Origin of the sequence: Bosea sp. BIWAKO-01 (assembly GCF_001748145.1) — a bacterium.
In the GTDB taxonomy this organism is placed as follows: domain Bacteria; phylum Pseudomonadota; class Alphaproteobacteria; order Rhizobiales; family Beijerinckiaceae; genus Allobosea.
The window spans coordinates 3,904,560-4,352,765 of sequence record NZ_BCQA01000001.1 but is presented as its reverse complement, the minus strand read 5'-3'; the positions used below and the strand labels follow the sequence as shown (position 1 = coordinate 4,352,765).

General features: G+C 63.7%; 442 protein-coding genes, 7 tRNA genes, 1 other RNA gene and 8 pseudogenes (2 of these 458 running past the window's edge). 192 read left to right on the top strand and 266 right to left on the bottom strand.

All coding sequences use genetic code 11. From position 1 onward, the window contains the following. Window positions 1–254, bottom strand: partial view of a metal-sensing transcriptional repressor gene (locus BIWAKO_RS20390; protein ID WP_069882653.1) — the 5' portion only. 13 nt of this gene lie to the left of the window's left edge; the window shows 254 of its 267 coding nt (coding positions 1–254); the start codon lies at window positions 252–254; its stop codon lies beyond the left edge, outside the window. Window positions 255–466: 212 nt separating this feature from the next. On the opposite strand from BIWAKO_RS20390, the gene BIWAKO_RS20385 reads away from it, so the two are divergent. Both BIWAKO_RS20385 and BIWAKO_RS20380 read left to right on the top strand, forming a co-directional pair. Further along, on the top strand, window positions 467–1,639 hold the full coding sequence (locus BIWAKO_RS20385; RefSeq protein ID WP_069882652.1) for an isovaleryl-CoA dehydrogenase: 1,173 nt from the start codon (window positions 467–469) through the stop codon (window positions 1,637–1,639). Window positions 1,640–1,643: 4 nt separating this feature from the next. Beyond that, window positions 1,644–2,162 (top strand): gamma-glutamylcyclotransferase family protein, encoded by a 519-nt coding sequence (locus BIWAKO_RS20380; RefSeq protein WP_069880194.1) that lies wholly within the window; start codon window positions 1,644–1,646, stop codon window positions 2,160–2,162. Between the two features lie 109 nt (window positions 2,163–2,271). On the opposite strand, the gene BIWAKO_RS20375 is transcribed toward BIWAKO_RS20380, so the two are convergent. From BIWAKO_RS20375 to BIWAKO_RS20370, 3 genes are all read right to left on the bottom strand, one after another. Beyond that, complete coding sequence (locus tag BIWAKO_RS20375) at window positions 2,272–4,068, bottom strand: ABC transporter ATP-binding protein (RefSeq protein WP_069880193.1); 1,797 nt, start codon at window positions 4,066–4,068, stop codon at window positions 2,272–2,274. A 552-nt stretch (window positions 4,069–4,620) separates the two neighbouring features. After that, window positions 4,621–4,794, bottom strand: a complete 174-nt coding sequence (locus tag BIWAKO_RS36040) for a hypothetical protein (RefSeq protein WP_176733365.1) — start codon at window positions 4,792–4,794, stop codon at window positions 4,621–4,623. Between the two features lie 9 nt (window positions 4,795–4,803). Further along, a complete protein-coding gene (locus BIWAKO_RS20370) occupies window positions 4,804–5,226 on the bottom strand; it encodes a rhodanese-like domain-containing protein (protein WP_069880192.1) in 423 nt (140 codons plus the stop codon). Between the two features lie 110 nt (window positions 5,227–5,336). Here BIWAKO_RS20370 and BIWAKO_RS20365 point away from each other — a divergent pair, with 110 nt between their 5' ends. From BIWAKO_RS20365 to BIWAKO_RS20355, 3 genes are all read left to right on the top strand, one after another. Continuing rightward, a complete protein-coding gene (locus tag BIWAKO_RS20365) occupies window positions 5,337–6,026 on the top strand; it encodes a DUF599 domain-containing protein (protein ID WP_069880191.1) in 690 nt (229 codons plus the stop codon). Window positions 6,027–6,126: 100 nt separating this feature from the next. Beyond that, window positions 6,127–6,825 carry an alpha/beta hydrolase gene (locus BIWAKO_RS20360; RefSeq protein WP_069880190.1) on the top strand — a complete coding sequence of 233 codons (699 nt, stop codon included), beginning with the start codon at window positions 6,127–6,129 and terminating at the stop codon, window positions 6,823–6,825. A gap of 127 nt (window positions 6,826–6,952) precedes the next feature. Next, window positions 6,953–7,219, top strand: a complete 267-nt coding sequence (locus BIWAKO_RS20355; protein WP_069880189.1) for a DUF3253 domain-containing protein — start codon at window positions 6,953–6,955, stop codon at window positions 7,217–7,219. A gap of 17 nt (window positions 7,220–7,236) precedes the next feature. Here BIWAKO_RS20355 and BIWAKO_RS20350 read toward each other — a convergent pair whose 3' ends face one another. The 9 genes from BIWAKO_RS20350 to crcB all read right to left on the bottom strand — a co-directional run bounded on the left by BIWAKO_RS20350 (window position 7,237) and on the right by crcB (window position 15,448). Beyond that, window positions 7,237–8,025 (bottom strand): YdcF family protein, encoded by a 789-nt coding sequence (locus BIWAKO_RS20350; protein ID WP_069880188.1) that lies wholly within the window; start codon window positions 8,023–8,025, stop codon window positions 7,237–7,239. Between the two features lie 171 nt (window positions 8,026–8,196). Continuing rightward, window positions 8,197–8,742: a lysozyme inhibitor LprI family protein gene (locus BIWAKO_RS20345; RefSeq protein ID WP_069880187.1), complete on the bottom strand. Its 546-nt coding sequence runs from the start codon at window positions 8,740–8,742 to the stop codon at window positions 8,197–8,199. A 36-nt stretch (window positions 8,743–8,778) separates the two neighbouring features. Further along, window positions 8,779–9,399, bottom strand: coding sequence for a glutathione S-transferase family protein (locus BIWAKO_RS20340; protein ID WP_069880186.1), 621 nt, complete (start codon window positions 9,397–9,399; stop codon window positions 8,779–8,781). 96 nt (window positions 9,400–9,495) lie between these two features. After that, on the bottom strand, window positions 9,496–11,496 hold the full coding sequence (locus tag BIWAKO_RS20335; protein ID WP_069880185.1) for an acetyl-CoA carboxylase biotin carboxylase subunit: 2,001 nt from the start codon (window positions 11,494–11,496) through the stop codon (window positions 9,496–9,498). A gap of 120 nt (window positions 11,497–11,616) precedes the next feature. Then, window positions 11,617–12,054 (bottom strand): hypothetical protein, encoded by a 438-nt coding sequence (locus tag BIWAKO_RS20330; protein ID WP_069880184.1) that lies wholly within the window; start codon window positions 12,052–12,054, stop codon window positions 11,617–11,619. A 426-nt stretch (window positions 12,055–12,480) separates the two neighbouring features. Further along, window positions 12,481–13,161: an HAD-IA family hydrolase gene (locus tag BIWAKO_RS20325; RefSeq protein WP_069880183.1), complete on the bottom strand. Its 681-nt coding sequence runs from the start codon at window positions 13,159–13,161 to the stop codon at window positions 12,481–12,483. A 55-nt stretch (window positions 13,162–13,216) separates the two neighbouring features. Beyond that, window positions 13,217–13,708, bottom strand: a complete 492-nt coding sequence (locus tag BIWAKO_RS20320; protein ID WP_069880182.1) for a hypothetical protein — start codon at window positions 13,706–13,708, stop codon at window positions 13,217–13,219. A gap of 91 nt (window positions 13,709–13,799) precedes the next feature. After that, window positions 13,800–15,068: an RluA family pseudouridine synthase gene (locus BIWAKO_RS20315; protein WP_069880181.1), complete on the bottom strand. Its 1,269-nt coding sequence runs from the start codon at window positions 15,066–15,068 to the stop codon at window positions 13,800–13,802. Beyond that, window positions 15,065–15,448, bottom strand: coding sequence for a fluoride efflux transporter CrcB (crcB, locus tag BIWAKO_RS20310; protein WP_069880180.1), 384 nt, complete (start codon window positions 15,446–15,448; stop codon window positions 15,065–15,067). The genes BIWAKO_RS20315 and crcB overlap by 4 nt, the downstream gene beginning before the upstream one ends. Before the next feature lie 160 nt (window positions 15,449–15,608). Between crcB and BIWAKO_RS20305 the strand changes: the two genes are divergently transcribed. Then, complete coding sequence (locus BIWAKO_RS20305) at window positions 15,609–16,925, top strand: hypothetical protein (protein WP_069880179.1); 1,317 nt, start codon at window positions 15,609–15,611, stop codon at window positions 16,923–16,925. A gap of 105 nt (window positions 16,926–17,030) precedes the next feature. On the opposite strand, the gene BIWAKO_RS20300 is transcribed toward BIWAKO_RS20305, so the two are convergent. Together BIWAKO_RS20300 and BIWAKO_RS20295 are read right to left on the bottom strand one after the other, a co-directional pair. Further along, the gene (locus BIWAKO_RS20300; RefSeq protein ID WP_069880178.1) at window positions 17,031–18,338 is read right to left on the bottom strand and encodes a replication-associated recombination protein A; all 1,308 of its coding nucleotides are present in this window, start codon (window positions 18,336–18,338) and stop codon (window positions 17,031–17,033) included. Then, window positions 18,335–19,768 carry a DegQ family serine endoprotease gene (locus BIWAKO_RS20295; protein WP_371332015.1) on the bottom strand — a complete coding sequence of 478 codons (1,434 nt, stop codon included), beginning with the start codon at window positions 19,766–19,768 and terminating at the stop codon, window positions 18,335–18,337. The genes BIWAKO_RS20300 and BIWAKO_RS20295 overlap by 4 nt, the downstream gene beginning before the upstream one ends. 156 nt (window positions 19,769–19,924) lie before the next feature. On the opposite strand from BIWAKO_RS20295, the gene BIWAKO_RS36035 reads away from it, so the two are divergent. After that, the gene (locus tag BIWAKO_RS36035; protein WP_074471587.1) at window positions 19,925–20,344 is read left to right on the top strand and encodes a BLUF domain-containing protein; all 420 of its coding nucleotides are present in this window, start codon (window positions 19,925–19,927) and stop codon (window positions 20,342–20,344) included. A 24-nt stretch (window positions 20,345–20,368) separates the two neighbouring features. Here BIWAKO_RS36035 and BIWAKO_RS20285 read toward each other — a convergent pair whose 3' ends face one another. The 54 genes and pseudogenes from BIWAKO_RS20285 to BIWAKO_RS37370 form a co-directional block, all read right to left on the bottom strand. Then, the gene (locus BIWAKO_RS20285) at window positions 20,369–21,340 is read right to left on the bottom strand and encodes a tripartite tricarboxylate transporter substrate-binding protein (protein WP_069882650.1); all 972 of its coding nucleotides are present in this window, start codon (window positions 21,338–21,340) and stop codon (window positions 20,369–20,371) included. 314 nt (window positions 21,341–21,654) lie between these two features. Then, a complete protein-coding gene (gene rplQ / locus BIWAKO_RS20280) occupies window positions 21,655–22,071 on the bottom strand; it encodes a 50S ribosomal protein L17 (RefSeq protein WP_069880176.1) in 417 nt (138 codons plus the stop codon). Between the two features lie 112 nt (window positions 22,072–22,183). Then, window positions 22,184–23,200, bottom strand: coding sequence for a DNA-directed RNA polymerase subunit alpha (locus tag BIWAKO_RS20275; protein WP_043237077.1), 1,017 nt, complete (start codon window positions 23,198–23,200; stop codon window positions 22,184–22,186). A gap of 90 nt (window positions 23,201–23,290) precedes the next feature. Next, window positions 23,291–23,680: a 30S ribosomal protein S11 gene (gene rpsK, locus BIWAKO_RS20270; RefSeq protein ID WP_043237079.1), complete on the bottom strand. Its 390-nt coding sequence runs from the start codon at window positions 23,678–23,680 to the stop codon at window positions 23,291–23,293. Window positions 23,681–23,799: 119 nt separating this feature from the next. Then, window positions 23,800–24,168: a 30S ribosomal protein S13 gene (gene rpsM / locus BIWAKO_RS20265; protein ID WP_043237082.1), complete on the bottom strand. Its 369-nt coding sequence runs from the start codon at window positions 24,166–24,168 to the stop codon at window positions 23,800–23,802. A 242-nt stretch (window positions 24,169–24,410) separates the two neighbouring features. Continuing rightward, window positions 24,411–24,650: a hypothetical protein gene (locus BIWAKO_RS20260; protein WP_069880175.1), complete on the bottom strand. Its 240-nt coding sequence runs from the start codon at window positions 24,648–24,650 to the stop codon at window positions 24,411–24,413. Between the two features lie 2 nt (window positions 24,651–24,652). Continuing rightward, a complete protein-coding gene (locus BIWAKO_RS20255) occupies window positions 24,653–25,234 on the bottom strand; it encodes an adenylate kinase (RefSeq protein ID WP_069880174.1) in 582 nt (193 codons plus the stop codon). Beyond that, window positions 25,234–26,571: a preprotein translocase subunit SecY gene (gene secY, locus BIWAKO_RS20250; RefSeq protein ID WP_069880173.1), complete on the bottom strand. Its 1,338-nt coding sequence runs from the start codon at window positions 26,569–26,571 to the stop codon at window positions 25,234–25,236. Before secY ends, BIWAKO_RS20255 begins: the two co-directional genes overlap by 1 nt. A gap of 98 nt (window positions 26,572–26,669) precedes the next feature. After that, window positions 26,670–27,149: a 50S ribosomal protein L15 gene (gene rplO, locus BIWAKO_RS20245; protein ID WP_069880172.1), complete on the bottom strand. Its 480-nt coding sequence runs from the start codon at window positions 27,147–27,149 to the stop codon at window positions 26,670–26,672. Window positions 27,150–27,162: 13 nt separating this feature from the next. Further along, a complete protein-coding gene (gene rpmD, locus BIWAKO_RS20240) occupies window positions 27,163–27,357 on the bottom strand; it encodes a 50S ribosomal protein L30 (protein ID WP_069882649.1) in 195 nt (64 codons plus the stop codon). A gap of 10 nt (window positions 27,358–27,367) precedes the next feature. Continuing rightward, the gene (rpsE, locus tag BIWAKO_RS20235; protein WP_043237088.1) at window positions 27,368–27,931 is read right to left on the bottom strand and encodes a 30S ribosomal protein S5; all 564 of its coding nucleotides are present in this window, start codon (window positions 27,929–27,931) and stop codon (window positions 27,368–27,370) included. Between the two features lie 68 nt (window positions 27,932–27,999). After that, window positions 28,000–28,362, bottom strand: coding sequence for a 50S ribosomal protein L18 (gene rplR, locus BIWAKO_RS20230; RefSeq protein WP_069880171.1), 363 nt, complete (start codon window positions 28,360–28,362; stop codon window positions 28,000–28,002). Between the two features lie 11 nt (window positions 28,363–28,373). Further along, window positions 28,374–28,907: a 50S ribosomal protein L6 gene (gene rplF, locus BIWAKO_RS20225; protein ID WP_069880170.1), complete on the bottom strand. Its 534-nt coding sequence runs from the start codon at window positions 28,905–28,907 to the stop codon at window positions 28,374–28,376. Between the two features lie 30 nt (window positions 28,908–28,937). Then, a complete protein-coding gene (gene rpsH / locus BIWAKO_RS20220; protein WP_043237093.1) occupies window positions 28,938–29,336 on the bottom strand; it encodes a 30S ribosomal protein S8 in 399 nt (132 codons plus the stop codon). A 12-nt stretch (window positions 29,337–29,348) separates the two neighbouring features. After that, window positions 29,349–29,654: a 30S ribosomal protein S14 gene (rpsN, locus tag BIWAKO_RS20215; RefSeq protein WP_043237095.1), complete on the bottom strand. Its 306-nt coding sequence runs from the start codon at window positions 29,652–29,654 to the stop codon at window positions 29,349–29,351. A 36-nt stretch (window positions 29,655–29,690) separates the two neighbouring features. Next, the gene (rplE, locus tag BIWAKO_RS20210; RefSeq protein WP_069880169.1) at window positions 29,691–30,257 is read right to left on the bottom strand and encodes a 50S ribosomal protein L5; all 567 of its coding nucleotides are present in this window, start codon (window positions 30,255–30,257) and stop codon (window positions 29,691–29,693) included. Next, window positions 30,250–30,567 (bottom strand): 50S ribosomal protein L24, encoded by a 318-nt coding sequence (rplX, locus tag BIWAKO_RS20205; protein WP_043237098.1) that lies wholly within the window; start codon window positions 30,565–30,567, stop codon window positions 30,250–30,252. Before rplX ends, rplE begins: the two co-directional genes overlap by 8 nt. After that, entirely contained in the window at window positions 30,567–30,935 is a 369-nt protein-coding gene (gene rplN, locus BIWAKO_RS20200; RefSeq protein WP_043237099.1) for a 50S ribosomal protein L14, read from the bottom strand. Before rplN ends, rplX begins: the two co-directional genes overlap by 1 nt. A gap of 109 nt (window positions 30,936–31,044) precedes the next feature. Further along, window positions 31,045–31,287, bottom strand: coding sequence for a 30S ribosomal protein S17 (gene rpsQ, locus BIWAKO_RS20195; RefSeq protein WP_043237101.1), 243 nt, complete (start codon window positions 31,285–31,287; stop codon window positions 31,045–31,047). 11 nt (window positions 31,288–31,298) lie between these two features. Beyond that, a complete protein-coding gene (rpmC, locus tag BIWAKO_RS20190; protein ID WP_043237102.1) occupies window positions 31,299–31,511 on the bottom strand; it encodes a 50S ribosomal protein L29 in 213 nt (70 codons plus the stop codon). A 10-nt stretch (window positions 31,512–31,521) separates the two neighbouring features. Then, the gene (gene rplP, locus BIWAKO_RS20185; RefSeq protein ID WP_043237103.1) at window positions 31,522–31,935 is read right to left on the bottom strand and encodes a 50S ribosomal protein L16; all 414 of its coding nucleotides are present in this window, start codon (window positions 31,933–31,935) and stop codon (window positions 31,522–31,524) included. 18 nt (window positions 31,936–31,953) lie between these two features. Further along, window positions 31,954–32,664, bottom strand: a complete 711-nt coding sequence (rpsC, locus tag BIWAKO_RS20180; protein WP_069880168.1) for a 30S ribosomal protein S3 — start codon at window positions 32,662–32,664, stop codon at window positions 31,954–31,956. A gap of 10 nt (window positions 32,665–32,674) precedes the next feature. Further along, window positions 32,675–33,058 carry a 50S ribosomal protein L22 gene (rplV, locus tag BIWAKO_RS20175; RefSeq protein ID WP_069880167.1) on the bottom strand — a complete coding sequence of 128 codons (384 nt, stop codon included), beginning with the start codon at window positions 33,056–33,058 and terminating at the stop codon, window positions 32,675–32,677. Between the two features lie 3 nt (window positions 33,059–33,061). After that, window positions 33,062–33,340, bottom strand: coding sequence for a 30S ribosomal protein S19 (gene rpsS, locus BIWAKO_RS20170; RefSeq protein ID WP_043237107.1), 279 nt, complete (start codon window positions 33,338–33,340; stop codon window positions 33,062–33,064). Window positions 33,341–33,348: 8 nt separating this feature from the next. Continuing rightward, a complete protein-coding gene (gene rplB / locus BIWAKO_RS20165) occupies window positions 33,349–34,191 on the bottom strand; it encodes a 50S ribosomal protein L2 (protein WP_069880166.1) in 843 nt (280 codons plus the stop codon). 15 nt (window positions 34,192–34,206) lie between these two features. Continuing rightward, window positions 34,207–34,518, bottom strand: a complete 312-nt coding sequence (locus BIWAKO_RS20160) for a 50S ribosomal protein L23 (protein ID WP_043237110.1) — start codon at window positions 34,516–34,518, stop codon at window positions 34,207–34,209. Then, on the bottom strand, window positions 34,515–35,135 hold the full coding sequence (rplD, locus tag BIWAKO_RS20155; RefSeq protein WP_069880165.1) for a 50S ribosomal protein L4: 621 nt from the start codon (window positions 35,133–35,135) through the stop codon (window positions 34,515–34,517). The genes BIWAKO_RS20160 and rplD overlap by 4 nt, the downstream gene beginning before the upstream one ends. Further along, window positions 35,135–35,860, bottom strand: a complete 726-nt coding sequence (gene rplC, locus BIWAKO_RS20150; protein WP_069880164.1) for a 50S ribosomal protein L3 — start codon at window positions 35,858–35,860, stop codon at window positions 35,135–35,137. Before rplC ends, rplD begins: the two co-directional genes overlap by 1 nt. Before the next feature lie 67 nt (window positions 35,861–35,927). Continuing rightward, complete coding sequence (gene rpsJ / locus BIWAKO_RS20145) at window positions 35,928–36,236, bottom strand: 30S ribosomal protein S10 (RefSeq protein WP_043237115.1); 309 nt, start codon at window positions 36,234–36,236, stop codon at window positions 35,928–35,930. A 69-nt stretch (window positions 36,237–36,305) separates the two neighbouring features. Next, entirely contained in the window at window positions 36,306–37,496 is a 1,191-nt protein-coding gene (gene tuf, locus BIWAKO_RS20140) for an elongation factor Tu (protein ID WP_069880163.1), read from the bottom strand. 47 nt (window positions 37,497–37,543) lie between these two features. After that, a complete protein-coding gene (gene fusA / locus BIWAKO_RS20135) occupies window positions 37,544–39,619 on the bottom strand; it encodes an elongation factor G (protein WP_069880162.1) in 2,076 nt (691 codons plus the stop codon). Between the two features lie 33 nt (window positions 39,620–39,652). After that, window positions 39,653–40,123 carry a 30S ribosomal protein S7 gene (gene rpsG / locus BIWAKO_RS20130; protein WP_043237120.1) on the bottom strand — a complete coding sequence of 157 codons (471 nt, stop codon included), beginning with the start codon at window positions 40,121–40,123 and terminating at the stop codon, window positions 39,653–39,655. A 72-nt stretch (window positions 40,124–40,195) separates the two neighbouring features. Continuing rightward, on the bottom strand, window positions 40,196–40,567 hold the full coding sequence (gene rpsL, locus BIWAKO_RS20125) for a 30S ribosomal protein S12 (protein ID WP_038358286.1): 372 nt from the start codon (window positions 40,565–40,567) through the stop codon (window positions 40,196–40,198). Between the two features lie 564 nt (window positions 40,568–41,131). Further along, complete coding sequence (locus BIWAKO_RS20120; RefSeq protein WP_069880161.1) at window positions 41,132–42,262, bottom strand: helix-turn-helix transcriptional regulator; 1,131 nt, start codon at window positions 42,260–42,262, stop codon at window positions 41,132–41,134. Window positions 42,263–42,422: 160 nt separating this feature from the next. Further along, on the bottom strand, window positions 42,423–46,604 hold the full coding sequence (gene rpoC / locus BIWAKO_RS20115; RefSeq protein WP_069880160.1) for a DNA-directed RNA polymerase subunit beta': 4,182 nt from the start codon (window positions 46,602–46,604) through the stop codon (window positions 42,423–42,425). 126 nt (window positions 46,605–46,730) lie between these two features. After that, window positions 46,731–50,852 carry a DNA-directed RNA polymerase subunit beta gene (gene rpoB, locus BIWAKO_RS20110; RefSeq protein ID WP_069880159.1) on the bottom strand — a complete coding sequence of 1,374 codons (4,122 nt, stop codon included), beginning with the start codon at window positions 50,850–50,852 and terminating at the stop codon, window positions 46,731–46,733. Between the two features lie 274 nt (window positions 50,853–51,126). Continuing rightward, window positions 51,127–51,501 (bottom strand): 50S ribosomal protein L7/L12, encoded by a 375-nt coding sequence (gene rplL / locus BIWAKO_RS20105; RefSeq protein ID WP_069880158.1) that lies wholly within the window; start codon window positions 51,499–51,501, stop codon window positions 51,127–51,129. Between the two features lie 53 nt (window positions 51,502–51,554). Then, window positions 51,555–52,070, bottom strand: coding sequence for a 50S ribosomal protein L10 (gene rplJ / locus BIWAKO_RS20100; protein WP_043237131.1), 516 nt, complete (start codon window positions 52,068–52,070; stop codon window positions 51,555–51,557). 501 nt (window positions 52,071–52,571) lie between these two features. Next, window positions 52,572–53,270: a 50S ribosomal protein L1 gene (gene rplA / locus BIWAKO_RS20095; protein WP_043237132.1), complete on the bottom strand. Its 699-nt coding sequence runs from the start codon at window positions 53,268–53,270 to the stop codon at window positions 52,572–52,574. 13 nt (window positions 53,271–53,283) lie between these two features. Further along, a complete protein-coding gene (gene rplK / locus BIWAKO_RS20090) occupies window positions 53,284–53,715 on the bottom strand; it encodes a 50S ribosomal protein L11 (protein WP_069880157.1) in 432 nt (143 codons plus the stop codon). 155 nt (window positions 53,716–53,870) lie between these two features. After that, window positions 53,871–54,485, bottom strand: a complete 615-nt coding sequence (locus BIWAKO_RS20085) for a cytochrome b (RefSeq protein WP_084651628.1) — start codon at window positions 54,483–54,485, stop codon at window positions 53,871–53,873. Continuing rightward, the gene (locus BIWAKO_RS20080) at window positions 54,482–56,092 is read right to left on the bottom strand and encodes a methyl-accepting chemotaxis protein (RefSeq protein ID WP_069880155.1); all 1,611 of its coding nucleotides are present in this window, start codon (window positions 56,090–56,092) and stop codon (window positions 54,482–54,484) included. Before BIWAKO_RS20080 ends, BIWAKO_RS20085 begins: the two co-directional genes overlap by 4 nt. Before the next feature lie 108 nt (window positions 56,093–56,200). Beyond that, on the bottom strand, window positions 56,201–56,734 hold the full coding sequence (gene nusG, locus BIWAKO_RS20075) for a transcription termination/antitermination protein NusG (RefSeq protein ID WP_043237137.1): 534 nt from the start codon (window positions 56,732–56,734) through the stop codon (window positions 56,201–56,203). A gap of 15 nt (window positions 56,735–56,749) precedes the next feature. After that, window positions 56,750–56,944: a preprotein translocase subunit SecE gene (gene secE / locus BIWAKO_RS20070; protein ID WP_043237138.1), complete on the bottom strand. Its 195-nt coding sequence runs from the start codon at window positions 56,942–56,944 to the stop codon at window positions 56,750–56,752. 351 nt (window positions 56,945–57,295) lie between these two features. Then, window positions 57,296–57,631: pseudogene (locus BIWAKO_RS37380) on the bottom strand (class I SAM-dependent methyltransferase); the annotation flags it as partial. A gap of 24 nt (window positions 57,632–57,655) precedes the next feature. Further along, window positions 57,656–57,832 (bottom strand): methyltransferase domain-containing protein, encoded by a 177-nt coding sequence (locus BIWAKO_RS37375; protein ID WP_371332010.1) that lies wholly within the window; start codon window positions 57,830–57,832, stop codon window positions 57,656–57,658. A 19-nt stretch (window positions 57,833–57,851) separates the two neighbouring features. Continuing rightward, a tRNA-Trp gene (locus BIWAKO_RS20060) sits at window positions 57,852–57,927 on the bottom strand. A 133-nt stretch (window positions 57,928–58,060) separates the two neighbouring features. After that, window positions 58,061–59,251: an elongation factor Tu gene (gene tuf / locus BIWAKO_RS20055; RefSeq protein ID WP_043237140.1), complete on the bottom strand. Its 1,191-nt coding sequence runs from the start codon at window positions 59,249–59,251 to the stop codon at window positions 58,061–58,063. Between the two features lie 290 nt (window positions 59,252–59,541). Continuing rightward, window positions 59,542–60,228 (bottom strand): hypothetical protein, encoded by a 687-nt coding sequence (locus tag BIWAKO_RS20050; RefSeq protein WP_069880154.1) that lies wholly within the window; start codon window positions 60,226–60,228, stop codon window positions 59,542–59,544. Between the two features lie 130 nt (window positions 60,229–60,358). Further along, entirely contained in the window at window positions 60,359–61,651 is a 1,293-nt protein-coding gene (gene pncB / locus BIWAKO_RS20045; RefSeq protein ID WP_069880153.1) for a nicotinate phosphoribosyltransferase, read from the bottom strand. A gap of 732 nt (window positions 61,652–62,383) precedes the next feature. Further along, window positions 62,384–63,979 (bottom strand): HlyD family type I secretion periplasmic adaptor subunit, encoded by a 1,596-nt coding sequence (locus tag BIWAKO_RS20040; RefSeq protein WP_244523495.1) that lies wholly within the window; start codon window positions 63,977–63,979, stop codon window positions 62,384–62,386. Beyond that, the gene (locus BIWAKO_RS20035; RefSeq protein WP_069880152.1) at window positions 63,976–65,688 is read right to left on the bottom strand and encodes a type I secretion system permease/ATPase; all 1,713 of its coding nucleotides are present in this window, start codon (window positions 65,686–65,688) and stop codon (window positions 63,976–63,978) included. The genes BIWAKO_RS20040 and BIWAKO_RS20035 overlap by 4 nt, the downstream gene beginning before the upstream one ends. A 544-nt stretch (window positions 65,689–66,232) precedes the next feature. Continuing rightward, the gene (locus BIWAKO_RS20030; RefSeq protein WP_141740167.1) at window positions 66,233–67,504 is read right to left on the bottom strand and encodes a hypothetical protein; all 1,272 of its coding nucleotides are present in this window, start codon (window positions 67,502–67,504) and stop codon (window positions 66,233–66,235) included. A 413-nt stretch (window positions 67,505–67,917) separates the two neighbouring features. After that, window positions 67,918–68,217: pseudogene (locus BIWAKO_RS37370) on the bottom strand (DDE-type integrase/transposase/recombinase); the annotation flags it as partial. Window positions 68,218–69,340: 1,123 nt separating this feature from the next. Between BIWAKO_RS37370 and BIWAKO_RS20015 the strand changes: the two are divergent. Genes BIWAKO_RS20015 through BIWAKO_RS20000 form a run of 4 tightly spaced genes read left to right on the top strand, consistent with a single transcriptional unit; the run spans window position 69,341 to window position 74,976 of the window. Continuing rightward, window positions 69,341–70,600 (top strand): tyrosine-type recombinase/integrase, encoded by a 1,260-nt coding sequence (locus tag BIWAKO_RS20015; protein WP_069880148.1) that lies wholly within the window; start codon window positions 69,341–69,343, stop codon window positions 70,598–70,600. Further along, on the top strand, window positions 70,597–72,513 hold the full coding sequence (locus BIWAKO_RS20010) for a hypothetical protein (protein WP_141740166.1): 1,917 nt from the start codon (window positions 70,597–70,599) through the stop codon (window positions 72,511–72,513). Before BIWAKO_RS20015 ends, BIWAKO_RS20010 begins: the two co-directional genes overlap by 4 nt. Beyond that, window positions 72,510–74,492 carry a site-specific integrase gene (locus BIWAKO_RS20005; protein WP_141740165.1) on the top strand — a complete coding sequence of 661 codons (1,983 nt, stop codon included), beginning with the start codon at window positions 72,510–72,512 and terminating at the stop codon, window positions 74,490–74,492. The genes BIWAKO_RS20010 and BIWAKO_RS20005 overlap by 4 nt, the downstream gene beginning before the upstream one ends. Continuing rightward, on the top strand, window positions 74,485–74,976 hold the full coding sequence (locus BIWAKO_RS20000; protein WP_069880145.1) for a hypothetical protein: 492 nt from the start codon (window positions 74,485–74,487) through the stop codon (window positions 74,974–74,976). Before BIWAKO_RS20005 ends, BIWAKO_RS20000 begins: the two co-directional genes overlap by 8 nt. A gap of 176 nt (window positions 74,977–75,152) precedes the next feature. Here BIWAKO_RS20000 and BIWAKO_RS19995 read toward each other — a convergent pair whose 3' ends face one another. From BIWAKO_RS19995 to BIWAKO_RS19960, 7 genes are all read right to left on the bottom strand, one after another. After that, complete coding sequence (locus BIWAKO_RS19995; protein ID WP_069880144.1) at window positions 75,153–78,425, bottom strand: error-prone DNA polymerase; 3,273 nt, start codon at window positions 78,423–78,425, stop codon at window positions 75,153–75,155. Beyond that, window positions 78,422–79,945, bottom strand: a complete 1,524-nt coding sequence (locus BIWAKO_RS19990; RefSeq protein WP_069880143.1) for a DUF6504 family protein — start codon at window positions 79,943–79,945, stop codon at window positions 78,422–78,424. The genes BIWAKO_RS19995 and BIWAKO_RS19990 overlap by 4 nt, the downstream gene beginning before the upstream one ends. After that, window positions 79,860–80,615, bottom strand: coding sequence for an ImuA family protein (locus BIWAKO_RS19985; RefSeq protein ID WP_465247428.1), 756 nt, complete (start codon window positions 80,613–80,615; stop codon window positions 79,860–79,862). The genes BIWAKO_RS19990 and BIWAKO_RS19985 overlap by 86 nt, the downstream gene beginning before the upstream one ends. Before the next feature lie 359 nt (window positions 80,616–80,974). Beyond that, a complete protein-coding gene (locus tag BIWAKO_RS19980; protein WP_176733364.1) occupies window positions 80,975–81,757 on the bottom strand; it encodes an extensin-like domain-containing protein in 783 nt (260 codons plus the stop codon). A 4-nt stretch (window positions 81,758–81,761) separates the two neighbouring features. Next, the gene (locus tag BIWAKO_RS19975; protein WP_069880140.1) at window positions 81,762–82,742 is read right to left on the bottom strand and encodes a L,D-transpeptidase family protein; all 981 of its coding nucleotides are present in this window, start codon (window positions 82,740–82,742) and stop codon (window positions 81,762–81,764) included. 160 nt (window positions 82,743–82,902) lie between these two features. Continuing rightward, window positions 82,903–83,109, bottom strand: coding sequence for a CsbD family protein (locus BIWAKO_RS19970; RefSeq protein ID WP_069880139.1), 207 nt, complete (start codon window positions 83,107–83,109; stop codon window positions 82,903–82,905). Window positions 83,110–83,831: 722 nt separating this feature from the next. Then, a complete protein-coding gene (locus tag BIWAKO_RS19960) occupies window positions 83,832–85,355 on the bottom strand; it encodes a PAS domain S-box protein (RefSeq protein ID WP_074471586.1) in 1,524 nt (507 codons plus the stop codon). A gap of 587 nt (window positions 85,356–85,942) precedes the next feature. Between BIWAKO_RS19960 and BIWAKO_RS19955 the strand changes: the two genes are divergently transcribed. From BIWAKO_RS19955 to BIWAKO_RS19945, 3 genes are all read left to right on the top strand, one after another. After that, the gene (locus BIWAKO_RS19955) at window positions 85,943–86,308 is read left to right on the top strand and encodes a hypothetical protein (protein WP_069880137.1); all 366 of its coding nucleotides are present in this window, start codon (window positions 85,943–85,945) and stop codon (window positions 86,306–86,308) included. Window positions 86,309–86,924: 616 nt separating this feature from the next. Next, complete coding sequence (locus BIWAKO_RS19950; RefSeq protein ID WP_069882646.1) at window positions 86,925–88,538, top strand: SUMF1/EgtB/PvdO family nonheme iron enzyme; 1,614 nt, start codon at window positions 86,925–86,927, stop codon at window positions 88,536–88,538. A gap of 12 nt (window positions 88,539–88,550) precedes the next feature. After that, window positions 88,551–89,060: a DUF4399 domain-containing protein gene (locus BIWAKO_RS19945; protein WP_084651621.1), complete on the top strand. Its 510-nt coding sequence runs from the start codon at window positions 88,551–88,553 to the stop codon at window positions 89,058–89,060. Window positions 89,061–89,486: 426 nt separating this feature from the next. On the opposite strand, the gene BIWAKO_RS19940 is transcribed toward BIWAKO_RS19945, so the two are convergent. Then, entirely contained in the window at window positions 89,487–90,683 is a 1,197-nt protein-coding gene (locus BIWAKO_RS19940) for an MBL fold metallo-hydrolase (RefSeq protein ID WP_084651619.1), read from the bottom strand. Window positions 90,684–91,357: 674 nt separating this feature from the next. Here BIWAKO_RS19940 and BIWAKO_RS34370 point away from each other — a divergent pair. Further along, entirely contained in the window at window positions 91,358–91,660 is a 303-nt protein-coding gene (locus tag BIWAKO_RS34370) for a DNA-3-methyladenine glycosylase (RefSeq protein WP_074471585.1), read from the top strand. A 426-nt stretch (window positions 91,661–92,086) separates the two neighbouring features. Here the strand turns inward: BIWAKO_RS34370 and BIWAKO_RS19935 are convergent, their stop codons facing one another. The 5 genes from BIWAKO_RS19935 to BIWAKO_RS19915 all read right to left on the bottom strand — a co-directional run bounded on the left by BIWAKO_RS19935 (window position 92,087) and on the right by BIWAKO_RS19915 (window position 97,286). Beyond that, on the bottom strand, window positions 92,087–93,040 hold the full coding sequence (locus tag BIWAKO_RS19935) for a DUF72 domain-containing protein (RefSeq protein WP_244523494.1): 954 nt from the start codon (window positions 93,038–93,040) through the stop codon (window positions 92,087–92,089). A 52-nt stretch (window positions 93,041–93,092) separates the two neighbouring features. Beyond that, window positions 93,093–93,554 (bottom strand): hypothetical protein, encoded by a 462-nt coding sequence (locus tag BIWAKO_RS19930; protein WP_371332009.1) that lies wholly within the window; start codon window positions 93,552–93,554, stop codon window positions 93,093–93,095. 389 nt (window positions 93,555–93,943) lie between these two features. Then, window positions 93,944–95,062 carry an extracellular catalytic domain type 1 short-chain-length polyhydroxyalkanoate depolymerase gene (locus tag BIWAKO_RS19925; protein ID WP_069880132.1) on the bottom strand — a complete coding sequence of 373 codons (1,119 nt, stop codon included), beginning with the start codon at window positions 95,060–95,062 and terminating at the stop codon, window positions 93,944–93,946. A gap of 394 nt (window positions 95,063–95,456) precedes the next feature. Further along, window positions 95,457–96,626, bottom strand: coding sequence for a zinc-dependent alcohol dehydrogenase (locus BIWAKO_RS19920; protein ID WP_069882645.1), 1,170 nt, complete (start codon window positions 96,624–96,626; stop codon window positions 95,457–95,459). Between the two features lie 264 nt (window positions 96,627–96,890). Next, window positions 96,891–97,286 (bottom strand): response regulator, encoded by a 396-nt coding sequence (locus tag BIWAKO_RS19915; RefSeq protein WP_176733363.1) that lies wholly within the window; start codon window positions 97,284–97,286, stop codon window positions 96,891–96,893. A 1,018-nt stretch (window positions 97,287–98,304) separates the two neighbouring features. Here BIWAKO_RS19915 and BIWAKO_RS19910 point away from each other — a divergent pair. The 5 genes from BIWAKO_RS19910 (at window position 98,305) to BIWAKO_RS19900 (ending at window position 101,938) form a co-directional block, all read left to right on the top strand. After that, window positions 98,305–98,814 carry a YciE/YciF ferroxidase family protein gene (locus BIWAKO_RS19910; RefSeq protein ID WP_069880130.1) on the top strand — a complete coding sequence of 170 codons (510 nt, stop codon included), beginning with the start codon at window positions 98,305–98,307 and terminating at the stop codon, window positions 98,812–98,814. A gap of 128 nt (window positions 98,815–98,942) precedes the next feature. Further along, window positions 98,943–99,299 carry a response regulator gene (locus BIWAKO_RS19905; RefSeq protein ID WP_069880129.1) on the top strand — a complete coding sequence of 119 codons (357 nt, stop codon included), beginning with the start codon at window positions 98,943–98,945 and terminating at the stop codon, window positions 99,297–99,299. A gap of 678 nt (window positions 99,300–99,977) precedes the next feature. Then, complete coding sequence (locus BIWAKO_RS36745; protein ID WP_244523493.1) at window positions 99,978–100,229, top strand: DNA ligase-like domain-containing protein; 252 nt, start codon at window positions 99,978–99,980, stop codon at window positions 100,227–100,229. Window positions 100,230–100,384: 155 nt separating this feature from the next. Beyond that, a complete protein-coding gene (locus BIWAKO_RS37365; RefSeq protein ID WP_084652297.1) occupies window positions 100,385–100,603 on the top strand; it encodes an ATP dependent DNA ligase in 219 nt (72 codons plus the stop codon). A 762-nt stretch (window positions 100,604–101,365) separates the two neighbouring features. Further along, entirely contained in the window at window positions 101,366–101,938 is a 573-nt protein-coding gene (locus tag BIWAKO_RS19900; RefSeq protein WP_084652295.1) for a PRC-barrel domain-containing protein, read from the top strand. 181 nt (window positions 101,939–102,119) lie between these two features. Here the strand turns inward: BIWAKO_RS19900 and BIWAKO_RS19895 are convergent, their stop codons facing one another. The 5 genes from BIWAKO_RS19895 to BIWAKO_RS19870 all read right to left on the bottom strand — a co-directional run bounded on the left by BIWAKO_RS19895 (window position 102,120) and on the right by BIWAKO_RS19870 (window position 105,981). After that, on the bottom strand, window positions 102,120–102,497 hold the full coding sequence (locus tag BIWAKO_RS19895) for a low affinity iron permease family protein (protein WP_069880128.1): 378 nt from the start codon (window positions 102,495–102,497) through the stop codon (window positions 102,120–102,122). Between the two features lie 8 nt (window positions 102,498–102,505). Further along, complete coding sequence (locus BIWAKO_RS19890) at window positions 102,506–102,937, bottom strand: low affinity iron permease family protein (protein ID WP_069880127.1); 432 nt, start codon at window positions 102,935–102,937, stop codon at window positions 102,506–102,508. Between the two features lie 164 nt (window positions 102,938–103,101). Next, complete coding sequence (locus BIWAKO_RS19885; protein ID WP_141740164.1) at window positions 103,102–103,980, bottom strand: hypothetical protein; 879 nt, start codon at window positions 103,978–103,980, stop codon at window positions 103,102–103,104. A 1,125-nt stretch (window positions 103,981–105,105) separates the two neighbouring features. Further along, window positions 105,106–105,648 (bottom strand): general stress protein, encoded by a 543-nt coding sequence (locus tag BIWAKO_RS19875; protein ID WP_069882643.1) that lies wholly within the window; start codon window positions 105,646–105,648, stop codon window positions 105,106–105,108. Window positions 105,649–105,684: 36 nt separating this feature from the next. Then, entirely contained in the window at window positions 105,685–105,981 is a 297-nt protein-coding gene (locus BIWAKO_RS19870; protein ID WP_069880124.1) for a PepSY domain-containing protein, read from the bottom strand. 191 nt (window positions 105,982–106,172) lie between these two features. On the opposite strand from BIWAKO_RS19870, the gene BIWAKO_RS19865 reads away from it, so the two are divergent. Next, complete coding sequence (locus tag BIWAKO_RS19865; RefSeq protein WP_069880123.1) at window positions 106,173–106,586, top strand: potassium channel family protein; 414 nt, start codon at window positions 106,173–106,175, stop codon at window positions 106,584–106,586. A 111-nt stretch (window positions 106,587–106,697) separates the two neighbouring features. On the opposite strand, the gene BIWAKO_RS19860 is transcribed toward BIWAKO_RS19865, so the two are convergent. Next, window positions 106,698–108,128, bottom strand: a complete 1,431-nt coding sequence (locus BIWAKO_RS19860; RefSeq protein ID WP_069879486.1) for an IS1182 family transposase — start codon at window positions 108,126–108,128, stop codon at window positions 106,698–106,700. 246 nt (window positions 108,129–108,374) lie between these two features. Further along, window positions 108,375–108,650 carry a DUF1214 domain-containing protein gene (locus BIWAKO_RS19855; protein ID WP_244523492.1) on the bottom strand — a complete coding sequence of 92 codons (276 nt, stop codon included), beginning with the start codon at window positions 108,648–108,650 and terminating at the stop codon, window positions 108,375–108,377. A gap of 930 nt (window positions 108,651–109,580) precedes the next feature. On the opposite strand from BIWAKO_RS19855, the gene BIWAKO_RS19845 reads away from it, so the two are divergent. Then, a complete protein-coding gene (locus BIWAKO_RS19845; protein ID WP_069882642.1) occupies window positions 109,581–109,790 on the top strand; it encodes a hypothetical protein in 210 nt (69 codons plus the stop codon). 333 nt (window positions 109,791–110,123) lie between these two features. Further along, a pseudogene (locus tag BIWAKO_RS19840) lies at window positions 110,124–111,283 on the top strand (IS30 family transposase). Between the two features lie 105 nt (window positions 111,284–111,388). On the opposite strand, the gene BIWAKO_RS19835 reads toward BIWAKO_RS19840, so the two are convergent. From BIWAKO_RS19835 to BIWAKO_RS19825, 3 genes are all read right to left on the bottom strand, one after another. Then, the gene (locus tag BIWAKO_RS19835) at window positions 111,389–111,784 is read right to left on the bottom strand and encodes a hypothetical protein (RefSeq protein ID WP_069880120.1); all 396 of its coding nucleotides are present in this window, start codon (window positions 111,782–111,784) and stop codon (window positions 111,389–111,391) included. A gap of 413 nt (window positions 111,785–112,197) precedes the next feature. Further along, on the bottom strand, window positions 112,198–114,672 hold the full coding sequence (locus BIWAKO_RS19830; protein ID WP_069880119.1) for an arylsulfatase: 2,475 nt from the start codon (window positions 114,670–114,672) through the stop codon (window positions 112,198–112,200). Between the two features lie 295 nt (window positions 114,673–114,967). Continuing rightward, window positions 114,968–115,606 carry an aspartate-alanine antiporter-like transporter gene (locus BIWAKO_RS19825; protein WP_244523661.1) on the bottom strand — a complete coding sequence of 213 codons (639 nt, stop codon included), beginning with the start codon at window positions 115,604–115,606 and terminating at the stop codon, window positions 114,968–114,970. Window positions 115,607–116,409: 803 nt separating this feature from the next. Between BIWAKO_RS19825 and BIWAKO_RS19820 the strand changes: the two genes are divergently transcribed. After that, window positions 116,410–116,742, top strand: a complete 333-nt coding sequence (locus BIWAKO_RS19820; protein WP_069880117.1) for a phospholipase D-like domain-containing protein — start codon at window positions 116,410–116,412, stop codon at window positions 116,740–116,742. A 117-nt stretch (window positions 116,743–116,859) separates the two neighbouring features. On the opposite strand, the gene BIWAKO_RS19815 is transcribed toward BIWAKO_RS19820, so the two are convergent. Next, window positions 116,860–118,269 carry a TAXI family TRAP transporter solute-binding subunit gene (locus BIWAKO_RS19815; protein ID WP_069880116.1) on the bottom strand — a complete coding sequence of 470 codons (1,410 nt, stop codon included), beginning with the start codon at window positions 118,267–118,269 and terminating at the stop codon, window positions 116,860–116,862. A 640-nt stretch (window positions 118,270–118,909) separates the two neighbouring features. On the opposite strand from BIWAKO_RS19815, the gene BIWAKO_RS19810 reads away from it, so the two are divergent. Next, window positions 118,910–120,340: an IS1182 family transposase gene (locus BIWAKO_RS19810; protein ID WP_069879486.1), complete on the top strand. Its 1,431-nt coding sequence runs from the start codon at window positions 118,910–118,912 to the stop codon at window positions 120,338–120,340. A 254-nt stretch (window positions 120,341–120,594) separates the two neighbouring features. Here the strand turns inward: BIWAKO_RS19810 and BIWAKO_RS19805 are convergent, their stop codons facing one another. Further along, a complete protein-coding gene (locus BIWAKO_RS19805) occupies window positions 120,595–120,834 on the bottom strand; it encodes a DUF2171 domain-containing protein (protein ID WP_069880115.1) in 240 nt (79 codons plus the stop codon). A gap of 315 nt (window positions 120,835–121,149) precedes the next feature. On the opposite strand from BIWAKO_RS19805, the gene BIWAKO_RS19800 reads away from it, so the two are divergent. After that, window positions 121,150–121,968: a transglutaminase-like domain-containing protein gene (locus BIWAKO_RS19800; RefSeq protein ID WP_371332008.1), complete on the top strand. Its 819-nt coding sequence runs from the start codon at window positions 121,150–121,152 to the stop codon at window positions 121,966–121,968. Between the two features lie 279 nt (window positions 121,969–122,247). On the opposite strand, the gene ligD is transcribed toward BIWAKO_RS19800, so the two are convergent. Further along, window positions 122,248–123,252: a non-homologous end-joining DNA ligase gene (gene ligD, locus BIWAKO_RS19795; RefSeq protein ID WP_244523491.1), complete on the bottom strand. Its 1,005-nt coding sequence runs from the start codon at window positions 123,250–123,252 to the stop codon at window positions 122,248–122,250. 476 nt (window positions 123,253–123,728) lie between these two features. On the opposite strand from ligD, the gene BIWAKO_RS37565 reads away from it, so the two are divergent. Beyond that, window positions 123,729–123,890 carry a DUF7696 family protein gene (locus BIWAKO_RS37565; RefSeq protein WP_465247411.1) on the top strand — a complete coding sequence of 54 codons (162 nt, stop codon included), beginning with the start codon at window positions 123,729–123,731 and terminating at the stop codon, window positions 123,888–123,890. Between the two features lie 299 nt (window positions 123,891–124,189). On the opposite strand, the gene ku (BIWAKO_RS19785) is transcribed toward BIWAKO_RS37565, so the two are convergent. Next, the gene (gene ku / locus BIWAKO_RS19785; RefSeq protein WP_069882641.1) at window positions 124,190–125,029 is read right to left on the bottom strand and encodes a non-homologous end joining protein Ku; all 840 of its coding nucleotides are present in this window, start codon (window positions 125,027–125,029) and stop codon (window positions 124,190–124,192) included. A 94-nt stretch (window positions 125,030–125,123) separates the two neighbouring features. Here ku (BIWAKO_RS19785) and ku (BIWAKO_RS36730) point away from each other — a divergent pair. Then, window positions 125,124–125,795, top strand: a pseudogene (gene ku, locus BIWAKO_RS36730) (non-homologous end joining protein Ku); the annotation flags it as partial. A 124-nt stretch (window positions 125,796–125,919) separates the two neighbouring features. Beyond that, window positions 125,920–126,162, top strand: coding sequence for a hypothetical protein (locus tag BIWAKO_RS36725; RefSeq protein WP_069880111.1), 243 nt, complete (start codon window positions 125,920–125,922; stop codon window positions 126,160–126,162). Between the two features lie 191 nt (window positions 126,163–126,353). On the opposite strand, the gene BIWAKO_RS19775 is transcribed toward BIWAKO_RS36725, so the two are convergent. Beyond that, window positions 126,354–127,376: a DNA topoisomerase IB gene (locus tag BIWAKO_RS19775; RefSeq protein ID WP_069880110.1), complete on the bottom strand. Its 1,023-nt coding sequence runs from the start codon at window positions 127,374–127,376 to the stop codon at window positions 126,354–126,356. 1,182 nt (window positions 127,377–128,558) lie between these two features. Between BIWAKO_RS19775 and BIWAKO_RS36720 the strand changes: the two are divergent. From BIWAKO_RS36720 to BIWAKO_RS35445, 3 genes and pseudogenes are all read left to right on the top strand, one after another. After that, window positions 128,559–128,633: pseudogene (locus BIWAKO_RS36720) on the top strand (hypothetical protein); the annotation flags it as partial. A gap of 21 nt (window positions 128,634–128,654) precedes the next feature. After that, window positions 128,655–128,786, top strand: coding sequence for a hypothetical protein (locus tag BIWAKO_RS37135; RefSeq protein WP_274533593.1), 132 nt, complete (start codon window positions 128,655–128,657; stop codon window positions 128,784–128,786). 210 nt (window positions 128,787–128,996) lie between these two features. Then, on the top strand, window positions 128,997–129,248 hold the full coding sequence (locus tag BIWAKO_RS35445; protein WP_141740162.1) for a hypothetical protein: 252 nt from the start codon (window positions 128,997–128,999) through the stop codon (window positions 129,246–129,248). A gap of 421 nt (window positions 129,249–129,669) precedes the next feature. Here BIWAKO_RS35445 and BIWAKO_RS19760 read toward each other — a convergent pair whose 3' ends face one another. From BIWAKO_RS19760 to BIWAKO_RS37130, 4 genes are all read right to left on the bottom strand, one after another. Then, entirely contained in the window at window positions 129,670–129,981 is a 312-nt protein-coding gene (locus BIWAKO_RS19760; RefSeq protein WP_069880107.1) for a DUF1236 domain-containing protein, read from the bottom strand. Between the two features lie 296 nt (window positions 129,982–130,277). Beyond that, entirely contained in the window at window positions 130,278–130,655 is a 378-nt protein-coding gene (locus BIWAKO_RS19755; protein WP_069882640.1) for a hypothetical protein, read from the bottom strand. 215 nt (window positions 130,656–130,870) lie between these two features. Further along, window positions 130,871–131,143 carry a hypothetical protein gene (locus BIWAKO_RS19750; protein ID WP_176733361.1) on the bottom strand — a complete coding sequence of 91 codons (273 nt, stop codon included), beginning with the start codon at window positions 131,141–131,143 and terminating at the stop codon, window positions 130,871–130,873. Window positions 131,144–131,169: 26 nt separating this feature from the next. Continuing rightward, a complete protein-coding gene (locus tag BIWAKO_RS37130) occupies window positions 131,170–131,610 on the bottom strand; it encodes an HD domain-containing protein (RefSeq protein WP_069880105.1) in 441 nt (146 codons plus the stop codon). Between the two features lie 1,425 nt (window positions 131,611–133,035). Here BIWAKO_RS37130 and BIWAKO_RS35440 point away from each other — a divergent pair. After that, on the top strand, window positions 133,036–133,221 hold the full coding sequence (locus BIWAKO_RS35440; protein ID WP_141740161.1) for a hypothetical protein: 186 nt from the start codon (window positions 133,036–133,038) through the stop codon (window positions 133,219–133,221). Window positions 133,222–134,638: 1,417 nt separating this feature from the next. Then, window positions 134,639–135,313, top strand: a complete 675-nt coding sequence (locus BIWAKO_RS36020; RefSeq protein ID WP_176733360.1) for a hypothetical protein — start codon at window positions 134,639–134,641, stop codon at window positions 135,311–135,313. Here the strand turns inward: BIWAKO_RS36020 and BIWAKO_RS19725 are convergent. The 6 genes from BIWAKO_RS19725 to BIWAKO_RS34340 all read right to left on the bottom strand — a co-directional run bounded on the left by BIWAKO_RS19725 (window position 135,310) and on the right by BIWAKO_RS34340 (window position 138,066). Then, the gene (locus tag BIWAKO_RS19725) at window positions 135,310–135,696 is read right to left on the bottom strand and encodes a hypothetical protein (RefSeq protein ID WP_069880101.1); all 387 of its coding nucleotides are present in this window, start codon (window positions 135,694–135,696) and stop codon (window positions 135,310–135,312) included. The two genes, BIWAKO_RS36020 and BIWAKO_RS19725, sit on opposite strands and share 4 nt — an antisense overlap. Before the next feature lie 10 nt (window positions 135,697–135,706). Next, window positions 135,707–135,982: a type II toxin-antitoxin system HicB family antitoxin gene (locus BIWAKO_RS37360; RefSeq protein WP_074471582.1), complete on the bottom strand. Its 276-nt coding sequence runs from the start codon at window positions 135,980–135,982 to the stop codon at window positions 135,707–135,709. Between the two features lie 98 nt (window positions 135,983–136,080). Further along, entirely contained in the window at window positions 136,081–136,269 is a 189-nt protein-coding gene (locus BIWAKO_RS19720) for a hypothetical protein (protein WP_069880100.1), read from the bottom strand. A gap of 535 nt (window positions 136,270–136,804) precedes the next feature. Further along, window positions 136,805–136,927, bottom strand: a complete 123-nt coding sequence (locus BIWAKO_RS37125; protein WP_274533591.1) for a hypothetical protein — start codon at window positions 136,925–136,927, stop codon at window positions 136,805–136,807. Window positions 136,928–137,039: 112 nt separating this feature from the next. Further along, window positions 137,040–137,171, bottom strand: coding sequence for an ABC transporter (locus BIWAKO_RS35435; RefSeq protein WP_141740160.1), 132 nt, complete (start codon window positions 137,169–137,171; stop codon window positions 137,040–137,042). A gap of 697 nt (window positions 137,172–137,868) precedes the next feature. Then, window positions 137,869–138,066 (bottom strand): cold-shock protein, encoded by a 198-nt coding sequence (locus tag BIWAKO_RS34340; protein ID WP_074471581.1) that lies wholly within the window; start codon window positions 138,064–138,066, stop codon window positions 137,869–137,871. Window positions 138,067–138,404: 338 nt separating this feature from the next. On the opposite strand from BIWAKO_RS34340, the gene BIWAKO_RS19715 reads away from it, so the two are divergent. From BIWAKO_RS19715 to BIWAKO_RS36705, 3 genes are all read left to right on the top strand, one after another. After that, window positions 138,405–139,835, top strand: a complete 1,431-nt coding sequence (locus BIWAKO_RS19715) for an IS1182 family transposase (RefSeq protein WP_069879486.1) — start codon at window positions 138,405–138,407, stop codon at window positions 139,833–139,835. Between the two features lie 700 nt (window positions 139,836–140,535). Further along, window positions 140,536–141,504 (top strand): hypothetical protein, encoded by a 969-nt coding sequence (locus tag BIWAKO_RS36710; protein ID WP_244523490.1) that lies wholly within the window; start codon window positions 140,536–140,538, stop codon window positions 141,502–141,504. After that, window positions 141,501–141,749, top strand: a complete 249-nt coding sequence (locus BIWAKO_RS36705; protein WP_069880099.1) for a response regulator transcription factor — start codon at window positions 141,501–141,503, stop codon at window positions 141,747–141,749. Before BIWAKO_RS36710 ends, BIWAKO_RS36705 begins: the two co-directional genes overlap by 4 nt. 253 nt (window positions 141,750–142,002) lie before the next feature. On the opposite strand, the gene BIWAKO_RS19700 is transcribed toward BIWAKO_RS36705, so the two are convergent. Further along, window positions 142,003–142,506, bottom strand: a complete 504-nt coding sequence (locus BIWAKO_RS19700; RefSeq protein WP_371332007.1) for a MerR family transcriptional regulator — start codon at window positions 142,504–142,506, stop codon at window positions 142,003–142,005. Between the two features lie 141 nt (window positions 142,507–142,647). Here BIWAKO_RS19700 and BIWAKO_RS19695 point away from each other — a divergent pair, with 141 nt between their 5' ends. Beyond that, a complete protein-coding gene (locus BIWAKO_RS19695; protein ID WP_141740158.1) occupies window positions 142,648–142,911 on the top strand; it encodes a hypothetical protein in 264 nt (87 codons plus the stop codon). 13 nt (window positions 142,912–142,924) lie between these two features. Here the strand turns inward: BIWAKO_RS19695 and BIWAKO_RS35425 are convergent, their stop codons facing one another. Further along, the gene (locus tag BIWAKO_RS35425) at window positions 142,925–143,083 is read right to left on the bottom strand and encodes a MerR family DNA-binding transcriptional regulator (protein WP_244523659.1); all 159 of its coding nucleotides are present in this window, start codon (window positions 143,081–143,083) and stop codon (window positions 142,925–142,927) included. A 501-nt stretch (window positions 143,084–143,584) separates the two neighbouring features. On the opposite strand from BIWAKO_RS35425, the gene BIWAKO_RS36700 reads away from it, so the two are divergent. Both BIWAKO_RS36700 and BIWAKO_RS19685 read left to right on the top strand, forming a co-directional pair. After that, window positions 143,585–143,845 carry a GDCCVxC domain-containing (seleno)protein gene (locus BIWAKO_RS36700; RefSeq protein WP_074471680.1) on the top strand — a complete coding sequence of 87 codons (261 nt, stop codon included), beginning with the start codon at window positions 143,585–143,587 and terminating at the stop codon, window positions 143,843–143,845. A gap of 131 nt (window positions 143,846–143,976) precedes the next feature. Further along, on the top strand, window positions 143,977–144,282 hold the full coding sequence (locus BIWAKO_RS19685) for a hypothetical protein (protein ID WP_069880097.1): 306 nt from the start codon (window positions 143,977–143,979) through the stop codon (window positions 144,280–144,282). A gap of 730 nt (window positions 144,283–145,012) precedes the next feature. Here the strand turns inward: BIWAKO_RS19685 and BIWAKO_RS19680 are convergent. From BIWAKO_RS19680 to BIWAKO_RS19670, 3 genes and pseudogenes are all read right to left on the bottom strand, one after another. Further along, window positions 145,013–145,270, bottom strand: coding sequence for a hypothetical protein (locus tag BIWAKO_RS19680; protein WP_141740156.1), 258 nt, complete (start codon window positions 145,268–145,270; stop codon window positions 145,013–145,015). Between the two features lie 498 nt (window positions 145,271–145,768). Then, window positions 145,769–145,876: pseudogene (locus BIWAKO_RS36695) on the bottom strand (arsenical-resistance protein); the annotation flags it as partial. A gap of 24 nt (window positions 145,877–145,900) precedes the next feature. Then, complete coding sequence (locus BIWAKO_RS19670) at window positions 145,901–146,230, bottom strand: helix-turn-helix domain-containing protein (protein WP_069880094.1); 330 nt, start codon at window positions 146,228–146,230, stop codon at window positions 145,901–145,903. A 1,073-nt stretch (window positions 146,231–147,303) separates the two neighbouring features. Here BIWAKO_RS19670 and BIWAKO_RS19660 point away from each other — a divergent pair. From BIWAKO_RS19660 to BIWAKO_RS35415, 3 genes are all read left to right on the top strand, one after another. Then, entirely contained in the window at window positions 147,304–149,256 is a 1,953-nt protein-coding gene (locus BIWAKO_RS19660; RefSeq protein WP_069880092.1) for an AAA family ATPase, read from the top strand. Window positions 149,257–149,332: 76 nt separating this feature from the next. Next, window positions 149,333–149,665 (top strand): DUF6634 family protein, encoded by a 333-nt coding sequence (locus tag BIWAKO_RS37355; RefSeq protein WP_074471579.1) that lies wholly within the window; start codon window positions 149,333–149,335, stop codon window positions 149,663–149,665. Window positions 149,666–149,667: 2 nt separating this feature from the next. Continuing rightward, window positions 149,668–150,024 carry a hypothetical protein gene (locus BIWAKO_RS35415; RefSeq protein ID WP_074471578.1) on the top strand — a complete coding sequence of 119 codons (357 nt, stop codon included), beginning with the start codon at window positions 149,668–149,670 and terminating at the stop codon, window positions 150,022–150,024. 321 nt (window positions 150,025–150,345) lie between these two features. On the opposite strand, the gene BIWAKO_RS19655 is transcribed toward BIWAKO_RS35415, so the two are convergent. From BIWAKO_RS19655 to BIWAKO_RS19645, 3 genes are all read right to left on the bottom strand, one after another. Beyond that, window positions 150,346–150,419, bottom strand: a tRNA-Gly gene (locus BIWAKO_RS19655). 189 nt (window positions 150,420–150,608) lie between these two features. After that, a tRNA-Tyr gene (locus BIWAKO_RS19650) sits at window positions 150,609–150,693 on the bottom strand. 186 nt (window positions 150,694–150,879) lie between these two features. Then, a complete protein-coding gene (locus BIWAKO_RS19645; RefSeq protein WP_069880091.1) occupies window positions 150,880–151,440 on the bottom strand; it encodes an AAA family ATPase in 561 nt (186 codons plus the stop codon). 131 nt (window positions 151,441–151,571) lie between these two features. On the opposite strand from BIWAKO_RS19645, the gene rlmB reads away from it, so the two are divergent. Continuing rightward, window positions 151,572–152,375: a 23S rRNA (guanosine(2251)-2'-O)-methyltransferase RlmB gene (gene rlmB / locus BIWAKO_RS19640; RefSeq protein WP_069880090.1), complete on the top strand. Its 804-nt coding sequence runs from the start codon at window positions 151,572–151,574 to the stop codon at window positions 152,373–152,375. A gap of 3 nt (window positions 152,376–152,378) precedes the next feature. Here the strand turns inward: rlmB and BIWAKO_RS19635 are convergent, their stop codons facing one another. Beyond that, window positions 152,379–152,864, bottom strand: a complete 486-nt coding sequence (locus BIWAKO_RS19635; protein ID WP_141740155.1) for a hypothetical protein — start codon at window positions 152,862–152,864, stop codon at window positions 152,379–152,381. A gap of 323 nt (window positions 152,865–153,187) precedes the next feature. Here BIWAKO_RS19635 and BIWAKO_RS19630 point away from each other — a divergent pair, with 323 nt between their 5' ends. The 5 genes from BIWAKO_RS19630 (at window position 153,188) to BIWAKO_RS19610 (ending at window position 157,602) form a co-directional block, all read left to right on the top strand. Continuing rightward, window positions 153,188–154,864, top strand: coding sequence for an MFS transporter (locus BIWAKO_RS19630; protein ID WP_074471577.1), 1,677 nt, complete (start codon window positions 153,188–153,190; stop codon window positions 154,862–154,864). Window positions 154,865–154,982: 118 nt separating this feature from the next. Next, window positions 154,983–155,057: transfer RNA gene (locus BIWAKO_RS19625), tRNA-Thr, on the top strand. Window positions 155,058–155,143: 86 nt separating this feature from the next. Next, complete coding sequence (locus tag BIWAKO_RS19620) at window positions 155,144–155,620, top strand: hypothetical protein (RefSeq protein WP_069880087.1); 477 nt, start codon at window positions 155,144–155,146, stop codon at window positions 155,618–155,620. A 202-nt stretch (window positions 155,621–155,822) separates the two neighbouring features. Continuing rightward, window positions 155,823–156,692, top strand: coding sequence for an MBL fold metallo-hydrolase (locus BIWAKO_RS19615; RefSeq protein WP_244523489.1), 870 nt, complete (start codon window positions 155,823–155,825; stop codon window positions 156,690–156,692). 136 nt (window positions 156,693–156,828) lie between these two features. Beyond that, on the top strand, window positions 156,829–157,602 hold the full coding sequence (locus tag BIWAKO_RS19610) for an NAD kinase (RefSeq protein ID WP_069880085.1): 774 nt from the start codon (window positions 156,829–156,831) through the stop codon (window positions 157,600–157,602). Window positions 157,603–157,620: 18 nt separating this feature from the next. Here the strand turns inward: BIWAKO_RS19610 and BIWAKO_RS19605 are convergent, their stop codons facing one another. Next, entirely contained in the window at window positions 157,621–158,835 is a 1,215-nt protein-coding gene (locus tag BIWAKO_RS19605; RefSeq protein ID WP_069880084.1) for a DUF2336 domain-containing protein, read from the bottom strand. Next, window positions 158,832–159,899: a hypothetical protein gene (locus tag BIWAKO_RS19600; RefSeq protein WP_069880083.1), complete on the bottom strand. Its 1,068-nt coding sequence runs from the start codon at window positions 159,897–159,899 to the stop codon at window positions 158,832–158,834. The genes BIWAKO_RS19605 and BIWAKO_RS19600 overlap by 4 nt, the downstream gene beginning before the upstream one ends. A gap of 137 nt (window positions 159,900–160,036) precedes the next feature. Between BIWAKO_RS19600 and BIWAKO_RS19595 the strand changes: the two genes are divergently transcribed. Both BIWAKO_RS19595 and BIWAKO_RS19590 read left to right on the top strand, forming a co-directional pair. Further along, window positions 160,037–160,534 (top strand): MaoC family dehydratase, encoded by a 498-nt coding sequence (locus tag BIWAKO_RS19595; protein ID WP_069880082.1) that lies wholly within the window; start codon window positions 160,037–160,039, stop codon window positions 160,532–160,534. Window positions 160,535–160,538: 4 nt separating this feature from the next. After that, window positions 160,539–161,417: an HpcH/HpaI aldolase/citrate lyase family protein gene (locus BIWAKO_RS19590; protein ID WP_069880081.1), complete on the top strand. Its 879-nt coding sequence runs from the start codon at window positions 160,539–160,541 to the stop codon at window positions 161,415–161,417. A 43-nt stretch (window positions 161,418–161,460) separates the two neighbouring features. Here the strand turns inward: BIWAKO_RS19590 and BIWAKO_RS19585 are convergent, their stop codons facing one another. From BIWAKO_RS19585 to BIWAKO_RS19575, 3 genes are read right to left on the bottom strand one after another with little or no spacing between them, the layout of a single operon-like run. Continuing rightward, the gene (locus BIWAKO_RS19585) at window positions 161,461–161,643 is read right to left on the bottom strand and encodes a hypothetical protein (RefSeq protein ID WP_069880080.1); all 183 of its coding nucleotides are present in this window, start codon (window positions 161,641–161,643) and stop codon (window positions 161,461–161,463) included. Window positions 161,644–161,652: 9 nt separating this feature from the next. Further along, window positions 161,653–162,258 carry a flavin reductase family protein gene (locus BIWAKO_RS19580; protein ID WP_069880079.1) on the bottom strand — a complete coding sequence of 202 codons (606 nt, stop codon included), beginning with the start codon at window positions 162,256–162,258 and terminating at the stop codon, window positions 161,653–161,655. Window positions 162,259–162,262: 4 nt separating this feature from the next. After that, window positions 162,263–162,832 (bottom strand): nitroreductase family protein, encoded by a 570-nt coding sequence (locus BIWAKO_RS19575; RefSeq protein WP_069880078.1) that lies wholly within the window; start codon window positions 162,830–162,832, stop codon window positions 162,263–162,265. A gap of 222 nt (window positions 162,833–163,054) precedes the next feature. Between BIWAKO_RS19575 and BIWAKO_RS19570 the strand changes: the two genes are divergently transcribed. Next, a complete protein-coding gene (locus BIWAKO_RS19570; protein ID WP_465247427.1) occupies window positions 163,055–163,924 on the top strand; it encodes a hypothetical protein in 870 nt (289 codons plus the stop codon). A gap of 29 nt (window positions 163,925–163,953) precedes the next feature. Here the strand turns inward: BIWAKO_RS19570 and BIWAKO_RS19565 are convergent, their stop codons facing one another. The 5 genes from BIWAKO_RS19565 to thrS form a co-directional block, all read right to left on the bottom strand. Then, window positions 163,954–164,799, bottom strand: a complete 846-nt coding sequence (locus BIWAKO_RS19565) for an SGNH/GDSL hydrolase family protein (RefSeq protein WP_465247408.1) — start codon at window positions 164,797–164,799, stop codon at window positions 163,954–163,956. Next, entirely contained in the window at window positions 164,721–165,926 is a 1,206-nt protein-coding gene (locus BIWAKO_RS19560; RefSeq protein WP_069880076.1) for an OpgC family protein, read from the bottom strand. The genes BIWAKO_RS19565 and BIWAKO_RS19560 overlap by 79 nt, the downstream gene beginning before the upstream one ends. Before the next feature lie 338 nt (window positions 165,927–166,264). Then, a complete protein-coding gene (locus BIWAKO_RS19555; RefSeq protein WP_069880075.1) occupies window positions 166,265–166,885 on the bottom strand; it encodes a GDYXXLXY domain-containing protein in 621 nt (206 codons plus the stop codon). Continuing rightward, window positions 166,885–168,171, bottom strand: coding sequence for a DUF2157 domain-containing protein (locus BIWAKO_RS19550; protein ID WP_069880074.1), 1,287 nt, complete (start codon window positions 168,169–168,171; stop codon window positions 166,885–166,887). Before BIWAKO_RS19550 ends, BIWAKO_RS19555 begins: the two co-directional genes overlap by 1 nt. Before the next feature lie 58 nt (window positions 168,172–168,229). Continuing rightward, window positions 168,230–170,230: a threonine--tRNA ligase gene (thrS, locus tag BIWAKO_RS19545; protein ID WP_069880073.1), complete on the bottom strand. Its 2,001-nt coding sequence runs from the start codon at window positions 170,228–170,230 to the stop codon at window positions 168,230–168,232. Window positions 170,231–170,472: 242 nt separating this feature from the next. Between thrS and BIWAKO_RS19540 the strand changes: the two genes are divergently transcribed. Then, complete coding sequence (locus BIWAKO_RS19540; protein WP_069880072.1) at window positions 170,473–170,703, top strand: hypothetical protein; 231 nt, start codon at window positions 170,473–170,475, stop codon at window positions 170,701–170,703. A 43-nt stretch (window positions 170,704–170,746) separates the two neighbouring features. On the opposite strand, the gene yidD is transcribed toward BIWAKO_RS19540, so the two are convergent. After that, window positions 170,747–171,079: a membrane protein insertion efficiency factor YidD gene (gene yidD, locus BIWAKO_RS19535; protein ID WP_069882635.1), complete on the bottom strand. Its 333-nt coding sequence runs from the start codon at window positions 171,077–171,079 to the stop codon at window positions 170,747–170,749. A 44-nt stretch (window positions 171,080–171,123) separates the two neighbouring features. On the opposite strand from yidD, the gene BIWAKO_RS19530 reads away from it, so the two are divergent. Next, window positions 171,124–171,873, top strand: a complete 750-nt coding sequence (locus BIWAKO_RS19530) for a phosphatase PAP2 family protein (protein ID WP_069880071.1) — start codon at window positions 171,124–171,126, stop codon at window positions 171,871–171,873. Here BIWAKO_RS19530 and BIWAKO_RS19525 read toward each other — a convergent pair. Then, on the bottom strand, window positions 171,866–172,336 hold the full coding sequence (locus tag BIWAKO_RS19525; RefSeq protein WP_069880070.1) for an iron-sulfur cluster assembly scaffold protein: 471 nt from the start codon (window positions 172,334–172,336) through the stop codon (window positions 171,866–171,868). The genes BIWAKO_RS19530 and BIWAKO_RS19525 overlap by 8 nt on opposite strands. 203 nt (window positions 172,337–172,539) lie before the next feature. Between BIWAKO_RS19525 and folE the strand changes: the two genes are divergently transcribed. The 3 genes from folE to BIWAKO_RS19510 all read left to right on the top strand — a co-directional run bounded on the left by folE (window position 172,540) and on the right by BIWAKO_RS19510 (window position 174,858). After that, entirely contained in the window at window positions 172,540–173,181 is a 642-nt protein-coding gene (folE, locus tag BIWAKO_RS19520; protein WP_069880069.1) for a GTP cyclohydrolase I FolE, read from the top strand. A 90-nt stretch (window positions 173,182–173,271) separates the two neighbouring features. Beyond that, a complete protein-coding gene (gene hisI / locus BIWAKO_RS19515) occupies window positions 173,272–173,682 on the top strand; it encodes a phosphoribosyl-AMP cyclohydrolase (protein WP_069880068.1) in 411 nt (136 codons plus the stop codon). A 141-nt stretch (window positions 173,683–173,823) separates the two neighbouring features. After that, window positions 173,824–174,858 (top strand): patatin-like phospholipase family protein, encoded by a 1,035-nt coding sequence (locus BIWAKO_RS19510; RefSeq protein ID WP_069880067.1) that lies wholly within the window; start codon window positions 173,824–173,826, stop codon window positions 174,856–174,858. A gap of 33 nt (window positions 174,859–174,891) precedes the next feature. Here BIWAKO_RS19510 and BIWAKO_RS19505 read toward each other — a convergent pair whose 3' ends face one another. Together BIWAKO_RS19505 and BIWAKO_RS19500 are read right to left on the bottom strand one after the other, a co-directional pair. Beyond that, on the bottom strand, window positions 174,892–175,323 hold the full coding sequence (locus BIWAKO_RS19505) for a CBS domain-containing protein (protein WP_069880066.1): 432 nt from the start codon (window positions 175,321–175,323) through the stop codon (window positions 174,892–174,894). A 196-nt stretch (window positions 175,324–175,519) separates the two neighbouring features. Then, window positions 175,520–176,341 (bottom strand): rhomboid family intramembrane serine protease, encoded by an 822-nt coding sequence (locus BIWAKO_RS19500; RefSeq protein WP_176733359.1) that lies wholly within the window; start codon window positions 176,339–176,341, stop codon window positions 175,520–175,522. A gap of 440 nt (window positions 176,342–176,781) precedes the next feature. On the opposite strand from BIWAKO_RS19500, the gene BIWAKO_RS19495 reads away from it, so the two are divergent. The 3 genes from BIWAKO_RS19495 to BIWAKO_RS19485 all read left to right on the top strand — a co-directional run bounded on the left by BIWAKO_RS19495 (window position 176,782) and on the right by BIWAKO_RS19485 (window position 179,146). Next, on the top strand, window positions 176,782–177,345 hold the full coding sequence (locus BIWAKO_RS19495) for a PAS domain-containing protein (protein WP_244523487.1): 564 nt from the start codon (window positions 176,782–176,784) through the stop codon (window positions 177,343–177,345). A gap of 59 nt (window positions 177,346–177,404) precedes the next feature. Beyond that, window positions 177,405–178,019, top strand: coding sequence for a PilZ domain-containing protein (locus BIWAKO_RS19490; protein WP_069880064.1), 615 nt, complete (start codon window positions 177,405–177,407; stop codon window positions 178,017–178,019). Between the two features lie 503 nt (window positions 178,020–178,522). After that, window positions 178,523–179,146 carry a transglutaminase-like cysteine peptidase gene (locus BIWAKO_RS19485; protein WP_069880063.1) on the top strand — a complete coding sequence of 208 codons (624 nt, stop codon included), beginning with the start codon at window positions 178,523–178,525 and terminating at the stop codon, window positions 179,144–179,146. Between the two features lie 228 nt (window positions 179,147–179,374). Here BIWAKO_RS19485 and BIWAKO_RS19480 read toward each other — a convergent pair whose 3' ends face one another. Continuing rightward, on the bottom strand, window positions 179,375–179,905 hold the full coding sequence (locus BIWAKO_RS19480; protein ID WP_069880062.1) for a gamma carbonic anhydrase family protein: 531 nt from the start codon (window positions 179,903–179,905) through the stop codon (window positions 179,375–179,377). Window positions 179,906–179,963: 58 nt separating this feature from the next. After that, window positions 179,964–180,293: a DUF6949 family protein gene (locus tag BIWAKO_RS19475; protein ID WP_069882633.1), complete on the bottom strand. Its 330-nt coding sequence runs from the start codon at window positions 180,291–180,293 to the stop codon at window positions 179,964–179,966. Between the two features lie 184 nt (window positions 180,294–180,477). On the opposite strand from BIWAKO_RS19475, the gene BIWAKO_RS19470 reads away from it, so the two are divergent. Beyond that, entirely contained in the window at window positions 180,478–181,191 is a 714-nt protein-coding gene (locus BIWAKO_RS19470) for a hypothetical protein (protein ID WP_069880061.1), read from the top strand. Between the two features lie 14 nt (window positions 181,192–181,205). On the opposite strand, the gene BIWAKO_RS19465 is transcribed toward BIWAKO_RS19470, so the two are convergent. Then, entirely contained in the window at window positions 181,206–181,418 is a 213-nt protein-coding gene (locus BIWAKO_RS19465) for a DUF3126 family protein (protein WP_043237178.1), read from the bottom strand. A gap of 204 nt (window positions 181,419–181,622) precedes the next feature. Between BIWAKO_RS19465 and BIWAKO_RS19460 the strand changes: the two genes are divergently transcribed. Beyond that, complete coding sequence (locus tag BIWAKO_RS19460) at window positions 181,623–182,999, top strand: serine hydrolase domain-containing protein (RefSeq protein ID WP_069882632.1); 1,377 nt, start codon at window positions 181,623–181,625, stop codon at window positions 182,997–182,999. Window positions 183,000–183,138: 139 nt separating this feature from the next. On the opposite strand, the gene BIWAKO_RS19455 is transcribed toward BIWAKO_RS19460, so the two are convergent. Then, a complete protein-coding gene (locus BIWAKO_RS19455) occupies window positions 183,139–184,461 on the bottom strand; it encodes a serine hydroxymethyltransferase (protein WP_069880060.1) in 1,323 nt (440 codons plus the stop codon). Window positions 184,462–184,588: 127 nt separating this feature from the next. Here BIWAKO_RS19455 and BIWAKO_RS19450 point away from each other — a divergent pair, with 127 nt between their 5' ends. Further along, window positions 184,589–185,491 (top strand): LysR substrate-binding domain-containing protein, encoded by a 903-nt coding sequence (locus BIWAKO_RS19450; RefSeq protein WP_069880059.1) that lies wholly within the window; start codon window positions 184,589–184,591, stop codon window positions 185,489–185,491. Here the strand turns inward: BIWAKO_RS19450 and cysE are convergent. Together cysE and BIWAKO_RS19440 are read right to left on the bottom strand one after the other, a co-directional pair. Further along, a complete protein-coding gene (gene cysE / locus BIWAKO_RS19445; RefSeq protein WP_069880058.1) occupies window positions 185,482–186,330 on the bottom strand; it encodes a serine O-acetyltransferase in 849 nt (282 codons plus the stop codon). The genes BIWAKO_RS19450 and cysE overlap by 10 nt on opposite strands. Window positions 186,331–186,514: 184 nt before the next feature. Further along, complete coding sequence (locus tag BIWAKO_RS19440; protein ID WP_069880057.1) at window positions 186,515–187,282, bottom strand: alpha/beta fold hydrolase; 768 nt, start codon at window positions 187,280–187,282, stop codon at window positions 186,515–186,517. A 95-nt stretch (window positions 187,283–187,377) separates the two neighbouring features. On the opposite strand from BIWAKO_RS19440, the gene BIWAKO_RS19435 reads away from it, so the two are divergent. The 3 genes from BIWAKO_RS19435 to BIWAKO_RS19425 all read left to right on the top strand — a co-directional run bounded on the left by BIWAKO_RS19435 (window position 187,378) and on the right by BIWAKO_RS19425 (window position 189,941). Beyond that, entirely contained in the window at window positions 187,378–188,343 is a 966-nt protein-coding gene (locus BIWAKO_RS19435; RefSeq protein WP_069882631.1) for a heparan-alpha-glucosaminide N-acetyltransferase, read from the top strand. A 73-nt stretch (window positions 188,344–188,416) separates the two neighbouring features. Then, entirely contained in the window at window positions 188,417–188,668 is a 252-nt protein-coding gene (locus BIWAKO_RS19430) for a zinc-finger domain-containing protein (protein ID WP_069880056.1), read from the top strand. Window positions 188,669–188,753: 85 nt separating this feature from the next. Beyond that, window positions 188,754–189,941: an FAD-dependent monooxygenase gene (locus BIWAKO_RS19425; RefSeq protein WP_069882630.1), complete on the top strand. Its 1,188-nt coding sequence runs from the start codon at window positions 188,754–188,756 to the stop codon at window positions 189,939–189,941. A 518-nt stretch (window positions 189,942–190,459) separates the two neighbouring features. Here the strand turns inward: BIWAKO_RS19425 and BIWAKO_RS36690 are convergent. Both BIWAKO_RS36690 and BIWAKO_RS19415 read right to left on the bottom strand, forming a co-directional pair. Continuing rightward, a pseudogene (locus BIWAKO_RS36690) lies at window positions 190,460–191,050 on the bottom strand (chromate transporter); the annotation flags it as partial. 43 nt (window positions 191,051–191,093) lie between these two features. Next, window positions 191,094–192,356, bottom strand: a complete 1,263-nt coding sequence (locus tag BIWAKO_RS19415; protein WP_074471679.1) for a hemolysin family protein — start codon at window positions 192,354–192,356, stop codon at window positions 191,094–191,096. Between the two features lie 238 nt (window positions 192,357–192,594). On the opposite strand from BIWAKO_RS19415, the gene BIWAKO_RS19410 reads away from it, so the two are divergent. Next, window positions 192,595–193,206, top strand: a complete 612-nt coding sequence (locus tag BIWAKO_RS19410) for a DUF938 domain-containing protein (protein WP_069880054.1) — start codon at window positions 192,595–192,597, stop codon at window positions 193,204–193,206. 26 nt (window positions 193,207–193,232) lie between these two features. Here the strand turns inward: BIWAKO_RS19410 and BIWAKO_RS19405 are convergent. The 5 genes from BIWAKO_RS19405 to BIWAKO_RS19380 all read right to left on the bottom strand — a co-directional run bounded on the left by BIWAKO_RS19405 (window position 193,233) and on the right by BIWAKO_RS19380 (window position 198,432). Beyond that, window positions 193,233–193,318 (bottom strand) — tRNA-Leu (locus BIWAKO_RS19405). A 43-nt stretch (window positions 193,319–193,361) separates the two neighbouring features. Continuing rightward, the gene (locus BIWAKO_RS19400) at window positions 193,362–194,018 is read right to left on the bottom strand and encodes a DUF1190 domain-containing protein (RefSeq protein ID WP_176733358.1); all 657 of its coding nucleotides are present in this window, start codon (window positions 194,016–194,018) and stop codon (window positions 193,362–193,364) included. Window positions 194,019–194,054: 36 nt separating this feature from the next. After that, on the bottom strand, window positions 194,055–195,635 hold the full coding sequence (locus BIWAKO_RS19395; RefSeq protein WP_069880052.1) for an AMP-binding protein: 1,581 nt from the start codon (window positions 195,633–195,635) through the stop codon (window positions 194,055–194,057). 277 nt (window positions 195,636–195,912) lie between these two features. Continuing rightward, on the bottom strand, window positions 195,913–196,560 hold the full coding sequence (locus BIWAKO_RS19390) for a hypothetical protein (RefSeq protein ID WP_069880051.1): 648 nt from the start codon (window positions 196,558–196,560) through the stop codon (window positions 195,913–195,915). Window positions 196,561–197,544: 984 nt separating this feature from the next. After that, window positions 197,545–198,432: a hypothetical protein gene (locus BIWAKO_RS19380; protein ID WP_069880049.1), complete on the bottom strand. Its 888-nt coding sequence runs from the start codon at window positions 198,430–198,432 to the stop codon at window positions 197,545–197,547. Between the two features lie 458 nt (window positions 198,433–198,890). On the opposite strand from BIWAKO_RS19380, the gene BIWAKO_RS19375 reads away from it, so the two are divergent. Beyond that, window positions 198,891–199,820 (top strand): DMT family transporter, encoded by a 930-nt coding sequence (locus BIWAKO_RS19375; RefSeq protein WP_176733357.1) that lies wholly within the window; start codon window positions 198,891–198,893, stop codon window positions 199,818–199,820. Window positions 199,821–199,891: 71 nt separating this feature from the next. Here BIWAKO_RS19375 and gpt read toward each other — a convergent pair whose 3' ends face one another. The 4 genes from gpt to BIWAKO_RS19355 form a co-directional block, all read right to left on the bottom strand. After that, window positions 199,892–200,401 (bottom strand): xanthine phosphoribosyltransferase, encoded by a 510-nt coding sequence (gpt, locus tag BIWAKO_RS19370; protein WP_069880047.1) that lies wholly within the window; start codon window positions 200,399–200,401, stop codon window positions 199,892–199,894. 115 nt (window positions 200,402–200,516) lie between these two features. Then, the gene (locus tag BIWAKO_RS19365; RefSeq protein ID WP_084651594.1) at window positions 200,517–200,969 is read right to left on the bottom strand and encodes a methyl-accepting chemotaxis protein; all 453 of its coding nucleotides are present in this window, start codon (window positions 200,967–200,969) and stop codon (window positions 200,517–200,519) included. A gap of 300 nt (window positions 200,970–201,269) precedes the next feature. Further along, on the bottom strand, window positions 201,270–202,028 hold the full coding sequence (locus BIWAKO_RS19360) for a competence/damage-inducible protein A (RefSeq protein ID WP_069880045.1): 759 nt from the start codon (window positions 202,026–202,028) through the stop codon (window positions 201,270–201,272). Window positions 202,029–202,248: 220 nt separating this feature from the next. Further along, window positions 202,249–203,106, bottom strand: a complete 858-nt coding sequence (locus BIWAKO_RS19355) for an FkbM family methyltransferase (protein WP_069880044.1) — start codon at window positions 203,104–203,106, stop codon at window positions 202,249–202,251. A gap of 212 nt (window positions 203,107–203,318) precedes the next feature. Between BIWAKO_RS19355 and BIWAKO_RS19350 the strand changes: the two genes are divergently transcribed. The 4 genes from BIWAKO_RS19350 to radC all read left to right on the top strand — a co-directional run bounded on the left by BIWAKO_RS19350 (window position 203,319) and on the right by radC (window position 207,017). After that, window positions 203,319–204,713 carry a selenium-binding family protein gene (locus BIWAKO_RS19350; protein WP_069880043.1) on the top strand — a complete coding sequence of 465 codons (1,395 nt, stop codon included), beginning with the start codon at window positions 203,319–203,321 and terminating at the stop codon, window positions 204,711–204,713. Window positions 204,714–204,749: 36 nt separating this feature from the next. Beyond that, window positions 204,750–205,367, top strand: coding sequence for a hypothetical protein (locus BIWAKO_RS19345; RefSeq protein ID WP_084651592.1), 618 nt, complete (start codon window positions 204,750–204,752; stop codon window positions 205,365–205,367). Between the two features lie 91 nt (window positions 205,368–205,458). Next, the gene (gene map, locus BIWAKO_RS19340) at window positions 205,459–206,283 is read left to right on the top strand and encodes a type I methionyl aminopeptidase (RefSeq protein WP_069880041.1); all 825 of its coding nucleotides are present in this window, start codon (window positions 205,459–205,461) and stop codon (window positions 206,281–206,283) included. Beyond that, a complete protein-coding gene (radC, locus tag BIWAKO_RS19335) occupies window positions 206,280–207,017 on the top strand; it encodes a RadC family protein (protein ID WP_084651590.1) in 738 nt (245 codons plus the stop codon). Before map ends, radC begins: the two co-directional genes overlap by 4 nt. A 147-nt stretch (window positions 207,018–207,164) precedes the next feature. On the opposite strand, the gene BIWAKO_RS19330 is transcribed toward radC, so the two are convergent. Beyond that, a complete protein-coding gene (locus tag BIWAKO_RS19330; RefSeq protein WP_069880040.1) occupies window positions 207,165–208,172 on the bottom strand; it encodes a saccharopine dehydrogenase in 1,008 nt (335 codons plus the stop codon). A 128-nt stretch (window positions 208,173–208,300) separates the two neighbouring features. On the opposite strand from BIWAKO_RS19330, the gene BIWAKO_RS19325 reads away from it, so the two are divergent. The 6 genes from BIWAKO_RS19325 (at window position 208,301) to BIWAKO_RS19300 (ending at window position 215,603) form a co-directional block, all read left to right on the top strand. Then, entirely contained in the window at window positions 208,301–208,900 is a 600-nt protein-coding gene (locus BIWAKO_RS19325) for a TetR/AcrR family transcriptional regulator (protein ID WP_069880039.1), read from the top strand. Window positions 208,901–209,097: 197 nt separating this feature from the next. After that, window positions 209,098–210,513 (top strand): circularly permuted type 2 ATP-grasp protein, encoded by a 1,416-nt coding sequence (locus BIWAKO_RS19320; RefSeq protein WP_069880038.1) that lies wholly within the window; start codon window positions 209,098–209,100, stop codon window positions 210,511–210,513. Between the two features lie 73 nt (window positions 210,514–210,586). Next, on the top strand, window positions 210,587–211,528 hold the full coding sequence (locus BIWAKO_RS19315; protein ID WP_069882628.1) for an alpha-E domain-containing protein: 942 nt from the start codon (window positions 210,587–210,589) through the stop codon (window positions 211,526–211,528). Window positions 211,529–211,612: 84 nt separating this feature from the next. Next, window positions 211,613–212,440, top strand: coding sequence for a transglutaminase family protein (locus tag BIWAKO_RS19310; RefSeq protein WP_069880037.1), 828 nt, complete (start codon window positions 211,613–211,615; stop codon window positions 212,438–212,440). 102 nt (window positions 212,441–212,542) lie between these two features. After that, window positions 212,543–213,292 (top strand): proteasome-type protease, encoded by a 750-nt coding sequence (locus tag BIWAKO_RS19305; RefSeq protein ID WP_069880036.1) that lies wholly within the window; start codon window positions 212,543–212,545, stop codon window positions 213,290–213,292. Between the two features lie 85 nt (window positions 213,293–213,377). Further along, window positions 213,378–215,603: a putative bifunctional diguanylate cyclase/phosphodiesterase gene (locus tag BIWAKO_RS19300; RefSeq protein WP_069880035.1), complete on the top strand. Its 2,226-nt coding sequence runs from the start codon at window positions 213,378–213,380 to the stop codon at window positions 215,601–215,603. A gap of 12 nt (window positions 215,604–215,615) precedes the next feature. On the opposite strand, the gene BIWAKO_RS19295 is transcribed toward BIWAKO_RS19300, so the two are convergent. The 13 genes from BIWAKO_RS19295 to BIWAKO_RS19235 form a co-directional block, all read right to left on the bottom strand. Continuing rightward, window positions 215,616–216,212 (bottom strand): exopolysaccharide biosynthesis protein, encoded by a 597-nt coding sequence (locus tag BIWAKO_RS19295; RefSeq protein ID WP_069880034.1) that lies wholly within the window; start codon window positions 216,210–216,212, stop codon window positions 215,616–215,618. A 77-nt stretch (window positions 216,213–216,289) separates the two neighbouring features. Then, the gene (locus tag BIWAKO_RS19290) at window positions 216,290–216,559 is read right to left on the bottom strand and encodes an usg protein (RefSeq protein WP_043237212.1); all 270 of its coding nucleotides are present in this window, start codon (window positions 216,557–216,559) and stop codon (window positions 216,290–216,292) included. A 221-nt stretch (window positions 216,560–216,780) separates the two neighbouring features. Then, a complete protein-coding gene (locus BIWAKO_RS19285) occupies window positions 216,781–218,382 on the bottom strand; it encodes an NTP transferase domain-containing protein (protein WP_069880033.1) in 1,602 nt (533 codons plus the stop codon). After that, the gene (locus tag BIWAKO_RS19280) at window positions 218,379–219,071 is read right to left on the bottom strand and encodes an XdhC family protein (protein WP_069880032.1); all 693 of its coding nucleotides are present in this window, start codon (window positions 219,069–219,071) and stop codon (window positions 218,379–218,381) included. The genes BIWAKO_RS19285 and BIWAKO_RS19280 overlap by 4 nt, the downstream gene beginning before the upstream one ends. 3 nt (window positions 219,072–219,074) lie before the next feature. Further along, on the bottom strand, window positions 219,075–219,704 hold the full coding sequence (locus BIWAKO_RS19275) for a LysE family translocator (protein ID WP_069880031.1): 630 nt from the start codon (window positions 219,702–219,704) through the stop codon (window positions 219,075–219,077). Further along, window positions 219,704–220,027 (bottom strand): XdhC family protein, encoded by a 324-nt coding sequence (locus tag BIWAKO_RS19270; protein ID WP_069880030.1) that lies wholly within the window; start codon window positions 220,025–220,027, stop codon window positions 219,704–219,706. Before BIWAKO_RS19270 ends, BIWAKO_RS19275 begins: the two co-directional genes overlap by 1 nt. 38 nt (window positions 220,028–220,065) lie before the next feature. Then, on the bottom strand, window positions 220,066–221,295 hold the full coding sequence (locus BIWAKO_RS19265; protein ID WP_244523485.1) for a vWA domain-containing protein: 1,230 nt from the start codon (window positions 221,293–221,295) through the stop codon (window positions 220,066–220,068). Window positions 221,296–221,435: 140 nt separating this feature from the next. Continuing rightward, window positions 221,436–221,810: a nuclear transport factor 2 family protein gene (locus tag BIWAKO_RS19260; RefSeq protein ID WP_069882626.1), complete on the bottom strand. Its 375-nt coding sequence runs from the start codon at window positions 221,808–221,810 to the stop codon at window positions 221,436–221,438. Between the two features lie 108 nt (window positions 221,811–221,918). Continuing rightward, the gene (locus tag BIWAKO_RS19255) at window positions 221,919–222,827 is read right to left on the bottom strand and encodes an AAA family ATPase (protein ID WP_084651588.1); all 909 of its coding nucleotides are present in this window, start codon (window positions 222,825–222,827) and stop codon (window positions 221,919–221,921) included. Between the two features lie 30 nt (window positions 222,828–222,857). Further along, window positions 222,858–223,241 (bottom strand): RidA family protein, encoded by a 384-nt coding sequence (locus tag BIWAKO_RS19250; RefSeq protein WP_069880028.1) that lies wholly within the window; start codon window positions 223,239–223,241, stop codon window positions 222,858–222,860. A 79-nt stretch (window positions 223,242–223,320) separates the two neighbouring features. Then, window positions 223,321–224,124: an FAD binding domain-containing protein gene (locus BIWAKO_RS19245; RefSeq protein WP_069880027.1), complete on the bottom strand. Its 804-nt coding sequence runs from the start codon at window positions 224,122–224,124 to the stop codon at window positions 223,321–223,323. Window positions 224,125–224,141: 17 nt separating this feature from the next. After that, a complete protein-coding gene (locus BIWAKO_RS19240; protein WP_069882625.1) occupies window positions 224,142–226,505 on the bottom strand; it encodes a xanthine dehydrogenase family protein molybdopterin-binding subunit in 2,364 nt (787 codons plus the stop codon). A gap of 85 nt (window positions 226,506–226,590) precedes the next feature. Continuing rightward, window positions 226,591–227,091 carry a (2Fe-2S)-binding protein gene (locus tag BIWAKO_RS19235; RefSeq protein ID WP_069880026.1) on the bottom strand — a complete coding sequence of 167 codons (501 nt, stop codon included), beginning with the start codon at window positions 227,089–227,091 and terminating at the stop codon, window positions 226,591–226,593. 358 nt (window positions 227,092–227,449) lie between these two features. Between BIWAKO_RS19235 and BIWAKO_RS36390 the strand changes: the two genes are divergently transcribed. Then, window positions 227,450–228,793, top strand: a complete 1,344-nt coding sequence (locus BIWAKO_RS36390) for a methyl-accepting chemotaxis protein (RefSeq protein WP_141740153.1) — start codon at window positions 227,450–227,452, stop codon at window positions 228,791–228,793. A 72-nt stretch (window positions 228,794–228,865) separates the two neighbouring features. On the opposite strand, the gene BIWAKO_RS19225 is transcribed toward BIWAKO_RS36390, so the two are convergent. Beyond that, a complete protein-coding gene (locus tag BIWAKO_RS19225; RefSeq protein WP_069880024.1) occupies window positions 228,866–229,318 on the bottom strand; it encodes an SRPBCC family protein in 453 nt (150 codons plus the stop codon). Window positions 229,319–229,484: 166 nt separating this feature from the next. Here BIWAKO_RS19225 and pcaB point away from each other — a divergent pair, with 166 nt between their 5' ends. Genes pcaB through pcaC form a run of 5 tightly spaced genes read left to right on the top strand, consistent with a single transcriptional unit; the run spans window position 229,485 to window position 233,716 of the window. After that, window positions 229,485–230,849 carry a 3-carboxy-cis,cis-muconate cycloisomerase gene (gene pcaB / locus BIWAKO_RS19220; RefSeq protein WP_069880023.1) on the top strand — a complete coding sequence of 455 codons (1,365 nt, stop codon included), beginning with the start codon at window positions 229,485–229,487 and terminating at the stop codon, window positions 230,847–230,849. Between the two features lies 1 nt (window position 230,850). Continuing rightward, a complete protein-coding gene (locus BIWAKO_RS19215; protein ID WP_084651583.1) occupies window positions 230,851–232,110 on the top strand; it encodes an aconitase X in 1,260 nt (419 codons plus the stop codon). Further along, window positions 232,101–232,511 (top strand): aconitase X swivel domain-containing protein, encoded by a 411-nt coding sequence (locus BIWAKO_RS19210; protein ID WP_069880022.1) that lies wholly within the window; start codon window positions 232,101–232,103, stop codon window positions 232,509–232,511. The genes BIWAKO_RS19215 and BIWAKO_RS19210 overlap by 10 nt, the downstream gene beginning before the upstream one ends. Before the next feature lie 19 nt (window positions 232,512–232,530). Then, entirely contained in the window at window positions 232,531–233,310 is a 780-nt protein-coding gene (pcaD, locus tag BIWAKO_RS19205) for a 3-oxoadipate enol-lactonase (protein WP_069880021.1), read from the top strand. A 10-nt stretch (window positions 233,311–233,320) separates the two neighbouring features. After that, the gene (gene pcaC / locus BIWAKO_RS19200) at window positions 233,321–233,716 is read left to right on the top strand and encodes a 4-carboxymuconolactone decarboxylase (protein ID WP_069880020.1); all 396 of its coding nucleotides are present in this window, start codon (window positions 233,321–233,323) and stop codon (window positions 233,714–233,716) included. A gap of 7 nt (window positions 233,717–233,723) precedes the next feature. Here pcaC and BIWAKO_RS19195 read toward each other — a convergent pair whose 3' ends face one another. Further along, window positions 233,724–234,242, bottom strand: coding sequence for a flavin reductase family protein (locus BIWAKO_RS19195; protein WP_069880019.1), 519 nt, complete (start codon window positions 234,240–234,242; stop codon window positions 233,724–233,726). A gap of 145 nt (window positions 234,243–234,387) precedes the next feature. Then, window positions 234,388–235,086: a GntR family transcriptional regulator gene (locus tag BIWAKO_RS19190; protein WP_176733356.1), complete on the bottom strand. Its 699-nt coding sequence runs from the start codon at window positions 235,084–235,086 to the stop codon at window positions 234,388–234,390. 501 nt (window positions 235,087–235,587) lie between these two features. Between BIWAKO_RS19190 and BIWAKO_RS19180 the strand changes: the two genes are divergently transcribed. From BIWAKO_RS19180 to BIWAKO_RS19140, 9 genes and pseudogenes are all read left to right on the top strand, one after another. After that, entirely contained in the window at window positions 235,588–235,914 is a 327-nt protein-coding gene (locus BIWAKO_RS19180; RefSeq protein WP_069880017.1) for a cupin domain-containing protein, read from the top strand. Beyond that, window positions 235,911–237,143 carry an NAD(P)/FAD-dependent oxidoreductase gene (locus BIWAKO_RS19175; protein WP_069880016.1) on the top strand — a complete coding sequence of 411 codons (1,233 nt, stop codon included), beginning with the start codon at window positions 235,911–235,913 and terminating at the stop codon, window positions 237,141–237,143. Before BIWAKO_RS19180 ends, BIWAKO_RS19175 begins: the two co-directional genes overlap by 4 nt. An 8-nt stretch (window positions 237,144–237,151) precedes the next feature. After that, a complete protein-coding gene (locus tag BIWAKO_RS19170) occupies window positions 237,152–237,736 on the top strand; it encodes an AAA family ATPase (protein ID WP_069880015.1) in 585 nt (194 codons plus the stop codon). 448 nt (window positions 237,737–238,184) lie between these two features. Beyond that, a complete protein-coding gene (locus BIWAKO_RS19165) occupies window positions 238,185–239,102 on the top strand; it encodes a branched-chain amino acid ABC transporter permease (protein WP_069880014.1) in 918 nt (305 codons plus the stop codon). 3 nt (window positions 239,103–239,105) lie between these two features. Next, the gene (gene livM / locus BIWAKO_RS19160; protein WP_069880013.1) at window positions 239,106–240,488 is read left to right on the top strand and encodes a high-affinity branched-chain amino acid ABC transporter permease LivM; all 1,383 of its coding nucleotides are present in this window, start codon (window positions 239,106–239,108) and stop codon (window positions 240,486–240,488) included. Further along, window positions 240,488–241,297, top strand: a pseudogene (locus BIWAKO_RS19155) (ABC transporter ATP-binding protein); the annotation flags it as partial. The gene livM and the pseudogene BIWAKO_RS19155, both read left to right, overlap by 1 nt. Window positions 241,298–241,323: 26 nt before the next feature. Continuing rightward, a complete protein-coding gene (locus BIWAKO_RS19150; RefSeq protein WP_069880011.1) occupies window positions 241,324–242,055 on the top strand; it encodes an ABC transporter ATP-binding protein in 732 nt (243 codons plus the stop codon). Between the two features lie 71 nt (window positions 242,056–242,126). After that, entirely contained in the window at window positions 242,127–242,480 is a 354-nt protein-coding gene (locus BIWAKO_RS19145) for a DUF6867 family protein (protein WP_069880010.1), read from the top strand. A gap of 150 nt (window positions 242,481–242,630) precedes the next feature. Further along, entirely contained in the window at window positions 242,631–243,746 is a 1,116-nt protein-coding gene (locus tag BIWAKO_RS19140) for a branched-chain amino acid ABC transporter substrate-binding protein (RefSeq protein WP_069880009.1), read from the top strand. 78 nt (window positions 243,747–243,824) lie between these two features. Here the strand turns inward: BIWAKO_RS19140 and BIWAKO_RS19135 are convergent, their stop codons facing one another. The 6 genes from BIWAKO_RS19135 to BIWAKO_RS19110 form a co-directional block, all read right to left on the bottom strand. Further along, a complete protein-coding gene (locus BIWAKO_RS19135; protein WP_069880008.1) occupies window positions 243,825–244,376 on the bottom strand; it encodes an RBBP9/YdeN family alpha/beta hydrolase in 552 nt (183 codons plus the stop codon). A gap of 5 nt (window positions 244,377–244,381) precedes the next feature. Further along, window positions 244,382–245,128 carry a metallophosphoesterase family protein gene (locus BIWAKO_RS19130; RefSeq protein ID WP_069880007.1) on the bottom strand — a complete coding sequence of 249 codons (747 nt, stop codon included), beginning with the start codon at window positions 245,126–245,128 and terminating at the stop codon, window positions 244,382–244,384. Between the two features lie 4 nt (window positions 245,129–245,132). After that, window positions 245,133–246,440 carry an adenylosuccinate lyase gene (gene purB / locus BIWAKO_RS19125; RefSeq protein WP_069882622.1) on the bottom strand — a complete coding sequence of 436 codons (1,308 nt, stop codon included), beginning with the start codon at window positions 246,438–246,440 and terminating at the stop codon, window positions 245,133–245,135. 145 nt (window positions 246,441–246,585) lie between these two features. Next, a complete protein-coding gene (gene rpe, locus BIWAKO_RS19120; protein ID WP_069880006.1) occupies window positions 246,586–247,269 on the bottom strand; it encodes a ribulose-phosphate 3-epimerase in 684 nt (227 codons plus the stop codon). 53 nt (window positions 247,270–247,322) lie between these two features. Then, the gene (locus tag BIWAKO_RS19115; RefSeq protein WP_069880005.1) at window positions 247,323–248,000 is read right to left on the bottom strand and encodes a glutathione S-transferase family protein; all 678 of its coding nucleotides are present in this window, start codon (window positions 247,998–248,000) and stop codon (window positions 247,323–247,325) included. A gap of 45 nt (window positions 248,001–248,045) precedes the next feature. After that, window positions 248,046–249,026, bottom strand: a complete 981-nt coding sequence (locus BIWAKO_RS19110) for a hypothetical protein (RefSeq protein WP_069880004.1) — start codon at window positions 249,024–249,026, stop codon at window positions 248,046–248,048. Between the two features lie 263 nt (window positions 249,027–249,289). Between BIWAKO_RS19110 and BIWAKO_RS19105 the strand changes: the two genes are divergently transcribed. The 4 genes from BIWAKO_RS19105 to BIWAKO_RS19090 all read left to right on the top strand — a co-directional run bounded on the left by BIWAKO_RS19105 (window position 249,290) and on the right by BIWAKO_RS19090 (window position 254,873). Continuing rightward, window positions 249,290–250,537 carry an NAD(P)/FAD-dependent oxidoreductase gene (locus BIWAKO_RS19105; RefSeq protein ID WP_069880003.1) on the top strand — a complete coding sequence of 416 codons (1,248 nt, stop codon included), beginning with the start codon at window positions 249,290–249,292 and terminating at the stop codon, window positions 250,535–250,537. Between the two features lie 183 nt (window positions 250,538–250,720). After that, entirely contained in the window at window positions 250,721–251,863 is a 1,143-nt protein-coding gene (locus BIWAKO_RS19100; protein ID WP_069880002.1) for a dipeptidase, read from the top strand. A 234-nt stretch (window positions 251,864–252,097) separates the two neighbouring features. Further along, complete coding sequence (locus BIWAKO_RS19095; protein ID WP_069880001.1) at window positions 252,098–253,981, top strand: methyl-accepting chemotaxis protein; 1,884 nt, start codon at window positions 252,098–252,100, stop codon at window positions 253,979–253,981. Window positions 253,982–254,063: 82 nt separating this feature from the next. Next, on the top strand, window positions 254,064–254,873 hold the full coding sequence (locus tag BIWAKO_RS19090) for an RNA methyltransferase (RefSeq protein ID WP_069880000.1): 810 nt from the start codon (window positions 254,064–254,066) through the stop codon (window positions 254,871–254,873). An 81-nt stretch (window positions 254,874–254,954) separates the two neighbouring features. Here the strand turns inward: BIWAKO_RS19090 and BIWAKO_RS19085 are convergent, their stop codons facing one another. Next, window positions 254,955–257,222 carry a TonB-dependent hemoglobin/transferrin/lactoferrin family receptor gene (locus tag BIWAKO_RS19085; RefSeq protein ID WP_069879999.1) on the bottom strand — a complete coding sequence of 756 codons (2,268 nt, stop codon included), beginning with the start codon at window positions 257,220–257,222 and terminating at the stop codon, window positions 254,955–254,957. A gap of 349 nt (window positions 257,223–257,571) precedes the next feature. On the opposite strand from BIWAKO_RS19085, the gene BIWAKO_RS19080 reads away from it, so the two are divergent. Next, window positions 257,572–258,891 carry a flavin monoamine oxidase family protein gene (locus BIWAKO_RS19080; RefSeq protein ID WP_069882621.1) on the top strand — a complete coding sequence of 440 codons (1,320 nt, stop codon included), beginning with the start codon at window positions 257,572–257,574 and terminating at the stop codon, window positions 258,889–258,891. Here the strand turns inward: BIWAKO_RS19080 and BIWAKO_RS19075 are convergent. After that, a complete protein-coding gene (locus BIWAKO_RS19075) occupies window positions 258,888–259,820 on the bottom strand; it encodes a bifunctional helix-turn-helix transcriptional regulator/GNAT family N-acetyltransferase (protein WP_069879998.1) in 933 nt (310 codons plus the stop codon). The genes BIWAKO_RS19080 and BIWAKO_RS19075 overlap by 4 nt on opposite strands. A gap of 145 nt (window positions 259,821–259,965) precedes the next feature. Here BIWAKO_RS19075 and murI point away from each other — a divergent pair, with 145 nt between their 5' ends. Next, a complete protein-coding gene (gene murI / locus BIWAKO_RS19070; protein ID WP_069879997.1) occupies window positions 259,966–260,835 on the top strand; it encodes a glutamate racemase in 870 nt (289 codons plus the stop codon). 201 nt (window positions 260,836–261,036) lie between these two features. Beyond that, a complete protein-coding gene (gene rpsD, locus BIWAKO_RS19065) occupies window positions 261,037–261,654 on the top strand; it encodes a 30S ribosomal protein S4 (protein ID WP_069879996.1) in 618 nt (205 codons plus the stop codon). A 183-nt stretch (window positions 261,655–261,837) separates the two neighbouring features. Here the strand turns inward: rpsD and BIWAKO_RS19060 are convergent, their stop codons facing one another. Then, on the bottom strand, window positions 261,838–262,737 hold the full coding sequence (locus BIWAKO_RS19060) for a heparin lyase I family protein (RefSeq protein ID WP_176733355.1): 900 nt from the start codon (window positions 262,735–262,737) through the stop codon (window positions 261,838–261,840). Window positions 262,738–262,951: 214 nt separating this feature from the next. Between BIWAKO_RS19060 and BIWAKO_RS36005 the strand changes: the two genes are divergently transcribed. Continuing rightward, entirely contained in the window at window positions 262,952–263,119 is a 168-nt protein-coding gene (locus BIWAKO_RS36005) for a hypothetical protein (RefSeq protein WP_176733354.1), read from the top strand. A 232-nt stretch (window positions 263,120–263,351) separates the two neighbouring features. Here BIWAKO_RS36005 and BIWAKO_RS19055 read toward each other — a convergent pair whose 3' ends face one another. Continuing rightward, window positions 263,352–264,011, bottom strand: coding sequence for a Spy/CpxP family protein refolding chaperone (locus BIWAKO_RS19055; RefSeq protein ID WP_069879994.1), 660 nt, complete (start codon window positions 264,009–264,011; stop codon window positions 263,352–263,354). Window positions 264,012–264,202: 191 nt separating this feature from the next. Between BIWAKO_RS19055 and BIWAKO_RS19050 the strand changes: the two genes are divergently transcribed. The 3 genes from BIWAKO_RS19050 to BIWAKO_RS19040 are packed head-to-tail and all read left to right on the top strand — an operon-like array spanning window position 264,203 to window position 265,625. Then, complete coding sequence (locus tag BIWAKO_RS19050) at window positions 264,203–265,204, top strand: P1 family peptidase (protein WP_069879993.1); 1,002 nt, start codon at window positions 264,203–264,205, stop codon at window positions 265,202–265,204. A 25-nt stretch (window positions 265,205–265,229) separates the two neighbouring features. Next, complete coding sequence (locus tag BIWAKO_RS19045; protein ID WP_069879992.1) at window positions 265,230–265,427, top strand: hypothetical protein; 198 nt, start codon at window positions 265,230–265,232, stop codon at window positions 265,425–265,427. 3 nt (window positions 265,428–265,430) lie between these two features. Beyond that, on the top strand, window positions 265,431–265,625 hold the full coding sequence (locus BIWAKO_RS19040; protein ID WP_069879991.1) for a hypothetical protein: 195 nt from the start codon (window positions 265,431–265,433) through the stop codon (window positions 265,623–265,625). 41 nt (window positions 265,626–265,666) lie between these two features. Here BIWAKO_RS19040 and BIWAKO_RS19035 read toward each other — a convergent pair whose 3' ends face one another. Together BIWAKO_RS19035 and BIWAKO_RS19030 are read right to left on the bottom strand one after the other, a co-directional pair. Then, a complete protein-coding gene (locus BIWAKO_RS19035) occupies window positions 265,667–266,170 on the bottom strand; it encodes a GNAT family N-acetyltransferase (RefSeq protein ID WP_069879990.1) in 504 nt (167 codons plus the stop codon). 58 nt (window positions 266,171–266,228) lie between these two features. After that, the gene (locus BIWAKO_RS19030; protein ID WP_069879989.1) at window positions 266,229–266,486 is read right to left on the bottom strand and encodes a YjhX family toxin; all 258 of its coding nucleotides are present in this window, start codon (window positions 266,484–266,486) and stop codon (window positions 266,229–266,231) included. 264 nt (window positions 266,487–266,750) lie between these two features. Between BIWAKO_RS19030 and BIWAKO_RS19025 the strand changes: the two genes are divergently transcribed. Further along, complete coding sequence (locus BIWAKO_RS19025; RefSeq protein ID WP_069882620.1) at window positions 266,751–267,539, top strand: ATP12 family chaperone protein; 789 nt, start codon at window positions 266,751–266,753, stop codon at window positions 267,537–267,539. A gap of 89 nt (window positions 267,540–267,628) precedes the next feature. Next, window positions 267,629–269,158 carry an acyl-CoA carboxylase subunit beta gene (locus tag BIWAKO_RS19020; RefSeq protein WP_069879988.1) on the top strand — a complete coding sequence of 510 codons (1,530 nt, stop codon included), beginning with the start codon at window positions 267,629–267,631 and terminating at the stop codon, window positions 269,156–269,158. A 9-nt stretch (window positions 269,159–269,167) separates the two neighbouring features. On the opposite strand, the gene fabF is transcribed toward BIWAKO_RS19020, so the two are convergent. The 7 genes from fabF to BIWAKO_RS18985 all read right to left on the bottom strand — a co-directional run bounded on the left by fabF (window position 269,168) and on the right by BIWAKO_RS18985 (window position 274,703). Further along, window positions 269,168–270,433, bottom strand: a complete 1,266-nt coding sequence (fabF, locus tag BIWAKO_RS19015) for a beta-ketoacyl-ACP synthase II (RefSeq protein WP_069879987.1) — start codon at window positions 270,431–270,433, stop codon at window positions 269,168–269,170. Between the two features lie 9 nt (window positions 270,434–270,442). Beyond that, a complete protein-coding gene (locus BIWAKO_RS19010; protein ID WP_069879986.1) occupies window positions 270,443–270,958 on the bottom strand; it encodes a winged helix-turn-helix transcriptional regulator in 516 nt (171 codons plus the stop codon). 81 nt (window positions 270,959–271,039) lie between these two features. Beyond that, window positions 271,040–271,681, bottom strand: a complete 642-nt coding sequence (locus BIWAKO_RS19005; protein ID WP_069879985.1) for a hypothetical protein — start codon at window positions 271,679–271,681, stop codon at window positions 271,040–271,042. Beyond that, a complete protein-coding gene (locus BIWAKO_RS19000; protein ID WP_069879984.1) occupies window positions 271,678–272,295 on the bottom strand; it encodes a hypothetical protein in 618 nt (205 codons plus the stop codon). Before BIWAKO_RS19000 ends, BIWAKO_RS19005 begins: the two co-directional genes overlap by 4 nt. Continuing rightward, window positions 272,292–273,251 carry an ABC transporter substrate-binding protein gene (locus tag BIWAKO_RS18995; protein WP_244523484.1) on the bottom strand — a complete coding sequence of 320 codons (960 nt, stop codon included), beginning with the start codon at window positions 273,249–273,251 and terminating at the stop codon, window positions 272,292–272,294. Before BIWAKO_RS18995 ends, BIWAKO_RS19000 begins: the two co-directional genes overlap by 4 nt. Beyond that, complete coding sequence (locus BIWAKO_RS18990; RefSeq protein ID WP_244523483.1) at window positions 273,248–274,000, bottom strand: ABC transporter ATP-binding protein; 753 nt, start codon at window positions 273,998–274,000, stop codon at window positions 273,248–273,250. Before BIWAKO_RS18990 ends, BIWAKO_RS18995 begins: the two co-directional genes overlap by 4 nt. After that, the gene (locus BIWAKO_RS18985) at window positions 273,993–274,703 is read right to left on the bottom strand and encodes an ABC transporter permease (protein WP_244523482.1); all 711 of its coding nucleotides are present in this window, start codon (window positions 274,701–274,703) and stop codon (window positions 273,993–273,995) included. The genes BIWAKO_RS18990 and BIWAKO_RS18985 overlap by 8 nt, the downstream gene beginning before the upstream one ends. 361 nt (window positions 274,704–275,064) lie before the next feature. Here BIWAKO_RS18985 and BIWAKO_RS18980 point away from each other — a divergent pair, with 361 nt between their 5' ends. From BIWAKO_RS18980 to dksA, 3 genes are all read left to right on the top strand, one after another. Continuing rightward, window positions 275,065–276,438: an MBOAT family O-acyltransferase gene (locus tag BIWAKO_RS18980; RefSeq protein ID WP_069879982.1), complete on the top strand. Its 1,374-nt coding sequence runs from the start codon at window positions 275,065–275,067 to the stop codon at window positions 276,436–276,438. An 85-nt stretch (window positions 276,439–276,523) separates the two neighbouring features. Beyond that, the gene (locus BIWAKO_RS18975) at window positions 276,524–277,450 is read left to right on the top strand and encodes a hypothetical protein (RefSeq protein ID WP_244523481.1); all 927 of its coding nucleotides are present in this window, start codon (window positions 276,524–276,526) and stop codon (window positions 277,448–277,450) included. A 187-nt stretch (window positions 277,451–277,637) separates the two neighbouring features. Further along, the gene (gene dksA, locus BIWAKO_RS18970) at window positions 277,638–278,060 is read left to right on the top strand and encodes an RNA polymerase-binding protein DksA (RefSeq protein ID WP_069879981.1); all 423 of its coding nucleotides are present in this window, start codon (window positions 277,638–277,640) and stop codon (window positions 278,058–278,060) included. Window positions 278,061–278,299: 239 nt separating this feature from the next. Here dksA and flgH read toward each other — a convergent pair whose 3' ends face one another. From flgH to flgF, 4 genes are read right to left on the bottom strand one after another with little or no spacing between them, the layout of a single operon-like run. Then, complete coding sequence (gene flgH / locus BIWAKO_RS18965; protein ID WP_069882616.1) at window positions 278,300–279,052, bottom strand: flagellar basal body L-ring protein FlgH; 753 nt, start codon at window positions 279,050–279,052, stop codon at window positions 278,300–278,302. A 23-nt stretch (window positions 279,053–279,075) separates the two neighbouring features. Further along, a complete protein-coding gene (gene flgA / locus BIWAKO_RS18960; protein WP_176733353.1) occupies window positions 279,076–280,125 on the bottom strand; it encodes a flagellar basal body P-ring formation chaperone FlgA in 1,050 nt (349 codons plus the stop codon). 11 nt (window positions 280,126–280,136) lie between these two features. Next, entirely contained in the window at window positions 280,137–280,928 is a 792-nt protein-coding gene (gene flgG / locus BIWAKO_RS18955; RefSeq protein ID WP_069879979.1) for a flagellar basal-body rod protein FlgG, read from the bottom strand. Window positions 280,929–280,948: 20 nt separating this feature from the next. Beyond that, the gene (gene flgF, locus BIWAKO_RS18950) at window positions 280,949–281,692 is read right to left on the bottom strand and encodes a flagellar basal-body rod protein FlgF (RefSeq protein ID WP_069879978.1); all 744 of its coding nucleotides are present in this window, start codon (window positions 281,690–281,692) and stop codon (window positions 280,949–280,951) included. A 17-nt stretch (window positions 281,693–281,709) separates the two neighbouring features. Here flgF and fliL point away from each other — a divergent pair, with 17 nt between their 5' ends. From fliL to BIWAKO_RS18925, 5 genes are all read left to right on the top strand, one after another. Next, window positions 281,710–282,492 carry a flagellar basal body-associated protein FliL gene (gene fliL, locus BIWAKO_RS18945; RefSeq protein ID WP_244523480.1) on the top strand — a complete coding sequence of 261 codons (783 nt, stop codon included), beginning with the start codon at window positions 281,710–281,712 and terminating at the stop codon, window positions 282,490–282,492. A 39-nt stretch (window positions 282,493–282,531) separates the two neighbouring features. Next, on the top strand, window positions 282,532–283,668 hold the full coding sequence (gene fliM, locus BIWAKO_RS18940; RefSeq protein ID WP_069879976.1) for a flagellar motor switch protein FliM: 1,137 nt from the start codon (window positions 282,532–282,534) through the stop codon (window positions 283,666–283,668). A 17-nt stretch (window positions 283,669–283,685) separates the two neighbouring features. Then, window positions 283,686–284,144 (top strand): DUF6468 domain-containing protein, encoded by a 459-nt coding sequence (locus BIWAKO_RS18935; protein ID WP_069879975.1) that lies wholly within the window; start codon window positions 283,686–283,688, stop codon window positions 284,142–284,144. Further along, window positions 284,141–284,974 (top strand): MotE family protein, encoded by an 834-nt coding sequence (locus BIWAKO_RS18930; protein WP_069879974.1) that lies wholly within the window; start codon window positions 284,141–284,143, stop codon window positions 284,972–284,974. The genes BIWAKO_RS18935 and BIWAKO_RS18930 overlap by 4 nt, the downstream gene beginning before the upstream one ends. A gap of 114 nt (window positions 284,975–285,088) precedes the next feature. After that, entirely contained in the window at window positions 285,089–288,520 is a 3,432-nt protein-coding gene (locus BIWAKO_RS18925; protein WP_069879973.1) for a hypothetical protein, read from the top strand. Between the two features lie 3 nt (window positions 288,521–288,523). Here the strand turns inward: BIWAKO_RS18925 and fliP are convergent, their stop codons facing one another. Both fliP and BIWAKO_RS18915 read right to left on the bottom strand, forming a co-directional pair. Next, window positions 288,524–289,225 (bottom strand): flagellar type III secretion system pore protein FliP, encoded by a 702-nt coding sequence (gene fliP / locus BIWAKO_RS18920; protein ID WP_069879972.1) that lies wholly within the window; start codon window positions 289,223–289,225, stop codon window positions 288,524–288,526. 197 nt (window positions 289,226–289,422) lie between these two features. Continuing rightward, on the bottom strand, window positions 289,423–290,754 hold the full coding sequence (locus BIWAKO_RS18915; RefSeq protein WP_176733352.1) for a flagellar biosynthetic protein FliO: 1,332 nt from the start codon (window positions 290,752–290,754) through the stop codon (window positions 289,423–289,425). 258 nt (window positions 290,755–291,012) lie between these two features. Between BIWAKO_RS18915 and flgB the strand changes: the two genes are divergently transcribed. The 11 genes from flgB (at window position 291,013) to BIWAKO_RS18860 (ending at window position 302,231) form a co-directional block, all read left to right on the top strand. Beyond that, entirely contained in the window at window positions 291,013–291,414 is a 402-nt protein-coding gene (flgB, locus tag BIWAKO_RS18910) for a flagellar basal body rod protein FlgB (RefSeq protein WP_069879970.1), read from the top strand. Window positions 291,415–291,441: 27 nt separating this feature from the next. Continuing rightward, the gene (flgC, locus tag BIWAKO_RS18905; RefSeq protein WP_043237671.1) at window positions 291,442–291,852 is read left to right on the top strand and encodes a flagellar basal body rod protein FlgC; all 411 of its coding nucleotides are present in this window, start codon (window positions 291,442–291,444) and stop codon (window positions 291,850–291,852) included. 29 nt (window positions 291,853–291,881) lie between these two features. Continuing rightward, a complete protein-coding gene (fliE, locus tag BIWAKO_RS18900) occupies window positions 291,882–292,208 on the top strand; it encodes a flagellar hook-basal body complex protein FliE (protein ID WP_069879969.1) in 327 nt (108 codons plus the stop codon). A 25-nt stretch (window positions 292,209–292,233) separates the two neighbouring features. Continuing rightward, window positions 292,234–292,500, top strand: a complete 267-nt coding sequence (gene fliQ / locus BIWAKO_RS18895; RefSeq protein WP_069879968.1) for a flagellar biosynthesis protein FliQ — start codon at window positions 292,234–292,236, stop codon at window positions 292,498–292,500. A 74-nt stretch (window positions 292,501–292,574) separates the two neighbouring features. Beyond that, window positions 292,575–293,333: a flagellar biosynthetic protein FliR gene (gene fliR, locus BIWAKO_RS18890; protein WP_069882615.1), complete on the top strand. Its 759-nt coding sequence runs from the start codon at window positions 292,575–292,577 to the stop codon at window positions 293,331–293,333. Window positions 293,334–293,342: 9 nt separating this feature from the next. Next, window positions 293,343–294,410: a flagellar biosynthesis protein FlhB gene (gene flhB / locus BIWAKO_RS18885; RefSeq protein ID WP_069879967.1), complete on the top strand. Its 1,068-nt coding sequence runs from the start codon at window positions 293,343–293,345 to the stop codon at window positions 294,408–294,410. A gap of 75 nt (window positions 294,411–294,485) precedes the next feature. Beyond that, entirely contained in the window at window positions 294,486–296,987 is a 2,502-nt protein-coding gene (cckA, locus tag BIWAKO_RS18880) for a cell cycle histidine kinase CckA (protein WP_069879966.1), read from the top strand. A 57-nt stretch (window positions 296,988–297,044) separates the two neighbouring features. Then, window positions 297,045–297,524 (top strand): hypothetical protein, encoded by a 480-nt coding sequence (locus BIWAKO_RS18875; protein WP_141740150.1) that lies wholly within the window; start codon window positions 297,045–297,047, stop codon window positions 297,522–297,524. A gap of 166 nt (window positions 297,525–297,690) precedes the next feature. After that, complete coding sequence (gene recA / locus BIWAKO_RS18870; RefSeq protein ID WP_141740149.1) at window positions 297,691–298,737, top strand: recombinase RecA; 1,047 nt, start codon at window positions 297,691–297,693, stop codon at window positions 298,735–298,737. Window positions 298,738–298,916: 179 nt separating this feature from the next. Further along, window positions 298,917–301,559, top strand: a complete 2,643-nt coding sequence (gene alaS, locus BIWAKO_RS18865) for an alanine--tRNA ligase (RefSeq protein WP_069879964.1) — start codon at window positions 298,917–298,919, stop codon at window positions 301,557–301,559. A 27-nt stretch (window positions 301,560–301,586) separates the two neighbouring features. Beyond that, complete coding sequence (locus tag BIWAKO_RS18860; protein WP_069879963.1) at window positions 301,587–302,231, top strand: hypothetical protein; 645 nt, start codon at window positions 301,587–301,589, stop codon at window positions 302,229–302,231. Window positions 302,232–302,541: 310 nt separating this feature from the next. Here the strand turns inward: BIWAKO_RS18860 and BIWAKO_RS18855 are convergent, their stop codons facing one another. Next, window positions 302,542–303,756 (bottom strand): NADP-dependent isocitrate dehydrogenase, encoded by a 1,215-nt coding sequence (locus BIWAKO_RS18855; protein ID WP_069879962.1) that lies wholly within the window; start codon window positions 303,754–303,756, stop codon window positions 302,542–302,544. Window positions 303,757–303,977: 221 nt separating this feature from the next. On the opposite strand from BIWAKO_RS18855, the gene BIWAKO_RS18850 reads away from it, so the two are divergent. From BIWAKO_RS18850 to BIWAKO_RS18835, 4 genes are all read left to right on the top strand, one after another. After that, window positions 303,978–304,820 (top strand): hypothetical protein, encoded by an 843-nt coding sequence (locus BIWAKO_RS18850; protein WP_069879961.1) that lies wholly within the window; start codon window positions 303,978–303,980, stop codon window positions 304,818–304,820. Between the two features lie 62 nt (window positions 304,821–304,882). Further along, complete coding sequence (locus BIWAKO_RS18845; protein WP_069879960.1) at window positions 304,883–305,605, top strand: SDR family NAD(P)-dependent oxidoreductase; 723 nt, start codon at window positions 304,883–304,885, stop codon at window positions 305,603–305,605. 106 nt (window positions 305,606–305,711) lie between these two features. Continuing rightward, window positions 305,712–306,257, top strand: a complete 546-nt coding sequence (locus BIWAKO_RS18840; protein WP_084651570.1) for a 2,4'-dihydroxyacetophenone dioxygenase family protein — start codon at window positions 305,712–305,714, stop codon at window positions 306,255–306,257. 123 nt (window positions 306,258–306,380) lie between these two features. Continuing rightward, entirely contained in the window at window positions 306,381–307,553 is a 1,173-nt protein-coding gene (locus BIWAKO_RS18835; protein WP_069882612.1) for an alpha/beta fold hydrolase, read from the top strand. A gap of 153 nt (window positions 307,554–307,706) precedes the next feature. Here BIWAKO_RS18835 and BIWAKO_RS18830 read toward each other — a convergent pair whose 3' ends face one another. Further along, entirely contained in the window at window positions 307,707–308,114 is a 408-nt protein-coding gene (locus BIWAKO_RS18830) for a flagellar assembly protein FliX (RefSeq protein ID WP_244523479.1), read from the bottom strand. Window positions 308,115–308,341: 227 nt separating this feature from the next. On the opposite strand from BIWAKO_RS18830, the gene BIWAKO_RS18825 reads away from it, so the two are divergent. The 8 genes from BIWAKO_RS18825 (at window position 308,342) to flaF (ending at window position 314,914) form a co-directional block, all read left to right on the top strand. Further along, window positions 308,342–309,475, top strand: a complete 1,134-nt coding sequence (locus tag BIWAKO_RS18825) for a flagellar basal body P-ring protein FlgI (protein ID WP_069879959.1) — start codon at window positions 308,342–308,344, stop codon at window positions 309,473–309,475. Then, the gene (locus BIWAKO_RS18820) at window positions 309,475–309,843 is read left to right on the top strand and encodes a rod-binding protein (RefSeq protein ID WP_069879958.1); all 369 of its coding nucleotides are present in this window, start codon (window positions 309,475–309,477) and stop codon (window positions 309,841–309,843) included. Before BIWAKO_RS18825 ends, BIWAKO_RS18820 begins: the two co-directional genes overlap by 1 nt. Beyond that, a complete protein-coding gene (locus BIWAKO_RS18815) occupies window positions 309,830–310,318 on the top strand; it encodes a hypothetical protein (RefSeq protein WP_084651568.1) in 489 nt (162 codons plus the stop codon). Before BIWAKO_RS18820 ends, BIWAKO_RS18815 begins: the two co-directional genes overlap by 14 nt. 214 nt (window positions 310,319–310,532) lie before the next feature. After that, window positions 310,533–310,994 carry a hypothetical protein gene (locus tag BIWAKO_RS18810; protein WP_069879957.1) on the top strand — a complete coding sequence of 154 codons (462 nt, stop codon included), beginning with the start codon at window positions 310,533–310,535 and terminating at the stop codon, window positions 310,992–310,994. Window positions 310,995–311,235: 241 nt separating this feature from the next. Next, the gene (locus BIWAKO_RS18805; protein ID WP_069879956.1) at window positions 311,236–312,576 is read left to right on the top strand and encodes a flagellin N-terminal helical domain-containing protein; all 1,341 of its coding nucleotides are present in this window, start codon (window positions 311,236–311,238) and stop codon (window positions 312,574–312,576) included. A gap of 206 nt (window positions 312,577–312,782) precedes the next feature. Beyond that, the gene (locus tag BIWAKO_RS18800; protein ID WP_069879955.1) at window positions 312,783–314,114 is read left to right on the top strand and encodes a flagellin N-terminal helical domain-containing protein; all 1,332 of its coding nucleotides are present in this window, start codon (window positions 312,783–312,785) and stop codon (window positions 314,112–314,114) included. 52 nt (window positions 314,115–314,166) lie between these two features. Then, window positions 314,167–314,559: a flagellar biosynthesis repressor FlbT gene (flbT, locus tag BIWAKO_RS18795; RefSeq protein ID WP_069879954.1), complete on the top strand. Its 393-nt coding sequence runs from the start codon at window positions 314,167–314,169 to the stop codon at window positions 314,557–314,559. Continuing rightward, window positions 314,543–314,914 carry a flagellar biosynthesis regulator FlaF gene (flaF, locus tag BIWAKO_RS18790; protein ID WP_069879953.1) on the top strand — a complete coding sequence of 124 codons (372 nt, stop codon included), beginning with the start codon at window positions 314,543–314,545 and terminating at the stop codon, window positions 314,912–314,914. The genes flbT and flaF overlap by 17 nt, the downstream gene beginning before the upstream one ends. Before the next feature lie 95 nt (window positions 314,915–315,009). On the opposite strand, the gene BIWAKO_RS18785 is transcribed toward flaF, so the two are convergent. The 8 genes from BIWAKO_RS18785 to BIWAKO_RS18750 all read right to left on the bottom strand — a co-directional run bounded on the left by BIWAKO_RS18785 (window position 315,010) and on the right by BIWAKO_RS18750 (window position 323,986). Then, window positions 315,010–316,527 (bottom strand): hypothetical protein, encoded by a 1,518-nt coding sequence (locus BIWAKO_RS18785; RefSeq protein WP_069879952.1) that lies wholly within the window; start codon window positions 316,525–316,527, stop codon window positions 315,010–315,012. An 11-nt stretch (window positions 316,528–316,538) separates the two neighbouring features. Continuing rightward, complete coding sequence (gene flgK / locus BIWAKO_RS18780) at window positions 316,539–318,413, bottom strand: flagellar hook-associated protein FlgK (RefSeq protein ID WP_069879951.1); 1,875 nt, start codon at window positions 318,411–318,413, stop codon at window positions 316,539–316,541. 71 nt (window positions 318,414–318,484) lie between these two features. Next, a complete protein-coding gene (locus BIWAKO_RS18775; RefSeq protein WP_069879950.1) occupies window positions 318,485–319,900 on the bottom strand; it encodes a flagellar hook protein FlgE in 1,416 nt (471 codons plus the stop codon). 200 nt (window positions 319,901–320,100) lie between these two features. Further along, a complete protein-coding gene (locus BIWAKO_RS18770) occupies window positions 320,101–321,102 on the bottom strand; it encodes a YcjF family protein (RefSeq protein ID WP_069879949.1) in 1,002 nt (333 codons plus the stop codon). Window positions 321,103–321,119: 17 nt separating this feature from the next. Further along, on the bottom strand, window positions 321,120–322,568 hold the full coding sequence (locus BIWAKO_RS18765; RefSeq protein WP_069879948.1) for a YcjX family GTP-binding protein: 1,449 nt from the start codon (window positions 322,566–322,568) through the stop codon (window positions 321,120–321,122). A gap of 25 nt (window positions 322,569–322,593) precedes the next feature. Next, window positions 322,594–323,121: a SixA phosphatase family protein gene (locus BIWAKO_RS18760; protein ID WP_069879947.1), complete on the bottom strand. Its 528-nt coding sequence runs from the start codon at window positions 323,119–323,121 to the stop codon at window positions 322,594–322,596. A 52-nt stretch (window positions 323,122–323,173) separates the two neighbouring features. Continuing rightward, on the bottom strand, window positions 323,174–323,410 hold the full coding sequence (locus BIWAKO_RS18755) for a helix-turn-helix domain-containing protein (RefSeq protein WP_069879946.1): 237 nt from the start codon (window positions 323,408–323,410) through the stop codon (window positions 323,174–323,176). 9 nt (window positions 323,411–323,419) lie between these two features. After that, window positions 323,420–323,986 carry a DUF2975 domain-containing protein gene (locus tag BIWAKO_RS18750; RefSeq protein WP_069879945.1) on the bottom strand — a complete coding sequence of 189 codons (567 nt, stop codon included), beginning with the start codon at window positions 323,984–323,986 and terminating at the stop codon, window positions 323,420–323,422. Window positions 323,987–324,077: 91 nt separating this feature from the next. Between BIWAKO_RS18750 and BIWAKO_RS18745 the strand changes: the two genes are divergently transcribed. Then, on the top strand, window positions 324,078–324,671 hold the full coding sequence (locus BIWAKO_RS18745; RefSeq protein ID WP_069879944.1) for a hypothetical protein: 594 nt from the start codon (window positions 324,078–324,080) through the stop codon (window positions 324,669–324,671). Window positions 324,672–324,683: 12 nt separating this feature from the next. On the opposite strand, the gene BIWAKO_RS18740 is transcribed toward BIWAKO_RS18745, so the two are convergent. Next, on the bottom strand, window positions 324,684–325,529 hold the full coding sequence (locus BIWAKO_RS18740; RefSeq protein WP_069879943.1) for an AAA family ATPase: 846 nt from the start codon (window positions 325,527–325,529) through the stop codon (window positions 324,684–324,686). 148 nt (window positions 325,530–325,677) lie between these two features. On the opposite strand from BIWAKO_RS18740, the gene BIWAKO_RS18735 reads away from it, so the two are divergent. Next, entirely contained in the window at window positions 325,678–327,465 is a 1,788-nt protein-coding gene (locus BIWAKO_RS18735; RefSeq protein ID WP_069879942.1) for a cation:proton antiporter domain-containing protein, read from the top strand. Here BIWAKO_RS18735 and BIWAKO_RS18730 read toward each other — a convergent pair. Together BIWAKO_RS18730 and BIWAKO_RS18725 are read right to left on the bottom strand one after the other, a co-directional pair. Beyond that, window positions 327,404–328,483 (bottom strand): glycosyltransferase family 4 protein, encoded by a 1,080-nt coding sequence (locus tag BIWAKO_RS18730; protein ID WP_069879941.1) that lies wholly within the window; start codon window positions 328,481–328,483, stop codon window positions 327,404–327,406. The two genes, BIWAKO_RS18735 and BIWAKO_RS18730, sit on opposite strands and share 62 nt — an antisense overlap. Then, a complete protein-coding gene (locus tag BIWAKO_RS18725; protein ID WP_069879940.1) occupies window positions 328,483–329,295 on the bottom strand; it encodes a UDP-2,3-diacylglucosamine diphosphatase in 813 nt (270 codons plus the stop codon). Before BIWAKO_RS18725 ends, BIWAKO_RS18730 begins: the two co-directional genes overlap by 1 nt. A 124-nt stretch (window positions 329,296–329,419) precedes the next feature. Between BIWAKO_RS18725 and BIWAKO_RS18720 the strand changes: the two genes are divergently transcribed. From BIWAKO_RS18720 to BIWAKO_RS18710, 3 genes are all read left to right on the top strand, one after another. Beyond that, on the top strand, window positions 329,420–330,199 hold the full coding sequence (locus BIWAKO_RS18720) for an SDR family oxidoreductase (protein ID WP_069879939.1): 780 nt from the start codon (window positions 329,420–329,422) through the stop codon (window positions 330,197–330,199). Window positions 330,200–330,427: 228 nt separating this feature from the next. Then, a complete protein-coding gene (locus tag BIWAKO_RS18715) occupies window positions 330,428–331,351 on the top strand; it encodes a DMT family transporter (protein ID WP_069879938.1) in 924 nt (307 codons plus the stop codon). Window positions 331,352–331,513: 162 nt separating this feature from the next. Beyond that, the gene (locus BIWAKO_RS18710; RefSeq protein ID WP_043237595.1) at window positions 331,514–332,134 is read left to right on the top strand and encodes a helix-turn-helix domain-containing protein; all 621 of its coding nucleotides are present in this window, start codon (window positions 331,514–331,516) and stop codon (window positions 332,132–332,134) included. Between the two features lie 92 nt (window positions 332,135–332,226). On the opposite strand, the gene BIWAKO_RS18705 is transcribed toward BIWAKO_RS18710, so the two are convergent. From BIWAKO_RS18705 to lysM, 9 genes are all read right to left on the bottom strand, one after another. Continuing rightward, window positions 332,227–333,156 carry a c-type cytochrome gene (locus BIWAKO_RS18705; protein ID WP_084651565.1) on the bottom strand — a complete coding sequence of 310 codons (930 nt, stop codon included), beginning with the start codon at window positions 333,154–333,156 and terminating at the stop codon, window positions 332,227–332,229. Window positions 333,157–333,305: 149 nt separating this feature from the next. Beyond that, window positions 333,306–333,740: a c-type cytochrome gene (locus BIWAKO_RS18700; protein ID WP_069879936.1), complete on the bottom strand. Its 435-nt coding sequence runs from the start codon at window positions 333,738–333,740 to the stop codon at window positions 333,306–333,308. A 282-nt stretch (window positions 333,741–334,022) separates the two neighbouring features. Beyond that, window positions 334,023–334,460, bottom strand: a complete 438-nt coding sequence (locus tag BIWAKO_RS18695) for a c-type cytochrome (protein ID WP_069879935.1) — start codon at window positions 334,458–334,460, stop codon at window positions 334,023–334,025. A gap of 131 nt (window positions 334,461–334,591) precedes the next feature. After that, complete coding sequence (locus BIWAKO_RS18690) at window positions 334,592–336,901, bottom strand: xanthine dehydrogenase family protein molybdopterin-binding subunit (protein WP_069879934.1); 2,310 nt, start codon at window positions 336,899–336,901, stop codon at window positions 334,592–334,594. 122 nt (window positions 336,902–337,023) lie between these two features. After that, a complete protein-coding gene (locus BIWAKO_RS18685) occupies window positions 337,024–337,347 on the bottom strand; it encodes a rhodanese-like domain-containing protein (protein ID WP_371332002.1) in 324 nt (107 codons plus the stop codon). A 10-nt stretch (window positions 337,348–337,357) separates the two neighbouring features. Next, window positions 337,358–338,677, bottom strand: coding sequence for a TRAP transporter large permease (locus tag BIWAKO_RS18680; RefSeq protein ID WP_074471576.1), 1,320 nt, complete (start codon window positions 338,675–338,677; stop codon window positions 337,358–337,360). Next, the gene (locus BIWAKO_RS18675; protein WP_069879933.1) at window positions 338,674–339,177 is read right to left on the bottom strand and encodes a TRAP transporter small permease; all 504 of its coding nucleotides are present in this window, start codon (window positions 339,175–339,177) and stop codon (window positions 338,674–338,676) included. Before BIWAKO_RS18675 ends, BIWAKO_RS18680 begins: the two co-directional genes overlap by 4 nt. Window positions 339,178–339,192: 15 nt before the next feature. Further along, entirely contained in the window at window positions 339,193–340,245 is a 1,053-nt protein-coding gene (locus tag BIWAKO_RS18670; protein ID WP_069879932.1) for a TRAP transporter substrate-binding protein, read from the bottom strand. A gap of 207 nt (window positions 340,246–340,452) precedes the next feature. Further along, complete coding sequence (gene lysM, locus BIWAKO_RS18665) at window positions 340,453–340,893, bottom strand: peptidoglycan-binding protein LysM (protein WP_069879931.1); 441 nt, start codon at window positions 340,891–340,893, stop codon at window positions 340,453–340,455. 195 nt (window positions 340,894–341,088) lie between these two features. On the opposite strand from lysM, the gene BIWAKO_RS18660 reads away from it, so the two are divergent. Next, entirely contained in the window at window positions 341,089–341,517 is a 429-nt protein-coding gene (locus BIWAKO_RS18660) for a GlcG/HbpS family heme-binding protein (protein WP_069879930.1), read from the top strand. A 126-nt stretch (window positions 341,518–341,643) separates the two neighbouring features. Beyond that, window positions 341,644–342,714 (top strand): NAD(P)/FAD-dependent oxidoreductase, encoded by a 1,071-nt coding sequence (locus BIWAKO_RS18655; protein ID WP_069882607.1) that lies wholly within the window; start codon window positions 341,644–341,646, stop codon window positions 342,712–342,714. 198 nt (window positions 342,715–342,912) lie between these two features. On the opposite strand, the gene BIWAKO_RS18650 is transcribed toward BIWAKO_RS18655, so the two are convergent. After that, window positions 342,913–345,369 (bottom strand): glycosyltransferase family protein, encoded by a 2,457-nt coding sequence (locus tag BIWAKO_RS18650; RefSeq protein WP_069879929.1) that lies wholly within the window; start codon window positions 345,367–345,369, stop codon window positions 342,913–342,915. A 168-nt stretch (window positions 345,370–345,537) separates the two neighbouring features. Further along, a complete protein-coding gene (locus BIWAKO_RS18645) occupies window positions 345,538–346,773 on the bottom strand; it encodes a urate hydroxylase PuuD (RefSeq protein ID WP_069879928.1) in 1,236 nt (411 codons plus the stop codon). 171 nt (window positions 346,774–346,944) lie between these two features. On the opposite strand from BIWAKO_RS18645, the gene uraH reads away from it, so the two are divergent. Next, window positions 346,945–347,301: a hydroxyisourate hydrolase gene (gene uraH, locus BIWAKO_RS18640; protein WP_069879927.1), complete on the top strand. Its 357-nt coding sequence runs from the start codon at window positions 346,945–346,947 to the stop codon at window positions 347,299–347,301. A gap of 129 nt (window positions 347,302–347,430) precedes the next feature. Then, complete coding sequence (puuE, locus tag BIWAKO_RS18635) at window positions 347,431–348,855, top strand: allantoinase PuuE (protein ID WP_069879926.1); 1,425 nt, start codon at window positions 347,431–347,433, stop codon at window positions 348,853–348,855. A gap of 5 nt (window positions 348,856–348,860) precedes the next feature. On the opposite strand, the gene BIWAKO_RS18630 is transcribed toward puuE, so the two are convergent. Next, window positions 348,861–349,622 carry an SDR family NAD(P)-dependent oxidoreductase gene (locus BIWAKO_RS18630; protein WP_069879925.1) on the bottom strand — a complete coding sequence of 254 codons (762 nt, stop codon included), beginning with the start codon at window positions 349,620–349,622 and terminating at the stop codon, window positions 348,861–348,863. A 164-nt stretch (window positions 349,623–349,786) separates the two neighbouring features. On the opposite strand from BIWAKO_RS18630, the gene BIWAKO_RS36000 reads away from it, so the two are divergent. Next, on the top strand, window positions 349,787–349,924 hold the full coding sequence (locus BIWAKO_RS36000; protein ID WP_176733351.1) for a hypothetical protein: 138 nt from the start codon (window positions 349,787–349,789) through the stop codon (window positions 349,922–349,924). Window positions 349,925–349,942: 18 nt separating this feature from the next. Here the strand turns inward: BIWAKO_RS36000 and BIWAKO_RS18625 are convergent, their stop codons facing one another. Together BIWAKO_RS18625 and BIWAKO_RS18620 are read right to left on the bottom strand one after the other, a co-directional pair. Beyond that, a complete protein-coding gene (locus tag BIWAKO_RS18625) occupies window positions 349,943–351,382 on the bottom strand; it encodes an SNF2-related protein (RefSeq protein WP_069879924.1) in 1,440 nt (479 codons plus the stop codon). Next, window positions 351,383–352,351 carry a LysR family transcriptional regulator gene (locus tag BIWAKO_RS18620; RefSeq protein ID WP_069879923.1) on the bottom strand — a complete coding sequence of 323 codons (969 nt, stop codon included), beginning with the start codon at window positions 352,349–352,351 and terminating at the stop codon, window positions 351,383–351,385. It abuts the gene before it with no gap. Window positions 352,352–352,520: 169 nt separating this feature from the next. On the opposite strand from BIWAKO_RS18620, the gene BIWAKO_RS18615 reads away from it, so the two are divergent. The 6 genes from BIWAKO_RS18615 to BIWAKO_RS18590 all read left to right on the top strand — a co-directional run bounded on the left by BIWAKO_RS18615 (window position 352,521) and on the right by BIWAKO_RS18590 (window position 359,447). Beyond that, window positions 352,521–354,050 (top strand): ABC transporter substrate-binding protein, encoded by a 1,530-nt coding sequence (locus tag BIWAKO_RS18615; RefSeq protein WP_069879922.1) that lies wholly within the window; start codon window positions 352,521–352,523, stop codon window positions 354,048–354,050. A 178-nt stretch (window positions 354,051–354,228) separates the two neighbouring features. Beyond that, window positions 354,229–355,146: an ABC transporter permease gene (locus BIWAKO_RS18610; protein WP_043237557.1), complete on the top strand. Its 918-nt coding sequence runs from the start codon at window positions 354,229–354,231 to the stop codon at window positions 355,144–355,146. Between the two features lie 2 nt (window positions 355,147–355,148). Then, on the top strand, window positions 355,149–356,045 hold the full coding sequence (locus BIWAKO_RS18605) for an ABC transporter permease (RefSeq protein WP_069879921.1): 897 nt from the start codon (window positions 355,149–355,151) through the stop codon (window positions 356,043–356,045). Further along, window positions 356,045–357,031: an ABC transporter ATP-binding protein gene (locus BIWAKO_RS18600; RefSeq protein ID WP_069879920.1), complete on the top strand. Its 987-nt coding sequence runs from the start codon at window positions 356,045–356,047 to the stop codon at window positions 357,029–357,031. Before BIWAKO_RS18605 ends, BIWAKO_RS18600 begins: the two co-directional genes overlap by 1 nt. After that, window positions 357,028–358,041: an ABC transporter ATP-binding protein gene (locus BIWAKO_RS18595; RefSeq protein ID WP_069879919.1), complete on the top strand. Its 1,014-nt coding sequence runs from the start codon at window positions 357,028–357,030 to the stop codon at window positions 358,039–358,041. The genes BIWAKO_RS18600 and BIWAKO_RS18595 overlap by 4 nt, the downstream gene beginning before the upstream one ends. Before the next feature lie 17 nt (window positions 358,042–358,058). Then, window positions 358,059–359,447, top strand: coding sequence for a M20 family metallopeptidase (locus BIWAKO_RS18590; protein ID WP_069879918.1), 1,389 nt, complete (start codon window positions 358,059–358,061; stop codon window positions 359,445–359,447). A gap of 116 nt (window positions 359,448–359,563) precedes the next feature. Here BIWAKO_RS18590 and BIWAKO_RS18585 read toward each other — a convergent pair whose 3' ends face one another. Continuing rightward, on the bottom strand, window positions 359,564–359,818 hold the full coding sequence (locus BIWAKO_RS18585; RefSeq protein WP_069879917.1) for a hypothetical protein: 255 nt from the start codon (window positions 359,816–359,818) through the stop codon (window positions 359,564–359,566). 146 nt (window positions 359,819–359,964) lie between these two features. Next, entirely contained in the window at window positions 359,965–360,477 is a 513-nt protein-coding gene (locus BIWAKO_RS18580) for an MgtC/SapB family protein (protein WP_069879916.1), read from the bottom strand. A 198-nt stretch (window positions 360,478–360,675) separates the two neighbouring features. On the opposite strand from BIWAKO_RS18580, the gene BIWAKO_RS18575 reads away from it, so the two are divergent. Both BIWAKO_RS18575 and BIWAKO_RS18570 read left to right on the top strand, forming a co-directional pair. Beyond that, a complete protein-coding gene (locus tag BIWAKO_RS18575) occupies window positions 360,676–361,353 on the top strand; it encodes an HPP family protein (RefSeq protein WP_069879915.1) in 678 nt (225 codons plus the stop codon). Between the two features lie 123 nt (window positions 361,354–361,476). After that, complete coding sequence (locus tag BIWAKO_RS18570) at window positions 361,477–362,451, top strand: 1-aminocyclopropane-1-carboxylate deaminase/D-cysteine desulfhydrase (protein WP_074471575.1); 975 nt, start codon at window positions 361,477–361,479, stop codon at window positions 362,449–362,451. A gap of 87 nt (window positions 362,452–362,538) precedes the next feature. Here the strand turns inward: BIWAKO_RS18570 and BIWAKO_RS18565 are convergent, their stop codons facing one another. Beyond that, complete coding sequence (locus BIWAKO_RS18565; RefSeq protein WP_069879914.1) at window positions 362,539–363,006, bottom strand: MarR family winged helix-turn-helix transcriptional regulator; 468 nt, start codon at window positions 363,004–363,006, stop codon at window positions 362,539–362,541. Between the two features lie 150 nt (window positions 363,007–363,156). On the opposite strand from BIWAKO_RS18565, the gene BIWAKO_RS18560 reads away from it, so the two are divergent. The 8 genes from BIWAKO_RS18560 (at window position 363,157) to BIWAKO_RS18530 (ending at window position 370,854) form a co-directional block, all read left to right on the top strand. Then, on the top strand, window positions 363,157–363,552 hold the full coding sequence (locus BIWAKO_RS18560) for an Ohr family peroxiredoxin (protein WP_069879913.1): 396 nt from the start codon (window positions 363,157–363,159) through the stop codon (window positions 363,550–363,552). Between the two features lie 166 nt (window positions 363,553–363,718). Further along, window positions 363,719–363,937 carry a hypothetical protein gene (locus BIWAKO_RS18555; protein WP_069879912.1) on the top strand — a complete coding sequence of 73 codons (219 nt, stop codon included), beginning with the start codon at window positions 363,719–363,721 and terminating at the stop codon, window positions 363,935–363,937. Window positions 363,938–364,151: 214 nt separating this feature from the next. Further along, complete coding sequence (locus tag BIWAKO_RS18550) at window positions 364,152–365,336, top strand: tyrosine-type recombinase/integrase (RefSeq protein WP_069879911.1); 1,185 nt, start codon at window positions 364,152–364,154, stop codon at window positions 365,334–365,336. Further along, window positions 365,333–365,974 (top strand): hypothetical protein, encoded by a 642-nt coding sequence (locus BIWAKO_RS18545; RefSeq protein ID WP_069879910.1) that lies wholly within the window; start codon window positions 365,333–365,335, stop codon window positions 365,972–365,974. The genes BIWAKO_RS18550 and BIWAKO_RS18545 overlap by 4 nt, the downstream gene beginning before the upstream one ends. Window positions 365,975–366,009: 35 nt before the next feature. Next, on the top strand, window positions 366,010–366,294 hold the full coding sequence (locus tag BIWAKO_RS37350) for a helix-turn-helix transcriptional regulator (protein ID WP_371332000.1): 285 nt from the start codon (window positions 366,010–366,012) through the stop codon (window positions 366,292–366,294). Window positions 366,295–366,652: 358 nt separating this feature from the next. Continuing rightward, window positions 366,653–368,323 carry a hypothetical protein gene (locus BIWAKO_RS18540; protein ID WP_069879909.1) on the top strand — a complete coding sequence of 557 codons (1,671 nt, stop codon included), beginning with the start codon at window positions 366,653–366,655 and terminating at the stop codon, window positions 368,321–368,323. Then, window positions 368,320–369,744 carry a hypothetical protein gene (locus BIWAKO_RS18535; protein WP_069879908.1) on the top strand — a complete coding sequence of 475 codons (1,425 nt, stop codon included), beginning with the start codon at window positions 368,320–368,322 and terminating at the stop codon, window positions 369,742–369,744. The genes BIWAKO_RS18540 and BIWAKO_RS18535 overlap by 4 nt, the downstream gene beginning before the upstream one ends. 684 nt (window positions 369,745–370,428) lie before the next feature. Then, window positions 370,429–370,854: a hypothetical protein gene (locus BIWAKO_RS18530; RefSeq protein ID WP_069879907.1), complete on the top strand. Its 426-nt coding sequence runs from the start codon at window positions 370,429–370,431 to the stop codon at window positions 370,852–370,854. Window positions 370,855–370,871: 17 nt separating this feature from the next. On the opposite strand, the gene BIWAKO_RS18525 is transcribed toward BIWAKO_RS18530, so the two are convergent. Next, on the bottom strand, window positions 370,872–371,531 hold the full coding sequence (locus BIWAKO_RS18525) for a hypothetical protein (protein ID WP_069879906.1): 660 nt from the start codon (window positions 371,529–371,531) through the stop codon (window positions 370,872–370,874). Between the two features lie 368 nt (window positions 371,532–371,899). Here BIWAKO_RS18525 and BIWAKO_RS18520 point away from each other — a divergent pair, with 368 nt between their 5' ends. Then, complete coding sequence (locus BIWAKO_RS18520) at window positions 371,900–372,565, top strand: recombinase family protein (protein ID WP_069879905.1); 666 nt, start codon at window positions 371,900–371,902, stop codon at window positions 372,563–372,565. A 1-nt stretch (window position 372,566) separates the two neighbouring features. Then, window positions 372,567–372,644: transfer RNA gene (locus BIWAKO_RS18515), tRNA-OTHER, on the top strand. Between the two features lie 100 nt (window positions 372,645–372,744). On the opposite strand, the gene BIWAKO_RS18510 is transcribed toward BIWAKO_RS18515, so the two are convergent. Both BIWAKO_RS18510 and BIWAKO_RS18505 read right to left on the bottom strand, forming a co-directional pair. Further along, a complete protein-coding gene (locus tag BIWAKO_RS18510) occupies window positions 372,745–373,341 on the bottom strand; it encodes a hypothetical protein (protein WP_074471675.1) in 597 nt (198 codons plus the stop codon). A 456-nt stretch (window positions 373,342–373,797) separates the two neighbouring features. Then, a complete protein-coding gene (locus BIWAKO_RS18505; protein ID WP_141740148.1) occupies window positions 373,798–374,007 on the bottom strand; it encodes a hypothetical protein in 210 nt (69 codons plus the stop codon). Between the two features lie 153 nt (window positions 374,008–374,160). Here BIWAKO_RS18505 and BIWAKO_RS37345 point away from each other — a divergent pair, with 153 nt between their 5' ends. Both BIWAKO_RS37345 and BIWAKO_RS34860 read left to right on the top strand, forming a co-directional pair. Next, the gene (locus BIWAKO_RS37345; RefSeq protein ID WP_371331999.1) at window positions 374,161–374,871 is read left to right on the top strand and encodes a very short patch repair endonuclease; all 711 of its coding nucleotides are present in this window, start codon (window positions 374,161–374,163) and stop codon (window positions 374,869–374,871) included. A 33-nt stretch (window positions 374,872–374,904) separates the two neighbouring features. Next, window positions 374,905–375,258 carry a recombinase family protein gene (locus BIWAKO_RS34860; RefSeq protein WP_084652282.1) on the top strand — a complete coding sequence of 118 codons (354 nt, stop codon included), beginning with the start codon at window positions 374,905–374,907 and terminating at the stop codon, window positions 375,256–375,258. Here BIWAKO_RS34860 and BIWAKO_RS35410 read toward each other — a convergent pair. The 3 genes from BIWAKO_RS35410 to BIWAKO_RS18480 form a co-directional block, all read right to left on the bottom strand. After that, window positions 375,255–376,409 carry a hypothetical protein gene (locus tag BIWAKO_RS35410; protein ID WP_141740147.1) on the bottom strand — a complete coding sequence of 385 codons (1,155 nt, stop codon included), beginning with the start codon at window positions 376,407–376,409 and terminating at the stop codon, window positions 375,255–375,257. The two genes, BIWAKO_RS34860 and BIWAKO_RS35410, sit on opposite strands and share 4 nt — an antisense overlap. Next, window positions 376,406–378,604 (bottom strand): DNA cytosine methyltransferase, encoded by a 2,199-nt coding sequence (locus BIWAKO_RS34295; protein WP_074471573.1) that lies wholly within the window; start codon window positions 378,602–378,604, stop codon window positions 376,406–376,408. Before BIWAKO_RS34295 ends, BIWAKO_RS35410 begins: the two co-directional genes overlap by 4 nt. Before the next feature lie 1,039 nt (window positions 378,605–379,643). Further along, window positions 379,644–382,946, bottom strand: coding sequence for a TM0106 family RecB-like putative nuclease (locus BIWAKO_RS18480; protein WP_069879898.1), 3,303 nt, complete (start codon window positions 382,944–382,946; stop codon window positions 379,644–379,646). Window positions 382,947–383,051: 105 nt separating this feature from the next. On the opposite strand from BIWAKO_RS18480, the gene BIWAKO_RS18475 reads away from it, so the two are divergent. Continuing rightward, window positions 383,052–384,035 carry a helix-turn-helix transcriptional regulator gene (locus BIWAKO_RS18475; protein ID WP_069879897.1) on the top strand — a complete coding sequence of 328 codons (984 nt, stop codon included), beginning with the start codon at window positions 383,052–383,054 and terminating at the stop codon, window positions 384,033–384,035. Window positions 384,036–384,063: 28 nt separating this feature from the next. Then, window positions 384,064–384,729, top strand: a complete 666-nt coding sequence (locus tag BIWAKO_RS18470) for a HEPN domain-containing protein (RefSeq protein WP_069879896.1) — start codon at window positions 384,064–384,066, stop codon at window positions 384,727–384,729. A gap of 513 nt (window positions 384,730–385,242) precedes the next feature. On the opposite strand, the gene BIWAKO_RS18465 is transcribed toward BIWAKO_RS18470, so the two are convergent. From BIWAKO_RS18465 to phhA, 3 genes are all read right to left on the bottom strand, one after another. Next, a tRNA-Lys gene (locus BIWAKO_RS18465) sits at window positions 385,243–385,318 on the bottom strand. Between the two features lie 143 nt (window positions 385,319–385,461). Continuing rightward, the gene (locus BIWAKO_RS18460; protein ID WP_069879895.1) at window positions 385,462–386,736 is read right to left on the bottom strand and encodes a solute carrier family 23 protein; all 1,275 of its coding nucleotides are present in this window, start codon (window positions 386,734–386,736) and stop codon (window positions 385,462–385,464) included. A 135-nt stretch (window positions 386,737–386,871) separates the two neighbouring features. After that, window positions 386,872–387,747, bottom strand: coding sequence for a phenylalanine 4-monooxygenase (gene phhA, locus BIWAKO_RS18455; protein WP_069879894.1), 876 nt, complete (start codon window positions 387,745–387,747; stop codon window positions 386,872–386,874). 121 nt (window positions 387,748–387,868) lie between these two features. On the opposite strand from phhA, the gene BIWAKO_RS18450 reads away from it, so the two are divergent. Both BIWAKO_RS18450 and BIWAKO_RS18445 read left to right on the top strand, forming a co-directional pair. Next, window positions 387,869–388,351, top strand: coding sequence for an Lrp/AsnC family transcriptional regulator (locus BIWAKO_RS18450; RefSeq protein ID WP_069879893.1), 483 nt, complete (start codon window positions 387,869–387,871; stop codon window positions 388,349–388,351). 95 nt (window positions 388,352–388,446) lie between these two features. Next, window positions 388,447–389,271 carry a class I SAM-dependent methyltransferase gene (locus tag BIWAKO_RS18445; protein ID WP_069879892.1) on the top strand — a complete coding sequence of 275 codons (825 nt, stop codon included), beginning with the start codon at window positions 388,447–388,449 and terminating at the stop codon, window positions 389,269–389,271. 106 nt (window positions 389,272–389,377) lie between these two features. Here BIWAKO_RS18445 and BIWAKO_RS18440 read toward each other — a convergent pair whose 3' ends face one another. Beyond that, the gene (locus BIWAKO_RS18440) at window positions 389,378–390,943 is read right to left on the bottom strand and encodes a 2-isopropylmalate synthase (protein WP_069879891.1); all 1,566 of its coding nucleotides are present in this window, start codon (window positions 390,941–390,943) and stop codon (window positions 389,378–389,380) included. Between the two features lie 421 nt (window positions 390,944–391,364). Between BIWAKO_RS18440 and BIWAKO_RS18435 the strand changes: the two genes are divergently transcribed. Then, window positions 391,365–392,006, top strand: coding sequence for a YoaK family protein (locus BIWAKO_RS18435; protein ID WP_069882605.1), 642 nt, complete (start codon window positions 391,365–391,367; stop codon window positions 392,004–392,006). 78 nt (window positions 392,007–392,084) lie between these two features. Then, a complete protein-coding gene (locus tag BIWAKO_RS18430) occupies window positions 392,085–392,420 on the top strand; it encodes a hypothetical protein (RefSeq protein WP_069879890.1) in 336 nt (111 codons plus the stop codon). 136 nt (window positions 392,421–392,556) lie between these two features. On the opposite strand, the gene BIWAKO_RS18425 is transcribed toward BIWAKO_RS18430, so the two are convergent. The 8 genes from BIWAKO_RS18425 to BIWAKO_RS18390 all read right to left on the bottom strand — a co-directional run bounded on the left by BIWAKO_RS18425 (window position 392,557) and on the right by BIWAKO_RS18390 (window position 401,018). Then, entirely contained in the window at window positions 392,557–394,626 is a 2,070-nt protein-coding gene (locus tag BIWAKO_RS18425; protein WP_084651556.1) for a M3 family metallopeptidase, read from the bottom strand. A gap of 30 nt (window positions 394,627–394,656) precedes the next feature. Further along, window positions 394,657–395,376, bottom strand: a complete 720-nt coding sequence (locus tag BIWAKO_RS18420; RefSeq protein WP_141740146.1) for an NUDIX hydrolase — start codon at window positions 395,374–395,376, stop codon at window positions 394,657–394,659. 13 nt (window positions 395,377–395,389) lie between these two features. Continuing rightward, on the bottom strand, window positions 395,390–396,289 hold the full coding sequence (locus tag BIWAKO_RS18415; RefSeq protein WP_069879888.1) for a PhzF family phenazine biosynthesis protein: 900 nt from the start codon (window positions 396,287–396,289) through the stop codon (window positions 395,390–395,392). Further along, entirely contained in the window at window positions 396,286–397,416 is a 1,131-nt protein-coding gene (locus BIWAKO_RS18410) for an endonuclease/exonuclease/phosphatase family protein (RefSeq protein ID WP_069879887.1), read from the bottom strand. The genes BIWAKO_RS18415 and BIWAKO_RS18410 overlap by 4 nt, the downstream gene beginning before the upstream one ends. Window positions 397,417–397,433: 17 nt before the next feature. Further along, window positions 397,434–398,282 (bottom strand): pyridoxal kinase PdxY, encoded by an 849-nt coding sequence (gene pdxY, locus BIWAKO_RS18405; RefSeq protein WP_069879886.1) that lies wholly within the window; start codon window positions 398,280–398,282, stop codon window positions 397,434–397,436. Window positions 398,283–398,383: 101 nt separating this feature from the next. Continuing rightward, window positions 398,384–398,791 carry a nuclear transport factor 2 family protein gene (locus BIWAKO_RS18400; RefSeq protein WP_069879885.1) on the bottom strand — a complete coding sequence of 136 codons (408 nt, stop codon included), beginning with the start codon at window positions 398,789–398,791 and terminating at the stop codon, window positions 398,384–398,386. A 58-nt stretch (window positions 398,792–398,849) separates the two neighbouring features. Next, the gene (locus tag BIWAKO_RS18395) at window positions 398,850–399,881 is read right to left on the bottom strand and encodes an ABC transporter substrate-binding protein (protein ID WP_069879884.1); all 1,032 of its coding nucleotides are present in this window, start codon (window positions 399,879–399,881) and stop codon (window positions 398,850–398,852) included. A 168-nt stretch (window positions 399,882–400,049) separates the two neighbouring features. After that, entirely contained in the window at window positions 400,050–401,018 is a 969-nt protein-coding gene (locus BIWAKO_RS18390) for a carbon-nitrogen hydrolase family protein (RefSeq protein WP_069879883.1), read from the bottom strand. A 93-nt stretch (window positions 401,019–401,111) separates the two neighbouring features. Here BIWAKO_RS18390 and BIWAKO_RS18385 point away from each other — a divergent pair, with 93 nt between their 5' ends. Next, a complete protein-coding gene (locus tag BIWAKO_RS18385) occupies window positions 401,112–402,029 on the top strand; it encodes a LysR family transcriptional regulator (RefSeq protein ID WP_084651552.1) in 918 nt (305 codons plus the stop codon). A 7-nt stretch (window positions 402,030–402,036) separates the two neighbouring features. Here BIWAKO_RS18385 and BIWAKO_RS18380 read toward each other — a convergent pair whose 3' ends face one another. Both BIWAKO_RS18380 and BIWAKO_RS18375 read right to left on the bottom strand, forming a co-directional pair. Next, window positions 402,037–402,828: an ABC transporter permease gene (locus BIWAKO_RS18380; RefSeq protein WP_069879881.1), complete on the bottom strand. Its 792-nt coding sequence runs from the start codon at window positions 402,826–402,828 to the stop codon at window positions 402,037–402,039. Further along, window positions 402,825–403,709, bottom strand: coding sequence for an ABC transporter ATP-binding protein (locus BIWAKO_RS18375; RefSeq protein WP_069879880.1), 885 nt, complete (start codon window positions 403,707–403,709; stop codon window positions 402,825–402,827). The genes BIWAKO_RS18380 and BIWAKO_RS18375 overlap by 4 nt, the downstream gene beginning before the upstream one ends. Before the next feature lie 198 nt (window positions 403,710–403,907). Between BIWAKO_RS18375 and BIWAKO_RS18370 the strand changes: the two genes are divergently transcribed. Next, window positions 403,908–404,432: a DedA family protein gene (locus BIWAKO_RS18370; protein WP_069879879.1), complete on the top strand. Its 525-nt coding sequence runs from the start codon at window positions 403,908–403,910 to the stop codon at window positions 404,430–404,432. 211 nt (window positions 404,433–404,643) lie between these two features. Next, window positions 404,644–405,018, top strand: a complete 375-nt coding sequence (locus BIWAKO_RS18365) for a ComEA family DNA-binding protein (RefSeq protein ID WP_069879878.1) — start codon at window positions 404,644–404,646, stop codon at window positions 405,016–405,018. A 416-nt stretch (window positions 405,019–405,434) separates the two neighbouring features. Here the strand turns inward: BIWAKO_RS18365 and ilvC are convergent, their stop codons facing one another. After that, on the bottom strand, window positions 405,435–406,454 hold the full coding sequence (gene ilvC, locus BIWAKO_RS18360; RefSeq protein WP_043237478.1) for a ketol-acid reductoisomerase: 1,020 nt from the start codon (window positions 406,452–406,454) through the stop codon (window positions 405,435–405,437). Between the two features lie 21 nt (window positions 406,455–406,475). After that, window positions 406,476–407,132: a TetR/AcrR family transcriptional regulator C-terminal domain-containing protein gene (locus tag BIWAKO_RS18355; RefSeq protein ID WP_069879877.1), complete on the bottom strand. Its 657-nt coding sequence runs from the start codon at window positions 407,130–407,132 to the stop codon at window positions 406,476–406,478. Between the two features lie 199 nt (window positions 407,133–407,331). Between BIWAKO_RS18355 and BIWAKO_RS18350 the strand changes: the two genes are divergently transcribed. Beyond that, window positions 407,332–407,877 (top strand): DUF924 family protein, encoded by a 546-nt coding sequence (locus tag BIWAKO_RS18350; RefSeq protein ID WP_069879876.1) that lies wholly within the window; start codon window positions 407,332–407,334, stop codon window positions 407,875–407,877. Between the two features lie 116 nt (window positions 407,878–407,993). On the opposite strand, the gene BIWAKO_RS18345 is transcribed toward BIWAKO_RS18350, so the two are convergent. The 5 genes from BIWAKO_RS18345 to BIWAKO_RS18325 are packed head-to-tail and all read right to left on the bottom strand — an operon-like array spanning window position 407,994 to window position 411,986. Then, on the bottom strand, window positions 407,994–408,215 hold the full coding sequence (locus BIWAKO_RS18345; RefSeq protein ID WP_069879875.1) for a hypothetical protein: 222 nt from the start codon (window positions 408,213–408,215) through the stop codon (window positions 407,994–407,996). Window positions 408,216–408,224: 9 nt separating this feature from the next. Next, entirely contained in the window at window positions 408,225–408,767 is a 543-nt protein-coding gene (ilvN, locus tag BIWAKO_RS18340; protein WP_069879874.1) for an acetolactate synthase small subunit, read from the bottom strand. Between the two features lie 34 nt (window positions 408,768–408,801). After that, window positions 408,802–409,491 carry a glutathione S-transferase family protein gene (locus tag BIWAKO_RS18335; protein WP_069879873.1) on the bottom strand — a complete coding sequence of 230 codons (690 nt, stop codon included), beginning with the start codon at window positions 409,489–409,491 and terminating at the stop codon, window positions 408,802–408,804. Further along, window positions 409,488–410,195: an aspartate/glutamate racemase family protein gene (locus BIWAKO_RS18330; protein ID WP_069879872.1), complete on the bottom strand. Its 708-nt coding sequence runs from the start codon at window positions 410,193–410,195 to the stop codon at window positions 409,488–409,490. Before BIWAKO_RS18330 ends, BIWAKO_RS18335 begins: the two co-directional genes overlap by 4 nt. A 30-nt stretch (window positions 410,196–410,225) precedes the next feature. Further along, window positions 410,226–411,986, bottom strand: coding sequence for an acetolactate synthase 3 large subunit (locus tag BIWAKO_RS18325; RefSeq protein ID WP_069879871.1), 1,761 nt, complete (start codon window positions 411,984–411,986; stop codon window positions 410,226–410,228). 317 nt (window positions 411,987–412,303) lie between these two features. On the opposite strand from BIWAKO_RS18325, the gene BIWAKO_RS18320 reads away from it, so the two are divergent. Beyond that, entirely contained in the window at window positions 412,304–413,764 is a 1,461-nt protein-coding gene (locus BIWAKO_RS18320) for a GGDEF domain-containing protein (protein WP_069879870.1), read from the top strand. Window positions 413,765–413,766: 2 nt separating this feature from the next. Here the strand turns inward: BIWAKO_RS18320 and miaA are convergent, their stop codons facing one another. Next, complete coding sequence (gene miaA, locus BIWAKO_RS18315; protein ID WP_069879869.1) at window positions 413,767–414,687, bottom strand: tRNA (adenosine(37)-N6)-dimethylallyltransferase MiaA; 921 nt, start codon at window positions 414,685–414,687, stop codon at window positions 413,767–413,769. A gap of 18 nt (window positions 414,688–414,705) precedes the next feature. Between miaA and serB the strand changes: the two genes are divergently transcribed. Further along, window positions 414,706–415,593: a phosphoserine phosphatase SerB gene (serB, locus tag BIWAKO_RS18310; protein WP_069879868.1), complete on the top strand. Its 888-nt coding sequence runs from the start codon at window positions 414,706–414,708 to the stop codon at window positions 415,591–415,593. Between the two features lie 85 nt (window positions 415,594–415,678). Here the strand turns inward: serB and BIWAKO_RS18305 are convergent, their stop codons facing one another. From BIWAKO_RS18305 to BIWAKO_RS18270, 8 genes are all read right to left on the bottom strand, one after another. Beyond that, window positions 415,679–416,014: a DHCW motif cupin fold protein gene (locus BIWAKO_RS18305; protein ID WP_465247400.1), complete on the bottom strand. Its 336-nt coding sequence runs from the start codon at window positions 416,012–416,014 to the stop codon at window positions 415,679–415,681. 153 nt (window positions 416,015–416,167) lie between these two features. Next, on the bottom strand, window positions 416,168–417,685 hold the full coding sequence (locus tag BIWAKO_RS18300) for a Do family serine endopeptidase (RefSeq protein WP_069879866.1): 1,518 nt from the start codon (window positions 417,683–417,685) through the stop codon (window positions 416,168–416,170). Between the two features lie 125 nt (window positions 417,686–417,810). Beyond that, window positions 417,811–418,002 (bottom strand): DUF2065 domain-containing protein, encoded by a 192-nt coding sequence (locus BIWAKO_RS18295; RefSeq protein WP_069879865.1) that lies wholly within the window; start codon window positions 418,000–418,002, stop codon window positions 417,811–417,813. 19 nt (window positions 418,003–418,021) lie between these two features. Continuing rightward, window positions 418,022–418,939: a protease modulator HflC gene (gene hflC / locus BIWAKO_RS18290; RefSeq protein WP_069879864.1), complete on the bottom strand. Its 918-nt coding sequence runs from the start codon at window positions 418,937–418,939 to the stop codon at window positions 418,022–418,024. Further along, on the bottom strand, window positions 418,936–420,111 hold the full coding sequence (gene hflK, locus BIWAKO_RS18285) for an FtsH protease activity modulator HflK (RefSeq protein ID WP_069879863.1): 1,176 nt from the start codon (window positions 420,109–420,111) through the stop codon (window positions 418,936–418,938). The genes hflC and hflK overlap by 4 nt, the downstream gene beginning before the upstream one ends. Window positions 420,112–420,261: 150 nt before the next feature. Beyond that, a complete protein-coding gene (locus BIWAKO_RS18280; RefSeq protein WP_069879862.1) occupies window positions 420,262–420,786 on the bottom strand; it encodes a dihydrofolate reductase in 525 nt (174 codons plus the stop codon). Then, window positions 420,783–421,265, bottom strand: coding sequence for a GNAT family N-acetyltransferase (locus BIWAKO_RS18275; protein WP_069879861.1), 483 nt, complete (start codon window positions 421,263–421,265; stop codon window positions 420,783–420,785). The genes BIWAKO_RS18280 and BIWAKO_RS18275 overlap by 4 nt, the downstream gene beginning before the upstream one ends. Window positions 421,266–421,630: 365 nt before the next feature. Next, a complete protein-coding gene (locus BIWAKO_RS18270; RefSeq protein WP_084651548.1) occupies window positions 421,631–423,082 on the bottom strand; it encodes an MFS transporter in 1,452 nt (483 codons plus the stop codon). A gap of 103 nt (window positions 423,083–423,185) precedes the next feature. Here BIWAKO_RS18270 and BIWAKO_RS18265 point away from each other — a divergent pair, with 103 nt between their 5' ends. Then, complete coding sequence (locus BIWAKO_RS18265; RefSeq protein WP_069882602.1) at window positions 423,186–423,830, top strand: TetR/AcrR family transcriptional regulator; 645 nt, start codon at window positions 423,186–423,188, stop codon at window positions 423,828–423,830. A gap of 229 nt (window positions 423,831–424,059) precedes the next feature. On the opposite strand, the gene BIWAKO_RS18260 is transcribed toward BIWAKO_RS18265, so the two are convergent. The 5 genes from BIWAKO_RS18260 to BIWAKO_RS18240 are packed head-to-tail and all read right to left on the bottom strand — an operon-like array spanning window position 424,060 to window position 429,439. Further along, window positions 424,060–425,298, bottom strand: a complete 1,239-nt coding sequence (locus BIWAKO_RS18260; protein ID WP_069879860.1) for an aminotransferase-like domain-containing protein — start codon at window positions 425,296–425,298, stop codon at window positions 424,060–424,062. Beyond that, complete coding sequence (locus BIWAKO_RS18255) at window positions 425,295–426,938, bottom strand: bifunctional 3-(3-hydroxy-phenyl)propionate/3-hydroxycinnamic acid hydroxylase (protein WP_069879859.1); 1,644 nt, start codon at window positions 426,936–426,938, stop codon at window positions 425,295–425,297. The genes BIWAKO_RS18260 and BIWAKO_RS18255 overlap by 4 nt, the downstream gene beginning before the upstream one ends. Beyond that, window positions 426,935–427,723: an IclR family transcriptional regulator gene (locus BIWAKO_RS18250; RefSeq protein WP_069879858.1), complete on the bottom strand. Its 789-nt coding sequence runs from the start codon at window positions 427,721–427,723 to the stop codon at window positions 426,935–426,937. Before BIWAKO_RS18250 ends, BIWAKO_RS18255 begins: the two co-directional genes overlap by 4 nt. Further along, on the bottom strand, window positions 427,720–428,586 hold the full coding sequence (locus BIWAKO_RS18245; protein ID WP_069879857.1) for a fumarylacetoacetate hydrolase family protein: 867 nt from the start codon (window positions 428,584–428,586) through the stop codon (window positions 427,720–427,722). Before BIWAKO_RS18245 ends, BIWAKO_RS18250 begins: the two co-directional genes overlap by 4 nt. A gap of 10 nt (window positions 428,587–428,596) precedes the next feature. Further along, window positions 428,597–429,439, bottom strand: coding sequence for a VOC family protein (locus tag BIWAKO_RS18240; RefSeq protein ID WP_069879856.1), 843 nt, complete (start codon window positions 429,437–429,439; stop codon window positions 428,597–428,599). 141 nt (window positions 429,440–429,580) lie between these two features. Between BIWAKO_RS18240 and BIWAKO_RS18235 the strand changes: the two genes are divergently transcribed. The 4 genes from BIWAKO_RS18235 to BIWAKO_RS18220 all read left to right on the top strand — a co-directional run bounded on the left by BIWAKO_RS18235 (window position 429,581) and on the right by BIWAKO_RS18220 (window position 435,258). Then, entirely contained in the window at window positions 429,581–430,474 is an 894-nt protein-coding gene (locus BIWAKO_RS18235; protein ID WP_176733349.1) for a LysR family transcriptional regulator, read from the top strand. Between the two features lie 254 nt (window positions 430,475–430,728). Continuing rightward, a complete protein-coding gene (locus tag BIWAKO_RS18230) occupies window positions 430,729–432,033 on the top strand; it encodes an MFS transporter (RefSeq protein ID WP_069879854.1) in 1,305 nt (434 codons plus the stop codon). Window positions 432,034–432,114: 81 nt separating this feature from the next. Further along, window positions 432,115–433,752, top strand: a complete 1,638-nt coding sequence (gene mdlC, locus BIWAKO_RS18225; RefSeq protein WP_069879853.1) for a benzoylformate decarboxylase — start codon at window positions 432,115–432,117, stop codon at window positions 433,750–433,752. 48 nt (window positions 433,753–433,800) lie between these two features. Continuing rightward, entirely contained in the window at window positions 433,801–435,258 is a 1,458-nt protein-coding gene (locus tag BIWAKO_RS18220; protein WP_244523478.1) for an aldehyde dehydrogenase family protein, read from the top strand. Window positions 435,259–435,555: 297 nt separating this feature from the next. Here the strand turns inward: BIWAKO_RS18220 and thyA are convergent, their stop codons facing one another. Continuing rightward, entirely contained in the window at window positions 435,556–436,455 is a 900-nt protein-coding gene (gene thyA / locus BIWAKO_RS18215; RefSeq protein WP_069882600.1) for a thymidylate synthase, read from the bottom strand. 407 nt (window positions 436,456–436,862) lie between these two features. Here thyA and BIWAKO_RS18210 point away from each other — a divergent pair, with 407 nt between their 5' ends. The 6 genes from BIWAKO_RS18210 (at window position 436,863) to BIWAKO_RS18185 (ending at window position 440,091) form a co-directional block, all read left to right on the top strand. Further along, window positions 436,863–437,168, top strand: a complete 306-nt coding sequence (locus tag BIWAKO_RS18210; protein ID WP_084651541.1) for a PepSY domain-containing protein — start codon at window positions 436,863–436,865, stop codon at window positions 437,166–437,168. A 36-nt stretch (window positions 437,169–437,204) separates the two neighbouring features. Further along, window positions 437,205–437,567: a transfer-messenger RNA gene (ssrA, locus tag BIWAKO_RS18205) on the top strand. Window positions 437,568–437,629: 62 nt separating this feature from the next. Beyond that, window positions 437,630–438,244: an SspB family protein gene (locus tag BIWAKO_RS18200; protein WP_069879851.1), complete on the top strand. Its 615-nt coding sequence runs from the start codon at window positions 437,630–437,632 to the stop codon at window positions 438,242–438,244. Between the two features lie 9 nt (window positions 438,245–438,253). After that, on the top strand, window positions 438,254–439,648 hold the full coding sequence (gene fumC / locus BIWAKO_RS18195; RefSeq protein WP_069879850.1) for a class II fumarate hydratase: 1,395 nt from the start codon (window positions 438,254–438,256) through the stop codon (window positions 439,646–439,648). Between the two features lie 15 nt (window positions 439,649–439,663). Further along, entirely contained in the window at window positions 439,664–439,870 is a 207-nt protein-coding gene (locus BIWAKO_RS18190) for a DUF4169 family protein (RefSeq protein WP_069879849.1), read from the top strand. Continuing rightward, window positions 439,867–440,091: a ribbon-helix-helix domain-containing protein gene (locus BIWAKO_RS18185; protein WP_069879848.1), complete on the top strand. Its 225-nt coding sequence runs from the start codon at window positions 439,867–439,869 to the stop codon at window positions 440,089–440,091. Before BIWAKO_RS18190 ends, BIWAKO_RS18185 begins: the two co-directional genes overlap by 4 nt. A 115-nt stretch (window positions 440,092–440,206) precedes the next feature. Here the strand turns inward: BIWAKO_RS18185 and BIWAKO_RS18180 are convergent, their stop codons facing one another. Together BIWAKO_RS18180 and BIWAKO_RS18175 are read right to left on the bottom strand one after the other, a co-directional pair. After that, window positions 440,207–443,803, bottom strand: coding sequence for an AsmA family protein (locus BIWAKO_RS18180; RefSeq protein WP_069879847.1), 3,597 nt, complete (start codon window positions 443,801–443,803; stop codon window positions 440,207–440,209). A 106-nt stretch (window positions 443,804–443,909) separates the two neighbouring features. Then, on the bottom strand, window positions 443,910–445,343 hold the full coding sequence (locus BIWAKO_RS18175; protein ID WP_069879846.1) for an FAD-binding oxidoreductase: 1,434 nt from the start codon (window positions 445,341–445,343) through the stop codon (window positions 443,910–443,912). A 246-nt stretch (window positions 445,344–445,589) separates the two neighbouring features. Between BIWAKO_RS18175 and BIWAKO_RS18170 the strand changes: the two genes are divergently transcribed. Then, on the top strand, window positions 445,590–446,150 hold the full coding sequence (locus tag BIWAKO_RS18170) for a thioesterase family protein (RefSeq protein WP_069879845.1): 561 nt from the start codon (window positions 445,590–445,592) through the stop codon (window positions 446,148–446,150). 92 nt (window positions 446,151–446,242) lie between these two features. After that, entirely contained in the window at window positions 446,243–446,524 is a 282-nt protein-coding gene (locus BIWAKO_RS18165) for a DUF427 domain-containing protein (protein ID WP_069879844.1), read from the top strand. Here BIWAKO_RS18165 and BIWAKO_RS18160 read toward each other — a convergent pair whose 3' ends face one another. The 3 genes in view from BIWAKO_RS18160 to BIWAKO_RS18150 are tightly spaced (at most 46 nt apart) and all read right to left on the bottom strand, a layout consistent with a single transcriptional unit that may run on beyond the window. Then, on the bottom strand, window positions 446,525–447,325 hold the full coding sequence (locus BIWAKO_RS18160; protein ID WP_069879843.1) for a potassium channel family protein: 801 nt from the start codon (window positions 447,323–447,325) through the stop codon (window positions 446,525–446,527). It abuts the gene before it with no gap. 46 nt (window positions 447,326–447,371) lie between these two features. Further along, complete coding sequence (locus BIWAKO_RS18155) at window positions 447,372–448,040, bottom strand: class I SAM-dependent methyltransferase (RefSeq protein ID WP_069879842.1); 669 nt, start codon at window positions 448,038–448,040, stop codon at window positions 447,372–447,374. Next, on the bottom strand, window positions 448,037–448,206 hold the 3' end of the coding sequence (locus BIWAKO_RS18150) for a BtaA family protein (RefSeq protein WP_069879841.1). 1,081 nt of this gene lie beyond the right edge of the window; 170 of the gene's 1,251 nt are visible here — the last part of the coding sequence; its start codon lies off the right edge, out of view — the gene reads right to left on this strand; it ends in the stop codon at window positions 448,037–448,039. The genes BIWAKO_RS18155 and BIWAKO_RS18150 overlap by 4 nt, the downstream gene beginning before the upstream one ends.

Below are 448,206 nucleotides of genomic sequence, written 5' to 3'. Positions count from 1 at the left end.
GTCAGCGCCTTCAGGCTCTCGATCGAGCGCCGCGTCTCGGGTGTCTGCGTGCCTGTCGTCTCGAACAGGTGATGGTCGATATGGTCGAAGATCAGCAGCATCTTGACCTTCTCCAGCGCCTTTTCGACCGCCTGGAGCTGCTGCACCACCTCCGGCACCTCGCGCCCTCCCCCGAGCATCTTCACGACGGTGTCGAGATGGCCCTGCGCCCGGCGCAGCCGTTTGACGATATCGGGATCATGTACGTGGCTCATGTTCATATCCTATCCAGGGGGATAGGATATGTAAATCGAGTGTCGACGCTCCCGCCCCTCTCCGCTGCCGGCAGCGAGCGGCATGGCAGATCACCCGCCGGTGTGGCCACGCCCATCCGGGAGATCGCGCTGGAACAGCCTGACAGGGCCGCAAAGCGCGCTATAACGCTGCAAAGCCGTGCCCCATGCGCGGCGTCTTCCGGGAGGCCACCATGCTCGCCAACGCCCCGCGCCCGTTCAATTTCGATCTCGGCGAGACCGCCGATGCGATCCGCGACACGGTCCACGCCTTCGCGCAGGAGAAGATCGCGCCGCGCGCCGAGGAGATCGACCGCTCGAACCAGTTTCCACGTGACCTCTGGCCGGAGATGGGCGCGCTCGGCCTGCATGGCATCACGGTGAAGGAAGAGGATGGCGGCGCTGGCCTCGGCTATCTCGAGCATGTCGTGGCGATCGAGGAGGTCAGTCGGGCCTCCGCCTCGGTCGGCCTGAGCTACGGTGCCCACTCTAATCTGTGCGTCAACCAGATCGCCCGCAACGGCAATGCCGCGCAGAAGGCGAAGTACCTTCCAAAGCTGATCTCGGGCGAGCATGTCGGATCGCTCGCGATGTCCGAGCCCGGCGCCGGCTCGGACGTGGTCTCGATGAAGACACGGGCCGAGAAGAAGGGCGACCGCTACGTCATCACCGGCAACAAGATGTGGATCACCAACGGCCCGATCGCCGAGACGCTGGTGGTCTACGCCAAGACCGACCCCGCCGCCGGCGCGAAGGGCATCACCGCCTTCCTGATCGAGAAGGGCATGAAGGGCTTCTCGACCGCCCAGAAGCTCGACAAGCTCGGCATGCGCGGTTCGGACACCTGCGAGCTCGTCTTCGAGGCGTGCGAGGTCCCGGAGGAAAACGTGCTCGGCCAAGTCGGGCGCGGCGTCAACGTGCTGATGTCGGGGCTCGACTATGAGCGCGTTGTGCTCTCGGCCGGGCCGCTCGGCATCATGCAGGCGGCCATGGACGTGGTCATGCCTTATATCCACGAGCGCAAGCAGTTCGGCCAGTCGATCGGCGAGTTCCAGCTCGTCCAGGGCAAGGTCGCCGACATGTATGTGATGATGAATGCCTGCAAGGCCTATGTGTATGCCGTCGCCAAGGCCTGCGACCGCGGCGAGACCACGCGAGAGGATGCCGCCGGCGCCATCCTGATCGCGGCAGAGAAGGCGACGCAGATCGCGCTCGACGCCATCCAGCTTCTGGGCGGCAACGGCTATATCAACGATTATCCGACCGGCCGCCTGCTGCGCGATGCAAAGCTCTATGAGATCGGAGCCGGCACCAGCGAGATCCGCCGCATGCTGATCGGCCGCGAGCTGTTCCAGAAGACGAAATAGGCCAATGCCCCTCTATTTCGCCTATGGTCTGAATATGGACATCGCCGGGATGGCCAAGCGCTGTCCCGGTTCGAAGCCGCTTGGTCTCGCGCGCCTGCCGCGCCATCGCTTCATCGTGACGAGCGACGGCTATGCCTCGGCTGTTCGCGACCCGCGCGAGACCGTCCATGGCGTGCTCTGGGATTGCTCGCTCGGCGACATCCGCGCACTCGACAAGTTCGAGGACATCGCCAGCGGTCTCTATGTGAAGATCAGCCAGCCGGTCATCGTCGAGGGCGGCGCCAAGCGAGCCCTGGTCTATGTCGGCCGCAGCGGCACGCTCGGAAAGCCACGCCCCGGCTATATGGAAACCGTCATCGCCAGCGCCAAACACTGGGCGTTGCCAGAGGCTTACGTTACAGGCCTGAATCGATTTCTGACCAAACCGAATCTCGACATGAAGTCGTTGAATCCAGATGTCAGCGCGGAGCTTCCGCCCGGTCCCGTCGCGGGTGTCCGGCCGCGAGCCCTGGCTCCGAAATAGGTCGCCCGGAACCTTCTCGATTTGCCCCCCGCAGGCAGGTGAGGACGCGTCATGATCGGGACAGGCCCGACCATGATACGAACAGCACGTCCCCGGGGGGGCTGGCGGCCTATGCCGCCAGACCTTTTGCCAGTTCGCTGACCTGTTTCTCGAACAGCGCGCGATAGGCGCCGTTCTCGCGGGTCAGCAGCGCCTCGTGGCTGCCTTCTTCGACGACCCTGCCGCGATCGAAGACCAGGATGCGGTCCATCGCCCGCACCGTCGAAAGCCGGTGCGCAATGACGATGGTGGTGCGCCCCTGCATCAGGCGCTCCATCGCCTCCTGGATCAGCGCCTCCGATTCCGAATCGAGGCTCGAGGTTGCCTCGTCCAGGATCAGGATCGGCGCATCGGCCAGGAAGGCGCGCGCGAGCGCAACACGCTGGCGCTCGCCACCCGAAAGCTTGACGCCGCGCTCACCGACCAGCGTCGCGTAGCCCTTGGGCAGACGCATGATGAAGTCATGCGCGTTGGCGAGCTTCGCCGCCTGGACAATCCGGGCCATCGAGGCGCCCGGCTTGGCATAGGCGATGTTCTCCGCCAGCGAGCGGTGGAACAGCACCGGCTCCTGTTGCACGATGGCGATCTGCGCCCGCAGGGAGGTCTGCGTCACATCCGCGATATCGCGTCCGTCGATGGCGATGCGCCCGCCCGAGACGTCGTAGAGCCGCTGCACCAGTTTGACGAAGGTCGTCTTGCCGGAGCCGGAGCGCCCGACCAGCCCCACCTTTTCGCCAGCCCGGATCGTCAGCGAGAAATCGCGATAGAGTGGCTCGACATGACCTCCATAATGGAAGGTCACCCGCTCGAAAGCGATCTCGCCCGCCGGCACCACCATGTCGGTGGCACCCAGGCGATCGGGCACGCCATAGGGATGGGCGTGCATGGCGACGAGTTCCTCCATGTCGTTCACCGAACGCTGGAGATTGTGCACGTGCTGGCCGACATCGCGCAGATAGCCGTGAACGACCGCGTATGAGGTCAGCACGAAGGCGACGTCACCCGGGGTGGCCTGACCGTTGGCCCAAAGCCAGATGACGAGGCCGATGACCGCGGCGCGAAGCGCCAGCAGGACGATCTGCTGGGCCGTGCCCGAGGTCGTGCCGCGCACCCAAGTCCGGCGGGTCCTGAGAGCCCATTTCGCCAGGACGCCGGCCAGGCGACCATCCTCGCGCAATTCGGCGCCATAGGCCTTGACCACCGGGTTGCAGGAGATCGCATCAGCCAATGCACCGCCGACACGCGTGTCCCAGCTATTGGCAAGCCGCGCAGCCGGCGCGACATAGCTGAGCGACAGCGCGATCGTGACACCGACATAGATCACCGAGCCGAGGAAGACGACGAGGCCCATCGCCGGCCAATGCCATGCCAAAAGTGCCGTCGTGCCCACCAGCACGACGAGCGACGGCAACAGCGCGATCAGGACCGTATCGGTCAGCAGGTCGAGGGCCCACATTCCGCGGGTGATCTTGCGCACCGTCGAACCGGCGAAATTGTTGGCGTGCCAATCGGTCGAGAAGCGTTGCAGACGTGCGAACGCCTCCTGCGCCGTCTCGCTCATGGTGCGCAACGTCATGCCGGTAATGCCGATGAAGCCGAGATGCCGGAACAGCACGCTGACCGCACCGAGTGCGAGCATCGCGCCCAGCGCCCATAGCGCCGCATCGAGTGCGCTGGCACCCTCGCCCGCCACCGCATCGACGAGGCGGCCGGCATAAAGCGGCATGAACAGGTCGGCGGCAGTCGCCGCCATCATGGCACCGGCAACGCCGAGAACCGGCCCTGGTCGGCGCGCCCAGTGCCGGAATGTGAAGCCGAGAACGGCTCGAAACGGCTCCTGCCGCCCGGTTGACGATTGAAGAGACATAGAAATCATTCGGCGCCGCGCGGGAGCCGACTCCAAATCAGGTGGAGCCGATGCGAATGCGATCGTCTCCGGATGAAACGTAGAGATGAAAAACCCTGGCTGGGGACCGCCTCAGGCGGGCCGCGGCAATGTCCGACCTAGTGGCGGGACATTCGTGGGGGAGTGGCGACGATGATCATGAATTGCATTCAGCCCTCCCCTTTCGCGTGTTGAAGCCAAGGCGGACAACATGCCGCATCGGCAGCGAACGCGCAAGCCGCTTCATTTGCAACCAGGGCATGTGTGGCCTCAGGGGCACAGGCAATCCTGGGGCAACCCGAGAAAGCGGAACGGCCGAGCCTCGCGGAAGGCGCCCGTAGCATCTTCCCGCAAGGGTATAGCTCTGGTGCTCGCCGAGACCGAGCTTCATCACCTTGCCACGTTCCGGCAAAAAATCGACCGCCTTGAGGTCGACCCAGAACGTATTCGGCGTCAGAGCCGGTTCGAAGACGCAAAGCTTGCGCTTGTGATCGATCGCCGTACGCCAGCGCGTCGAAGAAATATCCGGCTCAACTACCAGAATAAGGCAAGCAGCCTGACGGCGATCACCAGCAGGAAGGCGACAATGATCGTGCCGAGCACCTGCTGACGCTTGGCGCGATCGGGAAACTGGCGAGCCAGCAGGCGCCCAAGCGGCTTGCGGAAGATGAAACCGGCGACGAGCAGAACGATCAGGATATGGGACAAGATGCGGGCCTAGCCCTTGTCGCTGGCGTTTCGCGGCTCCGGCGCATCGAAGGGCGCACCCGCCTTCTTCCAGGCGCCGAACCCGCCCGCGATATGCGCCACCGGCTTCAGCCCCATCTCCTGCGCGGCCTGCGCAGCGAGCGCCGAACGCCAGCCGCCGGCGCAGAAGAAGACGAAGCGATTGTCCTGCTGAAACACCGGCTTGGCATAGGGACTTTCCGGATCGATCCAGAATTCGAGCATGCCGCGCGGGCAATGGAAGGCACCGGGCATGCGCCCTTCCCGCTCCAGCTCACGCGGATCGCGCAGATCGACGAAGACGACGTCGTCATTGCCGACCAGTGCATTCGCCTGCTCGACGGAGAGCGTCTCGACCTTGGCCTCGGCTTCCGCCAGCAATGCCTTGTAGCCCTTGGTGATCACTTGCGGCATTGCCGGCCTCCATCTCGTCGGCGGCACCGTGGCCGCTCGGACACATCGCGTCAATCGCGAGCTTGCAGCGCGGCCATGCCGACAGCACTCTGGCCCAAAGGAGGCGATTCATGGCCGGCTTCACGACGATCGATATGATCGCCCTCATCTTCTTCGTTGCCTCATGGCTTGGCTATGGCGTGGCCGTGGAAAAGGGCCCGCATGCGGAGCGAAGCCTGAATTCCCGGATGAATCTCCGTCGCGCCCGCTGGATTCAGGAATCGGTGCGGCGCGAAAACCGCATCATCGATACCCAGGTGATGAACGGGCTGCAGAACGGCACGGCCTTCTTCGCCTCGACCTCGCTGATCGCGATCGGCGGCTCGCTCGCCCTGCTGCAGTCCACCGACCGCGTCGTCGCGATCTTCGCCGATCTGCCCTTCACCGCGCCGACGTCTCGCGCCGCCTGGGAGATCAAGGTCATCGGGCTTGCCGTGATCTTCGCCCATGCCTTCTTCAAGTTCGCCTGGAGCTACCGGCTCTTCAACTACTGCGCGATCCTTCTCGGCGCGATCCCGCCAAGGGAACGGCTGGAAGAGCAGGAGACGAAGGAGGCCGTCCGCGAGACCATCGCGATGAACATCGCCGCCGGGCGGCATTTCAACCGCGGACAGCGCGCCTTCTTCTTTGCGCTCGCCTATCTCGGCTGGTTCATCGATCCCTGGCTGTTCCTCACCGCAACAGCCGCCGTGCTGACGGTGATGTGGCGCCGCCAGTTCGCGTCGGAATCCGCGCGAATCTTCACAAGGCCCGGTCACTGATTCGCGCTGGCCGGCCGCCACGATTGCGCTGGACACCGGCTGAATCTCCGTGAGACCGTCCGACCCGGGGGCGAGCCGATCCGCGGATCAGGAGGCCAGCATGAGCAAGCAGACAGCAATTGTCCTGGTGCATGGTTTCTGGGGCAATGCCTCACACTGGAACAGGGTGATCCTCGAACTCTCCCGCAAGGGCTACGCATCGCTCCACGCCGTCGAGATGCCGCTGACCTCGCTGGCCGATGACGCCGAGCGCACCCGCAAGATGGTGGCGCAGCAGAAGGGCCCGGTGCTGCTGGTCGGGCACTCCTACGGCGGCGCAGTGATCACGGAAGCCGGAGATCTGCCCAATGTGGTGGGGCTCGTCTATATAGCCGCCTTTGCCCCTGACGCCGGTGAGAGCCCCGGCGGAATCACTCAGGAGCCCCCCCCAGAGGCGGCGGCGAACCTCTCTCCCGACAGCGACGGCTATCTCTGGGTCCTGCCCGACAAATTCCACGAGAGCTTCTGCCCTGACCTGACGCCCGAAGAGGGGTTCGTGATGGGGGTGACGCAGAAGGCGCCGCTTGCCAGCACCTTCGGCGACACGATCACCGCTCCGGCCTGGAAGAAGAAGCCATCCTGGTACCAGATCTCTGGTGAGGACCGGATGATCGCGCCTGCGAACCAGGAGCGCATGTCGGCCCGCCTCAACGCGCGCAAGGTCATCACGCTCGCTGCCAGCCACGCTTCGCTCGCCTCCAAACCGGCCGAGGTCGCGGCCCTGATCGACGAAGCAGCGAAGGCGACCGCACCGGGCTGAGCCCCTCGTCTCCGCCCTGCCGCGACGGGCGACCGCAGCGCCACCGCATCACGCGGCAAGGCAAGGCGATCCCTCCGCCCTGGCCTCACTGCTTGACGAATCCTGCATCCCTGCCTCTCTGGGAGGTATGACCGATCACGTTGACGCCCTCGAAGCCGCCATACTCGACCTGCTCGCTGAAGCAGGACCGGGTCGTACGATCAGCGCGATGGATGCCGCGCGCCGCGTCGGCGGCGACCATCCCGATGGCTGGGGTCCGCTGATGCAGCCGATCCGGCGCATCGCCGTGCGGATGATGAAGGAAGGCCGCCTGGTCATTACCCGAAAGGGCCGCCCGGTGGATCCGGACGATTTCCGCGGCGTCTACCGCCTCTCATTGCCAAGCAGTGAATAGGCTCGGCGCTCGCAACGTCAGGGAGCGGGGAACAACGCATCCGTATAGCCGGCGGCGTAATAGGCAACGAGACCAGCCCATTCCTTGAAGGCGAGCTCTGCGATGTCGAGGCCGCGCGACGCCTCGCGGTAGGGCCGGAAGAAATCGGCCTGCTCATTGCCCGAGAGATAGTCGACCGGAAATGCCTCGACCGCGAATCCGGCCTTGCGAAAGACGCCCATCGCACGCGGCATGTGCCAGGCCGAGGTCAGGAGCAGCCAGCGCTCGCCCGGTTTCGGCATCACGAGGTCTCGGGTGAATATCGCGTTCTCGCGGGTATTGCGCGACTTGTCCTCGAGCACCACCCGCTCGGGCGGCAGGCCCAGCGCCTCGAACAGCAACCTGGCGCCATCGGCCTCCGTCCTGATCACGGGCGAGAGCAGATTGGCGCCGCCCCCGGTGAAAGCGATCTTCGCCTCCGGATGCAGCCTGGCGAGCTCGACCGCCTTGGTCATGCGGGCCGCCGCGTGGTTCAGCACGATGTCGCCGCGCGCGACGCCGATTGCACCGCCCAGCACAATGACGCCGGTAACCGGCCCCCTGACCGCGTCCTGCTGCGGAAAGCGGTTTTCCAGCGGCCGCACGATGATGCGCGGCAGCGGGCTGAAGGACAGCACCAGGATGCCGAGCATAGCCAAACCGCCGAGCCAGCGCGCCGGGCGCGCGAAGCGGGTAAAGGCCAGCAGCGCCGCCAAGGCCGCCAGCAGGATCAGCAGATTCACGGGCGAGAACAGGAACCAGATAATCTTTGACAGGAAGAAAAACATCGGCGGACTCCGGAACGCACCGGCTGTCTAAGCATCGGCTCGAAAACCGGGTTGCGGTCTTCGGGACAGCTGATGCAAACACAGAAGGCTAGATCATCGCACCGGATGCGATATCCGGTGCGATGATCTAGCCGATGAAGAGACGCCGCCGCATTAACGACGGAACAACGCTCAACGGATAATGCTGGGTGGATTGGAGGGGCGGCGCACCGGACTGCGCTGGCCGACCATTCGCTCGAGCTCGAGCGAACGGCTGGCCACCTCGCGCAACATGCAGCCCGCCTGCATCCCGGCCACGCGGGCAGACGGCTGCATGCTCCCGTAGAACGCGCATTTCTGCGCGGCATAGCCTTCCCAGGCAACCTGAAGCGCGGCGAACTGGCCGCGCGCGCCGCCGTCGGCATTGCGCATCACCGCCACGCTGGCAAAAGTCAGGCGCTCGCGCCAGACCGCCTCTTCTCGCCTCGCGCAATCGGCTTCGGCAGCGCGCCGATCGCCTGACGCCGTTCGCACGCACGTGACCGCAACCGAACCGATACAGGAACTGGCGGCAGTACCGCTCTGGCTCAGGCAGGACACCATCTGCATGCGATCGGCCGACAGCTCCGGGCTCGACCGAGCCGACTGCGCCCCAGCGCCGCCGGCAGTCATTGCCGCCAATCCGAATGCAAGCAAGCCGAATGCAAGAATTCCCAAGCGGGTCATGGTCACCATCATGTCAACCTCTGCGGGGACGGCAAGGCGGCGACACGCTCACGTGATCGGCAGGGGCAGCGCCGGCTTCGCAGCAGGCCTGGCAACCACTGTCTCGTACCAGCGCTGGACATTCGGCCGGGACGCACGCGGCACCGGCATGTTGAGCCAGCGATGCGCGCCCGGCGCGACGGAGATGTCCGCCATGCCGAAGCGCGAGCCGGCAAGGTAGTCCCGCGAAGCCAGATGCGCCTCGAGGACGTCCAGCTTCGCCTCCGTCTTGGCGATGGAGGCCTCGATGACGGCCATGTCACGCTTCTCTGCCGGCGTCCGTATCAGACCGAGGAAGGCCGGAGCCATCGCCGGCTGCAGCTCGGCAATCATCCAGTCCATCCAACGATCGGCATCGGCGCGGCGCGAGGGATCCTCCTCCCAGATCCAGCCCGCCCCGTAGCGAGCTGCGAGATAACGCACGATGCTGCTGGACTCCCAGATACAGACTTCTCCGTCCTCCAGAACGGGGATCATGCCGTTGGGGTTCTTGGCGAGATAGGCCGGCTCACGATTGCCCCCGAAGGTGCCGCCAAGATCGATCCGCTCAAAGCTCTGGCCAACCTCACCGGCCGCCCAGACGGCCTTCTGCACATTGATGGAGCTGATCCGTCCCCAGATCGTCAGCATGAAGAGCTCCCCGCCACCCTTTGGCCGGACAGACTTTCCTGCCTGACGCCACGGAAAGCAAATCGTTCTATCTGCCGGCGGTCTGCCGCCTCAAGCTCAGGCAAATTCCATGATCACGGCATCGACCGCGAGCGAATCGCCCTCCTTGGCGAGGATCTTCGCGATGGTGACGTCCTTCTCGGCACGCAGCACGTTCTCCATCTTCATCGCTTCGACCATGCAGAGCGCCTCGCCGGCCTTGACCTCCTGGCCGACCTTCACCGACACGGCCTTGACCAGCCCCGGCATCGGACAGAGCAGGAATTTTCCGGTATCGGCCGCAACCTTCTCCGGCATCAGCGCGGCAAGCTCGGCCTCGCGCGGCGTATAGACATGGGCGCTGGCATAGGCTCCGGCGTGGCCAAGCGATACGCCATTGAGGATCGCCCTCACCTGCGCCGCAATCGAGACACCATCGAGCGTGCCGCGCCAGACCGGTTCACCCGGCCGCCAGTCGGAGGCGATCGCCAATGAACGGTCGCCGAAGCTGACGAGGATCGTCTCGCCCTGCTCCGCCACGATGCCCTCGAAGCGCTCACCGCCGAGCGTCACGATGCGGGTGCGTTCGAACTCAACCTTCCGCCAACCCTCCATCTGGGCCGAGACATGTCGCTTGCGCTGGTTGAGACGGTGGTCGCAGGCGATCGCGATCGCGGCCATGCGAAGCGCGATCTCTCCCTTCGGCTGCGGCAGGGAAAAGCCTTCCGGAAACTCCTCGGCGATGAAGCCCGTCGACAAGTGTCCGGCGATCCAGCGCGGATGCTGCATCAGCGCCGAGACGAACGGGATGTTATGGCGGATGCCCTCGATGGCAAAACCGTCGAGAGCACGGGCCTGCGCCTTGATCGCCGCCTCGCGCGTCGGCGCGTGGGTCACGAGTTTTGCAATCATCGGGTCGTAATAGATCGAGATTTCGCCGCCTTCGAAGACACCGGTGTCATTGCGGACGGTCGCCTCGCCATCCGGACCTTCGGCCGGGGGGCGATAGGTCACCAGCCGGCCCGTCGATGGCAGGAAATTACGGGTCGGGTCCTCCGCATAGACGCGGGATTCGACAGCCCAGCCGTTCAGTTTGACATCGGCCTGCGTCAGCCGAAGCTTTTCGCCATAGGCGACACGGATCATTTCCTCGACGAGGTCGATGCCGGTGATCATCTCGGTGACGGGATGCTCGACCTGGAGCCGGGTGTTCATCTCGAGGAAGAAGAAGGAGCGGTCCTGCCCTGCGACGAACTCGACCGTTCCGGCCGAATCATAATTCACCGCCTTGGCGAGGGCCACCGCCTGCTCGCCCATCTTGCGCCGGGTCGCCTCGTCGAGCAGCGGCGATGGCGCCTCCTCGACAACCTTCTGGTTGCGGCGCTGGATCGAGCACTCGCGCTCGCCGAGATAGATGACGTTGCCGTGCTTGTCGCCAAGCACCTGGATCTCGATATGACGCGGGTCGACGATGAACTTCTCGATGAAGACGCGGTCGTCGCCAAATGAGGACGCCGCTTCCGATTTCGCCCGGGCAAAGCCTTCGGCGACTTCACCGGCCGAATGGGCAATGCGCATGCCCTTGCCGCCGCCGCCGGCCGAGGCCTTGATCATCACGGGATAGCCGATCTCGTCGGCGATCTTCACGGCTTCGGTGGGGTCTTCGATGACGCCGAGATGGCCGGGGACGGTCGAGACCTTGGCTGCGGCAGCCGCCTTCTTCGACTCGATCTTGTCACCCATCGCGGCAATCGCGCCGGGATTGGGGCCGATGAAGACGATACCCGCATCCTTGAGCGCCTGGGCGAAGGCCTCGCGCTCGGACAGGAAACCATAGCCGGGATGGACAGCCTCTGCCCCCGTCGCCTTGCAGGCGGCGATGATCCTGTCGATCAGCAGATAGGATTCGGCCGCGGGCGCAGCGCCGACATGCACCGCCTCATCCGCCATCTCGACATGGAGCGCGTCGCGGTCGGCATCCGAATAGACGGCAACCGTCTTGATGCCCATCCGTCGCGCGGTCTTGATGACACGGCAGGCGATCTCGCCACGGTTCGCGATCAGAATCTTCGTGAACATGGGTGGCGTCTCCCGGCTGTCTGAAAACACTGTGACAGTCGGGGTTTATTGGAGGCCGCAGCCCGCGTCCACTGATGCGAAAGTTCGGGAATGGGCGGCGGGCTGTGCGCGACCGCCTGATCAGTTCGTCCGAAGAACGCGTTCGAGGCGCTCGCCCGGCACCATGAATGTGCTCTTGCGCATGGCGAAGGCGATCAGCATCTCGTCGCAGCGGTCTGCCTCGCGCACGATCTCGAAGGCAATGCGTCGCGCCGTCTCGGTCGGGCCCTCGCCGGCAGAGAGCGTCGTCACCAGCCAATGTGCCTTCTCGCGATCGATCACGCCCGTCGGGCGGCTTTCCCAGACAGCGAAGTCGACGACCAGCGTGACCAGGTAATTCGCGAAGGAAGCGCTGGTCGCGACGACAGCTCGATCCAGCGCAATCAGAACATCGATGACATCGCGCGTCATCACGCTATCGACCAAGATTTCGCGCTGAAGCATCTTGGTGTCTTGATCGTCGATCGCGCGCTTTTCCATCACGCGATCGACGAATTCACGGAGCTCATGACCAATCATCGTTCGACTCCTGCCCAGCTTTATTTTGCGCCGGTGCGTTCCTGTTGTAGGAACACCATGACGCGGCATCCGCCAGCAGGTGGTTAACGGCCAAATCTGAACTTCTGTTCAGGTTAAACGGCCCTGATCGGACGTGGTTGCGAGGATGTTACTGAAGTGCCGCCCATGCATTGGGTAGCGGTCGAAATCCGGCACTGAATCGGTTTCCGCTCGACGGCACGCCGTCCTGCTCGCCGCGATGACGGGCCCTCCGTGCTTCTCTCCTACGGTCAGGGCGTTTCGCAGCGCAGTTTGCAGCGATTTCCGCTTCGGCCGGGGGCGAGGGTGCGAAGCGATGGCGTGGATCAGCTCTCGCGCCGATCCGTCGGCGTGAAGAGCCACAGCCCCCGATCGGAGCGGAACGTCGCAGCGCCCTCGCCGCCGCCCTCAGGTCGGCTCAGCCACCGCCAGCCCGTCAATGATGCCCGTCAACTCCGCACAATCGGTGAGGACATGGCGCGCGCCGAGCGCCTGCAGGGATGCCACGGGCTGGAAGCCCCAGGAGACGGCAACCGGCGTTACCCCGGCGGCAACCGCCATCTGGATATCGAAGGAACTGTCGCCGACCATCAGGGTGCGTTCCGGCCGCGCGCCGGTTTCCCTCATCGCCTGCAGGATCATGCCGGGATGGGGCTTGGACGGTGCATCATCGGCCGTCTGGATCGTCGCCATATGCTGACGCCAGCCATAGCGCTCGACAATGTAGTCCGCGCCCCGACGCGACTTGCCGGTCGCGATGCCGAGCACCGTATCGGTCCGCGCAACCAGCGCGTCCAGCATAGCGGCAACGCCCGGGAAGAGTGGCTCGGCGAGGCTTGGATCGGTCTCGGCCTGCCGCCGCATGGCGCCGAATACTTCTCTGTAGGTTTCTGTCAGCTGGTCGTCGGGGCGTTCCAGCCCCGCAAGCTGCATCAGCGCAATATCCAGCGTCAGCCCGACGATGCCGAGCCCCGCCTCGCGGCCTGGATAGACCAGGCCGCAGCGCTTGAAGGTCTCGACCTGGGCGCCGAGGATGATGGCGGCTGAATCGATCAGCGTGCCATCGAGATCGAATATGACGAGGTTCATGCTGGCGCTTTATCGTGGATCACGACTGCGATCCACTGCGCCCGGCGCGGCTCCGTTATGACCGGCTCTCGCGCGCGCAATCCGCGACCGCCTTGCGCAGGTCTTCGCCATCGAGCCCTTTCGCGCGGCTCTCCTTGCGACATTCGGCACGGGCCGCCAGATCTGGCCGCTTCGCCTTGAAACAGGCGGCCAGTGCTTCGCGTCGCGCCGCTCCAGTCAGGCTTCCCTGATCGGCTTCCGTCTTGCAGGAGGCACGTGCCGTCACGGCCGTGGGCTTGCCGTCGCGGGTCAGTCCATCGCGGGCATAGAGTTGGACCCCCGGAAACTTCGCCTGCATGCAATCGCGCATGGCCTGGCGCAAATCGTCGCCACTCAGCGCAATATGTTCGGCGACACAATCCTGCCGCGCCTTGGCGCGCTCGACGCGCGGCACAGGCTCATCTGCCGCCGCAGCGGCAGCAGCTTGTGGGGCGGATGGTGACTGCGCAGCGGCAGATGTGGCAAGCGAAAGGGTCAGGCCGGCAAGAACGAAGGCGAAACGCGTCATGGGAGCACCTGCGTAAGAGTGTCGAGAACAAAATTAGAACATATCCATTTTTGTTCTGCAAGCGTTCTCTTACGCTAGGTCATACCAAGACCTATTCGTCGGGCGCGTCCACGATCGGGTCATAGCGCTCGTCCTCGAAACCGAGCAGGTTCCAGGACTGGCGCATATGTGGCGGCAGCGGCGCGCTGACATCGATCGTGCCCTTGCCGCGCGGATGCGGCAGCACGATGCGGCGAGCCAGCAGATGCAGCTTGTTCTGGATGCCGCCCGGCAGCTCCCAGTTTTGAATGTTGAAGTATTTGGGATCACCGACGATCGGGTGGCCGATATGGGCGGCATGCGCGCGCAATTGATGGGTGCGGCCGGTCACAGGCTTCAGCGACAGCCAGCCGAGCTTCTGCGCCGCGGTCTCGACCACCGCGTAATAGGTCACGGCATGCATCGCACCGTCGTCGCCATGTTTGGCGACCGCCATCCGCTGATCGCCATCATAGGCTTCCTCGCGGGCGAGATAGGTCGAGATCCGGCCCTGCCGGACGCGCGGGACGCCGGCAACCAGCGCCCAGTAGACCTTGCGGGCCGAGCGCGAACGAAAGGTCTTTGCCAGCGTCGCCGCCGCAAAGCGCGATTTGGCGATGACGAGGCAGCCGGACGTATCCTTGTCGAGCCGGTGCACAAGGCGCGGCTTCTGGCCGTCCTTGCCGGTCAGTGCATCGAGCATGCCGTCGACATGGCGGGTGGTGCCGGAGCCGCCTTGCACCGCCAGGCCGGCAGGCTTGTTGAGGACCATGACATCGTCATCCTCGTAGAGGGTGATCGAGCGAAGGAACTCGACCGTGTCGGAATCGGCCCTGACCGAACGCGGACGCTCCGCCTGCTGCTCGAGCTTCAGCGGCGGAATGCGCACAGTCTGGCCGGCTTCGAGCCGGTCCTTGCTGTCGGCGCGCTTGCCATTGACGCGCAGCTCGCCCTTCCGGACGATCCGCTGGATGTGGCTGAAGGACAGTTGCGGAAAGCGTGTCTCAAGGAAGCGATCGATCCGCATCTCGTTCTCGTCTGGCGTCACGACGAGTTGCTGAACGCCGGTGGCAAGCACCTCGGCGGTCACAGCCTTGACCTCCGCCCGCGTCGGTCCGGCTGGGCGCTGCGCCCGTTGCGCTGGCGATCTGCCGATCGGTTCCCGGCGCGCGACGTCCTCGCCCTCGCCCGGCCTGGCCTGGCCCGAAGCGCGCGCCTGCCGGCCCGCGTCATGGCTTGGCCGCTTCTTCCTGGCACCGGCTGCAGGAGGCCTGCCGCCGCGACCCGTTTGCCCCTTGCCGCCGGAGCCCTTGCTGCCGGAGCCCTTGCCACCTTGCCTCATGATAGCCCCCGGACGAGTGCGAGCCCACCAACCAGCGCTGCCAGAGACAGCGCGACGGAGCCCAGAACATAAATGGTGGCGAAGCCCAGTTGGCCGCGCTCCCAGAGCAGAACGGCCTCAAGCGAGAAGGCCGAGAAAGTCGTGAATCCGCCCAGGACGCCTGTGGTCAGGAAGAGGCGCGCCTGTTGCGACCAGCCCTCGCCCGCCTTGAAAGCGAGCCAGCCGATGATCAGCCCCATGATCCCCGAACCGAGAATATTGATGGCCATTGTGCCATAGGGAAAACCCGTCCCCAGCCATTTCAGCGAGGTGTAGTTGACCCCGTGTCGCAGCGCGCCGCCGATGCCGGCGCCCAGGAAGACGAGAAACGTGGATGTCATCGTCCTGCAATAGCCAGCACATCCAACCTGTACAAACGAAATCCGGTCCCAGCATGCGACAATCACGGGAGTGCGGGCCTCTCACGGCGCAATTGACACACCCGGAGCCCGTGACGACAGATGACCACCGACACCAATGCCTTGGAGCCGCCCGCCACCCATGACCGACGTGACAGGCCGCGCCAAGGAGATGCCCTGCCTGCGTCGCATCTGGACGATCGCAGCCCGGCTCCTGCTTGGCTTGCCGGCCTTCGCAGCACTGACCGGGGAAGCAGTCGCACTCCCGCCGCCCAAGGGCCTGAAACCCGCCCGGCCCCCGAGCCTCGCACGCAGTTGCACGATCACGCCGACCGAGCTTGAGCCCCTCTTCGCCAGCACGGCCGATCCCCGGCCGCAGGAGGAGGAGGAGGATGGCAGCGAGGACGACGAGGAGGACGAGGACGACGACAGCATCCCCGGCGTGATCCTGCCCGGCTCCGCCACCTGCCTTTCGGTGTCGGGCACCGTCAGCGCCGGCCTGCAAAATGACAGTGTCCGGGCATCGCGCTCCGCTGCCTTGCCCCCGTCGAGCCTGACGTCCTTTCCGACAAGCGCGTCTCTTCGCATCGCGACATCGCATGAGCTCGCCTCTGGCCTGCGCGTCGGCAGCGCCTTCTCCTTCACCATGCAGAACCCGGTCAACGATGTCGCAGGGCTCACCCTGGACGAGGCGACAGTCCTCGTCGGGCCCTGGACCTTCGGCCTGGACACCTCGCGCTTCAGCTTCTGGACAGGCGACGAATTCGTCTTCAGCACGCGGGCGCCAAGCCGGACAGTCGGGTTATTAGCAGTCGAACTGCCGCTGACGGAAACCTGGGTGGCGACACTCGCCATGGAGGATCCGACGCTTGGCACGACCTCTTCGCTGCCAGTTGCGGCCGGGCGCGTGCCGGATGGCGTGGCACGGCTCGCCTATCAGTCAGGCGCGTGGACGTTGCATGGCGCGTTGGCGCTACGCGACATCCCCGGCAGAAACTCACGATTGGGACGCGCCGGAATTCTGGGCGCGACCTATGAGACCGAGATCCTGGGGCGTCCCGGCAGCATCACGGCCCAGATTGCAGGTGCCGTCGACGCAGCTCCCTATATCGGCTCGCAACTCGACGCGGCCATCGTTCGGACGGTGCTGCTCGGCAGCGACCCGACCCGCGGCTTCTCGACCGCCCTTGTCTTGCGTCGGGAATGGACCGACGAGATCGCGACCAATTTCTACGTCAGCCGCTACCAGCTATCGGTTCCACTGATCGACCAGGCGAAGGGCAAGATCAGCATCGACCGCGCCACCGCAAATCTGGTCTGGACACCGGTCGAGGGTCTCAAGGCCGGGGTCGAAGCGTCGGTCGCACAAGCCCGAATATCGCTGACCGGGCGGCAGGTCGCCGCGGGGCTGGCGGGGCGTCTGATCTCGACTCAGGTCTTCATAGAGCGCGCGTTCTGAAGCATCGCCCCGCAAAATGGATCGCGGTCTTCGGAAGCGCCGATGCGAACGCAGAAGGTCGGATGATCGGACCCGATACGATATCCCGTCCGATGATCTGATCTTCTACCTGCCGCGCTCGGCCCTGAGCTTTTCCCAGTATTCCAGCCGTTTCCGGATCTCGCGCTCGAAGCCGCGCTCGGGCGGATCGTAGAAGAGCTGCCGGCCGAGCGTATCGGGCCAGTAGTTCTGGCCGGAGAAGGCATCGGGGGCGTCGTGGTCATAGGCGTAGTCGGCGCCGTAGCCCTCTTCCTTCATCAGCTTCGTCGGCGCGTTCAGAATGGTCTTGGGTGGCATCAGCGAGCCGCCCTCCTTGGCCGCGCGCCGCGCCGCCTTGTAGGCGATATAGGCCGCGTTCGATTTCGGCGCGGTCGCCAGATAAATCACCGTGTTGGCGAGTGCGAGCTCGCCCTCGGGCGAGCCCAGCTGTTCATAGGTCTCGGCCGCGGCGCGGGCATGGACGAGCGCCTGCGGGTCGGCGAGCCCGATATCCTCCACCGCCATGCGCACCAGCCGCCGCGCCAGGAAACGTGGATCCTCGCCGGCATCGAGCATGCGGGCGAAGTAATAGAGAGCCGCATCCGGATCAGAGCCGCGGATCGTCTTATGCAGTGCCGAGATCAGGTTGTAGTGGCCGTCCTGCGCCTTGTCGTAGATCGGTGCGCGGCGCTGGATCACCTCGGCGAGACCGGCCTCGTCGAAGATCTCGTCCGGTTTGGCGGCGCGCCAGATTTCCTCGGCCAACGTCAGTGCCGCCCTCCCGTCGCCATCGGCAAAGCGGGCAACTGCCAGCCGCGCCTCCGGCGTCAACGGCAGTTCCTTGTTCTCGAGCACCTCGGCCCGGCCGAGCAGAAAGAGCAGCGCGCTCTCGTCGAGAGATTGGAATGTGAGCACCCGCGCCCGCGACAGAAGTGCGGCGTTGAGCGCAAAGGATGGATTCTCGGTTGTGGCACCGACCAGCGTGATCGTGCCGTCCTCCATGACTGGCAGGAACGCATCGAGCTGAGTGCGGTTGAAGCGATGGATCTCGTCGACGAAGAGTAGCGTGCCCTTGCCTCCAAGCCGTCGCCCTCGCGCAGCCTCGAACACCTTCTTGAGGTCGGCGATCCCGGAAAAGATCGCGCTGATCTGCTCGAACCCGAGATCGACCGCACCGGCGAGCAGGCGCGCGACCGTCGTCTTCCCGGTGCCCGGCGGCCCCCAGAAGATCAGGCTCCCAATCGAGCCCGAGGCCAGCAGTCGCGTGAGCGCGCCATCCGGGCCCGTCAGGTGCTCCTGCCCCGTGACCTCGGCCAGCGTCGTCGGCCGCAAACGGTCGGCAAGCGGGCGCGGCCCCGCCTTGTCGAGGCCGGAAGCGGAAAAGAGGTCGCTCACCCCGGAAAGACCGATGTCACGGTCTGTCCGGCGCGCGAGATCGTCACCTCCCAGGCGCGCTTGCGCTGGCGCAGAGCCGCCTCGACATCGCGCGAGCGCTCCATGCGCTCTCCGTTCAGGGCAAGGATGATGTCGCCCTTCTGGAAACCGACGCGAGCTGCAAGGCTCCCCTCCTCGATGGCACTGACCACGACGCCTTCGGTTCCGGCATCGATCGAAAGCTCCTCGGCGACCGCCGGCGACAGGTTGAGCACCGTCAGCCCTGAAAGCGGCGTGCGACCCGAAAGCGTCACAGATTCACGCGGCCGCGTCTCTGGCGCCGGAACGAGCTTCACCGGAACCACCAGACGCTTGCCGCCGCGCAGCACGGTCAGAGAGGTCGTACCGCCGATGGGGCGGGTCGCGAAACGATAGCCGAAGGCCTCGGGATCATCGACGGCAACCCCGTCAAGAGCAAGGATGACGTCCGACCGCTTGAGCCCGCCTTCGGCGGCAGGCCCTTTCTCGACGACGCTGGCAACGACGGAACCGGCCGGGCGGTCGAGCCCAAGCCCGTCGGCGACATCGGCGGTCAGTGCCTGCAGCCTGGCGCCGAACCACGGCCGGCGCACCGAGGCAGCGCCCGTCTTGGCGCTTTCCACGACCACGCGAACCATCGACGAGGGGATCGCAAAACCGATACCGTGACTGCCACCCGAGCGCGAGAAGATCGCGGTGTTGATGCCGATCAGCCGGCCTTCCATATCGACCAGTGCGCCGCCGGAATTACCGGGATTGATCGCCGCATCGGTCTGGATGAAGGACTGCGCATCGGCGACACCGACCTGCGTACGAGCCAGCGCCGAAACGATGCCCTGCGTCACGGTCTGCCCGACGCCGAAGGGATTGCCGATCGCCAGCACGATATCGCCGACCTGGAGCTGGTCGGAATCGGCAAGGTCGATCGCGCTCAGATCCTTGGCGCCGTTCAGCTTCAGCACGGCAAGATCGGTACGTGGATCGCGCAGGACGATCGTGGCTTCCACCTCGCGCTTGTCCGCAAAGGCGACCTTGACCTCGCTCATGCCCTCGATGACGTGGTTGTTGGTCACGACGAGCCCGCTCGCGTCGACGATCACGCCTGAGCCAAGCGATCGTTGCACGCGTTCGCGCGGGACGCCGAACCCGTCATCGCCAAAGAAGCGGCGGAAGAACGGATCGTCCATGAAAGGGTTCTGAGCCCGACGCTCGACACGGGCGCCATAGACATTCACGACCGATCCGGCCGTCTTCTGCACGATCGGCGCAAAGGAAAGCTGAACCTGCTGACGGGTTTCCGGAACCTGCCGCGCCTGCGCAAGCAATGGCAGTGGAGCAAGGCTTGCAAAGAGCATCAAGGCGGCCGGCAAGGCAGTTCTTCCGAAACGGACCGGCATGATCCCGCGCTTCATTCCTGTCTCCACGCTGAAACAAAACACCGCTGGCGGCGTTCCAAATCTTCCAATACGACCCATTCCCGGGAAATCTCTTCGCCCGCGACGCCACTGGCGCCATCCGGATCATCGAACGGGTCAGTCGAGCAAAAATCCGCGAAAGGAGCTGGTCCCTTGAGTCTGATACGTCTTGTTTATGCCAGCCGGAGTCGCCTCGTCGAGGCCAATCGCAGTGAGGAGGTTGGCAGGATGATCGCCAGCGCGCGGCGGCTGAACGTACAGAACGAGGTGACGGGATTTCTCCTGGTGACGCCCGGGGCCTTCGCGCAGGTGCTCGAAGGCGAGGCGCATAATGTCGCGGAGACATATGGCCGGATCGTGGTCGATCCGCGCCATTCCGGGATCCGCCTGCTGGCCGAAGAGCAGATTGCGGCCCGCAGCTTCCAGAACTGGTCGATGGGCCTCGCCGAACACGACGAGACCACGCACTTCATCTTCGGTCTCTACGGTGTCACGCCAGAGGCCGATCTCCAGGTCCAGCCTGCCGACGTGCTGCTGGATCTCGCTGGCGAGCTTGCCCGCCAGCGAGCATAGGGCCAGGTCTTACTGGGTCAGGCCTCACTTGTCCTGAAGCAGGATCTTGTACTTTTCAATCTCGCCCGGAACCATCGCGCCGACATGGGCAGGCGTGAGTTCGTTCTCGGATGGCAGCACAGACGAAAGCTCCTTGAATCGAGCTTGCAGATTCGGGCTCGAAAGCGCGGTCCGCAAAGCCTGATTCAGCTTGGTGACGATCGGTTCAGGCAGGCCCTTCGGGCCAAAGAGCGCATTCCAGCCCTGGGCCTCGAATGCCGGCAGCCCGGCCTCCCTGGAGGTTGGCACATCTGGAAGGCTGTCGAGTCGGCTCGGTGTCGCGACCACCAGCGCTTTGACCTTGGCTCCCTGCACCGCGCCCGAGAGCGAGGTTGCGGCATCGCAGACGCCGTCGATCTGCCCGCCCATCAAGTCGTTCAAAGCCGGCCCTGCGCCACGATAACTGACGAGCGCGACCTCCACGCCAGCCGCCTTGATGAAGTTCCGGCAGATCAGATAATTCGACGAGCCGACGCCGGCATGCCCGAGACTGACCTTACCGGGGTTCTTCTTGGCGTAGTCGACGAACTCCATCAGGTTCTTGGCCGGGAAATCGAGCTTGAGCGCAATCATCGGTGATGTCTTGGCGACGAGGCCGATCGGCGCAAAATCGGCCTGAGTGTATTTCAAATCCGGATAGATCGAGTAGGACGCGGCATTGGTGCCGCTATTGCCGATGACGATGGTATAGCCATCGGGATCGGCCTTGGCGGCGCGCGTCAGGGCCGTCGCGCCCCCCGCCCCCGCCATGTTCTCCATGACGATGCGCTGGCCGAGCACCCGCCCCATCTCGTCGCCGACGAGCCGCGCTATCACGTCGGAGGAGCCTCCGGCTGCGAATGGCACGATCATGGTGATCGGCTTGTTGGGATAGCCGTCCTGTGCCAGGGCCGGAGCCGCCAGTGCCAACATCGCCGTCAGCGCGAGCAACCGCATGGTCAGTAATCTTGAAATCATCAGTCTCTCCCTCCGGGGCCGCGTCTTGCTGGGCGGCTTTCGCGGGGAAGCTTGATCATTGCGCTTTGTGCCGAACAAGCAGCGTTTGGAGCAATAATATTCGGCATCAGTCGTCGATCCGGCGCTTTCTGACGCGAAAGACGACACCCTGACGGTCGCCGCTGAAGCCCCCTGGGCATCGGGTCCTTCCTTGGCCGTCCTGCTCCAGTCGCGCCGGCTGACCGGACGATGAACGTCATCTGCACCCCAGCGACCACGCAAAAGAAAAGGCGGCCTTGCGGCCGCCTTTCAAATCTCCGGGGAAGCAGCCTTGCTCAGGCCGCTTCGTCGTCAGCCGTGAAGACCGGGCCGGAATCCTTGCCCTTGGCATCGACATCGCGATCGACGAACTCGATCACGGCGAGCGGGGCGTTGTCGCCGAAGCGGAAGCCGGCCTTCATGATGCGCAGATAGCCGCCATTGCGCTCCTTGTAGCGCGGGCCGAGGACCGCGAAGAGCTTGCCGACGAGTGCGACATCCTTGATCTGCGCGATCGCCTGACGGCGGGCGTGCAGGTCGCCGCGCTTGGCAAGGGTCACCAGCTTCTCGACGACCGGACGCAGGTCCTTGGCCTTCGGCAGCGTGGTGGTGATCTGCTCGTGCTTGATCAGGGCCTGAGACATGTTGGCGAACATCGCCTTGCGGTGCTCAGCCGAGCGGTTGAAACGACGACCGCGGAAACCGTGACGCATTTGGCTCTCCTGTGATTACGGCCGCCGTGCCACGGTACGGCCGTTCATTATGCTCCGGCGCTCACGCACCGTGCGGGAAACAGGCGCGGAGGCAAGCTCCGCGCCGGCGGGATCAGTAATGCTCCTCGAAGCGCTTCGCCAGCTCTTCGATGTTCTCCGGCGGCCAGCCGGTAACGTCCATGCCGAGATGGAGGCCCATGGTCGCGAGCACTTCCTTGATCTCGTTCAGCGACTTGCGGCCGAAGTTCGGGGTGCGAAGCATCTCGCCTTCCGACTTCTGGATCAGGTCGCCGATATAGACGATGTTGTCGTTCTTCAGGCAGTTCGCCGAACGCACCGAAAGCTCGAGCTCGTCGACCTTCTTGAGCAGCGCCGGGTTGAAGGGCAGCTGCGGCGCGGTCGAGACGGCCTCTTCCTTGCGCGGCTCCTCGAAGGTGATGAAGACGGCAAGCTGGTCCTGCAGGATGCGGGCGGCGAGCGCCAGCGCGTCCTCTGGAGTGACCGAGCCGTTGGTCTCGATCTGCAGGGTCAGCATGTCGCGGTCGAGATTCTGGCCCTCACGGGTGTTCTCGACGCGATAGGAGACCTTCTTGACCGGCGAATAGAGGCTGTCGACCGGGATCAGGCCGATCGGTGCATCCTCGGGACGGTTCTGCTCGGACGGGACATAGCCCTTGCCGGTATTGACCGTGAACTCCATGCGGATCTCGGCACCCTCGTCCAGCGTGCAGAGCACGAGCTCGGGGTTCAGGATCGACACATCGCCAACGGTGTTGATGTCACCGGCGGTGACGGTGCCCGGGCCGGACTTGCGCAGGGTCATGCGCTTGGGGCCCTCGCCCTGCATCTTGACGGCGATCGCCTTGATGTTGAGGACGATGTCAGTGACGTCCTCGCGAACGCCGGGAATCGACGAGAACTCATGCAGCACGCCGTCGATCTGGACGGCGGTGACCGCAGCGCCCTGAAGCGAGGAGAGCAGCACGCGCCGCAGCGCGTTGCCGAGCGTCATGCCGAAGCCGCGCTCGAGCGGACGAGCAATCACGGTAGCATGGCGCTTGGGGTCGTCTCCGACCTTGATTTCGAGCTTGTTCGGCTTGGACAAATCCTGCCAGTTCTTGCTGATCACGACCGCACTCCTGGTGCTTCATCTCTCGGCGGCGACGGGCCGCCCCGTACCGGCGCTCGCCAGTGCGAGCGCCGCAATCCAATCCGGGCGTCAGACGCGACGGCGCTTGCGCGGCCGGCAGCCATTGTGCGGGATCGGCGTCACGTCGCGGATCGAGGTCACGGTGAAGCCGGCGGCCTGGAGCGCGCGCAGAGCCGACTCACGACCGGAACCCGGGCCCGTCACCTCGACTTCGAGGGTGCGCATGCCGTGCTCGGCAGCCTTGCGGGCAGCGTCCTCGGCCGCGACCTGGGCGGCATAGGGGGTCGACTTGCGCGAACCCTTGAAGCCCATGGTGCCGGCGGACGACCACGAGATCGTGTTGCCCTGGGCGTCGGTGATGGTGATCATGGTGTTGTTGAACGAGGCGTTCACATGCGCGACGCCAGAAACGATGTTCTTGCGTTCACGACGACGAACGCGCTGGGCTTCCTTGGCCATAGTCTCTTTCTTTCATCCTTCGAGCGCGCCCGTCATGCCAGGCGCTGGGGATGTCGCCTGCCCCATAAAGGGATCAGGCGACGCATAGACAGCGGGCCGGAGGACCGGCCCGCCGAAACTCACTTCTTCTTGCCGGCGATCGGCTTGGCCTTGCCCTTGCGGGTGCGCGCATTGGTATGCGTGCGCTGGCCACGGACCGGCAGCGAGCGACGATGACGCAGGCCGCGATAGCAGCCGAGATCCATCAGGCGCTTGATGTTCATCGAGACTTCGCGACGCAGATCGCCCTCGACCAGATAGTCACGATCGATCGTCTCACGGATCTGGAGCACCTCGGCGTCGGTCAGCTGGTTGACGCGACGCTCGTCGGCGATGCCGACCTTCTGGCAGATTTCCTTGGCCTTCTGAGCGCCGATGCCGTGGATATACTGCAGGCCGATGACGACGCGCTTGCCGGTCGGAATGTTAACGCCCGCGATACGAGCCATGGCCTCTTCTCCATTGTCAGCCGAGGCGCCCGATGGCTGCCCGGCAGTGAAAACCTACCCGCGTCCGGTGGAGGCCGGCCCCTGCGAGCGTTGAATCGGCTCCATGCGAGAACGCGACGTCGCCCCTTCTCACGAAGGTAACGGCATCGCCACATGCAACCGGATGAGGGTCGTTAGTCGGTCGAAGCTCTTGAGTCAACCCGCCAAACTCAAGAATCATGCCAGCTTCCTCGAAGCTGCACTTACTCGGCCAGCAGGCGGCGTTGCGGCTCGGCCCAGCTCGAGCGGACTGCGCCCTGCCCGACTGAAATCGATTGTGCAACTGCCGCAAGCGCGTCCCGGGCTTCGTCGAGCAACGCGTCATGCGCCCTCCTCGACACAGAAATCCCCGGCGCGACGAGAACCGTCTCCGCCGGGGCTGATATTGCTGAAAACAGCAAGGTCAGAAGCACGAGCCCGACACCGAACCCGTGCCCGCGCATTGCTAAGCGCCGAGTGCCCTGCAGATCGCCCCCGTCACCTCATCGATCGGCTTCATGCCGTCGATCGCGGTGAGCTGGCCACGCTTCGCATAATAGGGCGCAACCACAGCGGTATCGCGGTTATAGGCTTCAAGCCGGGTCTTGAAGACCACCGGATCGTCATCCTTGCGCACCGGCTGCCCGGCCGCCTTCGCCTCTTCGGCACGACGAATGATCCGGTCGACGAGCTTGTCCTGATCAACCGTGAGCTCAAGGACGGCGTCGAGCTTCAGCCCCTTCTGATCCAGCATGGCGTCGAGCGCCTCGGCCTGGGCCAGCGTGCGCGGAAAGCCGTCGAGGATGAAGCCCCGCTTCGCGTCAGGCTCCTCGATGCGGTCGGCAACGATCCCGATAACGATATCGTCGGAGACCAGTCCACCGGCATCCATCACCGCCTTGGCCTTGAGCCCCACCGGCGTCCCGGCCGCAACCGCGGCCCGGAGCATGTCGCCGGTCGAGAGCTGCGGAATGCCGTGCTTCTCGACGATACGGGTTGCCTGAGTACCCTTGCCCGCCCCCGGCGGCCCCAGGAAGATCAATCGCATCAGCGCCTCGCCCCTCGCAACTTCGCCTTCTTGACCAGCCCCTCATACTGGTGGGCCAGCAGATGCCCGTGAACCTGCGCCACGGTATCCATGGTTGTCGTCACCACGATGAGCAGCGAGGTGCCGCCCAGGAGGATGATCGGAATCTGGGCATACGTGATCATGAACTCGGGGATAAGGCAGACAATAGTCAGATAGCCTGCGCCGAGAACGGTGATCCGGGTCAGCACGCGGTCGATATGCTCAGCGGTGCGCTCGCCGGGGCGGATGCCCGGCATGAAGCCGCCATGCTTCTTGAGGTTGTCCGCCGTCTCGACCGGATTGAACACGATGGCGGTGTAGAAGAAGCAGAAGAAGATGATCAACGCCGCGTAGAGGATCATGAACAGCGGCCGGCCATGCGCCAGATAGGTCGCCACCGTCGACAGCATGCCGGTGCCGCCCGAGGCCTGAGAGAAGCTGGCGATCGTCGTCGGCAGCAGCAGCAGCGAGGAGGCGAAGATCGGCGGGATGACGCCCGATGTGTTGAGCTTCAGCGGCAGGAAAGAGGTCTGGCCCTCATACATGCGGTTGCCGACCTGGCGCTTGGGATAGTTGATCAGCAGGCGGCGCTGGGCGCGCTCCATAAACACGCAGAAGGCGATGACACAGATGGCCATGACCAGGATCAGCAGCAGCAGGCCGGTCGAAATCGCGCCCTGACGGCCAAGTTCGAGGGTCTGGGCGAGCTGCGACGGAAACTCGGCGATGATGCCCGAGAAGATGATCATCGAGGTGCCGTTGCCGATGCCGCGGCTGGTGATCTGTTCACCGAGCCAGAGGAGGAACATCGTACCGCCGACCAGCGTGATCGTCGTCGAGAGCAGGAAGAACGGGCCGGGCTCGAGCACGAGATTGCCAGAGCCCTGCAGGCCGACACCGATGCCGTAGGCCTGGAACACGGCCAGCACGAGCGTCAGGTAGCGGGTGTACTGGTTGAGGACCTTGCGGCCCTGCTCGCCTTCTTTCTTCAGCGCCTCGAAAGTCGGCACCACGCTCGACAGGAGCTGGATGATGATCGAGGCCGAGATATAGGGCATGATCGCGAGCGCAAAGATCGCCAGTCGCCCGACGGCACCGCCCGAAAACATGTTGAACAGCCCGAGCACGCCGGTCTGCGACTGTTTGAACAGGTCGGCAACGGCGTCGGGGTTCATGCCCGGCAGCGGGATATAGGTACCGAGCCGGTAGACGATGAGCGCCCCCAGCGTGAACCAGATCCGCTTCTTGAGCTCGTCCGCCTTCGCGAGCGCGCCGAAATTCAGGTTTGCCGCAAGCTGTTCAGCCGCCGATGCCATGCGTCCGGTCCTTGATCGGAATAAACGTCAAACAGTCGAACGGCGGCCTAGGCTTCTGGCCTGGCCGCCGTTCGCAATCGCTCATGTAAGCGTCGCTGTCACGCCTGTGAAGCAGCAGCCGCCAGGATCTTGACCGAGCCGCCAGCCTTTTCAATGGCCTCGACCGCCGACTTCGACGCGCCTGCCACTTCGAAGGCAAGCTTCGTCTTCAGCTCGCCGACGCCAAGAATCTTGACGCCGTCGGGGGCCGCCTTCGAGATCACGCCAGCCGCAACCAGCGCTTCGATGGTGACCACGCCCTTGCCGTCGAGCTTGCCGGCCTCGACCGCCTGCTGGATCCGACCGAGATTCACCTCGTTCAGTTCCTTGGCGAAGAGGTTGTGGAAGCCGCGCTTCGGCAGGCGACGATAAAGCGGCATCTGACCGCCTTCGAAGCCCTTGACCGCCACGCCGGCACGGGCCTTCTGACCCTTGACGCCGCGTCCACCAGTCTTGCCCTTGCCGGAGCCGATACCACGGCCGACACGGATGCGCGACTTGTGGGCGCCTTCGTTGTCACGAATGTCTGTGAGTTTCATCGGACAATCCCCCTCACTTCGCGTCGACGACGCGGACGAGGTGCTTGACCTTCTCGATCATGCCACGGACGGAAGCGGTGTCCTGCAGGGTCGATTGGCGGCGGATCTTGTTCAGGCCGAGACCGATCAGGGTCTGGCGCTGCGAGGCCTCACGGCGGATCGGGCTACCGATCTGCTCGACGACCACGGTCTTTTCAGCTTTTGCCATGGTGCAGCCCTCACGCTTCGGCCGCGGCGTCGGTGCCGGCATCGCGACGACGCGACTGCAGGGCCGAAACCTTCAGGCTGCGGCGCGCGGCGACGCCACGCGGGCTGTCCTCGTTCTTGAGCGCCGAGAAGGTGGCACGCACGAGGTTGTAGGGGTTCGACGAACCGAGCGACTTCGACACGACATCCTGCATGCCAACCGCCTCGAAGACGGCGCGCATCGGACCACCGGCGATGATGCCGGTACCGGCCGGAGCTGCACGCAGCACGACGCGACCGGCGCCGTGGCGGCCCTGGACGTCGTGATGGAGCGTGCGGCCTTCGCGCAGCGGAATGCGGACCAGGCCGCGCTTGGCGGCTTCAGTCGCCTTACGGATGGCTTCCGGCACTTCGCGAGCCTTGCCATGGCCGAAGCCGACGCGGCCCTTCTGGTCGCCGACGACGACGAGGGCAGCAAAGCCGAAACGACGGCCGCCCTTCACCACCTTGGCGACGCGGTTGATGTGGACCAGACGATCCACGAATTCGGAATCGCGCTCATCGCGATCCTGACGGTCACGAGGTTCTCTCGCCATGTCATCCTCTTACTTGCGCGGACGCTGCCTGATGCAGCGCCGCTCGCTCGAGCATCCCGGATGGGATGTCAGAAATTCAGCCCGCCCTCGCGAGCCGCATCGGCCAGCGCCTTGACGCGACCATGATACATGTAGGGACCGCGATCGAAGACCACGTCCTTCACGCCGGCCTTGACCGCACGCTCGGCAACCAACTTGCCGATCGTGGCCGCAGCCTCGACATTCGCACCCGACTTGATGTCGCCGCGGATGTCCTTGTCCAGGCTCGAGGCCGACGCGAGGGTGATGCCCTTCGCGTCGTCGATGACCTGGGCATAGATCTGCTTGCCGGTGCGATGCACCGACAGGCGAGCGCGGCCATTGGCGACCGCCTTGATGGCGCGACGGACACGGGCCCGGCGGCGCGCAGTAATTTCTGTCTGCTTGCTCATGGCTCGCGTCCTTACTTCTTCTTCCCTTCCTTGCGGAAGATGAATTCGCCGGCGTACTTGACGCCCTTGCCCTTGTAGGGCTCGGGACCGCGATAATCGCGGATCTCAGCGGCGGTCTGGCCGACCACCTGCTTGTCGATGCCGGTGATGACGATTTCAGTCGGCTTCGGCGTGACGATCGCGACCCCAGCCGGGATCGGATAGTCGATGTCGTGGCTGTAGCCGAGCGACAGCTTGAGCACCTTGCCGGTGACGGCGGCCTTGTAGCCGACGCCGTTGATTTCGAGCTTCTTCTCGAAGCCGTTGGTGACGCCCGTCACCAGATTGGCGACGCGAGCCCGGGACGTGCCCCAGAGCGAGCGCGCACGCTTGCTCTGCGAGCGCGGCTGAACGGCGATGGCGCCGTTCTCGAGCGCAACCGAGACATCGTCGGGCACGGAGAAGGAGAGTTCCCCCTTCGAGCCCTTGATGCTCACGAGCTGGCCGGACACGTTGGCGGTGACGCCAGCGGGAACCGGAACAGGCTTTTTACCGATACGAGACATTGGATTTCTCCTGATGAGCGGCGCAGAAGGTCAGAAGACCTTGCAGAGCACTTCGCCGCCCACGTTCTGCTCGCGGGCAAGATGATCGGGCATCACGCCCTTCGGCGTGGAGACGATGGTCACGCCGAGGCCGTCGGCCACGCGCGGCATCGTGTCCACCGAAGAGTAGACGCGGCGGCCGGGCTTCGAAACCCGAGAGATGGCGCGGATGACCGGCTGTCCCTCATGGTACTTCAGCTCGATGTCGAACTCGGTCCGGCCATTGCCGAACTCGGTCGTGGAATAGCCGCGGATGTAACCCTCGGCCTGAAGCACGTCGAGCACGCGGGCACGCAGCTTCGAGCCCGGGGTGGTCACGCGCGACTTGCGCCGCATCTGCGCATTGCGGATGCGGGTCAGCATATCGCCAAGCGGATCAATGATCGCCATGATGCGTCCTCCTCACCAGCTCGACTTGACGAGGCCGGGAACCAGCCCCTTGTTGCCGAGCTCGCGCAGAGCAACGCGCGACATCTTCAGCTTGCGATACACGGCGCGCGGACGGCCGGTCACTTCGCAGCGATTGCGCACCCGATTTGCAGCCGAGTTGCGCGGCAGTTCAGCCAGCTTGAGGCGAGCAAGGAAGCGCTCGTCCATGGACTGGCTCTCGTCATTCGCGATCGCGAGAAGACGCGCCCGCTTGCCCGCGTACTTCTTCACGAGCTGCCTGCGGTGTTCGTTCTTCTCGACGGAGCTTTTCTTAGCCATCGATCTCTCCTGGTTTCCGCGTATGAGCGGTAAGGCTCACTGCCGGAACGGGAAGTTGAAGTGCTTGAGCAGAGCGCGCGCTTCGTCGTCCGACTTCGCAGTCGTGCAGACGATCACGTCCATGCCCCAGACCTGGTCGACCTTGTCGTAGTTGATCTCAGGGAACACGATGTGCTCCTTGATGCCGAGCGCGAAGTTGCCGCGCCCGTCGAACGACTTCGGGTTGAGACCACGGAAGTCGCGCACGCGCGGCAAGGCGATGGTGACGAGCCGGTCGACGAACTCGAACATCTTGGTCTTGCGCAGCGTGACCTTACAGCCAACCGCCATGTTCTCGCGCAGCTTGAAGCCGGCGATGGCGAGGCGGGACTTGGTGATGACCGGCTTCTGGCCGGCGATCATGGCGAGGTCGCCAGCTGCACTGTCGACCTTCTTGCGGTCGGCCGTCGCTTCGCCCACGCCCATGTTGATGACGACCTTCTCGATCGTCGGGACTTCCATCACGTTCTTGTAGCCGAACTCGGCGATCATCGCCGGACGAACGACGTCCTCGTAATGCTTCTTCATGCGCGGCGTGAGAGCCGCCTGCTGATTCTCAGCCATCGATCAGATCCCCCGAACGCTTGGCGAAACGCACCTTGCGGCCGTCATCGAGCACCTTGAAACCGACGCGGGTCGGCTTGCCGTCCTTCGGATCGGCGACGGCCAGGTTCGACAGATCGATCGTGGCCTCCTTGCTGATGATGCCCCCCTCGGACTGCGCCGAGGCCTTGGTGTGCTTCTTCACGAGGTTGACACCACGCACCACGGCGCGGGCATCCTTCGGCAGCACCTGGAGCACTTCGCCGGCCTTGCCCTTGTCACGGCCGGCCAACACGACGACCTTGTCGCCCTTCTTGATCTTCGCAGCCATTACAGCACCTCTGGCGCAAGCGAGATGATCTTCATGTGGTTCTTGGCGCGAAGTTCGCGCGGAACCGGTCCGAAGATACGGGTGCCCACCGGCTCCTTCTGGTTGTTGATCAGCACGGCCGCATTGCGGTCGAACCGGATCACCGAACCATCGGCGCGCTTCACGTCCTTAGCGGTCCGAACGACGACCGCCTTCATGACGTCGCCCTTCTTCACGCGGCCGCGGGGAATGGCTTCCTTGATCGAAACGACGATAATATCACCGACACCGGCGTATTTCCGCTTCGACCCGCCGAGAACCTTGATGCACATCACACGACGGGCGCCGGAGTTATCCGCGACCTCGAGATTCGTCTGCACCTGGATCATGGCCTTGATCCTTCCAAACTGTATCAGCGCGGTTTCCGGGCACGGCGTCAGCGCCGACCCGGACTACGACTGACGGGGGTCGATCGCCCCCTGGCCTCAATAAAGTGACTTACGCCTTGGGAGCGTTGTCGAGCACAACCCAGCTTTTCAGCTTGGAAATGGGCTTGGATTCCTCAATCCAGACCGAATCCCCAACCTTGAACGTCTGCGCCTCATCGTGGGCGTGATAGTTCTTGGTCCGGCGAACAGTCTTCTTGAGGAGCGGGTGCGTATAACGCCGCTCGACCTTCACCACAACAGTTTTGTTCTGCTTGTCGCTAACGACGACGCCCTGCAGCACGCGCTTCGGCATTGTCCTACTCCTCAGGCGCTCGCCGCAACGGTCTTCGACCGCTGCAGCGTCTTGATGCGAGCGATATCCTTGCGCACCTCAGTCACCCGAGCGGTATTCTCGAGCTGGCCGGTAGCGCGTTGGAAACGCAGGTTAAACTGCTCCTTCTTCAACTTCAGGAGTTCGTCCTGGAGCTGGTCGACACTCATCACCTTGAGATCGGACAGGCGTTGCGTAGCTTTCATGTCGCCCTCCTTACTCGGCGATGCGCTGGATGAAGCGGGTCTTGATCGGCAGCTTGGCGGCGCCGAGACGAAGCGCCTCGCGCGCCGTCTCCTCTTCCACCCCGTCGATCTCGAACATGATTCGCCCAGGCTTGACCTTGGCTGCCCAGAATTCAGGCGCGCCCTTGCCCTTGCCCATGCGGACTTCGGTCGGCTTCTTCGAAACTGGCACGTCCGGGAAGATCCGGATCCAGACGCGGCCAGCACGCTTCATGGCACGAGTGATCGCGCGACGGGCAGCTTCGATCTGACGGGCCGTGACGCGCTCAGGCATCAGGGCCTTCAGGCCGAACTGGCCGAAATTGAGGTCCGTGCCGCCCTTGGCAACGCCGGAGATGCGTCCCTTGAACTGCTTGCGGAACTTGGTTCGCTTTGGTTGCAACATGGCTCTTCTCGATCAGCCTTACGCAGCCTGCTCGCGACGATCGCGACCGCCGGAGCGACCACCTTCGTCAGAGAGACGCTTGTCCTGGGCCATCGGGTCGTGTTCGAGGATCTCGCCCTTGAAGATCCAGACCTTGATGCCGCACGTGCCGTAGGTGGTGAAGGCGGTGCCGACACCGTAATCCACATCGGCGCGCAGCGTGTGCAGCGGCACGCGGCCTTCGCGGTACCATTCCAGGCGCGCGATTTCCGCGCCGCCGAGGCGGCCCGAGCAGTTGATGCGGATGCCCTCGGCGCCCAGACGCATGGCCGACTGAACGGCCCGCTTCATGGCGCGACGGAACGCGACGCGACGCTCGAGCTGCTGAGCGATGGAGTCGGCCACCAGGGTGGCGTCGATCTCGGGCTTGCGGACCTCGACGATGTTGATCGTCACATCGGCCTTGGTCAGCTTCGAGACTTCCTTGCGCAGCTTCTCGATATCGGCGCCCTTCTTGCCGATCACCACGCCCGGACGAGCCGAGTGGATGGTGACGCGGCACTTCTTGTGCGGGCGCTCGATGATGATCTTGGAGACCGCCGCCTGCTTCAGCAGCTTCATCAGCGCGGCGCGGATCTTCATGTCTTCGTGCAGCAGATGACCGTACTCACCCTTCTGCGCGAACCAGCGCGAGTCCCAGGTGCGGTTGATGCCGAGGCGAAGGCCGATCGGATTGATTTTCTGACCCATCGTTCTCTCCTCAGGCCTTGGCCGCCTGGACTTCGCGCACCACGATCGTGATGTTCGCGAAGGGTTTCATGATCCGGGCTCCACGGCCGCGGGCGCGGGCGTGGAAGCGCTTCATGACCAGGGCCTTGCCGACGAAAGCCTGCGCAACGACGAGATCGTCGACGTCGAGATCATGATTGTTCTCGGCGTTGGCGATGGCGCTCTGCAGACACTTGCGAACGTCGAGCGAGATCCGCTTACGCGAGAACTCGAGATCGGCGAGCGCGGTCGAGACCTTCTTGCCACGGATGAGCTGAGCGAGGAGGTTCAGCTTCTGCGGGCTGACGCGAAGGTTGCGGGCAACCGCAATGGCTTCGTTTTCCGGCAGCGCACGGGGGGCGGATGGCTTACCCATGGCTTACTTCCTCTTCGCCTTCTTGTCGGCAGCGTGGCCGTGGAAGGTGCGCGTCGGCGAGAACTCGCCGAACTTGTGGCCCACCATTTCCTCGGACACGTTCACCGGCACATGCTTGTGACCGTTGTAGACGCCGAACGTCAGACCGACGAACTGCGGAAGGATCGTGGAGCGGCGGCTCCAGATCTTGATCACCTCGGCCCGGCTCGCCGAACGGGCGACCTCGGCCTTTTTCAGAAGGTATCCGTCGACAAACGGACCTTTCCAAATCGAACGCGCCATGACGGACCTCAGTTCTTCTTCTTGCGGGCGTGACGGCTCGACACGATGAACGTATCGGTCCGCTTATTCGAGCGGGTCTTCTTGCCCTTGGTCGGCAGTCCCCACGGCGTGACCGGGTGACGACCGCCCGAGGTACGACCCTCACCACCACCATGCGGGTGATCGACCGGGTTCATCGAGACGCCGCGGTTATGCGGACGACGGCCGAGCCAGCGCGAGCGACCAGCCTTGCCCATGTTGGTGTTCATGTGGTCGGGGTTCGAAACCGCGCCCACCGTAGCATAGCACAGGCCGCTGATCAGGCGCTGTTCGCCCGAGTTCAGGCGGACGATGACATAGCCCTGGTCGCGACCGACGATCTGGGCGTAGTTGCCCGCAGACCGCGCCAGCGCCCCACCCTTGCCGATCTTGAGCTCGACATTGTGGACGATGGTGCCAATCGGCATCGCGCCCATCGGCGAAGCATTGCCGGGCTTGATGTCGACCTGGTCGCCGGAGATGACGCTGTCGCCAACCGCCAGGCGCTGCGGCGCCAGGATGTAGGCCTGCTCGCCATCAGCGTACTTGAGCAGCGCGATGAAGGCGGTGCGGTTCGGATCATACTCGATCCGCTCCACGGTCGCCGCCACGCCCGGCTTGCCGCGACGCTTGAAGTCGACGATCCGGTAGCTCTGCTTGTGTCCACCGCCACGGAAACGAACCGTGATGCGGCCGAGATTGTTGCGGCCACCCTTCGAGGACTTACCCTCGGTGAGAGCCTTGACCGGCTTGCCCTTGTAGAGCTCGCTGCGGTCGACGATCACGAGCTGGCGAAGGCTCGGCGTGATCGGCTTGAAACTTTTCAAAGCCATGATGACGATCCTTCCTCAGAGGCCCGTGGTCACGTCGATCGAGTGACCTTCTTCGAGGGTCACTACGGCCTTCTTGACGTCCGAACGCTGCCCGAGCCGGCCCCGGAAGACCTTGACCTTGCCTTCGGTGACGAGCGTGTTGACGCTCTTCACCTTGACATCGAACAACTTCTCGATAGCCGCCTTGATCTGCGGCTTGGTCGCGGTCTTCGCGACCTTGAAGACGACCTTGTTGTGCTCGGAGAGCATGGTCGCCTTTTCGGTGATCACCGGGCCACGAATGACATCGTAGTGGCGCGGATCCAGGTTCTTTGCAGACTGGCTCATTTGAAGCGCGCCTCCAGCGCATCGACAGCCGAGCGCGTCAGCACAAGCTTATCGCGACGCAGGATGTCGTAGACGTTGATGCCCTGAACCGGCAGGACGTCGACGTTCGGGATCGAACGCGCGGCCAGACCGAAGTTCACATCGATCTCGGCGCCGCCGATCACCAGCGCGCTGGACAGGTCCAGCTTGCCGAAGTGACCGAGCAGGACCTTGGTCTTCGGCTCGGCGAGCGTGACGTCGTCGATGATGATCAGACCGGCGTCCTTGGCCTTGGCCGAGAGCGCATGGCGCAGAGCCAGGGCACGGACCTTCTTCGGCAGGTCATGCGCATGATCACGCACGATCGGACCGAAGGCCTTGCCGCCGCCGCGGAACTGCGGAGCCGAGGCTGCACCGTGACGAGCGCCACCGGTGCCCTTCTGCTTGTAGATCTTCTTGCGGGTGCGATCGACTTCCGAACGGCCCTTGGACTTGTGGGTCCCGGCGCGACGCTTGGCGAGCTGGTAGCGCACCATGCGGGCGAGAAGATCGGCGCGCGGCTCAAGACCGAAGATCGAGTCAGAGAGCTCGACCGAGCCGGCATTGCCGCCCTCGAGAGTGGTGATATCGAGCTTCATCACGCGTTCTCCTCAACTGCTGCAGCCGCAGGAGCCTGCGTGGTTTCGCCAGCAACCTTGAACTTGCCGGGAAGCGGCGCATCCTTCGGCAGGGCGCGCTTGACGGCGTCGCGGACGTGGATCCAGCCGCCGGCAACGCCGGGAACGGCGCCCTCGACCAGGATCAGGCCGCGCTCGGCGTCCGTCTGGACGACGCGCAGGTTCTGCGTGGTCACGCGCTCGGCACCGAGATGGCCTGGCATCTTCTTGTTCTTGAAGGTCTTGCCGGGATCCTGACGACCGCCGGTCGAACCGATCGAACGATGCGAGACCGAGACGCCGTGCGTGGCCCGCAGACCGCCGAAGTTCCAGCGCTTCATACCGCCGGCAAAACCCTTACCGGTGGTGGTGCCGCTGACATCGACGAACTGGCCGACGACGAAATGATCGGCAGTCAGCTCGGCGCCGACGGGGATCAACGCATCGTTGCTGACGCGGAACTCCACGACCTGGCGCTTGGGCTCGACCTTGGCGACGGCAAAATGGCCGCGCTCAGCCTTCGAGACGTTCTTGACCTTGGCCAAGCCCGACCCGAGCTGAACGGCGACATAGCCGTTCTTCTCGATCGTGCGATGCGCGACAACCTGACAGGTGTCGAGCTTCAGCACGGTGACTGGGATGTGTTCACCGGCATCCGTGAAGATGCGGGTCATCCCGACTTTCTGTGCAATCACACCGGAACGCATCGGTGCATACCTTCTCTTGGGGTCATGTCCATCCGGGGTATCCGGAAACAGAGGACCCGACGATGGATCAGAGCTTGATTTCGACGTCGACGCCGGCGGCGAGATCGAGCTTCATGAGGGCGTCGACCGTCTGGGGGGTCGGATCGACGATGTCCAGGACCCGCTTGTGGGTCCGCATTTCGAACTGCTCGCGCGACTTCTTGTCGATGTGGGGCGAGCGGTTGACCGTGAACTTCTCGATAAGCGTCGGCAGCGGGATGGGCCCGCGAACCTGGGCGCCTGTCCGCTTCGCCGTCGACACGATCTCGCGCGTGGAGGCGTCGAGGATGCGATGGTCGAACGCCTTGAGGCGGATCCGGATGTTCTGACCGTTCATGGTCTTGTTCTCTCCGTGACGTGAAAAGGCAAAGGCCCTTGGAAGGGCCTTCGCCCTCACGAAAACGCGTTACGCGATGATGCTGGCGACGACGCCGGCGCCGACGGTCCTGCCGCCTTCGCGGATGGCGAAGCGCAGCTTCTCCTCCATCGCGATCGGCACGATCAGGTGCACTTCCATGGTGATGTTATCACCAGGCATCACCATCTCGGTGCCCTCAGGCAGGTGCACCACGCCGGTCACGTCCGTCGTGCGGAAGTAGAACTGCGGGCGGTAGTTCGTGAAGAACGGCGTGTGGCGGCCGCCCTCTTCCTTCGTCAGGATGTAGGCCTCGGCCTTGAACTTGGTGTGCGGCTTCACCGAACCCGGCTTGCACAGAATCTGGCCGCGCTCGACGTCCTCGCGCTTCGTGCCGCGCAGCAGCGCGCCGATGTTGTCGCCAGCCTGGCCCTGGTCCAGCAGCTTGCGGAACATCTCGACGCCGGTCACCGTCGTCTTCACGGTGTCCTTCAGGCCGACGATCTCGATTTCCTCGCCAACCTTGACGATGCCGCGCTCGACGCGACCGGTCACCACCGTGCCACGGCCCGAGATCGAGAACACGTCTTCGACCGGCATCAGGAACGGCAGGTCCAGCGGACGCGCCGGCTGCGGGATGTAGTCGTCGACCGTCTTCATCAGCGCCACGACCGCGTCATGACCGATCGCCTTGTCGCCATTGTCCAGCGCGACCTTGGCCGAGCCCTTGGTGATCGGGATGTCGTCGCCCGGGAAGTCGTACTTCGACAGCAGCTCGCGGATCTCCATCTCGACCAGCTCGAGCAGCTCCGCGTCGTCGACCAGGTCGACCTTGTTCATGAACACCACCAGCGCCGGAACGCCGACCTGGCGCGCCAGCAGGATGTGCTCGCGCGTCTGCGGCATCGGGCCGTCGGCAGCCGACACCACCAGGATCGCGCCGTCCATCTGCGCCGCGCCCGTGATCATGTTCTTCACGTAGTCAGCGTGGCCGGGGCAGTCGACATGCGCGTAGTGACGGTTCGCAGTCTCGTACTCGACGTGGGCCGTCGAGATCGTGATGCCGCGGGCCTTCTCTTCAGGCGCCTTGTCGATCTGGTCATACGCCGTGAACGACGCACCGCCGGACTCAGCCAGGACCTTCGTGATCGCAGCCGTCAAAGACGTCTTGCCATGGTCAACGTGACCAATCGTTCCGATATTGCAGTGCGGCTTCGTCCGCGCAAACTTCTCTTTGGCCATCGTAGCCTCCGTCAGATCTTGTTCAAATGTTCAGTCGAATGGATGGATCAGGCGTACTTGGCCTGAACCTCGGCGGCGACCGCCGAAGGAACTTGCTCGTAGTGGTCGAACTGCATCGTATAGTTGGCACGTCCCTGGCTGAACGAGCGCAGCTGGTTGACATAGCCGAACATGTTCGCCAGCGGCACCATCGCATTGACGACGACGGCGTTGCCGCGCATGTCCTGGCCCTGGATCTGACCGCGACGCGAGTTCAGATCGCCGATGACCGAACCGGTATAGTCTTCCGGCGTCACGACTTCGACCTTCATGATCGGCTCGAGCAGGACGGAGCCGCCCTTTTGCAGACCTTCGCGAAGCGCAGCCCGCGAGGCGATTTCGAAGGCCAGGGCCGACGAGTCGACCTCGTGGAAGGCGCCGTCGATCAACGTCACCTTGACGTCCACCACCGGGAAGCCGGCGAGCACGCCCGAACCGATGACCGAGTTGAGGCCCTTTTCGACGCCGGGAATGTATTCCTTCGGCACCGAGCCGCCGACGACCTTCGACTCGAACTCAAAGCCCTTGCCGGTCTCGTTCGGCTCGATGATGAGCTTGACGCGGGCGAACTGGCCCGTACCACCGGTCTGCTTCTTGTGGGTGTAGTCGATCTCGGCCTTCTTGGTCAGCGTCTCGCGATAGGCAACCTGCGGCGCGCCGATATTGGCGTCGACCTTGTAGGTGCGCTTCAGGATGTCGACCTTGATGTCGAGATGCAGCTCGCCCATGCCCTTCAGAATGGTCTGGCCGCTCTCCTGGTCGGTCGAGACGCGGAAGGACGGATCCTCGTTCGCGAGCTTCGACAGGGCCAGGCCGAGCTTCTCCTGATCGGCCTTGGACTTCGGCTCGATCGCGATCGTGATGACCGGCTCGGGGAACTCCATCCGCTCCAGGATGACCGCATGGGTCGGGTCGCACAGCGTGTCGCCGGTACGGACGTCCTTGAGGCCGGCCAGGGCGACGATGTCGCCGGCAAAAGCCTCCTTGATGTCTTCACGGTTGTTCGCGTGCATCAGCAGCATGCGACCGACACGCTCCTTCTTGTCGCGCGTCGAGTTGATCACACCGGCGCCGGTCTCGATCTTGCCCGAGTAGACACGGCAGAAGGTGATCGTGCCGACGAAGGGGTCGTCCATGATCTTGAAGGCGAGCATGGAGAAGGGATCTTCGTCGCGCGGATGACGAACGGTCTCTTCTTCGGTCTTGAAATCGATGCCCTTGATGTCGCCACGATCGACCGGCGACGGCAGGTAATCGACGACCGCGTCGAGCAGGGGCTGAACGCCCTTGTTCTTGAAGGACGAGCCGCAGAGCACGGGGTGGAAGGCGCGACGCTGCACCGCGGTGCGGACGAGCGTACGCAGCGTCTCGGCAGACGGCTCGGTGCCTTCGAGATAGGCTTCCATCGCCGCATCGTCCATCTCGACGGCGGCTTCGACCAGCTTGCCACGATACTCGGCAGCCTTGTCGGCGAGATCGGCAGGGATCTCCTTCTCTTCGAAGGAGGCGCCCAGCGCTTCGCCGTTCCAGACGATCGCCTTCATCTTCACCAGGTCGATGACACCGGCGAATTCCGCCTCCGAACCGATCGGGATCTGCAGGCAGACCGGCTTGCCGGCGACGCGGTCGATGATGTCCTGGACGCAGCGATAGAAATCGGCGCCGATCTTGTCCATCTTGTTGACGAAGACGACGCGCGGAACGTCGTACTTGTCGGCCTGGCGCCAGACGGTCTCGGTCTGGGGCTCGACGCCCTGGTTGCCGTCGAGCACGCAGACGGCACCATCGAGCACGCGCAGCGAACGCTCGACTTCAATGGTGAAGTCGACGTGGCCAGGGGTGTCGATGATGTTCAGGCGATGGTCGCGCCACAGGCAGGTCGTCGCCGCGGAGGTGATCGTGATGCCACGCTCCTGCTCCTGCGTCATCCAGTCCATGGTGGCCGCGCCATCATGGACTTCGCCGATCTTATGCGACTTGCCGGTATAGAACAGGATACGCTCGGTCGTCGTCGTCTTGCCGGCGTCGATATGCGCCATGATACCGAAGTTGCGGTACCGATCGATGGGATGGGAACGGGGCATGAGAGTGCTCTGTCTTTCGTCGGGTGCCGCGGATTACCAGCGGTAATGCGAGAAGGCGCGGTTGGCTTCCGCCATCCGGTGCGTGTCTTCTCGCTTCTTCACCGCGTTGCCGCGGTTATTCGCCGCGTCCATCAGCTCGGCCGAGAGACGCTCAACCATGGTCTTGTCGTTACGGCCGCGAGCAGCCGAGATCAGCCAGCGGATCGCCAGCGCCTGACGGCGCTCGGTGCGAACCTCGACCGGAACCTGATAGGTCGCGCCACCGACGCGACGCGAGCGAACCTCGATCGCCGGGGCGACGTTCTCGAGAGCGCTCTTGAAAACAGAGAGCGGGTCGCTCTTCGTCTTGCCTTCGATGATGTCGAAAGCGCCGTAGACGATCCGCTCAGCGGTCGACTTCTTACCTTCGTACATCACGGAGTTCATGAACTTCGTGACCACGATATCACCGAACTTCGGGTCCGGGATAACTTCGCGTTTTTCGGCGCTATGGCGGCGGGACATCGTCTAGTCTCCGGTCAAATCTCAAAAGCTGCGAACCGCCTCAGCATCAAGCCTCGGCGGTCGGGCAGAAAATCACTTAGGACGCTTGGCGCCGTACTTCGAACGGCGTTGCTTGCGGTTCTTGACACCCTGCGTATCGAGCACACCGCGCAGGATGTGGTAACGCACGCCGGGCAAGTCCTTGACGCGACCGCCGCGGATCATCACCACCGAGTGCTCCTGAAGGTTGTGACCCTCACCCGGGATGTAGCCAATGACCTCGAAGCCGTTGGTCAGACGCACCTTGGCAACCTTACGAAGCGCCGAGTTCGGCTTCTTCGGGGTGGTCGTATAGACGCGGGTGCAAACGCCGCGCTTCTGCGGGCAGGACTCAAGCGCCGGAGCGGTGTTGCGCGCCTTGACGGGCGAGCGCGGCTTGCGGATCAGCTGGCTGATTGTCGGCATTCTGGCCTCTCGCTCCACTGAGCGGTTGGAATTCTTTTCGGTCGCTCCCCGAACCGGTCAAAGCCATGACATAAACGAAGCCGCGCCGTCGGCTCCCCTCGGGGGCCTCAGGCGCGTTCGCCATGCAGAGGAACACGGAACTCGTCCGCATTCATGCGTCTTGCCATGTCGTCAATCGACGCAGGAATTTACGACGGCGTTTCGGTCGCGAAATTCGCTCGCAGCAGAGGCAAGCGACAAACGTGTCCGACAACCGTCGACAGTGGCGCGCTTATGACTCAGGTGGAGATTCGCGTCAACCCCGAATTCGCATTCGCAGCGAAAGCGTTAACCACCACCCTGCTAAGGGCCGGCTCGGCCGTCATGGCCCCCCGGAGATCGGCAGGCGGCTGAGGGTGAAGATCACCAATGCCGTCAGGGCAAGGTAGAGCGAAACGCCGCGCAACACCACGATAGCCACTCCCCTCTTCCCAGCCAATCATGCGTCGACGGGTTGCGGTCCAGGCAACTCCCATTTGGGGGCCGGTGATCTTCGGCCAGCATGATCTCATCAGCCGAACAGGGCTAACGCAGCACCAGTCTGGCCAGCAGGGCGGAGAGTTCGCTCTGGCGGGAAACGCCCACCTTGGCGAAGACGCGCTTGAGCGTGGTCCGCGCCGTCTCCTCCGAGATTCCCAGGGCTTGGGACGCGTTTCGAGGGGCAAGTCCTGCACCAACGAGCGCCGCGATCCGGGCCTCCGCCAATGTGAGACCGAACAGGTCGCGCACGAGCGCCGGATCGGCGGGCTCGCCTGGCTGCGCGCTGGTCACGACAGCAATCACACTGGTCTCTGAGAGCATGCGCTCTACGCCCGTGGCAGTGGCTGTGCAGACCGGCAGGACATGCACGGCAAGCGTCCCGTCGCGATCCAGGCCGGGGATCAGCAGCGGCCGCGGCACCGCCGTCAAGGTATCGGCACTCGCCGCGCCCGCGCGTGCGATCGCTTCGGACAAGGCCTCCTGCTGCAGGATGGAGCGCGCCGCCAGTCGCCCCTGCGAGATCAGCAGCGCATCACCGCATAACTGCTCTGCGACAGGGTTTGCGAAGATCACATGCCCGGTCGCATCGAGCAGGAATACCCCGACGCTCAGCCGCGCCAGTACGTCGGCCAGTGACTGCTGGGTCGCTTCCGCGGTGATCAGGCGGATGCCGAGCCTGAGCGCATTCTCGACATGCCGCCCCAACTGGCTGAGCGCTGCAAGCTCCTCCTCGGCGAAGGCCGGTTTGCTGTCGGCGCGCTGGACCGAGAGCGCAACGGCGACATGGGGGTCCGGCGAGATACTGACGCCTGCGAACCATTTCAGCCCCTGGCGTTTGAGGAACTGGCTGTAGAACGGCAGGGTTTCGAGTTCCTCGGACGTTGCGATGTGACGTTCGGTGATCGCATCGGTCCGGGTCAGGTATCCCCTCTCGCGCGAGCGGGCGAAGCGCACATCGTGCCGCCACCATTCGTCCCGGTCATACTCCTTCTGCCCCTCGGCGAGGCCCGGCGAGACAATGATCCCGTAGCTGCCATCGTCCCGCTGGTAGATCATCACGGCGCCGACATCGTCGAAGCAATCGGCAATGGTCTGCAGGGCGGCCGGCCAAAGCGACGGCGTGGCCGCGGCCGCATAGACCGCTTCCACCGCACTGACAAAGCGCTGACCGTCCATCGACGAACTCCCAACTGATTAACATGTTAGATCACAACCAGGCGCGGAGGCGAAGTTCTCCTTTCGTCGCTGAGGCCGCCATGAACAGGCCGGGGACCCTGCGCCAAACAAAAAGGGCCGCCCGAAGGCGGCCCTTTCGCAAGTTGTGTTCGGCAGCGCCTTACTCGGCGGCCGGAAGCACGGCCGCAGCAGCTGCAGCCTTGGCCGCCGCATCCGCCTTCTGGCCGACGATGAGATCGTCGCGGCGCAACGCCACCTGCTTGATACGGGCAACCTGGGCGCCCGTGCCAGCCGGGATGAGCGAGCCGACGATGACGTTCTCCTTGAGGCCTTCGAGGGTATCGTACTTGCCGTTGACCGCCGCCTCGGTGAGGACGCGGGTGGTCTCCTGGAACGACGCCGCCGAGATGAAGGAGCGCGTCTGCAAGCTCGCCTTGGTGATGCCGAGCAGGACCGGAACGCCGCTGGCCGGCTTCTTGCCCTCTTCGCGCATCTTGGCGTTGATCTCCTCCAGCTCGATCCGATCGATCTGGTCGCCGGTGATGATGTCGGTATCACCGGACTCGGTGATCTCGATCTTCTGCAGCATCTGCCGGACGATGACCTCGATGTGCTTGTCGTTGATGCCCACGCCCTGGAGGCGATAGACCTCCTGGATCTCGTTGACGAGATAAGCCGCGAGCTCTTCGACGCCCTTGATCGCCAGGATGTCGTGCGGTGCCGGGTTGCCGTCCAGGATGTAGTCGCCCATCTCGACGACGTCGCCGTCCTGGAGATGGATGTGCTTGCCCTTCGGGATCAGGTACTCGAGCCCGTCCGAGCCGTCATGCGGGGTCAGCGTGACCCGGCGCTTGTTCTTGTAGTCCTTGCCGAAGCCAATGACGCCGGCCTTCTCGGCAATGATCGCCGCATCCTTCGGACGACGCGCCTCGAACAGTTCCGCCACCCGCGGCAGACCGCCGGTGATGTCACGGGTCTTGGCCGAGTCGGTCGAGACACGGGCGAGCACGTCGCCTGCCTTGGTCATCTGGCCCGGCTCCATCGAGATGATGCCGTCGACGGGCAGGATGTAGCGGGCTTCGCCACCGCGGGCGAGCTTCGCAACCTTGCCGTCAGGGCCGTGCACCGTGATCGCCGGACGCAGATCCGACGTCCGGGCCGAACCACGCCAGTCGATGACGACGCGCTTGCTGATGCCGGTCGCCTCGTCCGTCGTCTCGGTGATCGACATGCCGTCCACGAGATCCTCGTAGCCGACAGAGCCGTCCACCTCGGCCAGGATCGGGCGGGAATAGGGATCCCACTCCGCCAGGCGCTGGCCGCGCTTGACCTTGTCGCCTTCGTCGACCCGCATCTTCGAGCCGAACTGGACACGGTGCACCGCGCGCTCGGCGCCGTCCGGACCAACGATCACGATGGCGATGTTGCGCGCCATGGCGATCAGGTCGCCATCCGAGTTGCGCGCCGCATTGCGGTTGCGGATCTTCACCGTGCCCTCGAAATTGGACTCGATGAACGACTGATCCGCGATCGTCGCCGCGCCGCCGATGTGGAAGGTACGCATGGTGAGCTGCGTACCCGGCTCGCCGATCGACTGCGCCGCGATGACGCCGACCGCCTCGCCCATGTTGACGGGCGTGCCACGGGCAAGATCGCGCCCGTAGCAGGTGGCGCAGACGCCGTTCTTGGTCTCGCAGGTGAGAACCGAACGGATCTTCACCTCCTGGACGCCGGCAGCGTTGATCTTCTCGATATGGCTTTCCTCGATCATCGTGCCCTTCGGCACGAGGACGTTGCCGTCGATATCGGTGACATCTTCCGCCGCGGAGCGGCCGAGGATGCGGATGCCGAGCGAAGCCACGACCTGACCGGCATCGATGATGGCGCGCATCTTGATGCCATTGTCCGAGCCGCAATCGACCTCGGAGATGATGGCATCCTGTGCCACGTCGACGAGACGGCGGGTGAGATAACCCGAGTTCGCCGTCTTGAGCGCGGTGTCGGCCAGCCCCTTACGGGCACCGTGCGTCGAGTTGAAGTACTCGAGCACGTCCAGGCCTTCCTTGAAGTTCGAGATGATCGGGCTCTCGATGATCTCGCCGGACGGCTTGGCCATCAGGCCGCGCATGGCGGCGAGCTGGCGCATCTGGGCCGGCGAACCACGGGCACCCGAGTGGCTCATCATGTAGATCGAGTTGATCGGCTTATCGCGGCCGTTCTCGTCCTTCTTAACGGTCGAGATGCGCGCCATCATCTCCTGGGCGAGCTTGTCGGAGCACTTCGCCCAGGCGTCGACGACCTTGTTGTACTTCTCGCCCTGGGTGATCAGGCCGTCCTGGTACTGCTGCTCGTAGTCCTTGGCGAGCGCACGGGTGGTGTCGACGATCTCCCACTTGTTCTCCGGCACGACCATGTCGTCCTTGCCGAAGGAGATGCCGGCCTTGAAGGCGTGCTTGAAGCCGAGGCCCATGACGCGATCGCAGAAGATCACCGATTCCTTCTGACCGCAGCCGCGATAGACGGCGTCGATCATTCCGGAGATCTCCTTCTTCGTCATCAGGCGATTGACGACGTCGAAGGTCACGGCCGGATGCTCAGGCAGTGCGGTCGAGAGGATCACGCGGCCAGGCGTGGTGTCGTAGATCTTGGTGTAGGACTTGCCGTCCTGACCGACGCCGGTCCAGCGATATTTGATCTTCGAATGCAGCGTCACGACCTTCTCGTGCAGCGCATATTCGAGTTCGCCGAAATCGCCGAAGATCTTGCCCTGGCCCGGCTCGCCATCCGAGATGATCGAGAGATAGTACAGGCCGAGCACGATATCCTGCGACGGCACGATGATCGGCTGGCCGTTCGCCGGGTGCAGGATGTTGTTGGTCGACATCATCAGCACGCGCGCTTCCAGCTGCGCCTCAAGCGACAGCGGGACGTGCACGGCCATCTGGTCGCCGTCGAAGTCAGCGTTGAACGCAGCGCAGACCAGCGGGTGAAGCTGGATCGCCTTGCCTTCGATCAGCACCGGCTCAAAGGCCTGGATGCCGAGACGGTGCAGCGTCGGAGCGCGGTTCAGCAGCACCGGATGCTCGCGGATGACCTCGTCCAGGATATCCCAGACTTCCGGCTTCTCCTTCTCGACCAGCTTCTTGGCCTGCTTGACCGTGGTCGAGTAGCCCTTCGCATCGAGACGCGCATAGATGAACGGCTTGAACAGCTCGAGCGCCATCTTCTTCGGCAGGCCGCACTGGTGCAGCTTCATCTCCGGGCCGACGACGATGACCGAACGGCCGGAATAGTCGACGCGCTTGCCCAGCAGGTTCTGCCGGAAGCGGCCCTGCTTGCCCTTCAGCATGTCGGCGAGCGACTTCAGCGGGCGCTTGTTGGCACCCGTGATGACGCGGCCGCGGCGGCCGTTGTCGAACAATGCGTCGACCGATTCCTGCAGCATCCGCTTCTCGTTGCGGATGATGATGTCGGGCGCACGCAGCTCGATCAGGCGCTTCAGGCGGTTATTGCGGTTGATGACGCGGCGATAGAGATCGTTCAGATCCGAGGTCGCGAAGCGGCCGCCATCGAGCGGCACCAGCGGACGCAGATCGGGCGGGATCACCGGAACGATGGTCATCACCATCCATTCCGGCTTGTTGCCGGATTCCTGGAACGCCTCGATGATCTTGAGGCGCTTCATCAGCTTCTTGGGCTTCAGCTCCGAGGTCGTCGTCGCGATCTCGTGCTTCAGATCCATGTTGATCTTGTCGAGATCGAGCGCGCGCAGCATCTCGCGGATGGCTTCCGCGCCGATCATCGCCGTGAAGGTGTCAGCGCCGTACTCTTCCTGGCAGCGGACATACTCCTCCTCGGACAGGAGCTGACGGTCCTTGAGGGGCGTCAGGCCCGGCTCGATGACGACATACGACTCGAAATAGAGCACCCGCTCGAGTTCCTTGAGCGGCATGTCCATCAGCAGGCCGATGCGCGACGGCAGCGACTTCAGGAACCAGATATGGGCAACCGGAGCGGCGAGCTCGATATGGCCCATGCGCTCGCGCCGGACGCGTGCGAGCGTCACTTCGACGCCGCACTTCTCGCAGATCACGCCCTTGAACTTCATGCGCTTGTACTTGCCGCACAAGCACTCGTAGTCCTTGATCGGCCCGAAGATGCGGGCGCAGAACAGGCCGTCGCGCTCGGGCTTGAAGGTACGGTAGTTGATGGTCTCGGGCTTCTTGATCTCGCCATAGGACCACGACAGGATCTTTTCCGGGCTCGCGATCGAGATCTTGATCGCGTCGAACGCCTGCTGTGTCGGCTGCTGGCCGAAAAGGTTCATGACCTCTTGCTTCATCGCCTGTCTCCTGCCGCCGGCGGGGGAGTGAACCGCCCTGCCCGGCCATCATGCGAATAAGCCGGCGGCGTGAGTGTCGCCGGCATGCTGTGTTCGTCTCGAGGCGGCCCTTTTGGGCCCGCCCCCTTATTCGGCAGCTTCGGCCGGCGGCAATTCGCCCGGCTTCTGCTTGTTGCTGATCAATTCGACATTGAGGCCGAGCGAGCGCATTTCCTTGACGAGAACGTTGAAGCTCTCGGGGATGCCCGCCTCGAAATTGTCCTCGCCGCGCACGATCGACTCGTAGACCTTTGTGCGGCCCGCCACGTCGTCCGACTTCACCGTCAGCATTTCCTGCAGGGTGTAGGCGGCGCCGTAGGCTTCGAGTGCCCAGACCTCCATTTCACCGAAGCGCTGACCGCCGAACTGCGCCTTACCACCCAGCGGCTGCTGGGTAACGAGCGAGTACGGGCCGATCGAACGCGCGTGAATCTTGTCGTCGACCAAGTGGTGCAGCTTCAGCATGTAGATGTAGCCGACCGTGACCTTGCGATCGAAGGGCTCGCCGGTCCGTCCGTCATAGAGCGTGACCTGGCCGGACTTGTTGAGCCCCGCCTGCTCGAGCAGATGCTCGATGTCCGACTCCTTGGCGCCGTTGAAGACCGGGGTCGCGATCGGAACGCCACGGCGCAGGTTCTGGCCCATCTCGACCAGCTCCGCGTCGTCCATCGACGCAACGATCTCGTTGTCGCCATACACGGCCTCGAAGCTTGCCCGCAGAGCCTTGCCGTCATGCGCCTTCTTGTAGACGTCGATGGCCTTGGCGATCTGCTTGCCGAGACCGGCAGCGGCCCAACCCAGATGGGTCTCCAGGATCTGACCGACATTCATGCGGCTCGGCACGCCGAGCGGGTTCAGCACGATGTCGGCATGGGTGCCGTCCTCGAGGAAGGGCATATCCTCGGCGGGAACGATGCGCGAGACGACGCCCTTGTTTCCGTGACGGCCGGCCATCTTGTCGCCGGGCTGGATCTTGCGCTTCACCGCGACGAAGACCTTGACCATCTTCATCACGCCCGGAGGCAGTTCGTCGCCGCGCTGCAGCTTCTCGACCTTGTCGAGGAAGCGCTGCTCGAGGCGCTTCTTCGACTCGTCGTACTGCTTCCGCATCGCCTCGATTTCGGTCATCAGGGCGTCGTCGCCGACGGCGAACAGCCACCACTGCGAACGCGGGAACTCGCTCATCCCTTCGCGGGTGATGACCGTGTCCTTCTTGAAGCCCTTCGGACCGGCAAGGCCGGTCTTGCCGGTCAGGATCTCGGCCAGACGCGCGAAGGTGTTGCGGTCCAGGATCGCCTGCTCGTCGTCGCGGTCCTTGGCAAGACGCTCGATCTCCTCGCGCTCGATCGCCTGGGCGCGCTCGTCCTTGTCGACGCCGTGGCGGTTGAACACGCGCACTTCGACGATGGTGCCCTGCACGCCCGGAGGAACACGCAGCGAGGTGTCGCGGACATCCGAAGCCTTCTCGCCGAAGATGGCGCGCAGAAGCTTCTCTTCCGGCGTCATCGGGCTTTCGCCCTTTGGCGTGATCTTGCCGACCAGGATGTCGCCCGCAGCGACTTCCGCACCGATATAGACGATACCGGCTTCGTCGAGGTTCTTCAGCGCCTCTTCCGAAACGTTCGGGATGTCGCGCGTGATTTCCTCAGGGCCCAGCTTCGTATCGCGGGCCATGACCTCGAATTCCTCGATATGGATCGAGGTGAAGATGTCTTCCGAGACGATCTTCTCCGAGAGCAGGATCGAGTCCTCGAAGTTGTAGCCGTTCCACGGCATGAACGCGACGAGCACGTTGCGGCCGAGAGCCAGTTCGCCGAGCTCCGTCGACGGGCCGTCGGCGACGATATCGCCCTTCTTGATCATGTCGCCGACGCGCACCAGCGGACGCTGCGTGATGCAGGTCGACTGGTTCGAGCGCTGGAACTTCTGCAGACGGTAGATGTCAACGCCCGGCTTGGTCGGGTCCATCTCGTCGGAGGCGCGGATAACGATACGCGTCGCGTCGACCTGGTCGACGATGCCGGCGCGGCGGGCAGCGATGGCGGCACCCGAGTCACGGGCGACGACCGCTTCCATGCCGGTGCCGACGAACGGCGCGTCGGCACGAACCAGCGGCACCGCCTGGCGCTGCATGTTCGAGCCCATCAGCGCGCGGTTGGCGTCGTCGTTCTCAAGGAACGGGATCAGCGCGGCGGCGACCGAAACGAGCTGCTTCGGCGACACGTCCATGAAGTCGACCTTGTCGACCGGCGTGACGATGACTTCACCGGCGCGGCGGCAAACGATCAGGTCGTCGGTCAGACGGCCGCTTGCATCGGTCGCGGCGTTCGCCTGGGCGACGTTGTACTTCGCCTCCTCCATCGCCGAGAGATAGATGATCTCGTCGGTGAGCTGGCCGTCGCGGATGCGGCGGTAGGGGCTCTCGATGAAGCCGTACTTGTTCACCCGCGCGAAAGTGGCGAGCGAGTTGATCAGGCCGATATTCGGACCTTCCGGCGTCTCAATCGGGCAGATGCGGCCGTAATGGGTCGGGTGCACGTCGCGCACCTCGAAGCCGGCGCGCTCGCGAGTCAGACCACCCGGGCCAAGCGCCGAAAGACGGCGCTTGTGGGTGACTTCCGACAGCGGGTTCGTCTGGTCCATGAACTGAGAGAGCTGCGACGAGCCGAAGAACTCGCGCACGGCGGCAGCCGCAGGCTTGGCGTTGATCAGGTCCTGCGGCATCACCGTGTCGATATCGACCGACGACATGCGCTCCTTGATGGCGCGCTCCATGCGTAGCAGGCCCAGGCGGTACTGGTTCTCCATGAGCTCGCCGACCGAGCGCACACGGCGGTTGCCGAGATGGTCGATGTCGTCGATCTCGCCCTTGCCGTCGCGCAGGTCGACCAGCGCCTTGACGACCGCGAAGATGTCTTCCTTGCGCAGGATGCGCACGGTGTCCTCGGCGTCGAGATCGAGACGCATGTTCATCTTCACGCGGCCGACGGCCGAGAGGTCGTAGCGCTCCGAGTCGAAGAACAGCGACTGGAACATGTTCTCGGCGGTCTCGAGCGTCGGCGGCTCGCCGGGACGCATCACGCGGTAGATGTCGAACAGCGCTTCCTCGCGGCGCGAGTTCTTGTCCACATTGAGCGTGTTGCGGATGTAGGGACCGACCGTGATGTGGTCGATGTCCAGCACCGGAATCTCGTCGAAGCCTTCATCGGTCAGGAGCTTGAGCAGCTTCTCGCTGATCTCCTCGCCCGCCTCGGCGAAGACCTCGCCGGTCGCCGGGTTGACCAGATCCTCGGCAATGTACTGGGTGTAGAGATCCTCGTCGGTGGCGCGCAGGAACTTCAGGCCCTTCTCGGCGAGCTGACGGGCGGTGCGGGCGACCAGCTTCTTGCCGGCCTCGACCACGACCTCGCCGGTGTCGGCGTCGATCATGTCGACCGTCGCCTTGAAGCCCTTCATGCGCTCGGCGTCGTAGGGAACGCGCCAGCCCTGCTTATCCTTGACGTAGGCGATGTGGTTGTAGAAGCGGCTGAGGATCTCCTCGCCGTCCATGCCGAGAGCGAACAGCAGCGACGTCACCGGGATTTTACGCTTCCGGTCGATACGCGCGTAGACGATGTCCTTGGCGTCGAACTCGATGTCCAGCCAGGAGCCGCGATAGGGGATGATGCGCGCGGCAAAGAGCAGCTTGCCCGACGAATGGGTCTTGCCCTTGTCGTGATCGAAGAACACGCCCGGCGAACGGTGCATCTGCGAGACGATGACGCGCTCGGTGCCGTTGACGATGAAGGTGCCGTTATCCGTCATGAGCGGCATGTCGCCCATGTAGACATCCTGCTCCTTGATGTCCTTGACCGACTTCGCCTGGGTGTCGGGATCGATATCGAACACGATCAGGCGCAGCGTTACCTTGAGCGGCGCCGAGAAGGTCATGCCGCGCTGGCGGCATTCGTCGACATCGTATTTCGGCGGCTCGAAGGTGTATTTCACGAATTCGAGCAGCGAAGCGCCCGCGAAATCGCCGATCGGGAACACCGACTTGAAGACGGACTGCAGGCCCTCGTCGGAGCGGCCGCCCTTGGGCTCGTCCACCATCAGGAACTGGTCGTAAGACGCCTTCTGAACCTCGATGAGGTTCGGCATCTGCGCGACTTCCTTGAGTTTTCCGAAGAACTTGCGGACGCGCCTGCGGCCCTGGAGCGAATTGACCATGTTGTTCCTCGCGATCTCTCTCGGACGGCTCACCCGGCGGCCCGCTCGCGGACCAGTCTTGGCAGCCACAGGCCGCCGGGGGAGCCGTTCGGCGCTTCGGCGCGCCGACATCAACTGAACTGGCCTTCCCGATGGGGCTCGTGCCCCGGAAAGCCTCTTGCATTCCTTGCGTCGCATTCCGCTTGCCGGAAACGACGCAACAGCCCCGGAGGCGGAAGACCGCCCCGGGACTGTCGTGTACGACTAGGGTCGGACCGGCATCAGCCGGCCCTGCTCACTTGAGCTCGACCTTGGCGCCGACGGCCTCGAGCTGCTTCTTGAGCTTCTCGGCCTCGTCCTTGGTCACGCCTTCCTTGAGCGGCTTCGGAGCGGCTTCCACCAGATCCTTGGCTTCCTTCAGACCGAGACCGGTGATGGCGCGGACTTCCTTGATCACTTCGATCTTCTTGTCGCCGGCGGCGGCGAGAACGACAGTGAACTCGGTCTGCTCTTCAACAACGGCAGCCGGAGCGCCAGCCGGTCCAGCCGCAACAGCGACGGCGGCAGCGGCGGAAACGCCCCACTTCTCTTCGAGAAGCTTGGCCAGGTCAGCGGCCTCGAGGACCGTCAGGGAGGACAGCTCGTCAACGAGCTTAGCAAGATCAGCCATGGTATGTTCCTACGATAAAGAGGTTCGAACGTTGATCAGGTTGGCAGACGGCCTCAGGCCGCATCCTTGTCGGCATATGCCTGAAACACGCGAGCGAGCTTTGCAGCAGGCGCGGTCGAGAGCTGGGCGATCTTGGTTGCCGGGGCCTGGAGAAGGCCGAGCAACTTGGCGCGCAGTTCGTCGAGCGAGGGCATCGTGGCCAGAGCCTTGACACCATCCGGGTTCAGGGAGGTCTTGCCCATCGCGCCGCCGAGGATGACAAGCTTGTCATTGTCCTTGGCGAAAGCGACGGCGACCTTCGGCGCCGCGACCGGATCGCTGGAATAAGCGATCAGGGTGGGGCCCTTCAGCAAGGGGCTGATGGACGCGACGTCGGTGCCTTCAAGAGCGATCTTGGCCAGCCGGTTCTTTGCGACCTTCACAGTGGCGCCATTGGCCTTCATCTCACGACGAAGCTTCTGGAACTGTGCCACCGTCAAACCCGCATAGTGGGCCACGACAACGACCGACGTGTTTGCGAACACGCCGTTCAGTGTCGCGACGGCATCATTCTTTGCCGCTCTTTCCACTGGGCTCTCTCCGGTAGGCGGCAAGACGAATACCTTGCCGCCAGTTGCACTTGTCGCGCAGGCTTGGCCGATTGACACCGGCCGGTCACATGCGCGACGCTCAGTGCCCTGTCCCCTTCCCCGGCATCAGCCACGGTCGGGCGAGATGGTTCGAACCGTCTCGAGGTCTCTCGACCTCGGGTAAGCTCTTGCACCGTCTATGCAGGCCTCTTGGCGAAATTATGCCCTCGGGCGAACCCGAAGCGCACCTGCAGTCTCAGACAGGACTGGGTGATTCCGGCACGAAGATCGCTCCGCGCGCCCGAAAAACCCATTCTTCGACGGTAAACCGTCGAAAAACGCGAAACGGACCTCCTCGTGCAAAGCACGCGGAAGCCCTGATCACTTATGGAAACATCGGGATGTCATAGCGACTTCCCTCGCTTCTGCCAAGTGGTGTCTTGATCCCGCGAGATCAAGACGAGCTCGCGGCCGGCGCGAAGCCGGCCGCAGGGGAGACTATCAGCCGCCCAGAACCGTGTTCGGCTCGATCTTGACGCCCGGGCCCATGGTCGAGGAGATCGCGACGCGCTGGACATACGTGCCCTTGGCGCCGGCGGGCTTCGCCTTGGCAACCGAATCCGCGAAGGCGCGGATGTTCTCTTCGAGCTTCTCAGCTGTGAACGAGACCTTGCCGACGGCGGCATGCACGATGCCGGCCTTCTCGACGCGGAACTCGACCGAGCCACCCTTGGAGGCCGCAACCGCGCTGGTCACGTCCATGGTCACCGTCCCGACCTTCGGGTTCGGCATCAGGCCGCGCGGGCCGAGCACCTTACCGAGACGGCCGACGAGCGGCATCATGTCCGGGGTCGCGATGCAGCGATCGAAATCGATCGTGCCCTTCGAGACGATGTCGACCAGTTCCTCGGCACCAACGACGTCGGCCCCGGCCTTCTTGGCCTCCTCGGCCTTGGCACCGCGAGCGAACACGGCGACGCGCAGGACGCGGCCCGAGCCGTTCGGCAGGTTGCAGACGCCACGGACCATCTGGTCAGCGTGACGCGGGTCGACACCGAGGTTCATCGCAACTTCGACGGTCTCGTCGAACTTGGCGGTCGCACGGCCCTTGATCAGGGCAACGGCTTCGGTGAGCGGGTAGAGCTTGGTGCGGTCGATGCCCTCACGGGCCTTGACGACGCGTTTTCCGACGTGTGCCATTGATCCGTTCCCCTCAGCCCACGACTTCCAGGCCCATGGACCGGGCAGAACCCCGGATCATGGCCACGGCCGATTCGACGTTATCGCAGTTCAGATCGGCCATCTTCTTCTCGGCGATCTCCTTGAGCTGCGCCGAGGTGACCTTGCCGACATTGCCGCCACGACCCGGGGTCTTCGAACCCGAGGTCAGGCCGGCCGCCTTCTTGAGGAAGTACGAAACCGGCGGCTGCTTCATCTCGAAGGTGAAGGAGCGATCCTGATACGCGGTGATGATCACCGGGATCGGCATGCCCTTTTCCATCTGCGCGGTCTTCGCATTGAAGGCCTTGCAGAATTCCATGATGTTGAGGCCGCGCTGACCCAGCGCCGGACCGATCGGCGGCGACGGATTGGCCGCGCCCGCCGGAACCTGAAGCTTCACGTAGCCCGTGATCTTCTTTGCCATGATGGCTGCTCCTGCCGTCCGAACCGGTGCCTACCGGAACGACGACGACCCCTCCCGGACAAAACGCGTCCCGGGCCGGGGTGGTTGCAGAGCGTGGTGCGGCGAGGAATTCCGGTTGGCAAACCGGCACGCCTTCCACGCATGTGAGGCGCGGCCTATGGCATATCCGGAAACGAAGGGGAAGAGCTTTCGCGCTGCGGCATCTTTGCGGTCGCCCTTGAAGGGCGCCCCGCACCCCGCTGGACATAGTCGCCGAGTGCGATGCCGATGTGCAAGACGACGAGCCCCATCAGGGCGAAGGCAAGCCAGGCATGGCCTTTGAGCAATGGCTCGGAATAGCCGGCCCCTTCCGGCCAGATCGCCGGCAGCGTCAGGCCAAAGGCGAGTTCCCGCGCACCAAAATCGGACACGCCGGCCCAGCCGAGCATCGGCACGACGATCAGCGCGGCATAGAGCACGCCGTGGACCGCCCTGTCTCCGCCCCCTTCCCGCCAGTGTCCCGTCAGGCGCGCCAGCACCCTGTAAGCCATGCGGAAGAGCACGAGCCCGAACAGCCCCGCACCGGTCGTCTTGTGCAAGGTGTACAGCGCGTCCGCCATCGGCCCATCGCCGATCTGCTTCATCAGAACACCGGAGCAGAAGAGCACGAGGACCAGCACCGCGGTCATCCAGTGCAGCAGCTTTGCCAGGAACGGGAAGCTGCGTTGCCCCGCGCGCTGTGCGGCGCCCACCACAAGACCCTCCCCAGACGGCGATATCGACATCGTCATGCGCGCATCCGTTGTGTCTCGGACATGAATCCGTCGACGGCCTGACGGAGTTCGGCAGCTTGACGACCGAGATCGGCGGATGCGTGCGTGACCGTCTCGGCGGTCCGGCGCCAATCCTCGACCATGCCAGCAACCTGTTCGACCTGATCAGCCACGAGGCGGACATCGCCGGCGGTCTTGCTCGTGCTCTCGCTGATAGAGCGCGAGCTCGCATCCTGCTTGCGCGCCAGATCGGCGATCGAATCGGCAGCGCGCTCCACCTGGTTGACGGAGGTGACCAGGGCACCGACCCGCATGGTGATGCGCTGAGCCGCGACATTGATGGAATCGAGCCCGCTCCGGACCTGATCGGTCGCTTCTGCGGAGCGGTTTGCGAGTTGCTTGACCTCGGCTGCAACCACGGCGAAGCCGCGGCCGCTCTCTCCGGCCCGGGCCGCCTCGATCGTGGCGTTGAGCGCGAGCAGGTTGGTCTGGTTCGCGACCGTACCGATGATCTTGATGATCTCCGAAATTGCCCCGACCGCCTCGCACAGCACCACCGTATCGGCCGTGGCCTCCTCGACCAGCACCTTGGCGGCGGTCGCAACCTCGGTCGTCCGCTGTGCCTCGCCAGCCGTCGTCGTCAACAGGCGTGAGATATCGATCAGTGAGCGCGAGACATCGTCGACATGGGTCGAGGCCCGCTGCGTCGAGCCGGCTGCGGCGGCCGCTCGCTCGTCCACCGAACCCGAAAAGCGTGCGAGTTCGCCCGACGCGCCCGACATGCGCGCCGCATGTTGCTCCAGCACCGTTGCAATCGAGGCGATGCGCTGCTGGAAAGCCTGCCCCTGCAATTGGAGACAGTCACGTCGCTCGACCTCGTGTGACAGCACCTCGAGGCGCTGCTTGGCCGCCTCCTGCTGGGCCTGCTCGCCGCGCAGATGGGCCAATAGCGCCCGCGCCAGCATGCCGATCTCATCGCGCCGGATCGCCAGCTTGCCGATCCAGGCCCGATCCCGTTCGACCGAGCCAAGGGCGCGCGCCATCCCGGTGATGGGCCGCACCAGCCAGCGATATTCCAGCGTGATGACGAGAACGACCAGGAACATGCCGAGCAGCGACAGCAGCAGCTTGTTCTGCCGGGCGTTGTCGACATGCAGGGCCAGCCGGCCGCTGACCTCGGTCATGCCCTCGTTCAAGGCGACGCGTAATTCGTTGCGCTTCGCGGCGAGCCGCTTCAGCGATTCGCGCGCGCCGATATGGTCCGATCCGACCTGCCCCGACAGCTCTCCGAGGAGATCGACTGCCTCCTGCGCACGCGCATGGACGGAGCCGTGAAGGCGCATGGCGATATCGGCGACGCTCCGCGCCACCACCTCGATGTCGGCCTTATCTGCGGGCGGCCCGCTATCGGACAGGAGCGAGGCGTTCAGGCGCTGATAGGCGGAATCGGCCTGGGCAAGCGCATCGCCTGCGCCCGCATAGGCTACCAGATCCCGCGAGAATTGTGTCAGGCGTATCGAGCTGACGACATCGGCGGCGGCAAGGAGAAGCGCAACAAGACCAAGCAGCGCGCCCCAGACGGCAAGACGCTGACCGACAGTTGCCTTGAAGCTCTTCGGAAACATGCAAGCCCGCGCCGGATTTTCGGCGCGGACCTTGCGTCAGCATGGCTTAAAAGTGCCTTAACCAACAAGCCGCCGCAGAAAAAATGCGGCGCTCGCGCAAAAGCGCGATCAGATCTTCTCGACCTGCCCGTACTCGAGCTCGACCGGCGTGGCCCGGCCGAAGATCGAGACCGCCACCTTGAGGCGGGCGCGTGCGTGATCGACGTCCTCGACGACACCGTTGAACGAGGCGAAGGGGCCATCGGCGACCTTGACCTGCTCGCCGACCTCGAAGACCACCGTCGGCTTCGGGCGTTCGATGCCCTCCGCGACCTGGCCCTTGATCCGCATCGCCTCATGTTCGGGGATCGGCATGGGCTTGGCCTTGTCGGCCCCGAGGAAGCCGGTGACCTTCGGCGTGTTCTTGATCAGGTGATAGACCTCGTCGGTCATCTCGCACTTCACCAGGACGTAGCCCGGGAAGAATTTGCGCTCGGCGTCCACCTTGCGGCCACGACGAACCTCGACGACCTTCTCGGTCGGGACCAGCACCTCGTCGAACTTGTCGGCGAGATTGCGCTGCGCCGCCTGATCGCGGATCGACTGCGCGACCTTGTTCTCGAAGTTGGAATAGGCGTGGACGATGTACCAGCGGGTGCTCACGTCAAAACTCTCCGCTCAGCGTGCGCCGAGGATGAAACCGAGCGACCAGCGAATGATCGTATCGGTAAAGAGGAAGAACAGGCTCGCAGCCACGACCATGGCCAAGACGAGGCCGGTGGTGATCAGGGTCTCGCGCCGCGACGGCCAGGTAACCTTCGCGGCCTCCGAGCGCACCTCCTGCAGGAACTGGAAGGGGTTGGACTTCGCCATTGAGTGGTCACCTCGGTTTCGGGCCGCGCCCGATTCGGACGTCCTGAAAGATTCGCGGCGCGGGGCTCAGGGAGCCGCGCGCCGTCATGAGGCCTCTTACAACGCTCCGGCACGTTAGCCAAGCGCTTTTGATCCGAGGCGCTCTCGTTAACCTCGGGGCGCCACGGACGTGCGGCAGGCGATCAGCAGGAAGGGCGGACGCTCGCGCTCCTTCGCCCACTCCGGATGTTCGCCAACCTGATCCGGACTGGGCCCCCATTCCTCGCGATGGGGCAGGAGGAATCCGACCCCCAGCAACAACTGGAGATCGGTTCCCATCGTTCCACGCTGCTTGAAGACGCCCTCGGCCAGTCAGTTCTTCCGGCGCGGCCCTTCATCGAGATAGGCCCCGTCCGGCCATGTCGGCAGCTCCGATGCGTCGCTCGACCAATCCTGGTGCCGGGGCGCCGTCATCATCGGGTGCTCGACGGAGCAGACCAGCATGCCAGCAGGGGCGAGTGCTGCATGGACTCGGGCGAACAAATCTTCGAGCCCCGTCAGGTAGTGGAAGGCAGGCGAGCTGTAGGCCAGGTCGAAGGCCTCCACCTCCGGGCGGTCCAGATCAGACTTGAGATAGGACACCGCCGGGTGGGGCGTCTCCGCATGAGCCCGCGCCAGCATCCGCTCGGAAAGATCGACGCCCCGGGCGCTCGCCGCGCCCTGCCCGGCTGCTCAGCGGCAGAACCAGCCAAAGCCGCAACCGAGATCGAGCAAGCGCTTGCCACGCAGTTCCGGTAGGAGGCGGTGCAGCGAATCCCACTCGGGCGCACCGTCAAGACCGTGGATCGAGCCCGGGAGCTGGCTGTAACCTTGGAAAAAAGTCTCGTCGTCGTAGATGCTCTGCGTCATCGCAGTACGATCGCGAGACTGGCAGGGGCGGCAGGGCTCGAACCTGCGACACCCGGTTTTGGAGACCGGTACTCTACCAACTGAGCTACACCCCTGTAGTCGCGCAGTGCTTTGCCCCAACCCGCCGCGCATTTCAAGTCGAAAAAGAACCGATGTCGACAAGGCTGTGAGCAAAAAGAAAGGGCGGCGTTTCCGCCGCCCTTTCCGCACGCGATGGCGCTCTGTCGATCAGGCGATGATGCTGGCGACGACGCCGGCGCCGACGGTCCTGCCGCCTTCGCGGATGGCGAAGCGCAGCTTCTCCTCCATCGCGATCGGCACGATCAGGTGCACTTCCATGGCGATGTTGTCGCCAGGCATCACCATCTCGGTGCCCTCAGGCAGGTGCACCACGCCGGTCACGTCCGTCGTGCGGAAGTAGAACTGAGGGCGGTAGTTGGTGAAGAACGGCGTATGACGGCCGCCCTCTTCCTTCGTCAGGATGTAGGCCTCGGCCTTGAACTTGGTGTGCGGCTTCACCGAACCCGGCTTGCACAGCACCTGGCCGCGCTCGACGTCCTCGCGCTTCGTGCCGCGCAGCAGCGCACCGATGTTGTCGCCAGCCTGGCCCTGGTCCAGCAGCTTGCGGAACATCTCGACGCCGGTCACCGTCGTCTTCACGGTGTCCTTCAGGCCGACGATCTCGATTTCCTCGCCAACCTTGACGATGCCGCGCTCGACGCGACCGGTCACCACCGTGCCACGGCCCGAGATCGAGAACACGTCTTCGACCGGCATCAGGAACGGCTGATCGATCGGACGCTCCGGCTGCGGGATATAGGCGTCGACCGTCTTCATCAGCTCGAGAACCGCGTCATGGCCGATCTCGGGCGAGACGTTGTCCAGCGCAGCCTTGGCCGAGCCCTTGGTGATCGGGATGTCGTCGCCCGGGAAGTCGTACTTCGACAGCAGCTCGCGGATCTCCATCTCGACCAGCTCGAGCAGCTCCGCGTCGTCGACCAGGTCGACCTTGTTCATGAACACCACCAGCGCCGGAACGCCGACCTGGCGCGCCAGCAGGATGTGCTCGCGCGTCTGCGGCATCGGGCCGTCGGCAGCCGACACCACCAGGATCGCGCCGTCCATCTGCGCCGCACCCGTGATCATGTTCTTCACGTAGTCGGCGTGGCCGGGGCAGTCGACATGCGCATAGTGACGGTTCGCAGTCTCGTACTCGACGTGGGCCGTCGAGATCGTGATGCCGCGGGCCTTCTCCTCAGGCGCCTTGTCAATCTGGTCATACGCCGTGAACGACGCGCCGCCGGTCTCAGCCAGCACCTTCGTGATCGCAGCCGTCAAAGACGTCTTGCCATGGTCAACGTGACCAATCGTTCCGATATTGCAGTGCGGCTTCGTCCGCGCAAACTTCTCTTTGGCCATGACACCTTTTCCTCGACGACGGCCATCCCCGGCCGGAAAACGGGGTCGCATTAGGGGGTTTTACGCGACGATGCAAGCCATGCGGGCGAGATGCCACCCGCCACGCATCGCCTCACCCCGACCGCATGTGTCCTGCGCCAAGGTCATGGTCACGAGACAGCCGCCGTCAATCAGCCGGCTCTGGAATCTGTTCGCGAAGAAGCTCCCCGTCCGGGGCCTTGGCGAGCAACCGCAAGCCGGCCGAGGCCGGAAGCCCTATATGCCCAGAAAGAACCACAGCCCGGCCACGGCTACTCGCGCAGGAGCCAGGCGGAAAACGACGCGGAGGCATTGTCGATCGCCTCGTACGCTGGATCACCGCGGATCTGGTCGGCGATGGCGAGCGCAGCAAACCCGATGAGGATGCCCACAGGCGTGGCAGGCACGACCGCAGTCGATGCAGCCCTGACGCCAGTCAGGTTAGGGTATTGCGTCAGCGGCCGCCCCGTCACCCCATCGAGCACGATCACGTCGGCGCTGAAATTCGCCTGCCCGCCGGGAGCTATCAGCGACCTCACCACGACCTTCAGCTTGGCCGCGTGCTTGCCCGAAGGCTGTTCGGTAAAGCGCTTTCGGAAGCTGTCGCGAGTGATCTGTGCCAGCGTGCTGTACATCTGCGTTTGAGCGGCCGCGCTCCGGCTGAGAGCCATGAATTTCTCATCCCACGCAGCCTCCTCTGGCGTCGGCCCATTACCCGCCCCGGCAGGATCACGCCCCAGGGAAACTGGACGGGTCGATGCCGGCATCTTCGTACCGGCGTAGGCCATTCCAGCCTTCGGCCAGACTATGGCAGTCTGGCCGTCCACGGGCTTTGGCGTTTCGACGATAATATCGACGATCCTGAGATCACGTATCTCCGAGAAGGTCAGTCCCCGGTCGGGCGTAACGCAGCCGGCAAGCGCCGAGCCCAGAACGACTGCAAGCAGAAATCGAATCATGGCGTCGAAATGCCCCCCGGCGCGAAATGCGACTGGCGGGCGTTAACGATCCCGAAATCATTGCGCCAGTTGAACCAAGGTATTGGGCACGCGGGAAAACCGCCCCCCGTATGTCGGCACTCGTTTCGCACTATTGCGAAGATTTGGCGTGCGCCCCGAACACCCGCCGATAGCGCCCGACTTCGCCTGGCTCGCCCGAAGCCTTGTCGGGATTGTCGGAGAGCTTCACCGCCGGTTGACCATTGACCCGCGTCACCTTGCAGACCAGCGACATCGGGTCGAGCGCGCGCGAACCGTCCGGCGAGCATCCGACGAGGTCGTTGGTGAGATCGGTGCCCCAGCCGAAGGCCATACGCACCTTTCCATCGAAATGCTGGTAGACGCGTTCGATCGCGGCGACGTCGAGCCCATCCGAGAAAACCAGCAGCTTTTCGCGCGGATCGCGCCCCTTCTCGCGCCACCAGGCGATGATCTGCTCGCCGGCGGCAATCGGCGGGGCACTATCGGGACGGAACCCTGTCCAGTCCGCAACCCAGTCGGGCGCACGCCGCAGGAAATCGGTGGATCCGAAGGCGTCGGGCAATGCGATCAGAAGATTGCCGCCATAGACCTTGCTCCATTCCTCGAGCACACGGTAGGGCGCAGCCAGCATCGCCTCGTCGCTGTCTGCCAGCGCCGCGAGCACCATCGGCAGCTCATGCGCGTTGGTGCCGATCGCCTCGAGATCATTGTCCATGGCGAGCAGCACATTCGAGGTGCCCGTGAAGCGTGCGCCGAGCCCCTCCTTCAGCGCCTCGACGCACCAGCGCTGCCAGAGATGTCCATGGCGGCGCCGCGTGCCGAAATCCGAGAGGCGCAGCTCCGGCAATTGCTGCAGACGCTCGACCTTCGCCCACATCTTCGCTTTGGCGCGCGCATAGAGCACATCGAGCGAGAAGCGCTTCTGACCAACCATCACCCGGCGCGCGCGCAACTCGTTGATGATCGCCAGCGCCGGCACCTCCCACATCGTGCTGTGCGTCCAGGGGCCGCTGAAATGCAGTTCGTACTGGCCGTCCACCCGCCTGAGCTCGTATTCCGGCAACTGGAACTCGGCGAGCCAGGCAAGGAAATCCGGCGAGAACATCTGCGTCCTGCCGTAGAAGCTGTTGCCCGCGAGCCAGATCAATTCCTTCTTGCTGAAGCGCAAACCGCGGGCATGATCGAGCTGCGCCCTGAGCTCGTTCTCATCGACAAGATCGGCAAGCCGGATATGGCGGGACCGGTTGATCAGCGAGAAGGTGACCCGCACATCCGGATGAAAGCTCCGGATCATCTGCAGCATCAGCAGCTTGTAGAAATCCGTATCGAGCAGGCTGCGAATGATCGGGTCGAGCCGCCAGCCGTGATTGTAGGTTCTCGTCGCGATATCGGTCAGGGTCATGCGGCGCGCGTGTCCGTGCGGCTGAAGGGCCGAAAACAACTAGGCGAGATCGCGAGCCTTGAACATCCACCCGAATTCGCGTCGGGGGCGAGCGGCGTGCAGGGCAAACTCCGGCCGCAGGCAAACGCTCTGCAGGCGAATGGTGATCCCGCAGAAGCCGAACGCCGCGGCCGCGCCGTCCCCGTGCTGACGCAAGTCTCGTAGAAGGCGGACCTGCTGGTGGCAGGGCAATGTGCGGCATCATGACTGAAGGGCACCACCAGACATGGCGGGCAGCCAGTCGATGAGGCAGGCTGGTCAGCGCAGGCCGGCGGGCGTCCGCCCCTCGGCCAGTTCCTAATAGTGCTTCGCGTAATAGCCCGAGGACGAATAGACCGACTGGCATTCAAGCCAGTACATGGATTGAATTGTCCGATTGACCGGAATTGCGCAGACAGGGGCAAGCTGCGCCGCTCTCTCTTGCGTCACCTGGCAGCCCGACAACACAATCCCGCCGGCGATCAGCAGGCATGCCCGTTGAACCGTTCCCATCGTCCTGGCTCCTGTTGCGAGCTATGTTCGACAGCTTCGCCGCCAACAGATCCAATTCATCCGGTTACCCGGCAGCGCGCTCTCGATAGCCATATGAGCGCGATGCTATGATCTAGCGCAAGTCCAGCCCGATCAGCGTACCCTTGCCATGCTTAAGCGCTCTTGGAAAAAGAGAAGCTTTCCGAACAATCCTGCCCCGTCTCAGCGCTCGATAAAGGCACGGTGCAACTGGTCGGAGATCGGCTTCAGCAGGTAGCTCATCATGGTGCGGCTCCCTGTCTGCATGAAGACCTCCGCCGGCATTCCCGAAACGAGCGTCGAGCCGACCAACCGGCGACGTTCGTCGCTGGGAAGGGCGACCCTCACCGTGAAGAACGACGCATTGGTCTGCTGGTCACGGCTGATGTCGGGAGAAACATAGGATACCACACCCGTGAGCTGCGGCGTCACACGTTGGTTGAAGGCGGAAAAGCGGATGAACGCTTTCTGACCCGACCGCACCTGGTCGATGTCGTTGGGCTGGAGCCGCGCCTCGACCTGCAGATCGTCGGAATCCGGCACGACTTCCATGACCGTGTCGCCAGCGCGGACGACACCGCCGATCGTGTGCGCAGCAAGCTGGTGAATGACGCCAGACGTCGGTGCACGAATATCGATCCGGTCGAGGAGGTCTCGCGCGGAAACGCCGCGCTCTACGAGCTCGGCCTCCTTGCCCCTGGCTTCGCCGAGTTCCTTCACGACATCGGTCCGAAAGTCCTGATCGATCCGGACGATCTGAAGCTGTGCCTCGCCGATCTTTGCTTTTGTCTCGGCGATGGCGGAGATCAGTTGACCCCGCTCGCCCTCGATACGCGCGGACTCTCGCTGCAGGGTCGTAAATCGCGTCAGTGGCACAAGCTTCTTGTCATACAGCGTCTTGATTCCGGAGAGTTCGCCCGCGATCAATTCCAGCTGGCTTGCCTTGGACTTGAGCTGGGCATCGAGGCCTGAAATCTCTTCGCCGAGTTGCGCGACACGGCTCTGCAGCAAGTCCTTCTGGCTTTGACGCGCATTCGCGCGAGCCTTGAACAGTGACTCTTCCGATGCCAGAAGCGCGCTGACCCCGGTCTCCGCCAAACGCGCGGCCATCTCGGGCGGAGTTTCGATCTGCGCTTGGCCGTCGCGCTCGGCCATCAGCCGTGCAATCCGAACCCGGAATTCATCAAGCTGCTTGCTCACAACCTGGAGACTCGCCCGCGCCTGGGTTGCATCCAGTTGCAGCAGCAGATCGCCAGCGTTCACCCGCATGCCATTCTGGACCGGAATCTGCGCGACAATTCCGCCGGTCGGATGCTGGATCGCCTTGACGTTCGATTGAACGACCAGATTGCCGGGAACGGAGACCGCGCCGGCCAGCGGCATCAATGCACTCCACGCACCGATCGAGACTCCGCCGGCGATCAAAACCCGAAGGCCAATCCTGAGTTCGCGGTTGAACGCGCGTTCGACCCGCGACGCCAGAGTATCATTCCGGGCATCCGCCGTGTCAGCCAGACGGTCGCGCGTGACCAGGAACGCTGCGCCAGCCGTCACCCCGGCGCGGCACCTGCCGATCAACCGGCCAATCGCCGGCCTGGCCGCAGCGTCGCTTGCCGTGGGCGGAACAGTCGATTGGGGAGTATCGTTATTCATCGGGTGCCGTTGAAATCCATTGGCCGACCCGACATCTGCCGGCGCAGGCGCCAACGTCTTCGGGTCGACAGGTGCGATGAGCGGACTCAGACGCGCGACATGCTGCGTGGGGTCACTGCGGTTCACGACGGAACGACCTCGGCAACCTGTGTCCGGCCGATTTGGTTCACGCTTGAGGCTGGCGCAGATCGGCGCGTTGCCGCGGTCTTCTCTGTGCGAGCGCGCGAAAAAATCTCGTCGCGGGGGCCGAATGCAACCGTCTTGCCCTCGTAGAGGACCATCGCCATGTCCAATTCGGAGAGCGCGCTGGGACGATGCGAGATGACGATGACAATGGATCCGTTGCGACGCAGGATCTGAATGGCGCGCGCCAATGCGCCTTCCCCCTCCGCATCGAGATTGGCATTGGGCTCATCGAGCACGACGAGGAACGGATCACCGAAGACCGCGCGCGCCAATCCGATCCTCTGGCGCTGTCCCGCCGAAAGCGACATGCCGCCTTCGCCGATTCGCGTCGAATATCCCTCCGGCAGGCGCAAGATGATCTCATGCACCCCCGCGATCTGCGCGGCCTTCAAGATGGCGTCGGACGTCGCCTGATCTTCAAATCGGCAGATGTTCTCTGCGACGGTGCCGTCGAACAGGGCCACCTCCTGCGGGAGATAGCCGACATGACGTCCCAAATCCTCGTTGCGCCACTGATCGATCGCCGCGCCGTCAAGCCGCACCGCGCCATTGCTCGCCGGCCAAATTCCCACCAGGGCCTTCGACAGCGAGGTTTTTCCCGATGCGCTCGCGCCCAGAAGCGCCAACCCCGTGCCCGCCGTGAGCGAAAATGAAATATGCGAGACGATCACGTGATCCGTGCCCGGTGCGGTGACGGCGAGGCCCTGAACCAGAAGTTCGCGGCAAGGGCGCGGCAGCACCACCGGTGGCGCCGCAGGTGCCGCGGTCACCTTGAGGATTTCGCGCAAGCGAACAATGCTCTGACGCGCGGCGACAAGTTGTTTCCAGCTGCCAAGTGCGACTTCGACGGGGGCAAGTGCCCGCCCCATCATGATCGACGAGGCAATCATGATGCCCCCCGACGCCTTGTCGGTCACGACGAGATAGGCGCCGATACCCAGCATCCCCGATTGCAGCACGTAGCGGAGAACCTTCGCAGCCGATCCAAGATTGGCATAGACGTCGCTGGCCCGGGCATTCTCGCGCAGACAGCGTTCATTGGCCTGCGACCAACGCGCCGTGAACCGGTCCAGCATTCCAAGCGCCCGGATCACTTCGGCATTTTGCCGGGTCGCATCCGCGAGGACCTGGCGCTGCGCGCTGCTGTCCATGGCGGCCCTGGCTGCGCCGCGCGATACGCGCTCGGTCAACACTGTCATCGCAATGATGGCAACGGTCCCCAGCACGGCCGTGATGCCAATCGCCGGGTGGAACAGAAACAAGGCGATGATGAAGATCGGGATCCACGGCATGTCCAGGAACGCCGTCGGCCCCATGCCCGACATGAACGCCCGGATCTGGTCCAGATCGCGGAGTGGCTGCTGCATCAATATGGGCTTCACGCCCCGCAGAGGAAGCGTAGCGAGCGCGGTGTGGATCGCTTCCTGCAGGCCGACATCGAACAGCGTTCCGATGCGGGAGAGCATGCGCGAGCGCAGCGCGTCCGCATAGCCCTGAACGAGGTAGGCCAGGAGAACCACGAGCGAAAGACCAAGCAAGGTCGCGATGTTGCGGCTCGGGATCACCCGATCATAAACCTGCAGCATGTAGAGTGAACCAGACAGCATCAGCAGGTTGATCACACCGCTGAAGACGGCGATTCCAGTCATGCGGCGCGCACTGGCCCGCAACCCAAGTGATACGGGATCATCAGATGCCGGTACCGAGCGACCGCCAGACATCGTGCCGGATCGAAATATCTCTGGTCCGTAGCTTTGAGCGAGACTCATGCCGCTTCTGCGCCTTTTCGTCCGGCCGATCCGTGTCGGCGATCACATGTGCTTGACGGGCGGTACCGCCCATTTTCCGGCAAGACTGCGCCAGTTCCCGTCGAGCCGGGTGGCGTGATTAAGCGATCACCATGAGCGAGACATAGGAGCCGGCTCGGGCAATCCAGGCAGGTCGGCTAAGGCAGGCTTCTGCCTGAACGCGGCCTGTTGGCCGCGTTCAGGGGAGACCGGGACGGACACGCCGAACCACCAGTCCTTCCAGGCGAAGGTGGCTTTGGCGGCGTTGAAAGGCGACAGGACGCTTTCGGAGTTTCGGCCGCGCTCAACGCGATCGTTCAGTCATCGCATTCCGGCCATGTCGATCGGCCGAGTCGGCTTCCAACGCCATGGATGAACCAGGAGCTGGAAGCCTGCCCGCGCGACGTCATCCCCACATGTGATGGAAATGGTGTGCCGTATCGACAATCGGCGCATGGTGCACGTCGGCCGTCGCGTGATCATGTGACGAAGTCGGGGCCGCGTCAGCGACGGTACCCCCAGGCGTCGGTTTCGGGTCAGTGGCTGCGGTCGCGGGCGCAGGGACCGCCGTCGACAGCACCTCGGCCACTGTCAGACCATCCGGGTTGAAATGGCCGCCGGTGATCGGAATGTTATTGCCGCCCACGTCTGCGGCATTGTCGTGGATGACCTCGGCAGCTGCCGTGACCAGGGCTGCGTCGCCGGTCTTGAGCCCTTTGATCATCGCATCGACTTCGGCCCCGAGCGTGCTGCTCGGTGTCAATTCATTGTCGAAGCGTGCCCCGAAGATTCCGCCCTGCACCAGATCGAACTTGGTTGCGTTCTTCTCGAAGGCTTGAAACTCGTTGATCAGGGCATTGATCGCATGCGTATCGCCCGATCCTACGAGTTGTTCTGCCCGCTGGCCCAGCGAGTTGCCCTGAGCGATGAAGTTTGCCCAGAAATTCGTTTGAGCGGCGTTGTCCTGATATCTCGGGGTTGGATTGAGGGCGTCAGGAAATTGGGAAAAGCCCGATACGCCCCCTTGGCTGGCCATACCAGCCAGATTTGCATCGCCCTGGATGATATCGATCATGTCCAGAATATTGTCGTTGCTACCCCGGCCGGCGTCCGGGTTGACGCCAGCCTGGTTGATATAGGTGAGTTCGAGCTGCGCCTGCCTCATGACGGTGTCGGCATGAATGCCGGTGAGACCCTCGAACTGCGTGGGCTGCGTGTCGATCAAATGCTTGAGGCCGCTGACGACGGCGTTCATGTCATTTGTGATGATCGCCTTGTTGTCTGAATTGACGCCGCCGAGAATGCGATTGGCCGCATCGTTGAAGATGACCCCGATCTCGGCCAGGGTGGCATGAGGCGCTGTCGCGGCAGTCACGTCGTCGGGCAGCGTCGCCGGTGCGGCGAGAAATCCGGTCGCGCCATTCTGTGTCGCCAAGGTCGAAAGCGTGTGATCGTTATTGACGATGTCGAGGATGTCGAGATGGCTTGCACGCAACGCGGTCTCGGCATTTGCGACGCTGCCGAATGATCCGCCGCCATTCACGGATGCTGTCGCTGCCGAAAGCGCGGTCGTGATGTCGGACAAGACCGTCTGGATATGCGTGAGCGTGTCCCCGGAAAACTGACCTGCCTTTATCTCGGACTGGAGACCGCTCTCCACCGCTTTGAGGTCGTCCACATATCGCACCACGCTGCCATGGCCTTGGCCGCCTTCCTCGACTGCGTTTTGCCAGAGGCCACCAACCAGCGCGCGGGTCGCGTCGTTGAGCGTGGCGCCGAGATCCGAAAACTCCGGAGCCGATGAGGTTGGGGTGTGGGGGGAGTGGCCGTCTCGGGTGGTTGGTGGGGATTGTGATCAACGTGCTGGTGATGATTGTCGTGTCGTTGATGCGGATCATGCGCAAAGCGAGTCAATGCGGTCTTCCCTCTTTCTGAGTGCCGTGAGTGATGGCCACGGGGGGAGCGTCGTGTGCCAAAACGGTACGAGGCAGCCGGAAGATTGTTTACCTTCATGGCGTCAATCGGCCGAGACCGAGGCTAATCTGCGCAGAGGCAAAGGCGATTGGTCGACGACATTGTGGCGATCCAGTTCAGATACCGGCCGATCGAGGCCCGAGCCTCGGACACGCTGGCGTAGGCGCTCAGATAGACCTCCTCATCTTTCACCGATCACCAAGGCATCAGGTTTGCCATGGCGAGCCATCGCTTCTTCGACCGTCCCGATGTAGAACGCGACGTCTATAGTGATCGACAACCGCCAGGCCAGAACCCGGCGGCTGAACCAATCGACTACAGCCGTCAGGTAGACGGAGCCGAGCGCCATGGGGATGTAGGTGATGTCCATCGCCAGCCCCGATTTGGCCGCGTGACCGGCAGCTTGCGCAGAAGCCAGTTCCGGCCCCCGCTTCGAGGTGTTCGGCCGGCGATAGGGCTCTCGATCCCCCTTGAAGGGGCTGCCGGCGCCTTCAGCTCCGAGGCGAAATCCGAGGCTGCCACAAGCTGCCCCGGCCATTGCGAGATCTGATTGCCGTGGGCGTCAAACTGCTGCGCCAGTTCCGGATGCGTCTTCTCGCCTTCCGGCGCGGCCTACGCCACCTTCGCCTTGAGAACCGATATGCGCTTCCGGCGCGTCCGACTGGTCATGGTCTTCCCTGCTCAAGGCCATCATACCGCATTCGGGCTGAGGCGAGAGTGTTGGAGCGGGTGAAGGGAATCGAACCCTCGTATTCAGCTTGGAAGGCAGTAATGCGCCCGGCACACGTTCAAGTGGCCAATTTTAGGACGCATTCGAGCAATTGAACGTTCCGACGCGCAAGTCGTTCGGTCGGTGCCCCTCTCCGACACCAGCCCCTTACGTCGGTCGGACTTACTCGGCGGCCTGTCCAGTGCTCGGCAGGCTGCCACTCGGTGTATCGTGTAGTGATGCGTCAACGCGGCCCCGGCCTCGATTCTCATCGTCCACGTTGGGTGCCATGCGCGCCGAGGATAAGGCGTCGCGGCGACTGGAAGCGCCCGATAGAACGCAGCGGATCTGGGGGGCGCATCACCGGTGCTGCTTCGCGTGCGGTGGCTGCGGCTCCCGCAACGCCACAGCCGAAAACGCGCCTCTGCTTCGCACGTCGCGGCGCCCCCCTCACGAGAAGATGTTCGCGACCACCGAGCGCGACGGGTCGGCCAAGTTCGGCCGGTCGATCACGGCGCAAGGATTCAATCCTCAAAAGATTACAATTCAAGGATTCGACGTAAAGGATTCGATAGCTCAATCCCTAATCTCACGATAACCAGTTGTGACTCCAGTTCAAGGCGAATCCTTGTCAAGGCCGAATCGTACTTCATAAAAATAATCTACGATTTATGCGCTATATACTTGACGCCGCCGCCGACATGTTTTTATCCGGTTCAGCATGTCCAGCAGCGCAAGGGAGGCTCGCGGTGGCCAGCGGAGCAACGCTTGATCAGGTGGTGAGCGTTTCAGGATGCGCGGACTTCACAGTTCGGCGCGCGGAGGCTCGGCATGGCCATGGCAGCGTCTAGGCAGGCAGTTCGCACTGTGTTCGTTGTCAGCCAAGAAGCAATCAAGGAGGGCATTCCGCCGGGGCTCGAAGGTGCGCCGTTTATTGTCAATGAGACTGGAGAGTTCGACGAGCGATTGAACGAGTATCTTTGGGCGCGCCGGAACGGCGACTGGTCGCCGGCAACCCCGGTGCCAGGAAGAGACTTAGAGGTGTACGGCCGAGAGGTCCTTCGCGCGCAGCTCAACTACCTTCGGAGCCGAGCGTATCAACTCGATGTCCTGCGCAGGTGGCTGTTGCTTGAGGGCTTGGATTATCGCGAAGTCGACCAAGCCACTCTCGAACTCTACGGCGACGATCTGGAAGCTGGCCTCACCTCTAAAAAGCAGGGCCTCCAGCCTTCCTCAGTCAACCAATACCTCCTCTCGGCCATCGACTTTCTCAATTTCGGTTCTCAGAGAGGCTGGCGTGGTCGTCTTGTCCTAGAGCGATCGAAGAAGGGCCGGCGATTCCGCCGCTCGAGAAGGTCCGGCGACAAAGGGGAACTCCTGGTTATGCGCCGGTGCAACCCGGAGCAGATCGAGGTCTGGTACGATGAGAAGGAGATCGATGCATTTTGTGGCGAATTCGAAACCGCCCCTGGAACGTTGGCTGCTCGCTTAATCCATCGAATGGGATTGCGCATCGCTGAGGTCCTAGCTCTGACCGTAAGGTCGTTTCCGTCTCTCGAAGAGTTCCACAAAGATCGAGCGCGCCGGTTCGTGACGGTCACTGGAAAATTCGGGAAGTCTCGCCCAGTGCCGATCGACGAGAGTATCGTCAGGGCGGTTGAGCGCTTCAAGGAGTTCGATCGAAAGTTCTACGAGGCGCGGCTAGCGACCCCGACCGATGCGCTTTTGATCGGCGACAGCATCGAGGGAACCGCGCCCATGCAGCCTCGGTATCTCCAGAAGCAATTTGCTCGAGCACGGCATGCTGCCGGATATTCGGCCCTGTCGCCACACGTCCTGAGACATCACTTCGCCGCGCACTTTTTGCTGAGAGAGTGGAAGCAGAAGGCGAGGATTCTCTCGATGCACCCTCATGCGTTCAACATCTCTTCAGGAGAGGCGATACTTTCAGCCGAATTGCTTCGGCTTCAAAGCGCACTCGGTCATGAGAGCATTGAGACAACGGTAAAATACCTACGTGGCGTCGCATACCTGATGGGCTCTGAGATACCTCAGCAGTACAGCGACGAACTCGACGGAGAGGCCGCGTGAACTGGATCGTTTCCGGCCGCACCTCCGATCCGGTGACTCGAAAGACGGCGAAATGGACCTTCACAATCGAACCGTTGGCGGTCGGATCGGACTTCGCCGGTAGCACCTACCGCGGTCGTCCCCAATTGGCTGCGCGCATCAAGGAGGGCTTTCAACGCAGCGTGAGGCAGACCACGCTGTTGTCCGCGATGGCCCTTCGCACTTGCTTGACGCATTTCTGGCGCTTTCTGGACGATCAAGAGCGATTGTCGGAGCTGATGCACGGCGCCAAAGCCGTAAAGATCGATGACCTCACTTGGGAGGAGCTTGAGGCGATCTGGCGGCATTTTATCAACTGGCTAAAATCTATTTCAGCTAGTGAAATGGCTCAAAGCTATAAATATAAGATAAACTGGCTAGTTCATTCCGTGTTTATTCAAGCTTTCGAGCTTGATTACGACCATGGCAACACGCGGAAAGCTGTACTTAATATATATATTTATTTCAAATACTCAGCCAGTGAGATGTATGACATTGAACATGTCGAATTTGACGATGCGAAATGGGCATTCCGACATCTCGCTCGTGCTTGGCACGGCATATTACGGCGCATTGATCGCGGAAGAGACCTGGCTTCGCGTGCGGACGAATTCGTCCCTGGAAGTAGCGGTACCTATAGGTGGAACGGCGGGTACTGGAACCACGCAAAAAACCGCCTAGCATACCTGCTCAAGGAGACGCCATTCCGATCTATTGCGCGTGATCCGGGACACCTCATGTCCCAACGCCCAGATCGTCTTCGCCACGATTTGCCGGCCGACCTAGTTTGGGAAGAAGGCTTCTATCAGAACGCGACGATTGATGCGCACGTCGCGTGCGTATTTCTTCGCGCTCCCGAAATCGCGGTTGCTCTCGCAATGGTAAGCATGAAGACCGGCCTGAATGTGGACACCATCGCGCGCATGCCTGTCGATAGATGGTTCACGCCCGACCTCTTCTCTCCGGAGAAGCGAGTGATCCTTTTCGGTCCGAAGCGGGACGGTGAGCGGATCGTCCGGGCATCGTCTTCGCGGACGAAGCACACCGATGCCTACAGAATTATCCAGCGAGTGATCGAGATACAGGCCCCGTTACGAAGCCGGATGAAAGAAGTGGCGGCACTCACCGGTGATGGGGATATGGCGCGGCGAGCGGAACTGATCTGGGTATACCCAACTCAGTTTGGCATAAGGGACATCCTTCCCGGAAAAAGCAAGGACACTATTCACGGGTGGCTTGACGCATTCTTTGACGCAATTGCGGCTAAAGAAAAAAGGCCTCCATTCCGATATAGGCTGTCAGATGGCCGTGATATTTGGGCATTGTTTGTTTATTTTCGCAGCGGATTCAACCATATTCTTACGATGCAGGCCTTGGGTCACTCGACGATTGCTTCTCTTCTTCATTATCTTGAAAAGAAATCTGTTATAATAGAAGATAAAAAGAAACAAATTGATCTACAGAACCGAATAATATTAGATCTCAAAGTAGGAAAGTTCTCTCCAGCCAGTCACAGACCTGAGAGACTGCATAAATCGACATCAGGACTGCTGTGCAGTGAGCCAACAAAACCCGACAAGGATGCCGATCCGGGCAATCCGGGTGGTCGAATCTGCTTGGCCCAACGCTGCTTCGCTTGCAGCAGGTGGTATGCGACGAAAGAAAGCTTAGTTATGTTGTCTCGAGTTATTATGGACCTGGAACGTCTACGCAGTGATATTGCTTTGTCTCTTTGGGAGACGAGCGACTATCCAGTGATGTTGGCTTTATATCTGCATATTCGCAATAAATTTCATCACTCTTTGGTAGCTAAATCAATCGAGGAGGCCCGCCATCTGCCGGTCATAGTCCAAACGGGCATGTTCGCTGGTTTCGCCCGGGAGACGCGGCAATGATCCCGCCGCCCGGCTTACTGTTATGGTGGAGCGATCTCGCAGCATCCGGTTGGCAAGGTGCAAAGCTCGAAGCCAGGACGCTCTATCCGATGCCCGGAGATGCTCGTTTCGATCAAGACGAATTGTTCGTGGATCTTCCGCTATTCCCGACGCCAGAGGGCGGCGCAATCCACGTGCGTGACGATCTGTGGGAAACCCCGATCGCGTGGCATCGTGAATATGAGACAAGGCCGACACATACTCTAAAGCATAAATTTCACATAAAAGGCGATTACAGTGAAGTCGACGTCCAAGAAATAAAAATAAACATCAAAAGATGTATGTATTTAGAGTTTTTTTCTCACGTAAAGCCGCTGTCTATATCAACTTTGAGGATAAGGAGGCAATTTTACACAAGATTAGGCCACTTCTCCCTTTCTGAAGGGAGAAAATTTTCAGAGTTGCTATATGTTGATCTTATTAGATTCATTGAAAAATTACCTAAAAACCTACGCAAGTCGGTTCCACCTGTATACAAGACACTGCGGCTCTGGAAAGCTCTTGCGCCTGAGAGCTACCGCATGTTTGAACCGCCCCCGTCTCTTCAATCCGTGGGCGTGGATGATACCGAGGGAATTGAGCAGCTTCATGATGGCCTCGACGTCTCTGCGATTCGAGATGGCAACCGAGATGCTGAAGACGACCGCAAGTGGCAGCCTTTCCCCGACAAGTTCGTTGCAGCCGCGGGAGAGTTTTGCTTGCGGGTGCTCGAAGGCGTTCGGCCGATCGTAAATAGCGTTCTTCGAGAGCTTCGCGCGCTACCAAGATCGCCAACTCCCGATGACGTCGCTGTCATCGCGAAGGCGAGGTCGTGGCCGGATGGCTTCTATGCCGGCTCATCCAAGGATCTCATCGCGCTCGCAAACCTATGCCAGACCGCGACGATCTTCATCTTGTCCCTGCTGCTCGGGCCACGCTGGGAGGAGGTAGCCGCTCTGCCGAGGCGTAAGTTCCTTGTCAGTCGTCGAACGCAAGGAAAGCTCGATAGCTTCATAAACGGAAATACATTTAAGCTCTCGAACTCATTCTCCGGCTCAAAAAGAGACTGGCCTATCAGCCCTGAATTGAGAAGAATTATTATCGGCCAACTGGCTTACATAAGAGTTTCTGAAGATCACGAATTTCGCTTTTTCTTACGCAAATGCAACACTCTATTCGATGGAGGAGAGCCGAAAAGGCAAATTGCGCAAACTCTTGTTAGATTTGCAGCTAAGAATGGGTTCTCGGACCTCCTCGACGGCACATCGTGTCACCACCACAGATTCAGAAAGACTACCGCGCGGCTAATCGTGATCGCTCTCCACGGCGGGCCCTCGATTCTGAGAAGGCTTTTCGGGCACGAGAACCTTGCGATGACGTTGCGGTACATTCTTGCAAACGACGGTATCCTCGAAGAGCTCCGCGAGCTCGCCGAGGAGGAGCAGAGACAGATCGCCATCGCTTACGTCGAAAGGGCCGAGGAATTGCGCGGGGGTGGCGCCAATCAATTTCAGGTCGCCATATCGCGACTGGCTGAAAATCTCGACGTAATTGTGCCGACAGGCAAACGCGATCAGGCCAGGCTAACGGCCGAAGACATTGTCGACCGGCTTACAAGCGGACCCGATGGCTTTGCCATCAAGCAACTCCTGCCTGGGTTGGTCGCATGCTGTAAGCCAATCGGTGAGGCTGGGGCCTGCGCGAGCGAAAACGAGCTACCAAATATCGCAAAATGCAAGCTCGACTGCGCCTGGCATCTGGAGATGCCCGAGTTCCTTGAGCAAGCACGAATCAACGTATCCGACGCGCTGTCGCACATGCGGAAGGCAGAGCCTGGAAGTTTGATCTGGAGCCATTACTCGCGGGTCGTGCGAGAGAAGCTTAATGCTTTTCCGGAACTGCTCGACGAATTCGCTGAAGATCCGATCGTTTCCGAGCTGCTGGAGGTCGCTGATGGGTAAAACGGCGGCGGACACGGACCGCGACATGCGCCGAGCGATGGCGGTTTTCAAGGCGCGGGTACTGGACGCCAAGAATTTCGATCCCGCTACGGCGACCTACCTATACGAGGGAACGATAACCGAAACTGCCATCCGGAAGATCGCTGGAGTCAAATCCAGAGGTACTTTGCGGCCGAAATACCACGAAGAACTTAGGGGCGAGCTGCGAGCTCTCGTCCGGGAACTTAAGATTCAGACAGGAAAAATCTCAGCCGAAGATTCGGTTGATGGCGACGAGGCCGCGCCTGAGAAAAAGAATGTCTCTGAAATCTCGAGATCGGAGCGCTTGGCTCAAACCATCGCTGCATTGTCGTTCAGGATAATGGTTATGGAGCGCGAGATAGCGAGCTTGAGAGCCGGAGACGGCGCCAAGACCGATAACGTGGCGCATTTGATGAGTAAGCGGCGCATGCGTGAAGGGAAGAATAATGGTCGAATCCGATAATGCACCTGAGAAAAGGGACCTCAAGGAGCCTGAGGTCGGGAAGCTTGTGAGACGACTCCGCCATGACACGCCATCCCGGACCGGCGGCTATCTGATTTCGAACCCGGACGTTTCTGCGGAGCTCCGTCGGCTCAAGGCTCAACTTGATAAGGAGAATCGTGATTACGGCGCCCCCCTCAGCGGAAGTCCCGCGTCTTCACCTTGATCGTGTCGATGTGCAGGTCCGGGATGTAGATGTCGCGGGTCCGCAGGCCCTTCGGCGGCATCCCGCGCGGGGCCGGTGTCGCCGAGCCGTGATGGAACTCGTCGCCGCGCCCATGCGGCACGGGGAAAGGCGCCTCCCGGTCGCCGACGCTGGCAAGCTCGGCAGACAGATCGGAAAGCCGCTGCGCAACGAGATGCACTACTTCGCCTTCGCGTTGTATCCGTCCACGCACGGAAATCATGCCGGCGGACAGAATGGTGCGGCGGTTCTGCTCGAAGACCTTTTGCCAGACGACGAGGTTGGCGATGCCGCTCTCATCCTCGAGGGTGATGAACATGACGCCCTTGGCGCTGCCTGGCCGCTGGCGGACAAGCACGATCCCAGCGGCCTCGAGCCAGCGGCCATCACGTGCTTCCATCGCCTCGGCGCAGGTAACGATGCGCCGCCGCCGCAGATCCCTTCGGAGGAAGGCGACCGGGTGACTGCGCAGCGACAGGCTGACATGTCGGTAGTCTTCGACCACCTCGCTGCCGGTCGTCATCTGCCGCAGGGACACAGTCGGCTCGTCCACTTCGGGGATGATCTCGGACTGCCTGGCAGAGGCTGCCGCGAAAAGCGGTAGCGGCTCATCGCGCAGCGCTTTGATCGCCCACAGCGCCTCACGACGCGCCAGACCGAAGCACGGTCGGAAGCCGTCGGCTTCGGCAATATGCGTGAGCGCAGCCACGGGAACGCCACCACGCCGCCAGAGGTCATCCACGGAAGCAAAGGGCTGATCGGCCCGAGCCGCGACGATGGCCGCCCCGTGAGCATTGGCGAGCCCTTTCACCATGCGCAAACCCAGCCGGATCGCGAAGCGGCTGTCGTCGCGGGTCGGCTCAAGCGTGCTGTCCCACCTCGAGGCGTTGGCGCAGACCGGACGAATCTCGATTCCATGCGCCTGCGCGTCACGGACGATCTGGGCGGGAGCATAGAAGCCCATGGGCTGGCTGTTGAGGAGTGCAGCGCAGAAGATGTCGGGATGCCAGCATTTGAGCCACGCTGAGGCGTAGGCAATCAGCGCGAATGAGGCTGCGTGGCTTTCCGGAAAGCCATAGCTGCCGAACCCTTCGAGCTGCTTGAAAGTCTGCTCGGCGAACTCCGGCTCGTAGCCGTTGGCGACCATGCCGGCGATCAGCTTGTCCTTGAACACGGAGACGCCGCCGGTGAACTTGAAAGTCGCCATCGACTTTCTGAGCATGTCGGCCTCACCCGGGGTGAAGCCGGCGCACTCGATCGCCACGCGCATGGCCTGTTCCTGGAACAGCGGCACGCCCAGGGTCTTGCCCAGCACCTTCTCCAGCTCCGGCTTGGGATAGTGGACTGGCTCCAGACCCTCGCGCCGGCGAAGATAGGGATGCACCATGTCGCCCTGGATCGGGCCTGGCCGGACGATCGCGACCTGGACGACGAGGTCATAAAACGTCCGGGGTTTCAGCCGCGGCAGCATCGACATCTGCGCGCGGCTCTCGATCTGAAAGGTGCCGAGCGTGTCGGCCTTCCGGATCATCGCGTAGGTGCGAGGGTCCTCGGCCGGGATCGTCGCAAGATCGAGATTGATGCCCTTGTGCTCGGACAGAAGGTTGAGCCCCTTCTTCATGCAGGTCAGCATGCCGAGCGCCAGCACGTCGACTTTCATGAACTTCAACGCATCGATATCGTCCTTGTCCCACTCGATGACCTGTCGATCGGCCATGGCGGCGGGCTCGATCGGAACGAGATCGTCGAGCCGGTCATGCGTGAGGACGAACCCTCCGGGGTGTTGGCTGAGGTGCCGGGGCGCGCCCATAAGCTGACGCGCCAGGTCGAGGGTCAGACGAAGCCGCCGATCCTTGAGGTTGAGGTTCAGCTCTTCGACATGGCGCGGCTCGACGCCTGCTTCCGACCAGGCCCAGACCTGCGAGGACAACGTGCCGATCAGGTCCTCCGGCAGGCCAAGGGCTTTTCCGACGTCCCGGAGCGCGCCCTTGGTGCGATAGCGGATAACGGTCGAGCATAGCGCAGCGTGATCGCGCCCATAGGTGTCGAAGATCCACTGCATGACGATCTCGCGCCGCTCATGCTCGAAATCGACGTCGATGTCCGGCGGCTCTCGGCGCTCCTCGGACACGAAGCGCTCGAACAGCAAATCATTGCGGCCCGGATCGATCGAGGTGATGCCGAGCACGTAGCAGACGGCCGAGTTCGCCGCCGAGCCGCGCCCCTGGCACAGAATGTCCCGCGATCGGGCGAAGCGAACGATCGAGTTCACCGTCAGGAAGTATGGGGCGTAGCCAAGCTTCTCGATTAGTCGAAGCTCGTGCTGAAGAGCTGCGGTTACGCTCTCTGGAATGCCTTCGGGGTAGCGCTCGATGGCGCCTTCCCAGGTCAGCTTGTCCAGGGTCTGTTGGGGAGTGAGCGCCGGATCGTCGCGCTCCTCGGGATATTGATAGGCCAGTTCATCGAGCGAGAAGCGGCATCGGCTGACGATCTGTAGCGTCCGCGCCAAAGCCTCGGGGTAGCGGCTGAACAGCCGATGCATCTCTTCCGGAGGCTTGATGTAGCGATCGGCATGTCGTTCGCGCCGGTCGCCCAGGGCGTCGATCGAGACGTTGTGTCGGATGCACGTCACTACGTCCTGGAGAATGCGCCGCGCGGGTTCATGGAAGAGCACGTCGTTGGTGACGACGGTCGACACGCCCATCCGGGCAGCGAGGTTCGAGAGTTCGTGAAGCCGGAGCTGGTCGTTCGGTCGTCGGCGCAACGTCAGCGCGAGATAGACGCGGTCAGCGAACGCATCGCGAAGTCGCCGAAGACGGAAGGCGCATTCCTCGTCGGCGTGATCAGGAACGAGGACAGCGATCAGACCCTCGCCATAGGCGACAAGATCGGGCCATTCGAGGTGGCACTTTGCCTTGCCACCGCGCTTCTTGCCGAGCGAGAGCAGCCGACAGAGCCGCGAGTACGCCGCCCGATCGGTGGGGTAGACGAGCACCGACGTACCATCGACCAGATCAAGCCGGCACCCCACGACGAGGCGAACCCCGGTCGTCTTTGCGGCCTCATAGGCGCGGACAATCCCCGCCAGCGAATTGCGGTCGACAATGGCGAGGGCTTCGGTGCCAGCCGCCGCAGCCTGCGCGAACAATTGCTCACATGAGGAGGCCCCGCGCAGGAAACTGAAATGCGAGGTGACCTGAAGCTCGGCGTAGCGTGGGCTGCTCATCCGAACACCCCGTGCAGAAACCAACGATGCGAGCCGGTCGCAACGTGCTCACCGTCGCCGGCGCGATAGAGCCAGTAGCGCTCACCGGCATCATCCTCGACCCGGAAATAGTCGCGAACCGCGGCCAGCTCGGCATCGCGCTTCCACCATTCGCCAAAGACTCGTTCGGGCCCGTCCGCACGCTTCACCCGTCGACGGATTCCCCGCCAGGTGAACCAAACCGGGGGCTGGTCAGGCAGCAGTGCCATGGTCTCGACCGGTTCCGGTTGCGGGAGCAGTCGGGTAGGCCGGGGCCAATGGCCTGGCCAACTTGCCCCCGTCTCGGCCGCCATGGCCGGGATGCGGCAGACGGAACGTTCAGGAACGTCGCTCGCGACCGGAGCCAGACGATAGATGGCGCGCTCCCCGACGCGGTTTATCAGGGTATCGACCAGGTCCGACACATCCGGGAGGCTTTCCTCGACAAGCGAGCTGGTGGTTTGCTTGCGTTCCAGCGGTTCGGCGATGGTCGCGGCGAGCGTCATCACCTCGATTCCGAAACCCGGCTCGATCGTATCGATCTTCTCGCAGAGGAGCCGGCTCAGTCGCTTGATGTCACGAACAGGCACCGCCAATCCGACCCGAATTGCCTGAGCGCGATTGTCGACGCGGTGGCAGATGAGGTCGAGACGACGCGCGCCGAACCCGCGCTCCTCGAGGCGTTCGCAGAGCTGCACGACGAGCTTGCCAATATAGCGCGCGATCGTCTCCGCGGCGCCGATCGGCTCGGCGAATGCCTGGCGAACCTCGATCAGGTCGGGTGGCCGAATGGCCTTGATCGGCTCGCCGAGATCGCCAAGCGCTTGGTCGATGCGGCGACCAATCTCCGGACCAAATCGCAGAGCCAGAGGCGCCCGCGGCTGCTCCAGCAGATCACCGATCCGCTCGAAGCCCAGAGTGCGGAGTCCGACGCTAACGGAGGATGGAAGCCGCAGAGCCTCCAGCGGCAACGATGCGATGACGGATGGCCCATGCCCTGGAGCAGCCCTGATCGCCGAACGTGTCCTGTAACGAGCCAACGCATGTGCGGCGCCCCACGAGTCGGCGACGGCCGCTCGCGCGGCGATCCCCGACATGGCGAGGCGGCCGATCAGCCCGTCGAGCATGGCGCTCTCGCCACCATGCAAATGGTCGGCACCTGACGAGTCGATGACGATCCCGTCCGGCGGATCGGGTGCGACGACCGGTGCGATACGCTCCAAAATCCAGACGGCCAGCCGCTCCAGCCCTTCGGAGTCGGCGGCCGGATCGGCGTCCTCGACGATCAGCCCCGGAACGAGCACCTGCGCCTTTGTCACCGGCATGCCAGAGCGGAGGCCGGAAGCTTGTGCCGCAGCATCCGCTGCCAGCACTATCCGCCTGTTTCCGTCGCGGCCTATCAGGACGAGCGGCGCCTCAGGCGGAGGCGCTGCGTCGCCCGCCTTCCGCCGCGCCCGGTCGGTGGACCAGGTCGGCAGGAAGAGCGAGACAACCCGTGTCATCGCACGCCTCCAACTCGAAATCTGCACTGTCGCCGGCGCGGGCCCGGATGAGTTCGACCAGCCAGCGAGGCCGTCCCACGCCGGGCACCGGCAGCGCTGTGGACGGCATCACCGAGACGCGCCAGCGCGTCATCGCGGCCGTTGGCTGCCCGAAATCGGCTGCCTCCGTCTGACGCCGCCAACGGCGAAGGGCGATCCCGATCGAGCCTGTCCCCTCCGCGGCCAGTTGCAGCCGACGAGAGGCGGTCATGGACAGGCGAGCGACTTCCCCGACGACGGAGCCCAGTCCTCCGTGCCGTAGCCCTTCCTCCATGCAGGAAAGCACGGTCCTGTCGTCGCAGGCTTCCACATAGATCACCCGATCGGCACCCAGTCCGGCTTGTGCGATGGAGGGCGCGAAGAGGTCCGGCCGCGTGATACACCACAGGACCCTCCCCCGGGTGCGGGCAGCAACTCCTGCGCTGAACAGCGCGGCCGCGGCACCGTCAATCGCGCCGTTGCCGCCGCCAGCCACTTCATGCAGCGCCCCGAGGGCCAGTCCGCCACCTGGGAGGCGCGAGTCCACCTCGGCGATACCGAACGGCAGCACCGATCTTGCGCGCCGGTTCGTGCCTTCGATCCTTTCGATCTGGGCGCGCAGAGACTGTATGGCGAGCTCGGGCCGCACAATTGTTGGTGTCCTCTGGAAATAGGCGGGCCGTTATGTTCCTCTTTTGTTCCTACTTCACCACTCGGGAGTCAAGATGAGGTCATCATGCGATATCCGCTTCGCGGAGTGATCAGAGTGGTCCAACCACGTCCGGATTCATGGCGACAAAGAGTTCAGCCTGACGCTGAAACAACCCCAGCCAGTGGCTCAAACGATCGAACCTGCCCCCAGGTTCCTGGAAAGTACGCGCGTCGTTCGTCCGCAATGACGTCAACACGCGTACTCTGAAGGACCTGAAGGAGGTTTCCCGCCTCTCCCTCCCGGCGTGTCGTTGAAGCCGCCTCTTGAGGAGTGGTTTGGCGGCGAGAACTGTCTGTCACTCATTCGACCGTCCACTGACAAATGCGAAACCCACGAGGGCGCTCGCGCATGTCGAGATGGAGGTGATCTTTGTGGGAGCTGTCAGCCCCCGGGCCCAGGACAGTCGTGAACCGTTGGCAGGCGCTCTTCTGGACAGCTTCACGGATCGAGCGGGACTCGGATTCGTTACCAACGAATGCCAACGCTCGGCCATCTTGCATCAACAGTCCACCCACATCGAGAGCGTTGCCGCTTGCATGCTCGCTGATGGGTGCGCCTGCATCACCATTTCGGGCCCGGCAGGCATGTCCTCCGACCCCGGCCAGTTTCGCGAGCTGGCTGTTCTCCCGTTTCATCAGCGCAGTGAGATCGTCGCGGACCCAGGCGATAACCTCCAATGCGAACGGGCACCGCACAGTGATCGCACTGTCCAGTTCGATTTTGGAACCGTCAGGGATGGTCACCCGCTGAAATGTTACCGGGTCCTCGATCGCACATTCACCGGTGCTTGTGCCACCGGCCGAGGGCAGCACAACGCCTCCGTTCTCCTCGAAGACACGGATGCAGGTCGACGGACCGCCCCCGCCCTGTCCGCTTGAACTGTCCTGAGCGGGCTCAACGTGCGGCCTCAAACCGGTCGGCCGTTTCGGAGGGAGCGGTGCGAGCACAGGGCCCGATTGCAAGAGGCCGTGCCCTTCGGTCTGACGGTCGCGTGCTAGCGCCCCGAAGCCCAGCATCGAAAGGGAAAGACTTAAGGAAAGGGCGAATCCGGCGAAACCGCGCCGGTTCTGGCGACCTGCCATAGATCTAATCCAGGAACTGCACAGGCACACCCGGGCGCACGAGGTCGCCAAGCTCCTCCGCATCCCAGTTGGTTAATCTCACGCAGCCATGCGACGTTGTTTTGCTGACCTGCGAGGGTTCTGGTGTCCCGTGAATGCCGAACGTTGGCTCAGACAGTGCAATCCAGATGGTTCCGACCGGGTTATTCGGTCCGGGCGGAAGGACGAGGGTTTCGTCATTCTTGCCCTGCTGGAAATTCTTCTCAGGGTCATAGGTGTAGTTCGGGTTCCGCGCGATGCGCGTCACCGTGTACTGGCCGGTCAGCGACGGTGTGGCCTTGCTTCCGATCGTGGCCGGGTAGCTGGCCAAGACAGTGTCGCCTTCGCCGTAAACGATGAGCATGCCCGTGCTCTTGACGGCATCTATCCGTTTGGCGCCCCCCTTCAGAACCGAGCGGCCGCCAGACAGGACGTAAATTCCGCTGCCGGTCTCCGTGAAGCCAAGTCCCGGGTTTAGCTCCATCAAGAGCTTTTCGCTCATGTGAAAGCGCTCGCCGAGCATCTCCTGCGGGCTGGTATAGGAGAGCCGCTTCATCTTGGCCTGCTTCGCATAGTCGCGGGGAATATCGTCAGCGAAGTCGTATTCTGTGTCCTTGTTGGACAACTTGTATTCCACCACGACATCCTGATCGCTACCGCCGCCGAGAGCGAGCCAAGCGACCTCGTCCAGTTCGTCGCTTTCGCCAAGATTTTCCTGGCGCCTAAATTGCCCTACGGCTTTGCGGAAGTTCTCCCCATCGACGCCATCGATCACACCTGGTGAAATGCCACGCCGGGCGAGCAGGGCTTGAGCCTTCACGATGAAGGGGTTGGGCCCATTCGCTGCCTGGTGGGTTCGCGCCGCGAATGTCGCCGTGTTGACCTGTTCGGCTGTGAGAGCCGACGCCGGAACTGCACCGAGGCCCAGGAGAACCACCAAGGTTGTCATCAAATCAACGGGTTTCATCGATCTGGGCTCCGTGAGGTCATACACCCGACCCAAGATCACCACTCATCGATGATCATGCGGGGACCTGGTATTGGGGCGAATGGGGCGCTGCGTTCCGAGAGAAACGTAGTTGGGAGCCCCGTCGGCTCAAGCCGACGGGGCGTCTTCACTGCAATGGCTACTGCCAAGTCTGACGGCCGTACCAGTTATCGACGTCCGACCGAACCTGATCCTTCGCGAGACCGTATCGCTCCTGGATTTTCCCCTCGAGCTGATCACGCTTGCCTGCGATCACATCGAGGTCATCATCAGTGAGTTTGCCCCACTGTTCTTTGACCTTGCCCTTAAGCTGCTTCCAGTTTCCTTCGACGCGATTCCAATCCATGGGACCTCTCCGTTGGCGAAAATGGGATAGCTGAGGAACGCACGAACAGCGTTTTGGTTCAGCTTCACCTCGGGCAATCTGGTCCGTCGGTGACCACTCCTTGCCGCTGCGATGGCTTCCCTGCGCGCGAAAACCGGAAAACCGCGGACCGTCCCCGCAACCTGTTCGAGCTTGGATTGTTATCGGTGGGCGACCGTTGGGGCGGAGGAGCCTTCATGGATCTCATCATCAAGCAAACGAGCTCGACACGGTGGGACCTCATCGACTTGCTCGGCCGTAACGCCGGGGATGTCGAGCTGGCCTTGTCCGGAAGCTTCCGCGTAGTCCCGTTGGGCCGAGCTCTGGGTACGATGCAACACTCTCGCCGGGGCCATATTCCTCTTTAGACGCAGCGCTCGCCGCGATCGAGATTCATACGCGAGGCGTGTGCAGACGGGAGCCAGAGGGGCGCGGGCAACAGACGCCTGTCGGCCCGGGCAATGAGGACACCTAAGGGCTTACGGCCCGGTGAGCACATAGCCGCTCCGAGAACCGCGCGGCGTCATAGGTCCAAGCGTGACGGCCCGTCGGTGAGAACGCTCGCCGCGATCATAGTCCCGTCAGCGCCGGTCTATCGCAGGCGCTCACACTGTCTATTCTGATTGCGGGCCGAGGGAAGGCCGCGTTCGCGAACAGCGGCGCTCTTTTCCGTTCCGCTGCCGGGCCTATTCAAACCATTCGCGTCAGGCTCCGAGCCTGTCGCGTTCGATGACAAGCTCAATTTCAACGCCTAACGGATTCCAGTCCCTGCTGACCCGGCCAAGCTGACTGGCCGTCGCCTTGACCAACCGGCTGCCGAAGCCTTCACTTCGTATGATCGTCGGCGGTGGCCCTCCGCGCTCACGCCAGACGAGTACGAATTCGGACGATCGATCCGAGCATGTGATCTCAACCGTGCCATCCATGGTGGAAAGACTGCCGTACTTTGCCGCGTTGGTTGCGAACTCATGGAGCAGTAGCGAGAGCGATGTAACCAGAGTTGAGGGCACCGGAGTATCGGCACCGCTAACCTCGCTGCGTGGCCGTCCACCGACCTCATACGGCGCAAGTATTGCCGCGATCAGGGCGTGCAGCGTGGTGGCTGCCGGCTCGCCACCAGCAGCCATGGCAGACATCGTAAGCGCGTGGACGCGTGACAAGGTCGCGAGTCGCTCGGATACCGTTGCGGCGAGCTCAGCCGGGCTGGAGGCCGAACGCGCGGTGAGATTGACGATACCGCTTGTGAGCGCGAAGACATTTTTGATCCGGTGGTTCATCTCGCGCAGGATCATTTGCTGCTGCTCCTGCGCGCGCTGTCGATCCGAAATGTCGCGGGCGATCTTGGATGCGCCCACGATCTCGCCCCGAGCGTCCTTAATCGGCGAGACAGTCAGCGAGATTGCGACAAGCGTTCCGTCCTTACGTCGGCGGATGGTCTCAAAATGCTCGATTCGCTCTCCAGAGCGAATGCGCGCCAGAATTTCTGGCTCCTCGTCCCGCCGGTCTTCGGGAATGAGCAGTAGCACCGACTGGCCTAGGACCTCCTCGCATCGATAGCCGAAAAGCCGCTCGGCGCCCGGATTCCAGTCGGTAATAATGCCGTCCACATCCTTGGCGATGATGGCATCTTCGGACGATTCGACGAGCGCCGTCAGCCGCCGGGCCGAGGCATCGTTGCTATGGCGTTCGATGGCAAAGCCAAGCTGGCGCGCGATCACCAGCGCGACATCGCGCTCGTGATCGGTGAAGACCCGCGGCGTGTCGTAATAGACCATGAACTTGCCGGCAAGTTTATCGGCCCCCGCGAGCGGAATGAAGGCCAGGGCGTGAATGCCTTCACCGATGATGGTCTCAATCAACTCCGGAGGATCTCCGCTTAGAGCGATGTCCGAAACGAAGATGGGGTCGGCCTCGCGGTCCTGACGCTGCCAGGGCGAGTGGCCATCGACAGCCGCGCGGTATCCATCTGAGAGTCCGCGCCAGGCGACGAAACGCATCGTTCCGCCCTCGTCGAAGCGCAGAATGGAGGCACGGGGGCTCACGAGCGCTGCGCAAATGGCGTCGAGGGCTGCCTCGTAGATGTCGACGAGCGTGCGAGCGCGAAACAAGCGATCGGTGAAGTGGAAGAGTGTGGTCTGTTCCCGAACCTGGCGCGCCAGATCGTTGGCGGCGTCCGCAGTTTTGCTACGAACCGCGACGCTGGAATGACGGTCGGCGCTTCGCACCATCGGCGGCCTCGCGGCATAGCCAGTTCAGATCATCTCACAATGAGAGGTCCCCTCTGGCGAGCTAATATTCGAACACCGAATTCGGCTGGTCTCAATGTCAATTGTTCATAGGCCGTCGCATTTTTTGACCTGAGTTCTGCGCGGCCCCTATGGTTGCGAGCGGATACTGCCGAGCGGAACCTTCGGCCGCGACGTATCGATTGAACTAGGCATGGTTTTGAAAGGCACGATGATTTCGCATTTTGTAGCGCTGGTTATCCAAAAGCGCAGCGAACTAGCGGCACCCCAGAAGATTGGGGGCCGTCGGTCAGCAGGTACCGCTACTTCTGCACCAATGACCACGTGGTTTTTCGAGCCAACGACCCGGCGCGTCATTCATATCGTTGAATGAACGGCTGATGGAGCGTACCGAGGGCAAGCAGCGGCGCTGAAAGCCCCCTTCGCCCGCGCGCAGTCCGCTGCTTGTGGTCCCGCCAGAGCACGGGTCGCGGGGAGCGGGCGACTGTCGATGCGAGGGCTAGTGCACCCATGCTTGTGGCGTACGGTGAATACTGATCTCGTGGCTGGGGGCCGTGCGAGGTAAGGCGATGAGCACCACCACTGACATGAGCGGATTTCCCGACGACGAACTGGTCTGGCACAAGTTCACCGGCCTGACCGCGGACGACATCACGATATGGACGAGCACGCGCGAGCATTGGCGCGATGCGCCATTTACGATCATGCCAATGGTCTACCCTGACGGCAGAGTGTCGCGCCAATTTGTCGGCTACGACAATATCAATCGGCGCATCCTGTTCAAAGACGCCGAAAACCTCGAGGAGGCCAGGCAGGGGGTGGCCCAGTATATTGCCAAGATGCGTGACGGCCATTCTTGGGAAGTAGACGAGGCGGTGGACTACGCAGCGCTTCGTGATCGGATGGCCAGCCGCGAGGGAAAGCCCCGGCGCTGAGAAGCGATCACTGCCAATGCCGTGTCGGCTCTGGCAGCGCGCCCGTGGTCACCAGCATCGAAACAGGCGCCCTCAGCGCATCGCCTCCCGCGGTTGAGGCAGCGGACAACAAGGGGTGACGGCCACTGCGGACTGGCCCACGAAAGTTCTGAAACGATCTTGGCCGTCAAGTCTCGCGGGTCAGCGTCGTTCCATCTTCCGTGATTTCAAAGGTGTGGTCGTCCACGAAACGCACGTCCCGCCCATCCGCCAAGCCGTATGATATGACGCCCCGCTCAGCGCCATCGCGCTTGAATAGGCGGGTTAGGAGTGGAAGCTTTCGCCTGACGATGACGATGTGCAACCGCCCTCGCCCATCTCGGCATTCTACCCGATAAAGTTCCTTCATACCGGCTCTCCGCGGGAACCTCGCACCCGACTCCTTTAACGGTCCGCAGGTCCGCTGCGTTCCGGTCGTCTTCGCGGATGATCCGGGTGAAGGTGGGGCCGAGCGTGCTCCGCTGCCGGAGCGCCAGGGCAACGCCCAGCGCTCATAGATCAGCGGAAATTTCGCGACGCTGGATGGGCTACCTGATATGGATAAGGCGGGGCTGTGGGATCCACAGTGGTGGTCGTGATGCGCGAAGAGTTTCCAGCTCATCCGCACCCTCATCGCAGGCTCGCCGCTATCCTCGCGGCGGACATCGTTGGTTACAGCCAGATGATGGGCCACGACGAGGAAGGAACGGTTCGCCGGCTGAAGCAGGTTCGCCGCGAGATCGTCGATCCCACACTTGAAGAGCACTACGGGAGGCTCATAAAGAACACAGGCGATGGCTTCCTCGCTATGTTCGACAGTCCGCTCGAAGCCGTGAGATGCGCGATTGTCATTCAGCAGTCCGTGACGGCAAGGAACACCGATGTTCCGCGTGATGAGAGGCTGCAATACCGGATAGGGGTGAACCTAGGCGACGTTATCGTTGAGCCGGACGATGTCTTTGGCGATGGCGTCAACATCGCCGCCCGCCTGGAGGCTCTAGCGACGCCCGGCGGCGTCTATATCTCAGGCGGCGTCTACGAACAGATTAAGAATAAGCTGGTCTGCGGATATCAGTCGCTTGGCGACGAGAAGCTGAAAAACATTACCGATCCTGTTCGCATCTATCGTGTGCTTGCCGATCCGGCTGCCTTCACTCGCGCGACGAAAAAAAGACGCCTATTTTTGATGCCTGCGGGGATCGCGACAGCTTTTGCGCTGGTTGCCGCGGGCCTCTACTCCGCCGGCTTCTTGCCGATCGGCGGAAAGCCAAGTCTGGTGTCGGTCGAACAGCGCCCGCAATGGGTGCCCGTCCCCCTCGTCACGGTGACAAACCAACCTGCGCGTGCCCCCCGGGCTGAGCCGCCGGCAAGCAACAATGCGGATGCGGCTAAACCTTTGGCGCCATCGGCGGATCCCATGCCTGGCGCCCCAGCTTCGGATCGCGCCCTGGCTTCAGATCCGCAGGTCGCGATTTTGACTCCGGACCTTCCTGCTGCACGAATGATTCAAAGTGCTTCCGGCTTCCGAGACTGCGAAACCTGCCCCGAGATGATCCGCATACCCGGCGGGTCTTTTCGGATGGGTAGCGACGAAGATCCCTCGGAACAACCGATCCGGACCGTGACCATTTCGCCGTTTGCAATCGGTTTGTCTCCCATCTCCGTCGCTGAGTGGAACCGATGCGCGGCGGCAAAGGGCTGCAACTTCGCGCTCGACGGAAGCGACATAGCGCCAGCGCGCAATCTGAGCTGGCTCGATGCCAAGCAGTATGTGGATTGGCTCGCGAAATTGACCGGTAAACCTTACCGTTTGCCGAGCGAAGCGGAGTGGGAAGACGCCGCCAGGGCGGGCACCTCGACCCGCTTCTGGTGGGGGCGGGAGCTCGAATCCGGCAAGGCCAATTGCAAGGACTGCGGCGGCCCTCAAGATCCGAAGGTTCCGATGCCGGTCGGCAGTTTCGCACGCAATGCATTCGGTGGTGCCGATTTCGGAGGCGGTGTCGCGCAGTGGGTTGCCGATTGCTGGCTGCCCAACTACCGGGATGCGCCGTCGGATGGCTCCCCTCGGACGGCAGAGAATTGTCGCGAGAATGTCTTGAGAGGCGGCTCCTGGCGAAGCAACGCTGCCTCGGTGAGGCCAGCGAGCCGGACCCATTACGATACGGGCGTCCGTTATCCTGCACACGGTTTCAGGATAGCTCGCTCGCTCTGACAGGAGGGTTCCATGGGCCGATCCACCAGCAGCATCTTTCTAGCCTTTGCTGTAGTGAGCCTCTTCCCGTTCGAAACCCCTGCGCAGACGGCGCCAGCCCAAACACCCTCCACCCCGCAACGCGTGCCATCTCCGGATGCGCGCCTTTACATCATCTATCCTTGGGACGGAGCGCAGATCCGGGGCGAATTCTGGGTGCGGTTCGGCCTCCGAAATATGGGCGTGACACAGGCCGGCAGCTCCGCTCCGAATGCCGGACATCATCACCTCCTGGTCGATGTCAACGATGAGATTGTTCCGGATGAGCCGCTTCCGTCAGACAACAAGCATCTGCACTTCGGTGCGGGGCAGACAGAGGCTAGGCTTGAGTTGCCGCCTGGAAAACATACCCTCCAACTGGTGCTCGGCGACCCCGACCACCGACCATTCAAACCCATGCTCACATCGAAGAAGGTGACCATAACCGTGTTGCCAGCGGCGCCGACGAAAACGTCGAAGAAGGCCAGTGGAAAAGGTGCTTAAGGTGTGAAGGCAGACGACTCCGGTGCACCCAGCCCCATCCGAGGCCCGCACTTCATTTCATGGTTCTTTCTGGTGTTGGGCGAACACAAACTCGGGCGTGGTGGAACTGTCATTGAGTCCATTCGATTTCTCTATGGCGCAACACAAGCCAACTTCTGCTGCGGGCATCCCGAGTTCCTTTGTGTGTCAGGCCCTCTCAGCGCGGAAGGGATCAGGGTGAAGGCCGAACCTGGTCAGACCGAGATCTAGTTCCGATCATCCGGAGGCGATGGTTCCGGACCTCATAATCTCTAATGGCGCCCCCAAGAGCCGCCAGTTCGAGGTCCTTCACCGGATTGGGCTTCGCATCCTCAATCTCGCCCACGCCCTGAAGAGCGCAGCGATATTCCTCATGGCAGGTGAGGCAGATTGTCGGTGCTGCGTGCCTTAAGAACGTTGGCTATCGAAGATCAACCGAGTCCCCGTATACGCCCGCACCAGCTTCATCGGAAGTTCGGCCTTAGCGAGATCGGTGAATGGTTCGCCGGTGCAGTGAAGCGGAATGACATAGGTCGGATCAATCTCTCTCAGAGCGGCAATGGTCTGACGCAGGTAGTCCGGCTGGTAGGGGGCCAGATGGAAGCCGCCGATCACCGCATGGACCTTAACGACACCGGATACCGCTTGAGCTTGCTTGATCGCATTGATCACACCGCGATGGCTGCATGAGGTGAGCACGACAAGCCCCCGCCCCTTAAGGTTGAAGGCCGTGGCAAGCTCATGACGGAACCGGTCGGGCACCTGCCCCGGCCTTCTGTCCTCCTCCGCGAGCCGCTCCGGGGAGCAGCCGAGACCATTATCCATCCCGATCTTCATGGCACTCGGGGACAGTAGCGTTTCGAAGCTGCTCTGGCTGATTTGGCCAGAAGTGAAACCATGATCTCCGACGAGCGAAGCGCCAATAGAGTCCGTCACCACGAGATCAGCCTTTTCGAGCGCCCTGCGATCGAGGACCCCGAAATCGCCCCGCGCGGGTGGACCGGTCCATTCCCGGGCACAGAAACAATCCTCGCCACCCACATAAAGCGGTAGTTTGGGTTTCAGCTTACCGCTGGTGCGCTGAAGGAAGCCCACGAGCCCGCCGAAATGGTCGTAATGACCATGGCTAAGCACCAACGCATCCAGGGCGCCCGGGTTGAGGCCGACGAGTTCGATATTGGTGTTGAGAGCTTCGGGCGTGAAACCGAAATCGATCAGAGTGTTTCGGATCTCGGAGCCACGCTGGGTCTCGACATGCATCGAAAGACCAAATTCGCTAACCAGTGTCCTGCTGGGCGGATGATTACCGATTCCCCACCCGAAATGCTGTATGTCGAGACCGTCGACCTTTCTGCTTGGGGCGACGGCGAACTGATAGCTGTCGATCAGGACGCGAACGGCAACCCGGTCCAATTCCGGGACCTCGCCCGTGAGCCTCTCGGCGCTGGCCGGTCTGGTCTCGCCCAGCAACCCGGCCAGCAATCCGGCGAAGAGGGAAGCGCCCCCGCCACAGATGAGTTCTCGTCGGTCCAAAGCCTCACAGACAAGTCGCCGTGGTTTAGCATTGCAGCGACACAAAAAAGCATTGGAGCGACCAACACGCATGGCGACCTCCTGAACCGGTTTCGACCGATGGTCATCAGAGGCGCGGGACGAAGCGAAATGCTCGCTCGTCGGGCATTGTGAGAAAGCAAGGATACACCTCCCAGCCCCACCGTCCAACCGCATCGAAGCGGCATTCGGCGCCGGCCCCACCGAACTGGCGGGACGGCGGTTCGATCATCGGAGGTGGAAATATGCCAGGACGCTAGACTAGGAGGCCTCGCACATTGCTGCCAAGCGCAGCAGCCCCGACAACTCCGTTAGGCACTCGGCAGATCTCATTTCCGACGCGCAGATGGCAGCGATCGATGATGGCGGCAGCGTGCTGGACGCGGCCGGATTCATCACGGCCCACGGACTGCAAATGCGCTCGCGCGGTCCCCGATCCCGCTAGCGACCGGCAATTTCGCATTGCGGCAAATCCTTAGTTCGTCGGTCGATTGGAACCGATTGCTCTTCGAGCCGTTGCGCATTCATCGGACGGCGAACAGGCCGCCTTCAATGCGTTCGCCGCTGGCGTCGCCCTTAAAGTAAATCCCTCATGACAGAGTACACCTCCCGCGGCGTCGCCGACGCCCCGACCGCACGTGCGTCTTCCGCAGTTTCCTGGGGCGCCGTCCTCGGGGGAGCCGTCGTCAGCTCCTCCGTCTCCTTAATGTTGCTCGCCGCCGGCCGCGATAGCCCCGGAGGTCGGCATCGATAAGATGATCATGCGGCGAGGGGCGGAGAGAAATCTCTGCTCGGGACCCGGGCGGCTCGCAAAGGCGCTTGGAATAAACGATGCGCACAACGGCCTGAGTTTGACGGAACCCCCTTTTTTCGTACGCGCGCCCAGTGAACGGCCGGCAATCGTGAGCGGCACTCGCATAGGCATTTCCAAAGCGCCCGAGCGGCCCTGGCGCTTCGGTCTGCGTGGTTCACGCTTCTGGAGCCGCCCCTTCACTCCGCAGCAGCCTGGAATCGCCGGGACAACCGACTAGCGGTGATGCCGGGACTGCCGAAAGCCCTTGGGCGGTGCAGAACTCTCGGTCAGGCGCATCCCTCGGGGGCGAGCCAACCGTATCCCTTGCAAGAGTATCGCGGCACATTTCTGCGGGCGGGAGCTCTGGAAAACCATCGGAGGTCTCGAATATTGGCGACCCATCCAACAGTGATGCCAGCAAAACCGCCGCACGGGCGCATCGGCAAAGTGAAACGCCAAGGGGCAGGCGATAACGCCCATGCGCGCGGAAGACCATTCGAATGCACATTCCGCTGCGGAGCCCCCTGTCGAGGGGCGACAGGGTTTTCTCGGCCGCCCGGTTCTTGCTGTGCTCATCGGCGGCCTTTTACTGGTTGGCCTCGCGTGGATCGTGCACTACGCGACGAGGTAACCGCTGGGAATGGTCCCGGCTTCCGGCACGGGTCTACGCATCCGGTGGTTTGCCGCCAGGGGCGGCGGCAACAGGCGGTTGATCGTGTGACAGTCGCTTTTCGAGCAAGCGTCGCATGGACAGAGCGTTCTTTGGCGCAAAACCGTCATAGTCGTTATTGAAATAGATCCAGGCTCTCCTGGCACCGCTCGCTCGGATCTTGTCGGCCCAGATTTTCAGTTCGTCGTCTGAATAATCATGCCGGTACCATCGTTTCGGACCGTGGAGCCGAAGGTAGATTTCATCGGCGGTTCGCACCAGGTCATCCGGAAGACGGGGTCCGCTGCATGAGCAGAAGATCGTGCCGCTCTCGCGAAAAGCCGAGTACACCGTTTCATTCCACCAGCTCGCGTGACGGAACTCCACCACATTGCGCCGCGCCGGATCGAGCTGGCTCAGAATCCTGTCCAGCCTCACTTTTGTGAACGTGTAGCTCGGCGGAAGCTGGAAAAGGAAGCAGCCCATTCGCTCTCCGAGAATGTCGGCTATCGCCCCGAAATCCTTTACGAGCGTCTTGGTGCGCTCAAACCTTTTGATATGAGTGATCAGCTCACATACTTTGATCGTATAGATGAAATTGCGATCGCCAGGTTGACGAAGCCAGCCTTTCACATTTGCAACGGTCGGCCACGAATAGAATGACGCGTTGATCTCGACAGTGTCGAACTGTTTCGCGTAATGTCTGAACCATTCGCCCGTTGGCATCTGCGCGGGGTAGAATTGTCCACCCCATTTCCAGTAAAACCATCCCGAGCAACCGACATAGACCGATGCCTCCAAACAGGAGGTTTTCCCGCTCTCTCCGACTGTCCCCGCCAAGCGAGCGACACGCATTTTTTCGGCGCGCCCGATGTTTTCTGTCCGCTGCTTCTCTCTGCGCAGCCGCCGCCGTTCGCGACGTTCTTCGGATCCAGGCGCTTTTGGCTTCGCAGCTTGCGTATCCATCATTGTCCTGACCGGCCGTTACGCGGTGAAGCTGGATGACCAGTTTGCGGTTCTGCTAGCGCAGCAGTCCCTCCGCCTCGAAGACATCCCAGCCGTCCAATTGCGTCCGCGGGGCGTCCTCCCGGGCATTCCTGGCGTCGCCGGCCTTGCCCTGGCTGTTGCCCGCGCGGGTCCGTGCGGCCTTCCCCGCCGCGCGCCGCCGGGTCTCGGCGAGCGCCTGCGCATCCTCCTCTCTCCAGATGGCCGGCAGGTCCCCATCAAGCACGGCCTCGATCTGCCGCGGGTCGAAGACATGGAACGTCACGGCTCTTGCGCGCCCGCGCAGCTTGACGGTGCGTGTCCCGATGCTCTTGAGGCGACCATCCTGCACCCACTTGTGACGTTCGCGGGAAGAGATCGTCAGAATATCCTCCGCCTCGCTTGGAAGAACGGGTAGCCCTGTGATCCCGGCCAGCGTTTCGGAGATGCACGCCGAGGCGGCGCTGAATACATCGGTCTCGGCCTCTGACATGCGCAAGGCAATATTCCCCGTCCCAGCCGTGATGCACGCCCTCGCCGCCCAGGGCAGCCGGGCCCGAATTTCCCGTTCGATCCCCTTCGCTCGCACCGACGACCCAAGCGTCGCGGAAGACGGGAGCGACCACTCGGCAACCAACGATGAAGAGGCGTTCACGCTCCGCCTGGACGTCATCCGACCGAACTCACATTTACGGATAGCCGGAATTTCAACCTGAACCGATCGCGTATGTTCCCCTTTCCGGATCAATGGCATGGGCACGATCGACCACAGCAGGGCCACCCGCACGCGGGAGTTGGCAAGGTTCGCTTGCGGGCGCCCGCTTGATGACCGCTGGTAGCCGAGAAGGCACCTGTAAGCTGTGAGCCTGCCCTGCCCTTCGTCCCCTGCTAGCGCATCAGGCCCGCGGCGCGCAGCGCGTCCTCGATCACCTTTCCCACCCCGGCGGCCTCGCCAGCCTGCCAGGACGGGGCCCGCGTGTTGCTGTCGAGGGGCACATTGGTGGTTGCGGTGTTGGCCGTCTCGGCCCGCTTGGGGAGCGAGACCTCGGATCCCGTCTCGGTCAACTGCCAGAACCTGGCAATGTGTCGTGTCGACGAAATCCTTGCGTCGAGCATAAATGCCCCGGGGGCTCCGATATCGTCCGCGCCACTGAGCGGCGTGCCATGTCCCATACCTGAAATACTGAACGTCTCGATCTTTGCGATGCCGGCTTTATCACGCCACAACCTCTGGACGTGCACGCCGATGGCGTTTTGCTCCGGAATCACTCTCTCCAACCCATGCAGTCCGCTCCATTGAGCGAGGATTGCGTCCATGTTGGTCTGAGCGACGGTCTGGTCAGCGCTGCCATGCCAAAGCGAGAGCGTGGGCCAAGGCCCCTGGTGGCTCGAAGCGCGACGCACCCGCGCGTCGAGCTCCTGTTCCGAGGGAAGCCCATGCCCGCGCATCCGGTCGAACGCTTCGGGGATCGATGTCGCGCATCCATAGGGAAGGCCCGCGATGATCGCCCCGCTGGCAAAAAGTTCGGGATAGGTCGCGAGCATCACCAAGGACATGGCGCCGCCCGCCGAAAGCCCGGTGATGTAGACCCGCCGCTGGTCCAGGTCGTGGACTTCGACCACCCTGCGCACCATCTGCGCGATCGAAAGTGCCTCTCCCGAGTCTCGACCGATATCGTCGGGCACAAACCAGTTGAAACAGAGGTTGGGGTTATTGGCCCGCTGCTGCTCGGGGTAGAGAAGCGCAAAGCCGTGCCGCTCTGCAAGCTGAGACCAGCCCGCACCATGGTCGTAGCCCGCTGCCGTCTGCGTACAGCCGTGAAGCACCACGACCAGCGGGGCGTGTTCCTTCAAGCCCTGGGGAATATAGCTATAGGCCCGCAGCGCCCCCGGATTGGAACCGAACCCGCCGATATCAGACAGGCGGGAAGGTTGTGCGGGACCACCAGCATAAGCTGTCCCTTGAACGGATTTCAGGCGTGCGATCGTGTCAGAGAGATTGCGCATCGCGGCTGTCCTTTGGGGTCAGGCCGAGATGGCCGACCCGAACTCAACTGCCCGGGTCGCATTATGTTGCGGCGCACAATGAAATTAGTCGATCTACGGCCCCTCCAGCCTGGGGAACGCACGCCTGGCGCCTTTCGAATAGCCTCACATCCCAATCGGATAGAGCCCCTCCTGCGACCTGCGTGCGTCGAACGTCCCTGCTGAAACGCGGTGGTTGACTTCCATCTGATCAATGGAACGGTCGCGTCGCTACTTGGCGCAAAATTCGGGCCGTCAGGTTCCCTGCCCCCGCGCCGGGGGGAAGGCACGCCACCAAAGATAGAGTAGCGAACACCCTCCGGTTCGCTGAAACAAGAAACAGCTTTGCTCTCGGATCCGAAACGAGAATTCGACACTAAGGTCGCAAGATAACCTTGATGACGCCGTCCTCCTTATCGCGGAATTTCTTGTACATCTCCGGCGCGTCCTCAAGGCTCGCGGGATGCGTGATGACGAAACTGGGGTCGATCTGACCTGCCTCGATCTTCGCGAGCAGCGGCTTCGTATAGGCCTGGACGTGGGTCTGGCCCATCTTGAAGGTAAGGCCCTTGTTCATCGCGGCGCCGATCGGAATCTTGTCGGCCATGCCGACATAGACGCCGGGGATCGAGATTGTGCCCCCCTTGCGACAGCACATGATGGCCTCACGCAGGACGTGGACACGGTCCGTGGCAAGAAAGGTCGCCGCCTTGACCTTGTCGAGGATGGCGTCCGCCGCGCCGTGGCCCGCGGCTTCGCAGCCGACGGCATCGATGCAACTGTCGGGTCCTCGGCCTTTCGTTCGCACCATCAGCTCGTCGTAGACATCTAACTTCGAGAAGTTGATGGTCTCGGCGCCGCCGGCCTCGGCCATCGCCAAGCGCTCCGAGACCTCGTCGATAGCAATCACCCGGCCCGCGCCCAGCATGAAGGCCGATCGGATCGCGAACTGGCCGACCGGCCCGCAACCCCAGATCGCAACGGTATCGCCGTCCTGAATCTGGGCGTTCTGGGCGGCCATGTACCCGGTCGGGAAGATGTCGGAGAGGAACAGGGCCTGCTCGTCCGAAACACTGTCGGGGACCTTGATCGGGCCGATATCCGCCATGGGCACGCGCAGATATTCCGCCTGGCCACCGCTATACCCTCCCAGCATATGACTGAATCCGAACAATCCTGCGGGCGATTGGCCCATCGCCTTCGCTGCCATCTTGGCATTGGGATTGGTCCGATCGCAGGCTGAGAACATGCCCTGCCGGCAGAACCAGCAGTCGCCGCAACTGATGGTGAAAGGCACGACGACGCGGTCGCCTATGTTCAGATTGCTGACTTCAGAGCCAAGCTCGATCACTTCGCCCATGTTCTCGTGGCCGAGAATGTCGCCGCTCTCCATCGTCGGCTGATAGCCGTCGAGAAGATGCAGATCCGAGCCGCAGATCGCGCAGCAAGTGATCTTGATCACCGCATCGCGGGGATGTTCGATCTTCGGATCCGGGACTGTATCGACGCGAACGTCGCCCTTGCCGTGCCAGCATAATGCGCGCATCGGTTCGCCTCCCATACGAGTGAGTTCAGGTCGGGCAACCGAATACCGACCACATGCCCCGAGAGGCCAACAGGCTCGGGAGGTAAGGGTTCCAGCAGCCACGAAGTTATTCTAGCGGCCTTTATGGAACCAGCGTTCGACTGAGCCCTGCTCAACGGGCTGCGCTTATACGCGAAGGCACCGCTACCGTTCCAACTCTACGGCGCGCCGTCGTTTGAATCTCAGGGTCTTGTGTGTCCCCACCCGGTCAGAAACCTTCAGAGTCTAAGAGACATTTTGCACCGCACTCGGCGAGGGTCCTATATCGCACCCGACGTCAATCGGGAGCATTGACTGGACAACTTCTACAATCCGGTTGGGCGGCGCGGGCTTCTCCAACCATTTTCCAGCATGGAAGACAGGATCGACCGAGGCATCGCTCGCGCTGATGCCCGTGAACACGATGAACGGGATGGCTCCGGCGACGAGCCGATGCGCGACTTCGACGCTCGAACCGTCGGACAGACCAATGTCCAGCACCACCATGTCGGGGGTGTTGGCCGTCAACCAGTCCATCGCCGTTGCATTAGTGGAGAACGTGGCCGTCACGTCGTAGCCGGCGTCTGATAGGCTGCACTCTATGTCGAGGGCAACGATTGGCTCGTCCTCGAGGACGAGCACGGACTTTTTTGATCGGTGTCGGATAAGCATCGGAAGGCTCAACCCTAATCAAAGGATGGCCGTGGCCGTTCACGGATTCCGCCGGCGCCTTCATCATCTATCGTATCAGTAGGCGTCATTCACTGTCCGGTAAAGGACGAAACGAGATTTCTAGCGTAATTAGAATGTAAATGAAATGTATTTCATGTTATTGTGATTTGTTTGATAAATAAAACTTACACCATTGTCTTTTGAACGAAGAGTTTAGATGCCTCATATCCACTGGAATATCAAAAAATAACTTCTCAGAACGTCAGAACACGAGGCCTTCGCCGGGAGCAAGGATCTACTGAAACTTGTCGAATTGCAGCGGTGATTGCCTTGTCCGAGGCAAATGAGAAGGACGACCACAGTTACTTCGTTGAGTCCGGACACGAATCCGTCATCCCGTGTCTCCGGGAGTGCTCCGCGCCGAGCTTGGACTATTCGGCAGGGAGGGAATGCCGCCTTTTGGACTGATGATTGACGCCGACGTCAACTTATTCTGAGGGGATAATGCAGGGCTCGGTGAACGGATACCGGACTAAGAGCAAGATGCTTGCGCGAATTCTGGCGGAGCGTCCGGACTTTCTCCATCTGCTCACCCTCTATGCTCACGCACGGGCCGTCCAGACAGCTTACACGGCCCTTTCAACCCGTCTATTCCGTCGAGCGCCTCGCGCGCTGGAAGCTGCTGCGCCCGGCCTCTCCTGGATATTCGACCACGGCGGCGGCTGTCTCGTAGTCTTCGTAGGAGCCGGTAATGGTACGGGTCATGTGTTTCTCCAGATGTATGGGGCCATCACGGGGAACGCCGCCCATCCCGCGACAAGCGCGATCGTAAGCAGAGTTTCAATCTCCAAGTCCTGGAGCGGTAAAGTCCGCGGATTTTGATCAACGGATAGCTGATTATTTTCCGGATTTATTCACGGACTAGCGAGGAACTCTCCGCGCCGGCGCCCGTTGAGCCATCAGCCCCTCAATGGATCGGAGATGACCCATGGCCACGACACCCAAGCCGCTCGACGAGATGTTCCACGACATGCTCAAGGACGTCTATTACGCGGAAAAGCAAATCCTGAAGACCCTGCCCAAGATGGCGAAGGCGGCGAAGTCGCCTGAACTCAAGAAGGCATTCGAGACCCACAAGGCCGAGACGGAAGGTCATGTCGAGCGCCTGGGCGACGTCTTCGAATCGATCGGCAAGGCGCCTCGGGCCAAGACCTGCGATGCCATCCTCGGCATCATCGAGGAAGGTAAGGCGGTGATGGAGGACTACGGGGATAGTCCAGCCCTGGACGCCGGCTTGATCGCATCGGCGCAGGCCGTCGAGCACTATGAGATCGCACGTTATGGGACCCTGAAGGCTTGGGCTCAGCAGCTCGGGCACAAGGAGGCGGTGAACTTGCTTGATGCGACGCTTGCCGAGGAGACCAAAACGGACAAGCTGCTGACCCAGCTTGGCGGCCCCGCCAACTCGGCCGCGGTCGCGGTCGCCAAGGCGGCCTGAGAGAGCGAGATGGCCCGCCGAGCGGCACTCGGCGGGCCATCCCGTAACGTGAGTCGAAGTGAAATTGCTGCTTTCTTTATAATTTAGTGTTTCGGACGGCGCTTGCGTCGTCCCTGTGAGTTTTGTCCATGGCTGACTTGGTTGTCCTTGTCGTCGAAGATGACGTGTTCATCAGAGTGGATGCCGCTTTGATGCTTGAGGACGCCGGCTTCGAGGCACTTGAGGCAAGTAATGCCGACGACGCTCTCAAGCTACTGGAGGCCCGGCCCGACATTCGCATCGTCTTCACCGACATCGAGATGCCGGGCTCGATGAATGGGCTAAGGCTATCCTTCGTGGTTCGGAACCGCTGGCCTCCGATTGCAATCATAATCGCGAGCGGGCGCATTCAACCCGAGCCCCACGAAATGCCCGCCGACGTAACCTTTCTACGCAAGCCATACAGCCATGCCGCCGTATTGGAGGCGATCAAGTTGGCAGCATAGGGGGTGCGCTCACCGACGTGTCACGCAGTCCGTTGATTGCTGCAAGAAATCGTTTCGCCGCGTTCGATCTCACCCGAACGGAATGCGCTCGAGGGTAACATTCTGCGGAAGCCGCACTCAGCGGCGTCAGTCATCGCCGCCGTGCGTCGCGCCACCTAGTCAGCGAGCTTCGCCGCCTTGATCCGCAGAGGCACAGTGCAGAAAGCCGGACACGCCCTCCTTGGAACCGGGGCGCTAGAAAAAGCGGTAGCGCGCCACCCGACGCGCGGAACTGAACAACTCCACCAATCGTCAGTCCATTCGTGTGATCAGTACAGCAGTGTGATCGATTTCGAATGTGCATTCGTCGACATAGGTTACGGCTGCACCCGTATCGAGCGTGTAGGAAGTGCTGCAAAGCCCGGGATAAAGGCGCCAGACTATTACGGTGTGAATGTCCCCCTCCTCGTCCTCGCATGTCACTCGGGATAATTCGGTGGGCATGGCCGCGATCGACCTCGCTCGCGCCGCCGAAAACCTACGATCCGACAGCCGGCTGGGTCTAAAGCTCGAATGATTTAGCCTCGGCAAAGAACCCATTTTAGCACCTCGATGCTGCTGCTTGGCTTGAACCCAATCAGACGCCTGCAAGTTCCTTGCCGCGGAACGATTTCAATCATCAGCGTGGTGGCGTAGCGGATGCGCGCGCGTCATCTCTTGCAATTCCCGCGAGACAGGAATTTCTCTAAACTCCTCTCATCGCAGGGGAAGTACGATGCCGTTCCCATCGATCCTTGCCACGCCCGCGACGTCAGGCGCATGACGCTGAGCGAGCGCTTCCGCCGGCTGGCCTCTGTGATCCAGGGCACCGAACCCGGAATCATGCTCAGCGAAGAGGTTGAAGCTAATGGCGATGCATTCCTCGCCTTGGCCTGCAAGATGGATCTTTAGGGCATCATTACGAAGCGCCGCGATGCACCTTACCGCTCTGGCCACGCGGGCGAATGGCTCAAGATCAAATGCGTGCAGTCCGAAACGTTCGCCATTGTGGGGTATGAACCGTCTGCCGCTGCCTTAGGTGGGATTGGGCTCCTGCTTTTGGCAGCATTGAGGGGCGATCGGCTCTCCTATGTCGGAAGTTCGGCACGGGTTTTGCGGAGCGATCAGCAAACGCGCTGCGCAAAGACCTCGATCGCCTGATAACCCATAAACCCAGCATTGCGCTAAAGCGCGCCGGTGTTCTTTGGGTTAAGCCGCAACTGGCCGCAGAAATAGAGTTTCGCGGCTGGACCACCGACCTGAAACTCCGACACCGATCCTACTAGGGCGGGCGAGAGGTGGCTGATTCGTGGAAATCTTCGAAATCGAGAACTAGATCATGGCGCGGAGTGGCAGGACCACACCCACGTTCTCTTCCCGCAACGCCGTGAACGTCGTCGGGCAATATATCGTGACGGAAATATTAAGGGCCAGTCCGCCCACGCAGATGAGTTCCACTTCTCCCGACATCCCACCTCGATCGATGCCCCTTATGTTCCCGGTGAACGATCCCTCCCAAACGCCAGCCGAGCCGGCTCGAATTGGTAGCGTCCAGGGACCGAGTAGCTATGGCGCAGCATGAGCCGGCCTCTGCCTGAGGGCATTTGCAGGATGATCCTTTTAGTGGCGGTTTCCCTCAGTGCAGCAAGTAGGCGGCTTTTTAATGATGCTCGACCGGGCGGCGGTTCGAACGACGACGACCAAGTCGAAGTGACCTGACACCAATCTCGGGATCATACCTTGATCTCCCGCCGACGTTTTGCCGTAACACGTCGCGCTCAAGTGCTCGACGTCCGCGACGTCGCCAGCCTCATCGGCGACGCGCAAACTGCGAGACGCCTGCTGAAGCCAGTGCTCCGCCTGAGTGAGAGCGCATAGATTCGGTGCGAATGGAACGTCTGGCAGCAGCTTCGTCGAGCAGGTCAACCATCGTCACCGCGCTCTTGTGGACCGGCGCTACGGCCGTGATGGGGTTCAGGCGCCACGTCTGAGAAACGATGGCGAACCCGCCCACGGGGCGTGCTATCCATCTAATAGAGGAGGCGCTCATGAGAACCTACTACTTGTTCCACGCCGTGAACTCCCCTGACCTACGCGGCTTCACAGATGAGCCTGCCGGCGCCAGTTTGCCCCCGGATCTTGCGCCGTGGAGCCTTCTTCAACAAATCGGGCCCGACGAGGAATGGACCGCCGCCATCAGCAGAGCGGTCGTGGCAGTCGGCATCATCGAGGACGGTTTTTATCTCTGGGGACCCGTCGAGCGAGCGATCGTATCCCACCCGATCATCGAAAGTGATCGCGTCGAAGGAACTGCCGTATTCGGCCGCGAGGACGTTCAGTTCGGCACCATCAAGCGGTTGTTGATTGATAAGGCAAGTGGTCGCGTACTCTACGTCGATGTGACGTTTGGAGGATTTCTCGGCATGGGCAGTCACCACATTACGATCCCATGGGAAAAGCTCGCTTACGACAAAGTGCTCGGGGGGTATCGCACTGAGCTTGCCGAGGCCCGGGTCCGAGCCGCCGCGGCCTTCTATGGGGACGAGAAAGTTTCGCCAGGTCGGAAGCGTCGGCAGGATATGAGGGACTACTGGAACGACCTTCCCAGAGGGCCACTCTGAAACGCGCTCTCGCCCCCGTCGTGACGATACGCCCCGAAGGGAGCATACCTCGCTCGTGATGGCGATCGCTTGCGCGGGAGCCGATCGCAGAACTCTTTCGGGAGACGCTGTTCTAACGACGCGAGCCGTGAGGATCAGTCGGTCCGAAACGGCCCCAAGGAAGCGCCACCCAACCCTTCGTTTAATCTTCTGATCTCTGGGAAGAAGCATTCGCCTGATATTCTCGGTGAAGCCTTTCAAGCTGTTCCTCATCGAGCTCCTCGATTTCGGCAAGCCTGTCCTTTGCGCCCTCAACTGCCTTGAGCAGTTCGTCGAGCTTGATTTGCATCGCCGTGACCGCACGATTCTGACTGGTCTGGACGATGAGGAAGGTCACGATGGTGACCGCGGTGCTCATGATAAGCTGCCAGCCCGAGGAATAATCAAAATGGGGCCCGGCCAAGCCCGCCATAATTACAGCAGCCAGGACGCCGAACAGAACTCGCGAACGACTGGTCCATCGCGCCGCAGCCTGTGATAGCTGCGTGAACCTGGACGGCCTTTCGCGAATGTATGCCATCGGGGAGCCTAGGAACTGACTTGAGGTGCAGGGGGCTTGTCCTCGCGGGCACGCTTCGCGCGACGCTCATATTCAGTGCGAAGAGCCTCAAGTTTCTCTTCGTCGAGTTCCTCGAGGTCGAGAAGCTCCTCGCGAGCCCCTTCAAGACGGATGATGAGTTCATCCAGCTTGATCTGCATGGCGCAGGTATCGCGGTTCTGGCTGTTCTGGATGATGAAGACCATCAGAAAGGTGACGATCGTCGTCGACGTGTTGATCACCAACTGCCAGGTGTCGTTGAAGCCAAACAAGGGTCCTGACAGCGCCCAGATAATGATAATCGCGATCGCGACAAAGAAGGTCTGAGGCTTCCCCGCCCACCGGGCTGTGGTCTGCGAAAGCCGAGTGAATAGCGACGCATCGCTACCGAGATCGGCCGCTGAATCCTGGTAATTTGCCATTGCACACCGTGGTGAATTTTATGGAACATTCGGACACCCGATTTGGCTCGTTGCGCCGCTGACACTGACCGGCGCAGTTGCGATAGACCGAAGTGACGTCGAACGGGCTGGACGTGGGTTTCTCCGTGCATCAGGAGGGGCCCTGCGAGCCCCTCCAATTTCCTTCATCGCCGGCCGAACAGCGATCCGAGATCCATTTCCTCGTCGCGATGCTTTCCGCCAAGTTGGGCCGCCATCCAGGCTGCCGCTGCTCCAAGCAACAGCACTGCTGCGGTCATGAATGCGGTAATTACTGCGGCCTTGCGAGCGCGCTCAGCAGCTTGCTTTGCGGTCTCCTTCGCCTGCTGAAGTTTCGCGAAGGCGTCATCGACCTTCTTTTGAGCCTCGGGTTGAGGGATGTTCATCCGGGCAGCGACGCGCGTCGCAATGTAGTCGCGGTCAGCCTGATCAAGCTTTCCTGATGTAAGGCCGGTCATGATGACCCGGGACGCCTCCTCGCGTTCACCGGCGGTTGGCGCCGTGGTGCCAGTTGACCTCATGATTGAGTCCAGGGCCGAACCCAGCGGGTCCGCCTGCTGACTGATCAGAGCGGCGGCGCCGCCAGTTGCGGCAGCCGCACCGGTCGCTGCTGTTTTGGCAGCACCGAGCAGTGACGAGCTGGCGATCATCGCCACGATCAACGCTCCGGCAGCCCAAACCACCAGGCCATGCGCACCGTCGCGGAGTTGGCGCTCATCGTCGCTGGCGTCGATCACCGGTCGACGCATACGGCCGGCGAGATAGCCACCCGCGCTACAGGCCGAAACCGTGATCCAGATGGCCCAAAGTCCGGCAGCGATGGTCAAGGCTGTCAGGCCCGAAGATCGCGCGGTGTCGGCGGATACCATGGAAAGGCCAAGGGCAGAGCCGAAAGCTGCCATGACCGTAGTGATGGCTGCGGACAGCACCGCACCCCCAAAAATGGCGCTCCATTCAAGATATGAGCCGGTGGCGCCCCGTGGGGCGGGAGAAGTGACGACGACGTTGGGTGTGCTCACGGACATGATGCCGCCCCTACCGAAGACCGAGGAATGAAAGGATGGCCAATACGACCACGATGAGGCCAACGATGTAGATGACGCCGTTCATAGGACCCTCCGGATGCACCGCCACGTGTGTGACGTCGAATGAACAGATGGCGGAGCCAAATAGTTCCAGCCGGAACCGATGGGCCGGGAACACTCCTGCTTGTCGCTGGTTCAGGCTGGACAAACAGGAGGACAGACCATGGGCCGCGGCATACTTCTTTGGATGTTGGGTATTCCCTTGCCGATCATCATCCTGCTCGCCTTCTTTCGATAGCGTGCTGGCCCGGAGTTCCCCAGCGAAGGGCTCTCTGGTGATCGGAGTTTGCCCGGAGCGGAACGGAGAGCCCCAATGACAGCAATCGACCACCGGCAACTTGTCACTATTGGGACCGAAACGACCGACGGCCGTCAGGCGTCCGTCAATGACTATACTCCTCGCGTTCGAGGGGGCTCATTCGCCTCGGTAGTGTTTGTGGTCATGGTCGCGTGGCTTATGCTCCTGGGTTACGGAGCTTTGTGGCTGTATAACTGGTTCAGCCACTGAGATGAGGCCGCCGCTTTGCCGACGTCCGAGCGCTTCATTGGGCAGCGTACGCATGGCGATGCCGGAATTGGCGACGGAGGCGGTGAGCTAACCTGCTCGCGGCGGCGGGCGGGTAACGTGGCGCCGCTATCGGTGCCCTGCATGGCGTGATCGGCACACCCGTCGGCCTGGCGACGATGGCGAACAACTGCATATTTCATCTCAAGAGCGCCCGCCGCTTCCGCGCATCCCGCAATGCAACCAAATTGATTGTCGGTAACGTCCTGCCTGTCGGAATGAGCAGTATCACCGGCGGGCGGGATCTCTTCGCGTCGAGCCGCTCGCCGCCAGGATTCCAGTCGGTACCCGGAGATCCTTCAGCGTCTTGGGAGGATTCGACGAACGGGGTCAGCCGCCGGGCCGAAGCGCTCGGCAAAGCAAGGGGCGCGAGACGATCAGTGCGACACGGCGCCGGACCACGCGCCGAATCGCCGGGAGGCCAATGCCAACCTCCCCGCGAACGCTTCGCCACGTAAGTCCGCCGGGGCGAACCCCGGCGGCCTGTTGCTCGCCTTCGATCAGATGCCGGCCTGGCCGCGCACGTACGGATCGGCCGTCTCGTCGAAGCGGGTCCAGCCTTCCCGACGGTACTGAGCGACGCGGCTCTCGCGATCGATCGGGGTCGCACCGTCCAGAATGGCCTCGACCGTGGCGGCGTACTCCTGGGCGGCTCTCACAGAGACCACGGTGCCGCCGCGACGAACCGTCTCGGCATAGTAGTGGGCCTCGTCTTCGTCGACACCGGCGCTGGTGAGTGACCCGACGAGACCACCAGCAGCCGCGCCTGCGACAGCTCCGGCCGCGGTGGACGCCAGCCAGCCAGCGGCAACGACGGGACCAATTCCCGGAATTGCCAGCAGGCCGATGCCGGCGAGAAGTCCGGCCGCTCCGCCGATGCCTGCGCCAATGCCAGCGCCCTCGGCGGCGTTGCTGTCCTTGGCGCGCTCATCGCGGCCGACGACGCTGATGTCGGTCGACGAAATGCCGGCCTGTTCGAGCTTCTCGACCGCTGCGGCAGCCTGGTCATAGGTGTCGTAGGAACGAGTGATTGTACGAGTCATGTTTGTCTCCAGAGGTGTGAGTGCGAAGGACATCGATCAGTTGCGGGTGATGTTGCCGCGGTAATCGACGGAGACGTTCACCTGAGCGCCGGCGTTCGTGGCCGTGCCCTTCCAGACACCGTTGTCGTCCTTCTTCAGGCCTGTGACGTTAGTGTAGCCATTCGCTTCGAGGCGGCTCTTAGCCTGTCCTTCCGTGAAGCTATTGGCGCCCGGCAGCGGGGCGTTCGCGTCGGCAGGCGCCGGAGCAGGTGCCGGCGAGGTCGTCGAGGTCTGGGCGATGGCGCCGAAGGAGGTCGCCGTGGCGATCAAGGAAGCGATGATCAGCGTTTTCATGGTGGTTCTCCCAAGGATGGCGGCGGTGCCGCGGTGCCCAACAAAACGGCGCCTCGAGCGTTTTGGTTCCAAGGCGGACGCTCGGCTTGGTCCGTGGGAGTGCTCGTGCTGTTAGTGTACCTGATATTCGCGATTACCTTTTATCTGTTGCAGCCTTCGGTCGTGTGATCGGCCCCGCTGGAGCGTTCTCGATGCTTCGCCAAGTTCTCGTGGGCGCTTTAGTCAGCGCGTGCAACATCGCCATCCATGCGTTTTTGATGGCGGCTGTTATGTGGGCGGCGAGAATCACCTTCGCTCATGCAACGTATCGCCACACGCTTCGGTTGATAATCGTTATGATTGCTACCGTGTCTTTCTTGATGGCGGCGCATATTGCAGAGGTTCTTGTTTGGGCATTAGCTTACGCTATTGTTGGAGCCGCGTCAGAAGGCACCGATCTGATCTATTTTTCCTTCGTAAACTATACAACGCTCGGCTACGGCGACGTGACACCGGTGGGTCGCTGGAATTTGCTGGGACCAATGACGGCAATGAATGGCGTTCTGTTGTTTGGTTGGTCAACCGCTGTAATCTTTGAGATTCTAAGACGAGCAATAAAAGCGTGAAAGGGGAGGCTGACGGCTCGCTTGAGTACGCGCGCAGTGGCCGGGTTGGGTGGAGGCCGTGTGGAAACGTCTTTCAGGGTCGTGCTCTGACGATGCGACAGGGTCTGAGGGTCAGGCTCTCATGGCCTTCATCAACGTCGCCGCGCCGAGGATGGCGATGGCCCGCTTGAGATTGTAGGCCAGCACATGGAGGCTCATCTCGGTTCCGACATTGGGGAGGTGGCGGGTCAGGAAGTGACTTCGGCCCATCCAGTCCTTGATCGTGCCGAAGACGTGCTCGACCGTGCGCCTTCGGATCCGCATGGCGTCGGGCATGCGATCGAGCCGGCGCTGCATGGCCTCGATCACCACCTCGTGCTCCCAGCGCTTGATGCGGCGCTGCTTGCCGGTGGTGCATTGGTCTTTGACCAGGCAGGCTCCGCAGCCGTCGGCCCAGTAGGTATGGAGTGTCAGATCCTTCTCGACCGATGAGAAGCGCCATGTGAGCGTCTCGCCGGCGGGACAGCGATAGGTGTCGCTCGGAGCATCGTAGGTGAAGTCCTGCTTGCCCCAGCGCCCGTCGGCTTTGGCCCCTGATGTCAGGGGCTTGGGGACGATGGCGGAGATGCCGATCTCGTCGCAGGCCAGGACCTCCTCGCCTGAGAAGTAGCCGCGATCGGCCAGCACAGTCAGCGCACCGGCTCCTGTCGCATCCTTTGCCTGACGCCCCATGCTGGCGAGCTGGCTGCGGTCGTGGCCGATGTTGGTGACCTCATGAGCCACGATCAGATGATGTTTGGCGTCGACCGCCGCCTGAACGTTGTAGCCGACGAGGCCAGTGCCCTTGCCGTTGGTGGCCATGGCGCGGGCGTCGGGATCGGTCAGCGAGACCTGACGGTCTGGCGCCACCGCGACGACGTGGTCCATCGCCTGGAGGTCACGCATCTGCTGACGCAGGCGATCAAGCCGGTCCTTGAGGCGGATGCTGCGCATCTGCGCGACGTCATCCTCCTGCCGGTCGGCCGTATCGAGCAGCGACAGATAGCGTGCGATGCTTGCCTCCACCTGCTCCATCCGGCGACGGATCGCGCCGGGCGTGAAGTTCTTGTCGCGCGTGTTGACGGCCTTGAACCGGCTGCCGTCCACGGCCACGGTGCCGCCTGCCAGAAGGCCGAGTTGGCGGCACAGCACGACGAACTGCGCGCAGGCAGCCCGGATCGCAGCCCCATTGTCACGGCGAAAGTCGGCGATGGTCTTGAAGTCGGGCGCAAGCTTGCCCGTCAGCCACATCACCTCGACGTTGCGGCCGGCCTCGCGCTCCAGCCGGCGGCTCGACTGAACCTGGTTGAGGTAGCCGTAGAGGTACAGCTTGAGAAGGGTAGCGGGGTGGTATCCAGGCCGCCCCGTCGAGGCCGGGCCGGCAAAGCCCATCGTTCCCAGATCGAGTTCGTCGATGAAGACATCCACCACCCGGACCGGATTATCTTCGCTGACGTAGTCCTCAAGACAGTCGGGCAGGAGCAGTCTCTGCAGCCGGGTCTCGCCTTCGATGTAGCGCGCCATGCAAGCCCTCGGATCGCTCCAGAAAGCCTACCAGATCAGCCCGTTTCCACACAGCCTCGGTGGTTTGCTGACGTGCCGATCCATCGGGTTAAATGTCTGCTCGTCACGCAATTGCCGACACTCGTCTACGAAAGGGGCGCCGGGTCTAGTTCGTGTCCGGCTCCTGCGTCGCCAAATGCGTCTGAAGACGCCATCAGCTCGGTGCAGCGTGAGTTGGCTCGCCCACGCGCCCGGGCTGCCGCTACTTTACGACCGCAATGACCGGTGGCTTCCATGGCCGTCGAGGATCGGCTGGTCGGGCCAGTAGGCACGTATCCAGACCGAAAAGGTGCCGTTCGGGGCCGGTAGCCAGTTGGATTCCTTGTCTTGGCCAGGTGACTTGTGACCGAGATAGATGGTCAGGCTGCCATCGGTGTTGTACTTGAGCGTCTTGTTCTTCGTGCCGAGCGCGTAGCGCTTTAGTGCGTTGGGAGCGAAGAAGTGTTCCGGGTCATACATGGTCAATGACCAGAAGCCCTTCACGGGCGGGAGTTGTCCTTTCTCGAACGTGACCGCATACGATATCTTCGCTCGGGCACAGGCAGCTCTGGACGCTGCGTGGGACGAAATCAAATCGACCATTCCCGATGCGTGTGATGAGAAGGAGCGTACCAGATTGGCCTACATCGTGGCCGCCCTGGTCGCCGTCGCCGAAGACGAGGATGACTTGAGAGTGCGGACCCTTGAACGGTTCCGACAAACCGTTGTCGTATGACGGGAGCCCGGTCTCGCTTCGGTGGGGCCGGGTTCTTCATTGATGGCCAATGGTGATGATGATCGTCGCGTTCGTGACCGTGTCGAACATGAGCTCGCTATACATCTGTATCCGACGCATCGTAGCGGTCGTACCGCTGCGATATGACACCTGCGGAGCGCAGTGACGATGATTGACCTGCTCGACGAAGCTGCTGCCAGACGCTCCATTCGCGCAGGATCAACGCGCGCTCACGCACTCCGTCAGGCGGAGTGCTGGCTGCAACAGGCGGCTCGCAGCTTGCGCGTTGCCGAGGAGGCTGGCGACGTTGAGGACGTCGAGCGTTTATCGCGTCGTGTTGCGGCAAAGCATCGACGGGAGATCGGCCGGTGATCCGCTGGTGCGGGTGTCAGTGAGGGCTTGGGCTCCTCGCCGGTCGTCGTTGTAAGATGTATTGAGTTAGGGACGATCCTTCTGATGTTTCCCTTGTTTTAAGCGCCGGGAGAGCGCCCATATGCCAAATGCAGAAAAATAAAGAATTCCTCGCCAGGTTGGATTTAATTCGGCGTGAAGTCTCTGATCTTCAAACGACCACCCTAATGTTGCTTGCGTGGCAACGACGCTTGGCGGATCGAGCCTGCCGAGATCGCTGGACGAGCGGGCCCATCAGCCATGCTCAGGGCTGAGGCAGATCAGGCGCTATCAGCATGGAGGCGACGATGAGCACCAAGCCATCAGACCCGAGAGAAGCCGCAGCGCGGGCGCTATGCCGGCGCGAGGGGCACCCGGAGAACATCACGTTCGAGGGCAAGCCGATGTGGCAGAGTTACCTCGATGTGGTCGATACGGTCCTCGAGGCGATCAAGCCCGAGCCCTTCGGGCGCCACGGCCAGGAGCCGGCGTCGTGGACGGACTATACACCGGGATAGCGCGGGTCGGATTTCTCGGGTTAGTCGCAATGCTCGGCGGTAAGGTGCTTCGGCCCTCCTGACACGGCCCGGTGGGCCGCGCAGCGGTGATCCGCGACCAGACTTGCCGATTGGGCCGCGGTTCCCTTAAAGGTCTCGCCACCCTAGGCACAACGTCGAAGCTCGCAAATACGGGTGTCTGCAAGCTCCTATGGCGTCGAGGCGAGCTGATTGGCGAGGCAGCTCCTCAACCGGGCTGCCGTAATGCGGCCATCCCCAACCGACCGCAATGGGTGGTGGGCTCAACGGGTGAACGCAACACGCTACTTTTCCTTCGGAGAGGGAGCGTGGGTGATGAAGCAGCGGCGGCGGATCTCTTATTCGGCGGCCCAGCGGGCTGAGATTTGGGATCGTTGGAAGGCCGGCGTGTCAATGAGTTCGATCGGACGGCGTTTCGATCGAGAGTCCTCGTCGGTGTTTTCGGTTCTTTCTCCGACCGGCGGCATCCGGCCTCCAGATCGGACGCGGGCTTCGCGCGCCCTCAGTCTGAGCGAGCGGGAGGAAATCTCCCGAGGGCTCAGCACCCGCTGCTCGCTGCGAGGGATCGCTCGGCTGCTGGGTCGATCGCCATCAACGATCAGCCGCGAGGTTGTGCGCAACGGCGGGCCGGAACGGTATCGCGCGACAGGCTCCGATCAGGCAGCCTGGGACCGGGCGTTACGTCCAAAACGCTGCAAGCTGGCTTGCCGACCTGACCTGGCCCGGACAGTATCCGGGAAGCTGCGGCGGAACTGGTCGCCCGAGCAGGTTGCCGGCTGGCTTAAGCGCGCTTGGCCCGGGGAGCCGCACAATCAGGTGTCGCACGAAACCATCTATCGCAGCCTGTTCATCCAGACGCGATCGTGCTGAAGAAGGAGCTTCTGGACCACCTCAGGGCTCGACGAACGATCCGGCGCTCAAGGCACGCCACCCTGAAGCGGAACGGCCTTGGTCAGATCAAGGATGCGGTCTCCATCAGCGAACGGCCCGCATCCGTCGAGGATCGCGCCGTGCCCGGCCATTGGGAAGGCGACCTGATCGGCGGGGCCCGGAACAGCTACGTCGCCACGCTGGTCGAGCGTCACTCGCGCTACGTGATGCTGGTCAAGATCGCCAACAAGGACACCGAGAGCGTCGTTTCCGCCCTGATCAAACAGTCCCGGAAACTGCCCGGCGAACTCTATCAGTCCCTGACCTGGGATCGGGGCAAGGAGCTCGCCGATCACAAGCGCTTGGCTCTCGCCTCGAACGTCGAGGTCTACTTCTGCGATCCCAGATCACCCTGGCAACGCGGCTCCAACGAAAACACCAATCGGCTGCTGCGACAGTACCTACCTCACGGGACCGACCTGTCCCTGCAAAGCCAGGCCCAGCTCAGCGCCATCGCCCGACAGCTCAACCAACGGCCAAGAAAAACCTTGCTCTATCGAACCCCAGAAGAGACGTTCGCCGAGTGTGTTGCAGCGATCAGTTGAGCCCACCGTGGAAAGCCGAAGTTGGTTTGATCGCCGAAAGCAGGCGGCTCATGTTGCCTATCGGCCGGTGCTCGGGCAGATCGTGCCACGGTGGTCCGCGCGCGGCTATCGCACGAGACTCTTGTCTTTTCTCAGCAGACTCAGGACACACCAGACGCCCATCGCAGCGTGAAAAGCGACCGCTGGCCACAGCAGCATGCCGTGCAGACCATGGCCAAAGCGGGCGAACACGAGCACGCTGGCGACTGCAATGTTATAGAACAGCATCGCAGCGACCACTCCGCGCGAGGCGCGGCTCTGTGCATCACCCCGCGCCAGCCAGCAGACGATACCAAGCGCAAGTATCGCGACGCCGCCAACGCGCACCAGGCTCACGGCGACGGGCGCGTCGAGCGCCGCCCCAAGCAATAGCCACGCCGTGACCGATGGAACGCCTAACAACGCCAGGCCTGCTCCGGCCTCGACGACTGCGGTCGCGGTTTGCAGAGTTCGCATGGTCATCTGGTGTTTCACCCGGCAGGAGGAGGTAGGCGGCGTCGCACACGCCCAGGAATTCACGTCAGCGGTTCCGGACCACGCCCTTGGCGATATAACCCATCAAGGCCAGCATCGAGCCGAGCGGATCGCCAGCGCCGATGAAGTCGCTCCCCTTGACGAATTCAGCCCGCCTTTTTCATTTCCGGAGTCTTCAGCGCCGCCAGGTTGCTTTTCCATTGGCGGTGGCAAACCACGATGACGGCGTACCGCTTGCCGGCGAGAACCGTCCGGAAAGGTCGGATTCCATTGAAGGAGCGGATAGGGATGCCTGGGGGCCGCCCCTCATCGAGCCGGATCGCTCTTTGGCCGATTTTGAAGGTTGCCGAGGGAACCCGGGTGGCACCGGAGTGATCCGGCACCACCTGAGCCAACCATTCCTAGTCTTTCGCCCGAGCGGCCGCTTCCCGCAATTTCCTCTGGTCCGCCTTGGCCAGTTGCATCGGCCCGAGATTGACGGTCAGCCTGTCGATCTTGCCGTCGAAGGCAAACGGCACCTGGTAGTCCTTGGCGTTGACCTCCGTGCGCGTATCGACGCCGATATCGAAGGTCTCGTCGGAGACCTGCAAGAATGCGATCGAGTTCGGCTGCTTCCCGGTGGCCACGACTTTGCCGTCCACCTTCAGCTCACCGCTGCCTCCCTTGGCGATGCCCGGGCCGTCATAGGTGTACTCGAATGCGATCGTGTGCTTGCCCGGGGTGAGTGCATCCGCGCCTTCCCAGCGGTACTGGGCGAGGATCAGCATGTTGTAATTGAACACCGGCTTGCCGTTGAGCAGGTAAAGGCCCCATCCACCCCAGCGCCCTCCGGTGGTGGCGAGCATTCCGTTGCCGCCGCCCTGGGGAACGTCTACCTCGGCGGTAATCTTATAGGACCGGCCAATCACGTTCGGTGAGTTGGCCATGGGGATGCCGGAATTCACACCGGTATAGGTGAACACCGTCTGGCCCGCAGTGGCGCTCGGCCGCGGCTCGACCGCTCGTGCGAAGGATCTGTTGTCCAGCGGCAGCACATTGTACTTGGCCGCCTCCTGGACGAACAGCTTCTGCATGTCCTTCAGTTTGCCCGGCATTTTTGCGGCGAGATCGTTGGCCTGAGAGTAGTCCTCCGCCAGGTTGTACAGCTCCCATTTGTAGTCTTTGATCGGCGGCAGGGGCGCGTTCAAGATCCAGGGGCCATGCGGCGGTGTCGTGTTGGCGTACCAGCCGTCATTGTAGATGCCGCGATTGGCGATCATTTCGAAATACTGGGTCTTTCGCTTCGAGGGCGCGTTCGCGTTGGCCTTGTCGAAAGTGTAGGCCATGCTCACGCCTTCGATCGGCTTTTGCTTGATCCCATTGACCGTCTGCGGCGCCTTGATGCGGGTCGCTTCCAGGATCGTCGGCACGATATCGATGATGTGGTGGAACTGGGTGCGGATGCCGCCGGGGTCGTTGATATGGCCGGGCCAGCTAATCGCCAGGCCTTGACGCGTGCCGCCGAAATGCGATGCGATCTGCTTGGTGTATTTGAATGGCGTGTCGAACGCCCATGACCACGCAACAGCCATATGCGGGTAACTGGCCGCCGACCCCCAAGTGTCGTAGAATTTCATCTGTTCGGCGATCGGGAAGTCGAGGATGCCGTTATAGGCGGTCCACTGGTTCGGCGTACCGGACAGCGTTCCCTCCGGGCTCGTGCCATTATCGCCGACGATGTAGATGATCAGCGTGTTGTCGAGCTTGCCCATGTCCTCGACCTGCTGGATCACGCGGCCGATTTCGTTGTCGGTATAGGCCGCATAGCCGGCGAAGACTTCGGCCTGACGGGCGAACAGCTTCTTCTGGTCGGGTGACAAGCTGTCCCATTTCGGCAGGCTATCGGGCCAATCCGTGAGTTTTGCATTCGCGGGGATCACGCCCAGGCGCTTCTGGTTGGCGAAGATCTGGTCGCGCATGGCATTCCAGCCCATGTCGAACTTGCCCTTGAATTTGTCGATCCACTCTTGCGTCGGGTTGTGCGGCGAGTGGGTTCCACCGGGGGCGTAGTAGATGAAGAACGGCGTGTCGTGCGCGGCAGCGTCAAGCTGCTTCAGCCGCGTGATGGCTTCATCAGCCATATCGGTAATGAGGTTGTAGCCGGGCTTGCCGACCCACGGGAAAATCTGGGTGTGATCGCGGAACAGATAGGGCGTCCATTGGTCGGTCTCGCCGCCCTGGAAGCCGTAGAAGTAATCAAACCCCATTCCTGACGGCCATTGGTCATAGGGGCCGGCAACGCTGTACTGGAAATCCGGTGTGTTGTGGTTCTTGCCGAACCATGAGGTCGGATAGCCGTTCCCCTTGAGAATGGCGCCGATGGTCGCGTTGTCCGTACCGATAATCGAGTCATAGCCGGGGAATCCGGTCGACAACTCGGTGATCACGCCGTTGCCGGTTGAATGGTGATTGCGGCCGGTGAGCAAGGCCGCGCGGGTCGGCGAGCACAAAGCGGTCGAGTTGAACTGGGTGTAGCGCAGGCCGGCCTTTGCGACGCGGTCAAGTGCCGGGGTCGGGACGACACCGCCAAAAGTCCCGCTGACGCCATAGCCCTGATCGTCGGTCATGATCAGCAGCACATTGGGCGCGCCCTTGGGCGGGGCCACACGCGGCGGCCACCAGACCTTCGATCCCTCGAGCGTTTCCTTGATCACGCCGCCGAATTTGGGGGGCGGCGCCGGGAGCTGCTTGCCATCGAGGGTGATTGTCGCGCTCGGCTGGCCAAGCGTGCCGTTGATCTGCTGGGCCTTCGCTGTCGACAAGTAACTTGAACCGATCAGGAGACTCAACGCACTGACAATTCCAGTGCCGATCCGCAAATACTGACCTGTCTTCATGTATGCCACTCCATCAGGTTATGGCCCATGACGCAGCTTGCTTTCGAACCGCAAAGCGGCCTAGATATTGGGGGTCGATCGCTCGTTGTCGCCAGTTGGCGTTTAGCAATTCAACATTTTCACGATTAAGTTGCGCAGACTACGCGCCTCCCACCAGATCACGAATAAGTGATAAAAGAGATTTACCGAGCGCCGAACGTTAGATTACGTTGGGACGATGAATTTTTATCAGTTCATTGTACGTTGATTTTCAAATCAACAATTCCGTTCAATTACGGTGGAAATAGTTATTTCATTAGCATCCGCGAAGGGGCAATCCGCTCGCGAAACATGATCGTTGCGCGATGTGGATGACAATTGCTTTGGCGCGGACGTCGAACAAGCGGGCTGCGGAGGTGATCCCCTCGGCATCGCTGCCCGGGCCGGCCTTCTCCGCGCGCTGCGCCGCGGCCTCGCGCAGATTGATGCCCATCAGCCTGGGACCGACCTTCGGCAGGAACCAGAGAAGGACCGCCGTCCCGACCAGATAGGTGACGGCGTAGGCGACGGGGATGTTGTTGATGAGCGCGGTCCGCTCCGCTTGCGGAAGATCGAGCCGCTGGATCGCTTCGCCTGCGGTTCCGATGACGGTTGACTCCGAAAACGCTCCAGCAAGAAGTCCGGCCGCCGTGCCCATGTCGAAGCTCAGCAATTTTGCGAAGCCGAGCGCCATCAGAAGGCATGTGACGCAGAGCACCACCGTCAGCGCCATTTGTGGAAGCGCGTCGCGCTTCAAGGCCTGAAAGAACTGCGGGCCGACCTTGTAGCCAGTGTTGAAGAGGAAGAGGTCGAAGAAGACCGTCTTCACCACGGCGGGCACCTTGATGTCGAGCTGACCGACCAGCACACCCGCAAGCAGGCAGCCGACGACGACGCCGAGGCTGAAGCCTCCGATTTTCGCCTTTCCAATCAGGAAGCCGAGCGCGATGTCAGGAAGATGGCGAGCTCGGGATTGTTGCGCAGGGCTTCGACGACGTAGTTCATGCTCTGTCTCGCAGCATGGAACCCGGACACTCGATCAGGTGCTGTCTGATCGAATCCCCAATGGTTGCCGAGCGGACGCAATCACCCCGCGCAGGCATTCACTCCCGCCGCTCGCGCACGTCAGGGAGCGAGATTGTAGGCGTCGAAGGCCTGGCGCGGTAGCCGGAAGGAGCTAGCGGCGAACGCCGACCCGGTTGACACCCCCGTTGCGATTTCCCGGACGTGGCGCGGTGACGGCGCCAACTCCGACTGGCCGAGCGACGAGACGAACACCGGGCCGCGCAACGCAACCGCTCGGATAACCGATATACGTGCAGTAAACGACGGCATTTGCGACTTCCGTTGTCGAGGCAAGGCCGGTGAAGCCGATTCCGGCTGTCGCCATAGCGAATACGGCAAATTTAATCTTTGTCATTTCCGGTCTCCAGGACTTTGAAGACAACATGCGCTCGTGATGATCGACTCTGCCACTACCGGGGCGGTGTGAAAATTGTACCTGAGGACATCACGAGTGCAGCACAGCCAGAAGCTCAAAGTGGGTGCACGTCTAGACATCCGCGTGGGACGGAAAGTCAAAAATCGGGCGCCGTATTTCCTTCTTCGCGCTAGGGCGCAGGCAACCGTCAAGGCGCTCCGGGTGCGCGTGCTGACCAACTCACTGGCTTCGAACGACTCAGGCTAGCCAAAGCCCGCGGGCGGCTGTTGAAGAATGGGATGGAGCTGTACGAGCTGCGCCCGGCTACCGACGCCTACCGGCCCGGGCTGGCCGCTTCGTTCCGGCCGGTCGCCTGCCGCCTTGCACACCAAGTCCATGGCCTGCAAGCCGTGTTCATCGACAGCTTCAACCTCTATCCACGCTCCGCCGTGATCAACACCGAAACCGGCCTCTATATCGAGAGTTCCGAGCTTGCGGAAAGGCTGGTGGCCTCCATGGCGACCGGGGTCGTGCCGCCAAAAGCTATCGCGTCCTTCTCGAGGCGAGTGGCGGCGGCAGCGTCTGGGAGGCGACGCGGGAGGGGCAAATCGTCACTATGCCGACGAGCCTGAGACCCGCTTCCGCCGGCGCCTCGTCGCCGACCTGTTGAAGCTCCTCCCGATCGACGCACAGCTCTAAACTCGACCACCCGGCGGCGCGGGTTAGGCCCGGATCCTGTGGGCGGGCATTCATTTCGACTGGTTGTGCTTCTGCGCCGAGACGGCCGTCAACGGATACGCAGGGGCAGCGCTCGCAGCGCCCTCTGATGCCGCATTGCTGCGCGCCGTTGCGGGTGGTCCGGCTCGCAGGGTGGCGACAGCGTCGCGAGCACTCTCATAGGCGAGTTGTAGCGGCGCAAACTCCTCGTAGCTGCACCGGCGCTGGTAGCCGAGGGTTGCCATGTCAATCGCAATGGCGCTGAGTTCCTGCGACAGCCTTGGCGCGTCGGCTGGATCGGTCGAGGCCCCGGCGCCTTCGGTGATTTCCTTCAGTCGGTACAGGATCCCTCCCACGCGATCGGGACCGCCCTTGCTGAGGAAGCCGCCGGCGGCAGCGAGCGTCGAACTGACGATCCCTCCGACCAGCACGACATTCCATATCTGTTCACTGAAGAGGGTCGCCCAGCTCGTGTCCGTATCTTCCAGATAGGCGGCGGTGCCGGGGTGAAGCGGAAAACGTGCATCCTTCTCGCTGTCCGGCGCTGTGATCAGGCTGGCCAGCGGCACCTCGCGCGCCAGTTCGCTGCGCCGTTCGAGCAGGCCGCGCGTCACCTCCAGGATCGCGTTGTTGTAGAGCCGCACGCGCATGGGGCCGGTCGAAGCGCGATTGGCGGCGAGCGCGGTTGGAACCCCAACCGTGTCGACGTCGTCATCGGGAATGGACAGGCGAGGAAAGGCGTTCTTCTCGATCGTCTCGGAACTGGCGGCCGGGGTATTCTGCTTCAGGGACTCGCCAAGCTCGATACTGAGGATGGTCGGGGGATTCTTCCGCTTGTCGCCCACCGCGGCGACCACGTCCCTGACCACCGGATCGGCCGGGACGCCGAGCACGACGACACAGTCGAGCTGTCGGCTGGCGATGAGCCCGGCGACGTCCTCGGGCTTGACGATCGTCAGGTGAACCTCGGCCGGTGTGATGCCCAGCATGTCGAGCAACCGGACGAGAGACGGCTCGTCGAGCTGCGAGCGGGCGACGAGACCGAGGCGCTTGCCCTTCACATCGGCGAGATTCTCGAGCTTTTGTCGCGCCGGTGCCGCGGCGATCACGAGATTGGTGCGCAGCATCGCGACCAATGCCGCGCTGGTCGGCAAGGGATCGTCGAGCCGCACGACGGCGAGATCAACCTCCCGTTTCTCCAGCAGCCGGCTGCTCTCGTGCATGTCGGCTGTCGCGACCAGATCCAGGCGCGCGCCGGCGCGGTTGACGTCGAGCAGGCGATTGAAGGCGATCAGCAGCTTGGCATCGATCCCGTCCTTGGGGCCCGCCGCGACGCGCAAATGCAGGGGCTGTGACCATAGGAGATAACCCACGACACCCGCGGTGAGCAGCGCGAACGCCGCTGCGGCGATCAGCAGGAGACGCGACATCGAGATGTTCATGGCACATGTCCCGAACTGCGCCTCGCTTCGAAGACGTCTGATCAGCGCCTGCCAGCCACGGTCTCGGGCTCTGGCGCTTCAGCCGCGGGCCGCCCACGAACTCGGCAAGGTCAGCTTAGCGCACTGCACGGCGACGTCACCCATGGCGTTGCCCCGTGTTCCGCTCTCGCACCAGGGCGGGCGAGTCAGGAGAGCAGCATTCAGCGCTCCTTAACTCAACCTTCCGACCACCGTCTTCAGAGGATCCCGGAGAGTCGCCGGATCGGAGTTCGCATAGCTGCTGGTGTAGAGATGCTCTCCCACAACGACATCCTCGCTCATCATATGATTGGTTCGGAAGACGATCAGTCAAAACATTACGTCGTTCAGCGGCACAATCATCTTCGCCGCAGTCTGATGAGGCGACGAGCGAGGGAAAGCGCCGCGTCCAGCTCTGCACAAAGCTCAACGTAGACACCGGGATCGAGAGCGGAACTCTGGCCAACTCACTCGTAGGGTCTGCTTCTGGGCAATGCGCCAATGGTCCGCAAATGGCGCGACCCAGCCCCTTCGGTCGGCCTGGAGGAACGTCAGCAAACCACCGAGGCTGTGTGGAAACGGGCTGATCTGGTAGGCTTTCTGGAGCGATCCGAGGGCTTGCATGGCGCGCTACATCGAAGGCGAGACCCGGCTGCAGAGACTGCTCCTGCCCGACTGTCTTGAGGACTACGTCAGCGAAGATAATCCGGTCCGGGTGGTGGATGTCTTCATCGACGAACTCGATCTGGGAACGATGGGCTTTGCCGGCCCGGCCTCGACGGGGCGGCCTGGATACCACCCCGCTACCCTTCTCAAGCTGTACCTCTACGGCTACCTCAACCAGGTTCAGTCGAGCCGCCGGCTGGAGCGCGAGGCCGGCCGCAACGTCGAGGTGATGTGGCTGACGGGCAAGCTTGCGCCCGACTTCAAGACCATCGCCGACTTTCGCCGTGACAATGGGGCTGCGATCCGGGCTGCCTGCGCGCAGTTCGTCGTGCTGTGCCGCCAACTCGGCCTTCTGGCAGGCGGCACCGTGGCCGTGGACGGCAGCCGGTTCAAGGCCGTCAACACGCGCGACAAGAACTTCACGCCCGGCGCGATCCGTCGCCGGATGGAGCAGGTGGAGGCAAGCATCGCACGCTATCTGTCGCTGCTCGATACGGCCGACCGGCAGGAGGATGACGTCGCGCAGATGCGCAGCATCCGCCTCAAGGACCGGCTTGATCGCCTGCGTCAGCAGATGCGTGACCTCCAGGCGATGGACCACGTCGTCGCGGTGGCGCCAGACCGTCAGGTCTCGCTGACCGATCCCGACGCCCGCGCCATGGCCACCAACGGCAAGGGCACTGGCCTCGTCGGCTACAACGTTCAGGCGGCGGTCGACGCCAAACATCATCTGATCGTGGCTCATGAGGTCACCAACATCGGCCACGACCGCAGCCAGCTCGCCAGCATGGGGCGTCAGGCAAAGGATGCGACAGGAGCCGGTGCGCTGACTGTGCTGGCCGATCGCGGCTACTTCTCAGGCGAGGAGGTCCTGGCCTGCGACGAGATCGGCATCTCCGCCATCGTCCCCAAGCCCCTGACATCAGGGGCCAAAGCCGACGGGCGCTGGGGCAAGCAGGACTTCACCTACGATGCTCCGAGCGACACCTATCGCTGTCCCGCCGGCGAGACGCTCACATGGCGCTTCTCATCGGTCGAGAAGGATCTGACACTCCATACCTACTGGGCCGACGGCTGCGGAGCCTGCCTGGTCAAAGACCAATGCACCACCGGCAAGCAGCGCCGCATCAAGCGCTGGGAGCACGAGGTGGTGATCGAGGCCATGCAGCGCCGGCTCGATCGCATGCCCGACGCCATGCGGATCCGAAGGCGCACGGTCGAGCACGTCTTCGGCACGATCAAGGACTGGATGGGCCGAAGTCACTTCCTGACCCGCCACCTCCCCAATGTCGGAACCGAGATGAGCCTCCATGTGCTGGCCTACAATCTCAAGCGGGCCATCGCCATCCTCGGCGCGGCGACGTTGATGAAGGCCATGAGAGCCTGACCCTCAGACCCTGTCGCATCGTCAGAGCACGACCCTGAAAGACGTTTCCACACGGCCTCCACCCGTCTGCGCCCTTCGGAACGTATGCTCGGGGGGCGAGATCCCGGCGACCTCCCCGGAGCCGGTAGGTGCCGGTAGAGGCGGGGCACGCCTCACCGAAGTTCTCGGCCGCAGCGAGGAGGCGAAAACCCTTCCGAGTCAGATTCTTACTGAGGCTTGGGTGGTCTTTGCTACCTAATGCCGCGCCGATGCATCTACTCAGCGGCCTCGGACCAGCGTTCCTTGGGTTCGGAGGCCGGCACGATGAGCTTGATCGTGTCGCCGTCGACGGCAACCACGAGCCCGATGTCCAGATAGTGATGTGCACCGCTTGATTCCGGATCATTCTTCTTCAGCTTCAATAACTGGACGCTGAGGCTGTCCACGGTGCCGACATGCCCTCCGTCGGCGCCCTCGACCGTTTGCCCCTCCTTGATCTGCTGAACGAACGTCATGGAATTGGCTCCTGCGCTGCGGTAGCAAACCCGCAACTGTAGCGTTGGGCGAAAGTTCCCTACCCACTTGGCGCCTGCAACAGCAGCGGTAGTGCGGCGTCTGGTTTAGCGACTACCAGCTCGACCTATGCCGCGACAAAGTCTCCCGCTGTCCAAGCAGGACACGGACAAGCAGGGCTCGCAGTGGGCGGCAATGTCCAAAGTCTCGCCATTCGGTCGAGGAACCTCGCGCCCGTTCTGGGGGTTCGGCTGTCGCGAGCAGCACGGACGAGGATCAGTGATATGTACATTCGGTGTGGCTATCGGATCGAAGTCGTGAGCCACATCCCGACTCCCGCAATCCTGTTGCTGGATCCCCATCCCACCCGCCATACCGACATCGTGCGGGGCCCGACCAGTACCATTCGGTCCCTATCGACGGGCAACGACGTCCCCCACGCAGCGTATGTCGACGGCTTCGGAAATCGCTGCCGTCGCCTCGTCATCCCGCCTGGCGGGGTGGCCTTCGCGAACGACATGATTGTAGTGGATTCTGGCATGGTCGATGTCGTCGACCGCGACGCTCCCGAGATCTTTCCGGGTGACCTGCCGTCCGAAGTGCTCGAATATACGCTCGCAAGCCGCTATTGTGAGGTCGATGAACTTTCGCCCATTGCCTGGCAGCTATTTGGCAATTTCGCTCCGGGCTGGAATCGCGTCCAACAAATCTGCAACTTTGTGAACGCGCAGATCCGCTTCGATTATCAACTCGCGAGGAACACCCGCACGGCGGGCCAAGCGCTGGCGGAAGGTGTGGGCGTTTGCCGCGATTTCACCCATTTGGCGGTAGCGCTGTGTCGCTGCATGAATATTCCTGCGCGCTACTGTAATGGGTACCTTGGAGACATAGGCGTCCCGAGGGACCCTGCACCGATGGACTACAATGCATGGTTCGAGGCGTATCTCGGAGGCCAATGGTTCACATTCGACGCCCGCCACAACATGCCTCGCGTCGGTCGAATCCTGGTCGCGAGGGGCCGGGATGCCGCTGACATCCCAATGATCCACACTTTTGGCCCGCACATTCTCCAGCGCTTCGAGGTCATAACGGAGGAGGTTATATGCGAGCGGATCCGCGACTCTGTCGACCGCTGATTCAATCTGGGCCGACGGAATAACATTGTGCCTGCGGATCCCTCGCCCCCCGTTTGCCTTTCGGGCACAGTGGTCGGTATTCGGTTTGCCCGACCTGAACTCCTATGGCCGTTTCGCTCGGCGCTTCATTGCGGGCCAGTTCAATGATCTATGCGGAGCATAGTGCGGAGCGACGGGCTTCGCGCGGGCAATCAGCGAAAAGCGGTTCGTCAAGGGGGCAACGGCCGGCGAGAGCGAGAGCTTCGCACTGGATGTGCTGAGGACGGCGGTCGAGGATTATCACTCGCTCTCGGACTCCGAGCGCAGCTCCAGGATTCCACTGAAATCCGCCGCGTCACGGAGGCCTTTGTATGATGGGTGCCTGAGCTTCTGATCGTTGGTCCAGCCGCGGAATTCAATCTCGGCGCCCAGTTGCGGGTTTACCCATCGCGTAGCGGCGCGCTTGATCGGCAAGACCGGCTTGGCGATCAAGAGAAGATCGAGGGCCTCCCTGAGGTCCCTCGCCGATCGCTCCGTAAATCCCGTGCCGACCCCGCCGACATATGTGAGCCCCTCACCACGCCAAGCTGCTAAGAGCAGTCGACCGATCCCGCCGAGCGCGACCGCAGACGGCTCGTATCCAATGATGAAGAACGTCTCGGACTGCACGCATTTAATCTTGAGCCATTCGCCGCCGCGGCCTGATCGATAAGGGGCGTCGCGACGCTTCGCGATGATGCCCTCCAGGCCCATCTTGCAGGCGAGCGTCAAGAACGCGTCGCCCTCCGCATTTATCTCCTCGCTCAGCATGATCCCCGGAGTGGTGGCCTGGATGACAGCCGCCAGAAGAACGCGCCGTTCAGCGAGCGAGAGGTGCCGCAGATCCTTGCCATTAAGGTAAAGGAGATCGAACGCGAACATCACAGCAAGACTGGCGTTGCGCTTGCCGCCGCGGCCACCGAGGGCGGCTTGAAGCGCGGCAAAGTCGGAGAGGCCTCGATCATCAAGCACGACCGCCTCGCCGTCTAAAATGGCGCTGTCGACCGGCAGCACCTTCGTTGCCGCAACTATCGTGGGGAAGCGGTCCGTCCAGTCGTGCCCGCCGCGAGTGATCACACGAGCTTGCCCGCCCAGCTCAATATGGACGGCCAGTCGATAACCGTCCCATTTCACTTCGAAGGCCCATTGCTCGCCCTTCGGGGGGGCTTTGACAAGCTTGGCCAGACACGGCTCGATGCGGGCGGGCATAGGTGCGTCTGTGTCGAACAACAGGGCCTGGCGCGGATCTTCTTTCCGAAAGACCACGGGTCCTTTGAGTGCATCGGATCCAGGACCAGACCGCAACAATCGACGCGCGCACACTTCACCTACTCCACCACTCGCTGAGAACGTTGCGGCGATGGGAATCGTTCCACTCAGGAACTAGTGGGTATCGGAATGGGTTGAAGTCCTGCGGGGTGTCGCGAGGTGCCAGAATGGGCTCATTGTCAAAACCACGTCACTCAAGTTGGAGGCCCACCCAATCTTCCGCTCGCAGGCCTCCACTGGCCCGGGCGAGGTCGATCGCGGTGATGCCTACCCCAATGTCGCGAATTACATGCGAGGATGATGAAGGAAACTGCCACACCGTCATTGTTTGGTGCCTTTATCCGGGCTTGAGCTGTACCTCCTACACGCTCGATACCGGAGCCCTCGTGAACTACGTTGACGAGCATACCTTCGAGATCGATCACACTGCGGTTTTGATCACCCGACTTGTTTGAGCGTTGCTGGAGAGAGCCATGTTTGGTGCGGGAGCTCGGGTGGTCTGGTCTCACTTGGCCGGCCGTCAGGTTTCATCCTACTCGGAAGAATGGCGGCATGGATGCGAGGTTGAGCACCTGCTGGCGATGCCCGCGTCGCGGCCGCGCAGAATTGCTCGATGGCATTCCCGGCGCCATTGATCGCTAAAGCCAAGGGATGAGGGGTGTTCGGGGGGAAGCCGCGGTCGCAGCGCTCAAATTAGAGATCCAACGCCTTCGGATAAAGAATGGGTAATTGCATTCACAACATGCCCAGTCGGCCCGGAAAAAATTCGCCCCTGTTTTCCCCCAAGGCCATTTGGCGGTGATGATCGCCCGATGCAGCCCCACCTATACACGAACCCCGCCGCTCACGGATGAGCGACGGGGCGCTAGGCTGTGCGAGAGCGTTCGCGGCGTCCTCACACATGCCCGTAACGGGGTTCGGCAATCTTTGTTCCTTAGCCAGCTTTCTTGGACGGCTGCGACGTCTTGGGAGAGGCAACCTGTTTCCGGTCGGCTTTTTTCACGCCGGCGCTCAACCGAAGGGCTTCCATCAGGTTGACCACGTTTGTGGCCGTCCGCGGCCTGGGGGCAGAAATCGTGCGGCCCTCAATCTTTGCCTTCACAAGCTCCGCAATGGCAGCCTCATAGCGATCGGTAAAAGCCGCCGGATCAAATTTCCCGACCTTCGTCGAAATGATGTGTCTGGCGAGTTCGAGCATTTCGCCTTTGATCTCCATCTCAGGGATCTCTTCGAATGCCCCCGCTGCTGAGCGAACCTCATAATCGAAGTTGAGAGTATGAGCGATCATGCCCGGTCCGCTGGCGCGGATCAGGACAGCTCTGTAACGGCGAAACAGGACAGCGTGAGCGAGCGCGCCGACTTCCCGCCGCTGGAGCGCATTTCGCAAGACGGAGAAGGGAGCATCGGCCCCCGGTCCTGAGGGTGCCAGGTAGTACGGTTTGTCGAAAAACAAAGGGTCGACTTCAAGGAAGGGAACGAAGGCTTGGATCGCGAGCTTCTTGTCGGATTGCGGAATGGCAGCGTCGAGCTCGTCGGGTTCGATCACAACATAATTGTCGGGCTCGATTTCGAAGCCTTTCACCTGGTCTTCTTTTTCGACTGGCTTGCCCGTGGTTGGGTCGATGAACTCGCGACGAAGACGGTTCCCGGTATCTCGATTGACCATGTTGAAAGTCGTGCGTTCCGCCGTTGAAGCGGCGGTGTACAGCGCAACGGGTACACTCAGCGCGCCGACTTGCAGCGTGCCTTTCCATTGGGCTCTTGCTGTGGCCATGGAACGCAACTCCAACGCGACGAACATGACTCAACGCAAATGGAACTGAATACGTTCCGACGGATTGAATCGAGCGTGAGTTGAGGGTTGTCACATGCCTCCAAAATTTTGGACCGGGTATCTCCGTCTCTCGCTCGTCACGTGTCCAGTGTCGCTGCAACCAGCGACGTCGGAGAGCGAAAAGGTTCGCTTTCACACTCTCAACCGAGCAACTGGCCAGAGAGTAGTCAGTCGCTACATCGATTCCGTAACGGGGAAACCCGTCAACGACGAGAAAGAAGCTAAGGGCTACGCAGTCGGGGACGAGCAGTTCATCGTCTTTGACGATGAGGAGCTGGCCTCGGTCGGGCTCGAGAGCACCAGAACGATCGACATCGACCTATTTACGGAGACTGCCTCGATTCCTTGGATCTACCTCGACAGCCCCTATTTCATGACGCCTAGCGATCCTGTCGGCGAGGAAGCCTTTGCAGTTATCCGTGAGGCAATGGCCGCGACGGACATGGTGGGAATATCCCGCGTGGTCCTCAACCGACGGGAGCGTGCGGTGATGCTCCAGCCTAGCGGAAAGGGCATCATCGCATGGACCCTCCGCTTTGGTGATGAGGTGCGGAAGCCAGGCATATATTTCGGGGATATCCGATCGCCTGAGGAGGATCCTGCGTTGGGGACGCTTGCCGATAAGCTCGTCGCTCAGAAGACTGAGCATTGGTCGGCCGACTTCATGAAAGACCCGGTTCAGGAACACCTTCAAAAACTCATCGCTTCAAAGCAGAGTCGTCCACCTCATTGCGGCCGGAGCCGGTGGCTATCTCGCTGGCCGCCTTCGTACCAAACGTATTGGTCTGCATACCGACGAGGTCGCCTTCCGCGATACGGCGCATGGCTTTATGACCTGGGCCGTCAGCGCGATCGTCAGCGTTGTGCTGATTGCCTCGGCCACCTCCGCGATCGTCGGCGGGACCGCACGCCTAGGCGCCAGCGCCGCGTCGGGGCTCGGCTCTGTCGTGTCGGGTGCCGCGAGCCAAGTGGCAGGTCGCCTCGACCTCTCAAGCCTCGACCCTTCCGCTTACGTCACCGATACCTTGTTCCGCCTGTCGCGGGCCTCTTTCGCGAGCGCATGGACCCAATAAAGGAGACGCCGTTTCAGGATCCAGGGGGCATCGGGGCCTACAGGACCTGAACACGTATACTCAACGGCCGTGCCGGGTGACGCGCGACCCTCCCCAGGGCCCTTATCAACGAGAACTCGACCGTCGCGCCTGGATCTGAAAGCGAGTCAGGCCAAAGCGGCCCCCACGGGGTCGCGAAAAAGCTGCGTAAGTCAGGCCGCAAGTAGCCCTAGTGCACGTTCGATACGCGAACAGCCTGGTCGGCCACGCGCCTTCGCATAGCTGCGCTGCAAGCGGCCGCTGGCATATGCCTCGATGACGATGGCGTGGACATAGCTTTTTCGAACCACTGCCGGAGTGTTGACCAGCCGCTCCGAGATCGTCCGCATGATGTCGGCGAGCTGGCGCTTGCGCCCAGTCTCAGTCGCCATCTCCACACCGGCCAAAAGCAATTCCGCCGCTGCCGCGTTGGCAGCGAGCATGCGCAAATCCTTGCTGCTGACCGGCACCCCGCAGGCGGCCTTGAGATAGGCGTTGATCTCGCTCGCATGGATCGCTGCGACCGAGCCATCCTCCTGGCGATATTGGAATAGTCGTTGCCCCGGAAGTGTGATGATGCGCGCCAGCGCCCGGCCAAGCGGAGCATCGTCCGTCACGCAGGCGATGTCCTTGCCGCTCTTGCCGCGGAAATGCAGTGCCACCCGTGTTCCTGCTAGCGTGACGTGTCGTTTGAGCAATGTGGAAGTACCGTGGCTGCCATTGGCCTTGGCGTAGGTCTCATTGCCGACCCGTAGATGGCAGCGATCGATGATGGCCGCAGCGCAGGCGAGTGCCTTTTCCCGCGACAGCGTGCGCGCCTTCATGTCGGTGGCGATCCGGCGGCGAAGTTTCGGCAGTGCAGAGATCACGCGGGCAAGGCGCTTCAGCTTGCGCCTCTCACGCACCTTCTCCCAGTCAGGGTGGTAACGATGCTGGACGCGGCCGGCTTCGTCACGGCCCACGGCTTGCAAATGGGCCTGGGGATCGGCAGCGATGCGAACATCCTGATAGGCCGGAGGGATAGCCAGGGCGCGGATGCGAGCTAACGTCTCCTCATCTGCAATCTTCGCGCCCTCCGGGTCCCGGTATCCAAAGGCGCGGCCATACCGCACGCGCTTGATTGTGAGCTTGTCAGAAGTAACGCGCCGTAGTCGCGTCGACGTCCGAACTACATCACCGGTTTGATTGATCGTCATGGTGCCGCTCGCGAGTTACTGCGCGGAAAATGCGCATTCGCCAGATTGGTTCCATGAGTTCGTGCTCACGAACGCCAAGGCTTCCGCAAGCACTACGGAACTCGCCTCATCGGCGAGCGTTTCGAAGATGCGAGCTATCTTCGTCCCTGGAGGAAAACATGGTTCTGAATTCCGGAAACGCGACCGGGAATATCTCCGAAGTCGCCCAAGTTGTTGGCCACCGCGTCGGCGAGATGGCTGACTCATTAGGAGCCGCAGTGAGCAGGGCGTGGGACGAAAGAATGGTGAACGTCGCCCAAGAGCAGGCCACTGATGTCCAACAGATGATAATCGAGGAGGTTTACGAGAGGCCACTTCGTGCCCTTGGTTTGCTGCCGCGATCGGCCTAATCACTGGCTTTATTGTGGCTCGCTGACGATGTTACCGTCGCGACCGAGATCACTGGTCGGTTGAAAAGGATAGCGGCTGTTTATTTGCTTTATGGGGCAGCCGGACTTTTGCTCATATTTGCGACCGGATATACTTTGGACGCCCTTCACGGTCGGCTAGCATCGAATTTTGGAGTAATCCAGGCCAGCCTAATGAAAGCCGCGCTTCTGGCTACGAGCGCCGTGGTGGCGATCAACGTACTACATCGGCGCGGCATTAGGTAGCAAAGACCACCCAAGCCTCAGTAAGAATCTGACTCGGAAGGGTTTTCGCCTCCTCGCTGAGGCCGAGAACTTCGGTGAGACGTGCCCCGCCTCTACCGGCACCTACCGGCTCTGGAGAGGTCGCCGGGATCTCGCCCCCTGAGCAGACGTTCCGAAGGTCGCAGACGGGGTCGATTTTGCCCCTTCGATCTCGGTCCGGAAGCTGACGTTCGTTCGGGAATAGTGAGTGAGCCTGCGCCGACTAAATGTCGCGCCGCCGTTAACCAACGCCGCGCATCCCGATCGACTCCGCGTTCTCGCCCTGGCATGAGCGCGGATCATGCATCGGATCATATGACAGCACTGACCTGAACCGCGACGCCTTCCCAGGGTGTCGATCGTTCCCGCTGTCTCGACCATCGCAATCCCAATACCGGATCTCCGAGCATGACCACGCCGTTCATCACCATCGGATTCAGCTTCCCTGCCTTCACCGGGGGCTGGGAAATACCGCTCTCCCTCGCCTCGAGGGGAGCGCTGAGCCAGCCGTATCCAGCGGGCATATATCGGCATCCACCACCGCTTCTCGACGCGATATCTCGACTGGTACGCTGCCGACATCGCCTGGCGCGAGGACACGAGGCGGATGAGCAATGGCGGGCTGACGCGCTCGCTGCTCGGACAGGCGCTGAGGCGACCGACGTCGCGGTACCTGTGCGGCTATTGGCAGGGCAACAAGCCGCCCGAGCTGATCTGGGATGGAAGCGCCGCAGCCTAAGCTGCGATCTCCCATAAGTGCTTTCGGCCGTCGATGGTGCCCGCTTGGCGCACGCGGCCGCGCTTGGTCAGGGCGATCAAAGTGGCGGAGACCTGTGTCAGGAAACGCGGCATACACGGATCGTCCGCGTCTGCACCGTTGCGCTCTGCGATCCGGGAGGTGCAGTCCGCGGTTGAAAGCGGGTGCTCCGCCTCGCGGAGCACCTCGAGGATGGCCTCGTTCTTGTTGATCCGTGCGAATTCGGGAGGAAGCTGTTGGGCTGCTCTCGGCCGCTGCGGCTTCGTTGCCGCTGATCCCGCGCGGTGCGTAGGTCGGATCGTAGATCGCGATCACCTGGTCGATCGCGGCGACCTGTCCATTGATTGCCTGGATCCTGGCCGTCAGTTCCTCGACCTCGCCGAGCAGCTCGGCACGCTTACGCTTCAGTTCCTCGTCGACCTTCACCTGCTCCTGCTCCGTTAATGGGAGCCAGAAGCTACCAAACTGGCCGGATCAGGTCTGGTGGTTTTTGCTACCTAATGCCGCCCCCTTGGCCCGCTGTGGGAGGATGCCGCGGTCCCCTTTTTGCGCTCCAAATGAGGTGCCCGATATTGAAGGCGAAGCGGTCAAACGCCGAGCCAGATCGGGCCAACGAATCTAAACCCAATGCGTCGTCGAGGCGTCGCTTGGCAGGCTCGGCGTTAGTGGTGGTAAACAGCGTTCTTATAGGGTTCGCGGTAGTCCTGCTAATTGTGGGAGTGTTCGCAACGGGAATGAGTTTCCTGAGGATCCGGTGATTGCTCGTGGCAACCTCTAGCGCTCCGCCGCGCCTCGCCAAGCACTCTGAGATTCCGCAAAATTTTTGAAGTGCCGCCTGCCGCGCCGCGACAGGCGGCAGGAAGGCTTATTCGATGATCTGAATGATCTTTCGCGTGCTGGGCTCGACCAGCACGGCGTGGTCATTGACCATCGTATAGCGATATTGAGTTACGCCGACATCCGCAGGGAATGCGTGCAGTTCGACTGCTGTCGGAAGAGTGGCGCCAACCGCGACAGATTCCTGCACCTTCACGGATTTGGGCTTCTCCTTCATGAAGTAGGATTTGATCTTGCCCGATTGTTCCGTCGTGATTGTCGTCGTCGTTGTCGTTTGTGCCAGGGCCGCCGCACTTACAAGGGCGGCTGCAAAGACAGTGGTCAGAATGCGGTAGGTCATGGACGTTCTCCGTGATGAGTGTCCTCCCCCGGCTGCACTCAAAACCTCATAGCTTCGAGCTTGTTCCAGAGGTTTGGCGCTCTGACGGAACAGATTTGGGGGACGCCCGGCATCCGTCTCGTGCGTGCGAGCAATGCTCTTACGACCGGCCCGCACGGTCCGGGGCCGGTCGGAGACTTTGGTTGCTGGCGACGATTGTCACATCGCCATCCCTATCGAGCCGGCAAGGTTCGGAGCCTGCCACGCGGCGGGCATGACTAGACCACCCGCTTTCCGGCGAACGCTCTGAACCGTCTTCACCAATATCCGCGGTAGTAATGTGGGGCGTAATAGCCCCGATTCCAGCCATAATAGCGGTGAGTATAATAGACTGGCCGTGCGTAGTAATAGCGCTGACGATAATAGACACGAGGGCCATAGTAGGCATAGGCGGGATAGCCATAGTATCCATAACCATAGGCGGGGTACCCGTAGCCATAGGCTGGGGCAGCGGCGGCTGAGGCAACCAAGCCTCCGAGGAGCGCCCCGCCGACAAGCCCGGCGGCCACGGCCCCGCCGTTCCACCCGTGACGATGATAGCCCCAGCCGCCCCCGCGCCAATATTGCGCGTCGGCCGTTCCGACACCGCCGAACATGAGGAAGGCGGCAGTGGCGAATGTTGCGAGCTTCCTCATGGCAACCTCCACCTCTACAGTGACGGGCCAGGATTGAGAGCATCTTGCGATCTCCTCCTGGTGCCAACTCAATAAACGTGAGATCAGCTAGAGGAGTTCCGGCGCTGCGGCACTCGCGTAAGGCCGAACCTTATGCTGCCGCTCCGCCTTTTCCGGAGTAGCCTCAAGGCTTCCGGTCACGCCCTGGCGAAGCCGACTGCTATCGTCATGGCCAGTCATTCGCTGGGCGACATCTCTCGCTGCTCATATCGGATGATGGCGGCTCGGAGCGCTTCCAGTTCGAGGGCGTCTACCGAATTGGGCTTGGCATCCTCGAGCTGGCCGATGCGCTGAAGCGCATACCGATAATCCTCATGGCAAGTGATGCAGATTGTCGGCGTTTCCGGTTTGAGTTCGGGAACCGCGGTCATCGGATTTCTCCTTCCGTGGCTGATACCGAAAAAATTTATCGCGAGGTTCGGCGTTTTCAAGGGGGAGACTTTGGCCACCGTCCGTGCCCCCCAAAGCTGATGCGTCAGAGCGGCAGCGGCGTCTCGTGGAGTGCGCGAAGGCCAGCCGCGTATTTTCGGCTCAAACGGTCGCGGTCGCCAACGTTCGCCAGCCGTGCCGCTGCCAGGTTATCGAGAAGATCGGCCTGCTTCACGAAGCGCGCCTGCGGATGGCTGGCCGCGCGGCGCACGAACGGGAGGTACTCCTCGCCATCCCTGCGGGTTAGCGCGTCGACGGCAGACACCACGGCGTCCGAGAAGCCCTCGCGCCGCAGATCGTCCAAGGTCCAGTCGGAATCCTCAACCACGTCATGGAGCGCAGCGATGATCGCATACTGCTCCTGGCCGGCCGCGAGGAACCGCGCCATGATTCGCATTGGGTGCGCGATGTAGGGCTCGCCTGCCTTATCCTTCTGGCCTTCGTGAGCCTTGGCGGCGATCTCGATCGCGCGAACAAGAGTGCTCATTCCCTCTCCCCCCGGAGCCCTGGCATCTCGATACAAGCTTCTCTCGTTTCCGCGCTGTACCCCATATGTCCGGAACGTTGGGATACCGTGTACTAAATTGGGACGTGGAGCATAGGGACGCTCGCCGATCATGGGTGGAGACAGCATGCGCGGCCCGATCAAATTTGACCACCGCGTCGTGCACGTCTGAGTTCGGACGTTGAAAGGGATGTTGCGGAACTGCGATCCGCAAAGCGCGCAGACCTGAAGGGCAGGACATGCCATTGCTTTGGCAGGATCCAGCAAACCTTTGGCGTGTTCTCGCATGCTCCATCGGGCCATGGCGACTATCCGCTTGGCGCACGCGACCGCGCTTGGTCAGGGCGATCAGTTCGGCGGACACATGCGTCAGGAAACGCCGCATGGAAGAAAGCGTGCGCGTCGGCACCTTTGCGGTGCAGTCCGCCGTTGAAAGCGGTCGCTCCGCCTCGCGGAGCACCTCGAGGATGGCTTCGTTCTTGTTGATCCGTGCGAGTTCGGGAGGGAGCCGCTGGGGTGCCTTCGTCCGCTGCGGCTTCGTTGCCGCTGGTCCCAGCGGGGCATAATCAGGATCGTAGATCGCGACCACCTGGTCGATCACCGAGATCTGCCCGTTGATCGCCTAAATCCTGGCCTTTAATTTCTCGACCTCGCCGAGCAGCTCGGCGCGCTTCCGCTTCAGTTCCTCGTCAACTCTCACCTGCTCCCGCTCCGTCAAAAGGAGCCGGAACCTACCAAACTGACCGATTCAGATCTGGTGGTTTTTGCTACCTAATGCCGCATCGGCGGCCGACATCGGCCAGCCGTGCTGAGTGCAAAAGTCGCTGTTTTGATGCCCAGTCTCGGATATCACAAGGCATGGATACCCGCTGTTAGCGGAATGATTTTCGGGGGTGCAATTACAACCCTCGGCATGCACCTCAAGTACCGAAGCCAGAGCAGTTCGCGGAGGAGTGATCGGGCCTTTATGGACGACCGTAAGAGATAGACATCAACTGTCTCTACGCGGCTAGAGCCCTTACGGCGAGGACGCCTATCTCCCGTGGCGCGTGGGCTAAATTAGCCCAATTCGCCATCGCCCCCCATCCGAGACGGGCGCCTTCCTCATCGATCGTTTGGCGCACAGCCGTAAGGGCCGCTTGCACCGCTGCGAGTTTGGCTAAGTCCGCTGGCGATGGCGCCTCCGCCACGGCCATCGCCTGCACTAATTCTATCCGCGCGTCTTCGAGTTTAGTGCGGAGCATGCGGACGGGATGCGAATTGGACATCAAATCCCTCCTGTGCCCGCCGCTCCGAAGGGGGTGGCGGGTTTTCCGTGAAGAGCCCCTCTCAAAGCGCGACACTCGCCAGATTCCGAGGAACAGTCAGCTTGCTGGGCGGTTCACCCCACAGGAAAGGGAGGTCGCCATGCGTGATGGAAGCGGAAACAAATTGTCCCCGGAAGAACAAGAGAAAGTGAAGTCGATACAAGGTGCGCCAGATAAAGACTCTTTGAACAAGGTATCGATCAATCCCGGACCCGATAAGGATACGGGGTCGGCCGACCAACCGGCCGCGAAACCCAGCGAAACTGCCATTGGCGGCGGCGAGTAGTGCAGTGCGCGTCGGCGCGCCCGATACGAGCAAGCGGCGAACGCGAGCCTCACGCCCATACTCGTAGAGCCGGCCACCTAATGGGGTTCCGGCCGATCGCAAAAATTGTTGGCACGGATGGAACTGGTTAGGGGTCGGGTCGTTTTGTCGGCGTGCTGGTATCGCCACTCTCCACGCCACGCACGGCCTGAGGCCCCGCCGAGCCTAAGGCGGGGCTTTCTCCCTTTTTGCGCGAGCGCCGCAATCCGTTCTCAGCGCCTGTTCGCGACACCGACCCGAATAATCCGCCGGGCTGAGGAACCAGTTGTTTCTCCGTGGGTTGGCTAACTGCGCGCTAACGCTGCCGCAGCGCCAGCGCGGCCTAAGCGCCCCGCCTAACTCCGCCCAGAGCGGCGGAACTGCTCTTCGCGTGGCCTTGGCGTTCAGTCCGCGGACTGGTCAGCAAGGCCCGGGGCACGCGCCAGAGGAGCTCCACTTTGATCCGATGCGCGATCTTGAGCGCTGGGTTTTGGCCATTTCGGCGCCAGCGATCCTGCGTAGCGGCGGGACTGAGAGCCCGAACTGAATCAGAGCTAGGATCACGCGCTATCGGACCGAGTGCTTGCAGGGAGCGGAAGCTCGAACAGAACTTGAGCGCCGACGTTTTTGCGGTCTCGCCTGATGCAGAGCCGTCGCTTATCGACTCATCCGACACCACGGTCCTTGAGGCCAAACCCATAAGCGCGCGTGCCGTTTCCCCCTTTTCCGAATCTTATATCGCCCTTCCCAAAAAAAATGGGGGAGACATGCGATGCGCGCGCCATGAGGCCGCGCTGATGCAGCCGCGCCAGTGCGCGCGACATCGAGGCTCGCGTGACAGCAGTCCTCGGCATCCCCAAGCGCTCGATGATCTCGCGCGGTAATGCCCAGCCGGCGAGGCTGCCCGGCTTCGCCGCCTGAGCATCCTCCAAGCACGAGGCCCAGGCACCCGGCGCGAAGAGGGTGCGCTTCGGCGCGGATTACGTCTTCACCGAGCGCGAATATTCGGTCGAGACCTTCACCAAGGCGACCGGAAGGTCTGCGCCAAGTGGGGCTTCACGATGCCTGCGATCCGCATCAGCACGATGGACACGCCATACATCGAGAACGGCTTGCATCCGGGTCGACAATGGCGGGCAGGATCTTTCGACGCTGGTCGCCGAGCCGCAGGAGCGAGCAGCGTAATCTGTTTTGCCGGGGAGTTTTGGCGTTTAGCCCCGGCAGGCCCACTCGACAGGTGGCCTCAGAGAAACAGTCGAGAGCCTGCGGCTGGGTTTCCACTCCTTACCCGCGCGGCAGGTACTTTCAGATGCTGCGAAGTGGCTTGGACCCATTTCGGCCTATCGGGAGTTACTACCATTCACCCCTCGGGGACGTGTTGTCCCCTGAAAGCAATACGATGAAACCCGTTATCCTTCTCGCCGGTCTCGCGACCGCGCTGATCACCTCGACCGCCATGGCTGCGCCGCCGCTGGTCTGCGTCGACACATGGTACTGGAACTGTGACCTCAACATCCAGCGCCTCGGCGGCAACAATCCCGGCGAACTCGGCACGGCCGCGACGCCCGGAGCTGCGGCCTCCACGTCAAGCGCCTCGACCGGCAATGCTGGCCAGATCGCGCCCGGCGTAGCCTCGGCCGCAGCGGGAGCGGGCGGAGCCGGCACCGCGACCGCGGGCGTGGCCGGAAGCACGGGAGGCGGGAATGGCACTGTGGGCGCTGGCGGTACTGGGGGCGCTGGTGCTGGCGGGGTTGGCGGCCCTGCTGGAGGACCGGCCGGGACTGGCACCGGTGACACTGGCACTGGTACTGGCGGCGCTGGCGTGGCTGGTACTGGCGGTGGTGGCGGCCCTGCTGGAGGACCGGCCGGGACTGGCACTGGTGACGCTGGCACTGGTACCGGCGGCGGCGTGGCTGGTACTGGCGTAGGCGAGCATGGCGGTGAGCATGGCCACGGCGGCAATAACGATCATGGCGGGGATGGCGACAATAACGGCCATGGCGGCAAGGGCGATGACAACGGCGGCGGCCACGGCGGCAACGACAACGGCAACGGCGGCGGCAAGGGCAGTTAAGCGAGACTGCCGGCCGGGCAACCGGCCGGCACTCTTATCCCGAAGATGAGCAGCCCGGTACCCATTTGGCGGAGATCCTCGACCTTCTCGCCAAAGACGTTTTTGTAGATATTAGGGACCCCCTGAAAGATTCGAGGAGGTAACGGTGCGCGGCGCTGACAGCGCCGAATGCTCCCGGCCTGGCTCAGGTCGCCAGCGGTTGCCTGTGCTGCCCCGGCGCGCGCCGCATCGAAGGAATGAGCCTCGCTCGACCCGGCAGCCCAGCTCAGGGCATAACCTGCCTTGAGCGGCGACGGCAAGTTTAGGGAATCGGTCTGCAACCCATTGATTTTATTGGATTTCCAGCGAGTGTGCGTAAACGTTGTTTCGCTTTGGAACAGCACCTGCCCACTCTCAAATGAGCGGCACCTCCAACAGAACAGCCCCTCGAGAGCGCGCGGCGGTAACGTCGGGATCTGCGTTCATCTCCTCTAAGGAGCGCGGCGCTGGCAACTGCTTACCGGCTGCAAGGGAGTCCGCTACCCAAGTTCGAAGGCTGGCCGAAGCCGACCGCGTACATTCGTCCATGGTGTTGCCGGCCGACGCGGCGCCTGGACAATCCGGAAACCAGCCTCCGTAAAGAGCGCCAGCTTCTTTTTCGATGACTGCGATGAAGTGGTTTGAGTTCATCCGCCTGGACCATGCCGGTTTGAGGGTTTAGCGCGATACCCGCCGCGCGGATTTCGCCGTGCTCCGGCGGGACGGCGAGCGAGCTGCCGGAACACCATTCAGCCAATCGCCTCGCGCTGTTTCAGCAGCGCGGTGAGTAGGTCCTGTTGATCGTTGATCCTGTTCGCGATGGCCTCTTCCGCGCCAGATCCAGACGTCGCGGTGGCTCGCTCCATTAGATCGGACAAATTCCTCCGGGCGATCGCAATCTGGCCCTCAAGACTGTGTTTGGAAGCGTTTTCAGGCATTGTCTTGGCCTCCTAGACAGGTGCCGTTTCAGTGACGATGCAGGCTATCCCAAGCAGCTTGGGCTCAGGAAGTTCCGTGGAGTGTGAGCGGCGCCTTGGCTTTCGTCGCAAGAGAAATTCTTAAAGCGATGGCAGCGCAGAAAAGCCCGGCGGGGACAACACTTCTCTGCTGAAGCAACCACTCCACAGAGCCCCGCGTGCGGCCAGACCGCATTGCTAATTCACTGATGAAGTCGAGCCCCTCGCAACTGGCTTGCAGTTCTCGAAAAAGAGCTACGCCTGTCGGCGGCGCTCCCGGTCCGATCGGTTTGGGGACACGTGCGAATGAGCTTGCCATGGAAGCTGCTCTGCGGGACTACGCAATGAACACTCACCAGGGGATTTGGTTCCGCACGGAACCGCCATTCAGGTCCCGCCCCGCATGATGTTTGCAGTCCGGTATCGTGCGATCCAAACGGGTGATAGACAAATCGGAACAGCGTTTCCTTGAACGGCTCGGCCGTGGCGGGGTCGTCGTCCCCCACCCCGGTTCTGGTCATTCGCCGCGACACGATCCATTCGCGCACTCCTGCGGCGGCTGCATCAGCAGTTCCTTGCCGCCCGAACCATCCAGCCAGGCCTCGAAGGAAGCAAGGTCGCCGGAGACGTCCTCGATCATCCGATCATTGCCAGTGGAACCGGCCAGAAATATCGCCACCGACCGAATTCAGCCTGCCCAAAAGAAAACGGCCGGTCGAACCGGCCGTTTTCAGTCTCAATGGCGCTAGGTGTCAGCCCTTGGTAACGATCGGCGTAGCCACAGGCGGAGGCGCCTTGCCCTTGCCCTTGCCAAAGCCATAATCAGCGCACCCACCGACGCCAACCAACGCCACAGAAACAGCCAAGACCAGCAGTTTTTTCATCGTTTAGCCCTCGTTGAGAACGCGCCCAGTATGGATGACCGTAAATCGGCGGCCAGTGCAGATGGGCAACACTGTGCGTATTTCCCTGCTTTGAATAACGTTTGGTCGGGGATCAACACATAGTCTTCCAAAGATACTGGGCGTAGAGGATCTCCGATTCATATTCGGTTTGTAGTTCCCAGATACTGAGCGGGATCAACTGGATCACTACTGGATTTATCGAACCACGAATCGCAGGGGTCCGCCGGCCCGTGACGGCGCCGATGTGAACAACGCCACCCCGGCGTAGCGAAGCCGCAGTGCCCCGCTAGTTCCCCGGCGTGCCTACATTGTTCGGGGAACTTCCGCGCACATTAACGGGGACTGGGGCGCTAGGAGCCACGGCAGTTTCATCGAACTGTTTTACCGCCAACTCCGCCAGTGCGCGCGTATGGTCCGCCGACCACAAACCCGCAACGATGTATCCGAGACGCTCCCGTTCAGCGGAAACCCTTTGGGGATCGATAGATCCCCGTGCATCGATTTTGCGCCATGCATCCTCAAACGCTGCCACGATCCCGGCAAGTTCCTCGGGCGTGGCGACAATCGATCGAAACGGCATCGCTTCCTCCCCTGCGAACCGCACAGTTCAAAAACTACTTCCATCAGTGCAAGTGCGAATACCCAGCCGCCGCCCGATCCAGCCAAGGCGTTGTTATCATACCACAAATGGGTACGCGGGAGGAAGAAGTGTGCCGTTGTAAAGGCGTTGGTCCGGAACGAGATCGTAAGCGATGCGCAATCCCGCGCGCTCCACGGCGCTGATGTGAACAAAGACATCGTGCCCGCCGTCGTCAGGCTGAATAAAACCAAATCCTTTGGTGGGGTTGAACCACTTCACAGTTCCCGTCGTCATGACTGTCCTCCGGACCCCTGAGCCCAAAAAAGGGCCCGCGGCGTCAACCCACAGCGGGCCAAGTCAGGGGTTCATGGGTCGTCTTGCGGACAAACGCGCATTGGAAAGTGCGGTGCCGCGAAAAATGGCCCGCCCCCTTTCGGAGCGGCGGGCCAGTTAATTCCGGGCGAAGGATCAGGACGCCCGGCAGTTGTTATGTTTCTGAGGCGACACTAGCCCGGACAATTGGCGAGCACGGACTGGGAATCGCATTCGCAGGCCCGATGGTCCGCTGACCACCGAGGCTGTGTGGAAACGGGCTGATCTGGTAGGCTTTCTGGAGCGATCCGAGGGCTTGCATGGCGCGCTACATCGAAGGCGAGACCCGGCTGCAGAGACTGCTCCTGCCCGACTGTCTTGAGGACTACGTCAGCGAAGATAATCCGGTCCGGGTGGTGGATGTCTTCATCGACGAACTCGATCTGGGAACGATGGGCTTTGCCGGCCCGGCCTCGACGGGGCGGCCTGGATACCACCCCGCTACCCTTCTCAAGCTGTACCTCTACGGCTACCTCAACCAGGTTCAGTCGAGCCGCCGGCTGGAGCGCGAGGCCGGCCGCAACGTCGAGGTGATGTGGCTGACGGGCAAGCTTGCGCCCGACTTCAAGACCATCGCCGACTTTCGCCGTGACAATGGGGCTGCGATCCGGGCTGCCTGCGCGCAGTTCGTCGTGCTGTGCCGCCAACTCGGCCTTCTGGCAGGCGGCACCGTGGCCGTGGACGGCAGCCGGTTCAAGGCCGTCAACACGCGCGACAAGAACTTCACGCCCGGCGCGATCCGTCGCCGGATGGAGCAGGTGGAGGCAAGCATCGCACGCTATCTGTCGCTGCTCGATACGGCCGACCGGCAGGAGGATGACGTCGCGCAGATGCGCAGCATCCGCCTCAAGGACCGGCTTGATCGCCTGCGTCAGCAGATGCGTGACCTCCAGGCGATGGACCACGTCGTCGCGGTGGCGCCAGACCGTCAGGTCTCGCTGACCGATCCCGACGCCCGCGCCATGGCCACCAACGGCAAGGGCACTGGCCTCGTCGGCTACAACGTTCAGGCGGCGGTCGACGCCAAACATCATCTGATCGTGGCTCATGAGGTCACCAACATCGGCCACGACCGCAGCCAGCTCGCCAGCATGGGGCGTCAGGCAAAGGATGCGACAGGAGCCGGTGCGCTGACTGTGCTGGCCGATCGCGGCTACTTCTCAGGCGAGGAGGTCCTGGCCTGCGACGAGATCGGCATCTCCGCCATCGTCCCCAAGCCCCTGACATCAGGGGCCAAAGCCGACGGGCGCTGGGGCAAGCAGGACTTCACCTACGATGCTCCGAGCGACACCTATCGCTGTCCCGCCGGCGAGACGCTCACATGGCGCTTCTCATCGGTCGAGAAGGATCTGACACTCCATACCTACTGGGCCGACGGCTGCGGAGCCTGCCTGGTCAAAGACCAATGCACCACCGGCAAGCAGCGCCGCATCAAGCGCTGGGAGCACGAGGTGGTGATCGAGGCCATGCAGCGCCGGCTCGATCGCATGCCCGACGCCATGCGGATCCGAAGGCGCACGGTCGAGCACGTCTTCGGCACGATCAAGGACTGGATGGGCCGAAGTCACTTCCTGACCCGCCACCTCCCCAATGTCGGAACCGAGATGAGCCTCCATGTGCTGGCCTACAATCTCAAGCGGGCCATCGCCATCCTCGGCGCGGCGACGTTGATGAAGGCCATGAGAGCCTGACCCTCAGACCCTGTCGCATCGTCAGAGCACGACCCTGAAAGACGTTTCCACACGGCCTCCACCCGTCTGCGACCTTCGGAACGTCTGCTCAGGGGCGAGATCCCGGCGACCTTCCAGGAGCCGGTGGATGCCGGGCGAGGCGGGCAAATTCTCGGCCGCGCCTAGGAGGCGGAAACCCTTCCGATTCAGGGGATGACGAGACCAGCGAGGTCAGCTCGATCGAGGTTCTCGCCCGCCAAGGTGCTATCCCCGGAAGGCATCAGAGCCACCTGATATGAGCCGACGCAATGGCAGCAAACTAAAATGGAAGATGGGGGCCACCGATTGCCTCGGCGGTCCAGTAATCGCTATTGAGCAGTCGCCCGACGAAAGGATGTTGGCTTTCCCTCAAAGGTATAAAAAGGCTGTCAGCCAAATGTCAGCTTCACCGGCGTAGGGTCCGACCGTTGTGGCATCTGGAACGCCACAACATCGTTGCAGTGGAGCGGCCTCCATACCGCTGGGCGGTCGCCCAAGCCAAATTTGATCTTGGATGGAACTGGCGCCCTGTTTCGGGCGGGGCTGTCGATCGGCCAAAATTCCAGGAAGGACCATCATGTCTCCTCGATGTTATTTGCCGTTTCTTTCTGTTTCCGCGGCGATGAGCCCAGCACATGCTTGCTCTGGCGACATTCGTCGCACCGGAGGCAATCTCGGGCTGGTGATGCTTGCTGTCCTGCCGCTGAGCCTGGCGGCAGGGGGAGCCGATGCCGCGTCGTCGGCCGGGTGCGAGGGGGGCGCGTTCTCAGTACTCGGACGCACCCAGAATGCCACGATCCCCGCCAGCGCCCTTGGAACGAGTTTTCGCGTGCAGGGCAAATACAACCAATTCGATGTTGACGCGGCGACCCTGGGTATCCGCAACTTCACGATGACCGGCGCGCCAAACCCGCTCGACATCACGGGCGGAGTGCCGACCCCGGTCTTCGCCAGCAAACTGCCCGACCATCGCGGGCTGACCCTGAACAGTGGCCTCACCGTCGAGATCACGGGGGAATCGATCGAGATCGGGCGCACGGGTCTGGGGATCAGCATGAAGAGCCAGGCCAAGGACTGCGCCAATGGCGGCATCTTCCAGATGGAGGTGGAGCGCCAGGATGGAACGCCGACGCTGTTCACCCACGTCCTGGCGGAAGGACCCAACCCACAACTGAAGGCGTTCTATTTCGACAACCGCAACTTCCGGGACCGGGAAGGCGACGAGGTTCCCTACAAGGACATCACGGTGATCGTCCCGGCCCGCGTCAATTTCGGCAATGACTTCTCCCGCAAGTTCGTCGGCAGGGACAGCCCACAGGTCGCCACGCGCCGGGCGGAACCGGACTGCGAGAACCGGATCGCCACCCGCTTCCCCGCTATCCCATTCGCGACGGTGCGCCATTGCGGCGGCGTCTCCCGCTGGGACGTGGCGAGTGGCGGCCGCATGGGCCAGGTGATGGGCGAGGATGCGGTCGAGGTCGCTCCGCCAGCCACGGAATGCGTCCAGAATTGCCAGGCGCAGAACCGGGTTCGCGGCCGCTCCACGGTGCTTGGTTTTCCATTCCCAGTGAATGGGGCAGACCGGCTCCAGCCGCGCTTCCCGCCACAGTCGACCGCCTCGTTGGGATCTGTTGCGAGCAATCCCCGATGAGCAGCGCTTCGAATCTGACGGGGCCGCTCGGTGACAGACTCAGCGTCCGGGAGGAGCAGATCGTCAGGCTGCTGCTGCGCGGGAAGCGGAACAGCGAGATCGCCGACGAGCTCTCGCTCAGCGCCAAGACCGTCAAGGGCTACATGACCACCCTGATGGCCAAGCTGAACGTGCGCAATCGTCTGGAGGTGGTCGTTGCAGCGCAAGCTGACTTCAGCGGCCAGCCCAGAGCCTTCAACCGATGAGCGCTTCCTGCAACACTTGGGTGCGCTCATCCGCCGGTCGACCTCCCGGTCGGCCGGTGCCTTTGCGGCGGTACGCTCGCTTCTGGCGCTTCGGTCAGGTGCCTCAAGCGTCGGCGCAGAACCTTTTGCGTAGCACAGCACCAGATGCCGTCAGATGCCGTTGCGCTATCAAGGTCGAGGCCAACTCGGCCGGCGCCTGACTTTCCGAAGTTCACGACTGGCGCGCACGCAGAAGACACAATCGGCATCTTCGCTAGGGTTCAAGCATATCGAGCACCGGGCAATGGGCCGTCGGCTCGCTCGTGCAACGGGAGATCGTCGCGTCGAGAATGGTCTCAAGCCTGGCGAGGTCAGCGATCTTGTTACGCACCTGCGTCAAGTGCGTGACGGCGATCTCCTTCACCTGCGCGCAGGAGGTGTGCTCCGGGTTGGTCAAGGCCAGCAGGGCCCGAACATCCTCGATGGTGAAGCCCAGTTCGCGCGCCCGCCGAATGAAGGCAAGCCGTCTGGTATGGGCTTCATCATAGGCGCGGTGACCGCCTCGCGTGCGGGGTGGCTCAGGCATGAGCCCAATGTTTTCGTAGTAGCGGATCGTCTCGAGATTCACGCCCGCGGCTTTGGCTAGCTGGCCGGCGGTGATGCCTCGCATCGTCGTGGGCATTTTTCGCTTGATCCCGTAGTAGCTACAGGTGGCAGACTGGCATGGATCGCGATAGATCACCACCTCGGTCAGTATCGAACCCGAAACCACAGCCACATCGGAGCCCGTTCCGGCAGCGTCTGCGCTACCTCTGGCAGGCACTGGCGCCGGAAGTGGTGCTTTTCACTTGCTTGTACCGCGACTTGCCAAAGACAGACTCGCGCTGGGCCAGGCTGCGACCCGGCAAAAGGGGAAATGATGCCGTTCCGATCAATTGTCACGACGCCCGAAGAGCTTGTCCGGATCGCCGCGGCTTTCGATGAGGCATGGAGCGAGATCGCGCCCGAGATCGCCCCGAAGGACGCACCGCACGAACGCCAGCGCCTTGCGCGCATTACCACGGCGTTGTGGTCGGCGGATCCGAAGGTCGATCTGGCGTCGCTGGCCGTTCGGCGGTTCTATGAAATTGTTTCAGGCCCGCGTCCCAAGGGCGCCGCTGATTGCACGCAAAGAAGGTCCTAACGGAGTGCCAATACTAGGCACGCCGCGGACCCGGGGCGACGTGTCCGCAGGCGCTGTGACTGCCTCGCGTGCGGGGTGGCTCGGGCATGAGCCCGATGTTTTCGTAGCTACGGATCGTTTCGAGATTCACGCTCGCGGCTTTGGCTAGCTGGCCGGCCGTGATGCCTCGCATCGGCGTGGGCATTTTTCGCTTGATCCCGTAGTAGCTACGGGTGGCAGGGTGCCATGGATCGTGATGGAGCACCACCTTGACCAGCACGGAACTCGGAGCCTCAGCCACGCCAGAGCCCCTTTCGGCGCCATCCTCGCGGCCGCTGGCAGGCGCTGGTGCCATTATCGGGTTCGGTGCACTTGTCGCGTCCTCGTGTTGTGTCTTGCCAATGGCCCTCGCCGGTCTCGGGGTCACTGGGGCGGTCTTCAGCGGCTTGGCATTTCTTGCTGACATGCGCCTCCCACTGCTCGGCGGAGCAACAATCATGTTGGCGTTGGGCTGGGGGGTATTCTTCTGGCGGAGGCGCAGACCCGTCTGTGACGGTGGTGGCGCTTGCGCTGCGCCCCCCGGATCAGCGCGTACCACGATCATGCTCGGCCTTGGCTCGGGTGTCGTCGGCCTGGCGCTTGTGTGGGGGCCCTATGTCGAACCAATCCTCCTCAAACTGACGCGATAGTGCAGATGCAGTTTCAATCGACAATCACGTGCCCGCACTGTGCTCAGGCCGCGACGGAAACGATGCCCACCGACGCTTGCCAGTATTTCTACGAATGCAAAGGGTGTGGCGCGCTCCTGAGGCCGTTGGAAGGTGATTGCTGCGTGTACTGTTCCTACGGGTCCGCGCCATGCCTACCAATCCAGGCCGCCGCATGGGGCTCTCTCGAGGCAACTCGTTGCTGCGCCCGGCCGAGCACGCCGGGGCCGAGACGGGCGCTACCTTGAAGCCACTGTCGGATCGCGAGATCGGCACAGGAGGCGCTTCAGAGGTGGCTTGCCGATGCGGCGGTGCGGCCGAGGCTCAGCGCGCATTCAAGAGCGGGTTGCTGGCTCCAGTGTTGAGGGAGAACTAGGGCATGACCTTCACCATCGACCCGCATGACCCCGAAGGCCCCCCGAGCCTTCTCGGGACCACGCATGCATTGGAAGCTGCGGTGATAATCCTCCTTGGTTACGTCTCGGCGATCGGCGCCGATACGGAAGGAGAGGCCAACGCCAACCTCGCCGAACTCCGCGCCCACTGCCAACAGCTCCGGGAGACCTTGCTGTCGATGGTCGCGCATCGTGAAGGCCTCGTCGCTGACGATCTTGATGACAGTTTCACCAGAGAACTTGATCGCATTTTCGAGGCGCTTAGCTTCCGCGTGAACAAACCCCAATAGCCTGGGCTGGGCCGGAACCCCGCTGCCATGCCGGGACGCGATCACCGAGGTCTCTCGGCATCAGCCAACACCATTGCACGCATTGGCGCTCAGATCCCGTTCGGCCCGCCGCCCCTGACTTCCCATGTCAGGATGGCGAGAGCCAAATTCTCGAGCTCCACCTCAGCCATCGGGTGGCGAGCAGCCGCATGGAGCTCGCAAGCGCGGGCACAGGCCCGGATATAGTCCGCCTCCGAGCTCAGCATCATGGAGCGGCGGCTTGGGTACGCTGGCGCCCGGTTTCGCCTACGGTCTGGACGTTCTTCACGCATGCCAGGCTACCTTGCGTTGTGCGTCGGCCGGTCCGTGCGATGGATTGCGAAGCCAAAATCGTCAAATAAATCGCCGAGGGTGAAACCTGGCATTGAAGCCGCAATGATGAGCAATCCCACCACGTCGAGCCCTCAAGGAACGAAGGCGATATTGCTGCTCGCGGCTCCCATTCTGGAATAGGGGCAAAGGTCTCAGATCCTACCCCCTCCTTGGTATGGGTCAGGGGATCCGTTTGATCATGAACGTAGGGTCACAACGCCCCTCGGTGGCGGACCGCCGGTGGCGACAGCCTTGCACGGACGCAGCGAATTATCCACGGCTCGCCCGGATTCTTCTGCGGCGGCCGCCAACCCTAACCGAGCCAGAAATCACCGAGATCACCACCCGGGCCAGCGCGGTGGAGGAGGCATGCCACCAATCATCGGGACGGCAAATCATCCTCCGTCAGAAGATTGTCTCCTACTGATCCTTCCTCGCGATCCCTCTCTGGCGAAGAAAGAAGTTCGGCAGCCACAGCCAGAATGTCCGCCGGCAGCTCGGTCTCTTCGTGAAGATGCCATTCGATGGTCTGCCGGCTCAAACCGGTACGGGCGACAAGGGGGGCGATCCAGTCTTCGCGTGGGAACCGGGCGGCCATTCTGAGGGCGAGTTGGTGGCCCGTTCCGATAGGTTCCATGGGTCTCATCACGGCGGCTCCGTTTAGAGGGTAGTGAGAACTTCTGCCCGCGCTTTATGTTCCGGCACCGGCTCGCCCTCGGCTTGCTGTCGACAGGGTGAAAGGCAAATCCCCCGGTCACACACGATGAACGGGACGAACAAATCCCGCGCTGGCCGGTTTGATGTGGCAATGGTACCAACCGAATTTCCCATCAATCGGCTCAGCGCTGGCGACCGCAGGGGGGTGTCATGCCCGCAACCAGCTTGTTACGTGGGGTTGCCGCTATCCTCCGCCGCGCCGCGGTGACACTGAAGCCGGAACCCAGCATTCGTCTCGCTTCTCCGGACGAGTACCACTATGCGCTTCGGCGCATTGGGTATCTCGAAGGCGCGACACCCAATCCCCGAGAGGCCCAAGAGCGGGCAGCCCTCCAGCTCGCTGTTGTTGACTACGAGATGCGGAAGACGTCGACAACGGAAGACCGGACAAGCTGATCTCGGTCGCGCCGACCTGTGTGTCGCCTTGGAAGCCGATGAGCAGCACTAGTGTTGCTAGCAATGCAACCAGCGAGATTGGGGCAAGGACGCTGAGCACGCGGTTGAGTGCGGCCGGGCCGCCGCTCGCCCAAGGGGCACTGATCGGCCTGCCTTAGCCTCGATAATCGACGGGAAAGCGGATGCTCGGCCCGGTGGAGCCATCGCCGGTGAGGAACTTGATCCCGTGGTGTTCCAGCACGTTCTGGACCGCGATGAACAGCTTCAGCGCGACCTTGTCAGATCCCGCCTCCAACCTGCTCAGGGAGGTGCGGCTGATCCCTGCTTCCTCGGCGACTTGCTCGGGACTTAGTCCCAAGCCAACGCGGGCAGCTTTCAGGAACCGTCCGGAAGTAAGCATTCCATTGAAAAAGCACAGGAAGATTGCGAAATCCAGCTTGTCAACAATTTGCCCAATGAGGCGCTTAATGACCTTAAAAGACAAATATTTGTCATTTCATATGGATCTCGCGCTTTCCCGTTGATAGGCTCCTCCCGAATCGGCCGCAGCAAGGATTCGAAAGGAAGTGAAAATGGAGACTTTCCTCATTGCCGGCTCGAGTGCGTATTCGGGTAGGACGACCGCCAGCCTCCTGCTAGCTCTCGGATTGAGCCAGCTCGGGTTGAATACGCTTCACATCCAGGTCACGGCGAGCGACGAGCAGCCAATGCTCCAAGGAGAGGCGACCGCCCCATTTGGGGCGACTTGGCTCGCAGCCAATAAGCGCGCTCCGAGCTTGGCAGAAATCAAGCTGTGCGTAGGCCAAGCCTCAAGAACCGAGGCGATAGTCGTTGACCTTCCGGCGTCCACATTTGACCGAGGATGGATCACCGATCCGGCAGTTCGAATGCTACTGCCCATGTGGACGAGTTCCGCTGATGTTGAGCAGGTTGCTCGGGATTTCCACCAGATTGCTGGCGTGCCCGTACAACCGGGTCTCGGGTTGCCATGGATTTTGCCGGTGGGCTGGCCATCGGCAATGCGTCAGTTGGACTACGAACCAATCCTTGGTCGCGTCACGCGACGTCTCCGGCTTCCGGCGCCAACGAGCGATCGTGTGATCCAACCAGGCGGAATTCCGTGGTTCGATTTCAGGTCAGAGCCTCTCATCGTAGAGGGTCGAATTGCATTGTCATCGCTTCGAGCGATGGCGGCGGAGGTGATCGCGCATGCCGTGCTGAAGACAACGGGCAGCTCTCTGTTGGAGGTCCCGCACGATGCGTCCTAGCGGGAGCGCGTAGGTCGTGCCGCCATCGGATGAGAGGCCCAACCCTCTGATCGTCAACCGAAAGTCGGCGGCGGCGGTATAACTCAGTCATCTTTGGAGCAGGATCGCCGGGTGGCTCGGAACCGCCGGAGTTCGGCGTCGAACGCCGGGGGCCAATCCTGTCGCAAACGGCGCGAAGCGAAATGCGATGGGCTCGGAAGGACGGTTGCTCCGACTGGCCGCGAGCAGGCCTGGGGTCTCTCCATTTCGCAAGGGATCGAATCCTGGCCGGGGCCAGAAGGAATTCGCGATGAATCGAAGCGTGACGGCGTTCCGGGAGCGCGACAGGATCACCAAGAATGTTGGCGGATTCCTTGCGTACTCCATGATCGTTCGGTGCTGTCGAGGTTATCCGCAGTTGCGTCTTGGGGGGCCGCTGGCGCTGGTCTTGCTGCTGCCGGAAGGGGCCGATGCTGACGACTATCGGCTGGCGGTGAAGTTTGCGACCACACGCCCCCGTTTGGGCAATGCGTTCGGCGTCGCGCCGTCGACGAGGATCGAGAATGCCTGGGAGCACTGGGTCAAGGGGAGAAAGGATTCGTTCAAGGATGACATCCTGAAAGAGGACCGGTTCGTCGTCCTGGCCAGAGCCACTGCCGAGCTTCCGGACATGGTGCTCGCAGCGGTTGACGGCGTCGTTGAACTTGCGGTGCCAGAGCCTCGCCATCTCGCCGCGGCAGGCAGAGTTTGTCTGAAGCAGCGTATGAGCACGCAGCAGGCACAGGAATTGGCGTCCATGCCGCTTGCCTTCATCCACACTATGCTCCGGCGCGGGCGACCTATTTCCCAATCGCTTGAGTGCATGCGAAAGGCCCAGGCGAGCTCGACGCCGGTCGAGGTGCGACAACTCCGAATCGAGAATCTGCACGGCCTTGGCGAGGCCGGAAGCTGGGCGCGGGAACTCGCCATCGATCTGCAAGATTGGCGCGAGGGTAGGATCGGCTGGCCCGATGTCGATAGGGGAATCCTTGTTAGCGGGCCGACGGGAACCGGTAAGACGACTTTTGTGAAAGCGCTGGCCGCCACTTGCGACGTTCATTTGGTTCTGGGATCACTCGCGCGATGGCAGGCACGTGGTCATCTTGGCGACTTGCTCAAGGCAATGCGCGCGGCCTTCGACGAGGCACGTCGCAAGGCTCCTTCCATCATTTTCATCGATGAAATTGATGCAGTCGGGGATCGGGAGAAATTCGCCGACCACAACGCCCAGTACTGCACGGAAGTCGTCGCAGCCTTGCTTGAATGCATCGACGGCGCGGAGCAACGAGAAGGGGTGATTGTGGTCGGTGCGTGCAACCACCCGCATCGGCTCGACGCCGCTCTCGTTCGACCGGGACGCTTGGACCGCCATGTCCGAATGCCGCTCCCTGACGGTCCCGCCCGAGAGGGCATCATCCGCTGGCATCTTGAAAATGCGCTTCAGGGCGAGAACCTGTCTGCGATCGTCGCCCGGACAGAGGGCTGGAGTGGAGCTGCATTGGAGCAACTCGCTCGCGAAGCCCGTCGGTTGGCTCGCCGGGCGCGGAGAGCCATCTCGATCGCCGACCTCCTGGCGTCGCTTCCGCCCACAATTGCGATCCCGGAAAAGATGCTGCGCCGCACGGCCATCCACGAGGCCGGCCATGCGACTGTCGCAGTCGTGCTGGAGAGGCCCTTTGAGTTCGTGGAGATCCGCGACACGGCCGAACTGGCCTGGGGGTACCAAGCATTGGGCGGCGTCCAAATCGCCGGGAATAGCGTCGCCGAAATCACGACCAATGCGCTGCTTGACGAGATCTGTTTCCTGCTGGGGGGCATTGCTGCGGAGGAGGTCATCCTGGGTAGTCGGTCGGTTGGAGGTGGTGGGATCCGCGGTAGCGACCTTCACCTTGCGACCCTAGTCGCACTGCGGCTTGAGGCATCCTATGGACTCGGCAAAGGATTGGCGTTTCTGGCCGCGGATGGAGAAGCCGATCTCTGGCGCCTGCTCCACACGTCGCAGGCCGTTCGCGAGCGAATCGAGAAGATTCTTGCCGAACAGATGAGCAGGGCACGTTTGCTCGTAGAAGATCACCGGATCGAGGCGGACCGAACGACGGAGGAGCTTCTAGCAAAGAAGCGAATCGCTGGGCCCGATCTCGTCAAGTTGTTCGCAGGCTCAAGCGGCGGTCGGAGTGTCGCCGAGAACTTGTCGAAACCAGTACGACCCAGTGAGCTCCAATGAACGCGCAGGTGTTTCGGCGATTCGCCTGAGCTGCACACACGAAACGGCCTGGGTTGGCTGGCCGGAGGGAATGTAGATGCTGATGTGGGGTGGCGTTTCCTCGGAGGAGCGCGCGACGCTTGGTCGAGAGGTCGAAAGACTTCGGCGGCTCGCGGACGACTTGGAAGCGGTGGCCGCCGGGACCTATACAACCCGCTTAAGCGCCCCGACCATTGATCGTTGGTGGGTGGGTACGCGAGCCGAGCGCTGCCTTATAGGTGAGGTTTCCGAACACCCCGAACTCCCCGGGATAGGTCGACCCATCGCTACGTCAGGCCTTTTCTTTCTCGACGCGCAGCGAGGGTGGGCGAGGACGATATCCCGATGGTACCGGTTGGGTGCTCCGCGCGGCACAAAGCTGGACGGCTGACCATGGATAAGCAGCTTGCACAACGCATTCGCGACGCCGCTCACGCGACCGAGAATTCGAAAGAACGTTTGCTAGGATCCTTGGTCGAACTTGCCCGGCGACCCTTGGAAATAGACCGGCCTGGTGCCGCGCAGGACGCTCCAACCGTTCTAACGGCCACGGGGGATGCGCCAGGAGAAATGACGGTTGTCCTCTCGATAAACGAACTAATCGAGATCATCGAATTGGTCGCACGGACGCAATCGTTCGGAGAAGCCCTCGATGCTGCCGGCTTTGTTCCGGCAACTGGAGTACCGATCCCCCTCCGGGAGGGGCACGGCCGCATTCCACTCAGCCGGCACAAGCCGAAGGCACCATAAGCGGGAATTCATACCTCCGCAGAGGCGCCGCTTGGACCCGCTCGCACGCCCAACCGGAAGGACAATTGATTCGCAAATGACCTTCCGACTGCCGGACCACCGAATTACTCACCGCGCCAAATGCGAATCAGAAGTGCTCTTCTGGACCCGGCCTGCACACAGGCTGGCCCGGCTACAGCGCTATTGAGGGCGCGCCGGGCCAGCCTGTGCACAGCCCTAGCGGTTACACCAAGTCAACCAGTGGGACGGGCTCATCATATCCACGACCGTATGAGCATGGTCGCATGCCCCATGGCCAACGCACAGCAGAGTGTCGGTAAATGGAGCGGGCGGGGGGAATCGAACCCCCATAGCTAGCTTGGAAGGCTAGTGCTTTACCACTAAGCTACGCCCGCGTGTGCGCCATTGCTGACGCCTTATCAAACTCAACTCGCAACCGCCACCTACTTTTTGCAAGCCGCCGACGCTTGTCGAACTTGAACGTTTTGAACCATGGCGCATTAAGGCTGCTGCTCTACCATTGAGCTACACCCGCGCCGGGTGCGACACCGCCTGACGGCGGCATCAACATAGACAAGACACGATGGTGGGGGAAGCAGGACTCGAACCTGCGAAGGCATAGCCAGCGGATTTACAGTCCGCCCCCTTTGCCGCTCGGGACATTCCCCCGCCGTGTCGCGGACACGCGCCGTGAAGCAGCGTCGTCCAAGCGCCTGTTTCACTTTCGTGACGGGCAACAGGTGCGGGCGGACTTATGGTGACCGGGCTTCGGCGTGTCAACGGCAAAAAACGGTTCACCCGCGTTTCCTTGTATCCATCCCCAGCCGCCTTTCCTGGCGCCGGCATGGCCCAGCCTCAGGAAGCGCCCGTAATCCGGGCCCGAATGAATTCCACACGCTCCTCGACACGACACCGCGGCACCTCGCACAGCCGGTAGCCATAATCGTCATAGGCCGCGACCATCGCCTCATAGGTTCGCTCAGCCTCGGCGAAATCCTGCTTGCGCTCCTCATCCTGCCCAAAGATCTCGCGCCAGGGCGGCGCGATGAAGACCTCGCTTCGGTAGCGGAACCGTCTTGCCGCGTTGTCCACATGCGTGGGAACGCCAAGTCCCGAGAGCCTCAGGTAACCCGCGATATCGGGAACCCCTCGATCAAAGATGACCAGCCCGGCCTGCTCCCTCGCAGCCTGATGGGAACGCAGCTCCCAACTCAGCATCAGCTCGGCGAAGAGCTCCCGATCGGCCCAGGGCAATGCCTGCCCCCCGATCCCCACCTGATCGCGAATGATGGCGCGGCCGGCTTCCGGAGACGTCGCGAATCCTCGCTTTGAGAGCGCCTCGATCAACGTCGTCTTGCCGGAACCGGGCCCACCGGTAATCACGACGAAGCGCTGGATATCCTCGGCCCTGGCCATCCCGTTCCCTCTCAATCCCTCTTGCCTGCGACAGCGCCCGCTGCTGCACGACACCGAAAATCCGTCGTCCGGGCTGGCAAAGCGCCGCCCGCCATGGCAGGGCATGGGCCGTCAAGCTTCGGAGGTCCCCCATGCCCGCGCCGTTCCGCCCCAAGCCGGCCTGGTCCGGCGGCAAGCCCTTCGCACGCCGCGACCGCGATGCCGGCCCCCCGCCACACCGGCCCGGCGATATCGACGAGGCCGTGCTCTACGGCGTCCATCCGGTGATCGAGGCACTTCGCAATCCCAACCGACGCTTTCGACGCCTTCTCGCCACGGAGAACGCCCTGAAGCGGCTGAGCGAGGAGGTCGGCACGCTGCCGCTCGAACCCGAGCTGGTCCGCCCGTCCGAGATCGACCGCCTGCTCACTCCAGATGCCGTGCATCAAGGCCTCTATCTCGTCTGCGATCCCCTGCCCTCGCCTGATCTGGACAGCCTTCCCGACGATGCGATCGTGCTCGCGCTTGACCAGATCACCGACCCGCACAATGTCGGTGCGATCCTGCGCTCGGCCGCCGCATTCGGCGCTGCCGCAGTGATCGTCACGATTCGCCATTCCCCGGCAGCGACCGGCGTGCTGGCAAAATCGGCATCCGGCGCGCTCGAGCATGTTCCGCTGATCGCGGTCCGCAATCTCGGCGATGCGCTGGACCAGCTTGGCAAGCGCGGCTTCCAGCGAATCGGCTTTGATTCGGAAGGAGCGACTGCCTTCGACGAAATCGCCCTGCAGCGGCCGCTCGTCATGGTTATGGGTGCGGAAGGGAAAGGCCTGCGTCAGCGCAGCCGCGATCTCTGCGACCATCTCGCAAGGCTTGAAGTGCCGGGCGCGATCACCAGCCTCAACGTCTCAAACGCCACCGCGATCGCGCTCTATGCGGCAAGCCGGCGGCGCTGACACTCAGCGCCGGGGCACATTGCGGATGCGGGCGCCGTCATCGTCGCGGGCATAACTCCGCTGCTCGCCGATACGGATGATGCGCACAATCGGCCGCTGCCGTGAACCTTCCAGCCGGTAGATCACTGGCTCGGGCGTCGGGGGCTGCGGAATCCCCACCATCACCGGCGTATAATCGCGCGAGCGATCGATGGTCCGCTCTGACTCGCGCTCCTGCAGGATCACGGTGTCGCGGCCGAAATCGGAGGGGGAATACCAGGGGCCACCGATGAACCCCGGGTTGCCCAGGAAGCGTCGGGCGCGATCATGCCGGAAGAACGGTCCATTCTGGCGCGCCAAATGCCGAAAGCCAGGAGCCATTCGCGGCGCAAAGGACGGCGGCCCGGCCGGCGCGAAAGCTCTGCCTGATCCAGCTGCCACAGCCTCGCTCACCGGGCTCAGGAAAACCAGGAATGCCAGCAGCGGTAACGTTGCATGGATGCGCGGCATCGGCGCGCTCCTTTTCCCCGCATCAAGTCGGCCTCGTGCCGACTATAGGACGGTCAGCGCCGCACTGCCAATCCGGGAAAATCCGCGGCGTGCGGGAACGAGGAAAAGACCTCTAAGCCTTAAGTCTTACGTCGAACGATGCAAGACCAAGTGCTTGATTGCACAACGTTTCGCGTGAGCGCATTCCTGTGCAATTGCCGGATAGGTGCAAGCGAAACTTCACCCGGCAGGCAGTGGCATCGTGTCGCAAGAAATCGAGCCACAGGGAAACGGGCGGCCCGGGGGATATTCCCGATGCCGGGCATTATTCAGGGGAGAACGCCATGAGCATGGCAGCACAGACATCGGGGGCTGCGGCGACGCGACGCCCCATGACGAAGGAAGAGAAGCGCGTCATTCTCGCTTCGTCGCTCGGCACCGTCTTTGAATGGTACGACTTCTATCTCTACGGTTCGCTCGCCGTGATGATCGGCGCGCATTTCTTCTCCGCGTTCGATCCGAATACGCGCGCCATCTTCGCGTTGCTCGCCTTCGCCGCCGGCTTCCTCGTCCGCCCCTTCGGTGCGCTGTTCTTCGGCCGCCTGGGTGATCTCATCGGCCGCAAATACACCTTCCTCGTCACGATCGTGATCATGGGCGCCTCGACCTTCCTGGTCGGCCTGCTGCCCGGCTACAACTCGATCGGCTGGATCGCACCGGTGATCCTGATCGCGTTGCGCATGCTGCAGGGCCTGGCGCTCGGCGGTGAGTATGGCGGGGCCGCGGTCTATGTCGCCGAGCACGCGCCTCCGGGCCGTCGCGGCTTCTACACCTCCTGGATCCAGACCACGGCGACGCTCGGCCTGCTGCTTTCGCTGATCGTCATTCTCGGCATCCGCACCACCATGGGTGAGGCCGAATTCACCGCCTGGGGCTGGCGCATTCCGTTCCTGGCCTCGATTTTCCTGCTGGCGATCTCGGTCTGGATCCGTCTGCAGATGCAGGAATCCCCGGCCTTCAAGAAGATGAAGGAAGAGGGCAGCGGCTCGAAGGCACCGCTTTCCGAGGCCTTTGGCCAGTGGAAGAATGCGAAGATCGCCCTGCTGGCGCTGTTCGGTCTCACCGCCGGCCAGGCCGTCGTCTGGTACACCGGTCAGTTCTACGCCCTGTTCTTCATCCAGAGCATCCTGAAGGTCGATCTCTATTCGGCCAACGTGCTGATCGCCTGGTCGCTGATCCTCGGTACCGGCGGCTTCATCCTGTTCGGCTCGCTTTCGGACAGGATCGGCCGCAAGCCCGTCATCCTGGCCGGCTGCCTGATCGCGGCGCTGACCTACTTCCCGCTCTTCGGCGCGCTCACCAAGGCTGCCAATCCCGGCCTCGCCGCAGCGCATGAGAACGTCAAGGTTCAGGTTGTCGCCGATCCGGCCACCTGCGGCTCGGTCTTCGACCCGGTCGGCGTGCGCACCTTCACCCAGCCCTGCGATGTCGCGCGCCGCACGCTCGCCTCGCAGGCGATCCAGTACACCCAGGTCCCGGCCCCGGCCGGCACCGCGGCCAAGGTCACGGTCAACGGCAAGGATGTCGCGATCGATGCCGGCTTCGCCGCCAACCTCGCCAAGGAAGCGGTCGCCGCCGGTTATCCCGCGGCAGGCGACGCCCGGATCGTCAAGACCGGCTTCATGAACGCGCTGTTCAACGCCCAGTCGCTGACCATCATCGGCATCCTGACGATCCTCGTCGTCTATGTGACGATGGTCTACGGCCCGATCGCCGCCGCCCTGGTCGAGCTCTTCCCGACCCGTATCCGCTACACCGGCATGTCGCTGCCCTACCATATCGGCAACGGCTGGTTCGGTGGTCTGCTGCCGGCGACCTCCTTCGCCATGGTGGCCGGCACCGGCGACATCTTCTACGGCCTCTGGTACCCGATCGTGATCGCCATGATGACCTTCGTCATCGGTATGCTCTTCGTGCCCGAGACCAAGGATCGCGACATCCTCACCTACGACAACAACTGATCGGCCCATCGCCGACAGGTGCGAGCCCCGCCTCCTCGAGGCGGGGCTTTTCTTTGGGCAAGTGGTTCCCGATCTTGCCCTCGCCGCTCGTGACTGGTAACCGCATCTGGCCAACCGGGCCGGCTTAGCTCAGCGGTAGAGCAGCGGTTTTGTAAACCGAAGGTCGGGGGTTCAATCCCCTCAGCCGGCACCACACATCTCTGGCTCGCTTCGCGCGACCGGCTGGCGGCACGAAGGTGCAAGCGATGCTGTGAGAGCCTCCGGGCTAGGCGAACGGCCATGGACAGACGGGAACACTTGCTCGCGCTGGCCGAGCGCTGCGAGACGGCCGAAAAGCCCGATCGTGCGCTCGATGCCGATATCTATGAGGCGCTGGGCTTTACCGTACGGCGCAAGCCGAGCCATCTCGTCGGCCGCCGCACGCCCATGGGCGGCATCTATCAGCAGGGTTCGCTCTGGAAGGCGCTCGGCCTGGTCAGCGCCAATATCGACGTCGCGATCAACCTCCTGCGCCAGAAGGCTCCGGAGTGGAACTGGAGCCTGCAATGCCTGGCCGAGGAGGACAGCGCGGCCTTCCAGGCCCTGGTCGCGGAATGTTCGGGCAACGCCATGCTCGGCTCCTTGGCCCTTTGCGCGGCCATGCTGCGGGCCCTGGCGCGCTATGACGGGTTGCTGGCTGCCAGCGCCCCTTCGCACGACCATCGCGTACCCGCAGACGGCCAGCGCACCATGGACGCACCACTCACGGAAAGTTGACCTCGCAACAATCCCGCGCGGTTGAAGCCCCCGAACCGGACGCTAGGCTGCTGCTCAGGCCGAAGACGCGCCTAGGGAGACTGCAATGCCGCCTTTTAGTCCGTCGCGCCGCACCGTGATTGCCGGTGCCGGCGCGCTCGCTGTTGCCACCACCTTGGATTTACCTGCCGGATTCACACCGGCTCAAGCGCAAGGAGCCCCCGTGAATCAGGCCCCCGGATACTATCGCTACAAGATCGGGGACATGGTCCTCACCGCGATCAATGACGGCTTCGCCCGTCGTCCGCTCGAGGGCTTCGTCCGCAATGCCGAACTCGCGGAGGTCAAGACGGCGATGGCGCAGGCCTTCCTGCCGGCCGACGCCTTGAACATCACCTTCACGACGCTCGCCATCCAGAGTGGCGGAAAGCTCATCCTGATCGATACCGGCAATGGCGATTCGGGCGCGCCGACCTCCGGAGCCTGGCTCGCCAATTTCCGCGCCGCTGGTTTCGATCCCAAGGATGTATCCACGGTCGTCTTCAGCCATTTCCATGGCGATCATATCAACGGCTTCCGCCTGAAGGACGGCACGGCCGTTTTCCCCAATGCCGAGGTCATGGTCCCGGCGGCGGAATGGGCCTACTGGATGGACGACGCCAGGATGAACGCCGCGCCCGAGGCCATGAAGGGGGCATTTGGCGGCGTGCGCCGCGTCTTCGGCCCTGTCTCCAAGGATGTGAAGCAGTTTGAGGCCGGCAAGGAGATCCTGCCCGGCATCACAGCCATCGCGGCGCCTGGCCATACGCCCGGCCACACCACCTTCGCGCTCAGCTCCGGCGCGGCAAGGATGATGGTGATGTCGGACACGACCAACCACCCAGCCCTCTTCGTCCGCAATCCGGACTGGTCCGCGGTGTTCGATATGGACGGGCCACAGGCTGCCGCCACACGCCGCAAGCTCCTCGACATGGTCTCTGCCGACAAGATGCAGGTCGCGTTCTACCACGCGCCCTTCCCGGCCACCGGCCACATCGCGAAATCGGGTAACGGCTTCGAGCTCGTCCCCGTGCAATGGACCACGTCCATCTGAGGCATGCGGCATCGTCGCGCATCGAGCCGGGGGCGACCCCGGCTCTTTTTATGCCTGCCCAGGCTCGCCCCTTCCGTCACCGCCGTGCTATGCCAACCGCTCCTTGCCCCTGAGCCTGGCTGATCCGGACCCCCTGATGACCGCGCGCTTCGCAGCCATCTCCTTCGTCGCCAGTGAGACGCCAGAGGCCGAAGCCGCACTGGAGAAGCTCGTCGCGCGCTATGGCAATGCCGATTGCGACAGCGCCGATGTCATTGTGGCGCTTGGTGGCGACGGGCTGATGCTACAGACGCTGCATCGCTTCATCGGCACGGGAAAGCCGATCTACGGCATGAATCGCGGCTCGGTCGGCTTCCTGATGAACGAGTTCCGCGAGCGCGGCCTGACCAAGCGCCTGGAAGCCGCCCATCGCAGCATCGTCCACCCGCTTTCGATGCTCGCGATCGACGAGAATGGCCGGGAATACCGTGCCAAGGCGATCAACGAAGTGTCCCTGCTCCGCCGCTCCTACCAGGCGGCGAAGCTTCGCCTGTCCGTCGATGGCCAGGTGCGGCTGGAGGAACTGATATCCGACGGTATCCTGCTGGCGACGCCTGCGGGCTCGACGGCCTACAATCTCTCAGCCAATGGCCCGATCCTGCCGCTCGATGCGCCTCTGCTGGCCCTGACCCCGATCGCCGCCTTTCGCCCACGGCGCTGGCGCGGGGCCCTGCTTCCCGACCAGGCACAGGTCATGATCGAGGTCCTGGAAGCGCCAAAACGCCCGGTCAGCGCGATGGCCGACCATATCCAGATCGACAATGTCGTCTCGGTCGCGATCGCGATCGACCGCGGCATCGACCTCGTCATGCTGCACGATCCCGGCCACAGCCTGGATGAACGCATCCTGCGCGAGCAATTCGGCTACTGACCCGCCGGCGACGACGCCTCAGGCAGCGCTTCGAAGATCCGCCTCGTCGAGCTCGACGAGCAGGGACGGATCGGCCTCGACCAGCAGGGCGAGCGCCGCATCATCTGCAAACGCATCCGCCATCAGCCGCGCTTCCTCGCGCGCCGCTTCGGCATCGAGCCGCCGCAGCAGGCCGTTCAGCGAATCGGCCTCGCTGCCTTCGAGGCTCTCGCAGCAGCTCATGACGCTGGCCATGATGGCTCGGTCGATGCCCTGCGTACCGCTCACCCGTTCGAAGCCGGATATGTTCAATGCGGCGATTGCTGCCGCAAAGGCCGGCAGCAACGAGCCCGGCATGCCGGCCTTGCGGTACAGCCCTCGCAAGCTCGCGCCGCTCCGGTCCCGGAGGATCGCCGACACGCGAGCGAGCGGCAGACCGGAAAGGGACGAGAACGCCGCCTCCGCCAGGGCCGGCTCTACGCTGAGGAGCGAGCGCAGCATCAACCCCGGCGTCAGCCGGCCGTTCTCGCGCAGGCACTCGACGATCGCTGGCGCATCGCTGTCTTCGCCGCCTGCTGCGAGTGCGACAGCCACCCGCTCGGTCGACTCGCGCGCCAGCCTTGCGCTGCGCTCCGGCGTCAGCCAGCCGCAGCCGGAGACGAAGCTCGCCAACGCATCCGACATCCGCCCCGCAATGGCCTGGCGAAGCCCTGCAGGCAGATCGTTTCGGGCAAGCAGCGCCTCGCGCAAGGCCCCGGAGCCGCCCGCGCGCTCGAACATGCGCTCAAGCGAGAAGCTCGGCATCCACGCGCTGCGATTGCCTGCCAGGGCCAGCAGCGCTTCCTCACAGCCGACTTCGGCTAGCGCTGCCGCGACACTGGTCGGCAGACAGGGCCGCTGTGCGATGGCGCGTTGCGCCAGAGCATCCCCAACGGCAGCGGCATCGACCAGGTCCGCCTCGGTCAGCACCGGCGAATGCGCCAGGACCAGTGCATTCACGTCGCTTTGCTCGGCGATGAGGTTGAGGATCAGCGCACGCGGCGCACGCGGCGAGGTCGCGACCTCCTCCGCGATGGCGCGGCGAACCAGGGGCGACGGATCATCGATCAGCGCGATCAGCGCAGTTTCGGCCTCGCGGCGATCCTCGTCGGACATGCCGGAGTGCAAATAAGCGCCCGCAAGCGCGGCTGCGCCGGAGGCGCGGGCTTCGGCGTTGGCCGTACGGGCCCAGAGCAGGAATCGGCGAACGATCATGTGCCGCTCCGCTGGACCATGAAGGCGGAAAGATCGAGCGGGGCACGACGCGGCTTCGCCGTCGATTTGGGTACGGTGTTCCCAGCCTGGGTCAAATCGAGCGGGCGCGATGGCGGCAAGGGAGCAGTCGTGGCAGTCGGCGGGTTCGCGGGCGCCGTTGAGGCGGGCGGAGGAGACGGAGCGGCGTCGCTTGCGCCCTGCCGCGGGAAATAGCGGTCGGCAGGATCGAGGGCCGCCAGACGCGAAGCGTCGCTGCGCGGCGTCGTCCAGAGATTGGCCACCGCCTTGGAGACCGGCTGGCGCGAGCCCTCGGTCGAGAACAATCCGATCAGCCCCTTGGCCCGATCAGGCGCCAACGCGGCAGCAATCGGCACCGGCTGGTCAGTGCCAGCCGCGGACTTGACGCTCCCCGTCGTGGTCGCTGCGGCAAGCTGCGTGTTGGCATGGCTCGCCGCCAGCACGCCGTAGACCTCCTGGGCCGTGCGGGCGCGGCCTGACTTGTCGAAGAAGATGTTGCGATTGGCTGAAGCGGCCTCGGGAAAGTCCTTGGCTGCGACCCGCGTCGGATCATTGCCGGCGGCGCGAATGAGGTCGCTCGCGCCACGCGAGCCGAGCACATGCGCCATGTAGAGTTCGCCGGCATTCGGCTGGCGACCGAGCGTCGAGGCAAGCTGGTCGCGATTCTTCTGGGTCAGTGCCCCGGCCATGACGGCAGCCACCTGCGGATCATTGCGCAGTTGCAGGATTTTGTCTCGCGTCGCGGCGTCCGGCACGCTGAGCCGACCGGTCTCGTCGGCGCTGATCGCATTGGCGTAATCGGAAAGCCCCTGCTTCGGCCCCTCCTGCTTCACCATGGAAAGCCAGGTCTGCTCGATGAACTGGAACAACCCGGTGGCGCTCGAGGTCTTGGCCTTCGCATCGGGATCAAGCGCCGATTCGCGCTGCGCCGTCTTCAGCAGGTAATCGAAACCGGCACCGCTCCGTTCGGCGCCGTCGCGAATGGCATTGACGACCGGATTGGCCGGTGCAGTCTCACGCGTCGTAGGCGTAGTGAACAGGAACATGCAGACTCTCGGGCAGCCCGAGCGCAAGGTGCCGGAGCTCCTGTGGAGACTGCCCCGATTATGGTAAGCGAACCGTTAAACACGCGGAATCATCGAGCCGGCTTGAAGCGCCGGAATGCGGCATTGGAGGAGCGTTCATGACCGAGGTGAAGCGGCACAAGCGCGGCGGGATCTATTTCGAGGATTTCCAGGTCGGCGCGGTCATCGAGCACGGACTTACGCGCACCGTGACCCAGATGGACAACATGCTTTTCTCGAACATGACCTTGAATCCGCAACCTCTTCATATCGATGCGCATTTCTGCGCGACCGAAACGGAGTGGGGCAAGCCGCTGATGAACTCCCTGTTCACCCTGGGGCTGATGATCGGCATCTCCGTCAACGACACCACGGTCGGCACCACCATCGGGAATCTCGGCATGACCGACGTGACCTTCCCTGCCCCGCTCTTCGAGGGCGACACCGTGAACTGCGTCACCGAAATCGTCGGCAAGCGTGAGTCCCGCTCGCGACCCGATGCCGGGATCGTCGAGTTCCACCATCGCGCCTATAAGCAGGACGGCACCCTGGTCGCCCAATGTCGCCGCCAGGCCTTCATGCGCAAACACCCCGAACCCACGACGATCGCGGTCTGACCGGATGCGTTCGCTCCTTTTCGTACCGGGCGACAGCCCGAAGAAGCTCCAGAAGGGCCTGGAGAGCGGCGCCGATGCGCTGATCCTGGACCTGGAGGATTCGGTCGCACTCGACGGCAAGGCCCAGGCCCGCACCATCAGCCTGGATTTCCTCAAGGTGGCTCGCCAGCAGGCGAAGCGGCCCCTCCTGATCGTGCGCATCAATGCGCTCACGACCGGGCTCAGCGATGCCGATCTCGATATGATCATGCCGGGCGCCCCCGATGCGATCATGCTGCCGAAATCCGAGGGCGGCACCGATGTCTCGCATCTCGCCGCCAGGATCGCAGTTCGGGAGGCTGAATGCGAACTCCCGGACGGCGCGACCCGGATCATTCCGATCGCCACCGAAACTGGAAAGGGCATCTTCGGCCTCGGCAGCTATGCCGGCGCCACGCATCGGCTCGCGGCTCTGACCTGGGGAGCAGAAGACCTGTCCGCGGATCTCGGCGCCGAGAGCAACCGGCTGAGCGACGGCTCCTATACCGATCCCTACCGCCTCGCCCGATCGCTCACGCTCTTCGCCGCCGCATCCTCGCAGGTCGATGCGATCGACACCGTCTTCACAAACTTCCGTGATGCCGATGGCTTTCGCGCCGAATGCATCGCGGCTCGCCGGGACGGCTTCACCGGCAAGATGGCGATCCATCCCGCGCAGGTTCCGGTGATCAACGAGGTCTTCGCTCCAGCGCCCGAGGACGTCGCCAAGGCCGATGCCATCATCGCCCTGTTCGCGGCCAATCCGGGGATGGGCGTGATCGGACTCAACGGCGAGATGCTCGATCGCCCTCACCTTGTCAGGGCACAGCGCCTGAAGGCGCGGGCTGAGAAGCTGGGTCGATGAGCCCCGGAAACTGATCCTGAAGAATCGGCTTCCGGCGCTTCGATCAGGGAACGCGGATCTGCCGGCAGTTGCGCTGTGTCGAGGACAGGCAATCCTGCGCCTTCCGCGCGCGATCGAGTCCGAAGAGCAGCCAGATTCCAGCGCCAAGCAGCAGGAGCGTTGCGATGATCGCAAGCAGATTGACGGTCATTCGCCAGTCGTCATCCTCGTCCGGCGGCCGCGGCACGGGCCCTGCTCAGCCGCCGGTCGGGCGGATGATCGAGAACAGGTGGTCGACCTCGGCATAGTCCGCATAGCCGCAGCGGGCGATCGGATGGGCCGCCGCCGTGTCGAAACGCCCGTCCCGGACATAGGCGTCATCCATGAAGATCCCGACGACCTGACCCAGCACCATCCAGCGCGGCACCGGCTTTTCGTCGAGATCCTTGAGCTGCTGGATGGAAAGCAGCTTGCACTCGAGCGCGGCCGGGCTGCCGGCGACACGCGGAGGCTTGACGAAACTCGACTCGGCCATTGCGAGCCCGGAATGCTCGTATTCGCTCGCCCCACGCGGCAGCGGCGCCGACGTCAGGTTCATCTGCTGCGCCAGTGCCTTGGTGACCAGCGAACAGGTGAACTCGCCCGTCTCCTCGATGAAGGAAACCGCGTCCTTCTTGTCCTCGGAGGAGAACATCACGATATGCGGCCGCGACGAGACCGCGTTGAAAAAGCTGTAGGGCGAGAGATTGATCTCGCCCTTGGCACTCAGCGCCGTGATCCAGCCGATCGGACGCGGCGTCACGATCGCCTTGAACGGGTCGTGCGGCAGGCCGTGGTCCTGGAGCGCGGTCGAGTAGATCATCCGCTCAGGCCCCGTAATGGCTGACAATGTCGGCGAGCACCGGCCGGTCCCGGTCGGCGGGGACGGTTTCGGGCGTGCCGATATGGATGAAGCCTGCCATGCGCTCATCATCAGCGAGGCCGAACGCAGAGAGCACGTCACGATCGAACGAAAACCAGTTGGTCAGCCAGGACGCACCGAAACCCATCGCGTGAGCAGCCACGAGGATATTCATGCAGACGGCGCCGGCGGAAAGCTCCTGCTCCCATTCCGGAATTTTGACATGCGGCCGCGCACGCGAGACCACGCCGATGATCAGCGGCGCATGGGTCAGGCGCTTCCGCTCAAAAGCAACCTTCTCGTCGTCGGCGTCAGGGTTCCTGGCGCGAAACACCTTTGCGACCACATCGCCGGCCGTCTCGCGTGCGATGCCTTCGAACAGAACGAAACGCCACGGCGCAAGCTTGCCGTGATCGGGCACACGCGCGCCAATGGTCAGCAGGTCGCGGAGCTGGTCGGCGCTGGGGCCGGGAGCAGACAGGAATTGCGGCGGCACCGAACGGCGCAGCTTGAGCAGGGCGAGCGTATCGGTCATGAGACTTCCGGGCGAGAGAAACGGCCGGCGGAGCAGTCGGGGCCGCCAGCGCTACTGGCATCTGAACTAGTGGTTTGCCATGAAGAGGACAAGCAAGCCTGCTCAGACGCGGGTGCAAGGGCGTCAAGGACCATGAGCATGTTTGAATTGGATCGTTTCCAGAGACGAGGCCGGACCAGCGCGCCGCGCGCGCGAATGCTGGCGCGCCTGTCTTCGGCTGCCATGGCACTGCTCTTCTCCCTGACGGCTGCGATCGCGCAGATCGTTCCGCTGTCCCCGTCGCGACCGAATACCCCGGAGAGCGCCCCCCTGCCGGCGCCGGGAAACACCGCGACGATCGGCTCGGCCAATCTCAGCGCCAGCGCCCAATTCGCCAATGACCGCAAGCCGATCCGCTCCGGCCTCGTCTGGCGCGTCCTGATCGAGTCCGTCGACGGCTCGCCGCCACGCATCGTCGCCCGCTCGAATGATGCAGAGCCGATATTCTCGCTCGAGCCTGGCTCCTATGTGCTGCACGCCGCCTATGGCTTCGCCAGCGGCACCAAGCGGGTGGTGCTCGGCCCGCAAGGAACGCGCGAACAAATTGCGATCAGCGCCGGCGGCCTCATCCTCGCAGGCTCCATCGGCGAGACGCCCATCCAGGCGGCGCAGCTGTCATTCTCGATCTTCGTGCCGTTACAGGGGAACTCGGAAGGTCGCCTCGTCGGCAATGCCAAGGCAGGCGAGCTGATCCGCTTGCCCGAAGGGACCTATCACGTGGTCTCGACTTACGGCGATTCCAACGCGATCCAGCGCGCGGATGTGACGGTGGAATCGGGCAAGGTCACCGACGCCACCCTGCACCACAGGGCCGCGCGGGTAACGCTGAAGCTCGTCGCGTCTCCCGGCGGCGAGGCCTTCGCCGGCACCGCCTTCAGCGTGCTGACACCCGGCGGCGACGTCATTCGCGAAGCCATCGGTGCCTTTCCGCAAGTGATCCTGGCCGAAGGCGACTATGTGCTGATCGCCCGCCAGGAAGGCCAGATCTTCTCGAAGGACTTCAAGGTCGAGAGCGGGCTCGATCGGGATATCGAGGTCATTGCGACGAAGTGAACTCGTCATCCGCCGGCAGGACCGAATGCTCAGTTGCTGGCGCCGGGAGCTTCCGCAAGGCCGAGCTTGGCCCCGGTCAGCTCGGCGGCAATCCCGTCCGCGATTCTGACGGCGAGGCAGCGATAGCCGGCGTCGACCATATGGAGCCCGTCCATGCCAACGAGTTCCTCGGCCGTGAACTGCTTTGATCTCGCCCAGCTCTTCATGATTCCGTAACGCGGGAACACCGCAGCGCCCTGCTCCTCCGCGACCTTTGCCAGGACAGCCCGGTAGTCGTCATATTTCGGATAGCGCTCTTCGCGCGGGAGCCAGGGCAGATCGATCAGGACGGTGTCGACATCGGCATCGCGGAGCTTGCGAATTCCCTTCCGCAGGATTTTCGCCAGCTTCTCCTCGCCGATGTCGCGGACAGCGTCGTTGACCGCCGTCTGCCAGATTACCAGCGCCGGCTTCTCCTCAAGGACCTCAGTGTCCATCCGCTGCAGCATGTCATAGGCCGACTGGCCACCAACACCCTTGTTGACGACCTTGACCTCGGCCTCGGGCAGCCGGCGCTTGAGCTCGGACTCGAGAAGCGCGGGGTAGCTGTGGCTGATCTCGCTTGCCCCGGCTCCGGCGGTGGCCGACGAACCGAGCGCGACGATGGTGAGCTTGCCTGTGTCCCGAAGAACCCGCTTGGCGGCCGGCAGCATCGGTTGGAAAGGATACTGGGCTGCTCCCGAACGGCAGCGAAGATCGGCCCGACCAGCAAGCGTCAGGGGCCCGGCCTGAACGGAACTGGAGACAAGTGCGGTCGTCAGGATTGCGGCGCAGAACTGTGCAGCCCGGAAGCCGGCTTCTCTGCGGAACCACGGAGCGCGTTGGACTGATACCACGACAGGAAATTTCCTAGCACTGTCAGGATCGTAATGCCACCGAGACAAACCAGCAACTGTATGCTCAGGGCGAAATAGGTTTCCGCCAGAATGATCTGTCCGATGATCGCGAGCACGATTCCGGTGCAAAAGATCTCAAGGGAATGCCGGCCCAATACTGCAAGTCGCCGTCCGACCACTCCGCAAACCAGCGGCGACTGCGCCGGCACGAAACGCACGAAGAGCCAGGTGAGAGCCGCCAGATGCAGCAGGCGGGTCCAGGCCAGATTGGTCTTGTCGCTGCCGATCTGCAGATTCTCGATCCATTCGTTCAAGGCGGTGATGCCAAACGGATTTCCCGCTGAAACCTTAATGACCAGGGCGAGTCCGACAACAGCAAATGCGAGGGCATCGATGATGGCCGACCTCGGCATGACGACGCCCATCTGCACACCGCGGCCGACGACCACGCCGAGCGTGAAGACGAGCTGCCAGGCGAAGGGATTGAAGAACCAGCCCGGCGTACCCGTATTCGGCAGGTTCACCTCGAAAGCGACCGCGACCTGCCAGATCAACACCGAACCCAGGAGCGCCAGCGCAGGATTGAAGCGCACGGCCCGATAGATCAGCGGAAAGGCGGCCAGCAGCACGATGTAGAGCGGCAGAATGTCGAGATAATTCGGCTGGTAGGTCAGCGTCAGCGCATCGACCAGTGCCGAGAGCGTGTCGTTGAAGAAGGGCTGGATATTGATCGCTTCGATATAGAGCGGGTTCTGGGTGGTCGTTACAGCTCGCGCCACAACCCCGCAGACGATCACGAAAACTGCGATATGAGCGATGTAGAGCGTCCAGATACGGCCGCCGATGCGGAGCGCTCCCATGCCGAGGCCACGGCGCTCGATGACCGAGCCATAGGCGAACGTGGCCGACACGCCAGCCAGGAGAACAAAGATGTCGGCCGCATCCGAAAAGCCGAAATTATGCGGCATCACGGCAGCGACGACGTTTCCCGGCATGTGATTGATGAAGATGATCAGGAGGGCGAGCCCGCGGACGGCATCGATCCGCATGTCGCGTCCCACCGGGCTCGCGGCCAGCGCTCCCGCGCCGCGAAGAAGGTAGCGCCCGAAGGACGGGAAATGCGACACCAGCAGCTTCTCCGGAACGCGAGGAACACGGCCATCGGTGTTTCAGGCCAACCACCCGGACCGCCAAGGCCGGGCCAAACATGAACGGTATCTGCCGATTCCGTTCATCTCACGTTCATATAACGCTATCGATGCGGCCGCTATGGGGAAGCGGGATCACATCTATGTGTCTCCGGAATATGCGCGGAAGATGGCAGCCGTCGCGCGCCTGCCGGAAAGCCGACAGATCGATCAATCACGTCTCCGCGACCGGCGGGGCTTCGCCATCAACGCCTTGATACTATTGATCTTCGAACCCGGCCTCGCATTGCCCATGGCAATGCCGACGCGAGCCAGCCCTAGAAGGGGGGCTCGGTGTGGACCAGTTTGCCGTCGATCAGCAGCCGCTTGATCGCAGAACCGCCCGAGGGCGCAACGGCCGCAACGACTTCTAGCCTGCTGCGTTCCGTGCGCTCGATCGCGAGCCCGGTCCCTTGCGGCACAAAGTAGCTCTCGAGCCCATAGGCGACACGCACTCCGTTGCGGGTTCGCGAGCAATCAACGGTCCCGTTCTCCGCTCGCGGGCACACGCCAGTGGTCAGCACATGACCTTCGATCACCACATCCGCCCCGCTTGCCGGCGGCCTGATCTTGTAGGCTCCGACAGGCCGGGCGAAGCCATCCGTGCCGGGAGTGAGCTGTACATGGATGGGATCGCCGCGGCTGAAGTCGCGGTCCCCCTGGATGCTGGCAAGATCGAGCATGCTGATATCGTAATTCAGGATGACGTAATCACCACGAAACAGGTCACGCGGATCGACTGGCGCCGTCCTCAGCCTCACCTCGCTGCCGGAACGCAGGATGCGGGCTCGGCCTTCGACAAGCATCCCGATCGCGCCGCAGAGCACGATCATCGAGACGAGGGCCCGCAAGGTCGCCGGCACGCGGGCGACGATCCGGTCGGCGACAAGCGCGCCCATCACGCCACCTCCCCAACCGGCCGGGCAAGGCGCGCGAAGAGCCGTCGCGCGCCACTGGCAAGCAGCAGCAGCACCGCGCCTGCGATCAGGAAGAACAGCGACTGGTCGAGCAGGCTGCCGATGGTCTGCCAAAGCAGGATCAGGATGGCGACACCGAACAATGCCGCACCGGCCACGACCAGACGGCGGACTCCGCCGATCGCTCCGGCGGCAATCAACCCCACGGCGCTCGCGAGCACGAGGCTCGCCACCACGACCTTGCCGGACAGGCGCGTCGCACCACCCATCCAGAAGATCGTCGGCACCAAAAGCGCGAACAGGAGAGCGATTCCCAGAGGAACAGCAAAACGCCGCTCGCGCGCCAACGCAACGAAGGCGAACACGCCAGGCACAGCGACGGCATAGGCGAGATAGGCCGGCCAGCTCGCCTGCCCGCCCCGCGACCAGCTGGAATCGAGGATGCGGATCAGTTCGACATTGAGCACCACCATCAGCCCGAGCAGCCCCCAGGGCAGGCAGGCGCTCAGCAGAGCTGGCCCCCCGCGATCCAGCGCCACCGCACCGAGCACGATATAGGAGGCCGAAAGCGCGAGCCCATAGGCCAGGAGCCAGTAGTCGAAGGAGCCACGCAGCCAGTCACCCGGCACGAGCGCCAGCCAGCACGCGAGCGAGAGGACGGCGACATGATGCACGAGCCGGGCCCGGCGCCCCAATGCCAACCACAGCGCCGGCAGGTAGCCTAGCAGGAAATAGAACTGGAGCGAGCCGCCGCTGTCCTGCCAGCGCCCCCAGCTCCAGCTTGCCAGGGCGATGAACGCAACGATCAGGGCGCCGTCCGAGCGCTGCAGGAACGCGACTGCCAATGCGCCGAGCGCGATCAGGAGCGCGCCACCCGGCCAATCCGTCGGCAAATGATACATCTGGCCGACCAGAGCGACACCGGCGGCAAAACAGAGGACACCGCAGGTCGAGGCGGCATCGGCACCAAGCTTGGAACCTCGGGTTTCGAGGCGGGCTGAAATCCCGAGCGCGACCACGATACTGGCCAGGATCATTGCCAGCTTCGTCAGCCGCGGAATCTCCTCCCAGTTCGCCGCGACGAAGGCTGCAACGCTTGCCGCGATGAGCAACCCGCCCAGCATCCCGAGCAGCCCCGGCAGTCGAAAGCCCCCGTCGCGCTGCAGCGAGCCACGAATTGCGGTCGCACTGTCGGAACTGACAAGCCCCTCAGCGACCCAGCGACTCAAATCGGCTTCGAGCCGCTTGCGATAAGATCCCGTCAGCATCCCCGGCACTCTGACATGCGGGGCCCGGATTTGGCGAGCCCCGCATGGATGAGCGTGTTCAGGATGCTGCCATCTCGGCCTTGCGGCGAGCCAGATCCGGAGGCGTCGCCTCGGTGGTGAAGGCCACCAGTGCCTCGTTCAGGCTCATCACAGTCTGCTGCTGGCTGCCGAGACGGCGCACGGTGACCGTGCGCTCCTCGGCCTCGCGCTTGCCGACGGCCAGAATCACCGGAACCTTGGCGAGCGAGTGCTCCCGCACCTTGTAGCTGATCTTCTCGTTGCGAAGATCGGCACGTGCCCTGAGGCCCTGGTTCATGCAGGCAATCGTGACCTGCTCGGCATAGGCATCGGCCTCGGAGGTGATCGGGCAGACCAGGATCTGTTCCGGCGCGAGCCACAGCGGGAAGTGCCCGGCATGATGTTCGATCAGGATGCCGGCGAAGCGCTCCAGCGAACCGCAGATCGCGCGGTGCACCATGCTCGGCGTCTTCTTCTCGCCATCCGAGCCGATATAGAACGCGCCGAAGCGTTCCGGCAGGTTGAAATCGACCTGCGTCGTGCCGCACTGCCAGTCGCGCCCAATCGCATCGCGAAGGACATACTCGAACTTGGGGCCATAGAAGGCGCCCTCGCCCGGGTTGATCTCCGTCTTGATCCGGTTGCCCGATTGCCGGGCGATCAGATCCAGCACCTTGGTCATCACGTCTTCGGCGTGGTCCCACATCGCATCCGTACCGACGCGCTTCTCCGGGCGTGTCGAAAGCTTGATGACGAGATCATCGGTAAAGCCGAAATCGGCATAGACCGAGAGGATCAGGTCATTGATCTTCAGGCACTCCGCCGCCAGGTCGTTCTCAGCGCAGAAGATGTGCGCATCGTCCTGCGTGAAGCCGCGCACGCGCATCAGCCCGTGCAGCGCTCCAGAGGGCTCATAGCGATGGACCGCGCCGAACTCGGCGAGCCGGATCGGCAGGTCGCGATAGCTCTTGAGCCCATGCTTGAAGATCTGGACATGGCCGGGGCAGTTCATCGGCTTCAGCGCGAACATGCGCTGGTCCTTCTCCGGATCATTCGGATGCTCGAGCGCGCCGGCCGATTTCACCGCGAACATGTTGTCCTGATACCAGCCCCAGTGGCCTGAGGTTTCCCAGAGCGACTTGTCGAGGATCTGCGGCGCATTGACCTCCTCGTAATCGGCGGCAAGCCGCCGGCGCATATAGGCGATGATCTCCTGGAACAGGCGCCAGCCCTTCGAGTGCCAGAAGACGACGCCCGGACCCTCCTCCTGGAAATGGAACAGGTCCATTTCCCGGCCGAGCTTGCGGTGGTCGCGCTTCTCCGCCTCCTCGATCTGCTTGAGATGCGCGTCGAGCTCCTCCTGCTTGGCGAAGGCGGTGCCGTAGATCCGCGTCAGCATCGGGTTGTTGCTGTCGCCGCGCCAATAGGCGCCAGCCACCTTCATCAGTTTGAAGGCGTTGCCGACCTTGCCGACCGAGGTCATGTGCGGCCCGCGGCAGAGGTCGATCCAGTCACCCTGAGCGTACGTCTTCAGGGTCTGGTCTTCCGGGATCGCATCGACGAGCTCGACCTTGAAGGCCTCGCCCTTGTCGCGGAAGAACTGCTTCGCCTTGTCGCGGCTCCACTCTTCCTTGGTGAAGGCTTTGTCGCGCGCAATGATCTCGCGCATCTTCTTCTCGATCGGCGCGAAATCCTCTGGAGAGAACGGCTCGTTCCGGAAAAAATCGTAGAAGAAGCCATTCTCGATCACCGGGCCGATCGTGACCTGTGTGCCGGGATAGAGTTCCTGCACGGCTTCGGCGAGCACGTGGGCGCAATCATGGCGGATCAGTTCGAGCGCGCGCGGATCCTCGCGGTTGAGGAACTCGATCTTCGAGTCCTTCATGATCGCGTCGCCGAGGTCCACGACGGTGCCGTCAAGCGCCATCGCGACTGTGCGCTTCAAAAGGGAAGGTGAGATGCCGCCAGCGATCTCCTTGCCGGTGATCCCGGCCGGAAACTCGCGCTTTGCACCATCAGGAAAGGTCAGGGAGATCGTCATCGATCACGGTCCTGCTCACTCGGGGAAACGAACCCCGTAAGTCAAGGCCGGCTGCATCTGTGAAGTCGCGGGAGCCTGCAGCCGGTTTCGGCTCCCGCGTGCGTCTCGCCTATACGAGGCGCGCCAACCGCGCAATCACTCGCAGGTGCAGCATTCCGCCGATTTCGCCCAGGGCCTCCGGCCTGCCACACGCCCGCCAGAATGGCTTGTAAGCTATGCCGGTTCAGACTTGGGAGCGCCCAATGCGCAGGACGGCATTGATTGCCCTCGCCCTTCTCGCGGCACCACCTGCCCTCGCGCAGGACACCGCCGCCATCCGCAAGGCCTGTCAGGAAGACTTCGTCGCCAATTGCCCGGGCGTGAAGCCTGGTGGTGGACGGCTTGTCGCCTGTTTCCGCGAAAGACAGGCCGCATTCTCCGAGGGCTGCAGGGCGGCGATGCAGAACGCCCAGGCCGGAGGCAAGCCACGTTGATCTCGGCGCATGTCCCCCGATGGCAGAGGCCGCTGGACGCGACCTACTCCACGGGAGGCGCATTGACGCCGCGCCAGCGGCCATAGCGCCAGGGCAGGTACCAGCGCGCCTTTGGCGGCAGCTCCTCGCAGACGAGATCGATGCCGCTGGTGCCGAGCGGCGTACAGCGGCAGATCCGCGCGACCCCGATCCAGCCGCCGCGCCAGAGACCAAAGCGCTGGATCGCCTCGTCCGTGTAGGTCGAGCAACTCGGCCAATGCCGACATTGCCGTCCGATCAGCATCGAGATGCTGAGCTGGTAACCGCGAATCAACCAATGCGCGCCAGAACGGGGTGCACGCGCAAAAAGACGTGACAACACGCGCACCGATGTCATTTCATCGTTCTTCGTCATTACCTGTTTCATTTTGAGATTCGCTCATGCTTTGCTCCGCTCCGCGATCGGCCTCCCGTTTCCGCATCGGCGCGACCTCCATTCTGGTTCCCGCCGCCTTGCTTTTGTCCCTGACATCAGCGCCGGCCCAGCAGCGGAACAGCCTCCTCTGGCTTGAGCCCGGCAAGATCGATGTCGCCAAGATCATCGGTCTGCCCCCGGCAATGAACTCGCCCGAGCACCGGAAGGAGTTCGAAGAGGTCTTGCAGATCACGCTGAATCGGACGCCGGAGCGCGAGAAGGCCGCGATCGCCGATCAATACCAGACGCTCGCCCGCTTTCTCGAAGGCATGGGAATCGACGCGCATCTCTCCGAGCACCGCGAGGTTCGCCTGCTTTTCCGCGAAGCGAATATCGAACTCGGCATCGTGCTCCTCAGCGTCCGCCGCCTGACCTCGCGGACCCGGCCCTTTGCGATGTGGAACAAGGTCAGGGTCAAGCCGTGCCCCGGTGGCAGGCCGGAAGGGACCTCCTTCCCCGCCGGCCATGCCGCGACCGCCGCGCTCTATGCCGCGCTGCTCAGCGATGCTGCCCCGGAGATGAAGGACAAGTTCGCGGAGCGCGTCACAAGCTATGGCGAGAGCCGGCTGGTTTGCGGCTTCCATTATGCCAGCGACCTGGTGGCGGGCGAGAAAATCGGCCGACAAGTTGCCGATGCGCTTCTGGCGGACCGAGCCTTCAAGCAGCGTTTCGACGAAACACGTCCCGAAATCCGAAAGTCACTGGGGCTCACCTGAGCGCCGCGACCTTGGCTGCCGGCGCCGCGGCCTCGCGCGCCGCCTCGATCTGACCGATCGCGTCGACCACGGCGTCGAAGGTCAGCATGGTCGAGGCATGGCGCGCCTTATAGTCGCGCACCGGCACCAGAACCGCGAGATCGCTCCATTTGCCGGCAGGCGGCTCGGCATTCTCCTTCAGGATCGCACGGGCCTGCTCGCGAACCGCGCGAAGTTCGCCGGCCGTGGCCCCGATGACATGGCGCGCCATGATCGAGGAGGAAGCCTGCCCAAGCGCACAGGCTTTGACGTCATGCCCGAAGCCGATGACGACATCACCGTCCATCGTCAGATCGACGGTGACGGTGGAGCCGCACAGTCTGGAATGTGCGGTCGCAGTCGCGTCCGGCGTCGGCAATCGCTCGAGCAGCGGGATGTTTCCTGCCAGTTCCAGGATGCGTTTGTTGTAGACGTCGCTCAGCATGACTTGGTCCTCGCCGGCTCTGGAATGACCGGCGCGCGGTTCCAATATAGGGTGGAACGCCTGCGTGCGGGAGATGGGTGGCGCCCGATGATGCCGCAGGAGCAGAACTTGTCGCAATTCTTACGAGGCGACGTGATGTCACGGCGACCCGCCGAATCTGCATCGCTAGGCCTTGGGACACGAACCGTAACGGGAGGCACCACATGATCCCTGTGGTTAAGTCCTTGTCCGTCGAGAGGGCTCTCAGCCCCTCCGCTGACAAGTTTCTAGACAGGCGTCCGACCCAGGAAGAGGCTGAGGAGGCTGTTCGGACCCTCCTTCTGTGGGCGGGCGACGACCCCTCCCGCGAAGGCCTGCTGGAAACGCCGCAGCGCGTCGCCAAGGCCTACAAGGAATTCTACAGGGGCTACTCCGAAAATCCCGACGAGATCCTCGACCGGGTCTTCGAGGAGGTCGACAATTATCAGGACATGGTCCTCGTCCGCGACATCCCGTTCCATTCGCATTGCGAGCACCACATGGTGCCTTTCGTCGGCAAGGCGCATATCGGTTACTACCCCGCCAAGGGAGTGGTCGGCCTGTCGAAGCTGGCGCGCATCGTCGATGTCTACGCCCGGCGCCTCCAGACCCAGGAGGCCATGACGGCGCAGATCGCCCGGATCATCGACAAGGCACTCGAACCGCGCGGCGTCGCCGTCCTGGTCGAGGCCGAGCATATGTGCATGTCGATGCGTGGCGTGCTGAAGCAGGGCTCATCGACGCTGACCACGCAATATACCGGCGTGTTCAAGGACCCTGCCGAACAGGTCCGCTTCTTCACCATGGTCAAGTCGCCTGGCCTGTAGGATTGGCGCGACGCGGCATTGGCGATAACCACCGCAGCCATGATAGAGGGCGCCTCGCGGGATGCGCCCTGTCCTGCTGCGGAGCCGCCAATGTCCAGCTTCCCCGTTTTCTCCGACAAGCACACGCTCGAGGAAGGCACGACGCTGGCGCCGCGCTTCGACACCAGCGGCCTCGTCACTTGTGTGACAACCGACGCCGAGACGGGCGAACTCCTGATGGTCGCCCATATGAATGCCGAAGCCCTTCAACGCAGTATCGCGACGGGGGAAGCCTGGTACTGGTCGCGCTCGCGCAAGGAGCTCTGGCACAAGGGCGCCACCTCCGGGCAGGTCCAGACCATCCTCGAGATGCGCGTCGACTGCGACCAGGATGCCATTTGGCTGAAGGTGAAGGTCGCAGGCGATGGCGGTTGCTGCCACACGGGCCGGCACTCGTGCTTTTACCGGGTGAAGCCGCTGCGCGATGCCGCAGCCGAACCTCTCACCCTGGTCGCCACGTGACGCAGGCCCGCGTTGGTAATCCTTTCACCAATCTAACATTTTTCTGTCAAATCCGCTTGTTAGGCGCAACCGTCGCGCGTGTGATTCAGGTTCTCCTCACTTTCTCGCGAGACGATGGTCCACCCGCGGAGGGTCGGGATCATGTTATGGGATGGTATTGCTCGACGGGCCTTTGGAATGGGCGGCGGCGTGGCCTCTATGAATGATCTTAGTACCGAACCGCTGCTACGGCGCAGCAGCAGACCCAGGATCGGCCTTGCTCTCGGTGGCGGAGCTGCGCGCGGCTGGGCCCATATCGGCGTGATCGAGGTCCTGACTGAAGCGGGCTTCGCCCCCGATGTCATTGCCGGAACATCGATCGGGGCCGTGGTCGGCGGCTGCTTTTCCGCGGGAAAGCTGCCGGCGCTGACCGAATTCGCGATCGGGCTGACCAAGCGCCGTGTCGTCGGACTGATGGACTTCCACATCGGTGGCGCGGGCCTCATCTCCGGTGGTCGCCTGAAGCGTCTGCTTGAACGCGACCTTGTCGGCATCCGCATCGAGGCCCTGCCGCAGCGCTTCGTCGCCGTGGCGACAGAGCTCGGCACGGGACACGAAATCTGGCTGACCCATGGCCCGCTCGTCGAGGCCCTGCGTGCCTCCTACGCGCTGCCCGGCGTCTTCGATCCGGTGAAGCTCGGCGGGCGCTGGCTGATGGACGGCGCACTGGTCAACCCTGTGCCAGTCACCGCCGCACGGGCGCTTGGCGCCGATGTCGTGATCTGCGTCAATCTCAACAGCGACCTCTCGGGACGCGGCACCACCATCCAGAACCACAGCTCGGATCCGGACCCCGATCCCCTGCCCGAGCTCGACATTCGCCCGACTTCGCGCTGGCTGGACGGCATCAGCGGTGCGGCACGGCGCATGCGCGGCTTCCTTGGCCGCGCCAGCAACGATCAGCCCGGGCTCGCCGGCGTGATGGTCGATGCCTTCAACATCACCCAGGATCGCATCTCGCGCTCACGGCTGGCCGGCGACCCGCCCGACGTCATGATCGGACCCAAGCTCGCCAAGGTCGGCCTGTTCGATTTCCATCGAGCCGATGAGGCCATGGAACTCGGCCGCGTCGCCGCACGGCGCGCGCTCGACGAGATCGCGGCCATGGTCGCGAGCAATCACATCGCGGCCGACTGATCCCGGCTGCAAGCTCTGCAGGGCAGACCGGCCTCAGGCCATCGCGATATAATCCCGCATGGCCCGGCTCTCGGCCTCGATCTCGGCGACACGGTGCTTCACGACGTCCCCGATCGAGACGATCCCCGTGACCCGCCCGTTTTCAAGCACCGGAACATGGCGGAAACGGCCCACCGTCATCAGCTCCATCAACTCATCGACGCTGGTCTCATGGCGGCAGGTAACGACCTTGGCCGTCATGATCCGCGAGACAGGGCTTTCCAATGCGGCCGTCCCAGTTTCGGCAAGAGCGCGGATGATGTCTCTTTCGGACAGGATTCCGAGCAAGCTGCCGTCAGCGCCAGTGACCACGACTGCGCCGATACGCTTCTCGCCAAGCGTGCGGATTGCCTCGGCGAGCGTACGATGCGGCTGCACCGAGATGACATCGTGCCCCTTGTTCCCGAGAATCTGCGCGACGTTCATGAACGCGTTCCTCCTGTTTGGCGCGCCATCGCCCTGGCGCGCGAAATCAACGGGAGCGTTGCCCGGCCGATGACGGGTCAAGTCGCCAAAGAGGCCGCCGCAAGCCCTTCGCAGAACCGGGAGTGTGTGCGAAGACCGGGGCGACGGCAAGGCGAATGGCGCGACGCCGCGGGCTGATTGGCGACTTCAGGACCGCTCAGCGCCGTACCGCGCCGCGATCGAGCAGCGGGAACAGCAGGAGTCCGACGAGAAAGCCGCCGATATGCGCCTCCCAGGCAATGCTGGTGTCCTCGCCCAGGATCGGAACCAGCCCCGCTCCGAACAGGAAATTCGTGGCGAACCAGATCACGATGAAGATCAGAGAGCGCGGATTGCGCCAGAGCTGCCCGAAAGGTTCCGCAGGAATCGAGCGCACCACGGCGTCATCCGCCAACCCACCGAAGCGCAAGCCAGGTGCGAAGACGAAGCGGATCGCAGCGGCAGTCGCTCCTGAAACGGCCGCGGAGGCGCCGACCAAAGGCAGCACATCGAGATCGCGTGACCACCAGTGCAGCAGAGCGCCGCCGATCGTCGAAAGCGCCATCAGATTCAGAAAGCGCCCGGTTCCAAGGCGACGCGCCACCGGACTGCCGAAGGCCGCAAGCCAGACGACGTTTGACAGCAGATGCACCCAGGAGCCGTGCAGCAGACCATAGGTGAGCAAGGTCCAGAGGCGCGGGCCGCCATCGGCAATCAGCAACCGCACAAGCTGCAACCGGTCTGCCAGATCCTGCCCGGCCATCCTTTGCGTCAACTCGGCGAGCATGTCCTGCGCACGGCTGGGGTCGAGCCAGAGGCTCAGCCGCGCCGGCACGAAAGCGAGCCAGGACATCAGGACGAAGTCGTCATACTCCGACAGCACGGAGCGCCCGGCCTGGATCAGCGCGAGCGCGGCAATCAGCCAGACGACGGCGGATGGCAGGTTCAGGATCGGTTCGCGCTGTGGCGGGGCCGACGGGCCGGCAGGAATCTGGGACATGCTACGCAACCCTTGCCGAAGCCGCACCTGTGACGCAAGCCGGCCAGTGCTTCCTTTTGCGCGGGCCGAATGAAAAAGGGGAGAGCCACCGGCCCTCCCCCTTCTCGGCTGTGGCCCTGCCGCTGCGCGAAGCATCGGCAGTACGGTCACGCCCCCCCATTCACCCCGATTGCCCCCAGGCCCCGCCTCGCGGCCGGCCCTCGAATTATCTTGCATTTGATAAGCATTTTAACGGGTTATCCACAATGCTAAGATTTCGTTAACCCTAACGAGCCTGCGCCCGTCGTCCTGCCCGTCCCCCATGGCAAGACGGCATGCCCACTGCGTCTCGCGATTCGGCAGGGACCGAAACGTCCCGCGCTCTGACGAATATGTGTCTTTGCGACACGTATTCGGACTTGCGGCGTACGCAGACAGGACAGGATGTCAGAATGAAAAACATGAGCACCCGCCTTGTGTTCGATTACTGGGACGTGCTGCGCGGCGAGCGGTCCGCGCCGGAACGGGGCGAGATCGAACCAGGTGCGCTGCGTCATGCCCTCGCCGACACGTTCGTTCTCGAGAATGAGCCGATCGGGCCTGTCTTTCGGCTGGCCGGCACGCGGCTCTGTGCACTCTTCGGCAGCGAACTGCGCGGACGCGCCTTTGCTGCGCTCTGGCCGGACGTGGAAGCCCAGGGCGAAATGCGCCGCCTCGTACAAACCGTGATGGATGAATCCGCCGGCGCCGTCGCTGGCCTCTCGGCCGAGACGATGAACGGCTCTCCCGTCTATCTCGAACTGCTGTTGCTGCCGCTGCGTTATCGCGGGCGGACCCATGCACGCGTTCTGGGAGCGCTCTCGCCCGCCCTGACGCCGGAATGGCTTGGGCTCGACACCTTGGCGTCCATGCGCATGATCTCGCTCCGAATGCTGTGGCCTTCGGCCCATAGCCAGCGCGCTCCTGAACCCGTTGCACGCTCCATGCCGCCGAAATTCCTGGTCCTTCCAGGCGGTAGAAACTGAAGAGCGAACGTATCGTTAACCCTCCCGCCGCTAGTGTCGGCCCAAATCAGGCTGATCCGATGCTTAGCGCGCAGCACACTTCCCGTACGGCCATCCGCCCTGTCGAGCGCAGGCGGCATCAGCGTATGAAGGTTGTGCTGCTCGGACGCTACATGCTTCCGAACCGCATGGAATACCCTTGCCAGACAGTCGACATCTCCCCGGGCGGCCTGCATCTCGTCGCTCCCGCCAAGGCCCATCCCGGCGAGCGGGTCATCGTCTATCTCGAACATCTCGGGCGTATTGAGGGCATTGCCGTCCGCTCCACGCTGGAAGGCTTCGCGATGACCATCACCGCGACCAGCCGCAAGCGCGAGAAATTCACCGCCCAGCTGACATGGCTGGCCAATCGCGATGAACTGGGACTGCCGGAGGATCGGCGTCACGAGCGCATCATTCCGCGCAATCCCCGCTCGATGCTGACCCTCGATGACGGCTCGGAGCACGTCGTACGGGTGATCGACATCTCGTTGTCGGGCGTCGCCTTTTCGACTGAGCAGCAACTGCCGATCAACACGCCGGTCAAGATCGGCGGCACGGCAGCCAAGGTTGTCCGCCGGTTCGATGGTGGCTACGCGGCGGAGTTCCGCTTCCCGCTCTCTGCCGATGTGCTCGACGAGAATCTCGAGCTCTGACCCGGGCGGGTCATCGCCCCTCTCCCTTTCAAGACATCGTCTCATGCATGACGCCCGAGCGTCGGCGCGCTCTGGCTGTTCCGGAATCTAGGCCGGGCTCAGCCCGTCGATGCCGGCCACGAACGGCATCATCCGGGACGACCGCACTGAAATCCGAGAGCCATGACGGAGCGCGCCCACATGGGCTCGTCTACGGATTCCGGTCATACGCCTCGCCTGAACGGAATGCGACATGCGGGCGGCTCGCAGCCCTCAGCCGGGCGCGCGCCTCGTCGCGTTTCCCCACAGCGTTAATGAAACCTGCCCACAACGTTCAGACCCACCACAGTTAACGAATCGAGAACGCAGCGCTCACATTTCTTACTTCGGCATTTGGAGCTGATTTATACTGTCGGATGATCCGAATACGGAGCGCCTGATTACATAAAATTGCTTGTTTCCATTTCAAACGACGTCCATCCGCCTCACGCATCGTCTGCCCCAGGGACAGGAAAGGGGACGACATGCTTTCTATTCATCGGGGTACGGTTCTGGCAGCGCTGATCGCTGTTGCTGGAATTTCATCGGTTCAGGCCCAACAGGTTGCAGCTCTGCCGGCCGCCGCCATGCCGATTGCGGCCTCGGGCGATGCCCGGGCGCCTTATGCCTGGACGGATTTCTGCAAGCGCAATCCGGTCGAATGCGCGGTCAATACTCAGGAGCCCGAGCGTGTCGAGATGACGCCAAAGCTCTGGAAGACGATTATCGCTCTCAACAACAAGACAAATCGGGAGATCGAAGCGATCACGGACCAGGATCACTGGGGCGTCGTCGATCGCTGGGACATCCCGACCGACGGCAAGGGCGACTGCGAGGATTACGCGCTGCTCAAGCGCAAGCGTCTTGCCGAAGCCGGCGTGCCCCGTCGCGCCATGCTGATGACGGTCGTGATCGACGAGGAGAATGCCGGCCACGCCGTGCTGATGATCCGCACGGATCGCGGCGACTATGTGCTCGACAACAAGCGCAACGCGATCCTGCCGTGGAGCCAGACCGGCTACGTCTACGTCAAGCGCGAGTCGCAGTATCAGACGGGCTGGACCTCGCTCGGCGGCCTCTCGACGCCGACTGTCGCTTCGGCTCGCTGAAGACGAACAAGATTGGCCGCAGCACCACGCTGCCGCGGCCACATGGACGGCGAGGCTCGGTCACGTCCCCACCCCACCCCGTCCCCAGGCCGGGTTTCGCCATAGGGCCGACGCTTCCCCCCGAGGCGTCGGCCCGTCTCGTTTCCGGCCCAGTCCAGTGCGGTTGGATCACCGGACCAGATTTCGTGCCCGGTCCTCGGACCTGAACCTCAGTGTTTGCATCGGCCTTCAGCCGATCTGCTTGAGCCCGGCGGCAAACTGCTTCCAGCGCGCGACATAGGCACGGGCCGAGCCTGCAATGCCGGCAATCGCCGCCTCGTCGAGCGTGCGGATGGCGCGGGCAGGCGACCCCACGATCAGCGAGTTCTCCGGAAACTCCTTGCCCTCGGTCACGAGAGCATTGGCGCCCACCAGGCTGTTGCGGCCGATTTTCGCGCCGTTCAGCACCGTTGCGCCCATCCCGATCAGGCTGTTCTCTCCGATGATGCAGCCATGCAGGATCGCCCGGTGGCCGATGGTGCAGCCCGCGCCGACGCGCAGCGGCGAGCCCATATCGGTGTGCAGGACGCAGCCCTCCTGGATATTGCTGCCTTCGCCGATTTCGATCCATTCATTGTCGCCACGCAGCACTGCGCCGAACCAGATCCCGACGCCGGCTGCGAGCTTCACCCTGCCGATCACGTGCGCGTCAGGCGCAAGCCACCACTGGCCTTCGGCAGGGCATTCGGGGGCAGTCCCGTCGAGCGAATAGAGCGGCATGGGTGGATCATCCTTCTGCAAACCTGCAGCGAGGATTGCAGGGCGTTCGGCCGCTCCGTCAAGCGCCGCCGACGTAATGCAGCAGGTCGAGCACCACACGCCCCGAGGCGACGCTCCAGAGAGACGCCGCCATGCTCGCCAGCATGACGAAGGCAAAGGGCCGGCCATCGCTGCGGCGGCCCCTCACGGTATTGCGAAGGATGAGAAACGGCGCGCTGAAGACAACGACCGGCACGCTCGCGACCGCGGCCAGCCCTCCCGTCTGCAGCAGCTGGAAATCAGCACGCTTCTCGGTGAACAGCTCGAAGGCGCTCGCCATCAGCCCGGCAAAGGCGAAGCCGATGAACAGGGACTGGAGTGCCTCGACGGCAGCGGGTTCGATACGCAACGTCACGGCTCCGGGCGAGAACGCACCTGCACTGTGCCGCATGGTTTACGAAGTGTGAAGAAATCTCGTTAGCGATGGTTAACCCTTGCGCCGCGCGGCAATCCTCGCGCAATCCGCATGGTTTACGGAGCATTAAGGCGCGTCTGTTTCAGTCATTGGCACCTGTTATCGAGGTGCTTGGATCTTGACCGCATACGCGCACCATTCGCCCCAACGCGCCGCCGGCCTCACGACCGTGGTTCGCGCACGCCTGAATCGGCCGCCCCCGCCCCTGCCTCGCGCTGACGGCGCGCTGTGGAAGGCGGCAGCTGCAATCCTGCTGGTTGCCGCCGCAGCAACCGGATACGCTCTCTACGGCCATCGCCTGGCGGCAGCTCCTGTGACCCAGCACCAGCCAGCGCGCGTCGGCCAGGTCTCGCTTCTGGTTCCACAGGATCTGGCCGGCGCCGAACATGAAGACAGCGAGCGGGTGGTCGGCATGACCCGGCTGCGTCTCGACTGGCCGAGTTTCGGTCCCGTGACCGCCCAAAGCCGACGCAAGCTGCTGGTCACGTTGAGCCCGCCCGACAAGGTCAACGAACCGGCGACACAGCTCTCAGTCTATGCCCGCTTCCTGACCCCGACAGTCTGGTCCAATCCGGGCGGGCTTGTCGTACGCGGCTTCCGCAAGGGCTCACCCTATGAGGGCGACGAGCTCTACGTCTCGGTCCCGGATGGGCGAGGCTTTGCAGCGCGCTGCCCGGTGAACACCGGCCCCGCCCCTCTCGACGAACTTTGCCGCGTCACCTTCCGGCACCGCGGGCTTGACGTGAACATCCGCTTCCCGCGCGCCGTCATTGCCGACTGGGAGCTGATGGTCGGCGGCGTCAGGCGCACCATCGATGGGATGATGCGCTGAGCCGCTGATGGCCCTCAGTCTTCGAGATCGACGTCGAGGATTGCCATGGTGAAGTTGAACGAGCGGTCGCCATCCTCGTCGTCGACATGGATGATGCCGATGAACTCTTCACCCAGATAAACCTCGGCCGAATCGGTCTTCTTCATGCGCGCCCGCACGCTGATGCCATGATTGGCGAAGGTGCGCCGAAGATAGGCTTCGAGCTTGGCGAGTTCTGTCTTGTCCACTGGTTGGTCCTTTCAGAGTGGCGGGACGGATGCCATGACCGGGCTGCGAGGGCAAGCGAAACGCTGTTCCGGCCTCGTTCAACCGGAGATCCGAACCTCGCGCTGCGTCACGCTCGCATGACAGCGCTTGCTCCTGCATATCTGCCGCCCTCGCGGTGATCGTGCCATGCTTCATTCCCCACATCGCCAATGATGGATTGCCCGATGACGCCCTGGCTGCCCGCTGCCCTGAATTATGTCTCGAGCTGGCTTGAATTCCAGCGCCGCCATCACGATCAGCCGGGCTGCGCCGTGGCCATCGCGAGCGGCCAGAAGATCGTCCTGGAGGCTGCCTTCGGCAGTGCCGACATCGAAACCGGAGAACCGCTGACGCCGCGCCATGGCTTTCGCATCGCCTCGCATTCCAAGACCTTCACGGCAGCCGGGATCCTGCGGCTGGTCGAGGCGGGCCGCATCAGGCTCGATGACAAGGTCGGCAGCTGTGTCACCGGCCTGCATCCTGACGTCGCCGCCGTGACCCTGGCGCAGCTGCTCTCGAACAGCGCCGGCCTGACCCGAGATGGCGCCGACAACGGCCAGTTCTTCGACCGCAAGCCCTATCTCAGCAAAGACGAGCTGATCGCCGATCTCTCGGTTGCGCAACCCTTTGCGCCCTCGCAGCGCTTCAAATACTCGAACCATGGCTTCGGCCTTCTCGGCCTCGTCATCGAAGCCGTGACGGGCCAGGCCTATCGTGACTGGATTGCCGCCGAGGTCGTCGCGCCTGCGCAACTCAGCGAAACCCGCCCTGATATCGGGCTCTGGGTAGACCGCCCCATGGCCAAGGGTCATAGCCCCAGAATGCCCCTCGGGCGCAGGGTGGTCATTCCCGGAGACAACCCCGGACACGCCATGACCTCCGCTGCCGGCTTCGTGGCCACTGCAGCAGACGTCGCACGTTACTTCGCGCAGCTCTCGCCGCAGGCAGAGCGCAGCATCCTGTCGCCGCTCAGCCGCCGCGAGATGAGCCGCCGTCTCTGGCCCGACGACGAAGCCAGCCTTGGCCGCCATTACGGCCTTGGCACGATTTCCGGCGGACATGGCGACTGGAAATGGTTCGGCCATTCCGGTGGTTTCCAGGGCTTCATCACCCGCACCGCCGTCCTGCCGCAGCAGGACCTGACGATCTCGGTCCTGACCAACGCCATTGACGGTCTGGCCCATCAATGGCTCGACGGCATCCTCCACATCGTCCGGACATTCTCCGATGAAGGTGGCCCCTCGCCCGAGACGGAAGGCTGGGTCGGGCGCTGGTGGAGCATCTGGTCCTGCGGCGATCTCGTCCCCGTCGGCAACAAGGTGCTCTGCGCCAGCCCGGCCCTCTTCACGCCCTTCCTCGACGCCGCAGAGATCGCGGTCGAGGCTCCTGACCAGGGCCGTCTGAGCAAGGCATCGGGCTTCAACAGCCCGGGTGAGACGGCGCGCCTGGTCCGCGACAGCACCGGCGCAATCGAGTCGATCTGGCTCGGCGGCGCCCATCTCGTCTCCGAGGCTGCGCTGCGCGCCGAGATGCTTGATCGCTATGCGAAGGACCGCGATTAGCTCATCGGACCGGATCTCCTATCCGGTCCGATGAGCTGATCTTCCGTATTTTCATCGGCCCGAAAACCGCGATCGACGTTTCGGGCCGTTGGATGGGTCTTCGGCGCCGGGTACGCACCTGCCCGACAGCCGCCACCGGTCAGCGCATGAAGTGCAGCTTCGTGAAGCGGCTGCGCAAGGCCGTGACATCCCGTGCAACGGCCTCGGCGGGCCGAGCCCCGCTCAGGCCTTCGGCGATATAGCCGGCGAGTTCCGGCATGTCGGCAGGCGTCATGCCGAAGCGCACGATCTCGGGCGTCCCGAGCCGCAGGCCGTTGACATCGCCTGCGACGGGCACGATCGGCAGGCCGATCCCGCAACTCAGGATATTGACCTCACGCAGCCGTTTCGCAGCCGCCTGCCCGCCGCCGTAAGGGGCCGCCTCGATGGCGAACTGATGCGATGTCGTGATGCCGCGATCGCGCGCGAAGACCGGGACCTGCCGTTCGACAAGGGCATCGGCCAGCGCCTTGGCGGTCTGTGCCATCATCTGCGCATAGGCGCGGCCATGCGCCTTCCAGTCGAGCAGCGTAATGGCGAGAGACGCCGATTTTGCCGCGTCGAAATTGGCGGTCAGGCCGGGATAGGCGATGGCATCGAGCTTCTTGGCAAGGTCGGCGTCATTGGTGACGATCAGGCCCGAAGGCGGACCGCCCAGGCTCTTGTAGGTGCTCATCGTCATCAGATGTGCTCCCTCCTGCAGCGGTTGCTGCCAGGCATGGCCGGCGATCATGCCGGACATATGGGCGGCATCGAACAGCACGATCGCTCCGACCTCGTCCGCGATGGCACGGATCTCGCGGATCGGATGCGCGAACAGGTTGAGGCTGCCGCCGATGCTGATCAGCTTCGGGCGGAGACGCAGCGCGTCCTCACGCAGCCTGCCGAGATCGACGGTGTAGTTCAGCGCGTCGACCGGCGCGGGATGGGTGATGATACCGTAGAGTCCTGCTGCGCCGGCGCCATGATGGGTGACATGCCCGCCGATATCGCCAGGCGGCGCGATGATGCAGTCCCCCGCCTTCGCCACAGCCATGAACGCATAGAGATTGGCGATGGCACCCGATGGCACCCGGATTTCAGCATAGCGGGCGCCAAAGACCTGTGCTGCAAGCTCCGCGGCAATGATCTCGATCTTCTCGATCGCCTCGAGCCCCATCTCATATTTGTCGCCGGGGTAACCGAGCGAAGGCCGCGCGCCCAGACCGGCCGAGAGCGCCGCCTCCGCCTTCGGGTTCATGATGTTGGTTGCGGGGTTGAGATTGACGCAGTCGCGCTCGTGGATAGCCCGGTTCTCCGTCGTCAACGCCTGGATCGCCCGTTCGGTCGCATCGAGATCCTGCAAGGCGACGGTCTCGGCGACCGTGAGCACATAGTCCTCGCTTGCCGCTGGCACCCAGTCGCGCCTGCCCAACGCCGCCATGTCCGTTTCTCCATCCGGTCGAACCGCAACGCGCGGAACATCATGATTGGAGCCGTTTGCCGCGGCTGGCGCAAACGAGTTATCGTCGCCGCGAGACAGAGAAAATCTAAGGCTCCGACAGGTCGCCATGCCCGTGACGCCACCACGCCCCCGCCTGCCTCCACTCAATGCGCTCCGCGCCTTCGAGGCCGCCGCCCGCTGCGAGAGCTTTGCCAAGGCAGCAGAGGAACTCGGAGTGACGGCTGGCGCGGTGACGCAGCAGATCAGACAGCTGGAGGCAGCGCTCGGGGCCCAGCTCTTCCGGCGGTTGCCACAAGGTGTCGCCTTGACACCGGCTGCCCGTGCGGCGCTGCCGCACCTCAGCCGTGGCTTCGATCTGCTGGCATCGTCGATGCAGGAACTGGGCGGCGGACATGAGAGCCGCACCCTCACCGTCGCCGCCCTGCCCTGCATCGCCCAGCTATGGCTCTCACCGCGTCTTGCCGGGCTTCAGCAAGCGTTCCCCGGATTGCAGGTCTCGGTCTCGGCCATGGAGCAACCACCGAACACAAGGCACGAGCTTTGCGACATCGCCATCTTCTATCTGGCGGACGGCAAGGCCGCGCCATCGGCGCTCGCGTTCGACCCAGATGCGATCACACCGGTCTGCTCTCCCGCCCTGGCATCCCGGCTCCAGACCGTTGCCGGCCTTGCCCATGAGACCTTGCTGCACGACGCGGTCTGGCGCAGCGACTGGGCACGCTGGCTGGCCTCGACCGATGCCGGCGAGATCGTCGACCCGGCGCGTGGCCCGTCATTCTCGCTCTACAGCGTCGCGCTCGATGCTGCACTGTCAGGTGCTGGCGTGCTGATGGGCCGGCTCAGCCTGCTCCAGCCCTACCTTGCCGATGGTCGGCTGGTCGCGCCGCTTGGACCTGCGTTGACGACGCCGGACCGGATGACCCTGCTGTTGCCGGCACAAGGCCACCCCCGCCGCCAGGAGGTCGCAGACTGGCTGCGGGTGTCAGGACGGGGTGGGGCTCAGATGTGAGCGCCGCAGTCGCCGGCGAGAATCTGGTCCATGGAGCGCGACGGCTCGGCACAGCCAGCTTCCCCGACCACCTTTGCGGGTACGCCGGCAACGGTGGTGTTGCGCGGCACCGCAGTCAGCACGACTGAACCGGCTGCGACACGAGCGCATTTGCCGACTTCGATATTGCCGAGGATCTTGGCGCCGGCGCCGATCAGGACACCCTTGCGGATCTTCGGATGGCGGTCGCCGCTCTCCTTGCCGGTGCCCCCCAGCGTCACGTCCTGCAACATCGAGACATCATCCTCGATCACAGTCGTCTCGCCGACCACGAGCCCCGTCGCATGGTCGAGGAAAATGCCCTTGCCGATCCGCGCCGCTGGATTGATGTCGGTCTGGAATACTTCGGAGGAACGGCTCTGCAGATAAAGCGCGAAATCGCGGCGCCCCTGGTTGAGCAGCCAATGCGCTAGCCGGTGGCCCTGCAGCGCGTGGAAGCCTTTGAAGAACAGCACGGGCTCGATCAGCCGCTTGCAGGCCGGGTCGCGGTCGAGCACCGCGAGAACATCGGCGCGCATGCCTTGCGCGATCTCGGGGTCGGCAGCGATGGCCTCGGCAAAGGCCTGCTCGATCAGATCCGCCCCAAGCGCGGGATGCGCGAGCCGCGCCGCCACGCGATGGCCGACCACTGCCTCGAAACTCGGCTGGTTGAGAATCGAGGCCAGAATCAGGCCGCCCAGCGCTGGCTCGATGCCGAGCGCCTGTTCGGCCTCGCGCCGCAGCCGGGTCCAAACCGGATCGACCCTGTCGAGTCCGGTGACCGGGTGGCGCGATTCTACGACGGAGCGCCCTGACGGCATGATCGTTCTCCGGAATGCGGTGTGTTTCAGAACGGCACTCTAGCACGGCGGCATGCTGCAATGCCAAACAAGAACGCGGCCTTGCCCTGCCTGGACCGCAGAGAAGCCGGCATCAAACCTGGGATATCTGCCCCAAAGCACTGCATCCGCCGGCATGTCATCGCGGGGCGATGAAATCGTCGGCTCAGAGCCATCTCAGGAAATCGAGCACCGCCTGCTTATGGGTCTTGTCGCCGACTGCGAGGTTGTGATCACGCCCCTCGATCGCGAAAGCCTCCGCATTCGGAATGAGAGCAGCGAGCTCCTGCCCGGAGCCCGCGACATCGTCCTTGGTTCCGACGCTGACCAGAGTCGGCATCGCGATACGGCCGACCTCGTCTGGCGTGAGCGTCTGCCGCGACCCGCGAATGCAGGCTGCGAGCGCCTTGAGATCGCTCTTGTTGGCGTCCGCAAAGGCACGAAACATCCGCTGCATCGGGTCGCTCAGGACATCGAGGGAAGGAGCCTCCATCGCATCTGCAATGCCGAGCGGCAGGCCGACGCCCTCGACAAGATGGATGCCGAGTCCGCCGAGCAGCAGCGAACGCAGGCGCTGCGGATGGGCAAGTGCGAGATGGGCCGAGATACGCGCGCCCATCGAATACCCCATCACATCCGCCCGCGCGATTTCGAGGTGGTCCATCAGGCGGCGTACATCCTCCGCCATGATGTGCGACGAATAGGCCTCCGGCTCATGCGGTTTGTCGCTCTGGCCGTGGCCGCGATTGTCGAGCGCAACGACCCGGTAACCCGCATGGGTCAATGTCTTCGTCCATTGCGTATTGACCCAGTTGACCATGTGGCTGGAGGCAAAGCCATGGACCAGGATGATGCTCTCGCCGCGCGGCGCGTCATTGGTCGGGGCGAGGTCGATGAAGGCGAGATTGACGCCGTCCGAGGAGAATTTCTGCATGGCACGTCGCGGAAGCTGCGGGGGGTCTGCTTCACCTGCCATGCAGGAGCGACTTTGTGTAGCTGTGTTTCCGCCGCTTGCCTATGAAGGCTGATATGAGCCACGCCGAGACGGCCCCGACATCGTCGCTTCCAAGCCGCCGGATCGACCTTGTCGATCTTGCCCGCGGCCTCGCTCTGCTGGCGATGTTCGTCTACCACTTCGCCTATGATCTTTCCCATTTTGACCTAATTGCAACCAATGTCCCCGCCCATCCCGGCTGGAGCGCGTTCGCCCGCCTGATCGCAGGGTCCTTCCTGACCATCGTCGGCTTCAGCTTGGTGCTGGCGACGCGCAGGGGCGTGAACCTGCCCGCCTATTTCCGCCGGCTGGCCATGGTCGCGGGCGCCGCAGCGCTGGTCACGATCGCGACCTGGTTCGCCATGCCGGAGAGCTTCATCTACTTCGGCATCCTCCACAATATCGCGCTCTCCAGCGTGCTCGCCCTGCCCTTCCTGCGACTGCCGGCCGCTGTCCTGCTCTTGTTCAGCGCCCTGTTATTCGCACTGCCACTGCTTCCTCCGCCGCAAATGCTCGATCAGCCCTGGCTGCTCTGGCTCGGTTTCGCCCATCTCTCCGGGGTAACCGCCGATTTCGTACCGATCGTACCCTGGTTCGGATGCGTGCTGGCAGGCATGTTTCTCGGGAAGGTGGCGCTCGTCAGACAGGGAAGCTGGAGTCACTGGCAGGCGCGTTCGCTCCCCGCCCGCGTCATTGCCTGGGGCGGGCGGCACAGCCTGAGCGTCTATCTGCTGCACCAGCCGATCTTCATCGGAGTGCTGCTCATCGTGATGCGGCTGGCCGTCGGCCCCGAGCAGGAAGCTCGCCCGTTTCTGATCTCCTGCCTGCGCAGCTGTGTCAGCGCCGAAACCTCGCTGCAAGTGTGCGAAAAGGCCTGCAACTGCGCGATCGATGGCCTCAAGCGCGACGGACTCTGGCGGAAAGTCCTGTCGAACACGCTCACCCGCGAGGAAAGCGCGCGCACCGGGTCCATCGCTGGTGCTTGCTTCCGGGCGCCCTGAGGCGCTTGCGCACACTGGCGCGGGCCGGCGTGACGGGTTAGAGGTGGGGCAAATCAACGCAAGAGCATGATCCATGGCCGATACGGGCATCCCGCATTTCCATAACCAGCCCGGCGTTGCCGTCATTCATGTCGGCGCGAAGGAATTCATGTGCATCGGGGCCAAGCCGCCCTTCGATCACCCGCATGTCTTCCTCGACATGGGCTCAGACGGCGAGATCATCTGCCCCTATTGCTCGACCTTGTTCAAATACGAGCCCTCGCTATCGGCAGGCGCCTGCACACCGCCGGAATGCGCCCATCACGAGGCAGCCAAGGCCGCGTGACGGGCGCCGGCGTTCAAGGCGCCCGCCGCTTCCGATCGCGACCGGTCGTTCCGGTTTCTGGCGCATCCAATTGCCGAAGACAGCCGTGTCCGCTCCCCATATCCTGATCGCCGGCTCCGGCATCGGCGGGCTTACAGCCGCCATTGCACTGGCGCGGCGCGGCTTCTCCGTGACGGTCGCGGAAAAGCGCACTGGCTTCGGGGAAACTGGTGCGGGCATCCAGCTTTCGCCAAATGCCGGGCATGTTCTCGAAGCTCTCGATCTCGGCCTGGCTGTCAAGCGCGCCTCTGTGGTTGCCGAACGCCTCGTTGTGCGACGCTGGCAGGACGGTTCTCCGCTGACTGAAATGCCGATGACCACCGCCGGCGCCGCCCCCCCCTTCCGCACCATACGCCGAACCGACCTTCACACTCTTCTGCTCGACGCCGCCCGTTCCCTGCCCGGCATCCGCCTCATCGTCGGCCGCGGCCTGCGCGACATCTCCCAGAACGCGGACGGCATCACCGCGACGCTCGCGACCGAAGCCGGTCAGATGGAAACCATTTCGGCACTGGCACTGGTTGGCGCCGACGGGCTCTGGTCGCGTAGCCGCGAACTCATCGGCGATACCGCTCCGCCGGTCTTCACCGGCTATGAGGCCTGGCGGACCCTGGTACCCAACGCCGGCGGCCGCGCCGCGTCCGGCGTCGTGACCCTGCATCTCGGCCCTGGCCGCCATGCCGTGCATTACCCTGTCTCCGGTGGTCGCGAGACCAATCTCGTCGTCATTCGCGAAGCGAAGGAGGCGCGCGAGGGCTGGTCCCGCGACGGTGAGCCCGGGCAACTTGCCGCTCATCTCACCAAGGCCGAGCCCGTGCTGCACAGGCTTGCGACAGCGGCACCCCACTGGCTGGTCTGGTCTCTCTTCGACCGGCAGCCCGCAGCGATGGCACAGGGGCGGATCGCCCTGCTCGGCGATGCCGCCCATCCGGTCCTGCCTTTCATGGCGCAAGGTGCCGCGCTGGCAATCGAGGACGCCGGCGTCCTGACGCAGGAACTGACGGTTCATCTCCAGCAGGGCGGCGCCGCAGCGCTCCCGGCAGCGCTCGCGGCCTATGCGACTGCCCGGCAGGACCGTGCCCGGCGCGTCCAGGCCACGAGCCGTAGCAACGGCCGGGCCTATCATTTGGACTGGCCCTGGACTATCGCGCGCAACTTCGCAATGCGCCGCCTTGGGCCCGAGGGCATGCGCCATCGTCTCGACTGGCTCTACGATTGGCGATTGCAAGCCTAGGGCATCTCGCCTTCGCCGCATTCACTTCCTATCTCTAATGTGGACCCATCGGATGGAGACCACATGATCCGCGTCAATCTCTACGAGCAGCTCGCCGGCCAGAGGACTCGCATGCCGCGCTGGGCCTCCTGGCTGACCATGGCAGCAAGCCTCGTTCTTGGCGTGACGCTGTTCCTCCTCGCAGCGAGCCTCGCCCTGATCCTGATTCCCGTCGTGCTTGCTGCCGGCGCGATCGCGGCCTGGCGCCTGAAGAGCAAGCTGAAGGCTGCTGGATTCGACCAGCGCGATCCCTTCGCTCCGGTCCGTCCCGGTACTGCGCGCGTCGAGGTTATCGATGCCGAGTACCGCATCATCGAGCCTGGCGAGCAGCCGCGGCGCTGACCCGCTCGCCATGCGTCCGACCGGACGCAAAGTGGCGAACGATCTCTTTGCGCAGCATCGAATGTCTCCGAAAGGTGGCTTCCACTCTTCGGCGCGATGCTCTGGGCTCTCAGGCAGATAGCCTCGACAGCAGGAGGCGCGCAGGCGGCAAGCGTCGGGATCATCGCGACCTTGAAGCGCAGCATTGCGATCATCGCGGCGAGCGCGAGCACGGCTCCGCGCCAGTCGAGCGAAGTCAGGACCGGCAGGTCGGGTGCGAGGCCAAGCAGCTCCACACGCCGGATTTCGCGGAACAGGACGTGCAGCCCGAACCAGAGCGCGAGGTTCGCGATCACGCCGACCACGGCGGCCGTGATCGCGCTCGACGCCGCCGAGAGCCCCCTGTTGCCGCGCAGCGCCTCGACGTAAGGCGCGCCCAGGAAAATCCAGAGGAAACAGGGCGCAAATGTCACCCAGAGCGTCAGTAGCGCGCCCATGCCCCCGGCCAGGATCGGCGGAAGGCTGCCTGGGGCGCGGAAGCCGGCGAGAAAGCCGGAGAATTGCAGCACAAGGATCAACGGGCCAGGTGTCGTCTCGGCAAGGCCGAGCCCATCGCCCATATCGCCGGCCGCGAGCCAGCCATAGGTCTCGACCGCGGCCTGCGCCACATAGACCAGCACAGCATAGGCCCCGCCGGACATGACAACTGCCAGGGCGCTGAAGCAACTGCCGGTCTGGGTCCAGACGCTGCGCCTTGCACCGGGCCTGCCGGTGCAAGGGCGGAGGGAGTACTCAATCCAGCCGGCTCACCAGTATCTTGTCGATGCGGCGTCCGTCGAGATCGACCACCTCGAAGCGCCAATGGCCCTTCTCGAAGAACTCTCCGACATTGGGCAGATGGTTGAGTTCGGCCAGGATGAAGCCGGCAACCGTCTGGAAATCGGCATCGCGCGGAATGTGGATGCCGAGTTCGTGCGAGAACTCGTCCACCTGCATCCAGCCTGCAACGAGATAGGAGCCGTCGGCGCGCGTGACGATCGGCGGCTCGTCCGCATCTTCCTCCTGGAAGACGCCAGTGATCGCCTCCAGCACGTCGCCAGGAGTAATGATGCCTTCGAAATGGCCGTATTCGTCAAAGACCAGCGCCATGTGGACGCGCGAGGACTTGATCTCCCGCAACACATGCAGGGCATTGGCGGTGTCCATCACCACCGGTGCTTCCTGCACCAGGGCGCGAAGATCCTCGGTGCTGCCGGCGGACAGGAAGTCGACCATATCCTTGACCACGATAACGCCGACGATCGCGTCCGACTCGCCATCCTGAACCGGGAGCCGGGAGCGTTTGGAGGCACGAACCTGCGCGCGAATCTCCTCGGCCGTATCGGAAAGATCGATGACCTCGACCTCGCGGCGCGGCGTCATCAGCGCGCGGGCCGAGCGATCGGCAAGGCGCATCACGCCCGAGATCATCTCGCGCTCGTCGCGCTCCAGCACGCCGGCCGTTTCGGCCTCGGCAATGATGGTGCGAACCTCTTCCTCGGTCACCCTTTCTTCCGACTCGCCCTTCTGCCCGAGCAGCGCCAGCACGGCCTTGCCGGAGACATCGAGCAGGAAGACCAGTGGCGCGCCGATGCGCGACAGGAACGACATCATCGGCGCAACGCGGGCCGCCACCCGCTCGGGATCACGCAGCGCGACCTGCTTCGGGACCAATTCGCCAATGATCAGCGAGAGATAGGTAATGGCGACCACGACCGTTCCGACGCCAAGCCCATCGGAGACAGCGTTGGAGAACCCTTGCTCCATCAACCATTGCGACAGACGCGCACCCAGGGTCGCGCCGGAGAAAGCACCGGACAGGACGCCGACCAGCGTGATGCCGATCTGCACCGTCGACAGGAACCGGCCGGGATGCTCGGCGAGGCGTATCGCCGTCGCGGCCCCCTTGCTGCCTTGATCGCTGAGAACTTTGAGCCGCGCCGGACGGGAGGAGACCACTGCGAGTTCAGACATGGCGAGAAGACCGTTAATGACGGTCAACGCGACGACAATCAGGATCTCGGTTAACAAAACCCGCCCGCAGCATGCAGGGCCGCACTCAATATCGACCTGCTTTCGCGCTCCTTATAGCGCATCGCGACGACTTGGCGATGGGTAAGCTTGAAGTTTGTGATAGCGAAATTTTGGCGGGCGCGAAGAAGCTCCGTGCCTTAACTGTAACGGGGCAGGTGAGATGAATGTTCTACCTAGCCTTCGATGACAGTGTCGATACTTCCGGAGCACGCCGCGAGCCATGACTGATCCACGCCTCTTCGCCCCCGCGACACTGCGCAATCGTGAGCCGATCCTCGATATCCTGCGCAAAATCCTTCCAGCGACCGGTCTGGTCCTGGAGATCGCCAGCGGCTCGGGCGAGCATGTCAGCCATTTCGCCGCCGCCCTGCCGACACTGACCTTCCAGCCCTCGGACCCTGATCAGGATGCGCTCATCAGTACTGCGGCCTGGATCAGGGAAAGCGGGCTCGCCAATATTCGTCCACCCGTTCAGCTCGATGCCGCAGCGGCCGAATGGCCTGTCCGCTCCGCCGATGCCATCATCTGCATCAACATGATCCATATCTCGCCCTTGGCCGCGACGCGGGGGCTGATGACGCAGGCCGGCAAGCTGCTGCCGGAAGGCGCTCCGCTCTATCTCTACGGGCCCTATCGCCGGCCTGGTCGCGCCCTCGAGCCGAGCAACCTCGCTTTCGATGAAAGCCTGCGCGCCCGCAACGCGGAATGGGGCTTGCGCGAACTCGAAGATGTCGTTGCACTGGCCAAACAGGCAGGGTTTGGTGAGCCGGACGTAACCGAGATGCCGGCGAACAATCTGAGCCTGGTGTTTCGGCGTGGACTGCGCGGCTGATCCGCGCAATCGCTGCAAGGCAAACTTGGTGCGGACGGCGGGACTCGAACCCGCAAGCCTTTAGGGCGCAAGATTTTAAGTCTCGTGCGTCTACCAGTTTCGCCACGTCCGCATGGACGCAGCCCTAGCGACAGCAGACGGCGGGCGCAAGCGCCTCAATGCCGGCGAGCGGGCTTGTACCACTCGACGCCGTCAGGATCGACATAGAGCCCCGGCGCAACATCGGAGCCGATGCGCTTCTGCTCCATCGGCACGCGCACGGTGTCGTCACGGTCGCCACGCTTCACATAGGGGCCGCTCTCCTGCGGATCGTGACCGCGCCCGCCTCTCCCGATCGAGCTGGCCTGGCCGATGACGCCACGCCGCCCACCGATCTTGTCCTCGAGTATCGTGATCGAGCGGCCGGTGAAGGCGATCTTCGTCGCGCCCTCGACCACGGGCAGGGCACGGCTCGCAGTTCCCTCCCCGGTGACGCGGATACCGGTGAAGCGCGGCACATAGGTCGCGCCGCCGCGGCCAAAGGAGTCCCAGCCGCCCGTCGAGGAAACCTGTGCACCACAGCGCTTGTGGCTGCGCTCGCACAGGGCGCGCGACGCATAGCGTGGCGCCTTCTCCTCGAATTCGGCCCGGGCATTGCGATAGGCGAAATCGCATTGCGCCGCAGTGAGCCGTCCCGCCTCGATGCATTCGTCCCGCCGCTCGTAGGTCTGGCTCGGCGCCTGCGCCGCGAGATCGGCGGGGCCAGCAAAGGAAAGAGCCGGCAGGAGCGCTGCGATGCGCATCATTGCGACGAGGGAAGAGGCGGCCGTCATGATCATGACTCGGGCATTAACCGTAGAATTATGGCGTCACAGCAGCGCCCGCATCGTCGACGCAAGCTCGCGCGTCGCACCATAGTCGATCTTGCCGTTGCCCAGCACCGGAATCGCGCGTGCGACCAAAATTGCGCGCGGCGTCCACAGCTCAGGGAAGCCCTGCTGTTTCGCCGCCGCCTGCAACGCAGCCTTGTCGGCATCAGGTTTTTCGGTGACCAGCACGAGTTGCTCGCCCTTGCGCACATCCGGTAGCGCGACGACGACATGATTGAACCCGGGCCAGAGGGCCGCCACCATTGATTCCACCGCAGCCAGCGAGACCATCTCGCCGCCGAGCTTGGCGAATCGCTTGGCCCTGCCGCGGATGCTGACGAAGCCGTCCTCGAGCACCACGATGTCCCCGGTATCGTGCCAGCCGCCTTCGGGGGGAGCGACGCGTCCGGGCTCGTCTGCGCTGAGATAGCCCAGCATCACGTTCGGGCCGCGGACGTTCAGCCGCCCGCCTTCGTGAATGCCTTCGACCGGATCGAGCCGCGCCTCGATGCCCGGCAGCAGCTTTCCGACGCTGCCCTCGCGGGTCGCGACCGGGGTGTTGCAGGCGAGCACCGGCGAGCATTCGGTACAGCCATAGCCTTCGAGGATCGTCGTGTCGTAGGGCTGCCACATCGCGCGAGTCTCTGGCTTCACCCGCTCGGCTCCGGCCACGACATAGCGCACGCTCTTCAGATCGTCGGGATCGGCAGCGCGCGCATAACCCTGCAGGAACGTGTCGGTCGAGAACAGGAAGGTGCAACCCATTTCGCCGATCAGCTTCGGCACCTGCTTGTAATGAAGCGGGCTCGGATAGAGCACGACCTTCATGCCGTGCAGCAGCGGCATCAGCAGCCCTGCGGTCAGGCCGAAGGAATGGAAGGCCGGCAGCGCGTTCATGACGATGTCGCGCTCGGAGAGAAAGCCTGCTGCAAGCGCAAAGATCTGGCGGGTATTCGAAACCAGATTGGCGTGGCTGAGCACGACGCCCTTCGGCTTGCCCTCGGTGCCCGAGGTGAACAGCACGACAGCCGGATCATCCGGCTGTCGCTCATAGGCCCGCAGCGCAAATGCCGGAGCGAGACTTTGGATGGCGGCCAGCATCTTGTCGAAACTGGTCAAGTCCCGACGGATATCCTCGAGATAGACGACCCGCCTGCCCTCGCCGAGTGCTGCGATCTCATCGTCGAGTTTGGCCTGGTTGACGAAGCGGCGCGAGGTGACGATCGTCCGCAAGCTGGCGAGTTCGGCCGCGGCCCGCAGGTTCTTCACCCCCGCTGTGAAGTTCAGCAGTGCCGGCACGCGACCGAAGGCAGAAAGCCCGAACAACGTCACGGCCATGCCCTGGACATTGGGCAGCATCAGCCCGACGCGCTCTCCCAGCTCCGTGCCCACGGCGAGCTTTCGTCCGAGAACCAGCGCTCCCAGTACGAGCCGGCCGAAGGTCACTGGCTGGCGCTCGGGATCCTCGAGCGCGACACGTTGCTTGCCATGCCGTGCAACAGCCTGAAGCAGCGCCCGGAACAGCGTGATGCGCGCTGCTTTTGCGTCGAAAGCCGACGCGGTCATGTCGGTGGCGGCCATATCTGGCTCTGCTCCCGGCTGGCGTTTCCTTTGAACGTTCACCGTAGCGGGATGCCGCATGGTTTCAACGCGAATGCGGCGGAGAGCCCCTCGCTCTCCACTCGAATTGCTTTGCATCCAGCCAGATCCAGCACAATGACGTCGGTGCCCATTTGGGGCGCAGTTCCCCGTCGAACGCAAAAGGGCGGTTGCCTTGGTCATTCGCGACCAGGCAACCGCCCATCGATTTGCAGTCCAGGCTGCGCACTGAACGGGCGCGCAGACAGTCGTGGCAGCGTCAGATTGCGGGTTGCAGCCGGGGCTCCAGGACGCCGCGACGCCGGATGGTGTCGACCAAGCCTTGGGTCGCTGCGATGGCGATGAGCAGGATGAGCGCATAGGCCACGAGCAGCCGCGGAGCCGGCACGATGAAGTTGAAATGCGGCATGGCGCCCAGAATCAGCGGCACATACCAGGATGTCGCCGAGACCGTGCCGAAGACCATCATCATCGCAATCTGCTTGCGCGTCAGACCGGCGAAGAGTGACCGCCCGATCTGCTTTTCCATCAGCGGCAGCACCGTATGGTGGATGAAATAGCCGTTGATCGTAAGAACGCCGACGATCGCGATCTTGGCCCAGACCTTCTCATTCCAGAGCTTGACCGGATCAAACACCGCGTAATGCGTCAGGTACAGAATTCCGGAAATCCAGAGCACCGCGAGGCCAGCCGATACGATACCGGTCATGAATTTGACCATTGCAATCTGGTCAGACTTGATCTTTCCGGAAATAAGGAACTTGACGATCACGAGATCGAGGACCGTCGCGGCGCCCAGCCCCAGAATGATGCCGAGCAGATGCATCACCTTGATGGCTGACTTCAGCAACTCCCCAGGCTTGGCGATCAGCAGGCTGAAGGTGATCGGCCGCAGCGCCGAGCTCACGAACTTGGCGGCCGGCGCTGTAACACTGTCCGCGACGATGCTCGAAACAGCATTGGCCTCGGACGCAGGGGGATGATCGGCACTGACCTCTGCCGCGAGAGGATGGTCAGCGATGGCGTCTGCCGCAGCCGAACGCTCGGCACTGACCTCTGTCGCAAGAGGATGATCAGCAATGGTCTCTGCCGCAGACGGACGCTCGGCACTGGCCTCCGCCGGAAGAGCACGACCGGCATCGGTCGCTGGCGCAGGAAGGCGACTGCGATTGGCCGCTGCTACAGGACGACGTCCGGCATTGGCCGCTCCCGCAGCCGCACGATCTCCCGTGAGGCGAAGGCTGCCATCGCGCCGGGGCGGGGCCACTTCCGGTAGATCATTAGCCACCCAATCGCGCGCTGAATGAGATGAGGCTGCCGGAGACGACGAAGCGACTCCGGAGCGGGGCCGGGTTTCGGCACGTGCCTGTGCAATGGCGAAGATGACAACCAGGCAGGTGGCCAGGAGGAACAGCGCTCCAGCGCTGATGCTGCGAGTCTTAAGTTGATGGAATGAAATCATTCCGTCCCTTTCTTTTTTCTTATGATGATTGACAATATAACTCTCCGCGACCCCCTCGTTCGCGGGAACGTCAATCGATCATAGAGAGAAGGATCTCGGACTTATGACCAAGAAGAAGATATGGATAGCGATGATAGGCTTAAGCGCAGGCACAGAGTTGGCGATTTGAACTTGCCGAACCCTGCCGGGCAACCGCTCACTACCCTTGATTTGCGGCAGAAATGTGCACCACAACAAATGTTGTGTCTCAATGAAGCCAAAGCAGAGCAGTGCGAGGGATGGCCGCGCATCCAGGAAACGACGACGCCCCAAGACTTTAGGCAGTTCTCCTCACCCGCATCGCCGCCGCGACTGCGTTCGGTACGATTGGCAGGGCGCCCGCCGGACCTGAACCGCCAGAGCGAGCGCCAAACCCAGATTCCGTCCGGTTCAGATTGCCTCGGCAAGGGTGAACGCGAACGCCGCCGATATCGTCATGGCCACGGGCAGCCAATTCCTGGGCCGCTCCTCGCCAATGGTGAAGAAATTGAGCGGAAAGAGGTGCCGGTGCGCTGCCGTCGTCGAGGCCTCCCGCGGCGCTTCCATGAAGCATTCCTCGTCGAACCATGCCCAATTATCGTCCCAGGTCCAGCAATTGTGCTTGCGGTAGACGGCCGCGACCGCATTGGCGAAGACCTTGTCGGTCGGCAATCTGATGTAATCACCAGGCGCACGCGAGAAATGACGCATCGCCAGGGGCAAGGCGCGTTCAGTGCAGTAATTCGACATCCAGAGCCGAAAGCCGATCTCCTCGCGCAGCAAATTCAGGGCGCGGAACACCTGGATATGCTCTTCATGTCCGTACTCGCCCCAGGGATTATGCGTGAAGACGTTCATCTCGGGCCGCAGGCGCCGTCTCAGCAACTCGCATATGATCTGAAAATTCGCTTCATAGGCCCTGGATACGCTGGCGGCGGCGATGCGCTCGAGCTTCACCGCCGGCAGGGCTGCAACGGACTTGCGGGCGATGCGCGTCATTGCCCGGCGCTCGGCCTCTATGCCGAAACCGATGCCGGCCCCGGTCAGCACGGGATCGGCCCAGTTGGCGCAGCCATAGGCGCCCGACTCGTCCACATCGAGGCAGGTGACGTTGCCGCGGGGATATTCGGCGATCGCGGCAGCCCGCGCTTCACCAATCCCGGGCTTCCCCCAGAAATGGCGGTAGACGATGATGACCTCGTCAGCGTCGCGCAGAATGGAATTGAACCAGAGCAGTTCATCGTCGGGGTGGGCGCCGATGATGACGGAATTCTCCAGAAATCCTGGCCTTTGCTGCATTGCCCTTCCCCTCACCGTCCTGCTCTTCTCATTTCGGGCTGCCATCAGCGAGGTCGCGCTGCAAACTATGCCCCCGGGAAAGGGCACACACCGCCGCGCCTGCCTTCCCCGGCTTGCGCATCGACGCTCGCAGCCCGATCGCCCCCGCCATGACGTAACGGCAAACCATGCAAAAGCTGTTAAGGCGATGACGAACTGGCCGAGACGTTGCCTGCCTCGTGCCGGGCTCCCCCTCCTCCCCAGCGCTCGCCCGACCTGAGTTACCGGGCTTGTACGCGAGGCCTGAAGAAGCAGCGCAGCGGGCAGGCACCATGGTCGCCTTCCACTCTCTGCCAGAGAAAACTCGCGTCGCTGCGCCATGCGCCGCCAACAGCCCCGTCGCCTGTCCACCGCGCTTGTCGCTGTATGTCGACAGCCCGCATATGGCGCTGCTTCGCCGCCCCTCCGAGAGTTTTCGCGTGAACCAAGCCATCCGGCCGCACCCGCTGCCTCTCGCCAGGCAGCAACGCCCCTGGCTCGGCTTTGCCTGCGGCATCCTGGCGGCAGCGATCTGGGGCATTCAGGCCGTGATCTCACGGCAATCAGTCGCGGATGGCATGACCGCTGCCGATGTCACGATCCTGCGCTTTGCAGCCGCCGCGCTTGTGCTGGTGCCCTTCGCGCTCAGGCGCATGAAGCCCTTTCCGGTCGGCAAGCTCGGCTGGCGGCGAGCCCTCATCCTGACCGCGATCGTCGGCCCGACCTACAGCCTGATCCTCGTCGGCGGCGCCCATTTCGCCCCCGCCCTGCATTCCTCGGTCATCTCGCCCGGACTGATCCCGGTCTGCACCGCATTGCTCGCATGGTGGGTGCTCGGCGAGCGCGCGAGCACGGCCCGCCTCGCCGGTCTCAGCGTCATCGTTCTCGGCGTCGCGCTGTTCTCGATGGAGGCCCTCGCCAACACGCCGACGCGCGAAGGCGCCTGGATCGGCGACATGCTCTTCGTGCTGATCGCCCTGCTCTGGTCGGCCTTCGGCCTGCTCTGCCGGCGCTGGGGTGCTGATGCGATCGAAGTCACCATGGCGACATGCCTGCTGTCGGTGCCGCTCCTGCCGCTCGTCGCACTGGTGATGCCCGTGCATCTGGCGCAGGCGGCACTTTCAGCCATAGCGCTCCAGGCGATCTATCAAGGATTGCTGGTCGGCGCCTTCGCGCTGTTTCTCTATACGCAGGCCGTCGCGATCCTCGGCGCCGGGCGGGCGGCCCTGTTCCTGCCGCTGGTGCCGGTCGTCACCGCGCTCGCCGGTGCGCTCCTGCTTGGCGAGCGACCATCCCCGATCGAAATCGCCGGCATGGCCCTCGCAATCACCGGCATGTTGATCGCGCTGCGCGCGCGCAGTCTGGCGTAACGAGCCCCTGCCCGGTCGTTCCAGACACGTTGCTGCGCCCGGAATGACTTCTCAAGCAGCGAAGCCCGGGCTCAGCCCTTGTGATCCTTGGCGATCGGCTCGACATAGGCCAGTCCCATATCCCAGGGAAAATAGATCCAGGTGTCCTGGCTGACCTCGGTCACGAAAGTGTCGACCGTCGGCACCCCGGCCGGCTTCGCATAGACCGTGGCGAAATGGGCATTGGGCAGCATTTCGCGCACGACACGCGCCGTCTTCCCGGTGTCGGTGAGGTCGTCGACCACCAGAACACCCTTCCCCTTGCCGTCACCGATCGCCCTGATCGAGGGAGCGACGTCCTTCAGCACCTTGAGCTCGGACTGGTTCTTGTAGTCGTGGTAGCTCGCAACGCAGACCGTCTCGATCAGGCGCAAGCCCAGTTCGCGGCAGATGATCGCCGCCGGTACCAGACCACCGCGGGTGATGCAGACGATGGCCTCGAAGGGCCCCTTTTCGGCCAGCCGCCAGGCGAGCGCGCGCGCGTCGCGATGGAACTGATCCCAGGAGACGGGGAAGGCCTTGTTGGAGGTCGGTTCGGCCATTGGGGGCTCCGGAGCGGCTGTCACGGTTTCTGTGACAATCCGGAAAGCCTATAAGCGGGGCGCTGGCAAGAGGCGCGTTCCGCTTCATCCCCAATCGGTCGTGTTTCAGCGGGTGTCAGAACTCCGACCAGCCATCGGCAGTGCCTCCTGACACGACGCGCCTCAGCTTCGGCACCCCCTCGGCAGGCGGCGAAGGCGGAGCGGGAATGGACCTGGTGAGATGTGGCGCCCTCCGCACGATCTGGCGCGCAATCACGGACTCGAAGCCTGGTCCGCCATCTTGCAGCCGGAATGCTGCGACCATCGCGCTCAAGCGCTCGGTATCCTGCCTCAGCTCCTGCGCCACCTTCGCACTCTCATCGGCAAGCAGGGCGCTCTGCTGGGTGATCTCGTTCATATGAGCGACGGTCCTGGCCATCTCATCGATACCATTGGCCTGCTCGGCCGTTGCTTCCGAGATTTCGTTGACCGTCGAGGCGACGCGGCTCGCAGCCGAGACGATCTCCTGAAGCGTCGCGCCGGCATTCTTCACCAGACTGACGCCGGTATGGGATCTGCTCGCTCGAATTGGCGATCAGGGGCCGGACACATGCAGCCCGCACCGACACCGTTCCCCCCGGAACCGCCGCGTCGACATGAGCGCTGCCGGCAAGCCGACCGCAAGTTGAGGGTAAATTATGGCGGTTTATAAATGGTTCAAAATACACAATTAGCGCTGCATTCACAGCAAGAAATACATCGAAAACTATAGATTTTTATTCATATAGACATAAGATCGATTGACTCTGGCAATTATCAAAAGAAACCAATCTAATAAAAAGAACATCTCCAAATATATAATCAAAAATAACTCAAAAAATGAAAGACGTCACCGACGTAATCGAGCGCGTTCATGCTCGACCATCTGCTTCACCGCCGCCATCGCCTGATCTAATTTCTCAGGATCGCGCGAGCGCACCACGACATTCGTATCAGGACCAGTCTCGGACCAGAAGGGATAGGAGCCGATCGCGACCTGCGGATGAGCCTGAGCGATCTCGCCGAGAGCCGTGCCGATATCGCCTTCACGCAGCCCTGCCCGCACCGTGTCGGACAGAATGCGCGTTCCGGTCTTGAGAGTGGGTCCGACCACGTCGAGCATCGCCTGCATGATCGCCGGCACGCCCGCCATGACGATGACATTGGCGATGATGAAGCCCGGAGCCTTCGAGACGGAGTTCGCAATCAGCTCCCCGCCCTCGGGAATGCGCGCCATGCGCATGCGCGCTTCGTTGAGCTGGTCCGGCGGAAAGCGCTCAGACAGCATCGCGACCGCGCGCGGATCGACATTGATCGGCACGCCGAAAGCCGCAGCGACCGAGTCGGCCGTGATGTCGTCATGGGTCGGGCCGATGCCGCCCGTGGTGAAGACATACGTATAGCGAGAGCGCAATGCATTGACCGCAGAGACGATCTCGTCGAGGGAATCGGGCACGACACGAACCTGGCGCAACTCGATGCCGATATTGGTCAGATACTCGGCGATGTAGCCGATATTCTTGTCCTTCGTCCGCCCCGACAGGATCTCGTCGCCGATCACCAGGATTGCGGCCGTGACGGGTGGACGATTCAGCGGTGCGTCGGTCATGGCCGGCTCCTCCAGATGCCGGACGGCAAGACATGCCGCCAGCTCGTGACGATGATGCTGATCCGCCGCCCACTCATGCCGCGCCGGGGTCGGAGCGCCGCGACATGAGCTTTCCTGATCACGCTTTAGAGCTAGGACCTTGGCGCAAACGGCTCAAGCGGCAGAAACGCCGTGTGTGGCCTGCCCGCCATGCATGAGGCGCTGAACAGCAGCGAAAACGTCAGCCGCGCTTGCGTTCGAAGATGAGGTTGAGGCGGGTCTGTGCCGTTAGCACGTAACCGCTCGCGGTCAGCAAGGCGATGAGATCGCTCTGCCAACGGTTACGCGAATCCTCGATGATGATCAGCTCTGGCCAGAGCGCTTCGGGCGCATCGCGCAAGAACGGCTCGAGGATCAGGTCCTCGGCCCCCTCGACATCGAGCTTGACCGCGTCGAGGCGGTCATAACCCTCGTTCTCCATCAGGGCGAGCAGTGTCGTCGCGGGCACGCGAACCGTGCTGCCGGTGCTGGAGCGCAGGATGCGAACACTGGACTCGCCACGGTTGGACGGGTCGAGAAACAGCGTCAGCTCGCCTGGCTTGTCGGCCAACGCGCAAGCAATGGCCTTGACCGAGCCAAACGGATTTTGCGCGATATTGAATGTCAGGCGCGAAAAGATCTCGGGCTGCGGCTCGACCGCCAGGATCCGCGCTCCCGGCCCGGCTGCCGCCGCAACGCAAAGTGAATAGGCGCCAATATTCGAGCCGATATCGATGAAGCGGAAGCCTTCGCGCTGGCGTGCCCGCCCCGTCAGCAATTCCCGCTCGAAACGATCGAAATATTGCGGCGTGAACAATACGCGCTTCTCGCAGACATTCCCGTCTGGATAGAGGCGCATCTGGACGCCAAGCGCCTCGATATCGACCGGCTGGCCCGCGAGCGAACTCAACCCGATGCGGCGCAGCGCATAGGCGAATTTGCGGCCGAGGTAGCTGTCCGGAGCCCCGCGTGTCCAGTTGATGATCCGGGCCACGAGGCCCTGAGGTGCGAAAGCGCCGTAGGGACGGGCTTCCGTCGATTGGATGTCGTTCATTGCCATTGCAGCGCCTGATACACGTCAAAGCCGTCACGCGCCAGCAACTTGATCGATCCAGAGGCCCTGGCGCCTCCGCCCCGCCACGGCCCAGCCTGGCGTTCGCGGATCATGTAGCCTGCCTCCGTGTCGAGCTCGAAAACAGCAAGCCGCAACGCCGTGTCTAGGCTATACAGAAGCCTGTTGTCCGGAGTGCTGGGGTGCTCGGGAGACTGATCATGGTAAGCTGGCGACCCGATCCTTCCTTTTACTCTTCGCCGCGGCTGGCTGCCAAGGCGCCCGCCGAGCGGCTGGCCTACGTGGCATCTTTCGATCCGGAGCGCAGAAGGCCCGACGCGATCGCCGTCGTCGACGTCGACCCCGCTTCTTCCAGCTATGCTCAGATCGTCGGCCAGGTCGAGATGCCGAATACCGGCGATGAGCTGCACCATTTCGGCTGGAATGCCTGCTCGTCCTGCCTGTGCCCGAACGCGCCGCACCCCCATATGGAGCGACGCTACCTCATCGTTCCCGGCCTGCGCTCGTCGCGACTTCATATCATCGACACCCGCCCCGACCCGAGGAAACCGACAATCGTACGGGTCATCGAGCCCCAGGAGATCGCCGAGAAGGCCCGGTATTCACGGCTGCACACCATTCATTGCGGGCCGGAGGGCATTTACGTGAACGCGCTCGGCAATGCCGAAGGCAAGGAACCCGGCGGCATCTTCCTGCTCGACCCCGTCAGTTTCGACGTGCTTGGACAATGGGAGATGGACCGGGGCCCCCAGAAGCTCGCCTATGATTTCTGGTGGCATCTTGGCCACGACACCATGGTGACCAGCGAGTGGGGTACACCGGATACGTTCGAGAATGGGCTGGTTCCGGAAGTACTCCTCGGCAGCAAATACGGGCGGCGCCTGCATTTTTGGGACCTGCACACGCGGAAGCATCAACAGGAGATCGATTTCGGCGAGGAGCATCAGCTCGTCTTCGAACTGCGCCCGGCCCATGACCCAAGGAAGGCTTATGGCTTCGTCGGCTGCGTCATCAGCCTGAAGGATCTCTCCGCCTCGATCTGGACCTGGTATCGCGAAGGCTCGAAATGGGCCGTCAGGAAAGTCATCGAGATCCCGGCGGAGCCGGCCGATCCCGATCTCCTGCCGCCGGTCCTGAAGGGTTTCAAGGCCGTCGCCCCCCTTGTCACGGACATCGATCTCTCGATGGACGATCGCTACCTCTATGTCTCGTGCTGGGGCACCGGCGACATGATTCAATACGACGTGTCGGATCCGTTCAAACCTGTGGAAACCGGAAGGGTCCGCATCGGCGGCATCGTTTCCCGCACTTCCCACCCTGGAGCGAAGAACGGCCAACTCAACGGCGGCCCGCAGATGGTCGAGATCAGTCGCGACGGTAAGCGGGTCTATTTCACCAACTCGCTCTACGGGGCCATCGACCCGCAGTTCTATCCCGATGGAATTGACGGTTGGATGGTGAAACTCGATGTCGCAGAAAAGGGCGGCATCCGCTTCGACGACAGGTTCTTCCTCGACTGGCCCAAAGGGCACCGACCTCACCAGGTCAGGCTGGAGGGTGGCGACTGTTCGTCCGATTCCTATTGCTATCCCTGATGCCCCTGGTGCCGGATGCTCCGACGGGAGGCTGACATGTCGCCTTGGCTCGTGCTCGCCGGGCTCGGGGCCTTTCATGGCCTGAACCCGGCCATGGGCTGGCTCTTTGCAGTTGCGCTCGGACTGCACCGCGAGAGCCGCCGCGTGCTCTGGCTGTCGCTCCTTCCGATCGCATTGGGGCACGCGGCCTCGGTCGCCGTGATGGTCGCAGCGGTTGTTGTCGTCGGGACCATCATCGACCACGAAGCACTGCAAAGGGTTGCCGGCTTTCTGCTTCTAGGCTGGGCGACCTCCCATGCCTTCTTCGGACACAGGCATCGCGTTCGCGTCGGCATGCAGACAGGGCTTGCCGGACTCGGCGTCTGGTCATTCCTGATGGCGACCAGCCACGGTGCCGGCCTGATGCTGGTGCCAGTCATCATCCCGCTCTGCCTCGCTGCCACACCGGCACGGGAACTGACCGCCATGGGGTCGCTGCCCGTTTCGCTGGCCGCCATCGGCCTGCATATGGCCGCAATGCTCGCGGTAACAGCTGCAATTGCTGCCATCGTTTACGAATGGCTTGGTCTGGCGTTTCTGCGGCGAGGCTGGATCAATCTCGACACGCTCTGGATCATCGCTCTGGCGGCGACCGGTCTCAGCCTGATCATCTGAGCACCGCCAAAGCGCGGCCCCGGCTGCGCAATCATCTTGCGCAGCCGGCCAAACGCAATAGATATGATGGGCAAGGAGCTTCTTGCCCATCATGACATTCGACGAAAATCTGGGACGGGCGCGGATGCGCGAGCCGGCCATCAAACTTCATGGCCCCGAAGCCTTTGCGGCCATGCGCAAGGCCGGCCGCCTGACGGCAGAAGGCCTCGACATGCTGGGCGAGCACGTCCGGCCTGGCGTCACCACGCAGCGCCTCGACGAGCTTGCCTTCCAGTTCGCCATGGACAACGGCGCCTACCCGGCGACCTTGTTCTATCGCGGCTACACAAAGTCGATCTGCACTTCGATCAATCATGTGGTCTGCCACGGCATCCCGGACGACAAACCCCTGCGCGAAGGCGACATCCTCAATATCGACTACACGCTGATCGTCGATGGCTGGTATGGCGATTCCAGCCGGATGTATGGGGTCGGCGACATTCCCCGCAAGGCCGAACGGCTGGTCGAAATCACCTATGAAAGCCTGCTCCGCGGTATCAAGGCCGTGCGCGCCGGCGCGACGACCGGCGATATCGGTTTCGCCATCCAGCGCTATGCGGAGGCTGAGCGTTGCTCGGTGGTGCGCGATTTTTGCGGCCACGGCCTGGGCCAGGTCTTTCACGATGCACCCAACATCCTGCATTACGGCAGCCCCGGCGAAGGCGTCTTGCTCAAGCCCGGCATGCTTTTCACCATCGAGCCGATGATCAACCTCGGCAAGGCGGGTGTGAAGGTGCTTTCCGACGGCTGGACGGCGGTAACCCGCGACCGTTCGCTTTCGGCCCAGTTCGAGCACACGGTTGGTGTCACCGAGACCGGCTGCGAGATCTTCACACTGTCGCCGGCAGGCCGCGACAATCCGCTCGCGGCACGATGAAGCAAGAGGGCGGTCAGCGCGGATCACAAGTCCCGCTGCCGGAAGAACCCACGGCCGTTGCGGTGCCGCATTATCACGGCCATCGCCAGCGGCTTCGCGACCGCTTCCAGGAGTCGGGCTCCGACGCCCTGCCCGATTACGAGTTGCTCGAACTCCTGTTGTTCCGCTCGATCCCGCAGCGCGACGTGAAGCCGCTCGCCAAGGATCTGATCCAGCGCTTCGGCTCTTTCGCCGAGGTGCTTGGCGCGCCGGCCGCGCGATTGACTGAGGTCAAGGGCGTCGGCGCGGGCGTTGCGCAGGATCTCAAGATCGTCGCGGCCGCCCTGCAGCGCATGGCGAAGGGAGCGGTGGCAAAACGCCCGGTGCTGTCGTCCTGGTCGGCGGTTCTCGACTATTGCCGAATGGCGATGGCCTTTGCCGAACGCGAGCAGTTCCGCATCCTCTTCCTCGACAAGAAGAACGCGCTGATCGCCGACGAGGTCCAGCAGACCGGAACTGTCGACCACACTCCCGTTTATCCCCGCGAGGTGATGCGCCGCGCCCTGGAACTCTCCGCAAGCGCGATCATCCTCGTGCACAATCATCCATCAGGCGACCCGACGCCATCGGGCGCCGACGTGAAGATGACGCGCGAACTCGTCGATATCGCAAAGCCCCTCGGCATCGTGATCCACGACCACGTCATCGTCGGCCGCGATGGCCATGCGAGCTTCCGGGGGCTCGGGTTGATCTAAGGCATCGGCCCGAAAAGTGGATTGCGGATTTCGGTAAAATCGACGCAATCACAGAAGGTTAGATCCTCTGGTCAGATACGATATCCGATCAGAGGATCTAGGCGGCGTGGAGCCTCGAGCCGCCTAGATCCGTGAACACCATCTGTCTCAGGTCTGGCGGAACTGAGCACCGAACTCCCTCATGTGGCCGACATAGTAATCGGGATCCAGGATCGACTCCGGCAGATAGAGGCCCGGCTGCGGAGCGGCGCCGCCTGCGAGCCCCAGCATCCTTTCGACGGCGAGCGCGACGCCAAGTGCAGTCAGGGGAGCCTGGCCATCGGGATGGACGATCTCGTGGCGCATCGTGCTGCGTTCGCCATTCCTGAGCACGCCGTCGATCGCGATCGTGATTTCGGTCGAGAAGGGCTCGCCGCGCCGGCGGCTGGCGGATTCGGAGAAGGCAAGGTCGAGCCGCACCGATCTGGCATTGGTCACCGCGGCCAGGCTGACGATATCGAGTGGAGAATAGGCGGTTGCCTCGAGCTCGACACCGTCGACGCTACGATAGCGCGCCTTGGCATCCTCGCCATTGACCCAGCTGAACTTGCCTCCGGTCAGCGTCAGCGCAGCCGGTGCCGCTCCCGTGATGCGGTTGTAGTCCGTCAAGGCCGCCGGGCCACCCATATCCTGCTCGTCGAGCAGTGCGCCGATCGCAATGGAATCGATCGTGCGGAAATCCTTGGCAAAGACCAGGGCCGGAAAAACCGCGGCGCCAGCCAGCCACTGGCTTGCGAGAAGCACCGGCGCCTTCGTCGCCGCGTGAATGAACTGAGCGACTTCCGGACCGATCTCGAAGGTGCCGCTCGACACGCTGATATAGGGGATACCGTGATCCTGCGCGTAGCGCATCGAGTTCAGGCCATCGTCCTTCACGAAGACGACGATGGCGCTGTACTGCGCTCCCTCCGGCTGGCCGAGATCCCGGCGGTCGAGATCGACCCGTGTCGCAATCGCGCGCCCGACCTTCTGAGCAACCACCTGCGCCTTGGCGAGATCGCGCCCGCCGATGGCGATCGGCAGGTCGAATTGCAGGCGGCGCAGCGCTGCGGCCGCCTGGCCGCCGACGACGCCCGATCCTCCAATGATCAGGACGGGGCGTTGGAGGGTAGACATGGACAAGTCTCCTGTTGAATGCCAAGCGGCGATCGGCTTATTGATCACCTACCAAGAGTAAGTTACTTTTAGTAGGATTGCGCCGCTGCATTGTCAACTGCGCTGCAAAGGGAGAAGCGGAGACGCCGATGTCGACGGGACCTGCGAAGAAGCTGTCCAGGATGGAACGCCGCGAGCAGTTGCTCGATTGCGCCATGACGATGGTGCGCGAGGGCGGCGCAGATGCGCTGACGCTCGGGCGCCTTGCCGAATGGGCCGGCGTCAGCAAGCCGGTGGCCTATGATCATTTCGGCACGCGCGAGGCATTGATGATCGCGCTCTATCGCCGGATCGACGAACAACAGGGCGGAGCGCTGGCGGAGGCTCTCGGCCAGTTGGAACCGCGCCTCGACAAGGTCGCCCGCGCCGTCGCCGAATCCTATCTCTCCTGCGCAACGTCGATCGGCCCGGAATGGCACTCTCTTTCAGCCGCCCTCAAGGGCACGGAAGCGATGGAGGCCGTTCAGCGGGAGCTCGTCGACGGCTATATCTCGCTCTATCGCGAGGCGCTGGCTCCTTATGCCGGCCAGCTCAGCGCAGAGGACCTGCACCTGTGCTGTGTCGCGATCCTCGGAGCGGCCGAATCCGTGTCGGGCGAGGTGCTGCGCGGCAGGGCCAATGAGGCAGGAGCGACCGAATTGCTGGCCGCGCTGATCGTCCGGCTGGTCCAGTCGAGCGGCGCATCTTAGGCCAAGACGCGTCGTAAATCGCGCCATCCCGTACCAGGCCCAAAGCGCCAAGGACCACCTGCACCTGGGCCACGTCGCAATCGGCCCGGATGCTGCCCAAGGATTGGGCACGGGTCGATTTATCCGTGATCAAGCGCCCCCTTTCCGAACCGTCACGAATGCGCATAGGCTGGCCAAAATGGGGAAAGACGCCTGACATGGTCGCCTTCGACGAAATGACCGGTACCGGTACCGAATTGCGGCCCGCCTACGAAGCGCTTGATCGTTGGTTGAAGGAAGCCCCACCCGAAATGCTGGCTCTGCGGCGCAGCCAGGCTGAACTCTTCTTCCGGCGCATCGGGATTACATTTGCCGTCTATGGCGACGAAGAATCCACCGAACGACTGATCCCGTTCGACATCATCCCGCGCGTGCTGACCAAACCGGAATGGGCCAAGCTGGAGAAGGGCCTGCGCCAGCGCGTCACTGCTCTGAACATGTTCCTCGCCGACGTCTACGGGCCGAAGGAATGCCTGAAGGCCGGGATCATTCCGCCGGACCTGGTCTACCGCAACGCCTGCTACCAGTTGGAGATGGTCGACTTCCAGGTGCCGCACGGCATTTACTGCCACATCGCCGGCATCGACATCGTGCGCGTCGATGCCGACACATTCTATGTGCTCGAAGACAATGCCCGCACCCCCTCCGGGGTCTCCTACATGATGGAGAATCGCGAGGTGATGCTCCGGCTCTTCCCGGAGCTCTTCGCGATGCACCGCGTCGCACCGGTCGACAACTATCCCGACCAGTTACTCGCGACCTTGCGCTCGGTCGCGCCGCGCAGCGCCTCGTCAGATCCGACGATCTGCCTGCTCACGCCCGGACAGTATAATTCGGCCTTCTACGAGCACTCATTCCTCGCCGACAAGCTCGGCGTCGAGCTGGTCGAGGGCTCGGACCTGCTGGTCAAGGACGATGTCGTCTACATGCGCACGACGCAGGGGCCGAAGCGTGTCGATGTGATCTACCGCCGCATCGACGACGACTTCATCGACCCGCTGGTCTTCCGCGGGGATTCGGTGCTTGGCGTGCCCGGCATCATCGGCGCCTACAAGGCGGGAAATGTTACGCTCGCCAATGCGGTCGGCACCGGCGTCGCCGACGACAAGGCGGTCTACAGCTACATGCCGGAGATCGTGAAGTTCTTCACCGGCGAGGAGCCGATCCTGAAGAACGTCCCGACCTTCCGCTGTCGCGAGCCGGAGGCCAACGCCTATGTGCTCGACAATCTCGACAAGCTCGTCGTCAAGGAGGTCAACGGCTCCGGCGGCTATGGCATGCTTGTCGGCCCCCACGCCAACAAGGCCCAGATCGAAGCCTTCCGCAAGAAGCTGAAGGCGCAGCCGGAAGGCTTCATCGCGCAGCCGACGCTGGCGCTCTCCACCTGCCCGACCTTCGTCGCCTCCGGCGTCGCACCGCGGCATGTCGACCTGCGGCCCTATGTGCTGTCCGGCGCCAACGGCATTTCCTGCGTGCCCGGCGGCCTCACCCGCGTTGCGCTGAAGGAAGGCTCGCTCGTGGTCAATTCAAGCCAGGGCGGCGGAACAAAGGACACCTGGGTGCTCGATGCATGATGGCAACAGCGCATTTCCGCATTCCCGCTTCCAGGACGCAGCCCCGCGCATTGCGAAAAGGCCGGATCTGACCATGCTCTCCCGCACCGCCGACAGCCTCTACTGGGTCTCCCGCTACGTCGAGCGCGCCGAATATCTCGCCCGCATCCTCGATGCGACGATGCGGCTCACCAACTTGCCCTCGTCCTATGGCGGCGCCGGGACCGAATGGCACAGCGCAGTCGCGACCGCCGGTTGCGAAGAGACCTTCGCCAAGGCCTATGGCGAGGCAAATGAGCGCAATGTCTGCGATTTCCTCACCTTCAACCCGGATAACCTGTCGTCGATCCGCAATTGCTTCGCGCTTGCCCGCTCCAATGCCCGTGCGGTACGCACCGCGCTCACCTCGGAAATGTGGGACGCGCTGAACAGCGCCTGGCTGGAACTGCAGCGCTTCGAGAAGAAGCGCATGGACCGCGAGGAGTTCGCCCGATTCCTCGACTGGGTGAAGAACGTCTCGCTGGTCTTCGACGGCTCGGCCTACCGGACCATGCTACGCGACGACAGCTACTGGTTCTCGCGTCTGGGCGTCTATATCGAGCGCGCCGACAACACCGCTCGCATCCTCGACGTGAAATACCATGTGCTGCTGCCTGAGAGCGAACAGGTCGGCGGCTCGCTCGACTACTTCCAATGGACGACGGTGCTCCGCGAGGTCTCGGCACTGACTGCCTATCACTGGGTTTATCGCGAGGCCGTGAAGCCGCAGCTGATCGCCGATCTGCTGATCCTCAACCGCCGGATGCCGCGCTCGCTCGCCGCCTGCTACGAGAACATCTCACGCTTCCTCGACGCTCTCGGCGATGCCTATGGCCGGCACGGCCCGGCTCAGCGCCAGGCCCGCAAGACGCTGGCAAGCCTTTCGAACGCGCGCATCGACTCCGTCTTCCAGCACGGGCTGCACGAATTCATCGAAGATTTCATCAGCGAGAACGGACGCCTCGGACTCACGATCTCGGAGCAGTATCTGCAATAATGAACGCGGCGGGCTCGCCTGCCCGCCCGCAGAACACTAGATATGGACCGGAAACCAACGCGCCCGTCGAGACAGCGATCGCCCATGCGGATCAGGATTTCCCACTCGATTACCTATGCCTATGACGAGCCCGTACGCCAGCTGACGCAGATTCTGCGGCTAACCCCGCGCGATCATGACGGCCAGCATGTGATGTCCTGGCGTATCGAACCGACCGTCGACGGCAATCTGCGCGCAGGCCAGGATGCGCATGGCAACATCGTCCATACCTTCTCGGCCGATGGCCCGATCTCGGGTCTCGCGATTCATGTCGGCGGCGTCATCGAGACCCTGGATCTCGCCGGTGTCATTCGCGGAACGATCGAGCGCGTGCCGCCCGAAGTGTTCCGGCGCGATACCTTGCTGACGACGCCCGACGATGCCTTGCGCGACTTCGCCGTCGCGGCAACGCGCGCCGACTCGACACCGCTCGCCAAGATGCACGCGTTGACTGAAGCGCTGCACGACTTGCTTGCCTGCGACCGTTCCGGCCAGCGTACCGGCGTAGGGGCGGCAGCCGCCTTCGAGGCCCGCGGCGGCATCCCGCAGGATCTCACGCATGTCTTCATGACCTGCGCGCGCCAGCTCGGAGTTCCGGCTCGCTACGTCTCCGGCTATGTCGCGCAATCCGATGCCCTGCCCGAGGCGGAAGGGGCTCATGCCTGGGCCGAGGCCTATCTCGAAGATTATGGCTGGATCGGATTCGATTGCGCCAATGGCTTGTGCCCGATCGACACTCATGTCCGCATCGCGGCCGGCCTCGATTTCGCCGATGCGGCGCCTGTCCGCGGTGCACGCAAGGGCGGCAGCGGCGAAAACCTCGCCGTGCTGGTCAGCGCCCGCGCTGCCAACGCGCAGCTCGCCAATCAATAAGTAAAGCGATTGCGACCGCCACAGCAGCCAGAGGGCGGCCCGATCAGGATTTCCCGGCGCGCATGAACGCGCCTGGACCGGCAAGCTGAAGGAACCAACTCCGTGACCTATTGTGCCGGACTTCTCGTGCAGGACGGACTCGTGATGATCGCCGACACCCGCACCAACGCCGGGCTCGACGACATCTCGACCTTCCGCAAGCTGCATGTCTTTTCCTGGCCGGGCGAACGCAGCTTCGCACTGGCGACGGCAGGCAATCTCTCCGTGACCCAATCGGTGGTGAGCCTGCTTCATGAGGGACTCCTCAATCCCGACACCGGAGAACTCGATACGCTCCAAAGCGTTGGCTCGATGTTTAGGGCAGCGCAGCTCGTCGGTCGCGCCGTCCGCACCGTCAGGGAGATGGACGGCCCGGCTCTGGCGGAGGCCGGGCTGAAATTCGATATCTCTCTCCTCTTTGGAGGCCAGATCATGGGCCAGCCCATGCGGCTCTTCATGGTCTACGGCGCGGGAAACTTCATCGAATGCGGCATGGACGCGCCCTTCCTCCAGATCGGCGAGCACAAATACGGCAAGCCGATTCTGGACCGCGCCGTAACCTTCAAGACCCATCTCTACGATGCGCTGAAGGTTGGTCTGATCTCGATGGATTCGACGATGCGTTCGAATCTCGGAGTTGGCCTGCCGATCGACCTGATCGTGATGCGGCGAGATGGCGAAGAACCCGAGCTCAATCGGCGTATCGAGGCGGGGGAGCCCTATTTCCACGACCTGCGCGAGCGTTGGTCCGCGGCACTGCGCGCAGCACATCAGGCGATCCCGCGACCTCCTTACGGACCATCCGGAGGTTGAAATTTGATGTCTGCCGGCCCGTTTAGCAACCGGATATCAAGAATCGGCTGCAAAGGTGCAGGTTCCGACGGTTCTGAGACCCTTGATGCATTCGCCCTCTGTCGCGAAGACGACCAACGCGGACTCCTCGGCGCGGATGCTCACCAGCACCGTGACGACGCTCGCCTGTGCCTTTTTGCTGGTCATGGCTGCAGCGATCACCGTCGTCCTAACGATTGCGCATAACGCGAATACCGTCGAAGCGACCCGTCAGCGCGACCGGATCGAGGCCGCGATGGAGAACCAGCTCCGACTGCGGCGCCTGCGGTTGGAAAGCCTGGCATCGACCGGAACGCTTCAGGCGGCCTTCCACCCAGCGATTCCGGCGGCAGCACTCAGATGGGCCTTCACGAAGCTGAGCCAGCGCTTCGAGGAATTTGACGGCGTCTATCTCGTCACCAAGAGCGGCCGCGTCCTGGCAGGCGTCGAGAACCATGCCGAAGCCTATCAGGCGGGCTACGAGGGCCTGCGCCTCTTCGATCCCACGCTCCCGAGCCCGTCACAAAACCCCGTGAACGACAATGCAGCCGCTCGCGCAGGGTTCATGTCGGGCTTCCGTTCGAGCCTGATCTATGATGGCCACGAAGTCCTGGCCATTCTGACGGCCGATCTCGAGCAGGTTCTCAATCTTCACCTCATGAAGGAGGACGCGCCGGTCAACCTCATCGGCTATCGGCGTGTGACGAGCACGATCCTCGACGAGATGGCCATGCGCTATCGCATCAACGGCCTGCGCATCACCCGGACGCTGCCCGCCAATCCCTTGGTGCGCCGCGACCTCGCCGCCCCCGACGGCGTCACCAAGGCCTGGTTGACCTGGACACCGGAGCGCCCCGGGGATGCCATGATCCGGCAGTTCATCTGGGCGCTGGCGGCAGCCGGTCTTATCTTCGCAGGCATTCTGCTCTATGCGATCCGCCGTCTGCGCGGAGCGGCCAATGAAATCCGGCTGCGCGAAGTGCAGATCCAGCGCCTGGCCGCACAAGACGAACTGTCGCTTCTGCCCAACCGTCGGACCTTCGATCTCAGGCTCGACCAGGAGCTGGCCCAGATCAGCCGGACCAAGATGGGATTGTCAGTACTCCTGCTTGATCTCGATCGCTTCAAATCCGTCAACGATACCTACGGCCACAAGGCCGGCGACGAACTGATCCGGCAGGTCGCGGAACGACTCGCAGGCGTCATGCGCACTGGCGATACCGTCGCCCGCATCGGCGGCGATGAATTCGGCATCATCCAGACCAATCTGCATGATGCCAGTGGCAGCGCCGTACTGGGAGAGCGCATTCTCGAAGCGCTGACGCGCCCCTTCAACCTGATGGGCATCGACACCGTGATCGGCTGCTCGATCGGCATCGCGCTCGCTCCCCAGGACGGGCACGACCGCGAGACCCTGCTCAGACTGGCCGATACGGCGCTCTACCAATCCAAGAACGAGGGCCGGAACCGCTACTCCTTCTTCGAGCCGCGTATGAACCGCGCGCTGCAGATGAAGCGCGTGGTCGAAGAAGACCTGCGCAAGGCGATAGCAAGGGACGAGCTGCAGCTGCATTTCCAGCCGCAGGTCTCCGTCGACGGGACCGTCATCACCGGTGTCGAGGCCCTCGTGCGGTGGCCACACCCGCTCCATGGCATGGTGCCGCCCTCGGAGTTCGTCGCGATAGCCGAGGAGCGCGGGCTGATCGTGCCGCTGAGCGAATGGGTGCTGCGCCGCGCCTGCCTCGAGGCAAAGCACTGGCCGGAGTTGCGGCTTGCCGTGAACGTCTCGCCGGTGCAGTTCCGCCACAAGGATTTCGTCCAGAACACCATCCGAATCATCGAGGAAACCGGGTTCGACCCGAGCCGTCTCGAGCTGGAACTGACCGAAGGCGTCGTCGTCGAGGACGCCGACGCCGCCGAGGCCGCGCTGATGGATCTGCGCGCCTATGGTGTCGGCCTCGCGCTCGACGATTTCGGGATTGGCTATTCCAGTCTGATCTATTTGCGGCGCTTCGCCTTCGACAAGATCAAGATCGACCGGTCCTTCCTTGAGTATATGGAGACGACCGGCGAATCCGCGATTCTCGTTCATTCGATCGTGCATCTCGGCCGGGCTCTCGGCCTGCGGGTCTGCGCCGAGGGCGTCGAGACGCCCGAGCAGCATCGTTTCCTGCAGGCAATCGGTTGCCACGAACTACAGGGCTTCCTGTTCTCCAAGGCGGTCCCGCCTGAGGAGATCGAGCGGCTGCGCGCCCTCGACATGCCATTCGCAGCCAGTCTCGTTGCGGCCTGACGACGCCGTTCGTCAGAACAGTTCGGAAATTCCGCTGACGATCGCGTAGGCAAATCCAGCGCTCAGGACAAGGCCGCCAATACCGACCAGCGTCCCCGCGATGATGAACAGCCCGTCGCGCTCGACCAGACCCAGTCCCACCAGGCACACGGCAAGACCGAGCGGGATCTGTCCGATGAACGGTGCCGACACCACGAGGCCAAGCGCGAGGATCAAGATCAGCAGGCCCAGGATCGGGACCGCGACCGTCCCTCCCAGCATCGTCAGTCGCGGCCGCGAAATCCGTTCCAGCCGGACCAGCGGAGGCAGCGCGCGCGACACGGCCTTCGCCAATTCCGGTTTGCCGATCGTTTTGCCGAGCAGCCCCTCGGGCAACCAGGGCATCGCGCGCCCGGCCAGCATCTGCGCCGCTACGAAGGCAAGCACGAGCCCGCAGACCAGCGGAATGGGCGGTGGCATAGGCAGGCAATTCGGTAGCCCGAGCAGGACCACGAGCAGTGCGTAGGTCCGATCCTTCAGAGCTGCGACGATGGTTCCGACGGGAATACGCTCACCGGGTAAGGTCGCGAGAGCCGTCAGCAGTCCGGATGTGCGCAAGGGCGATGACAAGCGTGATGGTCTGCCATTGGGGAGCTGCGACCTAGCACGCTCGCCCTTTGCCCAACAAGCGCCCTTGGCGCAGACGCTCAATGCAGCGTCAGCACGCCGTTCACGTTCACGATCTCGGCCGGCCTGAGCAGACGCGAATGCGCGACGACCACTGAATGCAGCGGCCCGTCGAGCTCACGACGCCAGAAGTCGAGGAAATCGCGGAGCACCGGAAAGCGCGGCGCCACATCGTAATGCTGCCAGATGAAGGTCTGCAGCACACTGGGATGATCCGGCATGCGATAGAGGATCGTCGCCGTGGTCAGCCCGTAGCCCTTGAGCTGCTTTATGAAGTCCTCTGATACCATCGCCCCCTCCCTCGTCGCGATGCGATGAAAGTGTAGCCGATTTCTTGAGGCTGCGCCTGCCTGGTTAACAAAAGCTTGCAAAACCAATGCCAAAGCGACCGCATATCGCGGGTACCTACGACCATCCTTGGTCGCCGCTGCGCGAGCGGGCGCCTCCGCATCGCTGCGCGTATCCGAGTTACAACCTACGGCCCCTGGGCAATGTCGCGGCTGCCTGTGCTCTATCCCGTCAGTGCCTTCAGGGCCTCGGGCGTATCGACATCGATCGCAATCGCAGGATCGTCGAGCGGCACCTCCACGACCGACTCTCCGGCCGCGTCCAGCAGGCGGCGAGCCCCCTGGTCGCCCGAGAGCCGCTCCACCGCCGGGAAAAGCGCACGCGACAACAACGCCGGGTTGCCGCGCTGACCGAACAGTGTTGGCACCACGGCGAGAGCGTCGGGCCGGTCGGCAAAGGCCTCTGCCAGCCGATTGATCACCTGCGGGGTCACGTTCGGCATATCCCCGAGCGAGACCACCGCACCCGGGACATCGTCCGGCAACGCTCTGAGGCCGGCGCGGACCGAGCTGGATAGGCCGGCCGCGAAATCCGGGTTGTCCACGAATGAGACATCGAGCCCCGCGAGCGCCGCCCTGACCTCGGCCGCCTGATGCCCGGTGACCACCAATACGGGCGCAGCGCGGGAGGCGAGCTGCGCTTTCACTGCATGACGAACGAGAGGCTCGCCACGTACCGTCTGCAGCAGCTTGTTGCGTTCCCCCATCCGGGTCGAGCGCCCGGCCGCGAGCACAAGCCCGGCGACGGGTGCCACAGCCTGATGGCCAGGTGCACGCGGCTGCGGACGGGTGACGATCTCCATCAGCAGGCCGCCCACCCCCATCTTCTGAACGTCCGCACGGGTCACCGGAACACCGGCGAGTGCGCGCTGCAGCACCCAGTCGAACCCATTCTCCTTGGGCGAACGGGCGCAGCCCGGCGCGCCGATCACCAGCTTGCCGTCGAGTTCGCCGAGCAACAGCAGATTGCCGGGATCGACCGGCATGCCGAGATGTTCGATGTGGCCGCCTGCCTCTTGCAGCGCTAGCGGGATCACATCCCGGCGATCGGTGATCGCCGAGGCACCGAAGACGACGACGATATCGGCCGGTCCCGCCACCGCCGTGCGGATGGCCTTCGCGAGCGGCCCCGATTGATGCGGCACACGCTCGTCCGATTCGACCCTTGCACCTGCCGGAGCAAGACGCTCCGCCATCACCCGCAGCGTCTTGTCGACCACCGAAGGCTTGAGACCGGGCAGCAATGTCGAAACCACGGCCACCGATTTGAGCTGGTATTCGGTGACCGCGATCGGCCGGATCGCTCCGATCCGCCCTATCGCGTCGTCGACGCGCTGACTCGGGACGCCATAGGGAATGATCTTCACGGTGGCGACCATTTCGCCTGCAACGACCGCCCTGAGGGCCGGCAGTGTCGCCACGGTGATGGCCTCGTCGATCGTGTTGAAGGCGTCGAGCGCCTGCACATCGAGCATCAGGACACCCGCAGCCGCGGCAAAGAGATTGACCCTGCCGGTAAAGGGAGCCTCGGTCACCACCCCGCCCCCGGCGAGCGCCCTGGCTAGACGTTCGGCAGCCACATTCTCGCCGACGTCACCGGCTTCGAGCCGGACTGCGACCAGTTCGGTGACGCCAGCTCCCGCCAGGCGGCGCGCATCATCCTCCGTGATCGTCGCCCCCTTGCGGACGATGACCTCGCCTGCCCGCACCGAATGCGCCGCAACGGAGCCGACGGCATCGGCGATAGCGACGGGGCCGAATTTCATGAGAGCGCCCTGCGCGGGCCACGCAGTGTCATCACGATCTCACCTAGAATGGCGAGCGCAATCTCTGACGGAGAGACCGCGCCGATGTCGAGGCCGATCGGCGCATGGATGCGTGCCAGCGTCGCCTCATCGAAGCCCGCCGCCGTCAGGCGCTCGATGCGCCTGCCATGCGTCTTCCGGCTGCCCAGCGCCCCGATATAGAAGCAGTCCGAGCGCAAGGCCGCCTCCAGCCCGGGATCGTCGATTTTCGGATCGTGGGTCAGGGCGACAAAGGCGGTATAGCTATCGAGGCCGAGCTGCTTGATCGCTTCATCCGGCCATTCCGGCAGCAGCGTCACGTCGGGAAAGCGCTCGGGCGTCGCAAAGGCGGTCCGGGGATCGATGATCGTGACATCGAGATCCAGCAGTTTCGCCATCGGCGCCATCGCCTGCGAGATATGCACCGCACCGGTGACCACGACGCGCGGTGGAGGCACCTGCACAGTCAGGAAGTAACGTGTCCCCTCCGTCTCGACCGCAGCGCTCTTGCCGGTGCGCAATTGCTTGTCGAGCAGGGCGGCCAGCGGATCGTTCGCGAGATCGGCCTCCCCTACCAGCCGTTGAGCGCCGCTGCCGATATCAGTGACGAGCACTGCGGCTCGGCGGGCAGCGCGCTCGACATTGAGCGCGGAGAGCAGCGAAAGATCCATGCCTCAGCCCCTGTCGGTCGCAAGCTTGACGCCGAGGCCAATCATCAGAGAACCACCGAGCCAGCGCCCGAAGGCAAATCCGGCCTTGGTCTTCTTCATCGTCTTGACCACCGCCGATGCTCCCAGCACCGTCACGAAATCGGCCGAGGAGAAGGCGAAATTCACGATCGTGCCGAGGATCAGGAACTGCGCCCAGACCGGTAGGGAGGCCGCAGGGTCGACGAACTGCGGCAGCAACGCGATGAAGAACAGCGCCACCTTGGGATTCAGCACCTCGACGATGAAGGAATCGAGCAACGCCCGTTTCACGGTCTTGGGCGGGGAGACATCGACATCCGCTCCGCCGAGCCTGGAGCGGATCATGCCGATACCGAGCCAGACCAGATAGAGCGCACCGGCGAGCTTCACCGCGACATAGAGTTCAGGCACATGCTTGAACACAGCCGAGAGGCCGAAGGCAGCTGCGATGACATGCAGATAGCAGCCGAGATGGATGCCCAGCATCGCCATGAAGCCGGCGCGGCGGCCGTGCGAGATTGTCTGCGCCGCCGTGTAAAGCAGCGCCGGGCCAGGGAAATAGGCGACAGCGATCGTTAGCACCGCAAAGGCGGCGAGTGTTTCCCAGGAGGCCATCAGTGCACCCTCTCGACATAGACCCGAATGCGGCCGCCGCAGGAGAGCCCGACCTTCCAGGCTGTCTCGTCGGCGACACCGAATTCAAGCGTGCGCGCCTTCCCATCGGCGATGACATCGGCCGCCTCTTCCACCACGGCGCCCTCGACGCAGCCACCGGAGACCGAGCCGAGGAAATTGCCCTCTTGGTCGATGACAAGATGCGAGCCCACCGGGCGGGGGGCGGAGCCCCAAGTCTCGATCACGGTGGCAAGCGCCACGCCGCGTCCGGCCTTGGCCCAGCTCTCGGCCGTGGCGAGAATATCGGTGTCGGTACTGATCATGGCGAGAGTTCCCGCTGCGGTGCAGATGAGATCATGCTTCAACACGCCTTCTTCAACCACAGGCGCGGATCACTTCTCAGGTCTGCGTCCGGCGAGAGTGCAGCGCAGAGATCGGCCATCGCCGCGAGGTTGTGAATCGGCCTGAACGAGTCGACATGCGGCAGCATCGCCCGGATACCGCTGGCCCGCGCCTGAAAGGCATCGAAGCGCAGCAGCGGGTTGAGCCAGACGAGCTGGCGGCAGGAGCGATGCAGCCGGTCCATCTCGAAGGCGAGCTCGCCGTCGAGATGTCGCTCCAGCCCGTCGGTGAAGAGCAGCACTATAGCCCCGCCCGAAAGCACGCGCCGAGACCAGACGCGGTTGAAGCTGTGCAGGGCATCGGCAATACGGGTGCCGCCCTCCCAGTCCGGTGCTGCCCTGCCGGCAAGTGCCAGCGCCTCGTCAGGGTCCCGCGCCCTCAGGCTACGCGTGACATTGGTCAAGCGCGTGCCGAAGACGAAGGAATGCACGCGCCGGCGTTTCTCCGTGATCGCGTGCAGGAAATGCAGGAAGATGCGCGAATACTCTGCCATCGAGCCCGAGATATCGACGAGGGCGACCACGGGGGGATGTATCTCGGCGCGCTCGCGAAATGCGAGGTCGATCGAGCCGCCTCCACCCCTGAGCGAACGCCGGAAGGTGCGGCGTGGGTCGATCCGCGCGCCGACATGCGAGGACTGGAAGCGCCGCGTCGGCACGGTGTCTCGCGGCAGGCGCAGCTCGGACATCAACTGCTTGGCCCTGGCGATCTCCGCTGCACTCATCTGGGCAAAGTCGCGTGACTTCAGCATTTCGCGATCGGAGACGGTCAGGCGCGCCGAAAGCTCGGTCAGTTCGACCGGGGGGTCGTCTTGCTGGTCTTGCGGCGGAGCAAATGCTTCAGCGACCCGCAATGCGCCGGCTTCCGCCTTCTCCGGCCGACTATCTGCCCCCGGAGAGACGGGGGACATTTGCGCCATGATCTTCTCGATCAGATTGCGCCGCCGCCAGAACAAGCGAAAGGCCTGGTCGTAGATCACGCTGTCCTCGTGCCGCTTCACGAAGATCGCATGCAGCGCCCAGTAAACGTCGTCGCGTGCACCGAGCGCACCATCCGCCAACGCCTCGACGGCCTCGACCACCGCCCCCGCACCAACGGGCACACCGGCGATGCGAAGCGCCCGCGCGAAGTAGACGATGTTCTCAGGCAGCTTGCCGGTCACGAGGTTCTCGCCGTCACGGTAGATCACGCTGGGTTTGGGCGAGTTCGTTCAAACTCAGAAAACGTGATCGATTCTCATAGTTTAGAGCATGCTTTATGCGAAAAGCCGTTGCCACTTTTTCGCAGCACGCTCTAGACGCAGATCGCCGGCCATGGCTTGCCGTACGATCACGCTGCGGTTTCGGTCATGAAGACTTTCTGCGCAATGACCCATTTGCCATCGACTTTTACAAAGGAGAGCAGATCCGTGAAATAGCGCGGCGGCATCTGGCACTTCACCTTCACCAGAGCCAGGGCCGAGCCTACAACATCGATGGTCAGGATATGGTCGCTGCGCTCCATCCCTGCAGCCTTCGGAGACTGGCGGTTGCGCACGGCCTCGAACCATTCGGCGCGCGGCACGATCTTAAGTTCGCCGTGGAGCGATTGGGTCAGCGCGCTCGTCGGATGAAAGATCTGGTCCAGCTTGCCGACATCGCCCTCATAGAGCCCGTCGAGATAAGTCCAAGTTGCGGCTTCGATCGCCTTGATGTCGTCGTTCATCGCTTGCTCCATCATGCGCGGGCCAGTCCCGGGCATCCACCCGCTGCGACGCGAATGAAGGGACAGACCTGGGTGGGCACACAAGGCATGCCCTTAAGGCAGGCGCGCCTATCCCCGTGCTTCCGCCTTCATCTGGTCCAGCAGTTCCTTCACCTTCGAGCCCTGCATCGCCTGGATGTCGTCCTGGTATTTGAGCAACGCCCCCAGCGTGTCCGAGACGATCGCGGGGTCAAGCGCGACCGCGTCGAGTTCGACCAGCGCACTCGCCCAATCGAGTGTCTCGGCGACGCCTGGCGCCTTGAACAGCTCCTCCTTGCGGATTGCCTGCACGAAAGCGACGACCTGCTTTGCCAGCTTGACCGGGGCCTCCGGTGCGCGCGCCTTCAGGATGGCAAGCTCGCGGGCCGTGTCGGGATAGCCGACCCAGTGATAGAGGCAACGGCGCTTCAGCGCGTCGTGGATTTCGCGTGTGCGGTTCGAGGTCAGGATCACGATCGGCGGCTCGGCTGCCTTGATCGTGCCAAGCTCGGGAATCGTCACCTGCGCGTCGGCCAGAACCTCGAGCAGGAAGGCCTCGAAGGCCTCATCGGTGCGGTCGAGTTCGTCGATCAGCAGGATCGGTGCTCCGCCCTCCTGCGGCTCCAACGCCTGCAAGAGCGGGCGCTTGACCAGATAGCGCTCCGAGAAGATGTCGGATTCGAGTCGGGCACGATCGCCCGCAGCGCCACCCGCCTCCGCAAGACGGATCGCCATCATCTGGCCCGCATAGTTCCACTCATAGACGGCGGACGCGAGATCGAGCCCCTCATAGCATTGCAGCCGGATCAGGCGCCGCCCGAGCGCGGCCGCCAGCACTTTGGCAATCTCTGTCTTCCCCGTACCTGCCTCGCCCTCCAGCAGGAGCGGTCGCTTCATGCGCAGTGCCAAATAGAGCACAGTCGCCAGCGCCCGATCGGCGACATAGCCCTGCGATTGCAGGAGGGAGAGCGTGGCGTCGATGGAACCGGGAGTTTTCAAGGGATTCTCGCGACGAAAGAGCAGAGCCGGTCAGGCCGCAGCGATGGCTTCGATCTCAAGAAGCCAGGCCTCGTCAAAGATCCCAGCGATGACGACGGAGAGCGCAACCTTCCGGTCGCCGAGGATCTCCTTGCGCGACTGCCGGCTCTCCGCAGCATAGCGGCGGTCCGAGAGGAAGGTCGTGACCTTGACGAGGTTGTCGAGCGTCATGCCGCCAGCGTGGAGTTGGGCCTCAATATTGCGCCAGACCAACCGTGACTGCTCGGCAAAGCTCTCCGGCACCGTTCCGTCGCGCGTGCTCGGGATCTGCCCGCTGATGTAGAGCTGTCGGCTCGCGCCCGAAACCAGCAGGGCCTGGGCGTAGCCGCCGGCTGCTTCGGGCGCTTCGGGCGCCGTGATGACCATCTTGTCCATGTTCCGCTCGCAACCAGCCAATCAGCAAAAATCCTCCCCTGTGTGGGGGAGGATTCAGTCGCAGGTCAATCGGCTTCGGCTATTTACCCGTTGCCCTGGCAACCGCTTCCCGTGCCATCACGCCGATCAGATGGGCCCGATACTCGGCATCGGCATGCATGTCGGCATTGATGCCCTTGGCCGTGTGCTTGATGCCATCGAGAGATTTCGCCGCGAACCGAGCCTTCAGAGCGGTCTCGGCCTCCGGCCAGCGGAAGACGCCGCCTTCGCCGGCGCCTGTCACCGCGACACTGACTTCCGAACCACGTTTGGCGACGAAGACGCCGACCAGTGCATAGCGCGAAGCCGGGTTGCGGAACTTGGCGTAGCCTGCCTTCGACACCAGCGGAAAGGAGATCCTGACGACAATCTCGCCCTCCTCCAGCGCGGTCTCGTAGAGCCCGGTGAAGAACTCTTCGGCCGCGAGCTTGCGCTTATTGGTGACGACGGTGGCGCCGAGCGCCATGAGCGCCGCCGGATAATCCGCTGCCGGGTCGTTATTGGCGACAGAGCCGCCGATCGTACCGCGATGGCGCACATGCGGGTCGCCAATATGCGAGGCCAGATAAGCCAGCGCCGGAATCGCCTCCTGGACGACAGCCGAGTCCGCGACTTCGGCATGGGTCGTCATCGCACCGATGACGACATTGCGCCCCTTGCGCTCGATCCCCTTGAGATCGGCGCAACCGCCGAGATCGACGAGGTGGGTCGGCGAAGCGAGGCGCTGCTTCATGGTCGGCAGCAGGGTGTGCCCGCCGGCCAGCAGCTTGGCATCCTCCTTCTTGGCGAGGAGTCCAGCGGCCTGACGCGCCGTGGCCGGGCGATGATAGGTGAAAGCGTACATGCTGTTGTCCTTTCAGATCACTCGGCGGCCATTCGCTTGATGCTTTTCTGCGCTGCGCGCCAGACCACCTGCGGCGTGGCCGGCATGGTGACCTCCTCATGGCCGAGCGCATCGGTGATGGCATTGATCACGGCCGGCGGAGCCGCAATCGCGCCCGCCTCGCCGCAGCCCTTGATGCCCAGCGGGTTGGACGGGCATGGCGTCACCGTCATGCCGACATCGAAGGACGGTAGATCGTCCGCACGCGGCATGCAGTAATCCATGAAGCTCGCGGTCACGAGCTGGCCGTCCTGATTGTAACGCGCCCCTTCGAGCAGCGCCTGGCCGACGCCCTGGGCAATGCCGCCATGGACCTGGCCCTCAACGATCATCGGGTTGATCACGATGCCGAAATCGTCGACGGCCGCCCAGCGCTCGATCCTGGTGATACCGGTATCGGGATCGATCTCGACCTCGCAGATATGGACGCCGGCCGGGAAGGTGAAGTTCGTCGGATCGTAGAACGCGCCTTCCTTCAGCCCCGGCTCGAGTTCCTGCCCGTTGAACTTGTGCGCGATGTAGGCCTGCAGTGCGCAGGAACCGAAATCGAGCGTCTTGTCCGTGCCCTTCACGCGGAAGTTGCCATCCTTGAAATCGATATCGGCCTCATCCGCCTCGAGCACATAGGCGGCGACCTTCTTGCCTTTGGCGATGACCTTGTCGACGGCCTTGGCGATCGCGGACATACCCACTGCGCCCGAGCGCGAGCCGTAGGTGCCCATGCCCATCTGCACCTTGTCGGTGTCGCCATGGACGATCGAGACATTCTCGATCGGGATGCCGAGCCGGTCGCTGACGAGCTGGGCAAAGGTGGTTTCGTGGCCCTGGCCATGGCTGTGCGAGCCGGTCAGCACCTCGACGGTTCCGACGGGATTGACCCGGACCTCCGCCGATTCCCACAGGCCGACGCCAGCTCCCAGCGAACCGACCGCAGCCGACGGCGCGATACCGCAGGCCTCGATATAGGAGGAGAAGCCGATGCCGCGCAGCTTGCCGTTGCGGGCCGAGTCGCGCTTGCGCTTGGCGATCCCCTTGTAGTCGATGACCTCCAGCGCCTTCTTCATCGAGGCGGCATAATTGCCGGTGTCATACATCATGATGACCGGGGTCTGATGCGGGAACTTCGTGATGTAGTTCTGCATCCGGAACTTGGCAGGATCCTTGCCCAGTTCACGCGCCGCAATCTCGACCAGGCGCTCGACCACGAAGGTCGCCTCCGGCCGGCCGGCGCCGCGATAGGCATCGACCGGAGCCGTGTTGGTGTAGACCGCGTCGACCTCGCAATAGATCGCCGGGATATTGTACTGGCCCGACAGCAGCGGGGCGTAGAGGTAGGTCGGCACCGAGGAGGAGAAGGTCGAGAGGTAGGCTCCGAGATTGGCCGTCGTCTTCACCCGCATGCCGATGATCTTGCCGTCCGCGTCGGTCGCGAGTTCGGCATGAGTGACGTGGTCACGACCATGCGCGTCGGAGAGGAACGCCTCGGTGCGGTCCGAGGTCCATTTCACCGGCCGGCCCACTTTCTTCGCAGCCCAGACGCAAACCGTCTCCTCGGCATAGATGAAGATCTTGGAGCCGAAGCCACCGCCGACATCCGGCGCGATGACACGCAGCTTGTTCTCGGGCGCAATGCCGATGAAGGCAGAAAGCACGAGCCGCGCGACATGCGGGTTCTGGCTGGTGGTGTAGAGCGTGAAGGCCCCCTCGCCCTGATCGTAATCGCCGACGGCTGCGCGCGGCTCCATCGGGTTCGGCACCAGGCGGTTATTGACGAGGTCGAGCTTCGTCACATGCTTGGCCGCCGCGAAGGCCTTTTCCGTCGCAGCCTTGTCGCCGAGATGCCAGTTATAGACCGTGTTGTCGGCGGACTCCGCGTGGACCTGCGTCTTCGAGGTCGCAGCGCTTGCCGTGTCGACCACCGCCGGCAGCACGCCGTAATCGACGCTGATCGCCTCGGCCGCGTCTCTGGCCTGCGCCAGTGTCTCGGCCACCACGACCGCGACATGATCGCCGACATAGCGGACCTTGCCCTGCGCAAGCGCCGGATGCGGGCCGGCGCGCATCGGCGAACCGTCCTTGTTATGGATCATCCAGCCGCAGATCAGCCCGCCGATCTTATCGGCGGCGAGATCCTCGCCTGTGTAGATGCCAAGCACGCCGGGCATCGTCGCGGCGGCCTTGGCGTCGATCCTGTTGAGAGTGGCATGGGCATGCGGCGAACGCAGGAAATAGGCGTAGGCTTGGCCTGGCCTGTTGATGTCGTCGGTGTAACGGCCCTGACCCGTGATGAAACGGTGATCTTCCTTGCGGCGGACAGCGGCGCCGATTCCGGTTGCGGACATGGTGTTCCCCTCCTCGCACGGCGCCTCTGGCGGACGCCTCATGGCTTGAGAACCGGCCAGCGCAGGAGCGCGCCGGCCGAAGGTGTCACTCGGCAGCCTTGCGCGTCGGCGTCTCCGCCTTGCCCATCGCCTCTGCCCCGGCGGCGATCGCCTTGACGATGTTGTGGTAGCCCGTGCACCGACAGATATTGCCATCGAGGTCATCACGGATCGTCGCTTCATCGAGCGAATGACCACGACGGTTCACCATATCGACCGCTGCCATGATCATGCCCGGAGTGCAGTAGCCGCATTGCAGGCCGTGATGCTCGCGAAAGGCCTCCTGCATCGGATGCAGGACACCGTTCAGGGCGAGCCCTTCGATTGTCGTCACCGCAGCGCCGTCGACCGAAAGAGCAAGCGTCGTGCAGGATTTCACGGCTTTGCCGTCGAGATGGACGACACAGGCGCCGCATTGGCTGGTGTCGCAGCCGACATGTGTACCGGTCAGTCGTAGGTTCTCGCGCAGGAGCTGCACCAGCAGGGTGCGAGGATCAACATTCGCGGTGACGGCTTTGCCGTTCACCGTCAACGAAACCGTGGCCATGAGCACATCTCCTGTGACCCTACGTCCGGCGTCCGGCCAATGACCCTCCCAGCCACTGAAATCCGGAGCCGGAGCCGTTCGCGAAACTTCTAGCCTCATCAGGCAGTTTTTTCTTGGAACAGCTCGAAACGGAATGTGGACCTGGGATTTTGCGCGGTCAAGCGCGATAGCGCCAAGATGAAGCGCCGATTTTGCGACCTTTGAGCGCTGTTTTCGCCAATCATTCTTGCTGCACCGCAACAGACACAGTCATACGAAAACCGGCGCTGCGACTGTCTGCATTCGCAGAATGTTAACGCCGGAGATCCCAGCTTTGCTGATCGCTATCGAAGCTTTGGTCGGGATCATGAACGCGTCGGTGTCGACCATCTCTGATCAAATCCAGCGGCGCCTGCGCGCGATCGGCTTCGACGAGGCCCAGCGTGAGCGCCTGCGAAGCTATCGCCCCATTGTCGACCGGGTCATCGAGGGCCTCGTTGCCAAGGACTTCGCCCGCGCCTTCGTGATCCATGCTCCCCTGCGCGGCACGGTCGAGCCAGTTTCCGAAACGCTCTATCCGGCCGAGGCCGCGCATTTCAAGCAGCTGTTCGACGGAGAGTTCGGCGAGGCCTATTGCGACTCGATCGAGCGGTTATGCGTGCTGGAGCGCGTCGCCAAGGTCGGTCCGCGTCCACGCGTCTCGATCGCCTTCGCGTTGTACCAGGCGATCTCGGTCGCCAGCCGCTGGCGTCTCGCCCTGTCCCCGAAGAAGGTCGGCCGCGATCTCTATATCATCGAGCGAATCCTGACCTACGACATCAACACCGCAATCACGTTCGACCAGCAGATCGAGGCTGGCGAGGCGGAACGGCGCGGGGAGGCCCTCGACAAGGCCGCTGCGCTGATGAAGTCCCGCATCGGTCAACTCGATACGACGATCAGCGGCGCAGTCGAGCAATTCGTCTCGACCTCGGGCGAGACGGCTGAAGCCACCACCTTCATCAAGAACCAGATCGGCAGCCTCGCCCACGCCTCCACCCTCGTGCGCGAGAAGGCGCTCCAGACCGCCGCCGCTACAGAAGAGATGTCGGCCAATATCGCCGAGATCGGACACCGCGCCCGGCAAAGCCTAGAAATTGCCAATCGGGCCGTTGACGACGCGGAGGCGATGAATTCGGCCATCGCAAGGTTGCGCGAGGTCACCGGCAGCATCGGCACCGTCGTCGGACTCATCGCCGATATCGCGGCACAGACCAATCTGCTCGCGCTGAACGCCACCATCGAGGCCGCACGCGCCGGGGAGGCAGGCCGCGGCTTCGCGGTCGTCGCCTCCGAAGTGAAATCGTTGGCCACTCAGACCGCGAGCGCGACGCAGGATATTGCCCGGCAGATCGCCGAACTGGCCGCCAGTGCCGAGGTCTGTGGCGTCCGCTCTGCGTCGATCGGGAGGACGATTGGCGAGATCAGGGGCGATTCCGAAGCGATCTCGGACGCTGTCGCCCAGCAAAGCTTCGTCACGACCAGCATCGCCCGTGATGCGGCCGAGGTCGCAAACAGCTCCGACGAAGCCATCGCCAGCGCGACCGCCGTCAATGACGGCCTTGCCACGACGGCAAGAGCGCTCGAACGTGCCAACACAGCCGCATCGGACATCGCACTCCAGATCGGAGCGGCTGAAGCGACAGTCAGCGAGGCTCTCGCGTCGCTGCGCAAGGCCTCCTAGATCACCGAACCGGATGGTGTATCCCGGTTCGGTGATCTAACCTCCTATGTTTGCATCGGCTTTTAGGCGCGCTCAGCCTTCGCTGACCGCCTTGGCGAAATTCGCAAAGAATTCGTCGGCAAGCTTCTTCGAGACCGAATCGATCAGACGGGAACCAAGCTGCATCAGCTTGCCGCCGACCTGCGCCTCGACCTCGTAACTCAGCAATGTCTGTCCTGCTTCCGCGTCACTGAGCACCACCTTGGCGCCGCCCTTGGCGAATCCGGCGATCCCGCCCTCGCCCTCGCCCGCGATCCGGTAGCCGTTCGGCGGATCGAGATCGGCAAGCTCGACCTTGCCGCGAAAGGTGGCCTTCACCGGCCCGAGCTTGACCTTCACCACCGCCGAGAAATGCGTATCGTCGTCCTTGGTAAGCTGCTCGCAACCGGGAATGCAGGCCTTCAACACCTCGGCATCGTTGAGCTTTGCCCAGACCACGTCCTTGCTGGCGGGTAAGGTGACCTCGCCATTCATCGTCATCGCCACGGCGTCACTCCTCCATCTTGGCTGCGCCGAACGGCCCATGTTGCGGGCGAGCGCGCCTCGGGTCTATCCAAGAACCCATTGGCCTATCCTTGATCGGAAAGCGCCAGCCTAGACAAGGGGAGCGAGCCTGCATTGCGCCACGCATTTCTGAACACGCGGAGCCGCCATGACTGACCTGTCCGGTCTCTATGGCGAGCTCTTCGCCGATCACGAGATGGCAATCCTGTTCGAAGACAGGGCGCTTCTGCAAGGCATGCTGGATTTCGAGGCCGCGCTCGCCCGCTCCGAAGCGGCCGTCGATGTCATCCCCGCGGCCGCGGCCGACGTGATCGCGGCAGCCTGCAAGGCCGAACTCTATGACAGCGGCGCCATCGGCAGGGCCGCGACGCTTGCAGGCAACCCTGCAATCCCGCTGGTCAAGGAATTGACCGCCCGCGTCGCCGCGGTCGATCCGGAAGCGGCCAAATGGGTGCATTACGGCGCAACCAGTCAGGACGTGATCGATTCCGGCCAGGCCCAGCAATATCGTACGGCCTACCGGCTGATCCTCCGGCGCTCCGCCCGCCTCGCCCACGCCCTCGCCGAACTGACGAAGCGCCATCGAAACACCCCCATGATCGGGCGCACCTTCCTCCAGCATGCCGTGCCGATCAGCTTCGGCGTCAAGGTGGCACAGTGGCTTGGGCCGATCGTTCGCTTCCACGACGATTTCATGATCTACGGCCAGGCTTCGCATCAGTTGGGCGGAGCAGCCGGCACCCTGGCCTCGCTCGGCGACAAGGCTGAAGCCGTGCTCCAGAACTTCAGCAGGACGATGCCGGCCATCGGCGCGGTCCTGACGCCCTGGCACACGGAGCGGCACCGGCCGGCGCGGATCGCGGCCGAGCTTGGCATCGTCATGGGCCATCTCGGCAAGATCGCGCAGGACACGGCGCTGATGGCGCAGACCGAGATCGGCGAACTCGCCGAGCCGGAAGCACCCGGCAAGGGCGGCTCCTCCGCCATGCCGCACAAGCGCAACCCGGTGCTGTGCACGCTGATCCTCGCCGGAGCGAAGCGCGCCCCGGGGCTGGTCTCGACCATGCTCGCGGCGATGCCGCAGGAGCACGAGCGCGCCATGGGCGGCTGGCATGCCGAATGGCGCACGCTTGCCGAACTCTTCGTCATCGCCGGTACGGCACTCCATCAAAGCGTGGCGCTGATCGAGGGCCTGCAGGTCTTTCCAGAGCGGATGCGGCAGAATCTCGAGCTCACCCACGGCCTGGTCATGGCCGAGCGTGTTTCGCTCGCGCTCGCAGCGTCGATCGGCCGGGCCGAGGCTCATCACCTGCTCGAGGAGGCGAGCCGCGACTGCGTGGCCAGCGGCAGGCATCTCAAGTCCATTCTCGCCGAGCATCCGGCGCTCGCCGGCCGCCTTGGTGACAACGAACTCGACATCTTGTTCGATCCCGCGACCTACCGGGGAGCGACCGACTGCATCATCGACCGGATACTCGCGCTCTACGAAGAAGAGCGCGAGTATATGGACTGACATGCTGGAACTGACCGACGAGGAACGGGCGATTGCCTCCGGCGCGCGAGGCGGCGGCTCAGCGATGGCCTTGCGTATCGTCGCCGAAGCCGCGCGCCTGATGGGTGCGCAGAGGTTGATCCCCGTTGCCTCGGCCCATATCGACGGGGCGCTCTACCACGGCGATTCCGGCACGCTCTTCGCGGAGAAACTGGCCGAGGGCGGCGCCAGGGTTGCTGTGCGGGCGACGCTGAATGTCGGCTCCCTCGCCCCCGCCGGCTGCGCCGTGATCCGCCTCGCCGCGCATCAGCGCGATATGGCGGCTCGCATGATGCGCGCATATGAGGCGATGGGCTGCGAGCCGAGCTGGACCTGTGCGCCCTACCAGGCCGGACACCGGCCCGCACAGGGCAGCGATGTCGCCTGGGGTGAGTCGAACGCCGTCGTCTTCTGCAACTCGGTGCTGGGCGCGCGCACGAACCGCTATGGCGATTTCCTCGACATCGCCTGCGCGATTGCCGGGCGCGCCCCGGATTATGGCCTCCACCGCACCGAGAACCGCGTCGCGGAGTTGCTGCTCGAAGTCGGCGGGCTCTCGAAGGAGCTGCGCCGGTCGGATGTATTCTATCCCGTGCTCGGCACCTTTCTCGGGCGCGTTGCCGGGAGCACGGTCGTCGTCATCGACGGGCTTCAGGATTGTACGACCGAGGACCGTCTCAAGGCGCTCGGTGCGGCTGCTGCCTCGGCAGGGGGCGTCGGCTTGTTTCATGTCGCCGGTGTCACGCCCGAAGCTCCTGATCTCGCCACGGCACTCGGGCATCGCCCCTCGAAGCAGCGCATCACGCTGACGCATCAGGAGGTGCAGGCGACCCTTGCACGGCTCTCCACGGCAGGCGCCACCGACCGTATCGACGCCGTCGCGATCGGCTCGCCGCACCTTTCCCTGAAGGAGATGGGTGAGCTGGAAAACCTGCTCGCGGACCGCACGCTCTCTCGCCCGCTTTACGCCAATACCGGTCGCCACGTGCTCCAACCTTTGGAAGCGCAGGGCCGCCGCAAGCGTCTGGAAGCTGCCGGCGTCATCTTCGTCGTCGACACCTGCGTGGTGGTGACGCCGATCCTGCCCGAGATCGAAGGCGCGGTGCTGATGACGAACTCAGGAAAGTTCGCGCAATATGCACCGGGCAATACCGGCTACGCCGTGACCTACGGCTCGCTCTCAGAATGCGTCGAGAGCGCTGTCGCCGGTCGCCTCGTCAGGGAGCCCCGGACATGGTCTTGAAGGGCGAAATCCTGATCCCGGGCGGCGATGTGAAGGGCGAGTGCCTGGTGCTCAGCGCAGCAATCAGCTTCTGGGGCGGCGTCGATCCGCGCACGGGCATGATCATCGATGCGCGCCATCCCGAGCGAGACCGCACCATCGCTGGCACCGTGCTCGCCCTGCCTGGCACGATCGGTTCGTCCTCGGCCTCAGCCGTGCTGCTCGAACTCGTCCATGCCGGGAACGCGCCCGCCGCTATCCTCATGGATGCGCCCGATGCGATCCTGCTGCTCGGCCTCGTCGTTGCGCGCGAGATGGGGTGGCCGACGCCGCCGGCTCTGCGGCTACCCGCATCGCAGCAAGCGGCGCTTGCAGGTAAGACGCTTCTGATCAGCAGCGACGGCAACATCGCGGTACAATAGGCCAGGGAGAGACAGGACGATGCCGATCGAGACCATCCGGGGCGAGCCCTTCAATATCCGCTTCGACGGGGCTGAGGACGCACCTGTCCTGATGCTCTCGAACTCACTCGGCACCGATCTGCACATGTGGGATCCACAGATTCCCGAATGGACCAAGCAGTTCCGCGTCCTGCGCTACGACTCGCGCGGCCATGGCAAATCGACGGCGCCGGACCAGCCCTATTCGCTGGCCGAGCTCGCCGACGACGCGATCGGCATCATGGACCATTTCGGCCTGGACAAGGTGCACTGGTGCGGCGTGTCCATGGGCGGAATGGTCGGGCAATGGCTCGCGACCCATGCCCCCAGGCGGCTCCACCGCGTGGTGCTGGCCAACACCTCCGCCCGGATGGGACCACCCGATCTCTGGAACGGCCGCATCCGCAATGTCCGCGCCAATGGCATGGGGCCGCTGGTGCAGCCGACGCTGGAACGCTGGTTCAGCCCGGGTTTCCGCGAGCGCGACGGAAAGACCGTGGAGGCCGTGAGTGCGATGCTCACCACCACGCCACCGCTCGGCTATGCCGGCTGCTGCGCCGCGATCCGCGACATGGATCAGCGCGAAGCGATCTCGGCAATCGTCCTGCCCGTGCTGGTGATTGTTGGTGCGCTCGACCCGGCCACGCCGCCCGCCGTCGGCCAGCAGATCGCTGATTCCATCCATGGTGCAGAGCTTGTCACGCTCGATGCCGCCCATCTCTCCAATCTGGAGCAGCCCGAGGCCTTCGGCCGGGCCGTTCTCGACTTCCTGAACACCTGAGGAGGCCGCCATGGACGACGCCACCCGCTATGCCAATGGCATGAAGACCCGACGCGCCGTGCTTGGTGAGGCCTATGTCGACAAGGCCAGTGCCGGGGTCACCGAGTTCAACCGCGACTGGCAGGAGTTCATCACCCGAACGGCCTGGAACGACATCTGGAATCGGCCAGGGCTGATCAAGCGCGAGCGCTCGCTGATCGTGCTTTCGATTGCAGCCGCACTCGGCTCCTGGGGCGAGTTCCGGATCCATGTCCGTGGCGCATTGAACAACGGATTGACGCGCGACGAGATCAAGGAAGTGCTGATGCAGGCGGCCATTTATGCCGGCGTGCCAGCAGCCAATCACGCCTTCAAGGAAGCGGCCATCGTCTTCGCCGAAATCGACGAGGAAGCCGGAAAGGTCTGACGACCCTTCAGACCTCTGAGAAACCGCGCCGCCGGTAGACCAGGCCGCTGCCCTGGCCCCGGCCGCCGATCGCCACGACCTCTCCGATCAGGATGCGGTGGGTCGCGACACGGTGCACCTCGATCAGCCTGCAGTCGAAGGCGACCAGCGAGCCGACGAGTGCCGGCGCTCCGGTCACGAGCGTCGTCCATTCGGCCGTCGCGAAACGGGCCTCGCCTTCGATGCCCCGGCGCCGCGCAAAGATCTCGGCGAGGTCCCCGTCGTAGCCCGCCAGCGTGTTGATGCAGAAAGTCCCGCTCGCCTCGATCGCGGCGAGCGTGCGGCTGATGCCGTCGACACAGACCAGCATGGTCGGCGGCGCGTCGGACACCGAGGCGACCGAGGTCGCAGTCAGGCCCGCGCGGCCCGTCGTGCCCCGCGTGGTGACGATATGCACGGCGCTCGTGACCTGCGCCATTGCCTGACGGAAGGCCGGCGCATCAGGAATGGCCGTCACATGGGGCACCGCCTGGAACGTCTTGGTCATCAGCCCGATCTGCAGGAATGGAAGTCTTCGCCGGCTGATGTAGGGATTTTCCGGCGCGATGGCCAGCGCACAGCCGCAATGTCATCCCGTCATGGGCGCCACGGCCCTCGAAATAGATATATCAATGGCGCGCGCCACTCAATTCTCAGTCGCGGCCGAGCGTCGCCAGCATGCCGGCGCGCAAGTGCTGCATCAAGGCATCGCTGGCTGCGCTCGCGGCGGCAGGATCCTCCGTCGCCAGGGCCTGGGCGAAGGCGACGTGATGCGCCGCCGCCGGCACCAGATCGTCCTCACGCTCGAAATAGTACCAGGCGCGCCGGATCAGGGCCTGCAGCGGCTCGACGGCGCGTGTCGCATAGGGGCTGCGTGCGGCGGTAGCGACCGCCGCGTCGAGCTCCTTGTCGAGCCGCATATAGGCATTGGCATCGCCGGCCTCTGCTGCAGCTCGCATTGCGCGCGCCTTCTCGATGATGACAATGCGCTCGCGCGGGCTCGCCCGCTTCGCCGCATCCGATGCGATCAGCCTTTCCAGCACCTCCCGCGCATCCAGCGCCGCCATGATGTCGATGGCGTTGATGCCGGTGACGACGACGCCCTTGCGCGGCAGGATGTCGACCAGCCCCTGCTGAGCAAGGCGGATCAGGGCCTCGCGAACCGGCGTGCGTCCGACCCCGACGAGGTCGATCAACTGGGCTTCGGTCAGCACCGCGCCGGGCCTCAAGGAGAGTGTCACGATCGCCTCCTCGAGACGGCGATAGGCGGTCTCCGAGAGGCTTGTCGCAACGCCGGGCTGAACACGCGCATCCATCTCGGGAGACAGCTGGGTTTCTTCGTTGGAGCGCATGCTCATTTCGCTCCCCAGGGACGGAAGGCGAGAATTGACGCGACGTCCAACATTGATATATCACCATGACCGATACGGGCTGGCCGCAGCCGCAATGCAATCTGCAAGCGAAACGTCCTCACACGCAAGAAGCATTCTGCGATGACGAAATGCATCAGCGCCCTGCCTTCCGTGCCGCCAGGTTCACGCCCGCTGACGAGTTCGACATCGCCGAGATCGCTCCGTGCCGATCGGCTCGCGGCGCATATCGGCGTCGACACGCCAAATCTGGCCGCAGGACCGAGACCCGAGCAATCCGTCACTGGAGCCATCCGCGGCTCGACGTCGCGGCGCGACTCGGCCAGAACATCAAGCTGGTCGAGGCGGCGGTGATCAACTCGCGTGATCGGCACGATGCATCGCACGGGAGGGGGAGGAGCCCGCCCGCCTTGCGGCCATCGTCACGGCAGCGGAAGCCACGTGGCTAGCCTGCCGAAGCTCTGCCCCACCCCGGGAGGTACCGTGGCCTTTACCTGCACGACACCCGCCGTTCCAACCGTCCAGCAGGACGACGAGACGATCCGCATCACTCGCTGGGATTTCGAGCCCGGTGCCGTGACCGGCTGGCACAGCCATGGCTGGCCCTATTTCGTCATCATGCTGTTCGACGGCACGCTGCGCATCCATGACGGCACGAAAATCACCGACGTTCCGCTGGCTCAGGGCCAGGCCTATATGCGCCCGGCCGGAATCCAACATGACGTGATGAACGGTTCGGACCACCCGATCGCCTTTATCGAGATCGAGGTGAAGAAGCCGGGCGCGCTGAAGGAGCTCAGCCTTTCATGAAGATCGCGATCGTCGGAGCAGGCATTGTGGGCATCGCCACTGCGCATGCCCTGCTCGATGACGGTCACGAGGTTCTCATCATCGATAAGGAAGGGCCGGCCTTCGGCCCTTCACGTGGCAATGCCGGCTGGATCGCGCACACGGACATCCTGCCGATTGCGAGCCCGAAGAACCTGCGGCACGTGCCGAGGTTCCTGGCTGATCCGCTTGGACCGCTCGCCATCCGCCCTGCCTATCTGCCAAAGCTCCTGCCCTGGCTGGTCCGCTTCATCCTGGCCGCGCGGCCAGCCGCCTATGAACGCTCGATCCAGGGCCTCGGCGCCCTGCAGCAGCGCGCCTTGCCGGCCTGGCTGAAGCTGGCCCAGACCACGAATCTCAGCCGCCACATTCATCGCAATGGCGGCCTCTACGCCTTCACCGACAACGCCGCCTTCGGGGAAGCTCGGCGTATCGCGCAGCGGCAGGCAGAATTTGGCATCAAGGTCGAGATGATCGGGCCTGACGTGCTTCGCCAACTCGAACCCGCCCTGAAGGACCGCTTCGTCGGCGCTGCATTCCACCCCGAGACCGCCCATATCAGCGATCCGCTCGAACTGACGCTCGCCCTGTTCGAGGCGGCGCTGGCACGCGGCGCCCAATTCGAGAAGGCCGAGGTCAGCAACCTCTCGATGGCCGCGCGCCCTGCCCTGATCGGCCGCGACGGCTGGCAGCGCGTGGTCGACCGCGCCGTGATCGCCGCAGGAGCCTGGTCGAGGCCACTCGCTGCGGCTCTTGGAAACGCTGTGCCGCTCGAGACCGAGCGCGGCTACAATGTCAGCTTCCCCGGCAGCACTGGGCTGACATCCCGGCCCATCGGTTTCGAAGGGCATGGCTTCGTCATGACCCCGCTCGACAGCGGCTTGCGCATTGGTGGCGCGGTCGAGTTCGGTGGCCTCGATGCACCACCCAATCACGCGCGCACGCGGGCGCTCTATGACAAGGCCACCAGCCTCGTCGACGGCTTGCCTGCGTTCGACAGTGGCCGTCTCTGGATGGGTTTCCGGCCATCATTACCGGATTCCCTACCGGTGATCGGCAAGGCAGCGCGCAACCCAAGCGTCGTTCTCGCCTTCGGACACGGCCATTACGGCATGACGCAATCTGCGGTCACCGGTGGTCTCGTCGCCGATCTGATCGCCGGACGCCCGTCGGAGATTGATCTCGGCCATTTCAGCCCGAACCGGTTCTGAGGGGCGGCATGGCTGATCCCGACCTGATCATCCATATCAATGGTTGGCCGGGCTGCGGGAAACTGACCATCGGCCGCGAGCTGGCGAAGCGACTGGGCGCCCGCCTCCTCGACAATCACACCATCCTCAATCCAGCCGAGGCCCTGTTCGACAGGGGCGACCCGCTCAACCATTCCCTGCGCAAGGCCCTGCGATCGACGATCCTCGCCCATGCCGCGCAGATGAAACCGGGCACGCCGCTGATCCTGACCGATGCGCTCTCGGACGATGCCTTCGACGCCGCCGTCTTCGACGAGTACCGCACTCTGGCAGCAGCGCGCAGTGCCACGCTCGTTGCAGTCGTCCTGGATTGTTCACCCGAACGCAATGCCGAGCGGCTCGTTGCAGGTGACCGGGCCGCCCGCCACAAGCTGACCGACCCCATGGTGCTCGCCTCGCTGCGTGCCAAGTACCGATTGCTCGGAGCCCCGGGGCCGCCTCTGGTCGAACTCGACGTCACCGACCTCGCACCCGAGGCTGCTGCCGCGATTCTTGCCGAGCGCTGTCGCTCAGTGCTTGAATTGGGCCGCGGGAACGCGAAGCAGGCGCCATGATGGTGTCGGGCGCCCCCCTTACATCCCCCGCGCAGGACCAAGCCGCCAAAGGCGGAGGCCAGGCCATTATTATACCTTCGATCGAGGGCTGGCCCTGGATGATCGGCGACACCACGATCGTCACCGACTACCGCGATCCGCGGACCCGCGGCTGCAAGGTGACAGATCGCACCCGCCAGCCCCTGCCAACACCCGTTTTACTTGCACGAAGGAAGATGCTGCACCGCACAACAGACAATCATCTTGCGCCAAATTGGCGCTGCACTGCACAGAATTCTGCCTGTTTCGAGAGCAAGCGGTCCGAGATTGCTTTTGACAGAAATATGGCATGGGTGGATTGTCGCAGGCGCAAGCCATTGGTAGCTCTGCATAGCAATCGCATCCCGCATGCGTCGGCGTCATGCCGGCGAAGAGAACGGGAGCTGGTTCGAGGGGTTAGACGTCGTCAATGGAAGTATTCCTCCAGCAGCTCATCAACGGGCTGACCCTGGGGTCGATCTACGGCCTCATCGCCATCGGCTACACGATGGTCTTCGGAATCATCGGCATGGTGAACTTCGCCCATGGCGACGTTTTCATGCTCTCCGCGTTCATCGCGCTAATCTTCTTCATGCTGATCGCCTCCTGGTTCGGCGCGGGCCTCATCGTCCTGGCATTGATCTTCGTGCTGGTGCTGGCGATGTTCTTCACGTCGCTGTGGAACTGGGCGATCGAGCGTGTTGCCTACCGGCCGCTGCGCGGTTCCTTCCGACTGGCCCCACTGATTTCGGCCATCGGCATGTCGATCTTCCTGACGAATTTCGTCCAGGTCGTGCAGGGCCCGCGCAACAAGTCGATCCCGCCGATGCTGAACAAGTCGATCACGCTGATCGACAGCGCGACCTACTCGGTCCAGATCTCCTACAAGCAGATCGTCATCATCCTCACCACCGCGATCCTGCTCGCCGCCTTCTGGTTCATCGTGCAGAAGACCTCTCTGGGTCGCGCCCAGCGCGCCTGCGAACAGGACCGCAAGATGGCCGGCCTGCTCGGCATCGATGTTGACCGGACCATCTCCATCACCTTCGTGATGGGCGCAGCGCTCGCCGCCGTCGCCGGCGTTATGTACCTCGTGCTCTACGGCGTCGTGAACTTCGCCGACGGCTTCACGCCAGGCGTGAAGGCCTTCACCGCGGCGGTTCTGGGTGGCATCGGCTCACTCCCCGGAGCCGTGATCGGCGGATTGCTGATCGGCCTGATCGAAGTGTTCTGGTCCGCCTATTTCACCATCGACTACAAGGACGTCGCCGCCTTCTGCATCCTTGCGGTGGTGCTCGTCTTCATGCCGTCCGGCATCCTCGGTCGTCCCGAAGTCGAGAAGGTCTGACGCATGGCTCCCGTCACACAGTTACCGGCCGCACGCCAGCTCGACATGATGAAGGCGCTGAAGGAGGCCGCTTTCGCCGCCGTCGTCACCTTCGGCCTGTGCATCCCCATCATCGCCTGGGGCACTCGCCAGAACCTCGACAACGTCCTCGTCCTCGATCCACGTTGGGACGCCGTCGCCTGGGCTGTTGCGATCATCTTCGTCGGCCGCTTCCTGATGGCGTTGCGCCAGCAGAAGCGCGGCGAAGGCAAATCGGTGGTGCGGCTCCTGCCACATGGCACGATCGGCTTCTTCCAGCGCCATTCGCGCCTGTTCTCGCTGGCCGGGCTCGGCTTTCTCGTCACTTTCCCGATCATTGCCATCACGCTGGCGGGCTGGGGCGGCGCCCTGAAATGGATCGACAATTTTGGCGTCCAGATCCTGATCTACGTCATGCTCGGCTGGGGGCTGAACATTGTTGTCGGCCTCGCCGGCCTGCTTGATCTGGGATATGTCGCCTTCTACGCCGTCGGGGCCTATTCCTACGCGCTGCTCGCCAAGAATTTCGGCCTGTCCTTCTGGATCCTGCTGCCGATGTCCGGGATCCTCGCTGCCTTTTGGGGCATGCTGCTCGGCTTCCCCGTTCTCAGGTTGCGCGGCGACTATCTTGCCATCGTCACTCTCGCCTTCGGCGAGATCATTCGCCTCATCCTGATCAATTGGGTCGAGTTTTCGAACGGCTATGCCGGCATCTCCGGCATTCCGCGCCCGACCTTCTTCGGCATCCCGTTCACGGCCGCCGATGACGGCTTTGCAGCAGTATTCGGCCTCGAGTTCTCACCGCTCTATCGCACCATCTTCCTCTACTACGTCATCCTCGCGCTGGCCCTGCTCACAGCGTTCGTGACACTCAGGCTGCGCCGTCTGCCCGTCGGCCGCGCCTGGGAGGCATTGCGCGAGGACGAGATCGCCTGCCGCTCGCTCGGCATCAACACCACCAACACCAAGCTGACGGCCTTTTCGCTCGGTGCGATGTTCGGTGGCTTCGCCGGTTCGTTCTTTGCCGCACGCCAGGGCTTCATCTCGCCTGAGTCCTTCGTCTTCATGGAATCGGCGATCATCCTCGCCATCGTCGTGCTCGGCGGCATGGGCTCGCTCTGGGGCGTCGCCATCGCGGCCAGCGTGATGATCGGCGGCACCGAGCTCCTGCGCGAACTCGAATGGCTGAAACAGATCTTCGGCCCCGATTTCGACCCGACCAAGTACCGGATGCTGATCTTCGGCTTCGCCATGGTCGTAATCATGATCTGGAAGCCACGCGGGCTGATATCGACACGCGAGCCGACAGCCTTCCTCAAGGAGAAGAAGGCGATCTCGGCCGATATGGTCCAGGAGGGCCACGGCTGATGACATCCCCTCCGCTGCTCCAGGTCGAACATCTGACGATGCGCTTCGGCGGCCTCACCGCCGTCAACGATCTCTCCTTCGCCGCCCGCAAGGGCGACATCACCGCCCTGATCGGCCCCAACGGGGCCGGCAAGACCACCGTCTTCAACTGCATCACGGGCTTCTACAAGCCGACCGAGGGCATGATCACGCTGACCCAGGACAGCGGCGCGAGCTTCCTGCTCGAGCGCATGCCGGATTTCCGGATTTCCTGGAAAGCCAAGGTCGCCCGCACCTTCCAGAACATTCGCCTGTTCGGCGGCATGACGGTGCTGGAAAACCTGCTGATCGCTCAGCACAATCCTCTGATGATCGCGTCGGGCTTCACCTTCCTCGGCGTGCTCGGCATCGGCGGTTACAAGGCCCGCGAGAAGGAAGCGATCGAGAAGGCCAAGTTCTGGCTGGAGAAAATCAACCTGATCGATCGTGCCGACGATCCAGCCGCCGACCTGCCCTATGGCGACCAGCGCCGCCTTGAGATCGCGCGCGCCATGTGCACCGACCCCGTGCTGCTCTGCCTCGACGAACCCGCGGCGGGCTTGAACCCGCGCGAGAGTCACGATCTCAACACGCTGCTGCTCTCGATCCGCAAGGATATCGGCACGGCACTGCTGCTGATCGAGCACGACATGTCGGTGGTGATGCAGATCTCCGATCACGTTGTGGTTCTCGACTATGGCACCAAGATTGCCGACGGCACCCCGGCCGAGGTGCAGGCCGATCCGCGCGTGATCGCGGCCTATCTCGGTGTCGACGACGAGGAAGTTGCCAAAGTGGAAGCAGAGGTCGGACTGTGATGACGGACGCCGCGCCTCTGCTCTCCGTTCGCGGGGCCAAGACCTATTATGGCAAGATCATCGCTCTGAAGGGCGTCGATGTCGACGTGCATGAGGGCGAGATCGTGACGATGATCGGCGCCAACGGCGCCGGCAAATCGACGCTGATGATGACGATCTTCGGCAATCCGCAGGCCCGTGAAGGCACGGTGACCTATGAGGGCCGGGACATCACGAAGCTGCCGAGCCACGAGATCGCCCGGCTCGGCATCGCGCAATCGCCGGAAGGACGTCGCATATTCCCGCGCATGACCGTATTCGAGAACCTGCAGATGGGCGCCGCGGTGCGCGACCTCGCCCATTTCGAAGAGGATCTTGAAAAGATCTGCGAACTCTTTCCACGCATTCGCGAGCGCCTGCAGCAGCGCGGCGGCACCCTTTCGGGCGGCGAGCAGCAGATGGTGGCGATCGCGCGCGCGCTCATGGCGCGGCCGAAGCTGCTGCTGCTCGACGAGCCGTCGCTCGGGCTGGCGCCACTGATCGTCAAGCAGATCTTCGAGGCGATCCGTGAACTCAACCGCACGCAGGGGCTGACCGTATTCCTGGTCGAGCAGAATGCCTTCCACGCCCTGAAGCTCGCCCATCGCGGCTATGTCATGGTCAACGGCGTCATCACCATGAGCGGCACCGGCCAGGAACTGCTGGCGAACCCGCAGGTGCGCGCCGCCTATCTCGAAGGCGGGCGGCACTAGAGCCGCATGACGCATCGCGATTCAGGGCGGCATGCGGTCGACACCAGGCTCACGATCCTAGGAGCACAACGATGCAAGGCATAATCTACGAGGAGCCGACCATCTGGTTGTTCCTGCTGGTCACCGTCATCATGGGCGGCTGGGCGGCCTGGATGACCGGGCGGGCAGTGGCGATGACCTGGCGGCCGGCATTCCAGCTGGTGCTCTATATTCTCGTGCTGGGTCTCTTCGTCCGCTTCATCCATTTTGCCCTGTTCCAGGCCACCCTGCTGACCCTGCACTATTATATTATCGACACGATCGTGCTGTTGGCCTTCGGATTTGCCGGCTGGCGCTACAACCGCGCCCGGCAGATGACGACGCAATATCGCTGGCTCTATGAGCGCACAGGCCCCTTCGGCTGGAAGCCCCGAGAAGGCGGCTAACCCCCTCCGAAAGAGCGAAAAACCACACCGAGCTTGCCGCGTGACAGACCGTCGAAAAAGCGCAAGACTGCATTTCACGGTGGCAACACGCGCCGAGACGGGCCGAAACTTTGGCCCGTTCATAGTGACAATACAGGGGAGTCTCATCTCATGAAGAAACTGCTGTTGGGCGGTATCGCGCTCGGCGCGGTCCTCGCCTTCTCGGGCGTGGCCAATGCTCAGATCAAGCTCGGCGTCGGCGGCCCGATCACCGGCCCGAACGCAGCCTTTGGCGCGCAGCTCAAGAACGGCGTCGAGCAGGCGGTGGAGGATATCAATGCGGCCGGCGGCGTGCTCGGCCAGAAGATCACGGTCTCGGTCGGCGACGACGTCTCCGATCCGAAGCAAGGCGTCTCTGTCGCCAACAAGTTCGTCGGCGACGGCGTCAAGTGGGTGGTCGGTCACTTCAACTCCGGCGTCACGATGCCGGCATCCGAAGTCTATGCCGAGAACGGCATCCTGATGATCAGCCCCTCCGCCACCAACCCCAAGGTCACCGAGCGCGGTCTCTGGAACACCTTCCGGACCTGCGGTCGCGACGACCAGCAGGGCAGTGTCGCCGCCGCCTATCTTCTGAAGAACTTCAAGGACAAGAAGATCGCCGTCGTCCACGACAAGACGACCTATGGCCAGGGTCTGGCGGACGAGACCAAGAAGGGCATCAATGCCGGCGGCGTCAAGGAAGTGCTCTATGAAGGCGTGAATGCGGGCGAGAAGGACTTCTCGGCGCTCGTCTCCAAGATCAAGGCGGCCGGTGCCGACTACCTCTACTGGGGTGGCCTGCACACCGAAGGCGGCCTGATCGTACGCCAGATGCGCGACCAGGGCCTGAAGACCGTGCTGGTCTCCGGCGACGGCATCACCACCGACGAGTTCGCCACCATCGGCGGTCCCGGCGTTGAAGGCACGCTGATGACCTTCCCGCCGGACCCGCAGAAGCGTCCCGAGGCAGCTGCCGTCCTCAAGAAGTTCGAGGCGCGCAAGTTCAAGCCGGAAGCCTATACGCTGTACAGCTACGCCGCCGTGCAGATCATGGCCGAAGGCGCCAAGCGCGCGAACTCGACCGACCCGAAGAAGATCGCCGCCGCGCTCCATGGTGGGCAGGCCGTGAAGACCGTGATCGGCGACATCTCCTTCGACAAGAAGGGCGACATCACCCGTCCGGACTACACCGTCTACACCTGGAAGAAGGGCGCCGACGGCAAGGTGACCTACGTCGAGAATTGATCTCGGCGCCTGATCGACCCTGATCCGACCAGCCCGTCCCGGAGCGATCCGGGGCGGGTTTCGTTTTGCGGCGTCGTCCTACAGCCCTTTGAGGAAGGTCGCGAAACGCAGCAGACCGTCCGGCCAGGGGCCATGCCCGGATTCCGAATTGAGATGGCCGCCATCGCCGGCATCGACGAACTCGGCGCCCCACGCCTCGGCTAACGCTCGTGCCTCATCCTGCGTGCAGTAGGGATCGGTCGTGCTCGAGATGAGGATGGCGGGGAATGGCAGTCTCTCGCGCCGATGCTCGATGAAATCGGGCGCCATGCCGGGGATCGCCTGCTTCGCGCGCTCCGAGGCAGGCGCAACCAGGAACGCACCCGCGACTTCGCCGGGCTTCAGATGTTCCGCCGCATGGGCCACCGCACTGACACCGGCGGAATGGGCGACCAGAACCACCGGCCGCTTGGCTTCGCGGACCGCGGCAATGATCCGGTTTGCCCAGGCGTCCCGGGCCGGCTTGTACCAATCATCCTGCTCGATCCGCCGGGCGGTGGTGAGCTTGGCCTCCCAGCGGCTCTGCCAATGGTCCGCGCCAGAGCCGGACCAGCCAGGAATGATGAGGATGTCGGCGTCGGACGAGCGCATTGCAATCAATCGGGTTTCAGGGCGAGGCCACTCGACAGGGCATGAGCCCAGTCGCGTCTGCCCCGGGACAGGGCAAGGTCAGCCGCAGCGGACCAGTCGTAACGTAGGGCGTGAAACGAAAAGCGCCAGCCCGCGCGGCAGCGCTCGGCAATGCCATAGCGCGCATGCGGGCTTTCCGCCTGCATGACATGCGGAAAGGGCGTGTCATCGTCGTAAGCCGGCAATCCGACGCTGCCGGGATTGAACAGGCTGCGCCGGTCGGAGAGTTCCATCGCCCGTGGGATATGCGAATGCCCGCAGAGGATCAGCGTCGCATCGACATCTGCAAGGCTCGACCGAACCTCTTCATCGGAACGAATCGCGTGGCCATGTGGCGTTGGTCGCTCGGCCAGGTAGACGTCGTCGGCGCTCGGGGTGGCATGGAACAGGGCCACATCCTCCGCGGCGCGCGCCGCAAACGGCAATGACCGCAGCCAGGCGAGATGCCGCTCATCCAGTTGCTCGGCCGCAGCCCGATCCGATAGGCCGAGAGCCTCGCGGGGCCTCTCGGCCAGATAGCGATCATGATTGCCGCGCACCGTCAGCCAGTTCCGCGACATCAGGAAATCGGCCGTTTCGCGCGCTTGCAGCGGCCCCGAGAGGCAATCGCCGAGATTGACGACGATATCGGGCCGGGTCCGCTCCAGATCCTCGACGACCGCCTCGAGCGCACCGAGATTGCCATGGATATCGGCGAGGACGGCAATCCGCATGGGTTCAGGCTACCCCGAAGACGCGCGCGAAGATCGTGTCGACATGCTTGAAGTGATAGCCCTCGTCGAACATCGCCTCGAGTTCGGCAGCCGAGAGCTTCGCCGTCACGTCCTTGTCGGCCTTGAGATTGGTGAGAAAATCCTCGCCATGCTCCCAGGTGCGCATCGCGTTGCGTTGAACCAGCGAATAGCTCTCCTCGCGGCTGGCGCCGGCCTGCGTCAAGGCGAGCAGGACGCGCTGCGAATTATGCAGGCCGCCGAGCCGGTCGAGATTCTTGCGCATGTTCTGCGGGTAGACCAACAGCTTGTCGACGACGCCCGTAAGCCGCGCGAGTGCGAAATCGAGCGTCACCGTGGCATCGGGGCCGATCATGCGCTCGACCGAGGAATGCGAGATGTCCCGCTCGTGCCAGAGTGCGACATTCTCGAGTGCCGGCGTCACCATGCCGCGAACGAGCCGCGAAAGGCCCGTCAGGTTCTCGGTCAGCACCGGATTGCGCTTGTGCGGCATCGCCGAGGAGCCCTTCTGGCCCGGCGAGAAGAACTCCTCCGCCTCATAGACCTCGGTACGCTGGAGATGGCGGATCTCGGTCGCCAGGCGCTCGACACAGGAGGCAACGACGCCAAGCGTCGCGAAATACATGGCGTGACGGTCGCGCGGGATCACCTGCGTCGAGACCGGCTCGACGGCGAGGCCCATCTTCTCGGCGACATGGGCTTCGACCTGCGGGTCGATATTGGCGAAGGTGCCGACCGCGCCGGAAATGGCACAAGTCGCGATCTCGGAGCGGGCCGCAACCAGACGGTCCCGGCAGCGGCTGAACTCGGCATAGGCCTGCGCCAGCTTGAGGCCGAAGGTCACAGGCTCGGCATGGATGCCGTGCGAGCGGCCGATCGTCGGCGTGAACTTGTGTTCGAACGCCCGGCGCTTGATCGCGGCCAACAGCGCATCGACATCGGCGATCAGGATATCGGTCGCGCGCGCAAGCTGCACCGACAGCGTGGTGTCGAGAATGTCCGACGAGGTCATGCCCTGGTGCACGAAACGCGCCTCGGGGCCAACGATCTCGGCCAGATGCGTCAGGAAGGCGATGACGTCATGCTTGGTGACGCGTTCGATCTCGTCGATGCGAGCGACATCGAAGACCGCGTCCCTGGCCTTGGCCCAGATCGTCGCCGCGGCCTCCTTCGGCACGACGCCGAGCTCGGCCAGCTTGTCGGTGGCATGCGCCTCGATCTCGAACCAGATCCGGAACCTCGTCTGCGGCTCCCAGATGGCGACCATCTCGGGACGGGAATAGCGCGGGATCATGGTATGCCTCTCAGGAAAGCGCGCGACCTCATCCCGGACAAGCGGCGAAGCAGCGTCGATCCGAAAGCCATCGCAGCGCGAGACGCACTGCAATGGCTCCGGAGCTTCGCTTCGCTGCGCCCGGAAGGATGGCGCAGTTACAAATTCAAACCCAGTCGCCGCGGGCGGCTTCTGCCGCCTGGCGGATCGCGGCGATATTGCCGGCATAGGCCGATGGCCCACCCTTGAACACTGCCGAGCCGGCGACGAGCACGTTGGCGCCGGCCCTGGCGGCCAATGGCGCCGTTTCCGGCGTGGCGCCGCCATCGATCTCGAGCGCGATCGGGCGCTCGCCGATCAGCGCGCGCACCCGCGCGATCTTCTCGACCACGGAATGAATGAAGCTCTGGCCGCCAAAGCCTGGATTGACGGTCATCAGCAGGATGAGGTCGACATCGTTCAGAAGCGGCTCGATGACGCTTTCCGGCGTACCGGGATTGAGCACGATGCCAGCCTGCTTGCCTTGTGCCTTGATGGCCTGCACCGTCCGATGCGCGTGCGGGCCAGCCTCGACATGGAATGAGATCAGGTCAGCGCCGGCTTTGGCGAAGGCTTCGACATAGGGGTCGACCGGCGCGATCATCAGGTGCACGTCGAAGAACTTCTTGGTGTGCGGGCGGATCGCCTTCAGCACGTCTGGGCCGAAGGTGATGTTCGGCACGAAATGCCCGTCCATCACATCGCAATGGATCCAGTCGGCGCCCGCCGCATCGATGGCGCGGACCTCCTCCCCGAGCTTCGAAAAATCGGCGGAGAGGATGGAAGGAGCTATGCGGATGGGGCTGGTCATGCGCGAAGCGTTTAGCGCCCGCAGGCCAGCGCTGCAATCGAAACCGGGAGCTTTCAGCGGCGATTGACGGGGTAGGACAGCCGCCGGTCCGCTTCCTCGACCTCCTCCACCGCCGTCGCAAAGGCTGGTCGGCTGCCCAGTCGGCTGAACCAGGCTGAAAGATCGGGATAGCGTGCAAGCGCCGGGCCGCCGAGGCGCACGGCCCAGAACACGCTCATGAACATGCCGATATCGGCCACCGAGAGGGCCTCGCCGAAATAGTCGCGACCGACCAGCCTCTCGTTGAGCCCGCAATAGCACCGCTCGAGCTCGGCCTCGGCGATCAGCGCGTCCGTCTCCTGCGCTGCGCGCCTGTTGCGATCCGTCGTCGGCGGCTCGTTCCGGTGCATGAGCGGCCGCAGCGCGGCGAACAGGACCTCGTCGGCGAAAAGCTCGTCCAACCGCGCGCGCGCTCTGGCCGCTGGATTGCGGGGAAGGAGTGGTGGCAGCGGGTAGGCCTCGTCGAGATATTCGAGAATGACGGTGGAATCGTAGAGGACGAGCCCCTCGTCATTGATCACCGGCACCTGCCGCTTCGGGTTGAGCGCCAGCACTTCGGGGTGGCGCGGATCGTAGCCAGTCAGCTGGTTGAACGGCACCATGATACGCTCGAAGGCGAGGCCCTTCTCCCGTAGCGCGATCTCGACCTTGCGGGAGAACAGGCTCAGAGGCCCGGAATAGAGAGTGATCATGGCATCGCTCCTCGGTTGCTGGAGCGATCGTCTCAGGCCGGATCGTCAACCCGCGTCAGCAGGCGTTTCAGCGCGCTTGATCTTCCCGGCGATGCCGCGCAGCAGCCAGGGCAGCAGATAGATCGGGAACTGCGCCAGCGCAAAATACAGGAAAGTCGTCTGCGGCACGCCGGCCCCGAGCGCCGCAACCAACAGCCCCATGTTCCGTTGACCGGTGCCATAGCCGATCATGAAGCGTTCCGAGCGCTTGAACATCCGCAAGGCGAGCGTCGTGAGCAGAAGGCCAGCGGCGGAAACCGAGAAGGCGATGGCCAGGAACAGCATGACCTGTCCGGGATTGGCCACGGCTGTCCGTGTCACACCATCCATCGCCGCAATGGCAAAGATGAAATACATCAATACGCCAAAGCCATCGAGATTGGCCTTCATCGCTCGGATCCGGGCTGCGCCGAGCCAGTGCCGCAGGATCGCCGCCACCACCATGCCGCCGCCGACGAAGAGCACGAGACGGAGCGTCAGCGCCCAGCGATCCAGCGGCACGGCAGCCCCCGCCAACAACTCCACCACCACCGGGGCCACCAGCGGACTGAGCACCGTGGTCACCACCACGCCCGCGATGATCAGCGAAGGCTCGAAGCCGTAGAGGATCGCGACCGCCGGCGAAGACATAATCGGCGGAGCGGCGCCCATGATGGCAAGCCCGAGGATCAGGCCGGGATCGAGTGCCGCGCGACCGACGAGCAGGAACGCGGCGCCGATCAGCACCGCCGGGCCGAGAATGAGCCACAGGCAGGTGACGATCAGCTTGCCGGGACGACGGATCAGCCCGGCTATGATGCTGAAATCGGCGCGCAGGAAGACGACCGTGGTGAAACAGAAGATCGTTATCGGCAGCAGTGGCCGCGCCGCCGCCGAGAACTGCGGCAGGGCCAACCCCAGAAAGATTGAAAGCGCGAAGCCCTGCGTGCCGTAGCGGCCGAGAAGGGCAAGGCCTGCAGCGAGGAAGGCGGCGAAACGCACGAGCATGAAGGCCTGAATCGGTGCGACAACTGCACCACACTGGCCGATCGCGGAGCCGGCGTCACCTGCCGCTTGGGAAGGCCGGTACTGCGTGACGCAGAATCTTGCGCGGAGGAGAACAGATTGTAAGCGTAGCACGTGATCCGCGCCTGGTTGGCGCAAAACTTGCGAAACTTTCGCCGTTCGACCGCAAAGATACACCATGCCGCTGACATCGCGGCACAGAGCGCTATTTTGAGCGCGGCAACAGGGCTGACAGGAGCGTAAAAATGCGGACCGATACGATTGTTCTCGGCGCGGGGATCGTCGGCATCTCGGTGGCGCTGCACCTGCAGAAGGCCGGCCGTTCCGTATTGCTGGTCGACCGGCGCGGACCGGGCGAGGAAACCAGCTATGGCAATGCCGGATTGATCCAGCGCGAAGGCGTTTATCCCTACGGCTTCCCGCATGATTTCGGCGCCTTGTTCCGCTACGCGATGAACAACACCATCGACGCGTCCTATCATTGGAACGCGATTCCCAAGCTCGCGCCCTTCCTGCTGTCCTACTGGCTGCATTCGCGCCCCTCCAAGCACGAGGCGATCGCTCACCAATACGCCACCCTGATCGAACATTGCGTCACCGAGCATGACGCGCTCGCGGCCGAAGCCGGGGCGACGCATCTGCTGCGCCGCAAGGGCTGGATGAAGGTCTTCCGCTCTGCGGCCGAGCAGGATGCAAGGCTGGCCGAGGCGGCCAAGTGGAACAAGGAATTCGGGCTGAACTACCGCCCGCTCGATGTCGCGACGCTGCGAGCCGAAGAGCCGCATCTCGACCAGAGCCTGATCGGCGGTCTGCACTGGACCGACCCGGTCACGGTGATCGACCCGCTTGGCCTGTCGAAGGCCTATGTCGCCCTGTTCGAAAAGCTCGGCGGGCAGCTTGCGCAGGGCGATGCCGGCACGCTCGCGCAGGACGGCCAGGGTTGGAGCATCGCGCTCGCCGACGGCACCCGCGCCAGCGCGCATGACGCCGTGATCGCGCTCGGCCCCTGGGCCGATGTCCTGACCAACCGGCTCGGTTACCGCCTGCCACTCGCGGTCAAGCGCGGCTACCACATGCACTACAAGCCGCTCGGCAACGCCGTGCTGAACCACCCCGTCCTCGACACCGAGCGCGGCTATTTCCTGGCTCCAATGGTGAAGGGCATCCGGTTGACCACGGGCGCCGAGTTCGCGCTGCGCGACTCGCCAAAGACGCCGGTTCAGCTCGCTCGCGCAGAACCGATCGCTAAGACGCTGTTCCCGCTCGGCGAGCGCGTCGATGCCGAGCCCTGGCTCGGCAACCGCCCCTGCACCCCTGATATGATGCCGATCATCGGTCCGGCGCCGAAGCACCGCAATCTCTGGTTCTCGTTCGGCCATGCCCATCACGGGCTCACGCTGGCCGCAGTGACCGGGCGCATGGTTGCCGAGATGGTGACCGGGGAGAAGGTCTTCGTCGATCCTGCCCCCTTTGCGCCTTCCCGTTTCACTTGAGACGGAGATGCTCCCGGGGGCGCTTGCCGCCGCCGGGAATGATGCTTCGCAAGGAGACCGGGTCAGGCCCTGGCCTGACTCCGCACGCACCAGACAGCGAGCCGGCATGCGTCATCGCCCCTCGCCTCGCCTGCAAAGCCCTGCCACGATCCCTGCCGTTTCGAATCCCCTCCAAGGTGCGCCATGGCCCTCGCCAAAACTCCAGTCCAGGACAATGCCTATGCCGCGGCGCTCGCTCTGCTCGAGCGCGCCCCGCTGATCGACGGCCATAACGACCTGCCCTACGTGATCCGGCTCGATGCCAAGGCGAAGGGCGATGTCGCAGCCTATGACCTGACCAAGGTCCATCCCGAGACCGACACCGACATTCCGCGCATGCAGGCGGGCAAGCTCGCGGGCCAGTTCTTCGCAGCCTATGTGCCGCCGAACCACCCCAAGCCCGCCGGCTTCGCGCTGGCCCAGATCGCGCTGATGCAGAATGTGCTCGCGAAGCATCCGAAGGTCTTCCGCCCCGGCCTCTCCGCCGCCGATGTCGAGGCCGCGAAGACCGAGGGCAGGATCGCCCTGTTCATGACGATCGAGAACGGCTCGGCGATCGACAACGAGCTCGACGCCCTCGACGCTTATTCAGCCCTTGGCGTGCGCCTGATGACGCTCTGCCATAACGGCACGCATGACTGGTGCGATTCGGCGACCGATGCCCCGCGCCATAACGGCCTTTCCGCTTTCGGCAAGGACGTGGTCCGGCGGATGAACAGGCTCGGCATGATCGTCGACCTCGCCCATGTCTCGCCGAAGGTGATGCATGATGCGCTCGACGTCAGCAATGCGCCGCTCGTCTGGTCCCACTCGAACGCGTTCACGCTCTGCGACCACCCCCGCAACGTGCCTGACGATGTGCTCGATCGCGTCGCCGAGAACAACGGCATCGTCATGGCGACCTTCGTGCCTGACTTCATCAGCCAGGCCTCGCGCGACTGGCACCGTCCCGCCAAGGACCAGTACGGCAAGACGCCGGACGGCATGGACTACCAGAAGGCCGAGGCAGAGATCGTCGCCAAATCCGGCCCGCGCCCGACGGCGACGCTGGCGCAGTATTGCGACCATCTCGACTATCTCGCCAAGCGCATCGGCTACGACCATATCGGCATCGGCTCGGACTTCTTCGGCGGCGTCGCTCCGGAAGGGCTGGAGGACAACTCGACCTTCCCGGCCCTGATCGCCGAATTGATTCGCCGTGGTTGGTCGGAAGAGCACCTGGAGAAGCTCGCGGGTGGCAACATGCTGCGCGTGATGCGTGCTGTGGAGGCGGCGGCGGAGCGCTGAGGCGCTCCTCTGCCATTTCAGGGGCCCGGCGGGGCCGAAACGACGGAAACCGGGCTTCGGCCATGCAGGTCAGGCCGCAGGAATACTTGCGCGGCTCATGGCCGGACCCCGCCTCCAAAGGTCTCGCACAGAAAGCAAACGCGCGCCGATCGATCAATTTCAGCTTTCTTAACGCCGAAATGCCACGGAGCTGCGCAGCTCCAGCTGTTGCGAGCGCTTCGAGGGCCGATCAACATGACGTTAGGTAATATTCGTATCAGCATCAAGATCGCAGCTGCGATGCTGATTGTCGGGTTGATTGGCGTGGCCGCAACGATTCTTGGCAGCGTGCAGTTGAGCAAGGTCGACAGCACTTATTCCGAGCTGATCAATTCGCGCAGCAAGGCGACGCTTGCCACTGCCCGTTCGGCGCGCGCCGCAAATGATATTCTGGCTCAGGCCTACAAGGTCATTGCCTATCCTCGCGACACGGATGGTGCGCGCAATGCCCAGAGCCAGTTGCAGCGCTCCTATGGTCAGGCACTCGAGCTGCTGAAGGAGGGACAGTCCCACCTTCCGGAGCGGGCCGCCGAATACGATGCCCTGACCAAGCAGGTCACCGACATCAAGGTGGGCGTCGATCGCGCGCTCTATTACGGCGCTAATGACGAAAACGAGCGGGCGTTGGCCGTGATGGACGAACTCGACGGCAAGCTCACCGCTGTCGTCCGCAACATCACCGATTTCAACAACGCGCTCGGAAAGGATACCGAGACGACCAGCGCAAGGTTGAGCTCGGAGACCAAGCGCACCATCGCCATTGTCATCGGCGGCAGCCTGCTTGGCCTGTTGATTGGCCTGGGTGGTGCGATGTGGATGTCAGCGAAGAGCATCACCGGCCCCTTGGCCCGGTTGAAGGGCACGATGGAGAGGCTCGCCGCCAGCGATTTCGATGCCGAGATCGAGGGCCAGACGCGACGCGACGAAGTCGGCGAGATGGCTCGGGCCGTGCTGATCTTCAAGGAGAACGGCCTCGAGATGCGCCGGCTTGAAGCTCAGACCACCGAGCAGGAGCGCCTGACCGGTGCAGAGCGTCGCCGCAACGAGGCAGAGCGCCAGCGCGTCGAGGCGGAACGGGCGATGCTCGCCAAGGAACAGCAGCATGTCGTCGGGCTGCTCGCAGCTGGCCTGGAAATGCTCGCTCAGGGCGATCTGACCTATCGCATCGACGACAATGTCGCTGCCGACTACCTCAAGCTCCGCGACGACTTCAACGGCGCGGTGAACCGCCTCTCCGAGACCGTCGCGACAATCCAGACGACCTCGGTCGACGTCGCCAATGCCGCACGCGAGATCAACATGGGCGCCGACGACCTTTCGAAGCGCACCGAGGAGCAGGCCTCCTCGCTCGAGGAAACCGCCGCGACGACAGAAGAGCTCGCGGCATCCGTCAAGGCATCGGCCTTGTCGTCCCGCCAGGCCGTGCTGCTGGCCAACGAGGCGACCGAAGTGGCCGAGAAGGGCGGCGCGATCGTCACCGATGCCGTCGCCGCGATGGCGCGGATCGAGCAGGCCTCGCGCAAGATCTCGGATATCACGTCGGTTATCGACGAGATCGCCTTCCAGACGAACCTGCTTGCGCTCAACGCGGCTGTCGAGGCAGCACGCGCTGGCGATGCCGGCAAGGGCTTTGCCGTGGTCGCCTCGGAGGTCCGCACCCTGGCCCAGCGCTCCTCGGAAGCGGCCAAGGACATCACCTCGCTGATCAGCGAATCGGGTGCCGAGGTCGCACAAGGTGTCGGCCTGGTCCGTTCGGCCGGCGAGGCTCTCGGAAAGATCGTCGAAGCCTCGAAGAAGGTCTCCGCCACTGTCTCGGACATCTCGGCAGCCTCGGCCGAGCAGGCCAACGGCATCGATGAGATGAGTCAGACCGTCGCCCACATGGACGAGATGACTCAGCAGAACGCAGCCCTGGCCGAGGAGAGCGCCGCGTCGGCCAGCTCGCTCACCGGCCAGATCCAGCGCTTGAACGGCCTCGTCTCCAGCTTCCGGATCAAGGAAGAGCGGGTGCCGCAGCAGCGCAGGATGGACACCAAGGGGGAGGCCGGGTTCGGCTTTGGCCTGCGCCGTAGCGCTTGACGCCGCTCTTGCTGCAGGTTGATAGGATCGGGCTTTCGAGCCCGGTCCCACAACCGGCGAGACCGATACCACAGAGTACCCGATGACCGGCTCAGGCACTGACCGCACCCGCCCCGCCACGCGGACCCCCGCCCCTGTCATCATTCTGGTCGAACCGCAAATGGCCGAGAACATCGGCATGTGCGCTCGCGCCATGGCGAATTTCGGCCTTTCCGAGATGCGGCTCGTGGCCCCTCGCGATGGCTGGCCCGCCGGTGGAGGCCTCAAGAAGGGCGCAACCGCCGCAGCCTCCGGCGCGACCCATATCCTCGAGAATGCCCGGCTCTACCCCGACGCCGCCGCCGCGACGGCCGATCTCAATCATGTGCTCGCGACCACCGCCCGCGAACGAGGCCAGATGAAGCGCGTCTTCACGCCAGCCGAGGCGATGCCGTCCCTGGCCGAGCGTGTCGGCGGCGGAGAGCGGGTCGGCATCCTGTTCGGTCGCGAGCGCATCGGCCTGACCAATGAAGAGATCTCGCTCGCCGACGCGATCCTGACCTTTCCCGTCAATCCCGCCTTCGCCTCGCTCAATCTTGCCCAGGCCGTGCTGCTGGCCGGTTACGAGTGGTTCAAGACGACGGATGGCGAGCCGCCCTTCCGCGAGAACAATCCCTCGCCGCCCGCGACGCGTGAGACGGTGTTCTCGATGTTCGGCTATCTGGAAGGCGAACTCGAGCGCTGCGGTTTCTTCCCGCCCGGCAAGAAGCCGGTCATGACCGCCAATCTGCGCGACATCCTGCATCGTCTGGAGATGACCGAGCAGGAGGCGCGCACCTTGCGTGGCGTGTTCAAATCCCTGGCGGAAGGGCCGCGGCATCCGCGCCCGGTGAAAGCCTCCGAGGGCGAATAGACGAACCCGTTCGAGCCAAACGAGAAAGGCCGGAGCATCGCTGCCCGGCCTCGCTTGTTACTCCGGTCGCCAGGCTGAACCTCAGAACTGGTATTTCAGCGTCGCCTTCACCGTGCGCCCCGGCTCGCTGTAGTAGTCGCGCGCCTGGGCAAGCGTGCCCGTCGGAACGTTGACCGCATCGAAGTACTTGCGGTCGAAGATGTTGTAGACGCCGACCTGCAGCTCGATATCGGCGAGCTTCGTCGGCCGCCACCAGGCCGAAGCGTTGAAGATCGCATAGCCCGGAGCCTTGAAACCGGTATTCGTGCCCGTCGTTGCAGCAACATCGTCACGCGCTGCAGCGAGCTTGGTCGAGACCTCGGCGCCCCAGATCTCTGTTCCATAGGCGATTGCGACGATACCCTGCATCGGCGGAATCGAATTCAGGAACGTATTGTTGTCCTTGTTCTGCCCCCGGGTATAGGCGAAGGAGCCGCGCGCCAGCCAGTTCTCGGCGAAGGCATACTGGAAATTCGCCTCGACGCCCTGGATCTCGGCGCGCGCGACGTTCCGCGGCCCCTGGATGCCACCCTGCGGGTAGAGCGCATCCGGCGGTGCGATCTGCACGGTCTCGATGAAGTTGCGGTAATTGGTGTGGAAATAGGTCACCGACCCGCCAAAAGCCCGGTCACCGAAGCGGAAGCCGACATCGATGCCGTTGCTGGTTTCCGGGCGCAGCGTGGCGTCGCCGATGCGCAGATAGGTCCCAACCGCACCGAAGCGGCCATAGAGCTCACTTGCAGTCGGCGCGCGAAAACCCTTCGACCATTGCGCGAAGGCCGTCACGTCCTTGAACATGCCGACATTCTTGAGGATGTCGTATTCAAGCCGAACCCGCGGCGACCAGGCGCTGTCGCTGGAGGACGGCGGCAAGCCGACCGGGCTGGAGCCGCCATTGGCATAGGCCGGCGTGTTCTGCGGCTTCTCCTCATACCAGTCGAACCGGACGCCAGGCGTCAGGCGCAGGCGGTTATCGAGCATGCCGATCTCGTCATGCGCGAAGATGCCGATCGCATTGCCGTCGACCTTCGGCTGGTCGGCCTGATTGGTGTGCAGGTTGTTGCAGGCGCTGAAGGCGCCGGTATAGGGGCGGCGGCAATTGTCGACACCGGCCGAATACTGGGTCAGCGTCGTCGTGCGCAGTTCGGTGCCGAGCGTGATGCCGTGCGAGAAGATGCCAGTCTGGAAGTTCTTCACGACATGGCCGTTGAAGCCGAAGGCCTCCTGCTCGGTCTCGTTGTTGCGGGTATAGGGACCGATCACGCTGGTGAAACGGTAGGCTGAGACCAGGGCGTTACGCTTGACGTTCTGCCAGTAGAGATTGGCGTGGGCCTCGTCGAGGAAGCCACCCGGCAACTTGTAATCATAGGTCAGCGAGACGCGCTGGCGCTCGACATCCTCGCCGGTGTCATAGTTGCCCGGGCGGAAATTGCCGGTGGGCGACACCGTGGAGGTGAGGACGTTGACCCTGTCCTCGCGCTTGAACAACTCGCCCGTAATACCGAACCGGTGCACGTCGTCGACATAATGCTGGATCTTCGCGAGCAGCCCGTACTGCGTGAAATCCGTCGGGTTGGGCATCGTTCGGGTCGGGCCGATGCTGTCGATCGTCCCCCTGTTGCCCGTCTCATGCCCGTCGCGGAAGCTGCCCTGGAGCAGGAAAAAGGTCTGCTGCAGTCGTGCCGCCACCGCGGCACTGCCGAACCAGGCCTCGTCGGTGCTGTCATAGCCGGTCTTGGCGAGCGCACCGACCTGGCGGCCGCCCTTGATCAGGTCCTTGGGGTCGAGCGTGCGGACAGCGAGTACGCCCCCCAGAGCCCCGGAGCCGAGCACGCTGGCGCCGCTGCCGCCGCGCAGCAGGTCGAGCGTGGACAACGCATCGAAGTCGAAGGCGTTGGTCGAACTGCGGTCGATCCGGGTATCGGTCAGGAACGGCTGCCTGATACCGTCGACCGTGGTCAGCACGCGCGGGCCGTCGAGGCCGCGAATATTGATGCTGTTATTCTGGCGATTGAAGCTGATGCCCGCTTCAACCCGGTTGGCCAGGTCGGAAATGCTCTGGACCTGCTGCCTGTCGAGTTCTTCGCGCGTCGTGCGGGTGGTCGTCGGCCCGGTGACCAACGGCGTGCCGCTGATTCCCTCCCCCTGGACGGTGATGGTGTCCAGAACGACAGGACCGTCGGCGGCTTGAAGAGGAACCGGCTGTTGTGCGGCCCGAACCCGCTGCTGCGCGCCTGCCTGTGACGCCGTCATCAACGCAAGAACGCCAAGCGCCACGCCGTAACGCAGCCCGCCAGAATGCCCGCCCATAGTCAGAACCCCGCCCCTGCCGGCACAGCCAATGAATTGGATGTGCAGATTGCAGTTTAAAATTGCTGAAAACTAAGCTTTATCAAATCAATAAAGCCAGAACTCGATAGAAATAGAGGCTAATTCTGTCAATCAATTCTCAACCGATAAAAGAACAATAGAATCCATCTAATGGAGAAGCGTTCTAAGTTATGTGTATTCTATACTGCGGACACCTCCCCGGGACCCAGCCCCGCTCACGCCGTCCTCCCGATCTCGTGATTGCCGTGATCCGGCCGCAAAGCAGGTTGCGTATTGCAACGCACAAGCAGTCGCGCATCATGGCGCCAGACCGCTGCGGACAATGTTGATGATGCTCGACCGCCGGACCTTTCTCATGGGCTCAACTGCGCTTGCCGCAGCCGCTGCCGGCACGCCCGGCCCTGCCTTGGCAGGAGATCTCGACGTCGTCGTCATCGGCGCAGGCGCAGCCGGCATCGCGGCCGCACGCGAACTGAAAGCTGCCGGGCGCCAGGTCGTGATCATCGAGGCGCGCAACCGGGTCGGTGGTCGTGCCTTCACCGACACCTCGCTTGGCGCCGCCTATGACGCCGGTGCGATGTTCATCCACTGGGCGGAGCGAAATCCCTGGGTGAAGATCGCCGCCGATCTCGGCATCCCGACGCCGAATGAATCCTGGGGCAGCGGCTTCCAGGTTTTCGCCAACGGGCAACCGATGTCGGATGCCGAGCGGGTCAAACGGCGCGGTGCCTTCAGGCAAATCGACCGCAAGCTCGAAACCGTCGATATCTCGAAGCGCGATCTCTCGGTTGCGGAGCTGCTCGGAGATCTCGGCCCGGATATGACGCCCGTCGCCACCTCCGGGTTGCTGCTCTCGATCGGCGAGGAATCCGATCGCATCTCGGCGCGCGACTACCAGCGCCTGTGGAGCGGCGACGATTTCGTCGTCCCCTCGGGCTACGGCAATCTTGTCGCGCGCCATGGCGAAGGGCTCGATATTCGCCTTGGCGAACCGGTCGATGCCATTCGTTGGGACGGACCCGGCGTCGAGATCACGACGCGCTCGGGGACGCTGAAGGCACGCGCCTGCATCGTCACCGTGCCGGTCGGCGTTCTGAAGGCCGGCGACATCCGCTTCACGCCTGCACTGCCTGCCCGAACCCGCGACGCCCTGAATGGAATCGGCATGGGCGCCCTCACCAAGATCGCGCTCAAGGTCGAGGGCGATCGCTTCGGCATCAAGCCCGGCATGAGCTATCTTGAAGCCGGTTCGCCCAAGGCCATGATGAATGTCGACCTCTTCCCGGACGACAAGGACATCGTCATTGCCTATTGCGGTGGAGACTACGCACGCGACCTTTCCCGTGCGGGAACCGCCGCCGCACGGGATCATGTGACCGAGCTCTTGGCCAAGATGGTCGGCGGGAGCTTTCGCAAGGCCGTCACCGGCGTGTCATTCCCCGCCTGGTGGACCGATCCGTTCTCGCATGGCTCCTATTCGGTCTGCCGCCCCGGCTTCGAGACGGCCCGGGACAGGCTTGCCGAGCCGATCGGCGGGCGCATCTGGATCGCGGGCGAGGCGACGGCCGGTGGCGGTGCGATGACGGTAGGCGGCGCGACCCTGGCGGGGCGGGCGGCGGCAGCGGCCGTGGCGCGGCTGAAAGCTTAGCGTCCCAGCTCCAGCTCCCAGTTCTGCCCCACCAGATCCTGCCCGAAGGAATGGTGTGCCTCCTCGGCGATAAGCCTGAAGCCCGCGGCAATATAGATGCCACGCGCGACGTGCAGGATATCATTGGTCCACAGGATCATGCGCCGATAACCAGCCGATTGCGCGAATTCGACCGCCTCCTGCACCAACGCCTTGCCGAGGCCGAGCCCTTGCCCACGCTTCTCGACCAGCACGAGCCGAAGTTTGGCAACCTCGTCCGACTCTCGAACCACGAAGGCCGAGCCCACCGGCATCCCGTCCAGCTCCGCAATGAAGCAGCGCTCCTTGCCCGGCAGGAAGTCCCGCAGGAATTTCGCCGCGATCTCCGCGACCAGCGCCTCGAAGCTGATGTCCCAGCCATAGTCTTCCGCATAGAGCCGGCCATGCGCCGATATCACCCAGCCGATATCCCCGGGCCTGTGCTCGCGGATGAACGGTTGCCGCTTTCGCTCGCGGGCTCCAGACAGTAGCCGCTCGGCGGTTCCCAGCGCCTCGACCAGATCCGCCTGTTCAGCCTGTCCGAGCCGCGCCAGAATCGATCTGGCCTGATCGCGTGACGCTTCATCCAGCGGTCGAAAGGCGTCATGCCCCTCTCGCGTCAGCAACAGGTGCGAAGCCCGCCCGTCGTCGGGAGAACGTTCGCGTCTCAGCCAGCCGGCCGCAGCAAAGCGCTTGAGGATACGGGAGAGATAGGCCGGATCGAGGGCAAGCTCGCGTGCCAGCTCGCTTGCGAGCCAATCGTCACGTTGAGCCAGCTCATAGAGCACGCGCGCCTCAGTCAACGCGAAACCTGAACCGTGCAGGCTGCCACCAAGTGCTCCAATCCAGCGCGTGTGGAAGCGGTTGAAGCGTCGGATCGCAGCGATCGCGGGGCTATCTGTGGCGGCCATGATGATCTCCGAGGATCAGAATCATGTCAGTTAGTGGACAAAGTCAATTAAATTGAACCGTGGCGGCCGGGAGTTCCTTGACCACTCCTTAACCGGGCTCTGGCCCAATGAAGCGCTCATCCATCTCCTGTGCAGGCGCCTACGCATGCGGGTCGATCTTCTGGCCGGAACAGCCTATGGCGCAGCCGTGATGCCACGCCGCCAACCCACCATTCTGGTCTTCGATTCCGGGCTCGGCGGCCTGACAGTGCTGGCAGAGACCACGCGCGCCCGCCCGGACGCACGCATCGTCTACGCCGCCGATGACGCCGGCTTCCCCTATGGCCGCCTCAGCGAAGCGGAACTCATCGACCGCGTCCTGCAGGTCATGGAACGCCTGATCGCGCGCTGCCATCCTGATCTTGTGGTGATCGCCTGCAACACCGCATCGACTCTGGTGCTGCCGGCGCTGCGCGCCCGCTTCACCATCCCCTTCGTCGGCACCGTCCCGGCGATCAAGCCAGCAGCCGAGTGCACCCGCAGCGGCCTGATCTCGGTCCTGGCGACGCCTGGAACCGTCGCCCGCGACTATACGCGCGGCCTGATCGAGGCCTATGCGGCGTGCTGCGAGGTCACGCTGGTCGGCTCGACCGGCCTCGCCGGCCTCGCCGAAGCCGCACTCAAGGGTGAAACGGTCGACGACGCGGCAATCCTTGCGGAACTTGAACCCTGCTTCGTCGAACACGACAGCGTACGGACCGACGTGATCACCCTCTCCTGCACGCATTATCCACTGCTGCTCGAACGCATGCGCCGGGTGGCACCGTGGTCCGTCACCTGGATCGACCCTGCCCCCGCCATCGCCCGGCGGATTTCCCAATTGCTGGGCCCTGCGGCGCCCCCACCATTCAGCGCGGCTGGCGACGCGCCGGCGATCTTCACGAGCGGGGCCGGCATCAGCGGACCGCTGCGCATTGCACTCGCCGGCTACGGGCTGTCCCAGGTCCTGATCGAGCCATTTCCGCTGATGAATTGAGCAGCGATCCCCAGGCATAGCCCCAAGGGATTTGACTTGCGGGGGCTCCTGCGCCTATAGGGCTCTCGTCGCGCGGGTCCATCAGGGCCCGCGTGGCTTTTTCCGCACCCGTGATCCGCTCGTCGAGAGCCGGATCTGTCGCCCTGGAAACGGGGACAGGAGGGCGCGGTCCTCAACTCGCGAACCAAGAGGACACGCGATATGTCGAAGCGTCATGAGGCGAAATACAAGATTGACCGCCGCCTCGGTCAGAACATCTGGGGCCGCCCGAAGTCCCCGGTCAACCGTCGTGAATACGGCCCCGGCCAGCACGGCCAGCGCCGCAAGGGCAAGCCGTCGGACTTCGGCACGCAGCTGCGCGCCAAGCAGAAGCTGAAGGGCTATTACGGCTCGATCTCCGAGAAGCAGTTCCGCCGTTACTACGCCGAGGCGATCCGCCTGAAGGGCGACTCGGGCGAGAACCTCGTCGGCCTGCTCGAGCGCCGTCTCGACGCGGTGATCTACCGCGCCAAGTTCGTTCCGACGGTGTTTGCTGCTCGCCAGTTCGTCAACCACGGCCACGTCACGGTCAACGGCAAGCGCGTCAACATTACGTCCTACCAGGTGAAGCCGGGTGACGTGATCGCGGTGAAGGAATCCTCCCGCCAGCTCGCCATCGTGATCGAATCGGCTGCGCTCGCCGAGCGCGACGTGCCGGACTACATCGATGCCGACCACACCAAGTTCTCGGCCACCTACACCCGCACCCCGACCCTGTCGGACGTGCCCTACGCGGTGCAGATGGAACCGAACCTGGTCATCGAGTTCTACTCGCGCTGATCCTGCATTGCAGGCTCGGGCTGCGAAGCTCCGATCGGAATCAGAAAAGGGCGGCTCTTCGGAGCCGCCCTTTTTAATTTGAACCCTCGGCAGGTGCGTTGCGCGGCCTGCCCAGGCGGGGAGCACGACACATGGAACCGGGCCTTCCGTGGACCGGTCAGGCGTCTTCCCCAAGCAGCGCCTTCAATCCGATGGGATATCGATACCGCCCCACGCCGGATGCCCGGCAGGGCTGCGGGTCCAAAAGGCGATGTCATTGAACTGAATGGTCTGCGAGACATCGGGCAGTGCATCGCGATAGATGCCGAAGCGCGGCTGTGCATCGATGACCGGCTTGCCTGCCTTCGTCATGCCGTAGCGCGGATATCCGAGCACGCCGCGATAGGCGGGACAGGCGCGCCCATCGAGCCAGAGCTGCAAATGGCTCTCGCCGGCCTTCTGGCTCGGCCGTATCGAAACATTGACCCGGTGCCAGTCCCCCGGGGCGATTGGCCAGTCGCCGCAGAAATGGACCTGCCCGACGCTGTCGCCGCATGTCTCGGTGCCGGCACTCTTGGCGCGGAAGATCGGAGTCTTGCCGTCCGAATCCACCTCGATCTTGAAAAGCGGATTGCCGGGATCGCAGATCTCTTCTCCGCCCCTGCCCTTCTCGTAGCGCGGATCGATATTCTGCTTGATCTGCTGGATGACGGTGCGGTTCTTTCGTGTCAGCCACGGAGCCTCGACCCGGAACTGAAAACTGTACCAGGTCGTGGTATCGAAGCGGATGAGCTCGCGCGTCATCTGGATCTCGGCGCGCTCCGTCGCCGAGGAGCCAGGATCGGGATCATAGGCATCGCCCGGCTTGACGGTAACGCTTAGGACGCGCCCGCCATCTCCGCCCCCCCGTTCCCCGACGCATCGGATACGATCGGCGCGAACCGATTTGTCCAGCAGCGACGAGATCTTCCAGTCCTCGGCCGCGATGCAGGCTGTCTCGAAATCCGCCTGGAACGCCGGAAGGACCTCCTCCGCGCGACCGGCGCCTGGGCAGAACAACGACAAGGAGGCGAACCCCGCCGCGGCAAGAACGCGAAGAACCACGGCGTCTCTCATGCGTTGCCCCCAAACTTCGCCCAGATCCCGCATGGAAGCTATCTCAAGCTTGCGCAGGATCAACATGTTTGAGCCCCCCGGTATTGAAGCGGGGGAGCAACGACAGGCTCCGGATCAGCGTTACAGGATTGGCCACAGGGCCTGAGCAAAACAGCAAAGGGGGCGGCTCGCAGGAGCCACCCCCTCTAGCACGCCCGCCCAGATGGCTGCGGCGCTGCCGGATGATCCTTCGTCAGAGATGCGAACCGACCTCATCGCGAAAGAAATAGCAGCCGAGCCCGACGCAGCCGATCAGGATCGAAAGACCATATGGGCCGAACAGGCAGAGTATGAAAACGAAGGCGATGAAAATCCTCATCAGCCAGTTTGACGATTGAGCCTTCATGAGACGCCCCTCTCACGAGAGTTACTGAGAAGACCCTAGGCGCTCAAAAATGAACTCAATTTGAAGGATTATGGTAAACTCTCGTTTTTCATGACCGCGGCCGCCTCAACCTTCGCCATCTACCTCTTCCGCATCGTCATCTAAACCGCCCCCACCGACAGCAGCATAGAAAAAGGCGGCTCCGAGGAGCCGCCCCGCGAAGGCGATCGCACCGCGATCAGTTGTTGTCGTCGTCGCTATCGTAGCGGCCGCGACGCGAGCCGCGATCGTCACCGTCGTGATCCCGGCCGCCGCGTCGATCCTGCCAGCGGTCGCGCATGTTCTCCCGCGTCCGCTCCATGTGGGCGCGCCCCTCGGAGAATGCTTCGCGCACAGCCCGGCGCGCCACCGTCTTCTGTTCGTCGCTCAGGGTAGACCAGAGCGGGCGAACGGCATCCGCGAGCTCCTTGCTGCGCGTGGCCCGCGCGGCCTGACGGCTGGCCATTGCGTCAAGGCGCTCCATGATATCGGCGTGGCGGAAATTCTCGCGCTGTTCGCGCATTGCCGCAAAGCCCAGGCGACGCTGCTCCATGCCCTTCTTCACGGTGTTCTCGACCGCGTCGAATAACGGGACCTGCTCAGGCTTGAGCTTCATATCGGCGCGCAATTTGGCAAAGCGCTCGCTCATGCGGGTCTGCGCGCGTTCGAGCCGCTCCTTCATGCGGGCTTCCATCTGCTCGGTGCGGCGCTGGTCGCGCTGCTCGGCACGCTCCTGCTGCGTCATGTCGCGCGAGGATCCGGAGCCGCCGACTGGAGGAACCGGCTGCGGCTGCGCGACCGCGAACGTCGCAGCCAGGGCGGCTGCCGACGAAGCTGCGATAAGTGCGATGCGTTTCATCCTGGGTCTCCGTTTGTCGTATCGACAAGGTCAGGTCGCTGGCGGGTCTCGAAGCCGGTTCGCGATCATGGCAAGGCTGACCTCGCGCCCCTGACCCTGCGATGGCGCAAGCATGAAAAGATCGTAATGTAGCGATGACGCGCCAGCGAGCGCGAAGTTCCCCCACGCTCCCCCGGTGTCATTCCCTCGTGATGCGCAACCTGATCACCGATGTTCGTGGCCTGCTCGTCGGGCAAGCCCAGGATCTTGCCGCAGCGACCGGCGTCACCGTCGCCCTGTTTGACCGCCCGACCGTAGCCTCGGTCGCCATTCTCGGCGGCGCTCCCGGCACCCGCGATACCGCATTGCTGGAACCGGAAATGACGGTCGAGCATGTTGACGCCATCGTGCTCTCCGGCGGTTCCGCATGGGGGCTGGCAGCAGCCGACGGTGTCATGGCGACGCTTGCCGCAAACGGTCGCGGCTTCCCCGTCGGCGGCATGCGCGTGCCGGTCGTGCCGCAGGCGATCCTGTTCGATCTCCTGAATGGCGGCGACAAGGGCTGGGCCAAGGGCAATGGCGCGGAGGGCCCCTATCGGGCTCTGGCGCGGGCGGCAGCGGAGAATGTTGGCACTGAGTTTTCTCTCGGAAGCGCCGGCGCTGGCTACGGTGCGACCACCGCCACGCTCAAAGGGGGTCTCGGCTCAGCCAGCGCGCGCGCCGCCACCAGCCAGATCGTGGGCGCGCTCGTTGCCGTCAACGCCGTTGGCAGTGCCACGATAGGCGACGGGCCTTGCTTCTGGGCCGCCCCCTATGAGCAAGCGAGTGAGTTCGGCGGCCTCGGCTGGCCTTCTGTGATCTCGCCCGAGGATCTCCGGCTGCGCTTCAAGGGCGGCGCAGGACAGAACACCACGATCGCGCTCGTCGCGACCGACGCCGCACTGACCAAGTCGCAGGCAAAGCGGCTGGCGCTTGCGGCGCATGATGGCCTGGCCCGGGCGCTCAGGCCGGTCCATGCACCGCTCGACGGCGACATCGTCTTTGCCGCGGCGACCGGTCATAGCGGCGCGCCGTCCGATTCCTTCGCCCTCGCAGAACTCTGCGCGACCGCCGCCGACGTCCTCGCTCGGGCCGTCGCGCGCGGCGTTCACGCTGCAACGGCCCTTCCCTTTGCCGGCACCAAGCCCGCCTGGCGCGACAGGTTCGCGACCTGAGGCCCGGTCGCTCCCGCGGCGTTTAGTGGCCCAGGAGGTCAAGGCGCTGGCCCACCAGACCTCGCTGGCGACAGACGATATCCAGCGCCAGATCGAAGCGATCCGAAACTCGAGCGCTGAAGCCGTCCGCGCCATCGACACGATGAACGCGACCATCGGTTCGCTCAATGAGGTTTCGGCGGCAGTCGCGACCGTCGTTGAACAGCAGAACGCGGCCACCTAGGGGATGGCCCGCAGCATCGAGGCTGCAGCTCACGAGACCATCGCGGCCTCCGGCAACATCGAATTCGTCAGCAAGCTGGCAGCGGAAACCGGTCAGGCAGCGGCCTTCGTAGCCGAGTCCGCCGACTGGCTGGCCGCCCAATCCGCGCATCTCGACACCGAGGTCGCGCAGTTCCTGGGTTGGATCCGGGCAACCTGATTCTCGTGCATGCGCAGCTGCAAGAACCCCGGGCGTGTTCCTCAGGCTTCGCCTGCGTCGAACGCCGCGTGGTAGCGGACCTCGCCCGCTGGTAGCGGGCCGCCAAAGCCAAGCACCAGGAAATACTCCTGCGGCACATCGGCAAGCCAGAGCTGGGGGTCCGCAGCGAAACCGAAGCGACCATAATAACCCGGCGCCCCCAGCAGGACGCAGCCCTTCGCGCCAGCCGTCTTCAGCCTGTCGAGCCCGGCGCGCACCAGAGCCTGCCCTATGCCTCTCCGCTGCATGTCCGGCCGAACAGCCAGAGGCCCGAGACCGAACCAGCCAAGCTCCTGCCCGCCGATCGTGACCGGGGAGAAGGCGACATGGCCGAGCAGGGCCTCGCCATTGGAGGCGACAAGGGGCAAGGCCAGCATACCGCCCCGGCGCAAGCCATCGACGATCGCCGCCTCCGTCTGGTTGCTGTGGGAAACGTCCTTGAAGGCGTCGGTAATGAGCGCCCGAATTGCGGGAATGTCAGCGGGTTGCTCATCGCGGATGATCATGTTGCGTCCTCGGTTCTCGCAAGAGCGGGAGGGCCCATGACGGGCCCTCCCCTTGGTCTCACCGATTGTCGGCCTGTGACCTCACTGCGAGCCGGCCCTGTCGCGAGATGCGATAGGGCCGCCCCTGCCTCGATTCGATCATCCGCTTGCGCCTGAGGCTCCCGAAGAGTTCGAGCGTGCAGTTGCTCAGCACGTAGCCCTCATGGGTGAAGCAGTCGACATGGTGGATGCGGCCATCATCGCCGCGATGGTGACGGATATGCCCGCCCTGGGCCAGCACGTGCAGCACGCGCTGCTCGCCCCTGGAGATATTCATGTTTGTAGAGCCTGTGCATGAAACCATGACAAGCGCCTGAGCCCCATGCAGGCATCGAATGCTGCATTTCAGACCCGGCGCTGCATCACGTTCCGCCGAAGCGAAACGTCACCGGGTTCCCGCACTCTCAAACATGACATTCCCCAACACGATCGTTTCCGCGCGCATAGGCGCGGGAGGACGGGCGTTTAGAGCACGCTCCTCCCAACGTCAACCGCCGCCAGGACCGTTTCCCGCCAGCGCCGAATGCGCTATGGGGACCGCATGTCGACAGATGCATTTCTCCAGCGGTTCGGTGCGCCGGGCACACCTCAGCCCGATCCCGTTGCCGCGGCGCAAGGCGCCATGCGCAACGCCCTGCCCAAGCGCTTCTACGAAACCGCTGGCGTGCTCGAACGCGACGGGCTCTTCCATGTCGCGCTCGATGGCAGGACAGCCCGGACACCGGCCCGGAATCCCTTGGCCATCACCTCGCGCCCGGTCGCCGAGGCACTCGCTGCGGAATGGCAGGCGCAGGGCGAGCGGATCGACCCCGCCGTCATGCCGCTGACACGACTGGTCAATTCCGCGCTCGATGGCGTGTCCGACCAGCATGAGGCGGTGCGCGCCGAGATCGTACGCTATGCCGGCAGCGACGCGCTCTGCTATCGCGCCAGCGAACCGGACAATCTCGTCGAGCGCCAGCGTGATGTCTGGGACCCGATCATCGCCGGGACCGAAGCTGCCCTCGGCGCACGCTTCACCCTCACTGAGGGCGTGATGTTTGCTGCGCAACCGGCCGGCGTGCTCGACGCCGTCGCCCGGCGCGTCGCCGATCTCTCCGCGCCGCTGGCGCTCGCCGGAGCGCATAATGTGATGACCCTTTCAGGCTCCACCATCCTCATGCTGGCGCTCGCCGACGGACGGCTGGACGAAGAGCAGGCATGGACTGCCGCCCATCTCGACGAGGACTATCAGATCGAGATCTGGGGACAGGATGAGGACGCCGCCGACAGGCGAACGATCCGCCGCCAGGAATTCGCGGCGGCCGTGCTTCTGCTCCAACACGGATAGCGCAAGCCCGAACGAACGGCTGATGGACAGCATGGCCTTCGCCCCTTAAGCCGGAACGCAGGCGTTCTGACCGGCGACGGGGCATTTCCATGAAGGACATTCTCGAGCAGCTCGAATCCCGCCGCGAGGGCGCGCGCAAGGGTGGCGGCGACAGGCGCATCGAGGCGCAGCACAAGCGCGGCAAACTGACCGCTCGCGAGCGTATCGAACTCCTGCTCGATCACGGCTCCTTCGAAGAATTCGACATGTTCGTGCAGCACCGCTGCGTCGATTTCGGCATGGAGAAGGGTGAGAAGATCCCGGGTGACGGCGTCGTCACTGGCTGGGGCACCGTCAATGGGCGCACCGTCTTCGTCTTCTCCAAGGATTTCACCGTCTTCGGCGGCTCGCTCTCCGAAACACATGCCCAGAAGATCACCAAGATCCAGGACATGGCGCTGAAGATGCGGGCCCCGATCGTCGGCCTGTTCGATGCCGGCGGCGCCCGCATCCAGGAAGGCGTCGCAGCGCTCGGCGGCTATGGCGAGGTCTTCAAGCGTAACGTTGCGGCCTCGGGCGTCATTCCCCAGATCTCAGTGATCATGGGTCCCTGCGCCGGCGGCGACGTCTATTCCCCGGCCATGACCGACTTCATCTTCATGGTACGCGACACCAGCTACATGTTCGTCACCGGCCCGGAGGTGGTCAAGACCGTCACCAACGAGACCGTCACGTCCGAGGAACTGGGCGGGGCCAAGGTCCACACCTCAAAATCCTCGGTGGCCGACGGCTCCTTCGAGAACGATGTCGAGGCGCTGCTTCAGGTGCGCCGACTGATCGATTTCCTGCCGGCCAACAACACGGTCGGCGTCCCGGAATGGCCGAGCTTCGACGTGCCTGATCGTGTCGACATGAGCCTCGACACGCTCGTACCGGACAATCCGAACAAGCCCTACGACATCAAGGAACTGATCCTGAAGACGCTCGACGAGGGCGATTTCTTTGAGATCCAGGCGGCTTATGCCGGCAATATCGTCACCGGCTTCGGCCGCATCGAGGGCCGCACCGTCGGCGTCGTCGCCAACCAGCCGATGGTGCTTGCCGGCGTGCTCGATTCCGACGCCAGCCGCAAGGCGGCCCGCTTCGTGCGCTATTGCGACGCTTTCGAAATCCCGATCGTCACCTTCGTCGACGTGCCGGGTTTCCTGCCGGGCACGGCGCAAGAATATGGCGGGTTGATCAAGCACGGCGCCAAGCTGCTCTTCGCCTATAGCGAATGCACGGTACCGTTGGTCACGGTCATCACCCGCAAGGCGTTCGGCGGCGCCTATGACGTGATGGCCTCAAAACATATCGGCGCCGACGTCAACTATGCCTGGCCGACGGCTCAGATCGCAGTGATGGGCGCCAAGGGCGCGGTCGAGATCATCTTCCGTGGCGGCGATGCCGAGACCATCGCCCGCCAGACCAAGGAGTATGAAGACCGCTTCATGTCGCCTTTCGTCGCCGCCGAGCGTGGCTATGTCGACGAGGTGATCATGCCACACTCGACCCGCCGCCGGATCGCCCGGGCGCTGGCCATGCTCAGGACCAAGAGCATCGAGCGGCCCTGGCGCAAGCACGACAATATTCCGCTGTGACAGCGCGGGCTACGGCCAGCGCCTGAACACTGCGCTCGCATTCACCCCACCAAAGCCGAAACCGTTCGAGATGGCATGCTCCATCTGGAGCGGTCGTGCTTGCTTGGCCACAAGATCGAGCCCTGCCGCATCCTCGTCCGGATTGTCGAGGTTGAGCGTCGGTGGAGCGATCTGGTCGCGCAACGCCAGGATCGTAAAGATCGCTTCCAGCCCGCCGGCAGCGCCGAGCAGATGGCCGGTCGCCGATTTGGTGGCGCTGATTGCGATGCTGCGCTCCGAACCGAAGAGGGATCTGATCGCCGCCAGTTCGCCGCGGTCGCCAACCGGGGTCGAGGTCGAATGCGCGTTGAGATGCCGGATATCGCCCGGCTGCAGGCCAGCCTGCTTCAGGGCGATCTCCATCGCGCGCCGCGCGCCCGAACCATCTTCCGGCCCCGACGTGATGTGATAGGCATCGGCGCTGGTGCCATAGCCCGTGATCTCAGCGAGAGGCGTCGCGCCTCGCGCCTGCGCATGTTCCAGCGCCTCGATCACCAGCATGCCGGCCCCCTCGCCCATGACGAAACCGTCGCGGTCCCGGTCGAAGGGGCGCGAGGCACGCTCGGGCTCGTCGTTGAAACCGGTAGAGAGCGCACGCGCCGCGGCGAAGCCGCCAAGCGCGACAAGATCGATGCAGGCCTCGGCGCCGCCGCAGAGTGCGATATCGGCCTCTCCCGCCCGGATCAGCCGCGCCGCATCGCCGATCGCCTGCACGCCGGCGGCGCAGGCCGTGACCGGCGCACCGATCGGCCCCTTGAAGCCGTGGTCGATCGAGACATGACCAGCCGCAAGATTGACCAGGAAGGACGGGATCGTGAAGGGCGAAAGCCGCCGCACGCCGCGCGTATCGGTGATGCGCACCGCTTCGGCGATAGACGGGAAGCCGCCAATGCCGGAGGCGATGACCGTGGCGGTGCGCTCGCGCTGTACGTCATCGGTCGGCGCCCAGCCGGCCTGCTCCAGCGCCTCTTTCGCCGCCACCAGCGCGAACTGAATGAAGCGATCCATCTTGCGCTGGTCCTTGGGAGCAATCGCGCTGTCGGGATCGAAGCCCCCCTCAGCGTCCTCTGCCTTCGTCGGCACGGCACCGGCAACCTTGGAGGGCAAGGTCTCGACAATGCTGTCGGGCAGGCGCCGCAGCCCGGAACGGCCGGCGAGAAGCCGCGACCATGCCAGTTCGGTTCCACAGCCCAGGGGCGAGACAACGCCCATACCGGTTACAACAACGCGGCGCATCGGCAGATCCTATTCCATGTGAGAGGGGGAGAGCGGTCGCAAACCTCTCTGCGCGGCAATGTGCTGGCGCATCTGTTCGCTGGCTCGCGGACCGGGAATGAGAGCGACGTTATCCGACGTGATCGGTGTCGCGCTGGCGGCATCGACCAGGATCGGCTCGAGCGGCTGGCCGGAATCGCGCCCTGCCAGCAGCACGGACACGCCCTCGGCGGCGAGATGCCGGTTACCCCAGGCGAGCATTGCCGCAATCACCGGGAAGAAGTCTCGCCCCTTGGCGGTGAGCAGGTACTCATATCGCTTGGGCCGTTCGCGATAGAGCCGCCGCTCGAACAGACCGCTTTCCGTGAGGTGCTTGAGACGGCGGGCCAGCATATTGGGCGCAATGCCGAGACTCGCCTGAAACGCGTCGAAGCGCGTGAGCCCCTGGAACGCATCGCGCAGGATCAGCAGGCTCCACCATTCGCCGACGGTTTCGACCGTCCGTGCGCAAGGGCATTCGGCGAGTGAAACGGATCTGGATTGCATGCTCACCTCGGCTAGACCAGTTACTATCTTTTTGCAAGCAACTGATCTGCCCGGAGTGGGGTGCCTTTAGCACCGGGGCCGCTACCCCGGGGTTCGGAACGCCTCATCCGTCCAGTCGAGCAGCTTGCCGAGAAAGCGCGAGGCCGCCGGCATGAAGAAGCTGCCATGATGGTAGAACGGGTCGAGCGTGGTCACGATCATGCGCCCGGCCCCACCGCCAACATGACGGTGGTCGTAGAGGATCGAGCCGCCCTTGCCCTGAGGGTCGCCATCCCGCGTGATGTCCACCAGTGAGGTCGCCCCCGGCGGCGGCGTCAGCAGGCCGTGATAGTGCCAGACCAGTTCCTTCATCCCGACATGGCGGAAGAGTTCGTGATCGGGCGCGACGATGCGATGGCCCGGATCGGCCCCCTGCTCCAGCCACCACCAGAAATTGGTTGGGCGGAACTCCCATGAGACGCCGGGCGCCCATTGCTGGGCACTGTTCTCGCCAAGCACGATCAAGGTGCCCCCACCCGCCAGATAGTCGAGGAGGATCGGGCGCTTGCCCCTCAGAACGCCCGGATGAATGCGATCCGCCACCATCAGAGCGTCGCAGCCGGCAAGGTCGGCCGCGGTCAGTTCCGGCGCGTAGATCGTCCGGTCGAAGCGACCACCGAGCCGCTCACCGTAGATTGCTTCCTGGTGGTAATAGGTTCCGCCGTCCAGCACCGCGAGTGTCATGCTGCCTCCGATGGCTTGGCGATCCAGTCGAACAGCTGCGGCATGATCTGCTCCGAGCTGTTGCCCGAGCCGAAATAGCCCCACAAATCCGCGCCGGCATGGACGAGCAACCGTCCTCCCACCGCCGGCCGGCAATCGAAATCGACCGGAGACCGGCTCGGCCCCAGGCTGTTGATGATGCGCGCACCAGGCGGTGGCGGGTTGGAACCGCGCCCATAGAAGCCCGCCACACCGCGCCGCTTCGAGAGATCAGCAGGATCGATGCCGGCCCAGACCAGATGGTCCGCCTCTCGGTTTACGGTGAGATCGTCGACCCGATAGCGGGGGATCGGCTGGAACCGCGCGAGCTCGGCCAGGAAAGGGTGCCCGATATGGCCGCAGACGACGATCGTGCCGCCACCGGCCAGGAAAGCTTCGAGCTGACCCCGGCGCGAGGCAAGATAGCGCTGGTCCGAATGCAAGCCGAGCAGCAGGCCGCGCGTGCGGGAAAGCGCGGTCCGTTCGAGGTCGTAGAACGGCACGAGGTCGATACGCGGGCCGAGCGCGAGGTCGGTGATCAGGGCCTGGGCACCGGTCTCGCTCTGCTCGCAATCAAGGAGGATGGCGTCGATCACGGTTTGAACGCCATCGGATCGATGAGGTCGCGGCGCGTGTCGATGGTCTTCTGCAACATGCCGGCCTCGATCATGAAGGATTGATCGGCTTCGAGGTTCTTCACATCGGCATCGGTCATGGCGAGCGTGAAATCATACCAGGGCAGCTGTTTGCGCGCGTCCTCGACCGAGATCTTCTGGTCCTCGGCCGCGATCTTCAGGGCTTCCTCGGGATTGGCCTTCATGAACGCGAGTGCCTTCCCGTGAGCCGCGAGATAGGCCTGCACCAGGTCTGGATGGTCCCGAAGAAAGCCGGTTCGTACCGCGATCACCGAGGTCGGAGCGATCAGCCCCTCGCCGCTAGCCAGGATGCGCCCGCCGGCAGCTTCGACCTGCAGGGCATTGGCGCCGGCCAGCGTCGCCGCATCAACCTTGCCCGCCAGAAGTGCTGCCCGCGCCGCCGGGATATCCATGTTGAGATACTCGACATCGCCGAGCTTCATGCCATTGGCGGCCAACGCCGCTGCCAGGAGCTGGTTCAGCGTCGTCCCCTTGGGGCCGCCCACGCTCTTGCCCTTCAGATCCTTGACCGAAACAGGGCCGTTCGCCGTCGTCATCACGAAGAAGGCCTTGGGCGAACGCGAATAGGCGGCAATCACCTTGAGATCGATGCCGTTCGCCCGCCCGAGAATAGCCGAGGTCCCGCCCAGTACGCTGGCAATATCGACCGCGCCGGCGGCAAGCGCCTGGATTTGCGCTGCGCCCGAGGTGATCTCGGGATTCTCGACCTTGTCGATGCCTGCAGCGGCAAAAGCTTCTTCGAGGAAGCCCTTCTTGCGCATGACGATCGAGGGAACGTTGAAGGGTGACGCCACATAAGTGACGCGCACGCTCGATGGCTTGTCGGCAGCATGGACCGAGATCGCAGGCGCAGCCGCAACCATGACTGCAAGGGCGATCAGCTTCAGAAGTTTCACGACACAATCTCCTTCTGTAAAGGATGCGTGCGCGTTTCGAGCAGGCGCTCGAGCACGGCACGGCGGTGGGCGAGCAGCGCGGGGTCCGTGGCGTCTCGCGGGTAGGGAAGATCGACCCGGCGCAGGCCGACGAGCCGGCCCGCCGACAATTCGGCAATGGCCTCGCCGAGCAGAACCGCCTCCTCGACGTCATGGGTGACGAAGACGACGGTCGGCCGGCGCTTGCGCCAGATTTCGACGAGCTCCTGCTGCATGGTGCGGCGCGTGAAGGCGTCGAGCGCGCCAAAGGGCTCGTCCATCAGCAAAAGATCCGGTTCGAGGACGAGCGCGCGGGCAATCGCAACCCGCTGCGCCATGCCGCCCGAGAGCTGCTCGGGCGTCGCCTCTGCAAATCCCGAAAGCCCGACGAGGGCCAACGCTTCGCCGACGCGCTGATCGATGACCTCTTGCGGGATGCGGCCGCGGAGCCCGAAGCCGGCATTACGCGCGACGCTGAGCCACGGCATCAGCCGCGGCTCCTGGAAGACATAGCCGACGCGCGGGCGCCCGCCGCCAGCAAAACTCAATGTGCCAGACGTCGGCTCGGCAAGCCCGGCCAGGATGCGCAGCAACGTGGTCTTGCCGCAGCCGCTGCGCCCCACGATCGCTGTGAAGCTGCCGCGCGACAGATCGAGATCGACGCCTTCGAGAGCGGCGACGCTGCGCCCCGCCACCGAATAGCTCATGCCGAGATTGCGGGCCTCAAACACGGCCGAGCTCCAGATGGGAGCGCAACCACGGCGCGCTGCGGCGGATCGCGGCCCGCGCCAGGGCATCGGCGATCAGCCCGAGCACGCCGATGACAAGGACCCCGACGAGAACGATGTCGGTGCGCGCAAGATTCTGGGCGTCGATGATCATGTAGCCGAGCCCCGAGCTCGACGCGATCAATTCGGCTCCGACCAGAGCCCGCCAACTGTAACCGAGCCCGATCCGCAGACCGACGAGGAGAGCCGGAAGCGAGGCTGGAAGAACGATTCTACGCAGAATTTCCGAGCTGTTCAGGCCGCAGGCACGGCCGACCTCGACGAGCTTCGGATCCGCCTGGGCAATCCCCCCAAGGGCTCCCAGGAAGATCGGAAAGAAGCAGGAAAGCACGATCACACCGATCTTCTGCACTTCGCCGATGCCGAGCCACAGGATCAGCAGCGGCAGCAGCGCAAGCGGCGGAACCTGGCGCAGGAATTCGAGTGCCGGCTCGACCAGCACGCGCAACCGCGGAAGCAGACCGAACAGCAGAGCCAGGGGCAAGGCAGTCGCGACGGAAAGGCCGTAGCCAAGGATCACGCGCTGCAAGCTGATCGCCACATGCCTGGCAAGGGAGCCATCGGCGATGAGTTGACGTCCCGCCTCCATGACCGCAACCGGCCCAGGCAGCAGGAAGGGCGAAACGAGACCGAACGCACTGGCCACAGACCAGAGCAGTCCCAACAGCAAGAATATGGGCAGTCCCTTGGACACGGCTACTACGATTGTTTCAGAGCAAGACGGCGGCGCTCACGCGACTGACTAGCATCGTTTCGTAGCACATCAACAATATTACGACATTGATCACACGAATATTTATTATAATTATTCTAATGAGAATAATACACTTTCAAAGACCCACATAGAACCACACATATGCTTCGAAGATCGGAAAGACTGCGCGCCTGACGAGCATTTTCGTCCGGAAGCCCGCTTCGCCGAGCCTCCCGGTCTGCGACCCCGGACATGACTCCTGGGAGATAATCGTCTAAGGCGGCGCTCGCCCCCAAGAGATCTCCCGCACTCGATGCTGTTCAATTCCTTCGTCTTCCTGCTCGGCTTTCTGCCCCTGGCGCTGGCCCTGCACTGGCTGGTCGAGCGTTTTCAGCCGAGCCTGCGGCTGCCAGTTCTGGCGCTTCTGTCCTTCGTCTTCTACGGCTATTGGGACTGGCGCTTCGTCCCTCTGCTCGCCTTCTCGATCCTGCTCAACTGGTGGATCGCCGAAGCCTTCCTGAAGACGAAGCGCAGCGGCCTGATTTCGCTGGCGATCGCGCTCAACCTCGCCGTGCTGGCGCTGTTCAAGTACTTTAATTTCTTCGCCGAGATCACAAGCATGGTTCCAGGGCTCCCCGCCCCCAAGCTTGATCTGGCACTCCCGCTCGGCATCTCGTTCTTCACCTTCCACCATGTGATGTACCTGACGGATCTCAGGCGCGGAGAGGCCCCGCGCTACGATCTGGTGCGCTATGCGCTCTACATCGCCTTCTTCCCGCAGGTGCTTGCCGGACCGCTGGTGCGCTGGCGCGAGATCATGCATCAGTTCGACGAGCGGCCGTATTTGCGGTCGGACGCAGCCGAACGCATCGCGCGGGGGCTGATGCTCCTGACCGCCGGCCTCGCCAAGAAGGTTCTGCTCGGCGATCCTCTGGCCGAGTACGCCAATCCCGTTTTTGCAGCGGCTGCAGCCGGACAGGCCGTTTCGGTGGTCGAGGCCTGGCAGGCTACGCTCGCCTTCACCTTCCAGATCTATTTCGACTTCTCCGGCTATACCGACATGGCGCTCGGGCTCGCCCTGCTCTTCGGCATCGTGCTGCCACAGAATTTTGACGTGCCCTATCGCAGCGTCAGCATCCAGGATTTCTGGCGGCGCTGGCACATGACGCTGTCGCGCTTCCTCCGCGACTACCTCTACATCTGGATGGGTGGCTCGCGCCGGGGGCTGCCGACCCAGATCTGGGCGCTCTTCGCTACCATGGCGCTCGGCGGCCTCTGGCATGGCGCCGGCCTCACCTTCATCGCCTGGGGCGTCGCCCATGGGCTGGCCCTGATCGTCTGCCTGCTCTGGCGCCGCGCCAAGCTGCCGATGCCGGCGCTGCTCGGTTGGGCCCTCACACTGCTCTTCGTCACGCTGTCATGGGTCCTGTTCCGTGCCTCGTCCTTCCCGGCGGCGCTGACGATCTACAAGGGCCTCTTCGGCTTCGCTCCCATCGGATCAGGCTTCAAATGGCGCGCATTGTTGCCCGCTGCGGCCTTCGCGATGATCGGACCGACCGCCTGGGCAATGGTGCATCGGCTGCCGCCGGCGCGATGGATCGCCGTCCTGACGGCGGTGCTCTTCGTGCTCGTGTTGTTCAAGATCGGCGACGACGCCAATTATGAATTCATCTACTTCCAGTTCTGAGCGGCAGTGGGCCGTGCCCACACCCGCCAGCGGGTTGCATTGGCGGAGATTTCTGCGTGTCCTGGTGGCAGCGGGGGGCGTTCTCGTGTCCGCCTTCCTCCTGGCAGCCATAGCGATCGATCCCTACGACACCGGCCGCTCGCCGCTTTCATTGAAGGAGGGCGTACGCCCGCAAGGTCCACGCACGGCCGCCGCCAGCCGGGGCCGCGATCCTGCCTTTTCTGGGGCCATATTCGGCAACTCCCATATTCAGTTGATCAAGCCGGAGCAGTTGAAGGCGCTGACCGGCATTCCGTTCGTCTCCTTGATCGCACCGGCCACGGGACCGAAGGAAACCCTGGTGCTGATCGACTGGTTCCTGCGCCACAGGCGAGAACCTGCTCAGGCCCTGGTCATCGGCATCGACCAGGCCTGGTGCACACCGGACCCGGCGCTGCCGACCGGCAAGCCGTTCCCATTCTGGCTTTTCAGCCGCAACCCCGCAGAATACCTAACCGGATTGATGCGCTACGACGTGCTGGAAGAGGTCAATCGACGGATCCGGTACCTCACGACCCAAAGCCCGGAGCGTGCCCGGCCCGACGGCTATTGGGACTATGAGGAGGGCTATAGGGTCCAGGGCTTCCTCGACGCCCCGCAGCACCGGAGCAAGCTGCTTGCGCCGGCGAACGTCAGCGGCGGAAACGAGACTGGCCCCTTTCCAGCCGCAGCTGCGCTCGCCGCATTCCTTGACGCGGAGGCGAAGGACACACCTGTCATCCTCGTGCGTCCGCCCGTCTATGTAAGCGCCTTGCCGGAGCCCGGAAGCTCTGCGGAGCGCGCCGAGGCGGCCTGCCGGGCTCCATTCCAGGCCCTCGCCGACAATCGCCCGGCAACAAAGCTTGTCGATCTCCGTCGCGACACGCCTCTGATACGCGAGCCCTCCAATTTCTTCGACCATACCCATTACCGCCAGATTGTCGCCCGCGAGGTCGAAACGAGCATTGCGGCAGCGCTCACGTCTCTGCGATAGGCTTGGCAAAGATGCCCCGAGAACGGCTGATTTCATTTTTATGACAACGACTTCGCGAGATTGGTTGAAACTGCATCGATCGCGATTGTTACTGTCTCTCTCCCTCGCTATAAGGGCGCCAAATCGGCGGCCCGACTAAGGCAGAGTCGGTAGGCACGCCGGAAACAGACACTCAGAGAGCGCGCCTATGTCGAAACAGATCATCCTGGACGCCGACTACCGACCTTCCGACGCCGAACCCTTCATGAACGAGCGGCAGCGCGAGTATTTTCGCGGCAAGCTGCTCGCCTGGAAGGAGGAGATCCTCAAGGAAGCCAAGGAGACGCTGGTCACCTTGCAGAGCGAAAGCGAAAATCACCCCGATATCGCCGATCGCGCCTCATCCGAGACCGATCGCGCGATTGAGCTGCGCGCTCGCGACCGTCAACGCAAGCTGATCGCCAAGATCGAATCCGCGATCGCGCGGATCGACGAGGGCAATTATGGCTATTGCGAAGAGACCGGCGAGCCGATCTCGCTCAAGCGCCTCGAGGCCCGGCCGATCGCCACCCTTTCGCTGGAGGCGCAGGAGCGTCACGAGCGCAATGAACGTGTTTTCCGCGACGACTGAGCCTTTTCCGCCATCTGGCGTCTGAAGAAAGCCTTTCGCCGCCGGCGAAAGGCTTTTTTTGTTGGAATGGAGGAAACCCCGCACGGGAGGCGCGGGGTTTCACTGAATGCCAACCGTGGAAGCTTGGGGAGCGTGGCTGGCATCCGGGACAGGGGCTTGCCTCGGGAGGAAGCAGCCCACCGGCCAGGGAGGGAGAGGCGGGGAGCGTACCTCGCCTGGCCGGGTTTCTCGAATGGCCGTCAGAAGGGCAGCAGGATATCCATGACCTGCTGGCCGTAGCGCGGCTGTTGGACATCGGTGATCTGACCGCGGCCTCCGTAGGCGATGCGCGCCTGGGCAATCTTGCTGGAATCGATCGTGTTGTCGGATTCGATGTCCTCGGGCCGGATCACACCGGCAACGATCAGCTCGCGCACCTCGAAATTGACCCGGATCTCCTGCTTGCCTTCGATCACGAGATTGCCGTTTGGCAGGGTCTGGGTCACCACGGCCGCGACATTGGTGGCAAGCTGCTCGGCACGGCGGACCGAACCCGAGCCTTCGCTCGACCCCTCGGAGTCGAGCTTGAGCAACTCGCCCGCGCTGGAACCGTCAGGCAGAAACTTGTCGAGCTTGTTCTCGAACCCCATGATCCTCGCTGCGCCGAAATCCTCGCCGTTCTTGCGGCTGCGCTTGGTGGTGTTGTCGAGCTGGGCCCGGTCGGTGACCTTGACCTTGACCGTGACGAGGTCCCCGACCATGCGGGCGCGCTGGTCCTTGAAGAAGGCGCGCGAGCCGGTGCGCCACAGCGAGTTCGGCGCGAAGGAGGCATGTTCGACTGCCGGCATCGGCATCTGCACGGGCTTGTAGCCCTTCATCGCGGTCGGATCCTCGATCGGCGAGAGCGCTGGTGCCTGGCCAACATTGGCGAGCCGGTCGGCTGCACCGCAGGCGCCGAGCGCGAGACCGAGCGCAAGGATGCTCGAGAACCTGAGAAGCTTGGCCTGGGACATGATGATATTCCGCATCTTCGTGACTACTGCGCGTTGGCGACGCGGCCGATACCGGCCGACTTCACCGTGATCCGGCCGGGACCGCTGACCGTGCCCTGCAACACACGCTTGGATTGGGGATTGGTGACACTGACGACATCACCCTTCGCGCCAGCCTCTCCCGCGCGCCCACGCATGGTGAGAAGCAGGCCCGGCGCCTCGTAGACGATGGTAACGAGATCGCCGCGGCCGACGATCTCCTCGCGCTGCACATCGCCATTGCGCAGCGGCATTCCGGCCATCAGCGCACGTCGCGCAACCTTGTCGACCGCTCCCTTCATTTCGGCGATCAGCTCCCCCCCCTGGCCTTCACGCGGGCGCCGCTCGACAATCACGTCTGCGGAGGTCAGCGTCTCGCCGCGGGCAATCGCGCGGAGCGGAACCACGACTTCCGTCGTTTCGACCAGATGCCCCGAGATCCGCACGGGCTTCAGGCGCAGCGCAGCGCTACCGGGCACCGTCAGCAAAGCCTGGAGGCGACGCGAGCGGGCGTCATAGCTCAGATCGACCACCGTCATGGCGCCGGTCAGTTCGGGCTCGACCGCAATCGAAGGCGTGCCCCCGTCCACGGCCAGCGCAAAGATGCGGCTATCGACACCGAAGCGTTCCAGCAGCCCGGTCTTCACCGCAGCCTCGACATCGGAGGCCATGACGCGGCGAGCCGCGCGAGTAACGACGACCTGCGCGATGCCCTGGCTGTCGATATCGCTGGCCTCGCGGATGAGGCCGCCATTTTTCGCGGCTTCGATGATGCGAGCGGCCTGGATCGTGCCGGTCTCGCCGAGCGCCGGCGCCCGAAAGGCCGGCATGGCAGCATCCTGCGGCGAAAGGCCGGCGATCAGATCGCCGAAGGTGACGAGGTCGCGCGACAGCGTGAGTTCGTTGCGCAAATGCATCCGGCGCAGGGCCGGGGCTGGGTGCGCCTTTTCCGCCGGCAAGGCGGCCGTCGCGACAGGCGCGGCCTGGTGCGGCTGAGCCGCCAGCGCAGACCCGGCGAAGAGCAGCGAAACAAGAAGGCTGGAGGAGCGGATCATGAGCATGGTCCTCACCCTCGGAACATCTGGGTCGTCGCCGACAGCATCTGGTCGGCGGCGGTGATGACCTTGGAATTCATTTCATAGGCACGCTGGGCCGAGATCAGCGAAGACAGCTCGATGACGGCCTGCACATTGCCTTCTTCGAGCGAATACTGCTGGAGCGTGCCGAACCCCTCGGCCCCGCCGACGCCATCGATCGCCTGGCCCGAGGCGGCCGTCTCAATGAAGAGGTTGTCGCCGAGCGACTCAAGGCCGACCTTGTTGATGAAGCGGGCAAGTTGGATCTGCCCGATCTGCTGTGGAGCGGTCTGACCGGGGAGCCTGACTTCGACCGTGCCCTGCGCGTTGATGCTGACGCTGGTCGCATTGTTGGGGATCGTGATGCCCGGCTCGACCTGATAGCCGTCGCGGGTCACGAGCTGCCCCTGCGAGTCGAGATCGAACGAGCCGTCGCGGGAATAGGCGGTCCGTCCATCCGGCATGCGGATGCGGAAGAAGCCCTCGCCCTTGACCGCGAGATCGTATTCCTTCTCGGTCGACGTCATGTTGCCCTGCGTCATCACGCGACCGGTCGAAACCGTCTTGACGCCCGAGCCGATGAAGGTCCCCGCCGGCACCTGCGTGTTCTGATCGGAGGTGGCGGAACCGGCCCGACGGAAGTTCTCGTAGAGAAGATCCTGAAAGTGGACGCGCTGGCGCTTGTAGCCAGTGGTGCGCACGTTGGCGATGTTGTTGGAGATGACCTGAACGTTGAGTTCCTGGGCCATCATGCCGGTCGCGGCGGTCTGAAGGGCGCGCATCGTGCTGGCTCCTTTTCCTGTCAGGCCTGCTGGTCAGCGAGGCGCGAGATCGCCCGGCTGCGCAATTCGTCGGATTTCGACATCAGGTTCGCCATGCTCTGGTAGGAGCGCTGCACTTCCATCAGCCGCGTCATCTCGATCACCGCCTTGACATTGGATGTCTCGACCGCGCCGGGCTCGAGGCGGGCCAGTGGCCCGGCAGGCTGAGCGGGAGCGGTCGAGGCGAAGAGATTGGTGCCGTCGCTGCTCAATGCAGCCGGATTGGCGAAACGCACCTGGCGGAGCTTGCCGCGCGTGCCGAGATTGGTCGACACAGTGCCGTCCGTGGCGATGCTGGCGCCGGTTTCTGTATCGCCGAACTGGATCGGGCCGCCCTCACCCAGGACCGGCTGGCCACCCTGGGTGACGAGCTGGCCGCGGCCATTGATGGAGAGCGAACCGGCGCGCGTATAGCGCTCGCCCTGCGGGGTCTGCACCACGAGGAAATTGTCGCCGCGCAACGCCACATCGAGCGGGTTGCCGGTGCGCTCGATCACGCCCTGGGACAGATCGACCGGGGTGCCCTTGTCGATGACATAGGACAGCTTGCGGTCAGGCGCCTTGAAGCCCTCGGCACTCGCCTGGGGCATGAGAAACTCATTGAAGCGCGCCGAACGCGCCTTGAAGCCGTTCGTGCCGACATTCGCCACGTTATTGGCGATAACATCCAGCTCACGCGCCAGAGCCATCTGGCGCGACAGGCCGACGAGAAGCATGTTCTCCACGGCGGTAACTCCCGATCATGTCCCGCGAAAGCCTCGACGCTCCCCAGCGCAGCCTTCGCAGATCAGTCACCGCAACCGCCGTGCCAACGTGGTTAACTGATATCATCATCTTGAAATATAAGGGATATTACTCAATCCGGATTGCGCCCCCGCTCGGCAACAGGGTGTCGGGGGGCAGAAACGACCCGGCAAAAACTGCCGTCCTTAACGAGACATTAACCCTGTTTCGTCAGATTTGCGGGAGTGAGCCGCCCAGAATGGAGCCGTGCTCCGGACCCGGGCAGACAGGTATGGCCAAGAAGACCAAGAGCAGCGACGACGAGGCCGCAGAAGGCGCTGGCGCGCCGAAGGCGGGCAAGAAGAAGCTCGTGATGATCGTCGGTGGCGTTGTGCTGCTGGCCGCTCTCGGTGGCGGCGGCTGGTTTTTCCTGAAGAAGCCTTCGCCAGAGCAGCTTGCGGCGGCGGAAGCGGCCAAGAACGTCAAGAAGCCGGCAACCTTCGTCGAAATGAAGGACATGATGATCGGCATTTCAAGCGGCGGCCAGCAGGACCGCCAGCCGATCATGAAGATCAAGGTCGTGCTCGAGATCGCGGATGCCAAGGCCTCCGAGGAGATCAAGCCGCTGCTGCCCCGTGTCGAGGATGCTTTTCAGGTCTTCATGCGCGAGCTGCGCCCCGCTGACCTCGACGGCTCCGCTGGAATCTACCGGCTGAAGGAAGAGCTTCTGCGTCGCGTGAACGTCACCGTCTATCCGGCCAAGGTCGAAGCGGTGCTGTTCAAGGAACTGCTGGTCCAGTGAGCCGGCCTCCCCGATCCCTGACCATCAGCCGAGCGTCCTATGGCCAATAGCGAACTCGAACAGACCGGCGGCCTTCCCAAGGACCAGCCGCTGACGCCCGAGAACATGGCGGCGGAATGGGCCACCATGCCGGACACCGTCGAGGAGGAAGGCGAGGCCGAAGGCGGTACCGACCGCCTGATGAGCCAAGACGAAATCGACACGATGCTCGGTTTCTCCGCCGGAGACGACAAGGATAGCCGCAACGGCATCCAGGCGATCGTTGAATCCGGCTCGGTATCCTATGAACGCCTGCCGATGCTCGAAATCATCTTCGAGCGTCTGGTTCGGTTGCTCTCGACCAGCTTGCGTAACTTCTTCACCGACAACGTCGAGGTCTCCCTGGAGAGCATCCGCTCCGTCCGTTTCGGCGACTACATCAACTCGATCTCTCTGCCCGCCATGCTCTCGGTCTTCAAGGCAGAGGAATGGGACAATTTCGGCCTGATCACGATCGAGTCTTCGCTGATCTACTCGGTGCTGGACACGATGCTCGGCGGCAAGCGTGGGCAGCCTGCCCCGCGGGTCGACGGGCGTCCCTTCACGTCGATCGAATTCAATCTGCTGAAACGGGTGATCGCGCTCGTCCTGAGCGATGCCGAAGCGGCATTCCAGCCGCTCTCGCCGGTGAATTTCAAGGTCGACCGGATCGAATCCAATCCGCGCTTCGTCTCGATCTCGCGCCCGGCCAACGCAGCGATCCGGGTCGAACTGCGCTTCGACATGGAAGGGCGCGGCGGCTCGCTGCACATCCTCCTGCCTTATGCGACGATCGAGCCGATCCGTGAACTGCTCCTCGAGAGCTTCATGGGTGAGAAGCTCGGCCGCGACCCGATCTGGGAAAACCACCTCGCAACCGAGGTCTGGCAGACTGACGTCGCCGTGAAATGCGTGCTCCACGAAACCCAGATGCCGCTGAAGCGCGTGATGAAGCTCGAGATCGGCGACACGTTGATGTTCGACGCGCGCCCGGATTCGGTGGTTTCGCTGCGCTGCGGCGACTTCATGGTCAGCGAAGGTCGCATCGGGCGCGTCGACGACAAGATCGCCGTCCAGGTCGTCAGCCCGCTACGCCGCTCCAAGACCACGATCGCAGCCTTCGACAGCGCCACCAGCCATCTCGGCTCGCCGATCTGACGCCCGGGGACAACGCCATGACGATTACCCTCATCGCCGATGCGCTGGTCGCCAGCCTCCTCGTCGCGACCATCATCACCTGCTATGTCCTGTCCAAGCGAATCGAACGGCTCAAGGCGGATGAAGGCGCGATGCGACAGACCATCGGCGCCCTGATTTCCGCCACCGACACGGCCGAGCGCGCCATCGCCGGCCTGAAACTGACGCTTGGCGACTGCGACCGGACGCTGGCCGAACGACTGCGTACGGCCGAGCGCTATGCAGCCGATCTCGCGGCCCAGGTCGAAGCCGGTCAGGACGTCATGGATCGCATCACCCAGATCGTCAGTGCCGCCACGCTGGTTGCGCCCAAAACCGCAGATGCCGTGCCCGAGATTGCCGAAGAACCGACCGTGTCGCGCCTGACGAATGCCGCGCACGCCGCCGCGGCGATCCGCGCCCGTGCCGCCAAGCGGCTGGAAGGTCAGGCGGCGTGATCGAGAGGCCCCGCCTCATCCCGGCAGTGATCCTCGGCGCCATGGGCCTCCTGGCGTTGAAGCTGATCGCCTGGACGTCGGAGCCTTATCCCGCCAGGGGGCCTGCCAGCGCGCAGGCGCTTGCGAAGACCCAACCTGCCGCACAGCCTCTCAAGACGGAACCCGAAGTCTGGGGTCTCGCCAAGGTCATCGCCCGCGCACACGCCCCCGATACGTTCCTCGACCCCGAAACCACCGGCACGATCGAGAAGCCCAAGGCCAAGCCGGAGGAAGAGGCGAAGGCCGAGGCTGCACGCGCGGCCAACCCGAACAACAAGGCCGATGTCCTCAATGGCACCGCCAGGACCACCTCGCCTGCCGAGCGCGCGATATTGGAGCGCCTCGGCGAGCGGCGCGAGGAGATCGAGGCGCGCATGCGCGAATTGGAGATGCGCGAGCGCCTGCTCGACACGGCGGAGAAGAAGCTCGACGGCCGCGTCGGCGACCTGAAGCAGCTCGAGGACAAGGTCGACGCCCCCAAGGCCAAGCAGGCAGAGGAAGAGAGCAAGGCGATCAAGAACCTCGTCATCATGTACGAGACCATGAAGCCGAAGGACGCCGCGAAGGTCTTCGATCGTCTGAACCTCAGCGTGCTGGTTCCCGTGGTCCAGCAGATGAACCCGCGCAAGATGTCGGATGTGCTCGCTGCAATGTCCCCGGATGCCGCGGAGAAGCTCACCGTTGCCTTGGCGACCCCGGCACGCGCGCCCAGCCTCCCGCGTCTCGCCGCCGAAGCAGCCCCTCTGCCGGGCAACGAGCTGCCCGCCGTCGCGCTGCCGCAGCGACGCTGACCCTCCCGCGTCCTTAACGCGCCATTATCCTTGACGCCTTACCGTCGATAGCGCTCGGGCTGCCGTCTTGCGGCCGTGCCGGGCACTGGTGTCGCGTTGCGTGAGTGTACCGGTTTGCGTTTCCCGCGTTCTCTTGCCTTTGGTGTCGGACTGGCCGCGCTTGGCGTTGCCGCCAGCCTGTCCATGCCCGCGCTCGCCGCCACGGCGACCTTGCAGGGTGCCGCCATGCCGCCCGGCTTCGGGCGCCTGTCGCTGACTTTCGACGAGCCGATGCCTGTGCGCGTCCGGGTCGCCAATGGCGTCCTGGTCGTTGCCTTCGGCGGCCCCGTGAAGATCGACGTCAACAAGATCGCCAAGGAACTCCCGGACTATGTCTCGATCGCGCGGATCGACCCCGACGGTCGCGGCATGCGCTTTGCCCTCGCCCGCCCCTACAAGGCGAATCTGATCGAGGCTGGCGACAAGGCTTTCATCGACCTGCTGCCGGAAACCTGGAAGGGCGTGATGCCCGGACCTCCGCCCGAGGTCATCGCCGCTCTGGCCGAGCGCGTCCGGTTGGCAGAGGCCCGCGCTCGCGAGATCGACCGCCGTCCACCACCTGCGCCCAAGCCTCTCCTGCTGAACAGCGCCAAGCTGCCGACACTCGAGCGCCTGATCTTCCAGGCGCCCGCCGATACCAAACTGGCGCATGAGCTTGTCGATGGCACGCTCAGGCTCACCTTCGACCAATCACTTACGGTGGAACCCTCCGCGATCCGGTCGGCCCTGCCGGAACGGGTCGGGCTCGTCTCGACCGAGGCCGGTGCGGAGAATACCCAGCTCGATCTTTCCCTGCCCAAGGACTGGCAGGTCCGCAGCTTCCGCGATGACGACCGCCTCGTCGTCGATCTGCTGCCGCCGGCCAAGGCGGGCGTGCCCAGCCTGGCCGGCCTCCAGGCGAATGCCACGGATCAGCCAGACAAGCCCCCCGCCCCTGCCGTCAAGCCGGCGGCCGCAAGCGAGGCACCGGTACCGCAGCAAGCTTCTCCAGTCGCCAAGCCAGCCGCGGAACCCGCCGCGCCGGCCATCGACCCGACCCCTCAGCTCGTAAAGATCCAGTCATCGGCGGGGCCGGATGGCACTCGCATCGATTTCCGTTTCCCGCGCCCGACCGGGGCTGCGGCCTTCGTCGATGCCGGCCTGGTGACCCTCGTCTTCGACACCCGCGACACGATCGACCCCGCGAGCTTTCGGCAGATGCTTCCGGAACTGATCGAGGAAACCGTTGTCACCCGCGAAGGCAAAGCCACGCTGGTCCGGCTGCGCCTGTCCAACCAGCAGTTGGTACGCTTCAGCGATGACGGCACCGGCTGGACACTCGGCTTCGGTGAGCAGGCAGGCAAGCCGACGAACCCTGTCGCCCCTGCGCGCACGGTCGATGAGCGCGGCCAGACGATCCTCGCTATCCCCCTGCCCGGCATGACCGGCGTGCACTGGATCGAGGGTGGGGCCGCGGGCATGCCCATGGCTGTCGCAACCGCACTGGGACCCACGCGGGCCGTGACCAAGCCCTATCGCTTCGTCGAGTTCGGGTTGATGCAGACCGCCCATGGCCTCGCCATCATGCCGCGCTCCGACGACATCGTCGTCCGCGCCGGCACCGAGCAAGCGCTGATCGGGCGCGCCGGCGGCCTGACCGTCACCCTCGATCTTCCGCAGAGCGAGGAAGACAAGACGAAAACGCCGGTCGCCGCGCCCCCGCCCCTGCTCAACCCGGAGCTCTGGGCGAACCTGCGCGTTGCAGCCGTCCGTGAACGTGCCCGTGACCTACTGCGCGATGTCGCCGACGCCTCGCGCAGCCGCAAATCCGAAGCGCGGCTGGCTCTCGCCCGCTTCTATGCCGCAAACGGGTTGATGCCGGAGGCCGCGGGGCCTCTCCAGGCGATGCTGGCCGACGATGCCGCCATGCGCGGCAATCGCGAGGCTCTGTTCCTGAAGGGTGTGATCGCGGCGAAGATGCACCGTAACCCCGAAGCTCTCGCTTCCTTCGAGGCCGGCCCGCTCAAGGAAGATGCCGAGGCGGGGCTCTGGCGCGCATTGATCGAACAGAGGCTGGGGCGCCAGGCCCAGGCGCTTGCCGGTTTCCGGCGCGCCGAGGCGACGCTCGACGGCTACCCGGATGATCTGCAGGTGCAGTTCCGCCCGGCGATGGCACGCGCAGCCATGGCCATGCAGGACATGACGACGGCCGAGCGCCAGATCGAGCGGCTCTCGGAATTGCCGCGCGATCTTGTGGACCAGGAGGAGCTCGCACTCCTTCGCGCCATGCTCGATGATGTCAGCGGTCGCCCGGAGGCCGCGCTGAACGGCTACAAGCCGCTATTCGAGGCCGCCAGCAGGCCGGTCGCAGCAGAAGCGCAACTGCGTGCCATCCGGCTGGTGCAGACCGAGAACCGCCAGGACATTTCGCCTGGTGAGGCGACCCGCAGGCTCGAGACGGTGTCGATCATCTGGCGCGGCGGCGAGATCGAGATCGAGGCCTTGTCCGAACTCGGCCGACTCTACACCGCGCAGCACCGGTGGCGCGACGCCTTCCAGATCGCGCGCCGCGCCAACAACAACTACCCTGACAATCCGCTGACGCGCCGCCTTCACGACGAAACGGCCCAGCGCTTCGCCGAGATCTTCAGCAATCGCGACGCAGCGCAGGAGCAATTGCCGCGCATCGAGGCGCTGGCCCTGTTCTACGACTTCAAGGAATTCCTGCCGATCGGCCGACGCGGCGACGAAATCGCCCGCCTTCTCGCCGATCGGCTGGTGGAACTCGACCTGCTCGACCAGGCGAGCGAGATCCTGCGCTATCAGATGCAGGCCCGCCTGACCGGCGCTGCGCGGTCGACGATGGCTGCACGCCTTGCGATGATCGCGCTGATGAACGGCAAGCCAGCCGAAGCGCTGCAAGCGATCTCCTCGACCCGACTGATCGAGCTGCCGGGAGACGTCAAGCGGGCGCGGCTCCTGCTCGAGGCGAAGGCCCTCTCCGATCTCTCGCGCACCGATCAGGCGCTCGAAATGCTCGAAATCGAACGGGGTCCGGAAGTCGACCGCCTGCGCTCGGATATCTACTGGACGGGACGCCGCTGGCGCGAGGCCGGAGAAGCGCATGAACGCATTCTGGGCGAAAGCTGGCGGGGCAACACGCCGCTGAACGAACGCGAGCGCGCCGACGTGATGCGCGCCGCGGTCTCCTATGTGATGTCGAACGAGGCCCTGTCGCTCGACCGGCTGCGCACCAAATTCGCCGCCAAGATGGCCGAGAGCACGGATGCCCGCACCTTCGCTTTCATGACCGGGGCCAACCGGGCCAATGCCGCCGATATCCGCGAGATGGCGCGCGCCGTTTCCGGTGCCGACAACCTGTCGGAGTTCATGCGGGCCTATCGCGAGCGCTATCCGGCCTATTCGACCTCGGTCCGCAGCCGGCCCAAACCCGAGCCTGACCAGGCGACGCCGCCCAGCTCGACCGGCGCCGAGGCGAGCCCGGGCGCAGCACCTGGCCGCGGTTGACCGCTACGTCCCGTAACTCTTGATCAGCGATCCCGTGACGAGGCCCCAGCCGTCCACCAGGACGAAGAAGATCAGCTTGAACGGCAGGGCGACGGTCACCGGCGGCAACATCATCATGCCGACGGACATCAGGATCGAGGCCACGACGAGATCGATGATCAGGAATGGCACGAACAGCAGGAAGCCAATTTCGAAGGCCCGGCGCAGCTCCGAGATCATGAACGCCGGCACCAGGATCTGGATCTGGATATCCTCCGGCTGCGTCGGGCGTGGCTCCCGCGACATCTCGATGAACAGCATCAGGTCCTTCTCGCGTACATGCTTGAGCATGAACGTCTTGAAGGGCACGACACCGCGGTTATAGGCCTCCTGGGGCTGGATCTGCCCGGCAACCAGCGGCTCGACCGCGACGCGATAGGCTTCGCGCAATGTCGGCGCCATCACGAAGCCGGTGAGAAACAGCGCCAGCCCGACGATCACGGCGTTGGGAGGCGCTGTCTGCGTGCCGATGGCCGAGCGCAGCAGGGACAGCACGACCGCGATCCGCGTGAACGACGTCACCATGATCAGGATCGACGGAGCCAGGGAGAGCACCGTGATGACGGCGATGAGTTGCAGCGCCCGTTCGGCGACGCCCCCACCCTGCCCGAGATCAAGCGAAAGCGTTTGCGCCCGAGCCGGCTCGCAGAGCGCAAGCGCGACCATCGTGCCGGCACACGCGACGCGGCAACCGCGACGCCATCTCGCATCCGTCAGGGTCAGGATCACGCAAAGCCGCCATCAGAGCCCGACTCAAACGATCGGGCGAGACGACGCTAGGGTGCCCATGTCCGCCAGGGCAACCAAGCCGGCGGCATCAGGATCGTCGCAGCCCGACAATCCTGTTGATCACGCCCGTCCGGTCAGGACTTAGACTTCGGATCGCGCCCCAGCAGTCGCGCGAACTCGGCTTCGATCGCATCGACCGAGAACGGATCGATCTGGATGGGCTTCTCCTCCCGCTTCGATTCGGCCTTCGGCTCCTCGGGGGCGGGAACAGAGGACGGCTCAGGGCCTGGCTCGACCTCGGCCCCGGACTCTGCTGCCTCGGACTCAGCTGCCTCCGCCTCGGCCTCTGTATCGGCCTCGTCCTCGCTGACCTCCAGAGCGTCTTCCTCGTCCTTTGCCGAAAGCCTCTCCCCATGCTCCGCCGATGTCGGTGCGGGATGCATGACCGGTGCGGGCTCAGGCAGCTTGGCAGCTTCGGGAGGCTCACGGAAGGGAGCGGGCTTCGGCTCGACGGCAGGCACCGGCGGCGTCACCACGTCCGAGGGCTTGGGCTTCAGGCCCAGGGCCATTTCGAGCTCGGCAGCGACATCGGGCGGCACGCCGACGGGCCGCCCGAAGACCGGCGGAGGGGCAGTCGGAACCGGAGCGAGAACCGGCGCGGCTGCTGCGGGCTTCGGCTCTTCAGGCTTGACCGGCGCAGGCGGCGTCACCGGCAAAACGACGTCCGGAACCGGGATCGCCGGCGCCTGGGATGACCGGACAGCCGAATGCGGACGCTTCAGCGCCTCCTCGAGCTGACGGGCCATATCGTCAAGCTCATCGGAGCTCACGCTTGGCGCGGGGGCCTGGTTGCGCCCGAAATTCGGAGCCTGCGAGGCCACGATCGCAGCTCCTGCCGCGAGGCCGGCCATGCCAGCTGCTGCAGCGCCTGCCGGTGCCACAGCCGGTTCGACGTGCGAAACAGGCGCAGGGGTACGATGCGGCAACGGTGGCAGGGTGTCCGGCAGCGGGGCGGCCGGCTGCGGCGGCGGCGGCGGAGAGGCGCGACGCGTTTCCTCCTGCAGATCGGCACGAAGAGCCTCGAAACCGAGCGCCGGGTCGATCGCCAGAGGGCGTTCAAAGACCGGGGCCTCGGCCTGCGCCGGTACCGCAATCCGTCCGCTGCTGCTGCCGCGTACGATATTGGTCTCGACCACCACGTCGGACGCGCCGCCGATCATCACCAGATGCTCGACATTGTCGCGCCGGATCAGCACGAGCTGTCGCTGCCGGTCGAGGTCATGGATATCGACTACCCCGAGGCGAGGTTGCCGGGCGCGGCCACCGCCCTGCCCTCCTATCCTCAGTCGGCCGCCGGTGATGCGCCGCAGCAGGAAGGCGAAGAGCGCCACCAAAATCAGGACGATAGCGAATGCAATGATCCAGCGGAGGCCGGTCGAGAGTTCGAAGCCAAACAACGTCTGCAAGGTTTGCCTCATGTGCGACGGCGACAGCCCTTGGCGGACCGCAATTCCACCCAAGGTTCAACACGTTGGCTATAGCATAACGCCCGCAATTTCGGGAAACAGGGTTAGCACTTGGTTAATTTGGTTCACCGGATTCGCGGATCTTAACGCGAAATTAACCAAGCACCCGGCAATATTTTCCCAGTGGATCGACTGTCAGGACGGAATCGCTCGGCGGCTCCGATCACGGCCATCCCCTAAGAAAACGGGACGAACTCCATGTCTGGCAATGCTTTAGGCAATGGTGGCAACCTGATGCAGGCGCTGAAGACGCGTATGCATTGGCACCAGTCCCGGCAAAAAGTGCTGTCCGAGAATGTCGCCAACGCCGACAGCCCCGGATTTCGCCCGATGGATCTCAAGGCGCCGGCCATCGGCACGGCTTCGTCCGGCGTCTCGCTGGCACAGACTTCTGCCGGGCATATGGGCCCCTCCGGACAGCGCAATGGATTCGACACCGCCAAGGCACCCCGATTCGAGGTCACTCCCAACGGCAACGGCGTCAATCTCGAGGACGAGATGATGAAGGTGGCCCAGAACCAGTCCGACTATCAGCTCGCCGCCTCGCTCTACAGCAAGGGCCTCGGGCTGATGAAGATCGCGATCGGCAAGGGCCGCTAAGGCAGCGGACGCAGGAGCAGAAGCCTCATGGATCTTCTCAAGAGCATCGCAGTGGCGACGTCGGGCCTGCGCAGCCAGTCCGGCCGCATGCGGATCATCGCCGAGAACCTGGCCAACGCCGATTCGGGACCGGATCGCGCCGGCGTCGATCCCTACCGCCGCAAGATTCCGACGTTCCAGCGGCGGGTCGACCGTGAACTCGAAGCCCAGGTCGTCGATCTCGGCCGCGTCCAGCGCGACCAGAGCGCCTTCCGGACGAAATTCGAGCCCGGCAACCCCGCAGCCGACGCCACCGGCAATGTCAGCATGCCGAACGTGAACTCGCTGGTCGAGACCATGGACATGCGCGAGGCACAGCGCAGCTACGAGGCCAATCTCAACCTGATCTCCTCCACGCGCCGGATGATCCAGCGCACCATCGACATCCTGCGCGTCTGATCGGCGCCAGCGGAACGGAACCTCGCACCATGGCCACATCCAGCTTCGCCGCCGGCGCTTACGCCTCGACGCAGGGTCTCGGCGCCGGCAACCTGATGCGCAAGCCGCTCGGTGCGGCCGCCGGCGCCAGCGCGGGCATGCCGGATTTCTCCTCGCTAATCGGCAAGGCGCTGGAAGCAACCGCCGATGCCGGTCGAAAGGGCGACATCCAGACCGCGAGCGTGGCCGCCGGCCGCTCCGATATCGTCGATGTCGTCACGGCCGTCGCGGAAAGCGAGGCCGCGATCGAAACGCTGGTTGCGGTTCGCGACCGCGTGATTGCAGCGTATGAGGAAATCATGCGGATGCCGGTCTGATTCCCGGCTCGATCAGGACGTAACCATGACCTCAGGCGCCATCCTCGACGTCGCGCGCGACGGCATCGTCGTCTTCCTCAAAGCCGGCGGCCCGCTGATGATGGTCGCGCTCGGCGTCGGCCTCGCCGTCTCGCTCGTACAGGCCCTGACGCAGATTCAGGAGCAGACCCTGATCTTCGTCCCCAAGATCGTTGCGGTCTTTGCCGCCATGATGCTGTTTCTGCCGTTCATGGGCGATGCGCTTGCAGGTTATATGGGGCGGGTCGCCGTCCGAATCGCCACGGGCGAATGAACCTTTCGCTGCCGCGACCGGCTCTGGGGCTGCCGCAGTGGCGTCCCGAGTGGCGCAAGGGCCCTGCCGGCACGATGCAGATCGCGATCCTGCCCGAGATCGGCGCGCTCTTCGTGCTCGTCTTCGCGCGTGTCGGCACCCTCGTGATGCTGATGCCCGGCATCGGCGAACGCTTCATCTTCTCACGCGCGCGACTTTCGCTGGCCTTCTTCATCGCATTGATGATCGTCCCCATGGCGCGCACGATCATCACCCCACCCGGCGACATGCCCGCGCTGGTCGGCCTTCTCATCAGCGAACTCCTGATCGGATTGACCATCGGGCTCAGCGTGCGCCTTGTGATGGCCTGCCTGCAGAGCGCCGGTGCGATCGTGGCCCAGACCATGGGCCTGGGTTTCGCGATGACGGTCGATCCGACCGGAGGCATGCAGAACCCGTCGATCGGCAACTTTCTGACGATGCTCGGCATCACGCTGATCCTGGTCACCGACCTCCATCACGTCGCCATCGCGGCGATTCATGAAAGCTACCGGCTCTTGCCGCCCGGCGGCTTTCCGGATGTCGGAGACATGATGACCCTGGCGATCCGTGCAGCGACGCAGGGCTTCGCCCTCGCCGTTCAGATTTCCGCGCCCTTCATCGTCTTCGGTCTGCTCTTCAATCTCGGGCTCGGCGTGCTGGCGCGGATGATGCCGCAGCTTCAGGTCTTCTTCCTCGCCGTGCCTGCCTCGATCCTCGGCGGCATGCTCGTGCTGCTCGCCGTCGTCGGCGTGATGATGGGCGTCTTCCTCGAGGATCTCGGCAACTTCCTTCGCCAGTTCACCGGCAACTGAGGAGCGGCGATGTCAGAGGACGCCGACAACGAGGACAGAACAGAAGACCCGACCCAGCGAAAGCTGGACCAGGCGATCGAGAAGGGCGACATCGCCCGCTCGCAGGAGATTGGCACCTTCTTCGTCCTTTGCGGTTTCACGCTGGCGCTGCTCGTCGGAGCCGGCTGGTCGGCGAGCAGCGCAGCGCTTTCCCTGCGCTCCTTCCTGATGAACGCGCATCAGGTGCCCTCCAGCGGCGAGGCCTTCTTCAACGTCACCAGGCAGGGCGTGATGACGGGCTTCATGGCGCTCGGCCTGCCCTTCGCCTTCATCCTCTGCGCCGGGCTTGCCGGTGCGTTGATCCAGCACAAGCCGCTCTGGACCTTCGAGCCGCTGATGCCGAAATTCAGCCGGATCTCGCTGATGGCGGGGGCCAAGCGGATCTTTGGCAAGGAGGCCTGGGTCAATTTCGCCAAGGGCCTCGCCAAGATCCTGCTGATCGGCACCGCCGTCGGCCTGACACTCTGGAAGGAGCACGACCGGCTCGAGAGCTTCGCGCAGATGAGCGTCGCCGCGATGCTGCCGGCGACGCTGTCGTTGACGATCAAGCTAATGGTAAGCGTGCTCGCGCTCTTTGCGGTGATCGCGATCGGCGACTTCGTCTATCAGCGCTTCAGCTGGTACCAGCGTCAGCGCATGACCAAGCAGGAGCTCAAGGAGGAGTTCAAGAACTCCGAAGGTAATCCCGAGGTCAAGGCGAAGCTGCGGCAGATCCGCGCGCAGCGGGTCAGGAAACGCATGATGGCCGCGGTGCCCAAGGCGACCGTGATCATCACCAACCCGACCCACTTCGCCGTCGCGCTGCAATACGAACAGGGCATGGGCGCGCCGCTCTGCCTCGCCAAGGGCGTCGACGCGCTTGCCCTGAAGATCCGCGAGGTCGCGGGCGAGCATCGCGTGCCGATCGTCGAGAACCCGCCGCTGGCCCGCGCGCTCTATGCGACGGTCGATATCGACGAAGAAATTCCTGTCGAACATTATCAGGCCGTCGCCGAAGTCATCGGTTACGTCTTGCGCCTGAAGGGTAGGCGCGCCTAACTCGCAATCTGCGCGACCTGCGCGCTAAGCCTCTCGCTGGCGGCGAGGAGGCGTGAAACGGGACGGACCAGCCGCATGAGCGGAACCACGGCGACAACCGCGATCGATCGCTCCGACAAGCCAGGCCGTATCGGCCTGATCCTGCTTGTCGCCGGCTTGCTCGTCGGAGCCGCGATCGCGCTCGGCTTCATCGCCAATGAATGGGCGCAGCCGCTGATCCTGGGCCTGCTGGCCTTGCTTTCAGTGATCGGTGTCTTCGGCCTCTTTGCCTTTTCCATCGGCCTTGTTCAATTTTCGGGCCGCGCAGCGCGCAACGACCTGACCAAGGCCATCGTCGACAGCGCCGATGACGGCGTCGTCGTCACCGAGGGCGAGAACCGCATCGTCTACGCCAACGAAACCTATCTGGCGCTTGCCGGAGCGCGCGGAGCCAGCGACATCAAGCCGGTCGAGCGCCTGTTCACCGGCCGCCCGGAGGTCTCGGAAGCGATCTACCGTTTGGCGACCGCCGCGCGCGAAGGCCGCCGACTGGCGGAGGAAGTCCGGCTCGAGCCCGCCCTCAATGGTCGCGACACGGTCGGCTGGTATCGAATCCGGGTTTCGCCTGTGCGCCGCGAGGGCAAGGCGGCCATGCTCTGGAGCGTCTCCGACGTGACGCCCGAGCGTGAGCGTCAGGAGAACGCCTTCCAGGAACTCCAGCACGCGATCGACTATCTCGATCATGCGCCGGCCGGCTTCCTCTCGATCGACGCCGATGGTGAGGTGCCCTATCTCAATGCCACGCTCTCGGGCTGGCTCGACTATGACCTCGCCCGCTTCGGCTCGGGCGGACTGCATCTCGACGACATCGCGACCTCGAACGCGGCTGCCCTGATCCAGGCCATCCGCGGGCAGCCGGGCGATGTCCGCGTCGAGGTCCTCGATGTCGATCTGCGCCGGCGTAATGGCACGACCCTGCCGGTCAGGCTGCATCATCAGGTCGCCTTCGGCAGCGACAGCCGCGCTGGCCCCTCGCGCACGCTCGTGCTCAACCGGACAACCGGCGAAGCCGGGTCCGACGGGCGCAGCGATGCCGAAGTGCGCTTTGCCCGCTTCTTCCACTCGACGCCGATGGCGATAGCGACCGTTGACCGCAACGGCGCGATCCTGCGCTCCAACGCCGCCTTCACCCGGCTGACGCAGCAGGGCCGCCAGCCCGCCACGATTCAGGATCTTGTCTCGCCAGGCAGTCTTGACGAGGCGCTCGCGGCGACCATGGCGGGCAGCAGCGATATCGCCCCGCTCGATGCCAATATCTCGGGCGAGGACGGACGCTCCGCCAAACTCTATCTCTCTCCGGTCGCAGCGACCGAGGACAGCGATGGTGAGCGCGCCATCGTCTATGCGCTGGAGACCACCTCCGAGCGTAAGCTCAAGGACAATATCGACCAGGCCCAGAAGATGCAGGCTGTCGGCCAGCTCGCCGGCGGCATCGCGCACGATTTCAACAACGTGCTCCAGGTCATCATCAACGCGTCCGAGTTCCTGCTCGCCAGCCACAAGCCGACCGACCCGTCCTTCCCGGACATCATGCAGATCAAGCAGAACGCCTACCGGGCCGCTTCGCTTGTCCGGCAGTTGCTCGCCTTCTCGCGACGGCAGACCTTGCGGCCACAAGTGCTCGAGCTCGGCGATGTGCTCTCCGATCTCTCGTTGATGCTGAAGCGCGTCGTCGCCGACAAGGTCTCGCTCGACATTCGCCAGGGTCGCGACCTCTGGTCGGTCAAGGCCGATCTCGGTCAGCTCGAACAGGTCATCGTCAATCTCGCGGTCAATGCGCGCGATGCCATGCAGGACGGCGGCAAGCTGCAGGTCCGCACGCGCAACGTCGCAGCGGAGGAATGCGCCGGTTTCGGCCATCAGGCCCTGCCCACCGCGGACTATGTCATGCTCGAAGTCGAAGACAGCGGCACCGGCATCCCGGCCGAACATCTCGACAAGATCTTCGAGCCCTTCTTCACCACCAAGGAGGTCGGCAAGGGCACGGGCCTCGGCCTTTCCATGGTCTATGGCATCGTCAAGCAGACCGGTGGCTTCGTCTTCGTCGATTCGACCCTCGGCAAGGGCACGACCTTCCGCATCTTCCTGCCACGTCACGTGCCGACGGAAGAGGAGATCGCCGCCGACAACGCCGCCAAGGAAGCACCCAAGAAGGTCGCAGCCGATCATACCGGCGCCGGCGTCATCCTGCTGGTCGAAGACGAGGACGCGGTGCGCGCGCTCAATGCCCGCATGCTGATCTCGCGCGGCTATACCGTGCACGAAGCGGCCTCGGGCGTGGAGGCCCTCGATATCTTCCTCGAGCATGACGGCAAGATCGATCTCGTCGTCTCCGACGTGGTCATGCCCGAGATGGACGGCCCTACCCTGCTTGGCGAGCTGCGTCAGCGCAACCCGGCCACCAAGGTCGTCTTCGTCTCCGGCTACGCAGAAGAGGCCTTCCGCAAGAACCTGCCGGAAGGCGAGCAATTCCACTTCCTGCCCAAGCCCTTCACGATGAAGCAGCTGGTCGAGACAGTGAAGGCCGCTATGAGCTGAGCCGCAAGGCTGCGCGGGCAGCCAGGCGCGGCGTCCACGAACCAAGCGGGCAGCGCGGTGTCAGACGGGAACTCACGCAGATATCTGATCCTGCTTCTCGTCCAGACCCTGTGTGCGATCATCGTGCTCGCCAATGTGCGGGGCATTTTCCTCCTGCTGATCCACAATATCGGAACGGTTATGACTGCCCCTCTCGGCAGCGCGTTGCAGACCGCGCTCGCGGTCCTGATCGGCCAAGCCTGCTACTGGTGGCGCCTGCGCCATGTGACCATCCCCGCCACCTATGGCGGCCTGGTGATCGGCCACTTCGTCTCCTTCGCAGCCAGGATCGGCTTCATCTTCGGCGGCGCTCTGTTCTCGCTCTACTATCTGCGGCACGTCCCGGAGCTCGATCTTGGCTATCTCGATCTGAGCTGGCGCGGGGCGCTCCTCATCGCCGTCATCTTCGCGCTCTACTGCTACACGCTGGAGCTCGAGCGGCTCGGCAACGCGATGCAGATCCGGGCCATGCAGGCGAAAGGCGACAGCCGGGTTTGAACAGCCCTGCGGAGAGGCGACGAATGAGAACAAAAAAAGAACTTGAAGACAGGAACAAACCGTGACCATATTTGCTCACGGCGCACATTGAGAAGTGATCGCGCCCCTGCCATAAGGAGCGCACGTTGTGAATCAGGCAAATCTCCGGCTCGTGGAAGGCTCTTCGATGGACAAGGCCAAGGCGCTCGATGCGGCGCTCTCGCAGATCGAACGGGCTTTCGGCAAGGGCTCGATCATGCGCCTGGGCAAGAACCAGCAGGCGATCGAGATCGAGACCATCTCGACCGGTTCGCTCGGGCTCGATATCGCGCTCGGCGTCGGCGGGCTCCCCAGGGGCCGCGTCATCGAGATCTACGGACCAGAATCCTCCGGCAAGACCACGCTTGCGCTCCACACCATTGCTGAAGCTCAGAAGAAGGGCGGCGTCTGCGCCTTCGTCGATGCCGAGCACGCGCTCGACCCGGTCTATGCCCGCAAGCTGGGCGTCAATCTCGATGATCTTCTGATCTCGCAGCCCGATACCGGCGAGCAGGCGCTTGAGATCACCGACACCCTGGTTCGCTCCGGCGCCATCGACGTGCTGGTGGTCGACTCCGTTGCGGCCCTCACGCCCCGCGCCGAGATCGAAGGCGAGATGGGCGATGTTCAGCCCGGCCTCCAGGCACGCCTGATGAGCCAGGCCTTGCGCAAGCTCACGGCGTCGATCTCGCGCTCGAACTGCATGGTCATCTTCATCAACCAGATCCGCATGAAGATTGGCGTGATGTATGGCTCGCCCGAAACCACGACCGGCGGCAACGCCCTGAAATTCTATGCCTCCGTGCGCCTCGACATTCGCCGCGTCTCGACGCTGAAGGAGCGCGACGAGGCCACCGGCAACCAGGTCCGGGTCAAGGTCGTCAAGAACAAGGTGGCGCCGCCCTTCAAGCAGGTCGAGTTCGACATCATGTTCGGCGAGGGCATCTCGAAGGTCGGCGAGCTGATCGACCTCGGCGTCAAGGCCGGCATGGTCGAGAAGGCCGGCGCCTGGTTCTCCTTCGACAGCCAGCGCCTCGGCCAGGGTCGCGAGAACGCAAAATCCTTCCTCAAGGCCAATCCTGACGTCGCAGCGCGCATCGAAGCCACGATCCGGCAGAATTCCGGCCTCGTCGCCGATCGCATCCTCGATGAGGCGACACCGACCGACGATGATCTCGACGAGGGCCAGGCCTGAGCCCCATTCCGCGCCAGCGGCAGAGTATTTTCGCCGGGCGGCCCTTCGGGGCCGCCCGTTTCTTTTATGCGCCAAGGCCTTGTCACGGGATTTCTGGACAGGCGCAAAGCCGCTGACTAGAACCGATCCCAACCAGCAGGCCCGCCCGGCCACCATCCTGAAGCAGAGTTTGAATTGCGATGAGCGGCGTCAACGAAATCAGGTCCACCTTCCTCGATTACTTCAAGGCGAACGGCCATGAGGTGGTGCCATCGAGCCCGCTCGTGCCACGCAACGACCCGACGCTGATGTTCGCCAATTCGGGCATGGTGCAGTTCAAGAACGTCTTCACCGGACAGGAAAAGCGCTCCTACCAGCGCGCCACGTCAGCGCAGAAATGCGTGCGTGCCGGCGGCAAGCACAATGACCTCGACAATGTCGGCTACACCGCGCGCCACCACACCTTCTTCGAGATGCTGGGGAATTTCTCCTTCGGCGACTACTTCAAGGAGCAGGCGATCACCCACGCCTGGACGCTGGTCACGCGCGAATTCGGCCTGCCGAAGGAAAAGCTGACCGTCACGGTCTATTCCGAGGATGACGAGGCGCACGCGCTCTGGAAGAAGATCGCCGGACTTTCGGATTCGAAAATCATCCGGATTCCGACCTCGGACAATTTCTGGCGAATGGGCGACACCGGCCCCTGCGGCCCCTGCTCCGAGATCTTCTACGACCATGGCGACCATATCCCGGGCGGCCCTCCCGGCTCGCCCGATGAGGACGGCGATCGCTTCATCGAGATCTGGAATCTCGTGTTCATGCAGTATGAGGAGGCTGCCGGCGGCATCCGCACCAATCTGCCGCGTCCCTCGATCGATACCGGCATGGGGCTGGAGCGCGTAGCCGCGGTGCTCCAGGGCACGCATGACAATTACGAGATCGACCTGTTTGCGACCCTGATCCGCGCCATCGCGGACATGACATCGGTCTCGTCCGACGGACCGATGAAGGCGAGCCACCGTGTCATCGCCGACCACCTGCGCTGCTCTGCCTTCCTGATCGCCGACGGTGTTCTGCCCTCGAACGAAGGCCGCGGCTACGTCCTGCGCCGCATCATGCGTCGCGGCATGCGCCATGCCCAGCTGCTCGGTGCCAAGGAGCCGTTGCTTCACCGGCTCGTGCCGGTCCTGACCCGCGAAATGGGCCAGGCCTATCCCGAACTGCTGCGTGCCGAGGCCCTGATCACCGAGACGCTGAAGCTCGAGGAGACCCGTTTCCGCACCACGCTGGCGCGCGGCCTCTCGATCCTCGACGACGCCGCCAAGGATCTCGGCGCCGGCCAGAAGCTGAAGGGCGACGTCGCCTTCACGCTTTATGACACCTATGGCTTCCCGCTCGACCTGACCCAGGATGCGCTCCGCGCCCGCGATATCGGCGTCGATCTCGACGGGTTCGACGCGGCGATGCAGCAGCAGAAGGCGAAGGCGCGCGCCGCTTGGTCCGGCACCGGCGAGGCTGCGACGGAAAAGCTCTGGTTCCCGCTGCGTGACCGCGTCGGCGCCACCGAATTCCTCGGCTACGATACCGAGACGGCCGAGGGCGTCGTCACCGGGCTGATCCGCGACAATGCGGAGGTCGAGAGCCTGAAGGCCGGCGAGACCGGATTCGTCGTGCTCAACCAGACCCCATTCTATGGCGAGTCCGGCGGCCAGGTCGGTGATACCGGCGCGATCACCGGGGCGGGCTTCGCCGCACAGGTTTCGGATGTGCAGAAGAAGCTCGGCGATATCTTCGCCCACGCGGTCAAGGTCACTTCGGGCGAAATCAAGCTCGGCGCACCGGCTGAGCTTACAGTCGATCATGCGCGCCGAGCCACGATTCGCGCCAACCACTCCGCAACCCACCTGCTGCATGAGGCGCTCCGGCTCGTCCTTGGCGATCATGTCGCCCAGAAGGGCTCGCTGGTCTCGCCCGAGCGGCTGCGCTTCGACTTCTCGCACCCCAAGCCGATCTCCGAGGCCGAGCTCGCTCAGGTCGAGGATATCGCCAACGCAGCGGTGCTGCGGAACGAGCCGGTGGCGACCCATCTGATGAGCGTCGACGAAGCCATCGCTTCGGGTGCCCGCGCCTTGTTCGGTGAAAAATACGGCGATGAGGTCCGTGTCGTCTCGATGGGGACGACCGAGGCCGGCAAGGCCTTCTCGGTCGAGCTCTGCGGCGGCACCCATGTTTCGCGCACCGGCGATATCGGCATCGTCAGCATCGCCGGCGAAAGCGCGGTGGCAGCTGGCGTGCGCCGTCTCGAGGCGGTGACCGGCACGGAAGCCCGGCGTCAGCTCAACACCGATGCCAGGCGTCTGCGCGACCTCGCCAGCCTGCTCAAGGTTCCGGCGGCCGAAGCCGAGGCACGCCTCGCCGCCCTGGTCGAGGAGCGCCGCAAGCTCGACCGCGAACTCACCGAGGCGCGCAAGAAGCTCGCCATGGGTGGCGGCGGCAGCGCCGAAGATCCGATCCTCGAAATCTCCGGCGCCAAGCTCCTGGCCCGCGCCGTCACCGGCGTCGAGATGAAGGATCTGAAGAGCCTCGCCGACGAAGCCAAGTCCCGCGTCGGCTCGGGCGTCGTCGCCATTGTCGGCGTCGCGGAAGACGGCAAGGCCGGGGTCGTCGTCGGTGTGACCGAGGATCTGACCTCGCGCTTCGACGCGGTGGCGCTGGTGCGCGCCGCGTCCGAGCAGCTCGGCGGCAAGGGGGGTGGCGGGCGCCGCGACATGGCGCAGGCCGGTGGTCCGGACGGCTCCAAGGCGCAGGCTGCGCTCGACGCCGTCGCAGCCGCGATGAACTGACCGGGTTCGGACGACGGAGAAGACGGGGTGCAGTATCGTCTCGCCGCCACCATTGCTCTTGCCCTGGTGGCAGCGAGCACCTCGGGCTTTGCCCAGCAGGTGCGCCCCCGCCCTGCCGCACCGGCCCAGCCCGTCCAGCCAACCCTGTCGGCCTCGCGTAGCGCGATGGCCGGCTCCATGTTGACGGTGTTCGCCAGCAAGGCGCCGGCACAATCACAGCTCGCCATCGCGCGCCCCGGCGATCCTGCTGAATCGGCCATCGTCTCGGTCATCCTCGGCGCCGTGTCCGCAACCGCGATCACGGCGCCCGGCGAGCCCGGCAGCTATGAACTCCGCCTCGTTCGCCAGGATTCCGGCAAGCCCGAAATCCTGGCCAGGCAGCCCCTGGCAACCACGCCCCCTTCGGCGACCTTGTCGGCGCCCGACCGGGCCAAGGCCAGGACAAGCATCCCGGTTCGCGGAATCGGACCCAATGGTGAGCGTGATCGCGTCGTCATCACGGCGCCCGACGCAGCCGTGGACGCGGCAGGCCCGTCCTTCTTTCCGGCTGAGAATGTCGAAGCGCTGCTGGAAGCACCGGACAAGCCGGGCAGCTATGAACTTCGCTATGTCATGAACGCACCGCTGAGCGGCCAGCGTATCCTCGCTCGCCGCCGCCTCACGATCGAGTAGCGATCATCCCGGGCACATGCCCAGGTATCGCGATCGAAGTTCTCGATAGCGCGGAGCTCTCCGAACGAGACGGCTCCACAGTGAGTTTGCCGGTCATCCCGCAGAGCCCGTCCAACCGAGCCGCCAGGATTCCCTCGTCAAGCACGGATGCCGGCAGCAGCATGTGCAGATCACCCCGCTGACGTCACGCCAGCGGTTGTCCCACGCAGGCACGACACGCTGGGTCGTCGCATACACCTGGATCCCGACAGCAAAAAGCGCCCGGATAGGGATCCGGGCGCTTCAAGTCATTCAATCAGGATCGCTGGGCTCAGGCGGACATCGCCTTGCGCATGTTCTCGCTGACCTTCTCGAGGAAACCAGTGGTCGAGAGGAACTTCTGGTCGGGACCGACCAGCAGCGCCAGATCCTTGGTCATGTCGCCGGCCTCGACAGTGTCGACCGTGACCTTCTCGAGCAGCGTCGCGAACTTGGCGAGCTCGGCATTGTTGTCGAGCTTGGCGCGGTGGCTGAGGCCACGCGTCCAGGCAAAGATCGAGGCGATCGAGTTGGTCGAGGTCTCCCGACCCTTCTGATGCTCGCGATAATGGCGCGTCACCGTGCCGTGGGCGGCTTCCGCCTCGACGGTCTTGCCATCCGGCGTCATCAGCACCGAGGTCATCAGGCCGAGCGAACCAAAACCCTGAGCCACGGTGTCGGACTGCACGTCGCCATCGTAGTTCTTGCAGGCCCAGACATAGCCGCCCGACCACTTCATCGCCGAGGCGACCATGTCGTCGATCAGACGGTGCTCATAGGTGATGCCGAGCTTATCGAATTCGGCCTTGAACTCGGCCTGGTAGATCTCCTCGAAGATATCCTTGAAGCGGCCGTCATAGGTCTTGAGGATGGTGTTCTTGGTCGAGAGATAGACCGGGTACTTGCGGATCAGGCCGTAGTTCAGCGAAGCGCGGGCGAAATCCCTGATCGACTCGTCGAGATTGTACATCGCCATGGCGACGCCGGCCTCGGGAGCCTTGAAGACCTCCTTCTCGATCACGGCGCCATCTTCGCCGACGAACTTGATCGAGAGCGTGCCCTTGCCGGGGAACTTGAAATCGGTGGCGCGGTACTGGTCGCCATAGGCGTGGCGGCCGATGACGATCGGCTGCGTCCAGCCCGGCACGAGGCGCGGCACGTTCTTGCAGATGATCGGCTCGCGGAAGATCACGCCGCCGAGAATGTTGCGGATCGTGCCGTTCGGCGACTTCCACATCTGCTTGAGGTTGAACTCCTTCACCCGGCCTTCGTCCGGGGTGATGGTGGCGCACTTCACCGCGACGCCATGCTTCTTGGTGGCGTTGGCGGCATCGATCGTGACCTGGTCGTTGGTCGCGTCGCGGTTCTCGACGGACAGGTCGTAATAATCCAGCTCGAGGTCGAGATAGGGGAAGATCAGCGTGTCCTTGATCTTCTGCCAGATGATGCGGGTCATCTCGTCGCCGTCCATGTCGACGACGGGATTGGCGACCTTGATCTTGCTCATGTGATATCGACCCCTGCTGCTGGCCAGTCTGGAACGTTTCCGGGCTGCAGCCATAGCTCCGCAGCCCGCCCGCGCGCTTCCTAGCGGGTTACGTGCCACTGGGGAAGCGCGGCTTTTGGCCGAGAAGCCCAAGGCCTGATGCTGCACGGCCTCATGCTGCACTGCCGCAAAAACCGCACCTTCCCGTTCTAGCTTCGATTCCAGATCGCCGCCGAGGAAGAATGCCGACCTTGTATCACCGTCCCTGCAGTATTCGTGCTGGCCGGCCCATCGGGGCGCGGACCGGCATAGTTGCGCTCCTGCTCGTCACGAGCTGGGCGGCGAAAGCCAATGACGACGGTGCCTACAGCCCGCGTTTCCCCATTCCCAAACCGATCCTCATCCATGAGGAGCCTGAGGACGCGGTCGAACCACAGGCTCAAGAGGCGCAGGACGATCTGGCCGCCGTGCCGTTCGATCCGGCTCTGAGCGCGCGCGCAAACTGGCCCGCCCCGCCAAAAGCCAACCGGCAGCTGCGCCGGGAAATCCCGCTCAGCGTCATTCGCCAGGGCTTTTCGACACAGCGCGGTCCGGCAGGTTCCGCGCTCGAACGCAGCGTCGGCCTCCAGCTCGGCGCCGACACCTTTTCGATCTCGACCAAGCTGATTGCACCACCCGGGCGCGAGCAGGTCGGCGACGCCCGCATCGATTGGAAATTGGCCCGGCCCGTCGCCGACAAGGGGCCGGGCTTCATCTGGACGGTCTCGACGGGAGGCGGCAGCAGCACGGCAGGAAAGCCCGAGCAGAACGCCAATCTGCTGATCGGTTTCCGTCACCAGCTCCTTCAGCATCTGACCATGAGCTCACAGCTCTCCATGGCCGGCAGCTATGTCTTCGCTCCCGACGGCGGCCCGCACTCGACACTCGTGCCGGAGGTCAAGTTGAGCGCCGATCTTGCAGCTCTGGCGGATCTCTCCTGGGAGGCCTCGCTGGATCTGGCACTGGCACGTCAGATGCCGCTGGTCGCGAGCCAGTTCGAGACGCGGGGCACCGCCCTGCTGCGGCTGAAATACAGCCTCGAATGAAGGGACCCTGCCCTGCCTTTTCCGGCCTTCCGTGAGCGCGCCGGTCGCTCTAGCCTTGAGGCATGACAGACACTCCCGTTCCCAAATTCGCTCTCGTAACCGGCGGTACACGCGGCATCGGCGCAGGCGCTGCGCTTTCGCTCGCTCAGGCCGGCTACGAGGTCATCGCCACCGGCCTCACCGATGAGGAGGTCGCGGCGTCCCCGCCTCACCCCGCGATCCGTCATGCCAGACTGGATGTGACCAGAGATGATCAGGTCGCGGCCATCGTCGCGCTCTGCCCCCGTATCGATGCGCTGGTGAACTGCGCCGGCATGATCCAGCGCGGCGGCAAGGAATTCGAGATCGAGGCCTTTCGCCTGACGATCGAGGTCAACCTTACGGGCTCGATGCGGATGTGCGTGGCGGCCAAGGACAAGCTCGCCGCCAATGGCGGGGCGATCGTCAACATCGCCTCCATGCTGACCTTCCACGGCTCGCCCTTCGCCCCGGGCTACGCCGCATCGAAGGGCGGTATCGGCCAGCTCACCAAGTCGCTCGCGGCCGCCTGGGCACCTGAAGGCATCCGCGTCAACGCCGTCGCTCCCGGCTGGATCGCGACCGAGTTGACCAGGCCTTTGGTCGAGGATGCTGCCCGTTCGGCGCCGATCCTGGCGCGTACACCGCAGGGTCGCTGGGGCGAACCCAGCGATGTCGGCGGCGCCATCGCCTTCCTGCTCTCGGATGCGGCCAGGTTCGTGACAGGTGCCATACTGCCCGTCGATGGCGGGTATCTCGCCGTCTGACGCCATCCGCATCAACACGAAAAACGCCAAACACGGCAACGGCATGCAACCGCTTCCGGAATCACTCCGGCAACGACTTGAAGCAAGATCTCAGGCAGGAAACGCCATGACCAATCCGAACCCCATGCCCGTCGAAGCGAGCGCCGAGGACCGTTGGACGCCCTATCGCCACCCTCAGCCGAAGGATTCCCCACCCGAACTGATCGTGCCCCATGTCATTCCAACCGACGAGCGGGTCTGGGTGCCCGTCGATGACAATGTCTGGTTCCGTCCACTGCTCTTCTGCGTGACACGTGGTTACTGGATGAACCTCCTGAAGGTGCGCCGCGCCGGCGTGCTCTCGCGCCACCGCCACCCCCTGCCCGTGCATGGCTATGTCCTCAAGGGAAAGTGGCGTTACCTGGAACACGACTGGGTGGCGACCGAGGGGGCCTATGTCTACGAGGCCCCGGGCGAGACCCACACGCTCGTCGTCGACCCTGACGTCGAAGAGATGATCACCATGTTCCAGGTCAATGGCGCGATGATCTATGTCGATCCCGACGGCAAGTGCCTGGGCTATGACGACGTCTTCACCCGCCTCGACAAATGCCGCGCGCATTACGCGGGCAACGGGCTTGGAGCGGATTACGCGGACCAGTTCATTCGCTGACGACCAAGGATTCCGTGCCGGATCGACACGTGTCGGCTCGGCAGCACGGACGAATCCTAAACGGGCTCTCGGCTAGTTCCGGTCAAATTGACCGAAGCCTATGCCACCTATGGAGAACCGTTCATGCGTGTCGTCCTCGCCCTGCTGATGTGGATGTCGGCGGCCAGCCTCCTCTCGCCAGCCAACGCGCAATCGGACTTCTATACGGCGACGCCTGCCGAAATCGCCGGAGGGCGCCCCGGAACACTGATCCGGACCGAGATTCTGAACGGAACGCCCGACGGCGCCAGCGCCTACCGGATGCTCTATCGCTCGGTCGGTCTCGATGGACAGCCGATCGCGGTATCCGGCGTCGCGATCGTCCCGCCCGGCCCCGGCCCGGCCGGGGGACGCCCGGTCGTCGCCTGGGCGCACCCGACGACCGGGGTCCAGCCGCAATGCGGACCGTCGCGCTCCGGCGGCATCTTCCAATCCATTCAGGGCCTGCGTTCGATGCTCGCGCGTGGCTACATCGTCACGGCGACGGACTATCCCGGCCTGGGCGCAGCGGGGGTCCATCCCTATCTGGTCGGCTCCAGCGCGGCCCGCTCCGTAGTCGACTCGGTGCGCGCAGCCGGCCAGCTCCCCAGTGCCGCCGCCGGGCGGCGCTTCACCGTCTGGGGCCATTCGCAGGGGGGGCACGCGGCGCTGTTCACCGGTATCCTGGCGAAGCGCCTGGCGCCCGAACTCGACCTCGTCGGTGTCGCCGCCGCAGCGCCCGCGACCGAACTCGCCACATTGCTGTCCGACGACATCGACACGGATGGCGGCCGGAACCTGACGGCAATGACCTTGTGGTCCTGGACGCGTGTCTACAAGGCGCCCCTGAACAAGATCGTCAGTTCGGAAGCGATCCCGGTGGTCGATCAGTTGGCCGCAGATTGCTTGGAGAGCCTGACGGACATCTTCAGCAGGCTGCGCCCGACCAAGGCGCTGGAGCGCCGCTTCCTCGTCGACAACGCCTTTGCTGAGCAGCAGCCTTGGCGCTCGCTTCTCAGCCGCAATACCCCCGGCCTCCTGCCGCGCAGCGTCCCGGTCTATATCGCGCAGGGCACGAGCGACACGCTCGTCCGGCCCCAGGTGACACGCGACTACGCAGACAAGCTCTGTCGCGCCGGCAGCGCGGTGCAATTCGATGCGTTGTCGGGCGTCGGCCATCTCCTGGCTGCGCGTGACAGCGCCGACGCGGCGATCGCCTGGATGGATCAGCGCTTCAAGGGCGTGACGCCGCCGAGCGTTTGCGCCCCGTCGCAGTAAGGGCCTGGCCGCGACCGCTCGGTCCTGATCGGACCGGCGGCAGGTTCACAGGCTATTGCACCGACCCGAAAAGTGGATTGCGATTTTCGGGAAAGCCGAGGCAAACACAAAGGGCTAGGTCATCGAACCGGATACGATATCCGGTCCGATGATCTAACGTCCGAGCTTGGCGAGCTCGACCGCAGCCCGCAGCTCGATATGAGCCAGCACATCGTCGAGGCGCGGATCATCGGTGGTCTCGCGCCGCAACGAGAGCGTCGTCTTGAGGCGTTCCAGCTCGGCGATCTGGACACGGCCGGAGAGGAGCGCGGCCTTCAGCTTGTCGAGCCCGTCGAGCAGGTCATGCCCGCGCCGTGCCTGACGCTTCTTGCGCTCCTGCGCATCGCCTTCGGCCTGGACCGCGAGCAGGAGGTCGAGCGAACCCGCATTGCTGACCGTGCTGCCCTGCGTCGACGTCGCGGCTTCGCGGCCGGGCAATGAGAACGACGCCGCACCGGCCCGCCGGGTCTGGCTGGCCGAGCCTGCCCCGATAACGGGCGTGCGCGGGTCGATACGGATCATGACAGCCTCGGTTGACGATGCGCCAAGCCTTGGACCCGCATGGTTAACAAGTGGTAAATCGCCCGGCAAAAACTGCCGATCCGGCAGGAACGACATAGCGACGATGGCAAGAGCCTGACAGAGCTAATGCCATAACAATCTGGAAAATAAGGACTTTCATAGAAGCCACAGTTGGCACGCCCCTCGCAAGGCATGAGCCGCTACTGTCTCATTCCCGCCGGTGCCCGATGGTTCGCCTGCCCTCCCTGAAACGCCTTGTGATGCCGCTGGCCGCGCTGCTGGCCATCGGTTTGTCCTGGGCGACCGAGCCGGCGCAGGCCCTCTCCCGCATCAAGGATCTCGCCGCCGTCGAAGGCGTGCGCAGCAACCAGATCCTCGGCTACGGTATCGTCGTCGGCCTTAACGGTACCGGCGACACGCTGAACAATGCCCCCTTCACCAAGCAATCGCTGCAGGCGATGCTGGAGCGGCTCGGCGTCAACACGCGCGGCGCCAATATGCGCACCGCCAATGTCGCCGCCGTGATGGTGACTGCGAACCTGCCGCCCTTCGCCACTCAGGGCACCCGCCTCGATGTCACGGTCTCCGCGCTCGGTGACGCCAAGTCGCTGCAGGGCGGCACATTGCTCGCAACGCCGCTGCTCGGCGCCGATGGCGAGGTCTATGCCGTCTCGCAGGGGCCGGTCGCGATCTCCGGCTTCTCGGCCGAGGGCGACGCCGCAAAGATCACGCGCGGCGTGCCGACGGTCGGCCGCATCGCCAATGGCGGCCTGGTCGAACGCGAGATCGACTTCGCACTGAACAAGCTGAAGACGCTGCGGCTCTCGCTGCGCAACCCGGACTTCACGACGGCGCGCCGCGTCGCCGCGGCGATCAATGACTTCCTCGGTGGCGATGCGGCGGAACCGACCGATCCCTCGACTGTCGTGCTGCAGATTCCGCCGCGCTTCCAGGGCAACATGATCCGCATGCTGACCGAGATCGAGCAGCTGCGGGTCGAGCCCGACCAGCTCGCCCGCATCGTCATCGACGAGCGCTCCGGCATCATCGTCATGGGCAAGGATGTCCGCGTCTCCACCGTCGCCGTCGCGCAAGGCAACCTGACCGTGACGATCAGCGAACAGCCGGAAGTCAGCCAGCCCGAACCCTTCGCCCGTGGTCGCACCACGGTCGTGCCCCGCACCAACGTCAAGGTCGACACCGAAGGCGGCAACAAGCTCGCCCTCGTCAAGGAGAGTGTGACGCTCGCCGAGCTCGTCGACGGACTGAACGCCCTCGGAATCGGCCCCCGCGACATGATCTCCATCCTTCAGGCGATCAAGGCCGCCGGCGCCCTCCAGGCAGAAATCGAGGTGATGTAATGACCGCCGTACTCGCCCTCCCCGCCGCGAAACTGGCGCTCGGCGTTGCCGGAAGCCTGGTCAACGGCCTGGCAAACGCTCTCGATCCCGCCAAGGCGAAGGCCAAGAAGCAGGCCGACGAATTCGAGACCGTCTTCCTCGAACAGGTCACGGACAAGCTGATGGCCTCCAGCGAGACCGAGGGACCGCTTGGCGAGAACGGCACCGGCGGCGGTGTTTATCGCACGATGCTGACCCAGGAATATGCCCGCAATCTGCAGCGCGCCGGTGGCATCGGCCTGTCCGATCCGATCATGCGCAGCCTGCTGCAGGTCCAGGAACAGGCCACCGCGGCGGCAACGACCGGAGCTCCCCGTGTCGCTGGCTAGGCGTGTACTGGATGAACGGCCACGCATCGCGAGCGCCCTCGAGGCGCAGTCCCTGATCGAAGCCGTGCTGGAGACGCTGGGCGCGCTGTCCCATGTCGTTGGCGAGGAAACCGAACTGGTCCGCGCCGGAAAACTGTCGGACGCGATGGAGCGCGAGCCGCGCAAGACCGAGCTTGCCGGCATCTATATGCGCGGTGTCGAGCAGGTGAAGCTGAACGCCGTCGCGCTGGCACGCTTCGTCCCCGATCAGGTCAAGCGTCTGAAGGCGGCCCATGTCGCATTCCAGGACCTGATCGAGATCAACCAGATCGTGCTTGCCACCGCGCGGGCCGTCTCGGAATCGATCGTCCGCGATCTCGCCTCCGAGGCGAACCGTCCGTTGCGGGCCGCCGGCTACGGACCGACGGCGACTGTGGGAGCCGGCGCATTTGTACGCCCGAACTCCGGGCCGCTCGTGATCTCGCGCAGTCTCTGACCGAAGGGAAGGCGCGGAGGCGACCTTCCCCCCTGGGCAAACCCGCCCCGAGGCGGCGGCTGCCACGGCAATCGTCAAAATTTACCTAATCTCCTTACGGAAGATTCAATCTTTGCAGTCATTCTCGACCTGATGCGAAGGGTGCGGCTTGTCCGCGCCCTTCGTGCGACGGCCGCGAGGGGCGGCTGTTATCCGACTCCAGAAGGAGTGAGCGATGGATTTCGGAGCCTCGACGCGAGCGACGGCGGTCGGCGCCTATCACGTCACCGCCAGAAGCGATGCGGTTGCGACGAAGGGCAGCATCCCGGTCGAACTGCCGGCAGCGCAAACCGTCCAGTCGGCAGCGGCGGGCGAAGCGGTCCAGCTCGATCTGCAGGCCCGCTCCGAACAAGCTCGGCGCGACGATGCCATGGCGAAACAGAACGCCGTGGCGGACCGGCACGCGGCGCGCCAGCGCGAGCAGGATCTGCGCGATCTCATCGAGCGTCGGATCGTGATCGAGCCACGCACTCGCGAGGTCGTCATTCAGAAGAAGAACAGGGTGACCGGCGAGACCGTTTCACAACTCCCGGACGAGACACTGCTTCGGCTGCGGATCTATTCGCGCGAACTCGCAGAGAAGGCTCGTCTCTCCGACGAAACGAGCGCGCAGCACTACGTCGAGCGCACCGCCTGACCAGGCTGCCTTCCCGAATTTGTATTCCAGCCGCCCGCTCCCGCGGGCGGTTTGCGTTTGGGCGCTCGGAGCCCAGCCAGCGTCTTATCGCGCCCTTAACCATGCCGCGGCTTTGCCCAATCTGGCGGCAATTCGACCGCCGAAATTTACCACTCGTTACGGGCTGGCGACCGAGTGTCCCTAGGTCGCGGCCAGAAGGCCATGACGCCAGAATGGCACCATACCAGAAGGTATAACGACTATGGCTATTACGCTCTCTTCGGCTGTCCGCAATTCGGTCGCCACTCTCCAGCAGACCGCTGCCGCCGCCCAGGCCACCCAGTACAAGCTGGCCACCGGCAAGAAGGTCAACACCGCGGTCGACAACCCGGTCAATTATTTCACCGCCCAGTCGTTGAACGAGCGCTCGGGACAGCTCAAGGGTCTGCTCGACGGCATCTCGAACGGCATCCAGACCATTCAGGCTGCCTCGAAGGGCATCGATGGCATCACCAAATTGGTCTCGTCGCTGCAGTCCACTGTGAAGCAGGCTCAGGCCGACGCCGCTCAGAACCGTCCGACGGTCGTCGGCACCGGCACCACGCTCGCCGGCGCAGCAGAAGCTGTTGCGACGAGCAAGAGCCTGAAGGATATCGCACTCGACAAGCGCATCGGCAGCGCCGGCGATACGGCGGTCTCTGCAGCCACTGCCGGCAGCGCCGGCGACCTGGGTATCGACACCACGGCCGCTCCCTCGCTGACCATCCAGCTCACGACTGGCACGCCAGCCTCCCCAACTTCGACGACCAACGTTTCGATCGCCCTGACGGCCAACACCACTGTTCGCGATGTGGTCAACGCCATCAATGGTTCGGGTGTCGCTACTGCCTTCGTCGACGAAAAGGGCCTGCTGAACGTCAAGGGAACCGGTTCTGAGACACTGGGCGTTGGCATTGGCACCGGTGCCGATGCCACGGCCTCGACCACCGCAGCCTCGACCGGCGCTGGCAATGCTGCCTTCGGTCTCGCAGCGGCTGATCGCACCACCGGCGGCGTCTCATCTGGCGTGACTTCGGCGGTTCGCTCGAACCTCATCCAGCAGTATAATGACCTGCGCACGCAGATCGACGAACTGGCCAAAGATTCAGGCTTCAACGGCGTCAACCTGCTGGCCGGCGACAAGGTCTCGATCCAGTTCAACGAAAAGACCGGCAAGAACCAGTCCAAGCTGGAGATTCAGGGCTCGACGCTGACCTCCGACAACCTTGGCATCGTCCAGGCCGGCAACACCCAACTCGCCGGCTTCACCAACTTTCAGAACGACGCCGATCTGGAAGGCGCGACCAAGGCCCTGACTGGCGCCTTGACCTCGCTGAAGTCGCTCGCTTCGGGCTTTGGTGCGAACCTTTCGGTGGCGCAGACCCGCCAGGACTTCACCAAGGACCTCGCCGGCGTGCTGGCGGCTGGTGCCGATAGCCTCGTCAATGCCGACGCGAACGAAGAGGCCGCCAACCTGCTCTCGCTGCAGACCCGTCAGCAGCTCTCGCAGACCGCCCTCTCCATGGCCTCGCAGGGCGACCAGGCGGTCCTGCGCCTGTTCTGATCCTTCGTCCGCAGAAGCGGGCTTGCCCACAGAATGTGGGCCGAAGACAAAAAGAGGCGGAGCGAAAGCTCCGCCTCTTTTGCATTTGACGGGCGGCATGAAGAGCGCGCCACATACCTCGTTTAACCATTTGTTATCCCTAACAAGGGATTATCGCCCCAGAAAATTTGGCTCAGCGCCGAATCGCGCGTTCCAGGGGACCGAAGATGGCGAATACGATTCTTTCCAGCGGCGTGCGCAACAACCTCCTGACGCTGCAGCAGACCACCGCGCAGCAGAGCGTCATCCAGAATCGCCTCGCCACCGGCAAGAAGGTCAACTCGGCCATCGACAACCCGGTGAACTATTTCACCTCGGCCTCGCTGAACGACCGCTCCAGCCAGCTCACCGGCCTGCTCGACGGCATTTCCAACGGCATCCAGACCATTCAGTCGGCTTCGAAGGGCATCGACGGCGTCACCAAGCTGGTGCAGTCGCTGCAATCGACGGTGAAGCAGGCGCAGGCCGACGCGGCCCAAAACCGCCCGACCAAGGCCGGCACGGCTCTCGCCAACGCTACCGAAGCGGCAGTGACCAGCAAGAGCCTCAAGGATATCGCGCTCGACAAGCGTATTGGCAGCGCCGGCGATACGGCTGTTTCCACCGCGACCCCCGCCTCCGCCGGCGACCTCGGCATCGACACGACAGCAACGCCATCGCTCGGCATTTCGATCACTGTCGGCACCACCACCTACACAGCCTCCTTTGCGTCCGCGAACACGACTGTCCGGGATGTAGTTAACGAGATCAACAAGTCCGGGCTTGCCACAGCCTTCGTCGACGAGAAGGGCCAGCTCAACGTCAAGGGAACAGGCTCCGAAACCGTCGCCTTTGGCTTCGGCTCAGGCGCGAATGGTGGTGCTGCGATCACCGATGCCCAGGCAGGCGGAGACAACGCCGCGATCGGCTTCAGCGCGCTGGATGCCGTCGTCGGCACCTCGACGATCACCTCGTCGAACGTCACCTCCGCCGTCCGCTCCAACCTGATCCAGCAGTTCAACGACCTGCGCGAGCAGATCGACAAGCTCGCGAAGGATTCGAGCTATAATGGCATCAACCTGCTTGCAGGTGACCGCCTCTCGATCGTCTTCAACGAGAAGACCGGCACGAACCAGACCAAGCTGGAAATCCAGGGCTCGACGCTGAGCGCTGCCAATCTCGGCATCGACCAGGCCGTCAACACCCAGTTGGCTGGCTTCGTCAACTTCCAGAACGACCTCGACCTGGAGAAGGCGACCCAGTCCCTGACCGGCGCCCTGACCTCGCTGAAGTCGCTCGCCTCGACGCTCGGCTCGAATCTCTCGGTCGCCCAGACCCGCCAGGACTTCACCAAGGAACTGGTCAACACGCTCAAGATCGGTGCCGACAATCTCGTCCTGGCCGATCCGAACGAGGAAGGCGCCAGCCTGCTGGCACTGAACACGCGCCAGCAGCTTTCGCAGACCGCGCTCTCGCTGGCCAACCAGGCCGACCAGGGCGTGCTCCGGCTCTTCGGCTGATTACGCCGAAGAACCCGACCTCCCCTCCCAAAAGCCAGAAGGCAGGATCGTCATGGCTCTCAAAGTCGAGCTCAAGCCGAACGAGCGCATCATCATCGGCCAGGTGGTGATCCGCAACGACGAGCAGCGCACGCGCTTCTTCATCGAAGGCGAGGCGCCGATCCTGCGCGAGAAGGATATTCTCACCGCCGCCAGCGCCGCCACGCCGGCGAAGAAGATCTACCTCGCGATCCAGCTGATGTATCTGGCGCAGGACCCGACGCATGAGCACGAAACCTATTTCGCGCTTGTCCGCGACTTCATGAAGGCTGCACCGAGTTCCCTGCCGCATATGACCGAGATCAATAACCGCATCTTAAGCGGCGATCTGTACAAAGCCCTCAAGGCAGCAAAGCAGCTGATCGCGTACGAAGCGGAACTTATCGAGAATGCAACACGGGTTTAACGCGTACGCCTCTGCCGCCAGGACTGCCCAGTCTGCCGTCTCCCCTCGCGAACTCGAAGCATCCCTGCTCCTGAAAGCCGCCGTCCGGCTTCAGTCCGTCGCCGATGACTGGCTCGGCCGCCAGCGCGAGCTCGATGAGGCCCTGAACTACAACCGCAAACTCTGGACCCTGCTGGTCTCGGCCGTGATCGCCGAGGACAATCCGCTGCCGGTCGAGATCAAGCGCAATATTCTCGGCCTCGCCAATTTCATCTTCAACCAGACTTTCCGCATCGCCGCCAAACCGGCCCCGGAATCCCTGGCGATACTGATCGGCATCAACCGCGACATCGCTGCCGGCCTGCGAGGACGCTGACCCGGCGGCCCTTGCGTCCGACACCGACCAAACCCTCGAACGAAAACGGCGCCAGTTTCTGGCGCCGTTTTCGTTTTCACCAAGTTTCGGCTGGGTCAGATGTAGTTCGTCAGTGTCAGCTTCGAGAGGATCGCGGTCGTCTGATAGCTCGCCTGCAGCCGTGTCTGCAGTGCCAGGATCTGCGTCGCAACCTCTTCGGTCGTGACCTCCTCGACCCCGGCGAGCGTCGTCGTCAAATAATTCTGGGTCGCGGTGTGGCGTTCCTTGGCGCTCGCCATCGCCTTCTGGGCCGTCCCGAGTTCGACGATGATCTCGGCCGGCTTCTGCACGCCGGTGCCGTAGCCGATCGTATTGCTGACGCGTTCGGCCAGGGCCTCGTAACGCCCCTTCGAGTTGGGATCGCCGGCCGGGAAGGTCTCGGCGGCGAACACGGCAAACTGCGCCAACCCGACCTTGAAGGCTTCCTCATTGGCGCGTGCACCGATCGCGACGGTCTCGCTCTGATCGACCTGCACGGTCGACGTAGCACGCGCCGAGCCAGGCGCATCATCGCCCTGGTACCAGATCACCGTATTCGCCGCGGTGCCTGGCGCCGGCGCAGCCGTCGCGGTGGCGAAGGGCGGTCCCGGCACACGCACCGGCGGATTGCTGGGACTGCCGTCGAAGAAGTTCTTGGCCGCGACCTGGGCCGACGAAGCCGATAGCGTCGTCTGCGCCTCCTTGCCAAAGGCGGCGGAGACCGAAGCACGCAGATTGGCGGCCGTGGCATTGACGTCGGCACCGATCTCGAACGTGTCCGTCGCGCTGCCATTGCTCCCAGCCGCCCGCGCCGTCAGGACGATCTCCTTCTGGGTGCCATCGGGCAGATCGACCTTGAAGCGCAAGGTGTCACCGGGCTGCGGCTGAGCCGCGACATTCACGGAGACATCGGCCGGCGGACCCGCGGTATAGGTCGGGACCAATCCCGCCGATGTCGTGGTGGCGGATTTCAGCTTGAAGCCGTAATTGGGATTGCCCGCCTCTTCCGCGATTGTCGCCGTCGTGCCGGCGCCACCTGCCGTGAGGCGCCCGAGCCCGGTCAGGCCGAGATCGGCTTCCTTGCGCTCAGCGATCATCTGCTTCAGCCCGGCGCGGCCGGAACCGTCCCCATCCATGATCAGGGAATAGCTGACCACCGGCTCGGTATCCGACGTCCGCCCCGAGAACAGGTAGCGCCCGCCGACATTGGTGTTGAGCAGGTCGAGCGCCTGCTTGAACTTTTCCTCGGCCAGAACCTGGGGCGCCGAACGGCCGCTGGCGCTCTCGACATAGCTGCCCGGACGCGCGTCGTTCTTGGTTTCGGCCGTGAGCTTGGCAAACCCCTCGACCGCTTTGGTCGAGAGCTTGAGGTTGACGTCGGCAAGCTGGATCCCGGAGAGCCAGGAATCGAGCGAGGCCTTCTTGGCATTAAGATCGAGACTGGTGCGCCGCTCGATCCCGAGATCGCCATAGCTCGTGACCTTCTTGCCCGTATCGAGCTGACGCTGCAGATCGTCGAATTTTGCCCGGGTCGAGACGAATTCGCTCGGCCTGGCCGCGCGATAGGCTCCGGTGCCATAGGAGGTAATCGTCATGATGGCGTCCCTCAGACTCTCATCAGCATGTCCATCATCTCCTTCACGGTGGAGATGATGCGGGCATTGGCGGCATAGGCGTTTTGCAGCTCGATCAGCGTCGCCATTTCCTGATCGACATTGACCTGCGAGGTCTCGGCGAAGCGGCTCTGCACCGAGGCGAGCGCCACCTGCTGGCCTTCATCGAGGCGTTTGGCGTTTTCGACTGCCTGCCCCTGCGAGGCGACAACGCGCTGCACGAAGTTCGAGACGGTGATGTTGGAGGTCGCCGTCGAACCGTCGAGCGAGACCGCGTTGGTGACGCTCCGCAGGCCCTTGGTCAGCCGGTCGAGCAGCATCTGCGGCCGGGTCGCGTCGCCCTGCGGCGTCGCGGGCGTGGTGTTGAAGACGACGAGCTTCGAGCGGTCTGCGATCAGGCCAGGATTGATCGTGATACGACTGGCAAAACCCACAGCCTGGGACTTGCCCTCGAACGAGCCGGTATAGGCGCCATTGCCGTTCCCGGCATCGACGAAGAAGGGCAATTCGGGCGATCCGTTGGCCCCCGACAGGCTTGTCGTAGTCGGGCGCGCGGTCAGGCCGAGCACGTCGCGGGTATTGCCCGCGCCATCGTCCACGATGCGCAGCATCGAACCGGTATTCGAAACCGTGAACCCACCGCCGATCGCGGCCTGGATCTGGGCCGCGACAGACGCCGGGCCGCCCGAGAAATCGATGCCGACCACGGTGTTGTTGGCATCGCCGCTTGCTGATGCGGGCAGCGGCAGCGACGCACCGGATTCCACGCGAACGAAGGTGAAACGCCGCGTCGCCCCACCGGGGGTGACCTGGTAGTCGAGCGTCACGCTATTGCCGGACTGAAGCCCGGCGAGGTCGACATCGAAGCCCGAGGCCGCGCCTGCAGTAACGGCCGTTCCCGCGATCTCCCGATCAGACAAGGCGCTCGAGAGCTGCGCGGCCATCTCGTCGAGCTGGGCCTGCATCTGCACCAGCGTCTTGTCGCGAAGCTCGAGATTGGCCGCGATCTCGCCCGACCGGAACACCTTGTTGGCGATCGCGTCGATCTGGTTGCCGGAATTGTCGGTCATCGTGATGGTGCCGACACCACGCGTCGCCCCGTTGGGGCTCCATTGCGATTCCGGGCCAAGCGCGGAGCGGCCGTCGAAGCTGAACTTCACCGCCGGGCGGCCGTCGAAAATCTGAGCACCTGATCCGGTGACGATGCTGAGCGAGCCGCGCGCATCCTCGCTGGTCTTGATGTCCATGTATTGCGAGAGTTCGGAGACGATCCGGTCGCGCTGGTCCTTCAGTCCTGCTGTAGCCTGGTCGCTCTGCCCCTGCACGATCCGGGCATTGACGCTGGTTAGCGAGTCCAGCAGCTGGTTGATCTGGTTGACGGCACCGCCGATCTTCGTCTCGGCCTGGGTGCGTTCAGCCTGAACGCCGGCCGACAGCCCGTTCAGGCGGTTCGCGAGCTGGCTTGCTGCATCGAGCACGGCCGTGCGGTTGGTATAGGATGACGGATCGTTCTTCAGCGCCTGGAGCGAGGTGGTGAAGGAGCTGTAGACCGAATCCAGTGCCGTCGCACTTCCCGGCGCGCCGAAGAGCTTGTCGAGGTTCGAGAGCGCATCCGCCCGTGTCGAAGTGTAGGCAGCGCCGGCACTTTCCTGCCAGAGTTGATGCTGGACGATCTTGTCGAGCAGGCGCTGAACGGCCGTGCTCGACGTGCCGATCGTCGCGCCACTGAGCGTATCGGAGGTGCTGACGACGCGCCGGACATAGCCGGCGACGCCGGCATTGGCGACATTCTGCGAAACGACGCCGATACCGGTCTGCGTGACATGCAGGCCGGAAATCGCAGTACCCAGGGAAGTGCTCAGACCCATCGTCAACTCCTGCCGTCACCGGCGATCCTCCTGGATCGCCCGGAACCGCCTCCGCCGGCGGTCAAGGCCGCTCAGCGGATGATGCTGAACACGTCGCGCAGCATTTCCTGCGCCGTGCTGATCACCTTGGTGTTGGCCGAATAGGCCTGCTGGGTGACGATCATTTTCGAGAACTCGTCGGCGATGTCGGTGTTGGATTGCTCGACATTGCCGCCAATGAGCTGCGACGTACCCAGACCGATGATCGGCGGACCGGATTCGATCGTTTCCTCGAAGGCGCCACCGTCAAGGCGCTTCAGGGCGTTGCCGGCGTTAAAGCGAGCCACCGAAAGCTGGGCCATTGCGACGACCTGGCCGTTACTGAACGTGCCGATCACCTGGCCTTCGGCCGAAACCGAGACGCGGTCGAGCGTGCCGGCCGTATAGCCGTCCTGGCGGATGCTGCGCGCGTCGATCTGGCCGCTGACATCGCCGTTCTGGGTCAGACCATTGCCGCCGGTCGTGAGGTTGATGCCGGAGATCGCGGTGCCCGCAATCGTCATGCTCGGCAGCGTGATGTTGCCGCCCGCAGGGTTCGTCATCTGGCCGGTGGGGCCGAAGGTGATGTCGATATTGGCATTGCGATAGGCCACCGCGGCGCCGGTCGCTCCGGTATTCTCGGCGACGAACAGGTTCCAGGTGTCGGTGGTCGCCGGAACGGCCGGCGGCCCGACCTGGGCCGGCGCCGCATTCGTGGTCTTGGCCCAGCGCAGTTCGACGCTCGTCGCCTTGCCTAGCGCGTCATAGACGGTGACGGAGCCGCCGGCGATGGAATCGCTCAGGAATCGGGTCACGTCGGCGCCGGTCACGAGACCGGTTCCGCCGGCGGTCGTGGACAGCGGATTGGAGGTGTAACCCGTGGCCTTCAGCAGCTCGGAACCCGGCACGGTGGTCTTCGCGTTCGTCGTGCCGGGATAGGCCGGGATATTGGCGCGATATTCAATCGAGGTCGTCGCCTTGGCCGGGAACTGCTCCTTGGTGATCCGCAGAACCTCGGGCTGTGTGCCGACCAACTGGCCCGTGACGGCGTCGATCTTCAGCCCCTTCAGATAGTAGCCCGCGCCATTCACGAGATACCCATTGGCATCGAAGTCGAAATCGCCGCGGCGGGTATAGAGGTTGCTGTTGGTGAACTGGGTATTGGCCCCCAATCCGCTCTGGCGCTGGTCGACGACAAAGAAGCCATCGCCGTTGATCGCCACATTGGTGTCGATGCGCGTGGCCTGGAGATCGCCCTGGATCGTGTTGGTCGCGCGGCTATAGGACGCGACAGAGCCAGCGATCTGGCGATTGAGAGCCGAATCCGGGACCAGATCCGAGAACGTCGTATCGACACGCTTGAAGCCGGCCGTCCTCGAATTCGCGATGTTGCCTGAGATATTCTCGAGCGCATAGGACTGCGCCTGCATGCCCGAAACTGCCGTCGTCAGCGCGCTGAAGACACCCATGATACCCTCGCCTCAACCCTGGCACCCGGATGGGCGCCCAATACGTCGAGGCAGCCACTGCACGGCCTGTGCCATGCACGAGAATTCTATTTTTCAATCACTTGGATGGTTTCGAAACCGTATCGCGGCGAATTCCGCCCGGCAGTTTCCGTGCCGGCCGGCAATTCTTGCCGAGCCCAAAATCTTGCCGAGCCCGAAGATCAACTGGAAGCCGTGCCGCGCCAAGACGGAAGGTCGCTGGCCACATCCGACAGGGTGGGTGGCTTGGCTTCGATGAATGGCAGGGGCCGGCAGACGGCAAGCGCAGCGAGCCCGACGCGCGCCGTCAGCAGGCCATTGAGCACGCCCTCCCCGAGCTTGGCCGAAAGCCGAGCGGCGAGCCCCTGTCCGACCACCTGCTGAACCAGCGCGTCACCGGCCGCGATGCCGCCTGTCACGACCAGGTGGCCGAGCACCTGCCGCGCCAGCCGCAGCAGACCCAGCGTCCCGGGGCGGCCGGCATAGATGCCGGCGATCGCCCGCAGCAATCTGGCGCAGGCCACAAGTACGAAGACGATATCGATCAGGGCCCGCGGGCTGACGGCGGTGACCAGCGAGACCCGGCGCGCAGCCAGCGCGATCTGCGCCTGCGCCGCCGCATCGAGCGGCGTCATCAGGCTCCGCTCTGCGACCGTCAGAACATCATGCGGCGCAAAGAGCTGGGGCAGGCTGTCCGCCAGCTCCGCCCGGCTCTTTGCGGTCTCCGGTCGCGTCGCATAAAGGCGCTGGAGTTCGCCGGTGATCGCCTTGGCTTCGTCGAGACTGCCACCAGCAAGCACCGCCGTGGCACGCAGCCGCAAGGACTCGACGCGCCGCTCGCGCAGGATGTCGCGCAGAACCTTGCCCAGCATCACCAGAAGTGCGAGCACGGCGACCGCCGCCGAGGCCAATGCCGCATAACCCAGCACCGGGCTCTCATTCATCAGCGAGGTGATGGTCCGCTCGGCCCAGACGCCGATCGAGAGTGTCAGGAAGGCAGATAGACCCGCAACGAACACGCTGCCCCAGCTGAAGCCCTTACGGCTCGCAATCGGAACGACGGCCGGCTCGGCCGGGTCGAGCGGTTCGCTTTCGGGCAGGACCGCGACACCCGTCGTCATGCGTGGACCGTCCTCGCCCGGCACGGTGGCATCGAGACGAACGGCGCGGGGAGCCTTGTTCATGTATTTGCCTCCCTCCGTCACGCCAGCTTGTCACCGATCAGGAATTCGAGCGCACGGTCGAGGCGAATCTGCGGCGGCGGCTGGCTCCGCCCTCCGGCATCCGCCAGCACCAGCGGCGGCCTGAAGCGTGGCGCCCGCACCTGCCAGGACTGCGCCTTCGGATCGAAGATCGCCTCGGGCCGCTCGGGCAGTTCGCCCGGGAAGATCGCCGCTTCGGCGATGCCGTCGAACTCCTCGTCGCCGACCCTCTCGCCCGCCTCCGGCACGCCCGCGATCGCCGGCAGATCCTCGCGTCCCTGCTTGATCCTGACTTCCCTCGTCGCCCGCACCGCGGCCAGCGCCATCGACTCGACCTTGGCGCCGGCGCCTTGCGCCCGCGCGGCTGCCCGCGCCACGAGATGAGACATCACTGCCGCCAGCCGGTCGTGGCTGGTATGGTGGATATGGTCGGCCTTCGTCGCAGCGAAGAGGACGCGCTCGATGCGTGGCGCGAACAGGCTCGTCAGCCAGGAGTTGCGGCCGACGGAAAACGCCGTGAGAGCCTGACCCAACGCCGTTTCAAGATCGGCGAGTGCCGGTGGACCGGCATCGAGCGCCGCCAATGCATCGACCAGCACGATCTGGCGGTCCAGGCGGGCGAAATGATCACGGAAGAACGGCGTCACCACAACGCGCTTATAGGCCTCGTAGCGATCCGCCATCAGCGCTGCCAGCGTGCCTGGCGCGACCTCGGTATCGGGAGCGATGTCGAGCGGCGCGAAGGTCAGCGCCGGTGAACCCTCAAGGTCACCCGGCATCAGGAACCGCCCGGGCGGGGTCACGGCGACAGCTTCCGGATCGGCGCGCAGCCTCGCAAGATAGGCCTTGAACAGATCGCTCGCGAGTTCCGCGGCCAGTTCGTCAGGCGGCCCCGACGGATCGCGGACAGCGAGGCCATCGAGCCAGGGCCTGGCCGAACCGATCCGGTGGGGCTTGCGCGCATCCGCGATCGCCTGCCGCGACCACGCCTTGTAGTCGACGCCGATCAGCGCGAGATCGAGCAACCATTCGCCGGGATAGTCGACGATATCCAGTGTCAGCGTCGCCGGCCCCTTGAACCAGCCGACCGCTCGCTCGTAGTCGATCTCGACCCGCAGCTCCGCAATGCGCCGGGTCGACTCGGGCCAGCGCCGGTCGGCACCTGACAGGGCGGCGCGGTGAGCCTCGTAGGGAAAGCGCGGTACATCGGGATCCGGCTGGGGCACCAGCCGTACGCGCGTGATCCGTCCATCGGCCGCCGCCTTGAGCACCGGCAGCCTGGCGCCCTCGATGAGATTCTGGATCAGCGCCGTGGTGAAAACCGTCTTGCCCGAGCGCGACAGGCCAGTGACCCCCAGACGCAGGCGCGGCCGGGCAAGTCCAAGCAGGCTGTCACCGAAGGACAGCGCGGCATTGCGCGCCTCGTCGAGATAGGAAGGGGAGCTCATGTGGCGAGGAACGGAGCAGGTCCGCTCATTCGTCCGGCCCTTCGCCCAGCGAGGCGGGTGTCACGAAACGATCGAGCCGCCCGCCGCGCGGCGCGACATCGCGCCATTCTTCGACGGCGAAATCGAGCACGGCCAGCCCGCAGGTCGGGTACTTCTGCGCCATTCGCGCCGCCGCATAACGGTCGCCATGGCCGGTCAGCTTTACGGCCAATTCCTCAAAACCGGGATTATGCCCAATCATCAGGAGCGTGCGGACATTGGCTTCCGTGTCGTGTACGACCTGCAGCAATCGCTCGGGCTTGGCCTCGTAGATGCGTGGTTCGAGATGACTCCCGGGGCGCTCCGGCAGCATCGGCCCGACCAGTTCCCAGGTTTCGGTTGTCCGTCGTGCTGGCGAGACCAGCACGAGATCGGGCAGCAACATCTCCTCTGCCAGATAGCGCCCCATGACAGGGGCTGCTTCGCGGCCCCTGACCGCTAGTGGTCGCTCCCGATCGGCGAGACCGGTGGACCAACTCGACTTGGCGTGGCGAAGGAGCAGAAGGCGCAGCATAGTCAGAACCTAACCATCTGCTTCGGGTTTTGCGAGAGGCCGCGCGCTACTCTCAAGCCTCTGCGCCCCCACCTTCCTCCTCTTCGCCCGGCTCGTAGCGCAGCAGGTCGCCGGGTTGGCATTGGAGCGTGTCGCAGATCCTTGAAAGCGTATCGAAACGCATGCCACGGACCTTCCCGGACTTGAGCTGAGACACCTGCTGCTCGGTCAGGCCGATGCGCTGGGCGAGTTCTTTCGAGCGCATCTTTCGACGCGCCAGCATGACATCGAGTTCGACGATGATCGGCATCGCCCTGTCCTACACGAAACTCTGATTCTCGTCAGAGAGGCGCATCGCCTCGCGCAGCACCAGCCCGAAAGCGACAAGGACAGCGCCTGCGGCCAGCGCGCCGAACATGCCGGGATCGAGCGTGATCGCAAGCTGCCGGCGGCCGGCCGGATTGTCATAGGTCAGCGCCACGCTCTGCAGGGCGCGCGCAATCGGGGTCGCCGCACCAAACAGAATGAGCAGCCAGCCGATCCGGCTGAGTTCGACGGCATTGACGACTTCGAGGACCCGTCCCTTTCCGAAGCGCCCGAACAGGTTTGCCAGACGCAGCATCGCGTAGATGAACAAGCCAGTCGGAACAGTGCCGACCGACAGTGCGAGCCAGTAGCTGCGCATCGCCGTCGTCGGCGGCGCGACAGTTACGCCAATGGTGCCGCGCGCATGATTGGCGAGGCTTTCAGGGTCGCTCCACAACCAGACCATGCCAAATCCCATGAGCAATGCTGCGGCATAGCTGGCGAGCCGTGCTGCCATGCTGACGCGCTTCAGCCTGGCCAGCGGCGTCTCGCTCGACCCCAGAGTGTTTTCCGCGCTCATTCATTCTGCCCTCGATTGACAAAATTAAACTAATAGATGAATTTTTGAATGTCCAGGCCACAACCTCATTTGAAATTGACGAGCCTCACCCATGCGTCTCTCCCTGTTCGCTTCCATGATCATGGCCGCCCTTGCCGGCGGGTGCGGCCATGTCCCGCTGAGTTCCCTGCCGAAATTGTCGCGCATCGACATGCGCAGCACGACTTTGGCCGATCTGCGTGCCGCCATCAGCCTGCCGTCCGACATCCGCCCCCTGCCGGGCGGCGTCACCATGACGATCGTGATCAACCCCAAGGGCGGCGGACGCCATGAGCGCAAGGTCGTACTGGAGGAAGTACGCGACGCCACCGAACTCGCCGCATTGCCTGTCATGACTTCGCCGGGACGGCGTCTGACGGTGTTCCGGCTCAGCTCCACTGATGCAACCAAGCTCTCCGTCTTCCGCGAGGAACTGCTTGTCGGGGTCGGCAACAGCGGCAATCGCGGTTCCCTGGCGCTCAGCGCTGACAAGGCCTGCCGCACCGGTGAACTCGGCGACAAGCCAATCCTGATGACGAGCTATCTGAAGACGTCGGAAACGCAGGACTACGTCGTCGTGGCGCGCGATCTCGATCTGCGCGAAGCCGTGCGCGAGGTCGATCCCAAGATCGATCTCGCGGTGGCGATCCCGCCCTGCGACCCCTGAGCGGTCCGGCGCTCAGCGGCTCTCCCGCCTCACCATGAAGGCGAGTTTCTCGAACAGGCTGACATCCTGCTCGTTCTTGAGCAGCGCCCCGTGCAGCGGCGGGATCAGCTTGCGCGGGTCGCGCTCACGCAGCACCTCGGGGCCGATATCCTCGGCGACCAGCAGCTTCAGCCAGTCGAGCAGCTCGGAGGTCGAGGGCTTCTTCTTGATTCCCGGAACTTCGCGCACCTCGAAGAACAGGCGCAGCGCCTCCTCCATCAGCCGTTTCTTGATGCCGGGGAAATGCACTTCGACGATCGCTTGCATCGTCTGCGCATCGGGGAAGCGGATGTAGTGGAAGAAGCAGCGGCGCAGAAAGGCGTCCGGCAGTTCCTTCTCGTTGTTGGAGGTGATGATCATCACCGGGCGCTGCGCGGCCCGAACCGTCTGGCCCGTCTCGTAGACATGGAATTCCATGCGATCGAGCTCGAGCAGCAGGTCGTTGGGGAACTCGATATCGGCCTTGTCGATCTCGTCGATCAGCAGCACGGGTCGTTCACTCGAGGCGAAGGCTTCCCAGAGCTTGCCGCGCTTGATGTAGTTGGAGATATCGGACACCCGCGGGTCGCCGAGCTGGCTGTCGCGCAAACGGCTGACCGCATCATACTCGTAGAGACCCTGCTGGGCCTTGGTCGTCGACTTGATGTGCCAGGTGATCAGCGGCGCCTTCAGGGCCGATGCGATCTCCTCCGCCAGCACGGTCTTGCCGGTGCCCGGTTCTCCCTTGACCAGCAGAGGCCGCTCCAGCCGGATCGCCGCGTTGACTGCGACGGTGAGATCCTCGGTCGCGACATAGGAATCGGTGCCGGCAAAACGCATGGAAACCCCTTCGAACGATGCGGGCGGAAGCTACGGGCCGTCTCCGGCGACGGCAAGTTTTTTGCTGGGCCCCACACCAGCGCTTGTAACGCAACCGCTTGGACCGCAAACATGATTCGCTCCCCTGAATCGGCGAGGCGAGGACAGCTTGGCAACGACGATCGATCCCTCGGCCTACAAAGACGCCATCGTCGTCCTCGCCACGGCCGGCGTAATCGTGCCATTCGCCAAGCGCTTCCGCGTCAATTCGATCGTCGCCTTCATGGCCTGCGGCGCCTTGCTCGGTCCTTTCGGCCTCGGCGGCCTCGTCTCCTCGGTGCCGCTGCTGCGCACCATCACCGTGTCTGATCCCAATGCGCTGATCGGCCCGGCTGAAATCGGCGTCGCATTCCTGCTCTTCGTGATCGGGCTTGAGCTGTCCTTCGAGCGGCTGGTGACCATGCGCCGGCTGGTCTTCGGCCTCGGGCTCGGTCAGGTCGCGCTGTCGGCCGCGATCATCGGCGGCTTCGCCTTCCTGCTGAAGCAGCCGGCAGCGGCCGCGTTGATCATCGGTTTCGGCCTTGCCCTGTCCTCGACCGCCATGGTCGTCGAACTGCTCTCGGCCAGACGGCGCATGATGACCTCGGCTGGTCGCACCAGCTTTGCGATCCTGCTCTGCCAGGATATCGCAGTCGTGCCGCTGCTCTTCCTCATCGCCGTCCTCGGCGCGCAGAATGGCGGCTCGCTGGTCGCCGGCCTTGCACAGGCCCTCGTGCACGCTTTCGCGGCGATTGCCGGCATCGTCGTGGTCGGGCGCCTCGCGCTTCGCCCTCTCTTTCGCCTTGTCGCCTCCACTGACAGCTCGGAGAGCTTCCTCGCCGCGACCCTGCTGGTCGCGCTCGGCACTGGACTGGTGGCGGCAACCGCTGGCCTCTCCATGGGGCTCGGCGCCTTCATCGCCGGCCTGCTCCTGGCAGAAACCGAGTATCGGCGCGCCATTGAAGTCACGATCGAGCCCTTCAAATCCCTCCTGATCGGCGTCTTTTTCCTGACCGTCGGCATGAGTGTCGACCCCGTTCAGCTTGCAGCTCAACCCGGGATCATCCTCGGCATTGCAGCCGGCCTTCTCCTGACCAAGGCGCTGGTTGTGTTGGGCCTGGCCCGGCTCCTGTCTCTCTCTGCCTCGACGGCGATTGAGACTGCGATCATGGTCGCGCCAGGCGGCGAGTTTGCCTTCGTGCTGCTCAACGCGGCTGTCGGGGCCAAGCTGGTCGATCACCATGCCGCAAGCCTCGTCCTTGCCGCGGTGTCCCTCACCATGGTGACCTTGCCACTATTCGCCCGCGTGGCGCGCCAAATGGCGGTGCGTTTCGCGGCACCAGTGATCCTGCCCGAGGAGGCAACGATCCTGCCGCCCGACGATCATAGCGGGCGCGCGATCGTCATCGGGTGCGGCCGGGTTGGCAGGCTCGTCGGTTCGATGCTCGAAGAGCACAAGAAGCCCTATATCGCCCTCGACTCCGACCCCATCCTGATCGCCGGTCAACGGCGCGCGGGCCGGCCCGCCTTTTTCGGCGATGCGACCAAGCCCGACTTCCTGAAACTCTGCGGCGTGGTCGACGCAAGCGCTCTGATCGTCACGATCCACAACCACCGGGCCGTCGATGAGATCGTCAAGGCCGCGCGGGCGCTGCGCCCCGAGCTCATCATTGTGGCGCGCGCCCGCGACGCCGCCCATGCCCGGCATCTCTACGAACTCGGCGTCAATGACGCTGTGCCGGAAACCATCGAAGCCAGCCTGCAATTGTCGGAGGCAGCGCTTGTCGGGCTTGGCGTGCCGATGGGCCTCGTCATCGCTTCCGTGCACGAAAGGCGGGATGTGTTTCGGCGCGAGCTCAAGCCCGCTGCTGCTCCTGCGCCTGCGCTTCCCCGGCACGGACGTTCGCGAAGGTTGTAATGCTCTGGGCCGGAACATGCTGGGAAATCCGCTGGATATGCCCATAGAATTGCTCGGCGCTGCTCTGCCAGCTGTGACGTGCGGCAAGTCCCAGGCAGGCTTCGCGCGGGATGCGCAGGGCCGCTAGCGCTGCGCGCCGCAGATCCTCGTCGAGCACGGCGGCACCACTGCCGGCAAAGACATCGCTCGGCCCCTGCACCGGAAAGGCGGCAACGGGCAGCCCGCTTGCCGCGGCTTCGAGCAGCACGATGCCAAAGGTGTCGGTCAGGCTCGGAAAGACGAAAACATCCGACGACGCATAGATCGCGGCCAGGTCGTCGCCCTCGCGCGTGCCGAGGAACGTAACATCCGGGAAAGCACGCTGCAGATCCGCGCGCGCCGGGCCATCGCCGACGACGACCTTGCTGCCGGGCAGGCGCAGCGACAGGAAGGCATCCAGGTTCTTTTCAACCGCGACGCGCCCGACGCTGAGGAAGATCGGACGTGGCAGATCGAGCACGCTTGCCTGACGCGGATGGAATTGCTGGAGATCGACACCGCGCCCCCAACGCAGGATGCGCTCGAACCCGTTCTGTTTCAGTTCGGTCTCGACTGTCGCGGTCGAGACCATGACACCGGCAGCCGCCCCATGGAACCGGCGCAGGAACTGGTAGCTCCAGCGTTCCGGGATGGGCCAGCGGGCCGCGACATATTGCGGGAACCGGGTGTGGTAACTCGTGGTGAACGTCCGCTTCTGCGCCAGGCAGACGGCGCGGGTCAGCCAGCCGATCGGCCCTTCCGTCGCAATATGGATATGGTCCGGCCCAAAATCGGTGATGCGCCGGGCGATGGCGCCCTGCGTTGCCAGCGCGATGCGGATATCGGGATAGGATGGCAAGCCAATCTGCCGAAATCCCTCGGGCGTGAGCATATGCGGCGTCACCCCGAATGACGGCCCCGCCTCGACCATCCGCTCCAGCGACCGGACGACCCCATTGATCTGGGGACGCCAGGCGTCCGTCGCGATGAGGACGCGCATCAGGCGGCCTCGCTGACCAGAGCCGGCAGCGGGAGCGGCCGCACCGGCTCGCTCTTCAGCCGGTATTGCGGCCAGCGAATGACCTCGAAGCGGCCGTCATGGTGCTCGACCACCGCCGTGCAGCTTTCGACCCAGTCGCCCGTGTTGATGTAGGTGAGCCCGTCGATCTTGCGATGTGCGGCGTGGTGGATATGGCCGCAGACGACGCCGTCCGCACCATGGCGGCGGGCCTCGGCGGCAAGGCAGGTCTCGAACTCGCCGATATAATTGACCGCATTCTTGACCTTCTGCTTGGCCCAGGCCGAGAGCGACCAGTGCGGCAGATGGAGGAGACGACGGACCTTGTTGACGACCGTATTGGACGCAAGCGCAACCGTGTAGGCCCAGTCGCCCAACAGAGCGAGCCATTTTGCGTTGCGCACGACCAGATCGAACAGATCGCCATGGATCACCAGCAGGCGCTTGCCGTCGGCAGTCTCATGCAGCGCATGGTCAGCGATGTGGATTCCGCCGAACTCGCTACCAGTGAAGTCGCGGAGGAAATCGTCGTGGTTGCCCGTGATGTAGATCAGCCGCGAACCCTTGCGCACCTTGCGCAAGAGCTTCTGCACGACATCGTTATGCGCCTGCGGGAAGTACCAGCCGTTCTTCAGCCGCCAGCCGTCGATGATGTCGCCGACGAGATAAATCTGCGGAGCATCATAGGCCCGCAGGAATTCGAGCACGAGATCGGCCTGTGCTCCGCGCGTCCCCAGATGCAGGTCGGAGATGAAGATGCTGCGAACCTGCTTCGCCTCGTCCTCGTCGCTCATGCCGCCAGCCCATCTTGTTGCATTGCTTGGGGCGTGTGTCTGATTTGCATTGCGCTTTGATGACGCAGACCTCAATCCGTGGTTCTGCTCAGCTGAACATCAGCCAAAGCTCGGGAGAAACGCGATGGATTTGGGTATTGCCGGCCGGACGGCCATCATTTGCGCCTCGAGCAAGGGGCTCGGCCGGGGCTGTGCCGAGGCTCTCGCGGAGGCTGGATGCACCGTAGTCATCAACGGCCGCGACGCGACCACGCTGGAGGCCACGGCAAGTCAGATCCGGGCCAAATATGGTGCAACCGTGATCGCGGTCGTTGCCGACGTCTCGACCCGCGCTGGCCAGGACGCGTTGCTCGCCGCGGCGCCGGAGCCGGACATCCTGGTCAACAACAATGGCGGCCCGCCGCCGAAGCCGTTCCGCGAAGTCTCGCGCGAAGCGCTACTCGAAGGCGTCATCCAGAACATGGCGACGCCGGTCGAACTGATGCAGCGTGTCGTCGACGGCATGATCGCGCGCGGCTTCGGCCGCATCGTCAACATCACCTCGATGAGCGTGCTGACCCCCTTGACCGGGCTCGATGTCTCGTCGGGCGCACGCGCCGGTCTGACCGCCTTCTTCTCCGGCGTCGCCCGCGAGGTCGCCTATGCCAACGTCACCATCAACAACATCCTGCCAGGCATGTTCGATACGGATCGGCTGAAGGGCTCGACCACCAAGATGGCGGCGATCAAGGGGATCACGCCCGAGGAAATGACGAAGGGCCGCATGGCCGAGATCCCGGCGAAGCGCTTCGGCAGCGCCGAGGAGTTCGGCAAAGCCTGCGCCTTCCTGGCAAGCGCCCATGCCGGCTACATCACCGGCCAGAACTTGCTGATCGATGGCGGCGTCTTCAAGGGAACGTTCTGAGACGGGGCAAGGCCAGCATCTGCCCCGGCGAGCCTTGCTGTCCGGGGCAGGAATTCTCTCCCAGTTCCTGCCGCGCAAGACCCGCATCCAGCGCCCTTCCCCGGCACGCATGCGTCGCTGCGGGCATCAGGGTTGCAAGCATTGCGCTTGGACCGGACGCGCGAACGTGATCTAGAGGGACCAAGTCTTTTATAAGACTCTCTCCCCCGACACGTACGCGCAGCACCGTTGTCTCCTCTCCTCGGCATCACGCTCAAGCTGATCTCAGCTTTGTCCTTCACCCTGATGTCGGCTGGCATCAAGGCGATCGCGGCCCGTTATCCGACAGGGGAACTCGTCTTCGTCCGATCCTTCTTCGCGCTGATCCCGCTGCTGCTCTGGCTCGGCTGGCGCGGCGAAATTCCGGCTGCCCTGATGACCAAGAACCTGCGCGGCCATTTCAAGCGGGGAGTGATCGGTTCGACCGGCATGTTCTGCGGCTTCGTAGCCTTGAGCTTTCTGCCGCTCCCGGACGCGGTCGCGCTCGGCTATGCCGCGCCGCTCGCAGTCGTCGTGCTTGCAGCGCTGGTGCTGAAGGAGCGTGTCCGCATCTATCGCTGGAGCGCGGTGACGATCGGCTTCATCGGCGTCCTGATCATGCTGTCCCCGCATCTGGGCAGCTTCCAGATCGCTGGCAGCAATGCACCGGCAATCGGCGCGGCTTTCGGCCTTGCAGGCGCCTGCTGCTCGGCTTTTGCCTCGATCGAGGTGCGGCAATTGACCATGACCGAGCGCACCGGCGCGATCGTCTTCTATTTCACGCTGATGACCACGACGCTCGGCCTCTTCACCATCCTGCTCGGCTGGCGCATGCCCGATCTCCAGGATGCCGCACTCATGGTCGCGATCGGCATCCTTGGCGGGCTCGGCCAGATTTTCCTGGTCCAGGCCTATCGCTACGGTGACGCCTCGCTGATCGCGCCCTTTGAATACTCGACGATGCTCTGGGCCGTTACGATCGGCTGGTTCGTCTTCGGCGACTGGCCGGCTTCAGCCGTGCTCATCGGCGCGGCCATCGTCATCGCGTCCGGAATCTATGTGATCCTGCGCGAGAAGCAGCTCGGTCTGCTCAAGCGGGAGACGCGCGAGGTCGGCCCGACGCGGGCGACCTGAGAACACGCGCAGAATTGTGTGAAAGGCCCCCCGACGAGGCCGCCCTCGGCCGTCGCCCGCCCCTCTCCGGCTTGCTCCTTCCAACTGGAACAGGCATTGTCCGGTTAGACAAACGTTTGTTCGCTTCCGCAAACGAACAGCATTCGTGTGACAGGTATCAGGATGGGTATCGAGACCAAGGAACGTGGCGGGCGCGAGCTCGAATCCGGAGCCCAGGTCATCTCGGGCCAGCTCGGCAAGACGATCCAGCGCCTGCGCAAGGCCTATAATCTCTCGCTTTCCGAGCTCGCGGAGCAGTCGGGCGTTGCCAAGTCGATCATCAGCCAGATCGAGCGCAACGAAACCAACCCGACACTGGCGACGATCTGGCGGCTCTCGCAGGCCCTCGACATCTCGATCGAGCGCGTGCTGTCGAGCGGCGAAGAGGAAGCCTTCATCGACAAGACCACCCGCGCCGACACGCCGATTCTGGTCTCAGAGGACGGCAAGCTCAGGCTCGCCATCATCGGATGGATCAAGACGGTCGAATGGCTGCAATGGTACGACGTGCAGGCCGAACCCGGCGGCGAGCTCGACTCCGAAGGTCATCAGCGCGGCTCGATCGAATCGCTCTCCGTGACCTCCGGCGAGTTCGAGGTCGAGGTCGGGGACGTGATCCAGCGCGCCAAGGCCGGCGAGACGCTGCGCTACCGCTGCGACCGCCGCCATATCGTCCGCTGTGTCGGCGACCAGCCAGGTTCGGCCCTGATGGTCTGCATCCTCAAGGCGGCGGTGATGGAGTGAGCTCCTAGCCCCCACCCCGCGGCCGTCATCCCGGGCGCTCAAAGGCAGATCGGGATGACATCGCGAACGCAAGCGGAACTCGCTGGCGCGGCTCATTCAGCCTTCTTGGGCCGTGGCGGGCCGGCAACCGCCGGCAGTGACTTGATGAACTCCGCCATCGCCATCCGATCGGCATCCGACAGCTGCGCGGTGTTGCGCACCACTGCGGTCATGCTGCCGCCGACGCTGTCGAAGCTCGGAGTGAAGCCGGTCTTGAGCATTTCGGCGATCTCCGACTTCGACCAGTTCGCCAGCCCATCGGCATGCTGTGTGATGTTCGGCACGAAGCCCTTGCCCTCCGGGTCCGGGCCACCGGCGAAGCGCGTCGCCTGAATGATCGCGCCCAGAGCATTGCGGTTCGAATGACATTCGGCGCAATGGCCCGGCCCCTGCACGAGATAGGCTCCCCGGTTCCACTCCTCGCTCTTTGTCGGGTCTGGCCGGAACGGCGTGCCATCGAAGAACAGCAGTTTCCAGCCCCCGACGGCGCGGCGGATGTTGAAGGGAAATGGCAGATCATGCCCGGGCGCACGTCCTTCGACCGAAGGGAGGGTGCGAATATAGGCGAAGAGATCGGCCAGCGCCTTGGGCGGCATCAGCCGGTAGGAGGTATAGGGAAAGGCCGGATAGTAATGCTGCCCGGATGGCGACACACCGGTCGCCATCGCATCAACGAAGTCCTTCACGCCCCAATTGCCGATCCCGTCCCGCGTATGCGGCGAGATGTTGGGTGCGTGGAACGTGCCGAAGGGCGAGGGCAACGCAAGCCCACCGCCAAGCCGGAGCTTGTCGTCCTGCCCGGGCGTTGCATGGCATGAAGAGCAGCCTCCCGCCGCAAAGAGCAGTTTGCCATTCTCGACATCCGGCGGCGGCAGAGTGCCGATCTCGGGCGCGGGCGAAACGACGCGCGGGTCGGTGAGAACATAGAAGCCGGCTAGTCCCAACAGGATGAAAATGCCGAGCGTGAGGAATAGGCGGCGCATCAAGCGTTTCCCGGTTTGCTGGTGCCTCAACGTTTCGAGGACTTCAAAGGTTCGAATCGCAGAGCTGACAAGAAAGGGCGGGCCCACTGTGGAGCCCGCCCATCAACCCATGTTCGACCGCGTGACGCAACCGCGCGGCGCAGCCGAGCTTACTTCTTGATGCGGTAGACCTCGTGGCAGGAGCCACAATTCTTGGTCGCGGCGCCAAAGGCAGCCCGGAAACTGTCGAGGTCCTTGGCGGCGGCGGCACCGGCCACGGACTCCGTTTCGAACTTGGCGAGTGCGGTCTTGAAGCCGGCCTGATCTTCCCAGATCTTCGGCGCCGCCGTGGTCTCGCCGCCGGTCTTTGCCGTTTCCGGGAACAGAGGCGGCAGTTTCTTGGCCGCGTCGGCATAAACTTTGAAGATCGTCTGGACCTTGGTGGCATCAAACGCTGCCTCGCCCTTGGCGATAGCCGCGCCCTCGCGCGTTGCCGCCCCAACGGCCTTCATCGCGTCGCGGCGCTGGGCGATAGGATCAGACTGCGCGACGACGGCCGAAAGGCCGAGAATGAGGCCAGCAGCAACGACTACGGTACGGATCATGCGCGACTATCCTTTTCGGGGAGATGCGGTGCCGACAGGCTCCGCTTAGAACTCTTCCAGATCAGCCCATTCGCATGACAGCGCCAAGTCGCATTTTCGTGAACGCACCGGAATTTAAGCAAATCTATCTGGCGCAGCCACGGACAGGCAGTCGCCGCCAACGTTGCGGGAGCCTGGAACGGCCGCAGTGCAGGGCAAAGACAAAAGGGCGGGCTCCAGTATGGACCCCGCCCTTCACCTCATGTTCGACCAGGTGGTATCTCTGCGGTGGCCCAGAGAAACCTATTTCTTGATGCGATAGACCTCGTGACAGGCACCACAGTTCTTGGTCACATTTCCAAAGGCGGCGCGGAAGCTGTCGAGGTCCTTGGTGGCACTCGCCGCTGCCACGGTGGCCTCCGTCTCGAGCTTGGCGAACCCAGCTTTGAATCCGGCTGGATCATCCCAGATCTTAGGTCCGGCCGTGCTCTCGCCGCCCGTCTTGGCAGTGTCAGGGAAAAGGCCAGGCATCTTCTTGGCTGCATCAACGTAGACCTTGAAGATATTCTCGCTCTTGGCCGCGTCAAAGGCTGCCTCGCCCTTGGCCATGGCCGCGCCATCGCGTGTGGCGGCGCCTACTCCCTTCATCGTGTTGCGACGCTCGGCAATCGGATCCGATTGGGCAATTACGGTCGAGAGCGTCACAACTAGGCCGGCGGCAACGAGTACGGTGCGTATCATGCGTAAGCCTCCTCCCGAAAAGCGCGGCGTCGAGCGCGCCGCTTAGAAGCTTTCCAGATCAGCCGATCCGCATCACGACGCCAAGTCGCATTTCCGTGATCACATCGGAATTGGAGTGGCTTATGTCCACATTACTGCTGATAGCCTGCAGCTCTCAACGCCCCGAACACCTTCTTGGGCGTCGCGGGCATATCGATCGCCCGGATGCCGGCTGCGCGGTCAAGCGCGTCCACCATCGCGTTCATCACCGCCGGGCAGGCCCCGATCGCCCCGGCCTCTCCGGCGCCCTTCACGCCGAGCGCATTGGTGACACAGCGGACATTGCGGGTCTCGAAATGGAAGCTGGGAACATCGACCGCGCGCGGCAGAGCGTAATCCATGAACGTCGCCGTCAGCATCTGGCCGGAGCTATCGAAACGAATTTCCTCCATCAGAGCCTGGCCAATACCTTGAGCGGCACCACCATGGACCTGGCCCTCGAGCATCAGCGGGTTCAGCGTCACGCCGAAATCGTCGACCACGACATAGTTGGCGATCTCGGTCGCGCCGGTACCGGGATCAACCTCCAGCTCGCAGATATGCGTGCCATTCGGATAGGTCGCTTCCGGTGGCGTCCAGCTCTGATGGACCCTGAGCTTGTCCGCCGTCGCTCCAGGCAACGCGGCAATGGCCTTGAGGTCGAGCGCCTTGTCGGTGCCGACAATCCGCACCGCGCCATCGACGATCTCGAGATCACCGATGCCGGCCTCGAGCTTCTCGGACGCGAGTTGCTTCAGGTTCTCGGTCAGGATCGAGGATGCCTTGTCGAGCGCAGCGCCCCCAACCGGAATGGAGCGCGAGCCGCCGGTGCCGGATCCGGTTTCGACCCGGTCGGTATCGCCCTGAATGACGCGGATGCGGTCCATCGGGATGTCGAGATGCTGCGCGACGAGTTGCGAATACGCCGTCTCGTGCCCCTGCCCGTTCGACTGGGTGCCGATCAGCACGGTCACCGTGCCGTCCTTCTCCAGGATGACGGTTGAACTCTCCGGGCCGCCGCCGCCGCAGGCCTCGATATAGCAGGCCATGCCGATGCCGCGGATCTTGCCGGCCTTGGTCGAGGCCTTGAGACGCGCCTTGAAGCCCTTCCAGTCGGCGACATCCATGGCGCGGCGCATATGCCCCTCGAACTCGCCGGAATCATAGACTGGCCCGGTCTGGGTCGAATGCGGCATCTCCGCCGGCTTGACGAAGTTCTGCGCCCTGACAGCGTCCGGTGTCTTGCCGGTCTCGCGTGCGATGGCATCGACCAGCCGCTCGATCAGGTAGGCGGCCTCCGGACGCCCGGCTCCGCGATAGGCATCGACCGGCGTGGTGTTGGTGAAGACCCCACGAAAGCGCACATGCACGGCCGGGATATTGTAGCAGCCCGGCGTCATAGTCGTGCCGACCCAGGGGATGAAGGGTCCGTACTGCGAGAGATAGGCGCCCATTTCCGCAGCGAGGTCGACCTTGAGGCCAATGAACCGGCCTTGCTTGTCGAGCGCCATCGTGGCCGTGGTCAGGTTGGCGCGGCCATGCGTGTCGGCGAGGAAATGCTCGGTCCGGTCCGCGACCCAGCGCACCGGACGTTTCAGCTTCTCGGCCGCCACCATGGTCAGCGGGTATTCGCGATACATGAAGATCTTGGTGCCGAAGCCGCCGCCGACATCGGGCGTGATGACGCGGATGCGCGAGGGGTCGACCTTCAGGATGTAGCCGGCGAGGATATCGCGCGTGCCATGGCTGCCCTGACTGCCGAGCGTCAGCGTCCAGCGTTTCGAATCCTTGTCGTATTCGGCAATGCAGGCGCGCGTCTCCATGTAGTTGGAGGCGAGACGGTTGTTGACGATCGTGACGGAAACGACGCGATCGGCCTTGGCGAAAGCCTTCTCGGTCTTCTCCGCATTGCCCTGCTCGGCCTCGAACGCGACATTGCCCTCACGCCCCGGCCAGACCTGCGGTGCCTTCGGAGCGAGCGCTTCGGCGATGCCGGTGATCGAGGGCAGGACCTCCCAGGCGATATCGATCGCCTCGGCTGCGTCGCGGGCCTGGCTCAAGGTCTCGGCAACGATGAAGGCCACCGCTTCGCCGACATGACGCACCGTATCGGTCGGCAAGATCGGCACCGGATTCGGCTCCACCGATTCGCCCGAAACCGTCTTGATCAAGCCTTTGCAGGGGATGTCGCCGAGATGCGCGACATCCTCGCCGGTCAGGATCAGCTTCACGCCGTTCATCTTGCGGGCGGTGTCCTTGTCCCGGATCGTGAACTTCGCATGAGCGTATTGCGAGCGTAGCACGAAGGCATGCAGCGCTCCCTCGACGGCGATATCGTCGGTATAGCGCCCCGTCCCGGTGGTCAGGCGGTGATCCTCGACCCGGCGAATGGGCTGGCCGACTCCGAACTTCATGGGGCGCATGGGCTTACATCCTTGAAAGTACGAAAATCTCGAAACCGTCGCTTAGGAAACTGGAGCAGGATCGGCGTCGCGTCAGCCCCCGGAGGCAGAAAGCTGCGATGCATGACGCGCAAGGCTTGGTCCTATTGCTCGACGGGCTGGCCGTGCATCGCCCAGTCCTTGAAACCACCGCGATAATGGCTGTCGATATCGAGCCCGGCCGACTGCGCGAATTCCAGAGCCCGCAGCGAGCGCACTCCGGCCGCGCAGGAGAACACGACGCGCTTTCCAGGAGGATTGGGCAGGTCGGCGGGGTTGAATTGGGACAGCGGCCGCGAGACCGAGCCGGGAATATGTCCGGCCGCGAATTCATGCGGCTCGCGCACGTCCACGATCAGAATGGAATCAGCCGCGAGCCCGGCCTTGATGTCGTCGATGTCGAGATCGTTCACGGTCACTGCTGCCATCCAGTCCAGGCTAATCCAGTAGCTTCACCAGATAGAGCGTGAGGGCCGGAAATGCCACCACGATGCCGAGCCGGATGACATCGGAGAGCACGAAAGGCAGCACTCCACGGTAGATTCGCGTCACCGGGACATCACGAGCCAGCGAGGCGACGACGAAGACATTGAGACCGATCGGCGGGCAGGTCATCCCGATGCCGACCACGATCAGGACGAGGATGCCGAACCACATCGCGATATCGTCGACAGGCATGCCGAAATCGAGTGCGGTCACGATCGGGAAGAACACCGGCAGCGTCAGCAGGATCATGGCAAGTTCGTCCATGACGCCGCCGAGCACGATGTAGAAGACGAGCAGACCGATCAGGACCGAATAGGGTTGCCAGCCGGACGCCGCGATCATCTCGGCCGCAGCGGTCGGCACCTGGGTCAGCGCCAGGAAGGCGTTGAAGATCTCGGCCCCGAGCAGGATCGCAAAGATCATCGCCGAGGTCTCGGCCGTCTGCAGGATCGCCTCGCCGATTGCCTTCAAGCCGAGCGTCCGCCGGAACACGCCGATCATTAACATGACAAAGACGCCGACCGAGGCGCCCTCGGTCGGGGTAAAGATCCCACCATAGATGCCGCCGACCACGACCAGCGCGACCAGCATCGCCGGAATGATACCAAGCAGCGAGACGAGCCGGTCGCGCCAGGCGATCCGCTGATGCGCCGGACCGAGCGTCGCGTCGAGCCGGGTCATGATCGCGATGGTGATGCAATACATCGCGGCCGCCATCAGCCCAGGAATCAAGGCCGCCTTGAAGAGCTTGGCAATGTTCTGCTCGGTCGAAATCGCATAGACGACCAGGATCACCGAGGGCGGGATCAGGATGCCGAGCGTGCCGCCGACGGCAGTAACGCCACAGGCGAAGCCAGGATCGTAGCGATAGTGCCGCAGTTGCGGCAGCGCCGCGCGTGCGAAGGTCGCCGTCGTCGCAACCGAGGACCCACAGATCGCGCCGAAGCCCGTGCAGGCCCCGATCATCGCCATCCCGAGCCCACCACGACGGTGGCCGACAAAGGCCGAGGCCGCCTTGAACAGGTCGGACGCCAGGCCCGACCGCTCGGCGAAGGCCCCCATCAGCACGAAGAGCGGAATCACCGACAGCGTGTAGTTGGCGAAGATCTGATAGGGCGTCGTCTTGATGTAGTTGAGGAATGGCTCGAGCCCATTGAGCTGGATATAGCCGAGGCCACCGACCAGCATCATCGCCAGCCCGATCGGCAACCTGACGGCCATCAGCGCGAGAAGCGCGATGAAGCCCGTGACGGCGAGGGTAAAGCCGCTCACGCGCGCGCCCTCACCAGCCGGCTGGCGCTGACGAACGAGGTCAGCGAAACCAGCGCAGCAAGCGCTGCGCAGATCGCGATCGGGAGATAGCTCGGCAACTGCAGCACCATCGTGTTTTCGCCGCTCGCGAAGGCCGCCAGCGCGCCGGCGGCGAGTCGCCAGGCGACCAGCGCCATGACCAGGCCATAGACGACGTCCCAGAGCGCATCGATTGCCCTTTGCCAGCGCAAGGGCAGCTTCAGCGTGAAGGTATCGACGAAGATGTTGCCGCGCCGAAGCTGGCAATAGGGCAGAAAGCAGAAGGCCGCGACCGCCGTCGCCATCTGCACCAGCTCGAAATCACCGGGTACGCCGGCCGCGCCGATCAGGTCGCTGCGCAAGGTCACGCTGACAACCACCATGGTCGCCAGCGCAATCAGCAGAACGCCACCCGCGATGGCGATCCCGCGCACCAGAGCATCGAAGCCCGGCGTCGTTGCTTCCCCATCTCTGACCGACATGATGATGATCCGCCGTCAGGCCGCCTTCTCGTGCCTGGCCAGCGCCGCCTTGGCGCTCTCCAGCAGCTTCGCCCCGTCGAGTCCCTTGTCCTTGGCGGCCTTGATCCAGCCGTCGATCACCGGCTCGGTCGTCTTGCGCCAGCGCGCCGCTTCGGCTTCGTCGAGTATGGTGATGGTATTGCCGCGCTTGCGGACCATTTCGGACACCACGACCGCCTGCTCGTCCCAGACCTTGCCGGCCATGGCAGCCGCGGCGGCCCCGGAGTTCTTGTCGAGAACCGCCTTCAGGTCGGGCGCGAGCGCATCATATTTCGCCCGGTTCATCGCCAGGATGAAGGTCGCGACATAGAAGGTCGGCGAGCCTGGAATCTCCGTGTGATACTTCACCAGTTCCTGGACCTTGATCGACGGCACGACCTCCCAGGGCACGACACAGCCATCGATGACACGCTGCGCCAGCGATTCCGGCACCTGCGGGATCGGCATCCCGATCGCATTGGCGCCGAGCGCCCGCAGCGCTTCGCCGGCAAGCCGGGTCGGGAAGCGCAACTTCAGACCTTTCAGGTCCTCCATCGTCTTCACCTGCTTGTTGGCATGGATCAGCCCGTGATCATGCGCCCAGAAGCAGATCGGTTTGACGTCTTTGAACTCGTCCTTGAGGTTCTGCTCGGCGTAGTCCGTCAGCGCCAGCGAATTGACCAGGGCGCGCTTGTTCGAGACGAAGGGCAGCTCGAAGGCCTCGATGCCGGTGAAGCGTCCCGGCGTATTGCCGGGCAGCGTCCAGACGATATCGGCAACACCGTCACGAGCCTGGTCGAAGAGCTGCGGCGGCGTTCCGCCAAGCTGCATCGACGGAAAGATGTCGATCTTGATGCGGCCATTCGATTCGGCCGCGACCTTGTCGGCCCAGGGCTTCAGGAACTTGGAATGGCCGTTGGCGACGGGCGGCAGGAAGTGATGCATCTTCAGCGTCACCTCCTGGGCATTGGCGCGACTGACACGCATAACGGCCGGCGCGGCAACGGCCGAGCCGGCAAGCGTCAGGAATTTGCGGCGATCAAAACTCATTCATCCCCTCCCCAGAGGCCTGCCCAGGCACAGCATGACGGGCCATTCCCATAAGGAATGCCCTGTCTGCCTTATTGGTATGACAGATGAGCGCCAAAGCGCGGCTGACGCAAGAGCCGTCCGCTTGAAATTGACGCGGTCTCGACGAGCATCAGAGCGGCATGCGGGCCATGCCGCATGCCGTTACTTCGCTAAGCCGAGCGCGGATCAGGCCTTGGGCGGAATACGCAGCACCCAGCCGGGCAAGATCAGATCGGGATTCTTCACCGGCGGCGTATTAGCCTTGACGATCTCGGTGTATTTGGCGCCTTGTCCCTTGCCGTAATGCTCCTCGGCGATCTTCCAGAGCGTATCGCCCTTCTTGACCGTGTAGAACACGGCAGCGGGCGCTTCCTTCGTGACCGCCAGGTCGGACTCGACCTGCGCAACGCCCGTCGTGTTACCGAGCGCAAGAATGATCTTCTCGGCCTCTTCGGTAGAAACCGCCTTGCCGGACACCTTCACCTTGTCGCCGTCGATCTGGATATTGACGTCGGAGGGCAGCCCGTGCCCGGCCAATTCCTTCTGCAGGGCGTCGGGCGTCGCCGCCTGTGCCGAGCCACCGAAGATCTTCGCACCGGCTTCCTTGATGAAACTGAACAGACCCATAGCTTATCCTCCAGTGTCGGGGCTGGTATGAAGCCCGCTTGCCCCTGCAAGTTCAAGTTGAATTGCGTGATGCCGGCAAAGGGGGCGATTTGCCGGCAGGTTTCACCATGACATGGCAGCTTGCGCGCTGCGGCAGCTTCCCTCCGTGCCTGCGGGGTGGCAAGAAGCTCGCGTCCTCAACGGAAGGCCCTTCCCATGCTCACCTTGGCCCAGGCCCAGACCATCCTCGCCAACACGCTCGCCCATGCCGAGAAATCCGGGTTCAAACCGCTCGCGATTGCCATCATCGATGCGCGGGGCGCCCAGAAGGCCTTTGCGGCACAGGACGGCACCAGCCTGAAGCGCGGCGAGATCGCACTCGGCAAGGCGTATGGCTCCGTGGCGCTCGGCCTCGGGTCGCGCGCGCTGCACAAGATGGCGCTCGACCGCCCCTATTTCATTGAAGCAGCAACCCATGCGGTCGGCGGATCGCTCGTGCCGGTCCCGGGTGGTGTGCTCATGCGCGACGGAGCCGGCGTGCTGCTTGGCGCAATCGGAATCTCAGGAGACACCTCGGACAACGACGAGGCTGCGGCCATCGCCGGGATCGCGAGCATAGGCCTTGTTGCTGACACGGGCGCCTGAAACAGGAAATTCTTCTCTTTTCCGGCTACCGCCTAAGCTTGGGCGGGGGTTTTCATTGCATCGCAGCAGGATTTGCTGCATCGGCTCCCGCGCATGGCCGCAGGGAACACCCCGAGGGAATTCACGATGAGTGCCGAAATTGCCAACGAGAACGTCGCCGAGAGCGAGGTCATCGAAACCGACGTCGTGATCGTCGGCGCGGGTCCGTGCGGCCTGTTCGCGGTGTTCGAACTCGGCCTGCTCGATATCCGCGCCCATCTCGTCGACATCCTGCCGAAGGTCGGCGGCCAATGTGCCGAGCTCTATCCGGAAAAGCCGATCTATGACATTCCCGGTTTTCCGATCGTCACGGGCCAGGGTCTGGTCGATAACCTGATCGAGCAGGTCAAACCCTTCGGCCCGACCTTCCATCTCAACCAGATGATCGAGTCGCTCGAACCGACCGGCACGGCGGAGGCGCCGCGCTTCCGGGTTCGCACCGATGCCGGCACCGTCTTCAACACCAAGACGGTGCTCGTTGCCGCCGGGGGCGGATCGTTCCTGCCGAAGAAGCCGCCGATCCCGGGGATCGAGGCCTATGAAGGCCACAGCGTCTTCTACGCTGTGCGCAAGATGGAAGCCTTCCGCGACCGCGAGATCCTGATCGTCGGCGGCGGCGATTCCGCACTCGACTGGACCCTGAACCTGCAGCCCCTCGCCAAGCGAGTGACGCTGATGCACCGTCGCGACGATTTCCGCGCTGCGCCGCATTCGGTCGAGCAGATGCGGTCACTGGTCGCGGACGGCAAGATGGATCTGAGGATCGGCCAGGTCACCGGGCTGAAGGGCGATGGTACGGCGCTGCAAGCCGCGATCTGCCGTGACAACGCCAACGAGGCCTTCGAGGTCTCCTGCAATACCCTGCTGCCGTTCTTCGGGCTGACGATGAAGCTCGGCCCGATTGCGAGCTGGGGTCTGAACCTGCACGAGAACCTGATCCCGGTCGACACCGAGAAGTACGAGACCAATGTGCCGGGCATCTTCGCCATCGGCGACATCAACACCTATCCCGGCAAGCTCAAGCTGATCCTCTCGGGCTTCCATGAGGCGGCGCTCGCCGCCCAGAAGGTGCACCGCTATGTCTATCCGGAGAAGCGGCTGACCTTCCAATACACCACCTCCTCGACCAGCCTGCAGAAGAAGCTCGGCGTCGCCTGAGGGCTAGGCAAAGCGAAGCCCGCAAGGCTTCGCCTCGAACAATTTGGGTCCGGCGATGCGTTCGTGTCGCCGGGCTTTTCTTTGGGGGGTGCGATCTGACGCATCGGCCCGAAAACTGGATTGCCGTTTTCGGGAAGGCCGATCCAGACGCGGAAAAGGGCAGACCATCGGACCGGATACGAGATCCGGTCCGATGGTCTAACGAACCAGGGTCGCAGTCTGCGGCGCTTGGCCGTGATCGCGGCTTTCGAACCAGCCGCCATCTTCATAGAGACGCGGATTGGGCGCCGTGCCGGATCCAGCCGCGACGCGTGGCTCGGCAGCCGAAGGCACCTCCTCCGGCACGATCGGTTCGACGCGATCGCGCAGCTCCGCGATGGCGCCCTCGACCGGCTTGAAACTGAAGCGCACGGTATGCGTCCCCGCCGGCACCTGCACGGCGCGAAACAGCACATTTGCCCGCAGGATATCAACGTCCGCACCGTCGAGCTCCGCCCGCCACCATGGATGCCAGATGTCGTTGAGCAGGACGAAGCCAGGCTTGTCCGTCGTGACCGTGATCTCGACTTCGGTGTTCTGATAGCGCGTCAACTTGACGTCGGCTTGCGCCGAAATCGGTCCCTCCGGCACCGCATCCGGCGGCACGCTATCGAGCAACACAACCTGCTGCGGATCGATGTCGGGCCACTGGCCCGCAGATTTCATGCCGTCGAAATCGGCAAGCTGCCAGCCACCGACGAACATGGCGCGCGGCAAGGCCCGTGGGTTCTCGTAGATGTAGCCGTCCCCCGTGAAGGCGACGAGCTTGAGATCATCCGATTTCAACGCGTGATCGACCTGGCCGATCGGAACGCGCGTCGCGATGTAGCGCAGGCCAAGGAGATCGGCGAGGCGGCAGCGATACGAGGGAAAAAGCGGCGTGAACTTGCGCTGGTCGGGCGCAGCGATCGAGTCCCGCGTGCCGACCGCATCCGAGAAATCGGCCAGCCGCAACGGATTATAGCCGAGCGTATGGTCAAAGCCGTGAACCATCCCGACATTCGGCCATTCGAACCCCATGCCGAGCAACTCGACGCGGTCGCGGCGTGGCGAACCGGCCGGCTGGGCAACCAGTTGCTTGAGAATGTGGACGGTCTCGTTCTTCGTCTCCTGACGGAGCACGTCGTAGAGCTGCGGCGACAGTGCAGTCGAGTCGTTGGGGCCGTTATTGACGCCAAGATCCGCGCCGACGACGCCGGCGACCAGGAGCACGCTGGCAAGCGGCGCCAGCGCTCCGCGCCAGCGCGTCAGCACGACCAGGACCAGCCCCGCACCCGCAAACCAGAAGGCAGCCGACAGGCTCGGCCACCAGGCGTCGGCAAGGTGCCCCTCGCGCTTCGAGATGAACAAGGCCGCGGCGACGAGCGCAGCGATGACCACTCCGGCAAGACCGAGATCGCGATGCAGTGAACCGAGACGCTCCTCGCTCAGAATGCGATGCAGCACGTATCCTGCGAGCAGCGCACCAAGCGCGCCGATCAGGAAGGTCGCATCGGCCGGGCGCCGGAAGACCTTCACGCCTGGCAAATACTCGTAAGCCGCCTGAAACAGCGGCGTGTAGCGCCCGAGCGCAAACAGAACCATGAAGACGAAGAGCAGCGTCAGCGGCCGGATCGCCTTGTCCCAGAGCCAGCCGCGGCTCAAGCCCGGCGCGATCAGGAGCAACAGCGGCAGCGCCCCGACATAGACCTGCCCCATATTCTGCGACAGGAAGAGCTCCTTGGCATCCCAGACCGGGCTGTAGGGCCCCCAGAAATCCACGGCCGGATCCCGCGCGCCGAAAAGATCAGCCACGAAGGCGGTCAGCAGCGAGGCCGGATGCAGCGAGCCGCGCCCGGCTTCGATGAGATCGACCTCTGGACGAGTCGTCGCCTCGGCGAAAAGCCAGGTCCAGATCAGCGGCAGCAGAATCGTCGCAAGCCCCGTGACGCTTGCGACCGAAATCGATGCGAGGCTCGCCCGTACGGCGGCCCAGCCGCCGGAGAACCAATGCGCGACGACCATGCCGATCAGCACATAGGCGCCCAGCAGCGCCACCTGATCGGGCTCCAGCACCATCATGCCGGAGGCAAAGCCGGCAAGCGCACCCGCGCTTAGCGACCCGCGCTGAAGCATGCGCGCCGTCAGCCAGAAGGCGATCGCAAAGAACGCAAGACTCGCGATCTGGCCGACATGCTGCACACGCCAGGCCGCCGAGGCGCCAAAGGCAAAGACGAGAGCGGCAAGCAGGCCGCCGGCAGGGTGCCAGCCGCGATCGCGGAAGAACATCAGGAAGGCGAGCCCGCCGGCGAGCAGGTGCGCCAGCACATAGGCATCCACCATCCGGAAGCTCGGCGATGGCGTCAGCAGCGCAAGCAGGATGGCGGGCGAGAAGATCAGGGATTGCGGATCGGCAACCTGTGGCGAGCCGCCGAAGACATTATGCGTCCAGAACGGCGACTGGCCGCTATGCAGGGCCTGGGCGAGAAACTGGATCTGGGCCTGGAAATGCGCCTTGGCATCGAAGGGAATCGTGACCGCCCCCGACAGCCAGGGCCAGCACAGGATGCTCCACGCACAAACAAATCCCAGGGCCGCCAGCCAATAGCCGGCGACCTGCCCTTCAAACCGCTTCACCCGGACCCCCAAGGTCCCCCGGCACGGACGGCCCCGTTGTGGGAACCTTCTTCCAGCCCAGTCAGTATTGCTGACCTTGCCAAGGCCCACGTGAACCGAAACTGAATGGGTTCACATTTTCGTGCGCCGGTCGAAAACAGGCTGAACGCTTTCGAAAGCCCGGAGGCCTCAGCGCTGCGCGGCGAGCCAGGCTCCGAGTGTGCGCCGCTCAGCCTCCGTCATGCCGGTCAGGTTGTTGGGCGGCATGGCATGGGTCATCACCGCCTGCGTCCGGATCGCGCGGGCCTGAACGGCGATCCGCTCCGGCTCATGCAGCCAGATTCCCTTGGGCGCGATCTGGATGCCGGGCCAGGACGGTTCCGGCGCGTGGCACATGGCACAGCGCCCGGTCACAATGTTTGCCACCTCGGCGGGCGGCAGGTTCATTCCTGCCAGAAGTGCCGGTCTGGCCGGCTCGATGGCCTTCAGGCCTAGCCGTTCGCGCCCGCCTGGCGACGATGTCATCGCCAACCAGAAGGCGAGCCAGAGCGCAACCAGTGCAACGGCCCAGGTCCACCATGGCGATTTCGCGTGGTCGGCATGGCGGACATTGTAAAAATGCCGGACCAGCGCGCCGGCGATGATGATCAGCGCCACCAGGGCCGGGATGATCGCCGAATTCGCATAGGTGACGGGGTAGTGGTTCGACAGCATCAGGAACAGCACCGGCAGGGTGATGTAATTGTTGTGCGTCGAGCGTTGCTTGGCCTGCTTGCCCAGTCGCGGATCGGGCTTCTCGCCGGCCGTCAATGCGGCGATGACCTTCCGCTGGTTCGGCATGATGATGAAGAAGACGTTGGCGGTCATGATCGTCGCCATCAGCGCACCGGTATGGATCAGCGCGCCACGCCCGGAGAAGACCTGGCTGAAGGCGTAGGATGCGGCAATGACGTATCCGAAGCCGAGCAGGCCGAGCACGACCTCGTTCTTGCCCAGCGGGGACTTGCAGAGCCAGTCATAGAACAGCCAGCCCAGCGCCAGCGCGGCGATGCCGATCGCGCCCGCAGCGAAGGGCGATAGGGCCATCACCGCCGGGTCGATCAGGTAGAGTTCCGACTGAGCGTAATAGACCCAGACCAGCAGGAAGAAGCCCGAGATCCAGGTCCAGTAGCTCTGCCATTTATGCCAGGTCAGCTCCTCCGGCATGCGCGGCGGGGCGACCAGATATTTGCGCATCTCGTAGAAACCGCCGCCATGCACCTGCCAGGCGCGCCCTCCCGCACCTGCAGGGATATCGGCCTCGGGCCGCAGGGACGCGTCGAGATGAATGAAGAAGAAGGATGCGCCGATCCAGGCGATCGCCGTGATCACATGCAGCCAGCGCAGCAGCATGCCGCCCCATTCGAGCAGATAGGCGTCAAGCATGGGAAAGCCCCTCTCCCGCAGGGCGCACAATTGATTGACAGGGCCGAATCCGGGATGGAACCTTCATGATGCGTCCAGACTAGGGTTGGCCCTTTTCCGAACGCAAGCTTCGCCACGAACAGCACACGGCATCAGCGGTTCGGCCGGCGCATTTTCAAGGGATTGGCTGGGATGGGACGTCTCTCGACGCATGTGCTCGACACGGTCAATGGCAGGCCCGCAGCCGGACTGACGCTCGCGCTCGATCGCCTGACGCCCGATGGCAAGCGCGAGCGCATCGTCGAGACGACGACCAATGCCGATGGACGCACCGACCAGCCTTTGCTCACCGGAGAGGCCGTCCAGCCCGGCACCTACGAACTGACATTCGCGCTCGGCGCCTATTTTCGTTCGCTCGGCACCGCCATGCCGGAGCCGGCTTTCCTCGACATTGTGCCGATCCGCTTTGGCATCGCTGACGTGGAAGGCCACTACCATGTCCCGCTCCTGGCCTCGCCCTGGAGCTACTCGACCTATCGCGGCAGCTAGCGCATCGGCCCGAAGAGTAGTTTGCGGTCTTCGGGAAAGCCGATGCAACGCAGAAGCCTGGACATCGCCGCCCGGTCCCAATCCTGGCGCCCTACCGCAAAGTCAGAATCACCCTCGCGAGCATCAGCCATGAGCGACCAGACCTACCCCCGCGACCTCGTCGGCTATGGCCGCAATGCACCGCATCCGCATTGGCCGGGCAATGCCCGCATCGCCGTGCAGTTCGTGATCAATTACGAGGAAGGCGGCGAGAACTGCATCCTGCACGGCGACGCGGCCTCGGAGGCCTTCCTCTCCGAGATCGTCGGAGCCGCCCCCTGGCCCGGCCAGCGCCACATGAACATGGAGTCGATCTACGAATACGGCTCGCGTGCCGGCTACTGGCGGCTTTGGCGCATGTTCACCGAACGCCACCTGCCTGTGACGGTGTTCGCCGTTGCGAGTGCGCTGGCCCGCTATCCCGAGATCGTCACCTCGATGAAGGAGGCAGGCTGGGAAATCGCCACCCATGGGCTGAAATGGATCGACTATCGCAGCCTGCCCGCCGAGCAGGAGCGCGCCGATATCGATGAGGCGATCCGTATCCAGCGCGAACTGACCGGCGAAAGGCCCCTCGGCTTCTACCAGGGCCGTTCGTCCGAGAACACGACGCCGCTGATGATGGAGGAAGGCGGCTTCCTCTACACCGCCGACGCCTACGCCGACGAACTGCCCTACTGGATCACCGGAGCGAAGGGCCCGCAGCTCACTGTGCCCTATACGCTCGACGCCAACGACATGCGCTTCGCGACGCCACAGGGCTTCAACACCGGCGAGCAATTCTTCACCTATCTCAAGGATTCCTTCGACACCCTCTATGCGGAGGGGGACGAAGCGCCGAAGATGATGTCGATCGGGCTGCATTGCCGGCTGGTCGGCCGTCCGGGGCGCGCCGCGGCGCTGGCCCGTTTCCTCGATTATGTCCGCAGCCATGACCGCGTCTGGGTCGCGACCAGGCTCGATATCGCCCGCCACTGGATCAGGCAGCATCCGCCCGCCGGGGGCTATCAGCCATCACGACTCCCGAAAGCCCTCTTTGCCGAGGTGTTCGGCCGGGTCTGGGAACACTCGCCCTGGGTAGCCGAAGCAACCTACGACGCCGGTCTCTCGCCCTGTGAGGACAGCGCGGAAGGCCTGCACTCGGCAATGGCGAAAGTGATGCGCTCCGGTTCGCGCGACCAGCAGCGTGCCCTTCTCCTCGCCCATCCCGATCTTGCGGGGAAACTCGCCGCCGCTAAGGAACTGACCCCGGAGTCGACGGTCGAACAGGCCTCGGCCGGCCTCGACCGGCTGACCAGCGACGAGCGCGCACGCTTCACTGCGTTGAACGAAGCCTACAAGGCCCGCTTCGGCATCCCCTTCATCATCGCAGTCAAGGGGCTCACCAAGAACGAAATCGTCGTCGCCTTCGAGGAGCGCCTGAAGAGCACCCCGGAGCAGGAATTCCTGACCGCGCTGGTCCAGGTGGAGAAGATCGCGCTGCTGCGGTTGCAGGATCTGTTGCCGGCAGGCTGAGGGCGCTACAGCCCGCTGACCAGATGGCCGCCGTCGACGGCAACGACCGAGCCGGTCATGAAGCGGGCTGCGTCTGAGCACAGCAGCAGAAACGGGCCGTCGAGATCGGCGAGATCGGCGGCACGGCGCATCGGGATGCGCTTGATCAAGGCCTTGCCCTCATCGGTCTCGAAGAAGGCGCGATTGAGATCGGTGACGACATAGCCCGGCGCCAGCGCGTTCACCCTGATCTTGTGACGCGCCCATTCCAGCGCCAGCGCCTTGGTCATCTGGATCAGTCCGGCCTTCGAGATCGCATAGGGCGCGACGCTGAGTGCCACGCGCTCGCCGAGGATCGAGGCGATATTGACGATGGCGCCGCCGCCTTCCTGCTGGGCCATCAATCGCGCCGCCGCCTGTGCGGCGAAGAAGCAGCCCTTCAGATTGATGTCAAGATGGGCATCCCATTGCGCCTCGCTCAGGCCGAGCGCGCGCTCGGGATCGGCAATGCCGGCATTGTTGACCAGCAGATCGAGGCCACCCATTGCAGCGTGCGCCTCCGGGATGCCGGCCTCGATCGCGGCGACCGATCCGATGTCGAGCACGAGCGGCGTCACCTTGCCCGGCAACCCGGCGCAGGAACGAGCCAGCTCGGACAACCGGTCGAGGCGGCGCGCAGCAGCAGCGACATGGGCGCCCCGCGCCGCGAGAAGCCGGGCGAAATACTCGCCAAGCCCTGAAGACGCACCGGTCACCAGCACGCGCTTGCCCTGCAGATCCCCAAACATGCCGCTTCCTCCCCGCTCCTCGATGCAACGCGAAGGGACACCGCCGCAATGCGGGGGTCAACCGGCCGTTAGACCGCCCTCGGCAGCGGCGAACCTTTGCTGCGTTGCGGAACAGCCCGGTCTCGTCCGCGTTCTGGAACAAGAGTTCGGCCAGGAGGGATCACATGTTCCGGATTCTATTGATCATCGCGGTCATCGCCATCGGCTTTGACGCGGTCGTTCATCAGGGCGCCTATACCCGCGAGATCTGGCTGAGCCTTGTCGGCCTGACCAACTCTCTGCTGGGCAGCATCAAACAGTGATAGCCCGGAGCCGTGCACTCAGGCCGCGGCTCGCTCCTCGACGAGGGACGCGATCGCATCCAGCATCTGCGTGTCGTCCCCGGCCATTCCGTCCATCGCCGCCATGCGGAGGATGACGGTGGCCGCGACCGTCTCCTCCACCGTATCCTCGGCAAAGGCATAGAAGATCGTGGCGTGCTGACCGTCGCGATGGCAGCGGCCTTCGATCTGCTGCAGCTGGATCGCGCTGTGTCGCATGTCGTGGACGACCAGCGACCGCTCGCGCTCGCCGCCGGCCATCTCGCCGCGATGCAGCGAGATCGATTCCGTCACGGTAAAGACGACGACGTCGAGCGCCCCGGTCTGGAAGGAAAGCCGCGTCTCTTCATTGGCCTGCCCGGAATGCTCGCCATTGATCTCGCCGACCTTCCAGCCGCGCCCGCGCAGCATCTCCGTCAGCATCGCGCTGGTCTCGAGAAAGGCGACGGAGATCGCGACCTGTTCGTCATTGCCGAGCAGGTCCTCGACGAAATCGGCGGTGCCCGGAATACGCAGCAGGCTCGCCTTCTGGCGGAACCTGAGATCGGCCGCCCAGCCCGCCGGCTTGCGTGTCGAACCACCGGCCAGGCCGAGCTCCCGCCGAAACTCGCGCCATGTCGCGTCATAGAGACGCCGTGCCGCCGCATCCAACGCGATCGGCGCCAGCTCACGCTGCACCTCTGGCCAGCCGGCGATCTCTTCCGGCCGCCGGCGCAATCCGATTGCGTTCTCGCCCCGGTACAGCAGGTCCGACATGAGCTTCCGGTCGGCCTCGTTCGACTCCCAGCTCCAGTTCTTCCAGCGCCCCTTGGCCCGGCCAATCTTCAGGCGCTTCATCAGTGCGCGAAAACCGTCGAGATCGGCGCTCGGAGCACCGGCTGCCTGGGCCAGCAGCGGTCCGAGATAGGAGAGTTCGTGCGGGGATTGGCCCGCCGTCGCGCTCATATAAATCGCGAAGCGGGCCGCCGCGGCCATCTGGCGGCAGACCAGTCCCTGCTGCGAGTTCGGATTGCGGATGCGATGCGCCTCGTCGATCACGACGATCGGCCAGACCCGCTTCGGCGTTCCGAGTTTCGCGAGCTCGTTGTTCTTCGCCCGCGTCGAGCGTTTCTTGCTGTCGGTGGGGGCTGCGAGCAATGACTTCGTCCGCTCGAAATTCATCAGCGTGATCTTCTTCGGCGGCAGGCCGGAATGCGTGATGGTGCGCCGCCACTGCGGGATCGCGCCCTTGGGGCAGATCACCAGCACCTCGTCCTCCGGCATCGCGGCAACGGCGAGCCAGGCCGAAAGCGTCTTGCCGAGTCCGGTCAGATCGCCGAGCAGGAAGCCAGGTTTGCCAGCCGCCCGTGCGGCAAGGATCGCATCGCGCGCGACAAGCTGGTGCGGGTGCGGGATCATGATCTCCGACGGCGCCACGCCTCTTCCGGTCGGCTTCGTCATTCAGCCCTCGGTTTCTCTTGCTTCGGCAGGTATGGCCGCCTGTCCGGTCCGCGGCGTCGCCGCTGCAGCCACGGCGTCCGCGGCCTGCAGTTCCGCGATCAACATGGCGATGAAATTCGTCACCAGCCGCGGCAGCACGCGGCCTGACATGGTCTGCACTTGCAGGCTGCGCGGCGGCAACTCGCCATCCCTGAGCGGCAGCGCGACCACCGAGCCATCCCGGACCGAGGCACCGAAGGAGATGCTGCTGGCGAACATCACCGCACCGCCGAGCTTGCAGAGATGTCTGAGGCTCGCGACATTGGTCGTGACAAGAACCGGGTCGACGGTCAGGCCCCGAGCCGAGAAGTAGATATCGACGATCCTGCGCACCGTCGCCTCGCCATCGAGCACCCCGATCGGATGGGCGAAAATATCCTCGATATGGATCGGCGTCTTGGTCGCCAGCGGATGATGCGGCGCGACAAAGGCATAGGTCTGGGCCGCACATTGCCAGTTGATCGTCACCCCGCGCTCCGGCTGCAGCACGAAGGTCAGGCCGATATCGACCGAGCCAGTCCGGATATGCTCGGTCACGACCTGAGGCGATATCACCTTGAGATCGAAAGCAACATTGGGGTGGAGCTTCCGGAAATTGTAAATGACTTCGGGGATGAAGCTGACGGCGAAGCCCTCGGTGACGCCGAGGCGGATCAGGCCCTTGCTGGCGCTGCGCAACTCGCGGATTTCGTTGACGATCTGCTCGCTCTCGAGCTCCAGGCGCTGGGCATAGGCGGCAAGCGTCTGGCCGGCCTGGGTCAGGATCATGCCGTGCGAGCGCCGCTCGAACAGGCCGGCGCCGAGTTCCTTTTCCAGATTGGCGATCTGCCGGCTGACGGCCGAACCGGCAACGCGCAGCCGCTGCGCCGCAGCGCTGACGGAACCTGTTCGCGCCACTGCCAGGAAATATCGCAACGCCGGAGTTTGCATGATCGGGCTTTAGCGATGCTTTGCCGGTTCGGCAACGATCCCTTCTATTCATTCTTATGGCGGCAAGCGCTTTCCTTAGGCAGATTTCAAACTGCATGCAGAGCGACGGATAACCGTTGCCGCACGTGGCTACACCAAGACGAGCGATAACGCTGCGAGGGGAAGAAGAATGAGATTTGTCACGAAGGCCATCGCGCTGGCCCTGGCTTCGACGGCTCTGGCCGCAGCGGGAGCGGCCACGCCGGCATTCGCCCAAAAGGCCGCCAATACCGTCCGTTTCGCCTATGATCAGGCACCTGAGAACGTCGACCCCTTCTTCAACAACGTCCGCATCGGCGTGATCATCGGCGCCAATGTCTGGGACACGCTGGTCTATCGCGATCCGATCACCAACGAATACAAGGGCCAGCTCGCCAAAAGCTGGAAACAGATCGACGACAAGACCATCGAGTTCGAGCTCCGCGAAGGCGTGAAGTTCCACAACGGCGAGGAATTCGACGCCGATGACGTGGTCTACACCCTGAACTTCGTCGCCAAGCCCGAGAGCAAGGTCGTCACCCAGGGCAACGTCAACTGGATCGAGAAGGCCGAGAAGCTCGACAAGTACAAGGTCCGCCTGACCACCAAGGAGATCTTCCCGGCCGCGATCGAGTATCTCGCCGGACCGGTCGTGATCCATCCGAACGAGTATTACGAGAAGGTCGGCCCCAAGGGGCAGAACGAGAAGCCGGTCGGCTCGGGCCCCTACAAGGTCACGAACTACGTCCCCGGCAAGTCGATCACCCTTGAGACCAACAAGGACTATTTCAAGGATTCGCCCAAGGCGCAGGCCAAGGTCGGCAAGATCGAAATCCGCTTCATCCCCGATCGCCAGACCCAGATGGCCGAGATGCTGTCGGGCGGTGGCGACCTGATCATGCACGTGCCCAAGGATCAGGCCGACCAGCTCAAGACCGTGCCGATGCTGCAGGTCGTCTCCGGCGAGACGATGCGCATCGTCTTCATGCAGATGAACATCCTCGAGAACACGCCCTCCCCGGCGCTCAAGGATGAGCGTGTCCGCAAGGCGGTCATCCACGCCATCGACCGCGAGGCGATGGTCAAGAACATCGTCGGCGACGGCTCGCGCGTCATCAATACGATCTGCTTCCCCTCGCAGTTCGGCTGCACGGACGAGGGCGCCGCACGCTATCCCTACGACCCTGCCAAGGCCAAGGCGCTGCTCGCCGAGGCTGGCGTCAAGGACCTCACGCTCGACATCGTCGCCTATCGCGAGCGCAATCAGACCGAGGCGCTGATCGGCTATCTCCAGGCCGTCGGCATCAAGACCAACCTGCGCTTCCTGCAATACGCCGCCATGCGCGAGATGATCGCCACCAACAAGGCGATGCTGACGCACCAGACCTGGGGCTCGTTCTCGGTCAACGACGTCTCGGCCAACACACCGAACTATTTCGCTTTCCGCAGCGAGGACATCACCCGTGATCCCCAAGTCCGCGACCTGCTGAACAAGGGCAATAATTCGGTCGCGCCGGAGGTCCGCAAGGAGGCCTATAAGGAGGCGCTGAAGATCATCGCCGACAAGGCCTATGCCGCGCCGCTCTATTCGCTGCCGGTCTATTACGTCGCGAACAAGGACCTGGTCTTCAAGGCCTATCCGGACGAGCTCGTCCGCTTCTGGGAAATGAGCTGGAAGTAGCACGCTCTCAGCCCCGCTCGAGCGAAGCGTCTTCCCGGATCGGCGCCGACTGCGCCGGTCCGCAATCCATGCCAGAGCGCCTCGGACGGGGATTCAGGCGTGAATCCCCGCTTCCCGGCGCGCTCAGGCCGGGATGACCAGGGATTTCGTTCCCCATGAACATCATTGGAAGCACCACGTGTTAGGCTTCATTCTCAAACGGCTGGGCCTGGCGCTGCTTGTCGCGCTCGCCGTCTCGGCCATTGCCTTCTTCCTGTTGCGCCTGTCGGGCGATGTCGCGGTCGCGATCGCCGGCGAAGGCGCGCAGCAGGCCGATATCGACCTGATCCGCGAGACCTACGGCCTGAACCGGCCAATCGTCGTGCAGTATCTCGACTGGCTCTGGCGGACACTCTCCGGCGATCTCGGCACGTCGATCTATTTCAAGACGGACGTCGCCTCGCTGGTGATGGCAAAGCTGCCGGTCACGCTGATCCTCGGCCTGACATCGCTCGCCTTCGCGCTGCTGATCTCGATTCCGCTGGGCGTGCTCGCGGCGATCTACGCCAATAGCTGGATCGATCGTGTTGCGCTGGCGATCGCCGTCGTCGGCCAGGCGATGCCGAACTTCTTCTTCGCGCTGATCCTGGTGATGCTGTTCTCCATCACCCTGCGCTGGCTGCCGGTTTCCGGCTCCGATAGCTGGCTGCACTACGTCATGCCGACCGTGGCGCTCGGCTATTACGCCGCGCCGGCCTTCATGCGGCTGATCCGCGCCGGCATGATCGAAGTGCTCTCCGCCGACTATATCCGCACCGCCCGTGCCAAGGGGCTGCCCCCCGGCAAGGTCGTGTTCAAGCACGCGCTGCGCAACGCGGTCGTCCCCGTCGTGGCGCTCGCCGCCGTCCAGCTCGGCTTCCTGCTCGGCGGCTCGGTGGTGATCGAAACGATCTTCGCGCTCGATGGGCTCGGCTACCTCGCCTATCAGAGCATTACCTACAAGGATTTCCCGGTCATGCAGGTCGTCGTCCTGCTGCTCTCGGTCGTCTACGTCCTGCTTACGCTCGCGGCTGATATCGCCAATGCCTGGCTCGACCCGCGCATCAGGGTAGCTTGATCATGAGCGAAAGCGCACTTTCGGCTCCCGACGCGCCCGAGCTTTCCGAAGCCCGCAAGCTGTTGCGCCGCATGCTCGGCCAGAAGGCCTTCGTCTTCGGCGTCGGCCTGCTGCTGCTCTTCATCGCAATGGCGCTGCTCGCGCCGGTTCTGGCGCCGCATGATCCCTATCTGCAGAACCTGACGGCCCGCAATGTGCCGCCGTTCTGGTACGAGAAGGGCAATTGGGCCCACCCGCTCGGAACCGATCCGCTCGGGCGTGACTATCTCTCACGCCTGCTCTACGGCGCCCGGATCTCGCTGCTGATCGGCATCAGCGTCGTCATCATCTCGGGCCTGATCGGCACGACGATGGGCCTGCTCGCCGGTTATTTCGGCGGCCGGATCGACATGCTGATGACGTTCCTGGTGACGACGCGCCTGTCGATGCCGGTAATCCTGGTCGCGCTCGCGGTCGTCGCCATCGTCGGCTCCTCGCTCTGGATCGTCATCCTGGTGCTCGGCCTGCTGAAATGGGACCGGTTCGCAGTCGTCATGCGCAGTGCGACCCAGCAGGTCCGCTCGCTCGACTATGTCGCCGCCGCTCAGGCCGCCGGCGCCTCGACCACGCGCATCATCCTCGGCGAAGTGCTGCCCAACATTGCGCCCCATCTCATCGTCGTCGCCACGCTGGAAGCGGCGAGCGCCATCCTGCTCGAAGCAGCGCTCTCCTTCCTCGGGCTCGGCGTGCAGCCGCCCCTGCCCTCCTGGGGTCTGATGATCTCCGAAGCCAAGGCCTACATGTTCTTCTCGTTCTGGCTCATCGCCCTGCCAGGCACGGCGCTCGCCGTGCTCATCTTCGCGATCAACCTCGCCGGCGACGGCCTGCGCGACGTGATCTCGCCGGAGGGTCGCTCCTGATGCAGGCCTCCGACAACACCGTAATTCTGGATGTCGACGGTCTCACCGTCGACATCGCCACCCCGCGGGGCCCGCTCCATGCGGTCCGCGACCTCTCCTTCAAGGTCGAGCGCGGCAAGACACTCTGCCTCGTCGGCGAGTCCGGCTGCGGCAAGTCGATGACCTCGCTTGCGATCATGGACCTGCTGCCGAAGGCTGCGAAGCGCAGCGCCCGCAAGCTCGGCTTTGCCGGCGAAGACCTCGCCAGGGCTGGCGCCAAGCGCATCAACAGCCTGCGTGGCAACCGCATGGCGATGATCTTCCAGGAACCGATGACGGCCCTCAATCCGGCCTACACCATCGGCGACCAGATGACCGAGGCCTATCGCCTGCACAAGAAGGCGAGCGAGACGGAGGCACGCGAGCGCGCGACCCATCTGCTCGACAAGGTCGGCATCGCCAATGCCGCGCAGCGTCTCGGCCAGTATCCACACCAGCTCTCGGGCGGCCTGCGCCAGCGCGTGATGATCGCCATGGCGCTGATGTGCGGCCCCGAACTGCTGATCGCCGACGAACCGACCACGGCGCTCGACGTCACCATCCAGGCGCAGATCCTGAGGCTGCTTGCCGACCTCCAGCAAGAGCTCGGGATCGCCATGGTGCTGATCACGCACGACCTCGGCATCGTCGCGCGCATCGCCGACTGGGTCGGGGTGATGTATGCCGGGCAGATCGTCGAAGAAGGCCCGACGGAAGCGATCTTCCGCCAGCCGCGCCACCCCTACACCCAGGGATTGATCGACTGCATTCCCGTCCCTGGACGGACCGAGCCCGGCGGCAAGCTCGGCGTCATTCCCGGTGTCGTCCCCTCGCTCGTCGGCGAGATCAGGGGCTGCAGCTTCCGCGATCGCTGTAAGCACGCTGCAGCGGCATGTGCCGAAACCCCACCCTTGCGCCACCGGCCTGACGGCCAGAGCTGGCGCTGCATCCTGGAGGACGCGGCATGAGCGGCGCTCTCTCGACCAACACCCTGCCGCAATCCAATATCCTGCTCGAGGCCCGCGAGCTGACCCGTTCCTTCTCGGTCAGCCAGGGCCTGTTCAAGGGCAAGCGCACGCTGCACGCCGTCAACGGCGTATCGCTGGCCATCGCCAAGGGTGAGGTGCTGGGCATCGTCGGCGAGTCCGGCTGCGGCAAGTCCACGCTGGCGCGCATGCTGCTCGGCCTGCTGCCGCCTTCGAGCGGCGAGATCGCGCTCTCCGGCGAGAATGTCGGGAAGCTCGGACGACTCGGCATGGCCAAGCGGGTGCAGCCGGTTTTCCAGGACCCGTATTCCTCGCTCAACCCGCGCCGCACGATTGCCTCGATCGTCGCGCTGCCGCTCGCCGTGCAGGGCATCGGCACAGCAACGGAACGGCGCAAGCGCGCCATCGACATCCTCGAGAAGGTCGGCCTGCCAAAGCGCTTCGCGGACCGGTACCCGCGTGAACTCTCGGGCGGCCAGCGCCAGCGCGTCGCCATCGCGCGTGCGCTGATCCTCAATCCCGAGATGGTGGTCTGCGACGAACCGACCTCGGCGCTCGACGTCTCCGTGCAGTCGCAAATCCTCAACCTGCTCAACGACCTGCGCAGCGAGCTCGGCCTGACCTATGTCTTCATCAGCCATAATCTCGTGGTGGTGGAGCATATCGCGACCCGCGTCGCCGTGATGTATCTCGGCCGGGTCGTCGAGCTGACCGATACCGCGACCCTCTTCAAGGCGCCGCGCCATCCCTATACCAAGGCGCTGCTCGCCTCGGTGCTGACGCCGGAGCCGGGCAAGGGCATCCCGGAAACCGGCCTCGGCCTCGCCTTTCCCGACCCGCTCAACCCGCCGCCCGGTTGCCCCTTCCATCCGCGCTGCCCGGCGAAGATGGCGCAATGCGCGACGGTGACGCCCAAGCTGCGCCAGGACGAGAGCGGGCTGGTCGCCTGCCATCTCTACGAATCCGCCGCCTCAGGCGCAACAGCATCCTGACATCCAAGGAGACGACCATGACCCGCGCCAAGGCGATTGCGCATGCGTATGACTATTTCGACAGCGGCAAGTTCAAGACCGACCTTGCCCGCCTCGTGGCAATGCCAACCGAAAGCCAGAACCCCGAGCGAGCGCCCGTTCTGAGCGAGTATCTCGAGACGGAAATGCAGCCGCTGCTGGAATCACTCGGCTTCACCTGCAGGACGCTGAACCATCCGCGCGCCAAGGGCCCGTTCCTTTTCGCCGAGCGTATCGAGGACCCGAGCCTGCCAACGATCTTCGGCTATGGCCATGGCGACGTGATCCGCGGCCTCGACAAGCAGTGGAGCGAGGGCCTCTCCCCCTGGACACTGACCGAGCGCGGCGACCGTTGGTATGGCCGTGGCGTCGTCGACAACAAGGGTCAGCACGTCATCAACATCAACGCCCTGCGTGCCGTCCTCGAAACGCGCGGCAAGCTCGGCTTCAACGCCAAGTATCTGATCGAGATGGGCGAGGAATGCGGTTCGCCGGGCCTGCGCGAGCTCTGCACCGAGCAGAAGGAGCTGTTCAAGTCGGATGTGCTGATCGGCTCGGACGGCCCGCGTCTCAATGCAGAGCGCCCGACGGTGTTTCTCGGCTCGCGTGGCGGGGTTACTTTCGATCTCACGATCAACGCCCGCGAAGGCGGCCACCATTCCGGCAATTGGGGTGGCATTCTCTCCGATCCAGCTATCCAGCTGGCCCATGCCATCGCCTCGATCGCCTCGCCGACCGGCCAGATCCGTATCCACGAATGGGTGCCGAAGGAGCTGCCCGAGCCGGTGCGCAAGGCGCTCGCCGATTGCGAGGTCGACGGTGGCCCCGATGGTCCGGTGATCGATCCGGAATGGGGCGAGCCGGGCCTCTCGCCTGCCGAGCAGGTGTTCGGCTGGTGCTCCTTCGACGTGCTGGCGATGAAGTCCGGCGTGCCCGAGACTCCCGTGAATGCCGTGCCGCCGAACGCCTGGGCCCGCTGCCAACTCCGCTTCGTGGTCGGCATCGATCCGCAGGAAGTGCTGCCGGCACTCCGCCGTCACCTCAAGCGCCATGGTTTCGGCATGGTCGAGGTCACGCTCGCTCGTGACGAGATCTTCAACGCCACCCGGCTCGATCCCGAGGACGCCTGGGTGCACTGGGCGCTCGCTTCGATCGCCAAGACCACCGAGAAGAAGCCCGCGCTGCTGCCCAATCTCGGCGGCTCCCTGCCGAACGACATCTTCTCGGAGATCCTGGGCCTGCGCACCATCTGGGTGCCGCATTCCTATCCCGGCTGCTCCCAGCATGCTCCCGACGAGCACCTGCCCGTCGCCATCGCGCGCGAGGGTCTCGGCATGATGGCGGGCCTCTACTGGGATCTCGGCGAGGGCAACACGCCGGCGCTCTAGAGCATGCTGCGAAATAGCGGCAACGGTTTTTCGCACTCAGCATGCTCTGAACGATGAGAGTCGATCACGTTTTCGGCGTTTGGACGATTTCGCCCAAACGCAGCGTGATCTGAGGCCTATTCGACAGGCTTGCGCGGCGCCCTGTCGGGCGGCAGATCGAACGGTGTCGCCGGAGGCCTTTCCGGCGGCACATTCGGCGGCAGCTCCCGCGGCGGATCACGTGGAACGCCGACAGGCTCCTCCTCAGGGGGCGATTCGACCGGCGGAGCCGGCGGCACTTCTGCCGGCGCCAGAGGCGGGGCTTCCGGCGGCGGAAATGGCGGCTGCGGCACTCCCGGTGAGTTGAGCCAATCGGTGGTCGTCGCGGACATCACGAACTCCTTGTTCGGTCATCAACGCGTCGAAGCCGCGAAGGTTCGCGCCGGCCTGCCAAACACCCCGGCACTCCGAGAGCGCTGCTCGACGGCAGCGGCATCAGTGCCGTGGTACGGAGGAGCGCGGAGGAACGGCCCGCCGGTCAGGGCCCCGAGGAATCCCCGGACTCCGTCCCGGCCTGGGCGCCAGATCCATTTCCCTGCGAGGATTGATTCCCCTTCGGTGGCCGTCCCTGCACCCAGCGCTCGAGCGAATGGTCGATGGCGAGCAGGACGAGCGCTATCGCCGTGCCGGTGAGAGCCACCCGCCAATGACCAAGCCCGGCCGCTGAACCGAGTGCTGCTGTCACCCAGACGGCCGCTGCCGTCGTCAACCCATGCGGCATAAGATCGTTCTCGCGCCGAATGATGACGCCCGCGCCCAGGAAGCCGATGCCGGTGAGGACGCCTTGCACGACGCGGCTCGCGGCGTCGGGATGGGGTGCCCCGTAGAGCTCCCCGCTAAACAGGGCGGCCGCAGCAGCTGCGCCGACACCGACGAGGCCGAAGGTGCGGATGCCGGCACTCTTGTGCCTCAGCGTCCGCTGCCAGCCCACTGCAATGCCGGCAAGCGCACCGCAGAGCAGCTTCAGGAGGATGTCGAATTCGGTCAGCATGCGAAGCGGTTCCGGACGACGCGGCGAAGCCTCATTTCTCTACTCACCGGCGCGATCGATCAACAGCGCGGCCATTTCCTCAACCGCACTCGCTACAATTTACATGATATTACGTGAATTAAAGTAATTGCCGTTGATCTACGCACAATGCTCATATTACAAGCAGCGTACCCAAAGGGCCGGACCAGTGCGGGCAGCGTGAAACTCTTCAGTCCCATTCTCGCGGGCGCCACGATCTCGGAGCGCCTGATCGCCTGTGCCGGTGCATTCGTCGCCATCGCATTGACCGCCGCAGCCGGCCTTCTCTTCCCCGCTCCTTCACCCTTGGTTGTTGCCCCGATTGGGGCTTCGGCGGTCTTGATCTTCGCCGTGCCGACAAGTCCGCTCGCCCAGCCCTGGCCCGTCATTGGTGGCAACGTCATCTCCGCCTGCGTCGGCCTTTGCGTCGCCTGGGCTGTTCCTGACGTCACCCTCGCCGCAGCCCTCGCAGTGGCGCTCGCGATCGCCGTCATGTCGGTCACGCGGTCGCTTCACCCTCCCGGCGGCGCGGTTGCCCTGACTGCCGCACTTGGCGGCTCGGCTGTCGCCAAATGGGGGTCTCTGTTCCCGCTGATCCCCGTCGGATTGAATTCGCTGGCCTTGGTTGCGCTCGGGGTGGCATTCCATGCCCTCTCGCGCCGCTCCTATCCCCATCGTGCAGCACGAACCGAGCTGAACAGACTCCCGAATGGCTCAGCTCAGCCCTTCAGCGCCGCGGATATCGACGAGGCTCTGGCGCAAATGGGCGAGACCTTTGACATCGCTCGCGATGATCTGGACCGGTTGCTGCAATATGCGGAGGCCAATGCGGCACGCCGACAAGCTCGGACGTCCTGAACGTCAGCATCGACGGCTGGATTGCACCGCCGTTCCGCTTGTCTATTGCTATAGGGCGCTTCGGTTGCCTCGCCATGCTTGGAGTCGCGGCCGCGCCCCCGCATTCTGGATCTGGACCACGTCATGCTGAGCGCATTTCCGCGGATCGATCTTGTCGGCGGCCCAACGGCGCTTGAGCCGATGCATCGCATCAGCCATGTGACCGGGCATCCGCAGCTTTGGATCAAGCGCGACGATTGCATGCCGCTGGCCTTCGGCGGCAACAAGGTGCGCAGTCTCGAATTCTGGATCGGAGAAGCGCTCGCACGGAACAGCGACGTGCTGGTGGTGGCCGGCGCCCTGCCCTCCAACCAATGCCGGCTGGCCGCCGCGGCGGCAGCAAAAATCGGCATCGACATGCTCGTCCTCTATGCCGGAGACGCATCGGCACCTCTGCGCGGCAACGCCCTGCTGACAAAGCGACTGGGAGCCGACATCCAGATGCTCGGCCCCGTTGGCGAGGAGGAGCGTGGGCGGCTGGCACGGCGGACAATTGCCGAACTCGAGGCAGCTGGACGGCGGCCCTATCTGATTGGCGATCCGGTTCTGGGAGCGTTGGGCTATGTCCGCGCGGCGCAGGAGCTGTCCGAACAGGCCCAAGCGCTGAATCTCGACCTGCGACACATCGTTCTTCCCGGCTCGATGGGCGTGACGGAAGCGGGAATGATCTTCGGAGCAGCCATCCTCGAGCTGCCGTGGACCTTCCATCTGGTCAGCGTCGAATACGATGCGCCCACCCTTCGGCGCCGGCTCGACGATATCCTGGGCGATCTTGCGGGGCTTGTTGGCCGAGCACTGCCATCAGGGTATCTCGACCGCGTCCGGATCGACCTCGGACAACTCGGCGAGGGATATGGCACCCCGACGCCCGCATCGCTTCAGGCGGCAGCTCTCTTTGCCCGGCATGAGGCGCTGATGCTTGAACAGACCTACGTGGCCAAAACCTTCGCCGGGCTTCTGAAGCTGGCAGAAGAGCACATCATTCCGCCCAATGAAGCGGCCTGCATCCTGCACACCGGCGGCACGCCGGCGATTTTCGAGCAGAACTATTCAGACTGATCCGATCCTCTCCGTTGCGCCATGTTTGCAGCGGCTTGCGCCCATCCGAGCGCACCGCACCTTGGGCAGCGGTAACGCGTCTGGAGCCTACACGGCGTGTTGGCCGTGCGCGGTTAGCAGCAGATTATTCCGTAGCCTGACCACCGCCTTCTGTACGGCAGTTGTCTCATCGCCGAGACCACTGGCCTGCAACAGGCTCATCCCGCGCGCCCTTTCACGGATGCTGCGTCCCGCAGCCGTGAGACTGACGAGGACCTGACGCTCATCCGCCGGGTCCCGGCGGCGGTGGATATAGCCCAGGGCCTCGAGCTTCTTGAGGATCGGCGTGAGCGTGTTCGATTCCAGGAACAACTTCTCGCCGAGGCTGCCGACGCTTTGGTTGTCCTGCTCCGAGAGCGCCACGATGGCGATGAACTGCGTGTACGAGGTGAGACCGAGCGCATCGAGGATCGGCTTGTAGGCGCGACCGAAGGCCAGGTTCGCGGAATAGACAGCGAAGCAAAGGAAATCGTCCAGGCCGGACGTATCTGCGTCGAGGGAAACGGCGGCTGACATGACGGTGGCCTCGCGGGGTTGTGATCGCTCCGCATCATATATATCGCAACCGATTAAATCGGAAGAGATTGACACGGCTGAGCATCCATCTATTTAAAGCGCCACCGATTGAATCGCTACCGATTCAATAAAACCTGAAAGGACACCACCATGGCCGCCAAGGTTCTCTTCACCGGCAAGACCCACAACACCGCCGGCGCCAACGGCGCCGCGCGCAGCGACGACGGCTTCCTGGACATCAAGCTCGCGCAGCCACATCCGGCAGCCGAGAACCTCTTCGGCGCCGCTTGGTCGGCCTGCTATATCGGCGCAATCCAGGCTGCCGCCGCGCGCAAGAAGGTGGTCCTGCCGACCGAACCTTCTGTCGACGCGGAGATTGACCTGAACCTGGACGGCGGACAGTACTTCCTCGCTGCCCGCCTGGCGGTGACCGTCCCCGGCATCGAGCGGACCGTGGCGCAGGCCCTGGTCGAGGCCGCGCATGAGATCTGCCCCTACTCGAAGGCCGTCCACGGCAACATTGCCATTCAGACCACGCTCGTCTGAGCGGCCGCAGAGACAACGGAGCGACGCGTCAGGCTCGCTGGCGCGTCGTCCACCCTGCGGAAACCATCCGCCATTTGGACTTGGGTCGCTACGCACATCAGAGGCACTACGGAACGTCGGTAGCGCCGTCGGCTGCATCTGCCGGTTGGCTTGCCAGGAGCGCCAAATGCCGCCGCGCGCCTCACGCTCGAAGCGGGCGCGCCCCATTCCTGATGGGCGCTATCTCGGCGGATCTGGTCAAAAAGGGCTGGAGGCTGCCGGTGCTGAGCTGGAGCGGAAATCTGACCGGCTCAGCGCGAATGGGCAGCCGAACGTGCAGAACGAACTGCAGAATGGCCAATCCGACCCGGCATCGGGCGGGCGCCCGATCGGGCTAAATGTCTGAACTTCAGGAAAGGTTCGTGGTGGGTGATGTAGGGCTCGAACCTACGACCCGCTGATTAAGAGGAAGTTGGCTTAACGGTTTCTGTGCGTTTCAACTCGCCCCAACAAGTAACATAACCCCTTGCCCAGGAAGCCTTTTCTAGTCAATTCTCTGTTTCAATCCGCGCCACAGAAGTGCGTGCAGTTTCGCACGGGATGAACCTGAGAAGAACCTGATGCCAAAAGCCGTACCCGCACTCACCGCAACGGCGGTGCGCTCGATCAAGCCTCCTCGCGAGGGCGTGACAGAGGTCGCTGATGGCGGATGCCCGGGTCTCAGGTTAAGGGTGTCGGCGGCGGGCGACCGCCGTTGGACCCTAATGATCACAGACAGCCACGGCCGTCGGCGGCGGTTTGACGTCGGCACCTACCCCACTACCGGACTGTCGGATGCTCGCACCGCTGCCCATTCTCTCCGTGAAAAGGTTCGGCAGGGTTATGACCCTGTTGCGGAGAAGATAGCGCGACTGCGCCGCCAAGACGCCGCTCACAGCGGCAGCGGCACCCTAGCGGCCCTGATCGACGCTTACGGCGGCACCGAAGGAAACGCTAAGCGGGGTTGGAGGGATGCGAAGGCGCGCTGCTCATCCGTTTTCAATTGCCTCTTGGAGCGGCCTGCCCTCGACCTGACCCTCACCGATCTACAACTGGCCGTCGATGGCCATTCCTCGAAGTCGAGTGCGGCCGCCGCTGTCCGGTATCTGCGCCCGATGCTGAAATGGGGATCCAAGCGGGGTCTCTGTCCAAAGGGCATCGCCGCGGAGTTGGAACAGCCGCGCGGCGCCAATCGTGCCCGTGCCCGTTATCTCTGCGACGACGAGATAAGGGCCGTACTCGGGGCGCTCGACACACCCCATCTCGCTGGCGGCTATGCCGACTGCATGCGCTGGCTATTCTGGACTGCCTGTCGCCTTGACGAGGCGGTCGGCGCGACGTTTGGCGAGATCGAGAGCGGGATTTGGTTGATCCCGGCGTCGCGCACAAAGAGCGCGCGGGACCATGCTATCCCTCTTCCACGACAGGCCATTGAGTTCCTTCAAGGGCGACAGGACGGTGCGGCAGACTTGCTCTTTTGCAACCGGCGAGGTGGCCGGCTCGAAAACTGGCCGAAGTTCCAGCTGCGGTTATTTTCACTCACCTCGACCAGCGGCTGGCACCGCCACGACATCCGGCGGACCGTGGCGACCCGACTAGGCAACCTTGGCGTCGCTCCGCATGTAATCGAGGTCGTCCTGGGGCATGCCGTTCCGCATACCGCGCTCGCGAACGTTTATAACAAGTCCCGGTATTTCGCCGAGCACCGAGAGGCGATCCAGGCCCTCGCCGACGACCTGGACCAATTGCGGGAGAGGCCCGCGTGAACCTGTTTGACAAAACGTCATGCCAAGAGCTTGCACGGCTCCTGAAATGCCAGCCCACCGACATCGCAACGGAGGTTGAGATGATCGAAGCTGCGATTTTCGAGCTTCGCAGAATCAAGGCCCTTTCAGGCAGTGAATTGAAGGAACAATGCAGACAACTTCGTTCCCGCGCAGACCGACTGGCGACCGCAGCCAAGGAACTCCGAACGACCATAAAAGTTGAACCTCTCGACATCTACCGCCAGGTTAACCTCCCAACACCATTGGACATAGAGCAGGCGGCGCAGACGCTCGAACGTACCGCCGTATCAATTGGCACGATCGCCGATACCTTCATATTTCGAAGGCTCCATCATCTCCCGATCGGTAGTAAGAACAATCGGCTGAAGCTGGAGACTTGGATCTTGTGGCCGACCCTCGCCGGGATCTGGATGTCGAGGGGCTGGAGCCCGACTGGTACGCCAGACGGACCGTTTTTCCGTCTTGTTGAGTTTGTCCACAGGCTCGCCGAGTTGCCGGAGCCCCGACAGGCAACCTTGAGGTCCGCCTTGAAACGCTCGGTCTTGGCAGATGCTCGCAATAGCTCGAACCTTCGATACTTGGCTGGCCTCTACGCCCCGCCAGAATCAGGCATTTAGCGGGGCAGAAATAAACTCTCTAATCATCCTACCTCGTGTCCCCAACCCGTCGCATCGTCTCCTGCAACATCACGAACGCGCAGGAGACGACGGTGGCTCAGACAACGAATCCCGACCAGAAGGTCGCCGACAGTATCCTCCGCTGTCGTGAAGTCGAGCACGCGACAGGTCTTTCGAGGACGACGATTTGGCGGGAGCGCAGGGCGGGCCGCTTCCCGCAGCCCGTCCAGATCACGGCCACCCTTCGCGGCTGGCGCGCCAGTGACGTCATCGCTTGGCTCGAACGCCGCCCTAGTGTCGATCAGAGCGGAGCTTCATAGTCTCATTCGCCGTCAAACTCGGGGGCGGACCGTCTGGCGCGTCAGCGACAGTGACGCGTTCATCGCACGAACAAGCGAAGCGTCGCGGTCACTGAAGTGAACGGCTCACGGTGAGCGCAAGCGGCCGGGAAGCCGGGCGCGTGACGCTGCGCACCAATGGCGCTGAACCGCAAACAGCTCTCACAAATCTCGAGCCGGAGTCTCACCATGCGTGTGCATCATCCCCGCTCGGGCACCGGCCGCGCGCGCGCCGACGAGCCAATTTGGGCTCGCCGCGGCTGACGTCGCGTTGCTCGACGCGCAGCTGGAGCATCCACCGCGGCCCGCAAGCCGCCCGCTATTTCCTTGGGGACAGTCGATGCACGACAGGACCGCAGGCTCACCGATCGAATTGACCGTCTTCACCAAGGAAGGCGGGCCGCTGACCAAACAGATCTCGCTCGCCCCCGATGGCACGCTGATACAGGACAAGTCCGCCTGTGTGATGAGCCGGGGCGCTGCCGCGCGTGTCATGGTCGACGGCGTCAACGGACTCGGCGAACTGATCGAAAAACTGACGCCATCGCAGGCAATCGCGCTTGGCGCCCTTCGCGCCGATCTCCCCGACAAGGTTGAGGTCACCACCAAGAAGAACCTGCGCAACGGCACGGTACGGCCGGACCTGATCGCCCGCGTCGCCGCCAATATCGTCTATCGCGGACCAGCCTTCGCCCTGATCGATTTCGACACCAAGTCGATGCCCGACCCGGTCGCGGCCGGGCTGAGGCAGCATGGCGGCTTCTGGCCAGCGCTGCTGGCGGTGCTGCCGGTGCTGGACGGCGTCGCGCGCCTGACGCGGAGTTCGACCAGCGCCGGCCTGTCGCGCAGCGATACCGGGAAGGCCTTGCCGGGATCGGACGGCGTCCATGTCTACCTGATGGTCAGGGATGGTGCCGATGTCGAGCGGTTCCTGCGCGCCCTGCACGACCGCTGCTGGCTGGCCGGTCTGGGCTGGTTCGTGGTTAGCAGCAGCGGTGCGCTGCTCGACCGCTCGCTCGTCGATCGCATGGTCGGACAGGCATCCCGACTGGTGTTCGAAGGCGGGCCGATCCTGCAGCCGCCACTACAGCAGGACAAGGCGAGACGTCGCCCCACCAGCGTTCTGGGCGCGGTACTGGACACCGTGGAAGCCTGTCCGCCGCTGTCAATCGCCGAGCGGTCGCGCCTCGACGAACTCAAGGCCAAGGAGCGCGAGCGGATGGCACCCGAGAAGGCAAAGGCACAGGCCGCCTTCGTCGCGCGGCAGGCCAGGAAGCTGGTCGAGCGGACCGGCGTCAGCGAGGCCGTGGCGCGGCAGATCGTCAGCCGGCAATGCGAAGGCATCCTGCGGCCGGTCGTCGAACTGGTGTTCGATGACCCCGACCTGTCCGGGTGCACGGTCGGCGACGTGCTGTCCGACCCGGAACGCTTCGAGGGCGAGACGCTGGCCGACCCTCTCGAGGGTGCGGATTACGGGCCTGGCAAGGCGCGGATCATGCGCGGGGACGATGGCACGCCATGGATCCACAGCTTCGCGCACGGCCGCACCGTCTACGAACTCAGGCATGACGCGGCCAGCGTGCGCGGGGCGATGGAGCAGGCGGCGAAGGAGCAGGTGGTGGCGGTCTTCGCCCGGCTCGCCGCAGCTGCCGATCTCGACGCGATCGAACTCGCCGAGCTGCGGGAGAAGGCCAAGACGCTGTCCGGTGCCGGCTTACGCGAGATCAATTCCATGCTCAAGGCGGCGCAGAAGCAGCATGCCAAGAAGCAGGCTCAAGGCGCACGGGCGCGGCGCGCCGCCCAGCGACAGGATCCGCGGCCGCTGATCCGTGCGCCAGCGCCCGATGAACCGTGGCTGCCGCAGATGAAGGTGCTGAACGAGGTGGTCGGGGGCGTAGAGGAGGAGGTACCTCCGGTCCGCAACATTGATGCCGACGCAACCCGCGTACGCAAGCTCCGGGTCAGGGACATGCATGCATTCACCAGTGCCAATGAGGGAGACGCCGCATGACCAGACTGCCTGCGCCCGAGCAATGGGTGCTTTCGGTGATGAGCGAAATGGAAGTCGCCGAGATGATCGAGAAGCATATCGAGCACTATGTCGAGGATGCGGATGGCAATCGCCGTTCGGTGCATTATCCGGCCCCGTTCGTTCGGCACTACATGAACCGGGATGACGATGCCCTGCCGACCGTGGTGGCGATTGCGACGGCTCCCATCGTTCTGGCGGACGGCGGGCTGCTGGCTCCGCGCGGGCTCGATAGCCTGCGCGGCATCCAGTTCATCATTCCCGAGGAGCTGCGCGCGGTCGTGCCGCGCTGGGAGGACTGCACGGAGGATGCGGTCAGGAAGGCGATGGAGTTCCTGTGCGACGATTGGCTGGTCGACGTCGCCACCGACGATGATGGGAAGTGCAGCATCATCGCGGCGGCCCTGACGCTGATCGAGCGGTCGCTGCTCGACCAGAGGCCCTGCTTCTTCGTGACAGCCGGGCGTCGCGGCAGCGGCAAGACCACGGCGCTGACAATGCTGATCTACGCCGTGACCGGGATCCTGCCATCGGCGGCGGCGTGGTCGACGAACGAGGAGGAGCGGCGCAAGGCGTTGTTGGCCTATTTCATCGCCGGCGTTCCCTATATCCTCTGGGACAACATCGCGCGCGGCTCGCAGATCTCGTGCCCGCATATCGAGAAGTCCTGCACGGCGGCCTATTACTCCGATCGCAAGCTCGGCTTCAGCGAGACGGTCAACACGGCCGCAGCGACGATCCACCTGTTCACGGGCAACAATATCAGGGCGAAGGGTGACCTGGCCTCGCGCAGCCTCGAGATCCGTCTCGATGTCGATCGTGTCGACCCGGAGAACCGGGAGGTCGTGCATCCGTTCCCGGTCGAGTGGACCGGGGACCATCGCGCCGAGATTATGGCAGCGCTATACACGATCCTGCTGGGCAATCCGCAGCTCAAGGCCAAGCGCAATGCTGCGGGCAAGACCAGGTTCAAGATGTGGTGGCGGCTGGTCGGATCGGGGGTTGAACACGCCGCCAAACTGACCGGGCACAAACTGGACTTCCAGACCCTGTTACTCGCGCAGGAGGAGGATGACGAGGAATCGGCATCGCTCGCCGACATGCTCGAAGCCTTGGCGACGTACCTGGGCGACGCAACGTTCCCGGCGAGTGCCGTGACGGCGATGATCAACAGTCGGAGCAGGCCCGAAGACGCCCAGATCGTGCGCGATGTCCTGTTTCCAGGTGCCATGGCCGAGCACGTGTTCACAGCAAAAGCTGTAGCCAGAATGCTGAAGAAGCATATCGACGAGCCGGTTCAGAGCGGCCAGCGCACGCTTGTCCTGCGTCGGACGGTCGATCCGCACAGCAAGGTGCATGTGTATCGTATAGTCATTACCCGGCCGCAGACTGAGGGTGCGTAGCTGCGGGTTTCGCGGGGTTCGCGGGTTTCGCTACAACGCTGAAATTTTCAGGATAAGAATACTTTTGGGGTGCACAAGCACCGTGAAGAATATTTTTTACTAGAAAGAAATAGGACTGTAGGAAACACCGCGAAACCTGCGAGACCCGCAACGCTCCGCGCCGTCAGCCTTGGGCGCGGCGAATGCAATGCGGGGATAGCTGGGCCTAGCCCGGAGCCCAAGTGCGGCTAATCAGCGGCCAGCCTATCCAGCAGCGGCGCGACCAGCTTGGACGCTGGCGGCCTTCTGGCGGGCGCGGCAGGGTTGTCCGGTCCGCATGCGCGTCATGCTGCGTCCCGTGCAGGTAGGCGTTCGTGAACTAGGGAACGACGCGCTTGTGCCGAAGTCCACTCCAGCCTCGTCAGCACTGCCACGCCGCATCCAGCCTCGGCTGCCAGCCGCAGGAGGTGCGCGAGGAACTCGTCCTGATCCTTGAAGGGCAGGTTCGTAACAACCCGGTCGACACCGATGCTCCCCACTCGTTGCCGGCCTGACACCCTTCCTGCGATGATCGATGAAGGCGCCGCGGCGAAGGTGGTTGCCCGCAGCTGCGGCGTTTCACTTTTCGGCGGGCGCGGCCGGCGAGCCCCTGCTAAAATAGCTCACCGCTCGCGCGCGCCGCGCGCAGGCGCGGGAGAGCACGCCATGCAGCGAAGGAACCTGCTTAGCGCCCGGGATCGCCTCGGCGCATCGATCATCGAACTCATCGCCGCCGATGTCGCAGAGCACGGCCCGGAGGTGGTCGAGCAGCTGCGGCTCAAGAACGTCGCCGCCTACGCGCGCCTGGTCAGCGACCTGGTGCATTTCAGGAAGCTGGCGACGGAGCGGAACACGCAGACCAGACGGAGACCGCGCGCGCTCCGGTTGAAGGATGTCCTCAGAGCGATGGACGACCAGCCGATCGACGTGAACAACCCGCTTCTGCCACCGAAGCATCGCGAGCGCTGGCTGAAGGGCATCGAAGCACTGAGCCCTCGTTCGCCCTATGATTTTAGCCCCTCGGAACTCGCCGCCTTGTGGGGTGCTGATCTTGCTTCGTGGTTCGAGAGACACGCACGGGGCGTCCCGTGATGGGAGGATGATAATGATCACCTACGAAGAGGTGAAGTATGCGGCGTGATGGCCTTGATCAGTTCATGGAACTGGACGGGGTGATGGATACCCAGAGCATCGAGCAACTGCCGGCCAGTGCGCTTGCAGTAGTCCATCATCTTGATCTGCTCGTCGGTCTTCTTGATCAGCGACATATCGGGCTGATCGCCGTAGTGCCTGGCATAGACCCACGCCGCCCTGATGAAGTCGCAGACCGCCTGGGTATCGTTGCGACCGTGCTCGGAGATGCGGCTAAGCTCCATGCGGTGGATGCGCCACTTCTTATCCTCCGACTGGCCATCGTCTCCTCCCTGCACGACGACATAGACGAAATTTTCGGCATCAGCGTCCTTGTCTTCAGTCGAATTACCGAGACGCACCGTGATCTTCCGAAGGCATCCTCGCTTCGGGTCATCGTAGCTGACCTTGACCGAAGGCATTTTCCACTCACTGCGAACCCTATTCTGGTAGTCAAGCTGTCCGGCGGACCGTTCCTTGAGTGTGGTCAGGTCGCCGAAAGCCACTTTGGCGCGGTTGCGCAGGAAAACGGGCGATAGCCCATATTCTCGGGCTATCTCGCTGATCGCGTCTTCCTCGGGAACATCATTCAGGATCGAATCTTTAAGGTCCTTAAGAGCGTCGTTGGGCTGTTTCATCAGCTTTTCCTTAACAAAAGGCGCATTTTCGGCCTCTAATGAACCTTCAAAACAGGGGGCTGCTGCGCGGCTCCCCACCCGCGAAGAAGCCGGACGGTTATGGCGCCTCTCAATATAGCTTTATTGAAGTGTGTCTGCAATGGTGCGCGAGTTAATATTCATTACTACTAGATTATTTCGGGTCCGAAATCATTAATTTATAGATGTATACATTGAGAATCTGATTCCAACCTTTCCTTTACCCAGAAGGGTAAGTTCGTCGAGCCCCTCGCGGAAGACGATCTAATGATGTCCCGGTTGGCCCTTAGCCCGTTGTAAGGAATCTAATTGCACGTATAGTCTCCATACATGCCGGGAAAGGGCAGGAGATGAGGCGGGCAGTTGGGTACATCCGGGTCAGCACGGCGCAGCAAGGACGCTCCGGGCTGGGCATTGAAGCGCAGCGCGCCGCCATTGCTCGCTTTGCCCAAGTCGAACGCTTCGAGATTGTCGGCGAGCATGTCGAGGTCGAGTCAGGCAAGGGCTCCGACGCCCTCGATCGTCGCCCGCAACTCGCCGCAGCGCTGCGCGAGGCTCACCGGCACAAATGCGCGGTCGTCGTCGCCAAGCTCGATCGCCTGTCTCGTGACGTGGCCTTCGTCGCCGGTCTAATGGCGCAGCGCATTCCATTCATCGTCACGGAGCTGGGCGCGGATGCCGACCCGTTCATGCTCCACATCTATGCCGCGCTCGCCGAGAAAGAGCGCGCGATGATCTCCGCCCGCACGAAGTCGGCGCTGGCCGCTGCGAAAGCAAAGGGCACGAAGCTCGGCAACCGGACGAACCTGGCAGAGGCACAGGCCAAGGGCGCGGCCACGGGCAGGGCCAATGCCGAGCGCTTTGCCGCTGCGCTCCTGCCGATGATCCGCGATGCTCGCACGTCGGGCTCTTCGCTCCGGGCCATCGCGGACATGCTCAATGCCAGAGGCGTCCAGACGGCTCGCAAGGGCAAATGGGCCGCGACGCAGGTGCGGGACATCCTTCTCCGCGCATAGGGGTCTTGGGTTGTGCTGAGCGGTGCGAGAAAGGACTGCAAATCCTTGCACGGGGGTTCGATTCCCTCCGAGGCCTCCAACGGATTCCACCATGAAATCAGGGGCTTACGAAGGGGTGTCGTCGCCCCGACCGTGTCGCAGATACCTCAACGTACATCCGACCGCTCTCGCTGAGAGAACTACACCGACAGGCCGAAGACGGCCCCTGTGCGCGACACAAGCGCAATCTCGATGCCGCTCGCTCGAAGCCGGGGCCTGTTGCGCCATGCCTCGGAGATCCGCCGGAAGCTGGGCGTGTCCGGGACCGCCGCGACCAGCAGATCAGTCTCATCGGCGTCGAAGAGCAACGCCTGCCCAATGGCCGCAGTGAGAAGAGGATACTCCGGGCTACCGGGCTTCTTGATGAGTGGCCCCTTCTTGCACTCTGCGATGATGCGCCGGCCGTCCATCATGGCCTCAACGTCGCCTTGGCCTGATCGAGAGTGAACGCGCAGCGTGGCGTTCCCACGCCGGTACAGGGTGGCCCAGGCATTCTTGCCCATGACCTCAGCATCGCGAACCCATCCAGCGCCGGCCAAGTAGCCGACTATGTCAAACACCTCTGCATCTGCGACCCGGACCGATGCTCCGTCGATGGCCACCTCAACGTGCCCGCCGAAGCCCGGCCGCTCGGAAAGATACTCAGCCAGTCGCAGCGCCACCTCGGCTTCGGGCATCCGGTCAGCAGGACCGACCCAATTGTGCAGCGGCCGGTTGCTCACCTCTGACGCTTCCATTGGTGCCTCCACATCCTCATCTCGGCCAGCACCGTGCATGTCCATCTGCTCCTGCTGGGCTGGTGTTCACTCCCCGCATCGCTCCGAAGGCCCCTGCACGGGGGAACTTCGGGTCATCTACCGCATGAGACGCGGCTCAAATTTTTGCACCCGAATCACCGGGACACTCCAGCATCGTCGGGGCCGGTAATTGCCGCGGTTAATAGCTGCGGCCCGTTTCGGAGTCACGCAGAGGTGGCATCGCCCCTGACGTCGAAACCGATGTACCTGAGTGCTTTCGCGATCCGTCCATTGAGCGGCGGGCACTCCTCAGGCTTCAGAGACCCGTACAATTCCAGGGCGCAGAAGAGCCCGAAATTGGAGAGCTTCCGATAGGGGCGTACAGAACATCGTGAGGGGGCTGGATAAACTCCCCACCCCCGTAGATCAGGTAAGAGAGCGTCTGCCTGACGCGTACTACGTCGTTGTTGTCCGGCTCCAAAACTCGGGGATCAGGTTCTTCCCACCTCCTTTCACGAAGCGAAGCAGCTCGTTGAACGCGTGGAGAGCCATAAGTCCGATCGACAAATCTTCCTTTGATGCCGAACGAACTCCCTCGGCGCTCGCAAACACCCTGTGCAGGTGTTCGAGCCGAATGGCGAAGTTCTCGGTCACCTTGTCAATCATCGTTCGAGACCCATTCGCTTCCGAGGCGCTCAAGCTCAGGGCGGCGCTCGATCGCATTGCGATAGGGAGAAGGGTACGAGCCGGAACAATCGTCCGCCGAGATCGCGCCGATGTTCGCTGGACACAGGAACGCCTTCCAAATCAGGAACGAGGATGTGCAAGGCCGGTGTCAGTTGTTCTATGCGGTGTAGCGCTCGAGGCGATCCATCACATAGGCGTTGCTGCGCTTACCACCTGGACCGCCGCCGGCGTTTCTTGGGTGCTGGAGAAGGCCACAGCCTAGGGGTTCGTCGCGGCTCAACCAGAAGCCGCCGAATGGCCGGAATTGTGGGCAACTGTGGGCGCATGGATCAAGCAGTTCGCTCGCGCATAATGCGGAGCATACGCCAAAAGGACACGAAGCCTGAACTGGTCGTGCGTCGCGCGGTCCACGCGATGGGCTTCCGCTTCCGGCTACATCGTCGCGACTTGCCAGGCTCCCCTGACCTTGTCCTGCCGCGCCTCCGTAAGGTCATTTTCGTCCACGGCTGCTTTTGGCACCAGCATGCCGGATGCCGGTCAGCCACGAGACCAAGGACGAGAACGAGTTACTGGCACCCGAAGCTTGACGGCAACGTGGCTCGGGACGCCCGCGCCCTGGTCGATCTCAAGATGTTAGGCTGGAACGCACTGGTGCTGTGGGAGTGCGAACTTCGTGACCCCACAGTCCTTCAAACGCGCCTGCTGGATTTCCTGATGCCGAGTTGTTGCGCTCTTGCGCCAAGGCGCGAAACCCGCTCCCGGTGCCCGGATGGGCCGCAAGATCGCCCGGGTCCCGCGTCTCGACCACGGACCAAGACGATGACGGACAGGTCGCGCACCTGAAGGCCGACCGGAAGGTCGAGGGGCAAGGAGAAGATCAGCACCGCAAACCGAGATGGTCGTGACGAGCTAGCTGCGATCCTCGACTTCCTCAGGCCGAGCCTTAAACTCATCGTCACGCGCCTCGGCAGGCTCGGAAGGTCCATCCGCGAAGTCCTCAACATCGTTCACGAGTGCGATCAACGGAAAGCGTCCCTAACGTTCCTTGAGCCCATGTGTCGACCAACGGAAATACCGGCAGACCTTCTGATCAACAGCGATCACCTTTCTGAAGATACGCATGGGCCCTTAAGCCCCGCGGAACTCATGGGTGTTCGTTTTAAGCGAAGGGCTGCGCCTCCGAGGCGTGTACACTGGGCGCTCAAATGCTTCCCTGTTCCGAAAGGTTAATCGCTGGACTGGAGGAGGCCAGCAATACGCGCCCAGTTGAAAATGAATCCACGGCCGGGATGAAACACGCGAGGCCCCCTTGGCATGATTAGACCAAGGTTCCTCCATAATTGCTTCTCTGCTTTTAGAAATTGACGAGATGAATTGGCCGTGGCCACCGCGTGTCGGGAGGGGTTTCGTTTGAGCAATCCTTTCAATTCAAGTGTCTCTTCCAGCAGATTAAGCCAGTCAGGCTCTGACGGCATCGTGCCAATCGTATCTTGAAACTCAGAGATCGCATTGAAGAGGATAAGGTGCTTTCCCTCGATTAGAAGGGCAGTTGCAACTGCGTCTAGAAATGGCTGTGATAGATGTCCGTATAGCGTTCCAACGTGAAGCGCCTCCAGCCCCTGCTTAGTCAGGCTGCCATCGCTTTCCGTCCAGCCTATGTGGAAAAGAAAGTTCCTATAATTCTTGCTTACGGCGACCTTATTTGATGCCGTATTATTGTATGTCCGCAGGCCCCCTCCCCAGTGATGTATCGTGCGCGCCTGAATTGCTATCCATAGAGCGTCGAAAGCGAGATCACGTATGGTACCCAGAGCGGGGAGGCGATTGCGCATCGCATCGTAGCTGGCCGACAACAAGAAAAGCATCTCTTGCGGGCTCATCTCGCGCCATTTGGCGAAGAAGCTCTGATCCAATACTGCAGGCTGAGCCGGCGCCGTTACGCGCGGACTGAAGAATCTCGACTCGGTGAAAGTTGAATTAGTGGGAGATAGGGTTGCAGGATTGTATTCAAGTACCCCAATGGGCGCCATATCAAGAGGCGACTGAGATAGCACCGATACTACGTGATCAGCGATGCGATATCCATCATCGGAAATCGACGGAACAATAAGTAATCCATAATGAAAATCACGCGAATATGAAATAGCTTGGCCGAGACCGGTAAGATACTCTCTCTTCGTCTGCTGCGGAGGCTTGAACTCCGCCCCAACCGTTACCCGAGTTGTGGGGTCAACAAGTACGAAGTCTGGCATAGGCCAAGACCTCGATGAAGTGATGTAGCTAGTTGCCGACAGGATGGTATCCCAAGGCGCGGTGCCTGTTGAAATTCGATTTATTGCTTCTTGAGCTACAGAGAAGGCCAGCAGATCGTGCGTGTTCATAAGCCCGCCGCCAGATCATAAACGTCTCTCTTATAGCCCTCACTAGAGAAGTTACCCATCAGGCTCTTTACGATGCTTGTAGCGAATATTTCTGCCAGCAGCGGCGGTACCGCATTACCCACTAGCGTGCATTGCTGCTGTCGGGTGCCGTGAAAGGTCATCCAGTCGGGGAAGGTTTGAATTCTAGCTGCTTCGCGGACGGTCAAAGTGCGATGAAGTACCGGGTGCACGGGGAAGGCATTGTGGCCAGGCACCATCGTGGTTGCTGGCGCTGACATTGAGAGACGCTTATAGACGTGGCTGTAATTTTTGACGGAAGTTGAGCGGTAGCCCTTCCGTAGCTCATCAGGCATTGTTCCCTCAGGCAGCTTCCCGCCCTCGGGAATCAGCTTGTAGCGCTCGACAACTAGGTCCTTGTGGTTCATTGGGACGTGACTAAAGGCCTCGCCGTGAGTGGCAGGGTCCATTAGGTCTGTGATCACATCACCCACCGTAACCACGCGCCTCTGCCAAGGCTTCGGGTCAGCAAAATGCTTTGGCTCCGGCCAAACAAATGTGCCGCCCGCCTTCCAAGCGATGAGGATAAAGCGCTCGCGTGACTGAGGAACGCCATATGAGGCGCAATTGACTACTTTGTGAGCATATTCGTAACCGGCAAGTTGAAGTCGATTTTCGACCTCGGCAAGATAAGTGGTATCCCCGCGCTGAGTGGATACAAATCCTTTGACATTCTCCATAAAAATCGCACGCGGCGACAACTCAATCGCGAGGTCAATAAACTTTAGCGATACTTCGTTTCGTTCGTCTGTATCTGGCTTATGGTCTCGAGTATTGACAAATCGTCTTCGACCAAAAATAGAAAAACCTTGGCAGGGCGGACCTCCAAATACGATATCGATCGGGCCCCCAGCAGCATTCTCGATTTCCGCAGACGTAAGCGAAGCAATATCCGCTTTTTCATGCTTTATCGTCGGAAAATTTACCTCGGCGTTACGCGCTACGCTATTTTTTAGATCATACGATGTAGCTATTCGCACCCCGGCGTTGATGAAGCCGAGCATCAGCCCGCCAATGCCGCTGAACAAGCTCACTGCTGTCAAGCCGGACTTGCTCGTTGAGGGCTGGCGCGACACCAAACGGACGGGAGTGGGCGCGTCTTTAGTGCGCCTAAGCTTACTAGTGTCCTTGATCAGCGTGGAACTGGCCTCGATGTGCGACACTATCGCTTCTCCAATGTGTTTTGCGAGCAGCGGCGGCACCGCATTGCCGACGAGTCTGCACTGCTCCGCTCTGCTGCCTGCGAAGAAATACTCATCGGGGAAGGATTGGAGCCGTGCGGCTTCTCGAGCCGAGAGGCTGCGGTGTGCCGTGGGATGAACCGGGAAGGCATTGTTGCCTGGGACAAGCGTCAGCGATGGGCGCTCGCGGTGAAGCCGCTTATAGGTGTTTCCGAAATTCTTCCTGCGAATTTCTACAGGCAACTCTCCAGGAGGAGGCATGCGCCCACCCTCAGGGATAAGCTTGTAACGAGCCACGACCGTAGCGCTATGATTCAAGTGCGCGTGGTTACGGGAGCCCTCTGGCAAATTTTCAAGGGCCGAGCCCACCGTTGTGTACGGCAGTCTGTTCGGTCCGTGTGTCGGTTTTGGCCAATCGAACTCGGCGGACAACCGCGTTCCGAAGAAAAAGACCCTCTTACGAACTTGCGGCACGCCAAAGTCGGCAGAATTTAGTGTGGTGACCCAAACACGATAGCCTAGGCGCTCAAAAGCGAGGGTGATCTCCTTCTCGTAACGTCCCCCGTACTGAGTTCTGAGGTAGTTCACGTTCTCCATTAAGAAGCACTTCGGACGTGTCCAATCCACGATTCGGACAAAACGCCAAAAGAGGCCATTCCTAGGATCGGCGGGATTCTGGTCGCCGAGCGTTGAAAACCCTTGGCAGGGAGGGCCACCGGCAACCAAATCAATCTCTAGATGGCCGCAGGCAGCAACAATCTGCGACCTAGTAAGATGTTGAACGTCCCCTAAGTGAAACGCGGTATCGGGAAAATTGGCTTTGAAAGTGTCTGCGGACGACCTCTCAGCATCCGTCGCGAGAAGGCTCATAAAGCCAGCACTGTGCAGGCCCATCGTTAGCCCGCCACCTCCAGCGAACAACGATATTGCCGTTAGATTCTTACCTTCTTTGGACATATCAGCTCAATCGCCTGAGTTCTTGCGCGCTTAGGACTGCCGGAGATTAGGAGCCTGCGAGAGCGGCCCGAAGAGCTGACCTTGCCTAATACTGGCACCGTTTGTCTCGATATATTGGCGCATGAACGCTCGAAGGACTTGCGCTGCTGTCGAGTCTTGGAGCTTGCACGTAGCGATAAAGTCGCGACGGAGAGCCTCGTCGATCCGAATTCGAAGGCCTACCTCATTCATGCCAATCACCCTGGATGTACGCCGTGTACACGGTTGACACACATAGCACGGTTGTCAACACGCAAGGTCGGCGCAGGCCCTCTCAGGGCACAGCGATCTTCGCTAATCCTTTCTTGAGTGAACAAAAAGAGAACAATAGAGCGCATCACGTGTCAAGTGCGGGCCATCAAATGGGCACCGGACACCTTCGCGTTGTGCCCCTGCTACCGAGGGCTACAGAGGGTCTGTCGTCCTTAGAGCGCTCAGGAGACCGCTAGTTTCCCGTGAAGGAGGAGGCCCAATCTGGCGTGGCAGAGCGTGAAGGCCAACGCGGGCATAGAGGACCTAAGACACCATGATCTGCGGCCCGAGGCGGTCTCCCCGTTCTTCAGATATGGCCTTTCGATCCCTGAGGTCGCTCTCATCAGTCGTCACAGGGGCTTGCGGATGCTGAGCCGCTAGAGCTGTGAAGGCTGAGCTATGATTGCTACTATGTAGCGCTCCCAATCGCGTGCGAGATAGCGACGGCGCGCCCATGGAGGCCCTAGCCGCATGGCAGGCCCGGAGCCGCGCCGCTGGCCTCGTGATCCATCACCCCGGAGCCGTAGCGTTCTCACGGAAGGGAAACCCTATCATCGGGAACGAGAACACCTTGTTCCACCAAACGATCTCGCTCAGGCCTGTCCCGTTTCTTATCCCGGGGACCCTTCACGCATCGCGGTTGAACCTTGACGAACAACAAAACCAGAGGGAACTGGCTTGCCGAAGGCTAAAGCCTGTTCTTTCTGGGTTTGGAGCCAATGCCTTCGCCTTCTGCCATCGTTTTAATTCACTTCTGAATCTCAGTAACGTCCAAAGCACAGAGCGTGTTCACCAGCCGCATCTCCTCGACCGTGTCGCTTTTTGCCTCGAGCAGGCGGGGTGCGCCAAAGACGAGCGACAGCCCCTTGGCGCGCGAAACTGCCACGTTGATCCGGTTGAGGGAGAACAGGAAGTCCATGCCGCGCGGCGTTTCTTCGGCCGATGACGCCGTCATCGAGACCAGGCAGACGGGTGCTTCCTGCCCCTGGAACTTGTCTACGGTGCCGACGCGAATGCCTTCGGGCAATGCGTCGCGGAGCGCGTTCACCTGCGCGTTGTAAGGAGCGACGACGATGATGTCCGACTGGCGCATAGGTCGCGTTGTGCCGTCCTTCTCCGTCCAGGCGCCCATCAATAAGTCGCGCACGGCGCCCTTGATGGCCGCGACTTCTTCAGGCGCTATCTGGGCGTTGCCCTCATGCGGGACCGGCACCCAAAATGCACCGGTTGTCGGGAACGACGTGCCGCTCACGGCCTGACGCGCGGTGTCGGGGTGGCTGGCCAGCCGTCCCTCATAGAACTGATCGGAAATGAAACCGCAGACCTCGGGATGCATCCGCCTTGAGATTGGCAGGAAGATGCCGCGGTCGGGCGGCACGGTAGCGTGGTCGCCGAGCATCCAGTCGAGGCACGACAGGTTCGCAGGCGCGGGATGCGCGCCCTGGATCACTTGCGGCAACTGACGCGGGTCACCGACAAGCACTATGTTCCGGGCCGCCCGCCCCATGGCGGCCATGTTGGCAAGACCGACCTGGCCGGCCTCGTCCACGAACAGCCAGTCGAAGGTCTGCTCGAACTCGGGGCGCGCCAAGAACCAAGCCGTTCCGCCGACGACGTGTGCATGATGCAGCGCAGGATCGTCATTCGATGTGGCCCGCGTGATGCCGGTGAAGCCCTCGGGATAGCCGTCCTCGCCGCCGCTGACCTTGTGGGCCAGTTCGGCGTTTTCCAGCACGATATCGGGATCACTTTCCCCCAAAGCGATCAGGCAACCCATCAGCACATTGCGGATCGCCTCATGGCTGTTCGAGGCGACGCCAACGCGATAGCCCTTGCGTACCAGCGATAGGATCGCGCGGGCGGTGACATAGGTCTTGCCGGTTCCGGGCGGCCCCTGAATCGGCAGAACGGTGCCATCCATGGCCGCCACTGCGGCAATCGTGCCTGTAACGGGATCGGCACCGTTCAGCAGATCGGGCCGCGAACCGGTGGTCAGGCGCGGCGGGGCGCGTGACAAGAGATCGTCGACTGCCGTGAACCGCCGCGCGCCGCATTGATCGGCGATCACATCGCGCAATGCGGCGGCGATGACGTCGGTGTTCAACGGCCAGTCCGGGTGCAGCGTCAGCCGATCCGTCAGAAGATGCGCCTTCGCTGGACCGGCCTTGACCGTGATCTCGCGCGCCGTCCGATCAAGGGCCTCGATGCTGACAGTCGCGGGCGCACCGTCGACGACCGGCACCGTCGCGTTCTTGCCGCCCCGCAACTTCGTTTCCTGCGGCGGGAAGCGGTAGGTCCGCGCCATGGAACGTTTGACTTGTTCGGCCGAACCCGTGGCTTCCAGGCCGGCAAGCGCATCGAGGTCGTCGATCAGATCGTCCTCGTCCTTGCCCACGCTGTCGAATACCGCCCATTGTGCGGGCTTGGCCTCACGCTTGTGGAAGAGGCCGAGGTTGAACAGCATGTCTTGCCGGTCTTGCGGCAAACCGGAGGCTGCGAGGGTAGAACGCAGGGCCTGCGTGTCGGCGTCCTCCTCGGCCTCCTTGATGCCCGCATCCTGCCCGAGCGTCGGCCAAGGCGCAGCGGGCCGGATGCGCACCAGCCAGTCACGCAACTCTTCGGTCGAGATGCAGTCGACGCGATTGTAATCCTCGATCTCGTCAAGGATCTGCTGATCGCCCGTCTCGCGCCACCGCTCATAGGCGACAACCGAGCCCCCCGCCGTCTTCACCTCGCCGTCGCGCTTGCGGCCGTAGAATGCCTCCATCGACTTGATGGAATAGTTGGCCTCAGACCCGATCAGCGCCCCGCGCACGACCGCGAACAGATCGACGAATCGGCGCTCGCGCAAAAGGCGGTCAAAAAAGGCTTCGCCGATCCCGTATTTCGTGGTCAGCCGCCGCAGCGCGGTAATCTCATAGGGCGCGTAGTGATAAATGCGCGCTGCAGGATTTGCGGCCAGGCGGGCGCGGAAGAAATCGAGCAACTCGGAGAGCGCCCGCGCCTCGGCTGCGTGATCATGCCCCCAGAACGCGCGAAACTGGCCATCGAACCAGACGCCATGAAGGTATTCCAGACCGCCCTCGAAGTGCGGATCGCCTTCGATGTCATAGAAGATGTCGCCCGGTTGCGGCGCGGGCAGCAAGTTAAAGCCCATGCCCGGTTCAGGGGTGCGCAACTCGAATGAGGGCGCGCCGGTCTTGCGGGCATGTTGCAGCCGGGCCTGTGTCACCAGACGGATACGGGTATTTTCCGCCATGCCGCGGATCGGTTGGTCGAGGCTGGCCAGAGCCGCCATTGTTCTGACGCCCGCCCCTTCCAGCTTCTTAACCTGCCCGCGGCTGATGTTGGCGACGTTGAACAGGCTGTCTTCTGCCTGCCAGACGCCTGCACAATGATCGCCCCAACGGCAAAGACCGCAATCCGCACAAGGGATGGGACGTGTCGATTGCGGATTGGCCACGAAACCTTCGAGCCGCGCCCGCGCCATGCGGGCATAGGCGGCGTAGCTTGACAGTCGCAAGGTTGCGCGGGTGCCGTCCCCTAACTCGACATGACCGAACTCGGGCGCCACACCCTGAATTTCGGTCAGCAGATCGGAATAGAGCACCAGTTGCAGCACATGCTTGGGGTGCGGACGGCGCTTGAGCTTGGTGTCAGCCACCTCGTAGCTGAACGAGCCGAGCACAGAAGGACGCTCGACGCGCTCCAGAAAATCCGACCAACCACCCCAGTTGCCGGACAGAAAGGCCCCCTGAAACACGACCTCCGGCCCTGCCGCCAGCGCCGCGCGCGTGGTTTCGGCGTTGCGAGCCAAGCCACCCCGCGCGATCTCCACAACACCGCGTCCAGCCGCATTGAGCCGCGCTAGGTGCGCCGCTTCGTGGGCATCGCCTTGTTTCTGCAGCAGCGCGGCGTCCTCGCTGTCCTCTCGTGGCTCTGGCCCGGTTCCGCGCATGTATGCAAGATCGAGGGTCGTTGCGTGCGCACAACCCATGAAGCGCATAAGGTCCGAGGCGGACAAAAAGATGCGACCGTCGAGATCCCTCATTACTGCTCCAACCCTTGTGACGCTCGATCCCCGAGGGAACCGCCTCGACAGACCGGCAGTCCATTAATAGCCTATGATGGTGTCAATTTCTGGCATAGAGGTCGAATGTCTTTCGCCAAGGCTCAGGATCTTCTCCGTCTCGCCCAGATGGCGGCGTCCCGGCGTGGGGGCGTTTGCCTTGAGGACATCTGCACCGAGTTCGGTGTCTCGCACCGGACGGCGCAGCGGATGACCGAGGCGCTGGACGCCACCTTTGCTCATGTCACGACCACGGACGCCGAGGATCGGCGGCGTTACTGGCGGCTCGACGCGCCACCGCCCGAGCGGCTCCAACCGCGACAGGAAACCACCATAGAGGCGCTGGAAATCGCCGCCAGCGCTGCACGCGACCAAGGCCGGCTGCGCCATGCCCGCGCGCTGGAGGATTTGCGCGACAGGTTGCTGGCGCGGCTGACACCCCGCGATGCCACCCGGTCCGAGGCCGATGCCGAGGCCGTGCTAGCTGGTCTGGGTCAGATCATGCGCCCCGGCCCGACCGTCGCCTTGCGTCCCGAGGTGACGGATGCAGTGATCGAAGCACTGCGAGGACCGTTTCGCCTGTGCGTCACCTACGGATCAGTGGACGCCGCACCCCGGGTGATCGAACCGCACGGCCTGCTGCTGGGCCATCGCAGTTATCTCGTGGCGCGTCAGCCCACGCGCGGCGAGACAATCCTGAACTTTCGCATGGACCGCCTCCAGACCGCCGAAGTGCTGGACGAAGGCTTCGCGTTCGCGCCGGGATTCGTTCTGGAGGACTACGCTGCTCAAGCATTCGGGGTCTATCAGGATCCCGCGCAATACGGCGAAGTGATCTGGCGTTTCGCGCCCGCGGCCGCCGAGCGCGCCTCTGAATTCCGCTTTCACCCCACTCAGGTCCTGGAGCCACAAGACGACGGAAGCCTGATCGTCCGGTTTCAGGCGGCAGGCTGGCTCGAGATGGCCTGGCATCTCTACCAGTGGGGCGACAAGGTCGAGGTGGTCGCGCCGGAGGGGCTGCGGGCCTTGGTCGAAGGGCATCGGCGACCGGATTTTGACGCCTTGCCGTGAGCAGCTTTTCAGAGGGCGGGTTTGTGCGATGAAGGATGTTGTCGACCACGCAGCTTTGAAAGCCAAACAGCGCGCCATTCGCGATGGCTTTCCCGAAACCATGGGCCTGCGCGCCCATCGCGCTATCAGCTGGATCGGCCGCGCCGAGGCTTGCGGTGATGACGACGACGCCCGCTTTATCTTCCTCTGGATCGCATTCAACGCGGCCTATGCAGACGAGCGAGAGTTTCAGTCGTTTCCGCAGGGTGAGCGGGCGGCCTTCCTGGATTTCTTCGGGCGGCTGACGGCGCTGGATGCCGAACGCAGGATCTACAAGGCCATCTGGCAACGGTTTCCCGGGCCCGTGCGGCTGCTCATGGAAAACCGCTATGTGTTCAACCCGTTCTGGCAGCACCATAACGGGATCGAAGGCTTCGAGGACTGGGAGGGCCGATTGAGGGGATCGGCCCGCGCATTCATGCAGGCATTCCAGACGGGCCATAGTGCGCGAGTGCTGAGCTTTGTCTTCGACCGGCTCTATGTCCTGCGCAACCAGCTGGTGCATGGCGGCTCTACCTGGAATAGCGGCGTGAACCGCGCGCAGGTGCGCGACGGTGCGGCGATCCTCGGCTTTTTGATGCCGGTCTTCATCGATCTAATGATGGACAATCCTCAGGAGGATTGGGGGCGGCCGTTTTACCCGGTTGTCGATTAAGAGCGGCTTCGATCAATGCCCCGAATTGTCGCCCGCTGCACGTCCGAGCCTGTCCCACATCACGCTGTACTCGGCGAGCGTCTCGGCGACGGCGGCCCCGTCAAGCCATAACCTGAGCTCCTCGGCCGCACACGCCTGGAAACCTCGGCTAGCGACTTGGTTCCATTTGCGCGCCGAACAAGCTCGCAAAGTCTAGGAACGCCTCTGCCTTCAGGGCCAGACGTTGATAGTCGCGCAATTTGGGCCGTGCCGGCGCGCCCATCTACGGAAGGCCTGCAACCCGCCGCAGAAGCCGGCCGGGCTGTCCGACAGGCGTGGCAGACTTGTTTTTCGCTTTAGGCCTCACTGAGGCTTTGCAAACGCGTGATTTGGACAGGTACCGATTTCAGCCTGGGTCTTTGAACCGCGAGGGTTCAGTGGCCGCCAGCTGGCCGCAGCCAATCAGGGGAAGAACCTGAGAAGAACCTGCACAGCCATGCTGGTATTCGGCTGGCTGCTAAGTTCTTGATTTCGTGGTGGGTGATGTAGGGCTCGAACCTACGACCCGCTGATTAAGAGTCAGCTGCTCTACCAACTGAGCTAATCACCCATACGCCACGAAGACGTTGCCTTTCTGCCGGCCGGAACCGCGTCAGGCAGGGGGCGTGTAACAAACGCCCCCTGCCCTGTCCACCCCGTTTGCGCAGAAAAATGCACTCCGGCTAAATGCCTGTGTGCAACTGCGAGAAAACCTCACGCCGTGCGGCGGTTGAGCAGGTGGTAAAGTGCGATCGCACCGAAGGTAGCAGTGCCGATTCCGCCGAGTTCGAAGCCGAAAATCGGCAGTTTCAGATCACCGGCGCCCAGGATCAGCGCGGTCGCAACCGTGATGAGGTTCTTCGGCGCGGAGAAATCGACCTTGTTCTCAACCCAGATCCGGCCCGCCGTCGCAGCGATCAAGCCGAAGACGACGACGGCGAGACCGCCCAGTACTGCGACCGGGATCGTGCCGATCACCGCGCCGAATTTGGGCGAGAAGCCGAGCACCACTGCGATGACACCCGCAGCGACGAAGACCAGAGTCGAATAAACCCGCGTCACCGCCATCACGCCCATGTTTTCGGCATAGGTCGTGACGCCCGTGCCGCCGCCCGACCCGGCGATGATGGTCCCCAGCCCGTCGGCCATGAAGCCGCGCCCGATCAGCGGATCGAGGTTACGGCCGGTCATCACGGCGATGCCCTTGATATGCCCGAGATTCTCCGCGACCAGGATGATCGCGACCGGAGCGATCAGCGCCATCGCCTTGAAATCGAAGACCGGTGCGACGAAATTCGGCAAGCCGAACCAGGACGCGGCGGCAATCTTGCCGAAATCGATTGTCGGAGCGCCGAAGGACGAGGCCGTCGCGGCGTAGACCACATAGGCCGTGAGGCCGCCGATCAGCACCGGCAGCCGCTGCGCCAGCCCGCGCCCGTAAACCGCCACCAGCGCAACCGCGACGACGGTGAACAACGCGATCCACTTCGTATAGGGACTCGCCGAGATCATGTTCATCGCGACCGCGGTCAGGTTGAGACCGATCGCGGCGACAACCGCGCCAGTGACCACCGGCGGCAGCAGCTTCTCGATCCAGTTGGTGCCGACGGCCTGCACGATCAGGCCGATGGCGAAGTAAACTGCGCCACAGGCGATGATGCCGCCAAGCGCCACGCCGATATTCGCGTTGGGGCCAGCCCCGGCATAGCCGGTCGCAGCGATCACCACGCCGATGAAAGCAAAGGAGGAGCCGAGATAGCTCGGCAATTGCCCCCTGGTGATCACGAAGAAGAGCAGCGTCGCGATGCCCGAGAAGAATATCGCGACATTGGGATCAAACCCCATCAGCAGCGGCGCCAGCACTGTCGAGCCAAACATGGCGACGACATGCTGCAACCCGGCGACGATGGTCTGCCCGGTCGGCAGCCGCTCATCCGGCATCACCGCGCCGGTGGTCTTCAATGTCCACTTCGGAAAATAGCCAGCCATGCCTCACGCTCCCCAGCCAAGCCGCGACCATGCTCGCGTCACGAAGCGACATAGAAGGCAAGCGCGCTGCCGCCGCCAAGACGGTGGCGGCGAAATCGCTGTGATTTCAGGGGAAAACCGGCTCTCCCCGGCGTTTCAGGAGGCGATCTGCGTTTGCCGGTGGTGGCTCTGATCACCACGCTGGAAGAGACGATCCGCCGGCAGCGCCATTTCCGGATCAATGTCGGCCCCAGCCCGCGCCCGGGACAAGGTCATCGCCAGCGATGTTTCATCAAGCGCCGGCATGGCGTCGAAGCCAGGCATTACGAAATAGCTCTGCTGGTAATCATCGATGCGATAGAGCGTACGCATCACGCGAACAGCATCGAAGGCGATGCGATTGGGTGACGCGCTCTCGAGCGCGAAGATCGTCTCGCCCGGCGAGGAGGCTATGCCGGCCCCGAAGATGCGCAGGCCGGCCTTGGTCTCGATCAGCCCGAACTCGACGCTGTACCAATAGAGCCGCGCCAGCCGCGCGAGATCGGCGGCATCATGCAGCCGCAAGCCCGCCTCGCCATAGGCCGCGACGAAATCGGCATAGGACCGGTTCATCAACAGCGGCACATGGCCGAAGATGTCATGGAAGATGTCCGGCTCCTCGATATAATCGAACTCCTCCGGCCGCCTGATCCAGAAACCCGCTGGAAAGCGGCGCGCAGCCAGATGGGTGAAGAAGACCCGGTCCGGCACTAGCCCCGGCACGGCCACGACCGTCCATCCGGTTGCAGCTTCGAGCACGCGGTTCAGATCACGAAAATCGGGAATGCCATCGGCAGCGATGCCAAGCGCGGCGAGCCCCTCGAAATATTCGTCGCAGACGCGGCCCCGCAGTAACTCGGCCTGGCGTCGATGCAGCCGCGACCAGGTTTCATGATCAGCCCTTGAATAGGCGTCGAAACGTTGATCGACGACGAAATCCTCCGGTATCTCATGCGGCTTCAAGCCCGAGCGGGAGAACGGATCGGTCGACATGGCGCACCTCCCTTGCATGAAGGATGATGCGCGGAGCCGACGGTCATGTCCTGACCATTTCTTGTTTTTCGACACGTCTATTGGCAGGATATGACCCGCTGAAATGGATTGAGGTCCGATCATGCCCCACGATCGTGTAAACCCGCCTCGGCTCGACGAGACCGATCGGCGGATCCTGCGCGCCCTGCAGCGTAATGGCCGGATCACCAACGCAGCTCTGTCCGAAGAGATCGGCATGGCAGCCTCGCCCTGCCTGCGCAGGCTCAAAGCGCTGGAGGAGGACGGCATCATCACCGGCTACCGCGCGGAACTGGACCGCCGCGCCCTCGGCCACGGCGTCGAAGCCTATGCCCTCGTCAAGCTCTCGCAATCCGACCCCGACTGGCGGACCCGACTGGTCGCGAAGCTCAAATCCTTCGAGGAGGTGATCTCCTGCCAGGCCATGACCGGCGAATGCGATCTGCTCGTGCATATCGTCGCGGACGATATCGAGGCCTATGGCGAATTCGCGATGCAGCGCCTGCTGACGCTACCGGGTGTCGCGGACATGCGCTCCTCCTTCGTGCTGGCGACGATCAAGGCGGACGAGGGCTGGCCGGTGTGAGACCTGCGGACGTCTCGCCCGGGTCGTGCTATTCTGCGACCCTATGCCCGCCGCGCGACCGCGGCCAAGCGGAGCGTGATGGGGAGGCCTGGCTCATGGCCGCATCCAGTACCTTTGGAGATTTCGAGCATAGAGGCTGGGGCACCGCGACGGTCGCGCTCGCCTATCATCGCAACCTTGGCGAAGTGACGTCGGGCTGCGTCCCCGAACTGATCCGCGCCGCCGAACTGAGGTCTGGAGACAGGGTTCTCGATGTCGCCTGTGGCGTCGGCTATGTGGCGGCCGCCGCGCGTGACCATGGCGCAGACGCCGTCGGCCTGGACTTTTCCGCGGTCCAGATTCGGTTGGCGCAGCAGACCTATCCGGAAATCCGCTTTGTAGAGGGCAATGCCGAGGCGCTTCCCTTTGCCGATGGTGAGTTCGATGCCGTCCTCAACGCCTTTGGATTGCCTCACCTGCCCGATCCGGACAAGGCGCTCGCCGAGGCCTGCCGCACTCTCAAACCCGCCGGGCGTTTCGCCTATGCCTCGTGGTGCGACGCGACGAAGTGCATCGGTTTCTCGATGGTCTATGACGCCATTCAGGCCCATGGCTCACTGGATGTGGGACTGCCTCCCGGCCCCAACTTCTTCAGCTACGGCGAACCGGGCTTCGCAGCGCAGTTGCTCGCCCGAGCCGGCTTCGTGAATATATCGACAACGGAAGTCCCGCTGATCTGGCGCGTCTCATCTCCTGACGCGATCATCGACGCCATTTCATCCGGCACGGTCCGCGCGGCAGCTGTCCTGCGCCGGCAGCGTCCGGAGAACCTGGCCAGGATCAAGGAATATCTGCGCGAACGGGTTTCTGCATACGAGCGCAACGGCATCTATGCCGTGCCGTCGCCGGCCCTGGTCGCCAGAGGTAGCAAGCCCGGCTGACGCGGCATCCCCGGCCTCGTCGCAAACCGCCGGAATATCACTTTACCGCAAGCCCCCGGGACGAACTCATCGCCTCGCCCCGGGGGCCGCAATTGAAGGGTGGCAGCTACTCCGCAGCTGCCTGCGCATGCACGCGCGCACCACGCGCGATCAGCTTGTTGAGCGCCGAGAGATAGGCCTTGGCCGAAGCAACCAGAGTGTCGGGGTCGGCGCCGCGGCCAGTGACAGACGCACCACCTTCGGAGAGCCTGACAGAAACCTCGGCCTGCGCATCGGTCCCCTCTGTCACGGCATGGACGTCATAGAGCTCCAGATGGGCCTCGTGCGGCACGATCGCCTTGATCGCCTTGAAGACCGCATCGATCGGCCCGTTGCCTTCGGCTTCCTCGGCAACGACGCGCCCTTCGACATCCAGCTTCATCATGGCCCGCTGCGGGCCACGCGTGCCGGCGATCACCGTCAGCGAGACCAGCTTCACGCGGTCATGGGCGGTTGCGATGTTCTCATCGACCAGCGCTTCGATATCCTCGTCATAGACGTGCTTCTTGCGATCGGCCAAGGCCTTGAACCGGGTGAAGGCGTCCTCCAGCTGGTTGTCGCCGAGATCGTAGCCCATGTCCTTCAGCTTGGAGCGGAAGGCGGCGCGCCCCGAATGCTTGCCCATCACCAGTGAGGTCTTGGTCACGCCGACCGAGGCGGGCGTCATGATCTCATAGGTCTGCTGGTGCTTCAGCATGCCGTCCTGGTGAATGCCGCTCTCGTGGGCGAAGGCGTTCCGACCGACGATCGCCTTGTTGTACTGAACCGGGAAGGAGCAGGCGGTGGAAACCGCCTTCGACGCGCGCATCAGCATGGCCGACTCGATGCCGGTATCGTAGGGCAGCACATCGCCACGGACCCGCAGCGCCATCACCACCTCTTCCAGCGCCGCGTTGCCCGCGCGCTCGCCGATGCCGTTGATCGTGCATTCGACCTGCCGCGCGCCGCCCTCGATGCCGGCCAGCGAGTTGGCGACAGCCAGACCGAGATCGTTATGGCAGTGCACCGAGAAGATCGCCTTGTCGGCATTCGGCACGCGCTCGCGGATCGAGCTGAACATGGTGCGATACTCATCCGGCGTCGCGTAGCCGACGGTATCGGGCAGGTTGATCGTCGTCGCCCCCGCCTTGATCGCGGTCTCGACTGCCCGGCAGAGATACTCGATCGGCGTGCGCGTCGCATCCATCGCCGACCACTCGACATCCTCGACCAGGTTGCGCGCCTGGGCGACGGTCCTGGTGATGATCTCCAGAACCTCATCCTCGGTCTTGCGCATCTGATGCTGCAAATGGATCGGCGAGGTCGAAACGAAGGTATGGATGCGCGGCTTCACCGCGTGGCGTACGGCTTCGCCTGCCCGAGCGATATCGGCGCTGATGGCCCGCGCCAGCCCGGCGACGGTCGCACGCTTGATCCGCTTGGCGATTTCCGAGACAGCCTCGAAATCGCCGTCGGACGCGATCGGGAATCCGGCCTCGATGATGTCGACACCCATGGCGTCCAGCACATCCGCGACTTCCAGCTTCTCCTCGAAGGTCATGGTGGCGCCGGGGCATTGTTCACCGTCACGCAGGGTGGTGTCGAAGATCAGCACCCGGTCCTTGGACGAGGCGGTCTGGGAAGCGTTGGTCATGGTCGTGATCCTGAAATGGGTCGCGCCGCGGTCGTTCAGATGGGCGCTTTAGGTCTGGAAGGCGGTTCTCGTCACTCCCCTGAGCGCCCAGGCATGCATGCCCGGCCGGCCCTCAGGGGCGGCTAAGGAGAAGAAGCTGACCAAGGCCAAGCGGAGCGCGCATGCCGGCCGTCCGCGCAACGGCGCGGCTCAGGATCCAGGCATGGGTGGCAGATGCGGCCACGGGCGTTCCTCTTTCGACTGGACACGATGTAACCGAAAGCACCCGCAATGCGCAAGCATGTGACGCATGCGAAGTTTGCGGCGTCATCTCGGGCGCAGACTCATTATCCTGCCCGAGCCGCCGCGGCTGGCGCGGTCAATGTTGTCCGCGGCCTGCGAATCGCATTCGATCGTCGGGCAGGCTGGGGAGAAATATCCGATGATGCGCTACGACCGCCGCACGATCGGTCTTGCGGTCGGGCTGACTTTCCTTGCCGGATATGTCGATGCGCTCGGCTTCATCAGCCTTGGCGGTTTCTTCGTGTCCTTCATGACCGGAAACACGACGCGGCTCGGAATTGAGCTCGCCAACGGCCATCTCGGCGGCATCGCGCTGGCAGGTGGTATCATCATGCTCTTCGTTGGCGGCGTCGTGCTCGGTTCGCTCGTCGGGCATTTCGCCCGGGCGAAACGTCATGCCGCCGTGCTGGCGTCCCTGACGATCTGCCTCTTCATCGCTGCATTGTCGGGCAGGCTGGGAGAGGCCGGCATCAGCATCGCCCTGCTCGCCATCGCCATGGGCATGGAGAACTCGGTCTTCCAGCGCGACGGCGAAGTCACGATCGGACTGACCTACATGACCGGCACGTTGGTGAAGATGGGACAACGCCTTGCCGGCGCCCTGCTAGGCGGCTCGCGCCTCGCCTGGCTGCGCCATTTCACGCTCTGGCTCGGGCTGCTGAGTGGAGCGGTTGCCGGCGCTCTCGCCCATAACATGATCGGGCTCGACGCAATCTGGCTGGCGGCCGCCTTCTCGGCGCTCCTGACCCTGACGGCCTCCCGCCTCTTGCTGACGGACTGAACCGCGAGCGGAGGCGATTGGAACGGCGCGGGGAATCGGTCATTGTCCCGGCCATTCGCCAGCCGGAGCCTGCATGCGATGCGCGCCACTTCCTTCTTGATCCCCGCCTTCGCCAGCTTCCTGCTCGCCGCCTGCCAGACAGCCGGACCACCGCCCGCCCCGGCGCCGGAGCAGGCAGCCCCTGGCGTGACGCCCAGCACCTTCCGCATGCCGAGTGGATCGGGCTGCTCGGGCGAGGTCGAACGTTTCCAGGCAGTGATGGATAACGACCTTGCGACCGGCCACACCACCAAGGGCGTGCACAGCCGCGTCAGTGCCGAGATTGCCAACGCCCGTTCGACCTGCGCAGCGGGCAATGACGCTGGCGCGATCTCCCAGGTGCGCGCCACCAAGTCACGGTTCGGTTATCCGTAAGGCTCGTCAGCATCACGCATCGTGGTCGGGCTTATCCCGGCCACGACGACTTCCGTCCAACCGTCACCCTTCGCCCCGGCGGTTCAAGACGGGGCCGGCCTGTGCGAGGCCGCTGTGACAGGGAGAGCCTGCGCTTCTACGCCGCCAGGCCTCGCTTCTCCAGCAGGGCATCCGGCGTGGGCAGCCTGCCCCTGAAGAGCGTGTAGGCCTCTGCCGGATCACGCGTATCGCCCGCCGAATAGATGAATCGCTTCAGCTTGCCGGCGACATCGGCGGCGAAGACGTTTCCAGCCTCGATGAAGGCGTTGAAAGCGTCGGCATCCATCACCTCTGACCAGAGATAGCTGTAATAGCCGGCCGAATAGCCGTCGCCCGAGAAGACATGGGTGAAATGCGGCGTGCGATGGCGCATGATGATCTCGGCTGGCATGCCGATCCGCTTCAATTCTGCCGCCTCGAAGGCAAGCGGATCGACCGCTGCCGGATCCTTCAGCGAATGGAAGGCGAGGTCGACCAGCGCGGACGAGGTGTATTCCACCGTCGCAAAGCCCTGGTTGAAGGTCTGCGCCTTCTTGATCTTGTCGATCAGCGCCTCGGGGATCGGCTCGCCGGTCTCGGCATGCAGGCAATAGGCCTGCATAACCTCCCGTGTCAGGAACCAGTGCTCGTAGAGCTGGGAGGGCAACTCGACGAAATCGCGCGACACCGAGGTGCCGGCGAGCGAGCCATATGTCACGTCGGACAAGAGCCCATGCAGGGCATGGCCGAACTCGTGGAACAGGGTACGCGCATCGTCGATCGAAAGCAGCGCCGGCTTGCCGGCCGCGGGCTTCGCGAAATTGCAGACATTGACGATGATCGGCCGAACCTCGCCCCCGAGCTTGCGCTGGCCGCGATAGGCACTCATCCAGGCACCCGAACGTTTCGATGCGCGGGCGAAATAATCACCGAGGAAGAGCCCGATATGCCGGCCGCCCGCCTCGCGGACCTCGAAGACGCGGACATCGGGATGATAGCCCGTAAGATCGCGCTTCTCCTCGAAGGTCAGGCCGAAGAGCTTGCCCGCGGTGTCGAAGGCCGCAGCAATGATGCGGTCGAGCTGGAGATAGGGCTTCAGCACCGCCTCATCGAGCGCATAGGTCTTCTGGCGCACCTTCTCGGCATAGTGGCGCCAGTCCCACGGTCGGATCGGGCCATTCTCGCCCTCCTCCTGCGCGAGCAGGGCAAGGTCAGCCGCTTCCTTCGCGGCCCGCGCCTTGGCCGGCTTCCAGACCAGTTCGAGCAGTCCCCGGACGTTTTCCGGCGTCTTGGCCATGGAATCGTCGAGCTTGAAATGCGCGAAGGTCTCGAAGCCGAGCAGTTTTGCCTTCTCGGCACGCAACGCCACCATCTCCGCGACGATGGCGCGGTTATCCGTCCCGCCGCCATTCTCTCCGCGCTTGCTCCAGGCCACGAAGGCCTCCTCGCGGAGCTCGCGGCGGGTAGAGAAAGTCAGGAAGGGCTCGATGATCGATCGTGACAGTGTAACCGCGTGCTTGCCTTCGTGGCCCCGGTCGCCAGCTGCATGGGCCATCGCCGCCCGCAGGAAGGGCGGCACGCCCGCGAGCTTGGCCTCGTCATCGAGGACAAGCGCATAGGAGGCCTCGTCCTTGAGCACGTTCTGGCTGAACTGCGTGCCGAGCCCCGCCAGCCGCTCGTTGATCGCCGCAAGGCGTTTCTTTTCCTCGGGGCCAAGCTGCGCGCCCGAGCGGACGAAGCCGCGATAGGTCCGCTCAAGCAGGCGCTTCTGTTCAGCATCCAGTCCCAAATTCTCGCGCTTCGCGAAGACCGCATCGACGCGGGCGAACAGGGCCGGGTCCATCATGATTGCCGACCAGTGCCGCGAGGTGACCGGTGAGATCTCGCGTTCGATCGCCTGCAGCGCCTCGTTCGTGTCAGCGCCGGCAAGATTGTAGAAGACACCGCCGACACGGCTGAGCGCACGGCCCGACCGTTCCAGAGCTTCGATCACGTTGGCGAAATCGGGCTCTGACTGATCGCCGGAAATCGTGGCGATCTCCGCCTTGTGCTTGGCCAGAGCCGCCTCGAAAGCCGGCGTGATGTGTTCAGGCTTGATTACCGCGAAGGGCGGCAGGCCGAAGGGTGTCTCCCAGACGGCGGCGAAGGGATTGTCTGCGGGTAGCGGCAAGGCTTCTGGCGCGGTCATCTCGTTCCGTTCCGGAAAAACAGAGGAAGGTCAGTCTCGAGCGTAGATATGGGCGAGGTAGCGCCGCATGAAGGGCGGCATGTCGAGATGGTCGCTCTCGGCAAGATTACGCACGATCACGATGTCGGAGAGTTCCGGCTCCGCTTGCTGCTTGATGCGTGACAGCATGATCTCGCGCGCCTCCTCGGCCGACCAGGACAACGCAACCGGCCGCATGAAAGCGACGCGGCCCGTCATGATCACCGCCGTCCAGCCTTCGGCTACCTCGATCTCGCTCAGGGCCAGCCCGGTCTCCTCGCAGAGTTCGCGCGTAACGCTGCCGGCGAGGTCGAGCGTGCCGTCGTCCCTGAGATCTTCGCGATCAGGCGTGCCGGCGGCAAAATAGACTTTGCCCGCATTGGCGGTGTGGTCGCCCATCACGCCGCAGAGAAAGGCGCCATCCGCCGCCCGCAGGGCCGCCATCGCATAACCGTTGCGAACCACCGGGCCGGGATGGCCAAGATCGCGCCAGGTCATGAAGGCGGCATAGTCGGTCTCGAAATAGCGCGCGCTGAACACGCCATCCACGATCGCGCCGTGATGCTGCAGCATGATCCGGCCATTGAACATCGCCGGCTTGCCCGCGCTGATCCTGGCCCAATGCGCAGCAATCGCACTCTGGTTCTCCCGCTCGAAGCCCCAGTCATGCGGCTCGACCACCGCCTCGACCCGCGCGAGCGGAACGATCGTTCCGTCGATAACACCATTCATCATTCGGTCCCGCTCACAGCAGCACGCCCTCGCTCACCAACACAGCTTCGCCGCCAATGCTGGCCGAAACGAGTCCACCGCGCTCGACCCGCAGGGTGAGTGCGATCTGCGAGGGGCGTCCCATCTCGTACCCTTGCTCGATGACGAGGCGGTGCTCGCCATCGCCAGGACGATCGAAGGCCATCACGGCGGCGGCAAAGGCGGCGGCTGCGCCACCGGTCGCGGGGTCTTCCCCGATGCCCATCCCCGGCGCGAACATGCGGGCATGGAAATGATGGCCCACATCGCGGGTCTGCCGGCAATAGGCGAAGGCGTTGGGATGCTCGGCCGGCTTCATCACCGTATTCCACCGCATCATGTCGAGCGTGATGCGGCCCATGGCCTCAAGGCTCGCCACGGGAACCAGGGTGAAGTCGACGCCACCGGAGAATACGCCAGGCTCATGAGCATCGAAGCCGATCTCGGCTGGATCGAGCCCAAGAGCGCCGGCAATCTCCGCCACGGCTGCCGCTTCTCCGATCCGCTCCGGCAATCGCGGCAAGGTGAAGGTCGCCCTGCCCCGATCATTCCCGACCGAGACGTCGCAGGAGACCGCGCCAATCCGCTCCTCCAGGACGAGCTTGTCGCTCGCCCTGCCCGCCTGGGCGTCGTGGAGAGCGAGCAGGACGGCGGTGCCGACGGTCGGATGGCCAGCGAACGGCAATTCCCGGCCCGGTGTAAAGATCCGGATCGCCGCACTGTTGGCCGAGTGGGCGGGCGGCGCGACGAAAACCGTCTCGGACAGGTTGAATTCGCGCGTGATCGCCTGCATCGCCTCGGTGTCGAGCCCCTCCGAGTCCAGCACCACCGCCAAAGGGTTGCCGGCGTGACGTGCCCGGGTGAAGACATCGAGCGTGACGAAGCGGCGTTTCACGGCAACCCTCCCTTGGTGGCAGGCACGACCAGATCGATGGTCAGCGGGCAATGATCCGACGCCTTCGGCCTGTCCCAGCCGACGCGCGGATAGCGGTCGCTGCAGGTCGCCAGCCGCGCCATCGAACGATCGGGCTCACGCGGGTCGAGCGGCACGCGATAGGGCAAACCTCGCCGGATCATCTGCATGGCCGGTCTCGGGTTCGCGGCCGCCAGCGTCGGCGACAGCAGGATGTGATCGAGCGGCATATGGCTATCGATCAGCCGCTGCTCGGCCTCCGACCAGTAGCGCCTGAAATGCGTCCAGCGCTCATGCTGGGGCAGATGCACCATCGGATCGACAGCGAAATCCTCGAGCAGTGGCTCGATGCCGCTATCACCTTCGTCAACCAGCTCGCCCAGTGGGCCAAGGCCATGGCGGTAGCCGTTGAGATCACCCAGCACGATCCAGTTGGCCTCGCGCCACGACGCGCCGAACCAGGTCTTGACGATGTGCTTGACGGCCAGGGCCTCCGCCCGTCTGATCGGCAGGGTCTCCTGCCGGCCATCGTCGCGGCCATTGTTCATCGACTTGAAATGGCACCCGAACAGCGTCAGGGAGCGGTCCCCGAAGCGCAGCTCGGCGGCGAGGCAATCTCGGGCAAAGACCCTGTCGCCCGGCCTGATGCCGAAACGCGCGAGCGAAGGATCATAGGCTCCGGCCTGGCCGAAACTGATCTCCTTGTGCGAGACGACACGGACCGCCTGCGGCGCCAGCAGATCGCGCCGGGCGCCAAAGCCGATATCGATGTCGCGCCTGTCATTGCCGTCGATCAAGGCGAAATGGCCGTAGCGGTAATCGGCGATGCGATGGACGTAATTGGCAAAGAACGCCTGCAGGCTGGCGAGCGAGTCCACTTCCTGCAGCATCCAGATATCGGCCTGCGCCTCGGCGATGGCGAGTGCCGTCATCTGCCGCTTGTCGTCCTCAAGCGCCACCGCGAGCGAGCGCTCGACGGCATCGCGCTGATCGGCGCGCGGAAAATGAAAGAGCGACATCGCTGCGGCAGTGTCGATGCGTCCGCCATTCTCGAAGCGGTGGCGCGTCAGCAGGTTTTCGACATTGAAGGTGCCGACGCGCAGTTTCATCGCGTTCAGCCTGCGGCTCAGATCGCTTCGGGCGTGAAGAGCTGCGAAGGCGTCACGAACTCGTCCTGCGCGGCGACCGTCAGGATTTCGCGCGAGCCGGCCTCCTTCGTCCGCTTCAACAGGCCGTAGATCGAGGACGAGGCCTTGCTGAGGGCAGCGGCAGCCGATCCCTCGCGCATATAGTGGACAAAGAAGAGTGCGGCGATCGCGTCACCCGCACCGTTGACGCTGATATCGATCTTCGGCGTGCGCACCCGGAAGGCGCCCTTGGCGTCGGCCGCCATCAGGTCGATCGCATCCGCCGGCGTTTCTTCCGTGACCAGCGACGTCACCAGCACGACCTTCGGGCCGGCATCGCGCAGCGTTTCGACGGCGCGGTGCGCGTCAGCAATCGTCTTGACCTCGATATCGGTCAGGAGTTCGAGCTCGAACTGGTTCGGCGTGACGATATCTGCGGCCGGCACCGCCTGTTCGCGCATGAACTCGGGAATGCCCGGCCGCACGAAAATACCGCGCCCGACATCGCCGATCACCGGATCGCAGCAATAGAGCGCATCGGGATTGGCCGCGCGGACACGTTCGACGGCAGACAGGATGGCGTGGCCGATATCTGCCGATCCCATATAGCCGGAAAGCACGCCGTCACAGCCCGGCAGCACGCCACGTTCGGCAATGCCTTCCATCACCTCGTCGATCATGCCGCCCTCGAAGACCCGACCTTTCCAGTCCCCGTAGCCCGTGTGATTCGAGAACTGCACGGTATGGATCGGCCAGACCTCGACCCCGAGCCGCTGCATCGGGAAAACGGCGGAGGCATTGCCGACATGGCCAAAAGCGACATGGGACTGGATCGAGAGGATGTTCATGGCGCGCAGCACAAGCCTTCAACGAAACGACGCGGCGAACCTAGCGGTTGCCGCGCCGGGCGCAAATCGAAAGCGTTGATGCAGGCGATGACAAACGGAGATCAGGCAGAGCCGAGGCGCATCACGCTGGCCGTGTCGGTGAACTGCGTCAGGCTTCGCACCTTGCCGTCCTCCACGGTGATCAGATCGACCGCCTCTAAGCTCTGGGTACGACCGGTCGGCACATGGGTGACATCGGCGCTCCAGTGAAACGAGGCGCGAGCGCCTTCGACGAGCAGCCCCAGCGCCCTGAACTTCGAAAAGGCGAACGTGCCGATCAGTCCGGCCATCTGCTCCCGAACCGCAGCACAGCCCGTTAGGGGGCTGCACATTGGCCCGAGATCCTCCGCTCCCATGAAATGGAACCGGCAATCAGGATGGAAGAAGGTCATCACTCCATCAAGATCCCCCTGCACGCGCGCCTCATAGGCGCTCAGGAGCAAGGTCTCGATCGCAGCGCGCTCGGTCATCTCGGCTCTCCCAACGGAAGAGCCGAGTTTGACCGGCCTGCAGAAAGGAGTCGAGAGACTACGATCCGGCAGCGGCCTTCTTCGCGAAGCTGTCGATGAAGGTCTTGTTCAGGTCGACATTCGAGGTCGCAAGCTCAGGATCGAGCAGTTTCAGCGAGTCATACATGCTCTTCATCGCATCCGGCGTGGAAATGCCGGTGCGGGAATAGCTTTCCTGCGAATTCTTGACGGCGCGCAGATAGAGCGGCTTGTCCCCGAGATGGTACTCGGCGGGGACGAGATCGGCGACATCCTCGGGCTTGGCCGTCTCCAGCCATTTCAGGGACTTGACCAGCGCGTTTACGAGTTTCTGCGTCGTGACCGGGTTCTTCTCGGCGAAATCATTCTTGAGATAGAGCACCGCAGCAGGGTTTGAGCCGCCGAACAGCGCCTTGGTACCGGCCTCGGTGCGGGTGTCGATCAGCGCCACGACATCGCCATCCGCTTCGAGCTTCGAGGTCACGGGATCGAGATGCGAGATGATGTCGACCTGGCCCTGCTTGATCGCGGCAACGGCGCTGGCGCCGGCGCCGACACCGATGATCGGCGCGTCGGTCGCCTTCAGGCCGGCCTTGACCATGGCATATTGCGCGGTCAGCGAGGTGGAGGAGCCGGGCGCGGTGACGCCGATCTTCAAGCCCTTGAAATCGGCTGCGGATTTGACCTTGTCGGCCAGCTCCTTGCGCACGGCGATGGTGATCGCCGGGAAACGCCCGAGCTCAACCACGGCGCGGATATCCTGGCCCTTGGCCTGCATCCGGATGGTATGCTCATAGGCGCCGGTCACGACATCGACCGAGCCGCCGACGAGGGCCTGCAACGACTTCGCGCCACCGCCGAAATCGTTGATCGTGACGTCGAGCCCCTGCTCCTTGAAGAAGCCCTTCTTCTCGGCGACCGTCAGCGGAAGATAATAGAGCAGTTGCTTGCCGCCCACGCCGAGCGTGACGTTCGGCTTCTCGGCCGTCTGGGCCTGTGCGCCAAACGGCACGAAGCCGAGAGAGGTGGACAAGGCGAGCGCGGCAAGCGCGCCGCGACGGGTGAAGCTCATCGAATTTCCTCCTTATGGGATCGGTTTGCGCTTCTGAACTGGCGCTGTCGGCTCCGACGATAGGCGAGATTGCACGGCACGGGCAACCTCGCCTCCCCGATCAGCCCGAGGTCCGGAGCGGAACTTTCGTCTGGGTCTCCCAAGCCCAACCCCGGTGAGCCCACGTCGCTACAGCGCCCCCTCATCCAGGAAGGACGCAACGCCCTGCCTGGTCCGGTTGACGACGAGGCGTGTCACATCCGGGCGGGAATAGTGCCCGGCCTGATCGAAATTCTGGCGCTCGCGCCGGACCTCGCGATGATCGAGCGTCGCAACGAGAAGCTCCTCTCGCCCCGTCACGGGCTCGATCACCCATTTGCCGTCCGGGCCGGCAATGCCGGAGCCGCCATCAGCCAGGATCTCGGGGCAGGTTTCCAGCATGGCAGCGGCAGGGCTGCCGGCCGGCACGTCCTGCTTGCGCATCAGTCCCGAGACCGCCAGGACGTAGTTGCGTCCCTCGCGCGCCAGGAAGCAGGTCGTGTCGACCGTGTTGCGCAGATTTCCCGGCCAGAGCGCCACATGCAGGTTCTCACCCTGCGCATACAGCGCTGCTCGCGACAGCGGCATCCAGTTCTCGAAACAGTTCAGCCCGCCAACCGTGAAGGCCCCGACACGGTGCACCTGAAGGCCATGTCCGTCGCCCGGCGCCCAGCTCAGCCTCTCTTCATAGGTCGGCATCAGCTTGCGATGCACCGACGCGATCTTGCCGTCCGGGCCGATATGCACGCGGGAGCAATAGACGCTGTGCCCGCCGCGATCTGCCGGCCGCTCGATGATGCCGAGCATGACCGCGATGCCGCCGCGCTGCGCCGCTGCGCAGACCGGAGCCAGATGACCGGCCTCGATCTGAACGGCCTGGTCCAGATAATGCGCGTGAATCTCCTTCTGCAGCGACGATTCAAAGCGCGCCCCGTCAGTATGTTCGATCCAGAAGGGATAGCCCGGCACCAACGCCTCCCCGAACGCGACGAAGCCGCATCCAGCCGCGGCAGCGCGCGCGATCCAGTCGACCACCTTTCCGAGTGTGGCATCGCGATCGAGCCATATCGGAGCGATCTGGGCCAGGCCCACGGTCAATGTGTCTGATACGGCGGTCATCGAGCCCCATCCTTGGTCTTGAGTGTGTTGCAGTGGCCGGGTTAAGGACGTGGATACGATCAGTCCAATTAATTCGGGGAATACCCATCGATCATGCCACCTAATGTCACTCTGGTGCAGCTGCGTTGTTTCGCCGGCGTCGTCGAACATGGCGGCTTCACGGTGGCAGCCGACAGCCTCTGCCTGTCGCAGTCAGCCGTGAGCCAGGCGGTCGCGGGACTGGAACGGGCGTTGGACGCCGCCTTGCTGCTGCGCGGCCGCGACGGAGTGGTGCTGACGGCGGCCGGCGAAGCGGCACTTGTCGAGACGCGTGCGGTACTCGCGGCCGTCGAAAGGCTCGGCGTTTGCAGCGGACTTGCCGGCAAGTTGAGCGGCACCTTGCGGATCGGCGTCGTGCAGAGCGCAGCCATCCGGCTGCTGCCCACATGGCTGCGGCGCCTGCGCACCGAGCATCCCGGCATTACGGTGAGCTTGTACGAAGGGACCGACCCGGAGGTCACCGCCTGGATCCAGGCCGGCGTGGTCGAAATCGGCATCACCAGCCGCACCCATCCCGAACTGGCAGCCCGCCCGGTCTATTCCGACGATTACCTCGTGGTTGTCCCTGCCGACCACGAGCTTGCCTCCCGGGCCTCGCTCCCCCTCGCTGCCCTGGACGGGCAACGCATGCTGCTCTCGGGAGGCGGCTGCGAAACGCTCATCCAGGAACTCCTGACGGCAGCAGCCAGCCATCCCGAGATCGCCTGCCTCGTGCGCGACAACGCGACCCTGCTCAGCATGGTGCGTGAAGGGCTCGGCCTGACGATCATGCCCGAGCTTGCCCTCGACGACAGCCGCGGCGTCGTCGCGATCCCCCTCCGCCCGAATCTCCGACGCACCTTGCACGCCGTATCGCTGCCGGCGGAGACGCTTCGCCCGGTCGCGACAGCCTTCCTGGCCCTGATTGAAAACAGCGCCGCTGCCGGGCTCAAGGCTCGTCAGCAGCGCCCCGAAACAGCAAGCGCGGGGTGAGCCGGCCTTATGTCGTCGTGGTCGCGCTCTGTCCGGGCCGCCAGACCAGCAGGCGCTTCTCGACGAAGGTGACAAGCGAATCGATCACGATCACGAAGAGCGCCAGGATCAGCATGCCGGAGAACACGCCGGTGACATCGAAGACGCTCTCAGCCTCATGGATCTTGTAGCCGAGGCCAGCCGACGAGCCGAGATATTCGCCGACGACCGCACCGACCAGCGCAAAGCCGACAGAGGTGTGCAGCGAGGAGAACATCCAGGTCAGGGCCGACGGCCAGTAGACATGGCGGAAGAGCTGGCGTTCGTTCATGCCGAGCATGCGGGCATTGGCGAGCACCGTCGGCGAGACCTCGCGAACGCCCTGGTAGACATTGAAGAAGACGATGAAGAAGACCAGCGTGAAGCCGAGCGCCACCTTCGACCAGATACCGAGGCCGAACCAGAGCGCGAAGATCGGCGCCAGCACCACGCGCGGCAACGCATTGGCCGCCTTGATATAGGGGTCGAACACCGCCGCCATCAGTTGCCGGCGCGCGAAGGTGAAGCCGAAGAAGATGCCCGCCGCCGAGCCGATGACGAAGGCGAGCACGGTCTCGGTCAGCGTGATGCCGAGATGGAAATAGATGTCGCCGCCAGTGAGCTGGGTCCAGGTTCGACCGAGGACCTGCAGCGGCGTCGAGAAGAAGAACTGGATCGTCTTGGTGTCGCCGAGCAGCGGATAGACGGTGAAGACGTGCCAGATCAGCAGGAACACGACCGCAACGAGAATCTGCAGTGCAAGGAGCGTCAGGCGGTTCACGAGGCGTCTCCCTGCACCAGTTCCTTGCCTTCGCCCATGGCGTAAGCCTTCTGCACCTCGACGCGCAGCGACGACCAGATGTCGCGATGGATCTCGTGGAAGGCCTTTTCCAGCCGAATCTCGGCGATGTCGCGCGGGCGCGGCAGGGTGACCCTGTAATCGGCGACGATTCCGGCGGCCGGCCCCGCCGACATCACTACGACGCGGTCGGAGAGCGCGATCGCCTCTTCGAGATCATGCGTGACGAAGATCAAGGCCTTTCGATCCTTCGACCAGAGATCCAGCAGCAGGTTGCCCATGATCTGCCGGGTCTGCGCGTCGAGCGGCCCGAACGGCTCGTCCATCAGCAGGATTTCGGGATTGCGGATCAGCATCTGCGCGAGGCTGACGCGCTTGCGCTGACCACCCGAGAGCATATGCGGATACCGATCGACGAAGGCACGCAGGCCGACACGGCCGAGCCAGTCCCGGGCACGGGCATCGGCCTCCGCGGCCGGCACACCCATCGGCTCCAGCGCCACGGCGACATTCTGCAGCGCCGTCTTCCACGGCATTAGCGCATCCTGCTGGAAGAGATAGCCCGCGCGCACGTTCAGCCCCGAGAGCGGCTTGCCGAATATTCCGACCTTGCCGGCAGACGGGGTCAGCAGCCCAGCCGCAGCATTGAGCAAGGTCGACTTTCCGCAGCCGGTCGGCCCTACGACCGAGACGAACTCCCCGGCCGAGACGGTGAGATCGATGCCGGTCACCGCCTTGTAGCGATGCCCGCCTGCAAGCTGGAAGGTGATGTCGATGCCGCTGAGATTGACAGCTGGTGCGGTATCCGCCCCGGGCACGCCAGCGGGGCCCGCACCAGTGTGCAGGCGGTCTTGAAGCTCCATAAAGCGTTCCCCAACGGCCTGCTGCGCCAAGCGCACTGGCCGAATATCGCGTTCGTTTGGCGAAACTCTAGGTGATCGCCTCCGGAAGGCAACCCAACCTTGGTCTTGCCCGGCAGATTCGCCGCAGCGCGCAGCTGTTGCATCCGCGGCCCGGGACAGCGATAAGCCAGCGCCTTGGCCTGAAAGATCTCGACCCTCATGCAGCAACTCGAAAGCCTGATGCAGGGACTCGTCGAGTTCATGCGCACCAACCAGCAATGGGCGATCCCGATCGTCTTTCTGGTGGCCTTCGCCGAATGTGTCGCGGTGCTGTCCTGGCTCGTACCCGCCACGGTGTTCTTCACCGCCTTCGGCGCGGCGGCGGGAGCCTCTGGTCTAGACCTGGTTCCGCTGGCTTTCGCGGCCTCGCTCGGCGCGGGCTGCGGCTTCTGGATCTCCTACTGGGCTGGCATCGTGCTCGGCCCGCGCATCGGAGAAACCTGGCCGCTCAAGAACAACCCGGAACTGCTCGAGAAGGGACATGCCTTCTTCGAGAAATGGGGCATCTTCAGCATTCTCATCGGCCACTTCTTCGGCCCGCTGCGGGCGGTCATCGGCATTGTCGCCGGCATCGTGAAGATGCCGTTCCTGCCGTTCCAGCTCGCCAACTGGGCCGCGTCTTTCGCATGGGGCTTTGGCCTGCTCTATGGTGCCGGACGGCTGGCCGAGTTCGTGACGCGCTGATCCCGAAAACCGTCCAAACACTGAACGGCGCATTCAGGGCGGGTTCAGGCCAGAAGGCGCGAATTGACGGCGTTGCGTCGCGATATCGCCACTCACCAGTGCGAATCTGACGCGGCACGCCGAACGGCTCCAGGCTGCCGGCGTTGTCGAGGCGGGCGACCCGGCGCCTGTCCGATGCTACCCTCCCGGGGCAGGACTATGGAGTCCAACCATGAGCCTTTCGCGCATCATCTCGCCGATCGTCGCCCTCGCGCTGACCGCCGGCTTCGCCTTCGCACAACAGCCCGCCACGCAGCCGAGTGCTCCCGCACGTGCCCCGGCCCCAGTCGCGACGCCCGCAGCGCCCGCCGCTGGCACTGCCGCCAAGCCCGCCCAGCCCGCAGCCGCCGCTCAGGTCAAGAAGATCAACATCAACACCGCGACCGCCGCCGAACTCGACAGTCTCAAGGGCATCGGCGAAGCGCGCTCCAAGAAAATCATCGAGGAGCGCTCCAAGGCGAAGTTCAAAGATTTCAATGATCTCGTGAAGCGCAGCGTCCTGCCCTCGAATGTCGAATCCGACATCAAGGACAAGATCACGTTCTGACCCCCGCTATCTCTGCGAAGAGAAAGGCCTCCGGCGCAAGACGCCGGAGGCCTTTCCGTTTTCGATGATACGGCGTCCTTCGCCAAACCCTGCCGCCTGACGCAAGCGCCTTTCAGTATCCGAAAAGTCCGAACACCGCGGCAAATACGATCACGAGCGACACTGCAAGCAAGGCCCGCGCACAGATAGGGCTGTCAATGACACTGTTCAGGTTCATCGTCCTCATGGCCGCCTCCACGTACGACTGCCTCGACGAACGCATCGGAGTGGAACCGGTTCCACGCCCGGAAAGGCGAGAGGGCGGACACATTACTGCATCCGCCCTCTTGGAATCAATGATTTGTTAACCCTCTCAGGCGCTTGGCGAGCGATATTGCACCGGCTCGCCAAGTCTGAGGGTCAGAGGCTGAGCCCGATCAGTTCTTGGTCTTGTCGACCAGCGCCTTGGCCTTGATCCAGGGCATCATGTCGCGCAGCTTGGCGCCGACTTCCTCGATCGGGTGCGCGGCCATGCGGGCGCGGGTGGCCTTGAACGAGGTCTGGTTGACCTTGTTCTCGAGCATCCAGTCGCGGGTGAACTTGCCCGACTGGATGTCGGTCAGCACGCGCTTCATCTCGGCCTTGGTCTCGGCGGTGATGATGCGCGGGCCGGTGACATACTCGCCGAACTCGGCGGTGTTCGAGATCGAATAGTTCATGTTGGCGATGCCGCCCTCATAGATGAGGTCGACGATCAGCTTCACTTCATGCAGGCACTCGAAATAGGCCATCTCGGGTGCATAGCCGGCCTCGGTCAGGGTCTCGTAGCCAGCCTTGATGAGCTCGACCAGGCCGCCGCAGAGCACGACCTGCTCGCCGAAGAGGTCGGTCTCGCACTCTTCCTTGAAGGTGGTCTCGATGATGCCGGCGCGACCACCGCCATTGGCCGAAGCGTAGGACAGGCCGAGATCATGGGCGTTGCCGGTGGCGTCCTGGTGGATCGCGATCAGGGTCGGCACGCCGCCGCCGCGCTGATACTCCGAGCGCACGGTGTGGCCAGGGCCCTTCGGCGCGACCATCAGCACGTCGAGGTCCTTGCGCGGCTCGATCAGGTTGAAATGCACGTTGAGGCCGTGCGCGAAGAGCAGCGCCGCGCCTTCCTTCATGTTGCCATGCAGTTCGTCGCGATAGATGTCGCCCTGCAGCTCGTCAGGGGTCAGCATCATCATGATGTCGGCGGTCTTGGCGGCCTCGGCCGGGGTCATGACCTTGAAGCCGGCTTCCTCGGCCTTCTTGCGGGTGGCCGAACCGGCCTTCAGGGCGATGATCACGTCCTTCACGCCGGAATCGCGCAGGTTGAGCGCGTGGGCATGGCCCTGCGAGCCGTAGCCGACGATGCAGACTTTCTTGCCCTTGATCAGATTGATGTCCGCATCGCGGTCGTAATAAACGCGCATAGGTTGCTCCTTGGTCTCGCGTTAGAGTTTTTCTTTGCCCGGAGCGGCTTCAACCGCGCCGTACAGAGTGAGGAATTGATCGGTTGCGCGCGCTGCATCGCGCTCGTTCTCCGCCGGGCTCAGCACGAGCGCATCACCCAGCAGCAGCCTGATCTGCACATCGCGCCCGACAAGGCCGAGGAATGCGCGAAACGCGGTCTCCGTATCATCGAAGGCCAGGAGCCCCGCCTCGCGGCCTGCGTCGAGAACCGGCTTCAGGCGTTCGCCGATGGCGACACGTCCGTTCGCCAGCACGATCCCGCCGAGGTTACCGGCCTTCGATCCGGCCTGGCTGATGGCAATCCGGTTCAGTGCAATCGAGGTGTCGCTGGTGATCACATTGAGCCAGTTCGTCGCGAAACGCGTCAGGCTTTCGCGCAGCGTCAGGGCATCGAGCTTCTGGCGATCATAATTGCCGGCCCGCACCTTCGAGGCCTGCCACTGCACGGTCGCGGTCAGCAGGCCGTCACGATCGCCGAACCACTTGTAGAGGGTTTCCTTCGAGCAGCTCGCGCGCCGGGCGACAGCCGTCATCGTCAGGTGCTCTCCCTTCTCGACCATCAGGCCAAGGACAGCATCCAGCACGGCCTGTTGCCGGGCCGTCAGTCCTTCGCTTGCTGTGTCGGGAATGGCGCTCAAGGATCAGTACCGTACGTTACGGTTCGGTTTCTACAGGAAGGCATTTCCCAGCGCAAGGGCCAGCGCACGAAGATCCTCGCGCTGGGCTCAACCGGGTTCCACTCCGGCCCGAAATGGGGCAATCTGCGCCGCCATCCGTCCCGGCGGCTGTCGAAATTGCGCTTCACGGACAATACGTTATCCGATCTGGAGATAGAGTATGAGCTTGCCTACGGCCGCCGAGACCGTCGCCTTCTGGCGGCAAGCCGGACCGGATAAGTGGTTCGACAAGGACGACGCCTTCGACCAGGAAATCCGCGATCGCTTTCTCGAGGCCCAGCGCGCCGCCGCGGCGGCCAAGCTCGGCGCTTGGGAAGCGACCCCCGAAGGCGCCTATGCGCTGCTCATCTTGCTGGACCAGTTTCCGCGCAACCTGTACCGCGGCTCGCCCGAGGCCTTCGCCAGCGACGATCTCGCAGTCGAGGTCGCCGAGCGCGCCATCGCCCGCGGCTTCGACCAGCATTTCACCAATCCTGAGCGGCGCTTCTTCTACATGCCCTTCATGCATTCCGAAGAGCTGGACCATCAGGAACGCTGCATCGATCTGAGCCGCGCCTCGGGCGATGAGGACAGCACCAAATACGCGATCATCCATCGCGACATCATTCGCGACTTCGGACGCTTCCCGCATCGCAATGCCATTCTCGGCCGCGACACGACACCCGACGAGCGCGCGTTTCTCGACGCAGGCGGCTTCAGCGGCTGAGGCCAGCGCGGCGCGCCAGCTCATCGGGCCGCATATCCTATCCGACCCGATGAGCTAACCTTCTGGGTTGGCGCCGGTTTCCGCCAAAACCGCAATCCAGTTTTCGAGCCGATGCATCAGCCCCCGCCTGCCTGCTGGCTGGCGATGCGCTGCAGGAAGATCGCTGCAACCGTCAGGACGAAGCCGGCCCACCACAGCGGCGAGCGCAGGCTCTTGCCGCTGCCGGGAGCTTCCGCCGGCGCCTTGCCATTGAGCCGCTGAATGATCGGCCAGGCGAAGCAGCCGAACCCGACCGCCCCGAGCGCAAGCGCCACCATATTGAGCGAAGCCGCATCCATCGCCCTAGATCACATCGCCTCAGGGCCGCGGCTCATCGCCGCGATGCCGGTGCGCGAGACTTCAGTGAGCCCGACCACGGTCATCAGCTTGATGAACCGCTCGATCTCCTCGGTCGAGCCCGTAAGCTCGAAAACGAAGGAGGTCAGGGAGGCATCGAGTGTCCGCGCGCCAAAAGCCGCCGCAAGCCGCATTGCCTCGACCCGATGGTCGCCCTTGCCGACGACCTTGACCAAGGCGAGCTCGCGCTCCAGCGCCTCCCCCTGCAGCGTCAGGTCGACGACCCGGTGCACGGGCACCAGCCGGTCGAGATGTGCCTTGATCTGCTCGATGACGTTGGCGGTCCCCGACGTGACCACGGTGATGCGCGAGATGTGCTTCTCGTGCTCGGTTTCTGAGACGGTGAGGCTCTCGATATTGTAGCCGCGGCCTGAGAACAGCCCGGCGATGCGGGCGAGAACGCCCGGTTCATTGTCGACGATCACCGCCAGCGTGTGGCGGGCGACCGGCTGGATCTTGGGAGCGTTCGGATAATGCGTGGCTGACGTCGGCATCGGACACCTGCAGGAGCTGAAGCGGAATTCGGAACTAGACGTGACGGAGATTGGCGATGGCGGGCTCGTCGACCTCGTCCTGGGTTACGATCCAGGGCTCGGCCAGGGCGGCCTTCAGCCAATCCCGATAGGAGGGATGGTCGAGCACCGCGGCCATATAGGCCGCACTGACCGGGTCGACCGGGATCGAATAGGTATCAAGCCTTGTGACGACAGGCGCATACATGGCATCGGCTGCCGAGAAGGCGCCGAAGAGGAAGGGCCCTCCCTCCGCCTCGCCGAAGCGGGAACGAGCCTCGCGCCAGAGCGCAGTGATACGGGCGACATCCTTCGCGACGTCGCCTCCGCGATCGCGTGCCGCAAAGCGCTTGCCGAGATTCATTGGACAGGCCCGGCGCAACCCAAAGAAGCCGGCATGCATCTCGCTCGACATGGCACGGGCATGCGCGCGCGCCGCCCGGTCCCTTGGCCAGATCCCGAGATCGGGATAGCTGTCATGCAGGTATTCCATGATCGCGAGCGTCTCCCACGTCGCGATGTCCCCGTCGACCAGCGTCGGCACGGTGCCGCCGCTGCCCGGAGCCTCGGCGAAGATCGCCTCCTTGAAGCCAGGTTCGTCGAGCAGGACGAGCTTCTCTTCGAAGGCAATGCCCTTGGCGCGCAGCAGGAGCCAAGCCCGCAGCGACCAGGACGAGTAGCACTTGTTTCCGATCAGGAGCTTCATGCCGCCTGGCTCGCCGCTTCCAGGCCGAAATTGAGCGCCGCTTCGACATGCAACGCCGTCGTGTCGAAGACCGGGATGTCGAAATCCGCTTGCGAGACCAGGAGGGTGATCTCGGTGCAGCCAAGGATCACCCCGTCCGCGCCCTGCCTTACGGCCGCAGCAACGATGTCGAGATAGCGTGCCTTCGAGGCAGGCTCGATCCGGCCACGGCAGAGTTCCTCGTAGATGATGCGATGGACATCGTCGCGCTGTTCGGCATCGGGAACCATGGCCTCGACGCCGAACGCAGCGAGGCGCTCGCGATAGAAAGCCTGTTCCATCGTGAAGCGCGTCGCCAGCAAGAGCGGCCGCCGCGACGGGCTCTTGCGGATCGCCGTCGCGGTCACGTCGGCCAGATGCAGGAACGGCACGCGAGTCGCAGCCGTGATCCGGTCCGCCAGCTTGTGCATGGTATTGGTGCACAGCAGGATACAGTTCACGCCCGCCCGCTCGAGCCGGATGGCGCTGTCGGCCAGGAGATGGCCGGCCGTAGCCCAGTCCCCGCTCGCCTGCATCTCGGCGATCGGCGCGAAATCGAGCGAATGCAGCAGCACATCCGCCGAGTGCAGCCCGCCCCGGAGGGCGCGCACCCGCTCATTGAGCAGCCGGTAATAAACCGCAGTCGATTCCCAGCTCATGCCGCCGATCAGTCCGATCGTGCTCATGCCCGCGCCTCCTCGCCCGCTTGCCGATCCTCAGACAAGCTGCTTGCCCCTGGCGTCGATGATATCGCCGGTATTTCCCTCGAAATCGGGCAGGATCATCTCGTTATGGGCCTTGCCCGACGGAATCATCGGGAAGCAGTTCTCTTCCTTCGCAACGAGGCAGTCGAAGATCACCGGCTTTGGCGTATCGATCATCTCTCGGATCGCGTCATCGAGCTGGTCCGGGTCCGAGCAGCGGATGCCGTGGCCGCCATAGGCTTCCGCGAGCTTCACGAAATCGGGCAAGGATGCCGAATAGCTCTCAGAATAGCGCCCGCCATGCAGCAGCTCCTGCCACTGACGAACCATGCCCATATATTCGTTGTTCAGGATGAAGATCTTGACCGGCAGCCGGTGCTGCACTGCCGTCGACATCTCCTGCATGTTCATCAGGATCGAGGCTTCGCCGGCGATGTCGACGACAAGCGCCTTCGGATGGGCCATTTGCACGCCGATTGCCGCCGGCAGGCCGTAGCCCATGGTGCCGAGTCCGCCGGAGGTCATCCAGCGGTTCGGCTCCTGGAAGTGGAAATACTGCGCCGCCCACATCTGGTGCTGGCCGACTTCGGTGGTGATGTAGGTGTCGCGGTCCTTGGTCAGCTCATAGAGCCGCTCGATCGCGTATTGCGGCTTGATGACCGCACCGGACTGCTTGTAGCCGAGGCTGTTACGCGCGCGCCAGCCGCTGATCTGCTCCCACCAGCCCTTCAAGGCCTCCTTGTCGACCTGAGGGCTCGTCTCGCGCCAGATCCGGACCATGTCCTCCAGGACATGGGCGCAATCACCGACGATGCCGATGTCGATCTTGACGTTCTTGTTGATCGAGGACGGGTCGATATCGACATGGATCTTCTTCGAGCGCGGCGAGAAGGCGTCGAGCCGACCGGTGATGCGGTCGTCGAAGCGTGCGCCGATATTGATCATGACGTCGCAGTCATGCATCGCAAGATTGGCTTCGTAGGTGCCGTGCATGCCCAGCATGCCGAGCCACTGCTTGTCGGCCGCCGGGAAAGCGCCCAGCCCCATCAGTGTCGAGGTGACAGGATAGCCGGTCAGCCGCGCCAGTTCGCGCAGCAGCGCCGAGGCGTGCGTGCCGGAATTGATGACTCCGCCGCCAGTGTAGAAGATCGGGCGCTTCGCCTTGGCCATCAGTTCGACCGCGGCCCTGATCTTGTTCAGGTCCCCCTTGACCGTCGGACGGTAGGTCTTGTGCTGGTTGTCGCGCGGGCGGGTGTACTCGCCCTTTGCGAACTGGATGTCCTTCGGAATGTCGACGACGACCGGCCCGGGACGGCCGTTGGCGGCGACATAGAAAGCCTCGTGCAGGATGCGCGGCAGATCCGCGATGCTCTTCACGAGATAATTATGCTTGGTGCAGGAACGCGTGATGCCGACCGTATCGCATTCCTGGAAGGCGTCGGAGCCGATCAGATGCGTCGGGACCTGCCCGGTGATGACGACAACCGGGATCGAGTCGAGCAGCGCGTCGGTCAATCCGGTGACGGCGTTGGTCGCGCCGGGACCGGAGGTCACCAGGACGCAGCCGACCTTGCCCGAGGAACGCGCATAGCCCTCCGCTGAATGGACGGCACCCTGCTCGTGCCGGACCAGAATGTGCTTCACCTTGTCCTGGAGGAAGAGCGCGTCATAGATCGGCAGCACGGCGCCGCCGGGATAGCCGAACAGATGTTCGACGCCTTGATCCTGAAGCGCACGGACGACCATTTCCGCGCCGGTCATCATCTCGCTCATGTCGCTCTCCTCGGGGTCTTCGGGTCAGTTCAGGGAAAATCGGGCAATAAAAAAGGCCCTCGGAGGGGCCTGGGCGTGCGCTGGCGTCAGGGGCCAAGCGGTTTGTTCAACCGCCCCCTACCAGCGCACCCGTACGAGAATAAGCTTGCGCATCGCGCCCGACATCCTTTGCGATAATTGCGGCACGCTAGACGACCGGTTTGGCATGGTCAAGCCGCAAAAGCTCATGGCCCTCAGTTCCGAAAATCCCATGACGAAAGGGAACACTTTTTCAAGAACGGCCTTGCTAAGATCCTTGCGCGCGAAACGGGGCCGCCATGTATCAGGAAGTGCACACCGAAAATATCGTCGAACGCGCCCATGCGCCGGAAGTAGCCGAACTTCTGCAGCGCTTTGCCCTGCATGCCCCTGGCGCAGGCGGCGTCTCCTACGAGGCGCTGCTCAAGGACCTCATGCCCCGCTTCGGCGACGACCTCATGGTGTGTGTCCCGACCGAAGACGGCGACTATCGCTATGAGCATTACGGCCGCGAAATCACACGCTATGTCGGCGGCAGCAGGCAGGGCGAACGCATCTCGCAGATGACCCCTCAGGTCGCCCGGTTCACGATCCAATGCTATGACCAGGCCCTGACGCACGGCAAGCCGATGTATACGGTGCATCGCTCGCTCAAGACCGTCCGGGTCTGCCTGTGGGAGCGACTGGTCCTGCCGACCACGTCAGCAAATGGCGATCGCTTCCTTGTCGTCTTCAGCCGGCCGCTGCAATTCCGCGAGGAACTGCTGACCACGGTTCTGGAGACCTCGCCCAGCGGTATTGTCGCATTGCGGGCCGTGCGCGACGATGACGGCAATATCGAGCGCACGATCATCATCACCGCCAATCGCCGCGCAGCACTGATGGCGGGCCATCCCGACGAGAACCTGCTCGACACGGACGCCCGTACAAGCCTGCCCTTCCTTTCTGACGCCATGATCTGGCGTCGATGCCTCTATGCCATCGAGCTGCGCCGCAACGATATTTTCGAATCCAGCTTTACGGTGAATGGCCGTGAGATCTGGCTCCAGCTCGCATTGGCGCCGCTCGGCGACGGGCTGGTGATCACGCTCACCGACATCTCCGAGCTGATGATCGCGAACCTGACGCTGCAGAGCCGGGCCGCAACGCTCGCGCTCGAGATCGGCCGGGAGCGCGCGACCCGACGGGCGCTGTCACATGAGATCGGCCAGCGCGAGGAACGCGAGCAGGAACTGCGCCGCCTTGCCGAGACAGATCCGCTGACCGCGCTCCTAAACCGGCGCTCCTTCATCGAGAAGGCCAATCGCGAGATCCTCGCGTGCGAAACCGACGGTGACGATGCGTCCCTGATCATCGTCGACATCGACCACTTCAAGAGCGTCAATGATACGCATGGCCATGTCGCCGGCGATGCCGTGATCAGGGCCTTCGCCGATCTCCTGCTTGGCCTGGTCAGGCCCGAGCGCGATCTGGTGGGGCGTTTCGGCGGTGAGGAGTTCGCCGTCTTCCTGCCGCGCACCGGCTCCGCGGCGGCGATGCGCATCGCCCATCGTATCCAGGATGCGCTGACGATGCGCGAACTGCCGACTTCTGAGACGATGTCCCTGCGTGTCACCGCGAGCCTCGGGGTCGCGACCCGCGAGAGTGCGGAGAGCTTCGCGGAGTTCTTTGCGCGCGCCGACAGCGCCTTGTACCGCGCCAAACATGAAGGCCGCGACTGTATCCGCTTTGCGGGGGCGGACGTCGCCGAGGCCGCCTGATCTCAGGCCCGTGTCTCCAGCTCTTGGAGCGCAAAGCCGAGAGCGGCTTCGGGTGCGACAGCATGCCAGCCCGCCATCTGGTGACGGAACCATGTGACCTGGCGCTTCGCATAGGCACGCGTATCGGCCTGCCCCCTCGCAATGGCTTCGTCGAGGCTGAGCGCCCCGTCGAGATGGGCGATCAGGCCGGGCACGCCATGTGCGCGCATGACCGGAAGCAGGGGATCGAGCCCGCGCGCCCGTAGCGCTGCAACCTCTTCTAGGGCGCCCTCCCCCATCATCTGCTCGAAGCGTCGATCGATACGGGCACGCACCAGGTCGCGTTCGGGAGAGACGAAGAGCTGGAGCAGCGCTCCCCCGTCCAGCGGGCCCGGCTTGCGTGCGCCCTGAAAGCTCGCCAGCGACCGCCCGGTCGCGGCAAAGACTTCCAGTGCTCTCATGATCCGCATGCGGTCGCTCGGACGCAGCCGCTCGGCCATGACGGGATCGCAGCGTTGAAGTTCGACATGGAGCGCAGCCGTCTCGCGCCCCTCGGCATGGGCACGAAAGGCCGAGCGAACTGCCTCGGGCACCGGCGGGATTTCCGAAAGGCCCTCGGTCAGCGCCTTGAAGTAAAGCCCCGTCCCACCGACCAGCACCGGAAGAGACCCATTGCGCGCCAGCTCGTCGAGGATCGCGCTGACATCGGCGACATAGCGCATCGCCGAATGGTTCACGGCCCCGTCGACATGGCCATAGAGACGGTGAGGAACCATCGCCTCCTCGTCGATCGTCGGCCGCGCGGTGATGATCCGCAGATCGGCATAGACCTGCATCGAATCCGCATTGACGACGGTTCCGCCAAAGCGGCGCGCGATCTCGATCGCCAGCGCGGACTTGCCGCTCGCCGTAGGACCTGCGATGAGCACCGCCCTGTACGCCACGCTCAATCGGTCCTTCTCATGCTCGTCGCGACACTTGTTTCTGCTCACGGCCAGGCGCTGCTGAGCGACGCCCTGCTGACGCGTCTCGCCAATGCCGTATCCGGCGTAACCCGGCAAGCCCGCCTGGATGGCGAGGTCGCAGCAGACCTCTTCGTGGATGGGGCGGACGCACGCAAGCTCGAAGCCGACATTCGTGCAGCGCTCGACGGAACCGCGGTCGATATCATTGTCCAGCCGGCCGCGACACGCCGGAAAGCGCTGTTCCTCGCCGACATGGATTCGACCATGATCGGTCAGGAATGCATCGACGAACTCGCGGCCTATGTCGGGCTCAAGGACAAGGTCGCAAGCATCACCGAACGCGCCATGCGCGGCGAGATTGCTTTCGAACCGGCGCTGCGCGAGCGCGTGGCGCTGCTGAAGGGGGTCCCGGCGTCGGTCGTGGACGAGATCATCCGCGAGCGCATCACGCTGACGCCCGGAGGCCGGCAACTGGTGCGCACCATGCGCGCCAACGGAGCCTATACGGCGCTGGTCTCGGGTGGCTTCACCGTGTTCACGGGCCCGCTCGGCGCGACCATCGGATTCGACGAAGATCGTTCCAACACGCTCCTTGTCGCAAACGGCGTCCTGACCGGCGCAGTCGAAGCCCCCATCCTCGGCAAACAGGCCAAGCTGGACTCGCTTGTCGAACTGCGCGAGCAGCGCAGCCTCTCAAGGGCCGCGACATTGGCGGTCGGCGACGGCGCCAACGATCTCGCGATGCTCGGCGAGGCCGGGCTTGGCGTCGCCTTCAGAGCCAAGCCCGCGGTTGCGGCTGCGGCAGATGCCCGGCTCGACCACGCGGACCTGACGGCTCTGCTCTACGCTCAGGGCTATCGCGGCGACGAGATCATCCAAGCCTGAATGATCGCACCGGATTTCGCATCCGGCCCGATAATCCAGGCTTCGGTGTCTGCACCGCCCCGCAACCCGTCTTTCGGCCGATGCTTCAGTCGACGATGAACAGCTTCGCGCCTCTGGGCGCCTGTGAGCGATGCGCCTCGGCCTGATCGGCGACCTGATAGCTCATGCCAGGCCGGAGCGTGAAAGCGCGACCGTCTTCCAGCATGGTCTCGAGCTCGCCCTCGAGGCAGAGCAGGACATGCCCCTTCGAGCACCAGTGATCCGAGACGTAGCCCGCGGAGTACTCGACCATGCGAACCCTGATCGCATTTTCAGCCGGTCCGAAGAAACGCGTGCGCCAGATCGCCTCGCCCTTCTCGCCCGGATGACGCACCGGCTCCACTGAACTCCAGTCGACCGTTCCGAAAGGAATCTCGCTCATCCGCATCGCATGTCCACTCCGCTGCTCGTCGCCCTGATCGCACACCGGACGGAGCGCAACCAATGCAAATTGCTCATCGGCCTGATCGCAATCGGGAGAAATGAAAAGGGCGGCCACGAGGGCCGCCCTTGATCCTGCCAAAGACCAGCTTGGTCAGTTCATCGTGACCGCGACGAAGCGAACCTCGCCCTGCCCGTTCGCGACCAGAAGCAGAGCCGACTTCTTGCCCTCCTTCTTCAGCGCATCCAGGCGCTTGGTCACGTCCTCAGGCGAGTTCACCGCCTCCTGGCCAACCTCGACGATCAGTTCACCGATCGAGATGCGCTTGTCCGCGGCATTGGAGTTGGGATCGACCTTGGTGATCACCACGCCCTTGGTGCCATCCTTGATGGAGTAGCGCTTCCTGAGCTCGTCCGTCTGCTGCGAGAGTTCCAGACCCAAGGCCGTGGTCACGGCGGGCTTGGCCGGTTCGGCATTCGGCTTGGCAGAGGCCTGCTGGACCTTCTCACCATCCTCGAGCCGGCCGAGCTTGACCGTCTTGACGACTTCCTTGCCCTTGCGGACCACCGTGATCGGCGCATCCTTGCCGACCGCCGTACCGGCGACAATCCGCGGCAGGTCGCGCGAATCCTTCACTTCCTTACCGTCGAACTTGACGATGACATCGCCCACCTCGAGCCCCGCCGGCTTGGCCGGGCCCTTGTCATCGATGCCGGCAACGAGCGCGCCGCGCGCTGTGCCGAGACCGAGCGCCTCGGCTGTGGCGTCGTCGACACTCTGGATACGGACGCCGAGCCAGCCGCGGCGGGTCTCGCCGAACTCACGGAGCTGATCGACGACATTGACCGCCAGCGACGAGGGAACCGCAAAGCCGATGCCGACCGAGCCGCCAGTCGGCGACAGGATCGCGGTGTTGATGCCAATGACCTCACCGGCCATGTTGAACAGCGGGCCACCGGAATTGCCCTTGTTGATGGCCGCATCGGTCTGGATATAGGTGTCGTAGGGACCCTGCTGGATATCGCGGTTGCGGGCCGAGACGATGCCCGACGACACGGAACTGCCGAGGCCGAACGGATTGCCGATCGCCATGACAGGGTCGCCGATCCGCATCTTGTCGGAATCGCCGAACTTGACGGCGTCGAGCGGCTTGTCGTGCTTCACGCGCAGCACCGCGAGATCAACCTTGGTGTCCTTGCCGATGATCTCCGCCTTCAGGCGCAGGCCACTGTTGAAGATCACCGTGATTTCGTTGGCGTCGCCGATGACGTGGTTGTTGGTGACGACGATGCCGGAGGAATCGATCACGAAGCCCGAGCCGGCCGATTGCGACCGTCGCTGCTGCGGCGGCTGGCCCTGGCCTTGCTGGCCCTGACCGCGGCGGTTGAAGAACTCCTCGAACAGATCGCCGAAGGGCGTATCGGGGCCGAGCTGCGGCACTTGCGGCAGGGCGCGGCTGCGCGTGTCGCTCGTCGTGACAGCCGAGATATTGACCACCGCCGGCATCACCCGCTCGGCCAGATCGGCGAGCGAGATTTGCCCCTGGACCAGCGGCGACGCTCCCGTTGGCGGCTGGGCGACCACGGGCGTCGCCAGCATCGGCAACGCCGCGACGCCGGCTACGAGCGCGGCCCGCACGAGCCCGGAAGCGGAAACGATTTTCAGTGCCATCAATCAGGGTCCTCGTGAAGAAGCAGGCCGATCGTGCGGCCAGGATGTTGGCCTAGAGATTGAACCTCAAATTGCGGCGGAAGGGCGACACACAATCACGTCACCAGGCATTCCGACCGCCGCTTCTACACCCCGACGCGCACCAGCCAGACGAGCAGCACCCCGAACACGGCTGAACCGATACCGATCAGCCGCATCCGCTCTGCTGGCGTCTCCGCTGCGCTGCGCAACGCATCCTTCGCCAGATTTGGAATCGCGGCGAACAGGATGCCCTCGATGGCGAAGACGAGGCCGAGCGCCGCGATGAAATCCAGCATACGCGACGCTCGCTATCGATCAGGGATTGGCCGCCGGGGCCGGCGTAGCAGCCGAGCTCTCGGGACGTCCCGTAGGGTCGTTGAAGTAGCGGAAGAACGGCGAATCCGGCGAAAGCAGCATCCGCGTGTCCCCCGGCTTGATGCTCGCCTCATAGGCCTGCATCGAGCGATAGAAGGTGAAGAACTCGGGATCCTTGCCGAAAGCCTCGGCGAAGACCTTGTTCCGCTCGCCCTCGCCTTCGCCTCGGATCTCGTCCGAACGGCGCTGGGCTTCGGCGACGATCACGGTCGCGTCACGCTCGGCACGGGCCCTGATCTCCTGCGCCTGCTGGGCGCCAAGTGCGCGCGCCTCGGCGGCTTCGCGCTGACGCTCGGTCTGCATGCGCTGGAACACCGCCTGCGAGTTCGCTTGCGGCAGATCGACCCGGCGCAGGCGGACATCGACGACGGTCATGCCGAAGCGGGCCGCCTCGCGGTTCACGTCGTCGCGGATACGGCTCATCAGCCGCGACCGGTCGGTCCGGACCACGGAGATGAAGCTGGCATCGGCGAGGACCGCGCGAACCTGACCATTGACGATCGAGGCAAGCTGCGAATTGGCCCGCGGGATGTTGTTCACCGCCTGATAGAAGCGCAGCGGATCGGAGATCCGGTAGCGCGTGAAGGCGTCGACGACGAGCCGCTTCTGATCCGACGCGATGATTTCCTGGGCGGGAAGGTCGAGATCGAGGATGCGGTTGTCGAGCAGCGTCACCTGCTCGAAGGGAGCCGGCAGCTTCAGATAGATGCCCGGAGCGGTGACGACGCTGCGGACCGCGCCGAAGCGCAGCACGATGGCCGACTGGGTCTGCTGGACCACGAAAGTCGCGGCATAGAAGACGATCGCGGCGACGGCGAGGACGACGAGCGCACCAATGCGCAGGATGGAACCGTTCATCGGGTCGCTCCCGCCTGCGGCGCACCCGGCGCAGCGCGCCGTTGCTGGAGTTCGTTCAGCGGCAGGTAAGGCACGACACTCTGTCCGTTGCCCCTCTGGTCGAGGATGATCTTGTCGGTACCACCGAGCACACGCTCCATCGTCTCGAGGAAGAGACGCTCGCGGGTCACGGCCGGCGCCGCCTTGTACTGCAGATAGACAGCATTGAAGCGGCTGGCCTGGCCGCGAGCCTCCGCGACGGTCTGCTCCTTGAAGGCTTCCGCCGACTGGACCAGTTGCGCCGCACGACCGCGCGATTCCGGCACGACCCGGTTGGCATAGGTCTGGGCTTCATTGCGCAGGCGTTCCTGGTCGGAGCGCGCCGCCTGGACGTCGCGGAACGCGTCGATGACCTGCTGCGGCGGATCAACCTTCTGCAGCTGGACGAGGCGGATCTGCACGCCAGCCTTGTAGCTGTCGAGCGTCTCCTGCATCAGCTGGCGCACTTCGGTCTCGATCGCCGCACGGTCCGTCGTCAGCACGGGCTGGATGTTACGCTGGCCGATCACCTCGCGCATCGCGCTCTCGGCCACAGCCTTCACCGTGCCCGGCGGGTCCTGGATATTGAAGACATAATTTTCCGGCGCGGCAGGGTCGATCTGCCACTGCACGATCACGTCGATATCGACGATGTTCTCGTCGCCTGTCAGCATCAGGCTCTCTTCGCCGACATCGGTCTGGCGTGAGGTGCGCACTGATTCGATGGTGCGGAAGCCGACTTCGGTCGTGATCACATTGGTGACCTGGGGCTTGATCACGCTACCGATCGGATAGGGCCAGTTGTAGTTCAGGCCTTCGCCGGTCTTGCCGATATATTTGCCGAAGCGGAGGTTCAAACCAACCTCGTTCGGCCGGACGATATACCAGCCCGTCATCAGCCAGATCACGATCAGGGCCAGGATGCCGAGCACCAGGCCACGTCCGCCGAGATTGCCGCCCGGCAGCAGATCCTTCAACCGATCCTGACTGCGGCGCAAAATTTCTTCCAGATCCGGTGGCGAACCACCGCCACTGCCTCCGGGGCCCTGCCCCCATGGGCCGCCGCCACCGCCGCCACCACTTCCGCGCTGGCCCCAGGGTCCTCCCCCGCCGCCACCGCTACCGCTACCGCCGCTCTGGTTGCTCCAAGGCATACTCGTGCCGTTCCTCACATCTGTACCACACGTGCCATAGGCGAACGGCGGCTGTTTGTCAGCGCCCTTAGGGAACGCGTGTCCGTGACTTGGTCATCGGACACGGATTCGTCAACGACGCAAGCCCTTCATCGTCAACGGAAACAGCGTTCAGGCCCGGCGGCGAAAGGTCGCGAAGGTGAAAGCATGCTCGTCATCGGCACTCCGAGGGTGGTTCTCCTGCTTCACGCGCTCGAACGCCGCCTTGTCCCAGACCGGAAAAAGGGCATCGCCTTCGGGCTCAGCGTGAACCTGGGTCAGTTCAACCCGATCGGCAAACGGCAGGGCCTGAGCGTAGATCTCGGCGCCCCCGGCAACAGTGACGGAATCCGCGCCCATCGCAAGGCCGAGCCGCTGGCCGGCCTCGATCGCCTCGTCGAGGCTATGCGCGACATGAACGCCGTCGGCACGAAAACCGGGATCGCGTGTCAGGACGATGGTCTCGCGCCCCGGCAACGGCTTTCCGATAGAGAGAAAGGTCTTGCGCCCCATCAGCACCGGCCGGCCGAGCGTCAGGCCGCGAAAATGCCTGAGGTCCGTTTTCAGCCGCCAGATCAGCCGATTATCGTCACCAATCACGCCGTTATCGGCAACGGCGGCAATGACCACGATGGGAAGGGCTTGAGGTCCGCTCACACGCTCTCTCCCAGCCGCCGCAGCGCGTCGCCGTCGAGGCGTTTGACCGTCCATTCCGATTGCGCGTTGGCGCCAAGAGAGCGGTAGAACACGCGCGAGGGCTCGTTCCAGTTCAGCACCCACCAGGCGAGGCGCGGCAGCCCCTCGTCGACGCAGCGCTTAGCCAGCCCTGCGATCAGGGCCTTGCCGATGCCCTTGCCGCGGAATTCAGGCCGGACATAGAGATCCTCGAGCCAGATGCCATGGCGGCCCGAGAAGGTCGAATAGGTATAGAACCAGACGGCGAACCCTGCAGGCGCTCCTTCCCATTCGGCGATATCGCAGGCGACCTTCGGATCTGGCCCGAACAGGGCCTGCGCGAGTTGCTCTTCGCTGGCCGCGACCTCGTGCAGAAGCTCTTCGTATTCGGCGAGCTCCTTGATGAAGGCCAGGACGAGCCCGGCCTCGTCGGGCCGGGCTGGACGGATGGAAAGGGTCATAGGAGGGTCCCCGCGACTACGATCGCCAGATTCATGCAGGCATGCAGCAGAATGGGTAGGCCGATTCCGCCGGAAGCCTCGCGTGCATAGCTCAGGAACGCACCATCAGTCGAACCGGCAGCTCCCCGGATCAGTCCGCAAGCAGGCCCTCACGATCAGCAGTATGCCGCAGCCCCGAAGACGCGAGCGCTAGCTGCGCCGTTCGCCGCAGGCACGCTGGCGCCCCATCTGAAATCCGGGAAGCCACCGCCTCATGAATGAAGCGATGGAGGGCATGAGCCGAAGATGGCGCCATGCGGCATCGTGCCGAAGGCTGGAGATGGCGCACGACGGCCATCTCCGCTTTGCACCGCGACGTCCGGGGTTCACACGGCGTCAGCGTTCGGCTGCTTCTGTTGCGCAACGAGGGCGACGATAATGCTGAGGCCGATGCCTGCGGCCACCAGCCAGAACGCCCGCTGCATGCCCTCGGCCACGGCGATCCGCAACGCATCGCCTGCCAATCCGCCGACCCGGGAATTGGCAACGGCGATGAGAACCGCAAGGCCAATGGCGTTGCCGACATTCAGCGTTGTCGAAGCCATTCCCGAGGCGACGCCCTGCTCGTCATGATGAACGCCGGAAGCGGCCGCAATCCACATACCGGTCCAGACCACACCCTGACCTATGCCGGAAATGATCAACCCTGGGAGGATGATGAGGTAGCTGCTTTCCACAGTAGCGCCGGGAACCATCAGTGCCGTTCCGATGGCCCCCACCGCCATGCCGCCAATCAGCGTGGTGCGGGTCGAAAGCCGCGTAGCCAACCGCTCGCCGACCTGCGTCCCCACCGCAATCGCTATCGAGGGAACCAGAAACGCAAGCCCGGTCTGAAGAGCTGTGAAACCCTGCACGTTCTGGAACAGCACCGTCAGAAAATAGGGCAGTGTGCCGAATGTCGCCATGTACAGGAATGTGATTGTCATTCCGGTCAGGAGGCTGCGGTTGCGGAACAAGCGCAAGGGCATGAGCGGATCGGCACTTCGTGCTTCGATCACCACGAAAGCAGTGAGCAGGGCGGCCGCCAGGACAAAGCTCCAGACGATGCCGCGCGAACCCCAGCCATATTCCGGCCCCTGCACAAGCGCGAAGACGAGCAGTGTCGCCCCGGCTGTGACAGTCAGCGCGCCCGGCAGGTCGAAGCTGCGGCGTTGATGCCGCTTCGGGTCCCGCGGGATGACGAGGAATGCCGCGACGATGGCGATGCCGGCGAGCGCGACATTGACATAGAACACGGAGGGCCAGCCAAAGGCGCTGGTGAGGAGACCACCGGCGATCGAACCGATCGTGAGCCCGCTTGCTCCGGCGCCCCCCCAGACGGCGAGTGCCCTGTTGCGCTCCGGCCCCTCGGCAAACAGGCGGTTGACCAGGGACAAGGTCGCCGGAAACAGGAATGCGCCTCCGATACCCTGAACCGCGCGCGCCAGGATGATGACTTCAGGGCTCCAGGCCAAGCCACCGATCAATGACGATAGTGCATAAAGCCAGAGGGCAAAGACGAACATTCGCCGCTGGCCGATCAGGTCGGCTGCCCGGCCGCCGAACAGCAGGAAGCCGCCGGTGAACACCGTGTAGGCGCTGACCACCCATTGCAGGGTCTGGCCCGAAAAGCCCAGGCCCGCGCCGATCTCCGGCAACGCGACGAAGACGATGTTGAGGTCGAGTGCGATGATCAGCTGCGCGAAGGCGAGCAGTGCCAATGTCGCGCCGCGTTTTGCCCCAATACCTCTCCTGACCGACGATCCGTCGGGTGGCGATGCCAGATCCGATGCGCTCATGCGTGTCTCCGCTTCCTGATTCTTTGCTGATCGACAAAGAATGAAAGCTTGCCATCCGGAGTCAAGCGAATTATTTATCGATCATTAAAGAATAGGGATGTCGATGGCGCGGCCACGGGAGTTCGATCGAGATCTGGCGCTTGAGCGGGCTCGCGACGCATTCTGGGCACGCGGCTACGAGGGAACGTCGATTGCTGATCTGGTGGCGGCGCTGGGTCTTGCCTCGGCACGCATCTACGCAGCCTTCGGTTCGAAGGAGGATCTGTTCCGAGAGGCGGTTGGGCTCTACGAGGAACGCGACGGCAGCTTCGTCGCACGGGCGCTGGCCCAGGAGCCGACGGCATTGAAGGCCGTCGAAAGGATGCTGCGCGAAGCCGTCGAGACCTACACGAGGCCCGGGCGCCCATGGGGCTGCATGGTCGTATCGGCCGCGACCAACTGCGCCGTCGAGAATGACCGCGTGCGGGAATGGCTGGCCGAACGCCGCCATAAGCAAACGGCGACCATCGTCGACAGGCTGGTGCAAGCCGTACGCGCCGGCGAGCTGAGACAGGATACCGACACTGACGCGATGGGCGACTATGTCACTGCGCTGATGCACGGCCTTTCCGTGCAAGCGCGGGATGGTGTGCCAGAGCAACGCCTCCTGACCATGTGCGACCTGGCCATGCAAAGCATGCGCGACCTGATTGATCCCACCCAGGAGGCTATCATCGTGCCCAACCAATCTGGGGCGGAGAGCATCTAGCGCCCCCGTCAACCAGCCAGAATACCCTGGCGGTCAGGGGCGCTGGCCACGAAATGCAACCTTCTTTTGAGACAGAAGGAAACCGACCCTCTCCCCTTCCCTGAACCTGCTGGTCAAGGTTGCCGCCCGCGATAGGGAGCGGCACGCGCAGGCGGAGAGCAGCTGAGTGGTTCGAGTGCCACCGAGGATCGACCACGGCGCGAACACGTCCCGAACGCCGGGCCGGACCTCATCGCGTCAGCCCTGATCGCCCCCCCGGCGCGTTGTCCCCCAGCACCTTCGCCAAGCGCCGCACGCCGTCTTGCATCCGGTCGAGAGGCGCAGCTGAAAAGCTGAGGCGTAACGCCGCCGCGCCCTGCCCATCGGGCTGGAACGCCGAGCCTGGGACATAGGTCACTCCGACTTCAGCCGCACGGCTCAGCAAGGCATGGGTGTCGAGATGCGCTTCCAGGTTCAGCCAGATGAACAGGCCTCCCTGGGGAACGACCCAGCTGGCGCGGTTGCCGAGCTCGGACTGGAGTGCCGCCAGCATCGTGTCACGCCGAATGCGATAGGCGTCGCGAAGCCGGCCAGCATGTGTGTCGAGGATGCTGTCGAAAAGATCGAGGAGACAGGCCTGGGCAAGGGTACCCGCCTGCAGATCCTCGCTTTGCTTCATGAGAGCGAGTTTCGCAACCACCGCACGGGGCGCGACCAGCCAACCGACGCGAAAGCCCGGCACGACCGCCTTGGAGAAGGTACCGAGATAGATCGTCCGCGCGTCCTCGATCGAGCGGGCCTCTGTGTCGACCGCCAGCAGCGGCGGCAACGCCTCGCCCTCATAACGCAGCATCTCGTAAGGGTCGTCCTCGACGAGGATCGTATCGAGATCACCGGCCAAGGCGACCAGTTCGCGCCGTTGGGCGAGCGACAAGGTCGCTCCTGTCGGGTTGTGGAAATTCGACATCGCGTAGATCAGCGCCGGCCGATCGTCAGCCCCGGCCCGCGCCGCTTCCAGTCCCCGCATCCGCGCGCCGTGCGCGGCAAAGACCTGCAGCGCCCCGGGATAGGTCGGCGTCTGGACGAGCACGGTCGCCCCGGGCTCGACCAGCAGCTCGGCGACGAGATCGAGCGCCTGTTGCGCGCCATTGGTGAGGAGAATGTTATGCCTGTCGCATTGCACGCCTTTGGTGTGCATGTAGGTGCTGATCCGGTCGCGCAAGGCAGGATCGCCCTCGCTGGCGCCATATTGCAGTGCGGCCCGCGCCGTTTCCGGTTTCGACAGGATCCTGGCCAGGCTGTCGCGGATCTCGGCAACCGGAAAGAGCGTCGAATCAGGTTCGCCAGGTCCGAACGACACGCAATCGGCCGCCTTCGCCATGGTCGCAAGGCCGCGAATGGCGGATGGTACAATACGGTTGGCATAGCGAGAAAAGCGCTGCTCGAAGGCGGTCTTCCGTGGTCCTGCGTGCTTGTCGGTGGTGCTCATCGGATGGAAGCCTCGGGTTCTGCAGGGATGGGCCCGGTAGCGGACGCGGTCGCACTCCAGGTTTGGCCAGCGAGATCGCGCATCGCTCGCGCCATCCGGGCGATCGATGAGCCTTCCGCAAAGGCGGCTGCAGCGACATAACGATCCGGCCGGACCAGCATCAGGACGTTGCGCCCAGCCGGCGACAGCGAGCTCATATGCCCGTCAGTGTCGCGCCCGGCCGAAACGTCAGGGCAGTCTTGAGCCGGATTGAACGTGGTCGGCAGCACCGCGACGCGACGGAGCGAGTGAAGCCCGAAATCTTCGGTCGTCGCCGCCATGTGCTGTGCATCGGGGCCATAGGCGACCAGCGCGAACTGGCCGCCCATGACATCGTCAAGCCTCTGGTAACGGCGGTCCGTCATCTGGAGCAGCGGTTGCGGGAGCATCCGTCCCGCAAGACGCATTCCGCCGTCATCAGGAACGACAAAGCCCTTCTCATAGAAGGGTTTGGGCTTGTATTTCATCTGCGTGAAATGCGCGTGGATCCCGGGCGCAAGCTGGGCAAGCCGAAAGCCGAGCTGGATCATGGCCGCCTGCCGCCGGGAGGTCGGCATCATCACCCGCCCCATCTTGATGGCGAGCTGGATCAGTGCCCATGCATGCGGTGCCCGCTCACGCTGATAGGTCGTCAGAAGCTCCGGCCCGAGGCGCCCCGAAATCACCTCGGCGAGCTTCCAGGCAAGGTTATGCGCATCGCGGACACCGCTGTTCATGCCCTGGCCGGCAAATGGCGGCGACAGATGCGCCGCATCGCCGGCCAGGAAGATGCGTTGCGTGTTCCAGCGATCGGCGATGCGGGCGTGGAAGGCGTAGACTTGGCGACGGACGATTCGTGCGTCGGCATCGGGCCCGTGGGCTTCGAGCAGCGCACGCACATGGTCGGGATGAGCCGCGCGCTCCTCGTCTTCGCCGTCGCGCAGCATGAATTCGTAGCGGCGGATTCCGTCCGGGCCGGGCAACGTGATCAGGGGGCGGTCGGGATCGCACACGACACGCGTCTGGCGCAGCTGCTCGTGGGTCGAGGCCAGATCGACGATGAGCCAGCGCTGGCGATAGGTCGAGCCGCAGAGCGCTGCACCGACGACCTTGCGCAATGCGCTGCTGGCGCCGTCGCAGGCCGCCAGATAGCGGGCCCGGATGGCGATGCCGCCGCCGCTTCCAGAACGAAGAGACAGCGACACGCCGGAACCATCTTCCGCCACCGTCTCGCAGGAATGGCCGAACAACGTCACCACATTGGGGAAACGGTCGAGCCCCCGGCGTAGCGCGGCTTCCAGCTTCGGCTGGGTGAAGGCGTTGCGCCGGGGAAATCCGTACTCCCGGGTCGCCGGCTCGACCTTGGCAAAACAACGTCCGTCCCGGGTGAAGTAATGTGAGCCGTAGTCCAGGGCCACGTCCTGCAGGACCGAATCGAGCAGGCCGGTTGCCTGCATTGTACGCAGCGACTCGTCGTCGATGGAGACCGCCCGTGGCTCCTGCACCGTGCTGGAATTGCGCTCGACCAGGATGACGTCGAGGCCGGCCTGCCCCAGCAGATTGGCCAAGGTCAGTCCGGTGGGACCGGCTCCAACGATCGCGACATCGCATTCCTGGATCATTGCGACACGTCCGCTGCGTCGAGCCGAGATCCGGACAACCGATCGCCCAGCAGGCTCCCTGAAGAGACGAGCAGGAGCACGAGTCGATGCTCGAGCTTTTCGTCCAGGCTGGCAGCATCGAGAACGAGGCTGATGCTGGCGGCGATGCCGAGCTCCGGCACCGCGACCGGGACGGCAATGCCGACGAGCCCTTCGTCGATCTCGCCGCGCGTGATGCAGTAGCCGCGCTTGCGGACGCCGGCCAGCAGATCGCGCAGTTCGGCGATCGTCATGGGCAGATTGGCTTGGTCGGTGACGGGCTGCCCGCCGAAACTCCCTGCCACAAGCCGGGCCAGCCGTCGGGGCGGGACCAATGACAGGATCGTCTTGGACGTGGCGCCTCGCGTCAGCGGCATCGGCCGACCGCGTTCATAGGACGGCCGCGCCGGTAGATTTCCGACGGCTTCGTCGGCGACGCACAGCACGGTGTCGCCATAGAGACGCGCCAACAATGCCACACAGGGAACGCCCGCCTGCGCGATCAGATCATGCAGGTGAGACTGCCCGGCGCGCACCAGCGGATCGGTCAGGCGCACCAGCCGATCAAATTCGACGAAGGCGGGACCGAGACGATAATGGGCCTCGTAGGCCGGTTCGAGAAACCCCTCGCCGACCAGTTCCCGAACCGTACGGTAGACGGTGCTCGCCGGTACGCCGAGCGCCTCCGACATATCCTGAACCGTCCAGCTTCCCTTTGTTTCCCGGAACAGCCGAAGCAGACTGACGAAGCGGCCGAGCGCGTTCATGTCCGGTCCGGATCGGCTTCGGAGACGATCGGGTTCGTCAGCCGACCGATCCCTTCGATCGAGACCTCGACGATGTCGCCCGCTTGCATGAACAGTTGGGGCTCGCGCTTGAAGCCGACCCCGCCAGGCGTGCCGGTGATGATCACGTCTCCGGGGGCCAGCCGCGTGAAGTCCGAGACATAGGCGATGATGTCGGCGACGGGGAAGATCATCTCGCCCAGCGTGGCAGACTGAACGATCGTTCCGTTGAGGCGCGTCTCGATCCGGGCGCGCGCGAACTCCGCGATCTCGTCCGGCGTCACCAGTTCGGGGCCGAACGCCCCCGTGCCGGGGAAGTTCTTGCCCGGCGTGAACTGGTGGGTATGGCGCTGCCAATCCCGCAACGTGGCGTCGTTGAATGGCGCGTAGCCCGCGACCAGGTCGAGAGCCGAAGCCTTTGGCACCCGGAAACCGGGGCGGCCGATCACCACGGCCAGCTCCCCCTCGTAATCGAGCGCCCTGGATAGCTGCGGCAGCAGGATCGGCGCCCGATGCCCGATGAGCGTATCGGCAAACCGCGTGAAGATCGCGGGATGCGCGGCCTCCGGCCGCCCCGTCTCGCGACGGTGCTCCTCGTAGTTGAGGCCGACGCACAGGATCTTGCCGGGATTGGGCAGAACCGGGTCGTAGCGAAACTGGCCCTCGGCATAATCGGCCTGGATCGGCTCGCGCACCGGCTCAACGAGCCCGAGCCCGGCGGCCTCCAGATAAGTCCGCAGGTCGGGAAGCACCGCGCCGAAGCGCGCTCCAAGATCGAAAATGCCGGTGGCGCCCGCAACGCCGTAGCTGGCGCGGTTTTCGGCTCTGAACGAAACAAATCTCATGGTCTGCTCCTCATGCGCGCAGGATCGCGCGCCCCCACAGGTTGAGCGTCCGCTCGGCATGGGGCCACTGCATGACCGGGCGATCGTGGACGACCTCCAGCTCGGCCGAGACCTCGATCCAGTTCCCGTCCGGATCCCCGATGAAAATGAACAGGTTGTTCCCGGGCCCATGCCGCCCGGGGCCCCACATCAGCGACACGCCGCGCGCGGCGAAATGATCCGACCAGTCGCGGATCGTGTTCCATTCGCCGGCTTCGTAGGAATGATGATCGATGCCCTGCCGGTCCTGCCGGAAGCAGGCCAAGTTATGATGCTCGTGGTTACCGCGCATGAAGCACGTCATGACGCGACCGGCGTCATCGACCACCCTGTCGGAGACGCCGAAGCCGAGCTTGCCGGCATAGAACCCTTCGATCGCGTCGACGTCCCGGGTTGCCAGCGTCAGATGCTGGATCGGTCCACGGATACGTCCGCGCGGCCCGGCCGTATCGGCGATGGCGCGCCCGAAGATCACCTCGTTGCCATCGGGGTCACGCACGGAGAAGGCGTCGCTCTCGAACAGCGACACGGAAACCTCGGCAGGCTCGAGCCCCTGCTCGACCGCCCGGGCACGCAGCCCCGCCAGCCCTTCGCTGTCGCGGACCGCAAAGCCTGCATGCTGGAGTGTCTTGGCCGCCCCCTGCGTCAGCAGCACGCGACGCTGGGGCCCCACCAGCAGCGCCGCTTCCCCATCCAGCCGGATCAGCTCCATGTCCATGACCTCCGCATAGAAGGTGGCGAGCCGCTTCACGTCCGGCGTTCTCAGATTGAGGTGATGCAGATAGGCGCTGGCTTGCAAGGCGGTGAGCATCATTTTGCTACTCCATTCTTGGAATAGCGATATTATCGATATGACAGATGAGTCAATTTCCCATGTTTTGAGATTTTGACAATGTATTTGCACCTTATGGCAACGGCCGTCGGCTCGTTGCCAGCTTCGAGGGACGTCGCTTCGGTGAAACTCAATGACCGGCTTAGCCTCAAGACCCTGAAACTGATCATGGGCGTGGAGCGCCATGGCAACCTGTCGCTGGCCGCCGAGGAACTTCACATCGTGGTTTCGGCGGCGAGCCGTCGGATTCGCTTCCTCGAGGACTCGCTCGGCTTCCGCCTGATCGAGCGGACAGGCCGCGGGATCGGGCTGACGGCGCCCGGCAGGGCGATCGCGGCGCATGCGCACAGGATCCTTGCCGATGTCGACGAGCTTGAAGACGAGTTGCGTGACATCACGGACGGCGTCCTGGAGCAGATCAGACTGTCGGTCTCGGGCCCCGCGCTATTCCATGACCTCCCGGAGCAGTTGCGGAGGTTTCTCGGCGCCTTCCCCCATGCCCGGCTCTCAGTCGAGGAACTCACCAGCAATGCGGTTGCCGAAAGCGTCCTGAATGGGCGGGCCGAGCTCGGTATCCTGCTGGGTGCGGAATCCAGCCCTGGCTTGCGCCTGAGACCGTATCGTCGCGACGCGCTCGGCATCGTCGTCAGCCCGGACCATCCTCTTGCAGGCGCGGCTGCTGTTCGCCTTGCCGATCTGCTCGACCAGGATTGGGTTCTGCCACCGGACTCTGCCATCGGGCATTTGCTGGCCCGCAAGGCCGCAAGCCATGGCGCGGAATTGTCTACGCGCGTCCGCGTCCATGGCATCGCGTCGATCTGCCGGGTGGTCCAGGGCGGTCTCGGCATTACGGTGCTGCCGATGCGCAGCGCGGCGCGCGAGATTGCAAGCCGGGGCCTTGTCGACATCCCGCTCGCTGAAGACTGGGCGCCTTGCAACCTGCATCTGGCGACCCAGCGCAACGCCGTTCTTACTCCGGCATTGACTGCTCTCGTCGATATGCTCGCGATCGAGTGAGACAGACCGGCGTGACCTCCAGCCGCCCCCCGAACTCCTGAAACGCCCCTTCCCCGGCGCCCGCTCTCCGGGCGTTCCATTGTCGGCGAAGCCTGCTCCGCTCCACCCCGGCGGCAGTTTCCCGAATGCGAACGATGCTTGACGAAATACCGCTCGACCCGGAGCGAGGCTCGCACCCATTCTCTTTGCAACGATAGATCCTTCGCAGGCAGGCAGCATTGCGAAGAAGAAAATCTATGCAAGAGAGGAACGCCATGTCTGTCGCAGCACTGAACGGTCAATCTGCGCTTCGCAACAAGGATCGCACGAAGGTCGCGCTCTCCTGTTTCCTTGGGTCAGCGATCGAATGGTATGATTTCATGCTGTACGGTTTTCTGGCACCTCTCGTCTTCGATAAACTGTTCTTCCCGCATGCGGACCCGGTCGCAGGCATGATAGCCGTGCTCGGCATCTTTGCCGTCGGCTTTGTGGCACGACCTCTCGGCGGCCTGTTCTTCGGTCACTTCGGCGACCGTCTCGGCCGAAAGCCGGTCATGGCGGCGACGCTGATCTTGATGGGTCTATCGACTACGGCCATCGGCCTGTTGCCGACCTATGATTCCATTGGAATCTGGGCTGCGGGCTTCCTGCTGGCCCTGCGTTTCCTGCAGGGCTTCGCCCTTGGCGGTGAGTCAACCGGAGCGCCGGTGCTGATGCTGGAGAGCGCGCCTGAAGGCAAACGCGGCGTCTTCGCCTCGATCGCGCAATCCGGCAATTTCGCCGGCGTCGTGATTGCGACACTGGTCGTATCCTTTGCCGCCGCGCTGCCGAGCGACGTCCTGCTGACATGGGGCTGGCGCGTGCCCTTCCTGTTGAGCATCGTGCTCGTGGGCCTCGGCTTCTACGTTCGGCTCAAGGTCGAAGAGTCACCCGTTTTCGAAGCGACGCGGACGCCTCCTGCTCGGGTACCGCTGTTGCAGGTGCTCGACAATTACAAGCGGCCGGCACTGATCGTGTTCTGCTGCGCCCTGGCCGAGTCCGGTGTGTTCTATCTCACATCCATCTTCGGCCTTTCATACGGGGTAAAAACGCTCGGCATCGATCAGGCCACGCTGCTGCGCGGCGTTCTGATCGGCAATGTCATTGCCATCGCGATGGTGCCGCTGTTCGGCGCGCTGTCGGACCGTATCGGGCGGCGGTTGGTGCTGGGCACCGGCTTCGTCCAGGCCGGGCTCTATGTGGCCTTCCTCTTCTTTCCGCTGCTGCAGACCCGCGACACCCTGCTGGTCGTGCTGGCCATGGCCATTCCCGGGGCGCTCATCCAGCCGATGCATATCGGCGTCACCTCGAGCTTCTATCCGGAGCTGTTCCCGGACACGCGCGTTCGCTTCAGCGGGGTATCACTTGGGCGGCAGTTCGGCACGATCTTCGGCGGCGGCGCCATGCCCGTCATCGCAGCAAGTCTGCTCGCATGGAGCGGCGGCAGCCTTCTGCCCATCCTGATCTACTTCAGCCTAGTCTCGGTCATCGCCATCGGCGCCGTGATGGCTGCCGAAGAGACCAGGCTTCGCGCGATCTGAGCAAGAGCCGAAGCCGCCGCATTCATCAACGCTTGCTCACATCGGCGCGCGACGCGGCCGCAGCAAACCAATGGAATTGCAATGCAGACAGCAGACCAGCCCGCGGCCTCGCCCTCCGCCATCACGAAACCGGCCGGCACTGTGCGCGATGCGACGATCGCCCTTCTCCGGTCACTCGGGATGACGACGGTGTTCGGCAATCCCGGCTCGACCGAGCTTGCCTTCCTGCACGACTGGCCAAGCGATTTCCGCTATGTGCTCGCCCTGCAGGAAAGCAGTGCCGTCGGGATGGCCGACGGACATGCCCAGGCAACCGGCTCGGCGGCCTTCGTCAATCTCCATTCCGCGGCCGGCGTCGGCCATGCGCTTGGGAGCATCTACACAGCCTATCGAAATCAAACGCCGCTGGTCATCACAGCCGGACAACAAGCGCGCGCGCTGCTGCCGCTGCGTCCATTTCTCGGCGCCGCCTCGGCTGCCGAGTTTCCCAAACCCTATGTGAAATGGAGCTGCGAACCGGCACGTCCGCAGGATGTGCCGCTGGCGATCGCACAAGCTTACGCCATCGCCATGCAGAAGCCCTGCGGTCCAACCTTCGTCTCGATTCCTGCCGATGACTGGCAAGTTCCCTGCGAGCCCGTCGAGGCCCGGCCAACCAGCGGGGATTTCGGGCCCGATCCTGAAGGTCTTCGGGCATTCACCAACGCGATCGATGCCAGCGAACGCCCGGCCATCGTCGTCGGTGCTGCGGTCGCACGGGACGAAGCATCGGCACTTGCCGTTGCGCTCGCAGAACGTCTGGGCGCCGCAGTCTGGGCCGCACCGGTGGCAAGCAGAGCCTCGTTTCCGGAGGATCACCGGCTCTTCAACGGCTTTCTGCCCGCCGCCCCCGAACCGCTTGGCAAGATACTGGGTCGGCACGACCTGGTGCTGGTCCTTGGCGCCCCGGCCTTCACCTTTCACGTTCCCGGCGATCTCGCAGGCCTCAGGTCAGGGCCACCCATCTTCCACATCACCGACGATGCAGATGCCGCCGCAGCCGCCATTGGTGGAGTGAGCCTGCTCTCGACGATGCGTCCCGCGATTTCCGGTCTGCTCGCGACTGTGCCGCTTCGCAATCGCCTACCCGCCACCGTTCGCGCCTCCGCGCCGCGGATCGCCCCGAGCGAACCGGTCCTGGCGAGCTTCGTCATGCAGACGATCGCAGATCTGCGTCACCCCGGCAGCGTGATCGTTGAGGAAGCGCCCTCGCACAAGGAAGCGCTGCAGCGTCACCTGCCGGTTCGGGATAACGGCTTCTACTGCATGGCGAGCGGCGGCTTGGGCTTCGCGCTGCCGGCATCGGTTGGGATCGCCCTCGCCAGGCCAGCCCAAGCGGTCATCTGCGTGATCGGCGATGGATCGGCGATGTATTCCATCCAGGCCTTGTGGACCGCCGCACAGCACCGCCTCCCGATCACAGTGGTGGTTCTGAACAACGGTGGCTACGGGGCGATGCGCGCCTTCAGCCAACTCATGAGAAAGGCCGCACCACCGGGCATCGACCTGCCCGGCCTGGATTTCCCGGCACTCGCCGCCGGGCATGGCTGCTCAGCCGTGCGCGTCGAGCGCGCCGACGATCTCGCGCCGGCTCTTTCGGAAGCCTTCGCCAGCGCGAAGCCGAGGCTCGTCGAAGTGCTGGTCGATCGGGCCGTGCCTGGCCTCTACGGACTGGATTGAGGCGTTTGCGGCCACGGCCCCGCGCCGTTGAGCCAAGAGGATATCGTCGTGAAACATCTGCCGAATGCGATGAACTGGATCAACGGGGCCTGGTGCGACAGCGCGAACCGCACCCCCAGCATCAATCCTGCGACCGGCGAGCTCATCGGGTCCTTCGCGGACGCGACGCTAGCCGATGCGAAGCGCGCCGTGGCTGCCGCTCGAGACGCCTTCCTGCACAGCCCCTGGCGCGATGACAGGAGCTTGCGCGCCCGCGCCCTCAATGTGATCGCCGATCGCTTTGAAGACCGCGCCGAAGAACTGGCGCAGATGCTCGCAACTGAGAATGGCAAGATCCTGCCCGAGGCCCGGTTCGAAGTCTTCACGGTCGCGCCCAAGCTGCGCTACTGCTCGGCCTTGGCGCTCTCCCAGCATGGCCGGGCTCTGGAGGTTCGACCGAGCGCCTATTCCATGGCCCTGTGCCAACCGATCGGCGTCGCCGGACTCATAGTGCCGTGGAACAGCCCGGTCGTCCTGCTGATGCGCTCCCTCGGCCCGGCTCTCGCCGCGGGCACGACGGTCGTCGCCAAAATGCCTGGTCAGACCGCGCAGGTGAATGCTCTCGTCGCGCAGATCCTTTCGGAGATCGCGGAGTTGCCACCTGGCGTCGTGAACATCTTCTCCGAAAGCGGCATTTCCGGCTCGGCATTCCTGGTCGAGTCGCCCGACGTGCCGGTGATCAGTTTCACGGGCAGCACCCGCACGGGCCGGGCGATCGCGGCCGCCGGCGCATCGCGCTTGAAGCGCTTCGGCCTCGAACTCGGCGGCAAGACCCCGATGATCGTGTTCAACGATGCCGATCTCGCGACAGCGCTCCCGCAACTCGAGAAGGCCATCACGGTCTTCGCTGGCCAATTCTGCATGGCCGGAAGCCGGATCCTGGCGGAACGCGGCATCGCCGACCGTCTGCGGCAGGCCCTTGGCGCGCGACTGGATCAGCTCAGAGTCGGCCCGGCATCCGACCCGAGGAGCGAAATGGGCCCGTTGATCGACAGGCAAAGCGTGGCCCGCGTCGATGCGATGGTGGAGAAAGCTCTGGCGGAGGGCGCTCAGCCGATCGTCCGCGGCGGTATCGCGCGCGAGCCTGCGCTCGCGGCGGGGGCATTCTATCGACCGACACTGCTCGAGGTCTCCGATGCGAATCTGGCGATCGTCCAGGAAGAGGTGTTCGGACCCGTCGCGACCTTCCAGGTCTTCGAAGGCGAAGCGGAGGCCATCGCCCTCGCCAACAACAGCGATTTCGGCTTGGCCGCCAGCGTCTGGAGCCGCGATGTCGATCGGCCCCTCCGTGTCGCCCGCGAACTGCAGGTCGGCGCGGTTTGGATCAATGATTGGGCCGCCATCCACGACGAGTTCGAGGAAGGCGGCTTCAAACAAAGCGGCATCGGCCGACTGAATGGCCTCGCCTCTCTCCACGATTTCCAGGAGACGAAGCACATCGCGCTCAGAGCCGGAGGTCTGCAATAAGACCGGATCGCCTATCCCGAACTCCGATAGCAGCCATCCCAGGAACCGCACCCGCAGTTCACCCTGCACAAGCAGGATGGCGCTCCCCGATGCCTCATTCCACCGTGCCATTTGCTGCGGTCAGCGGCGCAGTCCCCCGGTCGAGCCAGTCGATGGGAAACGATCAGAGCGGGCGCGGCTCGTCGATGACGCCGATGTACTCGCGGTCAGCGGCGAGCAAGGGGCGCAAATCCGCCTCTCCTCGGTTGCCGTGGAGCCCCATTTCGCGAGGGGCGACCACAATCGCAAAGGCTGCGCTCAGACCGCCACGTCGGCCTTGATCGCCGCGTGAGGCGCGTAGCTTGAGACGTCAAAATCGTCGATGCGGTAATCGTCTATCGTCGCCGCCCGTCGGGTGAGCCGCATCGTGGGAAATGGCCGGGGCTCACGCGAAACCTGCTCCCGGGCCTGCCCCAGGTGATTAAGGTAGAGATGGACGTCCCCGCCCACCCAGATCAGTTCGCCAGGACGGAGGTCCGCCTGCTGGGCCAGCATGAGTTGCAGTGCAGCGGCGCCGACAAAGTTGAACGGAGCTCCGAGGAGCAGATCAACCGACCTCTGGAACAAAAGGCAGTTCAGCCGCCCATCCGAGGTCACGTGGTATTGATACACCATGTGGCAAGGCGGAAGCGCCATCGCACCGAGTTCCGGCACGTTCCATCCATGGAAGAGCATTCGCCGGCTCGTTGGATTCGTCCGAAGTGCCTCGACCAGTGCCGCGATCTGATCATGCTCGCGGCCGTCGGCGCCCAGCCAGCGGCGCCATTGCTTGCCATAGACAGGGCCAAGTTCGCCCCAGCGAGCTGCAAAGGCGTCGTCCTCGACAACACGCTGCTCGAACTCGTCCTGCGAGATGGTCTCGCCTGTCTCACGGCGATAATGCGCAAGCGGCCAATCGGTCCAGATTCGGACGTTCTCGCGAAGCAGAGGTTGGATATTGGTGCCCCCGGTCAAGAACCAGAGCATCTCCTTGACCGCGGTTTTCCAATAGACGCGTTTCGTCGTGAGGATAGGCGCAGTGCCATCGGACAAATCGAATCGCACCATGGCGCCAAACAGCGAGCGAGTGCCTACGCCAGTACGGTCCAACCGCTCGTCTCCGCGCTCCAGGACGTCGGAAAGCAGGTCGAGATACTGGAATTCTGGATGCCTTCTGATCACTAGCCGCCTCCGCGAAGAGTCCGGGAGCACTTGCCACTCCAGGCTCGTTGGCCCTGAACATGTGTGTTAGCGGCACGATCCGTGCGCGCAACATATAAACTGACAGGCTTCGAGGTCACCAGGCATCGGCAGGTTTACCGCCCGTGCAGCATGCATAGGCAACGGCCTCACTCGCCGGCCCCGTTCGAATGCACCGCCGCGTCCAAACGGAGGCGCGAACCGGGTGCTCCCGCTCCGGCGACGCCCATCCTGGAGACACTATCGCATCGTCTGGAGCCATCGCATTGCAGTGCACACATGCGCTCACGGCAATGCGATAAGCCGCAAGGAAGCGCCTCAGACCAGCCGAAACAAAGCCATGATTGGGCCGCTCCCTGCCTCTGTTCAGGCTAAGGAGAACCAAAATGTCGATTCGCAGCGCAATGTGGTTCCTGCCAGTCGCCGTCCTGCTCTCCTTCCCTGCCGTGGCCGCCAACACCATGCCGCCCCCCGCTCCGAGCAGCCGTGAAATCTCGATTACGGAAGCTCGCGAGATCGCTATCGATCACGGCATGGTCTGGATCGAGGATATCGAGCGCCACGGCGGTCGCTGGGAGCTCGGCGGCGTCGACAGTAACGGCGCCGAGATCGCGATCGATGTCAGCGTCAGCGACGGCAGGGTCCTCAGGATCATCCGGGATGAGCCAAATCTCGATATTCCGTCCCGGTGACAGCCGGCGAAATTGCTTCGGATGGAGTGACGATGCTCTCTTTCCCCGCGCGCTCCGAGCCCCTATATTCGGTTTGCCACTCGCAAGAGCGGCTATGGCGATAAACGAACGTCGAAATAAGCCTTTCGGACCCGGGGGCGGTACCCGGCGCCTCCACCAAAGCCCGTCCGCGATTCGCGAGACGGGCTCCGGCGGGGGCGAAATAGGATCGACGAGGGTGTAAAGGTCGTTCTTTTGCTCGGCATGGTTCCGCCGTTATCGGGCCATTGCATAGTTGCCAACGACAACAATGCTCGGGTTGCTGTCGCCGCGTAAGCGGTGCTGGTTCCCAAACCAAAGCCCTTGCGCTTAGCCGCGTAAGGCGGGGCTCGGAGGCGCCTGGCAACAGAAGCCTCCACTTTTTTATGCGAGGGCCGGCGACTTTCTGCCTTGCTCGGAAGCGGACACGGATAGTCGATACGATGGTACAGGATATTCTTCGCTACGATCTCATGGTGCAGGACGCGCTGAAGGGTGTCGTACGGAAGATCCTGGCCGAGGCGAGCCGCGATGGCCTGCCGGGCGAGCACCATTTCTACATCACGTTCCGCACGACGGCCCCTGGCGTGCGCCTCTCGCAGCGGCTGCGCGAAAAGCACCCGGACGAGATGACGGTCGTGCTTCAGCATCAGTTCTGGGACCTCAACGTCAGCGACCACGCCTTCGAGGTCGGTCTCTCATTCTCCGGCGTGCCCGAAAGGCTGCTGGTGCCCTTCGATTCGATCACCACCTTCTTCGATCCCTCGGTCCAGTTCGGCCTGAAGTTCGAAACCCAGGAGGCTCCTGATGAAGCCTCGGCGAGTGATCAGACCGCGGGAGCCGCAAAGGCACCACGCGGAGCCGGTTCCGAGCCCAGCGTGGCTGCCCCGACACCGCTTGCCCTCCCGGTAAAGCCACAATCCGCAAGTGCCACTGCGAAGAACAAGGCAGCCACCGACGACGAAGCGGACCCGGCGAAGGCCGACGCGGGCGCGGATGGTGACGAGGGCGGCGGCGCGCAGGTCGTCAGTCTCGATTCCTTCCGCAAGAAGACCTGATCAGAGCCTATGCCGGACACCCGCACAGAGACTGACTCCTTCGGCCCCATCGCCGTTCCCGTCGATCGCTACTGGGGCGCTCAGACCCAGCGCTCGCTCGAGAATTTCCGCATTGGCGGACCGAGCGAACGCATGCCGCTCCCGCTGATCCACGCTCTCGTGCTGGTCAAGAAAGCTGCCGCGCACGTCAATGCCCGGCTGGGGTTGATCGACCAGCGTGTCGCCGGCGCCATCGGCCAGGCGGCGGATGAAGCATTGGGCGGTCGCTTCGACGACCACTTCCCGCTTGTCGTCTGGCAGACCGGCTCCGGCACCCAGACCAACATGAACGTCAACGAGGTCCTCTCCAACCGAGCCAACGAGATTCTCGGCGCCGGCCTCGGCGCGAAGAGCCCGGTTCATCCCAACGATCAGGTCAACCGCGGCCAGTCGTCGAACGACTGCTTCCCGACCGCGATGCATATTGCCGCGGCTCTCGAGATTTCGCGCCTGCTGCTTCCGTCCCTGCGCAAGCTCGAACAGGCGCTGCAGGACAAGGCACAGCGCTTCGCTTCGTTGATCAAGATCGGCCGGACGCATCTCCAGGACGCGACGCCCGTCACGCTCGGCCAGGAATTCTCGGGCTACGCCACGCAGATCCATCTCGGCATCGGGCGGATCGAGGCCTCGCTCGGCGGGCTGCACGCGCTGGCACAGGGCGGCACGGCGGTCGGCACCGGTCTGAACACCCATCGCGACTTCGCCGCCTTCTTCGCCAAGGAGATGGCGGGGCTCACCGGCCTGCCCTTCCGCCCCGCCTCCAACGCGTTCGAGGCGTTGGCGAGCCATGGCGCGCTGACCGCCGCCCATGGCGCGCTCGCCGCGCTTGCCATGGATCTGTTCAAGATCGCCAACGACATCCGCCTGATGGGTTCGGGCCCACGCTCGGGTCTCGGCGAGATCAGCCTGCCCGAGAACGAGCCCGGTTCCTCGATCATGCCCGGCAAGGTCAATCCGACCCAGGCCGAAGCCTTGACCATGGTGGCCACGCAGGTTCACGGCAACCAGGCGACGATCGGCTTCGCCGCGAGCCAGGGCCATTTCGAACTGAACGTTTTCAAGCCGGTGATCGCTGCCGCCTTCCTGCAATCGGTCAGGCTGCTCGCCGATGCCGCAGACAGCTTCCGCGTGCACTGCATCGAAGGGATCGTCGCCAACGAGGACCGTCTCGCCGAGTTGCTGTCCCGCTCGCTGATGCTGGTCACCGCACTGGCGCCGGCCATCGGCTACGACAAGGCTGCCAACATCGCCAAGGCCGCCCATCACAATGGCACGACCCTGCGCGAGGAAGCCCTGAGGGTCGGTGTCGACGCCGAGTTGTTCGACAGCACGGTGCGGCCCGAGCGCATGCTCGGCCCGTCCTGAACAGGGCCGGGCGGAATGGCAGAGATCATCAATCTCCGGCGCGCCCGCAAACAGCGCCAACGCGTAGCGGCCGAAGCCAAGGCCGACCAGAACCGTATCGACTTCGGACGGAGCAAGGCCGAGCGCGGCTTGACTGAAGCGCGGCGCGAGAAGGCCATCCGCGAACTCGACGGCCACAAGCTGGCGCTTCCGCCCGATGACAAGGGCGAGCTTCCGCGGTGAGCCGCGAGCGCAAACACTCTCTCGCCATTGCCGGGCACCGCACCAGCGTATCGCTCGAGGAGCCGTTCTGGGCGGCACTGAAGGAGATTGCGGGACAGGAGCGCCGCACGCTTGCCGCACTCGTCGCCGATGTGGATTCCCGCCGCGGCGAGGCCAATCTTTCCTCCGCGCTGCGCCTGCACGTGCTGGCACATTACCAGCGTCTGGCCGGACGAGGCTGACGGCATCGCCTCACCGGCGGAGCCTGATCCTCTCGGTTTCAAGGCTCTGCACAGGCATACTGCTTCAAGCCGGAAAGCACCTGAATCACGGTGTGAAGCTCGTCGATCAGTCCGGCTACGGACTCCGCGAGAGCGGACGCGGCACGGGCTCTATCTGCAGGGGCGGTCCCAGCGATGGAGCCGGTGTCACCGGTCGCAAAATCTGCTCGGGAAAATTCTCGCGGGGTGCGCCGGGCAGGATCAGCGGACCGCCAGGATGCTGAGGCTGAGCTGCACGCGTTGCCGCAGCGCGCGCCTCAATCTCCGCTCTGCGCCGCGCCTCGTCTGCCCGTCTGGCCTCTTCCGCCCGGCGCTGCTCCTCAAGACGCTGCGCCTCCTGGGCGCGCCTGGCCTCTTCCTGGGCGCGCGCTTCCGCGGCACGGCGCTCCTCTTCGGCGCGCTTTTCCTCGGCAAGGCGGCGTTCTTCCTCTGCCTTCAGGAAGTCTGCAAGCTTGCGTTCGTTCTCACGCATCTCACGCTCGGCGCGCAGGCGGCGCGCATGCATTGCTCGCTCGCGTGCATCCGCCTCGAAGGCTTCGACCCGCTCCATCTCACGTGCCAGCGCTCGCGCCGCCACGGCATTCGCGAACGCTCCGACATCGGTCTCGCGCCGCAGTCCCGATAGCGGCCCGCGCCATGCCACGCCAAGTGCCGGCGCCGCCATCGGCCAGCCCTTGGGCATCGGGCCGAGCGGGCGCAGTCCCAACCTCAGATCGGCCGTCAATGCCCTGAGATCGACGACGCCGCTTACCTCCGCCTGGAGGTCGGCACGCTCGATCGTCAAGGGGGCGAGCCGCACGAGGCCGCCGGCCAGCGTGAAGGGCAGCGTGACATCGCCCAGCGGCCATGAGCCCCGGTCTAGCGCATCCGCCAGACGGCTCTGCAGACGGCCGGTTTCGCTTTCGGATGCATCCTCTCCGGTCCCGTCGATGACGCGGGCATAGCCGCCGGGGTCGAACCGGGTGAGACTCGCGCCTGCGATGGTGAAACTACCGGCTCCCCCCAACCCCGCAACCAGCCGCGCGGGGCTCTCTCCGGAACCACCGCCCTCCACGAGCCCCGACAGCTTGCCGGCAAGCGCGTTGCCAGTGAGCATCGCGAGATCGAGCTGCGCAAGCGCGATCCGGCCGGAGAGCTGCGCAAGCCCGCCTTCACGCCGTGCCGTGACCCGCCCGGAGACCTTGCCACCGGCATAACTTCCCGAGAGTGCCTCGATCTGGATTTCGCCGGGGCTGGCATGCAGGCCGAAAGCCGCATCGTTCAGGGCGATATCGTCACTGAAGAGCAGGGATTTGGCTTCGACCGACAGGCTGATCTCGCCAAGACCCGAGGCCGCGCTGAAACGGACCGCCGACCAGTTGCTGCCCGGAGACGCTGCCGCTGTCCCCAGGGAAGAGCCGATCACGCTCCTCAGATCAACATACGGCAGTGCGAGCTTGCCGGAGATTGGCCCCTCTCTCGGCAAGGCCAGCGTTCCCCTTGCACTGCTTCCGGCAAGATTGGCGACAAGACCATCAAGCGCGATCTGGTCGCTGGCAAAGCGAACCATGCCATGTGCGTCCAGCACCGCATCGGGCAGAGCGCGCGCGAGCCCCTCCGGCAGGATCTGGCCGGGACGGTCCGCTTGCACGGTCAGTCGCGGCACATCCAGGCCTGACTCGCCGTCGACAACGATCGACAATCCAGGCCCCGCCAGTGAGCCACTGAGGCGCCCTTGCTGACGGTCAAGAACGAGCCGGCCGGGTCCTCCCTGCATCGGTGCCGGCAGGCCGAGGGCGGCGAAAAGCTGTCGACGATCGGCAAGATCAAAGCGCAGATTGGCTCCGGTCCATGTCCCGCTCCGGTCCAACCGAGCATTCAGTGTCAGCGTTCCGGCTTGCGCGCCGCCTTCCAGCAGCAGGGCCGTGTCGCCGGCCACCGTGCGCGTCAGACGGTAGCTTGAATCCAGCCGTGAGAGCCCGTCCCCGGCGCGCCCGAGCGCTTGACGGAGCGGCTCCGGCAGAAGTGGCCCGGCAAGGGCTGCAAGCGCCTCGAAGCGTGGTGCACGAATGCGACCGGAGATTTCGCCCCCTTCCGGCAGCAGCGCACCGGCGCCGTTGACTGAAACTCCGCCGAACCCGTCGACGGCAAGCCGGCTGAGCCGCCAGTTGCTGCCTTCGCGCGCGAGAGCAAGCTGGGCGGAACCGGGCGGCGCATTGCGAAAACGGGCTCCGCTCAGAGACAGGTCGAGCGCCAGGTCGCGCGTCCCGATCAACCCGGCGAAACTCCCGCCCGCTGGCAGGGTATTGAGGTCGAGCCCCTGCACTGCGAGCTTTGCGGCCAGCCGATCCGCGGCAATCTCTCCGGATCCGTCCAGCCTGACGCCGGAAGCCCCGGCGATGGTCAGGCGCTCGAAGCGCAGCTGTTCCGAGCTCCAATCGCCAACCGCTTCCGCATCGATCTGCCTCAGATCTGCAATCAGGTCGGAGAGGGTCGGATCGAGCCCGGCCCGCGCCAGCGCCAGTCCGACGCGGCGCGCATCATCCGCCTTGAGGTTGAGCTTGCCACGAAGTCCTGTGGCGTCGACCGCGCCCGTTGCACCGACCAGGGCGCCTGCGACGCGCAGCGAGGCCGATGCATTGGCCAACCCGACCTCGTTCAGCCGCCCACGCAGAGCGACAGCCGAGAAGTCCTCCCCGCGCCACGCGAATTGATCGAGATCGAGGCTGAGATCGAGCGCGCCGGGGAGTCCACGCAGGGCCCGCGCAAAGCCAGCCCGCTCGCCAAGAGCCGTGGCCAGCGCGTCGCCATCCACGCGCCGCGCGCGCAAGGCAACCGAGCCTTTGCCTTGCATGGGCAGGAACTGCCCCTCGCCCTCCAGCCGGGCAACCCCGCCGGCAAGATCGACCGTAAGCCCGCTCAACTCGAACAGGCGATTGCCACCGCTCACCCGTCCCGAAAGGCTGACTGCTCCACCCGGCGCAGCCGTGAACAGACCGTCCAGTCCTGGTGTGACGCCGCCCTTCTCTGTCGGCAGCAGGAAGGCGCCGTCAAAGCTGAGCTGGCCCTCCTCCCCCGTCACGGTGACCTTGGCGCGCAGGCGACCATCCGGCTCGATCGTTCCGGTCGCGAGGCGCAACGAGGATCCGCCGACCTCGCCCTCCATGCGCCATGGGCCGGCAAGGCTGACCGCGGTGAGTTCCGCAGCGATCGGCGACACTGTGACGGGGGCCTTGCCCGCCTCCCGCCAGATCAGCGCCGAGCGGCGTATGCTGAAATGGTCGAGGCTGGTCTGCACAGGCAGGCCCGCACCAATCGGATGCGGCAGCAGCACCGCGCCTGCATCATTGGCGACAAGCGAGAGCGTCGCGCCTTCGACATCAGCGTCGGAGAAACGGAACTCGCCACGTGCAAGCGCGGTCAGCGCGAGCTCGACGGTGAGATGTTCGACCGTCGCGTAGCTCGCCTGTCCGCCCTGATCGCCGATGCGGACATCGGCCAGGGTCAGCCGCGGCGACGGCAGCAACCTCAGGCCGATGCCCCCGGCAACGCGTGTCTCCGCGCCGAGCGTAGCGCTGAGGCGCTCCTCGATCTGCGGTCGATACAGTCGCCAATCGACAAAGCCCGGTCCGATCAACGCGGCCAGCAATGCCAGCACCAGGAGACCGGCCAGAACGGTCAGGGTCTCACGCACCTTTTAGCATCATCCCTCTTGTCGGCGGTTAAGCGATCTTGCCGCCAACTCGCGGCGAGATCACGACATTCCAGTTCCCGGTACCGCCGCGCAAGCTGTCTGGATGTCACAAGACCAGGATTTTGCCGGGATTGAGGATGTTCTGCGGGTCAAGCGAGCGCTTGAGCAGGCGCATCACATCCAGCGTCGCCGGGCCGTGCTCGATCTCGAGATACTTGATCTTCTTCTGGCCGACGCCATGCTCGCCTGTGCAGGTGCCGCCCATGGCGAGGGCGCGCTTCACCAGCCGGTCGATGAAACCGCGGCAGCGCTCCATCTCGTCCTCATCGGCGAGGTCGACGAGCGGTTGGGTATGGAAATTGCCGTCTCCGACATGGCCGGCGATCGGGGCGATCAGACCGCTGGCCTCGATGTCACGCTTGGTTTCCTCGACGCATTCGGCAAGCCGGGAGATCGGCACGCAGACATCGGTCGCAACCGATTCAACGCCTGGCCGCAACGCGCGAGCCGCCCAGTAGGCGTCATGGCGAGCCTGCCAGAGCTTCGACCGGTCTTCGGCCTTGGTCGCCCAGTCGAACGGTCCACCGCCGAAATCGGCGGCAATCTCGCCGAAGCGCTCCGCCTGCTCCTTCACGCCCGCTTCCGTGCCATGGAACTCGACGAAGAGCATCGTCGTCTCCGGCAAGCCGAGCTTGGAATGCAGGTTCACGCCGCGGATCATCACAGCATCGAGCAGTTCGATGCGCGCGACCGGCAGACCGGACTGGATCGTCACGATGGTCGCGTCGCAGGCTGCCTTCACCGAAGGGAAAGGGCAGACGCCGGCCGAAATCGCCTCCGGGATGCCGTGCAGCTTGAGCGTGACCTCCGTGATGATCCCGAGCGTGCCCTCCGAGCCGACGAGCAGGCGGGTCAGATCATAGCCGGCGGAACTCTTCCGCGCGCGGCTGGACGTCTTCACGACCGAGCCGTCGGCCATCACCGCGGTCAGAGAAAGGACGTTGTCCTTCATCGTGCCGTAGCGCACCGCATTCGTGCCCGAGGCGCGTGTCGCCGCCATGCCGCCGATGGACGCATCCGCGCCGGGATCGATCGGGAAAAACAGCCCCTGGTCGCGCAGATGCTCGTTGAGTTCCTTACGGGTCACGCCGGCTTCGACCACGCAATCGAGATCCTCGGCATGAACGGCGATGATGCGCTTCATCTGGCTGAGATCGACGCAGACGCCGCCGAACGGCGCGTTCACATGGCCTTCGAGCGAGGTGCCGGTCCCGAACGCGATCACGGGGACGCCGTGGCTCGCACAGAGTTTGACGATTTCCGACACCTCTTCGGTGCTCTGCGGATAGACGACCGCATCCGGCGGCTGGTTCGTAATCCAGGTCAGCGTATGGCCGTGCTGCTCCCGTACCGCCAGGCTCGTCACCAGCCTGTTGCCGAATTGGGCGGCGAGCGCCCGCGTCACCGCCTCGATCGCAGCCGGCGACGGCGGCAGGGTTGCGGCAGAGGCGGCATGAGAAGCAGTTGCAAAAAGGCTCATTGTCTTTTTCCGGGCTTGGCGCTTAACTTGGAACTGGTCGGCTTCTGCGGTTGAATCTGACGAGGCAGACCGTAGCGATAGCAGGCGTCTTTGTCCTGCGTGTCGCCGCCGGCAGCAAGATCGCCGGGCGCATGGGAGGCGGTGCATCAGGCAGGGCATAGCTCGTCCGGCGGCGTCTTCAAGACGATGGTAGCGTGTCAGTGGAGTTCCGTTCCGCCGCACGCAACAACTTTGCGGGAGGCGGCCATGAAAGATGAGATCCGCGCTCCGGCGCTGTTCTTCTCCCCCTTCGTATCGTCCGCAATGCGGGTCGAAACGCCCTGGATCGACTATAACGGCCATCTCAACATGGCCTATTACCACGTGCTGTTCGATCGGGCTGTCGACGAGGTTTTCTCGCTCGTCGGCCTGAACCAGGACTATGTCGACACGCGCAACGCGTCCTATTTCGCGGCCGAATGCCATGTCCTCTACAAGCGCGAATTGACCGAGGACGACCTCGTACGGGTCACCGCACAACTGATCGCCTTCGACGAAAAGCGCCTGCACTACTATCTGGAAATGCGGCATGCGAGCGAAGGCTGGCTCGCGGCGACGAGTGAAAACCTCTCGCTGCATGTCGACATGGCGACCCGCAAGGTTTCGCCGTTTCCGCCCGATATCCTGGCCAATCTCGCCCTGATGAAAGCGGCGCATTGTCGCATGCCACTGCCAGCCACGATCGGGCGCATCATCGGCATGCCGAAGAAGACGACGATCACGGTCGAGGATTTGCACGACGAACGCGAGCTCGAAACGCGCCACTGAGGGCGGCAGAGTCGGCGCAGGCTGCCTGCCCCTGTCACTGGGCCTGGCGCGGCCCCATCTTCGGCGATCAGCGACGGTCGGGAGGAACGGAGATGGTCAAGGCAACCTGGAACGGCGCCGTTCTGGCGGAAGCCGACAACACGGTCGTGGTCGAAGGCAACCACTATTTTCCACGCAACGCGATCCGCTCTGAATTCTTCAAACCAAGCGAGACGACGTCGATCTGTCCGTGGAAGGGCACGGCCAACTACCATTCGATCGTCGTCGCTGGCGCTGAGAACAGGGACGCCGCTTGGTATTATGCCGAGCCCAAGGCCGCTGCCGCCGAGATCAAGGACCGCGTCGCCTTCTGGAAGGGTGTGGAGATTTCCTGATCAGTCGTTGTGATCGGGGATCTTCAGGACATGCCCGCAGGCCTTGCAATGCACGGCGTCCGGCTCGTGCCGCTGCAGCGCGCATTGCGGGCAGGGAAAGGTGACCTTGTTGGGCCGGAAGATCGCTTGCGCCAGGCGCACGAACAGCGAAATCCCGACGATCATCACCACGATCGAGGTCAGCTTGCCGGCGGTGCCGGGCAAGGTGATGTCGCCGAAGCCAGTCGTCGTCACGGTCGCGACCGTGAAATAGAAAGCGTCGACATAACCCGCGAAGCCCGCGGTCTCGCGAAAGAAGAAGGTATAGATGAAGCCTGTCACCACGAACAGGAAGGTCACGATATTGACCATGGCCCGCGCTGCGCTTTCCCACTCGGGATAGCCCGCAGCGCGCAGCCGCTCCCAGATCAACCCACGCTGCGACAGCGACCAGAGCCGCAGGATGCGCAGGAAGCCGAAATTCTCCAGCCATTGCGGCGCGAGCAGCGTTGCCAGGATGAAGAGATCGAGCAGCATGCTCGGCTGGCGCAGCAAGCGCGGAATGTTCGAGGAGGCCAGCATGCGCGCGCCGATCTCGATGACCATGATCACGGCGACCGAGTAATCGAGCCAGTAGAAGAGCGGGCGTTCGCGGATCAGCGGCGTCGCGATGAAGAAGGCGATGATCAGCAGGTCGACGACCGCCGTCGCAAGCTGAAAGCGCACCGCCCCGGGCGAACGGCCATGGTAGAGCTGGCGCAGGCCGTCCCGCAGTCTCTCGACCTGCCCTTGCCTGCGAACAGACGTCGTATTCTCGGCCATTCCATGGCGTTACAGGCCAAAGGATGGCGCGTCCAGCGCCGGCTGCTCAGGCGGCCCGCCGCGTTGCCACGGCGTGGATGGCGTAGCCGCGAAGGAGCCGGGTCGTGCGGCTCTCGGCGCCCTCGATCCGCGACAATTCGGCAATTGCCTCGGGCAGGTCATGTCTTGGCGTGACATGAAACAATGTCAGCCAGCGATTGAGGACCGCCCTGAACGACGCAGGCAAGCCGGCCTGGTCGCCGAAATCGACGATATGCAGCGAACCGGTGGCCGTCAGCGTTCGCAGCGCCTGAGCGATCACTCCCCGCCAGGGCGGAATCATCGAGAGCGCATAGGAGATGACGATGCGATCAAATCCATCGCGCCCGAACAGGGCCGCCGCGTCGAAGCAGGTCGCGTCAGCCTGTGCCAGATGGATGCGCTCCGAGAGCCCCGATCTTGCCACGCTTCTCTCTGCCGTCGCGAGCATCTCGGCCGAGACGTCGAGACCGTAGCACTGCGTGCCGGGATAGGTCCGGGCGAGTTTGATCAGGTTGCGCCCGGTGCCGCAGCCGATTTCCAGGATGGCGCTGCGCGGCGCAGGATCGAGCTCGGCGATGAGCCGGTCCCGGCCAAGCAGATAGAACTTGCGGCTGGCGTCGTAGATATGGCGCTGGTGGCGATACATCCGGTCCATCAGGCCGGCGGCCTCGGTCGTGGCGCGGCCAGCGCTCATGCCGCCGCCCCCTGCAGCACATGGAGATGGAAGGCGCCATAGATCGACGAGCGATCGCGCTCTCCAAGCTCGCGGCTGCGCGCTTCCTCATAGCGCCATTGCCCGAGAATCGAGGCCGGCACCCGGCCAGGCAGAAGTCTCTCATCGGCGGCCGTCCGGAAGATCA

Coding starts and splice junctions, on each gene's coding strand:
- BIWAKO_RS19500 (WP_176733359.1), bottom strand. CDS start 176,341: ATGTCCCAGATTCCTGCCGGCCCGTCGGCCCCGCCACAGCGCGAACCG.
- BIWAKO_RS18690 (WP_069879934.1), bottom strand. CDS start 336,901: ATGCGCCCCATGAAGTTCGGAGTCGGCCAGCCCATTCGCCGGGTCGAG.
- BIWAKO_RS18370 (WP_069879879.1), top strand. CDS start 403,908: ATGCAGCAACTCGAAAGCCTGATGCAGGGACTCGTCGAGTTCATGCGC.
- BIWAKO_RS20120 (WP_069880161.1), bottom strand. CDS start 42,262: ATGGACGGTCAGCGCTTTGTCAGTGCGGTGGAAGCGGTCTATGCGGCC.
- BIWAKO_RS18565 (WP_069879914.1), bottom strand. CDS start 363,006: ATGTCAGCCGCCGTTTCCCTCGACGCAGATACGTCCGGCCTGGACGAT.
- rplX (WP_043237098.1), bottom strand. CDS start 30,567: ATGGCTGCGAAGATCAAGAAGGGCGACAAGGTCGTCGTGTTGGCCGGC.
- BIWAKO_RS19975 (WP_069880140.1), bottom strand. CDS start 82,742: ATGAAACCCGTTGATTTGATGACAACCTTGGTGGTTCTCCTGGGCCTC.
- BIWAKO_RS18510 (WP_074471675.1), bottom strand. CDS start 373,341: ATGGAAGCGTCAGAGGTGAGCAACCGGCCGCTGCACAATTGGGTCGGT.
- BIWAKO_RS19605 (WP_069880084.1), bottom strand. CDS start 158,835: ATGATCGTTCGCCGATTCCTGCTCTGGGCCCGTACGGCCAACGCCGAA.
- BIWAKO_RS19410 (WP_069880054.1), top strand. CDS start 192,595: ATGACTGATCCACGCCTCTTCGCCCCCGCGACACTGCGCAATCGTGAG.
- BIWAKO_RS18980 (WP_069879982.1), top strand. CDS start 275,065: ATGCTGTTCAATTCCTTCGTCTTCCTGCTCGGCTTTCTGCCCCTGGCG.
- gpt (WP_069880047.1), bottom strand. CDS start 200,401: ATGGCCGAACCGACCTCCAACAAGGCCTTCCCCGTCTCCTGGGATCAG.
- BIWAKO_RS18320 (WP_069879870.1), top strand. CDS start 412,304: ATGTATCAGGAAGTGCACACCGAAAATATCGTCGAACGCGCCCATGCG.
- BIWAKO_RS19430 (WP_069880056.1), top strand. CDS start 188,417: ATGGCCGATACGGGCATCCCGCATTTCCATAACCAGCCCGGCGTTGCC.
- BIWAKO_RS19980 (WP_176733364.1), bottom strand. CDS start 81,757: ATGGCAGGTCGCCAGAACCGGCGCGGTTTCGCCGGATTCGCCCTTTCC.
- BIWAKO_RS18660 (WP_069879930.1), top strand. CDS start 341,089: ATGCTCACCTTGGCCCAGGCCCAGACCATCCTCGCCAACACGCTCGCC.
- BIWAKO_RS18770 (WP_069879949.1), bottom strand. CDS start 321,102: ATGAACAAGGCTCCCCGCGCCGTTCGTCTCGATGCCACCGTGCCGGGC.
- flgG (WP_069879979.1), bottom strand. CDS start 280,928: ATGCGCGCCCTTCAGACCGCCGCGACCGGCATGATGGCCCAGGAACTC.
- BIWAKO_RS18700 (WP_069879936.1), bottom strand. CDS start 333,740: ATGATCCGTACCGTAGTCGTTGCTGCTGGCCTCATTCTCGGCCTTTCG.
- BIWAKO_RS19150 (WP_069880011.1), top strand. CDS start 241,324: ATGACGGACGCCGCGCCTCTGCTCTCCGTTCGCGGGGCCAAGACCTAT.
- rpoB (WP_069880159.1), bottom strand. CDS start 50,852: ATGGTCAATTCGCTCCAGGGCCGCAGGCGCGTCCGCAAGTTCTTCGGA.
- BIWAKO_RS19280 (WP_069880032.1), bottom strand. CDS start 219,071: ATGGATCTTTCGCTGCTCTCCGCGCTCAATGTCGAGCGCGCTGCCCGC.
- BIWAKO_RS19395 (WP_069880052.1), bottom strand. CDS start 195,635: ATGGCCGCCACCGACATGACCGCGTCGGCTTTCGACGCAAAAGCAGCG.
- BIWAKO_RS19325 (WP_069880039.1), top strand. CDS start 208,301: ATGTCGACGGGACCTGCGAAGAAGCTGTCCAGGATGGAACGCCGCGAG.
- BIWAKO_RS18325 (WP_069879871.1), bottom strand. CDS start 411,986: ATGAGCGAGATGATGACCGGCGCGGAAATGGTCGTCCGTGCGCTTCAG.
- BIWAKO_RS19380 (WP_069880049.1), bottom strand. CDS start 198,432: ATGCAGCAAAGGCCAGGATTTCTGGAGAATTCCGTCATCATCGGCGCC.
- BIWAKO_RS19995 (WP_069880144.1), bottom strand. CDS start 78,425: ATGAGCAGCCCACGCTACGCCGAGCTTCAGGTCACCTCGCATTTCAGT.
- rplA (WP_043237132.1), bottom strand. CDS start 53,270: ATGGCACACGTCGGAAAACGCGTCGTCAAGGCCCGTGAGGGCATCGAC.
- folE (WP_069880069.1), top strand. CDS start 172,540: ATGATCCCTGTGGTTAAGTCCTTGTCCGTCGAGAGGGCTCTCAGCCCC.
- BIWAKO_RS18805 (WP_069879956.1), top strand. CDS start 311,236: ATGGCTATTACGCTCTCTTCGGCTGTCCGCAATTCGGTCGCCACTCTC.
- BIWAKO_RS19695 (WP_141740158.1), top strand. CDS start 142,648: ATGCCGTTCCGATCAATTGTCACGACGCCCGAAGAGCTTGTCCGGATC.
- BIWAKO_RS18850 (WP_069879961.1), top strand. CDS start 303,978: ATGCCGACCTTGTATCACCGTCCCTGCAGTATTCGTGCTGGCCGGCCC.
- BIWAKO_RS19810 (WP_069879486.1), top strand. CDS start 118,910: ATGGCGCGCTACATCGAAGGCGAGACCCGGCTGCAGAGACTGCTCCTG.
- BIWAKO_RS19530 (WP_069880071.1), top strand. CDS start 171,124: ATGCTTTGCTCCGCTCCGCGATCGGCCTCCCGTTTCCGCATCGGCGCG.
- BIWAKO_RS19610 (WP_069880085.1), top strand. CDS start 156,829: ATGACCGCGCGCTTCGCAGCCATCTCCTTCGTCGCCAGTGAGACGCCA.
- alaS (WP_069879964.1), top strand. CDS start 298,917: ATGAGCGGCGTCAACGAAATCAGGTCCACCTTCCTCGATTACTTCAAG.
- BIWAKO_RS18740 (WP_069879943.1), bottom strand. CDS start 325,529: ATGCGTTTTGCCGGCACCGATTCCTATGTCGCGACCGAGGATCTCACC.
- BIWAKO_RS19010 (WP_069879986.1), bottom strand. CDS start 270,958: ATGCAATCCAGATCCGTTTCACTCGCCGAATGCCCTTGCGCACGGACG.
- BIWAKO_RS18190 (WP_069879849.1), top strand. CDS start 439,664: ATGGCAGAGATCATCAATCTCCGGCGCGCCCGCAAACAGCGCCAACGC.
- BIWAKO_RS18720 (WP_069879939.1), top strand. CDS start 329,420: ATGGATTTGGGTATTGCCGGCCGGACGGCCATCATTTGCGCCTCGAGC.
- BIWAKO_RS20085 (WP_084651628.1), bottom strand. CDS start 54,485: ATGACGATGTCGATATCGCCGTCTGGGGAGGGTCTTGTGGTGGGCGCC.
- BIWAKO_RS19315 (WP_069882628.1), top strand. CDS start 210,587: ATGCTCTCCCGCACCGCCGACAGCCTCTACTGGGTCTCCCGCTACGTC.
- BIWAKO_RS19290 (WP_043237212.1), bottom strand. CDS start 216,559: ATGGTATCAGAGGACTTCATAAAGCAGCTCAAGGGCTACGGGCTGACC.
- BIWAKO_RS18525 (WP_069879906.1), bottom strand. CDS start 371,531: ATGAAACAGCCCAACGACGCTCTTAAGGACCTTAAAGATTCGATCCTG.
- BIWAKO_RS18810 (WP_069879957.1), top strand. CDS start 310,533: ATGGATTTCGGAGCCTCGACGCGAGCGACGGCGGTCGGCGCCTATCAC.
- rplC (WP_069880164.1), bottom strand. CDS start 35,860: ATGCGTTCCGGTGTGATTGCACAGAAAGTCGGGATGACCCGCATCTTC.
- rpsE (WP_043237088.1), bottom strand. CDS start 27,931: ATGGCGAGAGAACCTCGTGACCGTCAGGATCGCGATGAGCGCGATTCC.
- BIWAKO_RS18445 (WP_069879892.1), top strand. CDS start 388,447: ATGGCCGCATCCAGTACCTTTGGAGATTTCGAGCATAGAGGCTGGGGC.
- rpsJ (WP_043237115.1), bottom strand. CDS start 36,236: ATGAACGGTCAGAACATCCGGATCCGCCTCAAGGCGTTCGACCATCGC.
- BIWAKO_RS18265 (WP_069882602.1), top strand. CDS start 423,186: ATGGCGCGGCCACGGGAGTTCGATCGAGATCTGGCGCTTGAGCGGGCT.
- BIWAKO_RS18480 (WP_069879898.1), bottom strand. CDS start 382,946: ATGAGGGATCTCGACGGTCGCATCTTTTTGTCCGCCTCGGACCTTATG.
- BIWAKO_RS18760 (WP_069879947.1), bottom strand. CDS start 323,121: ATGCTGCGCCTTCTGCTCCTTCGCCACGCCAAGTCGAGTTGGTCCACC.
- BIWAKO_RS20160 (WP_043237110.1), bottom strand. CDS start 34,518: ATGAGCCAGTCTGCAAAGAACCTGGATCCGCGCCACTACGATGTCATT.
- BIWAKO_RS18470 (WP_069879896.1), top strand. CDS start 384,064: ATGAAGGATGTTGTCGACCACGCAGCTTTGAAAGCCAAACAGCGCGCC.
- BIWAKO_RS19875 (WP_069882643.1), bottom strand. CDS start 105,648: ATGACTCGTACAATCACTCGTTCCTACGACACCTATGACCAGGCTGCC.
- secY (WP_069880173.1), bottom strand. CDS start 26,571: ATGGCATCGGCGGCTGAACAGCTTGCGGCAAACCTGAATTTCGGCGCG.
- BIWAKO_RS18475 (WP_069879897.1), top strand. CDS start 383,052: ATGTCTTTCGCCAAGGCTCAGGATCTTCTCCGTCTCGCCCAGATGGCG.
- BIWAKO_RS18345 (WP_069879875.1), bottom strand. CDS start 408,215: ATGGATGCGGCTTCGCTCAATATGGTGGCGCTTGCGCTCGGGGCGGTC.
- BIWAKO_RS34340 (WP_074471581.1), bottom strand. CDS start 138,066: ATGACGACGGGAACTGTGAAGTGGTTCAACCCCACCAAAGGATTTGGT.
- BIWAKO_RS19600 (WP_069880083.1), bottom strand. CDS start 159,899: ATGTTCCTGTTCACTACGCCTACGACGCGTGAGACTGCACCGGCCAAT.
- radC (WP_084651590.1), top strand. CDS start 206,280: ATGAAGCAAGAGGGCGGTCAGCGCGGATCACAAGTCCCGCTGCCGGAA.
- BIWAKO_RS19555 (WP_069880075.1), bottom strand. CDS start 166,885: ATGGGCGCGCTTGTCGCCGACCGGATCGTCGCCCGCGTGCCGGCGACC.
- BIWAKO_RS20345 (WP_069880187.1), bottom strand. CDS start 8,742: ATGATGGTGACCATGACCCGCTTGGGAATTCTTGCATTCGGCTTGCTT.
- BIWAKO_RS18630 (WP_069879925.1), bottom strand. CDS start 349,622: ATGTTTGGGGATCTGCAGGGCAAGCGCGTGCTGGTGACCGGTGCGTCT.
- rplV (WP_069880167.1), bottom strand. CDS start 33,058: ATGGGTAAGCCATCCGCCCCCCGTGCGCTGCCGGAAAACGAAGCCATT.
- BIWAKO_RS19905 (WP_069880129.1), top strand. CDS start 98,943: ATGGCTGACTTGGTTGTCCTTGTCGTCGAAGATGACGTGTTCATCAGA.
- BIWAKO_RS19885 (WP_141740164.1), bottom strand. CDS start 103,980: ATGTCCGTGAGCACACCCAACGTCGTCGTCACTTCTCCCGCCCCACGG.
- BIWAKO_RS19215 (WP_084651583.1), top strand. CDS start 230,851: ATGCTGGAACTGACCGACGAGGAACGGGCGATTGCCTCCGGCGCGCGA.
- BIWAKO_RS36745 (WP_244523493.1), top strand. CDS start 99,978: ATGCGCGCGCGTCATCTCTTGCAATTCCCGCGAGACAGGAATTTCTCT.
- BIWAKO_RS18840 (WP_084651570.1), top strand. CDS start 305,712: ATGACCAATCCGAACCCCATGCCCGTCGAAGCGAGCGCCGAGGACCGT.
- dksA (WP_069879981.1), top strand. CDS start 277,638: ATGTCGAAACAGATCATCCTGGACGCCGACTACCGACCTTCCGACGCC.
- BIWAKO_RS19435 (WP_069882631.1), top strand. CDS start 187,378: ATGAGCCACGCCGAGACGGCCCCGACATCGTCGCTTCCAAGCCGCCGG.
- BIWAKO_RS19025 (WP_069882620.1), top strand. CDS start 266,751: ATGTCGACAGATGCATTTCTCCAGCGGTTCGGTGCGCCGGGCACACCT.
- BIWAKO_RS37565 (WP_465247411.1), top strand. CDS start 123,729: ATGTTTGGTGCGGGAGCTCGGGTGGTCTGGTCTCACTTGGCCGGCCGT.
- BIWAKO_RS19275 (WP_069880031.1), bottom strand. CDS start 219,704: ATGGCCTCCTGGGAAACACTCGCCGCCTTTGCGGTGCTAACGATCGCT.
- BIWAKO_RS18275 (WP_069879861.1), bottom strand. CDS start 421,265: ATGACCCTTTCCATCCGTCCAGCCCGGCCCGACGAGGCCGGGCTCGTC.
- BIWAKO_RS19820 (WP_069880117.1), top strand. CDS start 116,410: ATGGAGCTGTACGAGCTGCGCCCGGCTACCGACGCCTACCGGCCCGGG.
- BIWAKO_RS19035 (WP_069879990.1), bottom strand. CDS start 266,170: ATGATCATCCGCGATGAGCAACCCGCTGACATTCCCGCAATTCGGGCG.
- BIWAKO_RS19550 (WP_069880074.1), bottom strand. CDS start 168,171: ATGCTGACGGGATCTTATCGCAAGCGGCTCGAAGCCGATTTGAGTCGC.
- rlmB (WP_069880090.1), top strand. CDS start 151,572: ATGCCCGCGCCGTTCCGCCCCAAGCCGGCCTGGTCCGGCGGCAAGCCC.
- rpsD (WP_069879996.1), top strand. CDS start 261,037: ATGTCGAAGCGTCATGAGGCGAAATACAAGATTGACCGCCGCCTCGGT.
- flgB (WP_069879970.1), top strand. CDS start 291,013: ATGTCTGGCAATGCTTTAGGCAATGGTGGCAACCTGATGCAGGCGCTG.
- BIWAKO_RS18580 (WP_069879916.1), bottom strand. CDS start 360,477: ATGCTGACCGAATTCGACATCCTCCTGAAGCTGCTCTGCGGTGCGCTT.
- BIWAKO_RS19890 (WP_069880127.1), bottom strand. CDS start 102,937: ATGGCAAATTACCAGGATTCAGCGGCCGATCTCGGTAGCGATGCGTCG.
- BIWAKO_RS18385 (WP_084651552.1), top strand. CDS start 401,112: ATGCCACCTAATGTCACTCTGGTGCAGCTGCGTTGTTTCGCCGGCGTC.
- recA (WP_141740149.1), top strand. CDS start 297,691: ATGGACAAGGCCAAGGCGCTCGATGCGGCGCTCTCGCAGATCGAACGG.
- BIWAKO_RS18820 (WP_069879958.1), top strand. CDS start 309,475: ATGACCGCCGTACTCGCCCTCCCCGCCGCGAAACTGGCGCTCGGCGTT.
- BIWAKO_RS19540 (WP_069880072.1), top strand. CDS start 170,473: ATGCGCAGGACGGCATTGATTGCCCTCGCCCTTCTCGCGGCACCACCT.
- BIWAKO_RS20255 (WP_069880174.1), bottom strand. CDS start 25,234: ATGCGATTGATCTTCCTGGGGCCGCCGGGGGCGGGCAAGGGTACTCAG.
- hflC (WP_069879864.1), bottom strand. CDS start 418,939: ATGAACGGTTCCATCCTGCGCATTGGTGCGCTCGTCGTCCTCGCCGTC.
- BIWAKO_RS18535 (WP_069879908.1), top strand. CDS start 368,320: ATGACCAGACTGCCTGCGCCCGAGCAATGGGTGCTTTCGGTGATGAGC.
- BIWAKO_RS19085 (WP_069879999.1), bottom strand. CDS start 257,222: ATGGGCGGGCATTCTGGCGGGCTGCGTTACGGCGTGGCGCTTGGCGTT.
- BIWAKO_RS18350 (WP_069879876.1), top strand. CDS start 407,332: ATGAGCTTGCCTACGGCCGCCGAGACCGTCGCCTTCTGGCGGCAAGCC.
- BIWAKO_RS18245 (WP_069879857.1), bottom strand. CDS start 428,586: ATGAGATTTGTTTCGTTCAGAGCCGAAAACCGCGCCAGCTACGGCGTT.
- BIWAKO_RS19860 (WP_069879486.1), bottom strand. CDS start 108,128: ATGGCGCGCTACATCGAAGGCGAGACCCGGCTGCAGAGACTGCTCCTG.
- BIWAKO_RS19755 (WP_069882640.1), bottom strand. CDS start 130,655: ATGAGGAAGCTCGCAACATTCGCCACTGCCGCCTTCCTCATGTTCGGC.
- BIWAKO_RS18750 (WP_069879945.1), bottom strand. CDS start 323,986: ATGAGCGCGGAAAACACTCTGGGGTCGAGCGAGACGCCGCTGGCCAGG.
- BIWAKO_RS19960 (WP_074471586.1), bottom strand. CDS start 85,355: ATGGTGCGAAGCGCCGACCGTCATTCCAGCGTCGCGGTTCGTAGCAAA.
- rplL (WP_069880158.1), bottom strand. CDS start 51,501: ATGGCTGATCTTGCTAAGCTCGTTGACGAGCTGTCCTCCCTGACGGTC.
- BIWAKO_RS20315 (WP_069880181.1), bottom strand. CDS start 15,068: ATGAGGCAAGGTGGCAAGGGCTCCGGCAGCAAGGGCTCCGGCGGCAAG.
- BIWAKO_RS19350 (WP_069880043.1), top strand. CDS start 203,319: ATGGTAAGCTGGCGACCCGATCCTTCCTTTTACTCTTCGCCGCGGCTG.
- BIWAKO_RS18530 (WP_069879907.1), top strand. CDS start 370,429: ATGCAGCGAAGGAACCTGCTTAGCGCCCGGGATCGCCTCGGCGCATCG.
- BIWAKO_RS36000 (WP_176733351.1), top strand. CDS start 349,787: ATGTTCCGGATTCTATTGATCATCGCGGTCATCGCCATCGGCTTTGAC.
- BIWAKO_RS19105 (WP_069880003.1), top strand. CDS start 249,290: ATGCGGACCGATACGATTGTTCTCGGCGCGGGGATCGTCGGCATCTCG.
- BIWAKO_RS18755 (WP_069879946.1), bottom strand. CDS start 323,410: ATGCCGATCATCGTCGAACTCGATGTCATGCTGGCGCGTCGAAAGATG.
- BIWAKO_RS18155 (WP_069879842.1), bottom strand. CDS start 448,040: ATGAGCGCTGGCCGCGCCACGACCGAGGCCGCCGGCCTGATGGACCGG.
- BIWAKO_RS37135 (WP_274533593.1), top strand. CDS start 128,655: ATGAGCAATGGCGGGCTGACGCGCTCGCTGCTCGGACAGGCGCTGAGG.
- BIWAKO_RS20380 (WP_069880194.1), top strand. CDS start 1,644: ATGCCCCTCTATTTCGCCTATGGTCTGAATATGGACATCGCCGGGATG.
- livM (WP_069880013.1), top strand. CDS start 239,106: ATGGCTCCCGTCACACAGTTACCGGCCGCACGCCAGCTCGACATGATG.
- secE (WP_043237138.1), bottom strand. CDS start 56,944: ATGGCGAAGTCCAACCCCTTCCAGTTCCTGCAGGAGGTGCGCTCGGAG.
- BIWAKO_RS20050 (WP_069880154.1), bottom strand. CDS start 60,228: ATGATTCGATTTCTGCTTGCAGTCGTTCTGGGCTCGGCGCTTGCCGGC.
- BIWAKO_RS18430 (WP_069879890.1), top strand. CDS start 392,085: ATGCGCGCCACTTCCTTCTTGATCCCCGCCTTCGCCAGCTTCCTGCTC.
- BIWAKO_RS18240 (WP_069879856.1), bottom strand. CDS start 429,439: ATGATGCTCACCGCCTTGCAAGCCAGCGCCTATCTGCATCACCTCAAT.
- rplE (WP_069880169.1), bottom strand. CDS start 30,257: ATGGCTGAGAATCAGCAGGCGGCTCTCACGCCGCGCATGAAGAAGCAT.
- BIWAKO_RS18670 (WP_069879932.1), bottom strand. CDS start 340,245: ATGAGTTTTGATCGCCGCAAATTCCTGACGCTTGCCGGCTCGGCCGTT.
- BIWAKO_RS19645 (WP_069880091.1), bottom strand. CDS start 151,440: ATGGCCAGGGCCGAGGATATCCAGCGCTTCGTCGTGATTACCGGTGGG.
- BIWAKO_RS19090 (WP_069880000.1), top strand. CDS start 254,064: ATGACCGGCTCAGGCACTGACCGCACCCGCCCCGCCACGCGGACCCCC.
- murI (WP_069879997.1), top strand. CDS start 259,966: ATGCGGGTCGATCTTCTGGCCGGAACAGCCTATGGCGCAGCCGTGATG.
- BIWAKO_RS19480 (WP_069880062.1), bottom strand. CDS start 179,905: ATGCCGCTCTATTCGCTCGACGGGACTGCCCCCGAATGCCCTGCCGAA.
- BIWAKO_RS18655 (WP_069882607.1), top strand. CDS start 341,644: ATGAGTGCCGAAATTGCCAACGAGAACGTCGCCGAGAGCGAGGTCATC.
- BIWAKO_RS18420 (WP_141740146.1), bottom strand. CDS start 395,376: ATGAATGGTGTTATCGACGGAACGATCGTTCCGCTCGCGCGGGTCGAG.
- BIWAKO_RS18250 (WP_069879858.1), bottom strand. CDS start 427,723: ATGAACGCGCTCGGCCGCTTCGTCAGTCTGCTTCGGCTGTTCCGGGAA.
- BIWAKO_RS36705 (WP_069880099.1), top strand. CDS start 141,501: ATGAGCAGCGCTTCGAATCTGACGGGGCCGCTCGGTGACAGACTCAGC.
- BIWAKO_RS18730 (WP_069879941.1), bottom strand. CDS start 328,483: ATGCGCGTCCTCATCGCGACGGACGCCTGGCGTCCCCAGATCAATGGG.
- BIWAKO_RS18410 (WP_069879887.1), bottom strand. CDS start 397,416: ATGAAACTGCGCGTCGGCACCTTCAATGTCGAAAACCTGCTGACGCGC.
- BIWAKO_RS19320 (WP_069880038.1), top strand. CDS start 209,098: ATGGTCGCCTTCGACGAAATGACCGGTACCGGTACCGAATTGCGGCCC.
- BIWAKO_RS20080 (WP_069880155.1), bottom strand. CDS start 56,092: ATGTTTCCGAAGAGCTTCAAGGCAACTGTCGGTCAGCGTCTTGCCGTC.
- BIWAKO_RS19455 (WP_069880060.1), bottom strand. CDS start 184,461: ATGGCGGCGTTGGGCAGGCGCGACTGGGTGCCAGCGGCAAGCGAGGAC.
- BIWAKO_RS19400 (WP_176733358.1), bottom strand. CDS start 194,018: ATGACGGCCGCCTCTTCCCTCGTCGCAATGATGCGCATCGCAGCGCTC.
- BIWAKO_RS19460 (WP_069882632.1), top strand. CDS start 181,623: ATGACGCCCTGGCTGCCCGCTGCCCTGAATTATGTCTCGAGCTGGCTT.
- fumC (WP_069879850.1), top strand. CDS start 438,254: ATGCCGGACACCCGCACAGAGACTGACTCCTTCGGCCCCATCGCCGTT.
- BIWAKO_RS19055 (WP_069879994.1), bottom strand. CDS start 264,011: ATGAAACGCATCGCACTTATCGCAGCTTCGTCGGCAGCCGCCCTGGCT.
- BIWAKO_RS35415 (WP_074471578.1), top strand. CDS start 149,668: ATGGATAAGCAGCTTGCACAACGCATTCGCGACGCCGCTCACGCGACC.
- BIWAKO_RS19950 (WP_069882646.1), top strand. CDS start 86,925: ATGCGCGAAGAGTTTCCAGCTCATCCGCACCCTCATCGCAGGCTCGCC.
- BIWAKO_RS37125 (WP_274533591.1), bottom strand. CDS start 136,927: ATGATCGAGGACGTCTCCGGCGACCTTGCTTCCTTCGAGGCCTGGCTG.
- BIWAKO_RS18775 (WP_069879950.1), bottom strand. CDS start 319,900: ATGGGTGTCTTCAGCGCGCTGACGACGGCAGTTTCGGGCATGCAGGCG.
- BIWAKO_RS19040 (WP_069879991.1), top strand. CDS start 265,431: ATGGCCCGCAGCATCGAGGCTGCAGCTCACGAGACCATCGCGGCCTCC.
- BIWAKO_RS19110 (WP_069880004.1), bottom strand. CDS start 249,026: ATGCTCGTGCGTTTCGCCGCCTTCCTCGCTGCAGGCCTTGCCCTTCTC.
- BIWAKO_RS20355 (WP_069880189.1), top strand. CDS start 6,953: ATGACCGATCACGTTGACGCCCTCGAAGCCGCCATACTCGACCTGCTC.
- BIWAKO_RS18460 (WP_069879895.1), bottom strand. CDS start 386,736: ATGGCTGGCTATTTTCCGAAGTGGACATTGAAGACCACCGGCGCGGTG.
- pncB (WP_069880153.1), bottom strand. CDS start 61,651: ATGACCCTGACCGATATCGCGACGAGAACCTACAATCACGGCTGGCGG.
- BIWAKO_RS18935 (WP_069879975.1), top strand. CDS start 283,686: ATGACGATTACCCTCATCGCCGATGCGCTGGTCGCCAGCCTCCTCGTC.
- BIWAKO_RS19925 (WP_069880132.1), bottom strand. CDS start 95,062: ATGCGCAATCTCTCTGACACGATCGCACGCCTGAAATCCGTTCAAGGG.
- BIWAKO_RS19005 (WP_069879985.1), bottom strand. CDS start 271,681: ATGACACTCGCGGTGCTGGACGGCGGAACCTATTACCACCAGGAAGCA.
- rplD (WP_069880165.1), bottom strand. CDS start 35,135: ATGAAGCTCGATATCACCACTCTCGAGGGCGGCAATGCCGGCTCGGTC.
- BIWAKO_RS18560 (WP_069879913.1), top strand. CDS start 363,157: ATGGCCGCCAAGGTTCTCTTCACCGGCAAGACCCACAACACCGCCGGC.
- rplK (WP_069880157.1), bottom strand. CDS start 53,715: ATGGCAAAGAAGATCACGGGCTACGTGAAGCTTCAGGTTCCGGCGGGC.
- BIWAKO_RS19805 (WP_069880115.1), bottom strand. CDS start 120,834: ATGACGTTCGTTCAGCAGATCAAGGAGGGGCAAACGGTCGAGGGCGCC.
- BIWAKO_RS19130 (WP_069880007.1), bottom strand. CDS start 245,128: ATGCGGATTGCCGTCCTCGCCGATATCCATGGCAATCTCGGTGCGCTC.
- BIWAKO_RS19210 (WP_069880022.1), top strand. CDS start 232,101: ATGGTCTTGAAGGGCGAAATCCTGATCCCGGGCGGCGATGTGAAGGGC.
- ku (WP_069882641.1), bottom strand. CDS start 125,029: ATGGCCACAGCAAGAGCCCAATGGAAAGGCACGCTGCAAGTCGGCGCG.
- fliE (WP_069879969.1), top strand. CDS start 291,882: ATGGCCACATCCAGCTTCGCCGCCGGCGCTTACGCCTCGACGCAGGGT.
- BIWAKO_RS19720 (WP_069880100.1), bottom strand. CDS start 136,269: ATGCCTGAAAACGCTTCCAAACACAGTCTTGAGGGCCAGATTGCGATC.
- BIWAKO_RS19990 (WP_069880143.1), bottom strand. CDS start 79,945: ATGACACGGGTTGTCTCGCTCTTCCTGCCGACCTGGTCCACCGACCGG.
- BIWAKO_RS19345 (WP_084651592.1), top strand. CDS start 204,750: ATGTCGCCTTGGCTCGTGCTCGCCGGGCTCGGGGCCTTTCATGGCCTG.
- BIWAKO_RS19195 (WP_069880019.1), bottom strand. CDS start 234,242: ATGACCAAGACGTTCCAGGCGGTGCCCCATGTGACGGCCATTCCTGAT.
- BIWAKO_RS18765 (WP_069879948.1), bottom strand. CDS start 322,568: ATGAGCTCCCCTTCCTATCTCGACGAGGCGCGCAATGCCGCGCTGTCC.
- BIWAKO_RS19360 (WP_069880045.1), bottom strand. CDS start 202,028: ATGACCGACGCACCGCTGAATCGTCCACCCGTCACGGCCGCAATCCTG.
- fliP (WP_069879972.1), bottom strand. CDS start 289,225: ATGGTCGCGCTTGCGCTCTGCGAGCCGGCTCGGGCGCAAACGCTTTCG.
- BIWAKO_RS19050 (WP_069879993.1), top strand. CDS start 264,203: ATGCGCAACCTGATCACCGATGTTCGTGGCCTGCTCGTCGGGCAAGCC.
- BIWAKO_RS18570 (WP_074471575.1), top strand. CDS start 361,477: ATGCTGAGCGCATTTCCGCGGATCGATCTTGTCGGCGGCCCAACGGCG.
- BIWAKO_RS19970 (WP_069880139.1), bottom strand. CDS start 83,109: ATGGATTGGAATCGCGTCGAAGGAAACTGGAAGCAGCTTAAGGGCAAG.
- fliM (WP_069879976.1), top strand. CDS start 282,532: ATGGCCAATAGCGAACTCGAACAGACCGGCGGCCTTCCCAAGGACCAG.
- BIWAKO_RS19505 (WP_069880066.1), bottom strand. CDS start 175,323: ATGAACGTCGCGCAGATTCTCGGGAACAAGGGGCACGATGTCATCTCG.
- purB (WP_069882622.1), bottom strand. CDS start 246,440: ATGATCCCGCGCTATTCCCGTCCCGAGATGGTCGCCATCTGGGAGCCG.
- BIWAKO_RS19590 (WP_069880081.1), top strand. CDS start 160,539: ATGCGTTCGCTCCTTTTCGTACCGGGCGACAGCCCGAAGAAGCTCCAG.
- BIWAKO_RS35440 (WP_141740161.1), top strand. CDS start 133,036: ATGCGTGATGGAAGCGGAAACAAATTGTCCCCGGAAGAACAAGAGAAA.
- BIWAKO_RS19575 (WP_069880078.1), bottom strand. CDS start 162,832: ATGACCGATACGCTCGCCCTGCTCAAGCTGCGCCGTTCGGTGCCGCCG.
- BIWAKO_RS19310 (WP_069880037.1), top strand. CDS start 211,613: ATGCGGATCAGGATTTCCCACTCGATTACCTATGCCTATGACGAGCCC.
- BIWAKO_RS35410 (WP_141740147.1), bottom strand. CDS start 376,409: ATGAACACGCACGATCTGCTGGCCTTCTCTGTAGCTCAAGAAGCAATA.
- BIWAKO_RS19895 (WP_069880128.1), bottom strand. CDS start 102,497: ATGGCATACATTCGCGAAAGGCCGTCCAGGTTCACGCAGCTATCACAG.
- BIWAKO_RS18620 (WP_069879923.1), bottom strand. CDS start 352,351: ATGCAAACTCCGGCGTTGCGATATTTCCTGGCAGTGGCGCGAACAGGT.
- BIWAKO_RS36725 (WP_069880111.1), top strand. CDS start 125,920: ATGACCTGGGCCGTCAGCGCGATCGTCAGCGTTGTGCTGATTGCCTCG.
- BIWAKO_RS19660 (WP_069880092.1), top strand. CDS start 147,304: ATGAATCGAAGCGTGACGGCGTTCCGGGAGCGCGACAGGATCACCAAG.
- BIWAKO_RS19715 (WP_069879486.1), top strand. CDS start 138,405: ATGGCGCGCTACATCGAAGGCGAGACCCGGCTGCAGAGACTGCTCCTG.
- BIWAKO_RS18590 (WP_069879918.1), top strand. CDS start 358,059: ATGACCCGCGCCAAGGCGATTGCGCATGCGTATGACTATTTCGACAGC.
- BIWAKO_RS18450 (WP_069879893.1), top strand. CDS start 387,869: ATGCCCCACGATCGTGTAAACCCGCCTCGGCTCGACGAGACCGATCGG.
- flgK (WP_069879951.1), bottom strand. CDS start 318,413: ATGGGTCTGAGCACTTCCCTGGGTACTGCGATTTCCGGCCTGCATGTC.
- BIWAKO_RS36005 (WP_176733354.1), top strand. CDS start 262,952: ATGGCTGCGGCGCTGCCGGATGATCCTTCGTCAGAGATGCGAACCGAC.
- flgH (WP_069882616.1), bottom strand. CDS start 279,052: ATGTCCCAGGCCAAGCTTCTCAGGTTCTCGAGCATCCTTGCGCTCGGT.
- BIWAKO_RS19580 (WP_069880079.1), bottom strand. CDS start 162,258: ATGATCTACTCGACCGCGCTCCAGGACCACGGCCTGCCGCACGACCCG.
- BIWAKO_RS18200 (WP_069879851.1), top strand. CDS start 437,630: ATGGTACAGGATATTCTTCGCTACGATCTCATGGTGCAGGACGCGCTG.
- BIWAKO_RS20295 (WP_371332015.1), bottom strand. CDS start 19,768: ATGAAGCGCGGGATCATGCCGGTCCGTTTCGGAAGAACTGCCTTGCCG.
- BIWAKO_RS20005 (WP_141740165.1), top strand. CDS start 72,510: ATGATCCCGCCGCCCGGCTTACTGTTATGGTGGAGCGATCTCGCAGCA.
- BIWAKO_RS19030 (WP_069879989.1), bottom strand. CDS start 266,486: ATGAATATCTCCAGGGGCGAGCAGCGCGTGCTGCACGTGCTGGCCCAG.
- BIWAKO_RS20370 (WP_069880192.1), bottom strand. CDS start 5,226: ATGCCGCAAGTGATCACCAAGGGCTACAAGGCATTGCTGGCGGAAGCC.
- pcaC (WP_069880020.1), top strand. CDS start 233,321: ATGGACGACGCCACCCGCTATGCCAATGGCATGAAGACCCGACGCGCC.
- BIWAKO_RS19250 (WP_069880028.1), bottom strand. CDS start 223,241: ATGGACAAGATGGTCATCACGGCGCCCGAAGCGCCCGAAGCAGCCGGC.
- BIWAKO_RS18175 (WP_069879846.1), bottom strand. CDS start 445,343: ATGAGCCTTTTTGCAACTGCTTCTCATGCCGCCTCTGCCGCAACCCTG.
- BIWAKO_RS19570 (WP_465247427.1), top strand. CDS start 163,055: ATGGCACTGCTCTTCTCCCTGACGGCTGCGATCGCGCAGATCGTTCCG.
- BIWAKO_RS20000 (WP_069880145.1), top strand. CDS start 74,485: ATGGGTAAAACGGCGGCGGACACGGACCGCGACATGCGCCGAGCGATG.
- ilvN (WP_069879874.1), bottom strand. CDS start 408,767: ATGCCGACGTCAGCCACGCATTATCCGAACGCTCCCAAGATCCAGCCG.
- rplR (WP_069880171.1), bottom strand. CDS start 28,362: ATGAGCAAGCAGACAGAAATTACTGCGCGCCGCCGGGCCCGTGTCCGT.
- BIWAKO_RS19680 (WP_141740156.1), bottom strand. CDS start 145,270: ATGGAACCTATCGGAACGGGCCACCAACTCGCCCTCAGAATGGCCGCC.
- rpe (WP_069880006.1), bottom strand. CDS start 247,269: ATGACCAGCCCCATCCGCATAGCTCCTTCCATCCTCTCCGCCGATTTT.
- rpmC (WP_043237102.1), bottom strand. CDS start 31,511: ATGAAAGCTACGCAACGCCTGTCCGATCTCAAGGTGATGAGTGTCGAC.
- BIWAKO_RS20015 (WP_069880148.1), top strand. CDS start 69,341: ATGGCCATGGCAGCGTCTAGGCAGGCAGTTCGCACTGTGTTCGTTGTC.
- BIWAKO_RS18365 (WP_069879878.1), top strand. CDS start 404,644: ATGAGCCTTTCGCGCATCATCTCGCCGATCGTCGCCCTCGCGCTGACC.
- BIWAKO_RS19095 (WP_069880001.1), top strand. CDS start 252,098: ATGACGTTAGGTAATATTCGTATCAGCATCAAGATCGCAGCTGCGATG.
- BIWAKO_RS19940 (WP_084651619.1), bottom strand. CDS start 90,683: ATGCGTGTTGGTCGCTCCAATGCTTTTTTGTGTCGCTGCAATGCTAAA.
- BIWAKO_RS34295 (WP_074471573.1), bottom strand. CDS start 378,604: ATGTCCAAAGAAGGTAAGAATCTAACGGCAATATCGTTGTTCGCTGGA.
- BIWAKO_RS18725 (WP_069879940.1), bottom strand. CDS start 329,295: ATGAGCGACGAGGACGAGGCGAAGCAGGTTCGCAGCATCTTCATCTCC.
- flbT (WP_069879954.1), top strand. CDS start 314,167: ATGGCTCTCAAAGTCGAGCTCAAGCCGAACGAGCGCATCATCATCGGC.
- BIWAKO_RS19495 (WP_244523487.1), top strand. CDS start 176,782: ATGAGCACCCGCCTTGTGTTCGATTACTGGGACGTGCTGCGCGGCGAG.
- BIWAKO_RS18835 (WP_069882612.1), top strand. CDS start 306,381: ATGCGTGTCGTCCTCGCCCTGCTGATGTGGATGTCGGCGGCCAGCCTC.
- BIWAKO_RS20285 (WP_069882650.1), bottom strand. CDS start 21,340: ATGATTTCAAGATTACTGACCATGCGGTTGCTCGCGCTGACGGCGATG.
- BIWAKO_RS19815 (WP_069880116.1), bottom strand. CDS start 118,269: ATGAACATCTCGATGTCGCGTCTCCTGCTGATCGCCGCAGCGGCGTTC.
- BIWAKO_RS19685 (WP_069880097.1), top strand. CDS start 143,977: ATGACCTTCACCATCGACCCGCATGACCCCGAAGGCCCCCCGAGCCTT.
- BIWAKO_RS19490 (WP_069880064.1), top strand. CDS start 177,405: ATGCTTAGCGCGCAGCACACTTCCCGTACGGCCATCCGCCCTGTCGAG.
- BIWAKO_RS19955 (WP_069880137.1), top strand. CDS start 85,943: ATGAGCACCACCACTGACATGAGCGGATTTCCCGACGACGAACTGGTC.
- BIWAKO_RS19075 (WP_069879998.1), bottom strand. CDS start 259,820: ATGGCCGCCACAGATAGCCCCGCGATCGCTGCGATCCGACGCTTCAAC.
- BIWAKO_RS37130 (WP_069880105.1), bottom strand. CDS start 131,610: ATGAGCACTCTTGTTCGCGCGATCGAGATCGCCGCCAAGGCTCACGAA.
- BIWAKO_RS19775 (WP_069880110.1), bottom strand. CDS start 127,376: ATGACGATCAATCAAACCGGTGATGTAGTTCGGACGTCGACGCGACTA.
- BIWAKO_RS18855 (WP_069879962.1), bottom strand. CDS start 303,756: ATGAGCAAGATCAAGGTCGCCAATCCCGTCGTCGACATGGACGGCGAC.
- ilvC (WP_043237478.1), bottom strand. CDS start 406,454: ATGCGCGTTTATTACGACCGCGATGCGGACATCAATCTGATCAAGGGC.
- fliL (WP_244523480.1), top strand. CDS start 281,710: ATGTCCCGCGAAAGCCTCGACGCTCCCCAGCGCAGCCTTCGCAGATCA.
- hisI (WP_069880068.1), top strand. CDS start 173,272: ATGTCCAGCTTCCCCGTTTTCTCCGACAAGCACACGCTCGAGGAAGGC.
- BIWAKO_RS19260 (WP_069882626.1), bottom strand. CDS start 221,810: ATGAACGACGACATCAAGGCGATCGAAGCCGCAACTTGGACTTATCTC.
- BIWAKO_RS20325 (WP_069880183.1), bottom strand. CDS start 13,161: ATGAACCTCGTCATATTCGATCTCGATGGCACGCTGATCGATTCAGCC.
- uraH (WP_069879927.1), top strand. CDS start 346,945: ATGGGACGTCTCTCGACGCATGTGCTCGACACGGTCAATGGCAGGCCC.
- mdlC (WP_069879853.1), top strand. CDS start 432,115: ATGCAGACAGCAGACCAGCCCGCGGCCTCGCCCTCCGCCATCACGAAA.
- BIWAKO_RS18335 (WP_069879873.1), bottom strand. CDS start 409,491: ATGAAGCTCCTGATCGGAAACAAGTGCTACTCGTCCTGGTCGCTGCGG.
- BIWAKO_RS18300 (WP_069879866.1), bottom strand. CDS start 417,685: ATGGCACTGAAAATCGTTTCCGCTTCCGGGCTCGTGCGGGCCGCGCTC.
- BIWAKO_RS18555 (WP_069879912.1), top strand. CDS start 363,719: ATGCCGCCGCGCGCCTCACGCTCGAAGCGGGCGCGCCCCATTCCTGAT.
- flhB (WP_069879967.1), top strand. CDS start 293,343: ATGTCAGAGGACGCCGACAACGAGGACAGAACAGAAGACCCGACCCAG.
- rpsM (WP_043237082.1), bottom strand. CDS start 24,168: ATGGCTCGTATCGCGGGCGTTAACATTCCGACCGGCAAGCGCGTCGTC.
- BIWAKO_RS19440 (WP_069880057.1), bottom strand. CDS start 187,282: ATGCAGAAATTCTCCTCGGACGGCGTCAATCTCGCCTTCATCGACCTC.
- cckA (WP_069879966.1), top strand. CDS start 294,486: ATGAGCGGAACCACGGCGACAACCGCGATCGATCGCTCCGACAAGCCA.
- BIWAKO_RS18230 (WP_069879854.1), top strand. CDS start 430,729: ATGTCTGTCGCAGCACTGAACGGTCAATCTGCGCTTCGCAACAAGGAT.
- BIWAKO_RS18710 (WP_043237595.1), top strand. CDS start 331,514: ATGGGTATCGAGACCAAGGAACGTGGCGGGCGCGAGCTCGAATCCGGA.
- flgA (WP_176733353.1), bottom strand. CDS start 280,125: ATGATCCGCTCCTCCAGCCTTCTTGTTTCGCTGCTCTTCGCCGGGTCT.
- BIWAKO_RS19760 (WP_069880107.1), bottom strand. CDS start 129,981: ATGACCTACCGCATTCTGACCACTGTCTTTGCAGCCGCCCTTGTAAGT.
- BIWAKO_RS20330 (WP_069880184.1), bottom strand. CDS start 12,054: ATGATTGGTCATGAGCTCCGTGAATTCGTCGATCGCGTGATGGAAAAG.
- BIWAKO_RS18550 (WP_069879911.1), top strand. CDS start 364,152: ATGCCAAAAGCCGTACCCGCACTCACCGCAACGGCGGTGCGCTCGATC.
- yidD (WP_069882635.1), bottom strand. CDS start 171,079: ATGACATCGGTGCGCGTGTTGTCACGTCTTTTTGCGCGTGCACCCCGT.
- BIWAKO_RS19920 (WP_069882645.1), bottom strand. CDS start 96,626: ATGCGCGCATTATGCTGGCACGGCAAGGGCGACGTTCGCGTCGATACA.
- rpsL (WP_038358286.1), bottom strand. CDS start 40,567: ATGCCGACAATCAGCCAGCTGATCCGCAAGCCGCGCTCGCCCGTCAAG.
- BIWAKO_RS19870 (WP_069880124.1), bottom strand. CDS start 105,981: ATGAAAACGCTGATCATCGCTTCCTTGATCGCCACGGCGACCTCCTTC.
- rplB (WP_069880166.1), bottom strand. CDS start 34,191: ATGGCTTTGAAAAGTTTCAAGCCGATCACGCCGAGCCTTCGCCAGCTC.
- BIWAKO_RS19080 (WP_069882621.1), top strand. CDS start 257,572: ATGATGCTCGACCGCCGGACCTTTCTCATGGGCTCAACTGCGCTTGCC.
- BIWAKO_RS18160 (WP_069879843.1), bottom strand. CDS start 447,325: ATGGCCGAGAATACGACGTCTGTTCGCAGGCAAGGGCAGGTCGAGAGA.
- BIWAKO_RS18595 (WP_069879919.1), top strand. CDS start 357,028: ATGAGCGGCGCTCTCTCGACCAACACCCTGCCGCAATCCAATATCCTG.
- pdxY (WP_069879886.1), bottom strand. CDS start 398,282: ATGAACATCCTCTCGATCCAGTCCCATGTCGCTTTTGGCCATGTCGGC.
- fliR (WP_069882615.1), top strand. CDS start 292,575: ATGCAGATCGCGATCCTGCCCGAGATCGGCGCGCTCTTCGTGCTCGTC.
- BIWAKO_RS19285 (WP_069880033.1), bottom strand. CDS start 218,382: ATGAAATTCGGCCCCGTCGCTATCGCCGATGCCGTCGGCTCCGTTGCG.
- tuf (WP_043237140.1), bottom strand. CDS start 59,251: ATGGCCAAAGAGAAGTTTGCGCGGACGAAGCCGCACTGCAATATCGGA.
- BIWAKO_RS18395 (WP_069879884.1), bottom strand. CDS start 399,881: ATGAGCTTCACCCGTCGCGGCGCGCTTGCCGCGCTCGCCTTGTCCACC.
- BIWAKO_RS18785 (WP_069879952.1), bottom strand. CDS start 316,527: ATGACGATTACCTCCTATGGCACCGGAGCCTATCGCGCGGCCAGGCCG.
- map (WP_069880041.1), top strand. CDS start 205,459: ATGACATTCGACGAAAATCTGGGACGGGCGCGGATGCGCGAGCCGGCC.
- puuE (WP_069879926.1), top strand. CDS start 347,431: ATGAGCGACCAGACCTACCCCCGCGACCTCGTCGGCTATGGCCGCAAT.
- BIWAKO_RS19450 (WP_069880059.1), top strand. CDS start 184,589: ATGCCCGTGACGCCACCACGCCCCCGCCTGCCTCCACTCAATGCGCTC.
- BIWAKO_RS18540 (WP_069879909.1), top strand. CDS start 366,653: ATGCACGACAGGACCGCAGGCTCACCGATCGAATTGACCGTCTTCACC.
- thrS (WP_069880073.1), bottom strand. CDS start 170,230: ATGACGATCTCCCTGACCTTTCCTGATGGTGCAAAGCGCGAGTTTCCG.
- rplP (WP_043237103.1), bottom strand. CDS start 31,935: ATGTTGCAACCAAAGCGAACCAAGTTCCGCAAGCAGTTCAAGGGACGC.
- BIWAKO_RS18705 (WP_084651565.1), bottom strand. CDS start 333,156: ATGCGCCGCCTATTCCTCACGCTCGGCATTTTCATCCTGTTGGGACTA.
- BIWAKO_RS19835 (WP_069880120.1), bottom strand. CDS start 111,784: ATGACCATGCGAACTCTGCAAACCGCGACCGCAGTCGTCGAGGCCGGA.
- BIWAKO_RS19100 (WP_069880002.1), top strand. CDS start 250,721: ATGGCCCTCGCCAAAACTCCAGTCCAGGACAATGCCTATGCCGCGGCG.
- BIWAKO_RS19330 (WP_069880040.1), bottom strand. CDS start 208,172: ATGTCTACCCTCCAACGCCCCGTCCTGATCATTGGAGGATCGGGCGTC.
- BIWAKO_RS19245 (WP_069880027.1), bottom strand. CDS start 224,124: ATGTACGCTTTCACCTATCATCGCCCGGCCACGGCGCGTCAGGCCGCT.
- BIWAKO_RS18425 (WP_084651556.1), bottom strand. CDS start 394,626: ATGACCGCGCCAGAAGCCTTGCCGCTACCCGCAGACAATCCCTTCGCC.
- BIWAKO_RS18435 (WP_069882605.1), top strand. CDS start 391,365: ATGATGCGCTACGACCGCCGCACGATCGGTCTTGCGGTCGGGCTGACT.
- BIWAKO_RS20340 (WP_069880186.1), bottom strand. CDS start 9,399: ATGCTGACGATCTGGGGACGGATCAGCTCCATCAATGTGCAGAAGGCC.
- BIWAKO_RS19865 (WP_069880123.1), top strand. CDS start 106,173: ATGCTTCGCCAAGTTCTCGTGGGCGCTTTAGTCAGCGCGTGCAACATC.
- BIWAKO_RS37360 (WP_074471582.1), bottom strand. CDS start 135,982: ATGAACTCAAACCACTTCATCGCAGTCATCGAAAAAGAAGCTGGCGCT.
- hflK (WP_069879863.1), bottom strand. CDS start 420,111: ATGCCTTGGAGCAACCAGAGCGGCGGTAGCGGTAGCGGTGGCGGCGGG.
- BIWAKO_RS18210 (WP_084651541.1), top strand. CDS start 436,863: ATGTCGATTCGCAGCGCAATGTGGTTCCTGCCAGTCGCCGTCCTGCTC.
- rpsK (WP_043237079.1), bottom strand. CDS start 23,680: ATGGCCAAGGAAGCCCAGCGCGTTCGTCGTCGTGAACGCAAGAACATC.
- fabF (WP_069879987.1), bottom strand. CDS start 270,433: ATGCGCCGCGTTGTTGTAACCGGTATGGGCGTTGTCTCGCCCCTGGGC.
- BIWAKO_RS20360 (WP_069880190.1), top strand. CDS start 6,127: ATGAGCAAGCAGACAGCAATTGTCCTGGTGCATGGTTTCTGGGGCAAT.
- BIWAKO_RS18625 (WP_069879924.1), bottom strand. CDS start 351,382: ATGACGAAGCCGACCGGAAGAGGCGTGGCGCCGTCGGAGATCATGATC.
- BIWAKO_RS18440 (WP_069879891.1), bottom strand. CDS start 390,943: ATGACCAACGCTTCCCAGACCGCCTCGTCCAAGGACCGGGTGCTGATC.
- BIWAKO_RS19170 (WP_069880015.1), top strand. CDS start 237,152: ATGGCTGATCCCGACCTGATCATCCATATCAATGGTTGGCCGGGCTGC.
- rpsN (WP_043237095.1), bottom strand. CDS start 29,654: ATGGCTAAGAAAAGCTCCGTCGAGAAGAACGAACACCGCAGGCAGCTC.
- BIWAKO_RS18270 (WP_084651548.1), bottom strand. CDS start 423,082: ATGAGCGCATCGGATCTGGCATCGCCACCCGACGGATCGTCGGTCAGG.
- fusA (WP_069880162.1), bottom strand. CDS start 39,619: ATGCCCCGTTCCCATCCCATCGATCGGTACCGCAACTTCGGTATCATG.
- BIWAKO_RS19935 (WP_244523494.1), bottom strand. CDS start 93,040: ATGATGGATACGCAAGCTGCGAAGCCAAAAGCGCCTGGATCCGAAGAA.
- BIWAKO_RS19175 (WP_069880016.1), top strand. CDS start 235,911: ATGAAGATCGCGATCGTCGGAGCAGGCATTGTGGGCATCGCCACTGCG.
- BIWAKO_RS18305 (WP_465247400.1), bottom strand. CDS start 416,014: ATGAGCGAGATTCCTTTCGGAACGGTCGACTGGAGTTCAGTGGAGCCG.
- BIWAKO_RS19235 (WP_069880026.1), bottom strand. CDS start 227,091: ATGGCCACGGTTTCGTTGACGGTGAACGGCAAAGCCGTCACCGCGAAT.
- BIWAKO_RS18845 (WP_069879960.1), top strand. CDS start 304,883: ATGACAGACACTCCCGTTCCCAAATTCGCTCTCGTAACCGGCGGTACA.
- BIWAKO_RS18615 (WP_069879922.1), top strand. CDS start 352,521: ATGAGATTTGTCACGAAGGCCATCGCGCTGGCCCTGGCTTCGACGGCT.
- phhA (WP_069879894.1), bottom strand. CDS start 387,747: ATGTCGACCGATCCGTTCTCCCGCTCGGGCTTGAAGCCGCATGAGATA.
- BIWAKO_RS18645 (WP_069879928.1), bottom strand. CDS start 346,773: ATGCTTGACGCCTATCTGCTCGAATGGGGCGGCATGCTGCTGCGCTGG.
- BIWAKO_RS19900 (WP_084652295.1), top strand. CDS start 101,366: ATGAGAACCTACTACTTGTTCCACGCCGTGAACTCCCCTGACCTACGC.
- BIWAKO_RS18295 (WP_069879865.1), bottom strand. CDS start 418,002: ATGCTGGATTTCATCGCGGCGCTCGGCCTCGTCTTCGCCATCGAGGGC.
- tuf (WP_069880163.1), bottom strand. CDS start 37,496: ATGGCCAAAGAGAAGTTTGCGCGGACGAAGCCGCACTGCAATATCGGA.
- BIWAKO_RS20305 (WP_069880179.1), top strand. CDS start 15,609: ATGACCGACGTGACAGGCCGCGCCAAGGAGATGCCCTGCCTGCGTCGC.
- BIWAKO_RS18400 (WP_069879885.1), bottom strand. CDS start 398,791: ATGACCGAGCGCGCTGCGATCGAGACCTTGCTCCTGAGCGCCTATGAG.
- BIWAKO_RS35425 (WP_244523659.1), bottom strand. CDS start 143,083: ATGCGAGGCATCACGGCCGGCCAGCTAGCCAAAGCCGCGAGCGTGAAT.
- rpsC (WP_069880168.1), bottom strand. CDS start 32,664: ATGGGTCAGAAAATCAATCCGATCGGCCTTCGCCTCGGCATCAACCGC.
- BIWAKO_RS19845 (WP_069882642.1), top strand. CDS start 109,581: ATGAGCACCAAGCCATCAGACCCGAGAGAAGCCGCAGCGCGGGCGCTA.
- BIWAKO_RS19135 (WP_069880008.1), bottom strand. CDS start 244,376: ATGCGCTCGTCCGACGCCGACATCCTCATCATTCCTGGCTGGTCCGGC.
- BIWAKO_RS20335 (WP_069880185.1), bottom strand. CDS start 11,496: ATGTTCACGAAGATTCTGATCGCGAACCGTGGCGAGATCGCCTGCCGT.
- BIWAKO_RS18170 (WP_069879845.1), top strand. CDS start 445,590: ATGAAAGATGAGATCCGCGCTCCGGCGCTGTTCTTCTCCCCCTTCGTA.
- rplO (WP_069880172.1), bottom strand. CDS start 27,149: ATGAAACTCACAGACATTCGTGACAACGAAGGCGCCCACAAGTCGCGC.
- BIWAKO_RS18390 (WP_069879883.1), bottom strand. CDS start 401,018: ATGACCGCCGTATCAGACACATTGACCGTGGGCCTGGCCCAGATCGCT.
- BIWAKO_RS19140 (WP_069880009.1), top strand. CDS start 242,631: ATGAAGAAACTGCTGTTGGGCGGTATCGCGCTCGGCGCGGTCCTCGCC.
- rpsG (WP_043237120.1), bottom strand. CDS start 40,123: ATGTCCCGCCGCCATAGCGCCGAAAAACGCGAAGTTATCCCGGACCCG.
- serB (WP_069879868.1), top strand. CDS start 414,706: ATGCTCGTCGCGACACTTGTTTCTGCTCACGGCCAGGCGCTGCTGAGC.
- BIWAKO_RS18255 (WP_069879859.1), bottom strand. CDS start 426,938: ATGATCCAGGAATGCGATGTCGCGATCGTTGGAGCCGGTCCCACCGGA.
- BIWAKO_RS19240 (WP_069882625.1), bottom strand. CDS start 226,505: ATGTCCGCAACCGGAATCGGCGCCGCTGTCCGCCGCAAGGAAGATCAC.
- rpmD (WP_069882649.1), bottom strand. CDS start 27,357: ATGGCAAAAGCTGAAAAGACCGTGGTCGTCGAGCAGATCGGTAGCCCG.
- BIWAKO_RS19165 (WP_069880014.1), top strand. CDS start 238,185: ATGGAAGTATTCCTCCAGCAGCTCATCAACGGGCTGACCCTGGGGTCG.
- BIWAKO_RS19525 (WP_069880070.1), bottom strand. CDS start 172,336: ATGCTGAGCGACGTCTACAACAAACGCATCCTGGAACTGGCAGGAAAC.
- BIWAKO_RS18375 (WP_069879880.1), bottom strand. CDS start 403,709: ATGGAGCTTCAAGACCGCCTGCACACTGGTGCGGGCCCCGCTGGCGTG.
- flaF (WP_069879953.1), top strand. CDS start 314,543: ATGCAACACGGGTTTAACGCGTACGCCTCTGCCGCCAGGACTGCCCAG.
- BIWAKO_RS18605 (WP_069879921.1), top strand. CDS start 355,149: ATGAGCGAAAGCGCACTTTCGGCTCCCGACGCGCCCGAGCTTTCCGAA.
- BIWAKO_RS20350 (WP_069880188.1), bottom strand. CDS start 8,025: ATGTTTTTCTTCCTGTCAAAGATTATCTGGTTCCTGTTCTCGCCCGTG.
- fliQ (WP_069879968.1), top strand. CDS start 292,234: ATGACCTCAGGCGCCATCCTCGACGTCGCGCGCGACGGCATCGTCGTC.
- cysE (WP_069880058.1), bottom strand. CDS start 186,330: ATGCCGTCAGGGCGCTCCGTCGTAGAATCGCGCCACCCGGTCACCGGA.
- BIWAKO_RS20260 (WP_069880175.1), bottom strand. CDS start 24,650: ATGCGCGGGCACGGGTTCGGTGTCGGGCTCGTGCTTCTGACCTTGCTG.
- BIWAKO_RS19635 (WP_141740155.1), bottom strand. CDS start 152,864: ATGCCGCGCATCCATGCAACGTTACCGCTGCTGGCATTCCTGGTTTTC.
- BIWAKO_RS18505 (WP_141740148.1), bottom strand. CDS start 374,007: ATGATTGACAAGGTGACCGAGAACTTCGCCATTCGGCTCGAACACCTG.
- BIWAKO_RS18330 (WP_069879872.1), bottom strand. CDS start 410,195: ATGAGCACGATCGGACTGATCGGCGGCATGAGCTGGGAATCGACTGCG.
- BIWAKO_RS19115 (WP_069880005.1), bottom strand. CDS start 248,000: ATGATCACTCTCTATTCCGGGCCTCTGAGCCTGTTCTCCCGCAAGGTC.
- lysM (WP_069879931.1), bottom strand. CDS start 340,893: ATGGGTCTGTTCAGTTTCATCAAGGAAGCCGGTGCGAAGATCTTCGGT.
- BIWAKO_RS19300 (WP_069880035.1), top strand. CDS start 213,378: ATGCATTCGCCCTCTGTCGCGAAGACGACCAACGCGGACTCCTCGGCG.
- BIWAKO_RS19020 (WP_069879988.1), top strand. CDS start 267,629: ATGAAGGACATTCTCGAGCAGCTCGAATCCCGCCGCGAGGGCGCGCGC.
- BIWAKO_RS18695 (WP_069879935.1), bottom strand. CDS start 334,460: ATGATACGCACCGTACTCGTTGCCGCCGGCCTAGTTGTGACGCTCTCG.
- BIWAKO_RS37345 (WP_371331999.1), top strand. CDS start 374,161: ATGTGCAAGGCCGGTGTCAGTTGTTCTATGCGGTGTAGCGCTCGAGGC.
- BIWAKO_RS36020 (WP_176733360.1), top strand. CDS start 134,639: ATGAAACCCGTTATCCTTCTCGCCGGTCTCGCGACCGCGCTGATCACC.
- BIWAKO_RS18165 (WP_069879844.1), top strand. CDS start 446,243: ATGGTCAAGGCAACCTGGAACGGCGCCGTTCTGGCGGAAGCCGACAAC.
- pcaD (WP_069880021.1), top strand. CDS start 232,531: ATGCCGATCGAGACCATCCGGGGCGAGCCCTTCAATATCCGCTTCGAC.
- BIWAKO_RS18675 (WP_069879933.1), bottom strand. CDS start 339,177: ATGTCGGTCAGAGATGGGGAAGCAACGACGCCGGGCTTCGATGCTCTG.
- BIWAKO_RS20385 (WP_069882652.1), top strand. CDS start 467: ATGCTCGCCAACGCCCCGCGCCCGTTCAATTTCGATCTCGGCGAGACC.
- BIWAKO_RS18745 (WP_069879944.1), top strand. CDS start 324,078: ATGCGTCTCTCCCTGTTCGCTTCCATGATCATGGCCGCCCTTGCCGGC.
- rplN (WP_043237099.1), bottom strand. CDS start 30,935: ATGATCCAGGTGCAGACGAATCTCGAGGTCGCGGATAACTCCGGCGCC.
- BIWAKO_RS19595 (WP_069880082.1), top strand. CDS start 160,037: ATGACCGAGGTGAAGCGGCACAAGCGCGGCGGGATCTATTTCGAGGAT.
- BIWAKO_RS20035 (WP_069880152.1), bottom strand. CDS start 65,688: ATGACTGGAATCGCCGTCTTCAGCGGTGTGATCAACCTGCTGATGCTG.
- BIWAKO_RS19190 (WP_176733356.1), bottom strand. CDS start 235,086: ATGCGCTCCAACGAAGAAACCCAGCTGTCTCCCGAGATGGATGCGCGT.
- BIWAKO_RS19620 (WP_069880087.1), top strand. CDS start 155,144: ATGGACAGACGGGAACACTTGCTCGCGCTGGCCGAGCGCTGCGAGACG.
- BIWAKO_RS19145 (WP_069880010.1), top strand. CDS start 242,127: ATGCAAGGCATAATCTACGAGGAGCCGACCATCTGGTTGTTCCTGCTG.
- BIWAKO_RS19270 (WP_069880030.1), bottom strand. CDS start 220,027: ATGATCAGTACCGACACCGATATTCTCGCCACGGCCGAGAGCTGGGCC.
- BIWAKO_RS35445 (WP_141740162.1), top strand. CDS start 128,997: ATGGCCTCGTTCTTGTTGATCCGTGCGAATTCGGGAGGAAGCTGTTGG.
- BIWAKO_RS36700 (WP_074471680.1), top strand. CDS start 143,585: ATGCAGTTTCAATCGACAATCACGTGCCCGCACTGTGCTCAGGCCGCG.
- rpoC (WP_069880160.1), bottom strand. CDS start 46,604: ATGAAGCAAGAGGTCATGAACCTTTTCGGCCAGCAGCCGACACAGCAG.
- flgC (WP_043237671.1), top strand. CDS start 291,442: ATGGATCTTCTCAAGAGCATCGCAGTGGCGACGTCGGGCCTGCGCAGC.
- BIWAKO_RS20375 (WP_069880193.1), bottom strand. CDS start 4,068: ATGTCTCTTCAATCGTCAACCGGGCGGCAGGAGCCGTTTCGAGCCGTT.
- BIWAKO_RS19830 (WP_069880119.1), bottom strand. CDS start 114,672: ATGAAGACAGGTCAGTATTTGCGGATCGGCACTGGAATTGTCAGTGCG.
- BIWAKO_RS37375 (WP_371332010.1), bottom strand. CDS start 57,832: ATGACGCAGAGCATCTACGACGACGAGACTTTTTTCCAAGGTTACAGC.
- BIWAKO_RS18585 (WP_069879917.1), bottom strand. CDS start 359,818: ATGTCCGCGACGACCACCGATTGGCTCAACTCACCGGGAGTGCCGCAG.
- BIWAKO_RS19945 (WP_084651621.1), top strand. CDS start 88,551: ATGGGCCGATCCACCAGCAGCATCTTTCTAGCCTTTGCTGTAGTGAGC.
- rpsQ (WP_043237101.1), bottom strand. CDS start 31,287: ATGCCGAAGCGCGTGCTGCAGGGCGTCGTCGTTAGCGACAAGCAGAAC.
- BIWAKO_RS18825 (WP_069879959.1), top strand. CDS start 308,342: ATGGTTCGCCTGCCCTCCCTGAAACGCCTTGTGATGCCGCTGGCCGCG.
- BIWAKO_RS18800 (WP_069879955.1), top strand. CDS start 312,783: ATGGCGAATACGATTCTTTCCAGCGGCGTGCGCAACAACCTCCTGACG.
- BIWAKO_RS19355 (WP_069880044.1), bottom strand. CDS start 203,106: ATGGCAATGAACGACATCCAATCGACGGAAGCCCGTCCCTACGGCGCT.
- BIWAKO_RS18685 (WP_371332002.1), bottom strand. CDS start 337,347: ATGGCAGCAGTGACCGTGAACGATCTCGACATCGACGACATCAAGGCC.
- BIWAKO_RS19630 (WP_074471577.1), top strand. CDS start 153,188: ATGAGCATGGCAGCACAGACATCGGGGGCTGCGGCGACGCGACGCCCC.
- BIWAKO_RS35435 (WP_141740160.1), bottom strand. CDS start 137,171: ATGAAAAAACTGCTGGTCTTGGCTGTTTCTGTGGCGTTGGTTGGCGTC.
- BIWAKO_RS18260 (WP_069879860.1), bottom strand. CDS start 425,298: ATGAGCACCACCGACAAGCACGCAGGACCACGGAAGACCGCCTTCGAG.
- BIWAKO_RS19910 (WP_069880130.1), top strand. CDS start 98,305: ATGGCCACGACACCCAAGCCGCTCGACGAGATGTTCCACGACATGCTC.
- rplF (WP_069880170.1), bottom strand. CDS start 28,907: ATGTCTCGTATCGGTAAAAAGCCTGTTCCGGTTCCCGCTGGCGTCACC.
- rplQ (WP_069880176.1), bottom strand. CDS start 22,071: ATGCGTCACGGTTTCCGCGGTCGTCGTTTCAACCGCTCGGCTGAGCAC.
- BIWAKO_RS37355 (WP_074471579.1), top strand. CDS start 149,333: ATGCTGATGTGGGGTGGCGTTTCCTCGGAGGAGCGCGCGACGCTTGGT.
- BIWAKO_RS18830 (WP_244523479.1), bottom strand. CDS start 308,114: ATGATCCGTATCGACCCGCGCACGCCCGTTATCGGGGCAGGCTCGGCC.
- BIWAKO_RS18520 (WP_069879905.1), top strand. CDS start 371,900: ATGAGGCGGGCAGTTGGGTACATCCGGGTCAGCACGGCGCAGCAAGGA.
- rpsS (WP_043237107.1), bottom strand. CDS start 33,340: ATGGCGCGTTCGATTTGGAAAGGTCCGTTTGTCGACGGATACCTTCTG.
- BIWAKO_RS20320 (WP_069880182.1), bottom strand. CDS start 13,708: ATGACGCGTTTCGCCTTCGTTCTTGCCGGCCTGACCCTTTCGCTTGCC.
- BIWAKO_RS19485 (WP_069880063.1), top strand. CDS start 178,523: ATGCTTTCTATTCATCGGGGTACGGTTCTGGCAGCGCTGATCGCTGTT.
- BIWAKO_RS18600 (WP_069879920.1), top strand. CDS start 356,045: ATGCAGGCCTCCGACAACACCGTAATTCTGGATGTCGACGGTCTCACC.
- pcaB (WP_069880023.1), top strand. CDS start 229,485: ATGACTGACCTGTCCGGTCTCTATGGCGAGCTCTTCGCCGATCACGAG.
- rpsH (WP_043237093.1), bottom strand. CDS start 29,336: ATGGCGATCATTGATCCGCTTGGCGATATGCTGACCCGCATCCGCAAT.
- BIWAKO_RS19510 (WP_069880067.1), top strand. CDS start 173,824: ATGTTATGGGATGGTATTGCTCGACGGGCCTTTGGAATGGGCGGCGGC.
- BIWAKO_RS20365 (WP_069880191.1), top strand. CDS start 5,337: ATGGCCGGCTTCACGACGATCGATATGATCGCCCTCATCTTCTTCGTT.
- crcB (WP_069880180.1), bottom strand. CDS start 15,448: ATGACATCCACGTTTCTCGTCTTCCTGGGCGCCGGCATCGGCGGCGCG.